422 protein-coding genes, 6 tRNA genes, 3 rRNA genes and 2 pseudogenes (2 of these 433 only partly in view) are annotated in these 461373 nt (G+C 41.3%); 233 read left to right on the top strand and 200 right to left on the bottom strand.

Features of this window, described 5'->3' with window-relative positions:
* The 6 genes from BLU33_RS20035 to BLU33_RS20010 all read left to right on the top strand — a co-directional run.
* Positions 1-516: the 3' portion of a hypothetical protein gene (locus BLU33_RS20035; RefSeq protein WP_091377343.1), read on the top strand. It extends 924 nt beyond the left edge of the window; only the last 516 of its 1440 coding nucleotides appear in the window; the start codon falls outside the window, past its left edge; the stop codon is at positions 514-516.
* A 16-nt stretch (positions 517-532) separates the two neighbouring features.
* Entirely contained in the window at positions 533-1828 is a 1296-nt protein-coding gene (locus tag BLU33_RS20030) for an MFS transporter (RefSeq protein ID WP_091377340.1), read from the top strand.
* Between the two features lie 23 nt (positions 1829-1851).
* On the top strand, positions 1852-5361 hold the full coding sequence (locus BLU33_RS20025) for a nitrate reductase (protein WP_091377337.1): 3510 nt from the start codon (positions 1852-1854) through the stop codon (positions 5359-5361).
* Between the two features lie 7 nt (positions 5362-5368).
* A complete protein-coding gene (locus BLU33_RS20020; protein WP_091377333.1) occupies positions 5369-6826 on the top strand; it encodes a rubredoxin domain-containing protein in 1458 nt (485 codons plus the stop codon).
* Between the two features lie 109 nt (positions 6827-6935).
* A complete protein-coding gene (locus tag BLU33_RS20015; RefSeq protein ID WP_091377329.1) occupies positions 6936-7541 on the top strand; it encodes a hypothetical protein in 606 nt (201 codons plus the stop codon).
* A gap of 489 nt (positions 7542-8030) precedes the next feature.
* Complete coding sequence (locus tag BLU33_RS20010) at positions 8031-8303, top strand: hypothetical protein (protein ID WP_091377326.1); 273 nt, start codon at positions 8031-8033, stop codon at positions 8301-8303.
* Here BLU33_RS20010 and BLU33_RS20005 read toward each other — a convergent pair.
* Both BLU33_RS20005 and BLU33_RS20000 read right to left on the bottom strand, forming a co-directional pair.
* Complete coding sequence (locus BLU33_RS20005; RefSeq protein WP_091377323.1) at positions 8266-8499, bottom strand: hypothetical protein; 234 nt, start codon at positions 8497-8499, stop codon at positions 8266-8268. The genes BLU33_RS20010 and BLU33_RS20005 overlap by 38 nt on opposite strands.
* A 3-nt stretch (positions 8500-8502) precedes the next feature.
* Positions 8503-9018, bottom strand: a complete 516-nt coding sequence (locus BLU33_RS20000; RefSeq protein WP_091377320.1) for a hypothetical protein — start codon at positions 9016-9018, stop codon at positions 8503-8505.
* A 445-nt stretch (positions 9019-9463) separates the two neighbouring features.
* Between BLU33_RS20000 and BLU33_RS25610 the strand changes: the two genes are divergently transcribed.
* Both BLU33_RS25610 and BLU33_RS19990 read left to right on the top strand, forming a co-directional pair.
* Entirely contained in the window at positions 9464-9592 is a 129-nt protein-coding gene (locus BLU33_RS25610; protein ID WP_262493820.1) for a hypothetical protein, read from the top strand.
* Positions 9585-10025, top strand: coding sequence for a hypothetical protein (locus BLU33_RS19990; protein WP_091377314.1), 441 nt, complete (start codon positions 9585-9587; stop codon positions 10023-10025). Before BLU33_RS25610 ends, BLU33_RS19990 begins: the two co-directional genes overlap by 8 nt.
* Before the next feature lie 15 nt (positions 10026-10040).
* Here the strand turns inward: BLU33_RS19990 and BLU33_RS19985 are convergent, their stop codons facing one another.
* Complete coding sequence (locus BLU33_RS19985; protein WP_232009335.1) at positions 10041-10655, bottom strand: IS1595 family transposase; 615 nt, start codon at positions 10653-10655, stop codon at positions 10041-10043.
* A 135-nt stretch (positions 10656-10790) separates the two neighbouring features.
* Positions 10791-10841: pseudogene (locus BLU33_RS25720) on the bottom strand (hypothetical protein); the annotation flags it as partial.
* A 108-nt stretch (positions 10842-10949) separates the two neighbouring features.
* Here BLU33_RS25720 and BLU33_RS19980 point away from each other — a divergent pair.
* From BLU33_RS19980 to BLU33_RS19940, 9 genes are all read left to right on the top strand, one after another.
* Positions 10950-11150 carry a hypothetical protein gene (locus BLU33_RS19980; protein ID WP_091377308.1) on the top strand — a complete coding sequence of 67 codons (201 nt, stop codon included), beginning with the start codon at positions 10950-10952 and terminating at the stop codon, positions 11148-11150.
* 798 nt (positions 11151-11948) lie between these two features.
* Positions 11949-12377, top strand: coding sequence for a hypothetical protein (locus BLU33_RS19975; protein WP_091377304.1), 429 nt, complete (start codon positions 11949-11951; stop codon positions 12375-12377).
* Between the two features lie 29 nt (positions 12378-12406).
* Positions 12407-12865, top strand: coding sequence for a helix-turn-helix domain-containing protein (locus tag BLU33_RS19970; protein ID WP_091377301.1), 459 nt, complete (start codon positions 12407-12409; stop codon positions 12863-12865).
* Between the two features lie 453 nt (positions 12866-13318).
* Entirely contained in the window at positions 13319-13888 is a 570-nt protein-coding gene (locus tag BLU33_RS19965) for an RNA polymerase sigma factor (RefSeq protein WP_091377298.1), read from the top strand.
* Positions 13889-13981: 93 nt separating this feature from the next.
* Positions 13982-15118: a FecR family protein gene (locus tag BLU33_RS19960; protein ID WP_091377295.1), complete on the top strand. Its 1137-nt coding sequence runs from the start codon at positions 13982-13984 to the stop codon at positions 15116-15118.
* Between the two features lie 327 nt (positions 15119-15445).
* Positions 15446-19003, top strand: coding sequence for a SusC/RagA family TonB-linked outer membrane protein (locus BLU33_RS19955; RefSeq protein ID WP_172829273.1), 3558 nt, complete (start codon positions 15446-15448; stop codon positions 19001-19003).
* Positions 19004-19060: 57 nt separating this feature from the next.
* Positions 19061-20434, top strand: a complete 1374-nt coding sequence (locus BLU33_RS19950) for a RagB/SusD family nutrient uptake outer membrane protein (protein ID WP_091380820.1) — start codon at positions 19061-19063, stop codon at positions 20432-20434.
* A gap of 76 nt (positions 20435-20510) precedes the next feature.
* On the top strand, positions 20511-23042 hold the full coding sequence (locus BLU33_RS19945) for a zinc-dependent metalloprotease (RefSeq protein ID WP_172829272.1): 2532 nt from the start codon (positions 20511-20513) through the stop codon (positions 23040-23042).
* 407 nt (positions 23043-23449) lie between these two features.
* Positions 23450-24064 carry a TetR/AcrR family transcriptional regulator gene (locus BLU33_RS19940; protein ID WP_091377286.1) on the top strand — a complete coding sequence of 205 codons (615 nt, stop codon included), beginning with the start codon at positions 23450-23452 and terminating at the stop codon, positions 24062-24064.
* 440 nt (positions 24065-24504) lie between these two features.
* Here the strand turns inward: BLU33_RS19940 and BLU33_RS19935 are convergent, their stop codons facing one another.
* From BLU33_RS19935 to BLU33_RS19920, 4 genes are read right to left on the bottom strand one after another with little or no spacing between them, the layout of a single operon-like run.
* A complete protein-coding gene (locus BLU33_RS19935) occupies positions 24505-25173 on the bottom strand; it encodes a response regulator transcription factor (protein WP_091377283.1) in 669 nt (222 codons plus the stop codon).
* Positions 25174-25176: 3 nt separating this feature from the next.
* Positions 25177-25968 carry a sensor histidine kinase gene (locus BLU33_RS19930; RefSeq protein ID WP_091377281.1) on the bottom strand — a complete coding sequence of 264 codons (792 nt, stop codon included), beginning with the start codon at positions 25966-25968 and terminating at the stop codon, positions 25177-25179.
* On the bottom strand, positions 25935-26591 hold the full coding sequence (locus BLU33_RS19925) for a hypothetical protein (protein WP_091377279.1): 657 nt from the start codon (positions 26589-26591) through the stop codon (positions 25935-25937). The genes BLU33_RS19930 and BLU33_RS19925 overlap by 34 nt, the downstream gene beginning before the upstream one ends.
* Entirely contained in the window at positions 26588-27151 is a 564-nt protein-coding gene (locus BLU33_RS19920; RefSeq protein WP_091377276.1) for a hypothetical protein, read from the bottom strand. Before BLU33_RS19920 ends, BLU33_RS19925 begins: the two co-directional genes overlap by 4 nt.
* Before the next feature lie 176 nt (positions 27152-27327).
* On the opposite strand from BLU33_RS19920, the gene BLU33_RS19915 reads away from it, so the two are divergent.
* The 5 genes and pseudogenes from BLU33_RS19915 to BLU33_RS19900 all read left to right on the top strand — a co-directional run bounded on the left by BLU33_RS19915 (position 27328) and on the right by BLU33_RS19900 (position 33039).
* Positions 27328-28119 carry a hypothetical protein gene (locus BLU33_RS19915; protein ID WP_157682269.1) on the top strand — a complete coding sequence of 264 codons (792 nt, stop codon included), beginning with the start codon at positions 27328-27330 and terminating at the stop codon, positions 28117-28119.
* Positions 28120-28154: 35 nt separating this feature from the next.
* Positions 28155-28607, top strand: a pseudogene (locus BLU33_RS25715) (hypothetical protein); the annotation flags it as partial.
* A 228-nt stretch (positions 28608-28835) separates the two neighbouring features.
* The gene (locus BLU33_RS19910) at positions 28836-30971 is read left to right on the top strand and encodes a hypothetical protein (RefSeq protein WP_232009333.1); all 2136 of its coding nucleotides are present in this window, start codon (positions 28836-28838) and stop codon (positions 30969-30971) included.
* Complete coding sequence (locus BLU33_RS19905; RefSeq protein WP_091377269.1) at positions 30968-32053, top strand: ComEC/Rec2 family competence protein; 1086 nt, start codon at positions 30968-30970, stop codon at positions 32051-32053. Before BLU33_RS19910 ends, BLU33_RS19905 begins: the two co-directional genes overlap by 4 nt.
* Before the next feature lie 5 nt (positions 32054-32058).
* Entirely contained in the window at positions 32059-33039 is a 981-nt protein-coding gene (locus BLU33_RS19900) for a zinc metalloprotease (protein ID WP_091377267.1), read from the top strand.
* A gap of 1809 nt (positions 33040-34848) precedes the next feature.
* On the opposite strand, the gene istB is transcribed toward BLU33_RS19900, so the two are convergent.
* The 3 genes from istB to BLU33_RS19875 all read right to left on the bottom strand — a co-directional run bounded on the left by istB (position 34849) and on the right by BLU33_RS19875 (position 38624).
* On the bottom strand, positions 34849-35595 hold the full coding sequence (istB, locus tag BLU33_RS19885) for an IS21-like element helper ATPase IstB (protein WP_091369152.1): 747 nt from the start codon (positions 35593-35595) through the stop codon (positions 34849-34851).
* Between the two features lie 20 nt (positions 35596-35615).
* Positions 35616-37148 (bottom strand): IS21 family transposase, encoded by a 1533-nt coding sequence (gene istA, locus BLU33_RS19880; RefSeq protein WP_232009318.1) that lies wholly within the window; start codon positions 37146-37148, stop codon positions 35616-35618.
* A gap of 345 nt (positions 37149-37493) precedes the next feature.
* On the bottom strand, positions 37494-38624 hold the full coding sequence (locus BLU33_RS19875) for a hypothetical protein (protein WP_091377257.1): 1131 nt from the start codon (positions 38622-38624) through the stop codon (positions 37494-37496).
* A 114-nt stretch (positions 38625-38738) separates the two neighbouring features.
* On the opposite strand from BLU33_RS19875, the gene BLU33_RS19870 reads away from it, so the two are divergent.
* Positions 38739-39341: a super-infection exclusion protein B gene (locus tag BLU33_RS19870; RefSeq protein ID WP_091377253.1), complete on the top strand. Its 603-nt coding sequence runs from the start codon at positions 38739-38741 to the stop codon at positions 39339-39341.
* A gap of 61 nt (positions 39342-39402) precedes the next feature.
* On the opposite strand, the gene BLU33_RS19865 is transcribed toward BLU33_RS19870, so the two are convergent.
* From BLU33_RS19865 to BLU33_RS19855, 3 genes are all read right to left on the bottom strand, one after another.
* On the bottom strand, positions 39403-39933 hold the full coding sequence (locus BLU33_RS19865) for an ORF6N domain-containing protein (RefSeq protein ID WP_091377250.1): 531 nt from the start codon (positions 39931-39933) through the stop codon (positions 39403-39405).
* A gap of 69 nt (positions 39934-40002) precedes the next feature.
* A complete protein-coding gene (locus BLU33_RS19860; RefSeq protein WP_091377248.1) occupies positions 40003-41220 on the bottom strand; it encodes a site-specific integrase in 1218 nt (405 codons plus the stop codon).
* 250 nt (positions 41221-41470) lie between these two features.
* Positions 41471-41542: transfer RNA gene (locus BLU33_RS19855), tRNA-Glu, on the bottom strand.
* Between the two features lie 219 nt (positions 41543-41761).
* Here BLU33_RS19855 and BLU33_RS19850 point away from each other — a divergent pair.
* From BLU33_RS19850 to BLU33_RS19820, 7 genes are all read left to right on the top strand, one after another.
* A complete protein-coding gene (locus BLU33_RS19850) occupies positions 41762-42043 on the top strand; it encodes a DUF427 domain-containing protein (RefSeq protein WP_091380817.1) in 282 nt (93 codons plus the stop codon).
* Between the two features lie 3 nt (positions 42044-42046).
* Positions 42047-43432 carry a mercuric reductase gene (locus BLU33_RS19845; protein WP_091377245.1) on the top strand — a complete coding sequence of 462 codons (1386 nt, stop codon included), beginning with the start codon at positions 42047-42049 and terminating at the stop codon, positions 43430-43432.
* A gap of 9 nt (positions 43433-43441) precedes the next feature.
* Positions 43442-44398: an ABC transporter ATP-binding protein gene (locus BLU33_RS19840; RefSeq protein WP_091377242.1), complete on the top strand. Its 957-nt coding sequence runs from the start codon at positions 43442-43444 to the stop codon at positions 44396-44398.
* Positions 44391-45962 carry an ABC transporter permease/substrate-binding protein gene (locus BLU33_RS19835; protein WP_091377239.1) on the top strand — a complete coding sequence of 524 codons (1572 nt, stop codon included), beginning with the start codon at positions 44391-44393 and terminating at the stop codon, positions 45960-45962. The genes BLU33_RS19840 and BLU33_RS19835 overlap by 8 nt, the downstream gene beginning before the upstream one ends.
* Before the next feature lie 2 nt (positions 45963-45964).
* Entirely contained in the window at positions 45965-47140 is a 1176-nt protein-coding gene (gene egtB / locus BLU33_RS19830; RefSeq protein ID WP_091377235.1) for an ergothioneine biosynthesis protein EgtB, read from the top strand.
* A gap of 23 nt (positions 47141-47163) precedes the next feature.
* A complete protein-coding gene (locus BLU33_RS19825; protein ID WP_091377232.1) occupies positions 47164-48156 on the top strand; it encodes an L-histidine N(alpha)-methyltransferase in 993 nt (330 codons plus the stop codon).
* A gap of 212 nt (positions 48157-48368) precedes the next feature.
* Positions 48369-49016, top strand: a complete 648-nt coding sequence (locus tag BLU33_RS19820; RefSeq protein ID WP_091377230.1) for a DUF3885 domain-containing protein — start codon at positions 48369-48371, stop codon at positions 49014-49016.
* 317 nt (positions 49017-49333) lie between these two features.
* Here BLU33_RS19820 and BLU33_RS19815 read toward each other — a convergent pair whose 3' ends face one another.
* Positions 49334-50155: a phytanoyl-CoA dioxygenase family protein gene (locus BLU33_RS19815; RefSeq protein WP_091377227.1), complete on the bottom strand. Its 822-nt coding sequence runs from the start codon at positions 50153-50155 to the stop codon at positions 49334-49336.
* A 119-nt stretch (positions 50156-50274) separates the two neighbouring features.
* Between BLU33_RS19815 and BLU33_RS19810 the strand changes: the two genes are divergently transcribed.
* The gene (locus BLU33_RS19810) at positions 50275-51162 is read left to right on the top strand and encodes an AraC family transcriptional regulator (protein WP_091377224.1); all 888 of its coding nucleotides are present in this window, start codon (positions 50275-50277) and stop codon (positions 51160-51162) included.
* 193 nt (positions 51163-51355) lie between these two features.
* Here BLU33_RS19810 and nth read toward each other — a convergent pair whose 3' ends face one another.
* Together nth and BLU33_RS19795 are read right to left on the bottom strand one after the other, a co-directional pair.
* Positions 51356-52108, bottom strand: a complete 753-nt coding sequence (gene nth / locus BLU33_RS19805; protein ID WP_091377221.1) for an endonuclease III — start codon at positions 52106-52108, stop codon at positions 51356-51358.
* Between the two features lie 423 nt (positions 52109-52531).
* Positions 52532-53116: an RNA polymerase sigma factor gene (locus tag BLU33_RS19795; protein ID WP_091377215.1), complete on the bottom strand. Its 585-nt coding sequence runs from the start codon at positions 53114-53116 to the stop codon at positions 52532-52534.
* A 429-nt stretch (positions 53117-53545) separates the two neighbouring features.
* On the opposite strand from BLU33_RS19795, the gene uvrA reads away from it, so the two are divergent.
* Together uvrA and map (BLU33_RS19780) are read left to right on the top strand one after the other, a co-directional pair.
* On the top strand, positions 53546-56482 hold the full coding sequence (gene uvrA, locus BLU33_RS19785; protein WP_172829271.1) for an excinuclease ABC subunit UvrA: 2937 nt from the start codon (positions 53546-53548) through the stop codon (positions 56480-56482).
* A 101-nt stretch (positions 56483-56583) separates the two neighbouring features.
* On the top strand, positions 56584-57348 hold the full coding sequence (gene map / locus BLU33_RS19780) for a type I methionyl aminopeptidase (protein WP_091377212.1): 765 nt from the start codon (positions 56584-56586) through the stop codon (positions 57346-57348).
* A 96-nt stretch (positions 57349-57444) separates the two neighbouring features.
* On the opposite strand, the gene BLU33_RS19775 is transcribed toward map (BLU33_RS19780), so the two are convergent.
* On the bottom strand, positions 57445-58356 hold the full coding sequence (locus tag BLU33_RS19775; RefSeq protein WP_091377209.1) for a hypothetical protein: 912 nt from the start codon (positions 58354-58356) through the stop codon (positions 57445-57447).
* Positions 58357-58703: 347 nt separating this feature from the next.
* Between BLU33_RS19775 and BLU33_RS19770 the strand changes: the two genes are divergently transcribed.
* Positions 58704-60260, top strand: coding sequence for a glycoside hydrolase family 10 protein (locus BLU33_RS19770; RefSeq protein WP_091377206.1), 1557 nt, complete (start codon positions 58704-58706; stop codon positions 60258-60260).
* A 68-nt stretch (positions 60261-60328) separates the two neighbouring features.
* Positions 60329-60676: a hypothetical protein gene (locus BLU33_RS19765; RefSeq protein ID WP_091377204.1), complete on the top strand. Its 348-nt coding sequence runs from the start codon at positions 60329-60331 to the stop codon at positions 60674-60676.
* A 324-nt stretch (positions 60677-61000) separates the two neighbouring features.
* On the opposite strand, the gene BLU33_RS19760 is transcribed toward BLU33_RS19765, so the two are convergent.
* From BLU33_RS19760 to BLU33_RS19735, 6 genes are all read right to left on the bottom strand, one after another.
* A complete protein-coding gene (locus tag BLU33_RS19760; protein WP_091377201.1) occupies positions 61001-61981 on the bottom strand; it encodes a carboxypeptidase-like regulatory domain-containing protein in 981 nt (326 codons plus the stop codon).
* A 167-nt stretch (positions 61982-62148) separates the two neighbouring features.
* A complete protein-coding gene (locus tag BLU33_RS19755; protein WP_091377198.1) occupies positions 62149-62940 on the bottom strand; it encodes a DUF1835 domain-containing protein in 792 nt (263 codons plus the stop codon).
* A gap of 326 nt (positions 62941-63266) precedes the next feature.
* Positions 63267-65411 (bottom strand): carboxy terminal-processing peptidase, encoded by a 2145-nt coding sequence (locus tag BLU33_RS19750; RefSeq protein ID WP_091380813.1) that lies wholly within the window; start codon positions 65409-65411, stop codon positions 63267-63269.
* Between the two features lie 188 nt (positions 65412-65599).
* Complete coding sequence (locus BLU33_RS19745) at positions 65600-66217, bottom strand: tetratricopeptide repeat protein (RefSeq protein WP_091377195.1); 618 nt, start codon at positions 66215-66217, stop codon at positions 65600-65602.
* A gap of 116 nt (positions 66218-66333) precedes the next feature.
* Positions 66334-67176, bottom strand: a complete 843-nt coding sequence (locus tag BLU33_RS19740) for an isoaspartyl peptidase/L-asparaginase (RefSeq protein ID WP_091377192.1) — start codon at positions 67174-67176, stop codon at positions 66334-66336.
* 354 nt (positions 67177-67530) lie between these two features.
* On the bottom strand, positions 67531-68448 hold the full coding sequence (locus tag BLU33_RS19735; RefSeq protein ID WP_091377189.1) for a cyanophycinase: 918 nt from the start codon (positions 68446-68448) through the stop codon (positions 67531-67533).
* 273 nt (positions 68449-68721) lie between these two features.
* On the opposite strand from BLU33_RS19735, the gene cphA reads away from it, so the two are divergent.
* Positions 68722-71349 (top strand): cyanophycin synthetase, encoded by a 2628-nt coding sequence (cphA, locus tag BLU33_RS19730; protein ID WP_091377187.1) that lies wholly within the window; start codon positions 68722-68724, stop codon positions 71347-71349.
* 223 nt (positions 71350-71572) lie between these two features.
* On the opposite strand, the gene BLU33_RS19725 is transcribed toward cphA, so the two are convergent.
* The 3 genes from BLU33_RS19725 to BLU33_RS19715 form a co-directional block, all read right to left on the bottom strand.
* Positions 71573-72019 (bottom strand): SMI1/KNR4 family protein, encoded by a 447-nt coding sequence (locus BLU33_RS19725; protein WP_091377184.1) that lies wholly within the window; start codon positions 72017-72019, stop codon positions 71573-71575.
* Positions 72020-72044: 25 nt separating this feature from the next.
* The gene (locus BLU33_RS19720) at positions 72045-72518 is read right to left on the bottom strand and encodes a hypothetical protein (protein ID WP_091377180.1); all 474 of its coding nucleotides are present in this window, start codon (positions 72516-72518) and stop codon (positions 72045-72047) included.
* 649 nt (positions 72519-73167) lie between these two features.
* Positions 73168-73809 (bottom strand): DNA-3-methyladenine glycosylase family protein, encoded by a 642-nt coding sequence (locus BLU33_RS19715; protein ID WP_091377177.1) that lies wholly within the window; start codon positions 73807-73809, stop codon positions 73168-73170.
* Positions 73810-73876: 67 nt separating this feature from the next.
* On the opposite strand from BLU33_RS19715, the gene BLU33_RS19710 reads away from it, so the two are divergent.
* The 5 genes from BLU33_RS19710 to BLU33_RS19690 all read left to right on the top strand — a co-directional run bounded on the left by BLU33_RS19710 (position 73877) and on the right by BLU33_RS19690 (position 80111).
* Complete coding sequence (locus BLU33_RS19710; protein ID WP_091377173.1) at positions 73877-75157, top strand: replication-associated recombination protein A; 1281 nt, start codon at positions 73877-73879, stop codon at positions 75155-75157.
* 30 nt (positions 75158-75187) lie between these two features.
* Entirely contained in the window at positions 75188-76666 is a 1479-nt protein-coding gene (locus BLU33_RS19705; protein ID WP_091377170.1) for a DUF5687 family protein, read from the top strand.
* A 1-nt stretch (position 76667) separates the two neighbouring features.
* Positions 76668-77411 carry an ABC transporter ATP-binding protein gene (locus BLU33_RS19700; RefSeq protein ID WP_091377167.1) on the top strand — a complete coding sequence of 248 codons (744 nt, stop codon included), beginning with the start codon at positions 76668-76670 and terminating at the stop codon, positions 77409-77411.
* A 288-nt stretch (positions 77412-77699) separates the two neighbouring features.
* Positions 77700-78197, top strand: a complete 498-nt coding sequence (locus BLU33_RS19695; RefSeq protein WP_091377164.1) for a GNAT family N-acetyltransferase — start codon at positions 77700-77702, stop codon at positions 78195-78197.
* 30 nt (positions 78198-78227) lie between these two features.
* Positions 78228-80111, top strand: a complete 1884-nt coding sequence (locus tag BLU33_RS19690; RefSeq protein WP_091377161.1) for a beta-N-acetylhexosaminidase — start codon at positions 78228-78230, stop codon at positions 80109-80111.
* Positions 80112-80312: 201 nt separating this feature from the next.
* Here the strand turns inward: BLU33_RS19690 and galB are convergent, their stop codons facing one another.
* Positions 80313-82748 carry a beta-galactosidase GalB gene (gene galB, locus BLU33_RS19685; protein ID WP_091377155.1) on the bottom strand — a complete coding sequence of 812 codons (2436 nt, stop codon included), beginning with the start codon at positions 82746-82748 and terminating at the stop codon, positions 80313-80315.
* Between the two features lie 152 nt (positions 82749-82900).
* The gene (locus BLU33_RS19680; protein WP_091377152.1) at positions 82901-83287 is read right to left on the bottom strand and encodes a hypothetical protein; all 387 of its coding nucleotides are present in this window, start codon (positions 83285-83287) and stop codon (positions 82901-82903) included.
* Between the two features lie 113 nt (positions 83288-83400).
* Here BLU33_RS19680 and msrA point away from each other — a divergent pair, with 113 nt between their 5' ends.
* From msrA to BLU33_RS19655, 5 genes are all read left to right on the top strand, one after another.
* The gene (gene msrA, locus BLU33_RS19675; protein ID WP_091377149.1) at positions 83401-83946 is read left to right on the top strand and encodes a peptide-methionine (S)-S-oxide reductase MsrA; all 546 of its coding nucleotides are present in this window, start codon (positions 83401-83403) and stop codon (positions 83944-83946) included.
* A gap of 25 nt (positions 83947-83971) precedes the next feature.
* Positions 83972-84778, top strand: coding sequence for a 5'-nucleotidase, lipoprotein e(P4) family (locus tag BLU33_RS19670; RefSeq protein ID WP_091377146.1), 807 nt, complete (start codon positions 83972-83974; stop codon positions 84776-84778).
* Positions 84779-84870: 92 nt separating this feature from the next.
* The gene (locus tag BLU33_RS19665; protein WP_091377142.1) at positions 84871-87306 is read left to right on the top strand and encodes a beta-propeller fold lactonase family protein; all 2436 of its coding nucleotides are present in this window, start codon (positions 84871-84873) and stop codon (positions 87304-87306) included.
* A gap of 98 nt (positions 87307-87404) precedes the next feature.
* Positions 87405-88271 (top strand): aldose 1-epimerase family protein, encoded by an 867-nt coding sequence (locus tag BLU33_RS19660; RefSeq protein ID WP_091377138.1) that lies wholly within the window; start codon positions 87405-87407, stop codon positions 88269-88271.
* Positions 88272-88281: 10 nt separating this feature from the next.
* Positions 88282-89043 (top strand): class I SAM-dependent methyltransferase, encoded by a 762-nt coding sequence (locus BLU33_RS19655; RefSeq protein ID WP_091377134.1) that lies wholly within the window; start codon positions 88282-88284, stop codon positions 89041-89043.
* A gap of 383 nt (positions 89044-89426) precedes the next feature.
* Here BLU33_RS19655 and BLU33_RS19650 read toward each other — a convergent pair whose 3' ends face one another.
* From BLU33_RS19650 to BLU33_RS19640, 3 genes are all read right to left on the bottom strand, one after another.
* Positions 89427-91268: a glycoside hydrolase family 35 protein gene (locus BLU33_RS19650; RefSeq protein WP_091377130.1), complete on the bottom strand. Its 1842-nt coding sequence runs from the start codon at positions 91266-91268 to the stop codon at positions 89427-89429.
* A 59-nt stretch (positions 91269-91327) separates the two neighbouring features.
* Positions 91328-92581 carry an FAD-dependent monooxygenase gene (locus BLU33_RS19645; RefSeq protein ID WP_091377125.1) on the bottom strand — a complete coding sequence of 418 codons (1254 nt, stop codon included), beginning with the start codon at positions 92579-92581 and terminating at the stop codon, positions 91328-91330.
* A 128-nt stretch (positions 92582-92709) separates the two neighbouring features.
* Positions 92710-95511: a DNA gyrase/topoisomerase IV subunit A gene (locus tag BLU33_RS19640; RefSeq protein WP_091377121.1), complete on the bottom strand. Its 2802-nt coding sequence runs from the start codon at positions 95509-95511 to the stop codon at positions 92710-92712.
* 218 nt (positions 95512-95729) lie between these two features.
* Between BLU33_RS19640 and BLU33_RS25220 the strand changes: the two genes are divergently transcribed.
* Positions 95730-95954, top strand: a complete 225-nt coding sequence (locus BLU33_RS25220) for a hypothetical protein (protein WP_157682267.1) — start codon at positions 95730-95732, stop codon at positions 95952-95954.
* A gap of 9 nt (positions 95955-95963) precedes the next feature.
* Positions 95964-96251 carry a type II toxin-antitoxin system RelE/ParE family toxin gene (locus BLU33_RS19635; RefSeq protein ID WP_091377118.1) on the top strand — a complete coding sequence of 96 codons (288 nt, stop codon included), beginning with the start codon at positions 95964-95966 and terminating at the stop codon, positions 96249-96251.
* 8 nt (positions 96252-96259) lie between these two features.
* Here BLU33_RS19635 and BLU33_RS19630 read toward each other — a convergent pair whose 3' ends face one another.
* On the bottom strand, positions 96260-96766 hold the full coding sequence (locus tag BLU33_RS19630) for a YdeI/OmpD-associated family protein (RefSeq protein WP_091377114.1): 507 nt from the start codon (positions 96764-96766) through the stop codon (positions 96260-96262).
* Positions 96767-96929: 163 nt separating this feature from the next.
* Here BLU33_RS19630 and BLU33_RS19625 point away from each other — a divergent pair, with 163 nt between their 5' ends.
* A complete protein-coding gene (locus BLU33_RS19625; protein WP_091377111.1) occupies positions 96930-97355 on the top strand; it encodes a nuclear transport factor 2 family protein in 426 nt (141 codons plus the stop codon).
* Between the two features lie 49 nt (positions 97356-97404).
* Here BLU33_RS19625 and BLU33_RS19620 read toward each other — a convergent pair whose 3' ends face one another.
* Complete coding sequence (locus tag BLU33_RS19620) at positions 97405-97938, bottom strand: GNAT family N-acetyltransferase (RefSeq protein WP_091377108.1); 534 nt, start codon at positions 97936-97938, stop codon at positions 97405-97407.
* 109 nt (positions 97939-98047) lie between these two features.
* Here BLU33_RS19620 and BLU33_RS19615 point away from each other — a divergent pair, with 109 nt between their 5' ends.
* Complete coding sequence (locus tag BLU33_RS19615; RefSeq protein ID WP_091377106.1) at positions 98048-98473, top strand: nuclear transport factor 2 family protein; 426 nt, start codon at positions 98048-98050, stop codon at positions 98471-98473.
* 92 nt (positions 98474-98565) lie between these two features.
* Here BLU33_RS19615 and BLU33_RS19610 read toward each other — a convergent pair whose 3' ends face one another.
* Both BLU33_RS19610 and BLU33_RS19605 read right to left on the bottom strand, forming a co-directional pair.
* Positions 98566-99165 carry an NUDIX hydrolase N-terminal domain-containing protein gene (locus tag BLU33_RS19610; RefSeq protein ID WP_172829270.1) on the bottom strand — a complete coding sequence of 200 codons (600 nt, stop codon included), beginning with the start codon at positions 99163-99165 and terminating at the stop codon, positions 98566-98568.
* Positions 99155-99814, bottom strand: a complete 660-nt coding sequence (locus tag BLU33_RS19605; RefSeq protein ID WP_091377102.1) for a GDSL-type esterase/lipase family protein — start codon at positions 99812-99814, stop codon at positions 99155-99157. Before BLU33_RS19605 ends, BLU33_RS19610 begins: the two co-directional genes overlap by 11 nt.
* A gap of 96 nt (positions 99815-99910) precedes the next feature.
* On the opposite strand from BLU33_RS19605, the gene BLU33_RS19600 reads away from it, so the two are divergent.
* From BLU33_RS19600 to BLU33_RS19575, 5 genes are all read left to right on the top strand, one after another.
* Entirely contained in the window at positions 99911-100444 is a 534-nt protein-coding gene (locus BLU33_RS19600; protein WP_091377100.1) for a YceI family protein, read from the top strand.
* A gap of 183 nt (positions 100445-100627) precedes the next feature.
* The gene (locus BLU33_RS19595) at positions 100628-101692 is read left to right on the top strand and encodes a sensor histidine kinase (RefSeq protein WP_091377097.1); all 1065 of its coding nucleotides are present in this window, start codon (positions 100628-100630) and stop codon (positions 101690-101692) included.
* Positions 101693-101741: 49 nt separating this feature from the next.
* On the top strand, positions 101742-102392 hold the full coding sequence (locus tag BLU33_RS19590; RefSeq protein WP_091377095.1) for a DUF47 domain-containing protein: 651 nt from the start codon (positions 101742-101744) through the stop codon (positions 102390-102392).
* A gap of 18 nt (positions 102393-102410) precedes the next feature.
* On the top strand, positions 102411-103427 hold the full coding sequence (locus BLU33_RS19585) for an inorganic phosphate transporter (protein ID WP_091377092.1): 1017 nt from the start codon (positions 102411-102413) through the stop codon (positions 103425-103427).
* Between the two features lie 720 nt (positions 103428-104147).
* Positions 104148-104864 carry a DUF4197 domain-containing protein gene (locus BLU33_RS19575; protein ID WP_091377085.1) on the top strand — a complete coding sequence of 239 codons (717 nt, stop codon included), beginning with the start codon at positions 104148-104150 and terminating at the stop codon, positions 104862-104864.
* A gap of 130 nt (positions 104865-104994) precedes the next feature.
* Here BLU33_RS19575 and BLU33_RS19570 read toward each other — a convergent pair whose 3' ends face one another.
* From BLU33_RS19570 to BLU33_RS19560, 3 genes are read right to left on the bottom strand one after another with little or no spacing between them, the layout of a single operon-like run.
* Positions 104995-105489, bottom strand: coding sequence for a hypothetical protein (locus tag BLU33_RS19570; protein WP_091377082.1), 495 nt, complete (start codon positions 105487-105489; stop codon positions 104995-104997).
* Between the two features lie 41 nt (positions 105490-105530).
* The gene (locus BLU33_RS19565; protein ID WP_091377079.1) at positions 105531-107063 is read right to left on the bottom strand and encodes a carboxypeptidase-like regulatory domain-containing protein; all 1533 of its coding nucleotides are present in this window, start codon (positions 107061-107063) and stop codon (positions 105531-105533) included.
* A complete protein-coding gene (locus tag BLU33_RS19560; protein ID WP_091377077.1) occupies positions 107056-107625 on the bottom strand; it encodes an RNA polymerase sigma factor in 570 nt (189 codons plus the stop codon). The genes BLU33_RS19565 and BLU33_RS19560 overlap by 8 nt, the downstream gene beginning before the upstream one ends.
* 146 nt (positions 107626-107771) lie before the next feature.
* Between BLU33_RS19560 and BLU33_RS19555 the strand changes: the two genes are divergently transcribed.
* Positions 107772-108089: a hypothetical protein gene (locus BLU33_RS19555; protein ID WP_091377073.1), complete on the top strand. Its 318-nt coding sequence runs from the start codon at positions 107772-107774 to the stop codon at positions 108087-108089.
* A gap of 177 nt (positions 108090-108266) precedes the next feature.
* Here BLU33_RS19555 and ispG read toward each other — a convergent pair whose 3' ends face one another.
* The 7 genes from ispG to BLU33_RS19520 all read right to left on the bottom strand — a co-directional run bounded on the left by ispG (position 108267) and on the right by BLU33_RS19520 (position 113961).
* Positions 108267-110297: a (E)-4-hydroxy-3-methylbut-2-enyl-diphosphate synthase gene (gene ispG / locus BLU33_RS19550; protein ID WP_091377070.1), complete on the bottom strand. Its 2031-nt coding sequence runs from the start codon at positions 110295-110297 to the stop codon at positions 108267-108269.
* Positions 110298-110408: 111 nt separating this feature from the next.
* Complete coding sequence (locus BLU33_RS19545) at positions 110409-110669, bottom strand: Txe/YoeB family addiction module toxin (protein ID WP_091377066.1); 261 nt, start codon at positions 110667-110669, stop codon at positions 110409-110411.
* Positions 110666-110857, bottom strand: a complete 192-nt coding sequence (locus BLU33_RS19540; RefSeq protein WP_091377063.1) for a DUF2683 family protein — start codon at positions 110855-110857, stop codon at positions 110666-110668. The genes BLU33_RS19545 and BLU33_RS19540 overlap by 4 nt, the downstream gene beginning before the upstream one ends.
* A gap of 81 nt (positions 110858-110938) precedes the next feature.
* The gene (locus tag BLU33_RS19535; RefSeq protein WP_091377061.1) at positions 110939-111583 is read right to left on the bottom strand and encodes an RDD family protein; all 645 of its coding nucleotides are present in this window, start codon (positions 111581-111583) and stop codon (positions 110939-110941) included.
* 86 nt (positions 111584-111669) lie between these two features.
* Positions 111670-112686, bottom strand: coding sequence for a LiaI-LiaF-like domain-containing protein (locus BLU33_RS19530; RefSeq protein WP_091377058.1), 1017 nt, complete (start codon positions 112684-112686; stop codon positions 111670-111672).
* A 5-nt stretch (positions 112687-112691) separates the two neighbouring features.
* Complete coding sequence (locus tag BLU33_RS19525) at positions 112692-113237, bottom strand: PspC domain-containing protein (RefSeq protein WP_091377054.1); 546 nt, start codon at positions 113235-113237, stop codon at positions 112692-112694.
* A gap of 19 nt (positions 113238-113256) precedes the next feature.
* On the bottom strand, positions 113257-113961 hold the full coding sequence (locus BLU33_RS19520) for an SDR family oxidoreductase (RefSeq protein ID WP_091377051.1): 705 nt from the start codon (positions 113959-113961) through the stop codon (positions 113257-113259).
* Positions 113962-113977: 16 nt separating this feature from the next.
* On the opposite strand from BLU33_RS19520, the gene BLU33_RS19515 reads away from it, so the two are divergent.
* The 7 genes from BLU33_RS19515 (at position 113978) to BLU33_RS19485 (ending at position 120619) form a co-directional block, all read left to right on the top strand.
* Complete coding sequence (locus BLU33_RS19515) at positions 113978-114163, top strand: hypothetical protein (protein WP_091377048.1); 186 nt, start codon at positions 113978-113980, stop codon at positions 114161-114163.
* 128 nt (positions 114164-114291) lie between these two features.
* Entirely contained in the window at positions 114292-115026 is a 735-nt protein-coding gene (locus BLU33_RS19510) for an MlaE family ABC transporter permease (protein WP_091377045.1), read from the top strand.
* Positions 115023-115775, top strand: coding sequence for an ABC transporter ATP-binding protein (locus BLU33_RS19505; protein ID WP_091377042.1), 753 nt, complete (start codon positions 115023-115025; stop codon positions 115773-115775). Before BLU33_RS19510 ends, BLU33_RS19505 begins: the two co-directional genes overlap by 4 nt.
* A 41-nt stretch (positions 115776-115816) precedes the next feature.
* Positions 115817-116170, top strand: a complete 354-nt coding sequence (locus BLU33_RS19500) for a four helix bundle protein (RefSeq protein WP_091377038.1) — start codon at positions 115817-115819, stop codon at positions 116168-116170.
* A gap of 129 nt (positions 116171-116299) precedes the next feature.
* Positions 116300-117187, top strand: a complete 888-nt coding sequence (locus BLU33_RS19495; RefSeq protein ID WP_172829269.1) for a class I SAM-dependent methyltransferase — start codon at positions 116300-116302, stop codon at positions 117185-117187.
* A gap of 122 nt (positions 117188-117309) precedes the next feature.
* On the top strand, positions 117310-118395 hold the full coding sequence (locus tag BLU33_RS19490) for a hypothetical protein (protein ID WP_091377035.1): 1086 nt from the start codon (positions 117310-117312) through the stop codon (positions 118393-118395).
* A gap of 967 nt (positions 118396-119362) precedes the next feature.
* Positions 119363-120619: a BamA/TamA family outer membrane protein gene (locus tag BLU33_RS19485; RefSeq protein WP_091377032.1), complete on the top strand. Its 1257-nt coding sequence runs from the start codon at positions 119363-119365 to the stop codon at positions 120617-120619.
* Positions 120620-120628: 9 nt separating this feature from the next.
* Here the strand turns inward: BLU33_RS19485 and BLU33_RS19480 are convergent, their stop codons facing one another.
* The gene (locus tag BLU33_RS19480) at positions 120629-121177 is read right to left on the bottom strand and encodes a DUF922 domain-containing protein (RefSeq protein WP_091377028.1); all 549 of its coding nucleotides are present in this window, start codon (positions 121175-121177) and stop codon (positions 120629-120631) included.
* Positions 121178-121195: 18 nt separating this feature from the next.
* Positions 121196-122137 (bottom strand): SPFH domain-containing protein, encoded by a 942-nt coding sequence (locus BLU33_RS19475; RefSeq protein ID WP_091377024.1) that lies wholly within the window; start codon positions 122135-122137, stop codon positions 121196-121198.
* 93 nt (positions 122138-122230) lie between these two features.
* Between BLU33_RS19475 and BLU33_RS19470 the strand changes: the two genes are divergently transcribed.
* Positions 122231-122416: a hypothetical protein gene (locus BLU33_RS19470; protein WP_091377020.1), complete on the top strand. Its 186-nt coding sequence runs from the start codon at positions 122231-122233 to the stop codon at positions 122414-122416.
* Positions 122417-122465: 49 nt separating this feature from the next.
* Here the strand turns inward: BLU33_RS19470 and BLU33_RS19465 are convergent, their stop codons facing one another.
* The gene (locus tag BLU33_RS19465) at positions 122466-123596 is read right to left on the bottom strand and encodes a CapA family protein (protein ID WP_091377017.1); all 1131 of its coding nucleotides are present in this window, start codon (positions 123594-123596) and stop codon (positions 122466-122468) included.
* Between the two features lie 45 nt (positions 123597-123641).
* Positions 123642-124235, bottom strand: coding sequence for a C40 family peptidase (locus tag BLU33_RS19460; RefSeq protein WP_091377014.1), 594 nt, complete (start codon positions 124233-124235; stop codon positions 123642-123644).
* Between the two features lie 391 nt (positions 124236-124626).
* Here BLU33_RS19460 and pdhA point away from each other — a divergent pair, with 391 nt between their 5' ends.
* Together pdhA and BLU33_RS19450 are read left to right on the top strand one after the other, a co-directional pair.
* On the top strand, positions 124627-125622 hold the full coding sequence (pdhA, locus tag BLU33_RS19455) for a pyruvate dehydrogenase (acetyl-transferring) E1 component subunit alpha (RefSeq protein ID WP_091377010.1): 996 nt from the start codon (positions 124627-124629) through the stop codon (positions 125620-125622).
* 42 nt (positions 125623-125664) lie between these two features.
* Positions 125665-127305, top strand: a complete 1641-nt coding sequence (locus BLU33_RS19450) for a dihydrolipoamide acetyltransferase family protein (protein ID WP_091377006.1) — start codon at positions 125665-125667, stop codon at positions 127303-127305.
* Positions 127306-127613: 308 nt separating this feature from the next.
* Here the strand turns inward: BLU33_RS19450 and BLU33_RS19445 are convergent, their stop codons facing one another.
* The 3 genes from BLU33_RS19445 to BLU33_RS19435 all read right to left on the bottom strand — a co-directional run bounded on the left by BLU33_RS19445 (position 127614) and on the right by BLU33_RS19435 (position 129951).
* Positions 127614-128612: an MBL fold metallo-hydrolase gene (locus BLU33_RS19445; RefSeq protein WP_091377003.1), complete on the bottom strand. Its 999-nt coding sequence runs from the start codon at positions 128610-128612 to the stop codon at positions 127614-127616.
* Between the two features lie 67 nt (positions 128613-128679).
* Positions 128680-129513: an alpha/beta hydrolase gene (locus BLU33_RS19440; protein WP_091377000.1), complete on the bottom strand. Its 834-nt coding sequence runs from the start codon at positions 129511-129513 to the stop codon at positions 128680-128682.
* A 63-nt stretch (positions 129514-129576) separates the two neighbouring features.
* Complete coding sequence (locus tag BLU33_RS19435) at positions 129577-129951, bottom strand: DoxX family protein (protein ID WP_091376997.1); 375 nt, start codon at positions 129949-129951, stop codon at positions 129577-129579.
* Positions 129952-130122: 171 nt separating this feature from the next.
* Here BLU33_RS19435 and hemA point away from each other — a divergent pair, with 171 nt between their 5' ends.
* The 10 genes from hemA (at position 130123) to BLU33_RS19385 (ending at position 140686) form a co-directional block, all read left to right on the top strand.
* A complete protein-coding gene (hemA, locus tag BLU33_RS19430) occupies positions 130123-131352 on the top strand; it encodes a glutamyl-tRNA reductase (RefSeq protein ID WP_091376994.1) in 1230 nt (409 codons plus the stop codon).
* A gap of 119 nt (positions 131353-131471) precedes the next feature.
* Positions 131472-132296, top strand: coding sequence for a hypothetical protein (locus BLU33_RS19425; RefSeq protein ID WP_091376991.1), 825 nt, complete (start codon positions 131472-131474; stop codon positions 132294-132296).
* Between the two features lie 299 nt (positions 132297-132595).
* Complete coding sequence (gene hemC / locus BLU33_RS19420) at positions 132596-134179, top strand: hydroxymethylbilane synthase (RefSeq protein WP_172829268.1); 1584 nt, start codon at positions 132596-132598, stop codon at positions 134177-134179.
* A gap of 205 nt (positions 134180-134384) precedes the next feature.
* Positions 134385-135356 (top strand): porphobilinogen synthase, encoded by a 972-nt coding sequence (gene hemB / locus BLU33_RS19415; protein WP_091376988.1) that lies wholly within the window; start codon positions 134385-134387, stop codon positions 135354-135356.
* Between the two features lie 81 nt (positions 135357-135437).
* Positions 135438-136808, top strand: coding sequence for a glutamate-1-semialdehyde 2,1-aminomutase (gene hemL / locus BLU33_RS19410; RefSeq protein WP_091376985.1), 1371 nt, complete (start codon positions 135438-135440; stop codon positions 136806-136808).
* 7 nt (positions 136809-136815) lie between these two features.
* Complete coding sequence (locus BLU33_RS19405; protein WP_091380805.1) at positions 136816-137697, top strand: sensor histidine kinase; 882 nt, start codon at positions 136816-136818, stop codon at positions 137695-137697.
* A 12-nt stretch (positions 137698-137709) separates the two neighbouring features.
* Positions 137710-138417: a response regulator transcription factor gene (locus BLU33_RS19400; protein WP_091376982.1), complete on the top strand. Its 708-nt coding sequence runs from the start codon at positions 137710-137712 to the stop codon at positions 138415-138417.
* A 7-nt stretch (positions 138418-138424) separates the two neighbouring features.
* The gene (locus BLU33_RS19395) at positions 138425-138946 is read left to right on the top strand and encodes a hypothetical protein (RefSeq protein WP_091376979.1); all 522 of its coding nucleotides are present in this window, start codon (positions 138425-138427) and stop codon (positions 138944-138946) included.
* A 96-nt stretch (positions 138947-139042) separates the two neighbouring features.
* On the top strand, positions 139043-140062 hold the full coding sequence (gene hemE / locus BLU33_RS19390; protein ID WP_091376977.1) for a uroporphyrinogen decarboxylase: 1020 nt from the start codon (positions 139043-139045) through the stop codon (positions 140060-140062).
* Positions 140063-140152: 90 nt separating this feature from the next.
* Positions 140153-140686: a CopD family protein gene (locus BLU33_RS19385; RefSeq protein WP_091376975.1), complete on the top strand. Its 534-nt coding sequence runs from the start codon at positions 140153-140155 to the stop codon at positions 140684-140686.
* A 13-nt stretch (positions 140687-140699) separates the two neighbouring features.
* Here the strand turns inward: BLU33_RS19385 and BLU33_RS19380 are convergent, their stop codons facing one another.
* Together BLU33_RS19380 and BLU33_RS19375 are read right to left on the bottom strand one after the other, a co-directional pair.
* Complete coding sequence (locus BLU33_RS19380; protein ID WP_091376972.1) at positions 140700-140870, bottom strand: type II toxin-antitoxin system VapB family antitoxin; 171 nt, start codon at positions 140868-140870, stop codon at positions 140700-140702.
* Positions 140871-140913: 43 nt separating this feature from the next.
* Positions 140914-141450, bottom strand: a complete 537-nt coding sequence (locus BLU33_RS19375; RefSeq protein ID WP_091376969.1) for a GNAT family N-acetyltransferase — start codon at positions 141448-141450, stop codon at positions 140914-140916.
* Between the two features lie 94 nt (positions 141451-141544).
* On the opposite strand from BLU33_RS19375, the gene BLU33_RS19370 reads away from it, so the two are divergent.
* Together BLU33_RS19370 and BLU33_RS19365 are read left to right on the top strand one after the other, a co-directional pair.
* Positions 141545-142354: an outer membrane beta-barrel protein gene (locus BLU33_RS19370; protein WP_091376966.1), complete on the top strand. Its 810-nt coding sequence runs from the start codon at positions 141545-141547 to the stop codon at positions 142352-142354.
* Positions 142355-142424: 70 nt separating this feature from the next.
* The gene (locus tag BLU33_RS19365) at positions 142425-143426 is read left to right on the top strand and encodes an ABC transporter ATP-binding protein (protein WP_091376963.1); all 1002 of its coding nucleotides are present in this window, start codon (positions 142425-142427) and stop codon (positions 143424-143426) included.
* Here BLU33_RS19365 and BLU33_RS19360 read toward each other — a convergent pair.
* The 13 genes from BLU33_RS19360 to ilvD all read right to left on the bottom strand — a co-directional run bounded on the left by BLU33_RS19360 (position 143423) and on the right by ilvD (position 157192).
* The gene (locus BLU33_RS19360) at positions 143423-144211 is read right to left on the bottom strand and encodes a class I SAM-dependent methyltransferase (RefSeq protein ID WP_091376960.1); all 789 of its coding nucleotides are present in this window, start codon (positions 144209-144211) and stop codon (positions 143423-143425) included. The two genes, BLU33_RS19365 and BLU33_RS19360, sit on opposite strands and share 4 nt — an antisense overlap.
* 40 nt (positions 144212-144251) lie before the next feature.
* The gene (gene ilvA / locus BLU33_RS19355; protein WP_091376957.1) at positions 144252-145505 is read right to left on the bottom strand and encodes a threonine ammonia-lyase IlvA; all 1254 of its coding nucleotides are present in this window, start codon (positions 145503-145505) and stop codon (positions 144252-144254) included.
* Positions 145505-146671, bottom strand: a complete 1167-nt coding sequence (locus BLU33_RS19350; RefSeq protein WP_091376955.1) for a 2-isopropylmalate synthase — start codon at positions 146669-146671, stop codon at positions 145505-145507. Before BLU33_RS19350 ends, ilvA begins: the two co-directional genes overlap by 1 nt.
* A 115-nt stretch (positions 146672-146786) precedes the next feature.
* Positions 146787-147542 (bottom strand): class I SAM-dependent methyltransferase, encoded by a 756-nt coding sequence (locus BLU33_RS19345; RefSeq protein ID WP_091376933.1) that lies wholly within the window; start codon positions 147540-147542, stop codon positions 146787-146789.
* 91 nt (positions 147543-147633) lie between these two features.
* Entirely contained in the window at positions 147634-148758 is a 1125-nt protein-coding gene (gene leuB / locus BLU33_RS19340) for a 3-isopropylmalate dehydrogenase (RefSeq protein ID WP_091376930.1), read from the bottom strand.
* A 38-nt stretch (positions 148759-148796) separates the two neighbouring features.
* Positions 148797-149393 (bottom strand): 3-isopropylmalate dehydratase small subunit, encoded by a 597-nt coding sequence (gene leuD, locus BLU33_RS19335; protein WP_091376927.1) that lies wholly within the window; start codon positions 149391-149393, stop codon positions 148797-148799.
* 70 nt (positions 149394-149463) lie between these two features.
* Positions 149464-149745, bottom strand: a complete 282-nt coding sequence (locus BLU33_RS19330) for an antibiotic biosynthesis monooxygenase family protein (RefSeq protein ID WP_091376924.1) — start codon at positions 149743-149745, stop codon at positions 149464-149466.
* A gap of 77 nt (positions 149746-149822) precedes the next feature.
* On the bottom strand, positions 149823-150233 hold the full coding sequence (locus BLU33_RS19325) for a GxxExxY protein (RefSeq protein ID WP_091376920.1): 411 nt from the start codon (positions 150231-150233) through the stop codon (positions 149823-149825).
* Positions 150234-150241: 8 nt separating this feature from the next.
* Positions 150242-151672: a 3-isopropylmalate dehydratase large subunit gene (gene leuC / locus BLU33_RS19320; RefSeq protein ID WP_091380801.1), complete on the bottom strand. Its 1431-nt coding sequence runs from the start codon at positions 151670-151672 to the stop codon at positions 150242-150244.
* Between the two features lie 182 nt (positions 151673-151854).
* On the bottom strand, positions 151855-152913 hold the full coding sequence (ilvC, locus tag BLU33_RS19315; protein ID WP_091380798.1) for a ketol-acid reductoisomerase: 1059 nt from the start codon (positions 152911-152913) through the stop codon (positions 151855-151857).
* 107 nt (positions 152914-153020) lie between these two features.
* Entirely contained in the window at positions 153021-153626 is a 606-nt protein-coding gene (gene ilvN, locus BLU33_RS19310) for an acetolactate synthase small subunit (RefSeq protein ID WP_091376917.1), read from the bottom strand.
* A 19-nt stretch (positions 153627-153645) separates the two neighbouring features.
* Positions 153646-155385, bottom strand: coding sequence for a biosynthetic-type acetolactate synthase large subunit (gene ilvB / locus BLU33_RS19305; RefSeq protein ID WP_091376914.1), 1740 nt, complete (start codon positions 155383-155385; stop codon positions 153646-153648).
* 97 nt (positions 155386-155482) lie between these two features.
* Positions 155483-157192, bottom strand: a complete 1710-nt coding sequence (gene ilvD, locus BLU33_RS19300) for a dihydroxy-acid dehydratase (protein ID WP_197684523.1) — start codon at positions 157190-157192, stop codon at positions 155483-155485.
* A 361-nt stretch (positions 157193-157553) separates the two neighbouring features.
* Between ilvD and BLU33_RS19295 the strand changes: the two genes are divergently transcribed.
* Positions 157554-158336 (top strand): Fic family protein, encoded by a 783-nt coding sequence (locus BLU33_RS19295; RefSeq protein ID WP_091376910.1) that lies wholly within the window; start codon positions 157554-157556, stop codon positions 158334-158336.
* A 29-nt stretch (positions 158337-158365) separates the two neighbouring features.
* Positions 158366-159301 (top strand): hypothetical protein, encoded by a 936-nt coding sequence (locus BLU33_RS19290; protein WP_091376906.1) that lies wholly within the window; start codon positions 158366-158368, stop codon positions 159299-159301.
* A gap of 92 nt (positions 159302-159393) precedes the next feature.
* Here BLU33_RS19290 and atpC read toward each other — a convergent pair whose 3' ends face one another.
* The 5 genes from atpC to BLU33_RS19265 all read right to left on the bottom strand — a co-directional run bounded on the left by atpC (position 159394) and on the right by BLU33_RS19265 (position 166182).
* Positions 159394-159642: an ATP synthase F1 subunit epsilon gene (gene atpC / locus BLU33_RS19285; protein WP_091376903.1), complete on the bottom strand. Its 249-nt coding sequence runs from the start codon at positions 159640-159642 to the stop codon at positions 159394-159396.
* Between the two features lie 98 nt (positions 159643-159740).
* On the bottom strand, positions 159741-161246 hold the full coding sequence (gene atpD, locus BLU33_RS19280) for a F0F1 ATP synthase subunit beta (RefSeq protein WP_091376900.1): 1506 nt from the start codon (positions 161244-161246) through the stop codon (positions 159741-159743).
* Between the two features lie 182 nt (positions 161247-161428).
* Positions 161429-162415, bottom strand: coding sequence for an NAD(P)H-quinone oxidoreductase (locus tag BLU33_RS19275; protein WP_091376897.1), 987 nt, complete (start codon positions 162413-162415; stop codon positions 161429-161431).
* Positions 162416-162487: 72 nt separating this feature from the next.
* On the bottom strand, positions 162488-164890 hold the full coding sequence (locus BLU33_RS19270; RefSeq protein ID WP_091376894.1) for an ABC transporter permease: 2403 nt from the start codon (positions 164888-164890) through the stop codon (positions 162488-162490).
* 80 nt (positions 164891-164970) lie between these two features.
* On the bottom strand, positions 164971-166182 hold the full coding sequence (locus BLU33_RS19265) for a TlpA disulfide reductase family protein (RefSeq protein ID WP_091376890.1): 1212 nt from the start codon (positions 166180-166182) through the stop codon (positions 164971-164973).
* 145 nt (positions 166183-166327) lie between these two features.
* On the opposite strand from BLU33_RS19265, the gene BLU33_RS19260 reads away from it, so the two are divergent.
* The 4 genes from BLU33_RS19260 (at position 166328) to obgE (ending at position 168761) form a co-directional block, all read left to right on the top strand.
* On the top strand, positions 166328-166789 hold the full coding sequence (locus BLU33_RS19260; protein ID WP_091376889.1) for a redoxin domain-containing protein: 462 nt from the start codon (positions 166328-166330) through the stop codon (positions 166787-166789).
* 106 nt (positions 166790-166895) lie between these two features.
* Positions 166896-166969, top strand: a tRNA-Arg gene (locus BLU33_RS19255).
* A gap of 99 nt (positions 166970-167068) precedes the next feature.
* Positions 167069-167650, top strand: coding sequence for an adenylate kinase (locus BLU33_RS19250; protein ID WP_091376886.1), 582 nt, complete (start codon positions 167069-167071; stop codon positions 167648-167650).
* Between the two features lie 106 nt (positions 167651-167756).
* Positions 167757-168761 carry a GTPase ObgE gene (gene obgE, locus BLU33_RS19245; RefSeq protein WP_091376883.1) on the top strand — a complete coding sequence of 335 codons (1005 nt, stop codon included), beginning with the start codon at positions 167757-167759 and terminating at the stop codon, positions 168759-168761.
* Positions 168762-168779: 18 nt separating this feature from the next.
* On the opposite strand, the gene BLU33_RS19240 is transcribed toward obgE, so the two are convergent.
* From BLU33_RS19240 to BLU33_RS19130, 23 genes are all read right to left on the bottom strand, one after another.
* Complete coding sequence (locus tag BLU33_RS19240) at positions 168780-170348, bottom strand: hypothetical protein (RefSeq protein ID WP_157682265.1); 1569 nt, start codon at positions 170346-170348, stop codon at positions 168780-168782.
* Between the two features lie 6 nt (positions 170349-170354).
* On the bottom strand, positions 170355-170906 hold the full coding sequence (locus BLU33_RS19235; protein WP_091376877.1) for a putative colanic acid biosynthesis acetyltransferase: 552 nt from the start codon (positions 170904-170906) through the stop codon (positions 170355-170357).
* Positions 170893-172332, bottom strand: a complete 1440-nt coding sequence (gene xrtY / locus BLU33_RS25215) for an exosortase Y (protein ID WP_157682263.1) — start codon at positions 172330-172332, stop codon at positions 170893-170895. Before xrtY ends, BLU33_RS19235 begins: the two co-directional genes overlap by 14 nt.
* Entirely contained in the window at positions 172296-172919 is a 624-nt protein-coding gene (locus BLU33_RS19225; RefSeq protein WP_091376874.1) for a class I SAM-dependent methyltransferase, read from the bottom strand. Before BLU33_RS19225 ends, xrtY begins: the two co-directional genes overlap by 37 nt.
* On the bottom strand, positions 172916-174052 hold the full coding sequence (locus BLU33_RS19220; RefSeq protein WP_091376871.1) for an XrtY-associated glycosyltransferase XYAG1: 1137 nt from the start codon (positions 174050-174052) through the stop codon (positions 172916-172918). Before BLU33_RS19220 ends, BLU33_RS19225 begins: the two co-directional genes overlap by 4 nt.
* Positions 174049-175449 (bottom strand): exosortase Y-associated Wzy-like protein, encoded by a 1401-nt coding sequence (locus BLU33_RS19215; protein ID WP_091376867.1) that lies wholly within the window; start codon positions 175447-175449, stop codon positions 174049-174051. Before BLU33_RS19215 ends, BLU33_RS19220 begins: the two co-directional genes overlap by 4 nt.
* Positions 175450-176592 (bottom strand): glycosyltransferase family 4 protein, encoded by a 1143-nt coding sequence (locus BLU33_RS19210; RefSeq protein WP_091376863.1) that lies wholly within the window; start codon positions 176590-176592, stop codon positions 175450-175452.
* Positions 176589-177875 (bottom strand): glycosyltransferase family protein, encoded by a 1287-nt coding sequence (locus BLU33_RS19205; RefSeq protein WP_172829267.1) that lies wholly within the window; start codon positions 177873-177875, stop codon positions 176589-176591. Before BLU33_RS19205 ends, BLU33_RS19210 begins: the two co-directional genes overlap by 4 nt.
* A gap of 102 nt (positions 177876-177977) precedes the next feature.
* Positions 177978-178697, bottom strand: coding sequence for an FkbM family methyltransferase (locus tag BLU33_RS19200; protein ID WP_091376861.1), 720 nt, complete (start codon positions 178695-178697; stop codon positions 177978-177980).
* Positions 178698-178721: 24 nt separating this feature from the next.
* Positions 178722-179945 carry a glycosyltransferase family protein gene (locus BLU33_RS19195; protein ID WP_157682261.1) on the bottom strand — a complete coding sequence of 408 codons (1224 nt, stop codon included), beginning with the start codon at positions 179943-179945 and terminating at the stop codon, positions 178722-178724.
* A gap of 20 nt (positions 179946-179965) precedes the next feature.
* The gene (locus BLU33_RS19190; protein ID WP_091376853.1) at positions 179966-180985 is read right to left on the bottom strand and encodes a glycosyltransferase family 4 protein; all 1020 of its coding nucleotides are present in this window, start codon (positions 180983-180985) and stop codon (positions 179966-179968) included.
* 16 nt (positions 180986-181001) lie between these two features.
* The gene (locus BLU33_RS19185; protein WP_091376850.1) at positions 181002-181979 is read right to left on the bottom strand and encodes a glycosyltransferase; all 978 of its coding nucleotides are present in this window, start codon (positions 181977-181979) and stop codon (positions 181002-181004) included.
* An 11-nt stretch (positions 181980-181990) separates the two neighbouring features.
* Positions 181991-182923 carry a glycosyltransferase family 2 protein gene (locus BLU33_RS19180; protein WP_157682259.1) on the bottom strand — a complete coding sequence of 311 codons (933 nt, stop codon included), beginning with the start codon at positions 182921-182923 and terminating at the stop codon, positions 181991-181993.
* A gap of 19 nt (positions 182924-182942) precedes the next feature.
* On the bottom strand, positions 182943-183863 hold the full coding sequence (locus BLU33_RS19175; RefSeq protein ID WP_157682257.1) for a glycosyl transferase: 921 nt from the start codon (positions 183861-183863) through the stop codon (positions 182943-182945).
* 53 nt (positions 183864-183916) lie between these two features.
* Positions 183917-184861 carry a glycosyltransferase gene (locus tag BLU33_RS19170; protein ID WP_091376840.1) on the bottom strand — a complete coding sequence of 315 codons (945 nt, stop codon included), beginning with the start codon at positions 184859-184861 and terminating at the stop codon, positions 183917-183919.
* A gap of 12 nt (positions 184862-184873) precedes the next feature.
* A complete protein-coding gene (locus BLU33_RS25650) occupies positions 184874-185419 on the bottom strand; it encodes an acyltransferase (RefSeq protein WP_091376837.1) in 546 nt (181 codons plus the stop codon).
* A gap of 9 nt (positions 185420-185428) precedes the next feature.
* Positions 185429-186673, bottom strand: coding sequence for an ABC transporter ATP-binding protein (locus BLU33_RS19160; RefSeq protein WP_091376834.1), 1245 nt, complete (start codon positions 186671-186673; stop codon positions 185429-185431).
* Complete coding sequence (locus BLU33_RS19155; RefSeq protein WP_091376831.1) at positions 186673-187542, bottom strand: ABC transporter permease; 870 nt, start codon at positions 187540-187542, stop codon at positions 186673-186675. Before BLU33_RS19155 ends, BLU33_RS19160 begins: the two co-directional genes overlap by 1 nt.
* A complete protein-coding gene (locus BLU33_RS19150; RefSeq protein WP_091376827.1) occupies positions 187523-188653 on the bottom strand; it encodes a glycosyltransferase family 4 protein in 1131 nt (376 codons plus the stop codon). Before BLU33_RS19150 ends, BLU33_RS19155 begins: the two co-directional genes overlap by 20 nt.
* The gene (gene asnB, locus BLU33_RS19145) at positions 188646-190433 is read right to left on the bottom strand and encodes an asparagine synthase (glutamine-hydrolyzing) (RefSeq protein WP_091376824.1); all 1788 of its coding nucleotides are present in this window, start codon (positions 190431-190433) and stop codon (positions 188646-188648) included. The genes BLU33_RS19150 and asnB overlap by 8 nt, the downstream gene beginning before the upstream one ends.
* 146 nt (positions 190434-190579) lie before the next feature.
* Complete coding sequence (locus BLU33_RS19140) at positions 190580-191089, bottom strand: UpxY family transcription antiterminator (RefSeq protein WP_091376821.1); 510 nt, start codon at positions 191087-191089, stop codon at positions 190580-190582.
* An 11-nt stretch (positions 191090-191100) separates the two neighbouring features.
* Positions 191101-193524, bottom strand: a complete 2424-nt coding sequence (locus BLU33_RS19135) for a polysaccharide biosynthesis tyrosine autokinase (RefSeq protein ID WP_232009331.1) — start codon at positions 193522-193524, stop codon at positions 191101-191103.
* Positions 193524-194255 (bottom strand): polysaccharide biosynthesis/export family protein, encoded by a 732-nt coding sequence (locus BLU33_RS19130; RefSeq protein WP_172829266.1) that lies wholly within the window; start codon positions 194253-194255, stop codon positions 193524-193526. Before BLU33_RS19130 ends, BLU33_RS19135 begins: the two co-directional genes overlap by 1 nt.
* A gap of 161 nt (positions 194256-194416) precedes the next feature.
* Here BLU33_RS19130 and BLU33_RS19125 point away from each other — a divergent pair, with 161 nt between their 5' ends.
* The 3 genes from BLU33_RS19125 to BLU33_RS19115 all read left to right on the top strand — a co-directional run bounded on the left by BLU33_RS19125 (position 194417) and on the right by BLU33_RS19115 (position 197040).
* Positions 194417-195163 carry a glycosyltransferase family 2 protein gene (locus BLU33_RS19125; protein ID WP_091376811.1) on the top strand — a complete coding sequence of 249 codons (747 nt, stop codon included), beginning with the start codon at positions 194417-194419 and terminating at the stop codon, positions 195161-195163.
* 76 nt (positions 195164-195239) lie between these two features.
* On the top strand, positions 195240-196343 hold the full coding sequence (locus BLU33_RS19120; protein ID WP_091376809.1) for an MraY family glycosyltransferase: 1104 nt from the start codon (positions 195240-195242) through the stop codon (positions 196341-196343).
* Between the two features lie 127 nt (positions 196344-196470).
* A complete protein-coding gene (locus BLU33_RS19115; RefSeq protein WP_091376807.1) occupies positions 196471-197040 on the top strand; it encodes a hypothetical protein in 570 nt (189 codons plus the stop codon).
* 125 nt (positions 197041-197165) lie between these two features.
* On the opposite strand, the gene BLU33_RS19110 is transcribed toward BLU33_RS19115, so the two are convergent.
* The 10 genes from BLU33_RS19110 to rpmB form a co-directional block, all read right to left on the bottom strand.
* The gene (locus BLU33_RS19110) at positions 197166-198248 is read right to left on the bottom strand and encodes an Ldh family oxidoreductase (protein WP_091376803.1); all 1083 of its coding nucleotides are present in this window, start codon (positions 198246-198248) and stop codon (positions 197166-197168) included.
* Positions 198249-198548: 300 nt separating this feature from the next.
* Entirely contained in the window at positions 198549-199790 is a 1242-nt protein-coding gene (locus BLU33_RS19105) for an NHL repeat-containing protein (RefSeq protein WP_091376800.1), read from the bottom strand.
* Positions 199791-199863: 73 nt separating this feature from the next.
* Positions 199864-200397, bottom strand: a complete 534-nt coding sequence (locus tag BLU33_RS19100; RefSeq protein ID WP_091376797.1) for an RBBP9/YdeN family alpha/beta hydrolase — start codon at positions 200395-200397, stop codon at positions 199864-199866.
* A 146-nt stretch (positions 200398-200543) separates the two neighbouring features.
* Positions 200544-200942 carry a hypothetical protein gene (locus tag BLU33_RS25205; protein WP_157682255.1) on the bottom strand — a complete coding sequence of 133 codons (399 nt, stop codon included), beginning with the start codon at positions 200940-200942 and terminating at the stop codon, positions 200544-200546.
* A gap of 199 nt (positions 200943-201141) precedes the next feature.
* Positions 201142-202746, bottom strand: coding sequence for a bacillithiol biosynthesis cysteine-adding enzyme BshC (bshC, locus tag BLU33_RS19095; RefSeq protein WP_091376794.1), 1605 nt, complete (start codon positions 202744-202746; stop codon positions 201142-201144).
* 47 nt (positions 202747-202793) lie between these two features.
* Complete coding sequence (rimO, locus tag BLU33_RS19090; RefSeq protein WP_091376791.1) at positions 202794-204128, bottom strand: 30S ribosomal protein S12 methylthiotransferase RimO; 1335 nt, start codon at positions 204126-204128, stop codon at positions 202794-202796.
* A gap of 115 nt (positions 204129-204243) precedes the next feature.
* On the bottom strand, positions 204244-205209 hold the full coding sequence (gene ftsY / locus BLU33_RS19085; protein ID WP_091376789.1) for a signal recognition particle-docking protein FtsY: 966 nt from the start codon (positions 205207-205209) through the stop codon (positions 204244-204246).
* A 172-nt stretch (positions 205210-205381) separates the two neighbouring features.
* Entirely contained in the window at positions 205382-205543 is a 162-nt protein-coding gene (locus tag BLU33_RS19080) for a DUF4295 domain-containing protein (protein WP_091376786.1), read from the bottom strand.
* A gap of 82 nt (positions 205544-205625) precedes the next feature.
* Complete coding sequence (gene rpmG, locus BLU33_RS19075; protein ID WP_067063463.1) at positions 205626-205808, bottom strand: 50S ribosomal protein L33; 183 nt, start codon at positions 205806-205808, stop codon at positions 205626-205628.
* A gap of 80 nt (positions 205809-205888) precedes the next feature.
* Entirely contained in the window at positions 205889-206122 is a 234-nt protein-coding gene (gene rpmB, locus BLU33_RS19070) for a 50S ribosomal protein L28 (RefSeq protein ID WP_091376784.1), read from the bottom strand.
* 241 nt (positions 206123-206363) lie between these two features.
* Between rpmB and acs the strand changes: the two genes are divergently transcribed.
* Both acs and BLU33_RS19060 read left to right on the top strand, forming a co-directional pair.
* Positions 206364-208265 (top strand): acetate--CoA ligase, encoded by a 1902-nt coding sequence (gene acs / locus BLU33_RS19065; protein WP_091376781.1) that lies wholly within the window; start codon positions 206364-206366, stop codon positions 208263-208265.
* Between the two features lie 91 nt (positions 208266-208356).
* Entirely contained in the window at positions 208357-208542 is a 186-nt protein-coding gene (locus BLU33_RS19060; protein WP_091376779.1) for a CsbD family protein, read from the top strand.
* A gap of 149 nt (positions 208543-208691) precedes the next feature.
* On the opposite strand, the gene BLU33_RS19055 is transcribed toward BLU33_RS19060, so the two are convergent.
* Together BLU33_RS19055 and BLU33_RS19050 are read right to left on the bottom strand one after the other, a co-directional pair.
* Positions 208692-209129, bottom strand: a complete 438-nt coding sequence (locus BLU33_RS19055) for a carboxymuconolactone decarboxylase family protein (RefSeq protein WP_091380790.1) — start codon at positions 209127-209129, stop codon at positions 208692-208694.
* A gap of 72 nt (positions 209130-209201) precedes the next feature.
* Complete coding sequence (locus BLU33_RS19050) at positions 209202-209774, bottom strand: Crp/Fnr family transcriptional regulator (protein ID WP_091376776.1); 573 nt, start codon at positions 209772-209774, stop codon at positions 209202-209204.
* Between the two features lie 116 nt (positions 209775-209890).
* On the opposite strand from BLU33_RS19050, the gene BLU33_RS19045 reads away from it, so the two are divergent.
* From BLU33_RS19045 to lpxB, 3 genes are read left to right on the top strand one after another with little or no spacing between them, the layout of a single operon-like run.
* Positions 209891-210730, top strand: coding sequence for a tetratricopeptide repeat protein (locus tag BLU33_RS19045; RefSeq protein ID WP_091376772.1), 840 nt, complete (start codon positions 209891-209893; stop codon positions 210728-210730).
* Between the two features lie 38 nt (positions 210731-210768).
* Positions 210769-211545: a 5'/3'-nucleotidase SurE gene (gene surE / locus BLU33_RS19040; RefSeq protein WP_091376769.1), complete on the top strand. Its 777-nt coding sequence runs from the start codon at positions 210769-210771 to the stop codon at positions 211543-211545.
* Between the two features lie 21 nt (positions 211546-211566).
* Complete coding sequence (lpxB, locus tag BLU33_RS19035) at positions 211567-212679, top strand: lipid-A-disaccharide synthase (protein WP_091376765.1); 1113 nt, start codon at positions 211567-211569, stop codon at positions 212677-212679.
* A 68-nt stretch (positions 212680-212747) separates the two neighbouring features.
* Here lpxB and BLU33_RS25200 read toward each other — a convergent pair whose 3' ends face one another.
* The 3 genes from BLU33_RS25200 to BLU33_RS19025 form a co-directional block, all read right to left on the bottom strand.
* The gene (locus BLU33_RS25200; RefSeq protein WP_157682253.1) at positions 212748-212885 is read right to left on the bottom strand and encodes a hypothetical protein; all 138 of its coding nucleotides are present in this window, start codon (positions 212883-212885) and stop codon (positions 212748-212750) included.
* A gap of 11 nt (positions 212886-212896) precedes the next feature.
* Positions 212897-213151, bottom strand: coding sequence for a hypothetical protein (locus BLU33_RS19030; protein WP_157682251.1), 255 nt, complete (start codon positions 213149-213151; stop codon positions 212897-212899).
* 131 nt (positions 213152-213282) lie between these two features.
* Positions 213283-214488: an MFS transporter gene (locus BLU33_RS19025; RefSeq protein ID WP_197684522.1), complete on the bottom strand. Its 1206-nt coding sequence runs from the start codon at positions 214486-214488 to the stop codon at positions 213283-213285.
* A gap of 778 nt (positions 214489-215266) precedes the next feature.
* Between BLU33_RS19025 and BLU33_RS19020 the strand changes: the two genes are divergently transcribed.
* Positions 215267-217471, top strand: coding sequence for an alpha-galactosidase (locus BLU33_RS19020; protein ID WP_091376759.1), 2205 nt, complete (start codon positions 215267-215269; stop codon positions 217469-217471).
* Positions 217472-217644: 173 nt separating this feature from the next.
* Positions 217645-218832, top strand: a complete 1188-nt coding sequence (locus BLU33_RS19015) for a C1 family peptidase (RefSeq protein WP_091376756.1) — start codon at positions 217645-217647, stop codon at positions 218830-218832.
* Positions 218833-218891: 59 nt separating this feature from the next.
* On the opposite strand, the gene BLU33_RS19010 is transcribed toward BLU33_RS19015, so the two are convergent.
* The 4 genes from BLU33_RS19010 to BLU33_RS18995 all read right to left on the bottom strand — a co-directional run bounded on the left by BLU33_RS19010 (position 218892) and on the right by BLU33_RS18995 (position 223290).
* Entirely contained in the window at positions 218892-219617 is a 726-nt protein-coding gene (locus tag BLU33_RS19010) for a ZIP family metal transporter (protein ID WP_157682249.1), read from the bottom strand.
* A gap of 151 nt (positions 219618-219768) precedes the next feature.
* Complete coding sequence (locus BLU33_RS19005) at positions 219769-220422, bottom strand: hypothetical protein (protein ID WP_091376750.1); 654 nt, start codon at positions 220420-220422, stop codon at positions 219769-219771.
* A gap of 346 nt (positions 220423-220768) precedes the next feature.
* A complete protein-coding gene (locus BLU33_RS19000; RefSeq protein ID WP_197684521.1) occupies positions 220769-221989 on the bottom strand; it encodes a formylglycine-generating enzyme family protein in 1221 nt (406 codons plus the stop codon).
* Positions 221990-222666: 677 nt separating this feature from the next.
* Positions 222667-223290 (bottom strand): hypothetical protein, encoded by a 624-nt coding sequence (locus BLU33_RS18995; RefSeq protein WP_091376747.1) that lies wholly within the window; start codon positions 223288-223290, stop codon positions 222667-222669.
* Positions 223291-223387: 97 nt separating this feature from the next.
* On the opposite strand from BLU33_RS18995, the gene BLU33_RS18990 reads away from it, so the two are divergent.
* Positions 223388-224095, top strand: coding sequence for a hypothetical protein (locus BLU33_RS18990; RefSeq protein WP_091376745.1), 708 nt, complete (start codon positions 223388-223390; stop codon positions 224093-224095).
* 482 nt (positions 224096-224577) lie between these two features.
* On the opposite strand, the gene BLU33_RS18985 is transcribed toward BLU33_RS18990, so the two are convergent.
* The 8 genes from BLU33_RS18985 to BLU33_RS18945 all read right to left on the bottom strand — a co-directional run bounded on the left by BLU33_RS18985 (position 224578) and on the right by BLU33_RS18945 (position 235462).
* Positions 224578-227229 carry an outer membrane beta-barrel protein gene (locus BLU33_RS18985; RefSeq protein WP_091376742.1) on the bottom strand — a complete coding sequence of 884 codons (2652 nt, stop codon included), beginning with the start codon at positions 227227-227229 and terminating at the stop codon, positions 224578-224580.
* A 43-nt stretch (positions 227230-227272) separates the two neighbouring features.
* A complete protein-coding gene (locus BLU33_RS18980) occupies positions 227273-228748 on the bottom strand; it encodes a glycosyltransferase family protein (protein WP_157682248.1) in 1476 nt (491 codons plus the stop codon).
* Between the two features lie 56 nt (positions 228749-228804).
* A complete protein-coding gene (lepB, locus tag BLU33_RS18975) occupies positions 228805-229713 on the bottom strand; it encodes a signal peptidase I (protein WP_157682246.1) in 909 nt (302 codons plus the stop codon).
* Between the two features lie 171 nt (positions 229714-229884).
* Positions 229885-230820: a DUF1573 domain-containing protein gene (locus tag BLU33_RS18970; RefSeq protein ID WP_091376733.1), complete on the bottom strand. Its 936-nt coding sequence runs from the start codon at positions 230818-230820 to the stop codon at positions 229885-229887.
* Position 230821: 1 nt separating this feature from the next.
* Positions 230822-232096, bottom strand: a complete 1275-nt coding sequence (locus BLU33_RS18965; protein WP_157682244.1) for a 6-bladed beta-propeller — start codon at positions 232094-232096, stop codon at positions 230822-230824.
* 19 nt (positions 232097-232115) lie between these two features.
* The gene (locus BLU33_RS18960) at positions 232116-233402 is read right to left on the bottom strand and encodes a hypothetical protein (RefSeq protein ID WP_157682243.1); all 1287 of its coding nucleotides are present in this window, start codon (positions 233400-233402) and stop codon (positions 232116-232118) included.
* Positions 233403-233649: 247 nt separating this feature from the next.
* The gene (locus BLU33_RS18955; protein ID WP_091376725.1) at positions 233650-234162 is read right to left on the bottom strand and encodes a hypothetical protein; all 513 of its coding nucleotides are present in this window, start codon (positions 234160-234162) and stop codon (positions 233650-233652) included.
* 571 nt (positions 234163-234733) lie between these two features.
* Positions 234734-235462 carry an N-6 DNA methylase gene (locus BLU33_RS18945; protein WP_157682241.1) on the bottom strand — a complete coding sequence of 243 codons (729 nt, stop codon included), beginning with the start codon at positions 235460-235462 and terminating at the stop codon, positions 234734-234736.
* Between the two features lie 211 nt (positions 235463-235673).
* Between BLU33_RS18945 and BLU33_RS18940 the strand changes: the two genes are divergently transcribed.
* Positions 235674-236696 carry a HEPN domain-containing protein gene (locus tag BLU33_RS18940; protein ID WP_091376714.1) on the top strand — a complete coding sequence of 341 codons (1023 nt, stop codon included), beginning with the start codon at positions 235674-235676 and terminating at the stop codon, positions 236694-236696.
* A 224-nt stretch (positions 236697-236920) separates the two neighbouring features.
* Here BLU33_RS18940 and BLU33_RS25195 read toward each other — a convergent pair whose 3' ends face one another.
* Positions 236921-237211, bottom strand: a complete 291-nt coding sequence (locus BLU33_RS25195) for a hypothetical protein (RefSeq protein WP_157682239.1) — start codon at positions 237209-237211, stop codon at positions 236921-236923.
* A gap of 399 nt (positions 237212-237610) precedes the next feature.
* Complete coding sequence (locus BLU33_RS18930; RefSeq protein WP_157682237.1) at positions 237611-238768, bottom strand: phage integrase SAM-like domain and Arm DNA-binding domain-containing protein; 1158 nt, start codon at positions 238766-238768, stop codon at positions 237611-237613.
* A 231-nt stretch (positions 238769-238999) separates the two neighbouring features.
* Between BLU33_RS18930 and BLU33_RS18925 the strand changes: the two genes are divergently transcribed.
* Both BLU33_RS18925 and BLU33_RS18920 read left to right on the top strand, forming a co-directional pair.
* Positions 239000-239073: transfer RNA gene (locus tag BLU33_RS18925), tRNA-Ala, on the top strand.
* Between the two features lie 285 nt (positions 239074-239358).
* Complete coding sequence (locus tag BLU33_RS18920; protein ID WP_091376704.1) at positions 239359-240996, top strand: L,D-transpeptidase family protein; 1638 nt, start codon at positions 239359-239361, stop codon at positions 240994-240996.
* Between the two features lie 71 nt (positions 240997-241067).
* On the opposite strand, the gene BLU33_RS18915 is transcribed toward BLU33_RS18920, so the two are convergent.
* A complete protein-coding gene (locus BLU33_RS18915) occupies positions 241068-242219 on the bottom strand; it encodes a hypothetical protein (RefSeq protein ID WP_091376701.1) in 1152 nt (383 codons plus the stop codon).
* 407 nt (positions 242220-242626) lie between these two features.
* Between BLU33_RS18915 and BLU33_RS18910 the strand changes: the two genes are divergently transcribed.
* The 7 genes from BLU33_RS18910 (at position 242627) to ftcD (ending at position 250953) form a co-directional block, all read left to right on the top strand.
* Positions 242627-243406: a porin family protein gene (locus tag BLU33_RS18910; protein WP_091376699.1), complete on the top strand. Its 780-nt coding sequence runs from the start codon at positions 242627-242629 to the stop codon at positions 243404-243406.
* A 185-nt stretch (positions 243407-243591) separates the two neighbouring features.
* Complete coding sequence (locus BLU33_RS18905; RefSeq protein WP_091376696.1) at positions 243592-244101, top strand: MarR family winged helix-turn-helix transcriptional regulator; 510 nt, start codon at positions 243592-243594, stop codon at positions 244099-244101.
* Positions 244094-245656 carry a histidine ammonia-lyase gene (gene hutH, locus BLU33_RS18900; RefSeq protein WP_091376694.1) on the top strand — a complete coding sequence of 521 codons (1563 nt, stop codon included), beginning with the start codon at positions 244094-244096 and terminating at the stop codon, positions 245654-245656. Before BLU33_RS18905 ends, hutH begins: the two co-directional genes overlap by 8 nt.
* Positions 245634-247307 (top strand): urocanate hydratase, encoded by a 1674-nt coding sequence (gene hutU, locus BLU33_RS18895; protein WP_091376692.1) that lies wholly within the window; start codon positions 245634-245636, stop codon positions 247305-247307. Before hutH ends, hutU begins: the two co-directional genes overlap by 23 nt.
* A gap of 49 nt (positions 247308-247356) precedes the next feature.
* The gene (locus tag BLU33_RS18890; protein ID WP_091376690.1) at positions 247357-247821 is read left to right on the top strand and encodes a hypothetical protein; all 465 of its coding nucleotides are present in this window, start codon (positions 247357-247359) and stop codon (positions 247819-247821) included.
* A 185-nt stretch (positions 247822-248006) separates the two neighbouring features.
* A complete protein-coding gene (gene hutI, locus BLU33_RS18885; protein ID WP_091376689.1) occupies positions 248007-249215 on the top strand; it encodes an imidazolonepropionase in 1209 nt (402 codons plus the stop codon).
* A 58-nt stretch (positions 249216-249273) separates the two neighbouring features.
* Positions 249274-250953 carry a glutamate formimidoyltransferase gene (ftcD, locus tag BLU33_RS18880; RefSeq protein WP_091376686.1) on the top strand — a complete coding sequence of 560 codons (1680 nt, stop codon included), beginning with the start codon at positions 249274-249276 and terminating at the stop codon, positions 250951-250953.
* A gap of 123 nt (positions 250954-251076) precedes the next feature.
* Here the strand turns inward: ftcD and nagB are convergent, their stop codons facing one another.
* The 5 genes from nagB to dinB form a co-directional block, all read right to left on the bottom strand.
* Complete coding sequence (gene nagB / locus BLU33_RS18875; RefSeq protein ID WP_091376683.1) at positions 251077-252996, bottom strand: glucosamine-6-phosphate deaminase; 1920 nt, start codon at positions 252994-252996, stop codon at positions 251077-251079.
* Positions 252997-253312: 316 nt separating this feature from the next.
* Positions 253313-254968 (bottom strand): SusD/RagB family nutrient-binding outer membrane lipoprotein, encoded by a 1656-nt coding sequence (locus BLU33_RS18870; protein WP_091376680.1) that lies wholly within the window; start codon positions 254966-254968, stop codon positions 253313-253315.
* A gap of 28 nt (positions 254969-254996) precedes the next feature.
* Complete coding sequence (locus BLU33_RS18865) at positions 254997-258083, bottom strand: SusC/RagA family TonB-linked outer membrane protein (protein WP_091376676.1); 3087 nt, start codon at positions 258081-258083, stop codon at positions 254997-254999.
* Positions 258084-258123: 40 nt separating this feature from the next.
* Positions 258124-259371, bottom strand: a complete 1248-nt coding sequence (locus BLU33_RS18860) for an ROK family protein (RefSeq protein WP_091376673.1) — start codon at positions 259369-259371, stop codon at positions 258124-258126.
* A gap of 226 nt (positions 259372-259597) precedes the next feature.
* The gene (dinB, locus tag BLU33_RS18855) at positions 259598-260707 is read right to left on the bottom strand and encodes a DNA polymerase IV (protein WP_091376670.1); all 1110 of its coding nucleotides are present in this window, start codon (positions 260705-260707) and stop codon (positions 259598-259600) included.
* A gap of 135 nt (positions 260708-260842) precedes the next feature.
* Between dinB and BLU33_RS18850 the strand changes: the two genes are divergently transcribed.
* Genes BLU33_RS18850 through BLU33_RS18840 form a run of 3 tightly spaced genes read left to right on the top strand, consistent with a single transcriptional unit; the run spans position 260843 to position 262037 of the window.
* On the top strand, positions 260843-261178 hold the full coding sequence (locus BLU33_RS18850) for a tRNA-binding protein (RefSeq protein WP_091376667.1): 336 nt from the start codon (positions 260843-260845) through the stop codon (positions 261176-261178).
* A 2-nt stretch (positions 261179-261180) separates the two neighbouring features.
* Positions 261181-261570 carry an SdpI family protein gene (locus BLU33_RS18845; RefSeq protein WP_091376664.1) on the top strand — a complete coding sequence of 130 codons (390 nt, stop codon included), beginning with the start codon at positions 261181-261183 and terminating at the stop codon, positions 261568-261570.
* The gene (locus BLU33_RS18840; protein ID WP_091376663.1) at positions 261567-262037 is read left to right on the top strand and encodes a nucleoside deaminase; all 471 of its coding nucleotides are present in this window, start codon (positions 261567-261569) and stop codon (positions 262035-262037) included. The genes BLU33_RS18845 and BLU33_RS18840 overlap by 4 nt, the downstream gene beginning before the upstream one ends.
* A gap of 9 nt (positions 262038-262046) precedes the next feature.
* Here BLU33_RS18840 and BLU33_RS25190 read toward each other — a convergent pair whose 3' ends face one another.
* Entirely contained in the window at positions 262047-262265 is a 219-nt protein-coding gene (locus BLU33_RS25190) for a hypothetical protein (protein ID WP_157682235.1), read from the bottom strand.
* A gap of 306 nt (positions 262266-262571) precedes the next feature.
* Here BLU33_RS25190 and BLU33_RS18835 point away from each other — a divergent pair, with 306 nt between their 5' ends.
* Complete coding sequence (locus tag BLU33_RS18835; protein WP_091376660.1) at positions 262572-263180, top strand: superoxide dismutase; 609 nt, start codon at positions 262572-262574, stop codon at positions 263178-263180.
* A 109-nt stretch (positions 263181-263289) separates the two neighbouring features.
* On the opposite strand, the gene BLU33_RS18830 is transcribed toward BLU33_RS18835, so the two are convergent.
* On the bottom strand, positions 263290-263523 hold the full coding sequence (locus BLU33_RS18830) for a helix-turn-helix domain-containing protein (RefSeq protein WP_091376657.1): 234 nt from the start codon (positions 263521-263523) through the stop codon (positions 263290-263292).
* Between the two features lie 160 nt (positions 263524-263683).
* On the opposite strand from BLU33_RS18830, the gene BLU33_RS18825 reads away from it, so the two are divergent.
* Entirely contained in the window at positions 263684-264679 is a 996-nt protein-coding gene (locus BLU33_RS18825) for a zinc-binding dehydrogenase (protein WP_091376654.1), read from the top strand.
* Positions 264680-264682: 3 nt separating this feature from the next.
* A complete protein-coding gene (locus BLU33_RS18820; RefSeq protein WP_091376650.1) occupies positions 264683-265696 on the top strand; it encodes a ferredoxin--NADP reductase in 1014 nt (337 codons plus the stop codon).
* A gap of 336 nt (positions 265697-266032) precedes the next feature.
* Here the strand turns inward: BLU33_RS18820 and BLU33_RS18815 are convergent, their stop codons facing one another.
* Both BLU33_RS18815 and BLU33_RS18810 read right to left on the bottom strand, forming a co-directional pair.
* Complete coding sequence (locus tag BLU33_RS18815) at positions 266033-266569, bottom strand: hypothetical protein (protein WP_091376645.1); 537 nt, start codon at positions 266567-266569, stop codon at positions 266033-266035.
* Positions 266566-267147, bottom strand: coding sequence for an RNA polymerase sigma factor (locus BLU33_RS18810; protein ID WP_091376641.1), 582 nt, complete (start codon positions 267145-267147; stop codon positions 266566-266568). The genes BLU33_RS18815 and BLU33_RS18810 overlap by 4 nt, the downstream gene beginning before the upstream one ends.
* A 375-nt stretch (positions 267148-267522) precedes the next feature.
* Between BLU33_RS18810 and BLU33_RS18805 the strand changes: the two genes are divergently transcribed.
* Positions 267523-267915 carry a DUF6249 domain-containing protein gene (locus tag BLU33_RS18805; protein ID WP_232009330.1) on the top strand — a complete coding sequence of 131 codons (393 nt, stop codon included), beginning with the start codon at positions 267523-267525 and terminating at the stop codon, positions 267913-267915.
* Between the two features lie 111 nt (positions 267916-268026).
* Here the strand turns inward: BLU33_RS18805 and BLU33_RS18800 are convergent, their stop codons facing one another.
* Together BLU33_RS18800 and BLU33_RS18795 are read right to left on the bottom strand one after the other, a co-directional pair.
* Positions 268027-268542: a DinB family protein gene (locus tag BLU33_RS18800; RefSeq protein ID WP_091376635.1), complete on the bottom strand. Its 516-nt coding sequence runs from the start codon at positions 268540-268542 to the stop codon at positions 268027-268029.
* Complete coding sequence (locus tag BLU33_RS18795; RefSeq protein WP_091376632.1) at positions 268517-269743, bottom strand: sensor histidine kinase; 1227 nt, start codon at positions 269741-269743, stop codon at positions 268517-268519. Before BLU33_RS18795 ends, BLU33_RS18800 begins: the two co-directional genes overlap by 26 nt.
* Positions 269744-269951: 208 nt before the next feature.
* On the opposite strand from BLU33_RS18795, the gene gltX reads away from it, so the two are divergent.
* On the top strand, positions 269952-271472 hold the full coding sequence (gltX, locus tag BLU33_RS18790; RefSeq protein ID WP_091376629.1) for a glutamate--tRNA ligase: 1521 nt from the start codon (positions 269952-269954) through the stop codon (positions 271470-271472).
* A gap of 334 nt (positions 271473-271806) precedes the next feature.
* On the opposite strand, the gene gldD is transcribed toward gltX, so the two are convergent.
* From gldD to BLU33_RS18770, 4 genes are all read right to left on the bottom strand, one after another.
* On the bottom strand, positions 271807-272403 hold the full coding sequence (gene gldD, locus BLU33_RS18785; protein WP_172829318.1) for a gliding motility lipoprotein GldD: 597 nt from the start codon (positions 272401-272403) through the stop codon (positions 271807-271809).
* Positions 272400-273200 carry a shikimate dehydrogenase family protein gene (locus BLU33_RS18780; RefSeq protein WP_091376622.1) on the bottom strand — a complete coding sequence of 267 codons (801 nt, stop codon included), beginning with the start codon at positions 273198-273200 and terminating at the stop codon, positions 272400-272402. Before BLU33_RS18780 ends, gldD begins: the two co-directional genes overlap by 4 nt.
* A 158-nt stretch (positions 273201-273358) precedes the next feature.
* Positions 273359-274120 carry a phosphosulfolactate synthase gene (locus BLU33_RS18775; RefSeq protein ID WP_091376619.1) on the bottom strand — a complete coding sequence of 254 codons (762 nt, stop codon included), beginning with the start codon at positions 274118-274120 and terminating at the stop codon, positions 273359-273361.
* A 211-nt stretch (positions 274121-274331) separates the two neighbouring features.
* Positions 274332-275735: a tetratricopeptide repeat protein gene (locus BLU33_RS18770; RefSeq protein WP_091376616.1), complete on the bottom strand. Its 1404-nt coding sequence runs from the start codon at positions 275733-275735 to the stop codon at positions 274332-274334.
* Positions 275736-275979: 244 nt separating this feature from the next.
* On the opposite strand from BLU33_RS18770, the gene amaB reads away from it, so the two are divergent.
* The gene (amaB, locus tag BLU33_RS18765) at positions 275980-277521 is read left to right on the top strand and encodes an L-piperidine-6-carboxylate dehydrogenase (protein ID WP_091376613.1); all 1542 of its coding nucleotides are present in this window, start codon (positions 275980-275982) and stop codon (positions 277519-277521) included.
* Between the two features lie 154 nt (positions 277522-277675).
* The gene (locus BLU33_RS18760) at positions 277676-279244 is read left to right on the top strand and encodes a S8 family serine peptidase (protein ID WP_157682233.1); all 1569 of its coding nucleotides are present in this window, start codon (positions 277676-277678) and stop codon (positions 279242-279244) included.
* 95 nt (positions 279245-279339) lie between these two features.
* Here BLU33_RS18760 and BLU33_RS18755 read toward each other — a convergent pair whose 3' ends face one another.
* Complete coding sequence (locus BLU33_RS18755) at positions 279340-280146, bottom strand: capsular polysaccharide synthesis protein (protein WP_157682231.1); 807 nt, start codon at positions 280144-280146, stop codon at positions 279340-279342.
* A gap of 226 nt (positions 280147-280372) precedes the next feature.
* Between BLU33_RS18755 and BLU33_RS18750 the strand changes: the two genes are divergently transcribed.
* From BLU33_RS18750 to BLU33_RS18740, 3 genes are all read left to right on the top strand, one after another.
* Complete coding sequence (locus tag BLU33_RS18750; protein ID WP_091380783.1) at positions 280373-281356, top strand: pyruvate dehydrogenase complex E1 component subunit beta; 984 nt, start codon at positions 280373-280375, stop codon at positions 281354-281356.
* Positions 281357-281433: 77 nt separating this feature from the next.
* A complete protein-coding gene (locus BLU33_RS18745; RefSeq protein ID WP_091376603.1) occupies positions 281434-281652 on the top strand; it encodes an alkylphosphonate utilization protein in 219 nt (72 codons plus the stop codon).
* A gap of 120 nt (positions 281653-281772) precedes the next feature.
* Positions 281773-282279 carry a hypothetical protein gene (locus BLU33_RS18740; protein WP_091376601.1) on the top strand — a complete coding sequence of 169 codons (507 nt, stop codon included), beginning with the start codon at positions 281773-281775 and terminating at the stop codon, positions 282277-282279.
* A gap of 337 nt (positions 282280-282616) precedes the next feature.
* On the opposite strand, the gene BLU33_RS18735 is transcribed toward BLU33_RS18740, so the two are convergent.
* On the bottom strand, positions 282617-283474 hold the full coding sequence (locus BLU33_RS18735; protein ID WP_091376598.1) for a transglutaminase-like domain-containing protein: 858 nt from the start codon (positions 283472-283474) through the stop codon (positions 282617-282619).
* A gap of 42 nt (positions 283475-283516) precedes the next feature.
* Here BLU33_RS18735 and BLU33_RS18730 point away from each other — a divergent pair, with 42 nt between their 5' ends.
* Complete coding sequence (locus tag BLU33_RS18730; RefSeq protein WP_091376596.1) at positions 283517-284302, top strand: O-methyltransferase; 786 nt, start codon at positions 283517-283519, stop codon at positions 284300-284302.
* Between the two features lie 85 nt (positions 284303-284387).
* Here the strand turns inward: BLU33_RS18730 and BLU33_RS18725 are convergent, their stop codons facing one another.
* Positions 284388-285533 carry a BamA/TamA family outer membrane protein gene (locus BLU33_RS18725; RefSeq protein ID WP_157682229.1) on the bottom strand — a complete coding sequence of 382 codons (1146 nt, stop codon included), beginning with the start codon at positions 285531-285533 and terminating at the stop codon, positions 284388-284390.
* A gap of 122 nt (positions 285534-285655) precedes the next feature.
* On the opposite strand from BLU33_RS18725, the gene BLU33_RS18720 reads away from it, so the two are divergent.
* The 21 genes from BLU33_RS18720 to BLU33_RS18620 all read left to right on the top strand — a co-directional run bounded on the left by BLU33_RS18720 (position 285656) and on the right by BLU33_RS18620 (position 306534).
* Positions 285656-286636 (top strand): deoxyhypusine synthase family protein, encoded by a 981-nt coding sequence (locus tag BLU33_RS18720; protein WP_091376589.1) that lies wholly within the window; start codon positions 285656-285658, stop codon positions 286634-286636.
* A gap of 252 nt (positions 286637-286888) precedes the next feature.
* Entirely contained in the window at positions 286889-288157 is a 1269-nt protein-coding gene (locus BLU33_RS18715; protein ID WP_091376586.1) for a cytochrome c3 family protein, read from the top strand.
* Positions 288158-288201: 44 nt separating this feature from the next.
* Positions 288202-291258: a TAT-variant-translocated molybdopterin oxidoreductase gene (locus BLU33_RS18710; protein ID WP_091376583.1), complete on the top strand. Its 3057-nt coding sequence runs from the start codon at positions 288202-288204 to the stop codon at positions 291256-291258.
* A gap of 23 nt (positions 291259-291281) precedes the next feature.
* On the top strand, positions 291282-292754 hold the full coding sequence (gene nrfD, locus BLU33_RS18705) for an NrfD/PsrC family molybdoenzyme membrane anchor subunit (protein ID WP_091376581.1): 1473 nt from the start codon (positions 291282-291284) through the stop codon (positions 292752-292754).
* 4 nt (positions 292755-292758) lie between these two features.
* A complete protein-coding gene (locus BLU33_RS18700; RefSeq protein ID WP_091376578.1) occupies positions 292759-293295 on the top strand; it encodes a DUF3341 domain-containing protein in 537 nt (178 codons plus the stop codon).
* Positions 293279-293863 carry a c-type cytochrome gene (locus BLU33_RS18695; RefSeq protein WP_091376575.1) on the top strand — a complete coding sequence of 195 codons (585 nt, stop codon included), beginning with the start codon at positions 293279-293281 and terminating at the stop codon, positions 293861-293863. The genes BLU33_RS18700 and BLU33_RS18695 overlap by 17 nt, the downstream gene beginning before the upstream one ends.
* 11 nt (positions 293864-293874) lie before the next feature.
* Entirely contained in the window at positions 293875-295128 is a 1254-nt protein-coding gene (locus BLU33_RS18690) for a quinol:cytochrome C oxidoreductase (protein ID WP_091376572.1), read from the top strand.
* Between the two features lie 48 nt (positions 295129-295176).
* Complete coding sequence (locus tag BLU33_RS18685; protein ID WP_091376569.1) at positions 295177-296370, top strand: cytochrome c oxidase subunit II; 1194 nt, start codon at positions 295177-295179, stop codon at positions 296368-296370.
* Between the two features lie 16 nt (positions 296371-296386).
* On the top strand, positions 296387-298270 hold the full coding sequence (locus BLU33_RS18680; protein ID WP_172829265.1) for a cytochrome c oxidase subunit I: 1884 nt from the start codon (positions 296387-296389) through the stop codon (positions 298268-298270).
* A gap of 94 nt (positions 298271-298364) precedes the next feature.
* Positions 298365-299426 carry a COX15/CtaA family protein gene (locus BLU33_RS18675; protein ID WP_091376565.1) on the top strand — a complete coding sequence of 354 codons (1062 nt, stop codon included), beginning with the start codon at positions 298365-298367 and terminating at the stop codon, positions 299424-299426.
* Positions 299423-300298: a heme o synthase gene (cyoE, locus tag BLU33_RS18670; protein ID WP_091376563.1), complete on the top strand. Its 876-nt coding sequence runs from the start codon at positions 299423-299425 to the stop codon at positions 300296-300298. Before BLU33_RS18675 ends, cyoE begins: the two co-directional genes overlap by 4 nt.
* Positions 300295-300873 carry a cytochrome c oxidase subunit 3 gene (locus BLU33_RS18665; protein ID WP_091376560.1) on the top strand — a complete coding sequence of 193 codons (579 nt, stop codon included), beginning with the start codon at positions 300295-300297 and terminating at the stop codon, positions 300871-300873. Before cyoE ends, BLU33_RS18665 begins: the two co-directional genes overlap by 4 nt.
* 19 nt (positions 300874-300892) lie before the next feature.
* Complete coding sequence (locus tag BLU33_RS18660) at positions 300893-301627, top strand: cytochrome c oxidase subunit 3 (RefSeq protein WP_091376556.1); 735 nt, start codon at positions 300893-300895, stop codon at positions 301625-301627.
* A gap of 19 nt (positions 301628-301646) precedes the next feature.
* Positions 301647-301994 carry a cytochrome C oxidase subunit IV family protein gene (locus tag BLU33_RS18655; RefSeq protein ID WP_091376553.1) on the top strand — a complete coding sequence of 116 codons (348 nt, stop codon included), beginning with the start codon at positions 301647-301649 and terminating at the stop codon, positions 301992-301994.
* Complete coding sequence (locus tag BLU33_RS18650; protein WP_091376550.1) at positions 301994-302695, top strand: SCO family protein; 702 nt, start codon at positions 301994-301996, stop codon at positions 302693-302695. The genes BLU33_RS18655 and BLU33_RS18650 overlap by 1 nt, the downstream gene beginning before the upstream one ends.
* Positions 302696-302793: 98 nt before the next feature.
* On the top strand, positions 302794-303366 hold the full coding sequence (locus BLU33_RS18645; RefSeq protein ID WP_091376547.1) for a DUF420 domain-containing protein: 573 nt from the start codon (positions 302794-302796) through the stop codon (positions 303364-303366).
* A gap of 24 nt (positions 303367-303390) precedes the next feature.
* Positions 303391-303669, top strand: coding sequence for a hypothetical protein (locus BLU33_RS18640; RefSeq protein ID WP_091376544.1), 279 nt, complete (start codon positions 303391-303393; stop codon positions 303667-303669).
* A 21-nt stretch (positions 303670-303690) separates the two neighbouring features.
* Entirely contained in the window at positions 303691-304098 is a 408-nt protein-coding gene (locus BLU33_RS18635; RefSeq protein WP_091376540.1) for a DUF983 domain-containing protein, read from the top strand.
* Complete coding sequence (locus tag BLU33_RS18630) at positions 304076-304738, top strand: DUF2461 domain-containing protein (RefSeq protein ID WP_091376537.1); 663 nt, start codon at positions 304076-304078, stop codon at positions 304736-304738. The genes BLU33_RS18635 and BLU33_RS18630 overlap by 23 nt, the downstream gene beginning before the upstream one ends.
* A 24-nt stretch (positions 304739-304762) precedes the next feature.
* Complete coding sequence (locus tag BLU33_RS18625; protein ID WP_091376534.1) at positions 304763-305611, top strand: OmpA/MotB family protein; 849 nt, start codon at positions 304763-304765, stop codon at positions 305609-305611.
* 173 nt (positions 305612-305784) lie between these two features.
* Positions 305785-306534 carry a metallophosphoesterase family protein gene (locus tag BLU33_RS18620; RefSeq protein WP_091376531.1) on the top strand — a complete coding sequence of 250 codons (750 nt, stop codon included), beginning with the start codon at positions 305785-305787 and terminating at the stop codon, positions 306532-306534.
* Between the two features lie 23 nt (positions 306535-306557).
* On the opposite strand, the gene BLU33_RS18615 is transcribed toward BLU33_RS18620, so the two are convergent.
* Together BLU33_RS18615 and BLU33_RS18605 are read right to left on the bottom strand one after the other, a co-directional pair.
* Positions 306558-306860 (bottom strand): DUF4286 family protein, encoded by a 303-nt coding sequence (locus tag BLU33_RS18615; RefSeq protein ID WP_091376528.1) that lies wholly within the window; start codon positions 306858-306860, stop codon positions 306558-306560.
* 849 nt (positions 306861-307709) lie between these two features.
* Complete coding sequence (locus tag BLU33_RS18605) at positions 307710-309518, bottom strand: tetratricopeptide repeat protein (RefSeq protein WP_091376522.1); 1809 nt, start codon at positions 309516-309518, stop codon at positions 307710-307712.
* Between the two features lie 151 nt (positions 309519-309669).
* Here BLU33_RS18605 and BLU33_RS18600 point away from each other — a divergent pair, with 151 nt between their 5' ends.
* The 4 genes from BLU33_RS18600 to BLU33_RS18585 all read left to right on the top strand — a co-directional run bounded on the left by BLU33_RS18600 (position 309670) and on the right by BLU33_RS18585 (position 314321).
* Positions 309670-311571 carry an alpha/beta hydrolase family protein gene (locus BLU33_RS18600; protein WP_091376519.1) on the top strand — a complete coding sequence of 634 codons (1902 nt, stop codon included), beginning with the start codon at positions 309670-309672 and terminating at the stop codon, positions 311569-311571.
* 13 nt (positions 311572-311584) lie between these two features.
* Positions 311585-313231: a sensor histidine kinase gene (locus BLU33_RS18595; protein ID WP_091376515.1), complete on the top strand. Its 1647-nt coding sequence runs from the start codon at positions 311585-311587 to the stop codon at positions 313229-313231.
* A 5-nt stretch (positions 313232-313236) separates the two neighbouring features.
* Complete coding sequence (locus BLU33_RS18590; RefSeq protein ID WP_091376512.1) at positions 313237-313929, top strand: response regulator transcription factor; 693 nt, start codon at positions 313237-313239, stop codon at positions 313927-313929.
* A gap of 95 nt (positions 313930-314024) precedes the next feature.
* Positions 314025-314321, top strand: a complete 297-nt coding sequence (locus BLU33_RS18585; protein ID WP_091376509.1) for a GIY-YIG nuclease family protein — start codon at positions 314025-314027, stop codon at positions 314319-314321.
* Positions 314322-314418: 97 nt separating this feature from the next.
* Here the strand turns inward: BLU33_RS18585 and BLU33_RS18580 are convergent, their stop codons facing one another.
* A complete protein-coding gene (locus tag BLU33_RS18580) occupies positions 314419-316068 on the bottom strand; it encodes an NAD+ synthase (RefSeq protein WP_091376506.1) in 1650 nt (549 codons plus the stop codon).
* A gap of 50 nt (positions 316069-316118) precedes the next feature.
* On the opposite strand from BLU33_RS18580, the gene gldB reads away from it, so the two are divergent.
* Complete coding sequence (gene gldB / locus BLU33_RS18575; protein ID WP_091376504.1) at positions 316119-317156, top strand: gliding motility lipoprotein GldB; 1038 nt, start codon at positions 316119-316121, stop codon at positions 317154-317156.
* A gap of 91 nt (positions 317157-317247) precedes the next feature.
* Here the strand turns inward: gldB and BLU33_RS18570 are convergent, their stop codons facing one another.
* From BLU33_RS18570 to BLU33_RS18555, 4 genes are all read right to left on the bottom strand, one after another.
* On the bottom strand, positions 317248-317727 hold the full coding sequence (locus BLU33_RS18570) for an SRPBCC family protein (RefSeq protein WP_091376501.1): 480 nt from the start codon (positions 317725-317727) through the stop codon (positions 317248-317250).
* A gap of 53 nt (positions 317728-317780) precedes the next feature.
* A complete protein-coding gene (locus BLU33_RS18565) occupies positions 317781-318245 on the bottom strand; it encodes a GNAT family N-acetyltransferase (RefSeq protein WP_091376497.1) in 465 nt (154 codons plus the stop codon).
* A 157-nt stretch (positions 318246-318402) separates the two neighbouring features.
* Entirely contained in the window at positions 318403-318915 is a 513-nt protein-coding gene (locus BLU33_RS18560) for a TlpA family protein disulfide reductase (RefSeq protein ID WP_091376494.1), read from the bottom strand.
* Between the two features lie 48 nt (positions 318916-318963).
* On the bottom strand, positions 318964-319437 hold the full coding sequence (locus BLU33_RS18555) for a ribonuclease H-like YkuK family protein (protein ID WP_091376491.1): 474 nt from the start codon (positions 319435-319437) through the stop codon (positions 318964-318966).
* 230 nt (positions 319438-319667) lie between these two features.
* Between BLU33_RS18555 and BLU33_RS18550 the strand changes: the two genes are divergently transcribed.
* Positions 319668-321716, top strand: coding sequence for a M13 family metallopeptidase (locus BLU33_RS18550; RefSeq protein ID WP_091376488.1), 2049 nt, complete (start codon positions 319668-319670; stop codon positions 321714-321716).
* 140 nt (positions 321717-321856) lie between these two features.
* Positions 321857-322750, top strand: a complete 894-nt coding sequence (locus BLU33_RS18545) for an alkaline phosphatase family protein (RefSeq protein WP_091376485.1) — start codon at positions 321857-321859, stop codon at positions 322748-322750.
* 239 nt (positions 322751-322989) lie between these two features.
* Here the strand turns inward: BLU33_RS18545 and ettA are convergent, their stop codons facing one another.
* On the bottom strand, positions 322990-324672 hold the full coding sequence (gene ettA, locus BLU33_RS18540; RefSeq protein WP_091376482.1) for an energy-dependent translational throttle protein EttA: 1683 nt from the start codon (positions 324670-324672) through the stop codon (positions 322990-322992).
* 532 nt (positions 324673-325204) lie between these two features.
* On the opposite strand from ettA, the gene BLU33_RS18535 reads away from it, so the two are divergent.
* Together BLU33_RS18535 and BLU33_RS18530 are read left to right on the top strand one after the other, a co-directional pair.
* The gene (locus BLU33_RS18535) at positions 325205-327739 is read left to right on the top strand and encodes an ATP-dependent Clp protease ATP-binding subunit (RefSeq protein WP_091376479.1); all 2535 of its coding nucleotides are present in this window, start codon (positions 325205-325207) and stop codon (positions 327737-327739) included.
* A 180-nt stretch (positions 327740-327919) separates the two neighbouring features.
* Complete coding sequence (locus tag BLU33_RS18530) at positions 327920-328309, top strand: hypothetical protein (RefSeq protein ID WP_091376476.1); 390 nt, start codon at positions 327920-327922, stop codon at positions 328307-328309.
* A gap of 165 nt (positions 328310-328474) precedes the next feature.
* Here BLU33_RS18530 and BLU33_RS18525 read toward each other — a convergent pair whose 3' ends face one another.
* The 9 genes from BLU33_RS18525 to BLU33_RS18480 form a co-directional block, all read right to left on the bottom strand.
* On the bottom strand, positions 328475-329290 hold the full coding sequence (locus BLU33_RS18525; protein WP_091376472.1) for an enoyl-ACP reductase FabI: 816 nt from the start codon (positions 329288-329290) through the stop codon (positions 328475-328477).
* A gap of 81 nt (positions 329291-329371) precedes the next feature.
* Entirely contained in the window at positions 329372-330148 is a 777-nt protein-coding gene (locus tag BLU33_RS18520; RefSeq protein ID WP_091376469.1) for a serine aminopeptidase domain-containing protein, read from the bottom strand.
* 14 nt (positions 330149-330162) lie between these two features.
* Complete coding sequence (gene recN / locus BLU33_RS18515; RefSeq protein WP_091376466.1) at positions 330163-331887, bottom strand: DNA repair protein RecN; 1725 nt, start codon at positions 331885-331887, stop codon at positions 330163-330165.
* Between the two features lie 48 nt (positions 331888-331935).
* Positions 331936-333861 (bottom strand): M56 family metallopeptidase, encoded by a 1926-nt coding sequence (locus BLU33_RS18510; protein ID WP_091376463.1) that lies wholly within the window; start codon positions 333859-333861, stop codon positions 331936-331938.
* Between the two features lie 11 nt (positions 333862-333872).
* Positions 333873-334247, bottom strand: a complete 375-nt coding sequence (locus BLU33_RS18505; RefSeq protein WP_091376460.1) for a BlaI/MecI/CopY family transcriptional regulator — start codon at positions 334245-334247, stop codon at positions 333873-333875.
* 815 nt (positions 334248-335062) lie between these two features.
* Positions 335063-335959: a type IX secretion system protein PorD gene (gene porD, locus BLU33_RS18495; protein WP_091376454.1), complete on the bottom strand. Its 897-nt coding sequence runs from the start codon at positions 335957-335959 to the stop codon at positions 335063-335065.
* Positions 335956-337158, bottom strand: coding sequence for a bifunctional phosphopantothenoylcysteine decarboxylase/phosphopantothenate--cysteine ligase CoaBC (coaBC, locus tag BLU33_RS18490; protein ID WP_091376451.1), 1203 nt, complete (start codon positions 337156-337158; stop codon positions 335956-335958). The genes porD and coaBC overlap by 4 nt, the downstream gene beginning before the upstream one ends.
* A gap of 107 nt (positions 337159-337265) precedes the next feature.
* Positions 337266-337604 carry a DNA-directed RNA polymerase subunit omega gene (locus tag BLU33_RS18485; RefSeq protein ID WP_091376447.1) on the bottom strand — a complete coding sequence of 113 codons (339 nt, stop codon included), beginning with the start codon at positions 337602-337604 and terminating at the stop codon, positions 337266-337268.
* Between the two features lie 12 nt (positions 337605-337616).
* Positions 337617-338546 carry an outer membrane protein assembly factor BamD gene (locus BLU33_RS18480; protein ID WP_091376444.1) on the bottom strand — a complete coding sequence of 310 codons (930 nt, stop codon included), beginning with the start codon at positions 338544-338546 and terminating at the stop codon, positions 337617-337619.
* A gap of 1016 nt (positions 338547-339562) precedes the next feature.
* Between BLU33_RS18480 and BLU33_RS18475 the strand changes: the two genes are divergently transcribed.
* From BLU33_RS18475 to rrf, 5 genes are all read left to right on the top strand, one after another.
* Positions 339563-341084, top strand: a 16S ribosomal RNA gene (locus BLU33_RS18475).
* A gap of 303 nt (positions 341085-341387) precedes the next feature.
* Positions 341388-341462, top strand: a tRNA-Ile gene (locus BLU33_RS18470).
* A 92-nt stretch (positions 341463-341554) separates the two neighbouring features.
* Positions 341555-341628: transfer RNA gene (locus BLU33_RS18465), tRNA-Ala, on the top strand.
* Between the two features lie 272 nt (positions 341629-341900).
* Positions 341901-344779 (top strand): 23S ribosomal RNA (locus tag BLU33_RS18460).
* Between the two features lie 265 nt (positions 344780-345044).
* Positions 345045-345156, top strand: a 5S ribosomal RNA gene (gene rrf / locus BLU33_RS18455).
* The 16S, 23S and 5S rRNA genes sit together here with 2 tRNA genes alongside, the layout of an rRNA operon.
* Positions 345157-345234: 78 nt before the next feature.
* Here the strand turns inward: rrf and BLU33_RS25340 are convergent.
* On the bottom strand, positions 345235-345417 hold the full coding sequence (locus tag BLU33_RS25340) for a hypothetical protein (RefSeq protein WP_091376441.1): 183 nt from the start codon (positions 345415-345417) through the stop codon (positions 345235-345237).
* A gap of 341 nt (positions 345418-345758) precedes the next feature.
* Positions 345759-347105 carry a sensor histidine kinase gene (locus tag BLU33_RS18445; protein WP_091376438.1) on the bottom strand — a complete coding sequence of 449 codons (1347 nt, stop codon included), beginning with the start codon at positions 347103-347105 and terminating at the stop codon, positions 345759-345761.
* Between the two features lie 339 nt (positions 347106-347444).
* Between BLU33_RS18445 and BLU33_RS18440 the strand changes: the two genes are divergently transcribed.
* Positions 347445-348425 (top strand): acyl-ACP desaturase, encoded by a 981-nt coding sequence (locus tag BLU33_RS18440; RefSeq protein WP_091376436.1) that lies wholly within the window; start codon positions 347445-347447, stop codon positions 348423-348425.
* Between the two features lie 92 nt (positions 348426-348517).
* Here the strand turns inward: BLU33_RS18440 and BLU33_RS18435 are convergent, their stop codons facing one another.
* Positions 348518-348844, bottom strand: coding sequence for a hypothetical protein (locus tag BLU33_RS18435; RefSeq protein ID WP_091376433.1), 327 nt, complete (start codon positions 348842-348844; stop codon positions 348518-348520).
* A gap of 207 nt (positions 348845-349051) precedes the next feature.
* Between BLU33_RS18435 and BLU33_RS18430 the strand changes: the two genes are divergently transcribed.
* Positions 349052-350071, top strand: a complete 1020-nt coding sequence (locus BLU33_RS18430; protein WP_091376430.1) for an aldo/keto reductase — start codon at positions 349052-349054, stop codon at positions 350069-350071.
* A gap of 175 nt (positions 350072-350246) precedes the next feature.
* On the opposite strand, the gene BLU33_RS18425 is transcribed toward BLU33_RS18430, so the two are convergent.
* Complete coding sequence (locus tag BLU33_RS18425; protein ID WP_091376426.1) at positions 350247-352004, bottom strand: DUF885 domain-containing protein; 1758 nt, start codon at positions 352002-352004, stop codon at positions 350247-350249.
* 1213 nt (positions 352005-353217) lie between these two features.
* Here BLU33_RS18425 and BLU33_RS18410 point away from each other — a divergent pair.
* The 6 genes from BLU33_RS18410 (at position 353218) to rpsJ (ending at position 358040) form a co-directional block, all read left to right on the top strand.
* Complete coding sequence (locus tag BLU33_RS18410) at positions 353218-353505, top strand: hypothetical protein (protein ID WP_091376418.1); 288 nt, start codon at positions 353218-353220, stop codon at positions 353503-353505.
* Positions 353502-354194, top strand: a complete 693-nt coding sequence (locus BLU33_RS18405; protein ID WP_091376415.1) for an integrase core domain-containing protein — start codon at positions 353502-353504, stop codon at positions 354192-354194. The genes BLU33_RS18410 and BLU33_RS18405 overlap by 4 nt, the downstream gene beginning before the upstream one ends.
* 271 nt (positions 354195-354465) lie before the next feature.
* Positions 354466-354879, top strand: coding sequence for a 30S ribosomal protein S12 (gene rpsL, locus BLU33_RS18400; protein ID WP_073405808.1), 414 nt, complete (start codon positions 354466-354468; stop codon positions 354877-354879).
* Positions 354880-354898: 19 nt separating this feature from the next.
* On the top strand, positions 354899-355366 hold the full coding sequence (gene rpsG, locus BLU33_RS18395; RefSeq protein ID WP_091376413.1) for a 30S ribosomal protein S7: 468 nt from the start codon (positions 354899-354901) through the stop codon (positions 355364-355366).
* 109 nt (positions 355367-355475) lie between these two features.
* The gene (fusA, locus tag BLU33_RS18390; RefSeq protein ID WP_091376410.1) at positions 355476-357587 is read left to right on the top strand and encodes an elongation factor G; all 2112 of its coding nucleotides are present in this window, start codon (positions 355476-355478) and stop codon (positions 357585-357587) included.
* Between the two features lie 147 nt (positions 357588-357734).
* Positions 357735-358040 carry a 30S ribosomal protein S10 gene (gene rpsJ / locus BLU33_RS18385; RefSeq protein WP_022830652.1) on the top strand — a complete coding sequence of 102 codons (306 nt, stop codon included), beginning with the start codon at positions 357735-357737 and terminating at the stop codon, positions 358038-358040.
* Between the two features lie 324 nt (positions 358041-358364).
* Here the strand turns inward: rpsJ and BLU33_RS18380 are convergent, their stop codons facing one another.
* Positions 358365-358979, bottom strand: a complete 615-nt coding sequence (locus tag BLU33_RS18380; protein WP_091376406.1) for a class I SAM-dependent methyltransferase — start codon at positions 358977-358979, stop codon at positions 358365-358367.
* A gap of 352 nt (positions 358980-359331) precedes the next feature.
* On the opposite strand from BLU33_RS18380, the gene BLU33_RS18375 reads away from it, so the two are divergent.
* A complete protein-coding gene (locus tag BLU33_RS18375; RefSeq protein ID WP_091376403.1) occupies positions 359332-361704 on the top strand; it encodes an ABC transporter permease in 2373 nt (790 codons plus the stop codon).
* 16 nt (positions 361705-361720) lie between these two features.
* On the opposite strand, the gene BLU33_RS18370 is transcribed toward BLU33_RS18375, so the two are convergent.
* Together BLU33_RS18370 and BLU33_RS18365 are read right to left on the bottom strand one after the other, a co-directional pair.
* Positions 361721-362149 (bottom strand): hypothetical protein, encoded by a 429-nt coding sequence (locus BLU33_RS18370; protein WP_091376400.1) that lies wholly within the window; start codon positions 362147-362149, stop codon positions 361721-361723.
* Positions 362150-362282: 133 nt separating this feature from the next.
* Complete coding sequence (locus BLU33_RS18365; RefSeq protein ID WP_091376397.1) at positions 362283-363059, bottom strand: hypothetical protein; 777 nt, start codon at positions 363057-363059, stop codon at positions 362283-362285.
* A gap of 131 nt (positions 363060-363190) precedes the next feature.
* On the opposite strand from BLU33_RS18365, the gene BLU33_RS18360 reads away from it, so the two are divergent.
* Entirely contained in the window at positions 363191-364450 is a 1260-nt protein-coding gene (locus BLU33_RS18360; protein ID WP_091376394.1) for a prephenate dehydrogenase, read from the top strand.
* 4 nt (positions 364451-364454) lie between these two features.
* On the opposite strand, the gene BLU33_RS18355 is transcribed toward BLU33_RS18360, so the two are convergent.
* From BLU33_RS18355 to BLU33_RS18340, 4 genes are all read right to left on the bottom strand, one after another.
* Positions 364455-365453 carry a dCTP deaminase domain-containing protein gene (locus BLU33_RS18355; protein WP_091376392.1) on the bottom strand — a complete coding sequence of 333 codons (999 nt, stop codon included), beginning with the start codon at positions 365451-365453 and terminating at the stop codon, positions 364455-364457.
* 115 nt (positions 365454-365568) lie between these two features.
* The gene (locus BLU33_RS18350) at positions 365569-365964 is read right to left on the bottom strand and encodes an acyl-CoA thioesterase (RefSeq protein WP_091376390.1); all 396 of its coding nucleotides are present in this window, start codon (positions 365962-365964) and stop codon (positions 365569-365571) included.
* A gap of 49 nt (positions 365965-366013) precedes the next feature.
* A complete protein-coding gene (locus tag BLU33_RS18345; protein WP_091376387.1) occupies positions 366014-367420 on the bottom strand; it encodes a C45 family autoproteolytic acyltransferase/hydolase in 1407 nt (468 codons plus the stop codon).
* 82 nt (positions 367421-367502) lie between these two features.
* Positions 367503-368132, bottom strand: coding sequence for an energy transducer TonB (locus tag BLU33_RS18340; protein WP_091376384.1), 630 nt, complete (start codon positions 368130-368132; stop codon positions 367503-367505).
* Positions 368133-368501: 369 nt separating this feature from the next.
* Between BLU33_RS18340 and rplC the strand changes: the two genes are divergently transcribed.
* The 29 genes from rplC (at position 368502) to rplQ (ending at position 383753) form a co-directional block, all read left to right on the top strand.
* A complete protein-coding gene (rplC, locus tag BLU33_RS18335; protein WP_091376382.1) occupies positions 368502-369119 on the top strand; it encodes a 50S ribosomal protein L3 in 618 nt (205 codons plus the stop codon).
* A gap of 1 nt (position 369120) precedes the next feature.
* The gene (gene rplD, locus BLU33_RS18330; RefSeq protein WP_091376380.1) at positions 369121-369753 is read left to right on the top strand and encodes a 50S ribosomal protein L4; all 633 of its coding nucleotides are present in this window, start codon (positions 369121-369123) and stop codon (positions 369751-369753) included.
* A gap of 2 nt (positions 369754-369755) precedes the next feature.
* A complete protein-coding gene (gene rplW, locus BLU33_RS18325; protein ID WP_091376377.1) occupies positions 369756-370046 on the top strand; it encodes a 50S ribosomal protein L23 in 291 nt (96 codons plus the stop codon).
* A gap of 5 nt (positions 370047-370051) precedes the next feature.
* Positions 370052-370879, top strand: a complete 828-nt coding sequence (gene rplB / locus BLU33_RS18320) for a 50S ribosomal protein L2 (RefSeq protein WP_091376373.1) — start codon at positions 370052-370054, stop codon at positions 370877-370879.
* A 2-nt stretch (positions 370880-370881) separates the two neighbouring features.
* Entirely contained in the window at positions 370882-371148 is a 267-nt protein-coding gene (gene rpsS, locus BLU33_RS18315) for a 30S ribosomal protein S19 (protein WP_091376370.1), read from the top strand.
* A 3-nt stretch (positions 371149-371151) separates the two neighbouring features.
* Positions 371152-371580 (top strand): 50S ribosomal protein L22, encoded by a 429-nt coding sequence (rplV, locus tag BLU33_RS18310; RefSeq protein WP_091376368.1) that lies wholly within the window; start codon positions 371152-371154, stop codon positions 371578-371580.
* A gap of 6 nt (positions 371581-371586) precedes the next feature.
* The gene (gene rpsC, locus BLU33_RS18305; RefSeq protein ID WP_091376365.1) at positions 371587-372498 is read left to right on the top strand and encodes a 30S ribosomal protein S3; all 912 of its coding nucleotides are present in this window, start codon (positions 371587-371589) and stop codon (positions 372496-372498) included.
* Between the two features lie 47 nt (positions 372499-372545).
* Positions 372546-372968 (top strand): 50S ribosomal protein L16, encoded by a 423-nt coding sequence (rplP, locus tag BLU33_RS18300; RefSeq protein WP_091376362.1) that lies wholly within the window; start codon positions 372546-372548, stop codon positions 372966-372968.
* 84 nt (positions 372969-373052) lie between these two features.
* The gene (rpmC, locus tag BLU33_RS18295; RefSeq protein ID WP_091380779.1) at positions 373053-373262 is read left to right on the top strand and encodes a 50S ribosomal protein L29; all 210 of its coding nucleotides are present in this window, start codon (positions 373053-373055) and stop codon (positions 373260-373262) included.
* A gap of 10 nt (positions 373263-373272) precedes the next feature.
* A complete protein-coding gene (rpsQ, locus tag BLU33_RS18290) occupies positions 373273-373527 on the top strand; it encodes a 30S ribosomal protein S17 (RefSeq protein WP_091149797.1) in 255 nt (84 codons plus the stop codon).
* Between the two features lies 1 nt (position 373528).
* The gene (gene rplN, locus BLU33_RS18285) at positions 373529-373897 is read left to right on the top strand and encodes a 50S ribosomal protein L14 (protein ID WP_073405786.1); all 369 of its coding nucleotides are present in this window, start codon (positions 373529-373531) and stop codon (positions 373895-373897) included.
* Between the two features lie 2 nt (positions 373898-373899).
* The gene (gene rplX / locus BLU33_RS18280; protein WP_091376359.1) at positions 373900-374244 is read left to right on the top strand and encodes a 50S ribosomal protein L24; all 345 of its coding nucleotides are present in this window, start codon (positions 373900-373902) and stop codon (positions 374242-374244) included.
* Positions 374244-374801 (top strand): 50S ribosomal protein L5, encoded by a 558-nt coding sequence (rplE, locus tag BLU33_RS18275; RefSeq protein ID WP_091376356.1) that lies wholly within the window; start codon positions 374244-374246, stop codon positions 374799-374801. Before rplX ends, rplE begins: the two co-directional genes overlap by 1 nt.
* The gene (gene rpsN / locus BLU33_RS18270; RefSeq protein WP_091376354.1) at positions 374801-375070 is read left to right on the top strand and encodes a 30S ribosomal protein S14; all 270 of its coding nucleotides are present in this window, start codon (positions 374801-374803) and stop codon (positions 375068-375070) included. The genes rplE and rpsN overlap by 1 nt, the downstream gene beginning before the upstream one ends.
* 146 nt (positions 375071-375216) lie before the next feature.
* The gene (rpsH, locus tag BLU33_RS18265) at positions 375217-375615 is read left to right on the top strand and encodes a 30S ribosomal protein S8 (protein ID WP_091376351.1); all 399 of its coding nucleotides are present in this window, start codon (positions 375217-375219) and stop codon (positions 375613-375615) included.
* Between the two features lie 17 nt (positions 375616-375632).
* Entirely contained in the window at positions 375633-376190 is a 558-nt protein-coding gene (gene rplF / locus BLU33_RS18260) for a 50S ribosomal protein L6 (protein ID WP_091376348.1), read from the top strand.
* Between the two features lie 5 nt (positions 376191-376195).
* The gene (rplR, locus tag BLU33_RS18255) at positions 376196-376549 is read left to right on the top strand and encodes a 50S ribosomal protein L18 (protein ID WP_091376346.1); all 354 of its coding nucleotides are present in this window, start codon (positions 376196-376198) and stop codon (positions 376547-376549) included.
* A gap of 12 nt (positions 376550-376561) precedes the next feature.
* Positions 376562-377080: a 30S ribosomal protein S5 gene (gene rpsE, locus BLU33_RS18250; protein WP_091376343.1), complete on the top strand. Its 519-nt coding sequence runs from the start codon at positions 376562-376564 to the stop codon at positions 377078-377080.
* A gap of 5 nt (positions 377081-377085) precedes the next feature.
* Complete coding sequence (gene rpmD / locus BLU33_RS18245; protein WP_091376340.1) at positions 377086-377265, top strand: 50S ribosomal protein L30; 180 nt, start codon at positions 377086-377088, stop codon at positions 377263-377265.
* Between the two features lie 4 nt (positions 377266-377269).
* Entirely contained in the window at positions 377270-377716 is a 447-nt protein-coding gene (gene rplO, locus BLU33_RS18240; protein ID WP_091376336.1) for a 50S ribosomal protein L15, read from the top strand.
* 8 nt (positions 377717-377724) lie between these two features.
* On the top strand, positions 377725-379062 hold the full coding sequence (secY, locus tag BLU33_RS18235) for a preprotein translocase subunit SecY (protein ID WP_091376334.1): 1338 nt from the start codon (positions 377725-377727) through the stop codon (positions 379060-379062).
* Positions 379063-379071: 9 nt separating this feature from the next.
* The gene (gene map / locus BLU33_RS18230) at positions 379072-379851 is read left to right on the top strand and encodes a type I methionyl aminopeptidase (protein ID WP_091376332.1); all 780 of its coding nucleotides are present in this window, start codon (positions 379072-379074) and stop codon (positions 379849-379851) included.
* Between the two features lie 74 nt (positions 379852-379925).
* Positions 379926-380144: a translation initiation factor IF-1 gene (gene infA / locus BLU33_RS18225; RefSeq protein WP_022833270.1), complete on the top strand. Its 219-nt coding sequence runs from the start codon at positions 379926-379928 to the stop codon at positions 380142-380144.
* A gap of 8 nt (positions 380145-380152) precedes the next feature.
* Positions 380153-380269: a 50S ribosomal protein L36 gene (gene rpmJ, locus BLU33_RS18220; RefSeq protein ID WP_073405774.1), complete on the top strand. Its 117-nt coding sequence runs from the start codon at positions 380153-380155 to the stop codon at positions 380267-380269.
* Positions 380270-380342: 73 nt separating this feature from the next.
* Positions 380343-380720 carry a 30S ribosomal protein S13 gene (rpsM, locus tag BLU33_RS18215; RefSeq protein ID WP_091376329.1) on the top strand — a complete coding sequence of 126 codons (378 nt, stop codon included), beginning with the start codon at positions 380343-380345 and terminating at the stop codon, positions 380718-380720.
* Between the two features lie 130 nt (positions 380721-380850).
* Positions 380851-381240 carry a 30S ribosomal protein S11 gene (rpsK, locus tag BLU33_RS18210; protein WP_091376326.1) on the top strand — a complete coding sequence of 130 codons (390 nt, stop codon included), beginning with the start codon at positions 380851-380853 and terminating at the stop codon, positions 381238-381240.
* A 67-nt stretch (positions 381241-381307) separates the two neighbouring features.
* Positions 381308-381916: a 30S ribosomal protein S4 gene (gene rpsD, locus BLU33_RS18205; RefSeq protein WP_091376324.1), complete on the top strand. Its 609-nt coding sequence runs from the start codon at positions 381308-381310 to the stop codon at positions 381914-381916.
* 94 nt (positions 381917-382010) lie between these two features.
* Positions 382011-383003 carry a DNA-directed RNA polymerase subunit alpha gene (locus BLU33_RS18200; protein ID WP_091376319.1) on the top strand — a complete coding sequence of 331 codons (993 nt, stop codon included), beginning with the start codon at positions 382011-382013 and terminating at the stop codon, positions 383001-383003.
* A gap of 171 nt (positions 383004-383174) precedes the next feature.
* Positions 383175-383753, top strand: a complete 579-nt coding sequence (rplQ, locus tag BLU33_RS18195; protein WP_091376316.1) for a 50S ribosomal protein L17 — start codon at positions 383175-383177, stop codon at positions 383751-383753.
* 791 nt (positions 383754-384544) lie between these two features.
* Here rplQ and BLU33_RS18190 read toward each other — a convergent pair.
* The gene (locus tag BLU33_RS18190) at positions 384545-385282 is read right to left on the bottom strand and encodes a head GIN domain-containing protein (protein WP_091376313.1); all 738 of its coding nucleotides are present in this window, start codon (positions 385280-385282) and stop codon (positions 384545-384547) included.
* 155 nt (positions 385283-385437) lie between these two features.
* A complete protein-coding gene (locus BLU33_RS18185) occupies positions 385438-387129 on the bottom strand; it encodes a M1 family metallopeptidase (RefSeq protein ID WP_091376311.1) in 1692 nt (563 codons plus the stop codon).
* Between the two features lie 112 nt (positions 387130-387241).
* On the opposite strand from BLU33_RS18185, the gene BLU33_RS18180 reads away from it, so the two are divergent.
* The 4 genes from BLU33_RS18180 (at position 387242) to BLU33_RS18165 (ending at position 391311) form a co-directional block, all read left to right on the top strand.
* Complete coding sequence (locus tag BLU33_RS18180; RefSeq protein WP_091376308.1) at positions 387242-388021, top strand: hypothetical protein; 780 nt, start codon at positions 387242-387244, stop codon at positions 388019-388021.
* 89 nt (positions 388022-388110) lie between these two features.
* Positions 388111-389514 carry a dihydrolipoyl dehydrogenase gene (gene lpdA / locus BLU33_RS18175; RefSeq protein WP_091376305.1) on the top strand — a complete coding sequence of 468 codons (1404 nt, stop codon included), beginning with the start codon at positions 388111-388113 and terminating at the stop codon, positions 389512-389514.
* A gap of 150 nt (positions 389515-389664) precedes the next feature.
* A complete protein-coding gene (locus tag BLU33_RS18170; RefSeq protein ID WP_091376303.1) occupies positions 389665-390861 on the top strand; it encodes an MFS transporter in 1197 nt (398 codons plus the stop codon).
* Positions 390862-390873: 12 nt separating this feature from the next.
* Entirely contained in the window at positions 390874-391311 is a 438-nt protein-coding gene (locus BLU33_RS18165; protein ID WP_091376300.1) for a sterol desaturase family protein, read from the top strand.
* A 51-nt stretch (positions 391312-391362) separates the two neighbouring features.
* Here the strand turns inward: BLU33_RS18165 and BLU33_RS18160 are convergent, their stop codons facing one another.
* Entirely contained in the window at positions 391363-392634 is a 1272-nt protein-coding gene (locus tag BLU33_RS18160) for a sugar MFS transporter (protein WP_091376297.1), read from the bottom strand.
* Positions 392635-392815: 181 nt separating this feature from the next.
* The gene (locus BLU33_RS18155) at positions 392816-395182 is read right to left on the bottom strand and encodes an ABC transporter permease (protein ID WP_091376295.1); all 2367 of its coding nucleotides are present in this window, start codon (positions 395180-395182) and stop codon (positions 392816-392818) included.
* A 409-nt stretch (positions 395183-395591) separates the two neighbouring features.
* Between BLU33_RS18155 and murB the strand changes: the two genes are divergently transcribed.
* From murB to BLU33_RS18135, 4 genes are all read left to right on the top strand, one after another.
* Positions 395592-396611, top strand: a complete 1020-nt coding sequence (gene murB, locus BLU33_RS18150) for a UDP-N-acetylmuramate dehydrogenase (RefSeq protein WP_091376292.1) — start codon at positions 395592-395594, stop codon at positions 396609-396611.
* A gap of 259 nt (positions 396612-396870) precedes the next feature.
* Positions 396871-397410 (top strand): RNA polymerase sigma factor, encoded by a 540-nt coding sequence (locus tag BLU33_RS18145; RefSeq protein WP_091376288.1) that lies wholly within the window; start codon positions 396871-396873, stop codon positions 397408-397410.
* A 128-nt stretch (positions 397411-397538) separates the two neighbouring features.
* Positions 397539-398192, top strand: coding sequence for a hypothetical protein (locus BLU33_RS18140; RefSeq protein WP_091376285.1), 654 nt, complete (start codon positions 397539-397541; stop codon positions 398190-398192).
* Positions 398193-398239: 47 nt separating this feature from the next.
* Positions 398240-399196 carry an acetyl-CoA carboxylase carboxyltransferase subunit alpha gene (locus BLU33_RS18135; RefSeq protein ID WP_091376282.1) on the top strand — a complete coding sequence of 319 codons (957 nt, stop codon included), beginning with the start codon at positions 398240-398242 and terminating at the stop codon, positions 399194-399196.
* A gap of 7 nt (positions 399197-399203) precedes the next feature.
* Here the strand turns inward: BLU33_RS18135 and BLU33_RS18130 are convergent, their stop codons facing one another.
* Positions 399204-400595: a serine hydrolase domain-containing protein gene (locus BLU33_RS18130; protein WP_091376279.1), complete on the bottom strand. Its 1392-nt coding sequence runs from the start codon at positions 400593-400595 to the stop codon at positions 399204-399206.
* Positions 400596-400791: 196 nt separating this feature from the next.
* Between BLU33_RS18130 and BLU33_RS18125 the strand changes: the two genes are divergently transcribed.
* From BLU33_RS18125 to BLU33_RS18080, 10 genes are all read left to right on the top strand, one after another.
* Positions 400792-400862: transfer RNA gene (locus tag BLU33_RS18125), tRNA-Gln, on the top strand.
* Positions 400863-401025: 163 nt separating this feature from the next.
* Complete coding sequence (locus tag BLU33_RS18120) at positions 401026-401970, top strand: ribose-phosphate pyrophosphokinase (protein WP_091376276.1); 945 nt, start codon at positions 401026-401028, stop codon at positions 401968-401970.
* 137 nt (positions 401971-402107) lie between these two features.
* The gene (locus tag BLU33_RS18115) at positions 402108-402692 is read left to right on the top strand and encodes a 50S ribosomal protein L25/general stress protein Ctc (protein ID WP_091376272.1); all 585 of its coding nucleotides are present in this window, start codon (positions 402108-402110) and stop codon (positions 402690-402692) included.
* A gap of 340 nt (positions 402693-403032) precedes the next feature.
* Positions 403033-403593: an aminoacyl-tRNA hydrolase gene (pth, locus tag BLU33_RS18110; protein ID WP_091376269.1), complete on the top strand. Its 561-nt coding sequence runs from the start codon at positions 403033-403035 to the stop codon at positions 403591-403593.
* A 154-nt stretch (positions 403594-403747) separates the two neighbouring features.
* Positions 403748-406198, top strand: a complete 2451-nt coding sequence (locus tag BLU33_RS18105) for an outer membrane beta-barrel family protein (protein ID WP_091376266.1) — start codon at positions 403748-403750, stop codon at positions 406196-406198.
* Positions 406199-406204: 6 nt separating this feature from the next.
* Positions 406205-406552: a Spx/MgsR family RNA polymerase-binding regulatory protein gene (locus BLU33_RS18100; protein ID WP_091376263.1), complete on the top strand. Its 348-nt coding sequence runs from the start codon at positions 406205-406207 to the stop codon at positions 406550-406552.
* A 147-nt stretch (positions 406553-406699) separates the two neighbouring features.
* The gene (locus BLU33_RS18095; protein ID WP_091376260.1) at positions 406700-408697 is read left to right on the top strand and encodes a M1 family metallopeptidase; all 1998 of its coding nucleotides are present in this window, start codon (positions 406700-406702) and stop codon (positions 408695-408697) included.
* 58 nt (positions 408698-408755) lie between these two features.
* A complete protein-coding gene (locus BLU33_RS18090) occupies positions 408756-409175 on the top strand; it encodes a GNAT family N-acetyltransferase (RefSeq protein WP_091376257.1) in 420 nt (139 codons plus the stop codon).
* Positions 409176-409378: 203 nt separating this feature from the next.
* Entirely contained in the window at positions 409379-410494 is a 1116-nt protein-coding gene (locus BLU33_RS18085) for a M42 family metallopeptidase (protein ID WP_091376254.1), read from the top strand.
* Positions 410495-410606: 112 nt separating this feature from the next.
* Positions 410607-411506, top strand: coding sequence for a nucleotidyltransferase family protein (locus BLU33_RS18080; protein WP_091376251.1), 900 nt, complete (start codon positions 410607-410609; stop codon positions 411504-411506).
* Positions 411507-411695: 189 nt separating this feature from the next.
* On the opposite strand, the gene BLU33_RS18075 is transcribed toward BLU33_RS18080, so the two are convergent.
* Positions 411696-412673, bottom strand: a complete 978-nt coding sequence (locus BLU33_RS18075; protein WP_091375511.1) for an integrase core domain-containing protein — start codon at positions 412671-412673, stop codon at positions 411696-411698.
* Positions 412674-412807: 134 nt separating this feature from the next.
* On the opposite strand from BLU33_RS18075, the gene BLU33_RS18070 reads away from it, so the two are divergent.
* Positions 412808-413299, top strand: a complete 492-nt coding sequence (locus tag BLU33_RS18070; RefSeq protein ID WP_091376248.1) for a YcxB family protein — start codon at positions 412808-412810, stop codon at positions 413297-413299.
* A gap of 92 nt (positions 413300-413391) precedes the next feature.
* Positions 413392-415782 (top strand): glycoside hydrolase family 31 protein, encoded by a 2391-nt coding sequence (locus BLU33_RS18065; RefSeq protein WP_232009328.1) that lies wholly within the window; start codon positions 413392-413394, stop codon positions 415780-415782.
* Between the two features lie 242 nt (positions 415783-416024).
* Here BLU33_RS18065 and BLU33_RS18060 read toward each other — a convergent pair whose 3' ends face one another.
* The 4 genes from BLU33_RS18060 to BLU33_RS18045 form a co-directional block, all read right to left on the bottom strand.
* Positions 416025-416306, bottom strand: a complete 282-nt coding sequence (locus tag BLU33_RS18060) for a hypothetical protein (RefSeq protein WP_091376244.1) — start codon at positions 416304-416306, stop codon at positions 416025-416027.
* A gap of 180 nt (positions 416307-416486) precedes the next feature.
* Positions 416487-418391 carry a molecular chaperone DnaK gene (gene dnaK, locus BLU33_RS18055; protein WP_091376241.1) on the bottom strand — a complete coding sequence of 635 codons (1905 nt, stop codon included), beginning with the start codon at positions 418389-418391 and terminating at the stop codon, positions 416487-416489.
* Between the two features lie 601 nt (positions 418392-418992).
* Positions 418993-420102 carry a hypothetical protein gene (locus BLU33_RS18050; RefSeq protein WP_091376238.1) on the bottom strand — a complete coding sequence of 370 codons (1110 nt, stop codon included), beginning with the start codon at positions 420100-420102 and terminating at the stop codon, positions 418993-418995.
* Between the two features lie 10 nt (positions 420103-420112).
* A complete protein-coding gene (locus tag BLU33_RS18045; RefSeq protein WP_091376235.1) occupies positions 420113-421819 on the bottom strand; it encodes an ArnT family glycosyltransferase in 1707 nt (568 codons plus the stop codon).
* A gap of 120 nt (positions 421820-421939) precedes the next feature.
* Here BLU33_RS18045 and BLU33_RS18040 point away from each other — a divergent pair, with 120 nt between their 5' ends.
* Entirely contained in the window at positions 421940-422395 is a 456-nt protein-coding gene (locus BLU33_RS18040; RefSeq protein ID WP_091376233.1) for a DinB family protein, read from the top strand.
* A gap of 684 nt (positions 422396-423079) precedes the next feature.
* On the opposite strand, the gene odhB is transcribed toward BLU33_RS18040, so the two are convergent.
* The 3 genes from odhB to BLU33_RS18020 all read right to left on the bottom strand — a co-directional run bounded on the left by odhB (position 423080) and on the right by BLU33_RS18020 (position 429254).
* Positions 423080-424669, bottom strand: a complete 1590-nt coding sequence (odhB, locus tag BLU33_RS18030; RefSeq protein ID WP_091376227.1) for a 2-oxoglutarate dehydrogenase complex dihydrolipoyllysine-residue succinyltransferase — start codon at positions 424667-424669, stop codon at positions 423080-423082.
* Positions 424670-424755: 86 nt separating this feature from the next.
* The gene (locus tag BLU33_RS18025; protein ID WP_091376224.1) at positions 424756-427557 is read right to left on the bottom strand and encodes a 2-oxoglutarate dehydrogenase E1 component; all 2802 of its coding nucleotides are present in this window, start codon (positions 427555-427557) and stop codon (positions 424756-424758) included.
* Positions 427558-427928: 371 nt separating this feature from the next.
* Entirely contained in the window at positions 427929-429254 is a 1326-nt protein-coding gene (locus BLU33_RS18020; protein ID WP_091376221.1) for a DASH family cryptochrome, read from the bottom strand.
* A gap of 279 nt (positions 429255-429533) precedes the next feature.
* Between BLU33_RS18020 and BLU33_RS18015 the strand changes: the two genes are divergently transcribed.
* The 6 genes from BLU33_RS18015 to BLU33_RS17990 all read left to right on the top strand — a co-directional run bounded on the left by BLU33_RS18015 (position 429534) and on the right by BLU33_RS17990 (position 435522).
* Positions 429534-430196 carry a TetR family transcriptional regulator C-terminal domain-containing protein gene (locus BLU33_RS18015; protein WP_091376219.1) on the top strand — a complete coding sequence of 221 codons (663 nt, stop codon included), beginning with the start codon at positions 429534-429536 and terminating at the stop codon, positions 430194-430196.
* Positions 430197-430293: 97 nt separating this feature from the next.
* Positions 430294-430989 (top strand): HAD family hydrolase, encoded by a 696-nt coding sequence (locus BLU33_RS18010; protein WP_091376216.1) that lies wholly within the window; start codon positions 430294-430296, stop codon positions 430987-430989.
* 80 nt (positions 430990-431069) lie between these two features.
* Entirely contained in the window at positions 431070-432416 is a 1347-nt protein-coding gene (locus tag BLU33_RS18005) for an ABC1 kinase family protein (protein ID WP_232009327.1), read from the top strand.
* 261 nt (positions 432417-432677) lie between these two features.
* On the top strand, positions 432678-432989 hold the full coding sequence (locus BLU33_RS18000; RefSeq protein ID WP_091376212.1) for a Dabb family protein: 312 nt from the start codon (positions 432678-432680) through the stop codon (positions 432987-432989).
* Positions 432990-433174: 185 nt separating this feature from the next.
* Complete coding sequence (locus BLU33_RS17995; protein ID WP_091376209.1) at positions 433175-434080, top strand: TIGR01777 family oxidoreductase; 906 nt, start codon at positions 433175-433177, stop codon at positions 434078-434080.
* A gap of 131 nt (positions 434081-434211) precedes the next feature.
* Positions 434212-435522 carry a cryptochrome/photolyase family protein gene (locus BLU33_RS17990; RefSeq protein ID WP_091380774.1) on the top strand — a complete coding sequence of 437 codons (1311 nt, stop codon included), beginning with the start codon at positions 434212-434214 and terminating at the stop codon, positions 435520-435522.
* 2 nt (positions 435523-435524) lie between these two features.
* Here BLU33_RS17990 and BLU33_RS17985 read toward each other — a convergent pair whose 3' ends face one another.
* From BLU33_RS17985 to ggt, 4 genes are all read right to left on the bottom strand, one after another.
* Positions 435525-436475 carry an FKBP-type peptidyl-prolyl cis-trans isomerase gene (locus BLU33_RS17985; RefSeq protein WP_091376206.1) on the bottom strand — a complete coding sequence of 317 codons (951 nt, stop codon included), beginning with the start codon at positions 436473-436475 and terminating at the stop codon, positions 435525-435527.
* A gap of 4 nt (positions 436476-436479) precedes the next feature.
* Positions 436480-436974 carry an FKBP-type peptidyl-prolyl cis-trans isomerase gene (locus BLU33_RS17980; RefSeq protein ID WP_157682225.1) on the bottom strand — a complete coding sequence of 165 codons (495 nt, stop codon included), beginning with the start codon at positions 436972-436974 and terminating at the stop codon, positions 436480-436482.
* 169 nt (positions 436975-437143) lie between these two features.
* Positions 437144-437584: a MarR family winged helix-turn-helix transcriptional regulator gene (locus tag BLU33_RS17975; RefSeq protein WP_172829316.1), complete on the bottom strand. Its 441-nt coding sequence runs from the start codon at positions 437582-437584 to the stop codon at positions 437144-437146.
* 144 nt (positions 437585-437728) lie between these two features.
* Positions 437729-439444, bottom strand: coding sequence for a gamma-glutamyltransferase (gene ggt, locus BLU33_RS17970; protein ID WP_172829264.1), 1716 nt, complete (start codon positions 439442-439444; stop codon positions 437729-437731).
* 231 nt (positions 439445-439675) lie between these two features.
* On the opposite strand from ggt, the gene BLU33_RS17965 reads away from it, so the two are divergent.
* Entirely contained in the window at positions 439676-440191 is a 516-nt protein-coding gene (locus BLU33_RS17965; protein ID WP_232009326.1) for a hypothetical protein, read from the top strand.
* A 229-nt stretch (positions 440192-440420) separates the two neighbouring features.
* On the opposite strand, the gene BLU33_RS17960 is transcribed toward BLU33_RS17965, so the two are convergent.
* Positions 440421-440834, bottom strand: coding sequence for a hypothetical protein (locus BLU33_RS17960; protein WP_197684520.1), 414 nt, complete (start codon positions 440832-440834; stop codon positions 440421-440423).
* A 107-nt stretch (positions 440835-440941) separates the two neighbouring features.
* A complete protein-coding gene (locus BLU33_RS17955; RefSeq protein ID WP_091376195.1) occupies positions 440942-441532 on the bottom strand; it encodes a Crp/Fnr family transcriptional regulator in 591 nt (196 codons plus the stop codon).
* 191 nt (positions 441533-441723) lie between these two features.
* Between BLU33_RS17955 and BLU33_RS17950 the strand changes: the two genes are divergently transcribed.
* Complete coding sequence (locus tag BLU33_RS17950; protein WP_091376191.1) at positions 441724-444450, top strand: glycoside hydrolase family 78 protein; 2727 nt, start codon at positions 441724-441726, stop codon at positions 444448-444450.
* 101 nt (positions 444451-444551) lie between these two features.
* On the opposite strand, the gene BLU33_RS17945 is transcribed toward BLU33_RS17950, so the two are convergent.
* The gene (locus tag BLU33_RS17945; protein ID WP_091376188.1) at positions 444552-445163 is read right to left on the bottom strand and encodes an HAD family hydrolase; all 612 of its coding nucleotides are present in this window, start codon (positions 445161-445163) and stop codon (positions 444552-444554) included.
* Between the two features lie 147 nt (positions 445164-445310).
* Positions 445311-445949, bottom strand: a complete 639-nt coding sequence (locus tag BLU33_RS17940; RefSeq protein WP_091376185.1) for a DUF47 domain-containing protein — start codon at positions 445947-445949, stop codon at positions 445311-445313.
* 300 nt (positions 445950-446249) lie between these two features.
* Between BLU33_RS17940 and BLU33_RS17935 the strand changes: the two genes are divergently transcribed.
* From BLU33_RS17935 to BLU33_RS17905, 7 genes are all read left to right on the top strand, one after another.
* Positions 446250-447701 carry a hypothetical protein gene (locus tag BLU33_RS17935; RefSeq protein WP_091376179.1) on the top strand — a complete coding sequence of 484 codons (1452 nt, stop codon included), beginning with the start codon at positions 446250-446252 and terminating at the stop codon, positions 447699-447701.
* 33 nt (positions 447702-447734) lie between these two features.
* A complete protein-coding gene (gene pstS, locus BLU33_RS17930; protein ID WP_091376176.1) occupies positions 447735-448775 on the top strand; it encodes a phosphate ABC transporter substrate-binding protein PstS in 1041 nt (346 codons plus the stop codon).
* Between the two features lie 136 nt (positions 448776-448911).
* Complete coding sequence (gene pstC, locus BLU33_RS17925) at positions 448912-449826, top strand: phosphate ABC transporter permease subunit PstC (RefSeq protein WP_197684519.1); 915 nt, start codon at positions 448912-448914, stop codon at positions 449824-449826.
* A gap of 6 nt (positions 449827-449832) precedes the next feature.
* A complete protein-coding gene (gene pstA, locus BLU33_RS17920) occupies positions 449833-450678 on the top strand; it encodes a phosphate ABC transporter permease PstA (RefSeq protein ID WP_091376173.1) in 846 nt (281 codons plus the stop codon).
* Positions 450660-451418, top strand: coding sequence for a phosphate ABC transporter ATP-binding protein PstB (pstB, locus tag BLU33_RS17915; RefSeq protein ID WP_091376169.1), 759 nt, complete (start codon positions 450660-450662; stop codon positions 451416-451418). Before pstA ends, pstB begins: the two co-directional genes overlap by 19 nt.
* A 115-nt stretch (positions 451419-451533) precedes the next feature.
* On the top strand, positions 451534-452226 hold the full coding sequence (gene phoU / locus BLU33_RS17910) for a phosphate signaling complex protein PhoU (protein WP_091376166.1): 693 nt from the start codon (positions 451534-451536) through the stop codon (positions 452224-452226).
* A gap of 141 nt (positions 452227-452367) precedes the next feature.
* On the top strand, positions 452368-452871 hold the full coding sequence (locus BLU33_RS17905) for a hypothetical protein (protein WP_197684518.1): 504 nt from the start codon (positions 452368-452370) through the stop codon (positions 452869-452871).
* Positions 452872-452877: 6 nt separating this feature from the next.
* On the opposite strand, the gene arsB is transcribed toward BLU33_RS17905, so the two are convergent.
* From arsB to BLU33_RS17885, 4 genes are all read right to left on the bottom strand, one after another.
* On the bottom strand, positions 452878-453936 hold the full coding sequence (gene arsB, locus BLU33_RS17900; protein WP_091376163.1) for an ACR3 family arsenite efflux transporter: 1059 nt from the start codon (positions 453934-453936) through the stop codon (positions 452878-452880).
* 4 nt (positions 453937-453940) lie between these two features.
* Complete coding sequence (locus tag BLU33_RS17895; protein WP_091376160.1) at positions 453941-454357, bottom strand: arsenate reductase ArsC; 417 nt, start codon at positions 454355-454357, stop codon at positions 453941-453943.
* Positions 454358-454448: 91 nt separating this feature from the next.
* Positions 454449-455006: a DUF6428 family protein gene (locus BLU33_RS17890; protein WP_091376156.1), complete on the bottom strand. Its 558-nt coding sequence runs from the start codon at positions 455004-455006 to the stop codon at positions 454449-454451.
* A 48-nt stretch (positions 455007-455054) separates the two neighbouring features.
* A complete protein-coding gene (locus tag BLU33_RS17885) occupies positions 455055-455384 on the bottom strand; it encodes an ArsR/SmtB family transcription factor (protein ID WP_091376153.1) in 330 nt (109 codons plus the stop codon).
* Positions 455385-455928: 544 nt separating this feature from the next.
* Here BLU33_RS17885 and BLU33_RS17880 point away from each other — a divergent pair.
* A complete protein-coding gene (locus tag BLU33_RS17880; protein WP_091376150.1) occupies positions 455929-456573 on the top strand; it encodes an HAD family hydrolase in 645 nt (214 codons plus the stop codon).
* Between the two features lie 70 nt (positions 456574-456643).
* Here BLU33_RS17880 and BLU33_RS17875 read toward each other — a convergent pair whose 3' ends face one another.
* Positions 456644-457810, bottom strand: coding sequence for an ROK family transcriptional regulator (locus BLU33_RS17875; RefSeq protein WP_172829263.1), 1167 nt, complete (start codon positions 457808-457810; stop codon positions 456644-456646).
* A 197-nt stretch (positions 457811-458007) separates the two neighbouring features.
* On the opposite strand from BLU33_RS17875, the gene BLU33_RS17870 reads away from it, so the two are divergent.
* Positions 458008-458481, top strand: a complete 474-nt coding sequence (locus tag BLU33_RS17870; protein WP_091376145.1) for a DUF2147 domain-containing protein — start codon at positions 458008-458010, stop codon at positions 458479-458481.
* 54 nt (positions 458482-458535) lie between these two features.
* Here the strand turns inward: BLU33_RS17870 and BLU33_RS17865 are convergent, their stop codons facing one another.
* Positions 458536-459111: a YceI family protein gene (locus BLU33_RS17865; protein ID WP_091376142.1), complete on the bottom strand. Its 576-nt coding sequence runs from the start codon at positions 459109-459111 to the stop codon at positions 458536-458538.
* Between the two features lie 156 nt (positions 459112-459267).
* Positions 459268-459486 (bottom strand): hypothetical protein, encoded by a 219-nt coding sequence (locus BLU33_RS17860; RefSeq protein ID WP_091376139.1) that lies wholly within the window; start codon positions 459484-459486, stop codon positions 459268-459270.
* A gap of 232 nt (positions 459487-459718) precedes the next feature.
* Here BLU33_RS17860 and BLU33_RS17855 point away from each other — a divergent pair, with 232 nt between their 5' ends.
* Both BLU33_RS17855 and BLU33_RS17850 read left to right on the top strand, forming a co-directional pair.
* Positions 459719-461248 (top strand): amino acid permease, encoded by a 1530-nt coding sequence (locus tag BLU33_RS17855; RefSeq protein WP_091376135.1) that lies wholly within the window; start codon positions 459719-459721, stop codon positions 461246-461248.
* A gap of 98 nt (positions 461249-461346) precedes the next feature.
* Positions 461347-461373, top strand: partial view of a MarC family protein gene (locus tag BLU33_RS17850; RefSeq protein ID WP_091376132.1) — the beginning only. It continues 543 nt past the right edge of the window; 27 of the gene's 570 nt are visible here — the first part of the coding sequence; it begins with the start codon at positions 461347-461349; its stop codon lies beyond the right edge, outside the window.

Raw genomic sequence — 461373 nt, 5'->3', positions numbered from 1 at the left:
AAAACATCATCTACCCAAGCCAGCACAGCGATTGCCGATGGTACGCTGGGGCCACAGGCACATAATATGTTTAAGGTTTTTGCAGCTTACACTACGCCTTCATTCACATTTGGTGTAGAAGCTTATACACAGAATTTTACAAATGGGGTAACCGACAACACAACCAAAGAAGCCGCCAAAGCAACAGTAAATGCTATTTCTTTGTGGCTCCGCGGTACTGTTGTTAAAAATAAGTGGAGTTATTTTGCTCGTTTTGATAGCTATAACCCCGACACTAAATTTATTGCCGCCGATAATTACACGGTTAACACTAACTACACCTCCTACGATCCCACGGTTAAAGAGCAGTTTTATACAGCGGGTTTAGATTACACCCCGGTAAAAAATATCCACGTTGAGCCAAATGTTTGGCTTACAAGGTATAAAGATCAATACGATGCTGCAACCAAAGGCTACCTGCCTGACGATCACACATTAGTTTACAGAATGACATTCTTCTATGTTTTTGGTAAATAATTAAAAAACAAACATTATGGAAAATCAACTTACTAAACTCAATATATTTTCGCTGAAAGGCGTGCAGATGAAAACGTTCCATATAACGTGGCTCATGTTTTTTGTTTGCTTTTTCGGCTGGTTTGGCTTGGCGCCATTAATGCCAACTATCCGTGCTGAACTGCATTTAACCAAGGGGCAGGTAGGTAACTGCATCATTGCATCGGTATCAGCAACAATAATTGCACGGCTTTTTATAGGCAAGCTTTGTGATACCTGGGGGCCGCGTAAAACAGCCATAAGGCTTCTGCTAATCGGTTCGCTACCGGTTTTTCTGGTTGGGTTGGCACATAGCTATACAACCTTCCTGTTATTTCGCCTGGCTATTGGTGTAATAGGTGCATCATTTGTTATCACTCAATTCCACACATCTATGATGTTTGCTCCCAAATTAAAAGGGACAGCAAATGCTATAACTGGTGGCTGGGGCAACCTAGGCGGTGGAGTAACCAATATGGTAATGCCTTTAATATTCGCGGCTATAGTTGGCTTTGGCTATACTAAAGCTGAGGCCTGGCGATATGCCATGATCGTGCCAGGGGTAATGATGCTTGTCATAGCCTTTTTATATTGGAAATATACTAAAGATACACCCAATGGTAACTATGATGAGGTAGGTTACAATGTTGGAAAATCAACAAAAACCGATTGGTCGGTGCTGGGCGATTGGAGGATATGGGCCTTAACCATAGGCTATGCCATGTGTTTCGGTATGGAGCTGACTTTTGACAATGTGGCCTCGCTGCATTTTGTTGATTCATTCCATCTCTCACAAAGCACCGCAGGTTTTTGGGCGGGGATATTTGGCTTTATGAATTTGTTTGCCCGTGCACTGGGTGGTATTGTATCTGATAAAGTAGGCGGCAAATTTGGTATGCGTGGTAAAGGCTTATTACTTGCCGGCGTGCTGTTTTTAGAAGGTGTTGGATTGATATTGTTTGCTCAAGCAGGTTCATTAATGGTGGCCATAATAACCATGTTAACATTCGCGCTTTTTCTTAAAATGTCAAATGGTGCAACTTATGGTATTGTGCCTTTTGTAAACACAAAAAATGTGGGCCTGGTTAGCGGTATTGTAGGCGCTGGCGGCAATTTTGGAGGAATGATGTTTGGTTTTTTATTTAAATCAAACTCCATTACTTACGTGCAAGCCTTTACCTATATAGGGTTTATTGTGATAGCGGTATCATTAATCGTGCTCATAACAAGATTTCAAAAAACACCCGTCGCTGAAGAAAGCTTTAGTACGCCACTAGCAAGCGGTGTGATATAAATACTTGCAGAACAATTAAAATCATGGCCCTGAAAAAGCAACCTATAGATCAGTTAACCAGTACCTGCTGTTATTGCGGGGTTGGCTGTGGCGTAGTTGTTAATAAAGAAAAAAATGGCAGCATAACGCTTACCGGTAATAAAGATCACCCGGTTAATAAAGGTATGCTTTGCAGTAAGGGGCTTAACCTGCATTATACCGTAAATGATAAAAGCGACAGGCTCCTTTATCCGCAAATGCGGTATAATAAAAGCATGCCTATGCAGCGTGTAAGCTGGGACGATGCACTTGATCGTACAGCGGCGGTGTTTAAGACTTTTATTGATAAATATGGGCCTGATTCTGTCGCGTTTTATGCATCCGGCCAATGTTTGACCGAGGAATATTATGTAGTTAATAAACTGATGAAAGGGTTTATTGGTAGCAATAATATCGATACCAACTCGCGGCTGTGTATGAGCAGCGCTGTTGCGGCTTATAAAATTGCTCTCGGCGAGGACGCTGTGCCTGTTTGTTATGATGATATTGAATTGGCCGATTGTATATTGGTAATGGGTGGTAACCCTGCATGGTGCCACCCTATATTATGGCGAAGGGTAGAGGCCCATAAGGCGGCTAACCCTGCTGTGAAGATCATCGTAGCTGATCCGCGGGTTACTGATTCATGTGCCAATGCCGATCTGCATCTGCAAATAAACCCCGGCACGGATATCACGCTTAATCATGCTATCGGCAGACTACTGATAGAGAATGGCGATATCGATTTTGATTTTATAAAAGATCATGCCGAAGGGTTTGAAGCCTATAGTGAAATAGTTTTTAAAAATAGTTTGTTTGACGCTGCAAAAACATGCGGATTGAGCGAAAGTGATATCCGCCTTGCAGCGAAATACATCGGCGAAGCTAAAGGTTTTGTTACTATGTGGACGATGGGGCTAAATCAAAGTGCCATCGGTGTAAATAAAAACTTAAGTCTTATTAATTTAAACCTGATCACCGGGCATATCGGCAAACCGGGTTCTGGTCCGCTGTCACTTACCGGGCAGCCCAACGCCATGGGTGGACGGGAAGTAGGAGGGTTAGCTAACTTGCTGCCGGCTCATCGCGATCTGAGCAATCCGCTGCATTGCGAAGAAGTACAAAAGTTTTGGGGAGGAAAGCCAATTCAACCCAAACCCGGTTTAACTGCTACCGAAATGTTCGAGGCATTAAATGATGGCCGCTTAAAAGCCATCTGGATAATGTGTACCAACCCATTAACCAGTTTGCCAAATGTACGTTTGGCTGAGGAGGCCCTGAAAAAGGCAAAATTTGTGGTGGTACAGGAGATCAGCAATAAGCCGGAAACTTTGGCTTATGCCGATGTAATACTGCCCGCTGCTGCCTGGGCCGAAAAGGAGGGAACTATGACCAATTCCGAACGGCGCATAAGCTACCTGAACAAGATCGTAGAGCCACCTGGCGAAGCTATTGCCGATGCGGAAATTATTTGCCGCTTTGCACGCAAAATGGGTTATAAAGGCTTTGATTTTGAAAACCCCGCGGCCATTTATGCCGAGCACGTTAAGCTAACCGCCAAAACCAACCTAGATATAAGTGGGTTAAACTACGATATATTAAAAGAGCGTAAAACGGTACAATGGCCCTACAAAAAGAAAGGCCCACCGGATGGGCAGCCCCGGTTGTTTACCGATCGTAATTTTTACAGGCCGTCAAAAAAAGCACTCATCAGTGCGGTGCCTGATACCCTGACCAGCGAACTGCCAAATGATGATTATCCACTCATATTAACCACAGGCCGCATCCGCGATCAGTGGCATACCATGAGTAAAACCGGCAAAGTAAATAAGCTTAATCAGCATTATAAGCAAGCTTTTTTAGAAATCCATCCCGATGATGCCGGAATATTGGGCTTAAAAGAATTGGACATTGTAGTGGTCACATCCCGGCGGGGAGAGGTACAGGTTCAGGCAAAAATATCGGCACAAATAAAAAAAGGCGTTGTGTTTTTGCCGATGCATTGGGGTAAAATATTAGGCAATGATCTTAACCGGGCCAATAACCTTACCAGCGATCGGGTTGATCCAATTTCAAAAGAACCTGATTTTAAATACTGTGCTGTTAATATAAAAAAGTTTGTAAAGACATTTCAGCGCATTGTGGTTATTGGGGCTGGAGCGGGTGCTTACGGCTTTGTAAAATCATACAGGGAATTAAATCCAGACGATGAGATAACCATTTTCAGCAAAGAGAACCATCCTTTTTACAACAGGGTAATGTTGCCCGATTATATCAGCGGCGAGCAGAAATGGGAGCAGTTGGTAAAAATGAAGGATAGTGAAGAGCCCGCTTATAACATCAGGTTGCTGAGGGGTGTAAGCATTGAAAAAATTGACCGGGAGAATAAACAGGTTGTAGACTCGCGGGGGATAAAAACCGATTATGATGTTTTGCTGATAGCTACCGGCAGCAGGGCATCTATCCCCAAAAACACACCATCGCTACCGGGCATATTCAGTATGCGCAGCCGTAACGATGCCGATAATTTTAAAAAGCATGTGCCTAAAAATGGCCATGTTGTTGTGGTTGGTGGTGGTTTGCTTGGTTTGGAAATGGCTGCCTCATTGCGTGAAATCGGGATTAAGATCACCATTATCCATCGTACCTCGAGGTTTTTAAACAGACAGTTGGATGCCTTGGGCAGCCAGTTATTGCACGAAGAAATGGTAGACCAGGGTTGCGATATTTATTATGATGATGAAGTGCAGCTGTTCTACGGCAGGTCTAAATTAACCGGCATCGGCCTTAAGAGCGGTCGCAAAATAAATTGCGATGCCATGATACTGGCCATAGGTACTACACCTAATCTTGAAATTGCTAAGGATTGCGGGCTCACCATAAAGCGTGGTGTGATTGTAAATGAACGGATGCAGACCAATGATCCATTCATTTATGCCATTGGCGAAATAGCAGAATTTGAGGGCACACTATACGGAATTACCGCTGCAGCAGAACAACAGGCCGAAGTGGTAGCCAAATATATGAATGGCGACATAGCCAGCTATTATAAAGGCAGCCTATTCATGAATATTATAAAAATTCATGGGTTTGACCTGTGCAGTATCGGCTTATCTGAATGCCCGGACGATAAGGCTTATGAAGAGATAGTTTTTATTGATAAGGCAAAGCGATACTACAAAAAATGCATCATACACGAGGATAAACTGGTTGGTACTATTTTAATTGGCGATAAAAGCGAGTTTCAGGAGTTCAGGGCGCTCATTGGCAATAAAACCGAGCTGAATGAAAAACGCATACAACTATTAAGAAGCGGCAATAAAGTTGAACCGGTATTGGGTAAACTGGTTTGCAGCTGCAATAATGTGGGTAGCGAAAATATCCTTAACAAAATAACCGCAGGCTGCCACACGCTAAAGGAATTATGCGATACCACCGGAGCCGCTACAGGCTGCGGATCATGCAGGCCTGAAGTGAAGCGATTGTTGGAAGAAAGTTTAAAAGCAACAGTTTAACAGGAACATGGAAAAAAAGGAAACTTATTGTGTGAAGATTAATCTGCCGGGCGGAGTAATTTCAGCAGGAGATCTGTATGAGATATTGCAAATAGCTGAAAATGCAGGCGCAAATGAAATAAGTGTAGGGAACAGGCAGCAATTATACTTTTGTATAGCAAAAAATAGGATAGAGGATCTGGAGTTAGGTATGCTGCAATCGGCGATAGATTATGAGTTGAATACCGATCAATTCCCTAATGTGATTAGCTCGTATGTAACTGATAATATTTTTAATGCGGAGAGCTGGCTTAAGGAAGGTGTATATAAGGATATATTTGATCTGTTTAATTTTCAACCTGAATTAAAGGTTAACCTGGTGGATCGGCATCAAACCTTCGTGCCATTTTTTAGCGGGAATTTTAATTTTATCAGTTCTGAATTAAGTAATTATTGGTACTTATACATCAGGTTCCCCAAAACAAATGATCTGTACTGCTGGCCCTGCCTGGTGTATTCCGATGATATACCAACATTTTGCAAAACTGCCCAGGAAGTTATTTTGGGGAGCAGGGAATTGTTTTATGATCAGCCTACAATCAATTTCGATTTGTTTTATGAAAAGGTGAACGCCGGTAATAAGTTTGTTAACCAACAAATAGCTGAACCCTTAAAGCTGCCTGATTTCTCGCTGCCTTATTATGAAGGATTTAATAAATACCTGAACGGTAAATATTGGCTCGGCATTTACCGCCGGAACGAATTGTTCCCCATCTCATTTTTGAAGGACGTTTGCTCTATATGCCTTAAAACCCGTGTAGGTCAATTATACACCACGCCCTGGAAATCCTTTTTAATTAAAGGAATAAATGAAGCGGATAGAAAAGATTGGGGCGTTATCCTTAATAGTTATCGGATAAATGTAAGGCATGCCGCCAATGAACTAAACTGGCAGCTTGAAAATTTATGCAAAGAAAGCCTCGAACTTAAAAAGCAATTGGTAAGGGAGTTTGAAGAATATGACTTGCGTACCTACCGCCTTTGCTTTGCTATAAAAATGCAGCCTAAAACCGGGTTGCTTGCATCCATAGTTATAAAAAAAACAGGAACGGGGCTATTTGATATTCTGCATACCCGGGATTTTAATCCCAATTCAAAGGATTTCGTTGTTTATAAAGAAAAATTATCTGCTATCGCCTTAGGTTGTTCCTTGGTAGAATTATGTAATTTTTACTACGGTTTATTAAGTGATGATAATATTTTATCACATCAGGATACGGAAGCGGAAATAGAAAAACATATTGAAACTGTTGAGCTTTATCAATGTAAAAACTGCCTCAGTATCTACGATAAAAACTATGGTGATCAATTAAACAACGTCTCTGTAGGGACGGAATTTAAAAACATCCGGAACTATATATGTTCTGTTTGCGAATCAACGGCGGATTGCTTTATGGCAATTGAGAAACAGGTTTATGCAGTTTAGTTTATTATCATTACGTATCAATTCACTTATTTGTAATGCTTTTTGTAAGTATTACAGTGCCCATACGACTAAAGAATTAAAACATCTAAATATCAATTAATAAAAACACATGAAAAAAAATCTACAAACACGTTCAGGAAAAATCATTTTAACAATAATTATAATAGCAGGAGCCTTAATGCCGCAGCTTGCAAATGCCCAGGTAAAAGTAGTCCCGCCCGATTCAATTGAATATCAGGGAGCGCTTTATCAAAAGGCAAAAGCTAAATCGGCCTATCCAAAAGTGGTTGGCTATGTAAGCTTTATCCTTCCTCTGGAAACATTAACATTATCAACGGGAAAATTCACACCCAATTTTTCCAATCATACTACCACCATCGGTTTTCCCGTAGGCGTCAATGTTTTATATAGCGATAAGTTTGGATTTAGCTACGAATTTACGCCCAACATAAAAGCGTCAGGAGGTTCAAGTAAGATGAATGATATATTATTCGATCCGGGAACAATGTTCCGTTTTCAACATGGGTTTACTTTGATTTCCCGCCTGGCATTTGATACAAACGGCCGTTATGGTTTTACTCCGGTATTTAACCAGGTTTATGCACGCACAAAAGCTGTTAATTATTTCGTGGCTTTATCGCTTCCAACAAGGTTTGGTAACAGCGAGGCTGCATCGTTAGGCTTAAACATGCAGATTGGATTTACATTTAATTAATGCTGGTAATTGATTGATACCCGGACTATTAATGCGATTAATTCATAAACTGAACAAGTCCAAATGAATAATTACGTCTGGCAACGATTTCATTTATTTTTCTATTAAACAATTATCTTATCAATTTATCACCATTCCTTTTAATAAATAATCTTACAGAATAGGGGTTGAATTTCCTTTGATTCCTGTTGTTTGAAGGTGTTTTGTTACCCGTTAAAATAAAAACGCCTGTAAATTGTTAGTTTACAGGTGTTTATGGTTAATTAAAAGTAACCTTGAGTGGCAGAATCTCGAACTTTTTTCTCAGAGATTTGAAGCGATTAGTGAATTTTTGAGTGTTGAAATCTCTAATTTTTACTGGGTAATATTCAATAGGTTATATGTATTTTTTTAAATACCCGCTTTCCCAGGATGTTAAATCCTGCGTTTTTACTGGCATTTGTACCTTCAAAACAGTTGGACAATTAAAAACCATGTTACGGCTTTGTAATGGCTGAAAAAAAAGATAATTATCCTTTTGATTTATCCTTAATCGGAAATAAAAACACTATAACATCCATTGAATTAGATTCATCCAGTGAAGAATGGAATAATGGACAAGTGTTATTTAAATGGGAATACAATAATGTAAAAGGCAGTCGTTTTTTACATAGAAATATTGTATTCAAAGCAATTGCCGAATATTTTAATAACCATTTAAATAATGATGATAAGGAAAAATTGTTTAATGAGTTGAATAATATTCAGCCTCAGCTTTCCTAACTTCAGTAACGAATTTTTCAAATTCAATTTTCATTTCATTATATGGTGGATCAGGAATAAGAATATTTGTCGGCATTTTTTCTGGGAAACTCATATTTTCCCAGAAAATCTTAAAATATGCTTGATTTTCTGTTTTAGGTCTTACTGATTTGTAAACAAACTCTTTTAAATCTGAAACATTATAATTAGTATTCATATATTAATTGTTTATAGCTGTTAAAAACTGGTTTGGTGTTTCGTTGAATCCCTTTATATTATCTTTTAGTGCCGAATATACTTTCATTGCATAGGTTTTGTCTTTGACTTTCACAAAAAAGTCTTTTTTAGGGGTATTGAATCCGGTTAAATACTCTTTAAGATCCAAATATACTTGCTCTTTGTATGGTAAGTGATTATATATACCACTATCTCTTAATTCCATTTCATCTGATACACTATCGGCAGCTTTAATACTGTCCACTTTCAATTGTGCCAAATAAGCATCACTTGGTTTTGGTGGAGGTATCCTAAAGAAGTTACCAAACAATCCTATAAACTCGGTACTATGATCTTTATATACAGAATAAAGAAACAAGTTTACAGGTCGTTTAAGACCCTCATAACCAGCTCTGCCTCTGAATGTCTTAAAAGCGCTTACTGATGGATTGGTGATGATTAAAATAAGCAATACAATTCCCGTTCCCAAGAGGATTTTGTTTTTACGTGAAAGTTTCATTACGTGATTATTATCACCCTTTCAGTTCCTATCCAGGCGGGCAAAAAATAAGCGTGGAACTGTGCTTACATCCGCCGTTTAGGGGCTCTTAGGAAGCCGGGTACAACAAGATAATCACAGTCCACGCCGTAGCGTGAACGTTGGTGTTTTTATCCCTTGCTGACCCTTATAAATTTCCTAAGATTCCTAAGTGGCAAGAATAAAAGCTAACGCTCTTATATATTTTTTATATAAACTACTTAAAACGGGGATGCGAAATTATTATTCAAATAGCATCTGTAATGGTAGTTTTTGTTGGTTTTATGGTAATTTTTATCTTTTCATATGTGCTGGGTTTTGGTTAATGCGTAGTAAAGATACTTTGTATAATTACAATTACAAACCCCAGATAAACATTGATGTGTTTATATCATTTTTTAAACATAAATTATTTACTTTTGATATTATGAGTAAGAAAAAAGCAATAACCGTGAGCGTTAAAGAGGGGGCAAAACCTAATCCTAATCACAAAGAGGATTTTTTAAAGGTGCTGAGCAAAGCCGTACAACCTAAGATAGCTATTAAGAGTGCATAAACTGACACCTGTTCAAAAGTTAGATTTTATTCTATTAACCATTAAAACAGAGGGACTATCTGTTTTAAGATATCCGATAAACAAAAGTATTAAGATAGGTAAATATTCATTTGAAGCAAGTGAATTAAGCCGGATATTATTAAAGTTGTTAAAAGATGGTTATGTAGATAGAATAGGCGAAGAAAGTGAGCCTAACTATATAATTACATTTGATGGATATGTATTTATAGGATATGAAAAACAACAAATATTAGATAATGAAACTATCGAAGCCCTTTCAATCGCAAAGCAAGAGGCAAAGGATTATTCAAGCCGGCTTCTTTTGGCAACCTGGAGCGCAGGTATTGCTGCCGTTCTTCTTCTGTTATGGCAGGTTTGGATTTGGTTTTATCCTGTCCATGCAAATTATCCTTATTGGTTTTGGCAAAAATAGCCTTTAGCCATTTCATTATACACACCTCCCTAATATCATTTTAAACATCATTTGCCCCGCTACACGATTTGAATACCTGAATGAGCATTCATTCGCATAAGCTTGTAAATGTTGCCTGCTAACGTGTATATGAGTTCCTGATATGGTACGCTTCAAGTGGCTAAAGAAACCCTCAACAGTATTTGTATGTTTTTCACCAACAGTAACACGATCATTATTGTGTTTAACTGCTATATGCTCATGCTGCATACCAACCCATTTATAAGAAGTAAAGCCGTCCGTAATTAGTTTACTGCCTTTCTCTACGTTATCAGTTATAAGCTTGTATATGCCCCCTGATCCAACGTTATCAACAACAAACGATCTAACTTCGCCACCTCGTTGTACTATGCTTACAATGGGCTGTTTCTTAATCCCTCTCCCTAATTGTTCTGCTTGTTTGTTAGCATGCTTATTCTTTGGATTTCCTCCAATGTATGCCTCATCAACTTCAACAGTCCCGGTTAGGAGTTCAGATCCGTTACTCATTAGCTTGCGAACTTGATGACCCATGCGCCAAGCCGTTTTATAAGTAACACCTAATTGTCTTTCAATCTCCTTTGCGCTAACACCATTACGAGTGGAAGTCATTAAGTATATGACATAAAACCAATCCACCAATGAAGTTCGTGTCTTTTCAAACACGGTCCCTGCAGTAGGGTATAACTGATATTGACAATCCTTATCAGAGCATTGATAAGCCCTGCGACCAGGTATTCGCTTAAAGGTGGTTTGTTGACTGCATTGTGGGCAGCAAGGTATTTTTGAATACCTCATATCAAATATTTTATCTAAGCAGATATCCTCATTTGAATATTCTTTTCGGAATTGATTGATTGTGTATTTCATGGCATTAGGTATATTTAGGGCTTAAACTTATTAATTATGGAAAAGGTATTTATTGAGGTTGTTGGGTTAAAAAACGAAACGGTTACTATTAACTTAAGATATTTAACACGCGTTGAACCTACAGAATACGGTATTGAATTATACATTGATAATGGAAACGGAACAGTATATTATAATTCAAATATTTCTTATGAGGCTTTTAAATTACTCATTAAAGATTTTATGATACTATACTGATTTTGCCTACATGGGATTGAACAGCAAGCAATATATCGTATGCATCTTTATAACTTAACCCAGTTAATAGAGATACCACATCGTTGGCTATAGGCAATAACTTATTATCTAATGGAGACATTGAACCCCAATTGTCAATTGACTGTTTAGTGATTTGTCCGACTTCTTTTTTGTTTAATAAGTCAATGGTTTTTTTTCACTCATAATAGCTATTACCCATCATAAATACAAGTTAACCTATATTGGTTATATTGTCCTGATGGTATAATAGCCTTTTTACTTAACATAATGTTGGGTTTGCAAATTCCGAAAAACGAAGTTTTTTGATAGAATTGCCGCTGGTAGGTATGGCGACAAAATGGGGTAGGTGATTTTTTTTCAGCTAGGAAAAGAACTAAAATCTTAAAAGTCCTCAATTAAATTCTATAGCACCGTTATTTATTCAAAGGCCAGAATTTGATTAGCAAATAATTGTCGGGTTACCTTTTTCAAACCTTCCCGTTTTCTTACTCAAAACTATCTTATATAAAATCAATTTCCTCTCAAATCAAATCTCACTTGCATCTCCTGTAAATCCACGCGAAGGCTGCGCGATTTCACCTTCATCAGCGGTATTACCCGGTTAATGATCTTTTGCATGGCATGCTCCCGTTCCAACATGTCGGTTATCTCTTCAATTTACCCCAACAAATTATACTCTCCCAATTCTGTAGGTTTGTAATAGCATCTGCTAAAAACCATTACCAAAACCATTTAAATGCGTAAAAACGTTTTAAACGGCTAAACCCTATTTGCGATTTGCCTGCGTTCTCCATTATATTTGTTAAAACCAACAGACTTAACGAAGCCAATATGGGAGCTGACGGCATTTTGACTCATTCTTTAAAGGACATCACCGACCAGGAGATCAGCATTGACAAATTTAGCCGGACCGAAAACAATAAGGTTACCTATAGAAAATCGGCGCACCGCAGGGATGATCATTATCTGTTTATTTTTCAAAAAAATGGTCACAGTAAAATAGTAATAGACTTCAAAGATGTTGAATTAATTGGAAATGTTGTCCTTTGCATCTTACCAGGCCAGGTTCATTATGGTGTTGCTGCTGATAACGAAACTGAAGCGTGGTTAATTAATTTAGACACCAATTTTGTCAATGATGATTACCGGGCAATCTTTGAAGATCATTACTTTCAATATGATCCGATAGCTTTGTCAAATGCCTGAGCTTCTCCCTAAATGAATTTATAGAAACGATGTCACTTGTAAAAGAAAGCCGCGAGGAACTTAATCTTATTCCACAGGTTATGCACTCTTTGATCAATGCCTGCGTTGGTATGTTTGCCTCTGCTTATCATCAAGCAGAAAACAAGAAACAGAATTTGTTAAGAACTGATATTTTAACCGAACAATTTAAGCGATTATTATTACGGCATATTAGAACCCATAAAAGTACATCTGATTATGCTGAATCTTTAAACATCAGTCCTGCTTATCTCAACGAGGCTGTAAAATTGACTACCGGGTTTACAGTAGGCTTTTGGATACAGCAAGCTACTATAACAGAAGCAAAGCGTTTGCTTTATACTACCGATACAACAGTTAAAGAGATTGCCTATCTTTTGGGTTTTACAGATCATGCTTATTTTTCCCGCTATTTCTCTAATGCGGCAGGCCACTCACCAACGGAATTTAGGTTGACCCACCGCAAATAATCCATCTGCTGCCTCTTTTTATCCATTTCCTGCGATAGCGCCCAACGCTAATTTTGCTAAAAAAAGAAATGGGAAATTATATAATTTTTAGTATTGGAATCTTGTGCTCTTTATGCCTACTGTACAGGTTAATGAGTTTTATTTATCCATATGTCCGGCGTTCAAATCTTAAAAAATATTTAATAAATGATGCTTAAAATACTTACTTGTTCTTTATAAAATCAGTTAATAATTAAGGTTAATTAATTATGTGAAAGTGCCTCCCGGAAAGTGCGGGAGCACTTTTTTAAATTGATATCATGCGGTTCATCAGCATCTCCAAGTTTTGGCGTCTTAAAATTTTCAACCATTCCCAATATCTGTAAAAAGTATGAATTTCGGTCAGTTTATATTTTAATACAAGCCTGTGTAAAAGTTATATTAAATTCTAAGTATTTTTGTTGTTACACAACTATGCTTAAGTACAATCCCTTAACCGATCAACAATTGGCATCCTTGCTGAGGGACGGTGACCACGGAGCGTACAAAGAAATCTATAACAGGTATACCGGTATATTGTACAGGCATGCTTTTGCCAAACTTCAGGATCGTGAGGAGGCGAAGGATATTGTTCAGGAATTGTTTATCACTTTGTGGGATAAATATGAGCAAATTGATTTTCAAACCAATTTGGCCGGCTATTTATATCGAATGCTGCAGAACAGAATTTTAAACTTAATAGCGCATAAAAAAGTAGCAGCGCAATATATAGATTCGCTCCAGGAATTTATTGACCATGGAGAGGCTATTACCGATCACCTGGTCCGCATTAACGATTTGAAAGATCTTATAGAAAAAGAAATTGCCGGTCTTCCCGATAAAATGCGTGAAGTATTTGAATTAAGCCGAAAAAGTTATCTTTCACATAAAGAAATTGCAGAAAAATTGGATATTTCCGAAAAAACTGTAAAAAATCAAGTCAACGGCGCTCTGAAAATCCTTAGAAAGAAGCTCGGTGTGGCGATTTTCTTCCTTTTTGTCTGAAAATATTATTTTTTTTTAAATTAATCTGGGCCCTAAGCCCAACTTAGTTGTCTTTGTTATAATTCTGGAATAAATAACAGGATTAAACAAAATATGCTGGCAAAGGAGCTGTTAAAAAAATATCTTGAAGGTAACTGTACTGAAGAAGAAAAAGCCATAGTGGAAACCTGGTATGTTCAGCACCGGGTAAAAACCCAGAAGGCTTTAACAGATGCGGAACAAACCAGGGATATTCATCAAATTATTAATTATTTAGATACCCGGGTTCCGGGCGCAAGGAAGGTGCAGCTTTGGCCGCGAATTGCCGCAGCAGCAACTATCTTATTATTTCTTTCCGTTAGTGGTTATTTTCTGCTGCATAAACAAGCGGGTCAGCAATTGGTACAAAACCATCCATACGATATCGCACCAGGGGGTAACAAAGCCATTTTAACCAGCCATGGGCGAAAAATCATTCTCGATAATGCTAAAAACGGGCTTATTGCTACTAATGGAAGTGTTGCGGTTAACAAAAAAGCAGATGGCCTGATAAGTTATGATGCCTCACAGGCTTCAAACACAAACATCACAATGGTTTACGATACCATAACGATTCCAAGGGGTGGTCAATACCAGCTAAAAATGTCTGATGGCAGTAAAGTTTGGTTAAATGCCGCCACAATCTTGCGTTACCCGGAAAAGTTTGCAGGCAAGGAACGGAAGATTGAATTGATTAGTGGTGAAGCCTATATGGAAGTGGTTCATAATAAAGCTATGCCTTTTAAGGTGCTGGTTAAAGGCCAGGTTATAGAAGATCTTGGCACCCATTTCAATATCAATGCATATGATGATGAAGAGCTCATTAAAACCACTTTATTAGAGGGCAGCGTGAAAGTAAATACCGGCGGGCAGGCTTTTTTGTTAAAGCCCGGTCAGCAAGCTCAAGTCAATGCAACAACCCACCTGGTTAGCGTACACAATGTCGATACAGAAGATGAGATTGCCTGGAAAAATGGGCTCTTCACTTTTCATAATGCTTCAATTCAAACAGTGCTCAGGCAGTTAGCCAGGTGGTATGATGTTAAAATTGAATATGAAGGTCAGATTCCAGACAGGATGTTTTCAGGAGATATATACCGGAATACAACTGCCTTACAGGCTTTGGACCTCCTAAGCTTCACTAAAGTTCATTTCAGGATTGAAAAAGGAGCTGATGGGCATTCCGAAAAGAAAATTGTAGTTACACCCTAATTAAAATAGAATGTTGAATTAAACCCAGGACGAACATATGGAAAAATAAATACTAGACACCAATAGACAAAAGGATAACCATTCTTCAAAAAATCAAGAGAAGATATGAAAAAAACCGCAGAAGTGTTGGAACCACTTCCGCGGAAAGTATTCGGGTTAACCCTTTCCCACATCCTGATAAAATCAGGATCGGATAAAATAATCGGCTGAACTATTTAATGTATTAACCCAAACTTTGTAAAAGTAATGAATTTTAATGCTATTACCATAGCTATGCGTCTGCCTGCCGGCAGAGGATGGCTACCGCTCAAAAAACTCCTGTTGGTTATGAAATTGACTACCCTGATAATGATTATAGCAATGGTGCAGGCAAGCGCCAGCAGCTATAGTCAGCAAGTCAACCTTAATGTAAATAATGCCCCTTTAGAAAAAGTATTAAAGGTCATTAAAAGTCAAACAGGCTATGTGTTTTTTTATGATAACAAGGATCTGCAAAACACCAATATCAGTGTACAGCTTAAAAATGCATCGATTGATGAAACGCTAAGCGCATGTTTTAAGAATTTGCCATTATCCTTTAAGATAATAAACAAGAACATCGTCATCAGTCATAAGGACGAGTCATTAACGCAGAAGGTTATCCGTTTTTTTACGCCCCCTCATGAGGTTACCGGCACCGTATTAGGTGAGGACGGTAAACCGATACCGGGTGTTACCGTAATGGTAAAAGGCACAAGCAATGCAACTGCGACGGATGAATATGGAAGGTTTAGGTTGCAGGCCGTTAACGATGACGCCATTTTGGTTTTCAATAATATAGCCTTGGAAAGCCTTGAAGTAAACGTGGATGGCAAAATTGATTTAAAAGTTGCTTTAAAAGCTAAAAATACCCAGTTAGAAGAGGTTAAGGTTTTATCAAACGGATATGAAAAAATTTCTCCGGAACGGGCGACAGGATCATTCGGGTATGTGTCTTCGGCAGAAATTGAAAAAACACCGGCAATTAATCTGATGGAACGCCTGCAAGGAAAAGTGCCGGGTGTTAATTTTGATGTCCGCAAAAATACCATCAACATCAGGGGAACAAATACCTACAATGGGGGTAATGCGTCACAACCCTTAATTGTTATTGATGGTTTCCCGATGATTGATGAAACAGCAGGTGGGCAGGCGCTTACTGAAATAAGTAATACTACTTCGTCAGGATTTGCCATATTATCCAGACTTAACCCTAATGATATTGAATCAATCACATTTTTGAAGGATGCAGCAGCAGCGTCAATATGGGGCTCAAGGGCAGCAAATGGCGTGATTGTAATCACTACCAAGAAGGGGAGAAAAAAAGAAACAACCATCAATTTCAATGCGAATGTAGGTGTTTCTGCACCTGCTGATCTGTCACAGTTACATACGATGACAAGTGCCCAGTATGTTAACCTGGAGCAGGAGCTTTTTAATAAAGGTTATATTACCGATCCGGCTAATTGGGCCAGTTACGGATATTATACGTTTAATTATAACCCCAACAACAGCGAAGCCACAGAGTGGATGTTCAAAACACAGCGCGGAACTGCAACAGCGGCACAGCGTGATTCTGCGCTGGCTGTACTATCGGGCAGAAGCAATAAAAAGCAGATCAGTGAATACTTATTACAAAAAGCCGTTACACAACAGTACAATATGGCAATTTCAGGCGGCGGGGATAATGGCACTTATTACATATCAGCCAATTCCACTAATGATCGCCCCGTGTTTAAAAGCAATGATGCACAGAGCTATAATTTAACGGCAAATACTACCAGTGATTTCTTTAATAAACGTTTAAACATCTCAACAGGATTAGCTTATACTAATAACTATAGTAAAACTAACCAGGCCGCCAGCACTGCGCTAAGTAATTCGTCACTTGGTTTAAGGCCCTATGATATGTTGGTAGACAATAGTGGCAACTCCATAAACAGGTATGTGTTATACAGGCCTGAGGTTATTGATAACTTCACCAGTGAAGGATATCTGCCATGGACGTATAACGCCATTGATGAACTGAATTATTCCAACAGCATTCTTAAAGAAACCAGGATTAGGTTAAATACTGCACTAAACGTTAAAATATTAAACTGGATTGATTTTACTACCAGCGGATCTTATCAGGATAATATTAGTAATACAGGCGAAGAAGATCAATTAAACAGTTATAATGCACGTACTTTAATTAATACTTATACCAGTATAGCCAACGGTAAATTAGTTTATGGAATACCTTTAGGCGGCATTAATCATTTAACCAATGCGAGTAATGATGATTATTCCGTACGTGGCCAGTTTAATGTTCATCAAACCTGGGATAATATCCATCAGTTAAATTTGATTGCAGGGTCAGAAATCAGGCAAACGCAATCTACCAGTAACGGCCGCACGCTGTATGGTTTTAATGATGATACCTATACATCTACCTATGTGAATCCGACGGCATATTATAATACAGTTTACCCATACCAAATGAGTCCGGGTTATTCAGACGGGACCATAACTATTAGCAAAGAGCGGTATTTATCATACTATTCTAATGCCTCCTATACTTTCCTGAATAAATATACGGCCAGTGGCTCCATAAGGTTTGACAATTACAGTGCGCAGGGGGTTTCAGATCAGCAAAAAGCAATTCCGCTATGGTCATCAGGCTTAAAATGGGACGTAAAGCGGGAGGATTTTATGCAAAATGTTAAGCCCGTAAATGATTTAAGCCTGCGTCTGACTTACGGATCAGGAGGAACTATTCCCGGGACAGGTTTAAATACGGTGATCTTAAACGGATCAAATTCGGATACCTATACAGGCAAAACTTATACAAGCATTAGTTCACCCGCTAATAATGAATTAACCTGGGAAACCACCAAACAATTGAATGCAGGTGTTGACATGGCCCTGTTAGATAGCCGTATATTATTAACCTTTGATGTTTATCGCAAAAGGTCATATGGTATATTAGCTCAATTGCCTTATGATGCTACTTACGGATGGTCAAGCGTGCTGTTTAATGCCGGGACATTAAGTAGCCACGGATTAGAGTTTGGCCTGCAGGGAGCAATTGTTCAACAAAAAAATTGGGGATGGAATTCCAGCTTCACTTTTTCATACAATACCGATGTTGTAACTGATGCCCGCTTTACCAAAACCAGCAGCATTAACCTGGTTGGCTCTTCGACCCCGATTAATGGTTATCCATTGGATTACCTGTTTGTTTACCGTTGGGCCGGGTTAGATAATACCGGTAATTCTCAAATTTATGATCATAATGGAAATATCGTTTCATCAACCACCGGTAATTCCAACTTAACATCAGCCGACTTGAAGTATGCAGGGCGCACAACGCCACCTTATTTTGGCGGATGGAGTAATGATTTCAGATATGAGAGCTTTACACTTAATGTGCAGATGGTTTATAAGATGGGGTATAAATTTTTAAAGTATTCCATCGGAAACTATCCGGCTAATGCAAGCACCTCTAACCCTTTTACAGGTGTATTGGGTACTGAAGCAGATTTGGCTTATCGCTGGAGGAATCCCGGGGATGAGGCATTTACCAATGTTCCGGGATTAGGGGCCAGCACTAACAGTATAAACAGGTATCAATATTCAGATATACTGGTTCGTGATGCAAGCCAGGTTCGTTTACAACAAGTGGCCTTATCGTATGCTTTACCCCATAACATAGTAATGCATACGCCATTCAAAGCGCTTTCAGGCAGTATCAGCGCTCGTAATTTAGGGCTGATCTGGAGAGCCAACAAAGATGGCATAGACCCGGATTATGTAAATACAACAAGCTACAATAATTTGCCCCCGGCAAAGAATTTTGTATTTGGTATTAATGCCTCATTTTAATTAGGCATGATGAAAAAAGCTAACATTCTAAATACTCATTTTAACCATAGTATCAACATGAAAAAATATATAGTTGCCCTTGTGGTCGTGGGCTCCCTGATCACAAGCTCGTGCCGTAAGTATGTAGAAATACCTGCGGTAGGAATGCATGCGCTTAAATATACTTCTGATTATCAGGATCTTTTGAATAATACATCTGTTTTAGAGCATTCATACAGTTTTCCCTTAGTTTCGTCTGATGATGTAAGTATTGATAGTATAAAGTATCAAAATTCATTCACTACGCAAACAGCAGATGTTCAATTTGTATTGACTTATACCTGGGCACCTACCCGCTATGCCACAAACGTAGAATCAGACGTTGACTGGGAGCGTTTTTATCAACAGATCATGATCTGTAATAATGTATCCGATGGGGTAATGACGAGTGAAGGTGGTACCGTAACACAAAAAAATGCCATATTAGCACTGGCCCTGGTTCACCGGGCCTATGCTTACTTAAACCTGGTAAATTTATATGCTCCTCCATATAATCCATCTACCGCCTCCACTGATCTGGGCGTTCCCTTGCTTACTACTGCAAATCTTTTCGCAAGTTTAAAAAGGCCGCCTTTAGCTGATGTTTATGCACAAATCATTAAGGATTTAACAACAGCATTGCCAAATTTGCCTGATCTGCCTGCTTATAACTCAGATCCATCCAAAGCTGCTGCATACGCAATATTGGCCGAAACCTCATTAGAAATGAGAAACTTTACCGATGCAGGTACTTATGCTGGTAAGGCACTTGCATTGCAAAGCACTTTAATAGACTTAAATACCTATGCTTCGGCCCCCGGGACTTTACCCGGAAAGCTGCTTGACCCGGAAACCATTTTCTCAAAGTTAAGTAGTGGATACAATTTCAATAAGGTGACATTAAGCGGTGATCTGTTAACGCTTTTAGGTACAAAAGATCTGCGGTACATATTATTTACCGGGTTAAATTTTGGAACTGCAGCTTACGGGCGTAGTTATTACCGTCAGAATTATAATAGCAATCAAGATGTATATATCGGGCCAAACGTTCCTGAAATGATGCTGATTAAAGCCGAAAGTGCAGCCCGTGCAAACGATCCGGCCACGGCGGTAAGCCTGCTAAATGCGCTGCGTAAGAAGCGTTTTACGCCGGCTGATTACACAGATCTGACGGCAAGTAATGCTGCTGATGCGCTTGCACTGGTTATTAATGAGCGCAGGAGGGAATTATTTGGCCGCGGTTTTCGCTGGTTTGATATGAGAAGACTTAATCAGGATGCAGCGTTTGCCAAAACCTATACAAGGGTATTTAAAAGTGTTACTTACACACTTGAGCCTAACAGCGCGCGCTATACTTATCAAATTGATAATAAGTACATTTTGTTAAATCCGGAGATCGTTCAGAATCCATAATTATTATAAAGGGTGGCTCTGACTAAAGAGCCACCCACTTTCAATTCTTAATAAACAACCATACATGATTAATAAAATGATCAACAGAGTTATAATCATAACTTTCTGTTTGGCGGGAATAGGTGCAAGCTATGCACAGCCACATAAAGAGAAATCGCAATCCAATACAGTTGCAACACCAGCAGATACGGCAAAGAAACCGGCAAAAGTCAAGGTACGCCCATATAAAGATGTAGTTACAGCCGATGCAATAACAACGAAGGGGCTGATAACAATTCATAAAATTGATGACCGTTATTTATTTGAAATACCTTATGCTATTTTCAATAAAGATCTGCTGATAATGAGCCGCATTGCAGCTGCTTCTGCGGATATGCGAATAGGCAGGGGAGGCGATGGTTATGCCGGTGACCCGATCGGCGGAACTATTATCCAGTTTGAAAAAGGGCCGGCAAATAAGTTGTTCATCCGTAAAATGTCTTATTCCGAATATTCTAAAGATAGTACACAGGCCATGTATGCATCGGTTAAGCGAAACACAATGCAGCCTATTGTGGCCGCATTTCCTATAGCGGCCTATAAACCAGACTCAACAGCAGTAGTTGTAGATATGACCGATTATATCAATTCTGATAATGATCTTTTTTATTTTGGTTCGGCTATACAAAAGCAATTATTACATATAGGCAACCAGCAAAATGATCGCAGCTATGTTAAATACGCGCACACATTTCCAACCAACGTTGAGCTAAGGACGATTAAAACCTATGCTATGGCAGGTACAACCATGAGCGGTGGTTTTACCATGGAACTGAATACCTCCATGGTCCTGTTACCCGAAAAGCCAATGAAAGCCAGGATGTATGATCCGCGTGTTGGTTATTTTACAACAGATTATACAGACTATGATGCTAACCCGCAGGGTGTTAAAACTGCCAGTCTGATAAATCGCTGGAGATTGGAACCTAAACCTGAAGATTTGGAGAAATACAAAAGAGGTGAGTTGGTAGAACCACAAAAACCCATTGTATTTTATATCGACCCAACTACACCTAAAAAATGGATCCCTTATTTAATTCAGGGTGTTAATGACTGGAATGCTGCATTTGAACAGGCTGGTTTCAAAAATGCTATTTCGGCCCGGTTAGCGCCAACGCCTGAAGAAGATCCTTCTTTTGACCTGGAAGATGCCCGTCACTCGGCCATTATTTATAAGCCATCTACCATGTCAAACGCAAGCGGCCCAAGCATTGCTGACCCACGCACCGGCGAGATTATTGAAAGCCATATTAACTGGTACCATAATGTGATGAAGCTGATCCATAACTGGTATATGATTCAATGCGGAGCAGTTGATCCAAGAGCCCGAAAGATGGAGTTTGATGATGATCTGATGGGCCAGCTTATTCGTTTTGTATCATCTCATGAAGTTGGGCATACCCTGGGGCTGCGCCATAATTTTGGGGCAAGCGCGATGGTTCCTGTTGAAAAACTGAGAGATAAAGCCTATGTTGAAGCGAACGGGCACACCCCTTCAATTATGGATTACGCCAGGTTTAATTATGTGGCACAACCCGAAGATCATATAAGCGAAGCAGGCTTATTTCCACGTATTGGCGATTATGATAAATGGGCTATTGAATGGGGCTACAAATATTATGATGAGTTTAAAACCCCCGAGGAGGAAGTGCCGTTTTTAAACAAACTGACCATTGAAAAGCTAAAAAACAAACGTTTATTGTTTGGCACAGAGATCGGTACCAATGATCCGCGTTATCAAAATGAAGATTTAGGTGAGAATGCCATGATTGCCAGCGAATACGGTATAAAAAATTTGAAACGTATTTTACCGCAATTAATTGAATGGACAAAAACTCCGAACGAAGGGTACGATAATTTAAAAGACATGTATACTGCTTTGAATGCGCAGTTTGATCGTTACCTGGTTCATGTTATGAAAAATATAGCGGGTGTTTATACCACAGCAAAAACATCTGACCAGCCAGGAGACGTTTTTGAACGTGTGCCTGCAAGCCGACAAAGAGAGGCTATGAAATTTTTGGATCGTAATGTGTTTACTACGCCTATATGGATGTATAATGCAGAGGTGCTTAACCGGACAGGGCAGAGCTTTATGACCATCACAGCTGAACGCCAGGAAGGGGTGATACAATATTTAATTGGAAAATACCGTATGACCAGGATGATTGAGGCAGAGGCGAGCGGAGATAAAGATGTTTATACCATAACTGAGTTTTTTAAGGATTTGAACTATGGTATTGATAAGGAACTGTATACTCACCAGCCTATAGATGTTTACAGGCGAAACCTGCAAAAGAGCTATGTTGAAAATTTAATCAGCATAATTAAGCCTCCTGCTGCAATGCCTTATTTTGGTGCTGCAGATAGTCCAAATGGGCCACCCTCGCAATCAGATAATGCACCATTAAAGTCTCAATCCAGTGATATGTCATCAGTAATCAAATCACAATTACATTACCAGCAAAAGTTGATCAAAGCAGATCTTCCATTTGTTAAAGATGAAATGACCAGAAGTCACTTATTGGATTTGAATGATAGAATTACAGAGGCGCTTAGTGTTAAATAAATTCGTCATTACAGTAAATACCTATTGTTTTATGCATATCGTATTTTTTATTGGGATATTTCTGATTTCCTTGATTGCTATAATTGTCATTATAAAAATGATCAGTAATCGAATGAAAGGGAAAGATGAACTTGATGGTCTGTTGACTTTCAAATACAAGAGAAAAGATCAGAGATGAACGCAATTACCCTGGGTTATATATTTATCCTGGTGTTTGTATTTGCCATAATCATGCAAATATCAAAGGATCACCGTAACGGTGGCTAAAAATACTCTTTGTTCTTTATAAATCAGTTTAATAGTTAGTTAGATAGGCGCATCCCGGAAAGAGCCGGGAGCGCCTTTTTTAATAACTCTATCTAAATAAAAAACAGCAATACTCATATACCTATACCTAAGCTCTTAGAATGAAAAACAAAGATTTAACCAAGCAAAAGATTATTGATGCTGTAGGTGAAGTATTTAAAACTGAAGGACAAAAAGGCCTATACATTGTCCGTATTGCCAAAGAAGCCGGTGTAGACAGATCATTGATTTATCAATATTTTGGCAGAGATATTAAAAGGCTGATTGAAGCATATATCGTACAGAAGGACTACTGGTTGAAATTCTTTGAAAAGATAAATGAAGAAGTTGGTAAAAGAAATCATGAAGCAGGGAAAGATCTCATCATTGATGTTTTGCAAAAGCAATGGCAGTACCTTTCTACTGATATGGAAATGCAGCATTTAATCTTATGGGAGTTATCTGGCGATAGTGAGTTGATGAGAAGCATTCATAATACCAGGGAGCTTATGGCTGAACCTATACTCGAATTGGCCGATCAGAAATTTAAAGATACGATTGTGCAATTCAGACCTATTGCCGTATTATTATTAGGTGGTATTTATTATGCTAATGTACATTCCATTTACAATGGAAGCATCATCTGCGGTATGGATGTCAGATCAAAGGAAGGTCAGAAGACTTTACTGAAAGCCATTCAACAAATTATTGAATGGGCCTATGAGCATGCCGCCTAAAGAGTAGCGATTTTCAAGGATTTAACCTATAGATTCAGCGGTATGCTTTCAATATCATTAGTATTGATGTTCCCCAGATCGTCATCATAAAGAAAATCGTCGATAATAATTGTTCACCGTCTCCAGATTGTGCCGAAGTTTATTTTTTGAACTTTTACAATTAGCATATAAGCGCAATGAATAATCTTACTGACAAGTACCATCTTTCCGGGCTGGTCAGCAACCTTTTGATGGGGTCCTTTATTATTGACCATCTGAGTCCGTGTCAAATTTTAGATTTTCGACAGTTATTTGGCTTCCCATAACCAACTTGAAGTGTTAAAAATGAATTCATCATTCTCGTTCATAAAAATTTAAAGAACTTTCCAAATGATGGTTTCTTATAGATTCAGTTCTCAAATTGCAGTTATTATTTATAAGTCATTTTAAATTAATGCCCGTTATTTAAATAATCGTTTGATATCGACCAGTTCATGCTGTAGCGCGAGTAGGGCCAGTCCTGTCCTGGATTTGATCTGGTAGCGTTTGAACAGTGCATCCCGGTAGTTGTCAATGGTGTAGGGGCTGAGGTTCATCTGGTCGGCTATTTCCTTGTAGGTCAGTTCGGAGCAACAATGTGTCAGAAAGGTGGCTTCATTGGGTGAAAGCCCGGATTTAAAACTATCGCTGTTGGCATCGCCCTGTAGTGAACGGATCAGTTTCCCGCTGACCATTTCGTTCAGGTAATAGCTATGCTTATGGATCGTTTGTATGGCGCTCAGCAACTCCACGGGTTTGGATTCTTTCAGCAAATAGCCGCCTGCGCCGCAGCGGAGCATTCGGATGACCGGCTGGTCATCTTCGAACATACTTAATGCGAGCACTTTTACTTCCGGGTGATGGGTTTTCAGCCAGGAGGTACTTTCATAGCCGTCCATCAGGGGCATATTGATATCCATCAGGATGACTTGCGGTATGCCCACGTCGCTGATTTTTTGCCGGAGCTGGATACCGTTGGCCGCCTCAAACAGTATGGTGATCTCCTTGAATTCTGCCAGCAAACTGGCAATGCCCTTTCTGAAAAGGGTATGGTCATCGACTATAGCCACCGAAATCGTTTCATTTTCCATGATTTAAAGATAGGCTAAATGAATAATAATCGTTGTTCCTTCACCGGATACGGAATCAAACAGGGCTTTGCCACCGATGAGTTCCGTGCGCCGGGCGATATTTTGGAGGCCCATTCCATCGGCCTTTTTCACCGCTTCCTTGACATCGAACCCGCAGCCATTGTCGGCTACTGATAGGCTTAGGCCCCCCGGTTCCTGCGAGAGCTTTACCCGGATCTGGCTTGCCCCGGCGTGCTTGATCACGTTATTGAGGATTTCCTGAAATAGCCGGAACAGGATGATCTCTTTGTCTTTGGCCCTTGGATCTGTAATGATACCCCTGGGTTCCCAAAATAATTCGTAGCTGCCGGATTTATTCAACCATTCCAGTTCTGCCGAGATGGCGGCTTCCAGCCTTTGCCCGGGCAGTTCATGGCCATATAAGAGGTGAGAAAGCTGCCGGAGTTCCCTGATCGAGCGACTGGTCAACTGCTCGGCGGTATTGACCTTATCTTTTGTTTTTGCCGGGTCCGCAGGATCGATCGAGCTTAAGGTTACCCTGGTCAGACTGAGCAACTGACCGATATTGTCATGCAGGTCGGCAGCTACGGTTTGTAATGTCTGTTCCCTGACTTCCATCCGTGTCCGCAGCAGTTCGTGCTCGAAGTTTCGCTGTAGTAGCTTTTTTTCCTCCGCGTGCCTCTTTTTTCGTTTGTTGTACGCAAAAATAAAGATCATCATAAACAGCGGCGCGATCAGGAATATGGCCGATAGGATGACGATCAGGTTAAAGAGTTCCTTTGACGATATCTGCATAAAAAGGCGTACGACCAGCAGCCGTATAAAATTAGATTCAGTAGATTAAAAACCAAATAACGGATAGAGTGGTTGAACACGGCAATCCTGTCCTGACTAAGATAGTTAAAAAAAGTGTTGCAAACGGTGCTCCCGAAATAGAAGAACAGCGCGCCGCTGGCCCACCAGAATTCTGGGTAGGACCAGAGTTCCAGTAATTTTTCACCGGTAATCAGCAGGTAATAAAAATACAGGCTGAGCAGGACAAAGAAAACGGACATGAACGATGCGGTGGTATCTGCAAAATCAGCGGGATGGACATAGCAAAGTTCCACGATATAAACCGCAAAGAAAAGCGGGAACCAGGCTAGCAGCCAGTTGCTATTTTTTCCCAAAGATCGGAACAGGCATTTAAAGAAAAAAGAGAGATAGGCGCATTCAAACAGCAACAGGGTGTTGTACACCGGGTAATTCGGCTGGTGCAGGCAACGCCGTACGTAGATCCCTGTGCATTCGCCCAGGCAGGTCAGCGCCATATAAATGATCGCCAATCGCCAGGCCGGATCCTTATCCTTTGAAAGGAACAGGACCGCGGCAAGGAGACAAAGCAGTTCAGTGATGGTATTGAAGGTCAGAAAGATCATTGACCGGCGGGGATGAGGGTGGCGCCAATAGAATTACAATTGGCCGGTGGCGGGCACAGTTCGCCGCGGTTCTCAGGCGCGCTGACCACGATAAAACCTTTTGGCCCGGATTGCTGCGCTACACCGTTATAATAATCAACATGGTTCCCGCTGGCCGTGTCGAGCCGGGTAGAAACCATGACGAGTGTATTATGACGCCAGTAAATACGCTTTGGGGCCAGGGAATCAGTGCCCTTATAAGCCGGGTCATACGCGGCCATGTAAAACCGGATACCATCGCCTTTTTGGCTGGTGACGCTGTCCAGCAGGTGCCTCAGACGGCGCGCACTGAACCAGATGCAACGGGTGTTCTGCTGCTTTTTTCCGTCCGTGTTCAGCAGGCTGTCATGGTTGAAATCGGCATAATTGCTGACATAGCGTGTGGCCGTAGCGATGCTGACGGTGTCGCTGTCGGGAGTAGTGGATAATGCTGTTTTTGTGACGGTGGCGGCGTGCCTGCCGCAGGATGCCCACGCCATAGCTGCTACGGCGAAGAACAATAAGTTTTTGTTGAGTGACATAAGATCCAGATGAATTGACTACAAATTAAGAAATATTTCTTTACCGTTAGCAGGTTGTTTTTCACCTTTTTAACAGTGAAAAACCGGTAGCATAAAGGCGCTTTCCGGTCTTTTCCTGCATGGGCTTAATGCCCAGATTTGCTGTACAAATTAATTCACAATTAAATCTTTATGTTATGGCGATTCTAAGTTTACAAGGAAATATGGGGGGCAACCCTGTATGGAACAATCCTAACGTCTGGGCCGGTGACAGTGTCGGTAATCCTGTTACTCCCAAGGCGGGAAACCCCTGCTTTTTATGGGCAAGAGTATTTAACCTTTATAACGGTCCGGTCAATAATATTACGGTCAGCTTTTTTGTGTTGCTGCCTTCCGGAAATGGGTTATGGCCGCCCGAGGCGCACGGTACTAATGTGATCGGGCAGATCCCTGCAAATGGGAACGCTACTATTTACTGTTCTATTCCCTGGGTGCCGGACAGTTCCCAGTCCTCCCATCAGTGCCTGGTTGCGGTGGGTTATTGTGACGAATGCCCGCCGCCGCCAACCGTTCCGGGTACTCCTGTGAATGCGAACGATATACAGGTTGCCCAGCATAATGTTGATATACACCAGCTTTCGGCTGCCGAGACAACCGTACTGCGCCCTTTTGATATCAATGATACCGGGCATTCCGGTTATGTACAGATCAGCCGCGCGCCGCTGGCGGCGAACAGCAGCCTGCTGAGGACCAGGGGGATCCCTGCCGATATCCCAGAGGCACCAGGCGGAGAGCAGATCGGCCTGGCCGACCGTGTAACCGGCGAGGCACTGGGAGAAAAAGTAAGCTACCGGCCGGGTGAACGCTGGCAGCTGAATGCGGTGATCGATACGGCGCAGCGCGTCCCGGGTACTGCTGCCTTGTACCATGTCAGTTTTGTGGAAAATGGCAGTGTCATCGGCGGAGTGAGTAATATTATACTGCATTAGTCATTGCAGCAGTCAACAGCTTAAACCTTATCACTATGTATACCTTCAGATCTATGGCCCTGTTTATTGCGCTCTGTATTGCTGCGGATGCAGGCTACAGTCAGCAACACGGCAGCGGGCAACGCCTGATAAAGGCAGCGGTAACCGCTGCCTTTATTTCCGATACTACGGCTGTGGTCCTGGGGAAAAATTCCCAGGTCAGCGGGAAATTCGGTACGGCTATTGGCAATACGGATACGGTCAGTGGTGATTTTGCCACGGCAATCGGTTTGTACCTCAGGGTCTCCGGCAACGGTTCAGTGGCGATCGGGAACAGGAATGTCAATACCGGGCCGAATTCCATCAGTATCGGTTTGCTGGATAGCGCACTGAACAGCAGCGCCCTGGCATTCGGTGCGGGCAGTACCGCGTCCGGACGTTCGGCCATTGCTATCGGCGGCTTCTCCAAAGCCCGTGGGGACAATGCTACAGCTATCGGGAACGGTGTATCAGCAACGGGCCGCTTTTCGCTGGCTGTCGGCAAATTCCTGCAGGCAGGCGGGCTGAACAGCTTTGTGCTGGGCAATGGCCTTTCCGGCTCCCGCCCGCTGGTTAACAATATACCCAATTCTCTGTCTATTGGTTTTGGCAGTGAGCATCCCACCTTTTTTGTCGGCCCGGCTGACTCGCTTTCAGGACTGGGGAGGATAGGCATCGGCACGGACAACCCACAGGCGATGCTGGATATTAATGGCGATATAGCCATTGCCGGTCATAAAGTGATCGGGTTTGACGGAAGATGGCTGGGAGACACGACAGGCCTGCACGGCGCCCCAGGTATCAACGGCGCGACCTGGTACAGCGGTACCACGGCGCCGCAAACGGTCATTGGGTCGGTAAACGACTTTTACCTCAATACACTGACCGATAGTATTTATCATAAAGGCCCGGCCGGGTGGTTGCCGGTCGCCTATATTAAAGGCAGCGGCGGGCAGCCTGGTACGAATGGCAGTTCCTGGTTCATTGGCCCGGGGAACCCGGGGGCCTCGCTGGGCAGCCCGGGCGACTTGTACTTGAACACGGTGACTGATAGTGTGCTGGTGAAGCGTGACCATTGGCAGCCGGTGGCTTATGTCAGAGGGAGTTCGGGCATTAATGGCAGCACCTGGTACACAGGCCCGACCGTCCCTTCGCCGGAACTGGGTAATGAAAATGACCTTTACCTGAATACGGCGACCGACAGTATTTACCGTAAAAATAACGGTTGGCGAAGCTCCGCTTATATCAGGGGTAGTAAAGGCGATAAAGGGGACCGAGGTGATAAAGGCGATAAAGGTGACCAGGGGGATAAAGGAGACGAGGGGTCATGTTCGTGCACTGTGGCGGCTATTGCAGCCGCAGCAGAGGCGACCGCCGCCGCTGCCACAGCGACGGCCGCTGCCACTGAAGCAAGTGGGGCGGCAACCGAAGCGACTGCTGCTGCCGCTGAAGCAACTGGTTCGGCAGCTGAGGCATCCGGTTCGGCAACCAGGGCCGTAACATCGGAAACGAATGCCAAAACCTCTGAAACCAACGCTAAAACATCGGAAATGAATGCCAAGACTTCGGAGGAAAACGCGAAAACTTCAGAAACCAATGCGAAAGCTTCAGCCGATTCTGCTGCGTCATCGGCGGAGGAAGCCCGGCGCGCAGCAGATATTGACCTTGGCGGGGATCTCAGTGGAAAGCCTGGTAATGCGAGTGTTATTAAACTGCGGGGTAATGCGTTGGCTTCTACGGCTCCCTCGGAAGGAAATTTTTTAAAGTGGCTAAACGGCAACTGGACTCCTGCGAATGTGGATACCCTCCGGATCTTCGCTGGAAGTGGAATCAGGCTGGATGATGATACGGTAATCGCCCGGACCAATGAAGCGTTATGGAATGCAGGACAACTACAGGGTAATAAAATTTCGACCATCAGCCCCAAGAACAGGCAGGTATTGAAATGGATCAATAACCAGTGGACACCTGATTCCGGCAAACTGATCGCCGGACCGGGTATCCGCCTGAACGGGGATTCAGTAATCGCCCGTGTGGGCGAAGCTTTATGGAATACAAGGATGCTACAGGGCAGGCTGATCGATACGGCAGCACCGCTAAGCGGGCAGCTACTGCGCTGGAAGAATGGGCGCTGGCGTCCGGATTCCCTTTATTTAAAGGCAGGAAAAGGGATCCGCCTGAATAAAGACTCTGTTATTGCCCGGGTAAATGAACCTTTATGGAATGCCGGTCTCCTGCAGGGCTATGTCGTTGATACCTTGCGACCGCAGAAAAACCAGATACTGGCCTGGGGTGGCAGTAAATGGCGGCCTATAAACCCGGATTATGGCTGGGCGCTGGATTCTGTTAACCGGGACACCTCTAACCTGTACGCAAAGGTTAAAGGTAACGTGGGCATAGGTACAAATAAGCCGCTGGCTTTGTTCCATGTGCAGGGTGGCAGCGGAAACAGCAGTGACAGCGCCTTTGTGGTGAACCGTAAGGGCAATGTCGGGATAGGAACCACTAATCCTGATGAGAGGTTTAAACTTTCGGTTAACGGGGAGATCAGGGCGGTGGCCCTGACTATCGAATCCGGCTGGGCTGATTATGTATTTGACCGAAATTACCGGCTGCGACCACTCGGGGAACTCAGTCGGTATATAGAAAAGAACCGGCACCTCCCCGATATGCCATCCGAGCAGGAGATCAGGCAGACAGGGCTGAATGTCGCTAAAACACAGGAACTGATGATGGTCAAAATTGAAGAGCTTTCCCTGTATATGATCCAACTGAAAAAACAAAATGAGCAGCTCAAACGGGAAATCGGGCAATTAAAACGCAAAACAAGATGAAACAACAATGTGATCAGCTGCTCCGCCATGTTGCAGTTATATGCTTGCTGTTATTAAGCAGCCTGGCAGCTCAGCCGCAGTCGGTGGTCATCCACCATATCGATGTAGGCCAGGGCGATGCAACTTTTATCGTAGCGCGGGACGGTGCAGGCAATATCAGCCGGACCGTACTGATCGATGGTGGTCTGAAGCGCTGTGGCCAAACCATTATTAATTACCTTACAGGAACGCTGCATATCACACATATCAACGCGGTGATCGCCTCACATTATGATAATGATCATGTGGGCGGTCTCGCCGTGATCCTTACGAATGCCGTCGGTATCGTCATCGACAGCGTATTTGACCGGGGCGATATTTTGTTCCCGCATCCTGCCAAAGGCGCCGCCTACCGAACCGCAGCCATTGCCTACGGAAACCGGAGGGCTACGCTGATACCCGGTAAGTCACTGGTACTCTTTTACGATAATACCGGCGGTACGCACACCATCCAGTTGTCCTGTCTTTGTGTGAACGGCTCCGTCTATAATCCGAACGGCAATTTTAACGCGGTTAGCACGATTGCTAACCCGGACGAAAATGATCTTTCTACGGGTTTCCTGCTGACTTACGGGAAGTTTCGATACCTGACCTGCGGGGATATCGGTGGGAAGCACGGTCAGCAGGCGGGCACCTGCGCAGGTACCTATGGCTGTAATTTCGCTGATCTGGAAACAAATGTGATCGGCCAGTCCGGGCCCGTCAGCGCTTATAAGATAAACCACCATGGTAGCCGTTGTAGTACCAACGCCGCATGGGTCAGCGGTGCGAAAGCCGCTGTGGCCATCATTTCCAGCGGACGGAATGGGACCTATAAGCATCCGCGCCCTGAAGTGATCGCGCTGCTGCAGACTGATCCGGATATGCAGGCTTATTACATGACCAGCGAACAGGACTATTACCAGCGGCTCGGCAATAAGGGGGTGCTCAATAACCCTCACCAGCCCGCGATCGACCTGTCGGTACAAAAGGAAACCAATCATGTAGATATCACCACTACCTGCAACTTTAGCGTGGGCGCGCAGGTTTACACCATTAATTAAAAAGAATGAAAAAACTAACCGGATTGATCCTGCTTATTTGCGGGATCAGCGCCATGACCAGGGCGCAAACACGTATCAACATAGCATTTTTTTACACACCCGCAGTAGCTGTAGCATTAGGGCTCAACCAAATGAACGGCATCATTAACACAGAGGTTGGAAATATCGATTCGGCCTTCCGGAACAGTAATATCGATGGACTAGTGGTCAATAGCTGCAGCATGGGAATCGAACTACAGGAGGCAGGTTGCCTGCAAATACTGCTGGACAGCGCGGTCATTTCCGTCAACGGACCGTTCCGTCAGCTGAAAGAACTGCGGAAACTCACCGCCGCGGATGTGGTGGTGATCATCGCTAATTACCCCGGGCAGGGGGGCGTCAGCGGAAACTTCGGCGATTTTAACCAGGCCTATATCGTTGTGGATTACCGCTGTCTTGGCGCCAATTATTCCGTGGCCAGGGAACTGGGCTATCTGATGGGCTGCGGGAACCACGAAAGCCAGAGCGGTCGTTTCAATGATGCGGCCCCCTCGGCACGCGGCTATATTTATGTAGATGAAGATAATGCGGACAATAATTTTAATACGATCATGGCTTATACGGATGAACAGCCTTCTTATGATCAGCCGGACTTCAAAATGGCGCCATGCTGGTCAAACCCGGACGGGAGGGTTAACGGGCTTGCTACCGGGGACGCTGCGCATAATAACGCGGCGCAAATAAACAGTTACCTCCCGGAAATTGCGCTTTACAGTACCTATTATGGCATGTTATATGAGCAGAACCTGGTGTTACCCGCCTGGTCTTTTCAGAAACTGGGGAGTAAACGTAGACTCGTCATGGAGCAGGTGGTCATAGAAAAAGATTCGCAAACAGAAATAGATGCCAAGTTCATCAGGTTACAGCGTAATTTTGACGTCAAAAAGGGGGCAACGGTGCGTTTTGATTCCCAGCCTATAGAAATAGATAATCCTCAAGTTCCGTAGGCAAATATTATGGGCCCCCCACCTGAATTTTGAACTTATGGAAACAGGTTTATTAGGGCTGAAATAAATATCTCTCATACGCAATGAAGTTCATTTATTTAATTCTTGTGATTATTGGATAAATCACGGTAAATGCCCCCGCTCTAACAATTTAAGTTAGCAGTGTAAATGTACATTGTTTGATTGCGTCACACAAAATTTATTAAAAGTTTCTATGGATGTATTTTTTGTTAACATTTGATACACGTCTTAGTAATAAAATCTATATAGTGTTATAATTAAAAGTGGATTTTTCAGGACCAAGATATTTTAGATGAATTAATTACGCTAATAACACACACAATGCGTAACTTTAGTTATTAACTGGAAAATGTGACCCTATGAAGAAAAATATACTGCTTTTTTGTTTTATTCTTTTCAGTTGTTCGACACATAAACCTTTAATAAATAATACTGAAATATTACAAAATCATCCAAAACCTGTCAGGATATTCGGAATAGGCTATTGGCCGCCCGACTACATTATCTTAACCCTTGTAGACGCAAAAAATGAATATTTTGTTATCAAAACCAATCGTAGAGATGGCCTTAAGGTTGGAGATATTTGGGGACAATAATGTTAATGGCTACTTAGCGATCCGGTTTTTTTGAATAAATATTTGTATTCTTTTTAATTGGATTCGCACGAATTTCAACAAGTGAAGGCATCCGCTTAAGTGCGTTTGAAATAGAATTCCCTTTAAACTCCCATCCCATGTTCGAGAAGAAACGTTTAATCTCATTCGTTTCTTTAGGATTATTAAGAAAATTTGTTGATAACATTTACACTGCCGCACTACCCATTCCTCCCGATGTAATTACACTTTCAGGTATTCACCAATATTTTGCAATTCTATAAGAATCAGGATATTGAGACTAAACGGCAACTTATAAGTTCAATGTACCCCGAAAACCTATGCTTTGACGGAACCCAGCATCGAACTTTTTATTTGAGTGAATCTTTGTCGCTTATCTTGTTGATTAACAATAAATTAGATAGCATAAAAAAGGGGAAAAGTTGTGTTTTAACAACCTTTCCCCTCAAGTAGCCCGTAGGGGAAGCTTTTCGAACCCCTTTTTAGATGATTTAAGACTATTGGCCGCGCCCTAACTATTTGTAATATATTGATATTAAGTAAATTACGAAGAAATTACAAAAATATCATCATTGAAATTTACTTAACATAATATTGTTGTGAATGCTCAGTGTCCAGACTTCTTTTCTTGCAAGAAAGGAAGTAAAAGAACCGGGGAGATTTAGGACTTTTGAAATTCTGTTTCATAAAGTTCAAGTCTCGCTCCCAATCGACTTAAATCCTCCTTACTGGTCAATTTTTGAACTATTTCCTGGAAGATTTGCGTAAAATGGTGTTTTAGGAAAACAGTTCAAGAAGAGCACAAGGCATTACTCAATCTATCCGACGAATTGTTGTTATTTCTATAAGTTCGTTATCTTGGAATTAATCACGTACCAACTTTGGCCTAGCTTTAAAGACAACGTGATATCAAAGCCAAATGACTATTAAAATATATTGACTTCATTTTTGATTTTGATGATGTAATAATATATTTTGGTGAAGAAATTTAAACGAAAACAAATTGACGATGAGTGCTATAACCGAAGATATAATTAAGCACTTAAGGGTGTATATTATGGAGATGTTGACCACCCTGTTTCGGGCCAAATTGACCCAGGGGTTAGCTGACTTTTGGGTTGCAGCAAATGCTATAAAAGCATGTACAAAAATAGTTATTTAAAAGGTAATTTCATTAATGGCTGTTTTCTGGTTCAACATTACGTTTTCTTCTCATAGATTCTCCCTTTAACTCGATGCGGTGTGCATCATGAACGATCCGGTCAAGGATCGCATCAGCAACCGTTTTTTCACCGATCACTTCAAACCATTTGCTCACTGGCAACTGCGAAGTGATGATCAGCGAGGTCTTACCGTGCCTGTCCTCAATGATCTCCATTAGCGCAGCCCTGCTTTGTGCATCAAAAGGCTGGATACCAAAGTCGTCGAGTATGAGCAATTGCTGTCTTTCGATCTTAGCCAGCTCTTTCATGTAGGAGCCGTCCGCCTTGGCCATCTTCAGTTTAGCGAACAGTTTGGGTGTACTGGTGTACAATACCCGGTAGCCCAATACACAGGCCTGGTAGCCCACAGCAGAAGCAATATAGCTTTTACCGATACCGGTACTGCCGGTGATCAGCAGGTTCTCGAAGCGGTCAACAAACGTACAATCTGCCAGGCGCATGATCTGGTTGCGGTCGATACTTCGGTCGGCATGATAATGAACATCTTCAATTGAAGCTTTATAGCGGAACCGGGCATATAGGATCGTGCGTTCGATACGCCTGTTCTGCCGGTCGTCCCATTCTGCATCTACCAGGTGGGCCAGTAGTTCATCTGCCGTGTAATCGTTTGTTTTACCGGTTTCCATACTGCTTTTAAAGGCATGGAACATGCCGAAGAACTTCATCTTCCGCAGTTTGTCTAAGGTGCTTGTGTTCATGTTATTGTTGTTTTAAATGGTTATTTGTAATAGTCTTTTCCCCGGATATTACCATGATCAGGCATGGGTAGCTCATCGGCAAATATGCTTTCCTCATAGTTGTCCATCTTGTTTTCCAATATGGTTTGTATCGTTTTATAGCTATAAAGGCCATAACTGAGCCCTCGCTGACAGGCCATTATTAACCGGTCATTCCCTGCTTTTTTTGCAAAGCCAAGTACCCCCAGGCAGGATTTGTAAGCCTGTTCGGGGTGTTGTTTACGCTCCAGTATCTGAAGGATATATAGCCTGACATCCTCATGAATGGAGGCCGCCCAATTGAGGAACATATCTGGTGTCCAGTCACTTTTAAAGCGGTGAGCGCTGGCCATGTGTTCTTTGTCAGTAGTATAACCATAGGGGTTCTTTTCGCGCGGGTGCAAAGCGATACGCTCATAATTGGAGTAGATCTCTACAATAGTGCGGGAGTATAATAGCTTAACCCGCTTGCCGATGAAGCGATAAGGCACACTGTAATAGTGTTTATCAGGGCCGAGATTGACATGGCCATTCTTGATCACCCTGGCATAAAAGTGTTTTTTGAACTGGTAACGCAGGACAGGTAGCGGTGCCAGGGCCCCACGCTCGATCTCTTCAAACTGTAGTATCCTGCTATAATTGCGACCCTTAAGCAACTGGCTGTTATGGACTTCCAGGGCCTGCCAGATCGCTGTATTGAGTTCTGTTAAAGAATGGTAGACATGCTTGTTTAAAGGGGCGTATACCTTGGTATAAATGATCTTAACGGCACCTTCTACTAATGCCTTGTCACGCGGGCGGTACGCCCGCGCTGGTAGAATGGTAGTCCCATAATGGTCGGCGAAGTCTTCAAATGTTTCGTTAAGGGTTGGTTCATAGCGGCTGCTTTTGGTTACAGCCGCCTTCAGGTTATCCGGTACAATGGCGGCAGGAACGCCGCCGATAAAGTGCAGGGTATTCTCGCAGGCTGCGATAAAGTCTTCCTTTTGCTGGCTCATAACAGCCTCTACATAGGTGAGCTGACTGGCCCCAAGGATTGCTACAAAGACTTCTACTTCAATGACTTCACCGGTTTCCTTGTCCGTATAGCTCATCTTTTCACCCGCAAAATCAACGTATAGCTTGTCTCCGGCCTTGTGATCCATGTGCATGGTCGGGTTGACCCTGGTCTTCCATTGGTTGTAATACGTGCAAAACTGGGTGTACTTATAGCCGTCAGGAAACTCTTTGATATAGGCTTCCCACAGGAGTTGCCGGTTCATACCGGTCTTTTTGAGCTCTTTATCGACGTGCGGAAAGCAGCGCAGCATGGATTGCATACGGCTGCTTGGCTGGTTGTTTTCCCTGGTCTTGCCGAAAATATCTTCCAGTTCCTTATCATTCAGGCTATTAACTTCTTCAAAGGTAAAGCCGCTCTTCTTAAGGACGGCCAGGTACTTTCTTACGGTATTCCGGGATGAATCAATCTGGGCAGCTATAAATCGCGTGCTGCGACCCTGGCTGTTCATCCTTAAAATCTTTCTAATCTTACTCATGCTGATTGTCAAATTGGCCATCTTAGAACGGGTCTTTTGCCCTCAAAAGATGGTTGCTTCTACAGCATTTGCTACGAGTTTTGGTGGGTCAGTTTGCCCCGAAATACCATGGTCAGTTTGCCCCGAAACAGTGGGTCAGCTTGCGCCGAAATGGTGTGGTCTCATTCATCATAATCTCCACATAGGTAGGTGATTTATTCAAAAATAGCTAATCCACATAAGGAAAACCTAACTGAATATGACAAAGAATTAGAATTTGCAGATGTTTCACCGCTCGACATAGCGGAAGTTGAATAATAAATACTTAAATCTGCTTAATTGTATTTATACGGTTAGAGGCTAATTTTATAACTCTGGTGATTCCAAATTTAAATTTGGAGGCGATCCTTTCTTATAAAGCGAAGGGTTTGGAAACCTAATTATTCCAGAATACATCGAATGTGATTTTATTTGAATCTGATTTCGGTTTTCCACATGGGAAACCATTTCTTCGATTACCAGATCACAAACCTTCAATACACTAAAAAACTTCTTTTTGTCCATATCACTTGGAAAAGAAAAATGATGGATCATCCAATGCCTGCGCTCTATAACATCAGCCAACGCATTTCTCAAGGTACTTTTGTTGTATTTCTTTTTACTAAGAATTGAGTTCACATCTATATTAAGGTATTTTTTATAAGCATCGTTAACTTGGTTTAAATTTTGAAATGTATAATTGCCTGCTATTAATTCTTCTATACTTTTCGTTCCTTTCTGGATTTCTCTTAATTCGGCTACATTTAACAGATTCTTAAAATCTTTGATTTTAAAGTCTGCTATTAATTTTTGTGCTTTTTCGTCATATTTAATTAGCACTATAAACAACTCTTTTAAGAAATGTTCAATTACAGATACGGCAAATGGCAATAAGGAGTTATAAAGATAGATGTCCGGGTTGTTCTGAACCAACATTTGTTTTATGTGGGGATGGGCGGCGTTCTGTACAGCGAGTTCGAAAGGCTCATCGATTGTAGCTATTGTCGAATAAAGCTTGTTCAATTTATCCTTTAAACGTTCGTATAATTTTAGAATTCCTGATTCATACGGATGCAGAAATTCGGTTTTTTCAATAGGGATATATCGATTCTTACCATTGTGGTCGTTATAAAAATCACCGCCAAATCGTTTCTTGGCCGCCCGTATAAGTTGGTTTTGTTTTTGCTTATCATATGCACTCGCCCAAACCCTGGTTCTTGTATGGATTATGTAAGGAGTTGCGGCTACTTCATTTGCTATTGCTTTATTATCTATAATAACAGCCTCAACGCCATCAGCTGATTTATAGTCCTCGTAATCATACCATGCGTAATACAATGTACCTTTAGGAAAAGGATTCAAGAAATAAATCGTTTTGTAAAACCCCAAGGCTTCTATAAAAGCTTTTAATTCCGCTTTTGATGCATTTACAGGATAAAAGTCGATGACAATACTCATTTATCAGACAAAATAATGCAATTTTTATTAGAAAACATTAAGCAGTAGGCAAAGGAAAAAAGTTCTGAATGCATTACCGTATTTAATGTATTTTTATAGATTAACAAAAAGTTTATGAAATTTCTATCTGATTTATTAGACCTTAATAAAATTACTGCTAAAACAGCTTTCTTGGTTTTGATAGTATCAGTTTGCCTGCTGTTTTTACCGCCTGCCTTTTTATTAAAGCTTCAGATAGTAGATTTTAAAAAAGACTATGGAAAGTATTTCGGCTTTGCATTTTTAGCGTCAGCCGCGTTTTTATTAGTTGCCGTACTAAATTGGGCACAAGAAAAAATTAATGTTTTTTTTAGGAAACGCAAACAAGCGACCTACATCATCAAAGCTATTGAGAAAATGGATTTTCAAGAATTGGCGGTATTGAGAGAATTCTTCATTAATGCACAACAATCATTAGATATGCCGATTGATAACCCGGTAGTGGCAGGAATGTTGAACAAAGGTCTTCTTTACCAGTTGTCGTCGATGGGACAAATGTCGGCTGAGGGCCTGATGATGCCTGTCGCTATGCATCATTTACTAAAGGATAATCTTAAGCCAGAAAGCTTGGGCCTACCCCTAACTGAGCCTTCGCAAGAGGTCAAAAACGAGATTCTGGAAGCCCGCCCTAATTGGGCCAAATCACTCGCACGAAGAAAATTTAATAGCTGGTATTGAACTCCAGCCGTTACGAAAATCGTGATTTAGAGAATTAATTTTGTTTATTTCTACTCCCAATTTATACATCATCAGGCTTGTAACCAATCCTTTTACGCTGTTGTGGCTGATGCTTTTTGTCGATTAGTTCGTCAAGATAGCGGAATACGATTTCCATATTTTTATCTTGATTATCAAGCTTGCTTTTTATCTTTTCAATAGCTAACCAAACCTCGGTTTGTTCGGCATAGACCTCCCTCAATTTGACAAATACGTCTATAATCCTAATGCTTACCCGCACTGCGCTTTCGCTTTTAAGTACATTAGATAACATTAGGATGCCATGCTCACTAAACACAAACGGTAAATATTTGGAGTGTTCCCCTTTTCCCGAATTTAGATTTTGTGACCTTAAGATTTCGTTTTCCTCTTTCGTTAGTTCAAACATATAATGTTTTGGAAACCTATTTAGATTTCTATTTACCTGCTGCTTTAATTTTTTGGTTTCAGTACCATATAACTCTGCCAGGTCTTTATCAAGCATTACTTTTTGTCCTCTTATATAATATATTTTGTTCATGATGATTTCATCAGGTATCAATTGGTTTTCCATGATTTTGGTTATTTTAAGATGTAAGGTGTAATCTCTAAGGTCACAAAATGTGACCTTAGAGAGTTAAAATTAAATTCCTGCATAGTGCTGTTTAAGAGCGGCCATATCATGGCTAACCTTTAAATCCAATATTTTAGCATAGTGCTGTGTTGTCTTAATATTGGTATGGCCTAACATTTTACTGACCGTTTCAATCGGTACATTATTGGATAAAGTAACTGTTGTTGCGAAAGTATGTCTTGCCAAATGAAATGTTAAATGCTTCACTACATCGGATAAGTCTGCTATTTCTTTTAAGTAGGCGTTCATTTTTTGATTGCTTAATACTGGCAATAACAAGCCCTTATTTTCACATTGCGGGTGATCCTGATAGCGGTTTAATATCGTTAACGCTACGGGTAAAAGTGGTATTCTTGAAGATGTATCTGTTTTTTGCCTGCTTGTGAATATCCACTTATCACCGTCCATACCAATACCTATCTCGTTTCTCCTTAGTTTTTTAACATCGGCATAAGATAATCCGGTATAACAACAAAAGACAAAAACATCCCGCACCTGTACTAAACGTTCAACAACAAATTTTTTATTTGTGATAGCGTCCAGTTCCTGTTGTGTTAAATAAGTACGTTCTTTTGCTTTTGCAGAAGATTTGAAATTGATAAATGGGTTCTGCTTAAGCCAATTATTGGCAATGCAGTGATTAACAATTTTTTTCAGGTGCTTAATGTATTTGGCTGCCGATACTCCGCTAATTTTACACTCTGCTTTAAGGTAAAATTCAAAGCCCGTGATAAAAGCATGGTTCAATTGGCTAATTTCAATATCGGTTTTACCATATTCATTTTGCAAATAACCTGTAAGGTGTTTTTCAGAAGTATTGTACCCCTTTAATGTATTTGCCTCAAATCCATTGCCGATCAATGCTTTTACTTTTGCATTATGCTCGGTAAACAGTTGCATAAGGTAACGGCTCTTTTGAGTTTTACCTGTAAATTGGTTCAGCAAACTTTCGGTTGTTATGGTTTGGTTTGCATCAATCAACACCTGGTGCGCGTCCCTTACTTTACTTTGCAGGCTATCCAGATAATTGTTAAGGGACTTGATTTCTTCTTTTGTACCAATGGCACGCCCTGCCTGGCTGTTCCATTTGACGGGTTCGCATTCACGCCCGGCAGACATATCCGCACGTTTGCCGTTAACTGTAATACGCATGTAGATAGGCATTGCACCGCCTTTGTAGTTTTTTTGCTTTCTGATGTAAAAAAGCAGATGGAAATTACTTTTCATAATTACAAGCTTAAAAGTGAAACAAAAGTAAGTTTGTAATCTGCTTTTATCAAGATGTTCACTCGCTGAACAGGTTGATAATCAATTAATTAACGGCAATTCGGTGCGTAGTGCTTTTCCATTTAAGTACGCACCGAATTACGCTCATTTTTGTTGCGTTTTGGTGCATAATATGGTGTTTTGATGCCAACAAAAAACCCTGCAAATGTTTGATTTGCAGGGTTTTAGCATCTTTTGGTATTGTTTTCCGTAGCCCGTAGGGGAATCGAACCCCTGTTTCTAGAATGAAAATCTAACGTCCTAACCCCTAGACGAACGGGCCTTTTTTTGTTATTAAACTTCGGCCTTTCAACCAACCGCTTCCCTTATTTTGGGAATGCAAAGATATACGTTTAAAGAGAAAATTAAAATATTATTTAAATTTTTTTTAATTGTTTTTTTTGAGCATGTCCAAAATTACAATTGCCAAACAAAAACACGTTTGTTGCATTGTAGTTGTATTAATTATACCGTTATATTTATACACAATAAACCCTATACGATGAAAGCACTATGGAATAACCAGGTTATTGCCGAAAGCAATGATACTGTTGTTGTTGAAAATAATCATTACTTCCCGAAGGAAAGCGTAAATCAGGATTTTCTGAAACCATCTGATACACACAGTACTTGCCCGTGGAAAGGACTGGCATCATACTACTCTCTTGATGTGGATGGTAAACAAAATAATGATGCTGCCTGGTATTATCCCGATCCAAAGCCTGCAGCTGCTGAAATTAAAGATCATGTAGCGTTTTGGAAAGGTGTTAAAATAACGGATTAAAGCATGAAACAATACGATGCTATAGTTATTGGCGCTGGTCAGGCAGGTGTGCCATTGGCGAAAAAGTTGGCTCAGGCCGGTAAAAAAACTGCTATTATTGAAAAGCGTTTCATCGGTGGAACCTGTGTTAATGATGGCTGTACGCCAACCAAAACCTGGGTGGCATCGGCTAAGGCAGCTTATATGGCAGCGCATAGCGGTCCGCTGGGGGTAAAGGTTAAGGGGTATAAGATTGATATGCGCCAGGTAAAAAAGCGCAAAGATGAGATCGTAATGCGCTCGCGCATGGGCGGCCAGCATGCTATCGAAAAAACCAAAAATCTGGATCTTATTTTTGGCGAAGCCACTTTTACTGCTGAGAAAACGTTATCAGTTAAGCTTAACTCCGGCAATACACAGGTGGTAAAAGCCGACTGGATCTTTATCGATACAGGTGCAAAAACATTGATCCCGGAGATTGAAGGATTGAAGGATATCGAATATCTTACTTCAACTACCATACTCGATCTGGATAAAGTGCCCGATCATTTACTGATCGTAGGTAGTAATTATATCGGGATGGAGTTTGGGCAGATGTTTGGGCGATTTGGCAGCAAGGTAACTATGCTGGAGAAGGCACAACGCATATTAAGCAGGGAGGACGCGGATATTGCCGAAGCCATGCATAAAATAATGTTATATGAAGGAATCACTATTCATACCGATGCGCAAACTACCGCTTTCCGCAAAACTAAAAAAGGGAATATAAAAGCTACCGTTACAATTGCAGGCAAGGAGGATACCATAACCTGCACGCATGTGTTGCTGGCCATTGGCCGTGTACCGCAGTCGGCTGCTTTAGATTTGGATAAAACCGGTGTTAAGGTTGATGAAAAAGGCTATATAAAAGTTAATGATAAGCTGGAAACCAATGTAAAGGGTATTTATGCTTTGGGCGATGTTAAGGGCGGCCCGGCGTTTACGCATATTGCATATAACGATTATACCATTGTTTACCGCAACCTGATCGAGAATGCGAAGCTCACCACTAAAGATCGCCCGGTGCCTTATTGTATGTTTACCGATCCGGAACTGGGGCGTGTGGGCATCAGCGAGGAGGAAGCTAAAAAGCAGAAACTGAACGTTAAAATTGCTAAATTGCCTATGGCGCACGTAGCCCGGGCGATAGAAAATGGTGATACCCGTGGATTTATGAAGGCCGTGGTTGATGCGGATACCAAAAAGATATTAGGCGCGGCTGTTTTAGGCAGCCAGGGTGGCGAGATCATGACGGTATTGCAGATGGCTATGGAAGGTGGGATTACTTACGATCGTATCCGGTATTGCGTATTTGCACACCCTACGTATTCCGAATCGCTGAATAACCTGTTTATGCCACTTGAACCCTAGGCGCTCTGTATGATAAAGGTTGAACATCTAAGCAAACACTTCGGCAAGGTAAAGGCGGTGGATGATATTTCTTTCGAGGTGGCTGAGCATGAAACGCTCGTGCTTTTAGGTACCAGTGGTTGCGGTAAAACCACTACCCTGAAGATGATTAACCGGCTGATAGAGCCTACGCACGGCAAGATATTCATCAACAATAAAAATATTCTTGACCAGCAACCTGAAGTTTTAAGGCGGGGCATAGGCTATGTGCTGCAAAATAACGGCCTGTTTCCGCATTATACGGTGGGGGAGAACATCGCTATTGTGCCGCAATTATTAAAGTGGGATGTGAAAAAAATACAACACCGCGTTAGCGAATTGCTGGAAAAGCTGCATCTATCTAATGATTATTTAAATGTTTACCCAAATGAACTAAGCGGTGGCCAGCAGCAAAGGGTAGGGCTGGCCAGGGCTTTAGTGGCCAACCCGCCGGTGTTGTTGATGGATGAACCTTTCGGCGCGCTGGATAACGTGACCAAGGCAAAGATCCATGCAGAATTTAAGGCGTTGGATGAACTGAAAAGAAAAACCATCATCATGGTTACCCATGATGTACAAGAGGCCTTTGAACTGGGCGACAGGATCTGCCTTATGGATGCAGGAAAGATAGTACAAACGGGCGTTCCCACAGAACTGCTGTTCAAACCCAAAAATAATTTTGTAAGAGATTTCCTGAACGAACAAAGATTGGAATTGGAATTCAAGGCGATCAAGCCCCCCCCGCCCCCTGAAGGGGGAACTTTTGAATTGCATGGTAAGGCTTTGCCTTCTGATGCAAGTTTGTGGTGGTTTTTGGAGCAATTGAAATTTACGGAAGGCGAAAGTATCTTCATTTTCGATCATCAACATAAAAAGGTTGGCGAATTAAGGTTTGAGGAATTAATGTCGACATTCTATCAATATAAAAAGGAGCAGCGGCATGAATGATCAGCAACAGACTTTGTGGCAGTTTATGCAGGAGCAGAGCGATAAGCTGCTTACCCAAACGTTGGAACATATCGGGTTAACGTTTATCTCCTTGTTTTTGGCGATATTAGTTGGTTTGCCCTTGGGGATACTCATCGCCCGGAAGAGGAAATTATCCGGTTCGGTTTTAGGGATTGCAGGCATATTGCAAACCATACCGAGCATTGCCTTGCTGGGCTTTATGATCCCGCTATTGGGTATCGGCCCCAAACCTGCCATTGTAGCGCTTTTATTGTACGCGCTATTGCCTATCATCCGTAATACTTATACCGGTATTACAGGCGTTGATGCTGCCGTTAAAGAAGCCGCCACAGCTATGGGTATGAGCCAATGGCAAATACTATTTAAGGTTGAATTGCCGTTGGCTATGCCCGTGATATTAGCTGGAATCCGCACTGCTACGGTGATAACGGTTGGCGTGGCTACACTGGCGTCATACATTGCCGCGGGTGGCTTAGGGGAGTTTATTTTCGGCGGGATATCGCTTAATAATACCAATATGATTTTGGCAGGGGCTATACCTGCAGCTTTGTTAGCAATCATTTTTGATTTTTTGCTGTCGAGAGTGCAAAACCTCAACCTAAAAAAAATAAATACGGCTACTAAAGTATTGCCGCTTATATTGATCGTACTGGCATCCTTTTACCTTATTCCATCGGCTTATGGCAGCAAGCTTACCGCCGGTTTTACGCCGGAGTTTATGGGCAGGCAGGATGGTAACCTCGGATTAAAAAGCAAATACGGGCTAAAGATCCACACCATCGTCATCAGCGATGCCGTAATGTATAAGGCGGCGTATGAAAAGCAACTGGATGTGATCAGCGGCTACTCCACTGACGGCCGTTTAAAGGCCTATGGCCTGGTAGTATTAAAGGATGATAAAGGGATATTTCCGCCCTATTATGCCGCGCCGATTGTTAGGGACGAGTCATTAAAACAGTTCCCGGAGTTGGAAAAAACACTGAATCTACTATCGGGCAAAATTAATGATACAGTGATGACGGAATTAAATTACCGAACCGACTATCTTCACCAAAGCCCGGAGCGGGTAGCAAAGGATTTTCTGGTTTCGCAAAATTTATGGAAACCGGAAAGAGGGGGTAAGGATGGTGTTGTTCGCATCGGGTCAAAGATTTTTGGTGAACAATATATCCTGGCAAATATGTACAGCATGCTGATAAAGGGTTATACCGATTATGATGTATCAACCAAAACTGGCCTCGGCGGTACAAAAATTTGTTTTGACGCGCTCACCAATAACCAAATAGATTTTTATCCCGAATACACAGGCACTGGCTTGCTGGTAATATTGCAGCCACCAATAAAAACAATTAACTTAGTAGAAGCCAGTAAGGAAAAGACCTACGATTACGACAAACAAGAGTTTGAAAGCCGTTACCACATTAAATGGTTGCAACCCATAGGTTTTAACAATGCTTATGCTTTAATGATGCGGCAAAAACAAGCAAAGGATTTGAATGTTAAGACAATAACAGATCTGAAAAATTATCTCGAAAGGAAATAATCATGGAAACAGCCACATATACCGAACAACTAACTCTTGCTGAACGATATATAAAGGTGCGTAAGCATACCGAAAAGATCTGTGCCCCGTTGCAAACGGAGGATTACGTGGTGCAGCCTGTGGTGGATGTTAGTCCCCCTAAATGGCATATTGGCCATACCACCTGGTTTTTTGAAACTTTTATCCTGAAACCCTATTTTATGGGTTACCAGGAATATAACGCGGAGTTTAACTACGTGTTCAACAGCTATTATGAAACGGTAGGCAACCGCGTTATCCGTACCGACAGGGGTAATTTAAGTCGCCCAACGGTTATTGATATTATGCGCTACCGCGAGTATGTGGATGATGCCATGAACAAGTTTTTGTGCGAAGAACCATCCGAAGAAGTTAAAGAACTGCTGGTACTCGGTTTTAACCATGAGGAGCAGCACCAGGAATTGTTGTATACCGATATTAAATACATTTTAGGTCATAATCCTTTGTTCCCGGCATATTCACATGAGTATCATTCGCCCAAAGTTGAAAAAACCGACGAGGATTTTATTATGATGGATGAAGGTATTTATGAGATAGGTTTTAATGGTGATGGCTTTTGTTTTGATAATGAACTGAACCGCCATAAAGTTTACTTAAATGCCTATGAGATAAGCCCCGATCTGGTTACGAATGCCGAATACCTGGAGTTTATCAATAGTGGTGGCTACCATGATTTTCGCCACTGGCATGCTGAGGGCTGGGATTGGGTGAATACTAACAAAGTTGAAGCACCGCTATACTGGCATCTGATACATGGTGAGTGGTATAACTATACTTATAACGGATTGGAGCCTGTTGAAATGAAGCAACCGGTTTGCCATATCAGCTATTTTGAGGCTTATGCCTTTGCCGCATGGAAAGGTATGCGCCTGGCAACTGAATTTGAATGGGAAGCTGCATCAGCGCAATTTGGCTGGGGTAAAAGCTGGGAGTGGACCGAGAGCTCATACCTGCCTTACCCGGGTTTTGCCAAAGCGCCGGGGGCAATAGGTGAGTACAATGGTAAGTTTATGGTGAATCAAAAAGTGCTGCGTGGCGCATCGGAGGTTACATCGCCGGGTCATAGCCGTGCAACATATCGCAATTTCTTTCAAACACATCTGCGCTGGCAATTTACTGGCATAAGACTTGTAAGGTAATTCGTCTCATCAACCTATTAAATATGAACACTGCATTTTTACAAAGTCTGATAAAGGAAAAAAAGCCAGTTAAAACCGACCAGTTTTATAAGGATGTAGTTGTCGGCCTACAATCGACGCCGAAACGCTTAAACTCCATGTATTTTTATGATGCTAATGGGGATAAGCTTTTCCAGGAGTTAATGGCTTGCGAGGAATATTATCCAACCAATTGCGAGCTGGAAATTTTCACAGAGCAAACAGCAGGACTTGCCGAAGCTATTATGGCAGGCGGTGATGCCTTCGACCTGATTGAGTTGGGTGCAGGTGATGCTATGAAATCAACCTATTTATTGAAACATTTGGTGGAGCAAAAGGCTGATTTTACCTATTTGCCGATTGATATATCAGACAACGTAATCACCTTTTTACACGCGACATTACCCGCAGCACTGCCAGGTATTAAAATAATCGGTTTAAACGGCGAGTATTTCGATATGTTGAAAAAAGCGGCATCGATCTCAAAAAGGCGCAAGGTAGTATTATTTTTAGGATCGAACATTGGCAATATGCCGGTGAGCGATGCGGAGAATTTCTGTAAGGAACTACGTAAAAATCTTTCGACAGGGGATATGGTGTTGATGGGTATCGACCTGAAAAAGAACCCCAAAACCGTGTTGGCAGCTTACAATGATAAAGAGGGTATTACCAAACGGTTTAACCTGAACTTGCTGGAACGCATAAACCGCGAGCTGAATGCCGATTTTAATTTAACACAGTTTGATCATTACCCCATATACGATCCTGAAACGGGTGCTTGTAAAAGTTATTTAATTAGTTTGACAGATCAGCAGGTGAAGATCAATGGTAAAGCAGATATTCACTTTTTTAAGGATGAATACATCTACATGGAGATTTCGCAGAAATACTCGGTAATGCAAAGTAACCAAATGGCAGATGTAGCAGGCTTTAAGCCGCTGAATATATTTTTTGATAGTAAGAAATGGTTTATTGATGCTATTTGGTTAGCGGAGTAAAATGCAACTTATATACTCGCCTCTACCGCCCGTTCAAGCGTCCACGCTTGAATGTTGGTTTTTGTAAGCGTCCACGCTTACGTTGCTATTAAAATAAAATGATTTTGAAGGACTTTTAGCGTGGACGCTAAAAGTCTTTTTGCGTTCAAGCGTGGACGCTTGAACGGGCGGAGAGATTTTTTTATTCCTTGTAGTTTCACTATTTTTATCACATGAGCCTGTCCGCTGAATTGAAAATTTATCTTGATGTCAATTTCAAAGGGCTTAAATTATTTCGACCATTATTCTTTGCCGGGGCTTTCGGATTGAGATTTGATTTACAGGATGCAGTTCTGGAAACATCTGAAGATGCTTATTTTGAAGAAGTAGTAAGACGGATGGATAAAATACATGCGATAACTACAACCGAAAATGATGATATATTACTGTTGTATCGAAAAGATACTTACAAGCGAAGAAAAATCAGATTAGCTAATTATTTATTTAAACAAATAAGTAAAAATGCAACAATTGAGCTTAAAAGAAGAAGAACGCCTTTTTACGACTATGAAGGTGTAAATGCTTCAGTGCGATCTTGTCAGGTATTAATTAAAGACAGTGTAAACAATATAAACTTTCATAATCTTTATGTAGCAATATCAAATATGGATTTTGGAAGAAGCCCGGTTTTAGAGGATAGAGAAGGAGAGCTTTATATCATCAACCTTACAAGAAATACTGTTACTATTATGTATGATGATCGCGGATGTGATATAATATCATATGATGTTAGTCTGTTAAAGGAATATTATAACCAGCTTTCAGATTTGATCTTAGAAGTTAATCGACCAGAAATAATTAATAAACTGAATATCATTTAGCGCAAGTCTTGTGCGGCTGTTTGTGTGATGATGACTTGTGATATTAAGATTAAGAAGCACAAGTCAGCCATTTCTCTATTCTCACACACAAGACTTGCGCTAAATGGGGAAGGCCAAGTGCGATTCCCCTCTTGAGAGGGGTGGAGGGGTGTGTCCTTTCTTCAACAAGCCTGGCGCACAAACACACCCCTGCCACTACTCATTCCTTCGCACCCCCTCTCAAGAGGGGAATTGAAAAAAAGCAGGCCAAAACTAAAAAAGGAGGCCCTAAAGCCTCCAATTCTTCTCACTCAATCTAACCAATAGATATCTTTATATCAAAGCAGCAGCGGGTTAAGCGCTGAGTCGATTAGCTCGCCTATGGGTTTGCCCATGAGCCATTTGTGGTGATCGTTTTTCTGCCATTCGTTTTTGTAGGGGGTAACGTGCGCGCCATCGGCAATGTAGATGATGGTCATTACCTCGCGCATTTTGTTGGAGTTATTGCCCGGTGCGTTGTGTATGGTAAAGCCACGGTGCCAGGTAGCATCGCCGGCTTTCATGGTTTGCGCTCTGCTTATTGGGAATTGCTTGTCATTCACATAATCATCAAACGCGCTTTCCGATTCATCAGAGATCTCATGATCGAATATCGCCCCATTGGTATAGGAGCCAGATGCGAACGTGAGCATGCCCATATCCACATCAATATCAACCAGCGGCATCCACATGGTAATGGTGTTATTGGTATCTATGGGCCAATAATACTGATCCTGGTGCCATGGGGTTGGGCCGCCACCGGCTTCTTTAAACAAGGCCTGATCGTGGTATAGGCGTACATTTTCTACACCCATCAGGTCGGCGGCCATTTTTGCGAGGCGTTTAGCCAGCACAAATTGCTTTACCTGTTCATCAGCTTGCCATAGGTTCATGATCTGCAGGAATGCTTTGCCGTAGGTATCCCTGTCCTGTAGTTGGCGTTTTTCGGTATTATATTTATCAGCCGCAGCAACTATTAGCGGGCGGTAAGCGTCTATTTCAGCGGTTGATAACACCTCTTTGACAAGTGTATGACCTTTTTCACGGAACTCCCTGATATCAGCATCAGGCAGCTTCTTGAAGTCGTTTAACTGAGGCAAATGTGCAAGTGTTGTATCCATTGTTTAGCTATTTTCAAAGGAAGCCAAATCGCGAAGCAAAAAAAATGAAAAAAGTGGTGTAATTATGGTGTATATTATCTAAAAAAGATATAAATTGGCGCACCCTATTAAAATACGCAATGATTAAAGCATCTTTTGAAGCCCTTCAAACGGGCAACCGACAATCATTTATCGCCCGTAAATTTGATAAATGGGTCTTTGACGGCCCTTATCATTTTCATCCGGAGTACGAGTTAACCAGCATTATACAGGCAAACGGCAAACGTTATGCAGGCAGCCATATGGAAGATTTTTGCCATGGCGACCTGGTATTACTCGGTCCCAACCTGCCTCATTGCTGGAAACTGGATACAACCCGTCCCCAGCCCGAAGCCACCGCCATAGTTATACAGTTTAATGAGAGTTTTTTAGGTGATGATTTTTTTTGCCGCACGGAATTGAAGGACATTAAAAAGCTTTTTCAATTTGCAGCCAGCGGTATCAGTTTTAAAGCCGGTACCAGGCAGCGGATCAACCAGCGTTTGGTAGCGTTGATTGAGGAAGAAAATAGTTTTAAAAAGATGCTGATGCTGCTTGATATTTTGCAGCAACTTGCATTATCAAGCGAGTTTGCATTGCTCGACCAAAGCCAAACTATTGCCGCGCGTACTATAGCCGAGCAGGAACGCATAAACCCCGTATTTGCTTATTTGGTGGAGAATTTCAGGCAGCAGGTATCATTGGATAAAGCAGCCAGCATAGCCAACATGACCACCAACGCATTTTGCAAGTACTTTAAGAAGATAACGCGCAAAACCTTTATGGAAACCATTATTGAGTACCGCCTTAACTACGCCACCCAGCAATTAGTACAAACAGATAAACCGATATCAGAGATCTCGTTTGAAAGCGGTTTCGGCGATGTGTCGCATTTTTACAAGATGTTTAAGCTAAAGATGAACCTGAGTCCGCTAAATTACAGGAAGAAGTTTATGCGGAGTTTGGAGAGCGGCGAGGCCGTGGCGTAGGTAAGCTGGAAGCTTACATCATTTGGGTCTAAGTTCGCTGCGCTAAACTTAGACCAGTGCACGTTTTTACATCCTGTCATTTCGAACGATAGTGAGAAATCTTCTTCTACTTGTATTTACGTTGTGCATGTCCGAATTGCATAGTGCAGAAGATTTCTCCCTCCGGTCGAAATGACAATGGGGGTTATATGAGTTATTTAACGCTTCGTTTCTTTAATTCCTTGCTTATTACATCCAGCGCTTTTTTCTTTTTCTGATCTTTTGTTTTTTTAACTTTCAGGGCTTCCTGTTTTTGCAGGTAGGTTTCGGTATGGGTGCGGGTGTAGTATTTGCAGAACCAGCTTATGGGACAAACCTCACATTTAGGGCTACGGGCTATGCAGATGTAACGGCCATGCAATATAAGCCAATGATGGGCTATACCTAAAGTTTCTACCGGTAGGTATTCTACCAATTGTTTTTCAACTGCCAGTGGGGTACGGGCATTAGTGGTTAACCCTATGCGGTTAGCCACACGGAAAACGTGGGTATCAACCGCTATGGCTGGTGCTTCAAATATTACGGATGCTATTACATTGGCTGTTTTGCGCCCAACACCCGGCATTTGCTGTAGTTCATCAAGCCCCTCGGGTACCTGGCTGTGGAATTTTTCAACCAGCATTTTGGCCATGCCCACCAGGTGCTTGGCCTTGTTATTGGGGTAGCTAACACTGCGTATGTAGGTAAAAACTTCTTCGGGGGTTGATGCGGCTAAACTTTCAGGGCTTGGGAAACGCTCAAATAGGGCAGGCGTTACCTGGTTTATGCGCTTATCAGTACATTGTGCCGATAGGATAACCGCTACCAATAATTGAAACGGATTGCCGTAATGCAGTTCGGTAACGGCATCGGGTTGGTTTTTTGAAAAGTAATCTACAAAATGTTGGTAGCGTTCTTGCTTGAGCATGGTTATGAAAAGTCTGAAGTCTTTAGTCGGCAGCCTTCAGTCCAAAAATAGTTAAAAAAATAAATCCAGGGTGATAAAGTTTTACAACTCATCGCCCTGGATTTTTGTCTTTACGGAATCTTCGATTAACGTAAACTCTTTGAATAATCAAGGATGTAGTGAATCGTCTGCAATTTTGGTCTCTTTGCTAAAAGGTCCAAATCATTGCGCAGTGAGTGGTAAAATATCACTTCGTCCGCTTCTAAATTCTCGTGCACATCCGACTCCTTCATCTCAGTTTTGTTAATGACCGCAGTAAATGGATTTGTAAAGGTTTCGCCCATATGCTTGTCTAGTGTTTAATATTAACTAAACGCAAGCCTGAATATAATATTTTATTAACTATAAAAAAAATTTCATGAAATTTTCATGATTTTTTCATCATTAATTTTTTAAGCTTAGTTCTTTACTCTGCATCATTTTACGCAGGTTATTAAGTGCGTAACGCATACGGCCTAAAGCAGTATTAATGCTCACATCGGTTATGTCAGCAATCTCTTTAAAGCTCAGATCGCCAAAGTGGCGCATTATCAAAACTTCTTTTTGTTCCGACGGTAAAAGCTGAATCAAAGTTTTAAGGTCCTTATGTGTCTGATCGCGAACCATACGGTCCTCGGTGCTTTCATCATAATTGCCCAGTACTTCAAAAATATCAAAGTCGTCACCATTACTAACCATTGGTGCACGTTTTTCACGCCTGAAATGGTCAATAACCAAATTATGCGCAATGCGGGTTACCCATGGTAAAAACTTGCCTTCCTCGTTATATTTTCCGGCTTTTAAAGTATTAATAACCTTAATAAAAGTATCCTGGAAAATGTCCTCAGCAAGATATTCGTCTTTAACGAGCAGATAAATTGAAGTGTAAATTTTTGATTGATAGCGGCGTATTAATTCAACAAGCCCCGCCTCATCACCCATGATGTATAGATGGATTAGATCCTGATCACTTTTCAATTGAAAATCCATAGAAAACTGTTACTTTAAACTTAGTTAAAATTGTAATTTTTTTTAAAGTAGAGTTCAATCTATAGGGGTTCTCCTTCTTGTTAAGAAATTGTTACATCAAATAAAACAAATTTCGGGGGAAAAAGCAAATATTTTTTGTTGAATATATGAATGTTTTAGTCAGTTTGAACGGCGTTTAAGTTCAAAACGCACTAATATTTAACACAATTTAACATTTATAATAAAGCGGTCATAATTAGCAACATAATCCTAAACGCATTTGGAAACGGCTAATAATTTTAGGATTTTTGCGTTTTGATAGCGGTTAATATTTCATAGCCGAAAAATTCATAGTTCATGGTTGATGGTTCATAACCAAAATGGTTATCTAACTCCTGTGGACTATGCTGAGATAAACACTATGAACTATCAACCATGAACTACAACTAAATGAACGAAGCAGAAAAAGATCCGCAACATCATATTATTATAAAGGGCGCCAGGGTTCACAATTTAAAGAACCTGGATGTTGCCATTCCTAAAAACAAGCTGGTGGTAGTTACCGGCATGTCGGGTTCGGGCAAATCATCACTGGCCTTTGATACGTTGTATGCCGAAGGGCAACGCCGTTACGTGGAGAGCCTTTCATCATACGCACGCCAGTTTCTGGGCCGTATGAATAAGCCCGATGTTGATTATATAAAAGGCATAGCGCCGGCTATAGCTATTGAGCAAAAGGTTATTACCTCAAACCCGCGCTCAACAGTAGGCACATCAACCGAGATTTATGATTATCTGAAATTGCTTTTTTCGCGGATAGGTAAAACTATATCGCCTATATCGGGCAATTTGGTGAAAAAAGATTCGGTTACAGATGTGATCAATTTCATCATGACTTTGCCTAATGAAACCCAGGTAACTATACTTTGTCCGCTATACCCGCATAATAATCGCAGTTTAAAAGAAGAGCTGGCTGTATTAATGCAGAAAGGCTTTGTGCGGGTGGAGTATCAGCAAAAACTGGCAAGGATTGAAACTTTGCTGGAGGATATGAGCATTGTTGATGATGGGTCGTGGCTGGAAGAAGAGGTAAAAGTTGAAAGCGTAAAGCCGAAAGCGAAAGGGAGGAAAAAGGCAGCGGCGGAGGAAGAGGAAGCGGAACTTGAAATTGGCGCTTCTCAATCATCATTAACGGCTCATCACGCGGTGCGTATTGTGATCGATCGTATTATTAAAAACGAAGAAGATGAAACTGTAAGCCGTTTGGGCGACTCAATACAAACTGCGTTTTTTGAGGGGAAGGGTGACTGCTATGTGCGCTACCAGGAGCCTGATGCGGATAAGGAAACCGAACGCTTCTTCTGCGATCGCTTTGAACTTGATGGGATAAAATTTGAAGAACCTTCGCCAAACTTTTTCAGCTTTAATAACCCATATGGCGCTTGTAAACGCTGCGAAGGCTATGGAAAAGTAATTGGTATTGATGAGGACCTGGTTATCCCCGATAAAAGCAAAAGTATTTATGAGGGCGCAATTGCCCCATGGCGCGGCGAGAAAATGCGCGAGTGGAATGATCAGCTGGTGCAGCATGCCTTAAAGTTTGATTTTCCTATCCATCGCCAATACAATCAACTTACCGAAAAAGAGCAAAAGCTGTTATGGACGGGTAATAAATTCTTCCGCGGACTGGATGCCTTTTTTAAGGAACTGGAAGAACAAACCTTCAAGATCCAATACCGTGTTCTGCTGTCGCGATACAGGGGTAAAACTACTTGTCCGGAGTGTAAGGGCAGTCGTTTAAGGCAGGATGCATCCTATGTGAAAATTGATGGCAGATCAATAACCGATGTGGTTTTAATGCCGCTGGATAAGGCTTATGAATTTTTCAGCAACATCAAACTAAACGAAACCGATACCAAGGTGGGTAAGCGCCTGTTGATGGAGATCAATAACCGTTTGCTGTTTTTGAATGATGTTGGTTTGAGCTATTTAACGCTTAACCGCTTGTCAAACACCTTATCGGGCGGTGAATCGCAGCGTATTAATTTGGCAACTTCATTGGGTAGTAGCCTGGTGGGATCAATTTATGTGCTGGATGAGCCGAGTATAGGCCTGCACCCACGTGATACCCAGCGACTGATAGGTGTACTTAAATCCTTGCGTGATGTAGGTAATACCGTGCTGGTGGTTGAGCATGAGGAAGAGATCATGAAAGCGGCCGACCATATCATCGATATTGGTCCGGAGGCAGGTACTCATGGCGGCGAACTGATATTTACCGGTACCTATGATGAAATTATAAAGGACGACAATAGCCTTACCGGCCGTTACCTAAGTGGTAAGGAAGAAATAGCCATACCTGCACAACGCCGAAAATGGCATGATTATATTAGTATTAAAGGTGCCAGGGAAAATAACCTGAAACATGTTAACGCTAAATTCCCGATGGGGGTGCTTACGGTAGTTACGGGTGTATCGGGCTCGGGTAAAACAAGTTTGGTTAAGCGGATACTGGCCCCGGCCCTGCAAAAAACGCTAGGTAATTATTCGGGAGAGCAGACCGGTTCATACGATGCCATTGAGGGCGATTACCAGAAGATAGAACAGGTTGAAATGGTAGATCAAAATCCGATAGGCCGTTCATCACGTTCAAACCCGGTTACTTACGTTAAGGCCTGGGATGAGATCCGTAACCTGTACGCCGCTCAGCCAGCATCAAAGGCAGCGGGATTAAAGCCATCGGCGTTTTCATTTAACGTAGAGGGCGGTCGTTGCGATGTTTGTCAGGGTGAGGGCGAAGTGAAGATTGAGATGCAGTTTATGGCTGATATTTTCCTGACTTGCGAAACCTGCGGCGGTAAACGTTTTAAACAGCATATACTGGATATTACCTATCAGGATAAAAATGTATCCGAAGTATTGGAAATGACCATTGATGAGGCTTTGGAGTTCTTTAGAAAAGAGCCGAAGATCATCGCCAAAATAAAGCCTTTGGTTGATGTAGGTTTGGGATATGTCCATTTGGGGCAGTCGTCAAATACCTTGTCGGGTGGTGAGGCGCAGCGTATAAAGCTGGCATCGTTCCTGGTTAAGGGGAATAATACACATAAAACACTCTTCATTTTTGATGAACCTACCACCGGACTGCATTTTGCCGATATTAAAAAGCTGCTGAAATCGTTTGATGCGCTACTGGATCATGGCAATACCATCATCGTAATAGAGCATAATATGGATGTGATAAAATGCGCCGACTGGGTGATTGATATCGGCCCCGAAGGTGGTGATAAAGGCGGTAAGGTTGTGTTTGAAGGCTTGCCCGAGGATCTGATAAAAGAGAAAGACTCTTATACCGGTAAATTTTTAAAGGAACGGTTTCACCAATAGTATTGCCGATAAGTTGTTTGTGAGGACACAAACAACGGGGAGAGGATACAAAACAATATTGATATGAGTAGTCCTGATTTGCAACAGATAAAAATAAAAAAATGTCTATAACTACCGAACACGAAAGAATTGGAATGCAGCAGGCAAGCGATGCAGTTGCTATCACGCTTAAAAAGATGCGTGAGTTTGCCAAACCGGGCATTTCAACCAAGGAACTTGACGAGTACGGCGGCGAATTGCTGGCACAGATGGGCGCACATTCTGCACCTGCGTTAACCTATGATTTCCCCGGGTATACATGTATTAGTATTAATGAGGAAGTTGCGCACGGCATACCATCCGCGGATAAAATTTTAAAAGAAGGTGATCTGATAAATATTGATGTATCGGCTGAATTAAATGGCTATTGGGCTGACAATGGCGGTTCGTTTGTATTAGGCGAAGATATCCACGGCCATAGCAGATTAGTGGAAGCATCTAAAGAGATACTGAGGAAGGCGATCAGCAACATCAAAGGTGGTGTCAAAATATCGGAGATTGGCAGGTTGATCGAAACTGAAGCCAAAAAAGCCGGTTATACGGTAATAAAAAACCTGACCGGCCATGGTATTGGTCGCAGTTTGCACGAAGAACCGCACGAGATAGCTAACTACTGCGACAGGTATAACACTACGCGTTTCAAAAAGAATTCGGTAGTGGCGATAGAGACATTCATTTCAACACGGTCAACAATTGCCGATACACAAGCCGATGGTTGGACGCTAAGCGGTAATAAAGGTGGTTTTGTTGCGCAGCATGAGCATACCATTATGGTAACTGGCGGCCAGCCGGTGATATTTACAGCTCGGAACGGCATCTGGGATTAATTATCGCCCAACCATTATAAAGAAAAAGCCCTTGTTTACTTCAAACAAGGGCTTTTTTGTGTAGAGACGCAACATTTTGCGTCTCTACAGGTGTTGTTATTTTAAGGTAACGCTGGTTTTGCCCATGGTGTAACCATCAGAATAAAGCATTACGGTATAAGTTCCTTTTTGGAACGGACCTGGGTTCATCCAGTCAATTACATAAGCATTGCCATCATCTTTAAAGTCGATAGATGTTTTGTAAGTGAATTGCAGGTTTTGACTATCAGCTGTAAATGATCCTGAATCGCCTTCAGTTATCAGGTTGCCGGTTGGGTCAAGCACACGGATAAAGATATCATGCATACCTTTTGTTGCAACAGCATTGGCAGCAACGGTAAAGCTGATCTTTAATTTTTTAGCCGGGCTTGATCTGCTCACTTCAACCTCTTTGCCGCTGCCCTTTATTTTGTAGGCTGCCGCCCCGAGCTGCGCCACCTTGAGTGCCGATGCTATCTGCACCTTAGTGCTCAGGTCCTGGTTTTGTTTGGAGAGCGTATCAACCTTATGCGATACCGTTGTGAGGTTTGTTTTTAAGGTGTCCCTTTCGGTAGTTAATGAGGCATTCTGCTTTTGGAGTTCATCAATATCTGCGGTGTATTTGGTTACAAAATAGCGCAGTTGTTTAACATCTTCCTGCGCCTTAGCCAATTCTTCTTTAGTTAATTTGCCTTTTGCAAGCTGCGTTCTTAAAACGTGGATCTTCGTTTGTAACGAATCGTTTTTGGCCTGCATTGCTGCAGATAGTTTAGTTTTACTCGAGTTAACCTGCTCAACCTGTGCTTCAAGACTGTCAAGTTCAACTTTCAGCCGTGATTTTTCATCGCTTTGATTAACGATAATCACATCTGATTTATTTTTTTGCATATACAGATATACATCAGTCCCCAGCAACGCCACAACAACAGCAATAAGGAAATAAATTACGTTTGAATTTTTTTTAGGTGTTTGCTCCGATTGATTTTCCATAAGTTTTTCTTTTTAATTTTAAATTAACATTTAATGTATCTGATAGAAACCTTTAATAGTACCATAGTGTTTTTTAATTATGCATATTGGTATTCATTTAAGGTAAACTATCTACATAAAATGTTATCAGTTTAAAGCTTTGGTTTAATTGTTTTTAGCTGATTAATTGTTTAATAATACGTAAAAAATTGAAAAAATGATAATAATCGTAAGTTTAAATTGAATTAGGGAACCGCCTAAAGTAAGCACTAATTGATTAAACACAAAATTCTCATATTTATTATCCACGATAATAAAACCGCACTTAAGGGAGTTTTATATCTTTGCAATCGTTAAACACCGGGTTGATGCAGCTATACAAATACTTTTTACTTTCCATCCTTTCGTTATCTATCCTAACAAAAACCCAGGCGCAAACCGATACTCTTTTACGAAATAAAATTGAACCCAAGCGCGAATTTCGTGGTGTTTGGATAGCTACGGTTGAAAATATCGACTGGCCCAAAAAGCAATCAACAGCCGATCAGCAAAAGCAACAGCTGATTGATATTTTAGATGATCACCAGGAAACAGGTATAAACGCGGTGTTTTTCCAGGTGCGGCCCGCTGCCGATGCTTTTTATGCAAAAGGATCTGAGCCGTGGTCGAAATGGTTAAATGGCAGGCAGGGGCAAGCGCCCGATCCTGCGTATGACCCGCTTGAATTTGCCATTACTGAAGCGCACAAACGCGGTATGGAACTGCATGCCTGGTTTAACCCATACCGTGCAACAAATGATAACAGATATTACGAGCTTAGCCCAAACCATATTACCAATTTAAAGCCTGAATGGTTTTTTACTTATGGGGGCAAAAAAACATTTAACCCCGGGTTGCCTGAGGTAAGGGAATATATCGTCCGCATTATTTTAAATGTGGTTGATAATTATGATATAGACGGCATACATATGGATGATTACTTTTACCCATACCTTATTGACGGGCAAAGTATAAATGATGCTGATGCCTATAATAAATATGGTGCCGCCCGCTTTAGTAATATAAAGGATTGGCGCCGCAATAATGTTGATACGCTGATACACATGCTGGCCGATAGCATACACAAACATAAACCGCATGTAAAGTTTGGAGTAGCTCCATTTGGAATATGGGCAAATCAATACCAAAATCCGGAAGGCTCACAAACACACGGCGGATCATCTTATTATGAGAACTATGCTGATGTTCGCAAATGGATGAAGGAAGGTTGGATTGATTATGTAGTGCCACAGTTATACTGGCCATTAAGCAGTAGGGTTGCTAATTTTGATACTTTAATAAACTGGTGGAGCAATAATACCTATAACCGCCATTTATATATTGGGCTGGGTGTTTATCGCATTGGTGAACGCTCAAAAGCATCAGCCGCTTATAAAATACCTACAGAATTACCTAATGAGATGAGGCACTTGCGTAATAATCCACGGATTGAGGGTACTGTAGTTTTTAGTTCGCACTCGCTCACAGATAATTTGGGGGGCTTTGCCGATTCGCTAAGCACTAATTTTTATAAGAGCCCGGCCCTACCGCCTTTAATGCTCTGGCTTGACTCCATACCGCCTAATGTGCCACGTAATTTTGTTGCAAAACAATCAGGACAGGGCGTGCTATTGAACTGGGAAACACCACTTTTAGCCAGGGATAAGGAACCGGTATATGGTTATGTGGTCTATCGTTTTTCGGGTACAGAGAAGATCGATCTGAATAATCCTGATCATATTTTGCATATCGAATACGATGCTAATACCGCCTACCAGGATAGCAGTGTGCAAAAAGGGGTGACTTATTCATATATAATAACCGCGATTGACCGGTTGAAAAATGAAGGTGACCGGTCGCCTGCTATTGCGGTGAAGGTACAGTGATGATGTGAGTTCGCTTCTCCTATCGTGATTGCGAGGAACGAAGCAATTTCTAATCTATACAGAGCAGATTGGTTGTACTGGCTTCAGTTGGCAACTGGATAACGATTACCTTTCTGATGGTATCGCTCATAGCCGCTAAGGCCTATTTCTTTTGTCTTGATACAAAAGAAACAAAAAATCAAGTCAGTAGATTAGGCTTCTTTGCCGCACAGGCCTTTCCCTGTAAATCAGGCAAAACCTGGGCTGCAATCTTTTTACTCTTTGCTTCGCCGCTCTTGGCTCTCGCTTCTGTAAAAATTTGCTATGCCCTGCAGCCGCACAAGGCCATCATCGTTTTGCCTGATTTCGCCCGAAGCTGTTCTACTGACGGGGGAATAGAAAATCAGTTTTTCAACCATGTCATTGCGATCCGCTGAATAGCGGAGTGGCAACCTCGTTGCCTGTATATTGAACGCGATGAGGTTGCTTCGTCGTTCCTACTCGCAATGACATTTTAAGAATAAACGCGTGTAATGGCCCGACAAAAAGCGCGGGCCTGGGTGTTTTGCCTGTGGGTGGAAGGATCTTTTTGTCTTGATCTTTGGTTACTTTGATAAAGCCAAAGTAACTAAGGCTCCGCGCCTATGAGCGGCTTCACGCGATATTCACACCAGTAACCTCGTCGCTTGTATATTGAACGTGAGGAGATTGTCTCGCTGTTGCTAGAAAGTCCTTATGCTATACAAAGCAACCATTAAATATTACTCATTCATAGCATTACCCAGGCTAATCAGATAGCTTTCGTCTATTTTATCATCAGCGTGATCGGATGTAAAGCCAGTAAATTTAGTACTATCGTCAATAAAAGCTTCTTTAAGTGCCTTCTTCTTAAGCGCTACCTGCTGAAAGCTGCCACTTTTTAAATGGAATACATAGTAAACATTATTGTCCACAAATTCATCATAAGTATTGCCTGTAGAGGAAATGCCATTTGATTGATAGTTGGATGCTACAAATTTAGTGGCTATCAGCTTATATATTTTATATTTACTGCCGGTGCTTATAAGCTGACTATACATATCATTACTTATACCCAGCACACGTTCAAAGCTATAAGGCTGATCATGGGCATCAAAAAGGACAAATGACCTGATGGTATTTTTATCGGTCAGATTTACGTTATTCATGTCTTCAGTTATGTACAGGTCACCCTTTATTTTATCGTAATTAAAAAGCATGGTTGGGGTTTGTACTATTTCGCCATTGGCTTTCACCATATAGCCATGCACCCATTGTGTAAATAAAAAGCGATGGCCTACAGTTTCTTTCGCGCTGGTAAAAACCAGCAAACCGCCGATTCCACCACCTGTTTTAATATCATCGCCCGGGTGTTGATTGTTAAAGGCAGCTAATAAAAGCCCTGCGTCACTTTTAGCTGGGGGTGTCTTATTAATAACTGCTGCCGGGTTGGTTTTTAAAACCACTTGCAGGCTTGCCGTTGCATCAGCTTGGGTATCAGTATAACCATTGCACTTGATTGTTATTTTGGATGAGGGATTAGCAGTTAAAGTAAAATGCCCGGTAGAATCTGAATAAGTTGCATTGTTATCGCTTTTTATAAAGGCATAATGAACCGGGTAACCCTGATCGCTTTTAACAGTGCCATTAATGGTAATGCTTTGCCCCAGTGCAATGCTGCAAAAGGCAATAAAAAGCAAGGCAGATAGCATGAGCTTTTTCATATGGAGTGATTTGGTTACCTAATCTAAACAATTAAATAACAAATAGTTATTTTCGTAACGTTCTTTTTACTCGCCTGTCATTCTGAGCGGTAGCGAAGAATCTATTCGCGTTCATTGTCCGCTTGTATAATAGATGCTTCGTACCTCAGCATGACAATTGCTTTATATTATAAATCAACTAATCCCTTATCCTTTAAATGATTTAAATAGATATCAAGCTCCATATCACCCATACCATATATTTGCTCAGTTTGCCAAAATGCCTGGTATATTTCAGGCTTGGTTGTTGTACCGCCATTATAGATATCAAATAGCTTTTGTTCAATATAATTTAAGCCTGTTTCGTTTACTTCCAGGCGTTTAACATGTGCTTGCAATGCTTTTTTAAGCGAATGCAGGTTGCCCCAGTAATTTGTTTCATTCAGCCAGTTTTGCAATTGGGTGGCATCACTATTAACATAATAATTCCAGGCCTCGGCGGCAATAACAAAATCAGGTTCGCCTAACTGAACACGGATATTATCGTACAAATATTCCAGTTGTGCTTCATCAAGCTCGCCCATGCCACGGAAGTCATCCATCCCCGGATAGCTATCCGGACAAATTAGGTAGACGGCAGGTGCAGATAGGTCGGTTTGTTTACTCAGCATGAGGATAACCCCCAGCATGTTTACCTGGCAATGCAGATCAAACTCAAACCAAAGATCAATCTCATGGTAAGGTTCGCTGAGCTTGCTTAACTCATTGATCACTTTCTCCTCGTAAGCATCGGGTTTTTCATCAAAACCCCGGCTAATCCATTCCGAGCGGTTTCGCCAGAAACTGCCTGAAGCAATGTTTTCTTCCAGCGGCCCTTCGGATAGCACTTCGCGCCAAACCATAACATCGCCTTCGATGCCGGTTTGTTCAAAGCTGTTTAACATTGCATCGCCATTGAGTATGTGGAGTACGTTTGCCATTTTGATGAAGATTGATGTTGTATTAACAAAGTAAAAGATTTTTGGGGAGAGTGTAATGGGAATATTACGAGGTGATGATTTTATCCGCCTTGTCATGCTGAGGTACGAAGCATCTATTATGCGAGCAGCCGGGAGAATGTGTATAGGTTCTTCGCTATCGCTCAGAATGACAAGAGGTCTTTTGCGCGCTCCGTTTGACTCACCCCGACTTTGCTTCGCTTGTCGACCCACTCTACGCGCAGCGTAGAGTGGGTGGGGAAAAACTCTTTATAAACAACAAATCCCGGCCTGACCGGGATTTGTTGTTTATATGGTATCAGTATATCTTAATTCTGTAGCACGGGTGTAACCTGCGTAACCTTACTGTTTATGTTGATATAGTCGGTCAGGATCTGGCCGGCTTCAATTTTCAGGAAGTCGAGATCTTCGTTTTTAGGTTTGGTTTCGCCTTTTTTCAATGCTTTTAAACCTAAAGCTACACGGCGTAAGTTATCGCGCTCAAATGTTTTTTGCTCATCATCATCACGTTGTTTTTTCAGTTGCGCCTCATTAAGTGTTACTGATTTTTCATCATCATGCTTTTTAAAGTCGGCAACATCCTGTAACAAGTATTTGTAGCTGTTGCTGGCGCTCATACGCTGGTCGTGCAGCTTTTTCAGCTGTGGTATAACCGGACTCAGGTCGCCAAATTTGGTATAATCACTTTTAGCGATCACATCAAATGGCATAGCTGACGGTTCAGTATCTTCACCATATTTATCTAAAGGAATAACTGATGGGAACTCAATATCTGGCGTTACTCCATGGCGCTGGGTTGAGTTACCGGTAATACGGTAGAACTTGGCTATAGTTAAATTCAACTGGCCAAATTTGCTTTCGCTGCCGCCAGTTACTACAGTCTTATCGCCGCCGGTTACTTTGGCAACCATATCGGCAAGGGTTGGGCTAATTACTTTATCCAGTTCTATCTCGCTTTGTACTGAACCTTTACCATAAGTTTGGGTGCCTAATATCAAACCGCGGCCATAATCCTGTATAGCGCCCGAGAATATCTCTGATGCTGATGCGCTAAAGCGGTCAACCAGAATAGCTAACGGACCTGAATAGGCGATAGATGGATCTTCATCCGCGTCAACTTCAACTTCGTTTTTGGTATCTCTTACCTGCACTACAGGGCCTTGTTTTATGAACAGGCCGGTTAATGAAATGGCTTCAGATAATGAACCGCCGCCATCTTCGCGCAGGTCGATTACTATACCGTCAACATTTTCGCGTTTAAGTGAATCCAGTATCAGTTTCACATCACGGGTGGTGCTATGGTAATTGGTAGCGCCTGATTGTGCAGCATTGTTATCTACATAAAAAGCAGGGATATCAATAATGCCAATCTTAACCTGTTTTCCATTAAGATTATAGGTGCGCATCTCTTTTTTAGCCAATGCATCCTCTAAAACAATTTTCTCACGTACTATTTCCACAACTTTGGGCTTGCTGCCTACTGCTGCTTCACCCGGCAGAATTTGCAGTTTTACGGTAGTGCCTTTAGGGCCACGAATAAGGCCTATGGCGTTGTTAATGTTCCAGCCTACAATGTTCTGGAACTCGCCGTCTTTACCCTGTGCTACGCCTATAATGCGGTCCTTTGCGTTTATCTGGTGGCTTTTGTCAGCAGGGCCGCCATGTACCAGTGTTTGAATGGTTACATACTCATTTACTGATTGCAGCGTTGCGCCGATACCCTCTAATGAGCGCGACATTTCCATATTGAACTGTGCCGCGTTGAAAGGGTTAAAGTAATTGGTATGGGGGTCTATCGCCTCAGTAAAGGCATCCATATAATATTGGAAAACTTCCTGGTTTGATAGTTTGTTTGATTGCGATAATAAGCTTTGGTAACGTTTTTTCAGCGTTTCCCTGTTCTTAGCCATATCAGGAGTAGCCAGTTTAAGGTTAAGCAGGTCGTATTTTACGTGCTTGGTCCACAGATCGTCCATCTCAGCTTGTGACGCTATCCATGGCAGGTTTTCACGGTCGAAAGTGAAAGTGTCGTTTGTGGTGAAATCAAACTTATCATCGATATGGGCAATGGAAAATTTAATACGATCGAGATATCTTTTCTGAAAAACATTGAACATGTAAAATACATCGTTCAAATTACCGCTCTTCATATCATCATCCAATACATCCTTGTACTTATCAAAATCCTGTATGTCAGATGCCAGCAGGTAATTGTGGTCCTCATCCAGTTTTTTAAGGTATCGGTTATAAACAACCTCGGATAGTGAATCATTCAGATCAACCTTTTTATAATTATAACGGGATATTAAACCTGCAACTTCCTTTGCAACAATATTCTGGCGTAAATCGGGCTGAAGATCATTTGAGCCTACAACCTTCATAGGTTTTGCAGGCGTGGCATGACAGGCCAGTGCGGCACCAAGCACTAAAACAACACATAATTTCTTTAACATATCTTTTACAGTCTTTAAATCGGGATATAACATCAATACTTGTGCCTAATATAAGTTCGCTAATGTAAATAAAAAGAGACAGTCATAAAGCTGCCTCGTACTTAAAATAACAATATTACAATAATGTTTGATTTTTTAATAAGTAAGACGGGCATTTTACCTTATTGTTACAAAGCGGAGTAAAAATATCAATCAGTTTTTTTAGCATTGGCAGCCGTAGCTATAATAGCAGCCATAACGGCATCGTCATAACGGAGTTCAGTTTTTGAGGCGGTTGTTCTGTTTAACTGTATGTATTTTACTTCTTTATCAATATTAGCCATATCGGCATGCCAGCCCTGGGTATTAGCTATCTGATAGGCTTCTGCCAGGTCCTGCTGGGCCAAAACAATATCGCCCATATCAGCCTTGATCAGGGCTAACGACATTAAATTGGCAATCGTATGCTTATTGTCATTCTGCGTGCGTGATATGGAATTGCTTTGCAGCAAGTACCATTTAGCTTCGGACAAACGGTTTTGTTTGATATATAGCTTTGCGAGTTCGCTAAAGTTGTAGCTGGCCTGGTCATAAATCCTGAAACGCATATTATGCTGGGCGGTTCTGATGAGCGCATCCTCGGCCAATTCAATACTAAAATCGCTCTCCTTTAGGGCGAATGGCTTTATTTTAGTTGCAGCAAATTTTGGAATGGGGAAATGCAGGTGCGCGGCAGGGTTATCTTTTACAAGTGTAACTGCCGGGTAGCGGTGCCTTAAAATGCTAACTCTCCACCACTGGGCCGAGGCCGAGTAGCTTATTGTCATGAACAGAACAATAATTAGCGTAAATTTCTTCAATGTTATTTCCCTTGGATTTAATCGTATTAACCAGAACGCAAATATACTAATTAATATTATGCAAGGTAATTATAAAAGCATGATTATTCAAAAACCTGGATTTGTGTATCGTGTAATGCCCACACCATATAAGGGTGCGTATCAGCATGATAGATATCGCCATTGGCTGATATGCCTATGATGCCGGCAAAGCCGTCGAAAGGTTTTAGCTCGTCTAAAGTCTTCTCGGTAGCGAAGAATAATGGCATGCCGTCGGTTACCCGGGTAACTATTTTTGCGGCTACGGCGCCGCTTACAATATCCTCACCTACGCCGGTGCACGAAATGCCCGCGAAGCCATTGCAATAATTACCTGCCGCGGTAGCAGAATCGCTTACACGGCCCGGTATTTCAAAGCCTTTGCCCCCGGTTGAGGTAGCTGCCGCCAAATTACCATCGCCATCAAGCGCTACACAGCCAACGGTACCCAGGCGAATAGAGTCACTTAACTTTTGTTCGTATTCCATGCGGCGCTGCGGGGTTTCTGGATTGTAATAATCAAAGCCATTTTCACGGGCAAAATCCTGCGCACCTTTGCCACTTAATACTTTATCCTCGTAATCCTGCAATTTCTCGGCTACACAGATGGGGTTTTTTACATCTTCAACATTTATAACACCCGAAAAACGCAGGGTTTTGCCATCCATTAATGATGCGCTGAGCCTGATCTTGCCATCGCTTTGTATTTGTGAGCCGGTACCGGCATTAAAAAGTTCAGAGTCTTCAAGTAGTGCTACAGTATAAACAACTGTTTCAAACGCTGTGTGATCCTGCAGGTATTTGTAGCAAAGCTCCACAATTTCTCTTAAGGCCGTTTGCTTGGCTTTTTTAACTTCCTGGTTGGTTTGCGATTCGCTGAAGAAGCCGCCGTGGATGATTAGTTTCATGGGGTATATGTATTGTTAATCTTTTCATTGTCTTTTATAATAATGAGAAAGATGTGTAATGGTTTATAATATTTTGTTGGGATAAGGATTAGGTCGTTAATTATTGGGCGTTCCCTGCGGTCGGGCTATTCGCTCATACGCCTGCAGGCCTTAGGCTCGAGCCTGCACTGAGGCCCTCGAAGTGGCCGGTATCCGCTGCTATCCCTAACGCAAGCTTCAACGCGCTCCGTTGACTCACCCCGACTGTGCTTCGCTGGTCGACCCTCTCTTCGCCTGTGGCGCAAAGAGGGTGAGCTCTTTTCCTTCCACTTGTTTAATACACCGCTGCTCCTCTCAAGAGGGAAACTGCAATGGTTATCGTTTTAAATCGCTATCACCGACTTTTATAAATACGCCGTCTTCAATCTTAACAATTTTTTTGATGAGTAGTTTGTGTTGTTTCAGATCGTACTTATCAAAGATGGACATTACATGCACTTTCAGGTTTTCAATTGATACCGGCGAGCCCATCTCCACTTCGTATATATTGGTGGCAACCATGTTGCGGCCATCAACCAAAATAATTAAGCCCGAGCCTATGGCTTCCATCATGGTGCCTTCGGTAATTAGCAGACCTGCATCCTCACCCAGTCCTATACCTAATATGCCGGGGTTGCTGGCTACGGCATATAATAATCTGCCTATGCGGCCGCGCTGTACAAAGTGGGTATCAACAAAAACAGAATCAATAAAGCCCAGTCCGGCGGTGATCTGCACGTGGCCCTTTATTAGGGCCTCATTGCTTGAACCGCGGTAGATCATATGTGCCGAAGCTGCCGCCGCTCCGGCTGATGTGCCCGCGATAACAAAGTGTTCGTTCTGGTAGCGCTTTTTCAGGATCTGTAAAAACTCGGTACCACCAAATATGGCGCTCAGGCGAAGCTGATCGCCGCCGCTAAACATCACTACATCGGCTTCACGGATACGGTCGAGGTATTCTTTTTTGGCGGCATCTTCACGTGTGCGGATATCGAGCACATTAATATGGGTAACATTAAGGTGGTTAAAGGCCTTAATGTATTCATCGCCCACCAGTTCTGGTATTTGTGAAGCGGTAAGTATCACCTCAATTTTTGAACCCTCGTGCTTAGCCGATTCGGTGATGATGCGCTTTAGAATGCCCTGCTCAAAAAACTTGATATAATTAGGCTGTAAAATATTCTCCTGCGCGCTGATATTACTTCCCATATCAACGGCACCTCCTATTATTATCAGTTTTCCTTTTGGCGTCATTATATTTATTTAGTGAGTTAGTGATTTAGTGAATTAGTTGTTCATAGTTCATGGTTGATGGTTGATGGTTCATAGCCATATATGGATATAAAAACAATCACTCAATCACTAATTCGCTAATCCACTCATTATCTACCTACAAATTAAAATAAAATGACCGACAAAGGCGGCGAATATTAAATATATATTAAAGTTTTCCTATCAAAATATTTATTAGCTTGTTACGGGTTTAGATTTAAGTAAATTTAAGCCCGTTTTAATGGAATTGCCTTTATGAAGATCGAAAATATACAAGTACTGCGTGGCCCGAACATCTGGAGCACCAACCGTAAAAAACTGATACAAATGCGCCTGAACCTGCAGGAACTGGAGCATAAGCCAACCAATAAAATTGATGGGTTCTATGATCGCCTTAAGGCATTGATCCCCACTTTATATGAGCACCGATGTTCGCCGGGTGTACCAGGGGGATTTTTTCAGCGTATTGTTGCCGGCACCTGGATGGGGCATGTGATTGAACACATCGCCCTTGAGATACAAACCCTTGCAGGCATGGATACAGGTTTTGGCCGTACCCGTGAAACAAAAGAGTTGGGTGTTTACAATGTGGTATTTACTTATCTGGAAGAAAAGGTAGGCATCTACGCTGCTGAAGCATCGGTACGGATTGCCCAGGCATTAATAACCGGCGAGGAATACGACCTGGAGCATGATATACAACAAATGCGTGAGATACGCGAGGCCACCCGATTAGGGCCAAGCACCGGATCAATAGTAGAGGAAGCCATAGCCCGTGACATTCCGTGGATCAGGCTTAACAAGCAATCATTGGTGCAATTGGGCTATGGTAAAAACCAGGTGCGTTTTCGCGCTACCATGACCGAAAAAACCAGCAGCATTGCCGTTGATATTGCCAGTAATAAGGAAGAAACCAAGCGTTTATTATTAGAGCAGGCCATCCCTGTGGCAAAAGGCACCACCATTTCATCGGTTGATGATGTGGATAGGGCTATACGTGAAGTGGGTTTCCCGCTGGTATTTAAACCATTGGATGGCAATCATGGCAGGGGTATATCCATTAACATTAGAAATCGTGAGGACGCGGTGGAGGCTTATGAGTTTGCTGCCAGAATATCACGCAGGGTAATTGTTGAGCGCTTTGTAACCGGTTTCGATTTCAGGGTACTGGTGATTGATAATAAGATGGTTGCTGCCGCATTGCGCGACCCTGCACATGTGAAGGGTGATGGCGTATCGACCATACAACAACTCATCGATACAGAAAATACCGACCCGCGCCGTGGCTATGGCCATGAAAATGTGCTGACCCTGATAGATATAGACCGTGACACGCTCGACCTGCTGGAAAAGAAAGGCTATAACTTAGAAACGATACCAGCTAAAGGCGAAAAGGTATTTGTAAAATCAACCGCTAACCTGAGCACCGGCGGAACATCAGTAGATGTGACCGACCATGTGCACCCGCAAAATGTTTTCTTTTGCGAGCGGATCTCAAAGATCATCGGACTTGATATATGCGGCATTGATATTATGGCGAAAAATCTGACCGAGCCGCTCACCGAAACAGGTGGCGTGGTATTGGAAGTTAACGCAGCGCCGGGCTTCCGCATGCATATTGCGCCAAGCGAGGGCCTTGCCCGTAATGTGGCCGGGCATGTGATTGATATGCTGTACCCATATGGTAAATCGGCACGGATACCTATTATAGCGGTAACCGGCACTAATGGTAAAACCACCACTACCCGCCTGATTGCCCATATTGTTAAAAATAACGGCTACCGTGTAGGCTTTACCACCAGCGATGGCATCTATGTACAAAACACCATGCTGCTAAAGGGCGATACCACCGGCCCGGTAAGCAGCGAGTTTATATTGAAGGACCCAACGGTTGATTTTGCCGTGCTGGAAACTGCCCGTGGCGGTATTTTACGCTCGGGACTGGGTTTTGGCTTTTGCGATATAGGCGTGGTAACCAATATTCAGGAAGATCATCTGGGCCTGTCGGATATTCATACATTGGATGATCTGATGCGTGTAAAAAGTGTGGTCATCAATTCGGTTAAGAAAAATGGCTGGGCCGTTTTAAATGCTGATAATGAATACTGCGTGCGCATTGGTAAAAAAGCTGAATGCAACGTTACCTATTTCAGCAGAGACGAGAATAACCCGGTAATAAAAGCGCACTGTAAAAAGGGCGGCATAGCTTGTGTATACGAAAACGGTTTTATCACCATATTAAAAGGCGACTGGAAGATCCGCGTAGAGCGCACGGTGCTCATCCCGCTGACTTTCGGTGGTACCGTTCCGTTCATGATAGAGAACGTACTGGCGGCAACACTGGCTGCATTTTTATGGGGCTTCAGGACCGAGGATATTAAAATATCACTTGAAACCTTTATCCCATCTGCCGCGCAAACACCGGGCAGGATGAACATTTTCGATTTTAAGGATTTTAAATTCATGATAGATTTTGCCCATAATCCGGATGGGTTTAAAGGCATTAAGGAATTTTTGAGTCATCTGGATTCGCCGCTGAAGATCGGCATTATAGCCGGTACGGGCGACAGGCGCGATGAGGACATCCGCGAGTTGGGTAAGCTATCGGCAGAGATGTTTGATTACATCATCCTCCGCCAGGAAAAACACCTGCGTGGCAGAACAGAGGAAAATATATTATCGCTGCTTAAAGAGGGTATCAGGTCGGTTGATGTGAACAAGCAATTTGAGGTAGTGCCGAAAGAAATAGATGCCATTAAACATGCCATGAGCCTGGCCAAACCCGGTACATTTATTACAGCGCTAAGTGATGTGATTGATAACGCTATTGAAACCGTACAGAATTACCAGGAGCAGGAAAGGAATGGGTTGTTCAATGTGTAGGTGATTTGGGATGTTCGGTTTGGGATTTGGGATTTATGGAAGCTTTTACAACCACAAGCGGGACGCTTGCGGGAGCGGGGGGCAGGAGAGGAACGGGTTGTTTAATGTGTGAGGGTGATTTCGGATTTGGGATGTTCGATTTGGGATTTGTATGAATAACGGTATTAACTATGTCCATATAAGTGTCTTACTTGAAATACAAGTAGGACGCTTACAGGGATGTTCACTTATATTTTTCATCATCTATTTCTTTTTCTGAAATAAGAAGATTTAAGAAATCCAACAAAGAATCAGTAAGTTTCAAAGGCCCGAAATCTGGATCATAAAAAAACAATTCTGCATTTATTGTTTCTTCCTGTCTACAACATACAAGCATTCCTCCTCTGACATTTGCGATTGGCAATAAATTATAATCACTTAATTCTTCTTTGGTATAATGCCAAGCCTTAATTAACTGTTCAAAAGATAAAAACTCATCTATTATAATATAAATATTAGGGTTTGTTTTATTTGGGTCATATTGTCTTAACTCAAAAATATGTTTATCAAGTATTCCACCATTTATTTCTTGAAGAAACTTAACATATTCAAAAGGCATTTTAATATCTAGCTGTTGCTTTATGTTGTATGTAGTAATGCTTTCTCCATGTGATTTAAAATATTTTTTCATATATATTCAGGTTGAATGGATGGTATTATTTCTTTCTCGAAATATCAACTGATGCATAAAAATAAACATTATTTGCTTCGCCCTCATCGAGCCATCTGGCAACCTTATTCATAGGCATTGTTATATAATTGGAATCGATGGCCAATAAAAATGCATGGGTCGTTAATGATAATGGTATAGCGTTTCTTAAGCTATCGCTTTTGTTTTTCATATATTCCTCGTAATGAACCCAGTGATATTCAAGTGTCGCATTCCTTCTAGTAACTTCACCTATATAAGCACCGCACCAAACAACCAAATTTTGATATTCGATATCTGAAATTCCTCGAGATTGTTTATGAAGTATTTTCAAATAATTATCTACTTCCCTCAAACTATCAAGGGAATAATTTAGACTAGTAGTATTTATCTTATCCCGATAAGGAATATCACCATCTCCAGCCATCTCTCCTAAAAAAGCTTGTGAAAATTGATCAAACATTTCATCCAGATATTCCATTTCTTTTTATATTATGTGCAATAAAATTAATAACTAAAATTGAGGTTACAATTGTTTCTTCCTCACGCTCCCGCAAGCTTTCAGCTCGTGGTTGTGCATGATTGCAGCTTACAACTGGAATTAGATTGATTAGAATTTTGTCGCATGCATAGTGAACGCGACGAGGTTGCCGCGTCGTTCCTCCTCGCAATGACACATCAATAAAACTTTTTGCTTCCCCTGTCAGTAGAACAGCTTCGGGCGAAATCAGGCAAAACGATGGTGGCCTTGCGTGTAATGGCAGGGCATAGCAGATTTTTACAGAAGCGTAAAGGCTAGGTGCGTAGCGACAGCAGGGTAAAAATATAGCAGCCCAGGTTTTGCCTGATTTGCAGGGCAGTGGCCACGTGCGGCAAAGAAGCCTTTCGACTGACTTGACTTTTTGTTTCTTTTGTGTCGAAGACAAAAGAAATAGGCCTTAGCGGCTATGAGCGATACCATTAGAAAGTCAACCGTTATCCAGTTTCAAACTGAAAAGTAATTCAGGATCGTCATCCGTAGGCTTCAGTTGCAAACTGAAGCCAGTAAGGGGAAAGCCAGTAATAGTTAAGTGTGCCAAACTGTGCCACGTGTTCCACATGTTTCACCTGCTCCATGGCACACCTCCAAATCAAACTCCTACTTTAGTACGCAGGGGCGTCGACAGATAGAAATGCCACAACAACATTGTAGCTACAGTTCTATAAGGCTGCCAAATCGCGGCAAGCTCAATCAATTCTTCTTTAGTCGTGGTTTTAGGCAAGCCTTTTACCCGTTTCATAGCATTTACAGCGGCGAGATCACCGGCGGGGAAGATGTCGGCGCGTTGCAGTACAAACATGAGGTACACATCGATGGTCCAGTGACCGATACCTTTGAGGATGATGAGTTTGGCGCGGATCTCAGCGTTGGATTGATGTTCCAGTTCGATGAGGTTGATCTGTCCGCTGAGCAGGGCTTCGGCTAAGTAGCGGATATAGGTAGTCTTTTGGCGGCTGCAGTAGCAGGCCCGCATTTCTTCATCGGTGAGCAACAGCAATCGGGCAGGGGTTAATTCCTGCACACGTTCCTTCAATTTGTTTAATGCGGATAGGGCGGATGCCAATGAAACCTGCTGCTCTAAAATAATATGTACCAAAGTCTCAAACGTATTGGGCCGCGACCATAATGGCGGGTAACCGTATGTGTTAATGATGGTAGCGAGATCGGTATCAATAAGTGCAAGCTGGTCACAAATAGTGTAAAAGGTGGCTTTGGTAAACTGTTCGCTCATAGATTTGTTAGTCTAAAATTACTAACTTTTTTAGGATTTTGCATTTACTTTTCACACTTTTACCATTATGAATAACCTGCCTCCTTTAGCTGAGCGTATGCGCCCCAAGAATCTGGATGATTATGTGGGACAAAAGCACCTTGTGGGTAAGGGCGCGGTTTTGCGCAAGGCGATAGAATCTGGCGTATTGCCATCCATGATCTTCTGGGGCCCGCCGGGGGTAGGGAAAACTACGCTGGCCTATATCATATCACAAACCCTGTACCGGCCATTCTTTGCGCTGAGCGCCATCAATTCAGGCGTTAAGGATGTACGCGAAGTGATAGAAAAAGCCGCTTTATTGAAAGAGCAGGGCGAAACGCTGCCAATCTTGTTCATCGATGAGATTCACCGCTTCTCCAAATCGCAGCAGGATTCGCTACTGGGCGCGGTTGAGCGGGGAACGGTAACGCTGATAGGTGCTACTACAGAGAATCCATCCTTTGAGGTTATCTCGGCTTTACTTTCGCGCTGCCAGGTATACATCCTGCAATCGCTTGAGGAAGCCGACCTGCTGAATTTGCTTAACAAAGCGATGAAGGAAGATGTAGTACTGCGCGATAAAAAGATCGACATAAAGGAAGATGAAGCACTGCTGCGCCTATCGGGCGGCGATGCCCGCAAGCTGCTGAATATATTCGAGCTGCTGGTAAATGCCTTTAAAGGTAAAAAGATAGAGCTCACCAATAAGAATGTGCTGGAACATGTACAACAAAATATGGCCCTGTATGATAAGGCCGGTGAGCAGCATTATGATATTATCTCGGCCTTCATTAAATCCATGCGCGGCAGTGATCCCAATGGGGCCGTTTATTGGCTGGCGCGGATGATTGTGGGCGGTGAGGACCCGCTGTTCATTGCCCGGCGCATGCTGATACTGGCATCGGAGGATATTGGTAATGCTAATCCGAATGCGCTGTTACTGGCTCAGGCCTGCTTTGAGGCGGTGAATAAGATAGGGATGCCGGAGTCGCAATTGATCCTATCGCAAACGGTTATATATCTGGCAACATCGCCCAAAAGTAATTCGGCCACTACGGCTATTGGCGCTGCTATTGCATTAGTTAGGGAAACCGGCGACCTGCCTGTACCGCTGCACCTGCGTAATGCCCCAACCAAACTGATGAAGAATATAGGTTATGGGAAGGATTACAAATATGCTCACAGCTACGAAGGTAACTTTACCGATCTGGATTTTCTGCCCGAAGCGATAAAGGGAACCAAGATCTATGAGCCCGGTAACAATGCCCGGGAGCTGGAAACCAAAGAAAAGTTAAAAAAACTTTGGGGCGACAGGTATAAATATTAGTATCTTAAGGGCCTTAACACCAGCCTGTCAATGATAAAAACCTTTCTTCAGCATGAGCTAAAAGCCTTTTGGCGCGCCCGCAATACCGGCAAAAACGTAGCTGTAAAAATAATAATGGGTGTATTCATATTGTACCTGTTGTTATGCGCTTTAAGCGCCGGTTTCTTTTTAGATAAGATTTTAGAACATGCATTTCCCGGGCAAAATGTTGTTATAGCGTTTTGCGGCATTATACTCATCTATTACATATTCGACCTTATCTCGCGGATGCAATTACAGGAATTGCCTACCTTAAAAGTTCAGCCTTATTTACAATTACCTGTAAAGCGTAACGCACTTGCGGGTTACCTGGCTGCCACTTCAATTATTTCTACATTTAACATCATACCCTTTATACTTTTTGTACCATTTATTATTAAAGTAATTGCAGTTGGTTCAGGTGCCGGTGTGGTATGGGCATTTGTGGGTTCTGTTTTTGGGATAACCATTTTTAACAATTATTTGGCGCTATATATAAAACGTAAAGCCAATTTAAATGGTTGGATCTTCCTGATCGCTACAGGCATATTGGTATTGATTTGTCTTGGTGATTTTTTATGGCACATATATTCTATAAAGGATGTATCGTATCTATTCTTCGGGCATTTGATCAGCCTACCGGCTCTGGTTTTGTTGCCATTTCTGCTGGCGGTTGGTATGTTCTACCTTAACTTTTTGTATTTGAAGGATAACCTTTACCTCGAAGAGCTCAACTCTAAAAAAGCATCGCACAAAAGCAGTACAGAATATCCTTTCCTTAACCGGTTTGGCACAACCGGCGACCTGGCTGCTAACGAGATCAAACTTATATTAAGAAATAAGCGGCCAAATTCGGCTATAAAAATGAGTGTGTTGTTTTTGTTTTATGGGCTGATATTTTATAACAAGCCTGCGATGATGCATACTGATTACCCGGTAGTTTTTGTGGGGATGTTTATGACCGGTATCTTCATTATTAATTACGGACAGTTTATGTTTAGCTGGCAAGCCGCGCATTTTGATGGTTTACTGGTAAATAAAATAAAGTTTAATGATTTTCTGAAGGCGAAGTACCTGTTGTTTACTCTTGTATCTACTCTAGCATTTATATTGACGATACCCTACGTATATTTTGGCTGGCGGGTTTTAATCATTCATTTTGTGATGTATTTATGGAACCTGGGGGTTAATACTACCATTATCCTGTATTTCGCTAACCGAAATTCCCGCCGCATCGATCTTTCAAAAGGCGCGGCATTTAACTGGGAAGGTGTTGGCGGCACACAATGGCTTATATCCTTACCGTTGTTAATTACACCGATCCTGGTTTATTTACCATTTTCACTGCTGCATTACCGCGATCTTGGGCTTGCCGTGCTGGGTGCTGCCGGATTGGTAATGATCCTTATCCGTAGTACCCTGATCAATAAATTGGAAGCTGATTTTTATAAAAGAAAGTATACCATAGCCGAAGGCTTTAGAAACAAATAATATGATAACAATAAGCAATCTTAAAAAAATATATAACAACGTATTGGTTGTAAACGTACCACAACTGGAGATAGCTAAAGGCGAAAGCGTAGGGCTGGTAGGCAACAATGGCGCGGGTAAAACAACCCTTTTCAGAATGATACTTGATCTGATCCGCCCTGAAAGCGGCGAGGTAATATCAAATGGTGAAGCTGTTGCCGGGCATGAAAACTGGAAAAATTACACCGCATCATACCTGGACGAAGGTTTCCTGATAGATTACCTTACACCCGAGGAGTATTTTTACTTTATAGGTGGCCTGCACCAGCAAACGCAGGCCCATGTGGATGATTTTTTGTCTACGCTTACCGATTTTTTTAACGGCGAAATATTGAAAAAAGGCAAATACATCCGTGATCTTTCAAAAGGTAACCAAAGTAAAGTGGGCATCGCATCATGCTTGTTGCAAAAGCCGGAATTGCTGATGTTGGATGAGCCATTTGCCAATATCGACCCAAGCACACAGATCAGGCTGAAAAACATGCTGAAGAGTATGAACAAGCAGCATGGTGTTACCACGCTTATTTCAAGCCATGATCTGAGCCATATAACTGATGTGTGTGATCGTATTTTACTGATGGAAAAAGGCAGGATCATAAAAGATATCGCCACCAGTTCATCAACCCTTGCCGAGCTGGAAGATTATTTCGCGGTGGGACAAAGCGCCACGCTTTTACCTCAAATCGACGAAGAAGAAAATCATTAATCAAATGATCCTTAGAGACGCAATATTTTGCGTCTCTAAGGATCATAGGTGCTCGGAAGAGATTTATTTTATTACAAATATTGAACGTTGGGTCACCCTGAGGCACTCGAAGGGTAAGCGTAAAGGCCTTTGCCCGCATGCTTCGGTGCCTCAGCATGACACCCTTTCTTAATCTTCCGAACACCTATGCTCTACGGATAAGGAATGAAATAATGTAGCGTCTCTACGAAATGATAAACCAGTACGCAAAGTATTGCGTCTCTACTATGGTTCTTCTATATTTGAATAATGTATACTATCAGAACAGCAACCACAACCGATACTGAAACCATTATTCAAATAGCCGAAACAACCTGGTGGGTAGCCTACTCACCAATATTAGAAGAAGAACAGATCCGCTTTATGCTGGATGAGATTTACACGGCAGAAAAGATCAGCAACCAGATCGAAAATAACATACAAACTTATTTAATGCTATTGGAAGATGAACAGCCTGTGGCTTTCGTAGCATTTTCTCCGCGCGAGGATGATGTGGATATTTATAAATTGCATAAGCTTTATTGTCTGCCTGTTACACAAGGTAAAGGTTACGGTAAAATATTGATTGACGCGGTAAGCAATGAGGTTTTAAAAGCTGGTAAACATATCCTCGAACTAAATGTAAACCGCTATAACAAGGCCAAAAACTTTTATGAAAAGATGGGCTTTAGTGAGGCTTACCAGGAAGATATCCCCATCGGGCCATATTTTATGAACGACTACGTGATGAGAAAAGAATTGAAATAATATATCTGCTAACCATTAACCTTAAAGTATATGAACAAAGGCTTGTTGACTTTCGTGTTTAGTTTATTTATCGCTTTTTCGTGCCTTGCGCAAACGCCGCAATTAATACCCCAGCCGGTATCGCTAAAAACCTATCCCGGCCATTTTAAGTTAAGCCGACAAACAAGCATCATTATACTCACAGGCAATCCTGAAGTTAAAAGAATAGGAACGTTATTAGCAGGGATGCTTAACTCACCTACAGGGTTTGCTATCCCGGTAACTACCGTTAATAAAACCGGTACAGCCATTCATTTAAAACTGAACAAAGTTGCTGATCCGGCAATTGGTGAAGAGGGATATACGCTAAAAGTTACCACCGCACGTATAACCATTACCGCTAATGATGATAAGGGCCTGTTTTACGGTATACAAACCTTAGTGCAACTGTTGCCTCCGGATATTGAATCGAGGACACAGGTTGCAGGCATTACCTGGAGCATCCCGGCTGTTGATATTACCGATTACCCGCGCTTCGGCTGGCGGGGATTGATGCTGGATGTAAGCCGCCATTACTTCCCTAAACAAGTGGTGAAGGATTATATTGATGAGATGGCGAAATACAAATACAATGTATTCCACTGGCATTTGTCTGATGATAATGGCTGGCGTATCGAAATAAAAAGCCTGCCACAGCTAACCCGTGTTGGTGCATGGCGTGTAATGCGTACCGGGCCGTTCAACGGCTCAATGCAGGTGCCGCAACCGGGAGAGAAAACTCCTTATGGAGGTTTTTATACACAGGATGATGTGCGCGAGATTATTAAATATGCGCAGGACAGGTATATCACTATCTTGCCGGAGATAGATGTGCCGGCACATAGTTTGGCCATGATCGCTTCGTTCCCTAACTTATCATGTACCCAACTGCAATACCCGGTTAACCCCGGCAGCAACTTTTATACTAAAGAGGACAATGTGCTTTGTGTGGGTAATGATTCCACCTACATGATCCTGGATAAGGTTTTTACCGAGATAGCGCAGCTTTTCCCTTGTAAATATATCCATATAGGTGGCGATGAGGCTTATAAAGGTTTTTGGGATAGATGCCCGAAATGCCAGGCTTTAATGAAGCGTGAAAACCTGAAAAATACCGACGAACTGCAAAGCTATTTTGTAAAACGTATAGAGCAGATTGTAGAGTCGAAAGGTAAAAAGCTGATAGGCTGGGATGAGATATTGGAGGGCGGACTGGCACCATCGGCAACGGTAATGAGCTGGCGTGGTATGGATGGCGGCATTCAGGCTGCAAAAATGGGCCACCAGGTGATAATGACCCCATCGGGTAGCTGCTATCTCGATCTTTACCAGGGCGATCCATTAGTAGAGCCAGCTACTTATGGTAAGCTATTTTTAAATGATACTTATGATTTTGAACCTGTTCCGGCTGGCGTTGACGCGAAACTTATTTTAGGCGGACAAGGCAACCTGTGGACAGAATCGATAACTGATGAGCGCCAGGTAGAGTACATGACATGGCCGCGCGCTATGGCATTGGCCGAAATTTTATGGTCGCCGAAAACCGAGCGCCATTTTGATGAGTTTGTGCATAGAGTGGAAACGCATTTTAAGCGTTTGGATGCCGCGGATATTAAATATGCCACCAGTATGTACGACCCAATTATTAGTGGTACAAGGGTGCCCGGTGATAGCGCACTCAAAGTGAAACTGGGTACACAACTGAGTAAGCTTGATATTTATTATACGTTTGATACCAGCATCCCCGATAATCACTCGCTAAAATATGCCAATGTGCCCCTGGCTATCCCGAATGGAGCCACTGAAATAAGAGTGGTTACCTATCGTGATAACAAACCGATCGGCAAACAAATAAATGTAACGTTAAAAGACCTGGCGAAGAAGAAAGCAGAATAAAAGTCCTATTGTCATTTCGAGCGATAGCTCGAAATGACAATAGGACTTTTAGCCTTTATGACAACAGTAGTCAGTTGTAATACATCCACGGTAGCGATACTCCGTGTACTTTGTATTTTCTCTCATTGTGCCCTCTGCGGTTAATTTACCACAAAGGACACTAAGATTTTCACAAAGAACACAGCGTTATTATGCTTGGTGTTATTTCGCTTTTATCGTAATCGTAGCCGGTTGCAAACCATCCGCGGTGGCGGTAAAAGTAATATTACCGGGTGTTTCCTTTGCCTGGACTATAGCTAGTGCCAGGCCGTTAAATGCCTTGCGGTAATCAGCTTTGAATGGGTCGTGACTTACCGGGTCGCCGTTATCAACGCTGGCAATAAACGCGTTACCATTGATCTTAAAGTTTACCAGGTTACTGGCATCAGGAACAACATTGCCGTCCTTATCCAATATCTTCACCGTAACAAACGACAGGTCTTTACCATCAGCATTAATAACACTTCTGTCGGCGTTTAGCTCAATTTTAGCGGGTTTACCGGCAGTGTGAATTTTCTGGGTTAACACCACTTTGCCATCCTTACGTGATACTGCTTTTAGAGTACCCGGCTCAAATTTCAAGCGCCACATTACGTGCAGGTCATCGCCGGTTTTCTTTTTTATACCGACAGATTTTCCGTTAACATACAGCTCCACTTCATCGGCATGGTTATAATAGGCCCAAATATCAATGGTTTGGCCCGGCGTCCAGTTCCAATGCGGGAAGATGTGCAATACCGGTTTATTGGTCCATTCGCTTTGGTACATGTAGTAAACGTCCTTAGGGAAGCCTGCCAAATCAATAATACCAAAGTAGGAGCTGCGTGATGGCCATGAGTAAGGCGTAGGCTCGCCCAGATAATCCCAGCCGGTCCAGATAAAGAAGCCCGACAGCATATTATATTTCTTCATCGCTTTCCACGTAGCCTCATGTGTTGAGCCCCATGGTGGTCGCACGTTATCATAGGCTGATACGGTATTATCGGCATTGCCAACAAATTTATCATCACCCCTCGAAGGCCATATTCTTATACTGTCTGATGGCATATCATAATGCCCGCGGGTTTGCAGGTCGGAAGTTGTTTCCGTAGCGATGAATTTTTTACCCGGGTAACGGTCATGGAATTTAGCGTAATCATATTCATGATAGTTATAACCTATCAGGTCGATAGCGCCTGATTTTACGATCTTATTGTTGGTGTCAGGGCGATCATTTGCCGTAGTTATCGGTCGGGTTTTATCCAGACTGTGAACTATTGCCGCCAGATCGGGTGCTATACGTAACGCGCTGGTATCAGCCTGTTGCGGTATCTCATTACCAATGCTCCAGATGATCACGCTCGGGTGGTTCCTGTCGCGTAATACCTGATCTTCCAGATCGCGTTTATGCCATTGTTTAAAATATAAATGATAGTCATACTTAACTTTGGCCCATTCCCAGCAATCAAATGCTTCGTCCATCACAATGAAGCCCATTTTGTCGGTAAGCTCCAATAGCTCAGGTGCCGGTGGGTTATGCGAGGTGCGGATGGCGTTGCAGCCCATTTCCTTTAATTCCTGCAACTGACGCTCCAAAGCACGATAGTTTAATGCTGAGCCTAAACTGCCCAGATCGTGGTGATCACAAACGCCTAATATTTTCAAATGCTTGCCATTTAAGGAGAAGCCTTTATCAGCATCAAAATTAAAATAGCGGATACCTAATGGTGTGGTGTAATCATCAACCATCTTGCCATCTACCGTTACTTGTGTAACTATTTTATATAGATAAGGATGATCAACCGACCATAAAATAGGTTTGTCTAAAGGAATAACCTGATCAAAATTTATAATAGAATCTTGCTGATCTTTCTTTGAAATGATATTCCCAACGGCAGCAACTATTTTACCGAGCGCGTCATAAATTTTTGTTTCAATACCGATTTTTGACAGGCTAACATTATTTCTGATTTTTACTTTCAGATCAACTTTTGCAGATTGAGCGCTTACTTCAGATGTAGTTACATAGGTTCCCCAATGATCGATGGCTGTTTTGCCGGTGGTAACCAGCCATACATTCCGGTAAATACCAGAACCTGAATACCAGCGTGAGTTTGGCTGAACAGAGTTATCAACCTTTACAGCAATAGTATTTTGCCCGCCGAAGTTTAAATACGGCGTAAGCTCATAACGGAATGAGATATAGCCATTAGGCCTGAAACCAAGTTCGTGTCCGTTTACCCAAACGGTACTTTTTTGGTAAACCCCATCAAAATCAATATAAATAAGTTTGCTTTTAGCCGATACAGGTACGGTAAATGTTTTACGGTACCAGCCAATACCACCCGGTAAAGCACCGCCTTCAGGGGTAGCAGGATTATCCTTGCTGAATGTGCCTTCAACGCTCCAATCATGCGGTAGGTTAAGCACACGCCAGTTGGCATCGGTAAATGTGGATTGTTCCGCATTGGTAGTATCGCCTAAATGAAAATGCCAGCCTTTATCAAAATTGATGATTGATCTAACCTGGGCAGATGATTTAAGTGTAAAAAGTACAGGGACTAAAAGCAGGAAAGATAATTTCCCAACTCTGCATAAAATGGCTTTTATTGCTGGCATAATTGGTTGTTTGGATAAAATGTATAAACGACAGTAAATTTGCAATATTAATTTCAACATATCAAAATTAAACGGTTATAAAAATTGTTTAAACAAAAATGCCACGATATTATTACCGTGGCATTTACAGATTATTATATAATTAAACCGTTTTATACAGTAGGAGAAGTGGTGAATACGCCTGTGTAATATTTACGATAAGCATAGCCTAAAAATAAATTGATGAGCAGCATAGGGCCAGCCATAACTAAACCAGACGGTTCCAAAAAGGCGTGGAATAAAAATATATTCAGCGTTACCGGGAATATGATCAGCAAAAAGAAAGCGGTGTATTTGTTGATGAGCAGGAATAAACCGCAGAGTGTTTCCGTGGCTTTTAAGAAACCGAAAAAGTAGCCGGAAGCAAATAGCCCTTTATCGAATTCACCGGCAGGACCGGGTGGAACTGTTGTTGGTAAAAGGTGCAAGAAATAGGCCAGGCCGAATCCGAAGAAAATAAGGCCGAGCAATGAGCGGGTGATTAATACTGCAATTTTCATAATTCAGGGTTTTAATGAATGTTTAAACATCTAATTTAGTAGTTATATTGACATAATCAAATATAAATATCTTTCTAAATCAAAAGAGTGGTAAATTCGTATTTAACATTACTATGAATATTCAAACAATAACATTCGGCAACGGGTGCTTCTGGTGTACAGAGGCTATATTTCAAACAGTTAAGGGCGTTAAAAAAGTAACTTCGGGTTATATGGGCGGGCATATTGCAAACCCAACCTACAAACAGGTATGTACCGGCGCCAGCGGCCATGCCGAGGTAACGCAGGTTGAGTATGATGCCGATGAAATATCATTGGATGAAATACTGTTGATATTTTTCAGAACGCATAATCCAACTACCTTAAACCGCCAGGGGAATGATGTGGGCACGCAATACCGCTCAGCTATATTTTATACCAATGAACAGCAAAAGGAACAATCGGAAGCGCTGATTAAAAAACTGACCGAAGAGCATGTTTTTGATGCTCCTATTGTTACCGAAGTAACCCCGGCAAGTGAATTTTACATAGCCGAAGATTACCACCAGAATTATTTCCAGGAGAATGGTAACCAGCCATATTGCTCATTTGTGATCCAGCCCAAACTGCACAAGTTTGCCAAGGAGTTTACCGAAAAGATAAAACCTGAGTTGTTATAAAGCGCCCATTTGTGATATTTGCAGCATGAGAAAATGGCATAACTATTTACTGGCGGGTGTTATATTGCTGAATGCCTGTTCATCATCAAAAAGAGCAACTAACAGCACCTCCACTGTAAATAATGGTAAAGTGTGGGCATCATTATGGCAGCAAAAGGCTGCAGAATATAAGGCGCTATGCTTTCAAGCTTACAATATCGCTAAGCAAAGAGTTGATGAGGCCGTAAAGCAAACCCCGACTAAACCGTATGCTGTTATTACCGATATAGATGAAACGCTATTGGATAACAGCCCCTATGATGCCCAGCGTGCCATCAATAATTTGGATTATACGTCAGCAACCTGGAAAATCTGGACAGCCAAAGGCATAGCCGATACCGTGCCCGGTGCTCCGGCTTTCTTTAAATATGCCGCCTCAAAAAGAGTGGAGGTTTTCTACATTACCAATCGTGATGAGGATGAGCGCGCGGGTACTTTGAAGAACCTGCAACTTTACAATCTACCCAATGCCGATGACGCGCATTTAATATTAAGGCCGGGCCATAATTCCAGCAAGGAGAGTCGCAGGCAAGATGTGCTTAAAACACATACCGTCATTCTTTTATGCGGGGATAACCTGGCCGATTTTGATGCCCTGTATGATAACAAACCCACCTTGCAAAGCAGGCAGGATGCCACCAATAAACTGATACAGGAATTTGGCACCCGCTATATTGTGCTGCCCAATGCATCCTATGGAGATTGGGAAAGCGCGCTGTTCAACTTCAATTATAAACTCACTACCGCCCAAAAAGATTCTATAATAAAAGCGCAGCTAAAGCTGGATAAGTAGATTAATCGCTATCTTGTATTAAGTTTTTGTTAACAGCCTATATCGCTAAAAAGCAATGCCTACTTTTGGCTGGTCTTTTGATTGATCTCACTATGAAACAGAAATATCTTTTCAGCATACTATTGTTTATTGCTGCCTTTAAGGTACAGGCGCAATTGCCGGGTAAAATACAACAAACGCAGCAAGTGCTATTGCCTAATGGCTGGAAACTGAGTCCGGCCGGGCGCTACTTACAGTTGGGTGATCTGCCCTTGAATATCCAGCTCTCCGCATCGGGCAAAATGCTGGCGGTAACCAATAACGGGCAAAGCACGCAATCTATACAATTGATCGATCCGGTAAATGAAAAACTGCTGGATGAAAAAGTGGTAGGCAAATCATGGTATGGTTTAGCTTTTAGTAAGGATGAAAAGACCTTGTATGCATCCGGCGGTAACGATAACTTCATTTTGGCCTTTTCCATCAGCAACAATAAAATTGGCAAAGCCGATACCATTAAGCTCGGCAAACCCTGGCCGGCTGATAAGATCTGCGCCACCGGTATAGCAGTTAACAAAAGCAACACCATTTTATATACGGTAACTAAGGAAGACAGCGCTCTATATATCATCGACCCTAAAACTCGCGCTATCACTTCAAAAGTTAAATTGCCTGCCGAAGCTTATAGCTGCCTGTTATCGCCTGATGAAAAAACACTGTACATTTCCATTTGGGGCGGGGAGCAGGTAGCCTTTTATAACACAGAAACGCAAAAATTAAGTAACATTACAGTAGGTAGCCATCCTAATGAAATGCTGCTGAATAAAAAGGGCAGCTGGCTGTTTGTTGCCAATGCCAATGATAATTCAGTCGCCATAATTAATACCGTTACCCGCAAAATAGTTGAAACCGTTGCAACAGCGCTTTATCCAACTCATTTAACCGGCTCAACAACCAACGGACTGGCGCTATCTGCTGACGAAAAAACATTATATATAGCCAATGCCGATAATAATTGCCTTGCTGTATTTGATGTAAGCAAACCCGGCGACAGCAAAAGCATGGGTTTTATCCCGGTAGGCTGGTATCCAACCAATGTTAAGGTCTTAGGTAAAAAGATTTTGGTAGCCAATGGTAAGGGCTTTACCTCAATGGCTAATCCGCGTGGGCCGCAACCTGTACGAAAGGCTGATAACAGCGGCTACCAAAAAGGGGCAACAAATTCAAAGGAACAATATATTGGTGGTTTGTTTAAGGGCACACTATCATTTATTGATGCGCCTAATGCCGATCAGCTTAAAACCTACACCGAACAGGTTTACGCCAATACACCGTTTAATGAAACGGAGGAGAAAATGGCAGCAGGCGAGGCCGGTAACCCAATACCACGCAGCAAAGCCGATAAATCGCCAATTAAATATGTGTTTTATATCATCAAGGAGAACCGTACTTACGACCAGGTTTTGGGTGATATGCCGAAAGGAAACGGTGATACCTCGCTTTGTATTTTTGGGCAGAATGTTACCCCGAACCATCATGCTATAGCTGACCAGTTTGTTTTGCTGGATAATTTTTATGTTGACGCCGAAGTTAGTGCCGATGGGCATAATTGGAGTATGGCGGCTTATGCTACGGATTTTATTGAAAAAACATGGCCCACAAGTTATGGTGGTCGCGGTGGTAACTATGATTCAGAAGGTACCAGAAAGGCCGGTGACCCGCGCGATGGCTATATATGGGATTATTGTAAAAGGGCGGGTGTAAGCTATCGCACCTACGGAGAGTTTGCGCAGGATGGCGAGGCCAATATCAAATCATTGGTAGGGCATCTTTGTCCGCAGTCGCCGGGCTTTGATCTGAACATTAAGGATACTAAACGCGAGCAGGTTTGGGAACATGATTTCGACTCATTGCTGAGCATAAATGCCGTTCCTCATTTTAACTCCATACGTATCTGCAACGATCATACCAGCGGACAAAGGCGTGGTGCTATATCGCCCATAGCTGCTGTTGCGGATAACGACCAGGGCATAGGTCTGCTGATAGATCATCTTTCAAAAAGTTCCATCTGGAAAGAATCCGTAGTTTTTATACTGGAGGATGACGCCCAAAATGGCCCCGACCATATAGATGCGCACCGCTCGCCGGTGCTTGTTGCAGGGCCGTATGTAAAACATAATGCGGCTATACACCACATGTACTCCACATCGGGGGTATTGCGTACCATCGAGCTGATATTGGGATTGCCACCTATGAGCCAGTATGATGCTGCCGCTTTGCCAATGTATGATTGCTTTACGGCTACGCCGGATATGGCTGTTTATAACGTAAAACCAGCTCAGGTCAACCTGGAGCAGCGTAACGTTGCCGTAAATGAAAGCAGTAAACGCTCACAATCGTTCAACCTGGCAAAAGAGGATAAGGTGCCCGATCTGGAACTGAACGATGTGATATGGAAATATGTAAAAGGGGAAAATGCCATTATGCCCGCGCCAAAACGCAGCGCATTTGTAATATTGCAACCTAAAAAAGACGATGACGACGATTAAATAAACACTAATTGCACAATTTCAAACCAAAATAGTGTACTTAGTGTTATTAAACTTATCTATCTGCTATTCGTAGAATCAGCGTTAACCTATCTTATATGACAGTTTTAGAAAATGACTATTTAAAAGTATCCATTGATGCTAAAGGGGCACAACTTTCTTCACTAATAAACAAAGCTACCGGCACCGAGCAAATGTGGCAAGCCGATCCTAGTATATGGCCATGGCACGCGCCAAACCTTTTCCCGATTGTAGGTGGTTTAATAAATGATGAGCTTTTGGTTGATGGGAAGGCATACCCCATGAAACGCCATGGTTTTGCACGCTTATCAGAGTTTGTGTTGTTGAAAAATGATGACCAGTCGGCGGTATTCTCATTACCCAATTCCGAAAACACACGCGGGTTGTTTCCCTACCGTTTTGATTTCGAGATCATGTATATGCTGATTGATAACGCGCTGCGGATAACCTATAAAGTCATCAATTTGGATAAAAAAACCATATACTTTTCTGTTGGCGGTCACCCCGCATTTAACGTGCCTTTTAACAAGGATGAAAAATATGAAGATTATTATTTAGAGTTTGAAACTGATGAAAAGCTCACTACACATTTACTTGATGCGAATGGTATGTTTTCGGGCGAAACGGCTCCCGTTGCTTTAGAAGGCAATAAATTATGGCTGACAAGAGATCTTTTTAATAAAGATGCCCTGGTATTTAAAAATCTGCGTACAAGGCAAGTGACCATCAAAAGTAAAAATCACGATCAATCATTATCTGTTGAGTATCCGTTTTTTAATTATTTAGGACTCTGGGCCAAGTCGGGCGCCGATTTTGTTTGTATTGAGCCATGGCTGGGCTGTGCCGATACGGCAAATGAGCCAAAGGACATCAGCAAAAAAGAAGATATTCAAAAACTGCATGTAGGCCATGTTTTTGAGGCCGCGTTTTTTATAAGTATATAATTAGTTCATAATGCCATCAGATTCAACCAAAAGATTTTCAGACCGGGTTGATAACTATATCAAATTCAGGCCGGGCTACCCGCCCGAGGTGCTGGCATTCCTGAAGCAGGAATGTAAACTAAATGCTGAGTCAGTTATTGCTGATGTTGGCGCAGGTACAGGCATATTCACCAAACTGCTGCTTGATGAGGGCTACAAGGTTTACGCTGTTGAACCTAACCAGCCCATGCGCGATGCCGCTGTTGATCAATTATCGGCTTATAAAACTTTTACGCCTGTTGATGGCACTGCCGAAACTACTACATTACCCGCAAAAAGTATTGACCTTATTGTATGCGCGCAGGCTTTCCACTGGTTTAATGATGCTAAAACCAAAGTAGAGTTTAACCAGATATTAAAGGATAAAGGCAAAGCCGCGCTGATATGGAACAGTCGCCTTACTGATGTTGACGAGTTTGCAAGAGCCTATGAAGCGTTGCTGAAGCATGACGGTATCGACTATAACAAAGTGAACCACCGTAAGGTGCGCGATATTGATTTTAAGGCTTTTTTTAAGGATGGTATTTATACGCTAACCAAATACGCCAACACACAAATATTTGATGAAGCAGGGCTGATCGGCCGGGCATATTCATCATCATATGTGCCTAAGGAAGATACCCCGGAAGGTGAGAAATTCCTGATATTGTTAAAGGATATTTTTAATAGATATAATGTTGATGGCAAGGTGAGCTTTGTTTATGAAACAGAGATTTATTTAGGTGAGGTTTAAAGATTTTGTCATGCTGAGGTACGAAGCATCTATCCCGTAGCGATTTGCTGCTTTTATAACAGATGCTTCGTACCTCAGCATGACAAAAACAAAAAAAAATCATCCCATTGTTTGTGTCCTCACCATAGGTGTTCGGAAGATTGCATTTCTGTTTTTAATTCCCTCCCCACGGGAGGGGTGCGGTTGGATGTGAAGTGGCAGGGAGGGGTCTATACACCAAATAAGCTGTTAAACCCCACCCTTCCCCGCCCCAAGGCGGGAATCGCACAAGGCCGATGCTTCCTTTTTTAATCTTGCGAACACCTATGGTGTCCTCACCAACAATTTGTTAATACTCCCGAGGCAGCTGTTTGTGAGGACACAAACAGCGGGGATGACGATGGTTATTCCTTAACAACCTCATTCAAAACCGGGTGGTCCAATGCGGATATATGCTGATGGCCGTTGTTCAGCTCATCAAATATCTCTATCTCATTTTTGCCTTTATTGAGCCATCCCGCTGGAATATACAGCGTTTGTTGTGGGCCTATGTACCAGTATTTGCCCAGGTTGCTCCCGTTTAAAAAGACAAAGCCTTTACCGAAGCCGTGCATATCTAAATAAGTATCGCCGGTGGCAGTTAGTTTAAATGTGCCTTTATATATCGCCGGGCCATTAGGCGCAGCAGTAGCCGGATTAACCTTGTTAAATTTAATACCCGAAAGGTTATTGAACGGGAACTTGAACATGATCCAGCCGGTTAGTTCAGCACCGTTTAGGGTTACTTTATCTGTGATGCCCTGCCTGTTGTCGGGTAAATATGGTCCGTAGTTGATGCGACCGTTGTTCTCTACCAAAATGCCCAGTACCGAGTTAGGTTTATCGGCCTCAATCTGTAATGAATCTTGTTTTAATCTTCTGTCTAAAATGCTGATGCGTTTACCGTTCAGATAAACAGTGGCATAATCACGCATTTCGCTGATCTTTAAAAGGCCTTTGACTGTATTTTGTAACGTAGTAGTATATAAAACAAAGCCATAACCCTGGTTAAGGTCCTCAAAACTCATGGGGTGCAGCGACATAACCGGGCTGCCCAAATTGGCAAACAGCGGTGCGCTTTCTTTAAGGTCGATGTTTTTTATGGCGATGGTTTTTGCAGTATCCGGTACAGGTGGCAAGTGCTCACCGGCAGATAAATGCTTTTCTATTACCGCGCGAAACTTATAGAACTTGGCTGTTGGATTGCCCGATTCATTCAACGGCGCATCATAGTCATAGCTCGATGTTTGCGGCGAATAAGGATCGTTACGGCTCATATTAGCACCGTTCATAAACCCGCGGGTGGTACCGCCATGAAACATATACATGTTGATGGATAAACCTGCTGATAATACTTCATCCAGCTTCTTAGCATCGCTATCGGCAACACTGCCCTGGTGTTCCTTTCCCCAGCTATCAAACCAGCCCGGGTACCATTCTGATATATAATATGGCCCTTTGCCATCATGATATTTGTTGATAAGCTGTTTTACCTGCTTAGGATCATCCAATCCATTAACGGCAGGTAAATAGCCGGGCAGGTAGCCATCAGCCATTTCCCCGGGGCCATCGCAGGTAAACAGCAGGCCATCCAATCCCGCTTCGCGGAAGATCTTACGGTTGATGTCAAGATATACCTTGTCATTGCTGTAGGAGCCATATTCATTCTCTATCTGCACCATTAAAACATTCCCGCCATGGGTAACCAACAGGGGGGCAATCTGCTTGCCTAGTTGTATAATATATTCGCGGTAGGCTTTCAGGAAATTAGGGTCCTGACTGCGCACCTTCATGTTTTTATCCTTTAGCAGCCACCACGGGTAACCGCCAAATTCCCACTCGGCACATACATACGGACTAGGTCTTAATACCACCCACAAGCCCTCTTCCTTAGCTATACGGATAAACTCCGCAATATCATTATTGCCCGAGAAATCAAACTTGCCGGGTTCAGGTTCCTGTGCGTTCCAAAAAACATAAGTGCCAATAGTGTTTAGCCCCATGGCTTTTGCCATTTTCATTCGTGCACGCCAGTATTCGCGGGGTATGCGGGTACAATGCATTTCGCCCGAAATGATCTGCAAGGGTTTACCATCCAGCAAAAAAGCGGAATCGCCAAGCGTAAAGGTGTGTTTGATTTTTTGAGCCGAGCAAACGTTTATAAAAAGAACGGCTAACAGCAGGGGTAAGAAGGTAAGTTTTTTCATGACATGCGCTACCGGTTTAATGAAATCGATTGCGTGCCCAAATATATAGGTTTAGTAAATTAATTACTAACTAAAGCCTCAGCCTGCGCGTAATCTTTCAGTTCAATTGCATTGGCGGCGTCTTCAACGTCTGATTGTATTTTTCCAAGCATGCCTTTCAACACTTTATTCTTCCATGGTGAATGCGTCAATAAACGGAGCATTGTATTTTGAAACCATACCTGCATTTTTGATTTTGGGATCATTTCCTTTAAAACGCTTATACCCAATTGCTGATTTTTCCGGATGAAACCCTTCATCTCCCATTCATATTTTAAAAACGCGGTAAAGTGATCACTATTCGCGGCTGCCAGTTCGCCTGCTAAAACATATGCGCCAACTAAGGCCATACTGGTGCCCTGGCCCGAAGCAGGTGAGGGGCAATACCCGGCATCGCCTAATAATACTACCCGGCTTTTTGAAAGGGTATCCATTTGCACCTGACTAACGGAATCGAAATAAAAATCGTCGGCAGAATGTATGTGCTGCATCAGCTTTTCGGTTTCCCAGCCTGCACCTTTAAAATGAGTGGCTAATATGTTTTTTTGCTGCGCGATATCATGATAATTATACTTTATGGGTGATGAGGCGAACATGAAGAATGCCTTTGCCTCCTGCTGCCGGTGCGTACTGTATACGTTGATCAGTTTACCTGCTGATGGATAGGAGATCTCCCGGTGATCGAGCTTAAAATGGTTTGGAATGGTACAGATAGATACATAATATCCCAGATCTTCAACAAATGAATGATCGCCCCCAAACGCTATGTTTCTTACATTAGAGTGCAGGCCATCGGCGCCAACAACCAGATCGAAAGTACGGGGAGCAGCATTTTTAAAGGTTACTGTTACATCCTTACCTGTTTGAAAGATGCCGGTAATGCTATCATCAAAAATGTATTCGGTATTATGCTGAGTGGCTTGGTACAGGATATTCGCCAGGTCGCCGCGCATGATTTCCGCATCATTTGCCTGCCGCATGCCGAAGATATTAGGGTCATCAAGTTTTAGGATAGTCTTGCCTTTTTCGTTTACCAGCGATGAACCTTTTAAAGCGGTTCCGGCTTTTCTAATACTGGGCATTAATCCCATCCGTTCAACTACATCAGCTGCGGCACCACGGATATCAACCCGGTAGCCTCCATCACGCAAAGCGGGCGCTTTTTCAACTATGGTAACATTAAAATCGTATTTGTTTAGCCACCATGCCAGCGCCGGGCCCGCAATGCTGGCACCTGATATGAGTATGTTTTTGTTTTGTATGCCCGGATTCATTTTTATTATCAGATAGAATATGGACTAAACTACCTGATAATAAAGAATAAGGCTATAAACCATCGGTAAACACCCGCTTTAATTAGTGTGAACTGATTTTTATAGTCGGTGAAAGTTTTTGAGCAATCTTAAAATAAGCCCAGTTGACCTTTATCGTCTATATCAATATCATCGGGATTGGTGATCTCAAAATCTATCTTTTTTATTGGAGGTGGTTCCACCGATTCTTGTTTTGGAGTTTCCTCTGATTCTTCCACCGATTCTGCTTCTGGTGATTCCACTGATTTTTTAGGAGATTCCACCGATTCAGTTTCTTCAGACTTGGCCGGTTTTTCAGTTGCTATTGGTGGTGTGTCTTCTGATTCCTCTGTTTCCTCAATGATTTCCTCTTCAACCTCAGCAACAGGTTCTGGTTCCGGCTCGCTTGATGCGATCAGCTCAACAGTTTGTATTGTATGTACTGTAACCCGGTTGCCCATGGCTTTCATGCCTTTTACATCAATCAACTCGGCAAGGTTTATCTCAATGGTTTCAGGTGTTTGGGTTTTGCCTTTAAGCTGATCAACCTTGGCAACAGGCTGTGATGCACCGGAGATGAATATCATTTTTGAGCCGTTTTCTTCGCTGATAATGCTTGTTTCCTTACCCGGAGGCGTGTTCTCAAACATAAAGCGCTTAACCAGGTAATTTTTTGATTTGCCCTCGTAATGCACAACGGTATAAACTTTCTCCGGATCATATTTTTCAATCAGAATCATACTATCAAAAAAGTGGTTGTTCAGATCGAAGCTGGTTAACTCATAAATACCATTACTCATTACAGTAAGTATGCGGTCGTCGCCATCAAATTCACCCAAATATTTACCGCGACTATCAACATTCAATCGCTTCAATATCTCGTCATACCATATTTTACGGCCCGATAGGGTAGATATACCCTTGCTCTTGAGCGTGATCTTTTTAACCGGGTATTTGGTTACGATGTTACCCATCGATCCACGGCCTTTAATGGCTATGTTGGCAAAATCCTCATCAAACTGCAGCTTTTTAAGTTTGGAGTGCGGTTTAAGCTGTACGTTAATGATTTCGGCCTCGCCGTTAGGGTTGGCGCTAAAGTATAATACTTTCGATGCCTTTGAACCTTTGGTCAGGTCATATTCCTTATCACGCGTTACGCCGGTTACCGAGAAGCGTTTAACATAGCTTACACCGCTTGCACCATCCTTATAGATCATGTTGTAAACGGTGCGCTCATCGTTCTTTTTAAATACGGCAACGTGGATAATATCCTTACCCACAAAAACCTTATCCTGTACCTTGGTTATCACGCACAAGCCATCCGAGCGGAAAACGATGATCTCGTCAATATCCGAGCAATCCCCAACAAATTCGTCTTTCTTTAGTCCTGTACCTATGAAACCATCAACCCGGTTCACATACAGCTTAACATTGGCCAATGCTACCTGGGCGGCTTCAACCTTATCAAACGTGCGCAGCTCGGTTTTACGTTCGCGGCCCTTGCCATACTTCTCTTTTAGTTTGGCGAACCAATCTATAGTGTATTCGGTAAGGTGTTTAAGGTGATGCTTTACTGTTTTTATTTCGGCTTCTAAAGCCTTGATCTGTTCATCCGTTTTCTTAACATCAAAACGGGTGATGCTGCTCATCGGCTTATCAATCAGTTTTTTATAATCATCAGCCAATATCTCCCTATAAAACTGCGGAAAGAACGGTTCAAATAAGCGGTTCAGTACTTCAAGCACCTGCTCAAAGTTTGATGAGCCTTCATAATCAGCATGCTTGTACATGCCCTCCTGTATAAAGATCTTGAGCAGTGAGCTGAAGAAGATCTTTTCCATCAGTTCCTTCAGCTTTATCTGTAGCTCCTGTTTAAGCAGCTCGCGGGTAAAGTGCGTGCTTTCGGCCAGCATATCGTTCACGCTCATAAAGCGCGGCTTATCATCCTGTATTACACAGGTATTGGGCGATATGGAAACTTCGCAATCGGTAAAAGCAAAAAGCGCGTCAATAGTTACATCGGGTGATATCCCCGGCGCCAGGTGGATCATGATCTCCACATTTTGCGCCGTATTATCTTCTATCTTTTTGATCTTGATCTTACCCTTATCATTGGCTGATATGATACTATCTATCAGGCTGCCTGTTGTAGTGCTGAAGGGTATTTCGGTTATGGCAAGCGTTTTCTTATCCCGCTCGACGATTTTAGCACGTACCCTAACCTTGCCACCGCGCTGTCCGTCGTTATAACCAGATGCATCTGCCATACCCCCTGTAGGGAAATCAGGCAATAGATTAGGTGTTCCGCCTTTGAGCACATCAATTGATGCGTCTATAAGTTCAATGAAATTATGCGGTAATATTTTGGTGGCTAAACCTACCGCGATGCCTTCAGCTCCCTGGGCCAATAGTAAAGGGAATTTAACAGGGAGGGTTATAGGCTCCTTGTTACGGCCATCGTAACTGGCCTGCCATATAGTAGTATCAGCATTAAAAGCAACCTCGAGCGCAAACTTTGATAAACGGGCCTCAATATAACGTGGCGCCGCAGCCGAGTCGCCGGTTACCGGGTCGCCCCAGTTCCCCTGGCAATCAATCATCAGGTTTTTTTGCCCGATTTGCACCATAGCATCACCAATTGAAGCATCCCCATGCGGGTGATATTTCATGGTGTTACCAATAACGTTGGCGGCTTTATTAAAACGCCCGTCGTCCATTTCCTTAAGCGAATGGAGTATACGGCGCTGCACGGGTTTTAAACCATCATTTATATGCGGTACGGCACGGTCAAGAATTACATACGATGCATAATCCAGGAACCAGTTTTCGTACAATCCGTCGAGGGAGGTGATGTTATGTAATTTTTCTTCGCTATTAGCAGGTATATCGTTCGGGTTTAAATCTTCGCTCATTATTAGCAATAAAAATTATGGACTGGTAAAGATATGTATAATGTGCAGATGTGCGGATGTGCAGATATGCACATTTTTTGAACATATGGCACGTAATACACAGATTTGAACATTAAAGAAAGTTAATTTATATGATTTGATTATGCATGGATGATTGCGGCTATTTAAAATAGTGTTGCTTATTATATGTTATTTAAATAATTAGTAAATTTGATATTATGACGAGGCTAACAATAGAAATTGATAAAGAACGGGATTTACCTGTTCTGAAAGCTTTACTAAGTAGAATGGATTTGAGATTTCAGGTGGATGATGATGAGTGGGGTGATCTTTCAGATGCAGAAATTGAGGGCATAAAATCAGGTCTTGAAGATTTAGATGCCGGCCGTGTGCATTCACATGACAGCGTTATGGCCCATGTAGATAAAAAATTAAATAGATAGCAGATTATTGTGGCTGTAGATTTAATTTGGTCGGAAAGGGCATTAAAAGAATACGATCAGCTTCTGGATTATTTGTTAGATGAATGGGGAACAGATATTACCATAAGGGTTAGCAGAGAGATTGATCACACCGTGTTACATATCCAAAACATTATCCTGTTTTTCCAAAGAATAAAAATATACGTCGTTGCGTTGCTTCGCCCCCAAACTTCCATCTATTTCAGAGTTAATAAAGGTGTGATTGAAATAATATCACTTTTCGATAACAGGCAAAATCCTGATAAGCTTAAATTGTAATTTTCAAATCATTCTTTCCTCATCTCCCTTATCATTGTGTTGTAATCCCATCTTCTCAGCATAGCGTTAACTGTATTTACAATACGTTTTGCCCGTGTTTCGCTGGTTTTGGCGCTGTTGATCCATTTTATAAAATAATCGCGGTGTGATTTTGCAAGGGTATTAAAAAACTCAAAGGCCTCGGGTTCAAAATCAAAACATTCCATCAATTCATCAGGAATCTCTACCTTATAATCAGTATCTTCTTCAAGTTTTACTTGTAATACGGCCCCGGCATTTTTATGCATCCCTTTTCGTATTTCTGCTTTTAATGCCATAATAAAGTTGCCTTCGCCCATTGGCATCAATGCCAGCCCGCTCACCGGGAAAGCATCCAGCATACCCCGAACCCTGAATGATTTTTTACTTCCGGGCTTAATTTGCTGCGCAATATCAGCAGGAACCTCAATATAGGTCCATCCCGTTTTTTCGCCCTGTTCATTAAATTGCAAAATAATGGTGTTAAACTCAACCATGTTATTGTTGTATTTTCTATTTGTTTAAGATTTTTGAAATTATTTACATCTAATGTTAAATGTTTGTTAAATCTTAATTCCGGGATAAATTGTTTGTAACACTTCGGATGTTCGTGGTGTCATATGGGTATAAATTTAATCAATAAATTAATACACAAAAATCATGAAAACACTTAAATCAATGGTAGCAGGTATCGCATTACTTCTTGCCTGCATAACCGCAAATGCCTCAGTTAAATCTCACGCTACTCAACCAACAGAAAAAGATGTTGTAAATATTTACATTAATGCTATTGCAAATGGCAAGACAGATAATTTAGATAAAGTATTGGGTGACGATCTGCAATTTAATATGCAACGCGGCCAAAGAGTAAACACATTTACTAAAGATCAATTAATGAACTACCTGAAAAGTAATACAGTATCAGGCGAGTCGGTAAATACTACAACTACCGTTCTTTCTGATGATGACAGTTCAAGTAAAGTAAAGATCGACTTTAAATACGATGGTTATACCCGTACTGATGTAGTTACCCTCGATAAATCATTCGGTTGGAAAATAACCAGTGTGAACAGTACTTTTAAGTAAAGAACAGTAGTTGGTTCAATGAAGGCCCCGGTTTACCGGGGCTTTTTTGTTATAATTCCTTACGCATTTTAATAACGTCAAGCTGTTCGCCATTCGCCATATCGACTAAAATTTTTGCTAAGCTTTTATAACCCATTGCCCTATAAAGCGGTTCGCCGGGCAATGTAGCACCAAGTTCCATGGCTTTAAAACCATTTTTAATAGCTTCGGCCTCGCATAAATTTATCATCATTTTACCAATTCCCTGTCGGGCCCAATCGGGGTGAACAAAAAATGCGCGGATGCGTGCAGCATCAGTTGCAGGATCGAGCAAAGGATCAGCAACAGCCTTATGCTGATCGCCGCCATACAAGGTTTCCCTTTTACTCCATCCGCCGCAGGCAATTATTTGATTACCGGTTTCGGCTACATAGTAAGTTTCATCAATTAATAACTGCGTATCAACACCAAAAATGTATTTAATGGAGCTTTCAATTTGCGTTTCGGTATAATACCCTTTGCTAAGTCTACATACGGATTCAGCTATTAGCTGCTGTAAAACGGGTATATCATTAAAGATGGCGGGCCGGGTTGTAATAAGCATGTGTTAAATATCTGTTAAATCTACAAATAATCGAAAAATCTGTGCAACGTATTGTGCTTAAGTGTTGTCTAATAGGCATAAATGATTTCAAAAGCTAAATTCTTAAACCATGAAAATATTAAAACCTGTTATGCTGTTAGTCATCGCGTTGATGGTTAACACTGCTGTTAAAGCAAATAAAACCGATGAAGGCGTGCTCACTAAAACCCATGCCATAGACACCTATGTAGATGCCATGATGCGCGGAAAGCTGGATGGCCTTAATGATGTAATTGACCCCACCGCGAAGTTTAGTTTGCTACAGAAAAAGCACCTGGTTAGCTATACTAAAAAGGAAATGATGGACTTTTTGAATACCACAAAAAATATTGAAGAAGATTGCACTGTCAATACATCGGTAGTTGAAACTGATACTGATATAGCTGTAGTAAAGGTTGATATGCAGTTTAAAACTTTTGTACGCAGTAATTATGTAACCATTGCCAATACCGGCAATGGCTGGAAGATCATAAACGTATACTCTGTCTTTAATTAGGATTTGGCATTACGTTTAGTGTTTATGAGTTAGCTCCCTGCCAGGCGGGGGGCTTTTTTTGTGTTATGCATTTAAGGTATGGGCGACTTATATTATATCACAAGCTTATTAAAATATGAGGCGGCATCTTGTGCCTGCAAACCATGATCTTTGTGCCAGTTTGTAATTTTGGTATGATCCATATAATTTAGTTCAAGGCTCTCACGCGATTTTTTGAGATCGCCACTAATGTATTTGCAATAATATACAATGTGTACTGATGTATGGGGCTGACTAAATTCGCCAGGTAACCGGGTATAAAATTTTATAATTTCCGTCGGTTCCACCACCAAATTCGTTTCTTCCATAAACTCCCGTTTTATTGCAGTATCGGGGCTTTCGCCAATATCAACCCATCCGCCAGGCATACCCCATAACAGGTCGTCGCTCCTCAGTTCAAGCAATAATTGACCCTGTTCATTAAATAGCGCTCCGTTAACACCAACCTTGGGTGTAACATAGCCCAACTCTTGTTTAAACCTTTTCTTTATTTCATCGGATGATAGGCCGGTAATATCTGAATAACTATCAGCGGCTAATTGCAGCAAACGGTTATAGTTTTCAATATCGTGGTGGTTTTTACTATAATTTAAACCAAGCTGTGCAATGGATCGCAATTCGTCCAGTAGATCCAGGTAATTTTTATTTGACATATGGTTGCAATACTTTTTGCCATTTATCATAGCCTTTACTGTTTAAATGCAGGTAATCCGACTGAAACAGGCTTGAATCGGGTACAGCAGTTCCGGCTTTATATATAACAGTGGCTACATTAATAAAATGACTTTTGGGCTTATCCTTTAAATAAGTTTTTATCAGCACGTTGGCTTTATCAACTTCTGTAAAATATTTTGCCCGGCTCGGGCTTGGTTTTATCGACATAAAATAAATTTCTGATGAGGGGGATTTCTGGTTGATCATGGTCCACAGTTTGGTAAACTCATCGGCAACAAATTGTGCTGATTTTCCCGCAGCTATATCATTCTCGCCGGCATAAATAAATATTTTGCGGGCCTGGTAGGGGAAGAGTATATAGGGCGTGTAGTAATCTACAATTTGCCAAAGTTCGCAGCCGCCTACGCCACGCCTTATGATTGGTTCATTGGCGAAACGCTGCTCCAAATCGGTCCATTTGCGGATGGATGAACTGCCGATAAACAAAATGCCATTCTTTTTTGGAAAATCTAAACTATCCTGGTGTTTAAATGCCTGTATCTCATTAGCAAAAGGAAAGCCCTGCTGTGCAAATACCGGTGTAGAAAATGTAAAGGCTAAAAAGAGGAGGAACAACTTTGTTTTCATGCTGGCACTAAACTTTAACAGTTATTTTTAATCATACTAAAGTATAAAATAACAGCACATAAATAATTAAGTTTGAAAACTACGTTATATACGAATATGAATAAAAAATATATAGCCATAATTCTCTTTTTTTTGACGAATTGTGCCTTTGCACAGGTAAAACACACCGTAACAAAATCAAGCATTACCTTTAAAATAAGAAATATGGGTATCAACACCGATGGTAATATCGGTGGTTTGCAGGCCAGTATTCAATTTGATCCGGCAAATTTAAACAGCAGCATTATTGAGGCAACAGCCGATGTAAACACCATTAATAGTGATAACGACCTGCGTGATGAACACCTGAAAGGAGACTCCTTTTTTGATGTGGCGAAATACCCTAAGATCACTGTGAAATCGGTATCCATTAAGCAGAAGAGCGGCGATAATTATATCGGACAGTTTAACATAACCATAAAGGCCCGTACAAAATCAGTTGATGTACCTTTCACTTATACCGTGGCCGGTGCAAATGCCTCGTTCAAGGGTACCATGAAACTTAAGCGCAGTGATTTTGACCTGGGCGGTGGCAGCATGGTTTTATCGGATGATATTACCATAGCTATTGATGTGGAAACGAGTAAATAATTATTATGCCAACGTGTCATTGCGAGCGATAGCGTGGCAACCTCGTCGCTTGCATATTGAACGCGACGAGGTTGCTTCGTCGTTCCTCCTCGCAATGACATGTTTTATAAAACCTTTTCCCCCTTAACATAAATATAACTTTCGCCCTCCAACCCTATGGTTAACAAATCGTAACTTTAACGTATGAAATTGCGTGTATTGGTTTTAATAAACGCGGCAGCGGTAGCAGTTACCCTTTCGGCCGTAAATTACTATTTTAGGCATAGCTGGTATGATGTGATGATCACTTTTTTGGCGACCATTATCACCAGTTTTTTTGTTTTTTATTATTTGATAGAGAAATACATCTACTCAAAAATAAAATTGATCTATAAGCTCATCCATAACCTGAAATTGGGCCGCGATTTGCGCGATGCACTTGGTGAGCATGTAAGCGCCGACCCTATAAATGATGTGGAGCAGGAAGTGAAGGAATGGGCCCGCCAAAAGAAAACGGAAATTGATGAACTGCGTACGCAGGAAAAATTCCGCCGTGACTTTTTGTCAAATATTTCGCATGAATTTAAAACGCCGCTGTTTGCCATACAGGGTTATATTGAAGCTATACAGGATGATGAGTTTGACGATCTGGATATGGCCCGGGATTTTTTAACCAAAGCATCGCGCAATGTGGACAGGCTGAGCTACCTGATTAAGGATCTTGACGAGATCTCAAAACTGGAGACCGGGGAGATGGCTATCAATTACTCCAAATTTAAGATCAATGACCTTATAAAGGAGGTTTTTGAGTCGATGGAAATGAAAGCCAAACAGCATAACATAAAATTAATATTCAAGCAAAAGTATGATGAGCCGATCGCGGTAAATGCCGACCGTGAAAAGATAATCCAGGTGCTGGTAAACCTTATTGATAATTCATTAAAGTACGGAAAAGAGGGTGGAAGTACCTCCATAAGTTTGTTTGAATTGCATGACCAGGTGCTGGTTGAGGTTACAGATGACGGCATCGGTATTGAGGAAAAATACCTTCCACGCCTGTTTGAACGCTTTTTTAGAACAGATACCAGCCGCTCAAGGCAGATAGGCGGCTCGGGATTAGGGCTTGCTATTGTTAAACACATTATTGAGGCGCACCAGCAAACTATTAATGTGCGCAGTACTGAAAGTTTGGGATCTACTTTTGGGTTCACTTTGCAAAAGTCAAAGCAGTCTTTACAATTCCCTAACATTCCTGTTTTAAAGAATTAACATTAAATTAACATTGCAAACTTACCTTTGCTGAAATCCGATAAAAAGTATGTCACTTAATAGCATATTCCAGTACTTTGTACCCAAAGATAAAAAGATCTTTTTTCCCCTGTTTGAACAGGCTGCAAGTAATGTTGTAGCTATAGCAACCATACTGGTTGAAGCAGTAAACTCTGCAAACCCCGTTACAAGAGAAGAGCTATTTAAACAAATAGATAAGCTGGAAAATAAAGGTGATGAACTTACCCATCAGATATACCTGGAGCTTGGTAAAAACTTTATCACCCCGTTTGACCGTGAGGATATACATGCTTTGGCTACTGCAATTGATGATGTGGCCGATAATATACAGGGCGCTGCAAATCGTATGAGCCTTTATCGTATTGACGAATATAATGAGCATATTCGTAAATTGTCTGATCTGATTTTGCAGGGCAGCATTGATCTGGAGAAAGCTGTTCGTGAGTTAAAGGACTTGCGTAACGTGCGTGCTATTGCTGATTCATGTATCAGGATAAATAGTGTAGAAAACCAGGCCGATTATGTGTTTGACCGTGCTGTTGCCGACTTGTTTTTATACGAAAGAGACGCTATTAAGCTGATAAAATATAAAGAAATACTGGCCGCGCTTGAAACCGCCACAGATATGTGCGAAGATGCTGCCAATGTAATGGAATCAATATTAGTTAAAAACGCCTAAAAGCAACCGTATAGATAAATGGTTACCACACTCCTTGTAATTGTAGTTGCACTGGCACTCATATTCGACTATACCAATGGTTTTCATGATGCAGCCAACTCAATTGCCACCATCGTATCAACCAAAGTATTAACACCTTTTCAGGCTGTATTATGGGCCGCTGCCTTTAACTTCCTGGCTTATTTTGTTGTTAAAGACCATAAGGTAGCCAACACCGTATCAAAAATAGTGAACGAACATTTTGTTACGATGCACGTAATATTGGCTGGCCTGATTGCTGCCATTACCTGGAACTTAACTACCTGGTGGTTTGGTATCCCATCAAGCTCATCGCATACCTTAATTGGTGGTTTCGCCGGTGCAGGTATTACCAATGCCTTGTATATGGGTGCTAATGGTATAAGCGCCATCAACATAAAACTGATACTAACTACCATTGCTTATATAGTGCTTGCACCTGTTATAGGCCTGGTGATAGCCTATATTGTAACTATTATTATTCTGCATATATGCAAACGATCGAGGCCGGCAACGGCCGAGCGCTGGTTTAAAAGACTGCAATTGGTGTCGTCTGCGGCACTAAGCTTTTCGCATGGTACTAATGATGCGCAAAAGGTGATGGGTATTTTGTACGTAACGCTTATTGCATCAAACATTATTAAAAGTGGTTCGGCAATGCCCGATTGGATCCCATTGGCCTGTTACTCCGCTATCGCGTTGGGAACGATGTCGGGTGGATGGAAGATCGTTAAAACAATGGGCTCAAAGATCACCAAAATAACCCCGCTCGAGGGTGTAAGCGCCGAAACCGCAGGTGCCATTACCTTATTAATTACCGAGCGCTTTGGTATACCGGTATCAACCACGCATACTATTACAGGTTCAATTATTGGTGTAGGCTTAACCAAGCGTGTATCAGCAGTACGCTGGGGCGTTACCATTAACCTGATTTGGGCCTGGATCATTACCATACCAATTTCTGCGCTTGTTGCAGCTTTGGTGTTTGTGTTGATAAGGTTGCTGGGAGTAGCGTAATATTTGCCCAATAATAGCCTTTTTTCACCAAGCGTCATTGCGAGGAACGAAGCAATCCCCGACTATGCAGATCTGATTTGCAAGACGGTTTATCTTTCGCCTGCAGCCGCTCATTGCCGCGGAGGCTACTACTTTTGTCTTGATACAAAAGGTAGCAAAAAATCAAGTCATTAGAAATGCTTCTTTGCCGCACAAGGCCCCTGCGCTGCAAATCAGGCAAAACCTGGGCTGCTATATTTTTACCCCGCTGTCGCTACGCACTTAGCCTTTACGCTTCTGTAAAAATCTGCTATGCCCTGCCACGCACAAGGCCACCATCGTTTTGCCTGATTTCGCCCGAAGCTGTTCTACTGACGGGAAGAAAAAAAGAAAAAGCATGGGCCCTGACAACAAGGGCGGGCCAGCGTAGAGGCGGGAATGACGGTTTAGCTTTTTGTGTGATGTGAGGTACGAATGTACCGAACAGCGAAAAAAGCGTAAAGAACCGGCAGGGAGCGGGGAAGCATCCTTGTTGTCTTGATTTTTTTGGTTACTTTTGTATCAAGACAAAAAGTGACGTCTTAGCGACAAGCGGTACCATGCAAAAGGTAGCCATTAGCCCAGTTACAAACTGAAACCAGTAAAGTGTTTATCTCTGCATTTCCTACACACAACTACTCACTTACACTATTTCCACTGATTTATTTTTTCTTACAAAATCATTTTCACTAAATTGGCCCTATGAAAAAATTGCTGATACTCTTACCCATAGTTTGTTTATCCCTGTTTAGTTTTGAAACTTTAACCCGCAGCACGCAGGCATGCGCGCAGGGTACGCCATCGATATTGGATATGGCCGGAGGGATAAAAGATGCGCTTATGCAGGGCACTGCTAAAAGTACCAACCAATTATCGGCACTCAATGGTTTTTTTGGGAATGCCGCTGTTAAAATACTTTTTCCGCCGCAGGCGCAAAAGGCCGAAAAAACGCTCAGGAGCCTGGGGCTTAATAAACTTTGCGACAATGTTATTTTATCGCTTAACCGCGCTGCTGAAGATGCCGCCAAGCAGGCCGAGCCTATTTTTATTGATGCTATAAAACATATGAGTATAAGCGATGCCACTCATATACTTACTGGAGGACAGGATGCAGCTACGCAATATTTCAGGAAGGTAACAAGTGCCCAGCTGGCGGCTAAGTTTAAGCCTATTATACAAACCAGCTTAAATAAAGTAGGCGCTACCAAATACTATGGCGATGCTGCGCAGGCCTACAATAAATTGCCTTTTGTATCGCATCTCGACCCTGATATCAGCAATTATGCAACCCAAAAAGCTATTGACGGTATTTTTGTGGAGATAGCTTTAGAAGAACTTAACATCCGCAAGAATATATCGGTACGCTCAACCCCGCTTATGCAAAAGGCGTTTTCTTTTGCTGATCAGGCAATTAAATAAGGTTAGAAACAACCATCACCACGTCATCCCGAACTTGTTTCGGGATCTCATTTGATGAGTAATCAGCATGGAGTAGATTATGCAAGTGAGGTGCTGAAACAAGTTCAGCATTACTTTGATATTTACGTATTTATACTAATACATCCTCGCTGTCAAACTGCATCTTATCTTCGTAATCTAAATTCAAATCATTGGCGATCTTGTCTTTAGTAGGTCGTATTGTTATAAAATACAGTATAATCAGGCCGGATATCAGCAGGAAAAGAAAATTGCGGGTGACCATATAAGTAACGATCCCAAATAGTGAAGGGCCTTCTAATAGTGCACATCTTATAATTAACGCGGCTTGGTAGCCCATTAATTTCCCCTTTAGCGTTGGCTTGTTTATAGCTTCACTTAATCTTAGCTTATACATAAAATTAGAGGCTATAAAACAGGCAACAGCCAAAATCGGCGCAACAAAAAGAAAAGGATCTTTAGTGTTTGTAAGATCGATAAATGTGCTTTTGGTAATTGTAAATACCAGCACAGAAAAAATCACCTGGCCAACTAACAGCGCCAAATGAATTATAGTAATAGTTCTTAAAAATGTTTTAGGAGTTTGCGGCAGGTTTTGGTTGTTCATTTTTTATTGGTTTAGATAGTAGCTAATGTATAATAATTATATTATTTCTTTGCCTCAAACTTTACCCTCAATTTAACTTTTTCAGGCTTATTATTGCTGTTTTTAAGCCAATCCGGTCCGTTTTTGATCAGTTCAATAGCGGCAGTATCTGTTTTTGCCCTGATACCTTTAATTACCTTAAAATTGCTAAGCGAGTTATCGGTATTTACCATGAATGATACTTTCACTGTACCGGTTTTACCATCAGGCGATATGGCATTTTCTTTTAAATATTTTTCAAACTCATCCCATCCATTACTTGGGCGAGCCTGTGACTGCTGCGGCTCACCACTATAGCCGGTTACCACAACTTCACTTAGCGAGCTGGCATTAGGCTGCAATGCAATGGTAAGCGAATCAGTTTTTTTAGCTGTTATATCCCTGCGCTCATAACCTAAAAAGGCAACTTCCAAAACAGATCCATTAGGAACCGGTGGTAGCGCGAACTTTCCGTTAATATCTGTTACTACACTTATATTTGTGCCTTTAACTTGTACTGTAGCACCAGCTATTGGGCTGCTACCGTCAGTAACAATACCTTTTATCCCCTTGCCTGTTATTGTTGAACCACTACCTGTAATATTCTTTCTTTTTACTGCACCATAACCAGTTACTACAACTTCAGCAAGTGCATAATTTTTAACTGGTTGCAAGGCAATGATCAATGAATCCTGTTTTTTGATCATGATATGTTTAGCATCATAGCCTGAATAAGTAATATCCAGCGTTGATTTGTATGGAACTTTGGACAGTGTAAAATAACCCTGGCTGTTTGTTAAGGTACCCATGGTAGTTCCATTTATACTAACGGCAACCCCACCTAACGGGCCGTTAGCATCTCTCACCATACCCGTAATGTTTTTGCCAGCGATGCTGCTAACGCCTGCAACTTTACTATTCAATTGCTGGGCGGAATAGCCCATTACAACAGTTTCATTTAACGGGGTTGAATCCTTTGCCAATGTATTTGACTTTTTATATTCAACTGCTGCCGGAGCATTTTGCTCAAAAACTTTATCAGTGTTGGCTACAGGCGCAGCTACATCGGCATCTGCGCTTGCGCTGACAATAACGGTTTGTGTCTTGTATTTATGATGGCTGGTAATTGACTTAGGCGGTGGCTGAATTAGCGCGGCTACTTCTGTATTTTTCTTCGGCGTAGTTGGAACAAGGGTATCGGCAGCTCTTTTTGGTGCCGATAGCTCAACTTTTGCTATTTGTGGTTGATGAGAAGGACGCTGTAATATAAACCATAATAGTCCGGCAAATAAAACCAACAATACAGATGCTGCTATAGCTATAAAACGCATGGCAATAATTCTGCTCTCTTTTTTCTCAGTTCTTATTTTTAAACGAGAGGTAAGCTCTTTTAAATTTTTATCCTGTGGTTTACCTGCATTTTCATAACCTTCCAAAGCATCCAGCAAAAATGGGTCATCCTGGGCACGGCGCTCAAGCTCATACATGGAGCGGGCATCCAGCTTGCCCTCCAGGTATTTTTTTATTTGCGATATGTCCTTTTCTTGCTCAGTCATTGCTTTTATCAAGGCAGATCTTCAGGTTGCGCTTGCCGTTTTGTATATAACTTTTAACCTCTTTTAATGTAAAACCTGTAATGTCAGTTATCTCTTTATAACACTTCTCCTGCAAAAAAAATAGGTCGATGCTTTCCTTTTGTGTTGCAGGTAATTTCTGCATACATCGTTCCAAAGCAGTAAGTGCAGCTTCCTTGTTATTATCTTCAGGATGCAAAAAAGTGGCAAATTCCATAACATCATCCAAAGCAACCATCTCCATTTTTTTATCCGAACGCAACTGCATCAAACAATAATTTCGCGTAAGCACATATAACCACCCTCTGAACTGCTTTACCTCATGCTGTTTTACCTTTACAATTAACTCTTCAAATACACCCATTACTGCATCTTTCGCTATTTCTTCGTCTTTTAAATACTTTAGGCAAACCCCATAAATTAAGGGCATATACCGTTCAAAAAGTTTACCCAAAAACGCGATATCACCGCTTTGGCGGTAATTATCCAGCAATTCATCATCGTCAGGATTATCAGGTTTTATTGGTTTATGCCGAAGGCTCATTAAGTGCTGCAAAGTAATTTTTTTCAATCGTTTATGAAAATCTACTTTGCAAGAAGAAATCTAAAAGAAATCTCCGAATGTACTCATGCCAACTAATGCATACAGCGTTTTAAAAATTGTAAATTGCATTAAACAATTTTTCAATTATGGGACGCATAGTTATAGTAGGCTACAAGCCCAAAGCAGGCAAAGCCGAAGCACTGAAAGTTTTAATGCAAACGCATGTACAACGGTTAAGGCAGGAGGGCCTGGCAACCGACAGGGAATCCATACTAATGGAAGCCACTGATGGCACTATTGTTGAAGTTTTTGAATGGGTATCGGCCGAAGCCATACAAAGTGCGCATACAAACCCGGCTGTGTTGCAAATGTGGGGTGAGTATGCCGAGGTTTGTGATTATGTGCCTGTGGGTAGTTTGGCAGAAGCCGGGAATTTGTTTTCGGATTTTACGCCGGTTGAGTGAAAAGGGAATCTTTTAAATTAATGTCATTTCGAACGATAGAGAGAACTATCTCTTGAGCAGGCGGTGCTTGGGCAGAGCGAGCGAAAAAATCTTCTGCATCATACACATCCGCTTTGCATGTCGAAGAAGATTTCTCCTCATACCTCGTTCGAAATGACAAACAAAAAAATACGAAGTTTACTCAACCTCAATCCAATTCCCATCTTCCCTGATAATCCCTATCAGTTCATCAAGCGCATTGGTTGAGGCTATATTTTTCTTAACCGCTTCCTTACCTCTGTATAAAGTAACCTTACCAGGGCCTGAGCCTACATAACCGTAATCAGCATCGGCCATTTCGCCGGGGCCATTTACTATGCAACCCATAATACCAATCTTTAAGCCTTTAAGGTGACTGGTCCTGCTGCGGATCATTTGTGTAGTCTCCATCAGATCAAACAAAGTACGGCCGCAGCTTGGGCACGAGATATATTCGGTTTTGGAAATACGTGAGCGGGTAGCCTGTAAAATGCCGAAAGCGGTTGAGGTAATGATATTAGCAGGTAATTGCGGAGCATCTATCCAAATACCATCGCCAAAACCATCAACTAATAAAGCACCAAGGTCTGTGGCTGTATAAAGTTGGAGGAGGGTTGTGAAGTCATTACTTCCAGACTTTCCAACTTCCGGACTTTCGGACTCAAAAATATAACTTCTTTTCACAATCACTGGGACATTCAGCTCCAATTCTTCCATTTTAAAGAAGAAGGAACGCTGATCACTCATGCCATTTAGCGCATCGGTTTCCAGTACAAAAACCAGTGAGCTATTAAAAGGCAGTAAGCCGAACTCTTCTGAATCAATATCGGCAGCTTTTATTTTTACCAGGTCTAAGGCTGAAGAACGGTCGTCAGCATCAATATATTCCTTTAAGGTAAATACAGGGTGACAATTAATCTTGCTGGCCAGTTTTTGCCAGGTTTGATAATTATACAGCTGCTTTAAATTAGCCGGGAACGTGAATGAAGGAAGCTCACCAGCCAGATAAACAAAATCCACCGATTGCTCGGCCATATTGTATTTATCAAGCAATGGCGAGTATAAATAGCCAGCATCAGCCAATATAGCAGGGTCTTTTAAATTAGCTTTTGACAGATCTATCACCACCCTCGGCACCATATGGCCTCCAATGAAAGCGTTGGCTTCGTAAGTTTCGCGTTTTTTGTATTCGTAGGGATTGTGCTTTAAGTCCTCAGTCTTAAGTTCGGAGTTCTGAGTGATATTTGAAGTTTCTGACTTCTGACTTTCGGCTTTCGACTTCCGACTAACATATCGTTCTACCAATGCGATAGCCACCGGTGCTTCAGCTTCGGGTTCTTCTGTTAAGGATACGCGGACGGTATCGCCCAGGCCATCTTCTAGTAGTGTACCAATGCCTACAGCAGATTTTATACGGCCATCTTCGCCATCACCGGCCTCGGTTACGCCAAGGTGCAGCGGGTAGTTCATGCCTTCAGCTACCATGGTTTCAACCAGTAGGCGATAGGCTTGCACCATCACCTGCGGGTTGCTCGATTTCATGGAGATCACCAAATTATAGTAATTCAACGCCTCGCACATGCGCATAAATTCCATTGCAGATTCCACCATACCCTGTGGCGTATCGCCATAGCGACTCATGATACGGTCGGACAGTGAACCATGATTAGTACCTATACGCATGGCGGTGCCATACTCCTTGCATATTTTAACCAGCGGCGCAAATTTTTGATTGATACGTTCCAATTCAGCCTGGTATTCCAGGTCGGTATAATCTATCTGGTCGAATTTCTTTTTATCGGCATAATTGCCGGGGTTTACACGTACTTTTTCAACTATGCGCGCGGCAACTTCGGCAGCGTTTGGGGTAAAGTGGATATCGGCTACCAATGGAGCAGTGTATCCCCGCTGGCGTAATTGTTTCTTTATCTCTGCTAAATTTTGTGCTTCCTTTATACTTGGCGCGGTAATACGCACGTATTCGCAACCCGCCTCAATCATCCGGATGGATTGTTCAACGGTACCGATGGTATCCATGGTATCGGTGGTGGTCATGCTTTGTATGCGGATGGGGTTGTTACCACCCATAGGTACATCGCCAATAAAAACCTCACGGGTAACAAAACGGGAGTATTCGGTTAGCGAATTACAATAACGGCCTTGCAGCAATTTAACAGCATCAGTATTCATGCACAAAATTTATAATGCAAAAATACGAAATATGATTTATGCTTTTATTGATGTAAAGTTTAAAGCTTGTAAAGTTTGGGTTAAAAAAGAGATTTAAAGAATAGCTTAGAATTATTTATAATGTCCTCTTAAAGAAAGAACATATACAAATTCATCAACTATTTCATACACTAGCCTATGTTCTTTGTTAATTCGTCTTGACCAAGTTCCCGAAAGACTATGTTTTAGAGGTTCTGGCTGACCAATACCGGTATAGGGATCTATATTGATAGATTCAAGCAGTTCCTTTATTTTTTTAATAATTTGTTTGTTCCCGCTTTTTTTGAAATAATCAAGATCGGCATCTGCATTTCGGGTAAATTGTATAATCACAGATCAGCAATATTTACAGTTCTGGTTTCACCGTTTTTAACTTGTTCTCTGCTGTCTTTTATTTTAGCAATGAATTCAGGATTGTAAGCGGATTTTTCCTCTTCAAACGAAATCTTAAAAGCTTTCATAAAAGCTTTTAAAGCTGCCAGTTGTTCTTTATTATCAGGATGAACGATGAGAGTTTCCATATACAAATTTAATATAATTAGTTCAAATAATTCTATATACAGTTTTTATTGCATGGTTACACTTACTTACAACTATTCCCCTCAAATCAACCTATCCTTTATCACCAGCGTCTTCGCCACCATATCATGCAAACACTGCTGCTGCCGGTTAAAAAAGCTGAATAAATAGCCGGTAAACAAAGTAAGTACCGATAATAGCTTGGCGCAGTTTCTGCATACGGATCTGCCAACGCTTATCCTTTCGCCCTGCATATCGCATACCTTTATTTTGAGTATCTGCTTGCCATAGGTGGCTTGTTTTGCCGAACTTTCCATAATGATGTGATAAATAATCTTCACCAAAGGCATTATGCCCAGCAGACTGAAAGCTATAATTATTTGCGTTTGGTTATCTTTTACCAATAATATGGCGATAAAACCTAAAAGTATAAAAACGCAGAATATCATGAACCAATCCAGCATCGAAGCCAGCAAGCGCTGGTCAAATCCGGCAAAGTATTGGGGGATGATGTGCTGTGTGCTAAAACCAAGGAGCTCGCGCAGTTCGGCAACTTCATGGGCCTCTTTGTAATCATCCATTTCGGCTGATCGTACAAAATCATTGAATTTTATTTGCTGATCCTTTAATTCCTCAACAGTATATGGCCCTTCAGGCTTGCCGTTAATTACCAGCAGGTAGCTTGTTTCGCCAGAGGGCTTTAATGTATGGAATTTGGAAGTTGGCATGAGCTTTTTATAAAACTAAAAAGTTGTGAAATTGAAAGATAGGATAACCTTTCAACTTCACAACTTTTAACCTTCAACTATTTTAATTAGTAGCGGTGTACGTTAAAATCGGATATGCCGCCGTTTATATTGATGTTGATTTTATTTGTGGCAGTTTCATAACCGGGTGTTTCATAGGTGTCATCATCCTTTTTGGTGAAACCATCAAAATCTGTAGATGACAGGCCAGAGTCGGTTTTGATTCTGCAGGCTGCGTTTTGTGGGATCTTTATGTCAACACTCGCCATCCCTGTTGAAACTTCAACATTGGTAAGTGCCTGCGGCTGACCTAATTTTACATTAAATGATGCAGCACCGCCGCTTAATTTAAGTGTACGGATCTTGAATTTGGTAAGATCAAAATCAAGCGAGGTAGCCCCTGTTTCTACACTGATATCCCATATCGGGTTTGGGTTCAGCTTAAAGGTTGCCGAATTTGATTTATCATCACCAGTGCTCCAGTTAAAATGACCGCCTTTTTTATCCTTCATTTTAAAATCAAGAATATAGGTTGATCCTTCATTACGATGCGAGAACTCATATTTGCCAAAATGCTCTTTAGTGTCAGCTTTAAACAATTGGTTGGTGGTATCGCTTAACAGGTATTCAGTACCGCCGCCACTTATGTTTAGCTGGGCAATTTTTGCATCGGCGGTATATGGCGTGTTGAAACCATTATTACTTTCAACTTGTACAATGCCACTTTTGGTTGTGGTGGTAGTATCGTCATCATCATCGTCGTTGTTGTCATCATCCTTATCGCTATTGTCGTTATCGTGGTTATCATTATGAAAACTGTAATACATTGGGAAGTTCATCCTGTCGCCAAAGCGGCCAAATAAAAGCAATCCAAAACCTAATACAATAACGCCTATCTTTAATATAGTGGCCAGTGGTGTTCTGTTATGTGCAAATACCAGGTTAACACCTGCAATTATCAGGAACATTGGCCACAGGTGCCATATATTACCCCAACGGAAATCAATGTATCCAAAATTATCAAGCAGGATAACCGCACCTATCAGTACCAGGATCAGGCCTGGAATTAATTTATCGTTTTTCATGATATTTATATGGTTGGAGGGTTATCATTTTGTGAATTATCTTCAACTACAGGTTCAGCTGGTTTTTCATCAACTGCATGCCAGTTGTCGTCATGCCATGGTTTTCTGCGTTGGCCTGCAACTATTAATGCTATACCAACACCAACTAAAGCTAATGGCCAAAGGCGGTCAAAGTCCCAGTCGGGGATAAGGTCATATTCATTCAGCAGGAATAAAGCGCCTAAAAAGATCAGTATCACACCAACTATTAAGCCTCCATTTGATTTCTTTTTGGGGCTGTAAGCTGTGGCATCAAAAGGTGGTATAGGCGGCATAGTAGGGGGTACGGTATAATCAACCCCCGGATTGTTGTAGCTATTAAAGATATAGCCTTTTTTAGGCAACACTATCCACATAATAATGTAAGGCAACAGGCCCACACCCATAATAATTATAGTAAATGCGAATATTAAACGTACTACGGTTACGTCCATATCAAAATATTCAGCGAGGCCCGCACACACACCGCTTATCATTTTGTGCTGCTCATCGCGGTATAGTTTCTTTTCCATTGTTTTAGTTAGTTAATAGTTAAATCTGCCCGCCCGCCGGTTTGATGATGATCTCATCAACATTAGCGCCCGGGCTTATATGATATATATTTATAATGGCCGATGCTATGTCTTCCGGCAACACCATCGAATCTTTTTCAACTTTCACTCCATCCCAGGAGGAGGTTAATGTTGATCCGGGGATAATGGCCGTTACCTTTACGCCATATTCCTGCATCTCAAGTCTCATTACCTTAGTTAGACCCAGTAGCGCAAATTTTGTTACACTATAAGTGCCTGCTGCCGCAATGGGATTTAAAGCGGCTACTGAGCATATATTAAACAAATGACCTTCTTTTGCAGCTATCATTTTTTTGCCAAAATAGCGGTACAAATGGTATGCAGCGCCCACGTTGGTGTTGATGCTTTTTTCAAAGGCATCGTCGGTATCGTCCAATATGCTGGTGGGCTCATAAATGCCGGCATTGTTTACTATAATGCTTATAGCGCCTAATTGTTCCTCGGCAGATTGGGCAAATTGCAATACCTGTGCTTTAACGCTAACATCGGTAGCTGCTGTAAATACTTTAATGCCGGGGTTAACGGCTAACAGCTCGGCTTTAAAAGCGGCCAGGTCGTTTTCATTACGGGCGCAAATAGCCAGGTTTACTCCTTCATGTGCAAAAGCAATGGCTATTGCCCTGCCCATGCCTTTGGTTGATGCGGTAATGAGTGCGTTTTTCATTTAATATTTGTTTTAGTTGGCTAAGTATAGCGGAAAACCGAAATACTTATACAACAAATCTAAATTTATTTTTAAAGGACCGTTTATTCCATTTGGCAAAGCAGGGCAAATTTTCGGTAAACAGGCAGAAAAGGGCGGTAAAAAAGCAGAAAAGGGCGGTAAAAAAGCAGAATATCATGGGTGCAGGTGGTTATTCGGTTAGAATTTTGTGATTTAAAGATAAATACAAGCTCTAATTTTACATTTCGCTTAGTTTTAAATGTTACCGATTTGCAACAATAGCTAAAGCTTATTGTTAAAAGATGTATTTTTAGCCAAACTTTTGAAATCATAATGTTTCACAGCTTAGGAAAATACATACTCTTACTGCGCTTAAGTTTCAGACGACCGGAAAAGTTCAGTGTTTACTGGGCCGAGGTAATGCGCGAAATGGTTTCAACAGGTATCGGCTCATTGGGCATTATTTCCATCATCTCCATATTTATTGGCGCGGCAACTACCATACAAATAGCTTTCCAGTTATCAAGTCCGCTTGTGCCCCGCAGTATTGCAGGCAGTATTGCCCGCGACACGACCATATTGGAGTTTAGTCCAACCATATCATCACTGGTATTAGCAGGGCGTGTGGGTTCAAGCATAGCATCGCAAATAGGTACTATGCGTGTGAGTGAACAAATTGACGCGCTTGAAATTATGGGAGTAAATGCTCCCGGATATTTAATATCGCCTAAAATTATTGCAGGCGTAACCATGGTGCCGCTACTGGTTATTGTATCAATAACTTTAGGTATCGGCGGTGGTTATTTAGCTTGTATCGTATCAGGCGATGTATCTCCATCTGATTATCTGGTTGGTGTGCTTGATGGTTTTAACGGGTTAACAGTACGTGTTGCACTGGTTAAGGCTACTGTTTTTGGGTTTATCATTGCATCAATTTGTGCCTACCAGGGTTTTTATACCAAGGGCGGCGCGCTTGAAGTTGGTCAATCGGCTACCAAAGGTGTGGTATACAGTTGTGTTATGATCTTATTTGCCGACTTAGTAATAACCAGTATAATGCTATGATCGAGATCAAAGATATATATAAAAGTTTTGGCGATAACGAGGTATTAAAGGGCATAAGCGCGCTGTTTAAACCCGGTAAGAATAACCTTATTATCGGTGGATCAGGTTCCGGAAAAACTACTTTGTTGAAATGTATAGTAGGCCTGCACGAGCCTACCAAGGGGCAGGTTTTTTTTGACAGCGAGAATTTTACCGAGATGGATTTCGAACAGCGGGTACCTATCCGTACACAAATAGGCATGCTTTTTCAGAATTCGGCATTGTTTGATTCCATGACGGTTGAGGAAAACATTATGTTTCCGCTGAATTTATTTACCAATAAAACCAAGGAAGAAAAGCTGGAAAGGGCTAATTTTTGCCTGGAGCGCGTTAACCTGAAAGGTACAAATAAGCTATTCCCGTCGGAATTATCCGGGGGGATGAAAAAGCGTGTGGGCATAGCACGGGCCATATCCATGCAGCCAAAATATTTGTTTGTTGATGAGCCAAACTCGGGCCTCGACCCAAAAACTTCTATCCTGATAGATGAACTGATCAATGAATTAACAGAAGAGTATCAAATCACCACAGTTATTGTAACCCACGATATGAACTCGGTAATGGGCATTGGCGATCACATCATATTCCTGCACCAGGGCAAAAAATGGTGGGAAGGCTCGAATCATGAAATTGCGCATACTGATAATAAAGAACTAAACGACTTTGTATTCGCCAGTAAATTCATGCGGGCAGCAAAAGCGAAGCTGTGAGTTAGTATCAAGTAGCTAGTATCAGGTATCAAGATTAGGAAATGCATAATTTTAAAGAGCTAAAAGCTTGGCAAGCTGGGATTGAGATTTGTAAAGTAATATTTGAGTTAACGAAGCAGTTTCCGGGTGAGGAAAGATTTGGGTTGATATCTCAAATGAACCGATGCGCGGTATCAATCCCATCTAATATTGCAGAGGGCTGTGGAAGAAAATCTAACAAAGAATTATATCAATTTCTTAATATTGCACTCGGTTCTTCTTTTGAGCTTGAAACGCAGCTAATTATCGCTAAGGAATTTAATTACTTGACTGCTGAAAAAGCAGATGCGATTTGTGAAATGATAGTTCAAGCTCAAAAAATGCTAAATGGCTTGCAGAAAAGCGTTAAAATATAATGTAGTAGCAAGTAGCAAGTATCAGGTATCAAGATTACTTTGATACCTGATACTGATTACACATACAATATGGCTCAAGATGACAGCAAAATCTTGATACTTGATACTAAATACTTGATACTCAAAAAAATGATCCAACTTCTTACACCCACCCACTGGAAAGATTATGAGCTGATTGATTGCGGCGATTTTGAAAAGCTGGAGCGTTTTGGGGACGTTATACTCATCAGGCCCGAACCGCAGGCGGTTTGGAGCAAAACTTTGCCCGCGGCCGAATGGCAACGGTTACACCACATCAAATTTAAAGGCCGGTCGGCTACATCTGGCGAGTGGCTCAAAAAGAACCCTAAAATATCTGATCGCTGGCATATCGAATATAAGAATGACGATGTAGCGATAAAATTTCGCTTGGCATTAACTTCATTTAAACACCTGGGTATTTTCCCCGAGCAGGCAGTTAACTGGGATTACATCTCACAAAATATTAAAAAATTTAAAACGCCTGAGCCGAAGGTGCTTAACCTGTTTGCCTATACCGGTGGTGCATCGCTTATAGCCGCTGCTGCCGGGGCTGATACTACACATGTTGACTCTATTAAGCAGGTGGTTACCTGGGCTAATGAGAACCAAGAACTATCGGGCATAAAAAATATACGCTGGGTGGTTGAGGACGCACTTAAGTTTGTAAAACGTGAACTTAAACGTGGCAAAAAATATAACGGTATTATATTAGATCCCCCCGCATACGGCCATGGCCCGAACGGTGAAAAATGGAAACTGGAAGACCATATCAATGAAATGATGAGTGATGTGGTTGAGCTGCTTGATCCTGAAGAGCATTTCCTGATCCTGAATACCTACTCACTCGGCTTCTCATCAGTAATTATTGAAAACCTGATAAAGAGTGCATATCCACCGGTAACAAACCTTGAAATAGGCGAACTTTACCTGCAGGCTACTGCCGGCCCTAAACTGCCTTTAGGCGTGTTTGGAAAGTTTTATAAAAATAAACTGTAATTGGCTGGTTAAAAATCTATATTTACACGGCAGTATATATTTATATATCATTAATTAAATTCACAAATAAATAATATATAATTGCATAATAATAAGCTGCTTATAACATTTACCAAATATTTATGAAATTGAAAAACATCCTTTTCTCTACAACGCTGCTGGCAATACCATTAATCCTTTTTTCAAATTGTAGCCAAAGCAGCTCACAGGGTAAAGGAACAACAACTGCAGCTGCGACCGCAGCACCTGCAGCTGCAAAAACCACCACGCCTGCCAATGCTGCAGCCGCTGATACCACTACGGCGGCACCGGTAACCTACCCGCCATTAAATAAAAAGCTGTACGATTCATTAATGAAGAGGTTGGCGCATGGCGATACAACAGGCAAATGGCCGGTTAAAAATGCTCCATACCCATTGCCGGGCGCTATTTTGCCATTTAAAAGGGTAGTAGCTTTTTATGGTAACCTGTATGCAAAAAAGATGGGTATTTTGGGTGAATTGCCGCCAAATGAAATGCTTGCCAAATTAAAAGGTGAAGTTAGGAACTGGGAAAAAGCTGATCCAAGTACACCAGTACAACCTGCTTTGCATTATATAGCTGTAGTTGCCAGTGGCGACCCCGGTAAAGATGGTAAATACCGTAACCGTATGCCATTTAAACAGATCGACTCTGTGTTAAAACTGGCTAAAAAAGCGCATGCTATTGTGTTTTTAGATGTGCAGGTGGCGCTAAGTAATATTCATACGGAGTTGCCATTATTGGAAAAATACCTGATAATGCCACAAGTACATTTTGGCATGGACCCTGAGTTCTCGATGAAAGACGGAACGCATCCAGGCAAGAAGATCGGTACTTATGATGCTGCTGATGTAAACTATGTATCAGAATACCTGGCTGGCCTGGTTAGAAAATATAACCTGCCTCCGAAGATCCTGATCGTACACCGTTTTACAAAAAAGATGCTTACCAACTACCAGAACATAAAATTACGTCCGGAAATTCAGTTGGTAATGGATATGGATGGCTGGGGTGAGCCTGATCTTAAAACAGGTACATATCGCTACTTTATTCATAACGAGCCGGTACAATTTACCGGGTACAAATTGTTCTACAAAAATGATATTAAAAAGGCTCCGCACCATATGTTAACACCAGAGGAAGTGCTGAAATACAAGCCATATCCTATTTACATACAATACCAATAACCAATTATAAACTAAACGAAAGACAAAAGGCCTCTGATGAGGCCTTTGTTGTTTCTATAGTATTTTCTCCAAGCGTCACTGCAAGGAGGAACGACGAAGCAATCCCCGATTGTGTAATTCAACTGACTTGTCATTGTAAACGATAGCGTGGCAACCTCGTAGCTATACAGAGCAAATTGCTTATCGCATGGTATCGCTCATAGCCGCTAGGCCTAGTCGTTATTCGTAGTTGTTTGTTTTTTATAGGTACTCATGATTGCTAACGCAATTTTGTCTTCGCCACAAAAGGACCAAAAAGTCAAGTCAGTAGAAATGCTTCTTTGCCGCACAAGGCCATTGCCCTGCAAATCATACAAAACCTGGGCTGCTATATTTTTACCCTGCTTGCGCTACGCACCTGGCCTTTGCGCTTCTGTAAAAATCTGCTATGCCCTGCTAGGCATAAGGCGACCATCGTTTTGCCTGATTTCACCCGAAGCTGTTCTACTGACGAGGAAAGGAAAAAGAACTTCATCTAATCCTCTTCAGAGGAGAGGACTTTAAATGATCCGTGATCAAAAGCGGGTAATGGCCCGACAAAAAGCGCGGGCCTGGGTGTTTTGCCTGTGGGGGGAAGGATCTTTTTGTCTTGACTTTTTGGTTCTTTTGTGTCAAGACAAAAGAACTAGCCTCCGCGGCAATGAGCGGCTTCACGCGATATTCACACTTGCAATTCGCTCTGTATAGTCTAGAGATTATTAATATTGTGTTTGTTTTTCAATGGTATTAATGAGCTCCCTCCGGTCGGTTGTCTTCGTGCCTCGCAATCGCTTGATAAATTACAAAAAAATGATATTCAGACTTTAATTTTCAGGTTGATATTTTTATGCTATCAAATTAGAATTATTATTTTCGCAGCTATTAACATACCGGCGTATATTATATAGTATTAATTATATATAGCTATAAACCGGTTATAACAGTGCATATGAGGCCCTACCTTACGTTAAGCTTATTTACTGGTATCTTATTATTAAGCATAACGGTATTTGCACAGCAGTCTCCGCAAGGTATTCCGCTTAAAAAGATAATGCCCGAGGGGCAGCAAAATAAGCCTGCTGATACTACAAGTGTAAAAGGGAGTTCGCAAAAAGATCTTCCTGATGTGATCAGAAAGCTATTTCATGGCAAGGCTACTTCTGAAGTTGATTCCATTACCACAAAACCCCAGATATCGGTAGTGCCTGCTATAGGTTATACATTGGTATCACGTTTGGCATTGGTATTATCAGGCAATGTGGCTTTCAGAACAGGGCCAAATTCAAGGGTATCAACCATTGTAGGGAGCACAAGCTATACGCAAAATAAGCAGTTCACCTTACCGATACAAACCAATATATGGTCAAAGGATAATCAATGGGATTTTGTTGGTGATTACCGTTTTCTAAAATATCCGCAGGATACCTATGGCCTGGGGAGCAGCTCAAATATCAGCAATGTTGATCCTATGGATTATTTCTTTGTACGCTTTTATGAAATTGTACTCAGGCACATAAGTGGTAATTTTTACGCGGGTGGGGGCTATATATTTGATGACCATTTTAACATATCACAAAGCGGTAATACAAACGCCAAAGTATCTGATTATACGCTTTACGGCCCGTCCGATCGCACGGTATCATCGGGCTTTACATTTAATGGTTTGTATGATTCGCGCGATAATGCGATTAACCCATCCAAGGGCGGCTATATAAACCTGGAGTTTCGTACCAGCACTAAATTTACCGGTAGTGCTAGTAACTGGGAGTCGATAGTTCTCGATATGCGTAAATATTATAATTTCCCCGAGGGATCTGATAATATATTGGCTTTATGGAGTTATGACTGGATAATATTAAGTGGTAAGCCAGGTTATCTTGATTTGCCCAGCACCGGCTGGGATGCTAACTCAGCCACAGGCAGGGGGTATATACAGGGCAGGTTCAGAGGGACACAAATGGTATATGCTGAGAGCGAATACAGGTTTAAATTAACCAGTAATGGTTTATTAGGCGGCGTAGTTTTTCTTAATGCGGAATCTTTATCGGCTGCACAGGGCACAAAATTACAGGCTATACAACCCGCATATGGGCCGGGCCTGCGTATTAAACTTAATAAAGTATCAAAAACCAATATTACTGTTGATTATGGTTTTGGCAGCCAGGGTTCAAATGGCTTATTTATTGATGTTGGCGAAGCTTTCTAATGCTGATGTTTAACTTCCCGAGGGCATATAGGCCATCCGTTTTTGGAAATAGGCATTCCAGCTGTTTTGTTGCTCGCGGTTTACCATGTGTTGGGTATCCGTATCGTAATCAGTATTAAGCTGCTTGTATTTGGCATCTATGCGGTTAAAGATTTCCTGCGCAACATACTGATAATCCGCTTGGAAAATAGTTTGACTTACTGCCCGCAATAACTCCTGCTGCTCCATATAAGCTATAAAATAATGCCCCTGCTCATGTCTTAGTATTTCTGACAGCATTTCAGGCGAAGTCACCTTGCTTTTATCCATCCATGATCTGTTCCGGTTCATCAGCAATCTGATATGAAAATTTAGCTGGTAATAACCACGCTGCCGGGTAGCCTCATAACGAAAATCAATGCTACAGTTGGTATAGGCAATAACACCATCACCAGCTGAATGGGGTGCACCCTGAAAATCGTCAATAGTTAATTTGCGGTAATCTTGTGCTGTTGCCTTTTGCCCTAAAAACAGGCATAAGGCAACAACACATATTGCCTTCAATAAGCTAAATTTCATTATTGATAACGAGAATATTTATTTGCTTTTTGACTTGTCAGCATGCAAAAGGTTTAGGCTCATTACTTCTTTCATGGTTTGCTGCATGGCATCTGTTGATCCATCAAGGAAAATAACGTTGCCCTGTGAGTTTTCGGCAAAATGTTTAATGGATTCTGTCCACATCGTGAACAGGATAACAGAGGTATCCATGTGCGCATCCTGCATTTCTTTAGCGGCAACACTCATACCTTTGGCAACTTCCTGACGGAATAAAGCCACACCCTGACCGCGTAATTGCGAAGCCTGGCGCTCAGCCTCGGCCGAGATCTTGATCGCGTTACCCTCTGCTTCGGCAGCTTTGGTTTTGGTGATCAATAATGCTTGTCCTTCGTTTTCAGCGGCAGCTTTAAGGTTATTTGAGGCAACTACCTGGCTCATTGATTTCATGATGATATCATCAAACGTGATATCATTCAACTGCAGATCCTGCAAATGGTAACCCCAGTTCTCTAATATCTGATCTAGTTGTTCTTTAACATGCTCCACAATATCGCGGCGCAAAACCAATACCTCGGCCTGGCGTTTAGTGGCCACAAATGCACGAATGGAACCTTCAACAGTACGGATTAAAGCCTGCATCAGGTTGCGCTCATCAACAAATTTAAAGGCTACGTTTTTTATACTTTCTTCGGATTGATTTAAAACCGAATAAAGGAGCATGGCCTTAAAATAGACATTGGCCTGATCGAAGGTTACGGCCTGGAACTCCAGTTCGACAGAGCGGTTCTGGATAGATATTCTTGAATAGATGTTTTCAATAAGCGGCAACTTAAAGTTTAAGCCCGGTGACAATATGCGGCGGTATTTGCCGAATACGGTAACTACGGCAATAGTGCCCTGTTTTACAGTCACAAAGGAACTGGAAATTACGATCAGCAAAATAAAAAAAACGATAAATAAGGCGATTGTACCTGTCATGGTGGGTAAAGATTTATAAAATAAATATATAACTAATTATTGGTGTGTTATTTGTTTTTTAATAAATGCTTTAAATAAAAGAGCATTCAACCAATGAACGTAAAACGTACTTTCGGCGCTATACTTACCATACTTGGTATTATAGGGCTAATTTATGCCGGTATCAGCATTATACACCACGATGGCAATGCCACTACTATGATTGTGGTGAGCCTGATCTCTTTATTATTCTTTTTTTCGGGGATAAGCCTGGTGAAGAATACTAAGGATGAGGCTTGAACCAGGATTAAGCAGATTTTTGAGATTTACAGGATGTTTCCCATGAAATTTATTGAGTGGTATCCAAAGCCGCCTTTACTATCATTCCATCATCCCCAATGCTTAAGCCTGATTCAGGGAAATCAATTGCAGTTAACATTTTCACCCTTTTTACAACAGTGTTCAGGGTATCTGGTTCAAGGCCGTTATAGTGGGTTTGTTTAATGGCGATAATGCGGCCATTTAAAAATTCGCCCTTTTTGTTGATGTGTACTCTAAGTAAAGGCGCAATACCGCAAATACCGGCAACGCTCACACATTTGTAAGTGCAAAAATTACCCAGACTATACGCTATCAACCTGTTTTTATATAGCTCCATAGCACGGGTTACGTGTGGCCCGTTACCAAATATAAGATCGGCACCGGCATCGATAGCGTTATGGGCAAAGGCATAAACATTGCCGCGGTTTTCACCAACGTAGGTTTCCTTATCGAGTGGCACATGCTCAAATTCTACACCCTCGCCGCCACCATGAAAGGATACGATAACTACATCACAATGCTGCTTAAGCCGGCGGATGATTTGTGTTGCGCCGTTAAGGTCCAGCAATGACACTGTCTGGCTGTTTGGAGAGAACGCGCAAAAGCCATATTTAATACCATTCACCTCAAAAATTGTTGAGGGATAAGTTTTGAGTCCGGCGTAATGTATGCCGCAGCTATCAAGCATCTTCACGGTGCTTATGCGCCCGTTATTGCCGAAATCATCAATATGGTTATTGGCGATGCTCAGCAGATTAAAGCCCGCATCTTTTAGCACAAAACCACAATGCAAAGGCATCCTGAACAGGTAAGCCTTAACCAACTGGTGTAGTTTATAATTTACAGGGCCGCCTGTATCCAGCAATGTACCTTCCAGGTTACCGAAAGTAATATCATTCCCCTGCAGATATTTGGCAACGGCGGTAAAACTTTCTTTAGCACTATCGGGTGGTAATGTTTTATCATCAGGATAGGAGGTGCCCAGCATGATATCGCCCACAGCAGCAATACACAGGGTATCATGCTGTACCGGTTTAAGCGTTATCTGTTTTGCGGGTATTTTTGGGAGATGATAAGCAGGCTCCCGGGCTGCCTGCTCAATGCATGATTGAAAAGCGAGTATAACATAAACAACAAATAGTAACCGTAATATTTTCATTCAAAAAAAAATCCCTTCATATGAAGGGATTAATTATTTAAGTTTCTAATTGTTATCGCTGGTATTGCTACCGTTGCCGGGATCCGGCAAATTATCCAGTTGGCTTTTAAAAGCGCTTAACAAGCGCCCCCCCTTATAAAAGTACCGGCTGTAGTAAGCATCATCGAGGCTGCTTATAGCTACACCTCGTGATGAGGCGTGTGCAAAGCGGTTGTTACCTAAATATATACCTACGTGTGAAATTCTGCGGCTATGTATTTTAAAGAAAACCAGATCGCCTTCTTTTAATTCATCCTTACTAACAGGGCTAACCATGCTGAAAATATCGCGTGAGTTTCTCCTGATATCAAGGTTAAATACGTCGCTGTACAATTCTTTTGTAAATGCTGAGCAATCTATACCATTTTTTGAGCTTCCGCCAAAACGGTAAGGAGTACCGATCCAATCATAAACAAAATGGAAAAGTTTCATATTTGAGGTTGCAGATAAGGCAACACCCATTATTTGTGACAAGTAATCTTTCGCTAAACTCTCCTGTTCGTCAGGGGCTTTATCAGTAGGCTGAGCCACAACTTTAGTTTGAGCCTGTGCTGTTAAAACGCTGAAAAATAGGGCAATACCTAGTGTAATTTTCTTCATTTAATCCTTAGTTTGTTGAAATAGGGCCAACAAAATGTTTATTAAATTATACAATGTGTATATCTTTTGTTACAAAACTATCTAAATTAATTAGAATTGCAAATAAAGGGTGCTTTTTTTTAAAAAAAGATAAAATTTGAATTAGTTAAGTGCTGTATTTGTGTAATTTAATATAGCTGTATACGGTATTAAAAATTATAATGTTCCCTTTTGTCCTAAATGCAGAATTAAATTAAGTTGTGAGCTTTTATTTACTAGTTTAATTTGGTGTTTTGGCAATGTTACCATAACATAGTAATAAATGTTAATGGAGTGACATATTGCGGTTTCCATAATTAGCAAGTTATAATTAGATTTGCGCTCTAACTGAAAAAAATTGATTGTTTAACAAATGAGTTCAATCGAAATAACTAAAGATACCTACCTTAAATGGTACGAGTGGATGCTGTTAATGCGCAGGTTCGAAGAAAAAGCCGGGCAGCTATATGGGCAACAAAAAATCAGGGGCTTTTGCCATTTATATATAGGGCAGGAAGCTGTATTAGCCGGAGCAATGTCTGTACTTAAACAAGAAGACAGTATGATCACTGCTTATCGTGATCACGCGCATGCTATTGCTAAAGGTGTTACATCAAATGCTATAATGGCCGAATTATATGGTAAAGCTACCGGATGCTCAAAAGGCAAGGGCGGCAGTATGCACATGTTCGATAAGGAAAAGCATTTTTATGGTGGCCACGGCATTGTAGGCGGTCAGATACCCATGGGAGCAGGTATAGCCTTTGCTGAAAAATTTAAGGGAACCGAGTTTGTTAACGTTACCTATATGGGTGATGGTGCTGTACGTCAGGGTGCCTTAACCGAAACCTTTAACATGGCAGCTTTATGGCAGTTACCTGTAATTTTTGTTTGCGAAAACAATGGTTACGCCATGGGTACTTCAGTTGCACGTACTACTATCCAAACCGACATTTATAAATTAGGCTTACCATACGGTATCCCTTCATCAGCTGTTGATGGTATGGACCCTGTAGCGGTACATAACGCAATGGACGAGGCTGTGCAACGTGCACGCCGCGGCGAAGGACCTACCTTCCTGGAAATGCGTACTTATCGTTATAAAGGACACTCTATGTCCGATCCGCAAAAATATCGTACAAAAGAAGAACTGGAAAGCTATAAAGAAAAAGACCCTATTGAAATGGTTAAACAAACCATTGAAAAAGAAGGTTATGCTGATGAAAAATGGTTTGAAGAAATAGCTGCTAAAATTAAAGCTGAGGTTGAAGAATCGGTACAGTTTGCAGAGGAATCGCCATGGCCTGAGCCAGAAGAGCTTTACACCGATGTATATGTGCAGAAAGACTACCCATATATTAAGGATTAAAATTATATTACACTAAATTTAAAACTATTCATCATATAATATATGGCTGAAGTTGTAAAAATGCCTAAAATGAGCGATACCATGACTGATGGTGTTTTAGCTAAATGGCATAAAAAAGTTGGGGATAAAGTAAAGCCTGGTGATGTGCTTGCCGAGATAGAAACAGATAAAGCCACCATGGACTTTGAGTCATACCAGGAAGGTACCCTATTATATATAGGTATTAAAGAGGGTGAGGGTGCACCTGTTGATTCAGTTATTGCCGTAGTTGGCGCCGAAGGCGAAGATTACAAAACTGCTTTAGCAGGCAGTGCCGAAGCTAAACCAGCAGCTGCACCAGCACCTGTTGAAGATAAAAAGCCTGCTGCTACCCCAGCGCCTGCTGCTCCGAAAGTTGATCTTTCAAAAATACCGGCAACGGTTATACGCATGCCTGCCCTGAGTGATACCATGACGGAAGGTGTGATAAACAAATGGAACTTTAAAGTTGGTGATAAAGTAAAATCTGATGATTCATTAGCTGACGTAGAAACCGATAAGGCGACTATGGAAGTAGTGGGTTATGAAGATGGTACCTTATTATACATAGGCCCCAAAGAGGGCGAAGCTGCACCGGTTAATGGTATTATTGCCATTGTTGGTAAAGAAGGTACTGATATTACCCCTTTATTGCAGGATACAGGTGCTGCACCTGCTGCAATAACTGAAGCCGTGCCAGCCGCTGCTGAAGCTGCACCAAGCGCACCAGTTGCTGAGGCTGCTCCATCAAGCGCCGACGACAGCCGCGTAAAAGCATCACCGCTTGCACGTAAAATTGCAAAAGACAAAGGCATCAACCTTAATGATCTGAAAGGATCAGCTGAAGGTGGCCGTATAGTTAAAAAGGATATAGAAGATTATACACCAGCTGCAAAACCTGCATCAGCCCCTGCTGCTGCAACTGAAGCTGCCACGCCTGCTAAAGCTGCCGCACCGGTAGTTATACCACAGTATGTTGGCCAGGAGAAATTTACCGAGAAACCTGTTTCGCAAATGCGTAAGGTTATCGCTAAACGTTTATCTGAAAGCTTATTTACTGCACCGCATTTCTATGTAACCATGTCGATTGATATGGATCAGGCGATCGCTGCACGTGGTAAAATAAACGAGGTTGCCCCGGTTAAAATATCATTTAACGATTTTGTGTTGAAAGCTTGCGCTGTTGCTTTAAAACAACATCCAAATATCAACTCATCATGGTTAGGCGATAAGATCCGTTACAACGAGCATATCAACATTGGTGTTGCCGTAGCGGTTGAAGATGGCCTGCTGGTACCTGTAGTACGTTTTGCTGATGGCAAATCATTAAGCCAGATATCAGTTGAAGTAAAAGACTTTGCACAAAGAGCTAAAGCCAAAAAACTACAGCCTGCTGATTGGGAAGGTTCAACTTTCACTATATCAAACTTAGGTATGTTTGGTGTTGATGAGTTTACCGCAATTATTAACCCGCCTGATGCCTGTATATTGGCAGTAAGTGGTATACAACAAGTTCCGGTTGTTAAAAACGGCGCTGTTGTACCGGGTAATGTAATGAAAGTAACCTTAAGCTGCGATCACCGTGTAGTTGATGGCGCAACAGGTTCAGCATTCTTATTAACGCTGAAATCATTACTTGAAGAGCCGGTTAGACTTTTAGTATAGAATCAGGATTTAAGAGTCAGGAATCAAGAAGATATGATAGCGATGGGTTTTAAACCCATCGCTATTTTTGTTTAAACCGATCTTGTCATTCTGAGCGATAGCGAAGAACCTATCCGCGGTCGTCCTGCGGATAATAAATGCTTCGTTCCACAGCATAACAAATTACGATTGCGCTCGTCTTTGACGAGTGCAATTAGGATAATAGAACATAGGTGTCATCCTGAGCGATAGTCGAAGGGTGAGCGCAGAGGCCTTTACCCGCATACTTCGACTATCGCTCAGTATGACACCCTTTATTTAGGCAAAACTCAATGACTCAAATAAGGCTGCCACCAACCCGAGTTATATTCTTTAACTTCGGTAGGCTCGCCGGGTTTTGGGATGAAAAGTTTTATTTTTTTGTCTTTACCGAATTGTACCAACCTTTCAATAGGCTCATACCAGGCATGTGGTGCAAGGTTAAATGTGCCCCAGTGTATCGGCATCATGATCTTTCCTTTTAGGGCGATGTGCGCGTTTGAGGCATTATCAGGCCCCATGTGTATATCGGCCCAATGGGTGCCGTATGCGCCGATCTCCAGCATAGTTAGATCGAATGGTCCGTAGGCCTCGCCGATGGCTTCAAAGCCCGGGAACCAGCCTGAATCAGCACCGAAAAAGATATTATGCTTTGGTCCCTTAATCACAAATGACGACCAGAGCGTTTCATTGCGGTTAATTATTCCACGGCCTGAAAAATGCCTTGCGGGGGTAGCCGTAAGTGTTAAATCCTGGCCGATCATCTGGCTATCGCCCCAATCCATTTCGGTAATAAAATATTTGCTGATACCCCATTTTGTAAGATATTGCTTAACCCCAACTGAGCAGAAAAAAGGTATATCCTTACCCGCGAAAAACTTAATGGTACCTTTATCCAGGTGATCATAATGATCATGTGATAGAATAACGGCATCCAGCGGGGGCAGATCTGCAAGTGCTATGGGCGGTTCAAAAAAACGTTTTGGCCCCATAAATGATAAAAAGGAAGCGCGCTCGCCCCAAACCGGATCGGTGAGGATGTGTTTACCATCGATTTCAATCAATAAACTGGAGTGCCCAACCCAGGTTACCCTCAAGCCACTTTCGGGCGGAGTGTTGTAAATAGAAACATCAGTTTTAAATGGCCCCAGCGTTTTAAGCGGAACATTTTCAGCTTTGTTGTTAATGTATTCTCTTAAAATAGGGATCATTTTGCCGAACCCGGCTTCATCGGTTGGTATAGGATTTTGAAATTTGTTCCCCTTCTTAACGGATCCTTTTAAATTCATATATTATATAACGGTACGGTACAGGTTTGGTGTTAATAATAAACCTAAAGCCGTTTTAAATTACGGTTTACTTTTTCTTAAAAAATGCGATCGACTGATCGCAAAAGTCCAGCAGTTCGGCAGGCAATGTATCCTTGGGATAGGGGTGCGTTGCGCCAAAGGTATGATCGCCGCCCTTTATAACGGATAATTTAGCATGTTTGTTGGCTTCGGCCAGCTCTTTTGCATGGCTCAATGGTACAGTTGTATCCTCATCGCCCTGTACAATTAGCCAGGGTTGTTTTATTTGTGAGGCCTTTGCCAGGATGTCTAGTCGCCCGGGATTATTCCTGAGATCATCAAGCAATGTCGACTTTAACGGCATCTCCTGCCCGGTACGTTTATTGGTCATATACATAACGCCTTGCAGTTTCCATTGTTCTTCGGCTTCCTTTGGCCATAAGTTGCCAAAGCCGGAGATGGATGCCATGGTAACCAGTTTTTTAACGCGGCTGTCTTCAGCAGTTTGTATAATGCTTATACCACCGCCCATGCTGTGCCCTATCAAAAAAACGCTTTTTACAGTTGGCATTGCTGAGCCGTTGCATACAAAATCAATCACATCATGCAGGTCCTCCAGTTCAATGGAGAAAGTGTTATCGCCAAAGGCGATCAGATCAACGAAATCAATAGGCTTATCAGCCGTAGTGCCATTGTGCGAAAAGTTGAATTTCAGGTAACGGAAACCATGTTCGGCAAAATAATTTGCCACCAGGTTATGCGTGCCCCAATCCTTAAAGCCCTTAAAACCATGCGCAAAAATTACTACCGGCGCATCTTTATGCCGGGTATCATAAGTTATATCCATCAACATACCACGGCCCTTAGCTCCGGGAATGTTGTAGTTTTCTTTTTTTATCATTTGTTAGTTAATGGTTGATAGTTCATGGTTCATAACTTTTTACTATGAACCATGAACTATTATCTATGAACTCCTCGTATGCCACCATGCCCACACAATTAGCACCGGCTGAAAAAATAACCTCGCCCATGCCCAAACCGGCTTTACTTGTGTAGCCCCAATTTGTGTGTGCCCACTGAGCATATCAATATGTACCGACAGAAAAGCTATCAGCATTAATACTATTCCCCAGGCGGCAAGTTTTCTTGCCGGCCTGAATATCAGCATCAAACCAAAAGCAATTTCAAACAGCCCTGCTAATGTATTTAAAATTTGCGGATATGGCAGATAGCCGGGTATTATACTGATATAAAATGCCGGAATACGAAAATGATTTATTCCAGCAGCTATGTAGCCGATTATTAATAGAATAAGACTTATTTTTTTAGCTTTGCCCATTCTTTAAGGTACGAATAAACGACCTAAACAGTTTTAAAACCTGTATTTAAAGACAATGGAGCCAATTTATAAACATTCTAAATACCACATATATGCACCTGTTTGACAAAGTGTTGACATTGCATCCTATTAATCCTGTTATTTTTGTCGGGTCAAATTTAAAAAACTGCTTTGAAGTACTTAAAGGTAATAGCTTTTACGCATAAACAGATTGAGCTGAAGGATTTAGGACGATTGGTGATTTGCCAGGAAAATCTGATAGACAAGCTTCAAGAGGTTAAAACACAGTTTCAGATATCCGAGATCTTTTATTTGGGTACTTGTAACCGCGTTGAATTTGTTTTGGTGACTGATCAGGTTGTTGATATGGCTTACACCGAGCGGTTTTTAAATTCGCTTAATATTGGTGTTTGTCACCACTCAATGGGTACGCTTTTAAAGGGCGTTACCATTTATGAAGACCAGAACGCGCTTAATCATTTGCTCCGCACTTCATGTTCGCTTGAAAGTTTGATAGTTGGCGAAAAGGAAATCCTGCCGCAGGTTCGTAAAGCCTATGAGCAATGCAGGGAAGCAGGCCTGACCGGTGATTTTTTACGCATGGTGATGAACTGTGTAGTAAAAGCAGCCAAAGAGGTTTACACCAATACCAATATTTCAAAAAATCCAATTTCGGTAGTGTCATTGGCTTACCGTAAGCTTAAGGATTTCAATTTATGTTCAAATGCCCGTATCCTTATTATCGGTGCAGGTGAAACCAACCAGAATATCTCCAAATATCTTCAAAAGCATAAATTCTCCAACTTTGCCATATTTAACCGTACACTTTCAAAGGCTGAACAATTAGCGAAAGATCTGAACGGAGAGGCATTTACACTTGGCGCTTTAAAAGATTATAACAAAGGCTTTGATGTTATCATTACCTGCACATCAGCAGTTGACCCTATCATCACCCCTGAAATTTATACTTCACTGTTAAACGGTGAAACCGGCAAGAAAACTATTGTTGATCTTGCTGTTCCTAATGATACAGCCCCTGAAGTATTAGAGCAATTTCCGGTTAATTTTATAGAGGTGCATTCATTAAATGAAGTTGCCAAAAGAAATTTACAGGAACGGTATCATGAATTGGTACACGCAGAGGCCATTATCGGTGAAAACATCACGGAGTTTTTAGCCATGTTAAAACAGCGCCGTATTGAATTGGCCATGCGCCAGGTGCCTGAAAAAATAAAAGAGATCCGCAATAATGCGATCAATACCGTATTTTTTGACGAAGTACAGGGAATGGATCAGCAATCGCGCGAGATACTGGAAAAAGTGATCAATTACATGGAGAAAAAATATATCAGCGTGCCTATGATCATGGCCAAGGATATATTGATCAACAGCCAGCAATAAAATTCTTAACCCAATATATAGTAAATAGCGATGAGATTTTAACTCACCGCTATTTTTGTTTTTAGTGCTTTTTAAATAGATTTATAGCTCCATTAATTTAACAAATTACCCTTAGCACAATGTACGAAACAGTAACAGTAGATGAAGCCGTAAGCCGCGGCCGCCGCATGATAAGTTACCCCGTAATGGTAATTATGTTCGGGATAATAGGTGTGAGTATTTATTTGAGCATCCAAAATTTGATCCCGGCTTCATACATGATAATTGGCATTATAGCCGGACTGTTGCTGGCATGGCTGTACTGGAGCTTTATGGTTACCAAATGGAAGGTATGGGCTTTTGATAACGTAAGGAACGTACATGAACTGCAAAGAAAAGCAGTTGAAGCGCAGCTGATATGGAATGAAGGGAGCTTTTGGGAAAAGACGGAGATCTGGAACTCGGCTGACAAGGATAAATGGGCATTGCTACAGGATAAGTTTAATCAGAACGATGTATTTGAGGAAGATCTTTCAGTTCCACCGGAAACATCCATCTATTATTCAAAAAGTGCAATACTGGTGCAGTGCATTGTGATGTTGCTATGCCTGGGCCTGGGTATCTATTTGTTTATCATTAAGCAATACATCGGCGCGGCATTGTTATGTGCTTTTGCCGGTTATTTTATTTATACCGAATATAAAAAAGCTATGAATAAGGATGCACAGATCATACTGAACGATAAAGGCATCGAAACTATTTCTGCAGGATTTGTTGCCTGGAAAGATATAACGGATGATGAAGTAGTAACTATCCAAGCTGGCAAATCATCAAACACTTACCTGCAATATAATTACCCGGATGGCAGCGAAAAGGTTAACATTAATGAATTTGATACTAATAAAAAAGCGCTCGAAAATTTATTGCACACTTATAGGGTGAGGAGTGAGAAGAAAGTGAAGTAGCAATAAATTATAAGATTTACTTTTGCACTAGCACTGACTTTCAAACCTTAATTGTAAGAAGATTAAAAAAGGTGTCATGCTGAGCGTTAGTCGAAGTATGCGGGCAAAGGCCTCTACGCTCACCATTCGACTAGCGCTCAGGATGACACCCCACTCACAATATGAAGAAAGTTATAGCATAAGATTCAAATTTTGAATCTTATGCTATAACTTTCACTTTTTCATTAGTCAGCCTATTTTCATATCCTCAATTAATATTATATTCATAGGCGCAAAAGGTTAAATTTGCGGTGCTAAACATGAGCCCATTGGACAGAACTCTTATTATTGGAACACGCGGCAGCGAACTAGCCTTATGGCAGGCTAATTTTATTAAGGATAGCCTCGCTGCTATTAATATTCCGGCTGAATTAAAAATTATTAAAACCCAGGGCGACCGTATACTTAACCTCAGCTTTGATAAGCTGGAGGGTAAGGGCTTTTTTACCAAGGAGTTAGAAGAAGAGTTGTTAGCCGGTAAAATTGACCTGGCGGTTCACTCGCATAAGGATCTGCCTACTGAGAATCCTGCGGGATTGATCATTGCGGCGGTATCTGAACGCGAAGACCCATCAGAATTATTATTGATACTAAAGGATTGTGTTGATGTGCGCCAAAAATTGTCATTAAAATTTGGCGCGGCAGTCGGTACCTCATCCAACAGGCGCAAAGCACAATTACTGGCTTATCGCCCTGATCTGGAAATCCAGGATTTGCGCGGCAACGTGCCAACACGTATTCAAAAACTACGTAACGAAAGTTATGATGCTATTATGCTGGCAAAAGCAGGCGTATCCCGTTTAGGTATCGATCTGAGCGAATTTCATGTGGAGGAACTAACCCCGGTTGAACTGATACCTGCCGCGGCGCAAGGTGTAATGGCTATACAGATCCGAGAAAGCGACCATGAACTATTCGAGGCTTTGCAGCCCTTGAACCATCCGGATGTAGCCGAGGAGTTAGCTGTTGAACGCACGGTGCTAAAGCTTTTCGGCGGCGGCTGTCATTTACCATTGGGTTGTTATTGCCATAAGGATGATGGTATGTTCCAGGTATTTACCTCAAAGGCTGATGAGGATGATGAATTTCCGGACAGGTTGTTCATGGAATCAAAAACTACTGAAGGTCTGGCCGAAAAGGTGGTAGCAAAATTTGCAAAGGACCGCAAGTTACCGCAAAGCGTATTCATTTCGCGCGATCTTTCAGAGCAAAGCTATTTCAGAAAAGCTATTGAAAAACATGGTATCACTATCGAGGCGCATTCACTGATCCGTACCGTGCCGGTGATAACCAAGTTCGATTCATATATATTAAAGCATATTGACTGGGTGTTTTTCTCCAGTAAAAACGCGGTAGATTATTTCTTTGAGCTGAACCCACTTTTCCCTAAGGATGTAAAGTTTGGGGTAATGGGTAGCGGATCGGAAGAAATGCTGCGCCGTAAGGGGCATTTTACCAATTATGTAGGTACTGGTAATGATGCTGCCGATGTTGCTAAACAATTTGCTGAACTGGCTAATGGCACAACCGTATTATTTCCATGTGCCGAAGGCTCAATGCGGAGCATACAAAAAGGCTTATCAGCTGATACAAAGATCATCGACCTGCCGGTTTATGAAACCGTAATGGAAGAAGAAATAGAAGCATCGGGTGCTGATGTGCTGGTATTTACTAGCCCATCAAACGTTGACGCCTACTTTGCTGAGAATTTGCTCGACCCCTACCAAAAAGTGGTGGCGATAGGCAAATCAACAGGCAAAAAATTTGATGAAATGGGTGTAAAATACATACTGCCTTTTTCACCCGATGAAGTCGGGCTGGCCGAGGCGGTGTTTGGGATATAATTGTTCATTGGTTCACCGGTTCATTAGTTCATTGGTGTTGCTTGTATAATATACAAGCAGTATAAAAGAGCTAAGACCGATGAACTAATGAACCAAACGTTCATTGTTAATCAGGGCAAAGGTCCGCTGATATCGCTTGTATAAGCCATATACAGATGCTAAGACCAATGAACTAATGAACCAGTGAACCAATGAACTAAAAAAAATGCTACAAAGACCACGAAGAAACAGGAAAAGTGAGGTAATACGCCAGATGGTACAGGAAACGCATGTTAGCGCGGCTAATTTGATATTCCCATTGTTTATCATTGAGGGCGAAAATCAGAAAAGCGAAGTGTCATCAATGCCGGGTATTTACCGGTATTCGATTGATAATTTGCTGCGCGAGGTGGAGAGCTGTTTAAAGCTAGGCTTAAATTCTTTCGACTTGTTTCCTAATATTGATGAGGCGCTGAAAGATAAATATGCTACTGAAAGCTATCGCGATGAAAGCTTGTACCTGCGGGCCATCCGCGCGGTAAAAAAGAATTTTCCTGAAGCATGTGTGGTTACAGATGTGGCCATGGATCCTTATAGCAGCGACGGTCATGATGGCATTATGGAAAATGGTGAAATTCTGAACGATGAAACGCTGGAAGTATTAGGCAAAATGGCATTGGCACACGCGCAAAGCGGTGCGGATATTATTGCGCCGTCAGATATGATGGACGGGAGAGTGGGGTACATCCGGAAGGTATTGGATGATAATAAATTCACCAATGTATCTATCATGTCGTACTCGGCTAAATATGCCAGTGCGTTTTATGGTCCGTTTAGGGATGCGTTAAACTCGGCACCTAAATTTGGTGATAAGAAAACATACCAGATGAACCCGGCTAATCAAGGTGAAGCTTTGATAGAAGCCCGGCTTGATGAGGCCGAAGGCGCCGACTTTTTGATGGTAAAACCAGCATTGCCTTACCTGGACGTGATCAAATTAATAAAAGACAATACTGAATTGCCGGTTGCGGCGTATAATGTAAGCGGCGAATATGCCATGATAAAAGCAGCCATACAAACAGGCTGGTTAAATGAGCAGCGCGCCATTACCGAGGTGCTTACCAGCATCCGTAGGGCAGGCGCCAGCACGATATTAACGTATCATGCTAAAGAGGTGTTGGAGAATAAGTGGATTTAGTATAAGTCAAAATTCAAAAGTAAAAAGTCGAAAACACGGCAACACTTTTGAATTTTGAATTTTAATTTTTGACTTAAAAAGATGTTTGATTCGATTAAGAAAATATTTTCAAGTGAGGATGATTTGCCGGTAAATACAACCGGGAAACCAAATATCAGCAGGGAAAAATCTGCCGAGCTATATGCTAAGGCTAAAACTTATTTTCCGGGTGGGGTTAACTCACCGGTTAGGGCCTTTAAATCGGTATACGGTACGCCGCTTTTTATTGAAAAAGGTGATGGCAGCCATATCTGGGATGCGGATGGTAATGAATTTATTGATTTCTGCTGCTCATGGGGCCCGCTTATTTTAGGGCATAACAACGCTAAGGTTCGCGAAAGGGTGATCGAGGTAATGCAGAATGGTATGTCGTTCGGTGCGCCTACGGCTTTGGAAAATGAACTGGCAGAGCTCATCCTTAAAAACAACAAGTTTGTTGAAAAATTACGTTTTGTAAGCTCTGGCACCGAAGCCGTTATGTCGGCCATCAGATTGGCCCGCGGCTATACCAAACGCGATAAAATACTGAAGTTTGAAGGCTGCTACCATGGCCATACCGATGCCCTGTTGGTAAAAGCAGGTTCGGGTCTGGTTACTTTTGGCGAAACCTCATCAGCAGGCGTACCCAAAGCATTTGCCGATGAAACCATTGTAGTTTCATTAAATGACACCGAAGCGCTAAAAAAAGCATTCGAAGAATTTAAAGATCAGATTGCGGCGGTAATAATCGAGCCTATCCCGGCAAACAATGGCTTATTGCTGCAAAGCAAAGAGTATTTACAGTTTTTAAGAGAGATATGTACCCAAAACGGCACATTGCTGATATTTGATGAAGTAATATCAGGTTTCAGGATCGGTTTTGAGGGCGCCGCTGGTCTTTACCAGATCAAGCCGGATATCCTTACCTATGGTAAAATAATAGGCGGTGGTTTACCGGTTGGCTGTTATGGCTCATCTGACGAAATTATGGGCAGTGTATCGCCTGATGGTCCGGTTTACCAGGGTGGTACCTTATCGGGTAATCCGGTAGCTATGGCTGCAGGTATCGCGCAGTTAACCGAAGTACTGCGCATGGGTTTCTACCGTGATTTGGCTAATAAAACAGAAGAATTTACAGCATCAATACAACGTTTTGCATCAGCACGTAGTTATAAGTTTAAGGTGTTCACTATTGGCTCTATGTTCTGGTTTGCCTTTACCGATAAGGAAACGATAACCAAAGCTGAAGAAATTGATCCCGCAAGCATGGATAAATTCAAAGTAATGCACCACGAACTCATCAACAGGGGCGTTTATTTGGGCCCATCAGGCTACGAAGTTGGCTTTATCTCATCAGCTCATACAAAAGTTGATTTGGAACGGGCAAAACGTGCTATATTTGATAGTCTGGATCTTGTATTCAACACAAAATAAAGAGGTTATGATAAAGCAACGTTCATTAGTTATTTTTTATGCCCTTATCATTTACGCGGTAGCGCAATTGATATGGTGGGCATATTATTTATACAGTTTGCAGCACAATCGCCTGGGTATGATACTGGGCGAAGGCTCCATGTTTGTTACCGTATTCGTGTTTGGCGCTATCAGTCTGCACAAAACAGTTAACAGGGAAAGCAAACTGCAGGAACAGAAAAGAAATTTCCTGTTATCGGTAACCCATGAGCTGAAATCGCCCTTGGCATCCATCAAAATATTACTGCAAACCATCCAAAAGAGGGATCTTACCAAAGTGCAGATCCTTGATTTTATAGATAAATCATTACTGGATATTGAGCGATTGGATGATATGGTAGAGAACATGCTGCTGGCATCAAAAATTGATAACCGCTCCTACACTTTCCCTAAAGCCAAGTTCAATTTGTCGGTTTTGGTTGATAGCATTGTGAACCGTTTGCAGGTTACCAAATGCGATTGTAATCAGCAGGTAATTGATGCGGAGATTGAACCTAAAATTGAGATTACCGGCGATAAATTCGCGCTTACATCGGTAGTAACCAACCTGGTGGAGAACGCTATAAAATATTCCAGTCCGTGCGAGGTTGTTGCCGTAAAATTGTTTTCAAAAGATGACAAGGTATTCCTGCAGGTTGCAGACCATGGCATTGGAATAGCCGATGCGGAAAAAGGCCGTATCTTCGATAAATTTTATCGTGTGGGCAGCGAAGACACACGTAACACAAAAGGCACTGGTTTGGGGTTATACATAGTGAAGGAGGTTTTGGATAAACACGAGGCAAGCATAAAGGTTAAGGATAACCGCCCGGCAGGAAGCATTTTTGAAGTAACTTTTGCATTAACCTAAATAGTAAATTATATGCCAAACAAGAAGAGAATTTTATTAGCCGAAGATGAAGAGCATCTGTTAGAGGCCATTAAACTTAACCTGGAACTGGAAGGGTATAAAGTATCGACCGCTAAGAACGGCAAAAAGGCATTACAAATATTTAAAGAGGAACGTTTTAACCTGGTAATACTGGATGTTATGATGCCCGAGATAGATGGCTTTGTAGTTGCTGAAACCATAAGGTTGGAGAATACCGAGGTGCCTATCATGTTCCTGACGGCTAAAAATACCAATGAGGATAAAATATCGGGCCTTAAAAAAGGTGCGGATGATTACCTGACTAAACCTTTTAACCTTGAAGAGCTGATCTTACGGGTAAACAATTTGGTAAAACGCAGCCTGAAAGGTGATGATCTGAAAGAGTTTAACAGTTATGTTATTGGTGATAAAACCATCCATTTCAACTCGTTTGAGCTGGTAAATGCCGATGGATCTATCACGCCGTTAACCAAAAAGGAAACCATGCTGCTGAAACTGCTTATCGAGCGCAGGAATGATGCGGTATCGCGTGAGCAAATACTGGAAACTGTATGGAATTATGATGTTTATCCATCAACGCGTACCATTGATAACTTTATACTTACGTTCCGTAAATATTTTGAACCGGATCCTAAGAACCCGGTTTACTTTCACTCCATTCGTGGTGTAGGTTATAAATTTACCGATAATCAGCACTAAGGAGTAAATGTTCACTAATAACGCACGGATAATACTTGTAGGCATCTTTTTAGCCATGCAATTGTTCTTTATTTATCAGCATGTGTATGAGCTGGCCGCGGTAATGGTGCTGTTTGTGGTGCTGATTATATGGGGATACTTTAAAGAGGGAACAGTTATACTGGCCGCTAAAAGTTTTCATAAAAAAGACTACGACAAAGCTGAATCATTATTACGGCAGATTGCGAGGCCCACATGGCTGAGCAAAAAAAGGCGGGGCTTTTATGAGTTTATATTAGGCGGGGTAAGTCTGCAAAAGCAGGATTATGAGGCCGCCGAAATACATTATGAGCTGGCATCACAATTCCCCTTACGCAGTGCTAACGACCATGTGGCCGCTTTGGTGCATGTGGCCAACATCAGTATACGACAACAAAATTTTGATAAAGCACGCGCTTACCTTGAACTTGCCGGTAAGCATGAAGGCAAGATCACCGCTAAAATGAAAGAGGTGATAGCCAAGCTTGAACTGGAACTAAAACAACACTAATTGTAAAGAGCCAGGAATCAAGAGTTAAGAATCAAGAAGGGAATTGCCCTAATCTTGACTCTTGATTCTTGACTCTTGACTCTCTTCTAAAAACACATGAGAGATTCGTTATTAATTAAAGCAGCATTTTCAGAGGAAACACCAAGACCGCCGGTTTGGATGATGCGCCAGGCAGGCAGGTTCATGAAAGAGTATTGGGATATTAAAAATAAATATTCCTTTTTAGAGATGTGCAAAACCCCTGAGCTTGCAGCCGATGTAACTATGTTGCCGGTCGATCTGTTAGGGATTGATGGTGCCATTTTATTTTCAGATATATTAGTTACGGGTGAAGCCATGGGCGGCGATCTAAGCTTTACCCAGGGTGTTGGGCCTAAGTTTGCCAACCCGGTACGTACTAAGGCTGATATTGATGCTTTGGATACCCAGGTGGTTCACAAGCTGCAATATGTAGCCGATGCTATTAAAGTGATACAACAAAGGCTGAACGGCAGCATCCCGCTGATAGGTTTTGCAGGCGCGCCGTTTACTGTAATGAGCTATTTGGTTGAAGGCGGATCATCAAAAGATTTTAAGCTGACTAAATTGATGCTGCACAATGAGCCGGAGATGGCACATCAGCTATTATCAAAAATTGCTACCGTTACTGCAGATTATCTGAACCTGCAAATTGCAGCCGGTGTAAATGCCGTGCAGATATTCGACAGCTGGGCACAGGCTTTGGCATGGGATGATTATAAAGAATTTTCGCACCGCTATATCACTGAGATCATCAGTAAGCTAAACAGGAAAGATATCCCGGTGATCTCTTTCTGCAAAGGCAGCTCGGTTTTCGCACCGCTAATGGCAGAGGCTAAACCGGATGTGATCTCTATCGACTGGAATGTTGACCTGCTTGATATTAAAAAACGTTTACCTGCCGGTATAGCCGTACAGGGCAACCTTGACCCGCATATTTTGTATGCTGATAAAAAGGTGATAAAAGAAAGGATCTACCGTTTGTTCGATAGGATGAAAGGTGAGAAGGGTTTCATATTTAATCTAGGTCACGGCATTATGCCTGATATACCGTTTGATAATGTGAAGTACGCGGTAGAGATAATAAAGGAATATTAGCCCCCCGGCCCCCTGAAGGGGGAGTAAATATGCGAGGGGTATATCGATAGGTTATTCAAAAAGTTCCCCCTTTAGGGGGCTAGGGGGTTTATGTATCAATACATATTAGCCATACATATCATTTTTGTAGTCTGCTGGATGGCGGGGCTGTTTTATATTGTGCGCCTGTTTATTTACCACACCGAGGCGCAGGACAAACCTGATCCTGAACGCAAAATACTATCCGACCAGTTCGAGATCATGGAGCGCAGGCTGTGGAACGTGATCACCATCCCATCCATGTTTATTGTAATTGCGGCGGGTATCACCATGCTGGTATTGGACCCGGGATGGTTGCAGGATCGCTGGTTGCACGTAAAACTTTTTTTTGTGGGATGTTTGGTTATATACCACTACATCTGCCAAAACAAGATCAAACAGATGCGCAGGGGCGTATTTAAATGGACATCAACCCAATTGCGCCTTTGGAATGAGCTAGCTACTTTGTTGCTATTTGTAATTGTAATGTGCGCCGTTGTAAAGGATAATATCAATTGGCCTTACACTATTATCGGGTTAATAATTTTTGTATTTGTGATGATGGCTGCGGTGAAGATCTATAAATATTATAGGCTGAAGAAGTAGTTAATCGACTTCTTTATTTACCTGCTTGATTGGTGTATTTCTTTAACTGCCTTAAGTTCTTTGAACCTCCAAAGGAAATATACAATTGTAAGGCTTGCTCAATAATAATATTCTTGTCTTGAATATTGGTAAGCATTTGCGCTTTAGCTATCAATGCCTCATCTATCTCTATATTGGTTCTCATAAAAAAGCTATTTTAATAAATATATAAAAGATGCGTTTGGTTATCAATTTTTTAAAAAATAAACCACATCCCCTTCAGCATCCTCTTCGCTCACATATTGATAATCCACATCCTGCTGAAAATTACTTCTCTTTAATAAATTACGGGAGCCTTCATTATCCGGGCGTGTTAAAGCGAAAATTGTTTTTGCCTGCATAGTGTTAAATGCAAACGCTATAATTTTCTCAACTACCTCAAGCATCAAGCCTTGTCCCTGGTATGTCGGGCTTAGTTCATAGCCTAAGTCTACTGTTTCATTTTCAAGGTTAAAGTTCCACAGGCAAACAGTACCTATCAAGGTATTATCGGTTTTTGGGGCGATGACCCAGTAAGCGCCAATACCATCATTGAGGTTCCCATCTATCTTTTTAACGAACGCTTCACATTCATCAATGGTGACAGATTTTGGTCTTTTGAGGTATCTGTTTACATTTTCATCCGAACGGAGTTGCTGTAGCTGAACACAATCATCGCTGGTCAGCCTTCTTAATAGGAGGCGGTTTGTTTGCAGATCGGGAAAGGGTGTAAAGTTGGTATTCATTGTATAAAGATAATGTCAGGCAAGTGAATTTAAAAATGATTCACTTTCAGCTTAAAAAAAAGTTGACTAAATTCCCGATCTAAATCTACAGAATTTGAAACGCTTAATTTTTATCCTGATCATCTGCACACTGGCAACAGGTGTATTTGCACAAAACAGCAAAACGGATTCTGTTAAAGCTAAAAAAGCGGCTGGTCATAAATTGAGCTCTGTTGACGAGGCTACGGATATCAACTTTAATAAAAGCAAGGATACCGTTATCCATGAGCATTCAAAAGCGCCCGGTTTTAGCTGGGGACTAACATTCGCAAGGTTTGATTTCGGGTTATCGACGCTGGTTGATAATGGCAGCTTTAAGCTATCGCCACAAAATGAATTTCTGCGTTACCGATCATGGAAAACGAGCAATGTCGGGTTTGATGTGATACAATTTAGCTACCGGTTTAATAGCACATTCAGGATGTATTTATCGGGAGGGTTTGATTGGACAAATATCCGCCTGCGCGATAATATCACTATACTGCAAAACCAACCTGTATTAACTTATCGCCAGGATAATATAGATTACCGTAAGAACCGATTTTCATCCACCTACCTGCGGATCCCGCTAACGTTTGATTTTCGTACAAAAGAAGACTATAACGGCGGTAGTTTCCATTTTGTTTTCGGGCCCGAAGGCGGGATACTGCTGGGCGGTAAGGTTAAACAGATCAGCGATGAAAACGGGAAGCAGAAAGCTTTTAATGATTATAACTTTACTAAGTTTACATACGGCCCGTTTTTGCGGGTTGGCTATGCGGGCTTTGGCATATTCGCTAAATATTACATGAACAATATGTTTGAGAACAGTCCTGAACAGGATGGGTTGAAGAACTTTTCGTTCGGTATGTCATTTATATTTTAACCGTATTCAGCGTGTCATTTATGAAAGGCTGTTATTCAATAGCCTTTTCATTTTACGTATCTTTGTCATAATGGCTCCTCCACATTTTTTACAGGCAACCTCAATAACAAAAAAATATCCCGGCGAAAGGGTTTCAGGTGTTTTAGACGTTAGCATCACCATAAATCCCGGCAAAATAACAGCAATAATTGGCGAAAGCGGCAGCGGAAAAAGTACGCTGATGCGCCTGCTTTACGGTCTGCTTGCACCCGATGAAGGCGAAGTTCAATTTAAAGGCGATCGCATCTGGGGCCCTGCTGAAAAACTGATCCCGGGGCATGATGCCATGAAAATGGTTACCCAGCATACCGACGACCTGAATTTATTTGCCAAAGTATGGGATAACGTTGCCGTGCTATTACCCAATATCAACATCCAGGCTAAGGAGGAGAAAGTTGCCACGGCGTTAAGCCTGCTCAACATGACCAAACTGGCCAATAGCCGTGTGTTTGATCTGAGTGGTGGCGAAAAACAGCGTGTGGCCCTTGCAAGAGCAATAATAACCCGCCCAGAGGTGCTTTTGCTGGATGAACCCTTTAACCAGGTGGATACCTCTTTCCGTGAGGACCTGCAGCAGGATATTCGCCAGATAGTAAAGGAAACCGGCCTTACGGTGATCATGGTATCGCACGACCCATCCGAAGTACTATCAATGGCCGATGAACTTGTGGTGATGAGGGATGGAAAGATCTTGGAATCGGGTGCACCTGTAGGGATCTACCAAAATCCTAAACACTTGTATACAGCAAGTCTGCTGGCCAATTGCAATATACTGGACGCAGATAAAGCGAAGTTATGCGGCATCAAACTAAAAGCTAAAAAGGACACCGCGGTTATTTATCCTGAATGGATAACCTTAAGCAGCAATAAATCATCCGACTGGAATATCAAAAGCATCCTCTTCAAGGGTTTTTATGAGGACCTGATACTGGAAAAGGAAGAGGTAGAACTGCGTGTGCGTAATTACGCGACGCATACCTATAAAGAAGGGGATGCGCTAAGTGTGAAAATAGGGAAGTGGCTGGAGTATTAAGCCAATTTCCCTCTAAACTCTTTCAAAACCATTGTCATACTTTCTGCCTCAGATTGTATCCAGGCATTATAATCATCAATAGCTTGTAAGCGGTCATCATTGCTGATATATCCCTCATCCACCATTTGGGTTGATGCGGCTACCTTTGCCCATATGCCAATTTTTGAGAGGAAATTATCCTGACCCTTTACATATACCTCGTTGGCGTCGTGTATTTCGATATCAGCGAAACCGGCTTCTGCAAAATATTCAGGCAAGTCTTCGGTAATGTGGTTATTCATGCCTGCATCGGCACGCCACCTTAAAAAAGTACTGTAAAAACGGAGCATACTTTCAGGCGGGGCAGGGTGCCATTGTAATTGCTCGTGGTTATAATCCAGCACTGATACCTGTCCGCCGGGTTTTAATAGTTCCTTAAAGCGCTTTAGGGCATCAACGGGATTGTTTAGCCATTGCAATACGCGGGCAGATACGATCAGGTCGAATTTTTCTTCCGGTTCGAACTGAAAAATATCAGCATAACTCAAATCGAGGTTCTTAATATGCTGATAAGTTTCTTTACCGCTGGTAATAAATTTTTCTGTATTGTCGATGCCCGTTACATGTCCGTTAGGGCCGACTCTTTCAGCAATTCCTTTGGAGATAGCGCCGGTACCGCAGCCCACATCTAAAACCCGCATGCCGGATTTTAATATCGGAATTAATGTTGTATAATCAGCTTCAAGACTTCGGTTATCAAAGATCTTAGTTGTTACTTCTCCGTCTCTTTGAATCTCCTTGTTCATATAAATTGCTAATTACTCCCCTTTAGGGGCCGGGGGGCTTCTACACTAAATACTCAAACAAAGTTTGGTCCCTGTTGATCTCGATCACATCAAACCTGTGCGCTTCCATCCGTTGTAATAGTGCAGGGTAGTCCTCAGCATTTTTTAGTTCGATGCCAACCAGTGCAGGGCCGTTTTCTTTGGATGTTTTTTTGATGAACTCAAAACGGGTAATATCGTCACCAGGACCTAAAACATTGTTCACAAATAGTTTCAGCGCTCCCGGGCGTTGCGGGAAACGTACAATAAAGTAATGTTTAAGGCCTTCGTATAACAGGGATTTCTCCTTGATCTCCTGCATGCGTTCAATATCATTATTGCCGCCGCTGATCACACAAACTACTTTTTTGCCTTTGATCTGCTCTTTGCACAGGTCAAGCACGGCAACTGATAACGCGCCCGCAGGTTCAACTACGATAGCATCTTCATTATATAATTTAAGGATGGTGGTACATACTTTACCCTCGGGTACCAGCAGCATGTCATCCAAAACCTCACGACACAATTCATAAGTTAACGAACCAACACGCTTAACTGCAGCCCCATCAACAAAACGATCGATGGTACCTAAGGTAACCGGTCCGTTGTTCTCAAACGCGCCTACCATTGATGGCGCGCCTTCGGGCTCAACACCAATAAGCAGTATATCCGGTTTCTGTTGTCTGAAATAGCTACCCGCACCTGCTGCCAAACCGCCGCCGCCAACCGGCATAATTACAGCTTCCACATCGGGCAGATCGTTCATGATCTCAACACCAACAGTTCCCTGGCCCTCGATAACACGGTAGTTATCAAAAGGAGGTATGAAGGTCATGTTATGAGCTTCGGTATAGGCCAATGCCTCTTTTAAACAATCATCAAAAGTATCACCGGTTAAAACCAGTTCAACATTGCCATTGCCAAACATTTCTGTTTGTTTAACTTTTTGTTTCGGGGTGATCTCCGGCATAAAAATTACGCCTTTTGTGCCCAGTTTCTTGCATGAAAAAGCCACGCCCTGCGCATGGTTACCCGCGCTGGCGCATACAACGCCACGGCTCAGCTGTTCTTCGTTAAGCTGGCTTATCATATTATAGGCGCCACGCAATTTGTAGGAGCGGACCACCTGCAGGTCTTCACGTTTTAAATAGATTTCGCACTCGTATTTTTCAGATAGGCCCGCGTTATATTCAAGCGGGGTATTTTTAACCACGCCGTTTAAACGCGCAAAGGCTGCGTCAAAATCCAGTTGCGTATTTTTTGCTGTGTCCATCATTAGTCTTTTACCATTTTAAATGCGACTAAACTCAGCAAGTCTTCATCATTAATATCCAGCTTAATATCAGCAAGTGTTAAAAAGCGTGAGTAGGCACTATTCAAATCTTCTTTGTCTAAATTATAGCCCAAACGCTCCAGATGGAACTTTAAGGCATGCCTGCCACTACGAGCGGTAAGCACAATACTGGCGCTGGGGAAACCAACGTCCTCCGGACGAATGATCTCATAGTTCTCGCGGTTCTTCAGGAAACCATCCTGGTGAATACCTGAGCTATGCGCGAAAGCATTGTTACCAACAATAGCTTTATTTGGCTGCACCGGCATGCGCATTTGCGTACTTACCATATGGCTCAGCTCATAAAAATTCCTGGTATTGATGTGCGTATGTAAGCCTAAAACCTGGTGTGTTTTTAAAACCATTACCACTTCTTCAATGGAGGTATTGCCTGCACGTTCGCCAATACCATTGATGGTACCTTCAATTTGGCGGGCACCATTTTGCAGGCCTGCGATGGAGTTAGCGGTAGCTAAGCCCAAATCATTATGGCAATGCACAGATATGATAGCCTGATCAATATTCCTTACGTTCTCTTTCAGGAAACGGATCTTGCTGCCGTATTGATCGGGCAGGCAATAGCCGTTTGTATCGGGAATGTTTACCACAGTTGCACCGGCAGCTATAACCGCCTCAACCATCTGCGCTAAATAAACCACATCAGCACGACCAGCATCTTCAGCATAGAACTCGATATCCTCAACATACTTTTTAGCATATTTTACAGCATCAACTGCACGCTCCAGAATTTCTTCGCGGGTGCTGTTAAATTTATGCTTGATATGCATATCAGATGAACCGATACCTGTATGGATACGTGGCCTCTTAGCATATTTTAATGATTCAGCAGCGGCATCAATATCACCTTTGTTGGCCCTGGTTAAAGCGCAAACAACAGGCTCTTTTACAGCCTTTGATATCTCAACCACACTCTGAAAATCACCCGGACTTGAAATTGGGAATCCGGCTTCAATAATATCCACGCCCAGTGCTTCCAGCTCGCGGGCAATCTCAATTTTTTCTGGGGTTGTCAGCTGGCAGCCGGGTACCTGCTCACCATCACGCAAGGTGGTGTCAAAAACATAAACGCGGTTGGGATCGTGTAACATAGTTTTTCCTTTTTTATTTTTTATTTGGTATCAAGTATTTAGTATCAAGTATCAGGACAGAAGCATGGCGCTAAAAATCTTGATACCTGATACTAGCTACTTGATACTAGCTTCGCTATTCTTTTATTGCTATAAACCTTAATCTCTTGTAATCAGCATACCATTGGCCGTCTTCGTTATAGTCGGGTTCAAGTATGTCGGTTATTTCGCTTAATATTTGCATTTTTTCGTCTTTGGGTATGCCTTCCATAAACTGGTTGCCGAACATGCAGATCCATTTGGTTACGCCCATATCGCCATCCTGTAATTGTGTTTTACGGTCGAAATGTGCCGCAAATGTTACCCTGAAGCCTTGCGCCTCTAAACGAGTGGTATATTCGCCCAGTGACGGGAAATACCATATGGTTTTATCAGCCAAAGCTTCATAACCATGCTCTCTCAATACTTTTTGCGTAGCCGAGATCATTTTCTGCACGTTGCCTTTTCCACCCATTTCGGCAACAAAACGGCCGCCGGGTTTTAATGCATCATATACACATTTAATGGCTGCATCAGGTTTTAAGATCCAATGCAGGGTGGCGTTTGAAAAAACGGCATCAAACTGTTTATCGAAATGAAAATTGGCACCATCAGCAACTTCAAAATGCACATTAGGGTATTTCTCCTGTGCTGCTTTTATCATCTCTGGTGAAGCATCAATGCCTGTGGCTACAGCACCGCGTTCCTGTATGCGCTCCGTCAGCTGGCCTGTACCGCAACCCAGATCCAGGATCTGCTCACGGCGTTTGATGTCCAGCAATTCCAGTACATTCTCTCCGTATTCAAATACGAAGGAGTGTTTGTCGTCATACAATTCTGCGTTCCATTTCATATTATTTTGATTACACCGATGATTTTTTAATTACACCGATTTTTTTGGCATTAGTTATTGTGTCATTGGTTATAGAGTCATTTTTTGACTTTTAACTTAAATACTCCAGTACCTTTTGCCCCATGGCTTTGGTACCTAATATTTTGCTTTTATCAGTTTTGCTATCCGCGATATCGCCTGTGCGGTAGCCATCTTTTAATGCTTTATCAATTGCATCAGTTACCTTTTTAGCTTCTTCTTTCAAACCGAAACCAATTTCCAGCATTAGCGCTACTGATAGCATTGATGCCAGCGGATTAGCTTTATCCTGGCCGGCGATATCATGTGCCGAACCGTGGATGGGCTCAAAGAAACCGGTACCATCACCAATTGATGCCGATGCCAACATACCCATTGATCCTGCTATCTGCGATGCCTCATCAGTTAAAATATCACCGAAAAGATTGGCGGTTAATACCACATCAAACTTTTTAGGGTTTTTAACCAGTTGCATAGCGGCGTTATCAATGAACATGTGCTCAGTCTCTACATCCGGATAGTTTTTGGCTATCTCCTGAACCACTTCGCGCCATAGGCGTGAGGTTTCAAGTACATTGGCCTTATCTACCGAACATAATTTTTTGCCACGAACACGTGCAGCCTCATATGCTTTTATCGCGATGCGTTCAACCTCGTAACGTGAATAGATCATCAGGTCGGAAGCAGTATTCCTGTCCTCGCTGCGTTTTTTCTCGCCGAAATAAACATCACCTGTCAATTCGCGGAAGAACAAAATATCCGTTCCCTTTAATATCTCTGGTTTAAGGCTTGATGCTTCCAACAACTCATCAAATAACATGATGGGGCGCAGGTTGGCATACAGACCCAACTCTTTACGTATCTTCAATAAACCCTGCTCCGGGCGAACCTTGGCAGATGGGTCATTATCATATTTAGCATGGCCAACCGCGCCAAACAGTATGGCATCGCTGGCTTTTGCTTTTGCCAAAGTTTCATCAGGTAATGGATTGCCGGTTGCCTCAATAGCAACGTGGCCCATCAATGCCTCGTCAAACGTAAATTCATGGCCAAAATCCTTGCCAATTTGCTCTAATACGGCTTTTCCCCAGGTTGTTACTTCCGGTCCGATGCCATCACCGGGTATTACTAATATGTGTTTGGCCCCCCGACCCCCTGAAGGGGGAGTTTTAGAAGCATTATTTTCTGTAGTACTCATTATTTATTAATCATGTTAAACCGCTAACAGTTCCCCCTTTAGGGGGCTAGGGGGCTTTCAAACTCCGCTATTAATTCTTTTTTACTCAGGATGTAATCAATATCATCATAACCGTTGGTCATGCAGGCTTTTTTGTAGGGGTTAACTTCAAAAGCTTCTGTTTCGCCGGTGGCTACTATTTTAATGAACTGATCAACCAGGTTAACTTCTACTACCGCGTGTTCATCTTCAAAAACCGCGTCGAAGATCTTTTGTAAAAATTCATCGCTCACCTGTACCGGTAATAAACCGTTGTTAAGGGCATTACCTTTAAAAATATCAGCGAAGAAGCTGCTTACTACGGCATCAAAACCATAATCGGCAATGGCCCAGGCTGCGTGCTCGCGGCTGCTTCCGCAACCGAAATTTTTGCCTGCAACCAGTATTTTACCGCTATAATTTGGGTTGTTGAGCACGAAATCCTGCTTAGGGTTATCGTTCTCATCAAAACGCCAATCGCGGAACAGGTTATTGCCAAAGCCCTCGCGGGTAGTGGCCTTTAAAAAACGTGCAGGTATGATCTGGTCCGTATCGATATTCTCGATAGGTAGCGGCACAACGCTGGTTTGTATGTGTTTGAATATTTTGGTTGCCATAATTATATGTCATTAGTCATCGAGTCATTGGTCATTGATTTTCTAATCTCTAACCTCCAGCCTCTAATCTCTATTCATAATGTTCAACAGTAGGGAAGGGGTCATAAAAATGATGTAATAACCCTTTCCATTCCTGGTATTCTTTTGATCCTCTGAAACCCTCTGTATGATCGGTTAGTGTTTCCCATTCAACCAATAAAATGAACTGACTTGTATTTTCAATACATCTTTTTAGCTGGTGCGAGATATAACCTTTCATTTGTGATATGATGTTTTGTGCTTTGGAAAATGCTTTTAAAAACTCATCTTCCTGACCAGGTATCACATTTAGTACGGCTACTTCTAAAATCATATTTAATGTCTGAACCTGAATTTTTAGAATTAATTGAATTTTTAGAATTACATAAATTGGTAAATTCAATTAATTATTTAATTCACGTTGAGTTTATATTTTTTATTTAATAAGCGCTTAAATTGTAAACTTTTACTTCCGAAATTTATAAGCAAGCCTGTTTTAATGTTATAAGCTTCGAGATAATTAATTGCCTGGGCCAAATGAACATCTTCTAATTCAATAATCGCTTTTAACTCAACCATTATTTCGCCTTCAACAAAAAAATCTACCCGTCTTGTTCCTATGTGTTCTTCTCTATAAAAGATAGGCATTTCCATTTCTCTTACAAATCCGAGTCCTTCTAAGCTCATTTCAATTTCTAACGCTCTTTGATAGATCACTTCCTGAAAGCCATTTCCTAATGCAGAGTGCACTCGCATTGCACTACCAATAATTTTGCTGGTGCAATCGTTAAATTGTGATGCTGCATTTTTATTGGCTTCCATTAATTCTATCAATTCATTAATTCGCTTAATTCTGGTTCAGACTTTAAAAACTCTCTTATATCCGTAACCTTACCCGTAATCGCGCTTGCTGCGGCGGTTAGCGGGCTGGCTAAAAATGTACGTGAGTTTGGTCCCTGGCGGCCTTCAAAGTTCCTGTTTGAGGTTGATACGCAGTATTTACCTGCCGGGATCTTATCCTCATTCATACCTAAGCAGGCGCTGCATCCTGGCTCTCTCAGCGGGAAACCGGCTGCATCAAATATCTTGTCCAAACCTTCGCGGATGGCTTGTTCCTGTACCTGTTTTGATCCAGGAACCACCCAAACCGTAACATTATCGGCCTTGTGCTTTCCTTTTACAAACTCAGCTACCTGGCGCAAATCCTCAATGCGTGAGTTGGTGCAGCTGCCGATAAATACATAATCAATAGGTTTGCCCAGCAACTGCTCATCATCATGCAGGCCCATGTAAGCCAATGCTTTTTTGTATGATCCTTGTTCCTTCTCCTCAAAAGATAAGGTCTCCGGCACGTGCTGTGTAACGCCAATGCCCATGCCCGGGTTAGTTCCGTAGGTGATCATTGGTTCAATATCTTCGGCGTTAAAGCTTAATATGGCATCAAAATCTGCATCTTCATCAGAGTACAGCGTTTGCCAGTAAGCAACTGCCTTATCCCACTCTTCGCCTTTAGGGGCAAATTCGCGGCCTTTTACATAGTTAATAGTGGTTTCGTCGGGTGCGATAAGGCCGCAACGGGCACCCATTTCAATGCTCATGTTACAGATGGTCATGCGACCTTCCATACTTAACGAGCGGATCGTATCGCCTGCATATTCAACAGCATAACCTGTACCGCCAGCGGCAGATGTTTTTGAAATGATATATAGGATGATATCCTTAGCGCCAACGCCTTTTTGCAATTGGCCGTTAACTTCAATCTTCATGCGTTTTGGGCGTTGTTGTAACAGGCACTGTGTTGCCATTACCTGCTCCACCTGCGATGTGCCTATACCAAACGCTATGGCACCAAAAGCGCCATGGGTTGAGGTGTGGCTATCGCCGCAAACATAAGTACCTCCAGGGCGGGTAATGCCCAGTTCAGGGCCTATTACGTGTACAATGCCCTGGAAGGGGTGGCCTAAGCCATATAATTCAATACCAAATTCTGCACAATTTTTTGTGAGCATGTCAACCTGGTAACGGGAAAGTTCTTCTTTGATGGGTAGGTGCTGGTTCCATGTAGGAACGTTGTGGTCGGCTGTGGCAACCGTTTGTTTTGGCCTGAAGACCGGTAACCCCCGTGCGCGCAAGCCATCAAATGCCTGCGGACTGGTTACTTCATGTATAAAGTGCGTGTCGATGTATAAAATGTCGGGAAAACCCTCGTTGCTACTGACGACGTGTGCATCCCAAATCTTGTCAAAAAGTGTTTGTCCCATAAACTTATTCATTATGTCATTGCGAGCGATAGCGTGGCAATCTCTTAGTTAGTTTGGCGACGAGGTTGCCGCGTCGTACCTCCTCGCAATGACAAATTTTATTATTTTATTATAGCGATGGGTTTCAAACCCATCGCTACTTATTATCCTTTATTGTTCCCCCCTTTAGGGGGTTAGGGGGCTTACGCTTCTACAACCTGGTTTTCAGGGCGTAGGCTGCGTACAGTTTTACCTGCTTGCCATATTTCGCTGTCACGCAGTTCTTTTAATTCTGCATCCAGTTTTTCGCGGTAATCAGGCTGGCTGTTTGAGTCGATTGAGCGTTGTGATTCAACACCTGTTGCAACACTTTTGTACAGATCTTCAAATACTGGTTTAGTAGCATCGCGGAATTTTTTCCACCAATCTAAAGCACCACGTTGTGCAGTAGTTGAGCAATTTGCATACATCCAGTCCATACCATTTTCAGCAACAAGTGGCATTAATGATTGGGTTAACTCTTCAACAGTTTCGTTGAAGGCTTCAGATGGTGAGTGACCGTTTGCGCGCAATACATCGTACTGAGCAGCGAAGATACCCTGGATACAACCCATTAGTGTACCACGCTCGCCGGTTAAATCGCTATAAACTTCTTTTTTGAAGTTAGTTTCGAATAAGTAACCGCTACCAACTGCGATACCTAAAGCGATAACCCTGTCAAATGCTTTACCTGTAGCATCCTGGAAGATAGCGTAGCTTGAATTTAAGCCACGGCCTTGCAGGAACATGCGGCGTAATGAAGTACCAGATCCTTTTGGAGCAACTAAAAATACGTCAACATCAGCAGGAGGGATGATACCGGTTTGCTCGTTGAAAGTAATACCGAAACCATGTGAAAAATATAATGCTTTGCCCGGAGTTAAGTGTTTTTTAACAGTTGGCCATAAAGCAATCTGTGCTGCATCGCTTAATAAATAGCAAATAACAGTTCCTCTTTCAAGGGCTTCTTCAATTTCAAAAAGGGTTTCGCCCGGTACAAAGCCATCTGCAACAGCTTTATCCCAAGTTTTGGTGCCTTTGCGCTGACCAACGATAACGTTGATACCATTGTCTTTTTGATTTAATGCCTGGCCCGGACCCTGAACGCCGTAACCGATAACAGCTACAACTTCATCTTTTAATACGTCCTGAGCTTTTGATAAAGGGAACTCCTCGCGGGTTACTACATTTTCTTCACTACCGCCGAAATTTAATTTTGCCATTGTTTTGATTTTTGATTTTTGTGATCTCACCGATTTTGGGGTGATCTCACCGATTTTTATATTTAAATTCTATCAGTTAACTAATTGGTTTCCCTTACGGGATTGGGCTACATGCTGAACACTTTTTGCCCTTTATTCAGGTATTCGTTCTCAATCACATCTTCACCTGGTTCCAGTCTTTCAAACTCACGTAGTTTAGAGTTAAAGCCTTCGCTATCCTTAATAATAGCTACTCTTGCACTGCGTACAAACTCTATGAGGCCGTAAGGTTGTAAAATGGCTATCAGGTTATCAGTCTCCTCGCGGTGACCGGTGGTTTCAAAAACGGTATAGTCTTTACGCAAAACTACAACACGTGCACCATTTTCGCGCAATAAACGTTCCACACTTACCTTCTCGGCTATCACATCTGTTGATACCTTGTATAAAGCCAGTTCCTGCCATATCACATCGGCATTGGTATGGTAGTATACTTTTAAAACTTCCACCTGTTTTTCAATCTGGCGGGTTAGCTTGCGTACCACATCCTCCGACTCAGTGATCACAATATTAAAGCGGTGGATACTCTCTATTTCTGACGGAGAAGTATTCAGGCTGTCGATATTGATCTTACGGCGTGTAAATATAATAGCTATCCGGTTTAAAAGACCAATTTGGTTTTCCGTATAAACCGTGATGTTAAATTCCTGCTTTTCTGTATCTTGATTGCTCATCTTTTAATCTCTTAGGGGTTTATTTAAGCCTGATCTCACTTACGCTGCATCCCTGCGGTACCATCGGGAATACGTTATTCTCTTTAGTTACCATTACTTCTAACAGGTATGAACCTTTGTGGGCTATCATTTCTTTTAATGTAGGTACCAGATCTTCCCTGTTATTAATGCATTTGCCAGCTATGCGGTAAGCCGCAGCCAGTGCCACAAAATCAGGGCTTTGGATATCAACAAATGAGTAGCGGCGCTCGTTAAATAATTCCTGCCATTGGCGCACCATGCCTAAGAATCGGTTGTTAAGGATGATGATCTTAACATCAACACCTGTTTGCATAATAGTACCCAGCTCCTGTAAGGTCATCTGGAAACCACCGTCACCAATAATGGCAACAACATCACGTTCCTGAGCGCCAAATTTAGCGCCTATGGCTGCTGGTAATGCAAAGCCCATAGTGCCTAAACCACCGCTGGTAACGTTGCTGCGTGTTTTGTTGAACTGTGCATAACGACAGGCCACCATCTGGTGCTGGCCAACGTCGGTCACAATAACGGCATCGCCATTAGTTAACTCATTCAGTTGTTTGATCACCTCGCCCATGGTCATCTCTTCTGATGTTGGGTTCAGCTCGGTATGTATTACCGCGTCAACTTCTTTTTGAGTGTACTCATTAAAAAGTTTAAGCCATTCGGTATGTTCTTTTTTATCAACCAAAGCGGTAAGCAATGGCAAGGTTTCTTTACAATCGCCCCAAACAGGTACGGTTGTTTTTACGTTCTTGTCGATCTCAGCCGGGTCAATATCCAAATGGATAACCTGAGCCTGTTTGGCGTATTTGTCTAAACGACCGGTTACACGGTCATCAAAACGCATACCGATGGCGATCAATACATCGCAATCATTAGTCAGCACGTTAGGGCCGTAGTTGCCATGCATGCCCAGCATACCCACGTTAAGCGGGTGATCTGTTGGGATAGCGCCTGCGCCAAGGATTGTCCAAGCTGAAGGAATACCGCTTTTTTCGATGAAAGCTTTAAACTCCTGCTCGGCACTGCCTAATATTACGCCTTGTCCCCATAATACAAATGGTTTTTTAGCCTGATTGATCAAAGCCGCAGCTTCTTCGATATATTGATGGCGAACGATAGGTTTTGGCCTGTAGCTACGGATATGGTTACATTTTACATAGCCTTTATAATCGAACTTCTGGATCTGCGCGTTTTTGGTGATGTCGATCAAAACAGGTCCGGGGCGGCCGCTTTTAGCTATATAGAAAGCCTTAGCGATCACTTCAGGAATCTCATTAGCATCAGTTACCTGGTAGTTCCATTTGGTAACTGGGGTGGTAATATTGATCACATCAGTTTCCTGGAAAGCATCAGTACCTAACAGGTGTGCAAACACCTGGCCGGTGATACATACTAATGGCGTGCTATCAATTTGTGCATCAGCCAAACCAGTTACCAGGTTAGTTGCACCCGGCCCGCTTGTTGCGAAGACGACACCGACTTTACCTGAGGTACGCGCATAGCCCTGACCGGCATGTATGCCGCCCTGCTCATGACGGACCAGTATGTGGTTTAATTTTTCTTTGTAATCATACAAAGCGTCATAAATAGGCATAATAGCGCCACCCGGATAGCCAAAAATGGTATCCACACCTTCAGTGATCAATGCTTCTAATAATGCTACTGACCCTGAAACTTCAACAGCTTCTTTTGCTGCCGGTGTTGTTAGTACTTCCTGTTGTGCAACTTCCATAAAGCCCCCTAACCCCCTAAAGGGGGAATTTTTGTTTAATTTATTAATTTATATCTTTTTATTACCCTCTTGTTCCCCCTTTAGGGGGTTAGGGGGCTTATTCCATTTCATCTGTTACACAGCCTTCAGCAGCTGAGGTAACTGTTTTTGCATAGCGATATAAAACACCTTTTGTAACCTTAAGTGCTGGTTTTACCCAGGCTGCTTTACGGGCCGCAAATTCTTCGTCGCTGATCATTACATTAATGGTGCGGTTAATGGCATCAATAAAGATCCTGTCGTTATCTTTTACAAAAGCGATACCACCGCCGTCATAAGCTTCAGGGGTGATGTGGCCAACCACAAAACCATGTGTGCCACCAGAGAAACGGCCATCAGTAATTAATGCTACTGAACTGCCTAAGCCTGCGCCAAATATGGCTGATGTAGGTTTTAACATCTCAGGCATGCCAGGCGCGCCCTTAGGGCCAACGTTGCGGATAACCACTACATCACCTTTTTCAACGCGACCGCTTTGTATACCGTGGATCAATTCAAACTCACCATCAAACACGCGTGCAGGGCCTTCAAAGCTGGTGCCTTCTTTACCGGTGATCTTGGCTACGCTGCCGCCTTCGGCAAGGTTTCCGTATAGTATCTGTAAGTGACCGGTAGCCTTGATAGGATTTTCAACCGGCAGGATTATTTTCTGTGTATCGAAATTGATTGATGGTATTTCCTGTAGATTTTCGGCAATTGTTTTACCTGTTACAGTTAAGCAATGACCATGCAGCCATCCCTGGTCCCAGCAATATTTCATTACCGCAGGTACGCCGCCTACTTTGTGCAGGTCTTCCATCATGTATTTACCGCTTGGCTTCATATCAGCCAAAACAGGGATGCGGTTGCTTACCGCCTGGAAATCGTCCTGGGTAATTTTTATGCCTACGCTTTTTGCCATTGCAATTAAGTGCAATACCGCGTTGGTTGATCCACCCAATACCATAATAACTACGATCGCATTCTCGAATGCTTCGCGGGTCATGATGTCTGTCGGTTTTATGTCTTTTGCTAATAAGATCTTGATCGCTTTTCCTGCTGCTAAACATTCTGCTTTCTTCTCTTCGCTTAAAGCAGGGTTTGACGATGAATAAGGTAAGCTCATGCCCAAAGCCTCGATAGCTGCAGCCATGGTGTTTGCAGTGTATATACCACCGCAAGCTCCGGCGCTCGGACAGGCATTTTTTATTACGCCCATAAAGTCCTCCGGACTAATAGTGCCTGCCATTTTTTGGCCTAAGGCCTCGAATGCTGATACGATGTTCAGGTCTTCACCTTTCCAGTGGCCCGGTTTAATAGTACCACCATATACCATTATCGACGGGCGGTTTAAACGTCCCATTGCCATAATAGAGCCCGGCATATTTTTATCACAGCCCGGCAGGGTGATAACACCATCATAATATTGAGCACCAACAACTGCTTCAATTGAATCGGCGATAATATCACGACTAACCAATGAATAGCGCATACCTTCGGTACCGTTGCTCATGCCATCGCTCACACCAATAGTGTGGAAGATAAGACCAACCATTTCTGCATCCCAAATACCTTGTTTAATTATTTTAGCAAGATCATTAAGGTGCATGTTACAGGTGTTACCATCATAACCCATGCTTGCTACACCTACCTGTGGTTTCTGCATATCGTCGTCGGTTAAGCCGATTCCGTATAGCATGGCCTGTGCTGCTGGCTGCGTAGGATCCTGGGTAAAGGTTTTACTGTACCGGTTCAATTCTATTGCTTCTGTTGTATCAGGTGCGCTCATTATGGTAGAATATTTATACTAATTTTGTTACAGGTTCTTTATTGATTTAGATTTACTGAATCTCTGCAAATCCGTATTTGTAAGGTAGATATAGCTATCGCGAATAACAATACACACAACCCTTTATTTTTATTTAGTATATTATAGATGTTTATTTTAAATATACGAAATTATATTTTTTATTATTAAAATTATGCGTAATATAATTTTTAACAAAACATACCAAAGTTTAAAACGGTATTCGGTATCGATTTTATGCATGCATAGTAAAGTGTCGATTTTCTTCCTGAAATGGGATTTTATCACAAAAAATTATCACAAACAAAGCCCAATTTATCTTACTTTGTGAAGAGTTATCAGCATGGAAGAAATACAGTTTGAAATATTGCCTACCGCTTTATTAAATGATTATTTGCAGCAAGTAAATAAATCTGTTTCTGCAAATTTTGAAAATTTAAAGGATAGCGAACTATCAGCAGATACTTTCAGCTTTTATACTTCGGTTTCAGCTGTGTTTTCTTCTAAGATAGAGGGAGCGGATATTGAACTGGATTCCTTTATCAAACATAAAAAATGGGGCGTGAAGTTTTTGCCTGATCATACTCAAAAGATTGATGATCTGTATGAAGCTTACCAGTTTGCTCAAAATAATGCTTTAACTGCTGATGCCATTAAACAAGCCCATATATTATTAACACAGCATATTTTGCAAAAGGTATATCGCGGTAAGATAAGGACCGGGAATATGTTTGTAACAACAGCCGATGGTAAAATAGAATATGTTGCCTGTCCGCCAAATTTGGTTAAACCAGAACTTGATAAATTATATAATGATATCGCTGTATTACTGGGTGCGGAATTGAGTTTTGAAGAAACACTGTTCTTTGCATCGCTCATCCATCTTGTTTTTGTGAAGATCCATCCTTTTGATGATGGCAACGGTAGGACTGCCCGGTTACTTGAAAAATGGTTCCTGGCTCAAAAGCTGGAAGATAAGGCCTGGTTCATCCAATCAGAGAAATTCTATTACGATCATCATCAAACCTATTATAATAATATACGAGTGATGGGTTTGGAATATGAGTTATTGGATTATGGGAAAGCTATGCCTTTTTTGTTGATGTTGGCGCAGTCAATAAGTTAATTATTTTTTTTATAAATTCTTAATAATAAATGTTAATTACCCCGACTGAATTATTAAACATAATCAAACTAAAAAAAGAAATTAATTTCTCTGAATACCCAAATTTAAAGAATGTTCTTTATGATGTTTTATTTAGTAAAATGCCTGTTTTGATTAATGTAATACGAAAAGGCGATTTTGTATATCGTACTGTTCCAATTTATAGAAATGATATTACACTCGGTCGAAAAAAATATTTAAGTTATAGGCCTATAGAATATGATTACCCATATTTTAATCGTTGTAGTGAGCCAGAACAGAGACATTTCTATTGCTCCACAACTCGACATTTATCTATTGGGGAGTGTTCTTATTTTATTTCTGAAAGTGATGATCAAAACAAAGTCTTTACGAAAAATAGCGAACGTTTAGAAGTGGGTATGTGGGAAGTGACAAAGGATATTTATGTAATAGATATGAGATTTGGAAATTTCACACATGAAGGCACAGAGTCACACCAAATAGAATTAAAAGAGAAGTATAACCAATTTGCTAAAGAACAATTTATAAAAGACTTTTTTGATTACATAAATGAATTGTTTGAACTTCCTATCAAAAAGGAGTCACATCTACAATATTGGCTAACCGCATGCTATAGCAATTATCTCTTTGATGATCAATTTGAAAAACAACCAAATTGGGGAAATATAGATGATATTGAAGATAAATCACATATATATATGGATGGAATTTTATATCATAGTGTCAAAGGAATTCAAACAACGCCCCCAATTGGAGGATACAATTTGGCTTTAAAAACAGAATTAATTGATAATAATAGTTTAAAATTGATAAGATCTGGGATATTCGAAACAAACCAAATTGGTGAAAAAGAGTTTGTGCTTGATAACTTGATAAAAATTAACAGAAATATTTCGGGTGACTCTTGGTATTACGAAGATCCTACGGAAAAGGATTTGTCCTAATTAATTATTTCATCTATTTAATTAATCAACCCCACAAAAAAAGCCCTCCGGCAATACCGAAGGGCTTTCTATAAATCTTTGTAAGTTTCGTCTTATTTGTGGGTGATGCCCTCTGCTAATACGGTAACTACATTATTTAAGGCTTCAACAACGCCGCCTTGTATAAAAAATATTTCTTCTTTACCTGAGCCGCGTACTACTAACTTACCATCTTGCAGGGTTGAGATAATAGGAGCATGGTGGTTCAAAATTTCAAATGAGCCTAATGTACCCGGCAGCGTTACCGAAGTGGCTTCGCCTTCAAATACTTTTTTATCAGGAGTAAGGATTTCTAAAGTCATTTTTTTTGTATCAAGTATTTAGTATCAGGTATCAAGTAAAGATGATATCAAGTAGCAAGTCAAAATTTGTCTTGCTACTTGATACTAAGTACTTGCTACTAGTTATTAGCTTCCGCTAATAATTTTTTACCTTTTTCAATAGCTTCTTCAATGCTGCCTACAAGGTTGAATGAACCTTCAGGATACTCATCAACTTCGCCATCCATAATCATGTTAAAGCCTTTGATGGTTTCTTTAATATCAACCAAAACGCCTTTTAAGCCGGTGAACTGCTCAGCAACGTGGAACGGTTGTGATAAGAAACGCTGAACACGGCGCGCACGTGATACAACCAGTTTATCTTCTTCAGATAACTCGTCCATACCCAGGATCGCGATAATGTCCTGCAGCTCTTTGTAACGTTGTAATGTTTCCTTAACACGTTGAGCAGTGTTGTAATGCTCGTCGCCTAAAATAGCAGGGCTAAGGATACGTGAAGTTGAATCCAGAGGATCTACCGCAGGGTAGATACCAAGCTCGGCAATTTTACGTGAAAGTACGGTTGTAGCATCTAAGTGGGCAAATGTTGTAGCCGGTGCAGGGTCAGTCAAGTCATCCGCAGGTACATATACCGCCTGTACAGAGGTAATTGAACCACGTTTGGTTGATGTGATACGCTCCTGCATGGTACCCATTTCAGTAGCCAGTGTTGGCTGGTAACCTACCGCTGAAGGCATACGGCCTAAAAGAGCCGATACTTCAGAACCTGCTTGTGTAAAGCGGAAGATGTTATCAATAAAGAATAATATATCACGGCCCTTGCCTTCTGCGTCACCATCGCGGAAATACTCAGCGATAGTTAAACCTGAAAGCGCCACACGTGCACGTGCACCAGGAGGCTCGTTCATTTGTCCGAAAACGAAGGTTGCTTTTGAATCTTTTAAAGCTTCAGGGTCAATTGCTGATAGGTCCCATCCGCCTTCTTCCATTGAATGCATAAATGCATCACCATATTTTATAATGCCTGATTCCAACATCTCACGCAGTAAGTCGTTACCTTCACGGGTACGCTCACCTACACCAGCAAACACTGATAAACCAGAGTATGCTTTTGCAATGTTGTTGATCAGTTCCTGGATCAATACTGTTTTACCAACACCAGCACCACCGAATAAACCGATCTTACCACCTTTTACATAAGGCTCCAATAAGTCGATAACTTTAATACCTGTGAAAAGTACTTCAGTTTCGGTCGAAAGATCTTCGAACCTTGGAGGCATAGCATGGATAGAGCGTCCTTTTGATTTGTCAAGATTAGGAATACCGTCGATAGCATCACCAACTACGTTAAAAACGCGACCTTTGATATCATCACCAACCGGCATTTTAATAGAAGCTTCAGTATCAAGTACAGGCATTCCGCGCAATAAACCATCTGTTGAGTCCATCGCTATGGCACGTACGCGATCTTCGCCTAAATGCTGCTGAACTTCAAGAATGATTTTTTGGCCATTGTCCTTTGTAATCTCTAAGGCGTCAAAAATTTTAGGAAGATGTGCGTTGTCAGTAAAGCTTACGTCAACTACCGGACCTATTATCCGTGATATTTTTCCAATGTTTGGCATATATAACCTGGTAATTTATAAAAAATTAATACGAAATAATATTTCCCACTATTTCGGAGCGCAAAGTTAAGCTTTCTTGTCAAATATTTAAATAGTTGTGATAGAATTTTTTGACGCCTATTGTAATGAGTATCAATTAGCTTCAACAATGCTAATTTATTATAAACAATAGATAATATATTTTATGCCTCAAAACTCAAAATGATCTTGCCGGTATGGTTACCGCTATCCATTAATTGATGTGCCTGGGCTGCTTTTGCCGCCGGGAACACCTCATATATAACAGGCCTTATTTCGTGGGATGCCAAAAAGGGCCAGATGTTTGTTTCAAGACTGTGTGCGATAGCCGCTTTAAAAGCCACATCTCGCGAGCGCAGCATAGAGCCGGTTATGGTGATGCGTTTGCGCATTACTAAGGATAGGTCAACCTGTGCATCCTTGCCTTTTACGCTGTTGATCTGTACTAAGCGGCCCTCATCAGCCAGTGATTGGAGATTTAGAGGTGTGTAGTCTCCACCGATGGTATCCAGTATTACATCAACACCTTTGCCATTAGTTAATTGCTGGATTGCATCTTTAAAGTTTTCTGTTTTATAGTTGATGGCCTTTGTTGCGCCGAGTTTTTCGCATTCACGGCATTTATCATCCGATCCTGCAGTAGTATAAACGGTGCTGCCCATAGCTTTTGCCATTTGTATGGCTGCAACGCCAATACCACCCGAGCCGCCGTGTACCAGCAGACTTTCACCCTTTTTTAGTTTGGCGCGATCAAACACATTGCTCCACACGGTGAAAAAAGTTTCAGGCAGGGATGCAGCTTCTATATATAATAGGTCGTCGGGTATTGGGAGGCATTGCCCGGCGGGTACGCTGCAATATTCGGCATAGCCGCCGCCGTTGAGCAAGGCACATATGCGGTCGCCTTCCTTCCAACGGGTAACGTTTGCACCAACCTTAACAATAAGGCCGGCGATTTCCAGTCCGGGGATATCCTGTGGAGCTCCGGGCGGGGGCGGATAATTCCCTTTACGCTGAAATACATCAGGGCGGTTAATACCCGCGGCAGCAACTTTAACCAGCACCTCATCGGCGGTAATTTCGGGTTTGGGCCTTTCTGCTATCTGCAAAACTTCCGGTCCGCCGGGCTGGGTTATGATAACTGCTTTCATAGGGGTAAATATTTCGCTAATATAACCCTAATGAGGTAGTTCTGTTTGTAAATTTACGCTTACAAAACGGCCTTATTCGCTCCTTAAACTTTCAACCGGGTTTACCAGCGCCGCCTTGATAGCCTGAAAACTGATAGTAATAAACGCGATAAGGATAGCACCCAAACCGGTAACAATCAAAACCCACCATTGTATATTTTGCCTGTAGGCGAAACCTTCCAACCATTTGTGCATGGCCATCCAGGCTAATGGGGTGGCGATAGCTATGGATATTAATACCAGTTTGATGAAATCTTTTGACAGCAGCGCAATCACTGTAGATAGGTTGGCTCCAAGTACCTTGCGGATACCGATTTCCTTATTACGCTGTTCGGCGGCATAGGCGGCCAGGCCGAATAAGCCGAGGCAGGCGATGATGAGGGCGAATACGGTAAACGACAAGAACAGCTTGCCCGTGCGCTGCTCAAAACGGTAAGCTGCATCAAAATCGGCATCCATAAACGAATATTGGAAATGCTGGTTTGGCGAAACGGAGTTCCACGAGTTTTCTATTTTGGCGACGTAGGGTGTCATATTTTTGGCATCTATCTTAACACTTAAAGCGCCTGTGTTATTACCCAGTAGCATAACCACAGGTGTAATATTATTCCGTAAGGAACTGAAATTAAAATCCTTTACCACACCAATAACGCTGTATTCCTTTATCGATTTACTTGGCCCATCTACTTTGTATAATTTTTTATTCAGCGGATCTTTGGCAAAACCCAGCATGCGTGCAGCGGTTTCATTAATAATAACAGTGGATGAATCCGATATAAGCTCACTGGAAAAATTACGGCCTGTGGCCAGCTTCATGCCCATAGTGTTGAGGTAATCCTCGTCTACCGGCCATATTTCGGTAAACAAAGCACTTTTACCATCGGGTGTTTTGTTGGTGAATACTGCATCAGGCGCCCTTAAGCTGCCGGTAGGTATAAAGCTGCTCAGCGTAGCGTTTGCTACGCCGGGTAATTGCTTGATCTCCTGTTTAAGCGTTTTGGCATTATCCAGCACATCAACATATTTTATAACTAAAACCTGACTGCGGTTAAAGCCGAGATCTTTATGCTGAATATAATTGAGCTGATTATAGATTACCAATGTACCTATGATGAGGAAAATAGAAATAGAAAACTGCAGCACCACCAAAAAGTTGCGGAAGTTGCTGCCCTTAAAACCAATTGACAATTTGCCCTTTAATACATTGATGGGCTTAAATCCCGACAGGTAAAAAGCCGGGTAAGAGCCCGCCAATACGCCAACTACAACAATCATTACCAATAATGACGGGATTAACCAGCCCAGTAATTGGGCAGATAAGGTTAATTGTTTGCCCGATATTTGATTGAACAGCGGCAACAATGCCCATGCAGCCAACACAGCTATAATGGTAGCGAACAGCGTTACCAATAATGATTCGGAAATAAACTGGGCGATGAGGCTTTTACGCGATGAGCCTAATACCTTGCGCACACCTACCTCGCGGGCACGATTGGCGGAACGTGCGGTGGAAAGGTTCATGAAATTGATACAGGCGATGAGCAATACAAACAACGCGATTGCTCCGAAAATATAAACATAGGTTATGCTGCTGTTGGTACCCAATTCGTACTGGCGGTTTGATTGCAGATGGATATCCTTTAGCGACGTTAAGTTCAATTTTAGGTAATTACCACTTTTAGTAAGCGTAGCATAATTTGTCGCTCCAAAATTCTGGTAAAAGAGTTTATTTAATTTAGATACGAAATTCTCATGATTACCTGACTGTTTAAATAATATATAGGTGCTATAAACAATACTATTCCAGTTCTGCTCTTTGCTTGATGGTATTGCGGCCATAGATATAAAATAGTCGAAATTAAAATGAGATTGTGTCGGCATGTTGCGAATGACACCTGTTATTTTGTAATCTCTATTCTCTCCAACCAAGTGCAAATATTTACCAACTACGTTGGTACTGCCAAAATATTTCCGTGCTGCCAATTCGCTTATAACTATAGTATTTGGTTCTACCAGTGCAGTTTTCGGGTCGCCGGACAACATGGGTAAAGTAAACACAGCGAAAACTGATGGGTCTGCATAGGCTACCTTATCTTCAATTACATTCTCATTCCCTTTCCTGATACGGGTATCTAAAGATTTAATTAACCGGGTAGTAGCTTCAATTTCGGGGAAATTAGTTCTGATAGCGGCTGCCAAAGGTGGCGGGGCAATGGCAAATGAACTGATGTTGCCGCCATATTTCATATCCGTATTTACACGATAAATGCGGTCAGCCTTGGTGTTATAGCGGTCGTAGCTTAATTCATCAAAAACATAAAAAACGATCAGCAGGCAGGTAGCCAAACCTAAGGCCAGGCCCAGTACATTTATAAAGGTAAAGCCCTTGTTTTTTAACAGGCTGCGAAAGGCTGTTTTAATGTAGTTTTTAAGCATAACGAATAAGGTTTAATGAGAAACCTAAAGATAGGTATTGATAACCAGCCTGTTTGTTAAATAAAGTTAAAACTAATTGGTTAGTTATTGGGGATGACCTGGGCTAACTTTTTATCCAGGTCATTCAGCGTTCCTTCGTCAATTCTTCTCTCAAAGTCCTGTTGAATGCTGCCATAATAACGACCGATGATCTTACCTTTCTTATCTATCAGGAAAATAGTAGAAGGCGGCATCCCATTAATATTATACATTACTTCTAGTATGTTGTTATATTTAGATGTCCCCATATTTTCTGCTATATGATGCCAGTTTTTAGTGCCATGTTTATTTATAGTATCCTTCCAGCCGGGGGTTACAAAATCAGTACATATGCCAACGATTTCCAAACCCTTAGTATGATATTTAGCATATAACTGGTTTAAATGTTGATAATCATCGCATTGGCACCAACTTGCCCAGAATATAAGCATTACATAATTTTTATCCTTGAACGATTGCAGGTTAAATGGGTGTCCATTTATATCTGTTTTAGTAAATAATGGTGCTATACTTCCCCGGGCAGAAGCCTTACGATAAGTATATTCTTTCTGTATGCTTAGCCCTGCAATACTGTTTTTTACAGATGAAGAAAATGTATTATAATACCTTTCAATAGTATCAAGCGGTAGCTCCTCTATATAATTGTTGACCAGGTAGGCGCTTAAATAAGAGTTGGGATGTGTAAAGGCAAACCGATAATCCATTTGTTTTACCAATTCATCACATGAATCAATTTTTCCACCAATGGCTACAACAGCCGCATGGTTTTTCGGTGTATTGCCTCCGGCTGATATTTTCCATGATTTATTATATAATGAAAGTTTATTTTGTTGGATAGGCTTTTCCTGTTTAATTAATTCATCCCAATCATCCTGCATTTGCGATCCTGTTATTTTTGCATGCTCAAAATCATTTTCGTGCAGGGAAACGGTCATCTCGCCCGGACTTAAAAATATTTCAGTACCATTTGACACGTCGTACTTATTGTTGGGCATCACTTTAATATCGCTCATAAGGGTGGCATAAACGGGGCTGCTGATCCAACCTTTGAATGTAAATTTATCCTCTTTGATGTAAGCCTTCCGCCGGATTTTTTTTCCGTTATTGTCTTTATAATCCAGGAACAATGCATGACTGTGTTTGCCGGTAAAAGTCCCCCTTAATATATAATTGGGCACAGCCTGTTTTTTCTGCGCGGATGCCAGGCTGCTGAGCAGGAAAAGGAAAAATAACAGGGCTACGATGGACTTCATTTTGAAGGTTTATACCTATAAATTTAAGCTTAATATCAGTTCATATCATCTCCCCGGTTTAAATAAATTAAATATTTTGACCATTGGATTATGATCAGAAGCCAGACTTTAGTTTTATTATCATTTATTTGCAGAAAAAAAACTTATGTCATTCCAACCAGGTCAACCAGCTCCGCAGTTCACTTTATATTCATCAGCATTGAAGGAAGTTTCCTTGGCTGATTTTAAGGGCAAAAAAGTTGTTATCCACTTTTTCCCGATGGCTTTTACAGGCACTTGTACCACCCAGCTATGCACCATGCGCGATAGCTTTGGCTATTATGAGGGCTTAAACGCGGTGATTTTAGGTATCTCAGTTGATTCGCCTTTTACACTGGCTAAGTTTAAAGAAGAGAATAATTACCAGTTTGATCTGCTGTCGGATTTTAACAAGGAAGTATCAACAGCATACGGTTCTATATATGAAAACTTTGTTTTTGGCTTAAAAGGCGTATCAAAACGCGCGGCCTTTGTTATTGACGAAGAGCAAAATATTATCTACGCAGAGGTGCTTGAAGTAGCAACAGATCTGCCTGATTTTAATGCAATAGCAGCGATCGTAAAGTAATTTTACATTTTTTTAGGGGATTAAAATAAAAATCCTATTTTTGCAGTCCGTTAAAAAAGGCAGTTATAGTCGTTATAACATTAGGGCCGATTTTAGTGAAGACTTAGCACTTGTAGCTCAATTGGATAGAGCACCTGACTACGGATCAGGAGGTTAGGGGTTCGACTCCCTTCAAGTGCACATAGAATTGCACTATATCACAAGGATAAAATCCTTAGGTGCGCAAAAATATCAAGCCTTTCAGTAATTGTACCGGAAGGCTTTTAATTTGATATAAGCATGCTAAACTTGGTATTGTTCGGCCCGCCCGGAGCAGGCAAAGGTACTCAATCACAAAAACTTATTGAAAAATATGGCCTGATCCACCTATCTACAGGTGATCTTTTGCGCGGGGAGATATCACAGGGAACACCACTAGGTTTAGAAGCAAAGAAGTTGATGGATCATGGTAAATTAGTTCCTGACGAGGTTGTTATTGGTATGATCAGCAATAAACTGGATGCCAATAAGGATGGAAAGGGATTTATTTTCGATGGTTTTCCACGCACAGTTGCTCAAGCTGAAGCTTTGGATGTTTTGCTTGAAACTAAATCATCATTAATATCAGGCATGATTGCCCTGGAAGTTGATGATGATGAATTAGAGCGCCGGCTATTATTAAGAGGAAAAGATTCAGGCCGCCCGGATGATGCTAATCCGGAGATCATCCGCAAGCGTATACATGAATACAATGATAAAACGGCACCAGTTGCCGGTTTTTATAAACAACAGGATAAATTTAACAGCATTAATGGTATTGGATCAGTAGATGAGATATTTGCCACGATAAACGTTATTATTGATTCCTGGTTAAAAAAATAATAAACGCAGAAAGCTAAATAATTTGTAAAGTCCGGAAGTATAGGCAATTTGCTTAAACTTTCGGACTTTGCTGACTTAAAGACTTTCCGACTAAAATAAAAAAGAGATGTCCCAGGGTTCAAATTTTGTTGATTATGTGAAGATATGCTGCCGTTCGGGGCATGGTGGGTCGGGTTCGGCGCATTTGCACCGCGATAAGCATACCGCTATGGGTGGTCCTGATGGTGGTGATGGCGGCAGAGGCGGGCACGTGATCGTTAAAGGCAATGCACAGCTTTGGACTTTGTTGCATCTTAAATTCCGTAAACACGTAATTGCAGGCGACGGTGAATCGGGCGGGAGCTCACAAAAAAGCGGGAAAACCGGCAGGGACGAGATATTGGAAGTACCACTGGGTACTATCGCAAAAAATTCAGAAACCGGTGAAACATTATTTGAAATAACCCAGGATGGCGAAACCCGCATACTTACCGAAGCAGGCAGGGGAGGATTAGGCAATTGGCATTTTAAAACATCAACCTTCCAAACCCCGCGCTTTGCACAACCCGGCGAAGATGGCAAGGAGGAATGGAACGTACTTGAACTAAAATTACTGGCTGATGTTGGTTTGGTTGGTTTCCCTAATGCGGGTAAATCAACGCTGTTATCAGTAGTTTCGGCAGCAAAGCCGGAGATAGCCGATTACGCCTTTACAACGCTTGTGCCTAATTTGGGTATAGTTGCCTACCGTAACGGCAGATCGTTCGTCATGGCGGATATTCCGGGTATCATAGAGGGTGCATCGCAGGGCAAGGGCTTAGGCTTTAGGTTCCTGAGACATATCGAGCGTAACTCGGTATTATTATTCATGGTGCCTGCTGATACCAATCGTACTATAAAAGAAGAATACAACATCCTGTTGAAGGAATTACAGGAGTATAATCCCGAACTGATCCACAAACCACGTGTATTGGCTATTACCAAATCGGATATGCTGGACGATGAGTTACTGCAGGAAATGAAGAAGGAAGTGCCGCAGGATGTTCCGTCGATCTTTATATCATCGGTAGCTCAAAAAGGGATTAATGAGCTAAAGGACCTCCTTTGGACAGAGATCAATAAAGAACAATAATAAAAAGCTTGTGTGGAATTACTTAGCCGAGTACAACGTGTACATCGGGCTAAGTTTTTGAATGGAGAAGTCCTTATACCCCCGGAAGAATTTCATAATCATACTAGCCTGTGCTCCGTCATAACTTGCGGGCAGTACAATGTATAATGGTCCGGCGTGACCATCATAGCTATAATCATCATTATCAAAAGGAATATTTGCCGGCGGCTGATCGAGCGTGATGATGCGGTTGTGTTCTATTTCCAAACCAACATCAGGTGTTGTGAAAGCGAATATAGCATTGGTGTTTTGCTTATCAAGCTGCAATACATAATCTAATGATGGCTGATCGATGGATTGCTGCGCTATTCCTGTATTTCCCCTCGCACTCAGGCTATTCACCTCATGAATTCGTGCCAGGGTTGAATAGTTAATAAAAGCTATGTAAAGACATATCAACCCAAAAAGAATCTGATATACTGGTTTGAATTTGCTAAACAAATAAATGATCCCAGGCGCCAGCATCAGGCTTAGGATGCGGAAGTGGCGGCTCTCATAGGAGATATTAAGCTGACGCAAAAATGCGACGCTAAAAAATAATACCGATATAACGTAAAAAACAATTATGAACAAGCGGTAATTATTTTTAGGCACATAACGCACAATGGCCAAAATCAAGATCAAGCTTACCAACACCGTTAAAAGTAAAATAGGCAATACATAAGCAGGTGTTAAGGTATTACCGGGTTGGTGAAATATTAAGCCATGTAAAAGGTCGTCAACCGAAAAGCCTGAAAGCAGGGGTGAGCCTAGTGGGAAACCGATAGCCTGCCAGCTTGCCGTAAATCCGGTTGAATTTGATGCAGGGTTAGCGCCTTTCGACAGGAAAAAAACATAAATGGCCGCAAGCGATATGGCAGCCGGAATGGCGAGCCATATACCGTTCTTAATTAAGTGCTGAATGTTAAGCCGGCTTTTAATTGCAGACAGGCGCAGCCAAAGGCATGCGAGCCCGGCTACATACACCCACATAAATGATGATTTGCATAAAAAGCCTATCCAGCCGGATAGCAGTACAAATAGTAATAGTTTGATGCCTGGTTTCTCTATTGCGATACATCCGTATAAAAACCAGCCTTCGAAGCCGAAGATCAAAATCTCGCCGCCGCTATAAAAGATGTAGGGAATGATAAATGCCTGCTGGCAAATAATAAGCACCAGGCTAATGGCTGATACAAGCGATGTGAACCCTATTTTTTTGAAAAAACAATAAAAACCGGCTAAGCCTGACAACTGAAAAATAATAATGAGCAGTGCCGATGCACGGCCGGTGTTTAGACCAAATAATAGTTTGAACCAATAAGGGATCAAATATTGCCCCGGCGACCACCAGGTTAAAAAGTCGGAGTTGTTTTTTGAGATATCATCCTGATTAGGGCTTACCAGCATATTGAATTTGCTGCCCATTTGCATGGAGCGCAGCACCTGGAAGCCATGGCTGGGATCGGGGTAAATAGAAGGTGGATCAATAAAGATCATTATTCCCAACCCCACGGTAATTATGCCGATGATAATGAGAATAATGCTATGTGTGCTGATCTTTTGCAAAATAAATTAATTTATAATCCGCTCCCTTACTTTTACCGCAGGGTTTCCCTGGTAAATGGCATATGCCGCGAGGTCTTTAGTGGCTACCGAACCCGAGGTAAGTACCGCATGACTGGCAACGGTAACGCCCTGGTTCACTATAGCCTGCGCACCTATCCAGGCACCATCCTCTAAAATTATACTGCCTGTTATCAGATCGAAAGTTGATTTTTTATAGTTGTGGCTGCCTGTAAGTAATAATGCACCCTGCGAAAGGCAGGCGTTAGCACCTATGGTAATCATTACCAGGTTATCTATCCACACGTTTTCGCCGATCCATGTTTCATCGCCTATGGTTAAAAACCAGGGGTATTTAATGTTTACACAGGGTTTTATAGTTACGTTGTTACCGATCTTAGCCCCAAATAAACGGAGTAAGAACACCTTAATGCTATTAACCGGCAATAGGCTGGTTTTAAAAACTACAGCATTAATATAAAACCATACTATCCTTTTCAGCGGGTTGCCACCGGGATGAAAAGGGTAATTATTATAAGCCGAAAGATTAGTTTGCTGCATGCTCCTTGTTTTCGGTTACAGGGTTCTTTATCCAAAAATACAAGCTTATAGCTATAATTATATAGATAAAGATATTAAATAGTGTATGATGGTCGATAGTTTTAGCGGCATTTTTATTCCAATACAAACCCAGCAATACAAAACGGATCACATTTAAAAGTTCAATGATAAAGATACCCGCTGCAATAAAGATCAGTTTCTTTTTTAATGGTTTAGGGTATGCCAGCACAAATGCCGTAAAGAAACTGATAATACCCAAGCCAAGGCAGGAGTATACTACCTGTATGGCCTGGTGCCCGACAACCAGCATTTCGGTATTACTGGTAATAGCCGTAAAGCCCAGCATATTTAATATAGATGCGCTGGTACTCAATAATAAAGAACGCAAACCTTGTATGTAGTTTAAGTGCTCTGCTAAAAAGGGGCTGTAGTGATTACCCTGGCTGGTAAGCCCAAAAAACATGATATTAAAAAAATAGAAGACCAGGAACAAAAATATGAACGAGAAAATAAACTTGATTATTTGATTTGAACCTGAAGCTTTGCCTGCCTTTTTCCTTTTTTCATAAATTTTGGCGTCAATCAAAAAACGGAACCAGAAACCCTGTAAAAAATGGAAGATCAATCCTTCTGTTCCATCCAAAAATCCTAATCGAATAAAATACCTGATTATAAAGTACACAATGGGCCTTACAAACAGCGGGAAGCTTTCATATTGTTTTTTAATGTAACGTCTGCGCTCAATGGGGTTGCCGGTTAATTTGGCTTTTATCACCTCACCATTTACGGTGTCATCATTAGCGGTACTGATCAAGTATTCCGCTTCAAGAGTTGCCCAATGGTTATGCCTTGCAATAAAAGTATTTAATGATTCGGTGATAATATCTATCATATCACCTTTTAAAATTTTGGTTTTACCGGTTATTTTAAAGTGCTGATCATATAGCTTATTCTCGCACTGGCCAAAACCTTTTCTGAATAGTATGGCATGATAGGTAGGGTAGTGGCCGCCATGTTTTATCCATTTATCCATAAACATAGTTCTGCGGCTCACCAGGAAACCGTTAATATCAGTATCTATAGGCTGGTTAAATGTAGCAGTGAGTTCAGTCGCAAGTTCAGGAGTAGCCCGGTGATCGGCATCAAGATTGAGTACCCAGCCGGTAGTTATCGGGAGGTTATTAAAGGCCCAGTTTCTTTGAACGCTATAGTTTTCAAAAGGGTGATGAAAAATATTGGCAGTATATTCGCTGCAAATCTCCAGCGTTTTATCGGTAGAGCCGGAATCAACAATAAATATGGCAACATTTAGCGGCTGCAGGCTTTCCAGGCAGGCCCGGATGTTGCGCTCTTCGTTATAAGTTAAAACAATAACCGAAAACTTATCTGTCACGCTACTTTTACTTTTATCATCATCGTCATCCATAAGTAGGGCAGCCTGCCGCAGCCTCTAAAATCAGTTACCTTAAAACCGCGTTCGTTTAACAATTGTGTAATTGATTTCTTCGACCAGAACTTGATATGCCCGCCCTGCCATAAAGGGTCGATGTGCTTATCCCATTTATCAAATATACTTAATAGCAGGTTTTTTAAATAGCCATGGTAAGGGGTGGTTAATATCAGTTCACCTTTGCTTTTGTCTAATATCTTGTGGCACAGTTCGGCAAACTGAAAGGGATCATACAAATGTTCAATTACTTCTGTTGAGATGATGGTATCAAATGTAATCCCTTTCAATTCTTCCGGTAATTCATCCGTTGAAAAATCCTGGATAAAAAAACGGTCGGGGTGTTGCTGACGGGCAATTGCGATACCGTCTTCAGAAGCATCAGTACCATAAACGTTAAATCCTTTTGATATCAGGTAGTTAGCCATATAGCCATTGCCACAACCCATATCCAAAATGCATTTATTGGTGTCTTTATTCAGCAGCGGGAGCAACTCCTTTTTAATATAAAAGAATGTGTGAAAAGGATCAGCGTTTTCGTATCCGAATTCTTTATACTCACTCATTTTGTAATTATTTGATTGTACATATTTATATATTTTACGGCCATGTTGTTATAGTTAAAATCCTCTAAAATAATTGCAGGCGCTTCCTTTCTTATTCGCTGTAATTCATCAAACCTGCTGTTAATGGTGCTGATTGCAGCACTTACTGAAGAGGCATTTGTTTGGCATATCCAGCCTAAGTTATTAGTAACCACATAATCAGCCAAGCCCACCTGTTCGCTTATTAATACTGCTGTACCCACACTCAGGCTTTCGATAACTACGTTGCCAAAGTTTTCATCATGTGATGGCAGTACAAGCAGGTCATGCTCATGCAGCAGATCAAACTTATTATCGCTTTGAAAGCCTATCCAATCTATATGTGCATCAATATTATTATTTACAGCGATTGCTTTAAGCGACTTAATATAATCACTATTGCCATCACCGGCAATAGTTAGCCTATATGGTATCTGAACGTCTTTAAGCGCATCAAACAGAATGTCCAACCCTTTTTTTTCTTCTATTCGGGAAAGAAAAATTAGTTTGATATGGTCGATAGAAGGTACAACCGCATATTGCTTATTTACATTAAGCCGGATGAAGTTGGGGATATTAAAAATGTGTTTGGCCTGGATGATACTTTTAACTGCTGAATATTCATTATCAGAAGTAGTATGGATATCACATTTTTTAAGCAATGGCTTTGTTAAAAAGGTATGTATTAATCCTTTTATGCCGTTGTTTTTGTTGTTGAATGAATAGTTGCTAAGTGTTCCCCTTGGTGATACAACAACTTTTACATTGCGCATTACCGCTATAAGGCATGATAGCATGGAAACCAGGTTCCACCAGGCATGGATATGAACAACATCATAATCCCTGGCTTTTTGCCAAACGTTTTTTAGCAGGGCAGGTGAGAGATGGGTATGGTCTTTAGTTATGCGTTTAAAATAAATAACAGTTACGCCATCAATAAATACAGGTTGGTTTGTATTAACAGGTAATTCGTTTAATCCATTAGCCGTAGTGGTAAAAACGGTTACTTCCGCCTCTAATTTGGATAATTGCTCGGCCAGCATTGACACCGACATGATTGGGCCGCCATAGATATAAGCCGGTTTATATGATGCGCTGATCTGAAGTATTTTCAAATCTCTTTTAAAATTTTAGTTGCTGTAAGAATTTTAGCTATGACAAGCATACTGATATAACCCCAAAAAACGGAGTTGATCAGGAATTCAAAACTAAGTCCCCGCCAAAATATCTGGAACAGACCGGTAAAAATGAGGGCTGTGCCTAAGGTATATCCGCCAAAAAGCTTCTCGGCTTTAACAGAGATAGCCGAGGCTATGGCACCATACAGAAAAAGGCCGATAAACACACCGAAGGTGCCTCCTGAGAGGTAAGTATCTACTATATAAGCTGGCTTGGCCGAAACCTGTGAATTTCTGTTCACCGCCCCGGCGTCATATACCCGTTCCATTACCAGATCTTCGGTGATTGGTTTTCCGGGCCAGAATATACGGGGTACAAGTACTATTGCCGATTGCTTTAATAACTGAAAGCCGTAATAATCAATATTTTGGGGGGTAGACTGGACGTATACGGTAAACATATCTATTTCGCTGAGCCTGTTAACCAGGAAATCCCAGTTTGTTCCATCTTTTGAATCATCATTCAGCGCCGCGTCAAGAGCAAGAGCTGTGGCTTCATCAGCTTGTGTTTCACCCGACCATGCATTCTGGCGAAATGTGGCAGCGAACTTAGGAAGTATCACGAATAATAGTAATAATGCCGGAACAAATACTACCAGAACTATTTTTTTATAGCTCGGATATAGAAAGAGACCTAACACCATAACACTTATTATAATAGGTTCCTTATAACCGGAAATTACCCCTTGATAAAAGTTGAAACAATACAATACCAGGCATATAATAGTGTTCCATATTTTTTGTAGTGGGATGGCAAATGCTAATGCCAGCGTGCCGGCAATAAAGCTCAATGAGTTTAATTGATAATAAAATTGGGTTAAGCCAGGAACATTTAAGAAAAACAGGGATACAGGAAAGGCTATCAGGGCCATTATCAGAACCATATTAGCCATTTTTTCTTTTTCAATATAGTATTTTGTTTCGACAGGGTATTTCATAAATATCAGCATGCCAGTAACAAGAGCGGCATGGCCCAATATGTAATACCGCTGGCATTGAGCCACGAGTGCCAATTTGTCTTGATCTACCAGAAGATATTCATTTGTTTTATGAAAGTTATCATACCCGTATAAATTTAAAAAGTAAAAGATAGACGAACAGGCCATATACCCAACAAAGATGATTTGGACTATGAAGATAGGCCGCATAATCTGTTCAGCGATGGTACGATCGGTAGGTAAAGGTTTTATTCTGCCTGTGTATACAAGGAAAAAAATAAAGAATGAACCGAGCCATGCAATAAGATAGGACACTGCAGGCATTGATTGAAACAATAGCGCAAGCACCCATGGCACGTACAGAATTAAGTACCTTTCAAACGAAACGTGTTTCATTTATACAGCTTTTTCAATTGCCTGGGCTTGTTTTTCGAAATTCCAGTCGTTAATTATTTGTTTGGATGATTTGCCCATTGATTTTAAACCGTCTGTGTTTTTCTCGACTAAGTTATTCAATTGTAAGACCAAATCAGCTAATGATGATTCTTTAAATATGGCTCCGTTGTTACCAGGGAGAATCAAATCAATGGCACAGCCAACTTTATCTGATGCCAAAACAGCTTTTTGGCATACCATAGCTTCATTTATAGCAAGCCCCCAGGTTTCTGATTTTGATGGCAGGCAAAAAAGATCGCATGCCTGGTACACAACCGGTATATAAGATTGATTTTGAAAACCCATAAAATGAATATTAGGATTTTCGGCTGCTTTCAGTTTTAATTCATTTTCCAATGCCCCGTTGCCAACAAGCAGCAGATGAACATTTTCTTTATTTATTGATTGAAAGGCATCAAGCAATAAAAAAGGAGATTTTATATCTTCAAATTTGCCGGCGAATAAAATAAGTATGTCATTATCATCGAGGCCTAATCCATCACGCAGCGCTTTTACCTCATCATTCCTTTTTTGTGCAAATCTTTCATTATCTATGGCATGAGGTGCAAAGCTAAGCTGTTGTTCCTTTAGGCCATACTTTTTAAAATAAGCGTTGTTGTTTGTGCCCACATACAGGGCATGGTTAACATGGGTATATATCCACCTTAATAAAACAAATTTTAGCAACGCTTTAAAACCACCTTCTTTACGGAGCAAGGTTGAATCGCCCCTGAATATAATGGGTATTTTGTTTTTGAAATGCCTGAGCACCTTTAAATGGCTGGCATACGCCCATCCGTAAATTAGTATAGCATCAGGGGCATAGTCTTTTATTTGCTGAATTAAACCAGGGGTTATAATACCATTAAAGCTATGTGACCCCGGATTTTTTGAAGTATTGATAACCCACTCATAAGGATAGCCATCGAGCAATGGCAAGTCCCATTGTACCGTTTTGCCAAAGCCCGGATCAAATTTATTCACGGCGCCTTCGCCCCAGGTATAAAAAACCTTAATCTCAATTTGCTGCCTTTGGTGCAGTAATTTAAATACCGGCGAGTAATATTGAATGGGGTGCGTAGTAATTATGGCCAGCTTTTTCATTTTTTGGTCAGTACTTTATTGAACAGCGCGATTTGCGCTTCAGTCATTGCGGCGGCGCTATACCGGTCAAATTCATCTTTTAATATAACGGCGGGCAACTCCTTTTTTGCCAGCCCGGTAAGGAAACCGGTTATGTTGCTTGTGATTTCACCTTCCCGGGTTGGGAAAGTTTGTACCGACGCGTTGTCACAACAGGTTCTCAATACATTATTGGCACTGCTGTTTTCGTGAAATATAGTGAGCAAAGGCTTTTTAGCCAACAGGTATGGATATATTTTTGATGCTGTGTATTTAGGATCGTCGGAACCTGGAATAAATAATGCATCGGCCTGGTTTAAGGTTGCAAGGGTATGGTAATAACTTATGCGGTCGGTAATTTCGATAACATTGTTTTCAATACCATATTGTTTAGCCAGGGGCATAATGGTTTGTTTTCCCCCACCTGCAGGTGCATAACTTGTACCAATAAAGTACATCTTTATTGATTGAAAGTTATTGGCATCGGTTTTCATTCCGGCTTTAAATGCTTTAAACAGAAAATCAATTGCCCTTTGCATATCGTAACCACCGCGACCTATGTAAACCAGGTTAGTGAACCCCGGATCTAATAATGGATTAAATTTATCAGCATTTTCAGCAGCAATTTTAAAGTCAGGTTCAAATGCACCAAATGTTATTACGGATGATGGGATGTCCTTTATTTGCGGATATCTGTTTTTTAAATCCTCTATATAGCTTACCGATACACTAATAAGACCGCCCACGTGTTTCACAGCGATGGGTTCAAGGGTTTTATTTAAACGATAGGAGAACCAATATTTTGAAGGTTGTTCGGCCTTAGGTTTATTGCGGTAATATTCTGAATGCCATGGGTCCTGCATGTCGATCACATAAGGGATGTTAAACCGTTTTTTCCAATATGCGCCCAATATGCTCACCGGGAATTGGGTTGTAGAAAAGTAGATCAGGTCGAATTTCTGTTCTTTTAGCAGCGCGTTAACTTTTTGTTTATAAAACCATAATGAACGTAAAGCGATACTGCCTAGGCCCAGTTTTGATGTCCATTTTTTATCAAAGGCCTTAACCGTATGTATTTTAATATCAGGGGGAACGCTCTTTAATAATAGATCATCCTTAACCATATCTACATATTGCGGATCAACCGTAACTACTTCTGCCACCCATCCACAATCCTCGAAATAAGGTAAGCTCATGCGTACCCGCTGCATATCGGCAGCATTTATTGGTGGAAGGCAAGGTGAGATGATGAGTACGCGTTTCAATTTGGCTGAGAAGAATATTTTTTTTCGTAAAATGGCACGCAGCCCTTTTTTAATAATTCAATAAAAGTGATAGGAGGTTTTACTCGTTTATATTGAAATACCTTATATATCAATCAGATTAGTATTAATTAATAACACATTATAAAAAACGTTGAGTTTGCCATTACCCCAACGATATGGGTCATAAAAGCCTGATGTGATAAAACCACTTTTTTCGCATCTTTCAAGAAGGTCAGGAAAATAAGTTTTGTTAGGGTCGTTTTTATCAAATCCAACTTCCGAATAGATGGCTTTTACATTGTTTAATAATGGACCAAGTCCATCCAATACTTCCAGCTCATAACCTTCAACATCTATTTTTAACAGATCAATTTCTTTTATTTTATTTTGCGTGCAAAAGTTTTGTGCAGTATTGATTTTTACAACCTCTGTTTTGGAGAATTTGCCATCAACGTCTTTTAATGAAGATGTTTCACTTGAATCATTGATATATATAGTTTGATTTGAGACGGCAGCACCTAAACCCTCATTATATATATGTATCTTATTACTTTTTACATTTGCGGCCAATTGCGCATAGGTAGCAGCTACAGGTTCAAAGCTGTAAATTTCAGCATCAGGAAAGTTTTTTAGAAAGTAGTTTGACGTTTGACCAATATTAGCGCCTATATCAAAGATAGTCTTAGGCTTTATTAAAGCTCTTTTTAAATCTAGCGGTAATATTCTGCCGTTAGGAATAAAAGGGAGTAATTTATAGTTTACCTGAACTAGTTTATCAATACTTTTTTCAATCGCAATACCAACTTGTAGTTTAATGCCCATGTTGAAACTTATTATGATTTGTTATTAGTTTAGCGTTTTTTCTACCAAGCTCAGGAATTTTTTATTTTCATTTTCCCAATTCATCTTTTCTCTGCCGAGTTTTAATGAAGCGGCGCAAGTATTGTGCAGTAGTTCGCTATCGGCCTGATAGACTGACAGGATGTTTGTTAATGATTGTATATCATTTTTTTGATATACTTTTCCAATGCCGGGATATTCATTTAAAAATGCCTTTTGCGCTGTTGTATCGCTGGCTATGATAGTTAAACCCGCCTGTAAGTAAGTGAAGATCTTGTTTGTTAAACAAATATCCCGGTTATAAGGCGTGCTATTTTCTGATGCCAAACCTATATCAAATTGTGAGGCAAAACTAATCAGATCATCGGCTAAGATAGGTTCATGAAAAAAGATTTGCTGTTTACCGGTGCGTGCTTTATTTAAAAACAGCTGTTTGATGCTCTCATTACTGTTCCCTAATAAATGCAGCTCAATGTTATCTGAATCCAAGCGGTTTAGTGCCTCTATCACTTCTTCAAGCCCGCGGTTAGTACCTATGGTTTGTGAGAACCAGAATAATTTGATTATACCGTTATTAACACCCCGCTCTTTAACGCTTGTATCCTGCGGGAATACATTCAGAATGGAGACAGGCTTAATGCCGGGATATAACCGCTCATAAGCATTAGCAATTTGTGGGCTTGCCGAGGTAACGTAATCAGCTTTGCTTAAATATTTATCCTCTAAATATTTAACATTTTTAAAATGAAGCGAATTTTTATCGTCGCTTACTTCCTGGCGGTGAAAATCCTCGGTATCAAAGCCGCTTTTGGCATGGTGTTTTTCCGCTGCTTTTATAACCGCTGCTAAAGCGCCCAGGTTATGGCCGATATATAGGTCGGCTTTATGATTTTTTGCTTCGCGTGTTAAAAAATAAGCACCGCGGGATATGGCTGTCTGCGACAGCATATTTACCGGGCCAGTTTTTTGTATGACGGATCTGCTTATTTTATGTATCAGCCTGCTAAAAAAATAAGTTGTTTTTTGCTGATATGGATCGCCGCCTACGCGTATGGCTTTCCATTTTTTGTTTTGTAATAATAGCGCATCAAATTTTGTTGCCCAATCATTCCAGTAAACATAAAGTACAGTTACGTCATAACCGGCATCACTCAAAGCGTCGGCTTCTTTAACAAGGCGCGGGTTTAGGGAGGGTTGGCCGGATGTTAGCAGTAATACTTTATATTTCAACCCCAATATTATTAATATGATTAATGCTCATATAAATTTAAATAGTCTTTGGCGATCTTATTAATATTAAATTTATTATAAGCTCGTAATCTGCACGCCGATCTGTTAATATTGTTTAAACCGGAAATCGCGCTGATCATTTGATCTGCAGTAGTTACCACATTGCCGGTTATACCTTCATCAACTACTTCGGGTACAGAACCTCTTTTAAAGGCAATAACCGGGGTGCCGCATGCCATGGCCTCAATCATTACAATACCAAATGGCTCATCCCATTGTATGGGGAATAATACAGCTCTTGCTTTGCCGAGATAATTGTTTTTTTGTTCGTCATCTAATTCTCCAAGATAAATGATCTGCTCACCATCAATCCGGGGCTCAATTTCCCTTTTATAATAAGCATAGTTATCTGGAGTAGTGGGTATGTTGCCGCCTATCCATAATTTGGAACCTGTAGCTTTGGCGACATCCATTGCTGTATGCAAACCTTTAATTTCATCAAGGCGGCCCAGGAACATTAATGGCGCGTCAGCAGGTACGGTATCCTTCAGGTCGTATTTTGAAAAGTCGAGTGCATTATACACCGTTGCCCATCTGCCTGCAACATTACCGGTGGATACGCAGTAATTGCTGCAGCCGGTAAAAGTGAGGTGCTTTGCTCTGGCAGACATGAATTCTATTCCTTTAGTTGATATCTGCCGCTGGTACGACATTATTTTATTTGCCGGGCTATTTAGAATAGGTAAAAAATAGATCAACCGCCCGAAATTATGGATGAGATCAAAATCCTTATGACGGGTTTTTAAGAACTTCCAGGCAAATGCAATCTCTTTTATACTATCCCATTTACTTTGTTTGGCTTTGTTTGAACCAAAGGTGATAGTAGTGCCGCTGCAATAGGATTCTGGCCCGGCAAGCAATGTAACTTCATGGCCAAGCCTGTGGTACTCTTCGGCTAACAGGTATACAATACGTTCAATCCCTCCGTATAATTTAGGAGGAACGGGGATACCGGGATTCATAATTAAGAGTATGCGCATTTGTATTGGCTGGTAATTAAACTGATTCGAATTGTTTTGTATTGGCTTTTAGATATTTCCAGGTTTCTTCCTGGCTTTTTAAGTATGCCGCCATAGGTTTTATGTTGGCTATATTCCCCACGCACCATCTTATAGTTCTGTACCAATCATTAGCATTTAAATTAAGCAGTAATGATGGTTTTTTGAGGTAGAAGCAAACCGCCAGGAAAAATACCGCTACAGGCGATGGCCGCCGTGTACGGTAAAACTCCAGCAACTGTTTTGTTGTGGCCTTTGGGTTACTGCTGCTGTTAATGTATGATGCCACTGTCATGATCAGTGTGCCTGTCCATTTTATTTTGTCCTTTGTTTGGCTGGTAACCAGCGTTTGCGAAAAGTTGGCCAATACTTTTGAATTTAAAAATATAGGGTGTTCAAAAGCCCTTTCCCTGATAACTTCTACCGCGTTTGATAAGGAGCCGGGAGGGATCTGGTATTGTGCAGCTTTACTACCCCTGTACAACATTGCACCAGTAGAGTGAAGATGCCCTAATGCCTGTGATGGCTGAGGCCAGGTAAAGAAACGATCATGGTTAACAGGCCAGATAGTTTTGCCGGTATCATGCCAGGTACGGTCTTCATTCTCTTTCCAGATATGCATATTGCACCAGCTAACAGCTATGCTGTTGTCCTTCTCCATTACCCGGATCATCTCCTCTAAAAAAGTAGGTTCCCACCAGTTGTCATCTTCAAGCATGGTGGCGTAATCTTCGTCGCAACCGGCAAAAGCCAGGTTGAATGATTGGGTAGTACCTAAATTTACAGGATGAGTTTTTATGATGAAGCGGTCGTCGCCCAGTGATCTTACGTATTCTTCGGGAAAAGTATTGCCGGGCAAATCATTGTGCAGCTCGCATACCCAATCTGTAAATGTTTGACCAATTAAACTGGCAATAGCCCGTTTAAGCATTTCATTGCGATCATAGGTAAACAGGTAAACTCTACAGGTAGGCATTATTTATAGATTTAACAATTTTTAAATGCTGATAAAGTGTACTTGATTTTTTTACAAGCTTTCCAGCCAATGATTTGTGTTAATATTTTAGTGTAACCTCTGGAAGCATATGAAATACTGGAACCGCCAAAGTCTTTAATTTTTTGTTCCGCCTTGTTGGTAACAGATGCATGCGATGGATAAAAATCATAGACAAAATGTTGAAAATGATTGGCTGCGAGGTTTCTTATACGAGGACTAGATTCATAGTCCAACATATGTTTAACGCCTAAATCGATCGATTCATAAGCAGATTCAGCTCCCTTTTTAGATTTCAATCCGGATAAAGACTGATTTAAGCCGCTTCTGTAATACAATATGGCATCGTCGGCGTAGCTGATTTTTTCGGCTTTTAAGAATACTCTTATAAAAAATTCAAAGTCGTTTATTAATGACAGTTTTTCGTTCCATAAGCCTGATACGGTTAATATAGGCCTTGGGATCAGCCATAAGGCACATTGCAACATGACCTGCTTTCCGGTCATTGATTCAACCAGCCAATCAATCGGTGCCCTATCGCTTTTAATGCTATCTGTTACTAGCTTGAAAGTATTTAAATCGTTATTGTAGAATCGCCCCCAGGAAGCTGAAGCGATTGTTTTTTCACTACCGGCGATAACTTCAACCTGGTTTTTAATGAAATCAGGAGATATCAAATCATCGGCATCCATAAACTTTATCAGTTCGCCTTTAGATAATGAGAATGCTTTATTAGCAGCAGTGCATTGACCCTTATTCTCCTGGTGATAGATTTTTATTCTATCATCCTTTAATTTTTCAAGCTGTTCACTTGTATTGTCGGTAGATCCATCATTTACGATGATCAGTTCCCAATTTTTATAGGATTGATCAATGACCGAATTAATTGATTCGATAATATATGATCCAGCATTATAAGCGGGCATGCAAATGGAAACTAAAGGGCTATTCATGTATCAATTTCCAGGCGTTCTTCAAATATATTTCTTTTGACAGATCGACATAATGATGTAACGTGTTTGCTGTTTGTTGCAGGTCGGCAGCAGACGGGTTTACTTTATAGTCGTCCTTATCTAAAACTACCGATGGTGTTTGCCCTATAAGCATAGCCGATAATGCTTGCTCAAGATAATAGCTGGTGCCTTCTTTTTCTTCAAGTGTTTTTACCCAAAACTCTATGGCATCCCAGTTTAAAGTGGTAGTGTTTAAGCCAATAGCACCCACATTGATCAGTTTTGGAATTTCTGATCCGCATAGTTCATGCATGAGTGCGGGTGAATAGCCATAGCTATTTACAGTATCAACCATATGTAATGGACTGTCGGGGTTTTTAAGCCAGTTAATCATGGCTTTGGGCTCTTTCCAGAAAAGCATATCGGAGTCCAATACGAGTTTCCAATCGCTTATACCGGCGGTATGAACATCCAGCATTTTTTTAATATGCGGATATACGCTACGTTTATGGTGTAAAACAGGGTACTTATCAGCAGGTAAATGTTTTTCCAGGTTGGTGTTTATCTGGTCGTTAGTTACTATGGTAGCTCCGGGTAATTTTGTTGAAATCAAATCAGCTATTGCAGGCGTAAAAGTTCCATCGTCAATAAGTACAAAATGAAATCTTTCTGTACTTACCTTTAAAAGAGAGCTTATACAAAACAAGGTTTGGTGGATGTATTTTTTACCCGTTAAAAAATAAACAGGCAAACCATCGGCATAGCTTGGGGATATGGGTAACTTGTACGCTGCCCTTTTCATTTGCTTATTGCCGTTAATTACTTTTTGGTAATTATAGTAGCCTCCAAAACGCTTATAGGTTTTTAATTTTGATTTTGGGGTGCGGTATAAGAAGTTTATTAATCGTTGCAAGATGGGGGGGTAATATAATTGTTTAACGTTTGACATTAGCCAAAGGTTAAGACTTATGATTCTGTTAGTTCAGACAAGCCTTTGAATAATCCGCGGGCACCATGGTACTTAATGGCATTTGCCGGGCTTTTCCATGGTTTATAATTGAAAAACGCTTTGATGTTCCTGGGTATGACGCCTAGTGGAGAAATAGGTTTCCACGGGCACAGATCATGGGCATATAAGACCTTTACCCACGAGTTATTGGATGAATAATTTAATCTTTTCAGATACGGGACGGCTAAGCGGCCATTATTTATAAGGTGTTGTAAGCTTAATTCGGGAAAATAGCCGACTTTAAATCCGTTTTTTAAAGCGATGATATTGATCTCATTATCACCTCCGGAGCTTAAGTTATTGCCTGTTCTGTCTTTTACTATGCTTTTGTTTGATTTGATATAATTATAATATTGTTCAAAACATTTACGGCTTAATATCATGCCTGCACCAATAGGGGCGATGGGTGGATAACCGTTTGATAAATTACCGGTAATAGTTTGTGGCTGCTCATGTGGCCTTACCGCAACTAAACTATAGAATTGCTGAAACCATTCGTCGGGCTGGCTTTCAAAAACACCGATGCTTTTACCACCTGCAACACCAAGTTTTGGGTGTTTATTAAATAAAGACAGCGCTATTGATAAATAATCAGGAGCTAAGATGTTATCATCGTCTACCAGTATAATCAGGTTAGCTTTGCTTTCTTCGTAACCTTTTAATCGTGCAAAAGTTAATCCTTGCCTGCTTTCTTTAACAATTCTGAAATTGGGATGCCAGCCGGTATCAATTAATTGAAGTGTATTGTTAACCGAGGCGTTATCTACAATGATACATTCCCATGAATCTACAGGTAGGTCTTGATTTTTTAAGCCATTTAACGTTTGCTGAAGATTTTCTAAACCGGGATTATAGGTTGGTATAATTACCGATACAGCAGGTATGTTGTTATTTAAACTCAAGTAATATGCAGTTTATTCTTCACGGTATTTAATAACTCTGGCCGGGTTACCAACGCTGATACTGTAAGGCGGCAGATCTTTTGTTACTACCGAACCTGCCCCAATTACACAACCATCGCCAATAGTAACACCGCCTAATATTTTGCAACCGGCACCAATCCAAACATCTGAACCTATTTTAACCGGTAGTAATATATCGGGCATTGACCTAATGGGGATACTTTGACCGGGCACCGTATGGTTAGATGAAACTATACAGGTGTGCATTGCTATTAATGTTTTCGCACCAATTTCTACCCCTCCATGGCCATATATTACCACGTATTCACCAATATATACAAATTGCGCTATGTTAATTTTTCCGCCGTATGAGTTTAGGACAGCTCCTGTTCCTATTTCACAATCCTCAGCTATGCTGATTGCACCGGTACTCCTGTTTAAAAATGTAAGCTTTAAAGTTACGCGCGGATGTAATTTAACAGCATAGTTAATATCTATCCCAGCTATCCTGGCAGATAAAATTCTAAAAAAGCTTGCTATTTTAAAATGTCGTTTCAATTGAAATAATTAAGTGCGATCGGCTAAAAGCGACCAATCGGCATTAACCTGAACTGCGCCAATATCTTCGATATTATATTGGTGCAGCAATTTGTTTTTAGGGAAGAAATCAAAAGTTAAATAATCTATTTTCAGATCAAAATCGGTTTGATCATCGCCTAAAAAGGCACTTAACAAGTAAGTTCCGTAATGCAATGGCAAATCAGGAACAAACAGTGTAGCCTGGCCATTTTGTACAGGTGTATTAGTATGGTTAAGTGCGTGAAGCTTAAAATTTGTGCCAAATACAGGATTGCCAAATGCTGTTTTAATTACCACACCCACATTCGGCGAGTCGATTACAAATGGTGAATTAAAGAATACAGTGCACTTTAAATTGCCATTTATGATCTCATCAGCATCAATTACCACCTGGGTGATCTGAGGTTTTGAAGAAGTTGAGCTATTGGCGGCAGACAGCGTTTGGTTAACCGAATTATAGTGTTGTATAACAGAAACGATATCGCCCCGTTTTTCGATCATACCATTTTTTAAATAGATACCGCTGGTGCAAAGTGAATTTACAGCACCCATATTGTGGCTCACAAACAATACTGTTCTGCCTTCGCCTTTGCTGATGTCGCCCATTTTGCCCAGGCATTTCTTTTGAAATTCAGCATCGCCTACGGCTAATACTTCATCAACTATAAGAATTTCTGATTCTAAATGCGCTGCAACTGCAAAAGCCAGGCGCACATACATACCCGATGAGTAGCGTTTTACAGGAGTATCAATATAACGTTCAACCCCGGCAAATGCTACTATCTCATCAAACTTGCGTTTGATCTCGGTTTTGCGCATGCCAAGTATGGCACCATTTAAAAATATGTTTTCACGCCCGGTTAATTCAGGGTGAAAGCCTGTACCAACTTCGAGCAAGCTTGCTATACGGCCCTTTATTTTTACGGAGCCTGTTGTAGGGGAGGTAACGCGGCTTAGTACTTTAAGCAGTGTGCTTTTGCCTGCGCCATTGCGGCCAATAATGCCCACGGCATCACCCTGTTCAATCTCAAAGTTCATGTCTTTTATACTCCATACAATATCGCTTTCGCTTTTTACTGTACGGTCGTTTGTTTCGCCAATTTTAAGAAAGGGATCTTCTTTTCCACGCATCCGTGCCCAAAAGCGCTCCAGATCGCGCGAGACGGTGCCTGTACCAAAATCGCCTAACTGGTATGCTTTTGACAGCCCTTCTGCTTTTATAACTTTAGTCATTACACGGTATCAACAAAGGTTCTTTCTACTTTATTAAAAATAACTATACCCAAAAAGAGTATAACAGCAGTTACTGCACAGCTATATCCTAACAGGCCCCAGGTAAAATCACCGGTGCCGAAGAATCCATATCTGAAAGTTTCGATCACTGGGGTTACGGGGTTATATTTTATTATCCAGCTGTATTTGGGATATTTAGTAATAGCGGTTGATAAGGGATAAATAACGGTAGTAGTATACATTAACAAAGGCACAGCGAATGTCACCACAAAGGCCAGATCGCGGTATTTTGTGGTAACAGCTGATATGATCATGCCTAAACCAAGACCCAGAGCCGCAATAAGAATGATAAGCAAAGGAAATAGCAATATTATACCGGTTGGAATAAGAACAATGCCTTTTGCATAATAAATGCCGATGAGTACTATAAATAAAATGAACTGAACAGCAAATCTTACCAGATTTGATAGCACAATACTTAAGGGCATAATAAGCCTTGGGAAATAAACCTTACCCAACATGGCCGCGTTATCTTTAAACACGGTGGATGTTTTTGTAAGACAATCTGAAAAATAATTCCAGAGGATAGTGCCTGCCAAATAGAAGAGCGGGGCTGGTACCCCCGGCGTTTTTATACCGGCCAGGTTGCTGAATACCAGGTTATAAATTAAAATGGTAACTATGGGCTGTATAAAAAACCAAAGCGGGCCCAATATGGTTTGCTTATAAAATGATACAAAATCGCGGCGTACCAGCAGAAAAAGCAGGTCGCGGTAATGCCAGGTATCCTTCAGCTTTAGGTCAAGCAGACTGCTTTTAGCGCTGATCTCAATATCCCAATGCTCTTTATTAGCTGATTGATCCGTCATTTAATAATTGCTGTAATTTATTCATATAATCCTGTTCATTAAAATGAAGCAAACATTGTTGCTGCAGATTTTCGCGTTGTTGTAATGTTAGCGGCACTTTTAGGCTTTCGGTTATTGCCTCTTCCAGTTCGGTTATGTTGTTTACATCAATTGCTTTGCCCAGTTCGCCGTTGCGTATGGCATCAATACTGCCATCGGCATTACCGCAAATAACGGGTAGGCCACATGCCAGCGCTTCAATAAACACAATTCCGAAACCTTCCTTTTTACTGGGCAGCACAAACAGATCGGCTAACAAAAAATGATCAGACAAATCTTTTTCGGCTACAAAGCCCGTTAATATTACCTGCTCTTGTACGTTATTTGCTGCTATAAGTTCTTTTATGCGTATGCCCTCTTCAGTATCATATTGCCCGGAGAGCATATATTTAATAGCTGGTAATTTGTTTTTTAGTTTGCCTATAGCTTTTATAACCTGCTCATGACCCTTGTATTGCTCCGAGGCTGCCAGCCTTGTTAGGGTAAATATTAAAGGTTCGTTACCGGTTAAACCATATTTGGTAAGCAGGCTTTGCGGTTTTGAAAATGTATGCGGCAATTTCATGAAAGGATCTATCGCGTTGTTTAAAACAAAGCTTTTGGCCGCATCAGCATTATGCATTGTAATTACCTGCTGCCGTGTGAAATTGCTCACGGATATAACCTTATCGCATTTTGATAAAAGTACTTTTTTTAACTTTGATAACGGCCGCCAAACCTCAATACCATGCGCTATGAGCCATACCTTACATTTTGGGTTAATTGTTTTTATAATTACGCCAATAAATGCCAGGTTAATATGGCTTAATATAATAACATCAGCCTTTGCTGCTTCTTTTAGCGATTGTAGCACAAAGCTAATCCTGTTTGAGTTAAAGCCCCTGAAATTTTCTGAGGGCAGGTATTGCGGCATCAGGTCATGATCTGCATCATAGGCCGCAAGCATTTTAAAATCCCAGTTATTTTCTTTGGCGACATGGTATAGAGAATGCGCAAGCGTGCGGGTCATTTTTTGAATGCCGCCCGTTGTGCTGAACGTTTGTAAACTAAAAAGCATTACTTTTTTACTCATGCGTTTTTAGCTGGTATAATGCAAAGCTTTTTGACCAATGCACCTTATTTTCTTTAAATTTTTTAATCACGTTTTGTGCTGTTTTTCCCTGGTACAGGTTGTAATTGCTAGTTGCAGGGAGTTGTTGCATCCATTGTTGCAGCGGGAATGAGAAACCCATTTTTGGCCTGTTCCAAATCTTTTCGGGCAGTATATCTTTAAAGCTATCAATCAATAGTTTTTTACCCTGTATTTTGCTGAACCTAATATCAGGTGAGATACGCATGGTTAAACGGTGGAAATCCTCATCAAGAAAAGGAACTCTTACTTCTAAGCCGTGGCTCATGCTCATTATATCTGTATCCCGTAATAGTTGATTCTGCATGTAAAGGTTTGTTTCCATCCAGGCGGCATATTCCTCATCATAATGCTTGCAGCCTGATGTAATAGTATCGCTAAATAATATATCAGTAACCTGCTTAACATCAGTATTAAGTATCTTGGCTATATCGGCAGGGGTAAATAGCCCGCGCAATAAAAGATAATCGGCCAGGGGATGATTATGCGATAAAAATTCTATTTTTTTATACTGATCAGGCGCAAAAGGTAATGCAAGTGAAACCAGCTGTGCAGGTATCTTTCTTAAAGATCTTAAATATTGTATCCTGTTAAAAGATGGATACCCACCAAATAGTTCGTCGGCACCAAGGCCTGAAAGTACGGCTTTTAAGCCATCCTGCTGGGCATATTTACTGATGAACCAGGTATTAATGCCATCGGTTGTAGGCATATCCATAGCAGCCAGTATTTGCGGAAAAGATTCTTCGAAATCGTGCTGTTTTACCAAATGCGTAAACTTTTCGCCCTGTATTTCATTAAATACTACATTTTGATAGGCGCTTTCATCATAAGCCTTTTCGTTAAAAAATATGGATATAGTTTTTAACCGAGTTGTTTTTCGCGCGTTTGCAAGTAAAGTAATAAGGCTCGAATCAATACCCCCGCTTAAAAAAACACCAACCTGCGCGTCAGCTATCAACTGGCGGTCGATTGAAGATGTTAGCGCATCATGTAAGAGCTGTTTAGCTTCATTTTCGTTGGTGATGTATGATTCTTTTACATGTGTATAATATTCACCGCTTGTAAACGTGCTTTTGTTATTATCCCAGCATAAAAAGTGACCTTTAGGCAGGCTGAATACGTTTTTTAATGTGGTATAGGGCTCGGGTATGTGCCCAAATGCTAAAAAACGTACCTGCCATTGGCTGTCGGTCTGGGTAGCTATACCGGCAGTTTTTAAGGCTTTTACTTCGGATGAAAAGCTTAGCTGTCCGTTTTCAATATGATAATATAGGGGTTTTATGCCCGCTGTGTCACGTACCAGATAGGTTAATGCTTTTGCCTTATCATAAAGTGCAAAAGCAAACATTCCGCGTAGCTTTTGGAATGCTGAAACGCCCCAGTACAGGTACGCTTGTATAATAACCTCGGTATCGGTACCCGAATGAAAACTTGCCCCGACAAGCAAAAGTTCATTTTTTAGCTCCCTGTAATTATATATCTCGCCATTGAATGTTATCCACGCTTGCTCCTGTACATCGGCCATTGGCTGATGGCCATTACGGCTTAAATCAATAATTGAAAGTCTCCGGTGCCCAAATGCCAGGTGTTTTTCATTATCTGAAAAAATGCCCTCATCATCGGGGCCACCATGTTGTAAGGCATGACACATAGTCTTCACCTTAGTTTTGATCTCTTCCGATTGTAAGCGGTAAGATATTATTCCAGCAATTCTGCACATAATTGGGGTATATTCATGGCTTCGCCGCGTCAGTCACATTGGTTATATGCAACTCACTGTTTATCAGCATGGTTAAAACAATGCCGGTTAATTGAACTCATGGCATTTAATTAATCAAAAATGCCGTTTGGTATATATAGGTACCTTTAAAATCTATCAATTATTGAAGCTGCAACATGCACAATAATAGTGCAGCCCAAACTTTCAAGCCGTAATGCCAACTGTTTTTGTGACCGGTAGGATATGATCTCACCGGTCATACCTTTAAGCGGGCCTGCTTTTATAATTATTTTTTCGCCTGGTTGCAAATTTTCTTCAGTTACTTCCAGTTCAAATGGGCTTGCAATTAATAATTTAAGTTGTTCTATCTGCCGGTCGGGCATAGCGGTAATCCGGCCTCCAAAATATAAAAACCGTGCTATGCCCTTTGTCATTAATACTTCGGTTTGCTCGTGCTCTTTAATATGCACAAACAAGTATGATTTAATGAAAGGTTCTTCTACCCATTTCTTCCGGTCGCTCCATTTTTTAAGCTGCCGTTGTAAGGGCAGGTAAGCTTCAACTCCTTTGTTAATCAAGGATTGATATGCCTTTTTTTCAGCTCGTGGGTTTGTGTAAACCGGGTACCATTTGCCTGTATCTAATTTTACACCCATAAACTAAAAGCCTATTGTTTTTTAAACCAACGTCTGATGTCCCACCACTTTGCTTTGTCAGAATCCACGTAATAACCCGAGCTTTCGTAACCTAAATAATCAGAATAATAATAATATCGGCTACCATAATTTTCGCCGGTGAACTTAGTGGTGTAATATCGTGAGTGCAGCAAGTCTTCGGCAAAAGCATTTAATATAATTACTGTATTCTCCAGGTGGTATTCATGGGCGATGCGTTGGGGTATAGTGGCGGCATAATATTTTGATTTACCTGATCTGATAACAAATGCATTGACATCACTTGCCCTTATGAGCGGTATAGCATCAGAAACCAGGCCTATTGGTGCAGTATCAATCATAATAATATCGTACCTGGTTTTTAGCTCTGCAATAAGGGCGGCCATACGTGGGCTGTGTAAAAGCTCAGATGGGTTAGGTGGAACAGAGCCTGATACCATAAAATCCAGGTTCTCCTGCTTTGAGTGCAATATAACCTCATCAATAGTACATTGATTGGCAAGGTAATTACTTAAACCTTTATCATTGGGCACATCAAAGGTTTTGTGGATTTTTGAACGGCGTAAATCAGCTGCTATTAGTATAACCTTTTTATCAATAAGCGATAGCGTGCTTGACAAGTTAATAGCCACGAATGATTTTCCTTCGCCCGCTACTTCTGATGTAACGCAGATCACCTTGCTGGTTTTCTCTGAAGCTAAAAAGCTTAAATTGGTACGCACCGAACGTACCGATTCGGCAAAAACAGATTTAGGCTTGCTTATGGCCAGAATTTGTTTATTATCTGAATCCATATCATCAGGGAATTTTCTGATAATACCAAGAATAGGGATGGTTGTAAGGCTTTCAATAGTTTCCTTATCATATATATAAGGATTCAGAACCCTGATCAATATGATTAAGCCTAAGCCTAAAAGTATACCTAAAATTATGGCTGTACGGTGTATACCACTTTCATTAGGTGAAACCGGGGAGTAGTTTGGTTGGGCCTGTTCAATAATTGTAGCGCCGGGTAATATTGCCGAGCGACTTATTTGTGCTTCTAATTTCTTCTCAGATAAGAAGGCGTAAACTTTATCATTAACCTCAAAATCACGTTTCAGGCTAACCATTTCGCGTTCAGCTTCAGGTAGCAGTGCTATTTGCTGATTAACCTGGTTTAATTTATCATTCAGATAGCTTATACTTTTTTCAATGCGGATACGTGATTCATTGATATTGTTGAGTGCTGCATTTTTTAACTGCAATATTTGCTGATTAACATCCTGTACAGGTTGCGAGTTGGCATTAAACTGCTTTAGCATATCGCTTTTTTTCAGCAACAGGCCATCAAGTGTTTCAATTAATGCGCCGAGTAAAGGATCAATCACCCCCTCCATCTTGAAGTTAATATTTATATTATCGGCTTCACTGGTGATTTGCTTTTTAAGCTGATCTATTGCTATCTCCTGGATCTTCAACAGAGAGATCTGTGTTTCCAGGTCTTTAGCCCCGTTTAATGCACTTTGTGTTGAGGTGGTTACATCAATAACCTTTGAATTTTCCTTGTTCTCTTTGATCTTGATGGCTGAACCACGGACCTCTGCAGAAAGTGTATCGAGCTGGTTTTGAATGAAGTGAATCATTTGGGTGGCCGACAATGTTTTTTGATTGCGGTCATAGTTCAAATACTCCATCATTATCGCGTTTAACACATCGGCTGCAAACTGAGGATTATAATCGGTTTGCTGTAAGGAGATAATGTTTGAGTTTTTTGATACCTCGCTGGTGCGGAGGCCACCTTTTACCCTGCTCATGTAATCCTCAGGTGTGTTAAACTTAAACAGGTAAACAACCTTGTTTAATATATAAGCAGGCTTTTTAATGCTGAATGCAGTTGGCCCTACACTTACAGGCGTGTTATAATTGAGTACTTTTTTTACGGTTTTACCAGCTTCTTTGTAACTAAGGCGAAATGAATTGTTATTAACGGGCTGAAAGCTGATCAGATCATGAAAATAATTTGTGCTGTCGAACTTTAACAGTTGAATATTTAAAGGCTTTTCAGGGTAAAGATCACTTGTACGTATGCGACCACCTACATAAAAACTGATACGGTAATCCAGGTCCTTAATGGCATCAAGTATCAGGCTCCGACTTTGTATTACATAAGTTTCACTTTGTACCCTTGATGGCCCTTTATCTGCATTAATAACACTTACAAGGTCAGATATCTCAGATTTTTTTTCCTCAAACTTCATCGTGGCCGATGTAGCATAATTTTTTGGCGTATACCACAAATAAGCATAGGCTACAAGCATACACACGCTTATTGAAGCTACTATCCAATACCAGCGGCTTATAAGTATTTTGGCAATTTTAAAATAGTCGAGTTCCTGATTAGGTAACCTCTTAGATATCTTCTCGGTTTCTTCCATTATTTACGTGTAAGCGTAAAAATTATTAAAGCTGTGTTAACTAAAAGTAAAAAGGGTTGAATTACAGTTGAGAAAGACTGTAATTTGTCTGATTTTACAGCACGTTTATTTTCTGCTATATAAATGATATCGCCATTTTGAAGTATTGTTGCCGGGTTTGATAATGAGGTTATACTGCCGAGGTCAACTTCTGTAATTTCAGGTTGTTTGGGATTGCCCCTGATGATCTTTATGTTTTTTTCATTAGCCTTATCAGTAAGGCCACCTGCCTCGCCAATCATTTCAACTAATGTAGTTCTATCTTTTACTAAAGGATAATTGCCCTGGGTTTTTATTTCCCCAAGCATGGTTACCTGAAGGTTTACAATTTTCAACTCAATTATAGGGTCTTTAAGTAGCTTTTCACGATAAAGCGCTTCTATTTTATTTGAAGCTTCTATCCGGGTTAGGCCGGCAACCGGTATGTGGCCAATAACAGGCAATGCTACACTGCCATCAACCTCAACCTGGTAGGTTTGCCCTTGCGAGGGTGAGGTACTGCTTGATGAAGGTGATGCTGATGCCGTTGTTGTTGGTGACGCGGCCTGGCTACCCATATCGCCCACTATGTATGACATGTTTTGCAGGTTACGTATCTGAAGTATGTCCTGAGGTTTAATCCGGTAGCTATCTAATGCGGTTGAATCTTTTGGTTTTGGTGTATTGGCCAGTGAAGCCCTTTGCTCAAACAATATTTGATCTTGTTTATAAGAACACGAAGTAAGAATAAGAATAGTACCGAAAACTAAGTAAGTAAAAATTAAGAAGCGAGTAAAGGTTCTATTCATATAATTAGGGCGTGATAGCAAAAATACATAATTTGCAGCTTTTAAATAAGATTTATTTTTCTGGAATGCAGGACCTTAAAATATCATTAATTACTGTTACCTACAATGCACGGGCCACAATTAGCAGGTGCATAGAGTCTGTAGTGGCCCAAGGGTATAAAAATGTTGAATATATTATTATCGATGGGGGATCAAAGGACACTACTATTGAGTGTATCAATAAGTATAAAGATCATGTAACTGTTTTGGTATCAGAACCTGATAAGGGAGTATACGATGCCATGAACAAAGGGATATTGCTTGCTACAGGAGATATTGTAGGTACGCTTAACGCCGACGATTTTTTTGCATCAGACGATATATTGCAGTCAGTAGCGGATATGTTTGCCGAACAAAATGCCGATATTGCTTATGGCGATCTGGATTATATAGATGAGCAGGGGAAAATTATCCGCAAATGGCGTAGCAATAGCTACAAAAAAGGCATTTTTAATCTGGGATGGATGCCCCCTCACCCTACTTTTTACTGTAAAAGAGAATTATTTGAGCGTTTGGGCTATTATAGTCTTGAATATGGCACTGCAGCAGATTATGAGCTGATGCTCAGGTATATGCATTTACAAAGTATTCGTATTTGTTATATTAATAAAGTGATGGTTAAAATGCAGTGTGGAGGAATGAGCAATAATAGCCCCACTAATCGGGTAAGGGCGTGGAAATTTGATTTGAGGGCTATGCGTAGCAATGGGATACAATTCCCTTTATTTTCACTGATTATCAAACCATTGCGTAAAATTGTTCAATATTTTTAGCTGTTAAAAAAGGGGAAGGCTACTGGGGAACGTTTATTGCAGATTAATAATTAATAATTACAATAAACCCTCACATATGCCTGACTATTTACACACTTATCCTTTTCTTTCATACACCTTTATTGTAGTGTTTTCAATGGGGCTTACTTTATCAGCCATTCCATCGATATTGCACGTAGCAAGGGCAAGGCACTTATACGATGATTTAGGGAGTTTTAGAAAGCAACATGACCATGGTATACCCCGCCTTGGCGGCATTGCAATTTTTGTAAGTTTTACCATCACTGCGTTATTGTTTGGCTTTGCCGATAAATCATTACCAACAAACTATATGCTTGCAGCCTGTATCATATTGTTTGCTATGGGTTTAAAGGATGATTTGTCGGGAGTAAATTCGAGCACGAAATTTTTAATGCAAACATTTGTAGGGGCCATATTGGTGGTATTGGGCCATATACGCCTTACCAGTTTGTATGGCATATTTGGTGTGTTCGACCTCTCATATGGTGTGAGTGCGGCATTATCTATCTTAATAATTATACTCGTTGTAAATGCCTTTAACCTGATTGATGGTATTGACGGGCTGGCATCATTAACCGGGATAATTGTTAACAGTACTTTTGCCGGTTTATTTATATACATGAAACAATATGAATTGGCCGCTGTAGCGTTGGCACTTGTGGGCGCTACCATTGGCTTTTTAAGGTATAATATTAGCCCTGCTAAAATATTTATGGGGGATACAGGCTCATTATTGTTAGGCTTGGTGTCTGCAATTATGGCTTTGAAGTTTATTGAGCTGAATAAATTTTCGGGCGGTAAATTGCCGGATATTATTTCGGCACCGGCATTAGCAGTTGCTATTTTAATAGGGCCGGTATTTGATACTTTGCGTGTGTTTACTATACGTATAATTAATGGCGATTCACCATTCAGTGCCGACCGTAATCATATCCATCACCGTATTTTAACACTTGGATATAGTCATATACAAACTACGCTTATTCTATCAGGCTTTAATGTTGTATCAATACTTATAGTATTAATGCTTGGCAATATTAGTAACTCCACGCTGATATTTATGATATTCGGTGTGTCAATATTGTTTAACTGGTTGATAACATTCTTAATCCGATCAAAGGAACGCGAGAACCTTGCTTTGCGGAACTTGTTTACCTAGTAGTAAACAATACACATATTTTAACAGCGATAGCGCTATTTATAAAAACCTGGAATAGAGCGGCATTTGCCAAACTATTTCCAGGTTTTTTATTTATCACAGCTTGCAATTTGTTAACTTGCCCCGTATGTCATCTCATCATGTAGTTCGCGAAAAACAGGAACCGGCACTGCTGGTATTGGGCCTGGATAATTTCTCTGATGAGTTATTGGGGCAGCTGCTGGAATGGAGCCCGACTGTAATTGTTACACAATTAACAGCCGAAAAAGTAAACGCCTACGGCATTAAAATAGACTGGGTAATAGCCAATGAGGTTGATGAAAGCCTGCAATCGGATATAAAATTAATGCCTGCCGGTAATGATACTTTGGCCGAAGCAGCCATGAAATACCTGGTAACCTATAATTACCCGGCCGTAAATATTGTAACCGACGAGCTGCAATTAAAGGATTACCTTTTTTATATTGATAAAATAAACATGGTGATATTTTATGGGGATAAAAAAATATATGCGGTAAATTCCGGCTTTAGCAAATGGAAACCTGCCGGTGAAACCATAGAATTACTATCAGACCCGCAACAGTTTCATTTCAGCGGATTGGAAAATATAGAGGGTAACCGGTTTAAAACTACACACGATGGCTTTTTTAGCCTGCAGTTTGAGCAGCCTTTTTTGTTTATTGCTGAGGATTTGTAGGAAATTATTCTTTACCCGTCATCCCGAACTTGTTTCGGGATCCCATACGGTGAGCGGCTATGCAAAGTTTTAGACTGAGCAAGTGGGGTGCTGAAACAAGTTCAGCATGGCCTCTCTTTACTGCTTTAAGAAAATACCAACCCCTCAACCCCCAACTTCTTCGCCAGTTCATCCAGATCATTAGCTACGGCATCAACCAATGGTATGCCATTCTTTCTTCTGTCAATCTCAGCTTCCAGTTCGGGTTCGCCGGGGATGATTACTTTTTGGGTAGGGTCGATAGGTGAGGCTGATTTAAAACGGCTTACCCAGTTATCCATATTGGCTTTAAATTCATCAACCGGGCGAAAGCCATCAACCCGCATAGCGCCTACAAAATGTCCTATTCCTTTACCAACCGGATTATCTGACGGATCCAAAAACGCCACGAATGGCGGTACCCATGGGCCATAATTTGCGCCTGATAATACTGCCGAAAGTATATCAACAGTGGCACTTAGTCCAAAACCTTTATGGCTGCCGTGATCCCTGTCGCTGCCCAGTGGCAGCAATGAACCACCAGTTTTTAGGGCGTGAGGATCGGTTGTATAATTGCCCTGTTTATCCTGTATCCAGCCTTCGGGCACTTGTTTGCCCAGGCGCTGCGCTATTTCCAGCTTGCCGTTTGCTGCCGCAGATGTTGCCATATCAACAATTACAGGCGGATATTTACCTGCCGGGAAGGCGTAACACATAGGATTTGTGCCCAACATACGTTCGTTGGAAAATGTGGGCGCTACCAGCGGACTGGCATTTGTCATGGCGAAGCCGATCATATCTTTTTCAACGGCCATTAAAGCATGGTAACCTGCGATGCCGAAATGATTGGAGTTACGTACCGATACCCAACCTGAGCCATATTTTTCAGCCTTTTCAATAGCCACCTGCATGGCAAAAGGGGCAACAACCAGGCCTAAACCCGCATCGCCATCGATGGTTGCGGTAGTGGGAGTTTCATGTACTATTTTTATATCTGGCCGGGGATTGATGCGTTGTTTTTCCCACAAACGTACATAGCCGGTTAAGCGTGCTACGCCATGCGAGTCTATTCCGCGGAGATCGGCTAGTAACAATACATCAGTTGCTAAAGCAGCATGTTCGGGGCTACAGCCCATTGCCAGGAAAATATTTTGGGTGAAGTTGCGTAAAGCGGATTCGGTAATAACCATAACGGCAAATATAATGGTTATAGAGGAATGTGATAAAGAATGAAAGTTGCAAACTTTCATTATCTGTGGGCTCCAGTCGCAGACTGAAGCCAGAGTTGTTGGGACTGAAGCCCGTATCGGTACATCTGAAGTTTGCGTTAGTGATAGGAGCGGATACCGGCCTTGTGGCTAAGGCCTGTGCAGTATGAGCGTATAGCACGGGCCGGAGGCAACGCCCTTGTCACGCTAGAAAGTTACAAACTTTCGTTGTCAGTAGGCTTCAGTCACAGACTGAAGCCAGTATGGGATGAGAGAATATTATCACCTTCGTTTTTTTATGAGGATGCTTGATAGTGAACGGCTGCTGAGCTTATGTGCAACATGGAGGTTATTAAGATGCCTTTTAAGTGATAGTGCTTTGCCGTTTATTGAGCCTGCTATGCCGCTGCCTGCAATGGTACTTACTGCGCCAGCTGGGGTTATTTTACGGATGACATTATTGTAGGTGTCGGCCACATAAACATTGCCTGCTGCGTCAACTGCTAAGCCGGATGGGCCGTTAAAGGTGGCTTTTGTACCTGTGCTATCAGCCTGGCCTGCCGCGCCGCTACCTGCAAAGGTGGTGACTACCCCGCCTGGGGTTATTTTACGGATGAGGTTACTTACGTATTCGCTTACATACACATTGCCCAAGGCATCAACTGCTACGCTATTGGGGTAGTAGAAAGCAGCAGCGGTGCTTGTTCCGTTTATGGATGCCGTGGTATCTGCATTGCCTGCAAGGGTAAATATAGTATCAGCGCGGGGTTGAATTTCGCGAATGAGGTTGTTTAAGAGGTCGGCGACATAGATATTCCCACCGGCATCAAGAGCAATGCCTGTTGGGTTATTGAAGGATGAGGAAAGTAATTTACCGTTGCCTGCGCCCGGATTGCCATTGCCTGCAATTGTGCTTACCGCGCCTGTAGAAGCCACAATTTTGCGGATAAGGTTATTGCCGGCATCTGTTACATATAGGTTATCTGAGGCATCCACAGCTATACCTGTTGGTCCGAAAAAGTAGGCTGCGGCACCAATGCCATCAACTGCACCTATACTATCGCTGCCGGCAACAGTGCTTACCAAGCCAGCAGCACTTATCTCACGGATCTGGTTATTGTTGTTATCGGCTACGAAAATATTGCCCGAGGCATCAACAGCTATGCCGGTAGGCCCGTTAAATGACGACGAGGTGCCCTGGCCGTTTAATGAACCCTGGTTGCCATTACCCGCTACCGTGCTAACCACGCCTGTAGTGCTTATTTTACGAATGAGGTTATTGCCATAATCGGCCACGTAAATATTGCCGGCGGCATCCACAGCCAATGCAGTAGGGGCGTTGAATGATGCTGTTGAATCGGCTTTATTGGTATCGATGCCAGTTGTTGTGCCCGTACCACCGGTTACATTATATTTGGTGGTAATAGGCGTGATGGTTTTTTTAGTACATGCCGTAAAAAAACAAGCCATTGCCAACAGTAGTTGCAGGATAATTAATGGCTGTTTTAAATGGAATAACTTCATTTTTAATAAATACCGCGGAGAATCTCTATCAGGAAATAAAGATATAGTAATTATTTATTCAATAGCGGTTTAGCTACTCAAGTTTTTTTAATAATTCCAATCCCTGATGCCATTCTCCCAGGCCTGATGATGAGTTGATGTGGCCAGCATCGCCAATATTTACCCATTCGCTTCCCCAGCTATCGGCGAAATGACGGGCACGCTCAAGAGTAACATAGTAATCGTTTGTGCTAGCTACTACTATTGACCTGAATGGTAATTTTATGAGTGGAACAGGGCTGAAACCAGTAGTTCCAGGCGGGTAGGTATCTGCCTCGGTATCACTTGGCGCAACCAATAAAGCGCCTTTAATTTTTACATTGAACTTTTGCGCCCAATAAGCAATAGTTGTACAGGCGAGGCTATGGCCAACTAAAATTACATTAGCGGCATAGTGCTTTTGTACTTCGTTATTGATATTTTCGATCCAATCGGCGCAGACAGGTGTTTCCCAATCGGCTTGTTGCACGCGGGTAAAATTGAATTTTTGTTCCCAGATGGATTGCCAGTGTTCGGGGCCGGAATTGCCCAGGCCGGGGAGGATAAGGGTGGTGGGTTGGGTTTGCATTATACAAATATATAAAAAGCATTATTGTGAGGAATGAAGCAATGTCTAACTTTCCAGAGCATGATCGTTGACATATCGCATGAAGCCGCTCATTGCCGCGGAGGCTACTACTTTTGTCTTGATACAAAAGGTAGCAAAAAATCAAGTCAGTCGAAAGGCTTCTTTGCCGCACAAGGCTTTCCCTGCAAATCAGGCAAAACCTGGGCTGGAATCTTTTTGCGGCCACAGTGCGCGCACGGGCCGATGCGCTGCAAAAATTTCCTATGCCCTGCCATGCACAAGGCCACTATTGTTTTGCCTGATTTCATCCGAAGCTGTTCTACTGACAGAGAAAGAAGCCTCGCCCAACCCTCTCCAAAGGAGAGGGCTTTAAATGAACCGTGATAAAAAAAGCGTGGGCCCTGACAACAAGGGCGGGCCAGCGCAGGCGGGAATGCCGGTTTAGCTTTTTGTGTGATGTGAGGTACGAAAGTACCGAACAGCGAAAAAAGCGTGAAGAACCGGCAGGGAGCGGGGAAGCATCCTTGTTGTCTTGATTTATTCACATGTTGTCTGTTTTTTTAAGGTGTTCATGAGCTCCCTACGGTCGGTATTTTGGTTACTTTTTGTATCAAGACAAAAAGTGACGTCTTAGCGACAAGCGATACCATGAGACAGGTATACGAGAAACAATCCCGCTCTGTACAGTCGGGGATTGCTTCGTTCCTCGCAATGACGGTTGGTCAGTAGGGTGTGAATATTTAACTACTCTTCCGTTAGCAACGTAAACTTAAAATCAAGCGGTTCAAAGTTACGCACCAGCTCATCGATGAAATTTTGTCCCCATTTTACGTAGAAGAGGCCGAAGTTTTCGTTACGTTCCTGCAGGCTATTTTTGGGGAAAAGATCGGCTTTGATGTTATCTACCTGCTCTAAACGGTTGTGATAGTTGATTTTTTCGGCTTTTACCAGTTTCTTTTCCAGGTTATCTATCGCTTTTTTTAACCGTGCCTGCACAGCCTCGGCTGATGGAGCGAGGGTGGTATCTATTTTAAAGGAACGTAGTTTAATTCTTTCAAAAATAGCTGATAACTCGCGCCATTCCTCAGTTAGGGAAAGATTATGCTGACTGTGTTTTCTCACCCAGTCGTTTTTTATAAGATCGGTAGTTTTGAAGATATCGGCACCTGATAGTTCCATCTTCGCGATCTTTGAGGCGTATTCCCTGCGGATAACCAGGCCGGAATTACGGAGTATCAGGATAGGAAAATCAACTTTATAATGCTCAAAGTTTGATTTTAGCTCCAGCCAGTAAACTACTTCGGCACCACCGCCTACATAGGCTATATTGGGCAGGATGCACTCCTGGTATAATGGGCGCATTACTACGTTAGGGCTGAAGCGTTCGGGGTAGTTGCTTATTTCCTCTAACAATTCCTCTTTTGTGAAACTGATCTCAGCGTTTAAAACTTTGTAGGTATCGGCCTCAAAAACGATACGCTCGCGCAGATGCTCTTTAAGGTAGAAGAAATTTATCTCGCGTGGGTTTACCTGTATGTGTATACCTAAAGCGTGTAACTGCTCATTGGTGGCGGTAATATTTTTAAAGCTGTTTTGCTCCGTAATATCCTGCGCCATGATGGGGGCGAACTGCTGTTTAAGGCGATGATCATCGGCATCAATAATCACTAAACCATATTTACCGAATAGGGAGTCAACCATGTAGCGGGTTGCATCGGCAAGTTTATCAAATTTAGTGTAAGCAGTTTCAACTATGGCGGCCAGTTCAGGTGCATGTTGCTCCATACCTAAAACGCCTTTATATTGGTTAAGCGCCTGACGGATGGTATCGGGGTTTAAACGGCCGGTTGCCCCTGATGCCTCGTACCACCAATGGACTTTTTTGCCGCCGATGGTGGTATAATTGATCTCGGCAAAATCATGGTCTTCCGAAGCCATCCAGTAAACCGGTACAAAGTTTTTATCGGGAAATTGCTCCTTTAGCTGGCTGGCCAGTTTTATGGCGGTAGCTATTTTGTAAATGAAATATAGCGGGCCAGCAAAAATGTTAAGCTGATGGCCTGTAGTAATGGTGTATGTATTGGAGGATTTTAATTGTTCCAGATTTTGTGAAACCAAATCCGAAATGGGAAATCCGAAATCCGAAATCCGGGAGTATTGCTCTGAAAGGACCTGAAACAGAATCTCGCGATCAGCAACAACTTTTTTGGTTTTCAGCAGTTCGGCAAAGCCGTTCATATCGGGCCGGTGACTGTAAAAAGGTTTAAGATCGGCGTTATCGTCGATGTAGTCAATTACGGTTGGAGAAAAGTAACCGGTGTCTTTATAGCTAATACAGGATGCATCCATTAGTTCAAATGTAAAATCATTCGATGGAATTACACCATTGGCTCAAATTATTTTACAATTTGTCCATAAAGATCGAAGTCCTCGGCGTTGTCAATTTTTACATTTACAAAGCTGCCAACGGTTGCATAATCAATGCTGGCATCAATTAAAACCTCGTTATCAACCTCGGGCGAATCAAATTCGGTACGGCCAACAAAGTAACCGCCATCTTTTTTATCGATGAGTACTTTATAGGTATTGCCTATTTTTTCCTGGTTTTTATCAAATGAAATGCCCTGCTGAATTTCCATTATGGCATCCACACGGTCCTGTTTTACTTCTTCGGGCACATCATCAATTAATGAATGCGCGTGTGTTTTTTCCTCGTGAGAATAAGTGAAGCAACCTAAACGGTCGAAACGGGTATCTTCCACCCATTGCGCCATTTCGTCAAAATCCTGCTGGGTTTCGCCGGGGTAACCGGTGATGAGGGTGGTACGCATAGCTATGCCGGGTACTTTATCGCGGATCTGGTTTACGAGATCGATAGTTTTTTGTTTGGTGATGCCACGGCGCATTGATTTTAGCATATCATCGCTGATGTGCTGCAATGGCATATCCAGGTATTTACAGATGTTATCACGCTCGTTCATCACATCCAGAATTTCCATAGGGAAACCGGAAGGGTAGGCGTATTGCAGCCTGATCCACTCGATACCGTTAACATCAGACAGGCGGCGAAGCAATTCATCTAAATTACGTTTGCCATACAGGTCCAAACCATAATAGGTAAGGTCTTGCGCTATAAGGATCAATTCTTTTGTTCCGTTTTTAGCTAAGTACTGTGCATTTTTAACCAACTCATCCATCGGTGTGCTTAAGTGCTTGCCCCTCATTAAAGGGATAGCGCAAAATGAGCAGGGACGGTTACAGCCCTCGGCTATTTTAAAGTAGGCGAAGTGGGAGGGGGTGGTTAACATCCGCTCGCCGATCAGCTCGTGTTTGTAATCAGCGCCTACAGACTGCAATAGATTTTGCAGGTCGTTTGTGCCGAAATAAGCATCAATATTGGTGATCTCTGATTCCAGCTCAGGTTTGTAGCGTTCGGAAAGACAACCGGTAACTATTACTTTGCCTACCTTGCCCTGTTCTTTCAGCTCACTGTATTGCAGGATGGTATCGATGGATTCCTGTTTGGCATTATCAATAAAACCGCAGGTGTTAATGACGATGATATCATTACTGTTTACTTTTTCAGCCTCGTGCACCACATCAAAGGCATTGCCTTTTAGCTGGCCCATTAGAACCTCTGAATCGTAAATATTTTTTGAACAGCCTAAAGTAACTACGTTTACACGTGGTTTTACTGCAATTGGCTGATTGATAATTCCCTTTGTCTTCATATTAACACACTATGTCATTGCGAGGAGGAACGACGAAGCAACCTCGTAGTTTTGCCTATTCGTTAGCAATAGCGACGAGGTTGCCGCGCTATCGCTCGCAATGACAAATCCTTTTTTATTGTTTAAAAAGACTATCCACGAACGCCTTACGATCAAATAATTGTAAATGATCAACGCCTTCGCCTACGCCTATATATTTTACCGGAATTTTAAACTGATCTGATATACCTATTACCACGCCGCCTTTCGCTGTGCCATCCAATTTGGTTAGGGCAAGGGCGTTAACTGCGGTTGCTTCGGTAAACTGTTTGCATTGCTCAATGGCGTTTTGCCCTGTTGAGGCATCCAACACCAGTAAGATCTCATGTGGTGCGCCGGGTACTACCTTTTGCATCACATTTTTAATTTTGGTGAGCTCGTTCATCAGCCCAACCTTATTGTGCAAACGGCCCGCGGTATCAATTATAGCCACATCATCACCATTGGATACTGCCGAACGCAGTGTATCATAAGCTACGGATGCAGGGTCGGAGCCCATGGCTTGCGCCACTACCTTTACGCCAACACGCTCGCCCCAAAGTTTTATCTGGTCGACCGCCGCCGCTCTGAAAGTATCGGCTGCGCCTAAAACTACCTGATTACCGGCTTGCTTTAGTTTATGGGCCAGTTTGCCAATTGTAGTAGTTTTACCCACGCCATTTACGCCCACTACCATTATTACATAAGGCTTATGATCGCCATACTCAAAGGTGGAGAAATCGTTACTATTATTTTCGGCAAGTAATTTCTGGATCTCATCGCGCAGCAAACCGTTCAGTTCGCTGGTGCTTACATATTTATCGGCTTGTACGCGTGCCTGTATGCGCTCAATTATTTTAAGGGTAGTGGTTACGCCAACATCAGATGTTACGAGCACTTCCTCCAGTTCATCAAGTACATCATCATCAACGGTTGATTTGCCGGCTATTACTTTGGTGATCTTTGAAAAAAAGTTATCCTTGGTTTTTTCTAAACCGGTATCCAACGCTGCCTGCTCCTGCAGGCTGCTTTCCTTTTTCTTAAAAAAATCAAATAATCCCATAATTGATGTGCAGATGTGCAAATATGCAGATGTGTAAATTAATAAGTATCAGTTCAACGTTATTTTATCTAATCCATTTGCATATCTGCACATCTGCAAATTTGCACATAAAAAGAAAAAGCCCTCTCGTAAAAACAAGATGGCTTTCCTATATCAAACAGAACTGTTACCGTTATAATTTTCCGGCAATCGCATCCTTAACGTTATCGTTAGGTACGATTTGTTCTTTAAATGAGTAAGCACCAGTTTTTGGTGACTTAGTCATGGTAATAACCTTTGAATAATCTTTGCCTTTACCAGCTACTTTCAGGGTTGCAACTACTTTCTTTGCCATGGTATTTTATTTTTGAATTATTGAGTTAGTGAATTATTGATTTTAGGCTTAGCCTTACCAACCGATTTACTTAATCAATTAATTATTTAATTTCTTTATGAACTGTTACTTTTCTTAAAACAGGATTGAATTTCTTCATTTCCAATCTTTCAGTTGTGTTTTTCTTGTTCTTAGTGGTGATGTAACGAGACATGCCCGGCATACCGCTGGTTTTGTGCTCAGTACACTCTAGTATTACCTGAACTCTGTTGCCTTTTTTAGCCATTTTCTTATATTATTATGGTTTGACAGGATTGTAATAAACAATGAGTTTACTCATTATTCACAACTCACCATTCACACCTATTAAATGTATCCTTTTTTTACAAACTTATTGATACAAGCAGTTATACCATTCTTGCTGATGGTTTTAACAGCTGAAGTAGATACCTTTAAAGTTATCCACCTATCTTCCTCAGGAATATAAAACCTTTTAAGTTTTAAGTTTGGGTGAAACCTGCGTTTGGTTTTTACGTTTGAGTTAGAAACGTTGTTACCAACCAGTGAACCTTTTCCTGTTAAATCACAAATTCTTGACATGACAATCGATTTAATTCAATCCCTTTATTAAAGAGTTTGCAAATATCAGGATTTTAAGTGAAATAGACAATAGTGGTTTTAAAATATTTTGAAAAAGATTTGTGGAGCGTTTTGGGTAACAATTATTTAACAGACAATAGTTAATTTTAAGAAGTTAATGTAACTTATTAAAATATGCATAAAAGTATATTTGCTATAGGAAAATTACTAATTTACGCCGCCAATAAAATCGTTTACAATTATGAAAATTAAGTCGTTTCCCGAGTACGAGCAAGCCTATAAAAAGAGTGTTGAACAACCTGAACAATTTTGGAAAGAAATTGCCGACAACTTTTTATGGCGCAAAAAATGGGATAAAATACTAAGCTGGAACTTTACAGAGCCTAAAATAGAGTGGTTTAAAGGCGCAAAACTAAATATTACTGAAAACTGTCTGGATCGCCATTTGGAAACAATGGGCGATAAGCCTGCCATAATATGGGAACCGAACGATCCGACAGAAGATCATCGCGTGCTTACTTATAAACAGTTGTATGATAAGGTTTGCCAGTTTGCCAATGTTTTAAAAAACAACGGTGCTAAAAAAGGCGACCGCATATGTATATATATGCCAATGGTGCCCGAGTTGGCCATTGCTGTGTTGGCCTGCGCCAGGCTGGGTGCTATACATTCGGTAGTTTTTGGTGGATTTTCGGCACAATCAATTGCCGATAGGATTCTGGATGCGGAATGTAATATTGTAATAACTACTGACGGCGGTGTTAGGGGCGATAAAAAGATCCCGATGAAAACCGTGATTGATGACGCGCTGGTACGTTGTCCATCGGTTCAAAAAGTAATTGTGCTTACCCATACCCGCACGCCGGTATCCATGATAAAGGGTCGCGACGTTTGGTGGGAAGATGAAATAAAGAAGATAGAAACACAAGGGAAGAAGGAATTTATAGCTGAAGAAATGGATGCAGAGGATATGCTGTTCATTCTTTACACATCAGGCTCAACAGGTAAACCTAAGGGTGTGGTACATACCTGCGGCGGTTATATGGTTTATGCCGGTTATACGTTTACTAATGCTTTTCAGTATGAACCGGGCGAGGTTTACTTTTGTACGGCTGATATCGGCTGGATAACCGGGCACTCCTATATAGTATATGGCCCGCTGTCGCAAGGTGCTACTACGGTAATGTTTGAGGGCGTACCAACCTGGCCAGATGCAGGCCGTTTTTGGGATATTGTAGATAAATACAAGGTAAATATATTTTATACCGCGCCAACAGCCATACGCTCATTAATGAGTTTTGGTGATGAACCGTTAAACGGAAAAGACTTGAGCTCACTTACCAAATTAGGATCGGTAGGAGAACCGCTGAATGAGGAAGCATGGCATTGGTTTGATGAACGTATCGGCAAAAAGAAATGCCCGATAGTGGATACCTGGTGGCAAACTGAAACCGGCGGGTTTATGATATCGCCCATTGCTAACGTTACCCCATTAAAACCGGGTTATGCAACATTACCATTACCGGGTGTGCAACCAGTTTTGGTTGATGAAAAAGGCGAAGAGATACAAGGGAACGGGGTAAGCGGAAACTTATGCATCAAATTCCCGTGGCCGGGCATGCTGCGAACTACTTATGGCGATCATGAGCGTTGCCGTACTACTTACTTCGCTACTTATAAGGATCTTTATTTTACAGGCGATGGCTGCTTGCGCGATGAGGACGGTTATTACCGTATCACCGGGCGTGTGGATGATGTGCTGAATGTATCGGGTCACCGTATTGGTACTGCCGAGGTGGAGAATGCTATTAATATGCACAGCAGCGTGGTTGAATCGGCAGTGGTAGGCTATCCGCATGATATTAAAGGACAAGGCGTATATGCTTTCGTAGTTTGCCCTAACCAGCATGGGGATCCCGAGCTTGCACGTAAAGATATAATGATGACGGTATCACGCATTATAGGCGCTATAGCAAAACCGGATAAGATCCAGTTTGTGACCGGCCTGCCAAAAACACGTTCAGGCAAAATTATGAGGAGAATATTGCGGAAAATTGCTGAGGGTGATACCTCTAATTTGGGTGATATATCTACTTTATTAGATCCGGGTGTGGTTGAGGATATTAAGGCGGGAGCTTTGTAGGGGGAGTCAAAAGTCGTGTTGCCCAGATTGATTTTCTCAAACTAATGGTGTTTACAGATGTTACTATCATACATCTAAATAAAAAAACATCATGAGCGATTTAAAATTGAGAGGAACCTGGAACGAGTTGAAGGGTAAAATAAAACAAGCCTACGGCGATTTAACCGATGACGACCTGATACACGAGGAGGGCAAAGACGATGAAACGCTGGGAAAACTACAGCAAAAGACCGGCAAAAGCCGTGATGAGTTGGTGAAATGGCTAAATAGCTTATAAAAAGAATCAAGAATTAAGAGTCGGGAATCAGGAATTTTTAAAAGAGTCAAGAATTAAGAGCCAAGAATCAAGATAAAAAATTATCCGATTTTTGGCTCTTCTTATTTTAATGTAGCTTCTTGACTCTTACTTCTTGATTCTTGACTCTTTCACAGTGCTGGCTGCATCCCGGTGCTGATGCCAATTCGGTTCCAGGCGTTGATGATGGCGGTTCCCATAATTACCTGTGCTGTTATTTGCTCGCCTAATACCTTAACGGCTTGCTGGTATACTTCATCGGGTACGCCTTTGGTGATGAGGGTTACGGCTTCAGTTAGTGCCAGTATGGCTCGTTCTTCTTCAGTAAAGAATGGAGTTTCGCGCCATGCGTTGAGGGCGTAGATGCGGCGTTCAGTTTCGCCGGCTTTGCGCGCGTCACTGGTATGCATATCAATACAAAAGGCACAACCATTAATTTGTGATGCGCGTGTGCGGATCATTTCCTGGTGTAACTGGCTAATGCTGGTTGTTTTCCAGTATTTTTCCAATTCAAACATTGCTTTGTAGGCGGCTGGATCAGTCTTCCCCATATTTATTCTGTTGCTCATGATAATTTGTGTTTTGTTGATACAAATTTGAGCATTAAACATCCTCCGAAAAATGAACTGTGGTTAATAAATTCAACCCTTTTTTGCCCTAACACGGCTGATGAATTGTGGGGTTACGCCTAAAAACGATGCCACCATATATTGCGGCACACGCTGGTTAAAATCGGGAAAGCGGGTGCTGAAGTTGCGGTAACGTTCCTCGTCGGTCATGTTGGTGTTCATTTCCATACGGCGCTGAGCAGCGGTGAATGCTTTTTGCAGGATCAGCCTGCGGTAATTGCAGAAGGCTGGTATTTGGGCGATGAGTTCATCCTCAATATGCTGATCTAATACGAGTATTTCGCTGTCTTCAACAGCTTGTATGTAGAAATGGGAGGGGCGTTTGCTATCGATACTATCATAATCGGTTATCCACCAGTTCTCCAGGGCAAATTGAGTGATCTGTTCAACATCTTTTTTGTTGATATAATACAGGCGCATGCATCCTTTCACCACAAAATAATTTGCTTTACATTGTTTACCGGCAGTGAGTACAAAGGCTTTTTTCTTTAATTCCTGGAGAGTGATCTTTGAACTGATAAGTTCAGCCTCATCATCACTTAATTGTACAAACTTGCGGATATGGGTTATAAGTTGATCACACATGCTGAGAGATAGCCATTAGCTTCATTCATTGAGTTATCAAATGTATTTATTTTTATCCTTGTACAATTCGTTTCATAATAATAACTGTATATATAGAAATGATTTATATTTAACATATGATTTCTTTAACCAAACCTACCCTCCTCACAACTATTATTCTGCTATTGATGCTTTCATGTAAGCAGCAAGTAGTATATCAATCAAGCAATAGCGAAATAAATGCATACAACTATGCGCTGTCGGCAGATTTTGATAATTCGAAAAAGGAATTTGAAAAATCCATTGCAACAAATCCTAAAAATGCAAATAGTTATTATGGTCTGGGCTATTCATACTTCTATTCTGGTGATATTGATCAGGCTATTAAATATCTAAATAAAGCGATTGAGATTAACCCGGACTTTACAATGGCCTATTATGCCAGGGGCGAAATGGAATCGATAAACGGAGATGCTAAAGACGCAATAGTAGATTTCACTAAAACTATTGACCTGAAAAATGATTTCGCATACGCTTATTACCGTAGAAGCACTGAATTTGCAAATATTGGAAATCATGAAAAAGCTATTGATGATATGGATAGATTTATAAAATTAAGGCCTGACTTTTCATTAGCTTATTATGCCCGCGCAACCTATAAAAATAACATGGGCGATTTAGCCGGTGCTATAGACGATTATTCGTCATTATTAAAGCTTAACCCTAAGTACATTAATGGTTATTATTATAGAGGAGTCATTTATGGCCGTATGAAGCAATATCAACTTGCTGTTAATGACCTTACAAAGGCGATTGATTTGGGCACCGATATTGGCGAAGTATATCTTTATAGAGGGATTTATGAGTTCTATATAAATCAAAAAGCACAGGGATGCAATGACTTTAAGAAAGCAAAATCACTTGGTGTTGACAAAGCAGATGAGTACATCGCAAAATATTGTGGCAGTTCAAAGTAGGTGACGTTTAATTTAATTTGATTCCTAACTTTGTGCCAATGAAAAAATCTACCAAACCCACCATCCTTGTTGTAAACGACGACGGCATAACCGCCCCCGGTATAAAAGCTTTAATTGATGTGATGAAAGATCTTGGCCGGGTTGTAGTGGTAGCACCCGATAGCCCGCAATCGGGTATGGGGCATGCTATTACCATTGGCAAGCCATTGCGCTTTGATAAGGTTGATATTTATGAAGGTGTTGAAATGTACCGCTGTTCGGGCACACCGGTTGATTGTGTAAAACTAGCCGTTAACTCCGTATTTAAGGGTGAAAAGCCTGATCTGTGTGTTTCGGGGATTAATCACGGATTGAACAACTCTATTAACGTGTTGTATTCGGGTACCATGTCGGCGGCGGTTGAGGGTGCTATTGAGAGTATCCCATCAATAGGTTTTTCATTGGATGATTTTACGCTGCAGGCTGATTTTAGTCATTGTAAAAAATATGTACGCGAACTGGCTATGCAGGTTTTGGAGAATGGCTTACCTGCTGCCACCTTGTTGAATGTAAACTTCCCGGCAGGTGGTGATTTAAAGGGTATCAAGATCTGCCGTCAGGCTAACGCCAAATGGGCCGAAGAATTTGATGAGCGTATCGATCCGCATAAAAGACCATATTATTGGCTAACCGGCGTATTTCAATTAAATGATGCCGGTGAGGATACCGATGTGTGGGCATTGGAGCATAATTATGTATCGGTTGTGCCTGTACAGTTTGATATGACTGCCTACCATGCCATGCCTATATTAAATAACTGGACCTTTAATGTGTAGCCTGTGCAATACAATTAACCCATGAAATACTATTTAGTAGCAGGCGAAGCGTCCGGTGATTTGCATGGGGCCAATTTAATGAAGGCCCTTAAAGAGCGTGACCCCCAGGCGGAGTTCCGCTACTTTGGCGGCGACCTGATGCAGGCCGAGGGTGGTACGCTGGTTAAGCATTATGCTGATATGGCCTTTATGGGTTTTATTGAGGTGGTAGCTAACCTGCAAACCATCCTGAAAAACATGGCCTTTTGCAAGCAGGATATCAGTACATATCAGCCTGATGTTTTGGTACTGATAGATTTTCCTGGCTTCAATTTAAAAATAGCTGAATACGCTAAAAAGAATAACCTGTTGGTTTGCTATTATATTTCACCCAAAGTTTGGGCCTGGAACCAGAAACGGGTATTGAAGATAAAAAAGGTGGTCGACCATATGTTTTGCATCCTGCCTTTTGAGGTTGATTTTTACAAACAATGGGGCATGCAGGTTGATTATGTGGGCAACCCGCTGCTGGATGCCACCGCAGCTTTTAAACCTGATGCGGAATTTTATCAGCATAATCATCTGCCTGAAAAGAAGATCATCGCTTTACTGCCGGGCAGCCGTAAGCAGGAGATCAGCCGTTTATTGCCCGATATGCTTGGAGTGATGAACCAATTTCCAGACCATCAGTTTGTAATAGCCGGTGCGCCATCATTTACTGCTGATTTTTACACGCAGTTTTTGGGTGGTAAGCAAATCCCTGTAGTATTTAATGCCACTTATGATCTGTTAACGAATGCAGATGCCGCAATTGTTGCATCTGGAACCGCTACGCTGGAGACTGCTTTGTTCAATGTTCCGCAGGTAGTGGTTTATAAGGGCAATCCGATATCTATCACCATAGCACGTATGCTGGTGAAAATAAAATTCATCTCGCTGGTTAACCTTATTATGGATGCCCCGGTGGTTAAAGAAATGATACAGCAGGATTGCAGCCCGCAAACTATTGCTGCCGAACTTGATCTGATCATCAATAATAAAGACTATCGCGATAAAATGCTCAATAACTATGACGAGCTGGATGTAAGGATGGGCCATCCCGGCGCATCAGCAAAAACTGCAGCTTTAATTATAAAATACGCCACAAAAAAATAGAGCCCTGCAAAATGCGGAGCTCTATCGTTTTCATAGGTAGATGTTTGGTAGGTTAAATGTGTATATAATTAAGCAGCAAGTTTGCTATCAATTGTATATTGTTTTTTCGCTTTAAAAGCTTTTAAATCATTCATTATTAATTCTCTTAATTCCCTGTCAAAACGGGCTACTACTTTGCTTGTTGCTGGTTTATTATATGCTTTCATGGTATATCAGGTTAATTTTTAGTTGGTTTTTTATTAGTCTCTACATCTGTTAAATTCTTATTTAGCCTTTGTGCTTCCTTGTATTGCCTTAGCAATTGTTCCTGGTCGCGATCATCCCCGGGTTTTTCCGGGTTTAATGGGTTTTCCCATTTTTGCTCTTCCACTTTCTGATTATCTTTTTTTTGAGGTACCATAATAGTGTCGTTTGATGTGTACTGTTCCAAATTGATGCCAAAACCGTGGCTGCACCAAAAAATAGTCATCATTCAATAAGATTTTTTTTACAATGGGATGTAAATCAACCAAAAGCAGTGATTATATACCGATTTAGAAAATGGTATTAAGGGAGATTTTGTAGTAAAGTTTATAACAGGAATGTTGTAAACAGTAGTCAGCACTATACACCTGTAGGCTTGTTTTGCATACTTTTATGGTTGAGCAGGTGCACTATTATGGCTATGGTTGATAACGCTATACCTGCAACACATACACCCATCCAGTGAAAATTACCCCAAAGTGAGCTAACTAAAAAAGTACCGGCAGCGCCGCCCAGGAAATAGGAGACCATATATATAGTATTAATACGATTACGCGCTTCGGCATTAAGCGAGAATATGATGGCCTGGTTGGAGATGTGCGTAGCCTGTACACCCATATCCAATATAATTACACCCACTACCAAACCAATTATACTGTGGCCCGAAAAAATGAACACCACAAATGATAGTAAAACCAGCAGTAGCGTAAAGAAGGATAATTTAAAAGGATCCATTTTATCACTCAATCTGCCCATGAGTCCGGCGGCTACGGCTCCAAATGCGCCGACTAAGCCAAATAGGCCGGCTGCATCGCTACCCATATTAAAGTTTTCCTTCAGCAGGAAAACTATGGTAGTCCAGAATGCGCTGAAACAGGCAAAGCATAAAGCGCCCCTTAATGCGGCAAATCTCAGCTTAGGTTCGGCCTTAAAAAGATGGATCAGCGATTTCATCAGGTTTTTGTAGCTGCCTTTATAATCAGGCTCAACTGCTGGTAAAAAGAAGAACACCATTATTACCATCAGCACCATTAAGCCTGCCGCTATAAAGAACATGGCCCTCCAGCCAAAGTGCGCGCCAATAAAACCGCTTACAGTACGTGATAATAATATACCTATTAACAAGCCGCTCATTACTACGCCAATTTTTTTGCCCCTTTCTTCGGGTTTTGCCAGGTGGGCAGCCATGGGTATAAGTAATTGTGGTATGAGTGATGCCATGCCAACCAAAAAGCTGGCCAGTATGAGTAAATTTATATCCGGAGCCATAGCCGCTCCTATTAGGGCTACAATAACCGCTGCAAATGCAAAGAGCATTAATTTTTTACGCTCAAACATATCGGCAAGAGGGGCAATAAAGAACATCCCTGCCGCGTAACCCATTTGTGTGATCATGGATACACGACCCGCAACTCCGTTACTTATTTTAAAACTGTGTGCAATATCACCTAGTAAAGGTTGGTTATAATAAATATTTGCCACCACGAGTCCGGTGGTAATAGTCATTATCCATAAGGTAAATGAAGTAAGTTCGGGCGTTTTTTTGGTGGTGGCGATAGATGTCATTAAAAAAAATAAAAATATTTATGCAAAAATGGGAAAGCGTTTTTACGTTGATGTAGACTTAAAGTAATATTTTTTTGCTACGTGGAGGATAAGAACATTGATGCCAAATGGTGTATTAGGGCATATTTTTTGTAAAAATTGACTTATAAATCTAAATTTTGAATAATTTTTTATCAAAAATGTATGATTTGGCATTTTTAAACCTGATTTTAAGTAACTTTTTTGTGAAAAATAAAATAGTTACATATTTTTTATACTTAATATAGTAAACTGACGTTTTTATGACAGCTTTTTATGCCAAAGTATAAAAAGTAAATAATAATTGAAAATTATGATCTTGGTAATGTTTTGTTTGAATTGTTACCATTAAAACAAACATATGGAATTAACATTAAAAATAATTGAAAAAAAATTAGGAATTTATTTTGGATAGTGTTACCTTTACACTGTTGAAAAACATTAGAAAAGTCTTCTCATAATTTAGGTTTATAATTGGTTAGTAAAGGCCCCTGCCCATCAGGGGCTTTACTTATTTTATAAGGTCCTGTTTTCTCACAAAAAAACACTTCAAAATCTCAGCTTTCACATATTGATTTTAAAGAACTTTAATAATCAGATTTTATTATTTGCCGGGCTACATTTTATAATCGGTTTAATAAATGTCGTGCAAACATATAAAGTTCAAGATTAAGCAACTATTATGTTTTATTTGTTATTAATTTGTGAAGTTTAAAGGCATCAGCATTAATAACAACAAACCTTTACCTAACAATTAAGAATGATCACAGCTTATAAAAAACACATTGTATCGGCCCTGGTACTTGCTAGCTCATTATTTATAACCGGTGTTGCCTCAGCGCAAATAATAACCATACCGGTTGAAACACAACACAACGCCCTTATACTACAAACAGATGCGGACAAAAACCTGAAAATGGTTTATTTCGGCACCAGGCTTAGCAATACTGATGAGTATACGCAGATACAAAAAATGTATAAGCAAAGTGATGATTCGGGGGTTCTTAATGATGCTTATACGCCATCGGGATCGACAAATTTGGCTGAGCCGGCTATAACCGTTATTCATGCCGATGGCAATACTTCGCTAAACCTGGTGTATGTAAATCATGTGATCACTAAAATTGATGATGATGTTTCGCTGTTAACCATTACCCTGAAAGACCCCGCTTATGATTTTGAGGTAAACTTGTGCTATAAAACCTTTTTTAAGGAGGATGTTACTGAGCAATGGTCGGTAATTGAGCATCATGAAAAAGGAACGGTTACCTTAAGCAAATTTGCATCGGCTAACCTTTATTTAAAAGGCGATGGCTTTTGGCTGAAACAATACCATGGCAATTGGGCATCAGAAATGCAGCCCGAAGAATCAAAACTTATGCACGGCATCAAAACCATCGATACCAAACTGGGTACACGCGCCGATCTGTATGCGTCATCAGCCTTTATGATATCAATGGATAAGCCCGCAACTGAGGATGAGGGCAAAGTATTATACGGCGCCATGGAATGGTCGGCTAATTTTAAGGAGGACTTTGAAATTGATCCCGCCAATAATTTAAGGCTGATAGCAGGTATAAATAATGCCGCATCTGCATATCATTTAAAACCGGGCGAGGAGTTCACTACCCCGGCTTTCCTGTATACTTATTCGGATCATGGTAAAGGTGATGCCAGCCGAAAACTGCAAGGCTGGGCGCGCAAATATAAAATTGTGGATGGTGAGGGCCCGAGGGTCACCTTGCTGAACAATTGGGAATCTACTTATTTTGATTTTAATGAGGATAAGTTAAAGGAGCTGTTGAAGAATACCAAAAAACTGGGTGTCGACCTGTTTTTATTGGATGATGGCTGGTTTGGTAATAAATACCCGCGTAATAGTGATAATGCAGGGCTGGGCGATTGGCAGGAGAACAGGAAAAAGCTGCCAAACGGTATTGGTTCACTGGTAAAGGAGGCAACGGCTGATGGGGTAAAGTTCGGGATATGGATAGAGCCTGAAATGGTTAACCCCGCCAGCGATCTTTATCATAAACACCCTGACTGGGTAATTAAACAGCCCAATCGCCCCGAAAAATATTTCAGGAACCAATTAGTGCTCGATCTGACTAATCCTAAAGTACAGGATTATGTTTTTGGCATAGTTGACAGCCTTTTCATTAAAAATCCGGCTTTGGCTTATATTAAATGGGATTGCAACGCTGTAATTTATAATGCTTATTCCAGCTATTTAAAAAAGGATCAGTCGCATTTATATATTGATTACGGGAGGGGCTTATATAATGTGATGGCGCGTATGCGTGCAAAATATCCAAAAGTGCCTATGATGTTATGCTCGGGCGGTGGTGGCCGTGTGGATTATGGCGCGCTGCAATATTTTACCGAATACTGGCCAAGCGATAATACCGAACCTTTGGAGAGGGTATATATACAATGGGAGTATTCCTACTTTTTCCCGGCTATTGCCAGCTCAAACCATGTTACCAATTGGGGTAAGGAGCCTATTAAATATAGGGTTGATGTAGCCATGATGGGCAGGCTGGGCTTTGATATTGTGGTAAGTAAATTAAGCGGGCAGGAACTTGATTTTTGCCACCAGGCATTAAAGAATTACGATAACCTGAAAGATATTATATGGCATGGCGACCAGTACCGCTTGCATAGTCCGTGGGATAATGATGCAGCATCATTAATGTATGTGAATAGTTCACGGTCACAGGCCGTGGTGTTTAATTATTTGGTGAATAACAGGTATAACAGTGGCACAAAAGTTCCCATCAGGCTAAAAGGGCTCGATCCGCAGAAGAAATACCAGGTTAAGGAAATTAACCTGTATGCCGGTGCAAAATCATCTATCGGGGATAACCTGGTGCTTACAGGCGATTTCCTGATGAAGGTTGGTGTTAATCCCGATGTGAATGAGGGGCGCACCAGCGTAGTTCTGCAGCTTGACGAGGTGGAATAGGCTTTTGTATATATTATAAAGGGGCTATTTACTCCGGATTTGTGTTTATGCTGATATTTTTATCACAAAAACGATAAAAACTTATATTATTGCATTTTATAATTAAGCGCACGTTCATCGTGCGCTTTTTTGTTGTAATTAACAGACCTCTTTATTCATATCAAATCAAGTAAATGAAAATTAAACATTTCTTATTTGCAGCGCTATTTGCTGTTTCCACAATTTCCCTGCATGCCCAGGATAACCTGGTTAGCTCATTAAAAACCAATCAAAGCGATAGCAGTAAACAAAAATTCCGGTTTACCGAGCTTATCAACCTGGAGAATACCTCTATAAAGAACCAGGGCTCATCAGGTACCTGCTGGAGTTATTCAACAAACTCGTTCCTGGAGTCGGAAATGATACGTATGGGCAAACAGCCACTTGATCTGTCGCCAATATATACGGCACGTTGCGCTTATATTGAAAAAGGAAAGAACTATGTACGCATGCATGGAGCGGTATCATTAGGCGATGGCGGCGAATCACATGATGTTATTAATATGTACCGCAAATATGGCGCAATACCTCAAAGCGTTTATAGCGGTTTAAATTATGGTACTACCATCAATAAATTTGGTGAACTATCAGCTGTAATGGAAGGTATATTAAAAGCGGTGGTACAAAACCCTAATGGCAAATTAACACCTAACTGGCTTGCGGCTTATACAGCTGCTATTGATGCTTACCTAGGTAAAGTGCCCGATAGTTTTACTTATAATGGTAAAACCTATACACCTCAAACATTTGCACAACAGGTTGTAGGTATAAATCCTGATGATTATATAGAGTTTTCCTCATTTACCGATCATCCGTATTATACAAAGTTCACGCTGCTGGTTCCTGATAACTGGTCGTTCGATCAGGTTTATAACCTGCAGGTAAATGATATTACTGATGTTATCGACCATGCTTTAAAAAGTGGTTACACGGTAGCATGGGCTACTGATGTAAGCGAAAAAGGTTTCAGCTGGAAAAATGGTGTTGCTTTTGTGCCTGAAGTGCCATATGAGGAAATGACAGCCAAGCAAAAGGAAGAAATGTTCAATGGCCCAAAGCCGGAAATGAAAATCACTCCCGAAGTACGCCAACAGGCATTTGATGATTATTCTACCACGGACGATCATGGTATGCACATTGTTGGTTTAGCAAAAGATCAGAATGGCAAAGAGTATTATATAGTTAAAAACTCATGGGGCCCAACTAACGATTATAAAGGCTATATTTATGTAACAAAGGCTTTTGTTCAATACAAAACTACAGCCTTACTATTACACAAAGGCGGTATCCCTAAGGATATCATTAAAAAAATAGGTATATAAATAACAACAAAATAAGAATGCATGCACAGCTTGATCAGATGATTGAACTGTGCATTTTTTTATACCTCGGCTATACGTATAGCCATATATAAGGTAAGGATACCCAAAATAGTCATAAATAGAGTGATCAGTTTGGGATGCCTGGCCCTGCTTTCGGGCAGAAAGTCACTTGCGCCAATATAGAGGAAGAAACCCGAGATAAGTGCTAAAAGCAATCCCAGATTTTCTGCAGGCAGTTTATAATACAGCGTTGATAAAGCACCTAATAGGGGAGCAATAGCGTTTGTTATCAGCCACTTGAGCGCATTGCGCCTGCTGCCATTTTCCTTTAGTATAACATTGGTTGTATTAATACCATCGGCAAAATCATGTACTAATACGGCTACAGCCACCAGGCTGCCAATGGCTAATGATAGATGAAAGGCGAGGCCGATAGCCACACCATCCAAAAAACTGTGCAGTGTTAGGCAAAGCGCGGCAATTTTACCTCTTAAGCTACCGGAGCTTGTATTACTATTTGTTTTATGCTGATTAAAATGTACAGCTAAACGATCAAGCAATAGATAGACCACAAAACCAAAGCCTGCCATTGATGTAATTTCCCGTACACCGTAAGTTTTGGAGGCCAGCTCAATTGCGGTTGGTAAAAGATCAAAAAAAGCTACGCCTATAACTGCCCCAGCACTAAACCCCAGTATCAGGTATAATTTACTTTGAAATCTTAACGCAAGTAAACCGCCCATTAAGGTTGAAAGAAAGGTAGCTATGCAAATTAAAAGGATCACAGGCTATCGATTAATATCTATTGATAAGCATCAGGGCCGCAAAAGTACAAATTAAAATACATAAAAGCAACACAGTTGCTTTTATGTATTTAGGCCATCCAATTCCCTCTCTCTACCATGGGAGTAAAATTAAAGGCGGGTATAAGTATGATTACTTACCCGCTGGAGCAATCAGGTTATCTCTTGCAACCTGTTGTGTCATAGCCTTTTCATAACCCTTTAAAAAATCATCTAAACTGGATGGGTTGTAGGTTTTTGATTGTGCCGACCATACCAACTTTTCTGTTGCAGCGTCATATAAGTTGGTTTCGAGGTAGTATATTTTATCAGTAGTATAATAACCCGGAGAGTAGAAACGGTTGTATCCATAACCATAGTAAGCGCCAAATGTGCCGTAATATCCTATTCCATAAGGATACACACCACCGCTGCCTGGTACATACCTGGTTTCTGTTTCTTTATTCACCATTGCTATTGTTAAAATGGCATCGCAATTAGTTGCACGGATCTTACTTAATACAGTATCCTGATTTTTATCTCCACCGGATGTGTGAAAATTGGCAGGAAATATGTCTGTACTTTTAACTGATGCATAACCTTTACTGCTTAAATAATTTGCAATATTAGTTTCAACAGTTTGTCTGATAGCTATGTCTGAACTAAGTGATGATATGAAAATCTTTTTATAAGCTATCTGGGTTACACCGGGTGCTTTATATGATCCTGTTATTGAGGTGGTTGAGCCACAGGCTGAGATAAACAATGCCAATAGCAGCATTAGGTTTAAAGTTTTTGTTTGTTTCATGGTTTATTGGTTTTATTGATGTTTATTAAAGTTAATAATTTATTTATTTGGAACAGCTACTGCCGGAAATAATATAATAAGCAATTTTTTCTTGCCCGCGGGCGACATATAATCCCATATACAGCCCAAATTTACTGGCTATAAAAAAGGAATTGGCGAAATGAAACGGCACCAAGATTATGTAATTCAAAAGATGCAATGCAAGTGGTCAATTTTGCAGATAAAACAGGCTTTTTAATACCGGGATGTTGGGTAATAATTAGAAAGGGAAATAGATGGGATATGTAAAAGGCATAAACGCAGCTCTGCATTTATGCCTTTTTATAATAGGGATATGATCAACAGATCAATTAGCAGCCACTTTGGTATCGGGTACGGATTTTACATCCATCACACAACGAAAACCAATGTGATTTGATGCAGATCGGGCATCGCCTTTGCCCCGGGTGCCAACCATATAGCGTGTGCAATATTCATCGGTACATAAAAATGAGCCGCCTCTTTGTACCCTTTTTTTAGCATCAGGTTCGTCCGGATCATAGGGGCTGGTTGGCCCCCGGGGGTTAACCGTTACCGGGTTATTTGCCAGGGTATTATAATAATCATTGCTGTACCAATCATTACACCACTGCCAAACATTACCGGCCATATCATACAAGCCATAACCATTTGCCGGGAATTGTTTTACAGGGGCAATGCCAACAAAGCCATCCGTTCCCGCATCTTTATTAGGGAATGAACCTTCGAAAATATTGGCCATCCATTTGCCATTAGGTTTTAACACATTTCCCCAGGCATATAGCTTACCGGCTAGTCCACCTCTCGCGGCAAACTCCCATTCGGCCTCGGTTGGTAAACGCTTGCCGGCCCATTTTGCATAAGCGGCAGCATCATCCCAGCAAACCTGTATAACGGGGTAATTATCTTTACCAATTATATTGCTTTTCGGTCCTTGCGGATGTCTCCAGTCGGCGCCCTTTACGTATGCCCACCACTGAAGATAATTGTTTAAAGGAACTTTTTCTTTCGGCGCGGTAAATACCAGAGAGCCTGCTACTAAATTTTCCTCAGGCACAGTAGGGAATTCCTCATGTGTTGGCTTTTGCTCGGCCACAGTTACATAGCCTGTTGCTTTAACAAACGCAGCAAATTGTTTATTGGTAACCACGGTGGCATCCATATAAAAAGGATTGAGCCTCACCCTGTGAACAGGCCGCGCATCACTCATCTGTTCATGGCCCCCGCCATCCATTCCAACCGGATCAACACCTCCCATACTGAACTCGCCACCGGGTATGTATTTCATGCCTGCCGGGATAGCCAGTGTTTTTGGTGATGGATTTGAAATAGTTTCCCTGAAATCTTTTCCGCCGCCATTCATAAACAAGGCGCTATCCGACCGTTTAATACCAGTTGGGCGACAGAAAGCTGCTGCATTTCTTGGAAACAGGCTTTGATCAGTTAAGTAAGTCTTCTTTATAATAACAGTTTGTGTTACTTTTTTATCAGTGGTTTCATGCTTATGATCCTTACATGATTGTGCAACCAGTAAAACTATCACCGACATAATTACGAGCCTATATTTTGTATTCAAACTAACCATTTTAACTTCAGATAAACGTAAGATGATAAAGTTATAGATATAATTTTGATTAAGATATTGAAAAGATGGTTTTCCAGTCATTTTTCATGCTCGCTGTATGCCATTTATCGGTTAAAAGCTGGAATATTATTTAGATTTAACGATGCCTGCTACCATCGAAAAGATAAAGTGCACATGTATTTTATAAATCTTCCACAACGGCTTTGTGATTATGCACGAAAGGTATATATTTGCACTCCCATAATAACGGGGGATTAGCTCAGCTGGCTAGAGCGCTTGCATGGCATGCTTACCCGTTACCCTCTTTAAATACCTTTAAAGCCACTTTTTAGTCTATTTCTCTTCTTTTACGTGCAAATTACGTGCAACCTAATCTTGTTTAATAAATATTGTTAATTAGTTCAAAGTTACTTTTAATTGCCAACACACATTGTATAGTGACGATTAGATAAATGATGATTACTCCATGATTGATTTGATTAAGTGAATAAATAATTATAAAGCTCATTAAGGTTTGTTGCGATAAAGCAAGAAAGGAAACGGAATAAATGGATTATGTGGGGCAAGTGGGTTTATGCCGTAGTCTTTCATGCGCTTCAGAAGCAACAGCCCTAACTTTGCTTGCTAATTATTATCACACATTACCACGTAAACCATAACACTTCTTTAGGAGTAAAAGTCTCCTTATAAGTTTGTATTGCTACCATCTCTGAACTTGAAACATAAATTGTTTTTCCTACGATCTTTTGGATAAATTCTTCTTGTTCTGCAAGGGTGAATTGTCGCGATTTCTTAATTGTAAGATTTCCGTGAATAGCCATCCCATTTGTCAATGGGCCAACATGACAATCATGTTTGTAAATTACATTAGAATTTAGCCCTTCGTTATACAAAACCGTAGTTTTCCACGAATTGGCATTTATAATAATAACTGATTTCGGAATTGGTAGCAATTTATAAAACCCCCGTTTTAAAGAAAGCAAACCATTATGAGGTTTATAATCCAAATAAAAGCTAGTAGCAACATCATTTAAAGGCAAGAAGTTTTTAGACAGAAACGAAGATGGCTCTTCCTGTTGAATGCTACCATGGTCAGTTAGGTCGATTAGATCAGTTAAGTCTTCAAACACTTCATTACCATATTCAATTAATGCAGGTATATCATGCATTCTTATATCTTGAAGTATGCGCTCTTTATAAAGATTCTTATCAATATGTCGGATAGAATTTTCACCAGCGTAACTGGTAACTGGAGTAGGTAGCATTTTATAAAATATACTTCAAATATAACGGGATGCAAGAAAAAGACAGTAGAATATCTGAGTATAACCCCTTAAATTTAACTGTCTTAATTTTAATATTATGGCGAGGACAAAACATCGCAAACCCGAAACTCATAAACCTGGGACAAAAGATATATTACATTCACTCGAAGGTGAATATCAATGGCTTGATCTCCTTAAAGATAAAAATAAACCCTACGAGTCATTGATCAATATCGTTCAAAGAGAGGGACAGAAGAGCGAGGATGATACTAGCCCAAATCCATCTATAAAAATGATTGCTGAAGAAATTAATCAATCATCTGCCAAAGTCTCGCAATGGCTTGCTCAAATGTACCATGACTTATTTGACTTGGACTATCAATCACCTGAACTATTTAAATCACCAGGCACTCGTTATGAGTTACATTTTAGAAGCAATTTCTATGAACAGTCTTCATTCTTTACTTTATGGCTCGACAGAACCTTACAAGTGAAAGATCGATTTGAATGGAGTTTTATGAATGCAGAGCTTGGTGCTTCCTACTACTATATTTATGAGATCACACACTCACATGCAAAAGGTAAACTTACCACTAACGTATTTTTAAAGTCAGGTTACTACAACGGATACAGGGAAATGCTACTAAGCAAATCAGACTTCCTGGAACTTATGAGTTTTGACGAGCGTGTGCATTTAAATGATTATGAGGTGGATCAAATATTACGTGAGCGGGTTGAAAAGGGAAGAGATGTAAGCTTTGAAAGGAAAAAGGGCAGAAATTACTTTAAGGGGAACAATTGGTAGTCGGCTAAAAAGACAGTAAAATCTCTGTGTATAACCCCTAAATATTAGGTGTCTTAAAATATAATATTCATTAAATGCTTCAGTTACTTATCGATAGTATATATGTATTAATAGCCATCGGAATTTTTACACCTGCCTGCACTTTAGGGTTATCAAGTATTTTGCCTATTATTTCATTTGGTTATCTGGTATGATTGTACAGTTAAGTATGTTCAATATCTTATTATAATCCCAAAGGCCAGCGTACTTCATTTGGGTGCCATCAGCCACTGTAAACAAATAAGCCTTATCCATTTACCCATGACCATTAATAGAAAACATTCACAACTACAATACACTATCGTTTAGCTAATAAACCCTGATACGGCCTCGTTACGTGCATATTTTCACTGCGAGCATTAGCTGTACTACACAATTGGAACCTTTCTCCCAAAATGGCGCAAGCGACCTGTGCAGGTACATCAATTGGTCAGGCTTCTTGTTTATTCAGTTTTATCGAACCTATAAGTATATGTCAACATGAAATATTGCTTTACAACTTGATTCTGGCTATCAAATATGGTGTTATTAGAAACAAAATGACTGGAACTTACGCTTTGTTTAAAAAGGTCATAACAGGTAAAGCGGATTTCTCCTTTTTCCTTTTTTTGAATTGAGCGAGCAAAGGACAGACTAACTAGATTCGATTGTCGCTGAAATCCTTCGGCTTCGAGCGAATTATAAAAGTGGGTATAATTCAAACTCCAATTGATATGCTTAGGCCAGATTACATCTAGGGGTAGACTGATCATTTGCTGCAAATAATGTTGACTCGGGAAGTTTACAGATTCGTAATGTGTGATAGTAGGGCTTAGAACGTATGTTGGCTCAAACTCAATAACATCTTTCCAACTGACAAAAAATTGTTGTTTGACCGGAAAAGTATAGGTAGTCTGAAAGCCCTGTTGCCCATTTGTTTCAAAAAAATTGTGACTTGTTTTTGCATTCACATTTGTAGTTTCCCGTATTTGCCAATCACCAATTTGTTTAAAGGATTTGGAGAAGTTGCCATTAATATTGGCCGTAAAACTTCCATTTTTGTTGATGTAGGTCGTTAGTTGTGCGCCTTGAGCATTGATGAAATCCTGCAACACAATACTGTTGTTATCCAAGCTAAATTGAGCTGAAAGATTGATAAATGCATTACTGGACACATCGAAACCACTATAATTTATACTGAAATTGTGCGTGTGGGATGGCCTCAGGTTCGGATTGCCCTCCACACTGTTCAGTTGATTATATACCAGAACAATCGGACGTAACTGATCGATCGATGGCTGTTGTATCGCTTCGCTATAATCAAAATTAAACTTCTTGAAAACAATTGAAGCAGAGGGTAATAAATATGCAAAATTCTGAAATAAACGCGTAGAATTATCATTAAAGCTGTTTTCGATCTGTTGAAATTGCGCAACAAGGCCAACCGTAAGCGAAAAGTCTTTTTTGTGATAAACCAATTGTGGACGTCCGCTTTGCGTCCATTGCTCCCGACTCTGCATACTGCTTTGCTCTGTTAAAAAAACATCATATGTTCCTGTTTTAGGATCAATATTGTAGGTTAACAGATTGGCTCCGTTTTGAAGATAGCTCCCTTTCAATAAAAAGTCAGCAGTTAATGTTTTCGAAATAGGATAATGATAGCCAGCGCTCAAAGATGCACTACTATTTCGATTACTGGTATTAGCTAATCTGTTTAGTGTATCTGAAATTAAGCCCGCAGTGTAGGCAATAAGCTGATCGTTATTGATACTCTTCGAATGGCTTGGGTTAATATTTAAGGTATTGGTAATCGTTAAAGACTCCCCCTTTTTTTTATAAGCATGATAATAAATTATGCTATGCTGATATTCGATATTGCTATTGTTACTATTATCCTGATTATTGCTAATACTTAACAAAGGCGTGTAATTATTGAACGTTGCTATTCTACCTATTTCAGAATCACTCCCAGTGCTAAATCGAAGAATAGGAGTATACTTGATATATGATGCGCTATCTAGGTCTATTTGAAGGTTGCCGTTGATTGCATGATCATAATTGCTTGAATGAATATTATTGGTTGCATTATGGGTCACAGTGGTATCGTTTAACAATTGGGCTACATTGCTCGTTTGCAGATTGTTAATCGCTGTATTATCAAAATTATAAACTAAATTTAGTTTTACTTTTTTACCAAAATTATCGTTGATGTTTATTCCGGTACCAGTCACCCGGTTTATGCCCTGGCTGGTTCCGAAATTATCGAGAGAAGTCCCAACGAATTGAGTATTGCCTAAGTTATTACTGTTACTAATAACGGTTACTTGGAGATTATCAAGAGATTGATTATATAAACCATCCAAGTTGTAGCGGTCCTGAGTTCCAACGGCCAATGTTAATTTCCCGAAAGTGGCCTTACTGAATTTTTTCTTGAATTTTAAATTGATGATTTTTTCCACTTTATAGTCAGGCAAAAGGTGGTCGGGATCGTTTTCACGATCATCGTAGATCTGTACTTTAGATATCATATCCGCGTCAAGATTTTGGGTAGCGATCTTTGGGTCATTGGCGAAGAAATCCCGACCATCAACTTTTACTTTAGAAACGGCTTTGCCATTTACAGTGATCGTACCATCCCGGTCAACCTGTACGCCAGGAAACTTTTTCAACAAATCTTGGACTACGGCATTCGGCCTAACCTTGAAAGCTTCTGCGTCAAATTCAATCGTATCTTTTTTTACAATGATAGGCACTATTTGACCTTTCACAGTTACCTCATCCATTGTTTTCTGATTCAGACTAAGCCTGCCAAGGTCGAGGACAAGAGTTTTAGTGAAATTGAGATTAATATGTAAAGCCACATACCCAACGTGAGTGATCAAAATGCGCAATGGTTCATCATCTCGAACGTTACGAAGAATAAATGCACCTTGTGTATCGGTTATTGTGTAGGATATTAACGAAGAGTCCCGAACTCTTATCAGAGCTATAGTGGCTAATTCAACGGGGTGGTGATCAATAGAATCGACAACTTTCGCACTAACAAAGTGTTTGGTTTGGGCATTGCAAAAACCCGTGAAAATAAGCAGACAGAAAAGGATTAGGCGATTCCTCATTATTGTTAAGGTATATAAATAGCCGTGAATTGCATTATTTAATTCAATTATTTTTGACTGGTAGTTGATATAGTATTAAAGTATCGTCTGTAAGGCCATATCTGAAACAATTCTTAATATTAATGATCCACTGTGGAATGCTTTGCTTTACAACTTTGAAGCCTAACTCTGCCAGTTTTTCCTTTAAATCAGGTACATCAACATCCGCTTTACTCGCAACAAAAAGATTAATATTTAATTTTGATAGTTGTTCCTTTATATCCATCAATTTCTGAATCTGATGAGACTGTACATTTTTGTTTTGATAAAATCCTTGCTTTAAAGGATAGAAGGGCTGATACGGATTGGTATAAAGTATGTATAATAGATTAACATGCCTATTTTTAAATGTTTGATCAATATATTGCGTTAGTTTTTCGCTTCCGTTACCTGAAGAAGCTGTCAAATTAATCACTAAACCAATGCCATTAAAAAACAATATAATGCAGAATATAACAGCGGAACCAATTCTTACGGATTTGTTTTGAAAAGAAACTGAGAATTTCTCATTAATCATGATAAATCCGGATATTACTAAGAGCGGAATAAAATTGATTACTGGAAATAAAAATCGCAACTCTTTGTGGGGAATAAGTATATGCCCGATCAAAAATGGCACTATTATCCAAACAAGCATATTTTGAGGTTTTAAAATTATCAAAGCGACTAAGGATATTAACAAGCAAAATCCGATCGGAATTATGGAATTGGTTACTATTTCAGTAAAATAATAATACCAGGGTGAGACACCGAAGAGAGAAGCGACACCCTGAATAACATTTATTTTAAAATAATTGACAAAGGTTAGTACATAATTTCCATAAAACCATTGATCTATGAATGATCCCAAAATGATAATTACTAGGATTCCGATAATTGAATAGGGAAGGCTCTTTCGTTCAGCTTTGTGGTACATAAATATCCAACTCACCCACCCAAGTGCCATTAGCGCTGTTTGGAAGCGAAACAAAAAACTAAAACCTAAAACACATCCCATAAAAAAGTATTTGAATCGAATTTTTGAATTGAAAACAATGATCGCTTGCATAAACAGCAGCCCAGCCCACGACTCAGAAGAATATCGAACATTGACAAAGGGGATGAACCATATAAAGTAAGTTAGTAGCAGATAGGTGAGTTGATATTTATAAGGAAGCGATTTTTTATTGAACTTAGCAAAAAGAGAGATAGTTAGTAGCGAGAAACCGGCCGTTATCAAGCGAAGTACCATGGCTAAACAATAGGGGTCATTGATTCCTATTGCCCTGCAAACGCGAAAGATGATATAACATAGGGTCGGTTGAATTGCAGGCCTTATTTCAGCGTTATATTCCCAAGCCAGGTCGCCGCGAGTATTATTTCCAGCTTTTAATTCGGCAAATTCTATGATTTGATAATGCTCATCGGGATGAAAATAACCGCTACTGTTTATCGCAGTAAAGATATATAGCAGAACAGCACCGATAAAAAGCAATCTCATTGTAAGAATTTTTTGGTTCGTAATCATAATGAAGTTCTTATTCTCTTTAATTATTATTAAAGAATTGATTTTAAGAAACGATCCCTATCATGTGTATTAAACAAAAGAAATACTGATTTACCTGTTATAAAGCGATCTGGTACAGGACCAAAAATTCGCGAGTCTTCACTTGCCTGACGATTGTCACCCAAAAAAAAGTAGTAATCATTTTTGAATGTATAGGTTGAAACGCGTTTATGATTGATGATAAAGTAATCGTTTAATTTACTGATTTTAGCATCTTCATAGGCGTTTATAACATCTTTATATCGCTGATAAGTGGTGTCATTAACTTCGATCGTCTCACCTTTTTTCGGCAAAAATATTGGCCCCATATCACTTGCCGTCCACTGCCTATTTCCAATTTCGAAATAAAAAGAACGGACAGGCAATCGTTCAACTATTTTCAATCGGCCAAAAGATTTTACTGTTTTAAGATCCTTTAATTGGTTTGCTACTCTTTCATTACAGTTGATACTGTACCTATCAAACCCTAGCGACTCTATTTCATAATCTTGGTCTTCTTTCAATCGTTCCTTGTTTAGAAAAGTTTGCAAATCGGTTGGATTTGCCACAATTTCAAATTTGTATCTTAAATTTTTATCGTCTCTTTGGATTATGCCATTAACAATTAATTTATTTTCAGCTAATCGTAGATTCTGCCCGGGATATCCTACGCATCGTTTAATTAAAAATTTTGACATGTCGAAAGGATCACGGAAGACTGCTACATCATTTAAAGAAATACGCTGCCATTTAGCAACCAAGACAATATCACCGGGAAAAAGCGTTTGTTTCATCGAGTTAGTAGGAACAAAGAATATTTCTAAGAGAAAAATTCTACATATTATACTTAATGCAACAATGATTAAAAAATACTTTAATAGCAAAGCAAATTGGAAAGGGCGTAACACTTTTAATTTCATTTTTTGATTAATATTAATCACTGTCGGTGATAAGCAAGCGAAGTAAAACAACTTTCCTTCACTGTATTTATGGCTAGGTTAAAATCAATTTCTGAATTACGGTTTAAAAATATTTCCTGAATTTGACCATTCGAAAAAATTGGGAATGTAGCCTGCTTATCCATTGAGCATCTATTCCACGATTTCACCGCTGATAACTAATCTTACGGGGCTGTTGGCACTATTCATAAAAACAAATGCATCTTTGTTAAAATAGCCAACCTTTCCTGAATCGTACTGTAGACGGATCGAAGAAGTATCGCCTGGTTGAATGGGCAGATGTTGCCATCCGGCGACAGTGCAGCTACAACTCGGCGTTACTTTATTCAATAGCAATGGATATTTTCCAGTATTTTTTAAAATAAAAACAGCCTCGGCCTTATGCCCTTTTTTAATGGTGCCAATATTTAAATCTGTTTTTTTAAAAAGACAAATTGAATTAATAATATCGTTTCCGATTGTACTATTTGTCTTATTGAAAACAGCTTGAATTTCTGCTAAGTAGTCGCTTGTGCATTTTGGTAATGTGGAAGAAGGCGTAAAAACCATACTACTTGATAAATCTTTACTTAATAAAAAGAAATAGGGTCCTGGTACAGTTTCGAATGAAGAGGAAACACGTTCGCTTGGAAGATTATAAATAGAGATGCCCAACGCATATTTCTTTTTTAATATTTTAAGATCGTTCTGGGAGTTGTAATTTACCAGTAGTAAAATATTTTTCGATCCAATACTCAACGAAAGCCTTTTAATGGAGTCAATCTGAGCATTAACACAACTTAAGCAATCAGAAGGAGAAAATCTTAGTATGACTTTGTTTTTATCATCCATCAAAGTTTTTAGGGGCACTTCTTTACCGGATTCATCCTCAACTTTGGTTTCAGTGCTTAATTTGAATCCATCAGTCATTATTGTTTGCTTCAAAACTTTTGACTCAAGCATATCTATTTGATTCATTAAAGTTGCTTGTTCATCAATAGATCTTTGTTTAATTTCGGAATTCCTGACCAAAAGCAGAATGTTTAGCGCCAATATGACCCCGATTAAAGAGATTAATATAAATTTCATCTTAAAAATTTTTCAGTGTATAGAATAATAAAATTGGATTATCGTTTTCTCTCAGATGCGAAAAGCGACCCAATATTTTTTTATCTTTTTTACCAATGTCATGAATTGTCGAGATCATTTCCGTTGCGGCCCCTTTTACAGAAACGGCGGATACAAACTCGTTTTTATAGTTACATTTAGGTACATTAAAAAATGGCACATCTGGACGATCCAAAGAAATAACTGTCGAGGATTTGGTTTTTCCTGATTTTATACAATAAAATCCGTAGGTGTCTAAACCTTTAATAGAGGCTATGCAAAAAAAGAAATCAGGACTGGCAACAAAATCTCCCATAAAAAAGCTAAATCTGCCACTTCCCTGTAGCTGCTCGAATCTATTATCAGTTTGCGATTCAAAAAAGTCGGGGGGAAGGGATGACTTACCATAATCGATCTTATATTCAGCAGTGGCACTATTTTTCTCTATTCTGTATATAGTATCAGTAAAGCGAGGGTAGTAAAAAAGGGCAGAACCATCTGAATGGATATTGATAGGGTTCCACCAATGAAAATTAAGGCCTGATTCTTCATTAAACTTAAAAGCGCGTGCATAGGGTTTAACCAAAGAGTCAGTAAGTAATAAATTATATAGATAAACACTATTAAAATGAGCGTTAAATTCGGAATGGCTAGCCAATAATATATCTGAACTTTTTGGGAATAATGCCAATTCATAAACGTAAAACCCAACTGGCTTTTCCGAGAGAAAATGACTGTCCTGGTCGTAGGTGATTATCTTATTATCTGAAAGATCCAATAAAATAATATTTCCTGTGCGGTAGTCAACTGCAACGTCTTCAATTCCCGCATATTTACCAGGGCCTTTCCCCAGAAAATTTATTTTGGCATGAAATTTTCCGGTTTTTTCAAAGATAAACACGGATTGTGCTTTTCTTTTATCCAGAATAATTATCCGCCTACCGTCGTAAAACATTTTGTCGATATCACCAATCAAACAATTATCATTAGTTTCCAAAGGAGTGTAGCTGATACTATCTACTAATGTTGATATATTAATACTATCTTTTTGGTAGGTAATTAGATCAACCACATGAGGGTGTTTTTTGTTTACGACCAAGTTTTTAACTTGGCTGGTTTGGTCTTGGTAACCAAAGAATTTTTCTGCATTCTTTAGCTTCTTTGCTTTTAGCTCATCAGAATGGTTACAGCTAAAGATTAAAAAAGACATTAAAAAAAATACTAACGGTTTTAAAACCGGGTTTGATCGAATAGTCATAATGTTATTGTTTAAATCATTAATGAAAACCACCTTTTTTCCAAAAGATAGATAACTGTGCCTCCGTTTCACTTACAATAGCATCCCAATTGCGAGCTCTTGTATTAGCGTATACTCCAAGTGTTAAGAAATAGATCATGATTATCGCTCCCAATCTGTTCGGCTGCTTTTGAAACCAGGAAGCTTTACTCAAAAATGACCCTAACAACATAAAATAGCCGACAATACTGATATATATATATCGGTCTGCCATCATTCCAAATCTTGCCAATGGTATTATATGAAGCATTAAAATTAAATTCAGCACAAAAAAGGTAATGCAAAAGACGACCAATCGTTTTTTTTTGATGATCAAAAAAAAGAGAAAGCAGACTAATATCACAATTAGAACAGGGAAAATATAAAGCCAAATAGGAACATGCTTTTCCGGGGCAACGGGAAAAGGATAATAGGGTGACAAGCTTAAAGGAAGGGTGATTTTTGTGATATAAAGTGTAAGGCTGTAGCAGCTAAAAATTAGCCTTTCCCACAAAGGATAGTATTTGCTTTTAAAGAAATCTGGACCTGCATATATTACTTGACCTTGTAAAGAGATAATTCCGCAAAATAACGCAGTAATTATGAATGGTATTTTTTCAACAATTAGCTTCTTAGCAATTAGTTTTCTTCCTGCTAAATAATCTATCAGTAACAAACAAACGGGAATAATAACGCCTTGTTCTTTAACCCCGAAAGAAATGATAAAAAATAAAAATGCCAGCAAATAAAAAAAAAGACTTTTTTCATTCAACCATTTTACATACATTGATAATGATAATAAAATAAAAAAAGAGCATATTACAGTTTTTGAAGCGGCGACCCACACGATGGTTTCAACTTGCATTGGATGAATTCCAAATGCGATTGCAGTAAAAATCGCAATAAATTTATGTAATTCTCGGCTTTCACCATGGTGGAGCCTAAGTAGTCCTAGAACAAAGCGAAAAACAAGCAGTGTGTTAGCCAAATGGAAAAAAAAGCTTATAAGGTGATACCAGAATGGCGTGAGTCGAAAAAAATGATAAACTGTCGCATATATTAATGTATTTATTGGCGCATATTGCCCCTCTGTATAACTGGTGAAGTACTGTAATATAATTTTGCCATCCAGTGTAAAGACTTGAGGATTATTCAATAGAATCCATTCATCATCAGAAAATCTCCAAAAACCGTTAAATAAGATTGGGTACATGCTTAACGCAGTAACAGATGCCACAAATAAATAGTAAAACCTGTTTTTGTTAGAATAGAATGATAAAAACTGCATCAAATAATTATAAATAGTTTAACCAATGAATGAAATTTTAATCCCGTATTTGGTAAAAGGTTTTATCATTAAAAAAATAATTAATTAATAAATCATCTCATTGAATAAATTACATTTGTTGTAATAGTGAAGGTATAACGTTTTACCAACATTTTTTGAAATGACTACGGTTAGTTATTTCAAAGGATTCCTTTTACCAAATTCAGAAATTAAGATAATTATTAGACGTTGATACTCTCAGTACAAATTATGGTTGCTGTGCGGTAAACCTGTTTAATAGGGCTAATTGTTCGTCAGCACACGCTGTCGGGGTACAAGTACCACTACCTGTCGCACAAGATAATGTATGAGCTGTATAAAGTGTTGCTGAAGCTGTCCATGTTTTTGTTACACCGGCACTGGTTCGGTTTAGGGTAGAGCTATTTACGCCACCACCAAGTCCTGCGTTCGCGCCATAGGTTCCAGTTATATAACTTCCGCTAACTGAACCATTTGCATAGGCATTCAGAGCGCTCAAAAAACTATTTACCTGGGAGTCGCCAGAATTATACGTCCCGGATGTAGTAACGTTGATAGAGTAAATACTCGAGCAGTTTTGTCGGGTCGCCACCTTTCCAGTCCCGTCATCTGCAAAGGCTTGGTTGGAACCGATGTTTAATTTCCCATCATAGGAGGCATTAAAATTTAGTGCGAGAATTGCAACAAATAACATTGTTGCAAAAAAGACAGAAGCGATTTTTGAAATCTTTTTTGTTTTCATTTTTTAAAGTTTAGGATTAAAAGAAAGTCTAATAAATTATCATTCTAAATATAGAAATTTATTAACCAATCATTTAAAAAATAAAACGTTATTTTTAATTTACGTTAAATAATAAAAGTAACCTATTATTTGGTGTAATTTATATAAAATATAAGTTAAAGAAATTGACTGGTTTTTTTGATTGGAATTAAAACAAAAACTCATATATCAGAATGATTTCAATGTTTTAATCCCATCTTGTCTTGATATCAGTTTAGCACTAACTATCTTATCAGGTGATAAGCCTTATTATACTATTAAAGATATTCCGAAGATTCAAGATGTTATTAAAACTATTGGAAACTCATTCCCGATAACCGCTAATGTTACCACTAAAGGCTTCCTTTCTAAAGATGAAAAAGATGTATGGGTCTAACGATATAATTTAGCATATTGTGGTAATTGCGACCGTGACAATTATGGAGTTAAATCAACTGAAGATAAGCCTGATAAAATTATAGCAATACTAACAAACAAAGCTGCTGCAATGAACGAGTTCTTTATTAACAAAGCTAATTGACAACTGTTGCATTCAAAAGAGACTGCCTTGAATACCATTTATTGGATGTGAAGCACTAACCGGTTCAAACGGTGTACTAAAGGCAGGGTTACTGTTTTGCTTTATTGGCCTTAGCCATATATAACTTAATTCCGGCTCGGTAAATTCAATGTAGTAAGGTGAATGATAGTCGTTTACAAGAGCAATATTCAGCTTGTAGCCAACGTAAAACTTATTGCTCAGCGTATTCATGTGTGCAATCTCACCTTGTAAGGAATTAAGCAACATATTTAACAGCGCCATCTTACAACAGGTTATATCTAAATCTGCACCATAAAGTAGGGCATGCCGGTTGAGTTTAGCAGCAGCCAGTAACATCCTACCACTCCCACAAGCTGGATCGCATACGGTCTTGTTATCATCTAAAGTTTCACCTACGCTCATAGCTGAAATCATCTCACATATTGGCGTAGGAGTGAAAAATTGCCCATTGTGGCCACTTGATATAGCTTGCATAAATAGTTCACCCAGCGGGTCTGCAAAGCCCTCTGAGAGCTCCCCAATGAGAGTAATGAGTGGCACTAATTGGTTGACTTTGGAATGTTTTCGATAGGTTTCGAGTGCTATTGATTGTTTCTCAGCTGTGGTGTGTTGTTTAAAAGGTAACAATGTCCAGTCAAGTAGTTCGGTGAATGCAGTGTGTAGAGATTGCCCATAGGCAAAGCGTTCAAAAGCAGTAAGTAGTTGTTTGAAGTCTGTCATAGCAGTAAGTTTTATGTCGAGTGAATTCTCGAACGACTCACTGCTGAACAGCAGCATAAAAGCAAGGTGGAGAGCTAAACAAATGTGGAGGCTCCTGAAAGGATACCCATTTGTGTGCTACTACCTTAGAACGAAGTGGCTGTATGCTGATGACTCAGCCAACTTTGTTATGAGAAGATTAATACTATCTTAGTCTACCTTATCTCATATCATGAAATCCGTTATCTGTATTGTTCCCATCACCGGCTTTGACCCGTCGCAAACCAACGTTCATATAATTTACGAACAATTCCACCTGCTCACCGATAAGAACCTCGCCTATAATAAAGAGAGCATCCTACGCCGTCTCGTTGATCAAACCTTTGCAGATCAAATGGGTATAACCTCCGTTACAGAACTGCTAAACAGCAGTCTTTGGTGCCTTGAACTACCAATAAGCGAAAACGACGAAATGCCTAATCTACTGGACTTCGGTGCACTAATGTGTGACGTAATCAACCAGTTGAATACCTCTCTTTGGTTCATCCGGGACAATAATGTCAATATTAAGGCATGCTACATTCGTATTAACGATACCGAAAAAACAAATCAAAGCAACTGCACGGTTCTCCGGCCTGCTCTCTTAAGCAACACTGTAAACCGACAGATAAACGACATTACCTTTACCACCGAAGAATGGTCTCGAGCTGCGGATATAGCCATGAAGATAAACGAGTTGATGAAGCACAACAGCGAAAATCCTTCGCCGGAAAATCATCTCGACCTACCCGAAGCCAATTATAATGCCAACCTATTTATCGGCAATGCCGGACACTTTGACTACCACCAAACCAACCGAATCGAGCGTGCTTTCAAGTTCATTCACTCAGCCCGAACCACCATGGACACGCTTTTGAAGATCGCGCTTTACATCAATGCCTACGAATGCCTGTTCACCACCGACTCCAACGAGATATCTCATAAAATAGCCGAACGGGTCGCCTATTATGCCGCTACTGACCAGGAGCAACGCCGCAAGACTTACAAACTCATGAAAGAAGCTTACACTGTTCGCTCCAACTATTTCCACGGAAAGGCTTCCGATAAAAAGCAAACGCTTGCCAAACTCATCGACCTGCTTGAAAGACTCGACACCCTGACTCGCCAAGTGCTCACCAAAGCCATCATACAGGACGCTGAGATATTCCTCGCTAAAGACATTGAACCCTACTTTACTGGCCTTTTGTTTTCTTAAAAATTCTTCCCGAAATACAGTTTGCTTATGCTCTATTGGAAGGTACTTCCGGTTGAGTGCTTAATTATGCCATGCGAAAGCAGTTATAACCTGAAATTCGTCTTTAAAATAGTTCTGAAACTAGCAAAGATCGTAGTAATACTCACGAATAAGTCGGTCGCAAGGAAGGATGTTTATTCACATTTAAAATACATTTGCTTAGTTCGCTTTATCTCAATGTTTAATTAGCGTAACTCATAAGCGTATATATAATAAATATCCTCCTTTGTATCTGAAAGGCATATGCCTTTTATAAATCCGTTAATAAATCCATTGGTGTTATGAATCTTTTTATAGTTACGCCATCCTAAAGGAATATCGCCAAAATATGTATAAGTAGTATATAATGAATTTCCTATATACTTGGTCAGTACAAATGATTCATCATGCCTTGCAACTAAAACGGTATGCTGCCATTCCTTGTCAATTTGACGGTCGAGTTTGGATTGATTAAATGTTATCGTTTCATTATTCATTGGGTTTGGATGAGCTTCCAACCTAAATGAGGAATCTGTAGGGAATATGGTTATACTATTAATAACTGTTTTGTCCTTCGATGTTATTTTGATTCTTGCGTTTTTAACTGCAAATAAGTATGAATTAATCAGAATTTCCTTATTCGTAAAAACCTGCGAGTCTTTAGTGTTTATTTTTAATGGTTTGCCTAACATCTCAAATGCTAACTCGAGATTCCTTCCGGGTTTTAAGTCTATCAGTATCGAACTTGTAACAATCTTTTTAGAGCTTGATAGGTTCACAACGTTTAGATTGTTTTTGGTTCGCCTATCTTTATTATTTGAATAAAACTGTTGACAAATCCAAACAACTAACCCGGATATTATCGAGCATAAAATCGTTATAGTTACCGTCATACGTTATAGTTTTTTATAATACTCCCCTTCGAAACTTACATTCATGCCAAAATAGCCAAAACGGTGAGGCATGTAACTTTCTTCGACCTTTAATTTATGGCCATATAGAGTTATATCTATCCTAATCTTAAAATAATCCAATTGGTCTTCAAATTTGATCTTGTTATCGTCAATTTCTGAGATAAAGTCTAATTCGCCAATGTTCGGACCATATGGCCTACCTTTTCCCCATACCGCCGAACCCTTAATTTGAACTTTATTGTTGTCAAGTGCAAGTATTGTTAAAGAAGCACCTGCATAGTCTCCGTCATTCAAATAAATGCCATTATAGTGATTTAAATCTTTTATAGTTGCTAGTTCAACACCCCATCTTTCGTTTATGTATTTATTCAATTCTCTTTTATAATGCTTTACTTCAATTATATTCAAGTTCTTGCTTTGGCTCGTTTTGGTATCATATTGATCATGATGATCAAAACAAAGAAATGCTAAGTTATCTATACTATTATTGCTGGGATTGTGGTCTAAGTGCTTCTTTGTTTTCTCTGGTCGGAGTTTGTAATCATCAAATGGATATAATCCTTTATCTACAATTTTTGATTTTATTGCTTTATTGTAAAATATACGGATCGTTCTTAAATAGAGATATATTGTATTGTGCTTAAGCTCTCTTTTAACAAGAAAGCTGTTATATTGCGTAAGAAATTGATAATCTATTGCTTCAAAATAAAGATCATCAGTTGTGTGAAAGGTCTTTAACACATTTACAGTCGATTCATAGACCCAGGCATTACCAATTTTATTATCTATTCTTAACTGATTGATAAGCTCTTGAGCAAATTGATAGATTGTCTTTTTTACTTCGATAATCTCTACTTGTTCTTTTATTGGCGTAAGGAATTCTTTCACCTTAATGTCGTCTGCTAATAAGAGTTGAGATTGGATATCTGCAAATTCTTTTTTTAGCTTCGTGTTTAATGATTTATGTAAACAATTGGATTTCTTAATTGATTTAGATGAATCATCCCAATCAACCTCTAGAACATTGATTTTACTACTTCTTGTAGTTGTTTTTCTTTGGTGACAAATCTGAAAATTAATGGGATAGCTTCCATCCGCTTTAGCCCTTCTTTTGTCCAGAATAATCTTTACTGTTGCCATATCGCATAGTGTTTTTGCGATTAGATTTGCACTAAATTGTACGTGCATTGTACGTGCAACTTCATTTTTTCACTCACAGCATGTTTGTTTATTTGTGAGTAGAGAAAACACGTTTAAAGTTCTAAAGGATCAATAGCTATAATGCAATGCATTGCTATTGAATGCTTTAAAAAAGATAAAACCACTTTGCGATTATGCCTGAAAGGTATATATTTGCACTCCCATAATAACGGGGGATTAGCTCAGCTGGCTAGAGCGCTTGCATGGCATGCAAGAGGTCATCGGTTCGACTCCGATATTCTCCACATTGATAACAAAAAGGCCTTTAGATTGTTTCTAAAGGCCTTTTTGGGTTAATGGTTTTTATTGTTTTTGATACCGGCAGATCATTTAATATTATTTAGGAAATAGATCTTGTTGATGGCTTTATTCAACGCTTTCCATTTATTTGCTACCAGTTTTGCTCTCATAAATTGTAAAATGAAAGAGCAAATTATTAGTAGCAATAAACAAAACGCGATTGTTGAGAGGAGGTTCAGTGAGCTCTTAACCTTCAGTAATATTTAATATCTTTAATAAAAACACTCCTTATGAAATGCATTCCTTTAAGGTTATTCCTTTTATTAATTTTAGTTTATAGTATATCTTTAGTAAGCTGCGGTCAGCAGGTAAAAACCCACAAGCCGGTTGATTCTTTGGCGCAGGATATGGATAAAACCATTCCCGGAAATTTCACTCAACACTCAACAGATGTTTTTGATAGTACCCAGCTAACGCCTTTCTTTAAAAAGTATCCGGACCTAAAAACGTATGCAAGTCAGGTTACAGATTTTTATCAGAAAAGAAAATACGCTTATGCCTGGTTTGAGAACGGCAGCTTAATTGAGCAGGCCGGTAACTTAACCAACCGCATCATGAACCTGGATAACGATGGTATTTATAAAAAAGCGCCCTACGCAAAAGCGCTGGATTCGTTATTGGATGGATTGAATACAAAAACCACTTCAAAACAACCCCGAACTGATGTGGAACTGATGCTTACTTCGCAATATTTTATGCTGGCTAACCTTATATGGCATGGCATGGGCACTGATGCCAGTAAATCGGCAAAATGGTTTTTACCTAGGGAAAAGGATTCATACGATCAATATCTGGATAGTTTGTTAAAAACACCTACTAAGCAATTAACAAATGAACCCGTTTACCGGCAATATGAGCTATTAAGGACATACCTTAAGAAATATAGGGACCTGGATTCATCTGATAAATGGGTGCCCATAACAATTGCCGTGAAATCTGTAAAACTGGGCGATTCTTTATCAGCAATATTGCCTATTAAAAAGCGGTTATATAAGCTTGGTGATTATAAAGGCGATACTACAACTAATGTGTTTACTGCCGAATTGGTCTCAGGCGTTAAGCAGTTCCAAACCAGGCTTGGTTTACCGGTTAATGGTTTGGTAAACAGGGAAACCATTAATGAAATGAATGTGCCATTAAAAAGCCGCATAAAACAAATATTGGTGAACATGGAACGTAGCCGCTGGCTGCCTGCATCAATGAAAGGCGATTACCTGGGCGTAAACATTCCTGAGTTTAAGCTCCATGTTTATAATAACGATAGTTTATTATGGAGCTGTAATGTTGTAGTAGGTCAGTCGGTTCATCAAACTACGGTATTTTATGGCGAAATAAAATATGTGGTATTCAGTCCATACTGGAATGTGCCTGAAAGTATAGTACGGAATGAAGTTATACCCGGCATGCGCAAAAACGCCAACTACATCAGCAAGCATAATATGCAGATAACGGGTTATGTAAATGGCTTGCCTAATGTGCGGCAAAAACCTGGTCCTGAAAATTCATTAGGACTTGTTAAATTTCTGTTCCCGAATAGCTATAGTATTTATTTGCATGATACACCTTCAAAATCTCTTTTTGGGGAATCATCAAGGGCTTTCAGTCATGGGTGCATAAGGGTTAAAGAGCCTGCAAAACTGGCCGATTTCCTGCTTCAGCAAAGAAAAGAATGGACCCCACAAAAAATTAATGCTGCCATGCATACAGGTAAAGAGCAATATGTAACACTGAATAATAAGATCCCGGTTTTTATAGCTTACTTAACCGCTTTTGTTGACAGAGATGGTAAAATAAACTTCAGGAAAGATATTTATAACCTTGACGGCCGCCTGGCCGATATGCTGATGAAGCAAAACGGTACTTATTAATAAATTTTTTAAAAATGAAAAGGCTTTACTGGTGTTAGTAAAGCCTTTTTTAATGGTATAGTCAATATTTCTTAGTTACTTTTTACACCTAGCTTATGATCGGTAAAATCCAGCATATACTCGTTGTCGAAAAAGAAGTTAAGGCTGAAAATACTAACCGGTACACCGGAATATTGAGGGTTTTCCACATAAGTAAGATTATCTAATTTACCAACGGTATAAGCATACTTAAACCCAGAGGTGGTGGATACTGATACAGCAGCATTAGTTGGAAGCACTACTGCATTTCTGCTGTTTAATGAAGGATCTTCGAGGTAATTGTCGGCATTGGTGCCTGTATCAAATAATATACTAGCATCATTAACAATAGTGCCGTTATAAGTTATGGTTGCAGGAATATAAGGCTGGTAGCCATAAGGTGGGCTTTCAGTAAGCTGGCTCATTGAAAAACCCGAGGCAGACGAAAGATCATCTGCAGTTAAGCCTAAAGTAATTACATCAGGAGTAAGTGGTACTTCATTCTGATCTGAAAAATTAGCTGTACCTAAAGCAGCCATTTTAAATCCTTTTGTTAAGCCGGTGCCGGGATCGAAATAACTAAAGGGGCTGGTAATAAAAGCATTGTTTGGAAAAGTAACATCGTACCCGGAATTTGCGCCAAATACATCAAACTCATGCGGAGGGAGGGCCTTACCATTGTTGTCAACTGATTTATAATACATATAAAAAGGCAGGCGTTTAACAACAATATTACCGTTTGTTACGCCAATAGTAACGGATGCATAACAAAGGTTGCCAGACACCGTTGCTGTGCTGTTATTATCATCGCCATATTGAATTATGTGTTTCTGATTGGTAATGGTAATCCCATCTACAACCGTGGAATCGCCCGTAAAGTTAAAACCTGTAGAGGTAATCATGTTTGCAGGCAAAATATAGTGGGCATCAATAACCATCCCGCCTGAGCCAGTATCAAATACCTGGTCGGATAACGAATCAGGAACAGTTAGGGTGCCAATTTGTGTTACCGTTATAAATACTTCCCGGTAAACTGTGTCGTTGTCTGTTTGTGCTTCCTCGTACAAACCGAGTTTTGTGGGTGTAGCAGTGACAGGGGTGTTATTATTAGTAGTAGTCCTGTCTTTTTTACAGGATGTTATTGCAAACAACACAACTGCAGCTGAAATAAATAGTAAATTTTGGGCAGCGTATCTTTTTCTCATATAGTGTTATTAATGTACTGATATACTAACATTTACTAACATTGGTTTTCTGTATTTATTATATAGCTATACCATTAAAATTAACCTTATAGCCTGTCATCTATACCAAAAGCAATGTTTGTTGATTTATAAATTTCGCTTAAAGATAACACACTTTCTAGTAGCTTAAAGTAAGTATCGATGAATAGATGTTTTGTATGGATAAATATGCAATATTGATTGCATTAATTGGCCATATCTGTTGTTTTTTGATACCAGGACAAGCTATAATCCTGCTTTCATTTTTCTTGTTGGAAATTATAACCCGTATGTAAAATTTATGTTAGGTGTTTTTTTCACTTCAAAAGGTTGTAAAAAAGGTAAATTTGATATTGACATAATTGTATTAACCTTAAATTCTGTATCTTATGAAAAAATCAATTTTCTATTTATCAGTATTTGGTCTATTAGTACTTTGTTTAAAAGCCCGTGCCCAGGATGCAGTTGCCATAGGTGTACGCGGTGGTATCAGTATACCTAATTTAACTGCGGGTGGCAGCCAGCAAAATCCATTGAACACGGGTTATAGTTCCAGAACGGGCCCCGATGGCGGTATATTTGCCGAGTTTAAATTCTCCGATCTGTTCTCTATACAGCCTATGGTTGAATACTCATCGCAGGGTGGTAAAAAGGATGGTTTCCAGGCATTGCCAACCCCGGCCCCTATTGCTCAGGCAATTCAGGCTCAGGGAGGTACCGCGCCCACTTATCTGTATGCTAATTTTAAAAGTGAAGCCAAGCTTAATTATTTGATGATACCTATACTGGCAAAATTCGGATGGAATTTTGCTGAGAAATCTCCATGGAGAGTATATATTGATGCAGGTCCGTTTGTTGGCTTTTTACTCAACGCGCACCAGGTAACCAGTGGGACGAGTAATTTTTATGCTGATGCCGGTGGAAAACAAGAACTGCCATACGGAGAGCAAAATTTAAATAATAACCAGGATATTAAAAGCCAGCTAAATACTACCAACTTTGGTATTGAAGGTAATGTGGGATTCGCGTACCATTTAAAAAATAGCTATGTTTTTGTTGAAGGGGGCGGCAACTATGGCTTCCTGAATATTCAAAAAGGTACAGCCAATGGTAAAAATAACACAGGTGCAGCTACCGCGTCAATCGGCTATGCTTACTGGTTTCGGTAAAAGATCATATCAATTTATACAGCAAGGCCCCTGGATAACCAGGGGCTTTTTTTATGCACCATTCAGCTGTATGTTTTTCAATGATGATAGGTTAAATATTTGTTCTTCATTGTATTAAATAACGTGTGGTGATAAAAATATCACTTACTTCTTGCATTTATATAAGTACTTATATAAATTGCGCCATGAATTTATATCAAAACCTGGGGTACCTGGCTTTTGGCAGCAGGTTAAGGCGGTTAAGCGAAGCTTTTCTGTCCGAAATTAACCGTGCATATCAAAATGAGGGCATCGATTTTGATGCCAGCTGGTTCCCGGTATTTTATTTACTGTCGCAAAACGAATCGCTTTCGATTAAGGAATTAAGCGAGCAGATCGAGATCTCGCATCCCGCTGCCAGTCAGCTTATCACCGGTCTTAAAAACAAAAAACTGGTAGCCACAGCCACTTGTACCGATGATGGCCGACGCCAATTGGTGCAATTAACCGATAGCGGTAAAGCACTATTGGCGCAGGTTTTGCCAGTTTGGGCTGCCGTGAGAGAAGCCATGGATGAATTGGTTGCGTCAGAACCCGGCTGTCGTCAGCTTTTACCGGCCATCACTTCGCTCGAGAATACATTCAGATCAACTAACCTGGCTAATAAGATAACCGAAAAATTATCCGCCACACTAAAAACTGAAGCATATGAATAGTCAGTTTAATTACGGAACAGAACATTTAACTATCGGCATTTGCCTCGATATTGCATCGGGCAAAACAAAAGGAATTATAGGTGCCGAAGCGGCTGCCCGAATCAAAGCCTCGTGGCAGGCAGTTGCTGAAATAGTGCACAAACAAATCCCTGTTTATGGTATTAACACCGGTTTTGGGCCACTGTGCGATACCCATATCAGCGAAAAAGATACCAGCACCTTACAACAGAACCTGCTGAAAAGCCACAGCGTAGGGGTGGGCAAACCCATCCCGCAGGAAATTGCCAAACTGATGCTGATCAGCAAAGTGCAATCACTGGCACAGGGGTATTCAGGCATATCCCCGGCAACTTTAAATCGTATCATCTGGCATATTGATCATGATATTATCCCGGTAGTACCTGAAAAAGGCTCGGTTGGTGCGTCGGGCGATCTTGCACCTTTATCGCACCTGTTTTTGCCACTGATAGGTTTAGGCGAGGTATTTGTAAAAGGAGAAAAGGTCCCGGCAGGAAAAGTATTAAAAGATAACAACCTGGAGCCTGTAGTTTTAGGCCCGAAAGAAGGTTTAGCACTGATAAACGGTACACAATTTATACTAGCCTTTGCGGTAAAAGCGGTACAACGTTTAAATGATGCCTTAAACCGGGCCGACCTGATAGGTGCTATGTCGTTGGAAGGTTTGATGGGTTCGGCACGGCCATTTGATGAACGTTTGCATGCCATCCGCCCCTTTAAAGGGAGTAAATTGGTAGCTAACCGACTGCATACTTTATTAAGTGAATCGGAGATCTGTAATTCACATGTTAATTGTGACCGTGTGCAGGATCCATATTCCCTGCGCTGTATGCCGCAAGTGCACGGTGCATCGCGCAATGCATGGTTGCATTTAAAGGAATTAACAGAGATAGAGCTGAATTCTGTTACCGATAACCCTATTATTTTTAGTGCTACTGATACCATAAGCGGCGGTAATTTCCACGGGCAACCATTGGCATTGCCATTGGATTATGCCACCGTAGCCGCTGCTGAGTTAGGCAATATAGCCGATCGCCGCTGTTACCTGATGAGTGAGGGCAGATACGGCCTGCCAAAAGTATTAACCAATGATCCGGGCCTGAATTCAGGTTTGATGATCCCGCAATACACTACCGCGGCGTTGGTCACCGAAAACAAGACCCTGTGTTTCCCGGCCAGTGCCGATAGCGTGCCTACCTCATTGGGGCAGGAAGACCATGTTTCCATGGGCTCCATCAGCGGGCGCAAATTGCACCAGGTGATAGATAATTTGGAGTACATTCAGGCTATTGAATTACTATATGCTACGCAGGCCATGGATTTCCGCAGGCCGTTAAAATCCACCCCGGTAATTGAGGCCTGCCATAATTTTATACGCGAAACTGTTCCTTTTATTGAGGAAGACAGGATCTTCGCTACTGATATTAACCAGTTACATCAAATCATTACAAGCGGTTCACTACTGGCAATAGCCGATGAAACTGCTATAAACAATAACATTAATCTCAATCCCAATGACGAGTTCGGAATTTATTAAAAAATATGCCAATCACCCGGTTTACAAAGCCCCGGTAGGTATGCAGTTGCACGCCAAAAGCTGGCAAACCGAAGCGCCTTTGCGCATGCTGTTAAATAACCTTGACGGGCAGGTAGCAGAAAACCCTGAGGAACTGGTGGTATATGGCGGTATAGGCCAGGCTGCCCGCAACCCGGAAGCATTGCGTAAGATAATTGAGCTATTACTGGAGCTGGATGAAGATCATTCTTTACTGGTACAATCGGGTAAGCCGGTTGGTATCATCCGTAGTCACCCGCAGGCGCCGCGTGTGCTTATCGCCAATAGTAATCTCGTCCCCGCATGGGCAAACTGGGAGCATTTTAATGAACTGCGCGCCAAAGGGTTGATGATGTACGGGCAAATGACCGCCGGCAGCTGGATCTATATTGGTACGCAGGGAATTTTGCAGGGCACTTATGAAACTTTTGTTGAAGCAGGCCGCCAGCATTTTAATAATGATTTAACTGGTAAGCTGATCGTAAGCGCAGGTATTGGCGGTATGGGTGGCGCGCAGCCACTGGCCGCAACTATGGCCGGTGGCGTATTTTTGGGTGCCGATGTAGATGAAACCCGTATCCAGAAACGTGTGGATACTCAATATATTGATAGGATCACCCACAACTATGATGAAGCTATTGCCTGGGTAAAGGATGCCATGCAAAAAGGCGAAACTTTATCTGTTGGCCTAGTGAGTGATGCAGGTGACCTGCTGGAAAGATTGATAAAGGATAACATCATCCCTGATATGCTTACCGACCAAACTTCGGCGCATGACCCCTTAAATGGTTATATACCAAACGGTCTGTCATTAGCAGAAGCAGCGGAATTACGCAAAGCTGATCCGGCGAAATATAAGGACCTGTCATTAAAAAGCATGGCGCGCCACGTTGGTTTTATGCTTGATCTGCAAAAGAAAGGCGCTATAACGTTCGATTATGGTAACAACCTGCGCGAGTTTGCACGCCAGGGTGGCGAGCCTGATGCATTTAATTTTCCGGGATTTACCCCGGCCTATATCCGTCCGCTGTTTTGCGAGGGTAAAGGGCCGTTCAGATGGGTAGCCTTGTCAGGCGATCCAGAAGATATTTTTGTCACTGATAGAGCTTTGATGGAAGCATTCCCTGAAAATAAACCACTGATCAATTGGCTGGAAAAAGCGCAAAAGAAAATATCATTCCAGGGATTACCTGCCCGCATTTGCTGGCTGGGTATGGGTGAGCGCGAAAAAGCAGGATTGATTTTTAATGAATTGGTAGCAAGCGGCAAAGTGAAAGGGCCAATAGTTATCGGTCGCGATCATTTGGATTGCGGATCGGTAGCATCACCCAACCGTGAAACGGAATCTATGAAAGATGGTTCTGACGCGGTATCCGACTGGCCTTTATTAAACCTGATGGCAAATGCATCAGGCGGCGCAACCTGGATCTCGTTCCACCACGGTGGCGGGGTTGGTATGGGTTATTCGCAGCATGCGGGTATGGTAGTTTTGGCTGATGGTACCGAGCGTGCAGCAACATGTCTTAAACGCGTATTACATAACGACCCTGCAATGGGTATCTTCCGCCATGCTGATGCTGGCTATGATAAGGCACAAGAGTGGGGTGAAAGGTTTGGATTGAATGTGTGGTAAACGTTACGCCCGCGCGCATAAATGTTTAATTTAGTTTAAAAATTAAAGAATGAAATTACAACTAACTCTTGCTTTACTGTTGTTCACAGCAGTTGCAGCCAGCGCGCAGGTAGGCACACGTAATTACCTCGACCAAACAGGTTTTAATGGCATACATCCAGGTGATACCATAACAAAAATACCAAAGGAGCAGCTTACGGTAATCAATGCGGGTACGGGAAAGGGAGATGAACTGTACTCTTATAATAACGGTAATGCCCTTAAACTAACCGACAAGATCGCCTTACAAAAAGTGGAGATCAATTATTTCCACAACAAGGTTATGTCTATTAGCTTGTACTTTAATGAAGCCGATTTGCAGGCTATTAACGAATACTTTGATAAAATATATGGTAAGGGCGAAACAGCTGAAAGATATATTAGCCAGTACACGGCTGAACATTCGGAACTGGTGTTGCAGGGAAAAACCAAAGATGGCGGGTATAAGGCATATATAAGCTGGCCCGATCAATAAGTTTAATACTTAGGGCAAGCTAATGTTCGCAATGAAGCTCTAATAATAAGAAACATATCCATACTTGCGCTCGTCTGAGACGAGTGCTTAAATTGGGTTAGCGTTTGTAACGCGACTGACGATGTAATCGCCAAAGCATATTAAGCACTCGTCGCAGACGAGCGCAATAGATAGTATAAAACAATATGAAAAAACTAATCGGCCCGTTCACACAAATACTGCCTTTAACAGGGTTAGCCTTAAAAGGCGCACTTAGGGATGATGATCTGCAGGTCATCCCGCAAGGCGGCGTATTGGTTGAAAACGGATTGATATTAGCTGTGGATGACTTTGAAAGCCTGCACAAAGCAAACCCATCAGTACAAATACAAGAAATTACTGGCGATCATGTGTTGCTCCCGGGCTTTGTGGATTGCCATACGCATATTTGTTTTGCGGGTACACGTGCCAAAGATTATGCTATGCGTATACAAGGCAAAACATATTTAGAAATTGCCAAAGCAGGCGGCGGTATCTGGGATTCGGTAACGCAAACCCGCGCGGCTGATGAAGAAACGCTTACCCAACTATTATTCCAAAGGGCAGAGCGCCATTTAGCCGAAGGTGTAACTACCATCGAAGTAAAAAGCGGCTACGGATTGGAAACGCAATCGGAATTAAAACAATTACGGGCCATTGCCAAGGCCGCTAAAGAAACAAAGGCGGGTTTGGTATCTACCTGTTTAGCTGCGCACATGGTACCACGTGATTTTAGCGGTACGCAGGCTGAATATTTGAGCTATGTTTTTCATGACTTGTTGCCTGTCATCAAAAATGAAAACCTTACCAACCGCATTGATATATTTATTGAAGAAAGCGCTTTTGATGCGGAGAACGCGTTGATCTATCTTAACAGGGCCAAACAAATGGGCTTTGATATTACTGTACATGCTGATCAGTTTACTACAAGTGGCAGCGTGGTGGCGGTTAAAGTGGGTGCTGTTTCGGCAGATCATTTGGAGGCAAGCAAGAATGCGGAGATAAAATTACTGGCAAATTCTGATACAGTAGCTGTTGTATTGCCGGGCGCTTCGTTAGGTTTAGGGATGCAGTATTCACCAGCACGTAAACTATTGGATGCAGGTGCCTGCCTCGCTATTGCCAGCGACTGGAACCCCGGCTCAGCGCCAATGGGCGACCTGTTGATGCAAGCTGCCGTAATGAGCGCTGCGGAGAAATTGAATACTGCCGAGGTATTTGCCGGATTAACCTATCGCGCAGCAAAAGCACTGAATTTACATGATCGCGGTATATTAGCCTCCGGAATGCGTGCCGATATGCAGGCGTACCCTTGTAATGATTACCGTGAGATATTATACCAGCAGGGGAAACTTAAACCGCTGATTATATATTGATTTTTATAAACTAAAAAAAGAAACTAATCTCCAATCACTAACCTCTAATAACTGATCAATGCAATTGATAGAATGTGTTCCAAATTTTAGCGAAGGTGTAAACCTTGATATAATAAAACAGATAACTGATGAAGTAGAATCTGTTGAAGGCGTTAGGCTGTTGAATGTCGATCCGGGCAAGGCCACTAACCGTACCGTGGTGACTTTTGTGGGCGAACCTGAGCCGGTTATACAAGCGGCGTTTCTGGCTATTAAAAAGGCCGGTGAGCTGATAGATATGAGCAAACACAAAGGCGAACACCCGCGTATGGGCGCAACGGATGTTTGCCCGCTGATACCGATCAGCAATATCAGCATGGAAGAAACTGCTGTATATGCGCAGAAACTGGCAAAGCGTGTAGGTGAGGAACTGGCTATCCCGATCTATTTATATGGTGCTGCACAGGCTGATAAAAAGCGTGATAACCTGTCGGTGATCAGGGCAGGGGAGTATGAAGGCTTTTTCAAAAAGATAAAGCTGCCTGAATGGAAGCCGGATTTTGGTCCGGCGGAATTCGATGCCAGGCGTGGCGGAACAGTTATTGGCGCGCGCGATTTCCTGATCGCTTATAATGTGAATCTTAACACTACTTCAACCCGCAGGGCAAATTCCATTGCCTTTGATGTGCGCGAGGCAGGCCGTGTTTTACGTGAGGGCGACCCAATAAGCGGCAAGATCATAAATGATGAAAACGGCAAACCAAAATCAGTGCCCGGCACCTTAAAATTTGTGAAAGCGATAGGCTGGTATATTGAGGAATATGGTATCGCCCAGATCTCCATGAACCTTACCAATATCGAAGTAACACCGGTCCACAAAGCGTTTGATGAAGTTTGCGACAAAGCCGCTGAACGTGGCATGCGGGTTACCGGCAGTGAATTGGTGGGCCTGATCCCATTAAAATCAATGTTGGATGCGGGTAAATATTTCCTGCTGAAACAACAGCGTTCAGTAGGGGTAAGCGAGAAGGAACTGATCAAGATCGCCATAAAATCAATGGGACTGGATGAGCTCTCGCCATTTAAGCCTGAGGAGCGTATCATTGAATATCTGTTAAAGGATAAAGCATCCAGCAAACTCATCAGCATGACGCTGACTGACTTTGCTGATGAAACTGCAAGTGAAAGCCCTGCGCCAGGCGGTGGCTCTATATCAGCCTATGTGGGCTCTTTAGGGGCGTCTTTAGCAACAATGGTAGCTAACCTTTCGTCACACAAAAAAGGCTGGGACAGCCGCTGGGAAGAGTTCAGCAATTGGGCCGAGAAAGGTCAATATTATAAGGATGAATTATTAAAACTGGTTGATTTGGATACCACAGCTTTCAATAAAATAATGGAAGGCTTTAGTCTGCCTAAATCAACCGACGAAGAAAAGGCGGCAAGAGATAGAGCGATACAGGACGCCACAAAATATGCTATCGAGATCCCATTCAAAGTAATGCAAATGGCTCACGGCAGTTTAGAAGTTATAAAGGCTATGGCTGAGATTGGCAATCCAAATTCGGTAACCGATGCTGGCGTAGCTGCTCTTTGTGCACGTACAGCCGTTCTTGGTGCGTTTATGAATGTGAAGATAAACGCGTCGGGCTACAAGGATAAAACTTATACCGCCGATATTATTAAACAAGGGGAAGAACTGGAAAGGCAGGCAATTGCTTTGGAAGGGGAGATTATTACAATAGTGTATAACAAAATATAGTACAGCCCCCGACCCCCTAAAAGGGGGCAAGTAAGAATATTTAATATGAAAAAGGTTCTGATATTATCAGAACCTTTTCTTGTTTATACTAATCAGAAACTCCCCCTTTAGGGGGCTGGGGGGCTAAAACTTATACCTTACAAAAGCTTCCATTGCCGCGTATTCAGCTAAGCCCAATTGGTCGTAGCATTTTGCAGTTTCGCGGTTGCGGTCCTCGGCACGTACCCAAAATTCGCGTACATCATCACCAGGGAAAACCGGGGTATCTTTTTGTGATTGGTGTTTAAAGATAGCAGCACGTTTGCGCAAAACCTCTTGAGGCGACAAAGGCACAGCCATTTCAATTTCCCAGGTTTCAAACTCAAACCAGGCGCCACGGTACATCCATAACCAGCAATCGTTCACCCAGTCTTCAGTAGCTCTAAGGCGGTTTAATGCGGCAAGTATAATGTTGAAGCAAACAAGGTGGGTGCCATGTGGATCGGCAAAATCGCCCGCCGCGAATATTTGCTGAGGTTTAACTTTTTGCAGCAGTTCCATGGTTATCAATACATCCTCTTCGCCTACCGAGTTCTTTTTGATCTTACCGGTTTCATAAAACGGCAACGCCATGAAGTGGATATGATCGTCATGTAAACCAGCATAACGTGCACCGGCTATAGCCTCCGTTTTACGGATAAAGCCTTTAACATCGCGTATTTCCTGTGTATCAATCTGGTTAGGTTGTTTTTTGGCGATAAACGTGCGCATTTCATTGTAAATGTTCTTTAAATGCGTATTATCCTCACCAATGCTCCCGTTAAAATCAATGGTGAACTCCATGTAACGTAAAACATCATCATCCCAAACGGCGGTATTACCTGATGTTTGGTAAGCTACGTGTACATCATGCCCCTGATCAACCAAACGGATGAAAGTACCACCCATTGAGATCACATCATCATCAGGGTGCGGTGAAAATATGATAGAACGTTTTTTAGCAGGTAGTGCGCGCTCAGGCCTTTGCGAATCATCTGCATTAGGCTTGCCACCCGGCCAGCCGGTAATGGTATGTTGTACCTGGTTAAAAATGTCGATATTTATGTTGTAAACCGGGCCTTGCTCAACAGCTAGTTGCGCCATGCCATGGTTGTTATAATCTTCTTCAGTAAGTTTTAGTATAGGTTTTTTAACGGTAGTGGCCAGCCAGATAACCGCCTTCTTTTTCAGGTTGTTTTCCCATACGCAATCTTTTACCAGCCATGGTGTATCAAAACGGGTAAGTTCTGATGCAGCTGCTTCATCAAGCACAAAGTCAACATGATCTGATAGTTGCAGGTAAGTAGCAGGTACCTCGCCTGATATTTCGCCTTCAACGGCTTTTTTAATGATCGGGGCTTTTTTACCGCTCCATGCCATTAATATAATTTCTCTTGCTTTAAATATGGTACCGATACCCATGGTTATGGCTTTGGTAGGCACATTTTGCTTGCCACCAAAATCACGTGAAGCATCACTGCGGGTAAGGTCATCCAGGGTAACCAGGCGTGTACCTGAGTTTGGCGCCGAGCCCGGCTCGTTAAAACCGATGTGGCCTGTACGCCCAATACCCAATATTTGCAGGTCAAGACCACCCAGCGCTGTTATTTGTCTTTCATAGTTTAAGCAAAAAGCTGCAACATCTTCCTGTTTTAAAGTACCATCAGGAATATGGACGTTGTTTCTGTCGATATCAATATGATTGAAAAGATTTTCATTCATAAAGGTAACATAGCTTTGCACAGCTGTTGGCTGCATTGGATAATACTCATCCAAATTGAAAGTGATCACGTTTTTAAAGCTGAGGCCTTCCTCTTTGTGCATGCGGATCAGTTCAGCGTAAACCCTTATAGGGGTTACACCTGTTGCCAGTCCTAATACAGTTTTTTCGCCTTTTTCACTTTTTTTCTTAATCAGCGCGGCAATTCGTCCGGCTACTGCAATGGAGGCTTCCTGTTGACTTTTGTAAACGCTTACCGGTAGCTTCTCGTACCGTGTCTCTTCCAATAAATTTAATCGGGCCATAGTTTTAGCAATTGTATTCTTTTGTTAAATGTTGTAAAGGTATAAAAAGACTGCCCAAAAAAAACCCCCGCCGAAGCGAGGATTTAAGCAACCTAATCAACCATTTATTTCTGAATTCTATCAAACTGATCAGCTAAAGTGTTTCCAATGGGGAAAACTGCGCGATAGTTTGCAGAGTTGTTGTTAACAATTATTAACCTATTATTCATTAAATAGCTTTTAAACAAACTTATGAAAGTTTTTTTAAAAACCATGAGACTTTTTAAATTTTTTTAAGAAGTCTCATGGTTGATTTCTATTATTCTTTTAACAAATGTTAGAAATTTTTAGGAGTAGCCTGGCCTTTATTGGTATCCCACCATATTGGTGTGCCACCATTGTCAGGGCCACCAAGTAAGGTTACAGCAGCAGCTACGTTTGAAGCATTACTTGTGTACTCAGTTGATGGATAAGCGATCCTGCGAATCTGTAAAGCTGTATTGATTGTACCACCGCTATTGTTCACCACAACAGGGAACAACCTTGGATAGCCGGTACGGCGATAGTCTGTCCAGGCTTCCCAACCACCAGAAGGGAAGTTGGCAATCCATTTTTGGGTGATGATACGCTCTAAGTTCTGCTCGTTAGTGGCAGTAGCATCCCAGGCAATCGTAATTTTAGACATAGCTTTGATACTTGCATTTGGCGTACCTGCTGAAGGTGTTAAAGGATCAACATAATCAGCTTGTGTACTTGTTTTGTCAGTAAGATAACTGCCAGCGGAAACACCCCATTGGGCCATAGAGGTAGTTATACCTGTTTCATAATCTGTTTGTGCGCTTTCAGTTGTCCAGCCTCTTAAAGCAATTTCAGATTTTAAGAACCAAACCTCTGCCGCATTTATCAGTATCATCGGGCTATATTCCGATATTACATCATAGTTAGGTTGTGAGTAACCGCTGTACATAGGTTTTCCACCAACCGGTGTACCAGCACGAATACCTACATATTGGCCAACAATACCTGCAGGCGAACTAGCCGGTGATATCATTTTTGGCGTACGCGGATCATTATAACCGCTTAAATAAGATGTTAACGATGCACCTACGGCTAAGTCTGTCCAACTGGTACCTATCCACCATATTGGGTTATGGTATGATAATATGCCATTAATAGCAGCATTATCATTATTAGCAAGAATTAAGCCTCCGGGATCGTTAATAGCCTTCAACGCTTGTGCTTTAGCTGTTACAGGGTCAATATTAACAATGTGCATAGCTAACCTTAAGCGTAATGAATTGGCATATTTTATCCATTGGGTATAATCACCGCCATAAACCATATCAAATTTTGTAAACGGTTTTAAGCCGGGGTTAGCCTTGGTATACGCAGTAAGGTTACTTACAGCAGTATCCAACTGTGCAAAAAAGGTATTATAAACTACCTGTTGCGAGTCATAAGGAGTAGTTGCACCCGCGGTACCTTCCTTAGTATAAGGGATTGGTCCGTAATAATCAGTAACCCTGCTAATAGTTTGTACTTCTAATATTAAAGCTATAGCCCAGAAGTGAGGGTAAGCAGTACGTGCCGCACTTTTAATATTGATCGTAATAGGGCCTACTACACTACCGTATGCCACACCGAAAACATCTGTGTTCCAACCATCAACCAAAGAATAGCTTTGATTGTTGATGTTACCCCTGAACGGATCGGGCGACATATAATAGCCGGCATAGCAATCAGAGTTCAAATTCTGACAAAGCTGATAATCACCTTCTTCGCCGAAAATGTGCTGTTGTATGCTTGGATAATATTGCCCGATAAAATTGAAATCGGGCTGCAATTGAGCCTTAGTTATGCCAGCGTTGCTGGTATTCATGTTTTCAAAATTTTTGGTACATCCGCCCAGCAAAATGAAACATGCGGCGATCAGGATATACTTACTTAAAGTATTAGCCCCAATCCATCTATCTTTTAAATTTATTTTTTTCATCACTAATGTTTTTACGATTAACTATTTATTAAAATGTAACATTTAGTTGTGCTCCAAATCTCCTGGTAGTAGGCTGGTTAAATACATCTACACCACCTAAACCATTGGCTGTTGACATGGTGATCTCTGGATCATAAGGGGCCTTTTTGTAAAAATAGATAAGGTTGCTGCCAATAAGTGAGAACCTGATGCTTTTTACAAAGCTATTTGCAATTGGCTCGGTATAACCTAATGAAGCAGAACGAAGCCTTACAACTGTTGCGCTATACATATAAGGTTCAGCAATACCAGAGCGGCCGCCTTGTGCTGAATACCAGGTTTCAGCATCTACCTTAGTTACAGCTTTGCCATTAGGGTCAACCGCGTTTACAGTTACTCCACCTGCGTTGCGGGCGTCTCCACTGGCAACTGATACGCCATAGCTATCCATCAACATTTGAGTCATTGATAATACCTGGCCACCAAATTTTCCGTCAACTAAGAAATCAAATGAGAACTTTTTATAGTTAAAGGTGTTTTCCCATCCCATCTGGAATTTCGGACTGGGGTTGCCTACTTTTTCGAAAATGCCACTGTTTATAGGTGCATCACTACTGTTTACCATGATTTGGCCGGCAGCGTTTCTTTCAAATTTAACACCCCAGATGTCGCCATATGATCCACCAGCTTTAAGTACCGATTCGTAAGCATTTGCTCCGTTGCCGGTTAGCTGAATGTTTGCGTTAGGGTCGGCTGGATTAAGTTGAATGATCAGGTTTTTATTATAGGAATAATTAAGAGCTGAGTTCCAGCTAAATGCCTGGCCTTTAGCTATATCATATCCCAACTTAACTTCCATACCTGTATTTTGTATATTACCAGCATTCAGGTATCCTGTAGTGTATGGTGATCCTGCAGATGGTGTATATTGAATAAACTGATTATAACTGTTGGATTTATACCAGGTATAGTTAAGCACTAACCTGTTATCCAAAAATCTAAGGTCGGCACCAGCTTCCCACGATTTAGTGTTGGTAGGCTTTATGTCTGAATTAGGAACAGGGTTAACTAATGTAACACCACCTGAACCATTAGTGCTTGTTAAATTGGTAACATACTGAGTAACAGTTGTTGCAACTTCAGCGTATGAACCACGCACCTTAGCATAAGAAATGAAATCAGGCAGCTTTGTCATATCACTTACTATAAATGATAAACCTACTGAAGGATATGAATAAGAATCCTTATTGGTAAATGCCAGGTTTGAAGACCAGTCATTCCTATCAGTTAATGTAAGGTATGCCCAGTTTTTGTAGGAAAGGTTTAAGCTTCCGAATATAGATTGGATCTGGTTGTGATTTGCAGGCAGCTTAGATACATTACTGCTTCCTGAAGTAAGCACATTCTGATCTTCGAACACATTGGGTATTAAAAGCCCGGTGCCTTGGCCGAATAGCGTTCCTACTGTATTATTATCCGTGATACTGGCACCTAATAGACCATCTAATTTAAAGTCTGATTTCATTGGCACTTTAAAGTTAGCTATGAAATCTCCATAAGTTTGAGTGATGGTTTGTATACTGTGCTGATATGAACCATTAAGGCCCTGAGTAAGCACAGGGTTAGTACCGGCGTACAGATCCTGCTCGAAAGCGTCGGAAGTGCGGTCAACATTACCACGTGCCTGTATGTTTAACCAATCGTTTATATCATATCTTACACTTGAATTGATCAATAAGCGGTCGCGGTTAGAAAAATTAGGATTTTTGTAAAGTATCCACCATGGGTTTTGCTGAATATCTTCGTTAGCAATCCAGTTTTGAGTTGGCAAGCCGTTTCTGGCTGGTTGAGGAATGCCGTAATTATTTTTATAAGGAGTTATGTCAACGCCAACGGGGAACAGATAAAGACCAGGCAAGGTGTTAAAATAAAAACCCTGGCCAGGTGTATTAATCACCTTTTGATTCATGTAGTTGGTATTTACATCAACCGTTAATTTGTTGTTTAAAAAATGACCTGTTTCTCTGAAGGTGAAATTGTTACGTTTTAAACTGTTGGTTGGTTGTACGCCGGTAGCAGATGTATTGGCATAGGAGAAATAGCTTTGTGCTACATCTGAACCCGCAGATAAATTTATAGCATTTGTGAAGTTATTTCCATGTTGAAAATAGTCACCAACGTTATCAGCTGTTGCAGGGGTGCTTAATTTTGCTCCCCAGCTTTGATTGCCCTTTGGTGTTACGCCATATTCATTTTGAAACTCCGGTTTGTATGAAATCGCATCATTTGTATAAGATGATGAGAAATTAATTTCAGTTTTACCGGCTTTGCCTTTTTTGGTTGTAATTAATATAACGCCGTTTGCAGCCTGGCTACCATAAAGGGCAGCAGCTGATGCACCTTCGAGCACGGTCATGCTTTCAATATCATCCGGGTTAAGGTTTGATATACCGTCACCACCATCCGGTGAACCACCGTAAGTGCTGTTTGGTTGGCCGTTAGTATTAGAATTGTTTGTGATAGGTACCCCATCTATTACATATAGTGGTGCATTAGTTCCGGCAAAACTTTTACTACCGCGTAAGATTACCTTAACAGAGCCACCAACACCTGATGAGCTTGGTGAAATATCCACACCAGCTACCCTGCCATTAAGTGAGTTCATTACGTTGTCGTTTTTTACCGTATTAAGTGCAGCGCCGTCAACCACCTGGTTTGCATAGGTAAGTGATTTTTCAGAACGCTTAACACCTAATGCTGTTACAACAACTTCATTAAGGTTTTTTGAATCGCTTGTTAAAGTTACAGCATAAATTAAGCTACTGCTTACTGGTACTTCTTTCTTTAAGTAACCAATGTAGCTGAATACCAAAACATCACCAGATTTTGCATCAAGGTTAAACCGTCCGTCGGCATCTGTCTGCGTGCCCCTGGTTGTTCCTTTAATTGATACAGATACGCCGGGTAATGGTGATCCCGTGTCGTCCTTTACAGTTCCTTTTACAGGAGCTGGAAGATTCACATTACGGCTTGTGCCTGTAATGGTGAATGATGCCCTGCTATTTGCATTTGGTGAGGCATTTGCGCCCATAGCAATGCAAGGCAATAATAGAATTATTGGTAATAATTTTTTCATTTTTGATTTGAATTAGTTTAGTGTTAATGAGTTTGAGTTTTTAGTTTTTCGTTGTTTTCTCCATACTTGATTGATTTGTAGTGATTAAATGATTTTTTATCTCTTTGTCAAAATTTTCCATTACTAATACGGCAGCGCCAATTAGTTCTGCGTTAAAACCCAGGTCTGATATGAGCAGCTCGGTGCTGTTTGCCAGGCGTGGTATGCAATATTTATTTAAAGCTTGTTGTATTGGTGCGAGTAAGATTTTCCCTACCACGGCGCCCCTGCCGCTTAATACTATGCTGGCCGGGTTCATGATGTGGATGAGTATGGCCAGGGCCTTACCGATTTTATAACCGGCATCTGAAAGCAACTCGATAGCAAACTGGTCGCCATTATTAGCAGCTTCCATTATGGCATCGCCTACCATTTTTGATTGGTTTATATCAATATTTTTAAGACTGGATATATGCCCCTTTTTTATACCTTGTATAGCCTTTTCTGCAACTACCAACATTGAAGCCTCGGCCTCAAGGCAACCACGTTTACCGCAGGTACAAAGTGCGCCATCTTCTGATAGTGGGATATGGCTGAACTCACCCGCAAAACCATTATGCCCCCGGTAGATCTCGCCGTTTATGATCATACCCAAACCAATACCCCAACCCAGGTTTATAACCATCACATCCTTGCGTGCTTTGGCAATCCCGAACTTTTGTTCGGCAAGGGCTATCAAGCTGGAGTCGTTATCAATAAAAGTGGGTACACCGGTTTCGCGCGTAATTACACTTGTTAAACTTTCATCGCCCGAATCAAGATAGGTGTAGTTATAACCCTCTGTGGAATTAATAAATCCCGGCATGCCAATACCAATACCAGCAATCTTATCAACAGGTATTCCTGTAGAAAAGATATAGTCATTAATATGATCAATTAATGTTTGCAAGGCACTGGGGTTATTTAATAATTTTAGTTCTGTTATTGCCGTTTTAGCAACAGGATTATTAAGTATGTCAACTATTTGAATCCGGGTTGACAGTTGATCCATAGCCACGGTAAGTATATATATGGCTTCATGTCTTAAGGAGTACATCAGGGGCCTGCGACCACCGCTTGAAGGCGCATACCCCTGTTCAACTACAAACCCCTCGTCCATGAGCTCGTTAACCGCTTTAGATATAGATGGAACGCTTTTGTCGAAAAGCTCGCTCATGTCGGCACATGACAACGCTTTGTCAAAATAAAGTCGTTTAATGATCATGTTTTTCAACTCCGCACTTTTCACATTTTTGACTTTAAGTTCCATTCACTCAATCAGATTAATAATAGGGTAAAACAAACTTAATGAAATTTGTCATATAAATGCAATTACTTTTTAAATTTTTTTAATAAGTAACGGCAGTTATAAAATTATCATGCCAAGTAGGGTTTCTTTAACAATAAATAAAATTTATTGAGTAAAAATCAATTATAGAAATTGGCAATGGGTATAAACTCCTAATAATGTTTGGAAAAATAATTTAATCAGAAAATTAAAAGTTGAACAGCTTTAGTTGGTCTGTTGGTTTCTCAGTCTTTTGTTTAGGCTCAAGCTCCCCGAAATTTGAGATAGATATGCCTAATAACCGTATTTTTTTGTCTTCGGGGTTAGTAGCGGTCAATAATTGCCTGGCGGTTGAGATTATGGTCTCAAAATCGCCAAATGGAGAGGTATAGGACCTGTTGCGGGTGATCTGTTTAAAATCACTGTATTTAACTTTAAGGGTAACAGTGCGGCCTTTTAAATTATACTTCTGTAACCTATCGCAAACGGTGCGGGCAATTTTATCCAGCTCCGCCTCCATTTCTTCAATGGTGGTAAGGTCGTAGGCAAAGGTATCTTCGGCAGCCAATGATTTTGTTTCGCGATCAGGCTGCACCTCGCGCTGATCGTCGCCCCGTACTATCCGGTAATAAAAATGCCCTGCTTTACCAAAATGCTTTACTAATTCATCTTCTGGTAATTGCTTAAGATCGGCACCGGTATGCAGGCCCATTTTCTTCATTTTTTCGGCAGTTACTTTACCTACGCCATGGAATTTCTCCACAGCCAGTTTTTCCATAAAGGCTTCAATGGCCGATGGGCCGATAAAGGTTAGTCCATCGGGCTTATTAATGTCAGATGCGATTTTGGCCACAAACTTATTTATAGATACACCCGCCGACGCAGTTAGTTGCAACTCATCTTTTATGGCCTGCTTTATTTGCTTCGCGATGTCGATGGCCGAGCCTATGTTCTGTTTGTCGTTAGTAACATCAAGGTAGGCTTCATCTAACGATAGCGGTTCTACCAGGTCGGTATACCTGCTGAATATCTCCCTGATCTTTTGCGATACTTCTTTATAAGCGGCAAAGCGCGGGCGTACAAACGTAGCATGCGGGCACAGCTGCAAAGCTTGTTTTGATGGCATTGCCGAACGGATACCAAACTTACGGGCCTCATAGCTTGCAGTAGCCACTACGCCTCCACGACCCTCGGGCGAGCCGCCAACTACTAAGGGTATACCACGTAGCTCCGGGTTATCGCGCTGCTCAACCGACGCGTAAAAAGCATCCATATCAATATGAATGATCTTACGGTGTGTATGAGGAGGCGTTTCCATTGATTGAATAAAACACGAATTTCACGAATTAGTGCTAATTGTACGAATTTAAATGTTGCACGGATTTCAATAAAGATTAGTGAAATTCGCTTTAATTCGTGCAATTCGTGTGCGTAGCTTATTATATTTGCCCTTATGGAACCCATTACATGGCATGATTTTGAAAAGGTGGAATTACGCGCCGGAACTATATTGGAAGTAGCGGACTTCCCCGAAGCGCGTAAACCGGCTTATAAGGTTAAGGTTGATTTCGGCGAGTATGGCATCAGATGGTCGAGCGCGCAGATCACCAAACACTATACTAAGGACGAATTGCTTGGCAGGCAGATCATCGGCGTAATAAATTTTCCTAAAAAGCAGATCGCCACATTTATGTCGGAATTCCTGGTGACAGGCATGGCCGATGAAAATGGCGACATTGTATTAACAACTATTGATAAACCGGTGCCCAATGGCAGCAAACTAATATAAACATGAATTTTTCAAACGTATTGATCGGCCCGCATTTGATTGGCCTTATTTTTATAGTGATAGGCTTACTGCAAAAATATTTGCCGCCCAAAGGTATAAACAGGTGGTATGGCTACCGCACGCCTGCCGCGCGCACCAACCAGCAAACCTGGGATGAGGCAAACCGCTACTCGGCCAACTTTATGATAAAGGCAGGCTTTTTTGCATTGATAATAGGTTTCGTGATCTACTCAGGGATGATCTATTTTAATGTTGATTATAACACGCAAAAGATGGTGGATTACTTTATCCTGTTCGGCGGGGCAATGGGGATAGGGATACTATCAACGATGGTAACGGAAAGCCACCTGAAAAGGACCTTTAAAAAGATCGACTTTAAGAAACGTAAATGAGGTATATAAATTTTAGCGATGAACCGCCGGCAATGTCGCCGGATGAGTTTTTTATGAACGAGGCGCTAAAGGAAGCCCGGCTTGCTTTGGCTGAGAAAGAAATACCCATTGGCGCTGTTGTGGTTTGCAAAGGGCAGATCATCGGCCGCGGCCATAATTTAACAGAACGCCTTACCGATGTTTCGGCTCACGCCGAAATGCAGGCGCTTACTGCTGCAGCAAATTATATGGGCGGTAAATATTTAAAAGAATGTACCTTATATGTAACCCTCGAGCCCTGCGTAATGTGTGCCGGCGCTGCTTACTGGTTCCAGCTGGGTAAAATAGTATTTGGTGCTTATGATGTTAAGCTTGGTTTCGGCAGGCTGAACCAAAAGATAACCCATCCCAAAACCATCATCACCGGCGGTATCCGCGAAAATGAATGTGCGGAGCTGGTACGGAACTTTTTTAAAAGTAAAAGATAGCTCATTAGTTCACTGGTTCATTAGTTCATTGGTGCAATGACGCCTAACCCTCTTTCCGCCGCAGGCGAAGAGAGGGTGGTCGGGCATAGCAACGACCGGGTGAGTTGGCGAAGCGCGTTGAAGTTCTGTGTTAGGGATTGAAGCGGGTACCGGCCTTGTGCCTAATGCCTGCAGGCGTATGAGTGTAAAGCCCGGACCAAAGGCAACACCCAAATCTCCAACCGTCATCCTGAACTTGTTTCAGGATCCCACAGGACAGGTCAACATCATGCTGTTTACTTAGCATGTGAGGTGCTGAAACAAATAGCAATATAATACTTATCAGCGCTCCGCTATCTCACCCCGACATTGTTTCACTTGTCGACCCTCTCTACGCTACGCGTAAAGAGGGCTAGGCGCCATTGCACCAATGAACTGATGAACCAGTGAACAAATGAACAATCAACCAATAAATGACATTTATTTAGAACAAAAAATATGTTTCAAACCTTATATTTGCTCAGTACTATCTTTAAAACTTAAAAACTCACCATTATGGCATTCACACTACCGGCGTTACCTTACGCTACCGATGCATTAGAACCGCATATTGATAAATTGACCATGGAAATTCACCACGGCAAGCACCACCAGGCTTATGTTACCAACTTAAACAAAGCACTGGAAGGTAAACCTGAGGCTGACAGCAGCATTGATGATATCATAAAAAACATTTCGAAATTCCCACCAGCAGTACGTAACAATGGTGGCGGTCATTATAACCACACTTTATTCTGGACATTGCTTTCACCAAACGGTGGCGGCGAGCCTACAGGCGCTTTAGCTGATGCTATCAAAAGTACTTTTGGTTCATTTGATGAATTTAAAACTAAAGTATCTGAAGCTGGTGCAACCCGTTTCGGTTCAGGTTGGGCATGGTTAATTGTTACGCCTGATAAGAAATTAGCGGTAACATCAACCCCTAACCAGGATAATCCTTTAATGGATATTGCTGAAGTAAAAGGCACACCAGTTTTAGGTATCGATGTTTGGGAACATGCTTACTACCTGAAATACCAAAACCGTCGCCCTGATTATTTAGCGGCTATATGGAATGTGATCAACTGGAACCACGTTTCTGAATTGTACGCGAAAGCGGTATAAGCCCCCTGACCCCCTGAAGGGGGAATGAGGAATTACTGAAACGGCAGGGTTACATAAGCTCTGCCGTTTTTTTATGATTGAAAATTATTTAGGGACAGCTTTTAGTGTATCACCAATTTTTTTGCTTGATGATTTTATCGGTTAGTAATAGTTCATTAATGTCCTGGCCTAAAATATCAGCAATTTTAAAAAGCAGATTTAATGATATTAAAGTATTCCCCAGCTCAACTTTACTATAGGCGTTTTGTGAAATGTTTAGTTTAATGGCGATATCTAATTGAGTGATATTTTTAAATTTCCTGATTTTCTTAATGTTTTTTAAAACGATCTCGATCCTTTCCATACATCTGCATTTAATTTATTCGTTACTTTATAAATAGATAATAATTGCATCGGAATAATATAATTAGCTGTATTTTTCGTACTTGACGTGAAGATTAAATTAAAACGCAATAAAGATTTTTAAGTTGTATTTAATCTTTACACCAACTTATAAATTAATAATGAAAGCCATTGTTTTAGAAGGCCCTGATAAGCCTCTTGTATTTAAAGAAGTTGATAAGCCAACCTTAGCTCCCGGCGAAGCCCTTGTGCAGATAAAGGCCGCAGCCTTAAACCGCCGCGATTACTGGATAACCGTAGGTAAATATGCGGGAATAAAATACCCTACCATATTAGGCTCTGATGGGGCGGGAGTAGTGGTTGAAGTCGGCGACAAGGCCGATCGGCATTGGATAGGGCAGGAGGTGATCATTAACCCCGGTTATGGTTGGGGCGAGAATGATAATTTCCAGTCGGATGATTTTAAGATACTCGGCCTGCCGGCTGATGGTACTTTTGCTGAATATGTGAAAGTACAGGCGCGGCACCTGCATCATAAGCCTGCGCATTTGGATTGGGAGCATGCAGCGGCGATACCGCTTGCTGCTTTAACTACCTATCGTGCCTTGTTTACCAAAGGTAAAGCTAAAAAGGGCGATAAGGTTTTGATAACCGGCGTTGGCGGCGGCACAGGCGTATTTGCCCTGCAACTGGCAAAAGCAGCGGGTTGCCATGTGTTTGTAACCTCGGGTTCGGGAGATAAAATTGAGCGGGCAAGGCAACTGGGTGCATCGGCAGGTGTAAATTATAAAGCGCAGGATTGGGCCGAACAATTGCTGCAATTGGCCGGAGGCTTTGATGTGATCATCGACAGCGCTTTGGGCGATGGTTTTGCCAAGCTGCCTGATCTGTGTAATCCCGGTGGGCGAATTGTGATATTTGGTGGTACGGCTGGAAATATCCCGCCTTTAAACGGGCGTAAGATCTTTTGGCGGCAATTACAGATCATCGGCACCATGATGGGTAGTCCGGATGATTTTAAGGCGATGCTGGAGCTGGTGAATAAGCACAAAATAATACCTGTAATTGATGAGGTGTTCCCTTTAGCCAATGCCGATAAAGCAGTGAAAAAGATGGAAAACTCATCGCAGTTTGGTAAGATAGTTTTACGCGCCTAAACTATGCTCCGTTTAAAAGTTGAAGCTATAAAATGGGAACTGCCGGATACGGCCACTTTTTTATTGAGCGAGGCTGATGGCAAGCCAATTACTTATAAAGCCGGGCAGTTTATTACGCTGATATTCGATCATCATAACGAAGAGATCCGCAGGTCATATTCATTAAGCTCATCGCCTGATGAGGATTTGCTGGCCATCACCGTTAAACGGATAGTCAATGGCGAGATTTCACGCTTTTTGTTAACTAAAATTAAACCGGGTGATATTATAAATGCCGAAGCCCCGGCAGGCAGGTTCATTCTCCAGGATTTTGCTGATGAAAAAGATATTATACTCTTTGCCGCCGGCAGTGGGATAACGCCCATATTATCGCAGCTTAAATATACCCTTAAGCGCCCCGGTAAAAGCAGGATCACTTTAATATATAGCAGCACGGATGCGGAATCGATTCTATTCAATGGGGAATTAAATGCACTGACAGTCAGCTACTCTGACAGATTGACTGTCATAAAATTACTGAGCAGCGACGGTAAAAGGCTAAATAATATTATAGTTGAGCAACTGGTTAAGCAAGCTATAAAGCATGATTTGACTAAAGCTGAATTTTATTTATGCGGCCCGTTTACCTATATGCGCATGATACGGCTCACCCTATTATATATGGGAATTGAACCCGCGCAGATACGAAAAGAGAATTTTGTATTGGAAACTATTAGCGTAACCGAAAGCGCCATAAACTTCCCGCCACTTACTATTAGAATAAAGTTTAAAACTGAAACTTACGACCTGGTTGTTGGCGAAAACCAATCAATTTTACAGGCTGCCTTACAAAATGGCATTCAATTACCGTATAGCTGCCGTAATGGCATTTGTTCGGCCTGTACAGCTATGTGCAAGGGTGGTGGGGTAAGTATGGTTAAAAATGATGTGCTTACTGATCTTGATCTGTCGCAGGGCTGGGTTTTAACTTGTACGGGGCATCCGGTTAGGGGTGGTGTGGTGATAAGTTTTTTGTAAAGCTGAAAAAGGAGGCAAGCGTCATGCTCAGCGCTAGTCGAAGCATGTGGGCAGGCCTTTACGCTCATGCTTCGACTAGCGCTCAGCATGACATCCCATTGGAGCAATTCCCCTAAAAAATAAAAAGCCTCCCAACCTTGCGTCGGGAGACTTTCAACCTAAACCTTATCACAATTAAACCAGCAAGGATGCTAGTTCGTGTATTGTATTTCAATTATTGTGCCAAAAACACTTATGTGCTAAATATTGTTTTTAATTTGCTGAAATAAAAGTAGTTGTAGTAAATAAACCCCAAATTTCAACAAATAAATAGCGGAACAGATTTGGCTGTCAATGTTATTGTTGTTTCTGCTGTCCTGTAGTTTGAACACTGTTGTTTGCTTTTGCCAATCCTTTTTTACGCAGATAAGTATCAAATAAATACAAGCCTAAAACTACATCAAAAAACAAGAAGCCTTTCATTACAGGCCCTGTAAACAGGTTTCGCAGATCAGGAAGCGCTATTTTTGACGGCGTATGACTGCTGCTTGCAAAAATGGCCGACCAATGAATACTCGCCAAAGCAACTATTAATATAATGCTGATGGTAAACACAAAGAACAATCCAATGCCCTTTATTATCCGCTGGTCAATAGCCGCTTTAAGCGGTTGGCTGGCGTGTTCGGCACGTATGGTTTCCATTACATTGTAGGTAAAGGCCATTGGCGGCTCGTCAAGCTCCATCGCGGTAAACTCAGCATTAAGCAATACCAACTCATTGTATTTTTTACGATACACCTCATCCTGCTCAATCAACAAAGCAATAGCATGCTCATCCTCTGGCGTGCAGGAGCCATCAATGTAATTCCAGAGTTTTTCTTCTATACTGTTCATATCAGTTCTTTCACCTCACCTTTTAAATTCCGCTCCAGCTTCTCTTTTAAACGCTGGCGCGCCCTGAATAGTTTAACCTTAACCGTATTTGGGTCCATACCCATAGTTTGTCCTATTTCTTCAAGCGATTGCTCGCCGTTGTAAAACAAGGTAATAATAGTCGCGTCATCAGGCAAAAGCTGGGCTATAGCCTGGTTCAGGTAGTACGACCTTGATTTATTTTCTACATTATTAACATCATAACCGCTGGTTTGATTTTCAATCTGAATAAAAGTATTTTCATCGTCAATAGAATCCGTATCAACCCGTTTTTTGCGCAGAGCCGTCATCGCGGTAGTATATACAATGCTATACAGCCATGTGGAAAATTTCGATTGCCGCTGAAACGAGGCCAGCGAGCGGTATGCCTTTATAAAACAATCCTGTGCAATTTCTTCGGCATCTTCCCTGGTTTTGGCAAACCGCATGGCCAGGGTAAACACAAACCGCTGGTGCCGCTTAACCAGGTCGGCATATGCCGACTGGTCGCCCACCAGGGTTTGTTCAATTAGTTCTATATCCGATAGCTTGCTCTGCATTGTTATAGCTCTATGACGCCATACCGCGGATTAAGGTTACACATTAATGTAAAGATAAAATTTTTCGCACTATTCCTCCATCGTGTCATTGCGAGGAGGGACGACGAAGCAACCTCGTCGCTCATATATTGAACGCGACGAGGTTGCCGCGCTATCGCTCGCAATGACATATAAATAAAGAATTGTCATGCTGAGGAACGGAGCATATATTATACAAGCAGCCGTGTAAATGCTACCGCTTAGAATGACAATCATTTAAAACTTTTTCACAACAACTGTAACCTGTTTAAAAACAGTGTAGTCATAGCTTACAAATACACCAATACGGTGCTTGAAAAAACAAAAAATTAAATAAATTCTTTAAATTTAAATATTATGGACTCAGAACAACTAGGCGTTTTAATACCAATTTTGGTTCCGATTGCAATGTTTGCAATGGTATTTGGTATAGTATACTTATACAAACGCGAAAGAATGGCGATGATAGAACGCGGAATGGACCCCCGCGCTTATAAGCCACATCCAACACCATCAGCGCCTTATCAAACTTTAAAATGGGGATTATTATTAATAGGTGCTGGTTTGGGTTTGTGCCTGGCTTACACATTAGATAGAAGCGTATTCCACGATGATGATAACCCTGCAATGTACTTTGGTTTAATAGCCATATTCGGTGGCCTGGGTCTGTTTATCTCTTACCTGATGGAGAAAAAGAATAATGACAAACACATTGCAGCCTCAATGAGGGAGAAAAAGGGCGAAGAATAGTTTTTGGAGTTGAAAGGTAATTTTAAGACTGAAAGGCAAAAGGATAAAGGCGAAAGGTTTATTAAGGTATGATTTTACCTTTAACCTTTCGCCTTTTAGCTTTCAGCTCAATTACTTAATGTAGTTCTCTTTTATCAGATCCAAATGATACAGCTCGTGCCCCGCTGTCATATAAACGAGTGCCCGTACCGATGTTGAGTAATTACTGGCAGTACCTTTCAATAAACTTTGTTCTTCAGTAAGCGAGCGGTACAGGAACAAACTTGACTCACGTACCACTTTAAACTCCAACGCGAGATCCTGTATAGTACGGCTATCAAAAGTTGAATTTTGCACATACTGCTCCTGGTCGAAACCGGGGAAATGCTGCTGCTCACCGCGCGAAAAGCACAGGGCGCGGAAAGCAAATACTCTTTCCGTATCTATCATATGGCCCAATACTTCCTTTAATGTCCATTTTCCTTCGGCATAAGCATAATCGGCCTGCTCATCGGTCATCCTGGCAAAAAAATTATAGGTGCTGTCTTTCAGGTAGTCCAATATTTCTAATACCGGGCCGTTAGGTACTTTATTTACATAGCCCGCAGCGTATGGCGCGTATTCACCGGGTTGTGGTTTGTTTATCATTGTTGGTTTTCTTTAGTATTATTCTGAAAGTTGTGCCTTTCCCCACCTCCGAGTCGCGTACAAAAACATCGCCATTGTGGTAATTTTTTACAATCCTTTTGGTAAGCGACAGGCCTAATCCCCAGCCACGTTTACGGGTAGTATATCCAGGTTGAAATACGGTATCAAACTTAGAGCGTGGTATGCCCTTGCCGGTATCGGTAATATCTATCAGTATCTGGTTCTTTTTGGTTTTGTTCTGGCTTATTTCCACTTTAATTTTGCCCTTGCCTTCAATTGCGTTTACCGCATTTTTAAGGAGGTTCTCCAGTACCCAGTCGAACAGCGGTACATTTAAGCCAGCTTGTAAATAAGGGTTGCCGGTTATTTCAAAGTTAATATTACTGCTCACCCTTACGCTGAAATAATCAACAAAATCCTTGATCACGTAGTATACCGAATGCTCTTCCAGTTTTGGTTTTGAGCCGATTTTTGAGAACCTGTCGGCAATAATTTCCAGTCGTTTAATATCGTTCTCCATCTCGGCCATCAGCGGATCCTTTTCGGCCTTGAATTTCTCCTTTATCAGCTCCAGCCATGCCATTAACGAGGAAATTGGCGTGCCCAACTGGTGAGCGGTTTCCTTGGCAAGGCCCACCCAAACCTGGTTCTGTTCGGATTTGCGTGAGGAATTAAATGCCGTATAAGCCACCAATAAAAATATAGCGATAACCGAAAGCTGTACATAAGGGAAGATCCTGAGCTCCTGCAATAATGCCGAGTCCTTATAATAAACCATGTAACGGGTGTTCAGCATGGTTAACTCTATGGGCTCATGTTGTTTTTTCATGTAGACCAGTTCCTTTTGGAAATACTCAGGATCATATTTCGCTGCGCCTTTTACTTTGTCGTTTCCCGGGATATTTATATTGGTTTTAGTAGAATCGAGCCCCCTCACATATTTGATATTTCCCTTTTCATCAACCACAATTGCTGGTACAAGCGTACTATCGCGTACAGCAGTAACATACTGTAAAAAGTCATTATCATCAGATGAGGTCATTTGCCGCATGCTCATGGCCCATATCTGCGCACGTGTACGCTCCGATTTGGAGATGTTTTTTACCAGGTGATTTGTATAGAGTAAAGAGCCGCTGGCAATAATTATTGCAAAGGTAACCAGTATATATTTCCAGCGCTTTTTCTGTTGGTATGGGTTCATATATTTCAGTCCGAAAGTCCGGAAGTCGGAAAAGTCCGAAAGTCTTTAAGTTGGCTAAAATACAGAATTAGTTCATAGTGCGAAAGTTTGTATCTTATAACTTGCAGTTAAAGTCTTGGTCAATTCTTCGTAAACTAATATCAACTTTCGGACTTTCCGACTTCACCGACTTTCGGACTACAAACTAATACAATATCTTTGCCCTACAATGTCAGATAAAAAAGTTAGAGTTCGTTTTGCGCCAAGTCCTACAGGCGGTTTACATTTAGGTGGTGTACGCACCGTGTTGTTTAATTATCTTTTCGCCAAAAAACATAAAGGCGATTTTGTGTTAAGGATAGAAGATACCGACCAAAGCCGTTATGTTGATGGCGCTGAGGATTACATACTTGATTGTTTAAAATGGTGCGGACTGATACCTGACGAAAGCCCGGTTGTGGGTGGTCATTATGCCCCATACCGCCAAAGCGAACGTAAAGCACTATATCGCGAATACGCTGAAAAGCTGGTACGTGAAGGCCATGCTTATTACGCTTTTGATACCCCTGAGGAACTGGATAAGAACCGTAAGGAAATCCCTAATTTTCAATACGGGCATTTTTATAGGGACAGTTTACGCAATTCATTGTCATTAAAACAACATGAGGTCGACCAGCTATTGGATGCCGGCACACCGCATGTGATCCGCATTAAAATGCCGGAGGATGAAACCATCAGCTTTAACGATATGATCCGTGGCCATGTGAGCTTTGAAACCAACCAGGTTGATGATAAGGTTTTATTAAAGGCCGACGGTATGCCAACCTATCATTTAGCTGTTGTGGTCGATGATTATTTGATGAAGATAACACACGCTTTCCGTGGTGAGGAATGGCTACCATCGGCACCTGTACATTTATTGCTATGGGAATATTTAGGATGGAAAGCCGATATGCCTCAATGGGCGCATTTACCACTCATATTAAAACCTGATGGCCACGGTAAACTAAGCAAGCGCGATGGCGCACGTTTAGGTTTCCCGGTTTATGCCATGAACTGGTTTGATGCCAAAATAGGTGAACTTACTCCGGGCTTTAGAGAGCTTGGCTTTTTGCCTGAGGCTTTCTTAAACCTGCTGGCTATGCTGGGCTGGAACGATGGTACCGATAATGAAATATTTACTTTGGATGAGTTGATCTCCAAATTCTCTATAGAGCGTGTAAACAAAGGTGGTGCTAAATTCGATTTTGAAAAAGCAAAATGGTTCAATGCTGAATGGATCAAAAGAACAAGCGCTGAAAGCTTAAAAGATAAAGTTAAGGCTGTGCTTGAAGATAAAGGCGTAGCTGTAAACGATGATAACTACCTGCTAAAGATAATTGATGTTATTAAAGAAAGGTGTACGTTGCTGGCTGATTTTTATCAGCAGTCTGCCTACTTTTTTGAAGTGCCAAGGGAATATGATATCAACTCCGTTAAACCAAAATGGAGCGATGCTAAAACAGATTTCTTTAATGTGCTGATGAGCAGATATGCAGATGTGCAGATGTGGGAAAGCGCTGATCTGGAGAATCTCTTTAAAGCCTTGATGGAAGAGAAAGGTCTGAAAGCGGGTGATGTTATGCTGCCGTTCCGTATTATGCTGGTAGGCGGTAAATTCGGTCCGCATGTTTTTGATATTGCGGCTTTGTTGGGTAAGAATGAAACGATCAATAGGATTGAGCAGGCATTGGCGGTGTTTAACGCCTAATATTCACTAATAAATTGTCATTCTGAGCGATAGCGAAGAACCTATTCGCATTTAATCTGCGAGCGGTTACATGCTACCCGTATAATAGATGCTTCGTACCTCAGCATGACAAGCGGAAAATAAATCCAAAATCGAACATCCGAATTCCGAAATCTACCAGTATTTAGCGCAAGTCTTGTGTGTTGGAATAAGCAAGGCTGACTTGTGCTTTTTTGGACAGGCACAAGTCAGCTATTACCCGAGGCGTTTCACCCACAAGACTTGCGCCATTGAGGTGCTCTACATAGGATAAGCAGAATCCGAAATCGATCATCCCAATTCCCAAATCAAAAACCTACTTCCACTTAAAGCTTTTTATCATCACATTCATATCCTTCTTCACAAAATCGAGTACTGGCTGTATCGAATCAAGCTTTGGTTCGGTGTTGAAATACAGTGCTCCGCGGATATAATTGCGGGTGCTATCCGTAAGGAAAAACTGTGCTGATGAAGCCGCATTGCCATCAATAGTATAATAGATACCATACACTTTGTTCCCAGGTATGCGGATCAGACCCTGATCTATCGAGGTGGCTTTAACGGTATGCTTAAATGCGAATGTGCGGGCATCTTCGGTAAGCTCATTAAATACTTTTGGCGATGTGATGCTCTCGTAGCTTAAATGCAAAGTGCCCTTAAACTGCGGAAACTGCATGTTCAGCAGGTATTTCATATTGATGAGCTTTTTGTCTTTTGTCTGCGGGTTTTTATCCTGCTCAATTACCGCGTATTTGGGGTACATAAAGGTAAAAGGATATGGCCCGGTAAATTGCTGGTATTCCTTTTTAGGGAAAACAATGCGGTAATAGCCCCTTGGCTTTGGTGTATAGTCGTGGTTATTGTTACAGGCCCCCAGTAATAAAGCAATAACTAGTAATCCGTATATCTTCATGGAGTCAATTCCTTTGAATTCCATATCTCCCACGATTTTTCTGCCTGTAGTATCAGCATTTCATAACCATTTTTAATTGTTGCGCCTTTTTCTTCACCTTTCTTTAAAAATAGTGTTTTTTCGGGATTATAGATCAGATCATACAATAAATGATGCTCGGTAATATCTTCATACGGTATCGGTGGGCATTCATCCACGTTTGGCGATGTGCCTAATGGGGTGGTATTGATGATGATCCGGTGATTTTTTATATGATGCGGTTTCAGATCCTTAAACAAAATATTGCCCGGATGTGGTTGGCGGGTCACTACCTTATAATCAATACCCAGGTTTTCTAATACGCATTTTACAGCTTTTGCGGCACCGCCATCGCCTAAAACAAGGGCTTCATCATTAGGATCTCTAAGCAGCGGACGCAACGAGTGTTCAAAACCATACACATCGGTATTAAAACCTTCCAGCCTGAAATCGTGTCCGTTTATACCAACCTCACCCAAAAAAGCAGCCAGTACCGGGCTCTCTGCAGTTACACGGATACAGTTTACGGCGCCAACATGCCTTGCATCAGGCTCAATCCAATCCAGATATTTTAGAACGCTTATTTTGTGAGGGATGGTGACGTTCAATCCGCAAATATCAGGATGAACATCCAGCAGATCCTGCAGATATTTTATATGTTCAAGCGGATAAACCTCGTATTCCGCGCCGGTTATTTTTTCTTTTTCGAATTTATCTGTAAAGTATTTCTTTGAGAAAGAATGTGTAAGCGGAAAACCTATAAGCCCGTATTTTTTCATGGTGTAAAATTAAATAACAAGGGTTGGGGAGTTTTGCTTTGGTTATTTTCCTTAATGACGTGGCTGTCATGCCGAGCGCTAGTCGAAGCATGTGGGCAGGCCTTTACGCTCATGCTTCGACTAGCGCTCAGCATGACGGCCTTTACCTTTACTCTCATTTACAATCCCAAAAAATGATCAAACGTATCGCTTCTAATTCCCAGTCGCAATGTTTCCAACGGTATTACATCAGCAGGAGCAATGTTGCCTAAGCTTACATTAGCGCCTATCAGTTTAATAAACCAAACTTGTTGTGCTTTTTGTGGGGCTTCCCATATAATGGTTTCTTCGGGTATCTGGGTGAGTATTTCATCAACCAAACCCTGCCTAACTTCTCCTGAATCACGGTAGATACCTACGTTGCCGCTTTCGCGTGCCTCGGCTATTACTTTCCACGATCCGGCTTCAATTTCGGCCTGCATCAGTTTTATCCATTTGTATGGGGCAAATATCTTTTGTACGTCCTTTGAGCCAACTTCAGATATTACTGTATGATCCTTGCTTAATTGACGGATATACTCACACTTCTCATCATGCTCAATAGTTATAGAACCGTCTGATACTTCCACATGCTCCATTTTATATTTCTCGAGTATGCGGCGGTAATCATCAAATTGCCCTCTAACTAAAAAGGCCTCAAATAAGGTTCCGCCAAAATATACCGGTAAGCCCGCTTCGCGGTACAGGTCTAATTTCTGCTGCAGATTGGGCGTTACAAATGAGGTAGCCCATCCCAGTTTAACAATATCGGTGTGCATGCCTGCAACCTCAATAAAATCTTCGGCCTGCCGTAAACTCAGTCCTTTATCCATTACCATGGTTATGCCGCTGTTGCGGGGCTTTGTTGTACGTTCAGGAAGATCATTGATATGGTAATTCATAAAATACTATTAGGGTTGAATAGCATGTAGCTAAATGTGGGGGTAAAGTTCATAAAAAAAACCAAAACGAGTAATATGTTTTGGCTTTTCTAACGAAATAGTATATGATGATATTAGGGTTCTAACGAATGTAATGCAATTTTTACTTCTGCTTAACAATCAGTAAATACTGAATCAGCAACCTTAAATCACTAATTCACTCAATCGCTAATTATTTAGTGTACCTGTTAATAATATCCACTATCACCTTGTTTTTTTGCAGCTGGGGCAAATAATCAAACAAAATATAATGTTTATCCGGATCTGACGATAAGGCCAGTTCCAGGTTGTTCAAGGCTTCATTATAATCACCTTTGGCAAACAAATAAGCTACCATGCGGTAGTAAAGCTCTGCTGCCTCCGGGTTGTTTTTTATAGCCTGCGACATTACCTCAATGGCATCAACCAAGCGGGTTTGCTCATATAATATAGATGAGTAATCCAGCCATGCATCCACATCAATGGGGTTAAGTTCAACCACCTTTTCGTATGCCTGCTCGGCTTCGGTTATGTGGCCAAGCTTGTATTCGGCATCGGCTATGGCAAACCAGTAATCGGCATTGGCAATATCAAGGTCGAGCGCTTTTTTGTAAAAGTGCAGGGCCTCAAAATAGCGCTCCTCAAAATCAAGGGTTACACCAATCCCAAACCAGGCATCAGCCAGCTTGGAATCCATTTTAACCGATTTTTTGTAGAAAGCCCTTGCATCATCCATTTGCTCCAGCTTTTCATAGCATTCGCCAATGGCGCAATAGGTATCGGCATTAGGCTGCTCATACTCAAAAGTATGGCGGTAAACCTCAATAGCCTCAGCATATTTTTCCAGGTTAACCAGCGCGTTGCCTTTATTAAAGTAAGCTGATGCGAAATTATCCTTTATTAATATGGCGTAATCATAAGCATCAATAGCTTTCTCAAACAGGCTAAGTTTAGTATAGGCGTTGCCTAAGTTATACCATGCGGCATAGCTGTAGGGTTCGTTATCAATATATTGCTGATAAAACTGCACGCTCTCCTGCTGATTGTCCATCACATCGTAACAAAAAGCCAGCTCGTATAAAGCGTCCTGGTTTTCCATATTCTGTTTCAGGCACAATTTCAGGTAGTCAATTGCTGTGTTATAATCGCCCATATTTTGGTGAACGTAGGCTATATGCAGCAATATTTCGTCAGTCTCCTCGGCAAGACCAAGGGCCTTTTCATAGTTTTCAAGCGCCTCATCATAGCGTTCCATACTTTCATACAGGTTGCCACGGATGATATAAATATCTGCATCAGAAGCCTCCAGCATGGCAGCCTTATCCAAAGCAGCAAATGCTTCGGCGGCGCGGTTGGTAACAACTAATAACTGGGCCTGTTTAATTAAAAATACGGCGGCAAATGGGTGCTGATTGCGCGCATACTCAGATACCTGTAAGGCTTTGGCCGGATCATTCTTTTCGATGTAGTAGTCGATAATGTTCTCAAACGCCTGGGCATCAAAAAAGTACTGGTCGTGATTGCGGATCATTTCCTCGTACCGTTCTACCGAGAACTTTGGGTCTTCGGTAAAACCAAATTCAAATTCTTCTTCCATTCAATTAGGTTTGCAGAACACGTTCCCGGTTAAGTCATTTTTTAGTCAGCATTAATGCTTAACCGAGTTTAAATTACGATAAATAGAACCCAAAAGGCAATTAAGTTTTCAACATTCGAACATTATTAACAGGTTTTATTCACAAGTACCTGATAATAAATGTAAATCATTTTGCGATTTTTTGGCAAGGAGTGAGTTGATATAAATTGCCTTAAAGATTTTTACCTTTGACAAAAGTACCATTATGAGCATCGATATAAAAGTAATTCTCAATCATTTACATATAAACGACATTAATGAGGCGTTTAGTACAGGCAGTAACTGGGGCAGCAGCTCCGGTGCAGCTATAAAAGACATTTTATCGCCTGTTGATGGGAAAAAGATAGCCTCGGTAAAAATAGCTTCGGAAAGCGATTACAACCATGTTGTTGAGCAGGCGGCCAAAGCTTTTAAAACCTGGCGTACAGTTCCCGCTCCAAAACGTGGCGAAATTGTGCGTGAAATTGGCGATGCGCTGCGTGCTAATAAACAGCAACTGGGCGCGCTGGTATCTTACGAAATGGGCAAAAGTCTACAGGAAGGTTACGGTGAAGTTCAGGAGATGATCGACATTGCTGATTTTGCTGTTGGCCTGAGCAGGCAGTTATACGGTTTAACCATGCACTCCGAACGCCCCGAACACCGTATGTATGAGCAATACCACCCACTGGGTATTGTTGGTGTGATATCGGCATTCAATTTCCCGGTAGCGGTATGGAGCTGGAATGCCATGCTGGCCTGGGTTTGCGGCGATGTTTGTATCTGGAAACCATCTGAAAAAACACCTTTAACGGCTATTGCCTGCCAGCATATTGCACAGGCAGTATTTAAAAAGCATAATATTGAAGAGGGGGTAGGCTGCCTGGTTATCGGCGACCGCAACGTAGGCGAACTGATGTCAAACGATAAACGACTGCCTTTAATATCAGCCACCGGCTCAACCCGTATGGGCAAGGCTGTGGGCGCGGCAGTAGGTGCAAGACTTGGCCGAAGTTTGCTCGAGCTGGGTGGTAACAACGCCATCATCATCAGTGAAAATGCCGATCTGGATATGTCGCTCATTGGCGCTGTGTTTGGTGCGGTAGGTACTGCCGGGCAGCGTTGTACCAGTACACGCAGGCTCATTATTCATGAAAGTGTGTATGATGCCTTTAAGCAAAAGCTGGTAAAAGCATACGGACAGATCCGCATTGGTGATCCATTGGATCAAAACAACCATATGGGCCCGCTGATCGATCAGGACGCGGTGAGCTTATACCTTGATTCTATTGAAAAATGCAAGGCGCAGGGCGGTAATTTTATTGTTGAAGGCGGTAAGCTGGAGGGCGATAAATATGCATCGGGCTGTTATGTAAAGCCATGTATTGCCGAGGTTGACAACAGCTTTGCCATTGTACAGCATGAAACCTTTGCGCCCATATTATACCTCATCAAATATAAAACTCTTGATGAAGCCATTGAACTGCAAAATGGCGTACCGCAGGGGCTTTCATCATCTATCATGACAAATAATTTACGCGAGGCCGAACAATTTTTATCGTCCGGTGGTTCTGACTGCGGAATTGCAAATATTAACATCGGTACATCAGGAGCAGAGATAGGCGGCGCATTCGGCGGTGAAAAAGAAACCGGCGGCGGCCGCGAATCGGGTTCTGATGCATGGAAAGTTTATATGCGCAGGCAAACTAATACTATTAATTACTCAAAAGCGTTGCCATTAGCACAAGGAATAAAATTTGATTTGTAGATTGATCAGTGCGCTTAGTCAATGGAGAATTTGCTTTTACCAATGAACTAATGAACCATTGAACTAATAAACACTAATATAATATATGTATAATTTTCGGTTACCAGTTTTTTGCGCATCGTTGTGCGGGGCAGTATTAATAAGTATAGGAACGATGGCGCAGACACAGCCGCCAACACCTTCTGATCCCCCACAAAACTGGCACACGCTCGACTTAAAAACTGATGGATATTTTGGTATCAGCCTAAACCCGGCTTATGAGTTTGTAAAAGGTAAAAAAAGCAAAACCGTATTGGTTGCCATTATTGATAGTGGTGTTGATACCCTGCAAAAAGACCTGCAAGGCGTATTGTGGGTAAACCCCAAAGAGAAGCCAGGCAATGGGAAAGACGATGACCACAATGGTTATATTGATGATATACACGGTTGGAATTTTTTAGGTGGAAAGAACGGCAAAGCCGATCTGAATGAAACCAGCGAAGAGATCAGGTATTATTACAAGCTAAAGGGCAAATACGCCAATGTAACCTCGGCCCCTGCGGGTGATGAAAAGGAATATGCTTACTGGTTAACGGTAAAAGCCAGGCGCGATTCAACAACGGCTAAATCAACAAAGGAGTTGGCCGAGTTACAGCCGGATATGAGCGCGCTCATGGTAACTAACGGTTATATTAAAAAAGCCCTCAACCTTGGCCCCAATGCCAGCTTTACTATAAAGGACCTGGATAAGATCAATAGTACAAACGATACGCTGGTGCAAAGCAAATATGTATGGAGCCTGGTGTTACAGCAGGAAGGGCGTACAGCTACCAATGTTTCCACGCTAAAGGATATGAGCGAGTATATTGAAAAGCTCAATAATGATATTACGCCAAACCTTACCGAACGCAAAGAAATAGTAGGGGATGACCCGGATGTTAACGATGGCAAGCCATATGGCAATAATATTTTAAAATATACCGATGCCTCTCATGGTACCGGTGTAGCAGGGTTGATTGGCGCCAAACGCAATAATGGCTATGGTATTGATGGTGTAGCCGACAATGTACATATAATGGTGTTGAAAGCGATCCCTAACGGAGATGAATATGATAAGGATATTGTTAGCGCTATACATTACGCAGTGGATAACGGCGCTAAAATAATTAATATGAGCTTCGGCAAATACCTGTCGCCGCATAAGGATTGGGTTGATGAAGCATTTAAATACGCCGCATCAAAAGATGTGCTGCTGGTACAGGCATCGGGCAATGATAACCTGAATGTCGACTCAGTACCACAATACCCCAATGATACCTTTTTAGATGGATCAGCAACTGATGCTGATAACATGATAAATGTAGGTGCATCTGCTTCACTTGCAGATACCTCACTTGCCAGTAATTTCAGTAATTACGGGTTCAAGAATGTTGATGTTTTTGCCCCCGGTGTTAAAGTAACCTCAATAGATACCGACGCGGAATTTAATACTGCCGACGGTACCAGTTTTGCATCACCCATAGTTACCGGTATTGCGGCTTTGGTATTGGAGTATTATCCAAAACTAAGCGCGGCACAGTTAAAGCAGGTTATTATGCAATCGGCCACACCATTAAAAGGTACCATGGTATATAAACCAGGCACCAAACAACTGGTTGATTTTACTACGCTCTGTAAATCAGGAGGCATAGTAAATGCCTATAAAGCGCTGGAGATCGCCTCGAAAATGAAGGGTGAGCGGTAGTTTTAGTAATTAGAGATTGGTTGGGATAGGATAATCAGCCAGAATGAAACTTACGAAGTTTTTTAAAACTTCGTAAGTTTTGTAAGATATCAGTTTTAGCCCTCACCATTAAACAAATAATACATCACCGTTCCCGGTTGGTACTCTTTTGCCTCATACTTCCAGGTAAGTTTATAAACCGGTGATGTTTTTTGGTCGATTTCCTGTTTCAACTCTTCGGTTACAGGTTTAAAAAGCCCGGCGAATAACAAACGGTGGGGGATATCTGCGCTGAATTTGGGAACGGAATCCCATAACTCCCGGAAATTGGCATCCCTCAGATAAATATATTCAAACGTATAATGGAACCAGAAATAGGGGTGCACCTTTAATATTTTGGTAAAAAGACTGTTGAACCATAGCTGCGGGTTTTGTTTTTGCAGCTTGTTGTACAGGAAGTTCCATCGAGTACCGTCAATAAGCTGTATCCCGGTGTTTTCGCTCCAGAATTTGTTTACCCTGTTTTGATAGGCAGTAGTAATGTAATTGTATTTATTTGATGCCAGGAACCAGCTGGATAGCATCCTGTCGGGCCCTGGCCTGTTAAAGGCGAAAAAGCCGGCATCCATATAGGCGGGCAACCACTCATCAAGCGGTTTTGTACAAAAACAGGTGGCATCAACCCAAACGCCTCCATGTTTTGCCAGTAGGTTTATCCTTAGTATTTCGGAGATCACGTATTTTGCTACCGGCAATGCAGGTAAAGTTATATGTTCAGTAATATTGCTTTCATCTAAAAATACCACCTCCCAGTCAGGATTATGCTTCACCCACGATTTGTAGCATTCTTTAACCTCAACCGGAGCATTATCTAGCCCCTGCAACCACAGGAACCATATTTTTTTGGGTAGATCGTTATTCAAATGGGATAGATTTACTGCTAAAGTATAAATTACTGCAATCTTGTTGGCATTGAGCAGCACAATTATGCATTAAAGAAAGTTTTATATCCAATATTTTACAGTTTCCTGTTTTTTTTAGTGGGTATTGCCATCCGAAAATAAAAAAAACCAATACGCACAGCCACTAATTGTTTTTAACACTTCATTGCATATATTTGCAGCCGAAAAAAAGAATTTTTTTAATAAGATGAGAGAAATACAATTCAGGGAAGCACTTCGTGAAGCAATGAACGAAGAAATGCGCAAGGATGAAAATATATACTTAATGGGTGAAGAGGTTGCTGAATATAACGGTGCCTATAAAGTAAGCCAGGGTATGCTTGATGAATTTGGCGCTAAACGCGTTATTGATACCCCTATCTCTGAATTAGGTTTTGCCGGTATAGGCATAGGCTCGGCCATGAACGGCTTGCGCCCTATTATCGAATTCATGACATTTAACTTTTCACTGGTAGCTATTGATCAGATCATAAACGGCGCAGCCAAGATCATGTCAATGAGTGGTGGCCAGTTCTCAGTGCCAATCGTATTCCGCGGCCCAACAGGTAACGCGGGTATGCTAAGTTCACAACACAGCCAGTGTTTTGAAAACTGGTATGCTAACTGCCCTGGTTTAAAAGTGGTTGTACCATCAAACCCGGCTGATGCCAAAGGTTTATTAAAATCAGCTATTATTGATCCCGATCCGGTTATTTTCATGGAATCAGAATTAATGTATGGCGATAAAGGCGAAGTGCCTGAAGAACCTTACTATATTGAAATAGGAAAAGCTAAAGTAGTAAAAGAAGGTACTGATGTAACTTTGGTTGGCTTTGGTAAAATAATGAAAGTAGTTATAGCTGCTGCTGCCGAACTGGAAAAAGAAGGCATCCATGCAGAAGTGATCGACTTACGTACTGTACGCCCTATTGATTACCCAACTGTTATCGCATCTGTTAAAAAAACAAACCGTTTGGTTTTAGTTGAGGAAAGCTGGCCATTAGGCTCAATAGCTACTGAGGTTGCCTTTAAAGTGCAAAAAGATGCGTTTGATTACCTTGATGCACCTATCCTGCGTATTATGGGTGGCGATGTTCCATTGCCTTATGCCCCAACGCTTATACAGGAATACCTGCCAAACCCTGAGCGCGTAATTAAAGCGGTTAAGGAAGTAATGTACCTGGTTAAGTAATCCGTTCAAACTTTCTGAATATACAAATAATATAAAGCCTGCTAAAACAATAGCGGGCTTTATACTTTAAACTAACTATGGACGCATCTAACGTAAAAGACAGTAACGGGAACCAGCTTAATGATGGCGACTCGGTATTACTGATAAAAAGCTTAAAAGTAAAAGGCGGTAACACCACTCTGAAACAGGGAACCCTGGTAAAAAAGATCCGCCTTACCGATAATGATGAAGAAGTTGACTGCAAAATTGACGGTATGAGCATCGTACTTAAAACCTGTTTTCTGAAAAAGAAATAGCGTATCAGCATCAAACCTTAATGTGTTACTCAGTATTAATTTATACAAACCACTTATTTTTAAAAAGTTAGCTGCATTCAATTAGCTTTTGATTAATTTTATCGTTTTAAAATAATTATCATGAACCTTAACGTAAAGTATTTTTTTAATAGGACATTTTTATTAGCAGCTATAGTTTGTAGTACTACTTTGTTTGCAAAAGCTCAGGCACCCGCCACTGCCGCCAAACCGGCCGCTAAACCTGCTGCTGTAGCTCCTAAAGGGGCTGCTTCTTATATAGAAACCTTCTTTAAAAAATATAAAACAAGTCCTGATTCAGCCGTAGAATATCTGTTCAGTACAAATAAACTGTTCACTAACGTAAGTCAGATAAACCTGCTAAAAGCAAAACTGGATACATTGCAATTAACAGTCGGAAAATATTTAGGCAGGGAGCTCATTGTTCAGAAAACCCCAACCCCAAGCCTGGTTCTGTACAGCTATATAGTAAAGCATGAAAATGAACCTGTAAGGTTTACCTTCATGTTCTATAAACCGAAAAATGATTGGGTGCTATACCGCTTTAATTACGATGATCAGATTGATAGCGAGCTCATAGATGCCGCTAAGATCAATAATAAGAAATAATTGGCGGTTAGAGATTAGTGATTAGTAAAACCTAACGTAACCTAACTGTCATTCTGAGCGTAGCGAAGAACCTGTCCGCGTTCAATCATCCACTTGTATAATAGATACTTCGTACCTCAGCATGACAATGGAATGAATATTAACGGATTGTTTGTGTCCCCACAAACAATCCGTTAATGTTTTACTTGCAGCTGTTTGTGAGGACACAAACAGCTGGTAGAATTCACCTTCTAACTGTCATTCTGAGCGGTAGCGAAGAACCTATCCGTGTTCAATCGTCCGCTTGTATAATAGATGATTCGTACCTCAGCATGACAATGGATGGGTATAATAAATATTACCCCAACACCTCCAGCAGCTCATTCAATTCAGCTACCTTCTCTGTTGATCCTAAATGTTCGTAAGAACTTATGAGGTTACGCAATACACGTTTTATAATTTCGGTATTGGAGCAGGGCTCATAAAATTGCTTGTCCGATTTTAGGTTGAGCTGTTTCAAAAACATATCCACATCCCTGCGGCCGAAAATGAAGCCCTTATTAAAGGCATTTATATAGAATAGCACGCCGCCTTCAAAACTGCTTTGCTGGCTCTCATCCATATAAGCCAAAATAAAATGCTGCGGCAGGTTTACGCCATAAACCGGGATATCCAGCTTTTGGGCGATGATGGAATAAATAATTGCCAGTGAGATCTGGTTACCCTTTTTTGTTTCGAGTACCTGGCTCAGGTAGCTGTTCTGCGGGTCCTGATGGTTGCTGGTATTCCCGCTAAAGCCGTATATATTATAGAACACATGGTTTATGAGCTTGATCTGCTCGGGCGCGCTGGCCTCATGCATCATCTGGATCCATATATCACGCTTAATGCCCTCTATCTGGTTAATTACCTTTTGCTCGTCCAGATCGGGGTATTGGTAGCGGTTAATGATCAGGATGCCTTGCAGCAGATCAAATGCGCCGCCATGCAGCCATAGGTGCAGATCGTTTTTTACTATGCCAAACTGTATCTCATGTACAAGGTTGGCTATGCGTTCCTGTTGGATGGAGTCGAAAGCCTGTTCAAATGCCGATTCAAGATATCCGATGGCTTCAACACCGTAGGAGAGTAGTTTATCATGAACATGGTTGTATATTTCCTGGTCGGGATCGTCCAGCAAGCGAATTAATGAGTTTACTTCAGTTTCATTTATCATGCGGTTCTGCTAAAATACTAAACTTTGTATATTTTTACAACCATGTTTAATATAAGGTTTGCCAAAGATTACCTGCTGCACCGCATCAAGGCTAAGAACAGGCACGGGATCCATTCACCTTTCGTTTATCGCCTGGTTGATACTATTATTTACGATTCAAGTGCCAAAAAAGTATATACCGACGTTGAAAATATACGTAAAGACTTACTTACAGATGATCGCACCATCACGGTAACCGACTTGGGCGCGGGCTCACATATCAACAAAAACAACCAGAAAAAGGTAAGCGACATAGCGGCTCATGCCCTAAAGGCGCCAAAGCTGGCACAATTACTTTATCGCCTGGTGGCTGATATCAAACCAAATAATATAATTGAACTTGGTACCTGTTTGGGTGTTACCACCATCTACCTGCAAAAGGCAGCTCCCCAAGCGAAGGTTTACACGCTGGAAGGTTCGCCCGAAACCGCGGCAGTGGCGCAACAGGTATTTAATAAAGCCGGTTTAAATACTATTGATTTAGTGATTGGTAATTTTGATGACACCCTCTCTGGTGTTATTGATGGTTTAGATAAACTCGACTTTATTTTTGTCGACGGCAACCATCAAAAAGATGCCACTCTAAAATATTTTGAATGGTGCCTGCCCAAAGTACATGAAAATACGCTACTTATTTTTGATGACATCTACTGGAGCGAAGGCATGAAAGAAGCCTGGGCCCAAATAAAAGCCAACCCCCAAGTAACGATTACTGTTGACCTGTTCTGGATAGGACTGGTGTTTTTTAAGGGGGGGCGGGTGAAGGAGGATTTTTTGGTAAAGATTTAATCGATGTGCAGATATGCAAATGTGCGGATGTGCAAATTAAGCATTACAAAACATCCGCACATCTGCATATCCACGCATCTGCACATCAAAACGATTCCCCCAGCGCAACATAAAAACCACTTTCCCGTGGTTCGCCGGTTGGTTTTGCGCCTAAGCCATAATCAGCGCGGATGCTGAGGCCTTTCTCGGTATCGAAATAGTAGCGTATGCCGCCGCCGTAGTTGGGTAATAAGGTATGTGCGGTAAAGCCATTGTGCGCTACCTCGCCGGTACCTATAAAGCCTACAATGCCAAGGCGGTCAGTTGCCCGGTAGCGCAGTTCTGTTTGTCCGGCAATAAAGTTCCTGTCGCGGTAACGGCCGGTATAGTATCCGCGCATCATCTCGTCGCTGCCTAAAGCTGGCAACAAATAAAATGGCGATCGCCCGCCAATTAAACTCTGTTCCTGCACATCAAAGCCTAAAACAAAATGTTTGCTCAAAGCAAAAAAACTTGAATATTCAATATTAAAAAAACCGCCTTTATAGCTATTATTACCATAAATGCCCTGCATTAAATTAAGGTAAGCACTAATAATAACACCCTTTGTAGTATAGGTGTTATTGTTACGGGTATCATAAGTCAAACTGGGGCCAATGTATACGCTGGAGCCACCGCTTTTGTCTTCAATTGCAGGGTCGGTTTTAAACGCTATATTTTCATCATAGGTGCCCGAGTAGTAATAGTACTTAAACCCACCAGCTACAATGCCGGCATAAAAGTTTTTAACAACAAGTTTATCGGCTTCTAAAGTCATTTTAGTGCGTTTTTCCTCAATGGCCTCCACATCTGCTTTGCGCGTATTATTACCTATGCCATAAAAATCAAAAGGGAAATTTACAAAGCCGATAGATCCGGTATAATGAATGGTATTTTGCGGAGCCCAGTAACTGGCGTTCAGGCTCACTTTTTCCTGGCCTTTGGTGGTTATACTGGTGTAGCCATATAAGTTTGATACCCGTGTAATATTATGCGGAGTAGTATCGGCATAAAATGAATATAAAAATGCGCCGCCAAATTCAACCCCGGTTTCGGGCGATGAAGCAAGGGCGGGTATAAGCACCAAATTGCTTTTTTTACTGCTATCCTTATCAAAGTACATGCGTTTGATAAATCTTTTAACAAAATCAACCTGTGCAAAAAGGGATTGGAAACTAAGAAGAAGTATAAGTAGTGCGAAAAGTTTTTTCATAGATAATAATCACAGCGAATATAAAAGCAAATTGTTTGATGAACCCCGTGCTTTTACGATTTTTGAAATTAAAATGTGAAATCACCTAAAATATCTACTTTTGCGGTGAAAATCACAAAGCTATGAACAACACCAGAGGACCCATATCACAGTTTATTGAAAAAAACTACCTGCACTTTAATGCTGCCGCATTAATGGATGCAGCTAAAGGTTACGAAACGCACCTTGAAGAGGGTGGAAAAATGATGGTTACGCTTGCAGGTGCCATGAGTACAGCAGAGCTTGGCATTTCATTGGCTGAAATGATTCGCCAGGATAAAATAGCCATTATATCATGTACAGGTGCTAATCTTGAAGAAGATATCATGAACCTGGTGGCGCACTCACACTACAAACGCGTACCGCATTACCGTGACCTTAGTCCGCAGGACGAGTGGGATCTGTTAGAGAATCACTACAACCGTGTAACTGATACCTGTATCCCTGAGGAAGAAGCTTTCAGGCGTTTACAAAAGCATATCCACAAAATATGGAAAGATGCTGATAACAGCGGCGAGCGTTATTTTCCGCATGAGTATATGTACAAAATGCTGTTAAGCGGCGATCTGGAGCAATATTATGAGATAGACCCGAAAAACTCATGGATGCTGGCTGCTGCCGAAAAGAATTTGCCGATTGTTGTACCGGGATGGGAAGACTCAACCATGGGTAACATCTTCGCATCATATATAATAAAAGGAGAGCTGAAGGCGTCAACCATGAAGAGCGGTATTGAATACATGGCATGGCTGGCCGATTGGTATGTGAAAAACTCTTCAGGCAAGGGAATTGGCTTCTTCCAGATAGGTGGTGGTATAGCGGGCGACTTCCCGATATGCGTTGTGCCGATGCTTTACCAGGATATGGAGATGCCTGAAATTCCTTTCTGGAGCTATTTCTGCCAGATTTCTGACTCAACAACATCATACGGATCGTATTCGGGCGCTGTTCCAAACGAAAAAATAACCTGGGGCAAGCTGGATATACATACACCTAAGTTTATTGTAGAGTCTGACGCTACAATTGTGTGCCCACTTATATTTGCCTGGCTATTAAAGCAATAAAAGCATAACTAATTATATAGCTTATTTATAGTTAAAGCTGTTTTTTTGACCCTGTAAAACGTCATTTTTTTCATAATCTTATGCCAATTTATTATTTATTTAGAAAGATTATAAATTATGCTTACTTGTCATTTATTTGTCAGCCATTATTTAATAAATTATACTTTTGTGACTGAAAAAGTCGGACTAAACATACATCCAGCTTCAGGTTTATCCATTTAATAAAAGAATTATTCAGCATAAATACACCTTATGAGAAATATCTCATTGATTTTAAAGCAATTTTCAAGGACGGTTTTATTAATTGCCGGCTTTGCAATTTTGGGATTATCAGCACATGCGCAGGGAGACGCAACCAAAGGCGAAGCTCTTTTTAAAGCCAATTGTACAACGTGCCACAAAATCGAATCGCAATTAGTAGGCCCTGCACTGGGTCCGTTAGTAACAGCCGAAACTGATGACAAATGGTTAACCAAATGGATTCAGAACAACCAGGCTTTAATAGCGGCCAAGGATGAAAGAGCCCTAAAGATTTACAACCAGTTCAACCAGCAGGGTATGACAGTGTTCGGAAGCTTCACCGATGGTGATGTTGCCGACATCCTGGCTTACATCCGTGCCGATTGGAAAACTCAGCAAGCTAAGGCAACAGCCGCGCCAGCGGGTGGTGCAGGTGCTGCGGCAGAATCAGGTCCAAGTGATTTGGTTATCTGGGGTTTGATTGGCGTTATCATTGTTGCCTTTATAGTTATACTGGTATTAAACAAGGTAATAGCTACTCTTGAACGCCTGATGCTGAAAAGCAAAGGTTTGCTGCCTGAAGAAGATTTAGAAGAGAAAGCTCCTGTTGACCGCATGGCGGGCATAAGGAAACTGGCTAAGAATAAGAAATTTGTATTCTTTGTTATCCTGTGCGGTACTGTAGCTTGTGGAAGCTGGACCTGGGTTACTTTATGGAACACCAACGTTCACAGTGGTTACCAGCCGGTACAGCCAATCCATTTCCCGCATGATCTGCATGCCGGTGTGATGAAGATTGATTGCCAGTACTGCCACTCAGGTGCATACAAATCTAAAAACGCTTCAATCCCGTCATTAAACGTTTGTATGAACTGCCATAAGGTGGTTAAACAGGAATCTCCTGAAATACAAAAGATATATGCTGCTTTAGGTTACGATCCTAAAACGCAGAAATATGACAGCACCAAAGCAAAACCAATGCAATGGGTAAGGGTTCATAACCTGCCTGACTTTGCTTACTTTAACCACTCACAGCACGTTAAAGTTGCCGGCATCAAATGTCAGCAGTGCCATGGTCCGGTTCAAACCATGAAAGAGATTTACCAATACTCACCATTAACAATGAAATGGTGTATCCAATGCCACAAACGTACCGAGGTTAACTATAAAGGAAACGCTTACTACGATAATATGATAGCAGTACACGATCGTATTAAACGCGGTGAGAAAGTTACAGCGGCATCATTGGGTGGTATCGAGTGCGGTAAATGCCACTATTAATATTGAGATTTTAAAACTTAGCAATTACAGTTTATATAGCTTAAATGGACAGCAATAAAAAATACTGGAAAGGTTTAGAAGAACTGAACAAAACACCAGAATTTGTTGAGAAAAATAAACATGAGTTTGCAGAACCTATTCCTATTGAAGAGGTTTTGGAAAGTGGTGGTTTATTGGGTAAAACTCCCCGTCGCGACTTTTTAAAGGCTCTTGGCTTTGGAGTTGGCGCGGTTACCCTGGCAGCTTGCGAAAAAGTGCCGGTTCACAAATCAATTCCCTATCTGATAAAACCTGAAGAGGTAACTCCGGGTGTAGCCAATTATTACTCATCAAGTTATGATGGCCATGCTATCTTAGTTAAAACCCGTGAGGGTCGCCCTATTAAGGTTGAAGGTAACCCTAACGATCTTTTATCAAATGGTGGTTTAAGCGCGCAGGCACAAGCCTCAGTGTTGGATTTATACGACGTAAGCCGTGTGAAAAATCCAATGCAGGATGGTGCTGACAGCGACTGGGATCACATTGATGCATTTATAAAAAATGAGCTTACCGCTATAAAAGCTGCCGGCAAAAAGATCCGTATAGTATCATCTACTATAAACAGCCCTTCAACATTAGCGGTTATTGCTGATTTTGTTGCACAATACCCAACAGCAAAACATATTAACTACGATGCGGTATCTTATACAGGTATCATCCAGGCTAACCAAAACAGCTTTGGTAAAGCAGTAGTTCCTCACTATAATTTTGATAAGGCTGACGTTATTGTAAGTTTCGGCGCTGATTTCCTGGGTACCTGGATCTCTCCAACCGAATTTATCGGTCAGTACGTTAAGAACCGTAACAACAAATCGCTGCAAAGCAAAAAAATGTCGCGCCACATTCAGTTTGAAACTGGAATGAGCAACACCGGTTCAAATGCTGACGTTCGTATCCCTATCCTCTTATCAGAAGAAGGCATCGCGTTAGTAAACTTATATAATGCTATCTCGGGCACAACATTAGCAGGTTCAAAAAAACTGGATAATGCTGCTGCTGAAAATGCGATAACCCTTGCAGGTAAAGAATTACTAGCTGCTAAAGGTAAAGCGCTGGTAGTTGCAGGTTCAAATGATGTTGCGGTACAAACTTTGGTTAATGCCATCAACTCATTATTAGGCAGCTACGGTGCCACAATTGATTTAGATAATGCTTCAAACCAATATGCCGGCAACGATGCTGAGTTTGTTGAGTTTGTAAGTGATATGGATAAAGGCGATGTTGGCGCAGTATTCTTCCTGGGTGCAAATCCGGCGTATGATTACCACAGCGGCGACGCTATAAAAGCTGCCTTAAAGAAAGTACGTTTAAGAGTATCATTCTCTGATTATACTGACGAAACTGCTTCTTTATGTAATATCATTGCTCCAAACCATTACTACTTAGAGTCGTGGGGTGATAGCAGCGCTATTGAAGGTTACTATACTGTAGTACAGCCAACCATCAACCCTGTATACAACACCCGCCAGGCTGAGCAAAGCTTACTGGTATGGTCTGATAACGCGGTTAAAGATTACTATACTTATGTTAGAAATAACTGGGATAAAAATCTGTTAGCTAAAGGCGGCCTTTCAGGTCAAAAAGGTTGGGAAACATTATTGCAAACGGGCTTTGTGAAAGCTGCTGCTAAACCGGCAGGTTCTTACACATTCAGCCATGAGCTTACCGCTGTTGCCCAAACTATACTCGATCACAGCAACGAGCTTGCAGCCGCTAATGGCGATAAAACTAAAGTTCAGCTCCAGATATTCCAAACTATCGCATTGCGTGATGGTAGCAGGGCTAATAACCCATGGTTACAGGAATTGCCTGATCCGGTTTCAAAAGTTACCTGGGGTAACTTTGCAGCTATGTCGCCAAGATATGCTAAAAGTTTAGAGCTTGAGCAAGGTGACATCATCACCATTACAGCAAACAACTATTCAATTGATCTGCCTGTATTAATACAGCCGGGCCAGCCAGCTGGTACTATAGCTGTAGCTGTTGGTTACGGCCGCACAAAAGCAGGTTTAGTAGGTGATAAAGTAGGAGAGAACGCTTATCCGTTCCATACTTTCCGCAATGGCACTTTCCAAACTACAGCTGTTGCAACAATAAAAGCAACAGGTGAGCAGTCTGAATTAGCACAAACACAAACACACCATTCATACGAAGGCCGTAACAGCATCATCCGCGAAACTACCTTCACTGAGTACAAAAAGAACCCATACGCAGCAAGTGGTCATTTTGATGATCACAAAACTTACAGCTTATGGGATGAGTACGAGCGTCCTACCTACAACTGGGTTATGGCAATCGACTTAAATGCCTGTACCGGTTGCGGTGCTTGTGTTGTAGCTTGTAGCGCTGAAAATAACGTTCCTGTTGTTGGTAAAGACGAAGTACGCCGCCGCCGCGAAATGCACTGGATACGTATTGACCGTTACTACAGCTTTAACGAGAAGGGCAGCCTGATAACTAAAGAATCAGAGATCAATCAGTTAAGTGATGGTGATCTGGATAACGTATCGGTTGTTTACCAACCAATGCTTTGCCAGCACTGTGATCACGCACCTTGTGAAACTGTTTGCCCGGTATTAGCTACCGTTCACTCATCAGAAGGTTTAAACCACATGGCTTACAACCGTTGTATAGGTACACGTTACTGCGCTAACAACTGCCCTTACAAAGTACGCCGCTTTAACTGGTTTAACTATTGGAACGATTCACGTTTTGACAACTACCTGAACAACGAGCATACACAATTAGTACTTAACCCTGATGTGGTAACACGTTTCCGTGGGGTTATGGAAAAATGCTCAATGTGTATTCAACGTATACAAGCAGGCAAGCTTAAGGCTAAAATTGAAAAACGTTCTGTTAAGGATGGTGACATTAAAGTTGCTTGTCAGCAAACATGCCCTGCCAACGCCATTGTATTTGGTAACGTAAACGATCCTAACTCTGAAGTTGCAAAAGCACTGAAGAGCGAAAGAACTTACTACGTATTGGAAGAGCTGAACGTACAACCAGGTATTGGTTACCAGGTTAAAGTTAGAAATAGGACTGAATTAGAGGCTTAATTTATAAATAGAGATTTTAAAATATGTCATCTCATAGTGAATCAATAATCAGGGAACCGTTAATCACGGGTAACAACATCACCTACGCACAAATATCAAATGATATTTTGGCCCCTGTTGAAAGAATGCCCGGAAAAGCCTGGTGGATCGGATTTTCCGTTGCCTCATTGGGTGCTACACTTTGGTTATTCGCAGTTAGTTATACATTTTGGTATGGTGTTGGTGCTTGGGGATTAAATAAAACAGTAGGCTGGGCCTGGGACATTACCGGTTTCGTGTGGTGGGTAGGTATCGGTCACGCTGGTACGCTTATCTCCGCGATTTTATTACTGTTCCGTCAAAAATGGCGTAACTCCATTAACCGCTCTGCAGAAGCGATGACTATCTTCGCGGTAATCTGCGCGGCCAGTTACATTGTGGCTCACATGGGCCGCCCATGGATGGCAGTTTATTCATTACCATTACCAAATCAATACGGCTCATTATGGGTTAACTTTAACTCACCACTGATCTGGGACGTATTCGCGATCTCAACATACTTCTCTGTATCACTAGTATTCTGGTACACTGGTTTATTACCTGATATCGCTTTGATCCGTGACCGTGCTGAAGGTCTTCGCCGTAAAATATACTCGGTTATGTCATTCGGCTGGACAGGTTCAGTAAAAACATGGCAGCGTTTTGAAACCGTGTCATTAATATTGGCAGGTATATCAACACCACTGGTACTATCAGTACACTCCATTGTATCAACAGACTTTGCCACATCACTGGAACCAGGATGGCATACAACAATCTTCCCTCCATATTTCGTTGCGGGAGCTATCTTCTCAGGTTTTGCCATGGTGCAAACACTGTTACTGATTGCTCGTAAGGTATTAGGTCTGGAGAACTATATCACCATGTTCCACATTGAGGCGATGAACAAGATCATCATCTTAACAGGTTCAATAGTAATGGTGGCTTACTGTACTGAGTTCTTCATCGCTTACTATTCAAATGTTGAGTATGAGCAGTACGCTTTCATCAACCGTTACTTCGGTCCGTACTGGTGGGCAAGCTGGTCAATGTTCTGCTGTAATTGCGTTATCCCGCAGGTATTGTGGTTTAAAGCTGTACGCCGCAGCATTAAAGCAACATGGGTATTATCTATCATCATTAATATAGGTATGTGGTTTGAGCGTTTCGTTATCATCGTAACCTCATTACACCGAGATTATATCCCATCAAGCTGGGCAATGTTCTATCCAACATGGATCGATCTGAGCGTGTTTGTTGGATCAATAGGTGTGTTCTTTACCTTGTTCCTGTTATTCCTTCGTGTATTGCCATCAATAGCGATCGCCGAAGTGAAATTGCTGCTGAAAGGCTCAAGCGAACAAGAGAAGAAGAAAATATTGGAGCATGGCCATGTTGATAGCACACAGGCAGAGTTTTATAAGGATGCATTACGCAAGTTCGACAGTGTTGAAATTGCAGAATACGAAAAAGTATAATTAAATGAGCAGCACTAAATTTATACTGGGACTTTTCGAAGATCCCGATGAAATGATGGACGGAATACACAAACTGCAACAAAACAGTATTCCTATTTACGATGTGTACACGCCGATGCCTATCCACGGTATTGAAGCAAAATTGGGTATAAAAGATTCCCGCCTGGGGTATGCTGCCTTTATGTTCGGCACTTTGGGTGGTACTGTAATATTCAGTATTATTTACTATGCCCTGGTGCATGACTGGCCAATAAACATAGGTGGTAAAAATGCATTTGCTATCCCGGATTTTGTTCCGATCACTTTCGAATGGACCGTTTTATACACCGCTTTTGGTATAGTTGGAACATTCTTTTTCGCAACGCACCTTTTCCCGGGCCGTACACCAAGGGTAATGGATCTCAGAGCTACAGATGACCGCTTTGTTATCGCTATCGATGCAAAAGGAAATACACCACACGAGGATATCACTAATTTATTAAAAGAAGCCGGAGCTGTTGAAGTAAAGCATAACGACAGAAAATATGTTAGCTATGAATAAAATTAAAATATTAGGCATAACGGTTATCACTATTGCTGCTACGGTTGTAATTACATCGTGCAAAGATAAAAGGAGCACCGGTTGGGAATACGCCCCTAATATGTATGAGCACATCGCATACGACCCTGATCAAAAGAATGACAATTTTAAGGATGGTAAAACAGCACAGGTTCCGCCTGCTGGTACTACACCTATAGGTTTTGTTAGGTTTGATTATCCAAACACACATGATGGCTATGAATTAGCCGGAACTGAAGTAAAAAGCCCGCTGCCACAAACTCCGGCTAACTATGCTGACGGTGAAGTATTATTCGCACACTTCTGCTCTCCATGCCATGGTTTAACTGGCCAGGGTGATGGTTTAGTAGTTCAACACGGATTTCCGCCTCCGCCATCTTATTCAAAAGGTCAGTCATCACGCGGTGGCGCTATGAAAGATTTAACAGACGGTAAAATTTATCATACTATTACTTACGGCTTAAATGCTATGGGCTCTTATGCCTCACAGCTTGCCCCGGACGAACGCTGGAAAGTAATTATGTATGTTCACCATTTACAAACATTATAAGCTTATTTTAAATGAACACTCATAATAGTTTTGACGAAAGATTTGTTTTTGAGGGCAAAGCCAAAACCTGGAGCTTAATTGCTATTGCTATCGGCGTTATTGCCATAATAGCAGGTTTTTTGGTTAACGCCGACCGCACATTTTCAAACTTATTGTTGATGGGCTACTACTTTACGTGTGTTTGTGCTGCTGGTGGCGTTTTTTGCGCTATACAATATGCTGCGCAGGCAGGCTGGTCGGCCTCAATGATCCGTATCCCTCAGGCATTTATCAAGGTATTACCTATTGCTGCCGCTATACTTATCGTAATTATCGGAGCAGGTATCCACTTTACACATAATGTAGTTATCCATGGCCAAACCGTAGCCCAGCCATATTTATATGCACAATGGGCAACACCAGGTTTAACCGACCCGAAGAGTCCGTTATATGATCCAATGGTAACCGGTAAATCAGGATTTTTAAATATTCCATTCTTTTTTATACGCTTAGTATTATTCCTTGGTCTTTACAGCTTAATTGGCTGGATGCTGGTTAAATATTCAGTTAGCGAGGATGAGATAGGTGGAATGAGCAATTATAAAAAGAGCTTTAATGCTGCTTGTGTATTCTTGCTGATATTCGGTTTAACAGATCCATTATTTGGTTTTGACGCGATCATGTCATTAGAAGCCCGCTGGTATTCAACCATGTTTGGTTGGTATAACTTAGCAGCTTTATGGGTTAGCGGTTTAGCTGTACTTACACTAACAATGATCTTATTAAAAGAGAAAGGTTATTTCTCATGGTTAACTGAAGATCACATGCACAACATGGGTTTATATATGTTTGCCTTCTCTATATTCTGGACTTATGTATGGTTTTTCCAGTTCCTGTTAACATACTATGCTAACATACCTGAGGAAGCTGTATACTTCTATAAAAGATGGGAGCCGGAGTTTAAACCATGGTTCTGGTTAAACATTGTTATCAACTTTGCAGCACCATTCCTGATGTTGATGGCCCGTGATTACAAACGCAAATTCAACCTGTTAAAATGGGTAAGTATAATTATAATATTAGGCCACTGGCTTGATTACTATGTGATGATAATGCCTGAAACTGTAGGCCCTAAAGGCAGAGGTTTCTGGTTTGAAGAAGTGGGTATCTTTATTGGTTTCGCAGGCTTGTTTACTTTCCTGATGCTTAATGCATTGAGTAAGTTCAAATCACTGGTTCCTAAAAATCATCCGTTTTTGGAAGAGAGCCTTCATCATCACATATAATAATTGTTAAATTTGCAATCAAATACAGAATACCAAACAAACAATAAAATGGGATTCAAAAAAATTCTAAATTCTAAAAAAATATTTTCCCTTTTAGCGGTTTTTATGCTGACAGGCACTAACCTGTTAATGGCACAAACAGCAGCTCCTGCTGATGCTACCACTGCTGCTGCAGCTGATGATAAAACTGCTATGTGGATGGGCGCAGGTTACTATGTACTGCTTTTCCTGTTATTATGTGTAGTAATAGCTATTGTAGGCAAAATTCTTAGAGTTTATGACCTTACCCAGCAAATACAGGGTAAAAAGGAATTGAACTGGAATAACCTGATGGCAGTAATTTGCCTGGTATTCCTGATCTTCGGTTTATATGGTGCGTATTGGGAGTTTACTGTACAAGGTACTCAAACCTTGCCCGAAGCTGCATCAGCACATGGTGTAAAAATTGACGAGATGTTCACAGTAACCACTGTGCTTACCATGATCGTGTTCTTTATTACCCAGATATTGTTATTTGGCTTCTTATTCAAATACAAACACTCAAGCAAACGTAAAGCTTACTATTTACCACATAACAATACTATTGAAAAGGTATGGACAATTGCTCCGGCCATTGTGTTAACCATATTGGTCGTATTTGGCTTCTTCACATGGCAGGAGATCACCAATAGCGCAGAAGTTAAAGGTGATTTAAATATAGAAATTACCGGCCACCAGTTTGCATGGGAGCTACGCTACCCTGGTAAAGATCAGAAATTAGGTACTATTGATTATAAATTGGTTTCAGGTACTAACAAATTAGGGATCGATTTTAAAGATAGAAACAGCTTTGACGATTTACAGGCTGATACTTTGGTATTACCGGTAAACAGGTCAATCCGTTTAAATATACGTGCTCAGGATGTTATTCATAGCGTCTATTTACCCCACTTCCGTGTACAATTGAACGCGGTACCGGGATTACCTACTTTCTTTAAGTTTGTACCAACTATTACTACTGCCGAAATGCGTAATAAGTTAGATGATCCTAAGTTTGAATACCTGCTTTATTGCAACAAAATATGCGGTGGTATCCATTACAATATGAAAAAAGTTGTACGTGTTGTTACCGAAGCTGAATACCAGGATTGGATAGCACACCAAAAACCATATTTAACTGATGATTTGAAAAAGCAAATGAATATTGCTACTACAACTCAGTCAAAAAACGTACAACCAAACAGATTAGCGTTAAATAATTAATTCAAGATTAGCGATTATGTCAACATTAGCAGTTCACGATCACGGAGTAGTACATCACGAAGAAGGTCACGAACACCATAAAGATACTTTTATTAGCAAATACATATTTAGCATGGATCACAAGATGATCGCTAAGCAATTCCTGATCACAGGTATTACTATGGCGTTCATCGCGATGACCCTTTCTATCCTGTTCAGGATTCAGTTAGCTTATCCTGATAAAGCATTCCCTTTATTAGAAACTTTACTGGGCCGTTTTGCTCCTGGTGGCCGTTTAGATCCTAACTTCTACCTGTCGCTGGTTACTATACACGGTACTATCATGGTATTCTTTGTATTAACTGCAGGCTTGAGCGGTACTTTTAGTAACCTGCTTATTCCATTACAGGTAGGTGCGCGTGATATGGCTTCGCCTTTCATGAACATGCTTTCATACTGGTTCTTCTTTTTAGCATGTGTTATTATGCTAAGCTCATTCTTTGTACAAAAAGGCCCTGCCAGCGGTGGCTGGACGGTATATCCGCCATTATCAGCCCTGCCTAAAGCAATGCCTGGTTCTGAAATGGGTATGACCTTATGGCTTATCAGTATGGTATGCTTCGTAGCATCATCATTAATGGGTGGTATAAACTATGTGAGTACCGTATTAAACATGCGTACTAAAGGTATGGATCTTTGGAAAATGCCTTTAACTATATGGGCATTCTTCTTAACGGCTGTATTAGGTGTATTGTCATTCCCGGTATTAGTGGCAGGTGTTGTATTGTTGATATTTGACCGCAGCATGGGTACAAGCTTCTACCTGTCAGACATCGTTCTGAATGGTAAAGTAATGCCTTTTGAAGGTGGTAGCCCAATATTATTTGAGCACTTGTTCTGGTTCCTTGGTCACCCTGAGGTGTACATCGTAATCATGCCTGCAATGGGTATCTCATCTGAGATCATGTCGGTAAACTCACGTAAACCAATCTTTGGTTACCACGCGATGGTTTACTCACTGATCGGTATCACCGTACTATCATTCATCGTATGGGGGCACCACATGTTCGTTACGGGTATGAACCCGTTCCTGGGTGGTGTGTTCATGATCACTACGTTAATTATCGCGGTACCATCCGCAGTAAAAACGTTCAACTGGCTCGCTACATTGTGGCGGGGTAATATAAGGTTTAAACCAGCTATGCTATTCGCTATCGGTATGGTTTCATTCTTTATCTCTGGTGGTTTAACCGGTATATTCTTAGGTAACGCAACACTTGATATCAACTTACATGATACTTACTTTGTGGTAGCTCACTTCCACCTGGTAATGGGTTCGGCAGCTATATTTGGTATGCTTGCCGGTGTTTACCATTGGTTCCCTAAAATGTTCGGTCGCTTAATGGACGAGAAATTAGGTTACCTGCACTTCTGGTTAACATTTATCGGTGCTTACCTGGTATTCTTCCCAATGCACTTTATGGGCTTGGATGGTGTACCACGTCGTTACTATGCGTTCACCGAGTTTGAATCAATGCAAAAATGGTTATCAGTAAATACATTTGTAACCTGGGCGGCTATCATGTCGGCACTGGCACAAGTAGCATTCCTGTTTAACTTTGTTCACTCTATATTCTGGGGTAAAAAGACAACGCAAAACCCATGGCAGGCAAATACGCTTGAGTGGACTGCACCTGTTGAGCATATCCACGGTAACTGGCCGGGTGAAATACCTACAGTATACCGTTGGCCATATGATTACAGCAAACCTGGTCAGGAAGAAGATTTCATTATGCAAACAGTTCCTTATTCAGAAACTATGAGCTCAAATATTGAAAGCGATTTTGAAGATAACCCGGTAGGTTTAGCTGAACATACCAAATGGGCAAGTACACAAAGATCAAACGAAGAAGTAAAATAAATTATTGAGTGATTGAGTGAATTAGTGATTAAGTGAATACCGAATTATTTTCCATTCACTCCATCACTAATTCATTAATTCACTTATTCAATAAATGAGTACATTAATATCAAAAGATAGATTCCGAAAGATCAACCTCCTAACAATCGTTCTGCTCTTTGTTTTGATATTAGCTGGCGGAGTTGTCCGCAGTACAGGATCAGGAATGGGATGCCCCGATTGGCCAAAATGTTTCGGTGGCTACATCCCCCCAACAAATGTTGCTGATCTTCCTAAAGACTACAAACAGGAATACGTGGCAGGCCGCGTAAACAAAAATCAAAAGGTTGCCAAAATGTTTGATATGTTCGGCTTTGCTGAACTGGCACAACGTATCCGTGCTGATAAATCCATATTAATTCCCGAAGATTTTAACGTAGGCAAAGCCTGGACAGAATACATTAACCGCCTTATAGGTGCCCTGTCCGGATTATTCTTATTGCTTACCATGCTGTTCTCCTTCAGCTATTTTAAAGAGAATAAACTCATAGCCGCTTTAAGCTTTTTTAATTTAATATTGGTTGCTTTTCAGGCGTGGTTGGGGTCGATTGTGGTATCAACCAATCTTTTTGCATGGCTGGTAACCGTACACATGCTGGCAGCGCTGGCTATTTTGGCTATCAGTATTGCTACTTATCACATGGCAAAGGTTTACAGTAAAAAGAGCATCAGCATTAACCCTGTAGTACATGTGGTTACTTTATTGGTGCTGATATTAAGCATTGCACAGATAGCTTTTGGAACCGAGGTGCGTGAAAAGATTGATGAGGTGGCTAATCGTTATCAGGGCGGCTACCGCGAAAGCTGGATAGAACAGGCAGGCCATATATTTATACAACACAGGGATATAGCCATATTGGTATTACTGGGTAACGTGGTGTTATATGCATTAATACGCCGTACCTTTAGCCGGCATTCAATTCAACAGCAGATCATGAGTTTTACATTTCTGGTGATTATGCTGCAGATAGTGACCGGTATTTTATTGTCATATTGTTCGTTACCGCCATATGCGCAAACGGCACACATAGTTTTAGCAAGCCTTGTATTTGGCGCGCAATTTTATTTGATGCTTAATTTACATAAATCAGTTAGTTTACAGGGGGCGCATAAATGAAGTTGAGCGATTTTATAAAACTGATTAAACTCAGGCTAACATTTTTGGTAGTGTTTTCTGCTTCCATATCATTTTTGATAGGCAGCATGGCCAATACCAAAACAGGTGGAGTTATTAATTGGAAACATTGGGGAATGCTTATTGTAGGTGGCTTTTTAGTCACCGCCGCGGCAAACTGCTTTAATGAGATCATAGAAAAAGATTACGACCGCTTAATGAAGCGTACCATGGACCGCCCTATACCTGCCGGCCGCATGACTACTGGTCAGGCACTAGTATTAGGTTTGTTTATGGCCATATTCGGTACTTACTTATTAGGTAGTTTAAATTTAACTACAGGCTTTTTATCGGTGTTCTCTATATTATTATATGCATTTGCTTATACGCCTTTAAAACGTGTATCATCAATCGCGGTATTTGTAGGTGCTATACCGGGCGCGTTGCCACCACTTATCGGCTATGTAGCCGGTTACGGAACTATCGACCAGATAGCGCTGGTATTATTTGCCATCCAGTTTGTGTGGCAGTTTACGCATTTTTGGGCAATTGCCTGGGTGTTGGATGATGATTATAAGCTGGCAGGTTTCAGGCTGCTGCCAACCGGCAAGCGCGATTTTACAAGTGCATTAGTTACCTTTGTAATTACCATATTTTTAGTGCCGGTGAGCTGGCTGCCAACATATTACCATTTTGGCGGTTATTACGTTGGCGTGGTATCATTAATATGCAGTTTGTTATTTTTGTACCAATCATTTACGTTGCTGCGCACGCTCGAGGTTAAATCGGCAAAGCAGCTGATGTACGGCTCTTTTCTTTATTTGCCGGTGGTACAATTAATGTTTTTATTTGATTTTATAGGAAAAGGGAAATGATGGTTCAGCTACAGAAGGAAGATAAATTTAATTTTGCTCCTAAAAAATTCAACATGTGGATATTCATATTCACATCGTTCATGTTATTTGCCGCGTTTACCAGTGGATTTATAGTTTACAGCGGTGGTAAAAAACACGCTATAAATGTAATACTGCCGCAATCATTAATGTACAGCACTGTTGTAATATTATTGAGCAGTGTTACCTTGTTCCTGGCATCAAGGGCGGCAAAAAGCTTGTCATTCTCAAAGCAAAAGCTTTTTCTATGGCTTACACTGGTGTTGGGTGTGGCATTTTTCGCGTTGCAGCTGTATTCATGCAGCAAATTGATTGATATGGGGGTGTATTTTATTAACCCTAATGCAGCACAATCATTTGTATACGTATTTATTGCCATGCACTTAATACACATTATTGCGGCATTATTACTACTATTAAACACAATAAAAGGCAGTTATAGCGATATCCCACAGGCGAAGAACCTGTTTAAGATGGAAATGACATCTATTTTTTGGCATTTTCTAGATATTGTGTGGATATATCTTTATGTTTTTTTACTTTTGAACCAATATTAACAACACATATAAAGTACAGATGAGTACAGCAGCAGTATCACAAATTGATGAAGTAAAAACAACACCGTGGTCGGGTGGCAGGTCGCCATTTAACGTTGAGTACGGTAAAATGATGATGTGGTTTTTCCTGTTATCAGATGCGTTTACATTTTCCTCTTTACTAATAGCTTACGGTTCGCTACGTTTTAGCGCATATGCATGGCCAGAAGCATCACTTGTTTTTCAATCCGTTCCCGGGCTGATTGAACATGGCGCTCCATTGGTATTCGTAGGTATGATGACCTTTATCCTCATCCTTAGTTCTGTTACCATGGTACTAGCTGTTGAAGCCGGCCACCGTAATGCCCGTAAGGAAGTCGTTTGGTGGATGATAGCAACTGTAATAGGTGGTTTTATGTTCCTGGGTTGTCAGGCTTTAGAGTGGGCGCACTTACATGGAGAAGGCTTTTGGTGGGCGAGTATACCATCAAATCCTGAAAAGCTAAAAGAATTCTTTGATCCAACATTGCATTTAAGTTATGCGGCTCAGGTAAGTTCAGCGCATCAGTTTGCTAACTTGTTCTTTACCATAACTGGTTTCCACGGCTTTCACGTATTTACAGGCGTTATCATAAACATTATCATCACTGTTAACGTTTTATTAGGTACTTACGAAAAACGCGGTAGCTATTTAATGATTGAAAAAGTTGGTCTTTACTGGCACTTTGTAGATCTTGTTTGGGTATTCGTATTTACATTCTTTTATTTAGTTTGATCTTTTAACTCACATATATATGTCAACAGAACCTACAGAAGTTCATGCCGAACATGGCGAGCATGAAGGAATGACCAGGAAAAGAATCATGAAGGTATTTTTAATACTTCTTGCTATTACCTGTGTTGAGTTTTTTATTGCACTTGTTTTAGTGCCTAAGTATACAGAATTTGCGCATACCTGGGCAAACCCACTATATATTGGATTAACATTGTTAAAAGCATTTTATATAGTGGCTTTCTTTATGCACTTAAAGTTTGAAAAGACAAGTTTGATTTACTCTATAATAGTCCCAATTCTTTTTATAATCGGATTGATCCTGGTGCTTACAAATGAGAGCCACCACTGGATTACCCTGAGGATGTAATGAGCAAAACAAACATTCTAAAAAAAATAATAATCCTGGCACTAATATTAGCACTGCCGGGATTTTTATATTATTTGCTAACCGTAAAAGGGAAAAACAGGTATCAACCATTACCTTTTTTTGGCCCTAAGGAGCTTGCTAAAACAACGCACAAGGTTAAAGGGGTAGATACCCCTGACACACTATACCATACTCTGAGCGATTTTAATTTAAAGGATCAGGACAATAACCCGGTATCATTTAAAACATTTGAGGGCAAGATATTTGTAGTCAACTTTTTTTATACCCATTGCCCAACTATTTGTGCTGAGATGAATAAAAACATCAGCGTACTGGCAAATGGCTATGCTAAAAATAAGATGATCGATTTTGTATCGATAACTGTCGACCCGCAAAGAGATTCGGCAACAGTATTAAAACAATATGCTGAAAAGCTGAATGCCCCGGCAGGTAAATGGTTGTTTTTAACCGGCGATACCAGTACCATATATCCGCTGGCCCGCAACGGCTTTTTAGTAAATGCCCTAAAGGTCACCAATGACGATTTTATTTATAGCGATAAGATCATACTGATTGACCAGGCTAAACGAATCAGGGGCTATTACAGTGGTACTGATCCTGACGATGTAACCCGCTTGGATAATGAAATAAAAGTGCTGGTATCTGAAGTACTTCGTAGTAAGGACAAAGCAATGTATTAAGTTAGATTCAAGAGCCAAGATGCAAGAATCAGGAATGAGTCTTGCAGTAATGAAGCTTCTTGATTCCTGACTCTTAACTCTTGATTCTATATAAAAATATGACTGATAAATTTATATTCCGATTTGTAGCTGCGGTATCCATCTTTGTTTTTGTGGTGGTATTTATCCTGAGTTTAAAGGTTATACCCAAGCCCGCGGTAATGCCGGCCTTTATGCCCTTTTTGCCAAAGCTTAACGCCATATTAAATGGTACCTGTAGTGTATTACTGCTAATCTCGTTATACTACATTAAAAAGCTGAATATCATTATGCACAAACGCATCAATATATTGGCTTTTATATTATCATCACTTTTTCTTGTATCATACATCTTATTCCACTGGCTTGCACCCGAAACACGTTATGGCGATATCAATGGCGATGGCTTGTTATCTCCGGCTGAGATAGCCGCAGCAGGCAGTACTCGGTATTTTTATTACGTGTTATTAATAACCCATATTATACTGGCAGCCGTTGTTTTACCGTTAATATTATTGAGTTTTTATCGCGGCCTGCAAATGCAGGTGCAAAAACACAAACGCCTGGTAAGGTGGGCATTTCCTATATGGTTATACGTTACCGTTACCGGGGTTATTGTTTATTTAATGATATCGCCATACTACCATTTCTAAGTAAATATTAGCTAAATTTGTAATATGAAGAGGGGCCTTAAGATATTAGTTTTCATTGCTGCATTTGGATTGTTATTGTTAAGCCGTGAGCCTGTGAAGGCGCAGTGCGCTATATGTTCAACCAATGTGGCAAGCAATAAGCAAGATGGTGGCAAGCAGGCTAATGGCTTAAACCATGGCATTATGTATTTGCTGTTTGCGCCTTATATAGCAGTGGGTGTATTAGGCTTTGTATGGTATAAAAAATATCGCCGCAAAAATGTGGAGATCAACATTCCTAACGAGCGCCTGAATTTAAACTAACAACAGTTTTAATACTTAGAGATGCCTGAAACACCCAAAGCATGGGCAATGCTGCATGCTAAATGCCCGCGTTGCCGCAGGGGCGATATGTTTACCGGCGGGATGTATAATTTTAAGTCGAGCAAAATACATATCAATTGCCCGCATTGTAACATGCACTTTGAAATTGAGCCGGGATACTTTTACGCGGCAATGTATGTAAGCTATGCCCTGAATGTTGCTGAGATAGGCTTTTTTGTGTTGGCTACTTACTTAATAACACAAAACACCACTTCGCCATGGCTATATTTAGGTGTCATTTTTGCAGCATGTATCGCGCTTTCGCCTATTAATTTCAGGTACTCACGGGTGATACTTTTATATTGGTTATCGCCCAAAGTACATTACCAGCCATATTTAGATACTGATGATAAACCCGGCAACGCTTGATTTTTTAAAAGAACTTATTAAAAACAACAACCGCGAGTGGTTCCAGGAGCATAAAGGGGACTACGACAAAGCGCGTGAAAACATGATCGAATTTGCCACTAGCCTTATAGGTGAACTGCACAATATCGACCCCGGTATTGATGAAGCGCTCGACTCCAAAAAGAGCGTGATGCGTATTTATCGTGATATCCGTTTCAGCAAAAATAAAACTCCCTACAAGAATAATTTTGGCATAAGTATACCAACAATGGGCCTCAGGAATGGTGGGGTGGAATACTACCTGCACATCACACCCGGCGAATCATTTATAGCAGGTGGTTACTGGATGCCCGAGAATGATCACCTGAAAGCCATCCGCCAGGAAATTGATTACAATGCTGCTGATCTGAAAAAGATAATTGATGAGCCCGCTTTTGTGAAGCTTTTTGGCGATTTCAGGAACCAGGAAAAACTAAAGACAGTTCCCAAAGGCTATGAGGCCGACAATGAAAACATCGAGCTGCTAAAGCTTAAAAGTTTTGTTGTATGGCACAAAATAAAGGACGCTGATTTGAGTAAGGCCGATGCGCTGCAAAATGTTACGGCACTTTGTACCAAATTATACCCGCTAACCGTTTTTCTAAGAAACGCTCTCGCTTAAAATAAAAAATAACCAGTATAAAAAATGAAAATCAAGTACTATTTATTAGCCGCAATACTTATTACTACGCTGCACTCGTGCGTAATGCTGTCACCCAAAAAATACAAGGCTATGTTAGCCGACCGTGATTCATTGCAAAACCGTAGTAGCAGCCTGGAAGCGCAAGTATCAAGTCTGCAAGCAGATACCGCCCGCTTGCACCATGAAATAGCTGAATTGAAAGGTAAATACCAGGCGCTAAATGATAAATACCACACACTGGATAGTAATTACACTGCATTAGGTAATAACTATAATGCCAGCTCATTCAAAGTTAGCCAGCTATCAACTGATTTGCGTGCACGCGAAGCACGTTTAAAACAGGTAGAAGATATTTTGCATAAACAGGATGAAGCCACCAATGCGCTGAAGGATAAATTACAGCAGGCATTACTGGGCTTTCAGCAAAGCGGCTTAACTGTTGATGTGAGGAACGGGAAGGTATATGTGTCATTAGCGGATAAGTTGCTATTCCCATCGGGTAGTATAGTGATAAATGAAAAAGGCAAATCGGCGTTACAGCAGTTAGCTGCCGTGTTGAATAAACAACCTGATATTAATATTGCTGTGGAAGGCCATACGGATGATAAAAAGGTAATTAACCTGGGCCAGATAAAAGACAACTGGGACCTAAGCGTATTGCGTGCCACATCGGTAACACGTTACTTAACCGAAACGGAGAATGTTGATCCGCACCGTTTAACAGCAACCGGCAAAAGCCAGTTCCAGCCTAATGACCCGGCAAATACAGAAGAGGCCCGCGCCAAGAACAGAAGGATAGAGATTGTACTTTCACCAAAACTGGATGAGCTGTACAATTTAATTTCAAAATAATTGAAAGGCTCCCCATCAATCGGGAGCCTTTTTTGTTATACATATCGTGTTATATATTAATAATATGTCATTGCGAGCGATAGCGTGGCAACCTCGTCGCGTTTGATATACGTGCGACGAGATTGCTTCGTCGTTCCTCCTCGCAATGACATGGTTTTTAATTAGCTATCATCATGAAACAATACGCCATCATCTCCGATATCCACGGTAACTCCAACGCTTTACAAGCTGTTTTGCAGGATATCAAGTCACGCAATATCGATATCATCATTAACCTGGGCGATTTCTTTTTCGGCGCGCTGGAGCCAGCCGAGACCGCTAAGATTTTGCAGGATATCCCGATGATCTGCATCAGCGGTAATACCGACAGGGAGATTGTAGAGAATAAAGATAAAGAAGGCATGCCCAGAGTGAGGGCTGAACTATCCGCAGAAACTATAAACTGGTTAAAAGATCTGCCTAAAACTACTACGGTTGATGACCTGATATTTGTTTGCCACGGCACACCCGAAAGTGATGATGAATACCTGCTTGAAAAGGTAACCCAACACGGCGTTTTTGTTTATAACGATGAGGATTTAATAGAAAAGACCAAACACATTAAAGAAAAAGTGATCCTCTGCGGGCATTCGCATGTAAACAGGGTGATTTATTTATCAAATGGAAAGCTAATAGTGAATCCAGGGAGTGTGGGTTTACCTGCCTATTTAGGTAATGCCGAATACCGTTTCGCCATGGAATCAATGACACCACATGCCAAATATGCCATTATACAAGCCGATGGTGACGATATTAATGTAGAACAGATCAATTACACTTACGACTGGAATGCTGCCGCCCAAAGAGCCAGAAATAATGGTAACGATAAAGTAGCAGAGTTTCTATTACATGGCCGCATGCCCAAAGCTCTGCGAATAGACTAAGCTTCTAAACCTTAAACTTTCAACTAATCAACCGATTCCATCAGCGTATTAAAGATCACAAACTTATTTTCATAACGCTGCTGATGTACGGCATTAAGACCGCTTAAATGTTCGGTAAAATAGGTGTTGATGTGTTCAAGTTTCTCAGTATAATATTGCACACAACTGGTAACGCCCTCATTAGGTGAATCGATAACCTTTAGTATCTGGAATGATTTAAATAAACCGGTAGCCATCACCGCAGGGATATGCACCTCTTTCATCCAGGTCAGCCATTCATCGTAAATGGTTTCTTCAACTATTATGGTTTCGTTGTATATGATCATGGGGCAAAAATACGAATTTTTCAATCGCCAACTATACACCTTCACCAGGCGTCATTGCGAGCGATAGCGTGGCAATCCCCGACTATGCAGGTCTGCTTGCATCATGCTGATTTGTCTTATGCAGCCGCTCATTGCCGCGGAGGCTACTACTTTTGTCTTGATACAAAAGGTAGCAAAAAATCAAGACAACAAGGATGCTTCCGCGCTCCCTGCCGGTTCTTCACGCTTTTTTCGCTGTTCGGTACGTTCGTACCTCACATCATACAAAAAGCTAAACCGACATTCACGCCTCTACGCTGGCCCGCCCTTGTTGTCAGGGCCGACGCTCTTTTGATTAAAAACGTTTCTTTTAAAGTCCTCTTCTTTGGAGAGGATTATTCATAATATGATTTGTTTTTCGATGGCATTCATGAGGACTTCGCCGTTTAGAAGAGGTTCCTCCGTCAGTAGAACAGCTTCGGGCGAAATCAGGCAAAAACTATGGTGGCCTTGTGCGGTGGCAGGGCATAGGAAATTTTTGCAGTGCATGGGGCATAGCAGTAATATGGCCGCAAAAAGATTCCAGCCCAGGTTTTGCCTGATTTGCAGGACAAGCCCTGTGCGGCAAAGAAGCATTTCTACTGACTTGACTTTTTGGTACTTTTGTGTCGAAGACAAAAGGACTAGGCCTAGCGGCTATGAGCGATACCATGAGAAAAGTAAACATGGTTATCCGATTACATATTGGAAATCATTCAGGACATATAAACATCGTCATCAGTAAGCTTCAGTTGCAAACTGAAGCCAGTAACGGCTCTGTAATGGCTAGAGGTTGCATCATAACTCGCAATGACGCTTGGAGAAAAATTCCTAACTTGCCGGTTGATCCCCTCTAATCGTCCTGAACCTTTTCCTGGCCTCATTTATCCATAAACTACCCGGATAATCAGTAATGATCTTTTGATAATACATCTTAGCCTGCGCTTTATCAGCTAACTGGTTCTCATAAATATCGCCCAGCATAAAAACGGCATCATCGGCCCATAGGTTGGTGGGATGGGTTTCTACTATCTTTTTCAGTAGGGGTATCGCGTCGGTATATTTTTTTTGCTGGATAAGTATGCGTGCCTTGGCCATCAGTATATCATCAGTAAGCGCATTATTAGGAAATTTTGTATCGATACTATCCAATGTTTTAACAGCTTTTTCAGGCTCTTCCGCAAAAATGAGCAGATCGGCACGGGCATAAACCTTTAGCGCGGCACCGCTACTGTCGGCGGCAAGGTTGTCAGTTATCAGCAAGGACAAATTAAGCGCGTCGTTAGCTATCAACTGCGAAGTAGCAGCTTTCAAAACATTCAGCTGTCTTTTAGACCAGTCGAAATCACCGGTATAATAGCCGAGTTTGGCGTTCCTGAATTTAGCATCCTGCCCAACATCCGTATTTGGGAAATCCTTTTCCACCTGACTGTATAAAAGAGTGGCATCCCATTGGTTGCCATTAATGAGGTAAATATCACCCAGATCAAGCTTGCAGGTGGCCAGCAGATCGGGGCGTACACCCGGAATGCTGATCACCTCTTCCAGTAATTTTTGCGCATCGGCCCATTTATGCAGTTTAAAAGCCTGCAGGGTAGCCAGCTTATGCATTGCAAATGCGGTATTAGTGCCTTTGCCAAATTCAGTCAGCAGATCCTGATAATCTTTTTCCAGTCCTGCAAGATCATCATGCGTATACTTGCCCGAGGTTATTTTTAAACTTTTTGCGTTGATCAGCTCCACTTTTGCCGCTACATAGAACTGACCATCCTTGCCCTTATCAATCAGGAATTGATATCCTCTGATAGCCTCGTCATAAGCCTCATTATTTACCAGTGTTTGGCACAATTCATAAATGTTGTTACCACTGTCATTATTCCTGCGGTTTAGGGCAAGTGCCTGGTTTAGTGCCTGGTCAAAATCCTTTTGCTGCAAATACTGCCATATCAGCAGATCGACGTAAATCGGTTGGTCGGGATTCTTTTGTATCCTTTTAAAGAGAGCCGTTTTAAGCATATTATAATCAGCCTCTCCCTCATATATACCCGATAATATATTCTCCGCCTGTGCTACATAAGCCGGATTTGCTGGTAAAAAGTTTAAATACTCCTCGCTTAAAGCAACTTTATCGCCCTTATAGCGGTAAAGCGTTAGCAGTTCAAATGAAAACAGGTTGTCATTCTTTAATACCTTACGGCCCTGTTCAAGTGTTTTTATTGAATAATCAATATTCGAGTTTTGATAAAACTGGTTGGCAACATTGGTAAACGCCATTTGATCGGCAGGCAGGTTTTTGATCAGTCCATCATAAAGCTGGCTTGCTTTATCGCCATTACCATTTTGGGTGTAGATGGATCCAAGGGTAATAACATATTCGCTATTATCGGGGTGCTTGCGGATCATTTTCTGCGAAATGCTCTCGGCCTCGTTAAATTTTTTCAGGCTCAGCAGGCATTTTATATAGGGCGAAAAATAATTCTCGTTTGATTGTTTGTAGAGTTTTTGGTAAATCTCCAATGCTTTTTGCTGCTCGCCATTAGCCGCGTATTGAGCCGCCAGTTGCATATCATCGGTTTGCGCAAAAACCTTTGAATAGCTGCCAATAAAAACAAGAAAAATAATTATGTTGAACCACTTCATCTACTCAAAAATAGTTAATTATATTAATGGAATCTTTAGGTTGGATTAATATTTAAACATAGATGAATGGGTAAAATTATAGTGACATATTGTATTAGCTAATGTAATTTGCATAATTTGACCTAATTAAGAGATTGAGGTTGATTTGAAAATGTTAAAGCAGTTCAAAATATTATTTTTAATACTGGGTATCGCTACCGGTTTATCTTCCTGCCTAAGGAATAAGCCGGCTGAGATACCTATAAGCGATTTTTTTAAGACCCCGCAAAAAACATTTTTTAAAATATCGCCTGATGGCAAATATGTTTCCTACTTTAAACCTTATAAAGACAGGCAGAACCTTTTTATAGAGTCGCTGGCAGATGGTAAGGAACAAATGGCTACCGGCTTTGAGGGATACTCAGTACGTGATTATTTCTGGACCTTTGATAACCAGATCATTTTTAGTCAGGATATAGTTACAGCTGATGAGTTCAAACTGTTCGCGCTTGACCTGGCTACTTTAAAGGTAAGGCCGATCCTTTCTGAAAGTAAAGTAAAGATCCGTATCCTGAGCCGCAGCAAAATGGAGCCGGATATCATTACCATAGGGATGAACAAGCGCGACCCGAGTTATTTTGATATCTATAAACTGAATATTAAAACCGGGGAGTTAAAGCCATACCTGATGAACCCGGGTAACTTAACCGAGTGGTTCCCCGATCAGAACGGTAAAATACGATTGGTTAAAGCTTCAGATGGCGTTGATGAAACCATACTTTACAGGCCGAATGACAATACGCCATTCAAAAGGATCATCGTAAATAATTTTAAGGACCGTGTTGAGCCGATAGCCTTTACAGGTGATAAAAATTATTTTTATGCGCTATCTAATATTAATCGCGACAAAACCGCGCTTGTTGAGATAAATGCTGAAAATGGTAAGGAAGAAAAAGTTATATATGCTAATGATAAGGCCGACATAATAAATGTTGAATATTCAAAAAGCAAGCACCGCCTTGAGTATGCCTCGTGGGAAGAAGACCGCCCGCAAGTGCATTTCTTTGATACAATAGGCGAACGCATTTATAATACGTTAAAAGTTAAGTTTAAAGGCGACCAAATAAAAATTATTGACAGAGATAGCGCTGAAAATAAATTCATTATTGGCGTTTATACCGATCGTTGCCCGGGTTCTTTTTATTTACATGATATCAGAACCAATATACTTACCAAGCTGGGCGATATAAACCCGAGCCTTAAATGTGATGATTTATGCGCCATGCAACCCATTTCGTACAAAGCGAGTGATGGCACCCTTATTAACGGCTACCTTACCTTGCCTAAAGGCGATAAAAAAACTAATTTGCCTGTAGTGGTAATGCCGCACGATTGGCCATTTGGCCCAATGAGCCGCAACTCATGGGGCTATAATCCCGAAGTACAGTTTTTGGCAAATAGGGGTTATGCGGTATTCCAGGTGAATTACCGGGGCTCAACCGGGTACGGAAAGGCTTTCCACAGCGCGGGCTTTAAACAGGTAGGCGGCAAAATACAACAGGATATTACTGACGGGGTAAACTGGCTCATTAAGAACAAAACAGCCGACCCTAAAAAAATAGCCATATTTGGCGGTGGCTTTGGTGGGTTCTCGGCATTGTATGGGGTGTCCTTTCATCCAGGATTGTATAATTGCGCTATAGTACAGTACGGCCTCATTAACTTTTTTACTTATATAAAGGACGCGCCGCCATATTTTAAGCCATCATTACAAATGATGTATGAAATGGTGGGCAACCCTGAAACCGATGCCGACCAATTAAGGGCCATATCGCCGGTGTTTCATACCGATAAAATAAAGGTGCCATTGCTTATTTTCGAGGGGGCTAAGGATCCTCGGGCAAACATTAGCGAATTAAACCAGTTTGTTATTGAACTGCGTAAACAAAATGTGCCTGTGTATTATTTTTTAAAGGATAATGAGCGAGCCTTTTTCAGAAATGAGCATAACAGGATGCAGATGTATCACGAAATAGAAAAGTTCCTGGATAATAATATGCGGGCTAAACCATGATCCCCATGTTGTCATGAAACTACATAGAGGCGTATACCGCAAAAACTTTTCGTTGATCATTGTCTTCATGGCGTTGATATCAGTAACGCTGGTAATAGCGCTGGTGATATCCTACAACCTTACCTCGAAGTATGTCGAGAACGAGTTTGCATCGAAAAAAATTGATGTGCTTGATGAAACCATTAAACCATACAATGATTTCTTTCTGAATAAAATACCTGAAATAACCCTATACCAGGGCTATCTTACCTTTTCATCTGCGGCCAATTATTCAAGTTCTGTTTTTCAGGCCTATCCATTCGTTAAAAAGATTGATTTTTATGAGATTGCAATAGGCAGCAAGCCTGCACAGGTAAAAGATGGTAATAACCTTGATATTACGATCAAATCGGTTTATGAATACAAGCTTAAGAAAGGCGCAGTGGTTAACGTGCAGCGAAGAAATGATATTTATAATGAAGATTTCAGGGATATGGCCACTAAACTGAATGACTATATAGCCAATTCTGATACTTCACGCGGATCAACGCCCGACGAGATATTCAAAACATTTTATGATGTTAAGCCCGATAAAATAAGCTATATGAATATTCTGCGTCGCGAGGATGTGAAGATCTATCGCGACCTGCAACAGCATGTACATCCGGGTGTTGCCTACAAGCAAAACATGATGACCTTTTTGCTCGACCCCTATATGCTAAAGGTGAAAAACTCGCATAAAGAATTATATCAGAGTATATCTATTAAACCGGTTGTGTATTACCCGCTTGATAATGACCCCGGCGATAATATAACTACCGAGGTGGCTTTTCCGGGTACATTTTCTAATTATAAGCTGTACTTTAAATCAGCCAATGGTTACCTCACCGCCGAAAGTAATCGTCGCTTTATGCCTATTGGCGGTACAATAATACTTATCTATCTTTTTTTGATGCTGATAGGTTATCTTATCTATCGTAATTTAAAGATCAACCTGCGCTTGTTCAAGCTGCAATATGATTTCATTAATAACTTTACCCATGAGTTTAAAACGCCGGTAAGTGTAATAAAAATTGCCGGGTCGAATTTACGTGGTGGCGGCGAATTATCGGAAAGGCAGCTTATGCATTACGGTAAAATTTTGGATGAAGAGGCTGATAAGCTTAATGATTTGATGACTAAATTGCTGTCGTTCACCCAGATTGAAAATAAATCTATCGACCTGAAAAAAGAAGAAATAGATATAAACGACTTTGTAAAACGGTATATTGATAGCTTTAAAATGAAGTATGCCGATTTTAAGCTGGAGGCCAAAATAAACAATGTGGATACTATTTTCACTGATCCCGTGTTATTAGGTAGCATATTTCAGAACCTGGTGGAGAATGCCTATAAATATTCGCATCCGCAGAAAAAAGAATTGAATGTAACTATTACAGGTACTAAAAAAAGCATTGTATTTTCATTTGCCGACAAAGGCATAGGTATACCAAAGAGTGAATTAAACAATATATTTAATAAATTTTACAGAATAGAAAACCAGTATAACCAAAACGGAAGTGTTGGGCTCGGTTTGGCTTTTTGTAAAGAGTTAGTTAATTTTATGGACGGGGAGATAACGGTAAACAGCAAGATCGATCAAGGGTCGGAGTTTATTGTTACGCTGCCAAATGATAATTAAAGTATATGAACAGAGAAATAAAAATCGCGCTGGCTGAAGATGATGAAAATCTGCGTTTTTTAGTTGCAGAGCGTATGCAATCAGAAGGGTACAAAGTATTGGAAGCCAGTAATGGCGATGAAGCTGAAACCATCATATTAACAGAACATCCCGACATTGTATTGCTCGACTGGATGATGCCCGGTAAACAGGGTTCAGAAGTTTGCGAGAATGTACGTGCCAAAGGTTTTGATAAGCTCATCATCATGATGACTGCCAAGGGCCAGGATGTAGATAAAATCGAGGCTTATAACTTCGGCGTATCTGATTATATCACCAAACCCTTTAATATGGATGTTTTGGTAGCAATGATTGATAACAAGATCAAGTTTTCACTGAACAGCGAAAAATCTGAGTCGTATCGCTTTGCTAACATGGAGCATTTGCCGAACACTCACTTATTAATAAAGGATGGCCGTAAAGTTGAGCTTACTATATTAGAGAACAGGATATTGTTATACTTCCTGAAAAACCAGAACAAGGTAATAAACCGCGAAGAGCTGATGATGGAAGTGTGGGGCTACAACGCTGATGTAAACACCCGTACCCTTGATATGCACATTGTGCGCCTTCGTAAAAAGATAGAAACTAACGCTGATTCACCGCAATATCTGCAAACGGTTAGGGGGATTGGATATAAGTTTGTTTATCAGGGGTAAGAAATACATCACATAACCACCATGTCATTGCGAGGAGGAACGACGAAGCAACCTCGTCGCTTGCTTCCAAATTAATGTTTATTGAAGTTTTATAAATGGAACTCCAGCAATACCATGTCTATATAATCGCAAATAAGTCAAATACTGCATTGTATACTGGCGTAACCAGTGATCTTAAGGATAGAATTTTGCAACATAAACAAAAAGTTTATAAAGGTTTTACAGCAAAATATGAATGTAATAAGTTGGTTTATTATGAACGATTCCAATGGATAGATGATGCCATTGCAAGAGAAAAGCAACTAAAAGGTGGTTCAAGAAAAAGGAAAATAGATCTGATCATAGCTGATAATCCATCATGGGGTGATTTGACGGAAGATTGGTATGATTAGAAAAATATAGGGCAATCTCGTCGCTTGTATATTAAACGCGACGAGGTTGCTTCGTCGTCCCTCCTCGCAATGACATGAGGAGAAACGAACGCCTATCCTACGACAAATACTTCCCAACAATCGGCATCCTTCTACCCATACCAAACGCTTTTGACGATACCCTTAAAATAGGTGGCGTTTGATACCTTTTATGCTCTGCCAGGTTAATAAGTTTGATGGTACGCCTAACGGTTTGCTCATCGTAACCCATTCTGATAATATCTCCTGATGAACGACGGTTCTCTACATATTCAGCGATGATCTTATCCAGGATATCATACTCAGGTAATGAGTCGCTGTCCTTCTGATCGGGCCTTAGCTCTGCCGATGGTGGTTTGATGATAGAGTTTTCAGGGATGATCTCACGCTCGCGGTTAATGTAGCGTGCCAGTTCAAATACCTGGGTTTTGTAAACATCGCCAATTACAGAGATGCCGCCGCACATATCACCATATAGGGTACCATAACCAACTGCTGCCTCGCTTTTGTTAGAGGTGTTCAGTAAGATATAGCCAAACTTATTACACATCGCCATCAATAAAATAGCCCTGCTGCGCGATTGTATATTTTCTTCGGCAATATTAAATGGCAGGTTCTTGAACTGCGGCGATAACGCGGCTTCAAATGCTTCAGTAACGTGTTTTATCGCGATGATCTCATGCTTGCAGCCTAAGTTTTCAACCAAATCTTCCGCATCTTTTAAGGAATGATCGCTTGAGAAACGTGAGGGCAATAATACCGCCATTACATTCTCAGCACCTAATGCTTCAGCAGCTAATGCGCATACCACGGCAGAATCGATCCCGCCTGACAAGCCCAGTATCGCCCGACTAAATCCTGATTTATAAAAATAATCCTTAATGCCTAAGATAACCGCCTGGTGTATCTGCTCAATATCCGCAGGGCGTTCAGTTTTTAGTGTTGCAGGTTGGTGCAGTTTAATGCCGGCATCCTTTTCTAAAGTATAATAGGTGAGGCTTTCCTCAAAATAAGGCAGCTCATCCACCAGTTTGCCGGTGTTATCAAATACCAATGATCCGCCATCAAAAATAAGCTCCGTTTGTGCGCCAACCTGGTTTACATAAAATAATGGCAGATTGTACCTGCTGGCGTTATCACGCAAAATATCAATACGCTCATCATCATGCTTCACTGCAAATGGCGAGGCAGCTATATTTATCATTACATCGGGCTGCTGCTCAATCAGGATATCCATCGGCCGGGTAACATACAGCGGGTTCTCTATATTGTTCCACAAGTCCTCGCAGATGGTTAATGCTATGCGGTGCCCTTTAAAATCAATACAGCTAAACTGTGTTGATGGCTCAAAATAGCGGTACTCATCAAAAATATCATAGTTAGGCAGCAGTGCTTTGTTAACGGTGGCTTTTATCTCGCCATTCTCAATAAAATAAGCGGAGTTCCACAGGTCTTTACCTTCGGAATCATTATTAGGCGTAGGTATGCCAATAATGCAGGCCATATCGGTACAAGCCGCTGCAATTTTTTTTGCAGACTGATCGCACAGGTCAATAAACTCATCAAACTCCAAAAAATCACGTGATGGGTACCCGCAAACACATAATTCGGCAAATACCACAAGGTCGGCACCGTTTTGCCGGGCTTTGTTGATGTTATCGATAATTTTGGCGGTGTTCGATTCAAAGTTACCTATATGATAGTTTAGCTGCGCTAATGCAATTTTCATTGTATGAATAGATAGTGAAGAAAAAACTTAATTTTGCTCAAAGTATAAAAATGATCGCTACTCCAAACATTAAAAAACAAATTTACCTAATTTTTTCAATCGGCCTGCTACTTACAGCCTGTAACCGTCATAAAAAAGTTGATGTAAGCAATATACATGTAGATGTTACCATAGAACGCTTTGATAAGGATTTTAATGATATGGAGGTAAAGCCGATGAAACAGCAGTCGCTTTTCATGATCAATAAATACGGAATGTTTTACAAGGATTTTGTGGAGCAGATATTACAGGCCGGCAAAATAACAGATACCGCGTATTTTCAAACCTTGCGCGATGTATTTAAAGGAAAGCCTTATCAGGATTTGAAGCATGATGTAGATTCGGTATATCCGAATTTAGATGCACAAAATGCTGCGTTAACAGATGCCTTCAGACGCATAAAATATTATTTTCCGAAGGAGAAACTGCCGAAGGTATATGCCTATTTCTCGGGTTTTGAAACACCAACAGCAATTGGAGATGGTTATTTTGCTGTTGGCTTGGATCTTTTCCTGGGTGCAAATTCTCGGTTTTACCCTGCTTTAACTAAGGCTTATCCGCACTACCTGTCGCGCAACTTTACACCGGATAATATTGCGCCACGTGTTGTTGAGGGCGTAATACGTGAGGATATGTTCCCGGAGAATGATGATAATGGCACATTGCTCGCCAAAATGATTTATAACGGCAAGATCATGTATATGATGGATCAGGTTTTACCTGATTTGCCTGATTCAGTGAAAATACAATACACCGATAAACAATTGAAATGGTGTACAGGGTTTGAATCCAACATTTGGGCCTATTTTTTAGACCAGAATTTATTGTACGAAACAGATTATCATAAAATTCAGATGTTTTTAACCGTGGCTCCGTTCACTCCAGGCCTTGGCGAAAAGAATGAATCTGCACCAAAACTTGGTATATGGACAGGCTGGCAAATCGTACGCAAATACATGGATAAACATCCGGAAGTTACCCTGCCGCAGCTAATGGCAAATACAGACGCCCAAAAGATACTAGGTGATTCGAATTATCATCCTAAATAGGTGAGTGGTTTATTTAGTTGATAAAGTGAATGGTTTTAATGCAGCTTAACTTAAGCTACCCCAATCAACTACTCACCATTCACCTAATCAACTACTCTCTAACCTTAAACGGCCCAAACAATTTAATAATCTCCTGTTTACGGTAAGCGAAGATATTTTTGATCTGTTTTTTAACCAGTATGTCATTGGCAAATCGGCCCAAAAAACCATAGGGGATAGCATAGTGCAAAATATCGGTCATTAACACACCACCCTTAACCTCCTTAAAATGATGCTGGTGATGCCACAGCGCATATGGGCCGAAACGTTGTTCATCAACAAAGTATTCGTTTTCCTTTACGTGGGTTATCTCTGTCATCCAGTTCATTTTTATTCCCAATAAAGGAGTGATCTTATAAGTGATGATCATGCCGGGGTACATTTTGGTATTTGCATCATAGTCGGATGTTACTATAAATTTCATTTGAGGCGGGGTGATCTTCGCCAAATTAAATGGCGATGAAAAGAAATTCCAGGCCTCAGCCAATGGAATAGGTAGGTACTGCTCAAATTTCTTATGGTACGTTTTCACTTATATATAAGCCGTAATCCGGTCTTATTGTTTTGTTTATTTGGGGCGAAATGTTAGTTTAAACCCTTGCGCATTTCCATTAGGTGCTTGCTAAACCCAGCCTTTTCATAAGCACGGATAGCGGGTGCGTTTTCGTCATAAACATCTAAACGTAATTCAGTCATATTTTGGCTGATGGCCCATTTTGTTAGGGCCTCAATAACCAGTTTGTTTACGCCTTTACCACGATGTGCCGGATCAACATACATAAAACCAAGGTACGCGTGCTGCTTATGTTTTAAATAGATCCGCCCGTTTTCAATACGGGCATAGCCGCACCCAATAATTTCGGAGCCTGATTCTGCCACCACAATTTCAATATGCGGAGCTTCTATCAGGTGTACAATATCATAATAATTAACGTGCCCGTCTTTTATGGTAACATCAAAGGGACGTTCGGCCTTAATAACACCCTGTTCAAATCGCAATAGGGTGTCAAGGTCATTTATAGTGGCTGTTCTGATAGTTATTGTTTCCATTATATTAAAAATGCGTCGAAGTAGGATTGTTCTTTTACTTATAGGCCTCCTGGCAGCATGTCCGGACGTATGCTGGCCTGGTAAATCGAAATTTAAGTGGTTGTATTCTGATATATTTTAGTCTGCAACAGGTGGCAAATGTTACAGGCGATGCGGATTATTTTAATTTATCTGCCAATAAAGTCAGCAACTCTTTAAAATCCTTTTCATCATAGCCCATAGATTGATAAATGATCTTTCCGCTCTCATCTATCACAATAGTGCGCGGGATGTATTGTGTGGCATAAAGGTTATAGATCTTTTTATCCGCGTCAGGTATCATGGGGAAGGTATACTTGTTTTTCTCCTTAAAAGGCAGGGTTTTATCCCAGTCTTCACCACGGTCGAAAGCGAAAAGCGCAAATTTGGGGTTGTCCTTATATTTTTCCCATATTTCTTTTTGCACCCTCGGCAGCTCCATGCGGCATGGCGGGCACCAGGTAGCCCAAAAATCTATTACAACAATTTTGCCTTTATAATCGGCCAAACTGGCTGTTTTTTCTTTATCAGGATGGAAAGTAAAGTTGGGAGCGAGGTCGCCTACTTTGTTGTGGGTAGTGGTGTCGGTTTGCTGTGCCCGGCTTAAAAAAGGGGCAAGGATTACCAGCAAAAGCAAGAATACTTTTTTCATAGCGATGTTTTTGGCAAGATAAAAAACATCGCCTAAACTTAACAGGCTTTATTGCACTATTTTATTGGCGCAATAAGAACTGGCAAAAGCCTCGGGTTTAGCTTTAAATACAAAGCCCATGCTTAAAATATAGCCCATCGCCTCGTGCAAAGCCTGGTTCGATTTAAACATCGGGTTGGTATTAATGTCGGCATGTACTTCCAGATCAACCTCGTACAGATCAAGCAAATCGCAAAGCCTGTAAGCTATGTCAATTGATTTTTGTACTTCAGAAAGCATACGTTCCTTAATGCTCATTTTTTGTGAAGTGCGTTCCTGGTGGATGAACATAAAACCGCCCCGGGCCTCGCGTAAAAACACAATAACTGTAGCAAAATCAGTCACATTACCTTTTACCTGCGAATCGGTACCGATACAAACTTTAAGCTTATTGCCGAGCAAACTTTCTCTTTCAATAGCTCTTTCAACTTCTTCAATGATGGGTAATTGGATGATCTCTCCACTAAATTTTCTCCAGGTCATAAAAATTGATTTAAGTTAATTTGTTACAACCTGATTTTCAGGTTTATAAAAATAAGCTATAAGCTTTCATATTAACGTTAAATAGGTGTCATTTATTTGTTAACATTTAACACTATATCAACACGTTGTGTCGAAATATGTTGTCAAAAATATTTTCAGACCCTATTGTTAACATATGCCAGCTATTACGTACTTTGCTTTTTTATATTAATTGCCTCAATTAACCAATCATGAAAACAATAAAATGGGTATCGGCAGCCTTGCCATTATTGATACTTACAGCCTGTAATCATCAGCCTAAAGATCAATCGTCCGAAATGCCAAAACGTACCGTGTTTTTTGATAAATCGGGCATGGATACAACCGTAAACCCTGCCGACAACCTTTTCTTATACGCCAATGGTACCTGGCTAAAAAATACCAAAATACCACCATCAGAAACCGGCTGGGGAGGCATGTACAGCATGACAGTTGAGAACCGCAAGCAATTGCACCAGATTTTGGAAGATGTATCCAAACAAGATAACCCCAAAGACAGCAAGGAGCAAAAAGTCGGCGACTTATACCTGAGCGGTATGGATACAACTGCTATTGATAAGTTAGGTTATGAACCGGTTAAGCCATTGTTGGCTAAAATTGACGCGGTAAAAGATTATAAACAATTGATTGACCTGTCGGCAAGCACATTTAATGATGGTGATGGGTTTTTGTTTGGTTTTTATACCGCTCCGGATGATAAGAACAGCAAACTGAATGTGGCCCATTTTGACCAGACCGGCCTGGAACTGCCTGAACGGGATTATTATTTCAATGCCGATTCAGCATCAGTAAAAATTCGTGCAGCTTATGTTACCTATATCACCAAACTGTTCACCTTAACTGGCGTTGATGCCGCAACCGCAGCTAAAAAGGCGGCTGATATATTAAAGCTGGAAACGGCCATAGCACAATCACATTTAACACCTACCGAATTACGCGACCCGCAAAAAAACTACAATAAGTTTGCAGTAAAAGATTTTGCCAAACAGATACCTGACATAGATTTTGAGCATGTGCTAACGCTGATGAACATCCATACCGATACCATATTGGTTGGGCAACCTAAATATTACGTTGCGCTTGATAAGCTGCTGAAAACCCAGCCTATCGGCATTTGGAAAGACAAACTTGACTTTATGGCCCTGGATGCATCATCATCATTATTAAGTAAGCCATTCAGAGATGCACATTTTGAATTTTATGGCAAGGTATTAAATGGACAGAAACAGCAGAAAGAGCGCTGGCGCGATATGGTTGAAGTGATAGATAACGGCCTTGGTGAATTACTGGGTCAATTATACGTAGCCAAATATTTTCCGCCTGATGCCAAAAAGCGTATGCTCGACCTGGTGAATAACCTGCAGGCGGTTTACAAGGAGCGCATTGAAAGGCTCGACTGGATGAGTCCGGCAACTAAAGAAAAAGCGCTTGCAAAATTGGCGGCGTTCAGCAAAAAGATAGGCTATCCTGATAAATGGAAAAATTATGACGATGTAACTATCAGCAAGGATGCTTATTACAAAAATATGCAGTCTATCTCCAAGCATAATTATAATGAAGAGCTAAAGAAGATAAACAAGCCGGTTGATAAAACCGAGTGGCAGATGACGCCATCAACCGTGGATGCTTATAATAATCCATACAATAATGAGATCGTTTTCCCTGCGGGGATATTGCAGTTCCCATTTTTTGACAAGGATGCCGATGATGCTATCAACTATGGCGCTATTGGTGTGGTAATAGGCCACGAAATGACCCATAGCTTTGACGATCAGGGCCGTCAGTATGATAAGGATGGTAACCTGAAAGACTGGTGGACACCCGAGGATGCAGCCAAATTTAAACAACGTGTACAGGTGTTGATAAATCAATACAATGGCTACACGGTGTTAAATAACCTGCATGTAAATGGCCGTCTCACACAAGGCGAAAACTTGGCAGATAATGGCGGTATGGCCATTGCCTACGAAGCTTTTAAAAGAACGCCTGAAGGCAAAAGCGATACAAAGATTGATGGCTTTACGCCGGATCAGCGTTTTTTCCTGTCGCTGGCGCAGGTATGGCGGATGAAGAAGAGTGACGAAGCGGTAAGGATGGATATTAACACCAACCCGCATTCGCCACCGATGTACCGTACTAATGGGCCTATGTCGAACATGCCATCGTTCTATAAAGCATTTAATGTGAAACCCGGTAATAAAATGTACAGGCCGGATAGTACTAGGGTTAAAGTTTGGTAGGAAAGTTACAAACTTTCCTGATCCGTGGGTTAAGTTATAGACTTAACCCAGTGGAAATGCGCAGTAACAATATTAATACAGCAATAATAAATCATGATCGAATGGTTTATTATTGCATTGCATAAGTATCTATAAAAACAATGAAATATCTTTTATCATTACCCGCTTTAGCGGCATTAGCATGTTTGTCGTTTGTAAATTATAAACCAGCTCCGGAACTCCCAACATATAAACATGTGATTGTGGTTGTGGAAGAAAACCATGATTACAGTGCGCTTATTGGCTCACCTAATTCACCATATATCAGCTGGCTTTCTGAACATGGCGCTTTGTTTACCGATTCGCATGGAGTTACCCATCCCAGTCAGGCAAATTATATAGCACTGTTTTCAGGTGGCCTTCAGGGCGTGGTAGCCGATGAATGCCTCGAGGGTAAAACATTCACAACACCGAACCTCGGCGCAGCATTGATCAGTAAAGGCTTTACTTTTAAAGGTTTTGCGCAAACTATGCCGTCTGTTGGGTTTTTGTCTTGCTATTATAAAACCAGTACGCTTACAGGGCAGGCGCTTTATGGGCGTAAGCATTGCCCATGGGTAAACTGGCAGGGAACAGGCCCCAATAATTTCCCTGCATCGCTTAGTCAGCCTATGACGGCTTTTCCGTCCGATTACAACAAACTGCCTACAGTAGCTTTTGTAATCCCCGATATGGATTACGATATGCACAATATAGGCGTTCCAGGCGATGCCGCAGCCATACAGCGCGGCGACAAATGGCTAAAAGCAAATATTGCCAAATACGCCGAATGGGCCAAGACCCACGACAGCCTGCTGATTGTAACGTTTGATGAAGACGATAGCCGTACATCAGCAAACCAAATACCTACTATTTTTTATGGTGCACATGTTAAAATAGGTAAATACAGCGAACATATCACCCATTATAATGTGCTGCACACATTGGAGGCTATGTTTAAATTGCCTGCTGATGATAAACAGAGCGGAGCAGTGATTAATGATGTTTGGGAGTAGGGAGGAAAGTTGCAAACTTTCCTGATCTGTAGGCTTCAGTCGCAGACTGAAGCCAGTGGAAGGAGATATAAAAAGCAAAGGCCCCTCAATTGAGGGGCCTTTGCTTTTTATCAAGTAAGTCATCCTGAACTTGTTTCAGGATCCCACAGGACAATTCGCCATGCGACTATTGTTCTTAATGATGCAAAAGACTTACGAAGTTTTTAAAACTTCGTAAGTCTGTCTTTACAAGATTAATCTTACACCGTCAACTTCTTATACTTGATCCTTTTCGGCGCAATATCCCCCAGGCGTTTCTTCCTGTTCTCCTCGTAATCCGAATAATTCCCTTCGAAGAAATAAACCTGTGAGTTACCTTCAAATGCAAGTATATGTGTACAGATCCTATCAAGGAACCACCTGTCGTGACTGATCACTACTGCGCAGCCGCCGAAGTTTTCCAATGCTTCTTCCAAAGCGCGGAGCGTGTTTACGTCAATATCATTGGTGGGCTCATCCAGTAATAATACGTTAGAGCCTTTTTTTAGCGTGATGGATAAATGCACCCTATTACGCTCACCGCCTGATAGTACGCCAACCTTTTTTTGCTGATCAGCACCATTAAAATTAAAGCGGGATACATAAGCGCGTGAGTTTAGCGGGCGATTGCCTACCATAATGGTTTCCAAACCGCCGGTTACGTTTTCCCAAACAGATTTGTTGGGGTCAAGGTCGTCATGCAACTGGTCAACATAACCTAAAGCCACGGTATCACCTACACGGAAAGTGCCTGTATCAGGCTGATCCTGCCCGGTAATTAAGCGGAATAGGGTGGTTTTACCCGCACCATTCGGGCCGATGATACCAACTATACCTGCCGGTGGTAAAGAGAAGTTCAGGTTATCAAACAATAACTTATCGCCGTATGATTTACTTACGCCGTTGGCCTCGATCACTATATTACCCAAGCGTGGGCCAGGCGGAATGAATAGTTCCAGTTTTTCTTCCCTGTCCTTAGTTTCCTCCGATGCTAATTTATCATAATTTGATAAACGGGCCTTTGATTTGGTATGACGGCCTTTTGGCCCCATGCGTACCCATTCCAGCTCACGCTCCAAAGCTTTCTGGCGTTTACTCTCAGTTTTATCCTCCTGCGCCAGGCGTTTAGCCTTCTGGTCGAGCCATGATGAATAATTACCTTTCCAAGGGATACCCTCGCCGCGGTCAAGCTCCAATATCCAGCCGGCAACGTTATCCAGGAAGTAGCGGTCGTGGGTTACGGCTATAACGGTACCTTTATATTGTTTAAGGTGTTGTTCCAGCCAATCTATCGACTCTGCATCTAAGTGGTTGGTAGGCTCATCCAGCAATAAAACATCAGGTTCTTTCAGCAACAAACGGCATAATGCCACCCTGCGGCGCTCACCGCCCGATAGTACCGCTATTTTGGTATCGGGTTCCGGGCAACGCAGCGCATCCATGGCACGCTCCAGTTTGGTGTCCAGTTCCCAGGCGTTTACGGCATCAATTTTATCCTGCAGTTCACCCTGGCGGGTCATCAGCTTATCCATTTTATCAGCATCGCTGTAATACTCCTCCAAACCAAATTTCTCGTTGATCTCCTCGTACTCCTTTAATAAAGCGGTTATTTCGCTTACACCTTCTTCCACAACCTCGCGTACGGTTTTGTTGGGATCAAGCTCAGGTTCCTGGCTTAAGTAGCCTACGGTATATCCGGGCGAAAAAACTACTTCGCCTATATTGGTTTTATCAATGCCTGCTATTATTTTTAATAACGATGATTTACCGGAGCCGTTCAAACCTATAACGCCGATTTTGGCGCCATAAAAAAACGACAGATAAATATTCTTTAATACTGTTTTTTGCGGAGGATAGATCTTGCTAACCCCGGCCATTGAAAATATAATCTTCTCGTCTGCCATTACTAATATTTTGTAAAGGCAAATATCTATTAATATAGATAATTTACAACGGGTAAAGCTTTAAATTAATTATTGGGTAAAGGGATAATCAACAGGTATCTTTATATTCAGTTAATCTTGAATAAATATTTCACGCTCAGTAAATCAAATCGTCTACTTCTTACGTATATATAATTAGGCGTGCTTATTATGACAGTATGATTTATGCCTAAATGTCATATTGCTGTATAAGCTATTCCACATTTGGCGTATTTGGGGAAAATAATGCTTAACAGGTTAAACTATTTGAAGTATTTATACTCGAAAATATATAACTTATTGAAACATTGTCAAAAAACGCATTTGTAAATGTTTTTGTAAATAAAAATTCTTTGAATGGTAACTAAAATAATAGATTGCGCATCATAATAATGTCTGTTTTATTATAGTTATAAAAGTTGGCAACAATATTGTTGATAAGTGTAAAGAAACACGCCATTATTAATAAAACAATTTATTAAATTAGTGACGTACTAAAATCAGAAAGGTATATATGGAAGCTAAATTTTCGCCGCGGGTTAAGGATGTTATTCAATATAGCAGGGAAGAGGCTTTACGCCTTGGGCATGATTATATTGGTACAGAACACCTTTTACTCGGATTAATACGCGATGGAGACGGTGTAGCTATTAAACTACTTAAGGAGTTAACCGTTGATACCGCCAAGTTGCGCCGCGCCGTTGAAGACGCCGTTAAAGGCACAATAGGCACTAATGTACATATCGGAAGCATCCCATTAACTAAACAAGCAGAAAAAGTATTGAAGATAACTTACCTTGAAGCTAAAATATTTAAAAGTGATGTAATTGGTACTGAGCATTTGCTGCTGTCTATTTTACGTGATGAAGATAACATCGCATCGCAAATACTAATGCAGTTTAATGTTAACTACGAGATCTTTAAAGGCGAAGTTGAATCACACAAAAATGATGTGACCGACGAAATGCCTGGCTCACCTACAGGGGGTGAAGATGAATTTAAGGAAGATGACTCTTTTAGCCAGCCTAAAAAAGTATCTGACATAAAATCAAAAACACCTGTGCTGGATAACTTTGGCCGCGATTTAACAAAAGCTGCTGAAGATGGCCGCCTTGATCCGATAGTAGGTCGTGAAAAAGAAATTGAACGCGTATCGCAGATTTTATCGCGCCGTAAAAAGAACAATCCTATTTTAATAGGCGAACCTGGTGTAGGTAAATCAGCTATTGCCGAAGGTTTGGCTTTACGCATTGTACAGCGCAAAGTATCACGCGTGTTGTTTAACAAACGTGTGGTTACGCTTGATCTGGCTTCATTGGTTGCAGGTACTAAATACCGTGGCCAGTTTGAAGAACGCATGAAAGCGGTAATGAACGAATTGGAAAAATCTCCGGATGTAATTTTATTCATAGATGAGATCCATACCATAGTTGGCGCAGGTGGCGCTTCTGGCTCGCTTGATGCATCGAATATGTTTAAACCGGCTTTGGCACGTGGAGAGATCCAATGCATTGGCGCTACAACATTAGATGAATACCGCCAGTACATTGAAAAAGACGGCGCTTTAGACCGTCGTTTCCAAAAGGTAATGGTTGAGCCTGCTACTCCTGATGAAACCATCGAGATATTGAACAGGATCAAAGAAAAATATGAAGAACATCACGGTGTAACTTATACTCCCGAAGCTATTAATGCCTGCGTTGCTTTAACCACCAGGTATATTACTGACAGGTTTTTACCTGATAAGGCGATAGATGCTTTAGATGAATCAGGATCACGCGTTCACTTAACCAATATCCATGTTCCGCAGAATATTTTGGATATTGAGCAAAAGATAGAGCTGATCAAGGTTGAGAAAAATAAAGTTGTTCGCAGCCAGAAATATGAGGAAGCAGCTAAGCTCCGCGATACTGAAAAACACCTGCTTGAAGAACTTGACCAGGCTAAAGCAGTATGGGAAGCAGAAACAAAATCAAAACGTTACACTGTAACTGAAGATAATGTTGCTGAAGTTGTAGCCATGATGACCGGCATACCGGTACAAAAGGTTGGCCAGGCTGATAGCCAGAAATTGCTGAACATGTCTGAAACCATTGGCGGAAAGATCATTGGTCAGGAAGAGGCTATCAAAAAATTAACCCGCGCTATACAACGTACACGTGCAGGCTTAAAGGATCCAAAAAAACCGATTGGCTCATTTATATTCTTAGGTCCAACCGGTGTTGGTAAAACTGAGCTTGCCAAAGAGCTTGCCCGTTTTATGTTTGATACCGAGGATGCGCTGATACAGATAGATATGAGTGAGTACATGGAGAAATTCGCAGTATCACGTTTGGTAGGAGCGCCTCCGGGCTATGTGGGTTATGAAGAAGGCGGACAGCTTACTGAAAAAGTACGCCGTAAACCATACGCAGTAGTATTGCTTGATGAGATTGAAAAAGCTCACCCTGATGTATTCAACATACTGTTACAGGTATTGGATGAAGGACAGTTGACTGATTCATTAGGCCGTAAGGTTGATTTCAGGAATACCATCATCATCATGACATCAAACATTGGTGCACGTCAGTTGAAAGACTTTGGTCAGGGTGTAGGTTTCAGTACCAATGCCAAAACCAACCAGGCTGATGCACACTCAAGAGGTGTTATTGAAAATGCTTTAAGGCGCGCTTTTGCTCCTGAATTCCTGAACCGTATTGATGATGTGATCGTGTTTAACTCATTAGGTAAGGACGAGATCTTCAAAATTATCGATATCGAGCTGGCTTACCTGTTTAGCAGGGTTAACAGTCTTGGTTACAAAATTGAGCTTACCCTTGGCGCTAAGGAATTTATTGCTGAGAAAGGATATGATTCGCAATTTGGGGCCCGTCCGTTAAAACGTGCTATCCAGAAATATTTGGAAGATCCAATTGCTGAAGAAATTCTGAAAGGTGAACTTAGTGAAGGTGATACTATGGAAGTGGATTATGACAAAGAAGCCAACGAAATAAAGATCGTCGACAGAAAAGGGGAAAAGAAAAAGCCTGAAGAAGAAGAACAGAAATAATTAAATACTTTACATAAAAAAAGTGCCCGTTGATAACTTAACGGGCATTTTTTTTGTTGCAAAAACGTTAAATTATGTTAAAATTGAGGTTTAGTAAAAAAATGCAACAAAAAATATAAACCTTTTTTAAACCTTTTTGCGGAACTTTGGTCTATATTAAAACTTAAGCATTCTATTATTATGAAAAAAATCTTATTCTTATTGTTAATCAGCGGAGCGTTATTAGCGAGCTCGTGCACTAAAAACTACGCGGTAGTACCTAATCAAACATCATATGCCACTCTGGCCTCAACAGATTGGTCTACCACGGATAATGGGTTAAATTACACTGCATCAATTACACCAGCCAAAGGTAATTTTGGTTTATCATCAGATGGTATTCTGATCTATTTTACATTTGATGGTGGTAAAAGCTATGAGCAAATCCCGGAAGTATATAATAATGTATCATATACTTATACAAATGACGGTGGTACTATAACGCTATATGCTCAATCAGCTAATGGTGCACAAACTATTTCGGTTCCGCCTGCATTAGGTACAAAAATTGTAGTCGTTCCATCTAACTAATTTAGTTGAATAATGACTAGTTGATTAGAGATTAGTTGCTACAGTTAAAAATTACCAAAAGAAAAGCCCTGATACAATCAGGGCTTTTCTTTTGGTAATTAATTTTTTAACTACTTAACTAAAATTCAATTAATCTCTAATCAACTAATTAACCAGTCAACTAACTTACTCTTTCTCCATTTGCTCAATAACAGCTTGAGAAACTCCGGTGAATGAGAAGCCGCCATCGTGGAAAAGATTTTGCATGGTAACCATTTTGGTAAGGTCAGAGAACAGGCTTACGCAATAATCAGCACATTGATCAGCCGATGCATTACCTAGTGGACTCATTTTTTCAGCATAGCTGATAAATCCGTCAAAACCTTTAACGCCTGAACCTGCAGTAGTACGGGTTGGTGATTGTGATACTGTATTGATACGTACTTTTTTCTCAACGCCATAGAAATAACCAAAGTTACGTGCTATACTTTCCAGCATCGCTTTACCATCCGCCATATCATTATAGCTAGGGAACACACGCTGACCAGCAATATAAGTTAACGCCACAACTGATCCCCATTCGTTAATAGCATCTTCTTTCATAGCAATCTGCAATACACGGTGTAAGCTGATAGCTGAAATATCAAGACCCTTGTGGGTGAAATCGTAATTATTTTCGGTATAAGGAATGTTTTTGCGCACGTTAATACTCATACCTATCGAGTGCAGTATAAAATCAACACCTCCGCCAAAATGCTCTTTAGCTTTTACGAAAAGGTTGGTAATATCATCAGCATTGGTAACATCCGCAGGGATAACCGGGGCATTGATCTCTTCGGCAAGTTTATTGATAGTGCCCATACGCAAAGCAATAGGGGCATTGGTTAATACTATTTCGGCACCCTCGGCATAACAATGCTGAGCTGTTTTCCAGGCGATGGAGTTCTCATCCAATGCGCCAAAAATAATTCCTTTTTTGCCTTTTAATAAGTTATAAGCCATGTTTTGAATTTTGTTTATAGGCGGTAAAGTTATAATTATTTATGTTCGATTACAATGCGCAGTATTAATATGCATTGCTGGCTAATTGTTGCTATTTAAGTAATTTATAATGAGGGAATTGATCTCCGTTTTTTGCGCGTCTGTTTCATCCATGCCACCCATGTTGTTGTGTGTGGCATTTACCTTTACAATTTTTATATGGTACTTTTCCTGTTCCTCTGTTGATGGCAGCACGCCTAGATCCGCTGGCTGATCACTTGAGCGGATGGAGAATATTTTAGGTTTTGATGCACGTGGAAAAGGAACTCGCCTGTTATCAAGTGTTATTACAATTTTGGCAAAACCCGGGTATTCATTGGCGATAAGCATTGCCATATCGCCACCGTTTGAATGGCCGATTAATGCAATGTACTTATAATCAAGTTGCGGATACATCGCTTTTATTTTAGCAGCCACAAAAAATATGCTTTTTACCCCCGTATCCCAAAATGGTTTTCTTAGCTCATAAATGTTACCTGTTGTTGGTATGGGCGTATCACCAGGCAGATCATGCTGAATTGTAACCACCATATAGCCGTTGTTGGCAAGGTTAACAGCTATGTAACCGTAATCGGTTTTTGTACCGCCATAACCTGGATTGAGTATCACCAGTTTTTTTGGTGATGTATGGGCTGTATAATATATAGCTATTGGTATATCCCGCCCGCGCGAACTATCTGTAAATGTCATGGTATCTATGCGGGTGATTATACCATTAATATAAGTGTCAAACTTAATGGGTTTTGCTTGGTGTTTAGATGTACTACACCCGGCAAATACAAGCACCGCTAATAAAGTTGATAGTAATTTATGTTTCATAACAGGGTTCTTTGTTATGCTTTCAGCAACTCCCTCGCATTTTGCAACGCGCTCTCACCTGGTTTATCACCGCTCAGCATTTTGGCAATTTCCAGCACACGTTCCTGTTCGTTTAGTTGTTTAATACGGGTGTTGGTAATTGCGCCTTCATCATCTTTATAAACAAAGTAATGGCTCTGGCCCTTGCTGGCTATTTGAGGTAGGTGGGTTATGGTGATCACCTGTAAGTTTCCGGCCAAATGTTCCATTATCTGCCCAACTTTATTGGCTACCTCGCCTGATACTCCTGTATCAATCTCATCAAAAATAATAGTCGGCAAGGCAGTGTTTTGCGCCACCAGCGACTTAATGCTGAGCATCAGCCTTGATAGTTCACCACCCGATGCTACTTTGCTCATCTCTGCAAGGGAATGGCCTTTGTTGGCAGAGAAAAGGAAGCGGATCACATCAGCACCTGAATCCCCCAAACCCCCTAAAGGGGAGTTATGTCCTTTGGTATCTGCAAAAAGATTAGCCGACTGCTGTAACTCCCCTTTAGGGGGTTTGGGGGCCTTTTCAATTTGCAAATTCGAATTCGCCATTCCCATTTCAGCCAATGTACTTAATATCTCTTTCTCAATAGTTGGGATAACTTTTGAACGATTGGCAGATAGTTCAGCAGCTAGATGTTCTAACTCTTTTTTATCAGTATCCAGTTGCTTTTGTAGCTTTTCTATCGCTTCGTCACCAAATACGGCTTGTTGTATTTTTTCTGACAGATCATCCTGGATCTGCAATAATTCCGAATTTGTATTTACCCGATGTTTTTTTTGTAGGGTATAAACCAGGCTCAGGCGGGTATTGATCTCTTCGGCGCGGGGCTCATTGGTATGGGTGCGCTGTTCGATGGTTTCAATTTCTACCGCTATATCTTTTAGTTCGATGATAGCGCTATTTAAACGCTGGTGCAGCTCTGTAATCTCAGAATTGAATTTTTCAAGTGTTGACAACTGATGCCCGGCCTCGCGCAATTGTAGAATAGCGCTGGTTTCGCCCTCGTTCATCAAATAATTAGCACCTGCCAGGTTACGTTTTATTTCTTCGGCATTGTTCAGTGTATATAATTCCTGCTCCAGTGCTTCCTGCTCATCAGCAGCAAGGTTTGCCTTTTCCAGCTCATCAAACTGAAACTGGTAATAATCAAGGTCGGCTTTTGCTTTGTCGCTTTCATCAATCAACTGCTGTAATTTACTGATGGACCTTTTATAAGCCTTGAATTTAGTACGGTAATCATTCAGCAAACCATCATGTTTGGCAACGGAGTCAACAACCAGCAATTGGAAATCGGGATCATTGATCTCCAGCGTAGCATGTTGCGAGTGAATGTCTATCAGTTTTTCGCCTAAAGCTTTTAGGGTAGTAAGGTTTACCGGGGTGTCATTTACAAAGGCCCTTGATTTGCCATCGGCAGAGATCTCACGCCTTAAAACGGTTTCAGTTTCGTAATCAAGGTCATTATCCTCAAAAAAGGATTTCAAATGAAATCCTTCTATCTTAAATGATCCTTCGATCACACATTTTTTTTGCTGATTAAAAAAGTAGCGACTCTCGGCACGAGCACCTAAAATAAGGGAAAGGGCGCCAAGTATAATAGATTTACCCGCGCCCGTTTCGCCTGTAAGTATGTTCAATCCTTTATCAAAACTGATCTCGAGATTGTCAATTAAAGCATAATTACTAATAGAAAGCCTTTGGAGCATAGCGTTAAAATAAGAACGCTAAAATACAAATTACTTTGTTAGGCTTTATTAGTTTCCACTCTTTGTACTGTCCTCATCTGCCTTTTTCATGTCGCGATCAATATCATCCTTTATTTTCTTTTGCATGTCTTCCATCTCCTTTTTAAACTCAGGATCATTAAATTTTTTAGCCATTTCCTCACTTTGTTTTTTCATGTCATCAACCTGTACTTTCCATGCTTTGCTGTTAACCTGCTTGCTGATAATGATGGCTTGTTTTTGCATATCTTTCACCTGTTTTTTCCATTCCGGACTGTCAAACTGTGCCTTTATTTTTATCTGCATGTCCTCCATCTGCTTTTTAAACTCCGGATTGTTAGCTTGATCTTTTATCTGCACCTGGATGTCTTCCATCTGCTTTTTAAATTCAGGGCTATCGAACTGGATTTTTATTTTATCAGCTTCTGCCTGCATTTTAGCAACCTGCTTTTTAAATTCAGGACTATTTGCCTTTATAGCCATTTTTCTGGCCTCAACTTGCATAGCTATTACCTGTTTTTTCCATTGCGGGTTATTGAATTGCTTGTCCATCTGAATCTTCATGTCAAGCATTTGTTTTCTCCACTCCGGGCTATTAGTTAGTTTTTTGATCGAGGCAATTTTAGCACTGTCCATATCACCAAAGCCTTCATTCTCTTTTAAAAACTCAGTTTTAACCGATTCAGGCATTTCATTAACCGAATGATATTCTTTCCTGTTGCCTTTATCATCATCCATTATAATGCTAAACTTTTTAATTCGCTTTGCGGTGTCGTTTATATGTACATCCGCAACGGTATCAATATGGAATACCATTATCTTTTTTGGAGATGGAGGAGGTGCTGGTGCAACTGGTTGTACCTCAATAGCTACTGCGGGCGGTGCCGGTGCTGCGGGCGGACTTAAATGATAAACTGCAGTTTTTGTCATTTTGTGTGATGTTGTTTTGGCTACACTATATTGTGGTATTCCCCAGGCCAGTAAAGCGCCAATTGCCGCAACTGCTACAACAACCAGCAGGTGAAATTTGGGGAGTGAATCGTTTGTTTTCATTGTGTTTAATCTTTTAATTCTGTTTAATAAGGGATATTTATTTGTATTTGCCGACGCCATGGCCAGCGCATAGTTCTGTTTGTTTTGCTGCGCGATGATGAACAGCGCTTTTGAATAGGTGAAATTGTTGTACTCAGCATCAACTACCATGTCATCACAGCAATATTCGCGTTCTGCCCGTATGTTTTTTGATATGAGCCACGCAAAAGGGTTGAAGCATAAAATGGTATCCATAATACACTGCAAAATATTCAGCAGGTAATCATGGCGTTTAATATGTGCCAATTCATGTAATAATATGGCCTCCACCTGGTCGGTATCCAAATTATTTATGAGTGCCAGCGGGAATATAACTATCGGTTTAAAGTGCCCTATAGTAAGTGGTATTTGTATATGTTCCGAAAAATAGAGCGATACCTTTTTCACTATCCCCAGGTTCTTAACCAGTGTATCTGTTTTCGCCGACCATTCACTATCGGCCGACAGGTTCTTTTGCTTCCTGATCTGGTGAATGTTTACCAGGCCGCCCAATAACTTAAAGGAGTGCAACATCAGTCCGATCATGTACAAGCCGGTTATATACTGGGCATACTTTATAATAAAGCTTTCGGCTTGCTGCAATAGGGTAGGCAGATTTTTGGTATCATGTACCAAGCCGCTATTATATAGTAGCATGCTGTAATGCGGGAGAGATGCATCATGCACATATATTTTTACCAGGTTAGCCAAAAACCAGCAGGTGATTATAGTCAGACCTAAATAATTAATATCATACCTATAGTTTGAACCTATACCCGGAAACAATTGAAAAAACAATTGCAAACCGATGTAGATCAATAAGGCTTGTCCGAATGATTCGAATATGGCCTGGCCCAGGGCGTTAATAAGAATGCTCGTTATCATTGTGTTAATTATTAATTGTTTTTTTCCAGTTTATCCAGGTAATCCTTTATCATGTCCAGCTCTGCCTTTGACGATTTATTGCTGCTCAGCGCCTGCATGATCAATTGCGAAGTAGAGCCTTTAAACACTGTCGATATAATTTTATCTAAAGCAGTATTCTGTGCTTGCTCTCGCGTAATTAAAGCTTTATATAAATGTGTTTTGGCTGATGTATCACGTTCTACCAAACCCTTATCGTGCATTATCTGCATCAGCTTAAGGGTAGTGGTGTAACCTGCGTCCTTGGTTTTGGCTAATACTTCATGTACATCACGTACAGTGCATTGACCCTTTTCCCAAATTATCTGCAGTATTTCCAGCTCGCTTTCTGTTGGTTTTATTTCCATCTCTCTTATCTATTACGAATTTCTTCGTACAAATATGTACGATAGTTTTCGTATGTGCAAATTATTTCACACTTTTTAACAAATAGACGTGGGAAATTTGGAGATGTTACAGTGGATGAAGGTATTAAATATACGCGCGTCATTGCGAGGAACAGCCTTTCCGGACTTGTTTTTGGACAGCAATCCCCCACAGAATGGTAATGCAAGTCGTTTACCTATCATGTGCAGCCGCTCATTGCCGCGGAGGCTACTACTTTTATCTTGATACAAAAGGTAGCAAAAAATCAAGTCATTAGAAATGCTTCTTTGCCGCACGGGGCCTTTGCCCTGCAAATCAGGCAAAACCTGGGCTGCTATATTTTACCCTGCTGTCGCTACGCACATGTTCCACGCTTCAGTAAAAATCTGCTATGCCCTGCCACGCACAAGGCCATCATTGTTTTGCCTGCTTTCACCCGAAGCTGTTCTACTGACTGAAAAGGAACTTCACTATTCCTTTTATAGGAAGAGATACTTTAAATGAACCGTAATTAAGAGCGGGTAAAGGCCTGACAAAAAGCGCGGGCCTGGGTGTTTTGCCTGTGGGTGGAAGGATCTTTTTGTCTTGATTTTTTGTTTCTTTTGTATCAAGACAAAAGAAATAGGCCTTAGCGGCTATGAGCGATACTATGCGACTCAACAGATAAGCAAACATGTTGGGGATTGCTTTGCCGAAACAAGTTCGGGAAAGGCTGTTCCTCGCAATGACGTGTGGATAAAAAGGACGCGTAGTTAAAAATCCTGAGATCCCTAAAATCCAATAAATCTTGATTCCCTTACTTCTGCAACGTCTGGTACTTATTACCATTAGCCGGATCAGCCTGGTTAAGGATATTCATGGCCTGAAGCCTGTCTTGTGATTCGGCTTTGCTGAATATGGACACCAGTTCATCGCTCTTAGCAGTAAAAAATACCAGCGGGAACATGGCGCCTAAACGTGTGCGGTCAATTTGGGTAAGCTGGGGTAGCAAGCCTGAAATAACTTTTAACCCTTTGCCGGCATTATCAGCCATTACATCAAGCCCGTTACGATGGTAATCATACATCACACTACGTAAGGGCAAATAGGTTTTGTTATTAAGGTTTTCTGCGAGCCAATACCTGCTCACGTTGTTATTATCAAATGCTTTCCAGCCTTTGTATGACGATGTTTGTGCGTTGTTAACCACGTTTTGTGCAGCGGTAAAATATTGACTGCCACCAAACCTGGAGAAGCTGTCATAATCTATGCCTATAATTGTATAAGCATAAAAGGCCATTATTGAACTTAAGTTGCTGGTAAATGTTTGGTCGCTAAAATCAATGGTTTGCCCCTGGTCGTAAGTGAAATCAATATCCTTATCGTTAACTATAAGCAGGCTGGTGGAGTATGATGAGTTGAAGACAGGTCTTGAGGATTGCACCTGTAATTCGCCGCTAAAGCTGTTGTTGCCATCCCAACTGGTAACGGTTAGTACAAAACTACAATCAAAGCGTTCTTCGGGTAAAATAGGATCGGCACACCATTTACGGCCATTCAAAAAATCCTTCATGGCGGTCGACAGCTGGTCAAAGATCCGCTTATTGGTGGTTTGAATTTTTGGGGACAGGACCGTAACCCTCGCATTCAGATCTTGCGCGGTAGCTGCATAGCTTAAACAAATCAACAAGATATAAATGCTTAATGTCTTCATCCTTTTATTAGTTCAACGAGTTTATTGCAGATATCGAGGGCCACTTCATCCTTGCTTTTAAGGTCGTATATAGTTTTTTGCAGATTACTGTCAATAATGGTTATTTTATTGGTGTCGCCTTTAAATCCCGCTCCGGTATCGTTAAGCGAATTTAATACAATAAAATCAAGGTTTTTCTTTTTTAGTTTCAGTATAGCGTTTTGCTCTTCGTCGTTAGTTTCAAGGGCAAAACCTACCAGGTATTGGTCAGCGTGTTTCTTTTCGCCTAATGTTCTTAAAATATCAACGGTAGTTTTTAGTTCGATATTAAGATTTCTGCCTTGTTTCTTTATTTTCTGATCAGCAACGTTTACGGGAGTATAATCTGCAACCGCAGCGCTCATGATACAGGCTTTTACATCAGCATAATATTGCTCACAGGCTGCCAGCATTTGCGCAGCAGAGGTTACATCAACACGTTTAACAGCCCGCTGATGGCTAACTTGCGCCGTAGGCCCGGTAACCAGTACAACATCGGCCCCCAGTTTAACCAATTCATCAGCGATAGCAAAGCCCATCTTACCTGATGAGTGATTGCCGATAAAGCGTACAGGATCAATAGCCTCATAAGTAGGCCCGGCGGTAACCAGTATTTTTTGATTAACCAAAGGGAGTCCCTTTTTTAAATCTGCGGATATAAAATCGATGATCTCTTCAGGTTCAGCCATCCGGCCCTCACCGTGCAGCCCGCTGGCCAGCTCACCATTACCTGGCTTTATCAATACGTTCCCAAATGATATCAGCCTGTCAACGTTTTCTACTGTTGACGAATGCTTCCACATATCCAGGTCCATAGCAGGGGCAAAGTATACCGGACATTTAGCCGACAGGTATATGGCGGTAAGCAGGTTATCACAAAGGCCGCCGGCCATTTTTGCCAGGGTATTGGCACTTGCCGGGGCTATCAGGAAAAGATCAGCCCATAGGCCCAGCTCAACATGGTTATTCCACTCGCCTGTTTCGGGCGTAAAGTAATCAACCAGTACCGGGTTTTTTGATAGGGTGGAGAGTGTTAAGGGAGTAATAAAGTCGGTAGCTTCGGGAGTCATCACTACTTGCACATTGGCTCCGGCTTTAATCAGTAAACGCACCAGTGTAGCCGATTTATAAGCTGCTATACTGCCACAGATGCCTAAAACAATCTTTTTATTCTCAAGCATAAAGCCCCCTAACCCCCTAAAGGGGGAATAATAGTTAAAACTAACAAAAAAAACTCCCCTGATGGGGAGTTTCATGAATTTTTTACAACCCCTTTAGGGGCTGGGGATTATTGTTGCTCTTTAGCCGGATTGCGGTAGTAAACTTTACCATCTAAAAATTCCTGAACTGCTACCAATGATGGTTTAGGCAGTCTTTCGTAATATTTAGATATTTCAATTTGCTCACGGTTTTCGAATATCTCTTCTAAGTTATCGTTAGATGAAGCAAATTCTGAAAGTTTTTGATGCAATTCTTCTTTTATGTTGTTTGAAAGCTGGTTGGCTCTTTTTGACATAATTACGATAGACTCATAAATGTTCCCTGTTTCAACATCTAACTCACGTAAATCGCGGGTTACTGTGCTGCTTGCTACAGCAGGCTTGGTATTATTAGCGTTAGCACTCATATCAATCTTTTTTTAATTTGGTATTTTCTGATTATCGTTCCCTTTCTCTGATGGAGGCTGAGATTTAGTTGTGTCTTTTTTAGCTAGTTTTCTGGCCAGTCGCTCGTCTGTTAGCGCTTCTGCCAATACTTTCTTGGCTTGTACTATACCGCGGTCGCTTTCTTTTCGCAGGGTAGCAACCTCAGCAAGGTCTTTACTTTTTGGATACTTTTCAGTGAACTGGTCGGCATCAACAATGGCCTGTGTAAAGCGATCTTCCTGAAAATCCTCCCTGCTCTTTTTTGCATACTGGTATTGCGCCTGTATGGTAAGGTATTCCATATCCTCAGCATATTTAGTATCCGGATAATCGCGTAAAGCATTACCAAATGCTATAGTTGCAGCCTGATAATCGCCTATAGTTAAATATAGCTTGGCATTTTCATATGCTTTCTGCTCCAGTTTATCGCGCAGGTTTTGGATCAGCTTACTTGCCTCGGCCACACGTTCACTCTTAGGATAAAGGTTAATGAACAATTGCAATGCCTCAATAGCCTTTAACGTGTTCTCCTGATCAAGCGAATAGATCGGCGAATCCAGGTAATGGCAATAGGCCGACATAAATCGGCACTCCTCGGCTCGGGTACTGCTTGGGTAAGTATCAGCAAATGTTTTAAAGTGATAGCTGGCCGAAGTATAATCCTTCAGTTTATAGTTAGTATAGGCATAGTAATAATAAAGGTCCTCAGCCTGGCTTTGCCCGCGGTAACGTTGTACCAGGGTTTCAAATAATTCCAGTGCTTTACTGTAATCCCTTTTGTTATAAAGCCTTATAGCTTCCTTGTATTTTTTGGCATAATCATTACTTGCTTTCAGCTTTTCAAATTTGCTTTTACAGCTTCCGAATGCAAGTACTAATACAATTAAAATAGCCCCTAATAGGGGTAGTTGTTTTTTAAACATCGTGCAAAGATAGTTGAATAATATAAATCAGTCAATTAATTTATTTTAACGGCTAATATATACTGCCTTTTTTGTTCCGGGCCTATATATAATGGTATTTAACATCTTTTAACTTTTAGTGGACGATGCTTATATGAGCTGATCATTTATACAACGCTGAAAGGCCTGCCATATATATACTATAGTTATTATATAAGGAGTGCCTGTATATATAGTATATAAAGGGCACCTGTATATATAATATAAAGAGCACCGGTAAACCAGGGCAGATCTTTGTCTATATATTAATATACCGTATTTATCAGTAGCTAATATATAGCTGCCATATATTATAGATAATTGACCTTATAAATACCATATATACTATACAGGTATGATATTCACTAAGCAGGTTTTGCAGGATACTGTTTAAAGTGTATTTAGTTTGAAATTTTTCAGGCTGATTTGCAAAGCGTTATAACTTTTGTGCTGAATTAAGTTGCGCAGGCTTTGCATAATTCAAAACTCTTCATACCTTTGCAGCCCGCAAAAAAGGGTAACGCGATGTTGCTTTTAGGGGGTGAAAAAAAAGTTAAAATAAATATTGTGAAATAGGAAAAGGTTATTACCTTTGCAGCCCGGTAAAACGGGAACAATATTAGTTCTGACAAGAGAAAAAAAAGTTAAAATAAAAATTGCAAATTAAGAAAAGGTTCTTACCTTTGCAGTCCCAAAACAAACGGGCGTTTTTAACGAAAGATCAGGAGCGAATCCTGAGACACAAAATTGAAATTTGATCCTGGTAAAACAGGGGAAAAATATAAAAGCCGAACCGTGAGGGCGAGGCGCTAAAGTTCTTTTAAGAAATAGAAAATCATGTAACGTAGCGGAAAGCTCGGTACGAAAGGGAAGGGCAACCGGACTGGAAGTTAAGAGTGATCTGATTACAAAATAAGGAAGGTGGATCTGTAAAAAGAATAATTTTATATACAGATTCTATTATTAATAATAGGGTCAGTGAACAAACAAAACATTTTACAATGGAGAGTTTGATCCTGGCTCAGGATGAACGCTAGCGGCAGGCCTAATACATGCAAGTCGGACGGGATTGGAGAGCTTGCTTTCCATGAGAGTGGCGCACGGGTGCGTAACACGTATGTAACCTACCTTCACCAGGGGGATAGCCTCTCGAAAGAGAGATTAAGACCGCATAACATTATTGAATAGCATTATTTAATAATCAAATATTTATAGGGTGAAGATGGGCATGCGGAACATTAGCTAGTTGGTAAGGTAACGGCTTACCAAGGCTACGATGTTTAGGGGATCTGAGAGGATGACCCCCCACACTGGTACTGAGACACGGACCAGACTCCTACGGGAGGCAGCAGTAAGGAATATTGGTCAATGGGCGGAAGCCTGAACCAGCCATGCCGCGTGCAGGAAGACGGCCCTACGGGTTGTAAACTGCTTTTATACCGGAATAAACCTATCTACGTGTAGATAGCTGAATGTACGGTAAGAATAAGGATCGGCTAACTCCGTGCCAGCAGCCGCGGTAATACGGAGGATCCAAGCGTTATCCGGATTTATTGGGTTTAAAGGGTGCGTAGGTGGCCTGTTAAGTCAGGGGTGAAAGACGGTAGCTCAACTATCGCAGTGCCTTTGATACTGACGGGCTTGAATGAACTAGAGGTAGGCGGAATGTGACAAGTAGCGGTGAAATGCATAGATATGTCACAGAACACCAATTGCGAAGGCAGCTTACTATGGTTTTATTGACACTGAGGCACGAAAGCGTGGGGATCAAACAGGATTAGATACCCTGGTAGTCCACGCCCTAAACGATGAATACTCGATGTTGGCGATATACGGTCAGCGTCTAAGCGAAAGCGTTAAGTATTCCACCTGGGGAGTACGCCCGCAAGGGTGAAACTCAAAGGAATTGACGGGGGCCCGCACAAGCGGAGGAGCATGTGGTTTAATTCGATGATACGCGAGGAACCTTACCCGGGCTTGAAAGTTAGTGAATGATTCAGAGACGAATCAGCTCTTCGGAGCACGAAACTAGGTGCTGCATGGCTGTCGTCAGCTCGTGCCGTGAGGTGTTGGGTTAAGTCCCGCAACGAGCGCAACCCCTATGTTTAGTTGCCAGCACGTTAAGGTGGGGACTCTAAACAGACTGCCTATGCAAATAGAGAGGAAGGAGGGGACGACGTCAAGTCATCATGGCCCTTACGTCCGGGGCTACACACGTGCTACAATGGGCAGTACAGAGGGCAGCTACCTGGCAACAGGATGCCAATCTCAAAAAGCTGTTCACAGTTCGGATCGGGGTCTGCAACTCGACCCCGTGAAGTTGGATTCGCTAGTAATCGCATATCAGCAATGATGCGGTGAATACGTTCCCGGGCCTTGTACACACCGCCCGTCAAGCCATGGAAGCTGGAAGTGCCTGAAGTGCGTAACCGCAAGGAGCGTCCTAGGGTAAAGTCGGTAACTGGGGCTAAGTCGTAACAAGGTAGCCGTACCGGAAGGTGTGGCTGGAATACCTCCTTTCTGGAGCAGGTTCACCATTCCAAACAATCAGAACAAGCTCGTTACATGATTATTTCTTAAATTATTGGTTGAATAGTTGAATAGTTGAATAGGAGAATGGTTAAACCCACTCACCGCTCACTACTCACCACTCACTCATTAATAAACACACAAAAGGAAAACCCAAAAGATGAAGCCATCAGTGGCTGTGACTTGAATAAAGGTACAGGACAAGGTTGGCAGTAAGCAGTCGGGAGTCGTAAGTCGAAAGTCATAAAAGACTCGAGACTGAGAACTTGAGACTCAGAGCTGCAAACTAAATAAAGTCCCGTAGCTCAGTTTGGTTAGAGCACTACACTGATAATGTAGGGGTCAGCAGTTCAAATCTGCTCGGGACTACATAGCAGCTTACGCTGCAAGTCTGAAGTTGGAAGTTCAAAGTCGAAAGTCGGCTTAAGACTAAAGACTCAGGGCTTAAGACTAAATCTTAAGGGGGATTAGCTCAGCTGGCTAGAGCACCTGCCTTGCACGCAGGGGGTCAACGGTTCGAATCCGTTATTCTCCACACGCCCTCCGTTTCCTGAAAGGGATAGGATATCATGCAAATTGCTGTAAAGCAAGGGGACACGTTCTTTGACATATTGGAAGAAGTAATTAAAAAGAGAAGACAACAGTATAGAGACGGTTGTTGGCTGTTGAATTACGAGTTGAAAGTTATGAGTTGAAAGTTGCAGGTATTTATACTTACAACCTACAACACAGAACCAACAACAAAGTAAGGAGACACGACAATCATATCGAAAAAAGCATACATACCGAGCAAAAGGCGGTATAGTAGAAGAAAGTAAGAAAGGGTACACGGGGGATGCCTTGGCTCTCAGAGGCGATGAAGGACGTGATAAGCTGCGATAAGCCGCGGGGATCAGCAAATATGAATTGATCCGCGGATTTCCGAATGGGGAAACCTAACTATTTGAAGAATAGTTGCATAAATGCGCGAACCTGCTGAACTGAAACATCTAAGTAAGCAGAGGAAGAGAAAACAACAGTGATTTCCAGAGTAGTGGCGAGCGAAATGGAAACAGCCCAAACCGGCTATGTTAAGGCATAGCCGGGGTTATAGGACCACAACATGAATATTAAACAAAACCGGAACGGGGTGGGAAACCCGGCCATAGAGCATGAGAGCTGCGTACGGGTAATGGATAATAGGATAGTGGTATCCTGAGTACCGCGAGGTCGGAGACGCCTTGTGGGAATTTGCCGGCACCATCCGGTAAGGCTAAATACTCCTGAGAGACCGATAGTGAACCAGTACCGTGAGGGAAAGGTGAAAAGAACCCCGAACAGGGGAGTGAAATAGAACCTGAAACCGTGTACTTACAAGCGGTCGGAGCGGACATGTTCCGTGACGGCGTGCCTTTTGCATAATGAGCCTACGAGTTACTCCTCTCTGGCAAGGTTAAGTGTTTAAGACACGGATCCGAAGCGAAAGCGAGTCTGAAAAGGGCGTATAGTCAGAGGGGGTAGACGCGAAACCTTGTGATCTACCCATGGACAGGTTGAAGGTGCCGTAACAGGTACTGGAGGACCGAACCGATAAACGTTGAAAAGTTTCCGGATGATCTGTGGGTAGGGGTGAAAGGCTAATCAAACTGGGAAATAGCTCGTACTCCCCGAAATGTTTTTAGGAACAGCCTGGCGGTTGAGTTAATAAGAGGTAGAGCTACTAATTGGGTGCGGGGGAGTCAAATCCTACCAAATCCAGATAAACTCCGAATGCTTATTAATATACGCTGGAGTGAGGCTCTGGGTGCTAAGGTCCAGGGCCGAGAGGGAAAGAACCCAGACCATCAGCTAAGGTCCCCAAATTACCACTAAGTTGAACTAACGAGGTCCGATTGCACAGACAGCTAGGATGTTGGCTTGGAAGCAGCCATTCATTTAAAGAGTGCGTAACAGCTCACTAGTCGAGCGATCGGGCATGGATAATAAACGGGCATTAAGTGGTATACCGAAGCTATGGATTTGCAGTAATGCATCTGGTAGGGGAGCATTCTACTATCGGTGAAGCAGGAGCGGCAAGCAACTGTGGAGAGAGTAGAAAAGCAAATGTAGGCATAAGTAACGATAAGGCGGGAGAGAAACCCGCCCACCGAAAGACTAAGGTTTCCTGATCAACGCTAATCGGATCAGGGTTAGTCGGGGCCTAAGGTGAAGCCGAAGGGCGTAGCCGATGGACAACTGGTTAATATTCCAGTACTTTTTATAACTGCGATGCGGTGACGGAGTAGTGACACTGACGCGAACTGACGGAATAGTTCGTTAAAGGCCGTAGGTATAGGAGACACAGGTAAGTCCGTGACTCTTGCTGAAAGCTGATAGTACCTTGAGCCTTCGGGTAAGAGGATAGTTCAGGTAATCAGACTTCCAAGAAAACCCGCTAAGCTTCAGGTTATAAAAACCCGTACCGTAAACCGACACAGGTAGTCGAGGAGAGAATCCTAAGGTGCTCGAGTGAATCATGGCTAAGGAACTCGGCAAAATGGCCCTGTAACTTCGGGAGAAGGGGCGCTTCAGCAATGAAGCCGCAGTGAAAAGGCCCAGGCGACTGTTTAACAAAAACACATGGCTATGCAAAATCGAAAGATGACGTATATGGCCTGACACCTGCCCGGTGCCGGAAGGTTAAGAGGGGATGTTAGTCGCAAGGCGAAGCATTGAATCGAAGCCCCGGTAAACGGCGGCCGTAACTATAACGGTCCTAAGGTAGCGAAATTCCTTGTCGGGTAAGTTCCGACCTGCACGAATGGTGTAACGATCTGGGCGCTGTCTCAGCCATGAGCTCGGTGAAATTGTGGTATCGGTGAAGACGCCGGTTACCCGCAACGGGACGGAAAGACCCCATGCACCTTCACTACAACTTAACATTGATATCGGATACAGGATGTGTAGGATAGGTGGGAGACTGTGATCCGGCTTCGCTAGGAGTCGGTTAGTCAACGTTGAAATACCACCCTTTCTGTATTTGGTGTCTAATCCCTTCATGAGGGAGACATTGTTTGGCGGGTAGTTTGACTGGGGTGGTCGCCTCCAAAAAGGTAACGGAGGCTTTCAAAGGTAAGCTCAGTACGCTTGGTAACCGTACGCGGAGTGCAATAGCATAAGCTTGCTTGACTGTGAGACAGACAAGTCGATCAGGGTCGAAAGACGGATATAGTGATCCGGTGGTTCTGCATGGAAGGGCCATCGCTCAAAGGATAAAAGGTACGCTGGGGATAACAGGCTGATCTCCCCCAAGAGCTCATATCGACGGGGAGGTTTGGCACCTCGATGTCGGCTCGTCACATCCTGGGGCTGGAGAAGGTCCCAAGGGTTGAGCTGTTCGCTCATTAAAGTGGCACGCGAGCTGGGTTCAGAACGTCGCGAGACAGTTCGGTCCCTATCTGTTGTGGGCGTTGGAAGTTTGAGTGGGGCTGACCTTAGTACGAGAGGACCGGGTTGGACTAACCTCTGGTGAATCTGTTATGGCGCCAGCTGTATTGCAGAGTAGCTACGTTGGGAATAGATAAGCGCTGAAAGCATCTAAGTGCGAAACTAGCCACAAGATGAGACTTCCATTGAGGGTCGTAGCAGACTACTACGTTGATAGGTTACAGGTATAAAGGTGGTGACATCATAGCCGAGTAATACTAATTGCCCGAAGCTTTCTTCGTGATGGAAAATAGTGAGTGGTTCAGCAATGGACCGCTCACGAACAACCAACAAACAGATAATTGAATAAATTATATTGTTGTTTTCTCTTAATTATTTACTTCTTTCAATAATATGTCATTGTTTGTGGTCATTAATCATTGTGTCATTAGTCATTAGAACTAAGCATAATAACAAAAGCCAATACAAACAAATAAAAAATAAGTTATGGTTATAGCCATCAGTCAGTAATGACTAATGACCCAATGACCAATGACTAAAAGAAATTCAGGTGCCTATATCGGCGGTGTCCACCTCTTCCCATTCCGAACAGAGAAGTTAAGCCCGCCAGAGCCGATGGTACTGCAGTAAAATGTGGGAGAGTAGGTCGGTGCCCAATCTTATCAGCCTAGCGCTGTGAATCCAGAACCCTTCAATCGAATAGATTGAGGGGTTTCTGCGTTTTGGGGCTTTTGTGTCAACACCCCCCGTCATGCTGAACTTGTTTCAGCACCCCATTAGCAGAGCCGAATACAGATCGCAGACCATGCAGGTGAGATGCCGAAACAAGTTCGGCATGACGGTTAGGAGGATTATCATTAATAGTTTGTCCGGCCGTTTTCCCCTGCCCATAGGATTGGCCGGTTTTAGGCCAGCACATCGCCCAGATCAATACCTTTTTGTTTATCGGCAGGTGTTGCCAGGCGTTCTAACCCTGTTGCTACCGCAAGCGTCCCGCTTGTGGTACGCGTTTAGGTAGCCAGGCGTATAACAAATTAATTATTGCAATGCGGCTAAATTGCATGCGGGCCACAAGCGGGACGCTTGCGTCAGCGGGGGACAGCAGGACGGCGTGATTTATAAGTTCGCGTTAGGGATGGTAACGGATACCGGCCAAGTGAGGGTCTCAAGCATCGGCCGAGCTTAAGGCCTGTAGCCGTATGAGTGAACAGCCCGGCCCGCTGCATAGCGGGAAACGCCCTGAAAGGAAACATTAACATATTAATTCATGGCAAAAAACTCCACCCTGAAATAGTTACCATCGGCATTGCTACGATAACTTAATTCGCCACCCATTTCTTTGGTCATGAGCTTGGCTATGGAGAGGCCAAGGCCCAGTCTGCTTTCTTTTGATGTTGAAGCATCGTTTAATGTTTTCAATTTATCAAACATCCAGTCTAACTCGTGCTGACCGATGGCTACGCCTTCATCAATAATTTCGAACACAAATTTTTGCGCCTGTAAACTTGTGGTAACTAACAGCGTATTGTTTAACTGTGAAAACTTAATAGCGTTTGATAACAGGTTTTGGAACACCTGGCCCGCAAACACCTTGTCGAGCCTAACATGTAAAGGCCTGTTTGATATGTTATTAACCAGGTTTATATTTTTGGTTAGCGCCGTTTCATTTAAACCTTTAACAACCTGGTTCACCTCCGTATTAATATCAAAGATTTCCAGGTTAAAATTGATCTCATTCGAGTCGATTTCTTTTACATTTACCAGTTTGCTTAACAAGTACTGCATCTTATCGGCAGATTCAGTAATGTAATTGATATACTCTTTCTGCTCAGTGCTTAACCTGTAATTTTCTTCCTGTATTAAAACGCTGCTCATAATAATAGAGCCGATCAGGTTTTTAAGGTCATGGCCGGCAATATTAATAAAGCTGTTTTTATGGTCGTTTAGCTTACGCAATTGCTCATATTGCAAATCAATTAGCTTATCCTTTTCGTTCAGATCATGGCGTTGCTCCTTAAGCAGGTCTGTTGATTTTTCTATAAGGATGCGGGAGTTGATATAACGCTCAGTTATTCTATACTGGGCATTTGGTATAAGGCACGATAGGGCAGTCGTTAGGGCAAAAAATTGTCCGCCTTTACTGATAAAAAGATTAAGATCGTAATGACTAAAAGCCTTATAGCATATCAATATCAGTAAAAATGCTACTAAAGCTTGTATAATGGAATTTACAGGTTCCCAGAAAACCTGCAGGTTAAAAAATAGTATGATCAGTGAATACAATAAAAAGTAAAGACTCAATTGACCAATATTTACCAGGGAGCATAACGCAGCCGATGTTATGGATATAAGCAATAAGGATATATGCAGCAATAACCGGTAATCATACTGCTTGCGTTGGAAGAGACCATGCAGCGCATAAATAGCCAAGCTTATAACCAAACGAACTATAAAAAACTGTAACCATAAAGCGGGTACATATAGGTAATCAACAACGCATAATAAGGGATAGAGCAGTGCAATTGTGAAGACAATAATGTTTGTTTGGTGCCAGGCTTTTTTTAATATTTCTGTCGAGAACTCCTCTTTAGTTACTTGGATGAACATTCTGATTTATTGAAAATATAAAAAGAATCAGTTAGGGTTATAATTGGTTAACGTGACTAAAAATACATGAAAATTAATGTTTAATGAAATTATATTTATATAGAAATTAAAAATTCAAGCAGTAAATATTAAAAAGTCATATCAAGAAATAGAATATTGCCTATACCGATAAGATGGTGGTGAAAATAGCTTTCAGATTAATACGTAGTTGGAAAGAAATTAACTAACAAAAGGTATGCTATTATGTTTAACTAATACCCTTAAAAATGAGGCTTTGAACATAGCTAAGGGTATATTTATTAATATTAAAATAACTACATTTGATGCATACTATTTGTTATGAAATTTTTTGAAGATAAAAGACGGGAAGTAATGGTTCATATCGAGAAATTCATGCTCGAAAAGATGAATGAATACTTGAAGCCCATTGATACCATTTGGCAACCATCAGACTTTTTACCCGATGCTTCAAAAGATAATTTCTTTACAGAGATAAAAGAACTGCAGGAAAGTGCACAGGGTTTATCATACGACCTGGTTGCCGTTTTAATTGGCGATACTATTACCGAAGAGGCTTTGCCTAGTTACGAATCATGGCTGGCCATGGTTCAGAATGTATCCGACGATGAAGAAGGTGGTTGGATGCGATGGAACCGCCATTGGACAGCTGAAGAAAACCGTCATGGCGACTTATTAAACAAATACCTTTACCTATCAGGCCGTGTAAACATGCGCATGATGGAAATATCAACCCAATACCTGATAGCCGATGGTTTTGATATAGGTACCGGGCATGATCCATACCGTAACTTTATATATACATCGTTTCAGGAGCTGGCAACCAATATTTCGCACCGTCGTGTAGCATCGCAGGCTAAAAAGGATGGCGATACGCTGCTGTCAAAAATGTGCGGTGTTATAGCATCTGATGAGGCCCGCCATGCTAAAGCTTACAAATATTTTATAGAGAAGGTTTTTGAGGTTGATCCTAATGGCGCTATGCTGGCCTTTGAGGATATGATGCGGAAGAAAATTGTGATGCCTGCACACTTTTTACGTGAAGTAGGCTTAAAAATAGGCCAAACCTTTGGTCATTTTACCGATGCGGCACAACGCTTGGGTATATACACCGCAATTGACTATGTTGATATACTGAAAGAACTGATCGAAGACTGGCACATTGCAGATATGCCCGACTTAAACGAAACCGGCGAAAAAGCGCGTGATTATATCATGAACCTTCCTGATCGTTTACTGCGCGTTGCCGATAGAATGAAAAACCCAATGCTGGAATATAAGTTTAGCTGGATAAACTCCTAAAAATTCCGAACCAGGATTTATTAGATTTTAAGGATTTACGGGATGTACTTTTTGCATCTTATAAATCCGTTTAATCCCAAAAATCCTGGTTCTCATCCCTCTAACACCAGATCCGTCCCTCCATTACCCGATATATTCTCGAATAAACTATTCAGTATTGATTCCAGTGTTAACGAGTTAACATCATCAACATAATGTTCGGAGCGTGTTATCCATAGCTCATCGGCATTTATGGCTATGCTGAACAATATGTCCTCATATACCCCGGGTTGAGATATTTCAATAGTGTCGCCTTTGTTCTCAATTAAAAAATCGATATTGCTGTCACGCTGTTTACGAAACAGCGGGGTTAAGTTTTGCTGAAGATGATTATAAAGGCTGTTTATATTAACAGGCTTATGCAATGTGATGATTTTCATATAAACTGTCTTTTTATATTTATTTACAACCGAAAGTTTAATAATATTGTTTCAGATAAAGCACACATCCTTATTACGCAAAGTAAAAAGAGGGGTGTCATGCTGAGGCACTCGAAGCATGGGCGTAAAGGCCTTTGCCCACATGCTTCGAGTGCCTCAGCTTGACCCGTTGCTTATAATGGTTTATAAACGCAACACATCGCCACTATGAAATACAAATTACTGGGCCGTTCGGGCCTTAAAGTTTCTGAACTGTGCCTGGGCACAATGGGTTTTGGTACCGAAGCAGGCTGGGGTGCCGATGCTGCTACCAGCTTTGATATTATGGATGCCTACGCCAATGCCGGCGGCAACTTTCTGGATACTGCCAATATGTACAAATTGGGCACCAGTGAAAAGATAATAGGCGATTACCTCAGTAATCAGGACCGTGACTATTTTGTGCTGGCTACAAAATATACGTTAAAGGATAATACCACAAACCCAAACGCATCGGGCAATAACCGCAAAAACATGATGCGGAGTGTTGAACGAAGCCTTAAACGCCTCAAAACTGATTTCCTGGATATATTATACCTGCACATTTGGGATGATATAACCCCGGTTGATGAAGTGCTGCGCGCTATGGACGACCTGATACGCCAGGGTAAAATAAATTACGCCGCTATTAGCGATACCCCTGCGTGGGTAGTAGCCAAAGGTAATACCCTTGCCGAATTGATGGGATGGAGCCAGTTTGTGGCCCTGCAAATTGAATACAGTCTGCTGGCCCGTACACCTGAGCGGGAACTGATCCCTATGGCTAAACACTTCGGCATAACAGTTACGCCGTGGGCGCCACTGGCCGGCGGTGCATTAACAGGTAAATATTTGCGCGGCGAAAAAGGTCGCATAAAACCCGAAAGCAATCGCCTGAACGAGCGCAGCGAAAGCATTACCAAAGTTGTAGTGGATATCGCTGAAGAATTGGGTGTGTCGCCCGGAAATGTGGCGTTGCAATGGACAAGGCAGCAGGGTTTTTCCTGTATTCCGATTATAGGCGCTACTAAAGTTGATCAATTTATAGATAACCTTAAAACTATTGATGTTACCCTGAGTGATGATCAGCTTAAAAGATTAGATGAAGCCAGCGCTATTCAGCTAGGATTCCCCGGCGATTTCTTTAAGGAAGAAGCGGTAAGGAATAATAGTTTCGGCGGGTTTTATGATAGGGTGGAGAAAAGATAGGTTTACTTGAAGCAATAGCAGTGTAATGTAGGGTGTCATGCTGAGCGCTAGTCGAAGTATGAGCGTAAAGGCCTTTGCCCACATGCTTCGACTAGCGCTCAGCATGACAGCCAAGGGCGCATTTTATTATGCTCGTTTATAACGAGTGCTTTAGTCAGGCGATTGCATCGCCTGACTAAAGCACATCCTTCCACGTACTTGAATCCTTCAACATCACTTCGCGTAGCAAACGTATTTGCGGCATGCCATGATCCAGTACTTCATCGTGGAATTTTTTGAGGGAATAGTTAGCGCCTTCCTGTTTCTGGTAGTCTGCTCGTAATTTAAGTATCTCCATTTTACCGATACTATAAAACAAATAGCCCGGATCAAACGTGCCGCGTAATGCTTCCTGGCGCGATGGCTTATCGCCCTGGTACCAGTTATTCATTAAAAATTTGGTGGCATCATCCACACTCATGTTATGGCAATGGGTTTGGATGGATACGCATAAACGGCAAAACCTTAGTAAGGCATCGCCCGATTGAGCCAAACGGTATTTTGCGGCAGTAATGGTATCGCCATTATGACCGTAACCTTCATCAGCCATCATTTTTTCGCAGTAATGTGCCCAACCCTCAATATAGGCGTAGCTGCCAAATATCTTTTCAATTTTAGTGGCCGATGAAGCGTTCAAATGTAGAAATTGAGTGTAATGGCCTGGATAAGCTTCGTGAATGGTGATATTATCGGTGGTATAATAATCAAATTGTGATAGCCAGTCCTCTTTTTGTTTGGCTGTCCATGTAGGGTCGACAGGCGTAATGTAGTAATAAGATTCGCTGGCCTTAGTCTCAAACGGACCTGCAACATCCATTGAGGCAGTGCTGGTAGCACGGGCGAATTGCGGCGTTTCCTTAACCTGTACGCGTACTTCCGACGGCATGGTCACAATGTTCTTGTCGATCAAAAATTGCCTGATCTTTTCCAGGTTCTTTTTAGCATCAGGTATCAGGTTTTCGGCGGTAGGGTGTTCTTTTTGCAGGTCGTGATAAACATCAACCGGTTTTTTGTTGGGGTTGATGGTTTTGGCCGCGGCATTAAAAGCGATCTGTTCTTTTTTCAATTCCCTTAAGCCCATAGCCAGTATACTATCCGGATCCATGGTGATGCCCTCATTGTAAAGCAGCATTTTGCGGTAGCTGGCCTTGCCGATAGCGTAATTGTTGTTTGCCTTTGGTAGCTTTTCTTTCTGCAACCAGGTGGCATAGCCGTTTATGGCATCGATGGCGGCTTTGTTCACCTTGTTAAAATCAGCCATTAATGTATCGTCCTTAACATCTTTTAGGGCGATCTTCAGGTCGCCATTTAAAAATGAAGCTGAACCCTGCGCTATTTGTATAGCTGTTTCAACGTAGGGTTTTGGGAGGGTGTCGTTAAGGTTAGCTTTTGCATCAGCATAAAACTGAGGCGCATATTTTTCAATGGCAATAATGGATTTTAGCCTGTCAGTTAATGGTGCAAAGTTTCGCTTTACATATACGCTTACATCAAATGCCCCCGCATACGTCATGGGGTTTTTGGTAAACTCGGCCATATCCTCAAAACTGAAGATCTCCTGTTTTATAGCTGAATGGAGGATGCGGAAATCATAAAACATTTTTGGGCTTAATGAGGCGGTATCCGCGGTATTCATTTTCTCATCAAAGTCCTTTAACCTTGCTAGTTCCGTAGCTATTGATGCTTTATTTAATGGGACAAACTTGCCATCGTAATCATGCAAACCAAGCGTAACCGCCGATCCTGGTCGCCAGGCGAAGTATCCCGCCAGGTAATCATCACTAAACTTTTGAAAAGCGGCATCGCCCGAAAGTTTGTCGCCACCGGCAGCAGATTTCTGTTTGCAGCTAATCAGCACAGCCAGCGGAATAAATAGCAATAATAACTTTTTCATAATGAGGTTGATTTTTGAGAAAATCGAATATAAGTGTTTATTGCGTTGCAGGCAAGGCTGCAGTAATAGTGGATAATATGTATAGTGTTATTGCTAATTTAAGATTAGTTATATGTCGATTAAGCCTTTGTTTACCAATGATTTAAAAACAAATCTTAGTTGTCTGCTATTATACAATAAAACACTACGCTATGAAAAGAAAACTCACAAGCATAATATTGCTTACAGCCATGCTGGGCATGTTATGTACAAGTTGTGCCCCAAGGCATATTGCACCGCCACCCGCGCCACCACGACCGGCCGGACCGTAATAAATACGAAAGCCTTTATTGCCAGAACAATAAAGGCTTTTTTGTTCCCGGCATTCGGAAGATTAAAAAGGGTGTCATACTGAGCGATAGTCGAAGTATGTGGGCAAAGGCCTCTGCGCTCACCCTTCGACTAACGCTCAGGATGACACTTCGCCCTCGATATCAAAAAATCAATAGTATAAAACAAATATTTAGAGCCCGGTTAATCCTTTTCATTTATAATGTATCCAATAACTAAACACCCGTTATTCAGGATGTTGACATTTAAAATTTACGATTATGAAAAAGAGATTTTTTGGATACGCATTAATAATAGCCGCATTTGTTTCAGTAACCTCAGGTTGCTATGTAGGGTATGGTTATGGCCATCCGCATCACCATTACTACCATGGGTATTAAAAGATAATTGTCAGTGAAGTTTTGTATGAGTGTGTGTGATAAGTGAGGGTGAGTGCGTGTGTAAGAGCTCCGATATGATCGGGGCTCTTTTTTGTGGAAAATTAGGGAAAGAATCAAGAATTAAGAGTCAAGAATCAGGATAATATGGCTTCTTTCTTTGCCCGTCAGTAGAACAGCTTGGGACAAAAAGCCTCACCTAAATCATCTCCAAAGGAGAGGACTTTAAAAGATCTAATACGTAATCAAACGCGTGCAAAGGCCCGACAAAAAGCGCGGGCCTGGGTGTTTTGCCTGTGGGTGGAAGGATCTTTTTGTCTTGATTTTTTGTTTCTTTTGTATCAAGACAAAAGAAATAGGCCTTAGCGGCTATGAGCGATACCATCAAATATGCGAACCGCTCTGTATAGATAGCTACGAGGTTGCCACGTCGTTCCTCCTCGCAATTGTAAAGGTCAGATAATTCGGTAACAGAATTAGCTTTAAACAAATAAGCTAAGAAAGTTATGCGCAACATTAATAATGACCTCACATTAAAACGGAATTATCTGAATAAGTACCGTTTTCTGATCAGCGAATATGAGCAGGTTAAACGGGGTGAACATCTGAACTACAGGTTTGCCAAAGAGTTTTATGCGGCCCATGATACCGATCCAAGGAGTTTTTTACTGTATTATAACCGTTTTAAACAATCAGGTAATGAACAGGATCTGCTGCCTGCCAAACGAGGGCCAAAGTACAGTACACGACGCCCGCTCCTGAAGATGAGCAGCAAGTACTTGACCTTCGGTTGAGGGGCTGCAATAAGTTCGAGATAGCCGACCAGTTTAAGCAAAAAGCTAATAACTTTACGCCATCGCCTTCAGGCGTATACAACATCCTGAAGCGGCACAATAAGAACCGTTTAACCGTCGCAGATAAAGAAGTAAAGCGAAAGATCATCAAAGAACGTATGGGCCAGTTAGGACATATTGACTGTCATCACCTGAGTAAAAGCGTGATCAGGGGACAAAGCAGGAAGCTTTACCTGATTTGCGTATTGGACGATTATTCCCGCCTGGCCTGGGCACAGGTGATGCCGGACATCACCGCGCTTACCACTATGTTTACTGCCCTGCATTGCATGCAGGCACTTAAGCGGGAGTTCGGTATCCAGTTCGAGGAGGTCATTGCTGATAATGGCCCGGAGTTCGGTACTTCCACCAGTTTGCAAAAACGCAACCATCCCTTCGAAAGAATGCTGATGGAAACAGGCATTAAGCGCCGTTATATGCAGCCTTACCGGCCACAAACCAACGGCAAGGTGGAACGCTTCTGGCGAACGCTTAAAGAAGACCTGATTGAAGATACAGACTTTGACAGTCTAGAAGAATTGGAAGACGAACTCTTAAAGTATCTCGTCTACTACAACTGGGAACGTCCACATCAAGGCATCAACGGCAAAAAACCTATCGATATGGCCTCCCTAAACAACAAAAAATAATACCTAATTCTGTTACCGAATTACTAAACCCTTACAGCAATGACAATTAGAATAGACTTGTATAGTGGTGGGATTGCTTTCCCGAAACAAGTTCGGGACAAGCTGTTCCTCGCAATGACGCGGTAAATAAGGTACGATATTACCCAACTATCACCTAACCAATTAACTATCAATAAAGAAAAATCATCAACCCTGTTGAAAATTAGAAAAATTGTGCCTACCTTTGCAGTCCTTAAAATAAGGATAAAACTGTAATTACAAAAAAGGAAAAATGCCTACTATTCAGCAATTAGTTAGAAAAGGTAGAGTAGCTCTGGTTGACAAGAGTAAGTCACCAGCGTTGGACAGCTGTCCACAGCGAAGAGGCGTATGCACACGCGTGTATACCACTACCCCTAAAAAACCAAACTCAGCAATGCGTAAAGTTGCACGTGTGCGCTTAACCAACGGAAAAGAAGTTAACGCTTATATTCCTGGTGAAGGTCACAACTTGCAGGAACACTCAATTGTATTGATCCGCGGTGGTCGTGTTAAAGACTTACCAGGTGTACGTTACCACATCATCCGTGGCGCGTTAGATACTTCAGGTGTTGCCGGTCGTAATCAGCGCCGTTCAAAATACGGTACTAAACGCCCTAAACCAGGTCAAGTAGCAGCGGCTCCAACTAAAGGTAAAAAGAAATAATTAAGGAGGATAGATAGCAATGAGAAAGTCAAAACCAAAAAAGAGAATTATCCTTCCTGATCCAAAGTTCAATGATACTTTGGTAACAAGGTTTGTAAATAATATGATGTATGATGGTAAAAAATCTACCGCATACGCTATATTTTACAACGCAGTTGAAATAGTTGAGAAAAAAACAAGCGAAAACGGGTTAGATACCTGGAAAAAAGCTTTAAATAATGTTATGCCAGCTGTTGAAGTTAAAAGCCGCCGTGTAGGTGGTGCAAACTTCCAGGTGCCAACCGAAGTTCGTCCGGAGCGTAAAATCGCTTTAGGTATGAAATGGTTGATCAGCTATGCACGTCGTCGTGGTGAAAAAACCATGATGGAGAAATTAGCAGGCGAGATCATATCAGCAGCTAAAGGTGAAGGTGCAGCAGTGAAGAAGAAAGAAGATACGCACAAAATGGCTGAGGCTAACAAAGCGTTCTCACATTTCCGTTTCTAATAAATTAGATTACACCGATTTAATAATACGATTACACCGATTATATATGTTTACACGTTATAATCGGTGTAGTTATAAAATGAGTTAGTGAAATCCAAAAAAAACAAAGATGTCAAGAGATCTAAAATATACAAGAAATATAGGTATTGCCGCTCACATTGATGCTGGTAAAACTACTACAACAGAGCGTATCCTTTACTATTCTGGCGTTAGCCACAAAATAGGTGAGGTACACGAAGGTGCAGCTACGATGGACTGGATGGCGCAGGAGCAAGAGCGTGGTATTACCATTACCTCTGCTGCTACAACTGTAGGCTGGAAATACCGTGGCAACAACTACCACATTAACATTATTGATACACCAGGACACGTGGATTTCACTGTTGAAGTGAACCGCTCACTGCGTGTATTAGATGGTTTAGTATTCTTGTTTTCAGCAGTTGATGGTGTTGAGCCACAATCTGAAACCAACTGGAGACTTGCCAACAACTATAACGTTGCCCGTATAGGTTTCGTTAATAAAATGGACCGCTCTGGTGCCGACTTTTTAAATGTTGTAAAACAAGTAAAAAGTATGTTAGGCAGCAACGCAGTGCCATTGCAATTACCAATTGGTGCTGAAGAGCATTTTAAAGGTGTTGTTGATTTAATTAACTGGAAAGGTATTGTTTGGAATGAGCATGATAAAGGTATGACCTTTACTGAAGTGCCTATCCCTGAGGATATGATCGAAGAAGCAACTGAGTGGAGAGAGAAATTACTTGAATCAGTAGCTGATTATGATGAGAGCCTGATGGAGAAATTCTTTGACGCTCCTGAAACTATTACTGAACGCGAAGTGCTTGACGCTTTACGTAAAGCAGTTTTAGATGCTAAGATCGTTCCTATGGTTTGCGGTTCATCTTTCAAAAACAAAGGTGTACAAACCATGCTTGATTATGTGATGGAATTATTGCCTTCACCTATGGATGTTGAAGGTATCATCGGTACTGATCCAAACACAGGCGAAGAAATATTACGCAAGCCATCTGAAAAAGAACCATTTGCAGCATTGGCGTTTAAAATTGCAACCGATCCTTTCGTAGGCCGTTTGTGTTTTATTCGCGTATACTCAGGTAATTTGGAAGCTGGTTCATATGTACACAACATGCGTTCTGACAACAAAGAGCGCATCTCACGTATATTCCAGATGCATGCTAACAAGCAAAACCCTATACCTAACGTAGGTGCAGGTGATATTGCAGCGGTAGTAGGCTTTAAGGATATCAAAACAGGTGATACCCTTTGTGATGAGAAACACCAGATCATCCTTGAGTCAATGAACTTCCCTGAGCCGGTTATCGGTTTGGCTATTGAGCCTAAAACTCAGGCTGACGTTGACAGATTAGGTATGGCTTTAGGTAAATTAGCTGAAGAGGATCCAACCTTCCGTGTTAACTCTGATGAAGAAACCGGCCAGACTGTAATTTCAGGTATGGGCGAGCTTCACTTAGATATCATCATGGACCGCTTGAAACGTGAGTTTAAAGTAGAGGTTAACCAGGGTGCTCCGCAAGTTGCTTACAAAGAATCTATCACAGGTACAATACAACACCGCGAAACATATAAGAAACAAACCGGTGGTCGTGGTAAATTTGCTGATATACAGGTAATACTTTCACCAAACGACGAAGGTAAAGAAGGATTACAATTTGTTAACGAAATTAGCGGTGGTTCAATCCCTCGTGAGTTTATCCCATCTGTTGAAAAAGGCTTTGCTGCTTCAATGGTAAATGGTGTGTTAGCGGGTTTCCCTTTAACAAGCTTAAAAGTTCGTTTGATAGATGGTTCATTCCACGCTGTCGATTCGGATGCTTTATCATTCGAGTTAGCTGCTAAAATGGCTTACCGTGAGGCATTGCCAAAATGTAAACCAGTATTGCTTGAGCCGATCATGAAAATTGAGATCCTTACCCCTGAAGAAAACATGGGTGATGTTATCGGTGACATGAATCGTCGTCGTGGCCAACTGTTAGGTATGGATTCACGTGCAGGTGCACAGGTAATTAAAGCAACTGTACCATTGTCAGAAATGTTCGGTTATGTAACCCAGTTACGTACCATCACTTCAGGCCGTGCTACTTCAACCATGGAGTTTGATCACTATGCTGAAGCGCCACGTAACGTACAGGAAGAAGTAATTGCAAAAGTAAAAGGCAAAAAAGCCGCTGCTAACGCGTAAATAAATTGATGTGTAAATATGCAGATGTGCAGATATGCAAATGAGAAATCAAAAGCATCCGCACATTTGCATATCCGCACATCTGCACATAAATTAACCAACCGCCCTAATAAATAGCTCTTAGGGTTGGTTACAAAAACAAATAACATGAGCCAAAGGATCAGAATCAAATTAAAATCTTACGATTACAACTTGGTTGATAAATCAGCTGAGAAGATCGTAAAAACAGTAAAACCTACGGGTGCTGTTGTAAGCGGACCACTTCCCTTACCAACTGAAAAGAAAATCTTTACAGTATTACGTTCACCACACGTAAACAAAAAAGCACGTGAGCAATTCCAATTATGCTCTTACAAGAGATTATTGGATATCTACAGTTCAAACTCAAAAACTGTAGACGCTTTAATGAAGCTTGAATTGCCAAGCGGTGTTGAAGTTGAGATCAAGGTGTGATAGTACCGGAAGATCAGATATTAAAAAGCCATTCGTTTTACGGATGGCTTTTTTTGTTGGTTAATACGAGATGGTAAGGCTGTCATGCTGAGCGCTAGTCGAAGCATGTGGGCAAAGGCCTTTACGCCATGCTTCGACTAGCGCTCAGCATGACAACCACCGCTTTTGGAATAACGTTTAGCGTAAGTCTTGTGATTCGGGATTAGCCAGGATGACTTGTGTTTATTGATATTTAGGGCGTTGCCTCCGGCCCGTGCTATCCGCTCATACTGCACAGGCCTTAGCCACAAAGCCGGTATCCGCTACTATCACTAACGCGAATAGTTATTGTTTCTTCCTCAAACACCAAGTTGTCATACACCTTAAATTCTGCACATTGGTAGTTTTTATCGGCTCAAATAACTCAGCGCCGAGTTCAGTTGTATAACGCAATAGTGTTTTCTGGTTTACCAAATAACGGGTTGAGCCATCGGGCAATAGATAAACACCATCGCGAATTGGTGTAACTAAATCCTCAATACCAATATCTGATGCTAGTCGGGCAAACAGATACCCTCCCGGTTTCAGCACCCGCCAAACAGATCGCAGCATCGCATCAAAATGCGCATGATCCCGGGCGAAATGTAATATCGCACTGCAAATAGCCAGGTCGAAGAAATCATCGGCATAGGGGAGATGTTCGGCAATAGCTACTACAAAGTTTGATTCCGGATTGTTAGATGTCAGTTTAGCTGATAATTGCTTTACATGTTCTACAGCTCTTGTATCCGGATCAATGCCATGCACTTCAAATCCATTCTGCAAAAAGTAGTGCAGGTTTCGTCCGCCTCCGCAGCCTATATCGATAATTTTATGGCAATTATCAAATCGGCCTTTCAGTAACTGATCGAACAGATAAATATCAATATTGCCGTAAAGCTGTTGCAGGTTGTTTTGCATGAGGAGTGGATGCTTGTTGGGGTGAATTTACAGAGTAAGGTTTCAAAATTCAGATAATTCTAACGAATAATGAAACTTACGAAGTTCAACTCGAATTGTCTATTTTTAATGGCCTCGTTGAGGGCTTCGCCGTTTTAAAACTTCGTAAGTTTATATCGGGCGGATAAGCTTGCTCCTATTAATTTAACATACTTAAAGCTTTAAGAAGTTTATCATCCCGCAAACGAACACTACGTGTATCAAAAACGAACGGTTAGGTTGTGTTTTATTGTATTAATTATCTGTTTGTCAATTATTTATAATTATGGCATTGTCTTGGGGTGATGATGCATGAACTATAGATCATCATATTATGTTTAAGAACTTTGTCAAAATTGCATGGCGTAACCTACTGAAGAACAGGGTTTATGCGTCGATAAATATTCTTGGTTTGGCTTTTGGTATGGCGGTAGCCATGTTGATTGGCCTATGGCTCATGGATGAGCTTACCTTTAACCATTACCATACCAACCACAGCGATATAGCACAGGTTAGGGCTACCTTGGACTTTAACGGGCAGGTAAGCACGCAGGACGCCATAGCCATGCCGCTTGCAGCCGAACTGCATAATAAATACGGGTCGAATTTTAAGGGTATGTCGCTAGCCTCGTGGAATGTTGGTTATATATTAGCTAATGGCGACAAAAAGATATCCAATGATGGAATGTGGGTGCAACCTGTGTTTCCATCAATGATGAGCCTGCGTATGATTGAGGGTAATATCAACGCCTTGAATGATCAGCTTTCGGCTTTAATAAGCCAGTCGACCGCGAAGGCGCTTTTTGGCGATGCCGACCCTATGAATAAAACCATCCGCGTTAACAGTAAATATGATATGAAGGTGGCAGGTGTTTATGAGGATATCCCGCATAATTCAGCGTTCAATGATACACATATCCTGATGTCCTGGGCAAAATATATAACTACCGAAAAATGGCTGCAGGATGCGCAGCAGCAATGGGGGAATCACAGTTTTCAGTTATTTGTGCAAATGAACCCCAATGTTAATATGGATGCTGTTTCGGCTAAAATAGAGCTGATAGCCGCAAACCATTTTAAAGAGGGCCACGAACGCATCATGTTGCATTCTATGGATAAATGGCGCCTTTACAGCGAATTTGAAAATGGAAAAATAAAAGGTGGCCGCATTACCTATGTATGGCTGTTTGGTATCATCGGCGCGTTTGTGTTGCTGCTGGCCTGCATCAACTTTATGAATTTAAGTACTGCACGTTCTGAAAAACGTGCCAAAGAGGTTGGTATACGCAAAGCCATTGGTTCGGTACGCAAACAATTGGTAGTACAATTTTTAAGCGAATCTGTTATAATGGCTGTAATAGCTTTTGTACTTGCTCTTGTGCTTGTACTATTGTTTTTGCCATATTTTAACATCATGGCCGATAAACAAATGGAGGTACCTTTTGCAAACCCGTGGTTTTGGCTGACTGCGATAGTATTTGTAACATTTACAGGTGTAGTGTCTGGCAGTTACCCTGCCTTTTATTTGTCGGGCTTTAATGCGGTTGCAGTGCTTAAGGGCACATTCCGCAGCGGCCGTTTTTCGGCATTGCCACGTAAGATATTGGTGGTTTTGCAGTTTACCATATCGGTTACGCTTATTATAGGCACAGTAATAGTATTTAAGCAGATCCAATTTGCGAAGAACAGGCCCGTCGGTTACACGCGTGAGGGCCTGATAACCGTAATGATGAACACTCCCGACCTGGTTGGCCATTACGATGCCATCAGGAATGACCTGATCCGTACCGGCGCTGTTGAGAATATGGCAGAATCGTCAAGCCCTACCACGGGCGTATGGTCAAACCAGATAGGTTTCGACTGGACAGGTAAAGATCCGTCAGTTACTCCTGTTTTAGGGACTATTGCCGTTACCCATGATTTTGGTAAAACCATTGGCTGGCATGTAATCCAGGGCCGCGATTTTTCGAAAGCATTTGCTACTGATACCAATGCTATGCTGATTAACGAAAAGGCGCTAAAGCTTATCGGTTTTAAAAATCCGGTTGGGCAAACGGTAAAGCTTAATGGTAAGGCTTATACGGTTGTAGGCGTTGTATCAGATATGATCATGGATTCGCCTTATGTACCGGTTGATCCGACAGTATTTATGATGAATTATGGATGGGCCAACGTTATCACCATAAAAATAAAGCCAACCGTAGCAGTTTCAGCCGCGCTCGATAAAATAGGCGGGGTGTTTAAGCGCTATAACCCCGGTAGTCCGTTCACTTATAAATTTACCGATGATGAGTATGCCCAAAAATTCTCGGATGAAGAACGTATAGGTAAACTGGCATCATTCTTTGCCGTACTCGCGATATTTATTTCGTCGCTTGGTTTATTTGGTCTGGCATCATTTGTGGCCGAACAGCGTACCAAGGAAATAGGTGTTCGTAAGGTATTAGGAGCTTCGGTGGCTAACTTGTGGGGGATGCTATCAAAAGAGTTTATTCTTTTGGTGATGATATCATGCCTGATAGCAACACCACTGGCCTGGTATTACCTCAACAACTGGTTAAAAGCATATCACTATCGTACTGAAATCTCATGGTGGGTATTTATCGTATCATGCGCAGGTGCTATGCTCATCACGCTGATGACTGTAAGCGCGCAAGCCATAAAGGCCGCGGTTGCCAATCCGGTAAAAAGTTTGAGAAGCGAATAGATATGTTGGCTACACTTTAACCGTTCAGGAAATCCTGCCAAACGCCTTCGAGTTCATCAACCAGTTCGGGCCTGATGGAAATACCGGATGCCTGTGGTGTCCATGTTTGTGCGGCAAGATTTCCTGTTTTCAAAATATCAAAAGTAAGGATAGGCTCTTTGTCGGGATTGAGCAAAACATCGAGCGTAATAACTATGCGGTAATAAGTGCGGCCTTTGCGTAATGCCAAAAAAGGTTCTGATGAAACAATGCCCGAAGCGAAGATGCCTTTGGGTTCAATCCCAAGGCGTACAATATAGGCCCTGTCGCCGGGTTGTATGGTTTTATGGCTGGCTACGCTCCAGGTTTCCTCTAACCTACCGGTTACCGAAAGCTTTTGAATGTCATCATCTATATCGTCCCATGCCCATTTAACCGGGTTCCATCCAAAAAGGTATGCTTTCATTTATTGATTTTCCAAAACTAACGATGGCAAAAGGAATTTGTTCACCACATCATGAAAATCCGTTTAATCCAATAAACGGCGGAGCCCTCTTGAGCACCTTTAAAAAACAAATAATAGGTGAAAAATCCTGGTTTTACTTCCCCAGCAAATCATCCAGCTTATTGCGCTCGGTTTGCAGCTCACGGGCAAGCTTTTTCTCCTTTTCGTTGGCCTTGGCTTTGTAGTTTTTATAATCTTCTTCCAGCTCGTTATACAGTTGTACCCTGTATTTAGCTTCGCTGCTTGCAGCGCCTGAACGGCCGATAACTATAGCTGCCGTAGCGCCAAATACCAATACCAGCCCCCACATAATAATGTTATAGGTTGATTTATCAATATCTATTCCCAGTAAGCTTACTTCATTGCGTTTTGCATTTGCTTCAGATAGGGATTCACCGCTTGTTTTGGCACTGTTTTGCAAGCTATCAATGGTTTTTGTTTGCAAAGTCAGTTTATCCTGTGATGCTTTTAAGGCCTGGCGCACTTGTGTAAGCGTATCTATAAAGCTTTTGTGGAAAGCTCCAACCAGATCCTGTTGGGTACCACCGTAAATCTTGCTCAGTAAATAGCGGTACTGACCGTTTAATGTTTTATCCTGAGGCGGTTCAGGTTTAGCGGCAACTACTTTTGTGGTATCCGTAAAATGAGTTTTTTGCGCAGTTATTGTGGCGTGTGTAGTTGAGTCGACTGCTTTTTTAAAAAATTTGGGGGCAAGCTTTTTTACCTTCACTGTTGCAGCGGGTTTTGCTTCATCAGTTGTGGTAGATGTTACAGGTGTAGGAGTTGTTTTTACAGAGTCCTGGGCGTGTGCCGCAACCATGGTAATACAAATAAATGCTGCGATCAGTGGCAGAGCAAAAAGCTTCTTCATAATTTAAAATTACACATACTAAATTAATAAAACATGAACAGAAAACATTTTATTGTTTGCCTGGGATGACTTTATCATGACGAATGTAAGCTTTCATACGTAAATTTGCTACTCATAGTTATATTAGCGGAATGAATATTGGTTTAATAGGGTTAGGCGATATGGGCCGGTTGTATGCAAAAGCCTTTGCTAAAGCAGGTTACCAGGTTTGCGGATGCGATTTACCCGAAAATAGAAATAAACTTGAAGAAGAATTATTGCCTCTGGGTATCAAAATACTGGATAGCGGCAAGGATGTAGCACGCGTAAATGACCTGATTATTTATTCAGTTGAAGCAGAAAAACTGGAGCAGGTAGTAGCTGAATGCGGGCCCGTTACTAAATTCGGGGCCATTGTAGCCGGGCAAACATCGGTAAAAACACCGGAGATCGCCATATTTGAAAAATACCTGCCTGAAGATACACAGATCATCACCTTTCATGGTATGCATGGCCCGGGTTTTGAGCCCAAAGGGCAAAAATTGATACTGATACCTCACCGTTGTGATAAGGCAGCTTACCAGCGTATGTACGATCTGTTCACAGCTATTGGAAGTGATATTGTTGAGATGGTTGATTACCATGAGCACGATAAAATAGTTGCCGATACACAGGCCGTAACTCATGTTGGTTTTGAAAGCATGGGCACCGCCTGGAAATCTGCTGGATTTTTCCCCTGGGAAAATGGCTCTTATATTGGAGGGATAGATAATGTGAAGATATTAACCACCCTGCGCATATTCAGTTACAAGGCCCACGTGTATGCAGGCCTGGCTATATTAAACCCTTATGCCAAACAGCAGGTTAAACGCTATGCCGAATCGGAATCAGAATTATTTAAGCTGATGATAAAAGAGGAGGAGGCTGATTTCAGGTCGAGGCTTTACCGTGCCCGCGACTTTGTTTTTCATGAAAGCCGCAAACCCATTATGCTGAATGATGCCGTGATGAAAGAGTTTTCGCTAGCGCAAAAACCAGAATTGCAGAAACCTAATTCGCATTTAAGCATTTTAAGCATGGTTGATGCCTGGTATCACCTGGGCGTAAACCCCTATGATAACCTCATCTGCCAAACGCCACCTTTCCGACTGCGTTTAGGCATTGCCGAATACCTGTTTAAAAATGAGGACCTGCTGGAAGAATCTATCAAAACCGCGCTTTACGATAAAACCATCCGCGGTGACGATCTGGAATTCCATTCAGCAGTACGGGAATGGTCGGCCATAATAGGTTACGGCGATATGGAAGGTTATAAAAAGCATTTTAATGAAGTGCAAAACTTCTTTAGTCACCGATTGGAAGAAGGTAAAGCACAAAGCGCGGAGTTGATCAGGAGATTGATGATGGAATAAAGGGCTATTTTAATGCTTTGGATACTAACCAAGAAATTAACGCTCCAATCACTATTAATACGATACCACCTAAGATCTTATTCCAAACGGATTGACTTTTAAAGCCAATTGTTAAATCCTTAAGATGATCTTCTTGATCTTTTAAGTCTTTTGAAAGCGAGCTAATATTGGAAATAGTAGAATTAAATTGTGTTGAAGTAATAGTAAGATTCTGCGTTAATTGATTTATTTGTTTACTGTTTTCATTAACTAATTGATTGGCTTTTTCCAAATCTTCAGCTAAAGATTTGGTTTGGACTGAAATTGCAGTTACTGAACTTGTTAGTTGTACTACATTATTTGTTAAATCTTTGATTGGTTTCAAAACATCCTCATATCTTGCTTTTAGATCTATAATATCTTTAGTAATATTTTCTATTTGTTTTACCCTGTCGCTTATTTGCATCCAAGGCAAAACTTCCATATTAGCCATTTTATCTATAAATTGATCGGGTAGATTACCATTTAATAAATTGGGTTCAGGCTGAACATCCTTTTCCGGTTCAACGCCTAGTTTTTCAAAAACAATATTGCAGATTTTTCTACCATAACGAATTATAACCTTTTTTGGTGATGCATTATATAACCCAAAAAGCAAGTGACCTTTATATCCTGGATCAACTATACTGCCTGTCAATAGGATTATTCCTTCATAAGAAAGTGTTCTCTTTGAACCAAGACGCGCACAAATGTTTTTAGGAAAAGCCATGTTCTCAAAAGAAACAATTCCAGCATACGAGCCCGGTGGGATTTCCATTGGTTTTTCTTCCAAATTCAACTCTATACCGTCACCACCTATAATTCCTTTTTTTCCTACCCTTAGATCATAACTAGAGGCTTCTAAGGATGATGTTGCAAAAGAATCCTTAGTTATTAATAATTCTCTATTGATGTAATCGGTTATTTCTTTATCAGATAAAATAGACGAATTAGTTTTAGGATCACCATCAAATAAAGTTGTCATAAATTATCTGTTTGTATTGTATTATATAAAGATGATAATTAAAATTTGTTTGTTATCAACAAATGGGGATTGTTAATAAAAAATACATACAGATTTCTAAGGATATTTTTTTGGCTTAATCTTCCTCCCTCAGCCGTTCATCAGTATAAGTAATTGCTGTTTTGCCGTGGGCTTTGGGCTTGCCATATTCATCAATACTTACAAATACTATCTTATCAACGGTTAGGATGGATTTGTGTGAGATCTTGTTGCGCACTTCACAGGCCAGGGTAATGGAGGTATGACCAAAATGGGTTGCTTTAATTCCCAGCTCAATAATATCCCCCTGGCGGGCCGAATTAATAAAGTTAATTTCAGACATGTACTTGGTAACGCAGCTATTGGTTCCCAGTTGTATGATAGCATATATAGCGGCTTCTTCATCTATCCAGCGCAGCAAACTCCCACCGAATAGTGTACCATGTGCATTAAGGTCTTCTGGTTTTACCCATTTACGAGTGTAAAAATTCATAACAGTATAGTATAGGCCACAAAAGTACGGTTTATACTAAATTCTAACATCACTTTGCTGTAAACAATGTCCAGGGATAGGCCTTCATATCACGCAGATATTTGCTTTGGTAGCTGTATTCCGGGTGTTTTTTAAAGAAGGGTGCTGCTAAAAAGTCGGCCCCGCCTGGGTGGCCCATATGTGCCCATAGCTGCATCTTATTGGCCAGATCGGTTGTGGTAACCTTGCCTTGTACCGCACCCATTGGGAAGTAGGGGCCTTCGCTCCATTCAGGTACGCCTCTCGGGTCTTCATCTACGTGCCCGTCGATTACACAACGGTCAAAAGCATTTTTCTTATTTAGAGCATCGTAGGTATCACCCTCAATAACTTTACCTGTCGAATCGGTCAGCTTGCCCTTATAGTCAACAGCCACTAGTTTCTGCATCCGTAATTTACGGGCATTGGGTGAGTTGGTTGGGTCATTCACATTAAATGTAGTCTCTTCCTTTATCAGTTTAGGATCACTCGGGAAATTTGAGCCTATCATAGCTGTATCCTTTGATCGCCATACCTTATAATCTTTCAGGCCCAGTTCAAGCTTGGCAACTTCATTAGTTTTGGTATCGCCTATCAGCCAGTCGTTAGCGTAACCGCCATTGTTATTGGTGGTCATTATTTTTATTACGTCATCAATGCTATTGGCGTATTGAGCAGCCCTGCGTGCACGAACAAATTCAGGGGTTTGCGTAGTGTCGAAACCTTCAAAGCCGGTTATGGTAGTTTCGGTAATTAATATACCACTGCCGGTTACTACAAAATCGTCGCCGCTATGTATAAGTCCGGGTGCACAATCCATTAATATATGGTTGCCTTTTTCAGGTTTAATATCGGCAATAACGTTCCAGCGTTCGCCCTCAATGTAATCTGTCCAGTTATTATGGCCTATCACTATTTTGCCATCCTTGGTATAGCTGCCGGTGGCAATAAAAGCGCTACAATTGCCGGGGGCCTTATTATTACCGCTGCCGGGTTTTAATTTATTCTCCAGGCTGGGTACATAGTATGATGATAGCTCGATATTGGCATTCAGCGCGGTAATATCCAGCGAATCGTATTTCATGCCGCGGGCTTGCAGGCCTTCGGCTATGCCTTTTATCTCAGCCTGATATTCAGGATCAATTTTAGCCCATAAAAATCTTTTTGATGCCGCGCGGTAAAAGGCCCAATCCTTGTTGCTGGTGTGTGGCAGGTAAAACTGCATTACCTTTATTAAAGTATCAATTTCTTTTGCCAGTAAATAGCCATGCTGATAGCCAATGTCTGATGGTGAGCCAGAGAGGTGCACATATATCCAGCCGTTCTTTTCTTCGCGGGTAGCATTACCCAGCCGGTTATGAACAACAGGTTTTTGCTTGCAGCTGAAAAACACTAAGGCAATAACAAGGGTAGCCCCTAGTTTGATAAGACTTTTCATGAGGGTAATAAATAAGATCAGTTAAATAGCAGTTCAATTTAAGAAAAAGAAATAGTCTTATAAAGAGATCCAGCTAATTTATTTAACTGTTCTTCATCACTACTAAATATACTGCCTTTTTATCGGGCATGGCATATTTGGGATTGTCATAATCCTCAACGCTCTGAATGGTTGCCGGGTCGAAGGATTTGCCCAACATGGTTTCGGCGTCATCAATTGAATAGGGGGCGCCCTTTATAAAGAAAACAAAACCGTAGTTAGATTTTCTCAGGTTTTTCATATAGGTGGGTTCTTTAGCCCCGCCAAAGCCAAAACTTATCGGTACTGTGTACATTACTCTTACCGGTTCGCCTTTTTGTATGCCAGGCTTCCATAATGGCGACTGGGATATAACCCGTGCTGCTTCTGATTCGCACCCTGCACCAAGGCATGTAATGGGCTTTACATCTGCCATTGAGCCATCTTTCTCAATAACAAACGAAACAATCACTTTACCTTCAAGGCCCAAAACATTGGCGACTTCAGGATACTTAAGATTTTTAGCTATGTATTTGTAGAAGCCTTGTACTCCGCCCGGAAATAGTGGCTCTTGTTCTACAGCAACGAAGATTCGTTTGCTGGTGTCTTTTTTGGTTGTATCCTGCGCATTAACAATGCCAAATGATATTGTCAGAAATATTAATAATGCGAAGAAAAGTTTAGGGTTAATCATGGAGTAAAAATATAATTAATCAATATTAAATGCAGTAGGTGGATGCATTTAAACATTAAAAATTTTGTAGAACATTTCACGGTTACAAAACATTGCAGGTATTATCAGCCGATGTATGTTTAAAAGAAATAATAGATCTATCAGCTAACTAGCTTTTTAAGGGCGGTTAACAGCAAGTAACCGCCTGATTTCGATTTTTTTATCACATAATTCCTGCCAAAATACTCTACTCAAAATATTTATGAAAAAATAACTCAGTAACTATTTGAGAATTAATCTAAAATATCTATCTTTGCCGTCCCTTAACGGGGGAATAATATGCCTTGAACGAAGCCCTACTGCTTCGATGGGCACAAACTAAAAAAGAAAATGTCAGGAATTATTGGTAAAAAAGTAGGAATGACCAGCATTTTCGATGAAACAGGGAAGAATATTCCTTGCACGGTAATCGAAGCTGGCCCTTGCGTTGTAACACAAGTGAAATCTGTGGATACAGACGGATATGCTGCCGTACAGTTAGCATATGGTGAGAAAAAAGAAAAGAACACCTCAGGTCCTTTAAAAGGTCACTTCCAAAAAGCAGGTACGTCTCCAAAGCGTAAACTGGTTGAATTCAAAACTTTCGAAGACGAAAAAAATCTAGGTGACACAGTTACTGTAGAGATTTTCGCTACGGGAGATTTTGTGGATGTGGTTGGTACATCTAAAGGTAAAGGTTTTCAGGGCGTAGTTAAACGTCACGGTTTTGGTGGTGTGGGTATGCAAACTCACGGTCAGCACAATCGTTTACGTGCGCCAGGTTCATTGGGTGCCTCATCATGGCCTTCACGTGTATTTAAAGGTATGCGCATGGCTGGTCAAATGGGTAATGAGCGTGTAAAAGTTCAAAACGTACAAGTTTTGAAAGTTTATCCGGAGCAAAACCTGTTAGTAATTAAAGGTTCCATCCCTGGAGCTAAGGGTTCATTCGTAATAGTGGATAAATAAGATGGAAGTTAAAGTATTAAATGTATCAGGTAAAGAAACAGGTGCCAAAGTGCAACTTCCTGAGTCCGTATTCGGTATCGAACCTAACGATCACGCTATCTATCTTGATGTTAAGCAGTTTTTAGCTAATCAACGTCAGGGTACGCACAAATCAAAGCAGCGTAACGAAATTGCAGGTTCAACCCGTAAATTATATAAGCAAAAAGGTACAGGCGGTGCCCGTGCAGGTAGCGTAAAATCACCATTGTTTAATGGTGGTGGTCGTGTATTCGGTCCGCAACCACGCGATTACAGCTTCAAATTAAACAAGAAGCTTAAAGCGCTGGCACGTAAATCAGCCTTAACATACAAAGCACAAGACAATAGCATTTTAGTGTTGGAAGATTTCAACTTTGATTCTATCAAAACTAAAACCTATATACAAATGCAAGCCGACCTGAATGTTACTAATGATAAAACATTATTAGTATTAGCAGGTGTGGAAAATAACAATGTGTATTTATCAAGCAGGAATCTGAAAAAAACTAAGGTGATTTCAGTTGAGCAGCTAAACACTTATGATGTGTTAAACGCTGGTAAACTTTTATTAACCGCAGGTGCTGTTAAAACTTTGGAGGAAGCATTAGCTAAGTAATTATGGAAATCTTAAAAAAACCCTTACTTACTGAAAAAGTAACTCAATTAACTGAGAAGCTTAACCGTTACGCTTTTGTAGTTGATCCAAGAGCTAACAAAATTCAGATTAAGGCAGCAATAGAAACTATGTACGGTGTTACCATTACAGATGTAAACACCATGAGGTATGTAGGTAAATTAAAAAGCCGCAATACAAAAGCAGGCGCCGTTAGCGGTCGTGCTGCAGCGTATAAGAAAGCGATCATCACGCTGAAAGACGGTGAAGTTATAGACTTTTACAGCAATATATAATAGAGATGGCAGTTAAAAGATTTAAACCGGTTACCCCGGGCACACGTTTCAGGGTTGATGTATCTAATTCAGATATAACAACTAATGTACCTGAAAAGTCGTTGGTTGTTTCAGCCAACACACGTTCAGGCGGTCGTAACAACAGCGGTAAAATGACTATGCGCTACATGGGTGGTGGTCATAAACAAGCATACAGGTTAATAGATTTCAAACGTAATAAATTTGATATCCCTGCAAAGGTTGCAACTATAGAGTATGATCCTAACCGTTCAGCACGTATAGCACTGTTACACTTTGTTGATGGAGAGAAAAGATATATGATCGCTCCGGCAGGATTAGAAGTTGGACAAACTGTTGTATCTGGCGAAACAGCTACTCCTGAAGTAGGTAATACAATGCCATTGAAAAATATCCCTTTGGGCTCTATTATTCACAACATTGAATTAAACCCAGGTCAGGGAGGTTCTATCGCACGCAGCGCAGGCACTTACGCACAGCTTTCAGCACGTGATGGCAAATATGCTATCATCAAATTGCCTTCAGGCGAAACACGTATGATACTGTCAACTTGTTTGGCAACTATCGGTACCGTTTCAAACGGCGAGAAAGCAAACGCTGTGTTAGGTAAAGCTGGCCGCAAACGCTGGTTAGGCCGTCGCCCAAGAGTTCGTGGTGTAGCCATGAACCCGGTAGATCACCCTATGGGTGGTGGTGAGGGAAGAGCCTCAGGTGGTCACCCACGTTCACGTAAAGGTTTATTAGCTAAAGGCTACAAAACCCGTGACAAAAAGAAAACATCGGATCGTTATATCATTGAAAGAAGGAAGAAATAACAATGGCTCGTTCAATTAGAAAAGGACCTTACATCGATCATAACCTTGACAGAAAGGTTACGACGCTAAATGATTCAAATAAGAAATCAGTAGTAAAAACATGGTCACGTCGTTCCATGATCTCTCCTGATTTTGTTGGTCATACATTTGCAGTACACAACGGTAACAAATTTATACCAGTGTATGTAACAGAAAATATGGTTGGTCATAAGTTGGGTGAATTTGCCCCAACCCGTACATTCCGCGGTCACGCAGAAAAGAAAAAATAAGGCATGGAAGCAACAACTAAAATCAAAAAGTCTGTATTGATCAGGCAACAAAAAGAAGCAGCAAAAGCCATAGTAGGCGGCTCTTCAGTTGCTAAATTACAGAACTGCCCAACTTCACCACGCAAAATGCGTTTGGTGGTTGATCTGATCCGTGGTGAAAACGTTGAGAAAGCGTTATACATCTTAAAATTTACAAATAAAGAAGCAGCGATACGCGTTGAGAAACTATTGCTTTCAGCTATCAAAAACTGGGAAGCAAAAAACGAAGACAAACGTGTTGAAGATAGTGCACTATATGTTAAAGAGATTTCAGTAGGTGGTGGCCGTCAATTAAAAAGACTGCGCCCTGCTCCGCAAGGAAGAGGATACCGCATACGCAAACGCTCAAACCATGTAACACTTATTGTGGACAGTAAAAACGATAACAATTAATTTGAAATGGGACAGAAAGCAAATCCAATAGGTAACAGATTAGGAATCATCAAAGGTTGGGATTCTAATTGGTTCGGTGGAAATCACTATGCCGACAAATTAGTTGAAGACGAAAAGATCCGCAAATATCTTTCAGCACGTATAAACAAAGGTGGTGTATCTAAAATAGTTATCGAGCGTACTTTAAAACGCATCACTGTAACTATCCACACAGCACGCCCGGGTATCGTAATTGGTAAAGGCGGCGCAGAGGTTGATAAGATCAAAGAAGAATTGAAAAAACTGACTAAAAAGGAAGTTCAGATCAACATATTCGAGATCAAACGCCCTGAGCTTGACGCACAATTAGTTGCTGAAGGTATAGCAAAACAACTTGAGGCTCGTATCTCATTCCGTCGTGCCATGAAAACTACTATTGCTTCAACCATGAGAATGGGTGCTGAAGGAATAAAAGTAATGACATCAGGCCGTTTAGGCGGTGCGGAAATGGCACGTAGCGAACAATATAAAGAAGGAAGAATTCCTCTGCACACATTCCGTGCTGATATTGACTACGCATTAGCAGAAGCATTAACTACTTATGGTAAAATAGGTGTTAAAGTATGGATCTGCAAAGGCGAAGTTTACGGCAAACGCGATCTATCTCCAAACATTGGTGGTACTAGCAGCAACAGCGGTAAAGGTGGCAGGCCAGAAGGTAACGCGGCAGGCTTCGGCGGTCGTGGTAACGAAAGAGGCGGCGAGCGCGGTGGCGAACGCAGAGGAGGCCCTAATGATAAAAGAGGTGGTGGAAGCAACGATCGTCGCGGTAACGCAGGTGGTGGTGGAAATCGTCCGGGTGGACCAAATCGCCAGGGTGGCGGTCCCGGTGCAAATCGCGGTGGTGGAAATCGCCCGGGTGGCCCAGGAAAGAGATAATAATCAAAGTCGAGACAGACATCGAATAGATAATAAAGCTTAAGAAAATGCTACAGCCAAAAAGAACGAAGTTCAGAAAGATGCAAAAAGGCAAAATGAAAGGAAACGCCAGTCGTGGCGCTGAACTTTCATTCGGATCTTTCGGTATAAAATCACTGGAACCGGCCTGGATCACCAGCCGCCAGATAGAAGCTGCACGTATTGCTGTTACACGTTTTATGAAACGTGAAGGCCAGGTGTGGATCAGGATATTCCCTGACAAGCCTGTAACCAAAAAACCAGCAGAGGTACGTATGGGTAAAGGTAAAGGTGCGCCGGAATACTGGGTAGCGGTAGTACGCCCCGGAAGGATCATCTTTGAAGCAGAAGGTGTACCACTGGAAACAGCTAAAGAGGCATTACGCCTTGCGGCACAAAAATTACCAGTGCAAACAAGATTTATAGTACGTAGAGATTACGTGGAAGCATAAATAAAAAAGTTAGCAGTTTTGAGTTTGCAGTTATCAGTTTGATAAGCGGGCTTGGAACTAAAAACTCAAATAACTAACAAGAAAATGAAGAACTCAGAAATTTTAGAGCTATCAACTGAAGAATTGGTTGCAAGAATCGGCGAAGAGAGAGCAAGTCTCACAAAACTGAAATTTGCACATGCGGTTTCGGCTATTGAGAACCCAACACGTATTACAAAAGTACGCAAGGATGTTGCTCGTTTAACTACTGAATTAACTAAGCGCAAAGCTGCGCCGGCTTCTGAAAAGAATTAATTTTTTAGAAATGGAAAGAAATTTAAGAAAAACACGTACCGGCCTGGTAGTTAGCAACAAGATGGAGAAATCTATCGTGGTAGCTGTTGAGCGGAAAGTGAAGCACCCGATTTATGGTAAGTTCGTTAAGAAAACTACCAAATTTATGGCTCATGACGAAACTAATACCTGTGGTATTGGAGATACCGTATTGATTATGGAAACCCGTCCGTTGAGCAAGAGCAAAAACTGGAGATTAGTTCAAATTATAGAAAGGGCTAAATAACATGGTACAACAGGAATCAAGATTAAATGTAGCTGATAACAGCGGTGCTAAAGAAGTTTTAGTGATCCGCGTATTGGGCGGTACCGGTAAAAGATATGCTTCTATTGGTGATAAGATAGTAGTTACTGTAAAGAGCGCTTTGCCATCAGGCAACGTTAAAAAAGGAACTGTATCAAAAGCAGTAGTAGTAAGAACCAAGAAAGAGATTCGCAGGAAAGATGGTTCATATATACGTTTTGACGATAACGCAGCAGTTTTGTTAAATAACCAGGATGAGCCAAGAGGTACCCGTATCTTTGGCCCGGTTGCAAGAGAACTGCGTGAGAAACAATTTATGAAAATTGTATCATTAGCACCGGAGGTATTGTAACAATGGATAAGAAAAAACACGAACAACCTGCTAAATTAAAGATCCGTAAAGGTGATTTAGTAAAGGTTATAGCTGGTGACTCAAAAGGCACTGAAGGCAAGATAAAAGAAGTAATATTGGCTAATGGCAGAGCTATTGTTGAAGGTGCTAACTTAGTATCAAAACATACAAAACCAAATGCAGCTAATCCAAACGGTGGAATTGTTAAGCAGGAAGCTGCTATACACATTTCAAACCTGGCGCTGGTTGATCCTAAAACAGGAAAAACTACACGCGTTGGCCGTAAAAGAAACGATGCCGGTAAATTGGTAAGGGTATCAAAAAAATCAGGGGAGGAAATTAAGTAATGACTTACACACCGAGATTAAAATCAAAATATAAGGAAGAGATCCGTACCGCACTGAAAGATAAATTTCAGTACAAAAGCGTTATGCAGGTTCCTAAACTTGAGAAGATTGCCATTAACCAGGGTGTTGGCGGTGCTACTACCGACAAAAAACTGATCGAAAACACGATCACTGAGTTAACTACCATTACCGGTCAGCAAGCAGTATCTTCAAAATCAAAGAAAGATATCTCTAACTTTAAATTACGTAAAAACATGCCGGTAGGCGTACGTGTAACTTTACGTGATAATACAATGTATGAGTTTTTGGATCGTTTGATCGCTGTTGCTTTACCACGTATACGTGATTTCAAAGGCATTAACGATAAAGGTTTTGACGGCCGCGGCAACTATACATTAGGTATAACAGAGCAAATTATATTCCCTGAGATAAATATTGACAAGATCAATAAAATACAAGGTATGGATATTACCTTTGTAACCTCAGCAACAAATGATGTTGAAGCTTTGGAGTTGCTGAAACAATTTGGATTACCATTTAAAAATCAGACCAAGTAATGGCTAAAGAAGGAATAAAAGCACGCGAAGTAAAACGTGCCAAATTAGTAGCTAAATATGCTGAAAAAAGGGCTGCCCTTAAAGAAGCAGGAGATTATTTAGCTTTAGACAAATTGCCTAAAGCTTCATCAGCGGTAAAATTACACAACAGGTGTAAATTAACCGGCCGCCCACGTGGTTATATGCGCCAGTTCGGCATTTCAAGGGTAACTTTCCGCGAAATGGCACTAGCAGGTAAAATCCCGGGAGTAAGAAAAGCTAGCTGGTAATATTCAAGTAACAAGTATTTAGTATCAAGTAGCAAGATAGCTACAACTGATATTCAATACTTGATACTATGTACTAGCTACTTGATACTATAAAGAATATTAACCGATAGAAGGTCTACGGAAACCACTATCATAAACAATAAGTAATGAATACAGATCCAATCGCAGATTATCTTACCCGTGTAAGAAATGCTATTAAAGCCAACCATAGGGTTGTGGAAATACCAGCATCAAATCTGAAAAAGGAAATCACTAAGGTGCTTTTCGACAAAGGTTACATCGCGAACTACAAGTTTGAGGATAATGGTCCGCAAGGAACTATTAAAGTGGCATTAAAATACCACCCGATAACTAAAATTTCTGCTATCCGCAGCATCGCTCGTATCAGTAAACCTGGTTTAAGGAAATACGCAGGCACAGATAACTTGCCAAGAGTATTAAATGGTTTAGGTATCGCCATACTGTCAACTTCTCACGGTATAATGACCGATAAAGAAGCTCGTCAGCAAAACATTGGTGGTGAGGTTTTATGCTACGTATATTAATCAGGAGGAATTAAGCAATGTCAAGAGTAGGAAAAGCACCAATAGCACTGCCACAAGGCGTATCGATAACTGTATCTCCAGAGAACCTGGTAACAGTTAAAGGCCCTAAAGGTGTGTTAACACAAGCTGTAGACAGTGATATCATTGTTGAGCAGGAAGAAGGAAATTTATTGGTTAAACGCCCTTCTGAGCAAAAACGCCACAAAGCATTACACGGTTTATACCGCGCACTTTTAAATAACATGGTTGTAGGTGTAACTGAAGGTTACAAATTACAACAAGAGTTAGTAGGTGTAGGTTATCGTGCCACAAATACAGGTAATACATTAGATTTAGTGTTGGGTTACTCTCACCACTATGTATTTGAATTACCAAAAGAAATTACAGTAACAACAACTGCTGAAAAGGGTAAAAACCCAACCATCATACTTGAATCAATTGATAAACAATTAATTGGCCAGGTAGCTGCAAAAATACGCTCACTACGTACACCAGAGCCTTATAAAGGTAAGGGTATCAAGTTTGTTGGCGAGATATTGAGAAGAAAAGCAGGTAAATCAGCATCTAAAAAATAATCGTCATGGGAGCTAAATTATCAAGAAGAGACAGAATAAAGAAAGGTATCAGAAAACGCCTTTCAGGTTCAACAGCGCGTCCGCGCTTGTCTGTATACAGAAGCAATAAAGGTATTTATGCCCAGATCATTGACGATGTATCCGGAAAAACTATAGTATCAGCATCATCTTTATCAAAAGATTTTGTAGCAACAGCAGGTACCAAGTCAGACCAATCAGTAGCCGTAGGCAAACTGGTTGCTGAAAAAGCTATCGCAGCAGGTATTAAAGATGTTGTTTTCGATAGGAACGGTTATTTGTACCACGGCCGTGTTAAGTCACTTGCTGAAGGTGCACGTGAAGGTGGTTTAAACTTTTAATCGAATCAAGAAATGTCAACAATCAACATAAAAAGAGTAAAAACAAGCGAGATCGAATTAAAAGACCGCTTGGTAAGCATACAACGTGTTGCCAAAGTAACAAAAGGTGGCCGTACATTCAGTTTCTCTGCCATTGTGGTAGTAGGTGACGAAAATGGCGTTGTAGGTTATGGCTTAGGTAAAGCAAAAGAGGTTACCGAAGCTATTGCCAAAGGTATTGATGATGCAAAAAAGAACTTAGTAAAAGTTCCAATCATTAACGGTACTGTACCTCATGAGCAAATAGGTAAATTTTCAGGCGGTTTTGTTTTCATAAAACCAGCTGCTAATGGTACCGGTGTAATTGCAGGTGGTGCAATGCGTGCAGTATTAGAGTCTGCAGGTGTTCACAACGTATTGGCAAAATCAAAAGGATCATCAAACCCACACAACGTGGTTAAGGCAACTGTATCAGCGTTATCACAATTACGTGATGCTTATACTGTGGCTCAACATCGCGGCGTTAATTTAGGTAAAGTATTTAACGGATAATCATCATGGCAAAAATCAAAATAACACAGATTAAAAGCGTGATCGATAGAAGTGAGCGCCAGAAAAAGACTGTTGAGGCCCTGGGCTTACGCAAGATCAACCACAGTGTGGAAGTTGAAGCTACTCCAGCTATCATCGGTATGGTAAAGAAAGTTAATCATTTGGTAGCGGTAGAAAATATTTAATATCATGAATTTAAGTAATTTAAAACCTGCAGAAGGTTCTACTAAAAATAGAAAAAGAATTGGCCGTGGTACAGGTTCTGGCCGTGGCGGTACATCAACCCGCGGTCATAAGGGCGCAGGTTCACGTTCAGGTAACAAAACTAAAATTGGTTTTGAAGGTGGCCAGATGCCATTGCAACGTCGTGTTCCTAAGGTAGGCTTTAAAAACCCTAACCGTGTTGAGTACGTTGGTGTAAACCTTGATGTGTTACAACAACTGGTTGAGCAATATACACTCACTTCAGTTGATTTTGACACACTGAAAGCACATGGTTTAGCTTCAAGAAACGACCTGGTTAAGATCCTTGGTCGCGGCGAGCTAAAAGCAACTTTAGAGGTTAAGGCACATGCATTTACCGCAACTGCACAAAAAGCTATTGAAGCAGCTGGCGGCACCATAGTTAAGCTATAATTTTTCAAATGAAGAATTTTTTCACCACATTATCCAATATCTGGAAAATCGAGGATTTAAGAGTGCGTATAACTAACACACTCTTATTTCTTTTAATATATCGTGTAGGCTGCGTAGTTGTTTTACCTGGTGTCGATCCAGCATCATTAAACACACATGCTAAAGAAGGCCTGCTTGGTTTACTGAACATGTTTGCAGGTGGTGCGTTTTCGCATGCATCAATTTTTGCATTAGGCGTAATGCCGTACATCTCAGCCTCAATTGTGGTGCAATTGCTGGGTATAGCTGTACCTTACTTTGCTAAACTGCAAAAAGAAGGCGAAAGCGGCCAGAACAAAATAAACCAGTGGACCCGCTATCTGACAATAGCTATTACTGCTTTACAGGCTATCGGTTATCTGAAATCACAGATCACCGGTGATGCCCGTTTAATTGCGGACCCGGTGTTTACTATTCTGAACGTATTCGTATTAACCTCAGGTACATTATTTGTAATGTGGCTTGGTGAAAGAATCACTGATAAAGGTATTGGTAATGGTATATCATTAATTATAATGGTGGGTATCATTGCTCAACTACCAGGCGCTGTAGCAACAGAGTTTTTAACCCGTACAGGCGGCCAGGGTGGTTTAGTAACTTTTGTGGTTGAACTTGTAGCGCTTATAGCTGTAGTAATGTTCACTATCCTGATTGTTCAGGGTACAAGAAAAATTGCGGTACAATATGCAAAACGTATAGTTGGTAACAAACAATATGGCGGTGTACGCCAGTATATACCATTAAAGGTAAATGCGGCAGGTGTAATGCCTATCATATTTGCACAGGCTTTAATGTTTATACCTGCGTATATACCATCACTGTTCCCGAGTATAGCTGCTAACCCTACAGTAATGGCGTTAGCTAACTATAACTCATGGCCACATAACTTATTGTTTGCTGTATTGATCATCCTGTTCACTTACTTCTACACCGCTATCACTGTTAATCCTAACCAAATGGCGGATGACATGAAAAAGAACGGTGGATTTGTACCGGGTGTAAAACCAGGTATGGCAACAGCCAACTTTATAGACGATATTATTTCAAAGATAACTTTACCGGGCTCAATTGCACTGGCTATTATAGCTGTTATACCTGCTCTTGCAAGTATGATAGGTGTTACTCCAATATTTGCACGTTTCTTCGGTGGTACATCACTGATCATCCTGGTAGGTGTTATATTGGATACCTTACAGCAAATAGAAAGTCATTTATTAATGCGTCATTATGATGGATTAATGAAAACGGGTAGAATAAAAGGTCGTAGCTCAGCACCCGCGGTTACAGGAACCAACCCGGTTATCTAATTTAACAGCATGTCAAAGATCAATTATAAGTCTGTCGAAGAGATAGAACTCATAAGAGAAAGTTCTTTACTTGTTTCTAAAACGCTTGGAGAGATCGCTAAGGTGATTGCTCCAGGCGTTAAAACTATAGAGTTAAACAAACTTGCCGAGACCTATATCCGCGATAACGGCGGGGTTCCAGCTTTTTTAAATTATCATGGATTTCCTTATTCATTATGCATTTCGCCTAATGACCAGGTTGTGCATGGCTTCCCGGGCCAAAAGGTTTTGGTTGAAGGTGATTTAATATCAGTTGACTGTGGTGTTATTTTAAATAAATACTACGGCGACTCGGCATTTACCTTTGCCGTAGGTGAAGTTAGCGAAACTGTTAAAACATTGATGCGTGTAACCAGGGAATGTCTTGACCTTGGGATTGAGAAGGCTGTGGTGGGCATGAGGATAGGTGATATAGGCTACGCGGTACAGGAGCATGCTGAAAAGCATGGGTTTGGTGTAGTAAAGGAATTGGTGGGGCACGGCGTTGGATTGCATTTGCATGAAAAGCCTGAAGTACCGAACTATGGTAAGCGCGGATCGGGCATAAAATTGGAGGAAGGGATGGTAATTGCCATTGAGCCGATGATAAATGCAGGCCGTGCCGGTGTTAAGTTTTGGGATGATGGATGGACAGTATCAACAGTTGATAAGAAGCCATCGGCCCATTATGAGCATACAGTAGCCGTAGGCAAGGGTAAAGTAGACATTTTATCAACTTTTTCGTACGTTGATAATGTTTTAAATAAATAAATAAAAAGTAAAAAAAAATTATTAATTTTGCATCCCGGTTTTAGGGCGGATAATTAAGTAATAATCAGTAAAATATGGCTAAACAATCATCGATTGAACAGGACGGAACAATTCGGGAAGCATTATCTAATGCAATGTTCAGGGTTGAACTAGAGAATGGCCATGAGATTATTGCGCATATTTCCGGAAAAATGCGGATGCACTACATCAAAATTTTACCTGGCGACAGAGTGAAACTAGAGATGAGTCCGTATGATTTAACAAAAGGTAGAATAACCTATAGATATAAATAATTAAAGAGATGAAAGTTAGAGCATCCATTAAAAAACGCAGTGTTGATTGCAAGATCATCCGCCGCAACGGGAAACTTTATGTTATAAACAAAAAGAACCCGAAGTATAAACAACGTCAGGGATAATTAAAAAGATTGTAATAATTCGTACAACGGTGGCCCGCCGTTCGATTATTACCTAAAAGCACAAACAAAAAATATGGCAAGGATATCAGGTATTGATTTACCAAAAAACAAAAGAGGAGAGATAGGGTTAACCTATATCTACGGCATTGGCCGCTCAACAGCTCAAAACATTTTAACCGAGGCTGGTATTAGTTTTGATACTAAGGTTCAGGATTGGAATGATGATCAGTTAGCTACCATTCGTGGTATCATTAACGATCAGATCAAAGTTGAAGGCGCTCTGCGTTCAGAAGTTCAGCTTAACATCAAACGTTTGATGGATATAGGTTGTTACCGTGGTACACGCCACCGTAAAGGTTTACCATTACGTGGTCAGCGTACTAAAAATAACTCACGTACCCGTAAAGGAAAACGTAAAACAGTTGCTAACAAAAAGAAAGCTACTAAATAGTAATTGATGAATGATCAACGGGGCAGTATATATGCGCTTAGATCATTTGGACTATATATTATAAATAAATAGTTAGCAGGTCCGGGTTAAATTGTTAACCTAATAATCTGATAACTCAATAATTAAAAAAATGGCTAAGAGCAAAAAAGTTACCAAAAAACGCGTTGTTATAGTTGAGCCTATCGGTGAAGCACACATCAATGCTACTTTTAACAATATCATCATCACCCTTACTAACAGAACAGGCCAGGCTATTTCATGGTCGTCAGCTGGTAAAATGGGTTTCAAAGGTTCAAAAAAGAATACCCCTTATGCTGCCGGCCAAGCTGCTGCCGATTGCGGTAAAGTTGCTTATGATTTAGGCTTACGTAAGGTAGAAGTATTTGTAAAAGGCCCGGGCGCTGGTCGTGAATCAGCTATCCGTACTTTGCAAACTGCAGGTATTGAAGTAACCACTATAAAAGACATCACACCGCTTCCGCATAACGGTTGTCGTCCTTCAAAAAGAAGAAGAGTTTAATTAATATATTTTTTAAAGCTAAGATTCAGCAGCTGCGGGCTGTCTGATACTTTAAAACAACACAAAAATGGCTAGATATACAGGTCCAAAATCAAAAATTGCACGTCGTTTCCGTGAGCCGATCTTCGGTCCGGACAAAGCGTTAGAAAGAAAAAACTATCCACCAGGAATGCATGGCGCTTCTAAAAGAAGAGGAAAGCAATCAGAGTATTCAACTCAGCTGATGGAAAAACAAAAAGTAAAATACACTTACGGTGTGTTGGAAAAACAATTCGAAAACTTGTTTCACCGTGCTTCTTCAAAAGAAGGTATCACTGGTGAAAACTTATTAAAGTTTTTAGAAGCCCGTTTAGATAACGCAGTTTACCGTTTAGGTATTGCGCCAACCCGTTCAGCTGCCCGTCAGTTGGTAGGCCACAAACACATCAATGTGAATGGCGAAGTGGTTAACATTGCTTCTTATCAATTAAAAGCAGGCGACGTTATCTCGGTACGTGAAAAATCAAAATCTCTTGAAGCTATTTCGCATTCAGTTGCTGGCAGAAAGATCAATAAATATAGCTGGTTGGAATGGGATGCTGCCGAATTAACCGGTAAATTCCTTAACTATCCAAACCGCGATGAGATTCCTGAAAACATCAAGGAAAACCTGATCGTCGAGTTATACTCAAAATAATAACGATACTTATACACATAATGGTTGGTAATTTTTACCAATCATTTTTGTGGTTTAATCAAATCAATTCGTAAACAATAAACAAAGGATATAAATGGCAATTTTAGCATTTCAAAAACCAGACAAGGTTATCATGCAGAAATCAACTGATTTTGATGGCACGTTTGAGTTTCGTCCGTTAGAACCAGGTTTCGGTATAACCATTGGTAATGCTCTGCGTCGTATCTTACTTTCATCATTAGAAGGTTATGCGATTACTTCTGTACGTTTCTCAGGAGTGATGCATGAGTTTTCTACAATCAAAGGTGTTGTTGAAGATGTTACCGAGATCATACTGAACCTTAAACAGGTACGCTTCAAAAAAACAGGCGAATCTGGCGACAGCGAAAAAATATTCGTGATCATTAATGGTCAGGATGCTTTTAAAGCTGGCGATATCAGCAAGTTCTCTAACAACTTTACAGTTTTAAATCCTGACCTTGTTATCTGTAACATGGACTCTTCAGTAACGCTTGAAATTGAGCTTACTATCAATAAGGGTCGTGGTTACATCCCAAGCGACGAAAATAAAAACCCTGATGCTAATGTAGGTGTAATAGCTATCGATTCTATTTTCACCCCAATCAAAAACGTAAAGTTCACTATTGAAAACTATCGTGTTGAACAAAAAACAGACTACGAAAAATTAGTACTGGATATTACAACTGATGGTTCAATACACCCTGAAGATGCCCTTAAGGAAGCAGCTAAGATCCTGATCCAGCACTTTATGCTGTTCAGCGATGAAAACATGATGCTTGAAGCACAGGCTAAGGAAGAAACTAAAGAAGTTGACGAAGAGATCCTGCACATGCGCAAGATCCTGAAAACTGAATTGGTTGACCTTGATCTTTCAGTACGTGCATTAAATTGCCTTAAAGCGGCTGACATCCGCAGCCTGGCTGATTTAGTATCATACGATGTTGCTGACATGTTAAAATTCAGAAACTTCGGTAAAAAATCATTAACTGAAATTCAGGACCTGGTTAAATCAAAAGGATTATCTTTCGGTATGAACCTGTCTAAATTTAAGTTAGACGAAGAATAATTTAATAGAATCAAGATTCAAGGAACAAGAGTCAGGAATCAAGAACAAAGATTTAGTCTTGATTCCTGACTCTTAATTCTTGAATCTATAATAACAAATAACAGCGAAGGCATAATTCCGAGGGCTTGAGGTAATCGCCCAACGGTATGCACGTGCTAAAATTAAAAAACAATGAGACACGGAAAAAAACACAATCACTTAGGCCGTACTACCAGCCACCGCAAAGCGATGCTGAGTAACATGGCGACTTCGCTTATTTTACACAAGCGTATTACTACAACATTAGCTAAAGCAAAAGCTTTACGCGTATATGTTGAGCCAATCTTAACTAAATCAAAAAGCGACACTACTCACTCACGTCGTACAGCATTTAGCTATTTACAGGATAAAGATGCAGTTAGCATCCTGTTCCGTGATATAGCTGAGAAAATTGCTAACCGTCCGGGTGGTTACACACGTATCATCAAAATGGAAAACCGTTTAGGTGACAATGCTGAAATGGCACTGATTGAATTAGTAGATTATAACACTGTTTACGGTGGCGATAACGCTCAAACAGCTAAAAAGACAACCCGTCGTCGTGGTGGTTCAGCTAAAGCTAAGGCTCCTGTTGCACAGGATACTGCTGCTGCTCCAGTTGCAGAGGTTATTGAAGCGCCTGTTGTTGACGAAGCTCCAGTAGCAGAAGCTCCTGCTGCCGAAGAAGCACCAGCTGCTGATAACGAAGAAAACGCTGAAAAAGGAGAATAATTAATCCCTCTTTCAATTAATATTAAAGGCCCTGATCATTTGATCAGGGCCTTTTTTGTTGGTCGTTAGTTCGGTCTTACCCAAGCTTGCTATTATCAAGCAAAGCAATCCTCCAGAGTACAGAGCGGTTATGCATATGCGTTTGCTTATCTTGTGAAGCCGCTCATGGGCGCGGAGCCCTAGTTCTTTTGTCTTGACACAAAAGAACCAAAAAGTCAAGACAAAAAGATCCTTCCACCCACAGGCAAAACACCCAGGCCCGCGCTTTTTGTCAGGCCATTGCCCGCTTTTAATTACGTTTCAATTAAAGCTCTTTCCTTATGAAAAGCGTTGTGAGGTTCCTTTTTTCGTCAGTAGAACAGCATCGGATGAAGTCAGGCAAAACGATGGTGGCCTTGCGCGTGGCAGGACATAGGAAATTTTTGCAGCGCATGGGGTGGTGTACACAATATGGCCGCAAAAAGCTTCCAGCCCAGGTTTTGCCTGAGTTGCAAGGCAAATGCCCAGTGCGGCAAAGAAGCATTTCTACTGGCTTGCATTTTTGGTCCTTTTGTGGCGAAGACAATACGGCGAAGCCCTCTTGAGCACATTTGAAAATAAACAACTTGCGAAAAACGACTAAAGCCCTAGCGGCTATGAGCGATACCATGCGACTCAACAGACAATAATCGTGCTCTGCATAGCATAGAGATTGCTTCGTCCCTCGCAATGACGCGTTGAGAGTTGGATCTTAAACAAAAAGCGCCCTGTTCCAAAAGAACAGGGCGCTTCTATTATATATCAATTAATAATTAATGACCACTAATATCGCCACTGCCTGATTTTGATTTAACAACATGCTGTGCGCCACCGGTGTAGCTAACATCACCTGAGCCTGATACCGAAGCATCAAGACTACCGCTAACGTTAATAGCAGCGTCGCCAGAGCCTGTTACATGTACAGAGGTATTTACAGTAGCCAGTTCTTTAGCGGTGAAATCACCTGAGCCTGATACATGCACTGCTGAAGTTTCAGCATGGCCTGAAAGCTTCATATCGCCCGAACCTGAGATACTGGCTTCTAACGATTTTACGTCAACCTTCCCAATCACATCGCCTGAACCACTTACTCTTATTTTCAGTGAATTTGCTTTGATACCTTCCTTAAAAAACACATCGCCTGAACCGGTAATGCCAATGCTGTTGATATCTTTTACTGAAACATAAACAGCTATCTTTTTATGGGTTAACCCGCTCCAGTTCCAGCCAGAATTGTTTTTGTCATGTATCTTTAATTCGCCACCCTCAACTTCAGTAACAATTTTGTTGATAACATCAGCAGGGGCTTCAACTCTTACCGATTCAGTACCGTTTTGTACAATGTATACATCAAATGAACCGGCAGCGTCAACGGCGTTAAAGCCTGTAAGGTGGCGGTCCTGTACGGTATTGTCTGTTTTAACTTTTGCAGTTGCAGGTGTGTTTGCAAAAGTATAGTTGGCGCCGGTTAGTAATGCGGCTGCCAATAAGATTTTAGTAATTGATTTCATAATCTATGAGTTTGTTTGGTTATAAGACGCCTGGTATATAGAACTAGTTGCACGAAAATTCAAAAAAATTAAGCCCTTTATAAATCCTTTTATATAAGCAGGGATCTATAAAGGGCAATTTACTGAATTAGCCGGTACTGTTAAAGATTAAATCATTAATCTACCAATACGCCTATATAATAGTTAAAAGTATCAACCTCAACGTTATCTTTATTTACGCTGGGGATGTTAATAAGCGTAGGTTGTACTCTTGAGCTAACGGGGCCTCTTCCGTTGGTTGCTTTTGGTGTAAAGTATTTGTATTCAGCGCCTTTCATCCTTATTCTTACCGGCATATTAAAATCAGGGATACAGCCTGTCCACATACAGTATAATTTACCTTTTTTATTAGTGATGTACAATACGGGCAAATTGGTATAATGTAGGTATTGATCAAAAACAGGTTTTAAGTTTTGGCCTGAGTGATCAGAAATATAATTTACAATATCATTATAGGTAACTGTTTGGTGATAAAAAGTTTTATTTAGTCCCCGTAAAATACTGCGCCATTTTTCATCATCATTAATAATAGTACGCACCATATTTAAAATAACCGAACCTTTATCATACATATCTTCCGCACCTTCTTTATTAACGCCGTATGGGCCAACTATAGGTCTGTCATTAGCTATACCATTACGTAAACCGTGCACATATTCCTGCCCGGCTTGTTTGCCGTAGAATGTTTCAACAAATAATGATTCAGAGTAATCGGTAAAAGATTCATGTATCCACATGTCGGCCAGATCTTTTGAAGTAATGTTGTTGCCAAACCATTCGTGCCCACTTTCATGTATAATAATATAGTCGAATTTTAAGCCCCATCCGGTGTGGGAAAGATCCATACCCAAATAGCCATTCATGTAATGATTGCCGTAGGCTATACCGCTTTGATGTTCCATACCTAAATGCGGCGTTTCAATCAGCTTATAACCATCCTCATAAAAAGGATAGGGCCCAAACCAGTGCTCATGCGATTGCAGCATCCGCTTTACATTTGCGCCGAATTGCTTTTTAGCTTGCTCCAGGTGATAGGGCAGTACCCAGTAATCAAGACTTAGCTTGCCTTTTTCGCCATCATAAGTATCGCTGAAATGGGTATAATCACCAATGTTGGCAGCTATATCATAGTTGTTTATAGGGTTAGCTACAAACCAATCAAACTGCGTATAGCCATTGCCCAGGTCGGTCACTTTGCGTAATCGGCCATTTGATACGTCTTTTAGCCCCGTAGGTACACTTATGCTAATCAAAGCACTATCTACCTCATCAGCCTGCTGGTCCTTATTAGGCCACCACATGCTCGCTCCATCGCCCTGGCAGGCAGTAGCCACCCATGGCTTGTTTAATGAATCTTTTTTATAAACTACACCACCATCCCATGGCGCATTTTTGGCGATGGTAGGGTTGCCCGAGTAATAAACCGTAAATTCATCTTTGCTGCCCTTGCTTATGGTATTAGGGAAAGTAACAAATACAGCATTAGCTTCTCGCGTGTATGGCACTTCGGCACCTTTATAAACCACTTTTTCAATCTTCAGGTTATCATACAGGTCGAACTGCAACCGGGTGAAATCCTGTGTAGCGGTATATTTGAAAAGTACATTACCGCTGATGGATTTATTGTCGATATCAAACTTAACATCCAGGTGGTAGTAATTAATATCGTAGCAGGTACGAAACGGTGAATATATATTGCCACGCAGGGTATCGGCGTGGGTAAATGTATCTTTAGGCGTACCCAGTTGGGCCTTTGCATTAAAAGATAGGATCCCTAGAAAAACTATCAGTAATCTGTTTAATTTCATTTGTTTTGTCAGTCAGTTAAACGGCTAAAATACTCAAAGCATTAATAATACAAGTTAAAAATTATTAATAAGTTCGCAGCATTTTAGAGGCTTATTCCTTGTCTTATTTATAATGAAGAAGATTAAATTAATTATTCCGGCTATCCTACTAACCGTATTATTAGGCGGTTGCAGTTTTATAGGTAACGTATTCAGTTATAAGGATACCAGTAAACAATTTTGTGAAGCGCTGATACATGAGGATTACAATAAATGTACTTCATTAATGGATCTGCAGGGGGTAAATGCTCAATATGTAGATACTATCCAAAAATCGCTCAAACTGGTGCATCAATCCCTTGTGCAGAATTTTGGTACTAAGCTGGATTATTCATTTGAAACAGCGCAGAAAACCTTTTCAACCCGGTCAGACGGTACAGCGCCGGGGCAAACCGTTTTCCGTATGCAGGTCTCCAATGCAACGGAGTTTGGCGAGGTACAGGTGATATTTAACGATAAATCGCAAAAGATCTTCAACTTTAATTTGCTCGATGTAAAGCAGAAGATCCCTAACATGACCACCTTTTGGCTTTTTGCGATTATACCGCTCCTTATACTAGCCCTTAATATTTATGTTATTGTGCAGATAAGGCGCAGCAATATAAAACGCAAATGGCTCAAGTATTTAGCCGTTATCTTGTTGAATGTGCCAACTATTGGTTACAATGCGGTGGGTGGTATATTCTTTAAATTGCTCAGCGTTCAGATTTTATTCGGGTTAACTTTTGCCTACACAGGCTATTTAAATTCGGTATGGGCATTTGGTGTGCCGCTGGGTAGCTTGTTTGTGCTGTTTATGCTGAAAATGGGTTACTATAAAACAAAGGATGCAGGTTCAATAAAAGAGGATTAAACTATCCGCCACAATTGACTTAATACTAACATAATTGAGCTTTTTTAGCTGCAGATAATGCTTAACTTTGCTCGCAAATTTACACTACTATGCAATATGATGTTATCGTTATCGGTTCGGGCCCTGGTGGCTATGTAGCCGCTATACGTGCTGCCCAATTGGGTTTAAAAACTGCCTGTATCGAAAAATATTCAACCTTTGGCGGTACCTGCCTTAATGTGGGCTGTATCCCTTCAAAGGCTTTACTTGATTCTTCTGAGCATTATTACAATGCATCACATACCTTCAAAACCCACGGTATCAACCTTGATAATTTATCGGTTGATCTAACCCAGATGATGAAGCGCAAAACAGAGGTTGTTGCTAAAAATACCAGTGGTATTACCTTCCTGTTCAAAAAAAATAAAATTGATTCATACCAGGGTGTGGGTTCTTTTAAAGACAAAAACACCGTTGTTATAACCAAAACCGATGGTACTACCCAGGAGATCACCGGCACCAATGTTATTATAGCTACCGGTTCAAAACCATCAAGCCTGCCTTTTATCAAGATCGATAAAAAACGCATCATTACCTCAACCGAGGCTTTAACGCTTACCGAAATACCTAAACACCTGATATTAATAGGCGGTGGTGTTATTGGGTTAGAGCTAGGCTCAGTTTATGCCCGTTTAGGTGCAAAGGTTTCTGTAATTGAGTTTATGGACTCCATTATCCCGACTATGGATAAGAGCCTGGGTAAGGAACTGCAAAAAGTAATGCAGAAACAAGGTGTTGAGTTTTACTTAGGCCACAAAGTTACCGGCGCTACTGTAAAAGGTAAAGAAGTAACCGTAACATTTGATAGCCCAACCGGCGAAAAGAAAGAGCTGAAAGGCGATTACTGCCTTGTTGCTGTAGGCCGTATTGCTTATACTGATGGTTTAGGTTTAGATAAAATTGGCCTTGCCGTTGAAGAACGCGGTAGAAAAGTAGCCGTTAACGATCATCTGGAAACCAGTGTTAAGGGGGTTTATGCCATAGGCGATGTGATCCGTGGCGCTATGCTTGCCCACAAAGCTGAGGACGAAGGTACATTGGTTGCTGAAACCATTGCCGGACAAAAACCACATATTAACTACAACCTGATACCGGGTGTAGTGTATACCTGGCCAGAAGTTGCAGCCGTTGGCCAAACCGAGGAGCAATTAAAAGAGGCAGGCGTTAAATACAAAACAGGTTCATTCCCTTTCAGGGCGAGCGGCAGGGCAGTAGCCAGCGGCGATCTGGATGGTTTTGTGAAAGTTTTGGCAGATGCTGCTACCGACGAGATATTAGGTGTACACATCATCGGTCCGCGTGCTGCGGATATGATTGCTGAAGCCGTTATATCCATGGAGTTCCGCGCATCAGCAGAGGATGTATCACGTGCCAGCCATGCTCACCCAACGTATACCGAAGCATTCCGCGAAGCTTGTTTAGCAGCTACGGATAACAGACCTATACATATTTAGGTAATAAATAGGTTACAACCAGTAACAATAAAAGCAAAAAGCGGTCTACTTAAAAAGTAAGCCGCTTTTTATATTTTAGGGAACCTAATAAAATATAAGGGCAATAAAAATGTTTAAACAACAATCGGTATATTAACTAAATTCGCCCTGATGAAGATTGATAAAAGCCTGTGGACACTGGTATTTATTTGTGTTATAAACTCCCTGGGTTTTGGTATCATAGTTCCGTTAATGTACACCTTTGGTAAAAGGTATGGCATAAATGAACAATCACTTAGCTGGTTAACGGCTGCATATTCTATAGCACAATTAATAGCTACGCCAATTTTAGGGTCGCTTTCTGATAAATACGGCCGCAAGCCATTACTGGCTATTAGTTTGATAGGCACTTGTATCAGCTTTATTATGTTTGCCGAGGCACGGGGCGTGATCCTGTTGTTTGCAGCAAGGATATTGGACGGTTTAACCGGGGGAAATATATCAGTTGCACAGGCTATAGTTTCTGATACTTCAACACCTGCAAACAGGGCCAGGCGGTTTGGTATATTAAGTTCGGCTTTTGCTTTTGGCTTTGTGATCGGTCCGGCAGTAGGTGGTTTATTGAGTAGGTTTGGTTTGCAGGCGCCATTCTTTTTCGCGGCTGGGATCTCTTTCCTGGGCGTACTGGCAACTGTGTTTTTCCTGAAGGAAACCAACCCGGTTGGCCATAAAACCATAGCTGCTGCCGAACCCAAAAAGCTTTTCTCATCATTTTCAACGCTTAAAGTGCCTGTTGTGGGCATCGCCATTTTTATAGGCTTTTTACTCACCATGGCGCAATTCACCATGATCATCGGCTTCCAGACCTTTACGGTTGATACCTTGAAGCTATCGCCCAATAACATCGGCTTACTTTATACCGGCTTCGCTGCTATGGGCATTATTATGCAGTTGTGCATACCCTTGTTTACAAGGCTCATCAGTTCACGAACGGTAATTCTATTAGGCTCAACATTTTTATGCTTTGCAGCTATGTTTTTTGCAGGATTTACGGCTACCATATTAACATTTGCGGTTTGCATATGTATTTATGGCTTGTTTAATGGCTTGCGCAACCCCATGCTCAACGCCATTATTGCCGATAACAACACTAATAAAAGTCAGGGAGCCATACTTGGGTTTAACCAATCCTGCGCATCAATAGGGCAAACGCTGGGGCCGATAGCAGCTGGATTCATCACCATGATATCTATACATGCGGTGTTCTTCCTGTCGTCATTTTATATACTGATCGCTTTTTTGTTCACGTTCCGTTTAAAGGATAAAGAGCATAGCGTTGCAACATGCCGAACAACCGCGCAGGTTTGATGTTAATGGAGAATGAAAGCTTTAACAGATACCGGCATTGTATTACTCAGCATGGTCGGTATGGAAGCGTTTTCGTGGGCCATTCACAAATATCTTTTTCACGGCCCCTTGTGGTTCATCCATAAAAGCCACCACGGTCATAAGCATGGTAAGTTTGAGCTGAATGATCTTTTCAGTGTCCTGTTTGCATCAATAGCCTTATGGCTGATGTGGCTCGGTCATATCATGCTCGACTATCGTTTTTGGATGGGAACAGGAATCAGCCTGTATGGCATCATCTACTTTATTTTCCACGATTGGTTCATACATAACCGTTTCAAATCTTTTAAAACCAATAACAAATACCTGTTGAAAATCCGTAGGGCGCACAAACTGCACCATAAATCCATGGAGAAACATCCCGCTGAAGAGTTTGGACTATTAGTAATCAGCAGAAAAAAATCAAAATAAAAAGGGATTCTCACATCCTGAAAATCCCTTTAATCTGAATAAAATCCTGGTTCAGACCGCTACCACATGCTTACCCTTTTTATACCCTATAGCGGCAAAATAAAGGATGAACAGATAGATAGGCACTAATATAATATAAGCGGTTTGCGCGGTCATGGCATCAACCAGTAAACCATATATCGGCGGGAAAACGGCTGCACCTGCGATACCCATTACCAGTAATGATGAACCTATTTTGGTAAATCTGCCTAAGCCTGATAATGCCAAAGGCCATATAGCAGGCCACATGAGCGAGTTAGCTAAGCCTAAAAGCGCTATGCATGATATTGAAACCCACTTAGGGGCAAACAATGCTATAACAGTTAATACAGTACCCAATACAGCCGAATATACCAAAGCCTTTTGCTGCGAAATATACTTAGGTATAAATATGATACCTGCAAAATAACCAACAACCATGCAAATGAGCGTAGCTGATGCCAGGTATCGCGCTTCAGATAATGGGATATGGTGCGATACGCCATAACCGATGATAGAATCGCCTGCTATAACTTCGGCACCTACGTAGAAGAACAGGGCAATTACACCTATAATTAAGTGCGGAAATTCAAATATGCTGGTTTTGCCTGAGTTGGCGGCAGCTACATTTTCATCTTCGTGATCGGTATCAATTTCGGGCAGGCCGGAGAAGTAGATCAGTACAGCTAATATTACTAATACAATAACAATTAAAACATAAGGTAGGATCACCCTTGATGCCAATTCATTTAATTCGGTAATTTTTTCGGCCGGACTAAGTTTGGCAAGGTTGGCGGTAAATGCATCGATATTTTTTAAAACTACTGCACCCAGGGCAAGCGGTGCTAACACACCGGCAAATTTATTAAAGATGCCCATGATGCTGATACGCTTTGCAGCACTTTCGGGTGGCCCGATAATGGTAATATAAGGGTTTGAGGCCGATTGCAATACCGCCAAACCTGTACCCTGAACAAAAAGGCCCAGTAAAAACACAGCATAGACCCTGGTTAATGCGGCAGGAATAAAAATAAGCGCTCCAACAGCAATAATAGCAAGGCCAATAGCCATCCCATTTTTAAAACCATATTTTTTGAGCACCCAGGCCGATGGTTTAGCCATAAGCAGGTAGGCAATATAAAATGCACTTGCAACTAAAAAGGATTCAAAATTATTCAGCTCGCAGGCTATCCTTAAATAAGGTATTAAAACTGAATTCATCCAGGTTACAAACCCGAATATGAAAAACAATGCGCCGATAATTATTACCGGGTTTATTGCTGACTTTTTAGCTGGTGCTGTCATTTTTACTTCTTTAAATATTTTAATAAGTGAATTGAAGTTTCTAAAATAATTAAAAAAGATTAAAGTTTATGCAGGGTTGTTAGAAATTTAATAATAATAAGTGATTTTATCGCGCTGGCTTAAAACAGACTTACGAAGTTTTCAAAACTTCGTAAGTCTTATAGAGTAGAGTGATTGAAGATTATTCAGCTTTTATACTATTCACAGGTTTGGCAATTGCAGCCTTGCCAGCCTGGAAACTGACCGTTAAAATGGCAATTGCTATAGCCAGTAGCCCCGAACATGCAAATATCGGCCAGCTGATATGGATGCGATAATCATAATTCAACAGCCACTTATTCATGGCATACCAGCCGATAGGTACAGCAATAATAATAGCTATGACCACCAGGGCTACAAATTCTTTGGTAAGCAGTTGTATAATGCTGCTTACACTTGCACCCAAAACTTTGCGTATGCCAATCTCTTTTGAGCGGCTTTCGGCCATATAAGTAGCCAGACCGAATAAACCTAAGCAGGAAATAATAATAGTAAGGCTCGCAAAAACTGCCGCAAGGGTGCCTGTACGTACTTCATCATGAAATTTTTCATTATATTTTTCATCAACAAATTTGTATTGAAAAGGGTAGGCAGGGTTATATTTCTTAAAGATGGTTTCTGCCAGTTTCAAATCTGCAGACACAGGTTTGTTTGGATTAAGCCTGAAATTTATGGCACTGTACCACCATGTTTTTGAGCCAAAGACCAACATAGGGCCTACTGGCTGATATGGTGAACCGATGATAAAATCCTTAAATACGCCAACAATAGCTACAGGCTTTCCGCCAGCGCGTATACTTTGCCCAACAGGATTTTTGAAACCTATTGCCTTTGCTGTCGACTCATTTATTACAACTGACATGGTATCGGCAGGATATTCAACCAGGTTAATATCCCGCCCTTCAACCATTTTCAATCCTACCGTTTTAACAAAATCGCCTGTGGTAGCAAACTGGCTAAACACAACTTGTCTGTGTGATGGGTCCATATTGCCCCATTCCAATCCGCTGGTAGTACTGCCGTCCATAGTAACCGATGTGCTGGTTTTACATACTGCGGTAACCGCGCCACTGCTGATCAACTCGTTTTTCAGCGCTTCATAATTTTTGTTAATGTCGCCATTAATAGGGTGTTCTACCAGGTCGCTGCGGCTATAGCCATTGTCACGATCCTGTACATATTTAATTTGTTTATAAATGATAAGGGTAGCAATGATTAAAACAATAGCCACTGTAAACTGGATAACCACCAGCAGCTTGCGGGGCGAAAAGAACGAAACAGCTGATTTAAATGTGCCGCTAAGCACCTTTATGGGGTTAAAACCCGATAAAAAGAAAGCCGGGTAGCTACCTGCCAATAACCCGGTAATAAGTATAAAACCAAAAATACAGCTCCATAAAACGGGGCTTGAGTAATCAATAAAAAGCTGCTTATCGGTAAGCTGGTTAAATGAGGGAAGGCATAACTGCACAATGATGAGTGCGAATATCCCGGCAATGGCGGCAATTAATATAGATTCTGTTAAGAACTGCTTTACGAGCGCGAGCCTGTTGGCCCCGATCACTTTGCGCACGCCTACTTCCTTAGCACGTTTTACGCTGCGGGCAGTGCTCATATTCATAAAGTTGATGCAGGCTATTAACAGAATAAGGCAGGCAATAACAAACATCAGGCGCACGGTTTCAATTTTGCCTCCGGCAATTTTTCCATTCTCAAAACTGGAGTATAAATGCCATTTACTGATGGGGTGCAGAAATACCTGCTCGGCTATTGAGGTATCATGCTTAAGTATGATGTTCTCGATTTTTTTATCGAATTGTTCAACACTAGTTCCTGGTTGTAACTGTACATAGGTATTGTAGCTGTTTGAATTCCATTGTTTTTCATCATTCTTTAGCAATGGGTTTCCGGCAAGTGATACCAGGTACTCAAAATCAAACTGGGTGTTGTTGGGCAGGTCCTTCATTACCCCGCTTACTTTGTAGGTGTCCTTATCGTTTATCCTAACCAGCTTATCCATGGGATCGGCATTGCCAAAGATCTTTTTAGCCAGCTGTTGTGTTAGTACTATATTTTTAATATCATCCAAAGCATGACCAGGATTGCCTTTTAACAACGGAAAACTGAACATGGTTAAAAAAGGTTTTTCAACATCGAGCCCGTTTGCGGTAATAGCTTTATCACCATAATTAAACAGGCGTTCGGTAGACCAGAACACGCGGGCAACGGCCTTTACTTCCGGAAACTGCTGCAAAGCCGGGGTAACCGCCGCAGTTGTTACGTCCCAGCAGCTAATAGGGTTATCACCATTTTTTACTGATTTGTTCCATAATTTATACAAATCGGCCTTATTGGTATGGAACTGATCATAACTTAACTCATTTTGTATCCAGGCAAATATCAATATGGCACCGGCCATGCCGATGGTGAGGCCTGCGATGTTAAGCGATGAGAACGCCTTTTTTTTCCATAAGCTGCGCCAGGCAATTTTAAAATAGTTTTTGATCATGGTACAATTGGATTTAGATCAATCTGTCTAAAATTTATGCCATTTGTTTAATATATTGATAATGAGATGTTTAATTGGTATTTTTTAATTTAAAATGTACGGAAACGAACAGTGTATGTTCGAGAGTATTACAGGTTTGTAACATAGTTCAATATCCAAACTTACGAAGTCTTTAAGACTTCGTAAGTTTCATTCTGCATATAAATCTCTTAGTGTTCTTTGTGAATGTCCTTAGTGATCTCTGTGGTTAATTTTACCACAGAGATCACTAAGGACATTCACAAAGAACCACAGAGCTAAAATAGTAAGCTGCTATAAAAAGGACATTTGGTACAGATTCAAGTTTTATTCAGCGAGTTTCAAATCCAATTTAAATTCCGAAATTCGCCCCTTTACATCCGGAACTAAAATGCTGCAAATACAGGAAAACATCTCACTTGAAAATTTTAACACCTTTGGTATCGAAGTTTTTGCCAGATATTTTATTGAGATAAACCACCCCAATGAACTGATCGAGCTTTTTATGGACCCGCAATGGTTCAATATGGAGCGGCTTATTTTAGGTGGAGGTAGCAATATGTTGTTCCGTAAGGATTTTGACGGTTTGGTTATCCGCATGAATATCCGTGGGATTGATCATCGTATTAACCGTGATGAAGTTTTTGTGGCAGCGGGTGCAGGTGAAGTATGGAACGACCTGGTAAACTATTGCGTAAAGCACGAATATGCCGGATTGGAGAATCTGAGCCTGATCCCCGGATCGGTAGGGGCATCGCCCATACAAAACATAGGCGCTTATGGTGTGGAACTGAAAGATGTATTCTTTAGCTGTAATGCTTTTGAAATTGCCTCGGGCAAATTCAAAACTTTTATGAAGGAGGACTGCAACTTTGATTACCGCGATAGTGTTTTTAAAAATGATATGAAAGGCCAGTACATTATTGTATCGGTAAAGTTCCGCTTATCATTGGTGCCCGATCTTAAACTGCATTACGGCGCGATAAAGGAAGAGTTGGAAAAAAGGCATATCACCGAACCTACCATTAAGGATGTATCAGAAGTAGTATCGCATATACGGGTATCCAAACTACCCGACCCATCAACCATAGGTAATGCCGGCAGCTTTTTCAAAAATCCTGTAATTGATAAGGATGAATTTCAGGCTATTCAATCTTTTTTCCCTGATGTAGTGAATTACCCGGCGGGCAACGGACAGGTAAAACTGGCTGCTGGCTGGCTCATTGAGCAATGCGGATGGAAGGGAATTATAGTGGGCCGCACGGGTACATGGAAGAACCAGGCGCTGGTTTTAGTGAACCACGGGGACGCATCGGGCGAAGAAGTGTACACTCTTTCGTCGCAAATCATAGACAGTGTGTACACTAAATTTGGCGTTAAGCTGGAGCGTGAAGTAAACATTATCGGCTAAATAAATTTAGTTGAAATAAATTTATCTGCTCACTATTTTTATTGATTTACCGTATGCAATAAGCGTGAAACTTAAATATTATCGCTGTATAAAGGTTTGTTTTCCAATAGATTAATTGTTTTTCTTATTTATCCGACTGTTTACTGATTACTTGCTTATAAATAGCATTAAATATGTGCTATTGTAGTTGTTTGCAGTTGAATGTTTTGGCATAGTGGTATCATGTTTGACTTGATATCAATACAAAACATTAAACAGAATGACAAAGATTGAGTTTAACACCCTAGTATTACGTCAGGCCAGTTCATTAAGGTCATATGCTTTACACTTTACGCATGACGCAGACGATGCTAACGACCTTGTCCAGGATACAATGTTGAAAGCCATAACTTATTACAATAAGTTTAAAGAAGGCACAAATTTAAAAGGATGGTTATATACCATCATGAAAAATACCTTCATCAACAATTATCGCCGTTTTGTTAAAATGAGCACATTTGTTACCAAGTCTGATGAGATTTCATCACCAAACCTGGTATTCAGTTCAACAAAAAATCAAGGGGAATCAAAATTTGTGATGGATGATATTAAACGTGCCCTTGATCGCCTGCCTGAAGATTATTATGTACCGTTCACCATGTACTTTGAAGGACATAAATACCATGAAATTGCCGATCATTTAATTATTCCTATCGGAACCGTTAAAACCCGCATACACGTTGCCCGCAAGCTATTAAAGAAAAGTTTAAAAGCTTATGATAACGGCGTTAAAAAACCAATATACGCCGAAGAATTTTAACACAATTAAACTCAACATATACTATCAGAAGAACCCATTTTATATAAAATGGGTTCTTCCTTTTTTAAAGCCTATGCAGTAAAAAATATTGTATGTATTATTGATAAATTGAATAAAGCTGCCCAACTATGATAAAAAAATTAGCCTTATCCATTTGTATTGTATTGTTTTTAACGCATGTAAATGCGCAAACTACGGCTGATAGTACCATTAAAAATCTGCCGGATAACACAACAAAACACAAGCCTGATACTACCATCCGGCACAAAACTGATACAACGGCAAAGCCTGTTGCTATTATTCACTCTCCCGACAGCATCTCAAAAGCAATCGCGGTTATTCATCCGGCCGATAGCGCACAACACTCGCCGCTTAAAACACTTACTTATGAGCAATACAGCGCCCTATTAAAAGGAGAAGACCTGTATAATATGAACCTGGTGGCCGTATTAAACCATTTTCCGATGCCTGATGAGGTGGTAAAGTATAAAAAAAGGATTGATCTTAGTCCGATACAGATCAATAAAATAACTGCCATTGCTACCGAGCTGCACCGCAAAAGAGTGGAGATGGGCGGTATCATCATTAAAAATGAGCAAACGCTTGATGATTTGTTCAAAGGAGGAAAATTAGATGAAGGCAGTGTTATTTTTTATGCAAACCGTTACGGATTATACCAGGGCGAGCTCAGAACGGCCATTTTAGTAGCCTGTTATAATACGGAAAGGTTGCTTGGTCCGGCTCAGATCAAACATCTTGAGTCATTGGAAAATCATAAATAATCAATATTCCGTTTCATTTAGTTAAATTAGCGGCCTCAATACAAAGTATGAAGATTACGTTTGATTTTGAAAAGCCTTTAGCTGACCTGCAATTGCAGATTGAGAAAGTGAAGCAGCTTGAAGATAAAAATAAACTGGACATGTCCGCTTCGGTTGCAGAACTTGAAGAAAAGCTGGAAACCGCGAAGCGCGAAATATATGCTAACCTCACCGGCTGGCAAAAGGTACAGATATCACGCCACCCCGAAAGGCCATATACCTTACAGTATATTGAGCTGATGTGTGACGATTTTATTGAGCTGCATGGCGACCGGACCGTGGGCGATGATAAAGCTATAATAGGTGGCTTTGGCTCTATAAACGGGCAAACTGCTATGTTTATTGGCCAGCAAAAAGGCCGTAATACCAAGGAGCGGCAGTACCGCAACTTTGGGATGGCTAACCCCGAGGGTTACCGCAAGGCATTAAGGCTGATGAAGCTTGCCGAAAAATTCAACAAACCGGTTATTACTTTAATAGATACCCCCGGAGCATTCCCCGGCCTAGAGGCTGAAGAACGCGGACAAGGCGAGGCTATTGCACGTAACCTGATGGAAATGTCGGTACTAAAAGTGCCTATTATTTGCATAATTATTGGCGAAGGTGCATCGGGCGGCGCGTTGGGCATTGGTATTGGCGATAGGGTGTTGATGCTGGAAAACTCATGGTATTCGGTTATCTCTCCTGAAAACTGCTCAACCATCCTTTGGAAAACATGGGAAAATAAGGAAAGAGCAGCTGAGGTTTTAAAACTTACCTCAAGCGAAATGCTGAAGAATAAGCTGATTGATGGCATTATAAAAGAACCACTTGGCGGAGCTCACCAGGATCCGGTTGCTATGGCATCAACCCTGAAAAAACAGCTTTTAAAAGATCTTAAAATATTAAAAGAAAAAAATATTGATGATGTAGTTACCGAGCGAATTGATAAATTCTGCTCAATGGGCGTAGTGATAGAAGAATAAGCAACGCTTATTGCTTCTTTAGCCATTCTGCATCTTTCCCGCCACTATTATAGGTAATTACCTTATAATAGTGGTTGGTTGAATCCTTTATAAACTGAAACTTTAGATTCGCCTCAGTTATATAAAACATATCACCATCTCCATAGTGTAATTGTACTTTAGGCAATTTATCCTGTGGATTAGTGTCCTCAACAAATAACGTATTGTTTTCAAGTGTAATGATCAATTTGTGCTGATTGTTATAAACATATGTGCCTGTATAAGCTTGTAAAGTATTTTTATCAGTTGCAACCTCTTTGTTAGCAGTATAATTCAGATATGGCTTGTTAAACATAATAGCAGATAACCCCATATTTACAGACAGCAAACTTTGCCCGAAGTTGCCAAAATTATTCAGCAAAATAATAGTGATATCCTTATCAGGATAATAAACAAAATTTGCCATAAAACCAGGCAAGCCGCCACTATGCGTAATGTATTTGTTGCCGTAGAGCGTATCAATCCACCAACCATCACCATAATTGCCGAGGTTTGGCGTAAAGGCCTGTTTCCACGAAGCAGCAGATAAGATCTCACCTTTTGCAATGGCTTTACTCCATTTATAAAGATCTCCGGTACTGCTATAAATAGATCCGGCAGAATAAGTAACCGTGGAATCCCATTTTACAGCAATGTTATGCCGGGTGCTATCAAAAACATCGTAGCCTGTTGCTTTTGCAGCGTCCTTTAAATTAATATAGTCGAACCCGGTATGATGCATTTCGAGAGGGGTGAAGATCAACTGCCTTAGCACTTGCTGATACGGCTTGCCTGTTATCTTCTCTATGATCATTCCTAACAGAAAATATCCGGAATTACTATAACTGAATTTTGTTCCCGGTTTAAATAGCAGGTCCTTATTAATAAATACATCCAATGCTAATTGCCTATCTATGGGGTGGCTAACTATAGCCGAATCTTCGGGCCCGATATCGTCAGTATAATTATAAATGCCCGAAGTGTGATTTAGTAAATTTTGTATAGTGATTTGGTCAGCGCCCTTTTGATCTGGAAAATATTTACTTAACCTGTCATTTACAGATAATTTGCCCTCTTCCTGTAGCTTTAATATAATAATTGCTGTGAAGGGTTTGGTTAAAGAACCTATCTGATAAAGAGTGTTATTATCGTTGAGCGTATGCGCTGAAAAATTCTTCCAGCCGTAACCTTTTTGTAGGATGATCTGCCCGCTTTTTGCCACTAATGCGGTGCCATTAAACTGCCCGGCTTTAACTGCAGAGGTTAAATAGTCATCCAGTTTGGCAGCTAATGAATCGATATTAGCATTTTGCTGCGCCTGTAAATTGGATGAAAAAAATATTAATAACGATACAAAGGCAAAGAGGCGTGGTATTTTCATAGCGTAATTTCAGTTTAAGGCGCAGATAATTAATTGAATAGAGAACTGCTTTGGCTAATGGTTTAATAAGTTATTAAATTAAGCATTTTAAAATAAAACAAGATATTTTACACTTTTTACAAATTTGCTTTTGATAACGAAAAAATCGCCTTATATTTGCATTCCTTTTTGGGGTGGATAACAAACCATAGGAGATTGCCTGATAGTATAATGGTAGTACGACGGTTTTTGGTACCGTTTGTCTAGGTTCGAATCCTGGTCGGGCAACAAAATTTGATTTCGGATTTCGGGTTTTTGATTTCGGATTTTTTTCCGGTTTAAAAAATCGAAATCCGAATTGTTTTATAGTAGCTTTGGCAACAGGATATTCAAGCTGATTAAATATTCTAAATCATTATAAATCAAATCTGAAATTGAAATAATATAGAAGATGCCTTTACAGTTTAACCCCATTAAGTTATTTGCAGGTTCAGGTACTACGGTACTGGCGCAAAATATTGCTGATGCTTACGGGCGCGAATTAGGGGAGGTGACCCTCTCAGTATTTAGTGATGGCGAATTTCAGCCGCATTTTAATGAATCAGTACGTGGTTGCGATGTGTTTTTGATACAATCAACCAACCCGCCAACTGATAACTTAATTGAATTACTAATGCTGATCGACGCGGCACGTAGGGCATCGGCGCATTATGTAACGGCAGTTATCCCTTACTTTGGACTGGCACGCCAGGACAGAAAAGATAAACCACGTGTGGCAATCGGCTCAAAGCTGGTAGCTAATTTATTGGTTGCAGCGGGTATTAACCGCATTATGACCATGGATCTGCACGCGGCACAGATACAAGGATTTTTTGATATCCCGGTTGATCACCTGGATGCTTCGATCATTTTTGTACCTTATATAAAAAGCCTGGGCTTAGGTAATTTAACCATTGCCTCGCCGGATATGGGCGGTTCATACAGGGCACGCAGCTTCGCCAAGTTTTTTAATGCCGAAGTTGTTATTTGCGATAAACGTCGTAAGCGTGCAAATGAAATTGAATCAATGACACTGATAGGTGATGTAACCGACCAGGACATTGTACTGATAGATGATATTTGTGATACCGCGGGTACACTGGCTAAAGCAGCAGCCCTGATTATGGAGCGTGGCGCACGTACCGTAAGAGCGGTTTGTACACACCCGGTACTATCAGGCAAAGCATATGAAACTATCGAGAATTCGGTATTAACTGAATTGATAGTTACTGATACAATACCACTAAAACACAAAAGCGATAAGATAAGGGTATTAACAACCGCTAAATTGTTTGCAAGTGCTATTGAAAATGTAAACGAACACGGCTCAATAAGCCAGTTGTTTAAGGTGGATTGAGAAAGTTCATGGCTGATGGTTCATAGTTCATAGTTTTTGAACAACAGATCATCATAATAAAAAGAGAATACACAAGGTGGGCATAGTTTACTATGAACTATGAACCATCAACTATTAACAAGAATAAATAAAAACAAATGAAATCAATTGCTATTAGCGGTTCTTTAAGAGAGAACGTAGGGAAACGAGACGCGAAGGAATTGCGTTACCAGAGCCTGGTACCAGCAGTACTTTACGGTGGGCCAACCCAAACCCACTTTGCAGTGTCCGCAGCTGATTTGAAAGCCGTAGTTTACACACCGGTTGTTCATTTCATCGATTTACAAATTGCTGGTGTAACTTCACAGGCTATCATTAAAGATATCCAGTTCCACCCATTAACTGAGCAGATCATCCACGTAGATTTTCTGTTGTTAGATGAGAAAAAACCAGTTACCATTGAAATTCCGATCAAATTAACCGGAAGCTCATCAGGTGTTAAAGCAGGTGGTAAATTAGTTCAGAAACTAAGAAAATTACGTATCAAAGCATTACCTAAAGATCACTTAGATGCGATTGAAGTGAGCATTGAAGGCTTAGAAGTGGGTAAATCAGTAAAAGTTGCTGAAATTAAAGTTCCTAACCTGACTATTACTAACGCTATTGAAGATACCATTGTATCGGTAACTACTTCACGTGCATTACGTCAGGCTGAGCAGGAAGCTGCTTCAGGCAAAAAATAAGCCCCCCGGCCCCCTGAAGGGGGAGTTAAGGGTTAACTAATTTGAACAGCGATAAGTTTACTTATCGCTGTTCTTGTATAGAAATAATATCTTCGCATAGCGATGGGTTTCAAACCTGGAGTGTCCGAAAGAAGCGTGGCTTTGTGCGATTCCCCTCTTGAGAGGGGTGTAGGGGTGTGTTATTATGCATGCGGAATAACACACCCCTGCAGCCGCACCGTCAACACGCCCCCTCTCAAGAGGGGAACATAGATCTTCCGAACACTCAAAGATTCAAATTCATCATTATTATAAAGATAACTACGCAAATCAAAAATCCCCCTTTAGGGGTTAGGGGCTTATGAAATATCTTATAGTTGGTTTAGGTAACATTGGTCCGGAATATGCTGATACCCGGCATAACATCGGGTTTATGGTGTTGGATGAAATGGCCAAGCAGGAAAATGTTAAGTTTTATAACATGCGACTGGCTTATTATACTGAGGTAAACTATAAAAGCCGTACACTATACCTTATTAAGCCAACAACCTATATGAATTTAAGCGGTAAGGCCCTTAACCATTGGATGAAGGAACTGAAGATCCCCGTTGAAAACGTATTGGTTATTGTTGATGATATTGCCCTGCCATTAGGTACGCTACGCCTGAAACCTAAAGGAAGCGCTGCAGGCCACAATGGCTTAAAACATATTGAAGCGACCCTTGGCAACAATGAATACGCACGCCTGCGTTTTGGCGTGAGTGATAACTACCCCAAAGGCCGGCAGGTTGATTATGTACTGAGCGGCTTTGATGATGATGAAAAACCTGAACTGCCTGCCCTTATCGACCGCTCTATTGAAATTATAAAAAGCTTCGCCACTATTGGTACGGAACTTACTATGACTAAGTATAATAGGTAGCCAGTGTTAACTTAAACTAATCTTTTAGTTAAAGTTTGTTAAATGCTTTTTTGTCTGTAAAAAGTAAAATACCTTTACCTGTATAAAAATACCTTTACCTATCTGTAACGAACGGATAACTTCCACGTCTACCTAAACAACTGTTAACTGTCATATGAGAAAAATTTTACTAACAGCATTGTGCTGTTATTTTTATGCCCTGGCATTGGCTCAAAATGCTGCTCCAACTGTAATTGTTAAAGGTATAGTGATCGACTCGGTGACCAACCAGCCGCAGGGCTATGTTACCGTAGCATTACAGGATGCCCAAACCAAAGTACCCGTAAAAAGTAATTTAACAAAAGATGACGGCAGCTTCGAGCTGAAGGCTCCCGCAGGAAAAAAGTATCAGTTGGTATTGGCTTTTGTAGGATATAGCACTAAGGTTATTAATATATCATCTGCCGCCGGCATCACAAACGCAGGTAAAATAAAACTGAAACCGGCTACCAATCAATTAAAAGAGGTTTCGGTAACCGCAGTAAAGCCCCTGATGCAGCAAGAGGTTGACCGTATTAGCTATAACGTAGCCTCCGACCCGGAAAGTAAATCGATAACTGCGCTGGATATGATGCGAAAGGTGCCCTTATTAACGGTAGATGCGAATGATAACATACAGCTGAAAGGCAGCGGTAACTATAAAATATTGGTAAATGGTAAAGAATCAGCTTTGCTGGCTAAAAGTCCGTCGGATGTATTGCGGTCCATGCCGGCTACCAACATTGTAAAAATTGAAGTGATCACCACACCACCTGCAAAATACGATGCGGAAGGTTTAGCCGGGATTATTAACATCATCACCACAAAAAATGCCGACCAGGGCTATAACATTGGTGTTAATGCGCGCTATAATACAATTTGGGGCCCCGGCGTCAATTTAAATGGCACGGTAAAGGAAGGTAAGTTCGGTTTTTCTGGCTACGCAGGCCTGGGCCGACAAAACAAATCCACAAATCCCTTTGATAATACACAAACTTTTTTTAACCCGGCATCTGTTTTAACACAATCAGGCAGTGCCGATTATACCGGCAACTACAAGTATTTTGATGGTGAATTTAGCTATGAGATTGATTCGCTTAACCTGGTTACCGCGTCAATTGATTTTAATAATGGTGTAAATAATAATGGCGAAGGCAGTTTTACACAAACTGTGATGAACAATATTATCTCGCAGCAATATGCTACAAACAATAGCAGTACTTCAAAGTATACTGGTGTTGATGCAAGCATTAATTATCAGCTAGGGTTTAAAAAGAGTAAGGATCAGTTATTGACCTTGTCATACAGGTATAGTTATTCTCCTGATAATGAATATAATCAGAACTTATTTACTGATACTGTTAATTATCGCCAGCCAAATTTCCGTCAATACAACAATTCCGGAGAAAGAGATCAAACAGTACAGATCGATTATGCGCAGCCTTTTAAAAAATTCAGTCTTGAGGTAGGTGGTAAAGCCATCTTCAGAAATAACTTCAGTAATTTCCACCAAGATACATTGGCTAACACGCAAAACAATGAATACCTGCAAAATGACGAGCAAACCAACAACTTTAACTATCACCAGGATGTATACAGCTTATATAACTCATACCAGGTAAAATTAAAGGACTGGACAGGAAAAGCCGGGTTACGATTAGAGGAAACTACTGTTAATGCTGATTTTAGTTCAGTGGGTTCTACCTTAAACACAAATTATACCAATCTTATTCCGTCGGTTTCTATACAGCGCCAGTTTAAAAATAACAGTATCAATTTTGGGTTTACAGAGCGTATACAACGCCCTTCTATAAGTGAGTTAAATCCTTTTGTTGACAGGTCCGATCCGCAATTCATCAGCTCGGGTAACCCTAATCTGAAACCAGAATTAAACCATGTATTCGAGTTGAATTACAGTCATTTTTCAAAAGCATCAATAAATACAGGGTTTAGTTATTCGTTCTCCAACAATTCTATCCAAAACGTAACCAGCCTTAAAACGGAGACGATAGGTAATCAACTGGATACAGTTACTTACTCAACATATCAAAACTTAGGCAGCAACAGAACTTTAGGTTATAACATTAATGCTAATATTCCTATAACATCAAAACTATCAGTAAACATTAATGGTTTGTTAAACCGCTTATGGTTGCAGGGTTTTTATAATGGAACTTCTTACAAAAATAGTGGTTACATGGGCAATATGTTTACAAGCATCAGTTACAAATTTACAAGCGGCTACCGCATTGGGATGAACACCGGTTACTTTAGTGGCAACGTAACTTTACAGGGAAAATCAAGTTATTTTATATTTAATTCCTATGTATTCAGTAAAGATTTCCTGAATAAAACCGCCAGCATATCCTTAGTAGCTAATAACCCATGGAGCAAATATTGGCATGGAAGTTCAACAACCAACACTCCTGATTTTTCACAGGTGGATAATCATGAACAAACATATCGTACATTTGCCCTAAGGGTAAGCTACAAGTTTGGCAGATTGAACAGCGACATCAAGAAAAATCAACACGGGATAGATAACGACGATACGAAAAGCAGCAGCAAAGGCACAGGCAATCAATAATAACAAATGAAAGTATACGGCATTAAAAATTGTAATACAGTTAAAAAAGCGCTCGACTGGTTTAAAGATAATGGAGTTGATTATGAATTTCATGACTTTAAAAAGTTAGGCATCAACGATGGGAAATTACAGGAATGGGATAGCAAAGCAGGCTATGCCCATTTTATGAATAAGCAGGGCCTTACATGGAAACAGCTTGATCCATCGGTAAAGGAAAGCGTAAAAGGCGTTGCTGAAGCACTGCCACTATTGAAAGATAAAACCAGTATGATAAAACGGCCGGTTATTGAAGACGGCGGATTTTTATTCTTTGGCTTTGATGAGCAGGCTTATAAGCAGCATTTTAAAAAATAATAGCCGTTAAGCGGTTATAAAATAGCAGCCCCGGTTGGTAAAATAATACCTGAATTATTAACGTTCAGGTAACAATTATTTTACTAATCGGGGCTTCTCCGTATTTTATATTATCTTTCGGTCGATTTTTAACTGATTGACAACTAAATGAAATTTAAACTGCTTGCCGGTATAATACCGGCTTTTGTTGCTATTATTAATGTGAGCCAGGCACAGCAACAAACCCCACAGCCTGTAGCCGCAACAGACACTTCTAAACCTGTTAGCAAATACAATTACCGCGATGCTTTTGGTCCGTACTTTTACACAAAGAATGGAAACGAGAACCGTGCAGCCGATGGGCAACCCGGGCCGAAATACTGGCAAAACCGTGCCGACTACCAGTTAGCAGCTACGCTGGACGATAAAACCAACGAAATTACCGGTTCTGAAACAGTTACCTATACCAACAACAGTCCGCAAAAATTAGGCTTTTTATGGATGCAGGTTGAGCAGAACCTTTTTAAACAGGATTCAAGGGGTACGGCTATTGTACCGTTAACGGGCAGCCGTAACTGGGGCCGCGGACAAGTATTTGACGCGGGTGATAAAATAAAATCAATTAAGGTTGATGGTGTTGAAGTAAAATACCTGATAACCGATACCCGTATGCAGGTGTTTTTACCAAAAGAACTTGCTGCTAACGGTGGCAAGGTAAAAGTGCAGATAGAATGGTCATTTACACCGCCAAATTACGGATCGGACCGTATGGGGGTATTGGATACTAAAAATGGTAAAATATTCCAGATAGCGCAATGGTACCCGCGTATGTGTGTGTATGATGATGTGATGGGATGGAATACGCTGCCTTATACTGGTCCGGGTGAGTTTTACCTGGAGTACGGCGACTTCGACCTGAGTATTACCGCGCCTGCAAACCACATTGTATTTGCATCAGGTGAGTTACAAAACCCTAAAGAAGTTTATACGTCGGAACAGCAAAAACGCTGGGCACAAGCTGCTGAAAGCGAAAAAACGGTACTTATCCGTACTGCGGCCGAAGTTACCGACCCAGCTTCGCGCCCGGCTGGCAAATCAACATTAACCTGGCATTTTAAGATAAAAAACGCGCGTGATGCTTCTTGGGCATCTTCAGCGGCGTTTATTGTTGATGCAGCTAAGATGGATTTGCCAAGCGGAAAAAAATCAATAGCTATATCGGCCTACCCGGTTGAAAGCGATGGCAACGATGCATGGGGGAGATCAACCGAATACGTAAAAAAATCTATCGAATATAACTCGGCCAAATGGTTTGAGTATCCTTATCCGGCTGCTACCGCTGTTGCTGGAATTGTGGGCGGTATGGAATACCCGGGTATTGTTTTCTGCGGATCAAAAGCCAAAGGAAAAGGCCTGTGGGGTGTTAACGACCATGAGTTTGGCCATACCTGGTTCCCAATGATAGTAGGCTCAAACGAGCGTTTATATGGCTGGATGGATGAAGGATTTAATACCTTTATCAACGGCTTATCAACTGCCGATTTTAATAATGGCGAGTACAAATCAACCAGGCCATCTGATATGCATATGACAGGTGCCAGGTTTACCGCGCCTGATCTGGAGCCTGTGTTAACTGCCCCGGCTGATTTAAAGGAAGCGCATACGGGTACTTTATTATATGCAAAACCAAGCGTAGGTTTAGTTTTATTACGTGAGCAGATTCTGGGTCCAGAACGTTTTGATCGCGCATTCAGAACTTATATTGAAAGATGGGCCTATAAACACCCAACACCTGATGACTTTTTCCGCACGATGGAAAATGTATCGGGCGAGAGTTTGCAATGGTTCTGGAGAGGCTGGTTCATTAACAACTGGAGACTTGATGTAGCTGTTAGCGATGTTAAATATGTAGATGGCGACCCAACAAAAGGAGCGTTGATCACTATTGATAATCTTGACAAAATGGCTATGCCGGTAATATTGGAGATAAAAACCAAGAGCGGTAAAACCGAGCGTATAAAATATCCGGTTGAGATATGGGAACGCTTCGCCACCCGTACTTTTAAATATCCATCAACCGAACCTATTGAGTCGGTTACATATGACCCGGACAATGTATTGCCCGATTATAACCCGGCAAACAATGTCTGGAAAAGTAAAGAATAAAACAAAAAAACCGGTTAAGCCGGGTTTTTTGTTTTAAAACATATATTTTTAATCCGACATGAACGACATCAGCATTGAACAGATCCGCCCTGAATTAACCTGGAAATTGCGCCGGGATATTTTATATCCACAGCAAAAAATGTTTGAGATGGAGATCGACGAGGATAACGATGGATATCATTTCGGCGCGTTCCAAAATAATAACCTGGTGGCGGTGGTGTCCCTGTTTAAGCGGGATGATAGCTGGCAGTTCAGGAAATTTGCTGTTGAAGCATCGGTACAAAGTAGGGGTATCGGCAGCAGGCTGTTGCAGTATATTGCCAATTTTGCTATCAGCGAGGGCGGTACAAGGCTTTGGTGCAATGCCCGGCTTACGGCCATCCCATTCTACTTAAAGCACGGTTTTGTGCAAAAAGGCGAGCATTTCTCAAAGAATGGGTTTGATTACGAGATCCTGGAAAAGGATCTGTCGGCATAAAAAAAGCCGGCTTATAAAATAAACCGGCTTTCAACCAAACTAATTATATATTGAAAAATTTACTCACCACAAAGATGCAGTATCAGCATAAAGTCAATGTTAAACTATTGATAAACTATACTCCTAAGGTTATTAGTTAACTTGGCATTATCGGTAGCTTTATTATATTTGCTTGTGGCTAAACACAGGCCACCTTATGAAACATGGCTAAGAAAAATACTGATGCTCCAAAGCATACTCCCGTTGTAAATGAAACTTCGCTTTCTTTTTTCGAAAAATATATAAATAATCCGTCGCCTACCGGTTTTGAGTGGAAGGGGCAGGAAATGTGGCTTGAATATTTAAAGCCTTATATTGATGAGCATTATGTAGATAATTATGGCACCGCGGTTGGTATCATCAACAAAGATGCTGCCTATAAAGTAGTTATTGAGGCGCATGCTGATGAAATTTCATGGTTTGTAAACTATATCACCAGCGATGGTTTGATATATGTTATCCGCAATGGTGGATCTGACCACCAGATAGCGCCATCAAAAAGGGTTGACATTCATACCGATAAAGGCATTGTAAAAGCTGTTTTCGGCTGGCCTGCTATACATACCCGTGGTGCAGGTGATAAAGAGGAAGCACCGACATTGAAAAATATTTTCCTGGATTGCGGCTGTACTTCAAAGGAAGAGGTAGAGAAGCTGGGTATCCATGTAGGTTGTGTAATTACCTATGAGGATGAGTTTATGATATTGAACGATCGTTACTATGTAGGTAGAGCACTGGATAACCGTGCCGGTGGTTTTATGATAGCCGAAGTTGCCCGTATGCTTAAAGAGAACAAGGTGAAGCTGCCATTTGGCTTATACATTGTAAACTCGGTGCAGGAGGAGATAGGTTTACGCGGTGCCGAAATGATAGCGCATCATATTAAACCAAATGTTGCTATTGTTACCGATGTTACGCATGATACTCAAACCCCAATGATCAACAAAATAACCCAGGGCGACCTGGCTTGTGGCAAGGGGCCGGTAATATCATATGCACCGGCAATTCAGAATAATTTAAATAAGCTATTGATCCAATCGGCAGAAAAAGCAGGGATACCGTTCCAGCGCCAGGCATCATCACGCTCTACGGGTACCGATACCGATTCATTTGCTTATTCAAATGGCGGCGTACCTTCGGCATTAATATCGTTGCCATTGCGTTATATGCACACTACAGTTGAAATGATACATAAAGAAGACGTGGATAATGTTATCCGCCTTATTTATGAAGCCTTGCTGAACATAAAAGATGGGCAGGATTTTCGCTATATTAAATAATTTCGTTTCAAAACATTTTTGCTAAAAAAACGGTATAAAGGTTACGAAGTTTATGAAAATGATCAAATAAAAATGTCATATTTACAGTTAATAAAACACACCTAAAGAATATATGAAACCTACATTACTGATACTGGCCGCGGGTATGGCCAGCCGCTATGGAAGCATGAAACAAGTTGACGGCTTTGGTCCTAATGGCGAAACAATAATTGATTACTCTATTTATGATGCTATAAAAGCCGGTTTCGGTAAGGTTAGCTTCATTATTCGCGAGGAGTTTGCTGACAATTTTAAGGCTATTTTTGAGCCTAAGCTAAAGGGGCGTATCGAAACAGATTACGTTTATCAAAGTTATGACCTTACCCAATTTGGTATTGATAAAACTATTGAGCGTGCAAAACCATGGGGTACTGCACATGCGGTATTAGCTGCCCGTAACCAAATTAATGAACCATTCTGCGTTATTAATGCGGACGACTTTTATGGTTATGACTCATTTGAAAAAATGGCTAAATTTTTAACTACCGAAGTTAGTGATGATACATACTCTTTGGTAGGCTACCAGATTGATAAAACATTATCTGAATATGGTTCAGTATCGCGCGGTGTTTGTAAGGTTGATGAAAACGGCAACATGGTTGAGATCAACGAGCGTACCCAGGTTTACTTTAAAGATGGCGGCGTAGTGTATGAAGAAGGTGGCGTTGAAACACCATTATCTACTGATACCCGTGTATCAATGAACTTCTGGGGCTTTAGTCCGGCAGTATTTAAGCAAAGCGAGCCCATGTTCAAAAGGTTTGTTGAGGCTAATGAGGATAAACCAAAATCAGAATTCTTTATCCCTTTAGTTGCTGATGAGTTGATAAAAAGCGGCACTGCCTCATTTAAAGTGATCCCAACTGCATCAAAATGGTTTGGTGTTACTTATAAAGAAGATAAGCCTATCGTACAGAAATGCATCTCTGATTTGGTAAACAGCGGTGTTTATCCGGAGAATCTTTGGGCGTAAGAGAACCAGGATTTAAGGATTTAATTGATTTACAGGATATGTGAATCAATTAAGACCAACAAAACATAACCCACGCGTCATTGCGAGGTCCGAAGTAATCCCCGATTAGCAGAACCGCTCTGTATAGTTAGGAATTGCTTCGTACCTCGCAATTGTAAGGGTTTAGTAATTCGGTAACAGAATTAGGTATTATTTTTTGTTGTTTAGGGAGGCCATATCGATAGGTTTTTTGCCGTTGATGCCTTGATGTGGACGTTCCCAGTTGTAGTAGACGAGATACTTTAAGAGTTCGTCTTCCAATTCTTCTAGACTGTCAAAGTCTGTATCTTCAATCAGGTCTTCTTTAAGCGTTCGCCAGAAGCGTTCCACCTTGCCGTTGGTTTGTGGCCGGTAAGGCTGCATATAACGGCGCTTAATGCCTGTTTCCATCAGCATTCTTTCGAAGGGATGGTTGCGTTTTTGCAAACTGGTGGAAGTACCGAACTCCGGGCCATTATCAGCAATGACCTCCTCGAACTGGATACCGAACTCCCGCTTAAGTGCCTGCATGCAATGCAGGGCAGTAAACATAGTGGTAAGCGCGGTGATGTCCGGCATCACCTGTACCCAGGCCAGGCGGGAATAATCGTCCAATACGCAAATCAGGTAAAGCTTCCTGCTTTGTCCCCTGATCACGCTTTTACTCAGGTGATGACAGTCAATATGTCCTAACTGGCCCATACGTTCTTTGATGATCTTTCGCTTTACTTCTTTATCTGCGACGGTTAAACGGTTCTTATTGTGCCGCTTCAGGATGTTGTATACGCCTGAAGGCGATGGCGTAAAGTTATTAGCTTTTTGCTTAAACTGGTCGGCTATCTCGAACTTATTGCAGCCCCTCAACCGAAGGTCAAGTACTTGCTGCTCATCTTCAGGAGCGGGGCGTCGTGTACTGTACTTTGGCCCTCGTTTGGCAGGCAGCAGATCCTGTTCATTACCTGATTGTTTAAAACGGTTATAATACAGTAAAAAACTCCTTGGATCGGTATCATGGGCCGCATAAAACTCTTTGGCAAACCTGTAGTTCAGATGTTCACCCCGTTTAACCTGCTCATATTCGCTGATCAGAAAACGGTACTTATTCAGATAATTCCGTTTTAATGTGAGGTCATTATTAATGTTGCGCATAACTTTCTTAGCTTATTTGTTTAAAGCTAATTCTGTTACCGAATTATCTGACCTTTACAGCAATGACGCTTTGTTTTTGTATTAGGTTTGGGATATCTTTAAGCTGTTATTATATTCAACCTACTCGAATTAAAATGAATCCTATTACCTTTTCAACAAAGCTTGACTATAAAACTTATATGAAGCTTAATTTACAAAGATCATATCAAGGCCGTAGAAGCTGGCAAGGAACTATAATATGGCTGTTTGTAATCACTTTTGGTTTTGCAACGTATAATAATTTCAAAACCTCGCATGAAATAACTGATTTGATAATATTTTCAGCATTTGTGTTAGTGTTGTTTATTAGGCCTTATATAAATGCAAAAAACATGTATAAATCAACTCCGAATATTGGAGAAGAAATGTTTTGGAAAATAGATGAAACAGGTGTTGAAATAAAAAGCAAATCATCTTTAACATGGAGGGGATGGGACAGCATTACTAAGTTTTCTGAAAACAAACAATGGTTTTCTATTTGGTTTAATGATACACAAAGCACCTATTTTCCAAAAAGCGCCGTTTCTGAAAAAGAGCTTTATGAAATAAAGAAGCTAATGTTTGTTAACGGGAAGAAAGGATTATAATAACTCATTTATTGTTTTAGATTGATATTTTTCCATTCTTCCGGCAACGTTCCCGAAGAATTATTACATTTGAATCTACCAATTCGTAAAAAATGAAACGTTATTGTTATTCGCTCGTTATCCTGTTAGTAATTTATTCATCTAACCTGTTTGCCCAGCAACATATGGATACAGAAATATTAGGAAATGCCGAAAGCGTAACACAGCAAAATAACGTTTTGCTTATCAAAACAAAAGAAGCCGAAGCAAGAGTTTGGGTATATAGTCCTACTATTATAAGGGTAAGCATCAGCAAGGAGCATAGTGCTGATAGTTCATTCGCGGTGGTAAAAGATCCTGAATCTACTTTAAATTATAAGGAAACTGCTACTGATATTACCGTAAGTACTTCAGCATTAACATTGCATATCAACAAATCGCCACTGAGGTTTGATTTTTCTACTGCTGATGGTAAGGTGCTGAGCGAGGATGATCCACGTTTTGGCACTAACTGGCAGGGGACAAGAGTAGTTAATTACCGCAAACTATATAAGGATGAGCGGTTCATTGGTTTGGGTGAAAAGACGGGTAATCTTGACCGCAGGGGAAGCGCTTATGTGAACTGGAATACCGATGCTCCCGATCATGGCCCTAAAACGGACCCTTTATATGAAACCTTCCCATTTTTTGTGGGCCTGCACAATGGCCTGAGCTACGGGCTGTTTTTTGATAATACACATAAAAGTTATTTCGATTTCGGAGCCTCAACCGATGAGCAAATGAGCTGGTTTGGTGCCGATGGCGGTGATATGAACTATTATTTTTTCGGCGCGCAAAGCGTGGCGCAGATTATTGAGGATTATACCTGGCTAACCGGCAGAATGGAAATGCCGCCGCTCTGGAGCCTTGGCTATCAGCAATGTCGCTGGAGCTATATGAGCGCTGAGGAAGTGCTTGACATCGCCAGTAAATTACGAGAAGATAAGATCCCTGCCGATGTAGTGTATTGCGATATTGATTACATGGATCACTATAAAATATTTACCTGGAACAAGCAGACTTTCCCTGATCCGAAAGGGATGATAGACAAGCTTAAAGCCATGAACTTTCACCTCGTTACTATTGTTGACCCGGGTATTAAGGTTGAGGATGGCTATAAACAACATGATGAGGGTGTAGCCAAAGGATATTTTGCCACCTATCCCGATGGTGAAAAATACATTGGCAGCGTATGGCCTGGCCGCTGTTATTTCCCCAATTTTACAGACAAGGCGGTGCGCGACTGGTGGGGGGCATCATTTACCGCTTTAACCGAGCCTGGTGTTGAGGGTTTCTGGAATGATATGAATGAACCCGCTGTATGGAATCAAAGCATCCCGTGGATGGTGAAATTCGGCAAGTATTATATGCCCGAGATACGTAATGTTTACGGTATGCAAATGGCCGAGGCTACCTATTTAGGTACTAAAAAGATCTTAGGAAATAAAAGACCGTTCGTGCTTACACGCGCGGCTTATTCAGGCACACAACGCTTCTCAGCCGTGTGGACGGGGGATAACTCTGCCTATGACGCGCATATGCTGCTCGGTCAGCGCTTGGTGAATAGTTTGGGTATAACAGGCATGTCATTGGTAGGGGTGGACATTGGCGGGTTTACAGGCAACCCAACACCTGAGCTGATGGTCCGCTGGAACTCATTAGGGGTGTATACGCCCATGTTCCGTAACCACGCCGCGCAAGGTACCAATTACCGCGAACCATGGCGCTGGGGCAAGGATAATGAGGCTATCATTCGCAAGGATATAGAACAGCGTTATAAATTGCTGCCTTATATTTATTCCGGTTATTATCAATCACACCAAACGGGCTTGCCGTTAAGTCGCACGTTGGCTATTGATTACACACAGGAGGACAGTATCTTCTCCGAGCATTTCCAAAACCAGTTTATGTTCGGCGATGCCATTTTGGTTGCCCCGGTTGAAAGTACTAAGTTTAATGAAGATGTTTACCTGCCCAAAGGCGAATGGTACCGCTTGAGCAGTGGTGAGAAATTTGTGGGCGGCCGGATCATTAATGCACCCGCTCCGTTAACAGATCTACCCGTATTTATAAAAGGCAGCGCCATTATCCCCATGCAAAACCTGGTACAAAGCACCAGCGAAAAAGGTGATGGGATCCTGAAAATCAATGTTTGGTATGGTTCAGCAGCTAATTCATTTGTTTATTATGAGGATGATGGTTCATCTTATGATTATCAAAAAGGTGTTTATTACAAACGTAATATCAGCTTTGATCCTGCAAAAAATGTGATCAGTTTATCAGCTGTTGAAGGTTCATTCGTATCAAAATATAATAAGATTGAGCTGGTACTACATGGTTTTAAAGGGCACCTGAAAACCTTTAAAGTAAATGGCAAGGATACGAAGATATGGCCGAATACCGGTGATGGTACTGATTATAGTTTGTTTGTTAATGAGAATAAGGAGATAAAGATTCAGTATTAGTATATCTTGTCTCTTACCCGGCGTCATGGGGGAACAAGCAATCCCGGCGAATTGCATGTTGCAGACTTGTCACATGGTATCGCTTTTCGCTAAGAAGTCACTTTTTGTCTTGATACAAAAAGTAACCAAAAAAATCAAGACAACAAGGATGCTTCCCAGCTCCCTGCCGGTTCTTCACGCTTTTTTCGCTGTTCGATACTTCGTATCTCCCATCACACAAAAAGCTAAACCGGCATTCCCGCCTACGCTGGCCCGCCCTTGTTGTCAGGGCCGACGCTTTTTTGATCCGTTTCAGTTAAGCTTCTTCCCCCGTCAGTAGAACAGCTTCGGGTGAAATCAGGCAAAACGATGGTGGCCTTGCGTAATGGCAGGGCATAGCAGATTTTTACTGAAGCGTGGGGCATGAGCGGCGAAGCAGGGGGTAAAAATATAGCAGCCCAGGTTTTGCCTGATTTGCAGCGCAGAGGCTTTGTGCGGTAAAGAAGCATTTCTGCTGACTTGATTTTTTGTTTCTTTTGTATCAAGACAAAAGAAATAGGCCTTAGCGGCTATGAGCGATACCATGCGACTCAATAGATAAATCAACCTGCTCCGTATTGCATAGAGATTGCTTCGTACCTCGCAATGACGCGTGGAGATAATTAACCAAAAAAAAGCCCGGCTGGAAAACCAGCCGGGCTTGGTATATGATCCCTTTCGGGCTATTATTTTACTTCTTCAAAGTCAACATCAGTAACATTGTCGGCATTACCTTCAGCGTGTGCTTCTGGTCCTGCTTCACCTGCGCCTGGTTGTTGTCCTGCGTCAGCAGCAGCTTTGTACATATCTTCTGATGCAGCTGTCCATGCAGTGTTTAACTCATTCTGGGCAGTTTCAATTGCAGAAAGATCTTTTGACGCGTAAGCGGCTTTCAATTTTGTTAAGCCTTCTTCAATCGGTGCTTTTTTGTCAGCAGGGATCTTATCGCCATACTCCTTCAATTGTTTTTCAGTTGAGAAGATCAGGGCATCAGCAGAGTTCAGTTTTTCAACTTCTTCTTTTGCTGCTTTGTCAGCATCAGCGTTAGCTTCAGCTTCTTCTTTCATCTTCTTGATATCAGCATCTGATAAACCTGAAGAAGCTTCGATACGGATCTTTTGCTCTTTACCGGTAGCTTTATCCTTAGCTGCTACGTGTAATATACCGTTAGCATCAATATCAAAAGTTACTTCGATCTGAGGTACGCCACGAGGTGCTGGTGGTATTCCATCTAAGTGGAAACGGCCAATAGTACGGTTGCCTGAAGCAATTGGGCGCTCACCTTGTAATATGTGGATCTCTACTGACGGCTGGCTATCAGACGCAGTTGAGAAAGTTTCAGATTTTTTAGTTGGGATAGTAGTGTTAGCTTCTATCAGTTTGGTCATTACACCACCCATAGTTTCAATACCTAATGAAAGCGGGGTAACGTCTAATAATAACACATCCTTAACTTCGCCGGTTAATACACCACCTTGAATAGCAGCACCAATAGCTACCACTTCATCAGGGTTTACACCTTTTGAAGGTGCTTTACCGAAGAATTTTTCAACAGCTTCCTGTATAGCAGGGATACGGGTTGAACCACCTACTAAAATGATCTCGTCGATATCAGTAGTTTTTAAGCCTGCATTTTTCAATGCTGAACGGCAAGGATCGATAGTACGTTTGATTAAGCTATCAGCTAATTGCTCAAATTTAGCGCGGGTTAAAGTTTTAACCAAGTGCTTAGGCATACCATCATTAGCAGTAATGTATGGTAAGTTAATTTCAGTTTGAGTAGTGCTTGATAATTCAATTTTAGCTTTTTCAGCCGATTCTTTTAAGCGTTGCAGCGCCATAGGGTCTTTACGCAGGTCGATGCCTTCGTCGCTTTTAAATTCGTCAGCTAACCAGTCGATAATTACCTGGTCAAAGTCGTCACCACCTAGGTGAGTATCACCGTCGGTTGCTTTTACTTCAAACACGCCATCGCCAAGTTCAAGTACTGATACGTCATGTGTACCACCACCGCAATCGAACACAGCAATTTTCATATCGCGGTGTGCTTTGTCAAGGCCATAAGCCAGGGCAGCAGCAGTAGGTTCGTTTATGATACGACGTACTTTTAAGCCTGCAATTTCACCGGCTTCCTTAGTAGCCTGGCGCTGTGCATCGTTAAAATAAGCCGGAACGGTAATAACCGCTTCGGTAACTTCGTGTCCTAGGAAATCCTCAGCTGTTTTCTTCATTTTCTGAAGTATCATAGCTGAAATTTCCTGTGGAGTATATTTACGGTCGCCAATTTCAACGCGTGGGGTGTTGTTATCACCTTTAACCACGGTGTAAGGCACACGTGCAGCTTCTTTGGTAACTTCGTTAAAGTTGTTACCCATAAAGCGTTTGATTGAATAAATAGTTCTTGTAGGATTGGTGATAGCCTGACGCTTCGCCGGATCACCCACTTTACGTTCGCCGTTGTCAACAAAAGCTACTACTGATGGTGTAGTGCGCTTGCCCTCGCTGTTTGGTATAACTACAGGTTCATTACCTTCCATTACAGCCACGCAAGAGTTTGTTGTCCCTAAGTCGATTCCAATGATTTTAGACATATATATTGTTTTTTCTTGATTGAATAATTTAATTACAAAGTATTTAACAAGGCTTGTGCCAATGTTGGTTTGGCAGTTAATATTTAGCTAAAAGGCTGAAAGGAGAAAGCTGAAAGGTAATAAATAGTCAGATTGTAATAATTTGACGGTGACAGGTTGGCAGAATTTGACTTATGTCAATAGAAAGCAATACGCAAGATTACTTTATTGAAAGAGGTGTGTTTGATAAAAGCGACAATTATATTTAGGGTGTTTCCCTACGGGTCGGGTCTTCCGCTTATACTGCACAGGCCTTAGTCACAAGCCGGTATCCGCTTCAACCCCTAACACGAAACTTCGGGTTTAAGCACCATAGGTGTTCGGAAGATTTATTTTATTACAAATATTGAGCGTAGGGTCAGCCTGAGGTACTCGAAGGGTAAGCGTAAAGGCCTCTGCCCGCATGCTTCGAGCGCCTCAGCATGACCCTTTCTTTAATCTTCTGAACACTTATGGTTTAAGCACAGGTAGTACGCGTACACAGCAAGGGGTAGAAAATAAAAAAATGGCAAGCCTGAAAACAAGCTTACCATTTATAAATATAATCGTTTATATGACGTTGCTAATCCTTAAACCTTGCAATCGTCTTCCTCCCCAAATCATACGTCACCCTGAAAACCTCCTGGTTGTCATTAGCATGCCCGGGTGTAAAGTGGAAGCTGGCTATAAATTGCCCTTTAACACGGCCCGACAGGAAAGGTGTAAAGATCAGATCCACACGATCATAAAATGTTTTTTCGTAGTAAGAGTCGCCGTAGTAGATGATACTGCCCTGGCCTTTGTACAATTCTTCAAACACGGCAAACCTGTGGTAACCTGCATAAGCGCTGAACATAAATCCGTTACGCGTTTGCCAGCCTGTTTTGCCGCGTTCCCTTAAAAATGAGCTAAGGTTACCTGCTTCAAATGATAGGGAATCAAGGAATGTTTTATGGCTGAAGTTTAATCCTAAGCGCACTTCAACAGCACCATTGTCAAATATATGGTCGGTTGGTTGTAATATGGCAGCACCGGCATCATGCTCCATCATAAAGTAATCTCTTATATAAAACAGGCCATTGCCTGGTGTATATTTACCTTCGGCCCCGAATAAAAACTCTTCGCGCTGGGTATCGGTTTGGCGGCTCACCCAATCTATCCAGCCTGTTTGCCAGAAATGCTGGTTGCCATATCGCGCCAGCAAACCCTCAACATTGGGGCGGTAATACATCAAAGTATCATTCAGCATGGCACGCGGGTAGTCGTCTATTAATCCGGCCCTCGGGAATTCACCGGCATTAAATAACCATTTAGAGCTGTGATAATTGTAGTAAGCTATCGGCACAGCATTCAAAAAGTATGGCTGCGCGCCAAACTCATGTATGGCATTGGTACCTACCACAAAATGGTTCAGGCTATCCAGGTTCAAGCCGAAATCAATAGCGGTGCGTGTACCCGAATAAGTGCGTGAGCGCGGGATAAAGGCCTTATATTCCCGGTTATCCAGCCATGCCAGCGCATTGAAGTGAAAATCAACCGAAGCGGTGTTTACCTGCTTTGTTTTGGTTGTATCTGCTGAAAATGTTTGCTGCTGCATGAAATCGGTTTGCTGCTGCACAAAATTAGTTTGCGCAAAAGCTATCGCAGAGCTGAAAAAAGAAAGAATGATGAGTAAGTAGAATTTTTTGATCATTTGCTGGGGGTTATTCGACTGTAAATTTAACGATCCTGCTGTTCTTGCTGCCAACAAAAGGCTCTGTCTGGAGCGAAAATAGCAAATCGTACCTGCCTTTTTGCTTTGGGCTGACAATTGTGAAACTATAATGGGTGCTTTGCCCGGGCTTTAACGCAATTTTATTGAAACTAGTATCGGTAAGCTGTGATTGCATTTCGCCTTTTTCATTAAAGAAACAGGCCTCCATAAATACCTTGTGCTGCCAGCCTTTGTTGCTGAAATCGATAGCGTAAGGGTATGGATTAGTGATCGTGAGGTTAAATTTGATCTTTTGCCCCGGCGCTGCACTCATTTTATAGTTGCCGTTATCAATGATAACTTTTTGGTAAGTGCGCACATCGTCAACCCAGCCGCCATACCAGGTGCCGGCGCTAACTTTTATAGAGTCGGTAGTAACACCGGGTGAGTTGTAGGTTAGCAGATAATAAACACGTTTATGCTGCAGACTATCTTCAATAGGCCAGATATCAAATTGCGTGCTGCGGTAATAGCGGGAATCATAGGCAAAGCCCTTTAGCGTATTGTTGTAATAGTCGTATTTAGATGGGTTCTGAAAGCCTTCGTTGAATATTACATAATGATCGCCAACCTTTTGCTTTACCACATACGACCAGTTTTTAAACCCAAACTGACTCTGCAAACGACCTATAGGTATACCTGAAATTAAGCAGATTCTAATCGCAACAATAATAACAATATTGATGATGGCCACCGGGTAAAACCATTTGGGTATAACAGGTTTTTGAGCAAAGCTGATGAGAATGAGCAGGATCAAAGGGGCAAAGGCGATATAGGTCCACTGTGGTTGTACTTCGCCGCGGAAGGAGCTGATCAGGAAAAAGATAGGTGTGCCTATGCTATTAACCATTAGGCAGCGGGTGAAAGCATCGGTAACCCGTGCGCTGAAACCTCTGTAAAACAAGTACCAGCCAACAAGTGGCCCTGCCATTAATATCTGCCCTAATGGGTACAAGTAGGTAAACTCAGGATGATATTTATCTGCCGAACGCTCCGAAAGATGGTAGTTTAACGATGGAAAATTGTGGTGTACCTGCCACAAAATATGCGGTATAAATAACACGGCCGCCAGCACAACAATGAACCAGAACGACCAACGTTTTAATAAACTAAGGTTAGCCAGTACCGTAAAACCGATCAGCAGCACAGCATGGTATTTACTGTATAAAAGGCAGGCCACAACCAGTCCTAATACTAAAGCTAAAATCCAGCTATCGTTATCAATATAGCGCTGATAAAAATAATAGAACACTACCGCGAAGAAGAACAGCGGCGCATCGGGCGTGGTGGTAAAGCCGTACATATGCACCATGAACATGCAGGATATCACCACAATGAACAGCCTGGCATTAGCATTATATTTTTTAAGGATGAGCCATAATATGTATATCGATGCTGTGCTAACGGTAATGGTTAATATGCGCAAGCCCAGCTCGTTATGCATAATGCTATCGCCAAAGCGGATGAACAGGGCCACCATAGGCGGGTGATCAAAATAGCCCCAATCCAAAAATCGGGAGTAGAGCCAATAGTAGGCTTCATCGGCATGGAGCTCGAGGGTGTAGGCCTGAATGATGTTCAGGGCGGTCCACGCCAATAAGAAATACCAGATGGTTTTATTCGACTGAAAAGTTTTGTTTGCAGTTAGCTCCGGCATTAATGCTTGTGTTTGTTAAAGCTGTAAAGTTATAATAAAACCCTTTAAGCTGAAAGGCAGCAAATACATCGCCCCGATTAAAATATTTTTCTCACATTAGCCTCCAAGTTTTATCACCCAATGAAACGATCTATCGACATTATAAAACAACCGCGCATCCTGGTACTTAAAGAAATTGAACATTTAAGCACCGAACAATTAAATAAAGTACCAACAAGTTTTAATAATAATATTGCCTGGAACCTGGGCCATATGATTGCTGCGCAGCAAGGTATTTGCTACAAACGCTCGGGGCTTAATACCACAGTTAGCGAAGATTTTTTCCATACCTATAAACCAGGTACCAAGCCTGAGCGGTTTATTGATGAGGTAGAAATCGCATTTATTAAAGAACAATTATTCATAAGTCTTGAAAAACTGGAAGCCGACCTGGATAAAGAGATCTTTGTTGATTATACCAAAGTTATGACCCGTTATGGTATTGAATTAAGCAGTATTGAGGAGGCGGTAGCCTTTTTGCCTTTCCATGAGGGATTGCATATTGGGTATATTATGTCGTTGAGGAAGTTGGTGTAGGTTGATTATTGAAGCGTCATTGCGAGGTGCGAAGCAATCCCCGGCTGCATAGGGCAATTAGTATATCGTTTACCTATCGCATGCAGCCGCTCATTGCCGCGGAGGCTACTACTTTTGTCTTGATACAAAAGGTAGCAAAAAATCAAGACAAAAAGATCCTTCCGCCCACAGGCAAAACACCCAGGCCCGCGCTTTTTGTCGGGCCTTTACCCGCTTTTAATTACGGTTCAATTAAAGTTTCCTCATCTTAGGTAGCTCCGTCAGTAGAACAGCTTCTGGCGAAAACAGGCAAAACGATGGTGGCCTTGTGCAGTGGCAGGGCATAGCAGATTTTTACAGAAGCGCAAAGGCCAGGTGAGTAGCGACAGCAGGGTAAAAATATAGCAGCCTAGGTTTTGCCTGATTTGCAGCGCAATGGCCCTGTGCGGCAAAGAAGCATTTCGACTGACTTGATTTTTTGTTTCTTTTGTATCAAGACAAAAGAAATAGGCCTTAGCGGCTATGAGCGATACCATTCGACTCAATAGATAAGTAACCAGAGGAATTTGTACGGGAATTACTTCCCGAAACAAGTTCGGGTCGGGCTGTTCCTCGCAATGACGGGCGGAGAATAGCTAAACATAAAAAAGCCCGGTTGAAATATCCAACCGGGCCCTTTCTTATTTCCCCTTTAGGGGTTAGGGGCTACACGCCCAGTAATAATCTTGTTGGGTCTTCCAGTAATTGTTTTACACGTACCAGGAAGCTTACCGATTCGCGGCCATCAATGATGCGGTGATCATAGGATAGGGCGATGTACATCATCGGGCGGATAACAACTTGTCCGTTTAGGGCAATTGGGCGCTCAACTATGTTGTGCATGCCTAAAATAGCCGATTGCGGTGAGTTGATGATAGGGGTTGATAAGAGTGAACCAAAAACACCACCGTTAGTGATGGTAAAGTTACCGCCTGTCATTTCTTCCAGTGTTAATTTACTTTCGCGTGCTTTAACGGCAAGGGCTGCAACCGCTTTTTCAATTTGGGCAAGGCTCATACTATCTGCATTGCGGATAACAGGTACTACCAGGCCTTTAGGGGCTGATACAGCTATCGAGATATCAGCATAATTGCTGAAAACTATTTCGTCGCCATCTATACGCGCGCCAACTGAAGGCCATTCTTTTAATGCTTCGCAAACTGCTTTGGTGAAGAACGACATAAAACCTAAGCCAACACCATTTTTCTCTTTAAATTTATCCTTGTATTTGGCACGGATCTCCATGATCGGCGACATGTCCACTTCATTAAAAGTGGTCAGCATCGCGGTCTCATTTTTAACGGCTACCAAACGTTTGGCAACTGTTTTACGTAACGACGACATTTTTTCGCGACGGTCAGCCCTGTCGCCACTAAATGATACAGGCGTTGCCTGGGTAGCGGCAACCGGAGATGGTTTTGCTGCCGGTGGAATAGGAGCTTGAGGGCTTTCTGATACCAGGTTAGCTTTTATTGCATCTTCCTTAGTGATACGGCCATTAACCCCATTACCGCTAACAGCAGATGGGTCTATGCCTTTTTCGGCTAGTATTTTTGCTGCTGCAGGCGATGGTGTGCCTGTAGCGTAATTTTTATCGGATACAACAACAGGTGCAGCTGCAGGGGCTGAAGTAGTTGCGGCAGGACTTGCTGCCGGGCTTCCTCCGCCTGATACACCACCGCCACCGGTAATACTGGCAACAGGTGCGCCAATGGCTAATACATCGCCTTCTTTAGCTATGGTGTTTAATGTGCCTGCTTTATCTGCAGTTAATTCAAATGTTGCTTTGTCTGATTCCAGCTCGGCAATGGCTTCATCCATAGCTACGGTATCGCCGTTCTTCTTGATCCAGCGTGATAAAGTAACTTCGGTAATTGACTCACCTACCGGTGGAACTTTTATTTCAGATGTGCTTGCTCCGGCAGATGGGTTAGTAGTATCCGCAGGTGTCGCTACTGCTTCGCTAACTGCTTTAACAGCAGGTGCGCTTTCGATAACAGGAGCAGAGGTTGATGCCGCACCGCCGTCTTCAATACGGGCAACAGGTGCGCCAATTGCTAAGGTGTCGCCTTCTTTGGCTATAGTTTTTAAAGTCCCGGCTTTTTCGGCAGTAAGCTCAAATGTGGCTTTGTCTGATTCTAATTCGGCAATTACTTCATCCATTTTCACGGTATCACCATCTTTTTTTAGCCATGATGACAGGGTAACTTCGGTAATTGATTCGCCTACCGGCGGAACTTTGATCTCTAAACTCATGTTGTTATGTTTGTGTGAGTAGTGAGCGGTGAATGGTGAGTGGTTGTTTTAACAATTCACTGCTCACCATTCACCACTCACAAATATTAATCTGCGCTGGCCGTAGCCATTTTTTGTGTTGTTTTCTTGATCTTTTCTTTTAACTCAGGGCCAACCGGTGATTCAAATGCTTTTGAAATAATGTACAGTTGTTGAGCGGCGTGTTGTTTAGCAAAGCCTGTAGCTGTACTACTACCTTCAATACGTGATATCACATCCAGTTTAAGCACATCCTCCTTGCGGAATTTGCGGCACATATATGGCCATGCGCCCATGTTCTCAGGTTCTTCCTGTACCCATATAAACTCGGTGGCTTTGCTGTATTTGGCCTTTATTTTAGCCATTTGCTGTACCGGGGTAGGGTATAGCTGTTCTATACGTACTATTGCCACATCCTTGCGCTGATCGGTTTGTTGTTTCTCCTGCAGGTCATAATATATTTTACCTGAGCAGAATAATACACGTTTAACCTTTTTAGCTTCAGCATAAGTATCATCTATCACCTCCTGGAATTTGCCTTCGGTAAAATCAACAATTGGCGATACACATTTAGGGCTGCGGAGCAGGCTCTTTGGCGTAAATACGATTAATGGTTTACGGAAGTCGCGATAGATCTGGCGGCGTAATATATGGAAGAAGTTAGCAGGTGTTGTACAATTAGCAACCTGGATATTGTTATCGGCACAAAGCTCCATAAAGCGCTCTATACGTGCTGATGAATGCTCAGGCCCCTGACCTTCGTAGCCATGCGGCAATAACATTACCAAACCATTACCACGCTGCCACTTTGTTTCGGCGCTGGCTATGTACTGGTCAACAATGATCTGTGCACCGTTAAAGAAATCGCCAAATTGTGCTTCCCAAATGGTTAAGGCATTAGGATTTGCTAAAGCGTAGCCGTATTCAAAACCTAAAACACCATATTCAGATAATAAAGAGTTATATATGCTGAATTTAGCTTCGGGATTTACATTGTCCATCGGAGTATATTCTTCTTCAGAATCAGCCAGCGTTAATACCGCGTGGCGATGTGAGAAAGTACCACGTTTAACGTCCTCTCCACTTAACCTAACCGGGTGGCCGTCTTTCAACAGTGTGCCATAAGCAAGTAGTTCGCCCATAGCCCAGTCGAATACGCCGGTTTTGTTAACCATGGCATTACGGTCCTGAAATAATTTCTCGATTTTCTTGAAAAACTCTTTATTTTTTGGCAGTTCGGTTAACACCTTGCCAATTTCTATTAATTCCTCTTTTGGAACAGCTGTATCCGTTTTTGCCATTGCTTCCCTTTCGGTGGCAATATGCAGGCCTTCCCATGCTCCGTTAAACATGGGTATGGTATCGGTAAAGCGTTCTTCCGCTTTTGACTCATCCAGTTGCTGTTGTAACAGATCGCGGAATTCTTTTTCAGTATCCTTAGCCAGCGTTTCGGTAATGCTGCCTTCGGCTATTAATTTTTTCAGATAGACCTCGCGTGGGTTTTCATGTGCCTCGATGGCTTTGTATAATACCGGCTGGGTGAATTTAGGCTCATCAGCCTCATTGTGCCCATATCGGCGATAGCATAAGATGTCTATAAATACGTCATCGTGAAATGCCTGGCGGTATTCCATTGCCAGATTAACCACATATGCCAAAGCCTCAACATCATCACCATTAACGTGAAAAACCGGTGATAATACTGTTTTAGCAACGTCGGTACAATAAGTACTTGAGCGTGCATCGATATAATTGGTGGTAAAACCGATCTGGTTGTTGATAACCAAATGTATGGTACCACCTGTGCGGTAGCCATCCAATTTTTCCATCTGCAATACCTCGTACACAATTCCCTGGCCTGCTACTGAAGCATCACCATGAATTAATATAGGAGCTATTTTGGTATGATCGCCTTTGTATTTGAAATCAATTTTTGAACGTGTTAAGCCTTCAACAACAGGGTCAACCGCTTCAAGGTGCGAAGGGTTAGGGCAAAGACTTAGGTGAACCTTGTTGCCGTTAGATGCGGTAACATCAGTTGAGTAACCCAGGTGGTACTTAACGTCGCCACTGAATGGTGAATCTTCGTCGTAGTTTTTACCTTCAAACTCAAAGAAAATTTCCTTGTAGGTTTTCTCCATGATGTTCGACAGGACATTTAAGCGACCACGGTGAGCCATACCGATGATAAACTCCTCGATACCCAATGTTGCTCCTTTTTGGATAACAGAATCCAATGCGGGTATCAACGCTTCGGCGCCTTCTAATGAGAAACGTTTCTGCCCCAGGAATTTGGTACCTAAAAAGTTCTCGAAAATAACCGCGTGGCTTAGTTTGTTAAACATCAGCTTTTTTTGCTCAACGCCGAATGATGGCGTATTGCGGCTGGTTTCCATGCGGCTTTCAAACCATTTTACTTTTATGGGGTTGCGCACATAGCGGTATTCGGCACCTATGTTGCGGCAATAAGTATCTTCCAATAACTGGCGGATATCACGCAGTTTGGCAGGGCCAATACCAACTTCAACACCGGCGTTAAATACGGTGTCCATATCGGCATCACTCAATCCAAAGGTTTCCAGTTCCTTACCAGGGTAATATTTGCGGCGCTCGCGCACCGGGTTGGTGGTAGCAAACAGGTGGCCGCGTGTACGGTACCCGTTGATCATGTTTAAAACATTGATCTCTTTTAAAAAATGCTCGGGGGTTTCAGCACTTGCAGCAGGTGCTTCGGAACCTCTTCCGAAATCAAATCCTTCAAAAAACTTTTGCCATCCAAAATCAACAGCTGACGGGTCCTGTTGATATTCTTGATATAGGGAGTCAATAAAAGCTGCGTTTCCGCTATTTATATAATTTAGGCGATCCATGTAATCATTCTTAAAAACGTACAAAAGTAAGCATAACGGCTTACAAACATTTAAATTAATTGATAAAAAACATTTATATTTTACCCTGAATTGAGGAAAGTGGTTGTCATAAAATTATGCTGTTTTAAAATAGGAGCTAAAACCAGCGCATTGGGTTAACGTATGAACTGAAAAAACGTTATCTAAATTCTCAAAAAAATAAAATTAATGCAGGAGCTTGTGCACATAATCGCGCAGGTAGGAAAAGCCCTCGAACATTACTGCAAGCAAGCCAATAATTACGGTATATTCTTCAAAAGAGTTCATGATGAACGATTTATAATAGATAGACGAAATAACGCTTAAAATGTTACGGCCAGGTTATTAATTTACTAATGGGTGACATGTGCGTATTGATCGCTTACATCCTTTAGCTCGGGTAGCCAGGTAGCAATAAAATCATTTTTGGTGTCGAGGTCGTTTAACTGTTTAGCTATGTTAAAATAGCGGCTATCGCGCGGGTCGTTACCTATGCCGGCTATGAAAGCCCAGTTACCCCAGTTGCTTGCCGGCGAGTAATCGATCAGCTTTTCCTCAAAATAAGCGGCACCTTTTGTCCAGTCGACTTTAAGTACACTTACCAAAAAGCCGGCTACAATTTGCCTGCTATAATTATTAATGTAACCGGTGGCGTTTAGCTCGTGCATAATAGCATCAACCAAAGCAACACCAGTGATGCCGGTTTTCCATTTTTCGAAAAGCTCATCCTGGTTGGCCGCAAAATCGTCGCTGTTATCAGTTTCTTTGGCAGATATGAATTTTTGGCCATGCTTTTTAAACATGAACCTGAAATAATCGCGCCAAAGCAGTTCCAAAACCAGCGGACTATTATTGTGCGTACTGCCTTCATGCTTTATCACCTCCCAATATACCTGGCGCAGGGATATACAGCCCAATGCTATCCAGGGTGAAAGATGTGATGACATACACGTGCTTGCCGATCCATTCTTTGGTTTTTGTTTGCCTAATTGTTCGGTGTGTATAAAATATTGGTCCAGCTGCTTTAAAGCCTCAGTTTCGCCCCCAATAAACTTGATGGCAGCACGTGGATCGTCGACCGGTTCATCCAAACCTAATTGCTGTAAGGTGGGCAGTTCACCGGCGTCGGTTATTTCTGGTGTAACAATATGCTCAGGTGTGCTTGCAAAAGGGCGCACATCGCTGTCGCGTTCTATTTTCTTTTTAAATATGGCAAAGCTATCGGGGATGTCCTTTATCGGGAATGGCAGGTCCTCTTTATGGTATAAAGTATGGCCTATAAAATGTTTCAGATTCAGCCTGATCTTCCATAAAGCAGCTTCAACCTGTTCGGATATTTCAGTTTCTTCGTAAGCTACTTCACGGTGGTGGTATACTTCGCTTATATGGTATTCTTCGGCTAATTGCGGCAGTATTTCGGCGGGGTTACCTGTGCGTATAATGAGTTCAGCATCGCGGGCCTGGAGGTTTTTGCGCAGGTCGGCAACAGATTCTAAAAGAAAACGGGCACGCAGGTTACCTGTTTTTGGTTCACCAGATGTGGTTTTAGTGAAATAATAGGGGTCAAAGCAATAAACAGGTAATACATTATCGGCCTTACGTATAGCTTCTAACAATATTTCGTTATCGTGTATTCGTAAATCGTTTCTAAACCAAACCAGGATTGTTTTTCCACTCATCTTTTATGAAGCCCCAGCAAATTAATAGTAGACGACAAAAATTGTAAATATTTCTATCTTTTTTGCATTTAAGGCTAATATTTGACATCTTCTCAACATTTAAGCACATTTCTACACTTGATTTTACCACATCCATCTTCTTTTAGTCGCCTCCTCCTCCGAAATTTTGAGCGAAGGCAGATGGTGTAAAACATATGTGCAAGCCCAATGTTTAATTATAGATAAGTATGACACACAGGTGCTTAATAAACGCTAATTTTAAATTATAATTTATAAATTATGGCAAGTATTGAAGGCATAAGAAAGGCTTACATGGATTTTGTACTGACAGAAGGCGCACAGCCTAAATCGGTATACATATTCGCCAAGAAAAATAAAATGACCGAAGCTGAGTTTTACCAGCATTTCGGTTCGTTTGAAGCATTGGAGCAAAGTATATGGGAGGGCTTTGCGCTGAATACGCTTATTGAGATAAGAGGGCAGCAAGTTTGGCCTGAATATTCTTCGCGTGAGAAAGGATTGTCGTTTTTTTATGCTTTTTTTGAACAGTTGAAAAGCAGTCGCAGCTTTGCGGTTTACAGCATACAACAGCAGCCTAAAAGTTTTACAACGCCACGGGTGTTTGAAAAACTTAAGGGGGTTTTTGAAGGCTTTGCCCAGGAGATCATAAAAGAAGGTATTGAAACCGGTGAACTATCCGACCGCAGGTTCTTCTCCAAAAAATACAAGGATGCCTTATGGGTACAGTTTGGCTTTGTGCTACACTTCTGGATCAATGATAACTCAACCGGGTTTGAGAAAACCGATGAGGCTATTGAAAAAGGCGTTAATGTAACTTTCGACCTGTTTCAGCGTTCGCCTATTGATAATCTTTTTGAGTACGGCAGGTTTTTGGTTAAGAACGGCGGTATGCAGGAAAAGATGGGTTTCGGGCAGTTTTAAAAATTCAGATAAACTAATTCTTTTGTCATTCTGAGCGATAGCGAAGAACCTGGCTGCTTTGTTATGCGCCTTCAAAGGTTCTTCGCTATCGCTCAGAATGGCAATCTTCATAACAAACAACACACATCAACCTTTGAAAAACTTTACCGCAATTTTTGATATGGATGGTACCTTAATTGATAATACCCCATATCATTTTAAATCATGGCAGGCCCTTTTTAAAAAGCATGATCTGGGCACATTAACATTGGAAACTTACAGAACAGAAATTAGCGGCGTACCGATAATTGAAACGCTGAGAAGATTATTCGGCGATAAATATGATGAAGCCGGGTTGCACCAACTGCTGGAAGAAAAGGAAAGCTATTACCGTGAAATTTATGCACCGTTTTTAGCACCGATAAACGGATTGGAGAACTTTTTGACAGCCTTAAAGGATGCAGGCATAAAAATGGCCATAGCCTCATCGGCAACGATGGAGGATATTGAATTCATCCTGAATAAAATACCTATCAGGGATGATTTTGAAGCGATAATTGATGGGAGCAGGGTGAGCAAGGGTAAACCCAATCCGCAGATATTTTTAAAGGCAGCAGAAGAACTGAAAGCCCGGCCCGAAGATTGCGTGGTTTTTGAGGATTCGCTGGCAGGTATTAAGGCTGCTAACGCGGCTGGCATGAAAGTGGTAGGCATTACCACGGGCCATACCGCAGATCAGTTACAGCCATCGGGCCTGGTAATTAATGATTACACGGAGCTTACAGTGCAAAAACTGGCTGCATTATTTATTTAGTTCATAGCTGATGGTTCATAGTTCATGGCCATTAATAGGATGAGTTAGCGCTAAACGGGCTTTACTATGAACCATCAACTATGAACCATGAACTAAAAATTATGAGCAATACGCCGAAAGAGCAAAATAGCATACCTACCAGCAAAGTACAACGATCAAGCCGGTTTGTGAAGACCGGGATAAAGGTTGGTGGTAATTATATTAAGCATTATTCAAAAAAGCTGTTTAATCCTGATATGGATAGGAGCGAGCTTAACGAGGATAACGCAGCCGATATTTATGAATCACTAAGCGAGCTGAAGGGCAGCGCCCTAAAAGTGGCCCAAATGCTGAGCATGGATAAAAACCTGCTGCCACAGGCTTATGTCGACAAATTTTCTCAATCGCAATATAACGCGCCGCCGCTTTCGGGGCCGCTGATTGTGCAGACCTTCAAAAAATATTTTGGCAAAACACCGGAGCAGATCTATGATAAATTTAACCTGCGATCAACCAATGCGGCATCAATAGGGCAGGTGCATGAGGCGGAGTTAAAAGGAAAGAAGCTAGCGGTAAAAATTCAATATCCCGGTGTGGGTGATTCTATATCATCCGACCTGAAACTGGTTAAACCATTCGCGTTTCGTTTGCTGGGTATGAGCGAAAAGGAACTGGATGTTTACATGCGCGAGGTGGAAGAACGCCTATTGGAAGAAACCGATTACGAGCTGGAGATCCGTCGCTCGGTTGAGTTTTCCAATGCCTGCGCCAACCTGGATAATGTGGTGTTCCCTACCTATTATCCGGAGCTATCCAGCAAACGTATTATTACTATGAGTTGGTTGGAGGGGATACATTTAAAGGAATTTTTAGCTACCAACCCATCACAGGAACTGCGTAATACAATAGGGCAGGCGTTATGGGATTTTTATAACTTTCAGCAGCATGAATTACGGGCCGTGCATGCCGACCCGCACCCTGGAAATTTTATGATCACACCGGATGGCAAGCTGGGGGTAATTGATTTTGGCTGTATTAAGGAGATGCCGGATGATTTTTATTCGCCGTTCTTTTCGCTTACCTCCACCAATTTATTGGATAACAAGGAGGAAACTATTAAAGCTTTCCGCCTGCTGGAAATGATCCACCCTGATGATACGCCGCAGCAAGTGGAGTTTTATTACGGGATGTATAAGCAAATGATCAGCCTGTTTGCCATGCCTTATATTGATGCTAGCTTTGATTTTGGCGAAACCAAATTCTTTGATGAGCTGTATGGCTTCGGCGAAAAGATCTCAAAAATGCCCGAGTTTAAACAGGCCCGTGGTGTTAAGCACTTTATATATGTAAACCGTACCAATTTCGGTTTATATAATATACTGCATGAGCTAAAGGCAAAGGTGAAAACGGATACGTTTAAACCGCATGTTACGGAACAGTTTGCTTAAGTCAGTTGGCAGTTCTCGGTAGGCAGTTTGCTCAAGTTTGTGTTTGAGCATTAAGCTTCCTTTTTAATTCCCTTCCTGGGAGGGGTGCGTTGGGATGAGCGTAAATGCAGGGAGGGGTTTCTGCATAGCGCCAAGCAAATAACTAAACCCCTACCTCCTCCTTCCCCAAGGAAGGAATCGCACATTGCCACCACCCTTAATAAAATAGTTGGCAGTTTGCAGTGAGTACTTTGCAGTATATATTTGTTAAAATATTTATCTATGTCATTAAATAACACATTCGTTCATCACGTACATTTCTGGCTTAAGGATAAGGCAGATCTGCAAAAATTTATTGAAGGTTTAAATTTATTGAGACCCATTACTCATATCCGCGATATACATATTGGCGTGCCTGCCGATACGCATCGTGATGTGGTAGATCGCTCTTATGATGTATCCTTACTCATTTTATTTGACGATAAGGCAGCACAGGATGCTTACCAGGATGACCCAATACATTTAATATTTGTTGATGGTTATGCTAAACCATTATGTGCCAGAGTGGTAGTACAGGATAGCGTGAACGTTTAGCCAGGCTTAGGTTTCTCCAGTTAAGTAAAAGAAAAGGCAAGGTGAAACACCTTGCCTTTTGCGTTGTTCCACGTACATGAAAGTATTGGCTTGGTGTACTGCTGTTTCGCCTACTCAAAGGAATTACAGTACGGGCCAGTCGATTATATAGTATTTGCCGTTTAGGCAATAGCAACATATACAGCATGCAAAAACATATATTATTAACAGGCGGGTCGGGATTAATTGGGGGTGATCTAACTAAATTATTGTTAGCACAGGGGTATAAGGTAAGCCATTTAAGTCGTTCGCCGGGGAAGGACCCAAGGGTGAAATCCTATTTGTGGGATGTGCATAAAGGCGAGATAGACGAGGCCTGTATTGATGGCGCTGATACTATAATTCACTTAGCCGGTGAGGGAGTTGCAGATAAACGCTGGACGAATAAGCGCAAACAGGAGTTGGTTGAAAGTCGCACCAAATCGATACGGTTAATATATGAGCTGCTCCGGAAAAAGGCGCATAAAATTAATACGGTTATATCAGCATCGGCCACGGGTTATTATGGCGACAGGGGCGATATATTGTTAACTGAGGACAGCAAGCCTGCGGATGATTTTCTGGCTGAATGCTGCATAGCATGGGAAAAGGCCGTTGATGAGGGCGAGGAATTAGGCTTACGCATAGTAAAGTTCAGAACAGGGGTAGTGCTCAATAAAAAAGGAGGGGCTCTGCCACAACTGGCTAATCCGATAAAATGGTATGTTGGTTCGGCATTGGGCGATGGTAAGCAATGGATACCCTGGATACACTGGCACGATGTGGTGAGGCTATACCTGTATGCTATTATGCATAATAAATTAGCAGGTACATTTAATATGGTAGCGCCTGTGCCGGTAACCAATGAAGAAATGACCAGTGCAGTTGCCAAATACTTGCACAAGCCCCTATGGGCGCCAAAAGTACCCGCGTTTGTATTAGATACTTTATTGGGCGAGATGAGCACGATAGTGCTTGGCAGTACCAAAGTATCACCACAAAAAATAGAGGAGACCGGGTTTAAGTTTGAATTCCCTGAGCTGGATAGTGCGTTGAAGGAGATCTATGGATAGCCTTGTTTGTCATTCTGAGCGATAGCGAAGAACCTATCCGCGTTTGATTCTGCAAGCGATGAGCTGTCATATGTATAATGGATGCTTCGTTCCTCAGCATGACAATGTGCTTTGGTAATGTAATAATCAATATGAAGAAAACTCCTATCTCCATTTTTTGGTTCAGGCGCGATTTGAGGCTGGAGGATAACGCAGGCTTATACCATGCTTTAAAAGGGGAACACCCGGTTTTACCACTGTTTATTTTTGACAGGGAGATACTTGACCAGCTGGAAGATAAGGATGATGCTCGGGTAACCTTCATCTACCAAACTATTGAAGATATTAATAAAGAGCTTGAAAAATATAACAGCAGCTTATTGGTGATTTATGATAAGGTTGAACATGCCTGGGATCATATTTTAAAAATCTATACAGTTGCCGCTGTTTATACCAATCATGATTATGAGCCTTATGCCAAAAAGCGTGATGAAGCAGTAGCTGAAAAGTTAAAGCGGCATAAGATCAGCTTTAAAACTTATAAAGATCAGGTTATTTTTGAAAGGGACGAGGTTGTTAAAAGCGATGGCTCGCCCTATACGGTATATACGCCATATATGCGTAAATGGTATGAAACCTTAGCGCCGTTCTCCCTGAAGGCTTATCCTACAAAAAAGTATTTTAAAAATTTATTTAGGGCGGATGCACTGCCTGTTCCATCCTTAAGGGAGATAGGCTTTGAGAAAAGCGATCTGCCCATACCAAGCAAAGATTATAAAGGTGTAATAAAGGACTACGCCGAAAAAAGAGATTTTCCCGGTGTGCATGGCACCTCCCATATCGGCTTGCATTTGCGTTTTGGCACAGTTAGTATCAGGGAACTTGTACACACAGCCAATAGCTTTAGCGAGAAAACGTGGCTGAATGAGCTCATATGGCGTGAGTTTTATATGATGATACTGGATCATTTCCCTGAAACGATGGATCATGCCTTCAGGCCGGAGTACGATCGGATACAATGGGTGAATGATGAAGAGCAATTCAAAGCCTGGTGCAATGGCGAAACAGGCTTTCCGCTGGTTGATGCAGGCATGCGCGAATTGAATGCTACAGGTTATATGCATAACCGGGTACGCATGATAGTGGCCAGTTTTTTATCAAAGGATTTGCTGATTGACTGGCGCTGGGGCGAGCGCTATTTTGCCCGTAAGCTGTTGGATTATGAAATGGCCAGCAATGTTGGCGGCTGGCAGTGGTCGGCGGGGAGTGGTACGGATGCCGCGCCGTATTTCAGGATCTTTAACCCCGATTCACAACTTAAAAAGTTCGACCCTGATTTTATCTACATAAAAAAATGGGTTCCGGAATATGCCGACTTCAGCAAATATCCAAAACCCATTATTGATCACGCGTTCGCGCGAGATAGGTGCCTGAAAGCTTTTAAAGCCGCCCTGGCTAAATAATATTATGGAGTAACATCTACTACCTTAAATTCAAAACGTAAACAGCTGTTTACCGGTACGCCTGTTGTAGCTGTTTCGGCATAAGCAAGCCCCGAAGGTATTATCATTGATATCAGTGTGCCGGTAGTAGCATGTGTTAATCCTTCCTGCATACCTTTTATAAGGTCTGGTACTTCAAGCGAAACACTATCAGCACCGTTGTTGGCTGAATCAAACTGGATATTATTTAACAACATACCTGTATAGGTACATTCAACCGTTGAATTTTGGTTGATGATTTTTGCGCCGGTGCCCGGGGTTATTATTTTATAATACAAGCCTGTAGAAGTTTTTATGTAATCAGTAAAATTCTCGTGTTTCATGTACTGCTGAATTGTCTGATCATCATAAGTTGCCTGGTTATCAGCAATAGGTGCATTTACATTGTTAATAACATGCACATAGTAATCAAGGCATTGGTTGCCGGCAATTCTGCTCGATGTATTTTCAATACTACCGCTGCCATAACCACTTATACCATAAGCCAGATGTGATGGTATAAGTATACGCATGCTATAACCGCGATATTTTAAATTATTAAGAATTGCCAGCCTGAGGCCAAGTGGCAAAGCATCCAGTGTAATATGCCCTACATAGCCATCGTAATGATTTTGTATAGTATCAGTACTTGAATATTTTCCGTCGAAGCTTTTTAGTGTGAATATAAACGATATTTTGCTGGTATCACCTATAATTGTAGTAACAGTTTTAGGGCTGGTAAGTATTTTATAATATATACCGGTACTATCCTGGCCTACGGTATCTTTTACCATACCTGATATGCCATTAGCGCTTATATAATTTTGTATCTGAGTTTCGTCATATTGCTTAATGTTGGGTTGTGTTCCCGTTTTTTTGCAGGATACCAGCCCTATTGTAGAAAGTAATAAAAGCGTAAAAAGTGTTTGTTTCATTTAATTAATTAATTACATCATAAAGTCTTATTCGGAAATCGAGTATCGAGTTAGCAGGTAACCCGGTTTTTGATAAATCGTACTGGTTTAATTCAGGGTGAGCAACAGGGCCGTATGCATAGCGTGATGGTATCAGCAAACGCACTTCCCCGCCGGTTGACCCCATTGGAATCCCCAGTTGCCAGCCCAATATTACCGATCCTATTGGATAGGTTGGGTGATACTGCAGGGTTTGGTAAAATAGCGATCCCTTACCTATTTGCCCTTTAACTATCGTTCTGCCAGTATCGCCAACGGTTACTTGTGTTGAATTGGTAAATAATGTGTTTCCCGATCCGGGATCCTCTATTATATAATACACACCAGAAGTATCATTCACTTTTTTTGCGCTGTCTGTTAAATTGTTGTCTTTAATATACTGGGTCAATATTGCATCGTCAATAGCAGCTTGTGCCTTATATTGTGTGCTGCCAAACTCTGTTGATTTTTGACATGCCATAAGGCAACAAACAGAAAAAAACGCAAAAATTAATAATACCCTGTTCATCTGATTTTCAAAAGGCAAATTTATTCTTTTATAATTCAAAAACGGCAGCTTAACACTTTTTAACAATTTATATGCTATCCTAACACTTTAAAGCGTGTTTTATTGTTACAGAGGGCACTTTTTAGGGCTTTACAGGCTTGTAATTGAGGGTTAACTGGTTTATTTTTTCCAGCATTTCTATTAAATACTGCTTATCACTGTCGTTGATATGCGTGTTGAGGTAGTTATTGAATTGTTTTACTACGGCACGGGCCATGTGTCTTTTTTCTTTGCCAAGGGGGGTTAAGTAAATTTTTACCGAACGTTTATCGCCCGGGTTTAGCTCCCGGTATATCAAGCCGGTTTTCTCCAACTGGTTAAGCATACGCGATAGGCTGGTTGATTTAAGGCCCAGTAATGATGCCGCTTTTGATACCGTAGTGCCTTCATTTTCATCAATATTTATGAGCAGGTAGCCTATAGATTGTGTAATGCCAAATTCGGTTACAATCTGGTTATACCTGTTGGCCATAGTTTGCCATACTATTTTCAAAAAATAATCAATGGTTTCCTGGCTCTTTATTGTGTTACGCATGTTTTTTAGTTTGCAGTTCTCAGTAGGCAGTTTGCAGTTTCTTGCTTAGTCGGCAATTTTCGGTAGGCAGTTCTCAGTGTGCTAATTTACTATGTAAACTGCAAACTGCTCACCGCGAACTGCCAACTCAAATTACCATCCCAGTTTAGTATCATCACCACGTGGGTCGGCGCCGCCATCATAATAACCCCATTTGGTTTTTAAAATTGCATCAACCCGGCCAATTGGTCTGTAATCAATTATTTTATATCCTTTTTTCTCCAGTTTTTGCCTGGTAAGCGTATCTAAAGCTCCGGCTTCGATCTCTACATTATCGGGCAGCCATTGCGAGTGAAAACGTTTTGATGTTACCGCTTGCTGCATATCCTGGTCAAAATCTATCACATTCAATATGGTTTGGAATACCGAGGTCATGATAGTTGCACCACCCGGCGTACCTACTACCATGAATAATTGCCCATCTTTTTCAATAATGGTAGGCGTCATGGACGATAGCATGCGTTTGCCGGGTTGTATGCTGTTAGCTTTGCCACCAATCAGACCGAACATATTAGGTACACCCGGTTTCGAGCTAAAGTCGTCCATCTCATTATTCAGCAAAAAGCCTGCACCGGCCACAAATATTTTTGAGCCGAAGGAGTCATTCAAAGTAGTGGTTATTGATACCGCATTACCATCACGGTCAACAATGCTGTAATGCGTGGTTTGGTCGCTTTCGTAGCCTACAAATGCGCCAGGCTGTATGCTGGTGCTTGGTGTAGCGGCGTTCCAGTTCAGGCTTTTCATGCGGGCATTCAAATAAACCGGGTTTAGCAGGCTATCGACAGGTACTTTATAAAAATCGGGGTCGCCCAGGTATTTGGAGCGGTCGGCATATACGCGGCGTTCGGCCTCAACCATAACCTGCACGGTTGAGTCCTGGTTATGTCCCCATTTTTGGATAGGGTATTTTTCAACTGATTTTAATAATTGCAGCAACGCAATCCCCCCGCTTGATGGCGGCGGCATGGTGATTATTTTATAGCCCTTATAATTACCTGTAATAGCGTTACGCCATACAGCGTGATAATTGGTAAGATCGGCTTTTGAGATCAGCCCATCACCTTTTTTCATTTCAGCTACCAGCGCGTCAGCAACCGGGCCGTCATAAAATCCATCACGACCTTTATCGCGGATCAGTTCCAGCGTTTTGGCAAGGTCAGGCTGTGCTAATACATCGCCTTCTTTCCATGGTGTATCCTTTAACAAATATATCTTTCCCGGATTCAGCTTTTTAAATATGGCCTGGTTGCGGTTAAGATCGTTGGCCAAATGTTTGGTTATTTTAAAGCCATTGGTTGCCAGGTCAATAGCTGGCTGCAGCAGTACCGCCCAGCTTAGTTTGCCATATTTTTTATGTGCGGTTACCATACCATCAACAGAGCCGGGCACGCCTGATGCCTTGTGGGTGTAAAGACTCATATCAGGTATTACATTGCCTGCCGAATCAAGGTACATATTGGTACTGGCCATGGCGGGTGCTTTTTCACGGAAATCGAGCGTGTTGGTTTGACCATCAGCGCCACGGTAAACCATAAAGCCGCCACCACCAATGTTGCCGGCCTCAGGCAAAGTTACAGCCAGCGCGAATTGTACAGCTACTGCGGCATCAACAGCGTTGCCGCCTTTTTGTAATATGGTAAGCCCCGCCTGCGATGCATCAGGATAGGCACAAACAACCATACCATTACGGTATTCGTGCCCGCTGGTGTTTGTTAATTGCCCTTGTACACAACCTAGAGGAAGAAATCCTGTAAGCAGCAATAAGGCTATTTGTGAAGTTTTTTTATGGAAGATGTTAAAGGTCATAATTTAAAAATAACGGCACTAATTTATCATTTTATGCTTGTAAATAAGCCATAGCCTTAATTATTAATGCGCCTTATTGATTGTTTATTTTATATAGATATATAAATGTTTTTGGCTGATATATAATATATTATGAATATTAAATACTTATTTTTTTAATGTTGAGGCCATAAAATCTAATTTCGGCCGTTTAGGATAAAAGCATTAAGTATAAATAAAAACCACAATTGGATGAAAAAACTGGTATTATCATTAGCTGTTTTAGTTTCTTTTTTATTGATCACAACACGGTCACAGGCGCAAAATCAGGATGCATCAAACTATACAATTGCCGCGGGTTTAAAGTTTGGCGGTTATGAGGACGGGATCTCGGGGAAATATTTTGCTACAGACAATGTTTCGTATGAAGGCATATTAGGTTTCAGGAGCCATCACGGAGTAGTAATTACCGGACTGTATGAGATAAACCAGGAAGCATTTAATGTGCCTGAGTTAAAGTTTTATTACGGATTTGGCGCGCATATTGGAGCGGTAGGCAAGGGAGATTACCAGCGGTTTAATGGTGATGATGAGTATTATAGCAGCAATCACATATTATTGGGTGCTGATGGCGTTATCGGCCTTGAATATGTTATCCCCAACTCACCTATAGCCGTAAGTTTGGATCTTAACCCAAGGATCGAACTGGCAAGTGGGCCATTTTTTGACATTGCGCCGGGCCTGGGTATAAAGTATGCATTTAAATAAACGCGTAGGGTGACTCACCCGGTCATCGCTTCGCTTGACCACCCTCTCTGCCGCAGGCGGCAAAGAAGGTAAGCGCAAATAAAAGATTTTTAAGCCCCTTCAAGCATTTATGCTTGAAGGGGCATTTTTTTACCCTCTTTCCGCTTTAGCGGAGAGAGGGTCGACGGGCGAAGCAAAGTCGGGGTGAGTCAATTATGAGCCATGTCTGTATAGACGGTATAATCTTTCTTTATCTGCTTTTTATCAATCCAACTCCCAAAACAATCAGCCCGGCAACTAAAAGCAATGCCCCGGCATATAGGATAATAATAAACTTATTAGGTTGTGTAAGCCCGCTGCCACCTGCGCTTGCAAAAAAGCCGCTGCTGATTAAAATAGCCGCCAGCGGAAAGGCAATCCGTGTAGCAAGGTCCAACCCAGGGCTCATCTGTGTATTATCAAGCAGTAGCTGTGCTATCAGGCTAAGTAGTACCAGTACACCGGCATGTGCGTGCCCTGCCCTGAACATGGCTTTCTGGAAATCGGTTAAAGGAATTTTTACACTGCCAGAAAGTATAGTTAAAAGAAAATAGCCGCCATAAGCGATAGTGGGCACGGTTAAAATAGTAATACCGCACATTAATTTTGAGATAGAGGTCATCATACAATTAATTGTTTAATAGGTGCAATTATTAAAATCAGCTTGTTTAGCTTGATTTATATAAAGTTAGGTAGTTTGTAAAGCCTCCACCTGAAACATATGTTACAAAATTACAGGCCAACTATCTTTTTTCTGATGCGGCTTAACGAGGGGCGCTCAATGCCCAGGTAGGAAGAGAGGTGGGTGAGTGAAATGCGGTTAAACAGATCGGGGTTCTGCTTTATAAAGTTGAGGTAGCGTTGTTCTGCATTATCAAACTGAAAACTTTCAATTCGTTTTTGCTGCATTTTGAGCACTTCTTCGGCTATTAAACGGCCATATCTTTCAAAGCCAATATAACGGTCATATCCTTTTTGTATATGCGCATAAGGCTGACTAATAATAATGCCTGGTTCCAGGCATTGAAAGTTATACTTGCTTGGCGTTTGTGTAATAAGTGAAGTATAATCGGTAGCATACTCGTTTTCTTTCACAAATGAAATGGTGATGTCTTCGCCGAGATGATTGATAAAGTAAACCCTGATAAGTCCGCTGATCAAAAAGCCCAACTGGTGGGTCTTTTTACCAGCCTCAATGTAAAATTCACGGGGTTTAAATGTTTGTACGGTAAGGCCACTCTGAAAATAATCCCATTCCTCATCTGTAATATTGGGATTGAGCCCTGTTATTGCCTGTCTGTAAATATCAAAGTTGTGCTGCATAGGTTTTGTTTAAGTTATATAAGTTTTATCAGCATAGATATTACCTATCAATCTTAACCTACGTAAATATATTATTCAATCCATATGTTGTAACAATATGGATGATTTTTTTCACAGATTAAATAATAAGTGGATTATTTAAAATCATCTTTCTATATTGCTAAATCAATTAATCTCCTTTTATACCTAAAATGAAAAAAATAATTTTAATGCTTGTCGCCATCCACTTTTGTTTGGTTTGCCAGGCACAACTAAAGGTGCAGTCTCTTTTAACAGAAGACCTGCATAATCCTATCAGCGTTGATGCTACCACACCCAGGTTTAGCTGGCAAATTACTGCGGATAAGCGCAACGTAATGCAAACAGCCTATGAAATTAAGGTTGGCAGTAGCGGCAGTAATGCAAGTGTGAAGGATGTTTTATGGGACAGTGGTAAAATACCGTCAGATGAATCGGTTTACATCCCTTATAAAGGAAGTGAACTGAAAAGCGGGAAGAGATACTTTTGGCAGATTAAAGTATGGGACAATACAGGTAAGGCATCAGGTTGGAGCGAGGTGGCTTACTGGCAAATGGGATTACTTAGCCCGACCGATTGGCAGGCCAAATGGATAACGCCGGGTTTTGAGGAAAGTATTGAGCAGCCAAGTCCGCTGTTTCGTAAAGAATTTCATCTTACAAAAAAAATACGGTCGGCCATAGCTTATATAACTGCGCATGGTTTGTATGAGGCCCGCATAAACGGACAAAGGGTAGGGGATGCCTATTTAACCCCCGGCTGGACGAGCTATAACAAACGCCTGCAATACCAGGCTTATGATGTTACCGGGTTATTACAAGAGGGCAATAATGCCGTTGGCGCGGTATTGGGCAGCGGCTGGTATCGTGGTCATGTGGGTTACGACCCAACACCTAATTTATATGGTAAGGATATAGCATTGCTGTTTCAGATGAAGATCACTTATACTGATGGCTCTACGGAAACAGTAGTGTCTGACGATAGCTGGAAGTCATCAACCGGTGGCATCCGTAACTCAGAGATCTATTACGGTGAAACCATTGATGCCCGTAAGGAGCAGGCAGGCTGGTCGACGGCATCGTTTGATGATAAAGGCTGGTCGGGCGTTAAAATAGGCGATTTTGATAAGAGCGTATTGATAGCTACCCAAAATGAGCCTGTAAAACAGCATGAGGTGTTTAAACCTGTAAGGATATTTAAAACCCCTAAAGGCGAGCAGGTGATAGATTTTGGGCAGAATATGGTTGGCTGGGTGAAATTTAAAGTAATAGGTAAAGCTGGCGATACCATAAGATTATCACATGCCGAAGTACTGGATAAGCCGGGCGATTTTTATACCGCAAACCTACGCAGCGCCAGGTCACAGGATATGTATGTGCTGAATGGGAAAGGCGAAGAAACCTTTGAACCGCATTTTACCTGGCATGGCTTCAGGTATGTAAAGGTGGAAGGATATCCGGGTGAGTTAAAGCCAGAGGATTTTACAGCTATTACGCTTTATTCGGATATGAAGGTGATGGGAACATTCACCTGTTCAAACCCGATGATCAACCAGCTGCAGCATAATATACAATGGGGACAAAAAGGAAATTTTTTAGATGTGCCAACGGATTGCCCGCAGCGTGATGAGCGTTTAGGCTGGACCGGCGACGCGCAGGTATTTTCGCGCACGGCATCATATAATATGAACGTACATAACTTTTTTGCCAAATGGCTTAAGGATGTTGCGGCAGATCAGTACAGCAGCGGCAGTGTACCCCATGTTATACCCGATGTTATTAAAAGAAAAGGCAGCGAACCAGGCGGAAGTACAGGCTGGGCGGATGTATCAACCATTGTACCCTGGAATATGTATTTGGCCTATGGCGATAAACGAATACTGCAAGACCAGTACAGCAGTATGAAAAAATGGGTTGATTATATGCAAAGCAAAAGCAAGCATAACCTGTGGAACACCGGTGATCATTTTGGCGATTGGCTGTTTTACAGCGTAAATGATGATAATGATGGCGAATCGGCAATTACCAGTAAATATTTGATAGCGCAGTGCTTTTATGCCTACTCAACCACCTTGTTGATAAATGCGGCACAGGTATTGGGCAAAACTGATGATATTACTTATTACACTGAGCTGTTGGCTAAAATTAAGAAAGCCTATTTAAAAGAATATGTAACACCGAACGGACTTATCTCATCAGATACGCAAACCGCATATGTGCTGGCCCTGCAATTTGATATGCTGCCCGAAGATTTGCGGCAACAAGCGGCTGAGCGGTTAGCGAAGAACATAAAAGGATATGGGAATCACTTAACTACCGGCTTTTTAGGCACACCTTACATTTGCCATGTGCTTAGCAGGTTTGGTTATACCGATGTTGCTTACAAACTTTTATTGCAGGATACTTATCCTTCATGGTTATACCCGGTTAAGATGGGCGCAACCACGATTTGGGAAAGATGGGATGGTATAAGGCCCGATGGCTCATTCGAGGCAGTATCCATGAACTCGTTTAACCATTATTCATACGGCGCAATCGGCGATTGGATGTATAGAGTTGTTGCAGGTATTGATACTAAAGCGGATGGTCCGGGCTATAAGCAAATTGTTATAAAACCGAATCCGGGTGGCGGTTTTACCTATGTCTCGGCTGATTATGAGACCAATTATGGTAAAGTAAGCTCGCACTGGAAGATTGATGGCGACAATTTTCTGTTGGATGTTGAAGTGCCCGCTAATACTACAGCAACGGTTTATATCCCAACAAAAGATAGCAATACGCTAATGGAAGGTGGTAAGCCAGTAAGCGGAGCTGGCGATATTAAAGTGGTAGGACCTGAGGGCGGTTATGTGGTAGTGACTGTAGGTTCAGGGGTTTACCACTTTAGTGATGCTCGATAATATGATTGACTTGTCATTCTGAACGTAGTGAAGAACCTGTCCGCCATGCATAAACGCGTGCTAAGATTCTTCACTACGTTCAGAATGACAATTTAAAATCATTACACCTTATCAATCCTGATCCACTTCATTCCTGCAGCTTCGGCGGCTAGGGTGCCAGCTTCACCATCTTCAAAAACGAGGCAATGTTCAGGGGCAACGCCAAGCTTTTCGGCAGCGGCTAAAAATGGGTCGGGGTAGGGTTTGCCGTGCGCGGTTTCGCCAGCGCAAACCAGGGTGTCGGGAATATCGGCTATGCCCAATACACTGAGTGTTTTTTCAACAGTTTCACGTACCCCGCCTGATACTATGCCTATTTTTACTTTACCGGCATGTGCCTTTAAGTGGTTTACCACATACTCAATAGGTTGGGTTTGCTCAATAAATTCATTAAAGAATATGCGCTCCCTTTGCTCGGCAAAAGTATGCGGGTCGAAAGAGCTGTTATAACGTTTGTTTATTTCTTCTACAACCCTTACAACCGGCCATCCGGCCAGTTCATCAACTAGGGTAGCATCTATCAATACACCATCATCGGCAGCTACACGTACATAGGTTTTTTTGTGCATGCCCATGTTATCGGCCAATGTGCCATCGCAATCATATAAAAAAGCCTGGAAATCCCCGGCTGCCAGCTTGGTAAGTGATTGATATTTTTGTTCAGTGGTTGTCATGCGGGCAAAGGTCTGAAAAAAGATTGTTTTATACTTAAATGTGTTGTCATTTCGACCGGAGGGAGAAATCTTCTGCGGTTAGCATTATGTGAATGCTGGTCGAAGAAGATTTCTCCTCGTACCTCGTTCGAAATGACAATTTTTAAATTAATAACTATTCACCAATATTGCCTGCAATACTTCGGTGGCGTTTTTGCATTTATTGGTAGTGGTTTCCAGCGAATGCAGTATTTCGCGGTATTTTATGAGGTTGATAGCGTCTTTCTCGTTAGCGAACAGGTTGGCCAGGGAGTTGTAATAGATCTGGTCCGACTGGTGTTCATAATCTTTTATTTGCTTGCATGAGGCTAATACTTCGCTTTGCTTATTGCTCCGTAACAGGTTTACCGATCTTTCGATCTCTATACTGGCGCTTAATATGATATTGGCGATCTCTTTTATGGCAGGTACAAACTCCACAATATGATACAGGTACATGCGTTCGCTAGCTTCATGTATATAATCGGCAACATCATCAATGGCTGATGCCAGGGTATGTATGTCTTTACGGTTTAGCGGGGTAAAAACTACTTTATCAAGTGCCAGGTAAATTTTATGGGTGATGTCATCGCCAATGTTTTCAAGCCGGTCTATCTGTTTAAAAACCACCTCACGTTCCGTTGCATCGTTAGTATTTACTGCATTTACCAGCAGCTGAGCCATTTCAACCGCATTTTTAGCCGCCTGATCAAATAAATTAAAAAACTGAGCCCCGTTTAAAAAATAGTTCTGGAAAAAGCTGCTCATGTACCTTATATTATTAAGAGCGCTAAATTAAGTCCCGTTTGTTAAGCACACATTAAGCAAATATTATGCTATGTTAATTCTGTATGAAGAAATTGTAAATCATTAACAATGGTTATAATGTGCTTGTAGTCAGTGTTGTAAAGTGTATTTTATTAATTTCAAAGCGCTGTATTTTAACTTATAGTATGTCTTTTTTATTGACTTAATATTTAAATAACATTACCAAATGTTAATCAATCCTTAATATTAAGGTAACCTTGCCGCCGCACCTTTGAAGAAATTAATTAAGATTATCACGACATGAAAAAAACGTTTACGAAACTTAGTACTGCTTTATTAACAGGATTGTTAATTACAGGCTTTACTGTTAATGCGCAAACAACAACCTATGCATCGGTTGAAACTTTGCATAAAAAAGAAGTTGCTAAAAAAGATTCAGCAGCTACAGCAAATGCGAGCCTTAAAAACACTGCTACTGTTGCAGCAGTAAAAGCAGACGATGCAGTTGATACCGCATGGCACCCACAAAGAAGATTATGGGGTTATGCATTCGGCGATGCTTATTATGTACAACATGCTCCACCGCTTACTTCAGCGCAAGGTAAAGAAAACAACTATTATCAAACACCAACCGGCAGAAATGCTTTCCAGTTCCGTCGTATTTATTTAGGTTACGATTACGATATCAACAAGAAGTTCAAAGCAGAAGTGTTATTGGCAGCTGAGCCAAATGAAAACACTGCTCCTACTACAGCAACTTCATCTGTTGTTAACGGTGATAACCTTGCTGACGGCAGAATGTCATTCTACATCAAAAATTTTAACTTACGTGTTAGAGAAGTTTGGAATGGTACTGACTTCGTGATTGGTGAAATGAGCACACCTGGTTTCGCATTAAACGAGTCTGGTACAAACGCCCCAACTTCACTATCGGAAGCAACCTGGAGCTACCGTTCAGTTGAAAGAACCATCACCGATTTTCATAAAAATAACTCTTATGACGTAGGTGCAGCTTTACAAGGTACTTTTGATCCTAAAACTAAAAACTATGGTTATGTATTCATGATCGGTGATAACACCCAATCAAACTTAACTACTGTTTACAACCCTAACAGTACTGTTAGCCCTACAAACCCTAACCCAAACACTGGTTTCTTTAAAATATTCTACGGTGACCTTTGGGCTAAATTCCTTGACAAGAAATTGTACGTAGACTTATATGCAGATTACGCACAAACTTCATCTTCTGTAGCAAGTGCAGCTGTTGCGTCAGGTACTATCGATCCACAAGAACACAACATGTTCAAAATTTTCGTAGCGTATAACGCTAAACCATTTACTATAGGTGTTGAAGCTTATACTCAAAAACTGAAAAATGCAATGATCAATACTGCAGATAAAACAGTTGATGATGCAACAGTAAATGCTATTTCAGTTTGGATCCGTGGTATGATCGTTAAGGACAAATGGAGCTACTTTGCCCGTTACGATAACTACAATCCTGATACTAAATTTAATAATGCTGCTACTTATTCAGTTAACTCTAACGGTTACAGTTCATTTGATCCAACTACCAAAGAACAATTTGTTACAGCTGGTATAGATTATACTCCTGCTAAAAACATCCACTTTATGCCAAACGTTTGGTTCACACAGTACAAAACTCAGTATGACCCAACTCATACAGGTTATGTACCAGATAATCACACATTGGTTTACAGAATGACTTTCTTCTACACATTCGGTAAATAATAAAAGCAAACAAATAATAAAAAATAACAGATCATGAAAGTAATGAAAAGTTTAAAGTTAGCGGTTGTTGCATTAGCAGCATCATGTATGACAATGGCAGCTTCGGCACAGGATAACACCTTATTAGGTGCCGGTAGCACATTTGTTTACCCGCTTTTTTCAAAAATGTTTTCTCAGTATACAGCCTCTAAGGTTAACTACCAATCAATCGGATCAGGTGGTGGTATATTGCAGTTAACAAACAAAACAGTTGATTTTGGTGATTCAGATGCCCCCTTGAATGCTGATCAAACAGCCAAAATGAGTGCCCCGGTTCTGCATATCCCAATGACCTCAGGTGCAGTTGTAGTAACATACAACATCCCTGGTGTAAGTGCTGCTTTAAACCTTACTGGTAAGGATCTGGCTGACATCTATCTTGGTAAAATCACTAGCTGGAATGCTGCTGAAATTAAAGCTACCAACAAAGGTGTTAATTTACCTGAGCTTCCAATTGTAGTTATTCACCGTTCTGACGGTAGCGGTACTTCATTCATCTTTACCGATTACTTAACTAAAGTTAACCCTGATTGGGCTAAAAAAGTAGGTAAAGCAAGTGCTGTTAACTGGCCAGCTGGTTTAGGTGGCAAAGGTAGCGAAGGCGTTGCAGGTTTGGTTAAACAAACTCCGGGCGCTATAGGTTATGTTGAGTTAGCTTATGCTAAGCAAAACAAAATGCCTTTTGCTAACATCCAAAACAAAAGCGGTAAATTTATCACTCCTGAAATTGCAGCAACAACTTTAGCTAGCAACGTGGCTATCCCTGCGGATACTAAAGTATCAATCACTGATACTGATAACCCTAAAGGTTACCCAATTGCCAGCTTTACCTGGGCTCTAATTTACAAAGAGCAAAACTATAATAGCCGCTCAAAAGAAAGAGCTACTGCATTGGTTAAATTGTTATGGTGGAATATTCACCAGGGACAAGCTTTTTGCGAGCCTTTAACCTACGCACCGCTTTCAAAAGCTGCTGTTAAAGCTGCTGAAGCAGTATTGAAATCAGCTACTTACGACGGTAAAGCAATTTTATAATTATTGAATTATTGATTGAGTGATTTAGTGAATCGCTTGTCTATAATCATAAATATCATTCATACTGATAAAACATCAATTACCAGCAGACTAAAAGTTTGCTGGTAATTGTTTTGTATACGAAACCCAAAATTCTGTGGAAAATAAAAGATTAAACCTCTCTAACAGTCAGCTTAAATGGGAAACCATATTTAGGAAGATATTGATAGCGATGAGTGTTTTGCTGGTGCTTATTATATTAGGCGTGCTGGCTACACTTATTTTGGAGTCATTGCCATCAATTAAAGCATTAGGCATAGGATTTTTATGGGGAAAGGTATGGGATCCGGTAAGTAATATTTACGGTGCCTATCCATTTTTAGTAGGTACCCTGCTTACATCATTTATCGCGCTGATTATTTCAATACCATTTTCATACGCTATTTCCATTTACCTGGGCGAGTATAACCCTAAGGGCTGGTTATCTGATCTGTTGAAAAATGCTATAGAACTGATAGCTGCAGTACCATCTATCATTTATGGTTTTTGGGGATTGTTTGTATTGGTACCTGTTATGCGCACTTTCGAAATGAAAATAGGCGTAGCCCCTTATGGTATTGGTGTATTTACTTCATCAATTATTCTGGCTGTGATGATCATCCCTTATGCTGCATCATTAGGTATAACCCTTATCCGCATGGTGCCATCGCCATTAAAAGAAGGTGCTTATGCATTGGGTGCAACCCGTTTTGAGGTTATAAAAAGCGTAATTATGCCTTACACCCGCTCCGGTTTATTTGCCGGTGTATTGTTATCATTAGGCAGGGCTTTGGGCGAAACCATGGCGGTTACCATGCTTATTGGTAATACCAGTGCAGTGGCCGATAGTATTAAGAACGCCATTTTTGGTCCGGGTAATACCATGGCCAGCGTTATTGCAAATGAGTTTACCGAAGCTGATCATACCGAATATCTGTCGGCACTGATTGAATTGGGTTTGGTGCTGTTTTTTGTAACGGTTGTAATTAACCTGATAGGTAAGAGGATCATCACAAAATTCACTAACAATTAATCACTCATGGAAGCAAAAATAGGATTCAGAAATACCAAGAGCGTAATTTTTAAGGGGATAATTGTGTTTTTTGCCTTTATAATGGTGGTGCCTTTAATAATTATACTGTTGTATATTATTAAGCAGGGCATATTCCAGGTTAACTGGCACTTTTTAACAAACGTACCTGCGCCCGTTGGCGAACCCGGTGGTGGTATAGCCAATGCATTGGTAGGTAGTTTCATTATGGTTTTAATGTCGGCAATAGTTGCTATACCGGTTGGGATGGCAGCAGGCATTTATTTGAGTGAAAACCCACGTACCAAGCTGGCTTATTACAGCGGTTTATGTGTTGATATATTACAAGGCGTACCATCAATTGTAGTTGGTATTGTGGTTTACTTTTGGATAGTGAAGCCGCTGGGCACATTTTCGGCTATATCGGGTAGTATTGCTTTAGCTATCATGATGCTGCCTATCGTAATCCGGTCGACAGAGCAAACCTTAAAGTTATTGCCCGATTCATTAAAGGAAGCGGCCCTTTCATTAGGCGTACCTTACCACAGGGTGATACTAAAGGTAATTGTGCCTTGCGGTTTCGCGGGGATATTATCGGGTATCACGCTGTCAATAGCACGTGTTATTGGCGAAACAGCGCCATTGCTGTTTACCGCGTTTGGTAACCCATACCTGTCAGCCTCCATTACTAAACCAATGGAAAGCTTACCACACCTTATATTCACCTATGCCACCAGCCCTTATGACGACTGGCACAACCTGGCATGGGGTGCATCATTTATATTATTAATGTTCGTTTTAATATTAAACATAGTCACAAAAGTGATAACAAGAAAATGGAAAGTACAATTGTAAAAGCTGAAAATTACAACTCTTATTTTGGTGATAACCATGTTGTAAAAGATGTAAACATCAGCATCAATAAAAATGAGGTTATTGCTGTTATGGGCCCTTCGGGCTGCGGTAAAACAACATTTTTGCGCGGTATAAACCGTATGCACGAATTAATACCAAACGCAACCTCAAAAGGTAAGATATTGCTTGATGGCGAAAATGTTTATGACATGAACGCTATTTATGTAAGATCGAAAATAGGCATGGTGTTTCAGCGCCCTAACCCTTTCCCAAATCTGAGCATTTATGAAAATGTGATTGCCGGTTATTTGCTAAATGGTATTAAAATATCAAAGGCTGATAAGGATGTAATTGTAGAAAAATCATTAACCAGCGCCGCTTTGTGGAAAGAAGTTAAGGATTCATTACATAAAAAAGGTACCTTTCTATCGGGCGGACAACAACAGCGTTTGTGTATTGCGCGCGCTATTGCCATGCAGCCTGAACTGATCTTGTTTGATGAGCCAACATCAGCGCTTGATCCTATATCCACCTCAAGTGTTGAAGCCCTGTTTCATGAGCTGAAAGCAAATTATACGCTTATTATTGTAACACATAATATGCAGCAGGCAGCACGTGTAAGCGACAGGACAGCGTTCTTTTATATGGGCGAACTAGTTGAGTTTGATGATACCAAACAAATGTTCACCAACCCGGCCGATCAGCGTACACAAAATTATATAACAGGAAGATTTAGTTAAGCCCCCCAACCCCCTAAAGGGGGAGTAATCAAGGAGGCTTTAAATCATTTTTGAAAAAATAATAATATAAATTAACTTAAAAAATTCCTCCTTTAGGGGGTTAGGGGGCTAAGATATGACACCATTAGAAAACGAAATAACCGCGCTTAAAAAAGAATTGATCAGTATGTGGATACTGGTACAGTCGCAATTAAACAAGGCCAAGGATGCCATGCTACAGTTTGATAAGGATTTGGCGCGTGAGGTTTTGGTTAAAGAAAAAAGGGTAAACTCATTTGAGCTGAAGATTGACAGGGACTGCGAGAATATTTTTGCATTACATTGCCCGGTTGCTATTGATCTGCGCTTTTTATTAGCAGCATTAAAAATAAACACCAACCTTGAGCGTATTGGCGATATTGCGGCCAGTATTGCAAAATATGTGGTTGATTCGTCGGTAAATTTTGACCTGGCTGCTATGGAAAGCACCTCGATGATACGTATGTATGAGGAAGCGGTAAATATATTAATTGATACCCGTACAGCATTTGAAAAAGAAGATACCGTACTTGCACGCAGTATTTTTAAACGCGATGATGTACTGGATGCTATTAATGATAACGCAGCAGCTACCGTTGCTGAAGTAATTAAAGGTAATATCGAAAGCATGCCTGAGGCACTTTACATACTTTCTATCATACGTAAATTGGAGCGTGTAGGCGATCAGTCGAAAAATATTGCTGAAGAAATTATCTTTTATGTAGAGGCTAAAATATTAAAACACTACCAGAGCAGCCACTCAGGCACTGGTGATGATGAAATAATTTAATTTACTGAAAACCACCTGGTTAAATACTACGTAATTGAGTATGCAATAATTGGTTGGTTTAAGTTTGATAAAAAAGGCGGGCATTTTGATGGCCGCCTTTTTTGTTATTGAAATACCATATTAAAATTTGATATTTATGGTATGAAACAATACCCCTCATTCTCAAAAGGGTTAAATGGCTGTTACATTATTCTTATGCTAATGGCATTTGGTTGTAATAGTAATAATGCAGGCTTGCAGGCACAGGTTGATAATTTATCCCATCAAACACAAAAAAGCTATAAGCCGGGATTAGGGGAGTTTATGCTGGGAATACAGGTACACCATGCAAAACTATGGTTTGCAGGTAAAAACCAGAACTGGAAGCTGGCTACTTTTGAACTGGGCGAAATACAGGAATCAGTTGATGACATTAAGCTATACTGTACCGACAGGCCCGAAATAAAATCATTACCTATGCTGTACCCTGCTCTTGACAGTTTAACCCAGGCTGTTAAGTTAAAAAGCTTAAAGCAGTTTCAAACGGCCTTTATTGGTTTAACTAAAACCTGCAATAGCTGCCACGAAACTACACATCACGAGTTTAACGTAATTAAGATACCCGATACACCACCATTCAGCAATCAGGATTTTAAGGCTAAATAATAACTCTTATTGATACAAGCGCCTTTTCAGCCAAAAGGCAACATTAACCAGTGCAATTAACGCCGGGACTTCAACCAGCGGCCCGATTACACCTACAAATGCCTCGCCGCTGTTAATGCCGAAAACACCAATGGCTACAGCAATGGCCAGTTCGAAATTATTACCTGCAGCAGTAAAGGCTATGGCAGTATTTTGTGAGTAATCAGCACCCATAAATCGGCCTAAAAAGAAACTGGACAAGAACATGATAACGAAGTAAATGACCAGCGGTAATGCAATACGTAATACATCAAAGGGGATCTGCACTATTAGCCTGCCTTTTAAACTAAACATTACCACAATTGTAAACAGCAGCGCGATTAAGGTGATAGGCGATATAAATGGTATGAACTTTTTCAGGAACCATTCCTTTCCCTTTATGCTGATTAAAACATACCGGCTTATAATACCGGCCGCAAATGGAATGCCCAGGTAAATAGCTACTGATTTTGCTATAGCTGCAATAGTAATATTTATAACTAAACCTTTAAAGCCAAATACGGGCAATAGCAGGGTAATAAAAAGGTAAGCATAAATACTATAAAGTAATACCTGGAAAATGCTGTTAATGGCGACTAATCCGGCGGCGTATTCACGATTACCATCGGCAAGCTCGTTCCATACTATTACCATAGCAATACAGCGGGCAAGGCCTATCAATATTAAGCCGATCATATACTGCGGATAGTTATGCAGGAAGATGATAGCCAGCGCAAACATGAGCAAAGGCCCAATTACCCAATTGAGCAGGAGGGATGCGCCCAATATCTTTTTATTGCTGAACACTTTGCCAACGCTTTCGTAATTTACTTTCGCTAATGGTGGGTACAGCATTAGTATTAACCCGATAGCCAAAGGGATATTGGTAGTACCGCTTGAATAGGAATTGATAAACGCCGGAGCCGATGGTATAAAATAGCCCAGCGCTATGCCCGTGGCCATCGCCAGGAAAATCCAAAGGGTGAGGTATCGATCCAAAAAAGAAAGACTTTTACGTTGGGCAGGGTTACAGTTATTTGCGCTCATGGGCTTATGATAAATGCTCGTTGATGAAATCCTCTGAATATATTTTTATCATCTCTCTAACCTTTCTAAATTCATCCATCACCTCATCAGCGCTGCCGCTTGCCTTGGCTGGATCAGGGAAATTGTAATGGAAGCGCTGGGCATTGGTTGGGAAATATGGGCAATTCTCTTTGGCATTATCGCATACGGTTATCACATAATCAAAGGGGATATTCATGTATTCATCCACATTGTTGGAGGTGTGTTTGGATATATCAATACCATCCTCCGCCATTACCTGTATGGCTTTGGGGTTTACGCCATGCGTTTCAATGCCCGCGCTATAAATTCGGGCTTTATTGCCTGCAAAGTATCTTAAATAGCCCTCGGCTATCTGGCTGCGGCAGCTGTTGCCGGTGCATAGTACTAATATATTTTTCATTTTATGTGTGCTTTGTTATCGTAGAAACCCCTCCCTGCCATTGCTGTGCCTTACGCGCCCCTCCCAGGGGAGGGAATGTAAAAAAAAATGTTTAGCAGCAGCCGGAACCCGGTGTGCAGCATGATGTTGCAGCCAGGTTTTTTAGTTCGATCTTTGGTTTTTCAGCAGGTGCGCAGCATTCTTCTCCGCTTGCTGTTGTACCGCAGCTACCACCACGATTAATAGCTTTGCACTGTACCGCATCAGGCATCAGGTCAATAATTAAATCTTCACCATCAATTATAATTTCATTGGGGAACATTTGGCGGGTATCAAATGCAGAATTGCCGAACTCTATTTTAACTGTTGCTGTTTTATCCAACGGTAATACTTTTTCTACAATATCAATTATTGATAAGGCCTTTTTAACTTTCATGGCCCGTAATTGCTGTTCGTTTTCCGGTTCCCAAAGCTGTACGATTATCTCCGTCCATTTATTCAACACGCCGCCGCAATCAACAGAGGTTATGGGGGCCTGTTTAATTTCGGTAATATGATAAGAGGCATCAACTCTTTTGTTTTCTGCATATTGAAATTGCAGGTCCAAACCGGGGTTTTGAAGCAACTTTTCTTTGAATGTTTGCCAGTTTATTGTTTCTGTGGTAGTCATAACTCTATTATTTAATTGCAATATTACGATTGATGTAATCAATTTTTTTTAACAACAGCTACCGGGATCTTTATATGAATTAAAGAATAGTCCCAGCTCTTTATTTAGGAGTGCCCATGCTTTCGGTTCAATACAATAGCAAACACTTACACCCTCAATAGTACCTTGTATCAGCCCGGCATTTTTTAACTCTTTTAAATGCTGTGATATGGTGGCCTGTGCCAAACCTAGTTCCTCCACCAGATCGCCGCAGATACAGGCATTTGCATTGATGATCTGCTGTAGAATGGCAATACGGGCGGGGTGCGCCATTGCTTTCAGCATAATGGCAAGCCTGTTTTGCTCGTCGGTGAATATTTCGGTTTTTGTAAGTCCCATAATTATATCGTAATATTACGATTGATTAATGGGATTTGCAAATTTATTTTTTTATACTTTTTTATATTTTTTATCAGTCAATTGTCTGAACTGGAATTTTATGAATTTTTCGAATGAACAGAATTCCATAAATTCCTTAATTCTTTAAATTCGAGTTCTGATATTTTGGGCGTTGTCTGCGGCCGGGCTGTACGCTCATACTGCACGGGCATTAGCCACGGGCCGGTATCCGCTGCCATCCCTAACGCTGAGCTTCAACGCGCTTCGCCGACTCACCCGGCCTTCGCTAAGTCGCTCGACCACCCTCTCTGCGGCAAGCCGCAAAGAGGGTAGGGGAAAAGAAAATATCCTGGCCCTCTTTGTGCGCAGCAAAGAGAGGGCTATCCAGCGGAGCGTAGATCGGGTGAGTCAACCGGAGCGTGTTATATTACCGATCATTCATTCTGTTCTAATCAACCCCAATAAGAACATTTATGTCAAAATAACAAATAACACCCGGCCGGTTAACTTTATACTCCTATTTTTGCCCGCATAAATATTTGGCATGAATAACTCATTAAACAATAAATTCGACAGTATAATTTTTGATCTGGATGGTACACTTTGGGATAGTACCGCTAATGTAGCCGTGGCCTGGCAGGCGGCTAAAAACGAGGTAGATTATATTGATCTGGATTTTACGCAGGAAACTATACGTTCTATAACAGGTATGACCTATAAGGCCATATTTGAAAAGTTATTGCCCCTGGTAAGCGATGAGCAGCGTAATGCTTTCAAAAGTATAGCCGGTGTAAAAGAGATTGAGATATTACAGCGTAACGGTGGCCATCTTTACCCTCAACTGGAAGAAACGCTGGCATACCTGGTAGCTAAATACAAGTTGTTTGTAGTGAGTAATTGCCAGAACGATTACATCGAAACATTTTTGGAGTTTAGCCAGTTGGGGCATTATTTTTCGGGACATCAGTGTTATGGGACCAAAAGCCGGCCTAAAGCAGAGAATATAAAAGACATAGTGAACGATCACCAACTTACTGCCCCGGTTTATGTGGGCGATACTATGGGCGATTATGAGTCGAGTACAAAAGCAGGTGTACCTTTTATTTTCGCATCTTATGGTTTTGGGGTTGTTGAAACCGGGCAGATAGCTACAATAAATACACTTTCTGATCTGGTTGAACTGCTTTAAATCTTTATTTAGAGATTAGAGGCTGGAGATCAGAGATTAGTGAAGTTTGGATATAAACTAATCACTATTATCAGGCCGTCAGATTTTCCATAACAAGTATGGCGGCGCCCACCAGCTCGGCATCAAACCCGAGTTCTGATATCAGCAGTTCGGTACTGGCAGCCAGGCGGGGGATACAATATTTATTAAGCGCCTGCTGTATAGGCGCCAGTAAAAATTTACCTACAATGGCACCCCTGCCGCTTAAAACTATGCTGGCGGGGTTCATGATGTGTATGAGTATGGCCAAGCCCTTGCCAATTTTATAACCGGCGTCAGTTAGTAGTTCAATAGCAAACTGATCGCCATTGGCGGCGGCATCCATTATGGCATCACCCACTAGTTTGGGGTGTTCTTCTTCAAAATACTTAAGGCTTGATACCCGGCCTTCTTTTACGCCCTGAATAGCTTTTTTCACTACTACAAGCAGAGATGCTTCGGCCTCGAGACAACCACGCTTACCGCATACACAAAGTGTGTTATCATCTGATAACGGGATATGACTAAACTCACCCGCGAAACCATTATGGCCGCGGTAAATTTCATCATTAACAATCATCCCGAGGCCAATACCCCAGCCCAGGTTTATCACCATTACATCTCTTTGATTTTTGGCTATACCAAAGCGTTGTTCGGCTAAGGCTATAAGGCTTGAGTCGTTATCAATATAGGTGGCTACGCCGGTTTCCAGGGTAATCAGTTGGGTTAGGCTCTGGCCGCCGGCATCAAGGTAGGTGTAGTTAATACCGTCGTTTACATTAACAAACCCCGGCATGCCTATGCCTATACCTGCGTACTTATCGCGCGGGATGCCAACATTGTCAATGTAGTCGTTAATTTGCTCAAGTAATTGTGTTAGCGCGTTTGGGTTATCCAGCAGCCTCATCTCAAATATGACCATATCCGCTGCCGGCTTATTTAGTAGATCAACCAGTTGAATGCGCGTACTAAACTGGTCCATAGCCACAGTGAGCATGTACATGGCATCCGCTTTTATGGAATAAACAAGCGGCCTTCGCCCACCGCTTGATCGTGCATAACCATCTTCAATAACCAGGCCTTCTTCAATCAGCTCGTTAATGGCTTTTGATGTGGAGGGAAGACTTTTATCTAGTATCTCGCTTAATTCCGCACATGATTGCCCTTTGTCAAAATACAGGTGTTTAATTATAGCGCTTTTTAACGGAGTACTTTTCACACCTTGGTTTTTATTATTTAATAGCACAGCTTTACAGAAACAGGAAAGAGATAGTTTTCAATTGATGGTGGATAAAAATATGAATAAATAACAAAATCAAAGTATTTTATTGTGCTTTTTAATCCCCCGGAAAACTTTTGTAATTTAGGGATGTATCATTAAGGTGATAGCGTTATCGAGCAGAAAAAATTACCTGTATGAACAATAAGCTGGCTTTTAGTTTCGGGGTAGTAATTATGTTGGTGATCATCAATGCAATGGCCTATGCGCAGTCGGCTGCTGATGATATTTGCGGCAGGTGGGTATCAGATGAAAAAAACCTGATAGTAGAGGTTTGCAGGGTCAATAATGAGTACCAGGCAAAAATAATTTGGTTTGATGCCGGTAGTGATAAGCTGATGCATGAATGGGTTGATAAGAACAACCCGGATAAAGCACTGCAAAATCGTAAAATACTGGGCATGAGTGTGCTGCGTAACCTCGTTTATATGCCAAAGAGTAATTCCTGGGAAGAAGGTATGATATATGATGCCAAGCACGGCCGGGAATGGAATGCATCGGCCTATATTGATAAACAGGGCGCACTGAAACTAAAAGGATACTGGCATTTTAAGTTTATAGGCCGCACCATGACCTTTACACGCACTAAAGATCTGGCAGTACTTAAATAAAAACAGCGCCCTGCAAAAAGCAAGAGCGCTGTTATAAATTAATATAATAGCTGATTATTTAGCTGCGCCAAATTCACCATCGGCTTTGATAGTTATTTCATCGCTGATCATAGCATCAGGATATGAAGCGGCTAAATTAAAGTCGGTACGTTTTACAATGCCGGTTAACTGGAAACCTGCATCATTAGCTTTGCTCATTGGGTTAACAATAGTACCACGGTACCAAAGGTCCATGGTGACTGCTTTAGTAACACCATGCATGGTAAGGTTACCGGTTAGCTTGTAATGGTTAGGTTTTGTTTTGGTAATACCTGTGCTTACAAAAGTAAGGGTTGGGTTAACAGCTGCATTAAAGAACTTGTCAGACTTAAGATCAGCATCACGCATATCATTATCTGTGTTGATAGATGCTACGTTAGCTGTAAGGTTGAATTTAGCATCGCTGAAATCGGCTTTTGTAGTGGTGATGGTAACATCAAAATCTTTAAAGTTACCGTCAACATCAGATACAGATAAGTGTGTTACGGTAAATTTCAGGCTTGAGTGCATTTTGTCAAGCTTCCAGGTGCCTTGAGCGAATAAAGCCGTTTGCATAGTTACAAAGGCTAAAAGAATGATAATTTTTTTCATTGCGGGTTATTTATTTAAAATATTTAAGACAAAGATAGTGATAGGATTGAAATTGTTTGTTTAAACATCTAATTTCAATGTCAAAATAAATAATGCAATAAAAAAGGCGTTTATCAGCAAATTTTAGCTGATAAGCAAAATTCCATTTTTATGATATTAAGCCAATGCTGTAGGCTCAGATTCTGCCAGAGAGTTTTCTGTTGCCATTATTCCTGCCGAGCAAAGGGCGATGCATATTAATAAGGTTACATCAACAATAATATGCTCTGCAGGTATGGATGAGAATGAGATGTGGAAGCCATCGGCTAAATCAGGAATCAAAGTTCCTATAAGCGGGAATAACGCGAAAATGCGGAAGATTAATAACTCTTTCATGGGAATAGGATTTGAGTTTTAAAACTTATAAGAATAAAATTAAGCAATATTTTCTTTTAATGCAAATTCTTGTTCATTTTGTTCAGTATTTAATAAAGAATTACGAAAATGGTTAAAAATATATTAATTATTAGGGTAAAATTTGCAAATTGATTGTTAAAAACACCACTTTATGTTATCAATAAAATTAATTAGGTTTGGCTCTTAACTGACTTTATATAAAAAACTGTTTATGCGATTTAAAAAACCTCTTAATTTACTATTAAAGGAAGCAGCGGAAACAGGCGAAGGAACATTAAAACGAACGTTAGGACCGGGTAATCTTGTTGCATTAGGAATAGGTGCAATTATTGGAGCCGGCTTATTTGTACGTACAGCCGCCGCCGCTGCCGACCATTCAGGCCCTGCCGTTACCCTGGCATTTATACTTGCAGCTATAGGCTGTGGACTTGCCGGTTTATGTTATGCCGAATTTGCCGCCATGATACCGATTGCGGGGAGTGCCTATACCTACTCATACGCCACAATGGGCGAAATGGTAGCCTGGATAATTGGCTGGGACCTTGTGCTTGAATATGCCGTTGGGGCCGCCACTGTATCCATAGCGTGGTCTGAATACCTCAATAAATTATTAGAAAATTTTGGAGTTGATATACCCTATCAATTTTGCCATTCGCCATTTCAATCGTCATTACAAGGTGTGCATGGCATCATAAATATCCCAGCCTTATTTATTATAGTAGTGCTTTCATTGGTGCTTATACGTGGCACACAGGAGTCTGCAACATTAAATGGAATTATTGTAGTAGTTAAAGTTGCTATAGTTGTACTGTTTATAGCTATAGGGTGGAATTACATGAAACCTATTAACCATACACCATATATCCCTGTAAATACCGGCGAAGTAGCCATGTTCCATGGTCAAAAAAGCTTTCTGGATTTCTTTACACACGATTTTGGGAAGTTTGGCTGGTCGGGTATCGTTAGTGCCGCGGGTGTGGTTTTCTTTGCCTTTATAGGTTTTGATGCGGTATCAACCGCTGCGCAGGAAGCAAAGAACCCTAAAAGGGATATGCCTATAGGTATTTTGGTTTCATTAGCTATATGTACGTTATTATATGTATTATTTGGCCATGTGCTTACAGGCGTAGCTAATTATAAAGAATTTGCAGGCGCAGGTAAAGAGGCATCGGTAGCTTATACTATTGATACTTATATGCAGAGCTATCACTGGTTATCAATACTTGTTACAGTGGCTATACTTTTCGGATTCTCATCTGTAATATTGGTGATGCTTTTAGGGCAGTCGCGGGTGTTTTTCTCTATGTCGAAAGATGGTTTGGTGCCGCCTGTATTTTCAGCAGTACACCCTAAATTTAAAACGCCATACAAATCAAACCTCATATTTTTAGTGTTTGTGGGGCTTTTCGCGGCGTTTGTGCCGGGCGATATAGTTGGCGATATGACGAGTATAGGAACATTATTTGCCTTTATGCTGGTTTGTATCGGTGTTATCATCCTCAGAAAATCTGATCCTGATACGCCACGCCCGTTCAGAACCCCATGGGTTCCGTTTGTGCCTATATTAGGCGCTATAGTTTGTTTGTTGATGATGGTTGGTTTAGGTGAATTTAACTGGTTGCGTTTAATCATATGGATGGCAATTGGTTTTGTTGTTTACTTTACCTACAGTAAAAAACACTCGCTGATAAGAAAAGGGATAGTTAGTGTCCCGAAAGATCCCGAGCCGCCAATGGCTTAAGAAAATAATTTACAAGGCGCTGAGAGATCAGCGCCTTTTTTGTTTACTTATTATTCTCATCTTTGTAAATAATTTTAACAACCTGAATTGAAAACGCCATGCATCCGTTAATTTTCAAAGAAATC

This window comes from Mucilaginibacter mallensis (genome assembly GCF_900105165.1).
Classification (GTDB): Bacteria; Bacteroidota; Bacteroidia; order Sphingobacteriales; family Sphingobacteriaceae; genus Mucilaginibacter; species Mucilaginibacter mallensis.
This window is presented reverse-complemented; position numbering and strand designations above follow the sequence as displayed.

Coding starts and splice junctions, on each gene's coding strand:
- BLU33_RS20030 (WP_091377340.1), top strand. CDS start 533: ATGGAAAATCAACTTACTAAACTCAATATATTTTCGCTGAAAGGCGTG.
- BLU33_RS20025 (WP_091377337.1), top strand. CDS start 1,852: ATGGCCCTGAAAAAGCAACCTATAGATCAGTTAACCAGTACCTGCTGT.
- BLU33_RS20020 (WP_091377333.1), top strand. CDS start 5,369: ATGGAAAAAAAGGAAACTTATTGTGTGAAGATTAATCTGCCGGGCGGA.
- BLU33_RS20015 (WP_091377329.1), top strand. CDS start 6,936: ATGAAAAAAAATCTACAAACACGTTCAGGAAAAATCATTTTAACAATA.
- BLU33_RS20010 (WP_091377326.1), top strand. CDS start 8,031: ATGGCTGAAAAAAAAGATAATTATCCTTTTGATTTATCCTTAATCGGA.
- BLU33_RS20005 (WP_091377323.1), bottom strand. CDS start 8,499: ATGAATACTAATTATAATGTTTCAGATTTAAAAGAGTTTGTTTACAAA.
- BLU33_RS20000 (WP_091377320.1), bottom strand. CDS start 9,018: ATGAAACTTTCACGTAAAAACAAAATCCTCTTGGGAACGGGAATTGTA.
- BLU33_RS25610 (WP_262493820.1), top strand. CDS start 9,464: ATGAGTAAGAAAAAAGCAATAACCGTGAGCGTTAAAGAGGGGGCAAAA.
- BLU33_RS19985 (WP_232009335.1), bottom strand. CDS start 10,655: ATGACTTCCACTCGTAATGGTGTTAGCGCAAAGGAGATTGAAAGACAA.
- BLU33_RS19980 (WP_091377308.1), top strand. CDS start 10,950: ATGGAAAAGGTATTTATTGAGGTTGTTGGGTTAAAAAACGAAACGGTT.
- BLU33_RS19970 (WP_091377301.1), top strand. CDS start 12,407: ATGTCACTTGTAAAAGAAAGCCGCGAGGAACTTAATCTTATTCCACAG.
- BLU33_RS19965 (WP_091377298.1), top strand. CDS start 13,319: ATGCTTAAGTACAATCCCTTAACCGATCAACAATTGGCATCCTTGCTG.
- BLU33_RS19960 (WP_091377295.1), top strand. CDS start 13,982: ATGCTGGCAAAGGAGCTGTTAAAAAAATATCTTGAAGGTAACTGTACT.
- BLU33_RS19955 (WP_172829273.1), top strand. CDS start 15,446: ATGAAATTGACTACCCTGATAATGATTATAGCAATGGTGCAGGCAAGC.
- BLU33_RS19950 (WP_091380820.1), top strand. CDS start 19,061: ATGAAAAAATATATAGTTGCCCTTGTGGTCGTGGGCTCCCTGATCACA.
- BLU33_RS19945 (WP_172829272.1), top strand. CDS start 20,511: ATGATCAACAGAGTTATAATCATAACTTTCTGTTTGGCGGGAATAGGT.
- BLU33_RS19940 (WP_091377286.1), top strand. CDS start 23,450: ATGAAAAACAAAGATTTAACCAAGCAAAAGATTATTGATGCTGTAGGT.
- BLU33_RS19935 (WP_091377283.1), bottom strand. CDS start 25,173: ATGGAAAATGAAACGATTTCGGTGGCTATAGTCGATGACCATACCCTT.
- BLU33_RS19930 (WP_091377281.1), bottom strand. CDS start 25,968: ATGCAGATATCGTCAAAGGAACTCTTTAACCTGATCGTCATCCTATCG.
- BLU33_RS19925 (WP_091377279.1), bottom strand. CDS start 26,591: ATGATCTTTCTGACCTTCAATACCATCACTGAACTGCTTTGTCTCCTT.
- BLU33_RS19920 (WP_091377276.1), bottom strand. CDS start 27,151: ATGTCACTCAACAAAAACTTATTGTTCTTCGCCGTAGCAGCTATGGCG.
- BLU33_RS19915 (WP_157682269.1), top strand. CDS start 27,328: ATGGCGATTCTAAGTTTACAAGGAAATATGGGGGGCAACCCTGTATGG.
- BLU33_RS19910 (WP_232009333.1), top strand. CDS start 28,836: ATGCTGGATATTAATGGCGATATAGCCATTGCCGGTCATAAAGTGATC.
- BLU33_RS19905 (WP_091377269.1), top strand. CDS start 30,968: ATGAAACAACAATGTGATCAGCTGCTCCGCCATGTTGCAGTTATATGC.
- BLU33_RS19900 (WP_091377267.1), top strand. CDS start 32,059: ATGAAAAAACTAACCGGATTGATCCTGCTTATTTGCGGGATCAGCGCC.
- istB (WP_091369152.1), bottom strand. CDS start 35,595: ATGAACACAAGCACCTTAGACAAACTGCGGAAGATGAAGTTCTTCGGC.
- istA (WP_232009318.1), bottom strand. CDS start 37,148: ATGAGTAAGATTAGAAAGATTTTAAGGATGAACAGCCAGGGTCGCAGC.
- BLU33_RS19875 (WP_091377257.1), bottom strand. CDS start 38,624: ATGAGTATTGTCATCGACTTTTATCCTGTAAATGCATCAAAAGCGGAA.
- BLU33_RS19870 (WP_091377253.1), top strand. CDS start 38,739: ATGAAATTTCTATCTGATTTATTAGACCTTAATAAAATTACTGCTAAA.
- BLU33_RS19865 (WP_091377250.1), bottom strand. CDS start 39,933: ATGGAAAACCAATTGATACCTGATGAAATCATCATGAACAAAATATAT.
- BLU33_RS19860 (WP_091377248.1), bottom strand. CDS start 41,220: ATGAAAAGTAATTTCCATCTGCTTTTTTACATCAGAAAGCAAAAAAAC.
- BLU33_RS19850 (WP_091380817.1), top strand. CDS start 41,762: ATGAAAGCACTATGGAATAACCAGGTTATTGCCGAAAGCAATGATACT.
- BLU33_RS19845 (WP_091377245.1), top strand. CDS start 42,047: ATGAAACAATACGATGCTATAGTTATTGGCGCTGGTCAGGCAGGTGTG.
- BLU33_RS19840 (WP_091377242.1), top strand. CDS start 43,442: ATGATAAAGGTTGAACATCTAAGCAAACACTTCGGCAAGGTAAAGGCG.
- BLU33_RS19835 (WP_091377239.1), top strand. CDS start 44,391: ATGAATGATCAGCAACAGACTTTGTGGCAGTTTATGCAGGAGCAGAGC.
- egtB (WP_091377235.1), top strand. CDS start 45,965: ATGGAAACAGCCACATATACCGAACAACTAACTCTTGCTGAACGATAT.
- BLU33_RS19825 (WP_091377232.1), top strand. CDS start 47,164: ATGAACACTGCATTTTTACAAAGTCTGATAAAGGAAAAAAAGCCAGTT.
- BLU33_RS19820 (WP_091377230.1), top strand. CDS start 48,369: ATGAGCCTGTCCGCTGAATTGAAAATTTATCTTGATGTCAATTTCAAA.
- BLU33_RS19815 (WP_091377227.1), bottom strand. CDS start 50,155: ATGGATACAACACTTGCACATTTGCCTCAGTTAAACGACTTCAAGAAG.
- BLU33_RS19810 (WP_091377224.1), top strand. CDS start 50,275: ATGATTAAAGCATCTTTTGAAGCCCTTCAAACGGGCAACCGACAATCA.
- nth (WP_091377221.1), bottom strand. CDS start 52,108: ATGCTCAAGCAAGAACGCTACCAACATTTTGTAGATTACTTTTCAAAA.
- BLU33_RS19795 (WP_091377215.1), bottom strand. CDS start 53,116: ATGGATTTTCAATTGAAAAGTGATCAGGATCTAATCCATCTATACATC.
- uvrA (WP_172829271.1), top strand. CDS start 53,546: ATGAACGAAGCAGAAAAAGATCCGCAACATCATATTATTATAAAGGGC.
- map (WP_091377212.1), top strand. CDS start 56,584: ATGTCTATAACTACCGAACACGAAAGAATTGGAATGCAGCAGGCAAGC.
- BLU33_RS19775 (WP_091377209.1), bottom strand. CDS start 58,356: ATGGAAAATCAATCGGAGCAAACACCTAAAAAAAATTCAAACGTAATT.
- BLU33_RS19770 (WP_091377206.1), top strand. CDS start 58,704: ATGCAGCTATACAAATACTTTTTACTTTCCATCCTTTCGTTATCTATC.
- BLU33_RS19760 (WP_091377201.1), bottom strand. CDS start 61,981: ATGAAAAAGCTCATGCTATCTGCCTTGCTTTTTATTGCCTTTTGCAGC.
- BLU33_RS19755 (WP_091377198.1), bottom strand. CDS start 62,940: ATGGCAAACGTACTCCACATACTCAATGGCGATGCAATGTTAAACAGC.
- BLU33_RS19750 (WP_091380813.1), bottom strand. CDS start 65,411: ATGTTAAAGAAATTATGTGTTGTTTTAGTGCTTGGTGCCGCACTGGCC.
- BLU33_RS19745 (WP_091377195.1), bottom strand. CDS start 66,217: ATGACAATAAGCTACTCGGCCTCGGCCCAGTGGTGGAGAGTTAGCATT.
- BLU33_RS19740 (WP_091377192.1), bottom strand. CDS start 67,176: ATGAAACTAATCATCCACGGCGGCTTCTTCAGCGAATCGCAAACCAAC.
- BLU33_RS19735 (WP_091377189.1), bottom strand. CDS start 68,448: ATGACGCCAAAAGGAAAACTGATAATAATAGGAGGTGCCGTTGATATG.
- cphA (WP_091377187.1), top strand. CDS start 68,722: ATGAAGATCGAAAATATACAAGTACTGCGTGGCCCGAACATCTGGAGC.
- BLU33_RS19725 (WP_091377184.1), bottom strand. CDS start 72,019: ATGAAAAAATATTTTAAATCACATGGAGAAAGCATTACTACATACAAC.
- BLU33_RS19720 (WP_091377180.1), bottom strand. CDS start 72,518: ATGGAATATCTGGATGAAATGTTTGATCAATTTTCACAAGCTTTTTTA.
- BLU33_RS19715 (WP_091377177.1), bottom strand. CDS start 73,809: ATGAGCGAACAGTTTACCAAAGCCACCTTTTACACTATTTGTGACCAG.
- BLU33_RS19710 (WP_091377173.1), top strand. CDS start 73,877: ATGAATAACCTGCCTCCTTTAGCTGAGCGTATGCGCCCCAAGAATCTG.
- BLU33_RS19705 (WP_091377170.1), top strand. CDS start 75,188: ATGATAAAAACCTTTCTTCAGCATGAGCTAAAAGCCTTTTGGCGCGCC.
- BLU33_RS19700 (WP_091377167.1), top strand. CDS start 76,668: ATGATAACAATAAGCAATCTTAAAAAAATATATAACAACGTATTGGTT.
- BLU33_RS19695 (WP_091377164.1), top strand. CDS start 77,700: ATGTATACTATCAGAACAGCAACCACAACCGATACTGAAACCATTATT.
- BLU33_RS19690 (WP_091377161.1), top strand. CDS start 78,228: ATGAACAAAGGCTTGTTGACTTTCGTGTTTAGTTTATTTATCGCTTTT.
- galB (WP_091377155.1), bottom strand. CDS start 82,748: ATGCCAGCAATAAAAGCCATTTTATGCAGAGTTGGGAAATTATCTTTC.
- BLU33_RS19680 (WP_091377152.1), bottom strand. CDS start 83,287: ATGAAAATTGCAGTATTAATCACCCGCTCATTGCTCGGCCTTATTTTC.
- msrA (WP_091377149.1), top strand. CDS start 83,401: ATGAATATTCAAACAATAACATTCGGCAACGGGTGCTTCTGGTGTACA.
- BLU33_RS19670 (WP_091377146.1), top strand. CDS start 83,972: ATGAGAAAATGGCATAACTATTTACTGGCGGGTGTTATATTGCTGAAT.
- BLU33_RS19665 (WP_091377142.1), top strand. CDS start 84,871: ATGAAACAGAAATATCTTTTCAGCATACTATTGTTTATTGCTGCCTTT.
- BLU33_RS19660 (WP_091377138.1), top strand. CDS start 87,405: ATGACAGTTTTAGAAAATGACTATTTAAAAGTATCCATTGATGCTAAA.
- BLU33_RS19655 (WP_091377134.1), top strand. CDS start 88,282: ATGCCATCAGATTCAACCAAAAGATTTTCAGACCGGGTTGATAACTAT.
- BLU33_RS19650 (WP_091377130.1), bottom strand. CDS start 91,268: ATGAAAAAACTTACCTTCTTACCCCTGCTGTTAGCCGTTCTTTTTATA.
- BLU33_RS19645 (WP_091377125.1), bottom strand. CDS start 92,581: ATGAATCCGGGCATACAAAACAAAAACATACTCATATCAGGTGCCAGC.
- BLU33_RS19640 (WP_091377121.1), bottom strand. CDS start 95,511: ATGAGCGAAGATTTAAACCCGAACGATATACCTGCTAATAGCGAAGAA.
- BLU33_RS25220 (WP_157682267.1), top strand. CDS start 95,730: ATGACGAGGCTAACAATAGAAATTGATAAAGAACGGGATTTACCTGTT.
- BLU33_RS19630 (WP_091377114.1), bottom strand. CDS start 96,766: ATGGTTGAGTTTAACACCATTATTTTGCAATTTAATGAACAGGGCGAA.
- BLU33_RS19625 (WP_091377111.1), top strand. CDS start 96,930: ATGAAAACACTTAAATCAATGGTAGCAGGTATCGCATTACTTCTTGCC.
- BLU33_RS19620 (WP_091377108.1), bottom strand. CDS start 97,938: ATGCTTATTACAACCCGGCCCGCCATCTTTAATGATATACCCGTTTTA.
- BLU33_RS19615 (WP_091377106.1), top strand. CDS start 98,048: ATGAAAATATTAAAACCTGTTATGCTGTTAGTCATCGCGTTGATGGTT.
- BLU33_RS19610 (WP_172829270.1), bottom strand. CDS start 99,165: ATGTCAAATAAAAATTACCTGGATCTACTGGACGAATTGCGATCCATT.
- BLU33_RS19605 (WP_091377102.1), bottom strand. CDS start 99,814: ATGAAAACAAAGTTGTTCCTCCTCTTTTTAGCCTTTACATTTTCTACA.
- BLU33_RS19600 (WP_091377100.1), top strand. CDS start 99,911: ATGAATAAAAAATATATAGCCATAATTCTCTTTTTTTTGACGAATTGT.
- BLU33_RS19595 (WP_091377097.1), top strand. CDS start 100,628: ATGAAATTGCGTGTATTGGTTTTAATAAACGCGGCAGCGGTAGCAGTT.
- BLU33_RS19590 (WP_091377095.1), top strand. CDS start 101,742: ATGTCACTTAATAGCATATTCCAGTACTTTGTACCCAAAGATAAAAAG.
- BLU33_RS19585 (WP_091377092.1), top strand. CDS start 102,411: ATGGTTACCACACTCCTTGTAATTGTAGTTGCACTGGCACTCATATTC.
- BLU33_RS19575 (WP_091377085.1), top strand. CDS start 104,148: ATGAAAAAATTGCTGATACTCTTACCCATAGTTTGTTTATCCCTGTTT.
- BLU33_RS19570 (WP_091377082.1), bottom strand. CDS start 105,489: ATGAACAACCAAAACCTGCCGCAAACTCCTAAAACATTTTTAAGAACT.
- BLU33_RS19565 (WP_091377079.1), bottom strand. CDS start 107,063: ATGACTGAGCAAGAAAAGGACATATCGCAAATAAAAAAATACCTGGAG.
- BLU33_RS19560 (WP_091377077.1), bottom strand. CDS start 107,625: ATGAGCCTTCGGCATAAACCAATAAAACCTGATAATCCTGACGATGAT.
- BLU33_RS19555 (WP_091377073.1), top strand. CDS start 107,772: ATGGGACGCATAGTTATAGTAGGCTACAAGCCCAAAGCAGGCAAAGCC.
- ispG (WP_091377070.1), bottom strand. CDS start 110,297: ATGAATACTGATGCTGTTAAATTGCTGCAAGGCCGTTATTGTAATTCG.
- BLU33_RS19540 (WP_091377063.1), bottom strand. CDS start 110,857: ATGGAAACTCTCATCGTTCATCCTGATAATAAAGAACAACTGGCAGCT.
- BLU33_RS19535 (WP_091377061.1), bottom strand. CDS start 111,583: ATGCCAACTTCCAAATTCCATACATTAAAGCCCTCTGGCGAAACAAGC.
- BLU33_RS19530 (WP_091377058.1), bottom strand. CDS start 112,686: ATGAAAAACGATAAATTAATTCCAGGCCTGATCCTGGTACTGATAGGT.
- BLU33_RS19525 (WP_091377054.1), bottom strand. CDS start 113,237: ATGGAAAAGAAACTATACCGCGATGAGCAGCACAAAATGATAAGCGGT.
- BLU33_RS19520 (WP_091377051.1), bottom strand. CDS start 113,961: ATGAAAAACGCACTCATTACCGCATCAACCAAAGGCATGGGCAGGGCA.
- BLU33_RS19505 (WP_091377042.1), top strand. CDS start 115,023: ATGATCGAGATCAAAGATATATATAAAAGTTTTGGCGATAACGAGGTA.
- BLU33_RS19500 (WP_091377038.1), top strand. CDS start 115,817: ATGCATAATTTTAAAGAGCTAAAAGCTTGGCAAGCTGGGATTGAGATT.
- BLU33_RS19495 (WP_172829269.1), top strand. CDS start 116,300: ATGATCCAACTTCTTACACCCACCCACTGGAAAGATTATGAGCTGATT.
- BLU33_RS19490 (WP_091377035.1), top strand. CDS start 117,310: ATGAAATTGAAAAACATCCTTTTCTCTACAACGCTGCTGGCAATACCA.
- BLU33_RS19485 (WP_091377032.1), top strand. CDS start 119,363: ATGAGGCCCTACCTTACGTTAAGCTTATTTACTGGTATCTTATTATTA.
- BLU33_RS19480 (WP_091377028.1), bottom strand. CDS start 121,177: ATGAAATTTAGCTTATTGAAGGCAATATGTGTTGTTGCCTTATGCCTG.
- BLU33_RS19475 (WP_091377024.1), bottom strand. CDS start 122,137: ATGACAGGTACAATCGCCTTATTTATCGTTTTTTTTATTTTGCTGATC.
- BLU33_RS19470 (WP_091377020.1), top strand. CDS start 122,231: ATGAACGTAAAACGTACTTTCGGCGCTATACTTACCATACTTGGTATT.
- BLU33_RS19465 (WP_091377017.1), bottom strand. CDS start 123,596: ATGAAAATATTACGGTTACTATTTGTTGTTTATGTTATACTCGCTTTT.
- BLU33_RS19460 (WP_091377014.1), bottom strand. CDS start 124,235: ATGAAGAAAATTACACTAGGTATTGCCCTATTTTTCAGCGTTTTAACA.
- pdhA (WP_091377010.1), top strand. CDS start 124,627: ATGAGTTCAATCGAAATAACTAAAGATACCTACCTTAAATGGTACGAG.
- BLU33_RS19450 (WP_091377006.1), top strand. CDS start 125,665: ATGGCTGAAGTTGTAAAAATGCCTAAAATGAGCGATACCATGACTGAT.
- BLU33_RS19445 (WP_091377003.1), bottom strand. CDS start 128,612: ATGAATTTAAAAGGATCCGTTAAGAAGGGGAACAAATTTCAAAATCCT.
- BLU33_RS19440 (WP_091377000.1), bottom strand. CDS start 129,513: ATGATAAAAAAAGAAAACTACAACATTCCCGGAGCTAAGGGCCGTGGT.
- BLU33_RS19435 (WP_091376997.1), bottom strand. CDS start 129,951: ATGGGCAAAGCTAAAAAAATAAGTCTTATTCTATTAATAATCGGCTAC.
- BLU33_RS19425 (WP_091376991.1), top strand. CDS start 131,472: ATGTACGAAACAGTAACAGTAGATGAAGCCGTAAGCCGCGGCCGCCGC.
- hemC (WP_172829268.1), top strand. CDS start 132,596: ATGAGCCCATTGGACAGAACTCTTATTATTGGAACACGCGGCAGCGAA.
- hemB (WP_091376988.1), top strand. CDS start 134,385: ATGCTACAAAGACCACGAAGAAACAGGAAAAGTGAGGTAATACGCCAG.
- hemL (WP_091376985.1), top strand. CDS start 135,438: ATGTTTGATTCGATTAAGAAAATATTTTCAAGTGAGGATGATTTGCCG.
- BLU33_RS19405 (WP_091380805.1), top strand. CDS start 136,816: ATGATAAAGCAACGTTCATTAGTTATTTTTTATGCCCTTATCATTTAC.
- BLU33_RS19400 (WP_091376982.1), top strand. CDS start 137,710: ATGCCAAACAAGAAGAGAATTTTATTAGCCGAAGATGAAGAGCATCTG.
- BLU33_RS19395 (WP_091376979.1), top strand. CDS start 138,425: ATGTTCACTAATAACGCACGGATAATACTTGTAGGCATCTTTTTAGCC.
- hemE (WP_091376977.1), top strand. CDS start 139,043: ATGAGAGATTCGTTATTAATTAAAGCAGCATTTTCAGAGGAAACACCA.
- BLU33_RS19385 (WP_091376975.1), top strand. CDS start 140,153: ATGTATCAATACATATTAGCCATACATATCATTTTTGTAGTCTGCTGG.
- BLU33_RS19380 (WP_091376972.1), bottom strand. CDS start 140,870: ATGAGAACCAATATAGAGATAGATGAGGCATTGATAGCTAAAGCGCAA.
- BLU33_RS19375 (WP_091376969.1), bottom strand. CDS start 141,450: ATGAATACCAACTTTACACCCTTTCCCGATCTGCAAACAAACCGCCTC.
- BLU33_RS19365 (WP_091376963.1), top strand. CDS start 142,425: ATGGCTCCTCCACATTTTTTACAGGCAACCTCAATAACAAAAAAATAT.
- BLU33_RS19360 (WP_091376960.1), bottom strand. CDS start 144,211: ATGAACAAGGAGATTCAAAGAGACGGAGAAGTAACAACTAAGATCTTT.
- ilvA (WP_091376957.1), bottom strand. CDS start 145,505: ATGATGGACACAGCAAAAAATACGCAACTGGATTTTGACGCAGCCTTT.
- BLU33_RS19350 (WP_091376955.1), bottom strand. CDS start 146,671: ATGTTACACGATCCCAACCGCGTTTATGTTTTTGACACCACCTTGCGT.
- BLU33_RS19345 (WP_091376933.1), bottom strand. CDS start 147,542: ATGAAATGGAACGCAGAATTGTATGACGACAAACACTCCTTCGTATTT.
- leuB (WP_091376930.1), bottom strand. CDS start 148,758: ATGAGTACTACAGAAAATAATGCTTCTAAAACTCCCCCTTCAGGGGGT.
- leuD (WP_091376927.1), bottom strand. CDS start 149,393: ATGGCAACCAAAATATTCAAACACATACAAACCAGCGTTGTGCCGCTA.
- BLU33_RS19330 (WP_091376924.1), bottom strand. CDS start 149,745: ATGATTTTAGAAGTAGCCGTACTAAATGTGATACCTGGTCAGGAAGAT.
- BLU33_RS19325 (WP_091376920.1), bottom strand. CDS start 150,233: ATGGAAGCCAATAAAAATGCAGCATCACAATTTAACGATTGCACCAGC.
- leuC (WP_091380801.1), bottom strand. CDS start 151,672: ATGGGACAAACACTTTTTGACAAGATTTGGGATGCACACGTCGTCAGT.
- ilvC (WP_091380798.1), bottom strand. CDS start 152,913: ATGGCAAAATTAAATTTCGGCGGTAGTGAAGAAAATGTAGTAACCCGC.
- ilvN (WP_091376917.1), bottom strand. CDS start 153,626: ATGAGCAATCAAGATACAGAAAAGCAGGAATTTAACATCACGGTTTAT.
- ilvB (WP_091376914.1), bottom strand. CDS start 155,385: ATGGAAGTTGCACAACAGGAAGTACTAACAACACCGGCAGCAAAAGAA.
- ilvD (WP_197684523.1), bottom strand. CDS start 157,192: ATGAGCGCACCTGATACAACAGAAGCAATAGAATTGAACCGGTACAGT.
- BLU33_RS19295 (WP_091376910.1), top strand. CDS start 157,554: ATGGAAGAAATACAGTTTGAAATATTGCCTACCGCTTTATTAAATGAT.
- BLU33_RS19290 (WP_091376906.1), top strand. CDS start 158,366: ATGTTAATTACCCCGACTGAATTATTAAACATAATCAAACTAAAAAAA.
- atpC (WP_091376903.1), bottom strand. CDS start 159,642: ATGACTTTAGAAATCCTTACTCCTGATAAAAAAGTATTTGAAGGCGAA.
- atpD (WP_091376900.1), bottom strand. CDS start 161,246: ATGCCAAACATTGGAAAAATATCACGGATAATAGGTCCGGTAGTTGAC.
- BLU33_RS19275 (WP_091376897.1), bottom strand. CDS start 162,415: ATGAAAGCAGTTATCATAACCCAGCCCGGCGGACCGGAAGTTTTGCAG.
- BLU33_RS19270 (WP_091376894.1), bottom strand. CDS start 164,890: ATGCTTAAAAACTACATTAAAACAGCCTTTCGCAGCCTGTTAAAAAAC.
- BLU33_RS19265 (WP_091376890.1), bottom strand. CDS start 166,182: ATGAAGTCCATCGTAGCCCTGTTATTTTTCCTTTTCCTGCTCAGCAGC.
- BLU33_RS19260 (WP_091376889.1), top strand. CDS start 166,328: ATGTCATTCCAACCAGGTCAACCAGCTCCGCAGTTCACTTTATATTCA.
- BLU33_RS19250 (WP_091376886.1), top strand. CDS start 167,069: ATGCTAAACTTGGTATTGTTCGGCCCGCCCGGAGCAGGCAAAGGTACT.
- obgE (WP_091376883.1), top strand. CDS start 167,757: ATGTCCCAGGGTTCAAATTTTGTTGATTATGTGAAGATATGCTGCCGT.
- BLU33_RS19235 (WP_091376877.1), bottom strand. CDS start 170,906: ATGCAGCAAACTAATCTTTCGGCTTATAATAATTACCCTTTTCATCCC.
- xrtY (WP_157682263.1), bottom strand. CDS start 172,332: ATGGATGACGATGATGATAAAAGTAAAAGTAGCGTGACAGATAAGTTT.
- BLU33_RS19225 (WP_091376874.1), bottom strand. CDS start 172,919: ATGAGTGAGTATAAAGAATTCGGATACGAAAACGCTGATCCTTTTCAC.
- BLU33_RS19215 (WP_091376867.1), bottom strand. CDS start 175,449: ATGAAACACGTTTCGTTTGAAAGGTACTTAATTCTGTACGTGCCATGG.
- BLU33_RS19210 (WP_091376863.1), bottom strand. CDS start 176,592: ATGAAAAAGCTGGCCATAATTACTACGCACCCCATTCAATATTACTCG.
- BLU33_RS19200 (WP_091376861.1), bottom strand. CDS start 178,697: ATGGGCATTAAACTACAAGTTGGTATTGCGATTGAAAAAAGTATTGAT.
- BLU33_RS19190 (WP_091376853.1), bottom strand. CDS start 180,985: ATGCGCATACTCTTAATTATGAATCCCGGTATCCCCGTTCCTCCTAAA.
- BLU33_RS19185 (WP_091376850.1), bottom strand. CDS start 181,979: ATGCCTACCTGTAGAGTTTACCTGTTTACCTATGATCGCAATGAAATG.
- BLU33_RS19180 (WP_157682259.1), bottom strand. CDS start 182,923: ATGCCCGCTTATAATGCTGGATCATATATTATCGAATCAATTAATTCG.
- BLU33_RS19160 (WP_091376834.1), bottom strand. CDS start 186,673: ATGACTAAAGTTATAAAAGCAGAAGGGCTGTCAAAAGCATACCAGTTA.
- BLU33_RS19155 (WP_091376831.1), bottom strand. CDS start 187,542: ATGACGGATCAATCAGCTAATAAAGAGCATTGGGATATTGAGATCAGC.
- BLU33_RS19150 (WP_091376827.1), bottom strand. CDS start 188,653: ATGAGTAAAAAAGTAATGCTTTTTAGTTTACAAACGTTCAGCACAACG.
- asnB (WP_091376824.1), bottom strand. CDS start 190,433: ATGTGCAGAATTGCTGGAATAATATCTTACCGCTTACAATCGGAAGAG.
- BLU33_RS19140 (WP_091376821.1), bottom strand. CDS start 191,089: ATGGGTGTAAAATTAGATACAGGCAAATGGTACCCGGTTTACACAAAC.
- BLU33_RS19135 (WP_232009331.1), bottom strand. CDS start 193,524: ATGGAAGAAACCGAGAAGATATCTAAGAGGTTACCTAATCAGGAACTC.
- BLU33_RS19125 (WP_091376811.1), top strand. CDS start 194,417: ATGCAGGACCTTAAAATATCATTAATTACTGTTACCTACAATGCACGG.
- BLU33_RS19120 (WP_091376809.1), top strand. CDS start 195,240: ATGCCTGACTATTTACACACTTATCCTTTTCTTTCATACACCTTTATT.
- BLU33_RS19115 (WP_091376807.1), top strand. CDS start 196,471: ATGTCATCTCATCATGTAGTTCGCGAAAAACAGGAACCGGCACTGCTG.
- BLU33_RS19110 (WP_091376803.1), bottom strand. CDS start 198,248: ATGGTTATTACCGAATCCGCTTTACGCAACTTCACCCAAAATATTTTC.
- BLU33_RS19105 (WP_091376800.1), bottom strand. CDS start 199,790: ATGAAGTTATTCCATTTAAAACAGCCATTAATTATCCTGCAACTACTG.
- BLU33_RS19100 (WP_091376797.1), bottom strand. CDS start 200,397: ATGCAAACCCAACCCACCACCCTTATCCTCCCCGGCCTGGGCAATTCC.
- bshC (WP_091376794.1), bottom strand. CDS start 202,746: ATGGATGCATCCTGTATTAGCTATAAAGACACCGGTTACTTTTCTCCA.
- rimO (WP_091376791.1), bottom strand. CDS start 204,128: ATGAAGACAAAGGGAATTATCAATCAGCCAATTGCAGTAAAACCACGT.
- ftsY (WP_091376789.1), bottom strand. CDS start 205,209: ATGGGATTATTTGATTTTTTTAAGAAAAAGGAAAGCAGCCTGCAGGAG.
- BLU33_RS19080 (WP_091376786.1), bottom strand. CDS start 205,543: ATGGCAAAGAAAGTAGTTGCAACCCTGAAAGTAGCTGGTAAAGGCAAA.
- rpmG (WP_067063463.1), bottom strand. CDS start 205,808: ATGGCTAAAAAAGGCAACAGAGTTCAGGTAATACTAGAGTGTACTGAG.
- rpmB (WP_091376784.1), bottom strand. CDS start 206,122: ATGTCAAGAATTTGTGATTTAACAGGAAAAGGTTCACTGGTTGGTAAC.
- acs (WP_091376781.1), top strand. CDS start 206,364: ATGAAAATTAAGTCGTTTCCCGAGTACGAGCAAGCCTATAAAAAGAGT.
- BLU33_RS19060 (WP_091376779.1), top strand. CDS start 208,357: ATGAGCGATTTAAAATTGAGAGGAACCTGGAACGAGTTGAAGGGTAAA.
- BLU33_RS19055 (WP_091380790.1), bottom strand. CDS start 209,129: ATGAGCAACAGAATAAATATGGGGAAGACTGATCCAGCCGCCTACAAA.
- BLU33_RS19050 (WP_091376776.1), bottom strand. CDS start 209,774: ATGTGTGATCAACTTATAACCCATATCCGCAAGTTTGTACAATTAAGT.
- BLU33_RS19045 (WP_091376772.1), top strand. CDS start 209,891: ATGATTTCTTTAACCAAACCTACCCTCCTCACAACTATTATTCTGCTA.
- surE (WP_091376769.1), top strand. CDS start 210,769: ATGAAAAAATCTACCAAACCCACCATCCTTGTTGTAAACGACGACGGC.
- lpxB (WP_091376765.1), top strand. CDS start 211,567: ATGAAATACTATTTAGTAGCAGGCGAAGCGTCCGGTGATTTGCATGGG.
- BLU33_RS25200 (WP_157682253.1), bottom strand. CDS start 212,885: ATGAAAGCATATAATAAACCAGCAACAAGCAAAGTAGTAGCCCGTTTT.
- BLU33_RS19030 (WP_157682251.1), bottom strand. CDS start 213,151: ATGATGACTATTTTTTGGTGCAGCCACGGTTTTGGCATCAATTTGGAA.
- BLU33_RS19025 (WP_197684522.1), bottom strand. CDS start 214,488: ATGACATCTATCGCCACCACCAAAAAAACGCCCGAACTTACTTCATTT.
- BLU33_RS19020 (WP_091376759.1), top strand. CDS start 215,267: ATGATCACAGCTTATAAAAAACACATTGTATCGGCCCTGGTACTTGCT.
- BLU33_RS19015 (WP_091376756.1), top strand. CDS start 217,645: ATGAAAATTAAACATTTCTTATTTGCAGCGCTATTTGCTGTTTCCACA.
- BLU33_RS19005 (WP_091376750.1), bottom strand. CDS start 220,422: ATGAAACAAACAAAAACTTTAAACCTAATGCTGCTATTGGCATTGTTT.
- BLU33_RS19000 (WP_197684521.1), bottom strand. CDS start 221,989: ATGTCGGTGATAGTTTTACTGGTTGCACAATCATGTAAGGATCATAAG.
- BLU33_RS18995 (WP_091376747.1), bottom strand. CDS start 223,290: ATGCTACCTACTCCAGTTACCAGTTACGCTGGTGAAAATTCTATCCGA.
- BLU33_RS18990 (WP_091376745.1), top strand. CDS start 223,388: ATGGCGAGGACAAAACATCGCAAACCCGAAACTCATAAACCTGGGACA.
- BLU33_RS18985 (WP_091376742.1), bottom strand. CDS start 227,229: ATGAGGAATCGCCTAATCCTTTTCTGTCTGCTTATTTTCACGGGTTTT.
- BLU33_RS18980 (WP_157682248.1), bottom strand. CDS start 228,748: ATGAGATTGCTTTTTATCGGTGCTGTTCTGCTATATATCTTTACTGCG.
- lepB (WP_157682246.1), bottom strand. CDS start 229,713: ATGAAATTAAAAGTGTTACGCCCTTTCCAATTTGCTTTGCTATTAAAG.
- BLU33_RS18970 (WP_091376733.1), bottom strand. CDS start 230,820: ATGAAATTTATATTAATCTCTTTAATCGGGGTCATATTGGCGCTAAAC.
- BLU33_RS18965 (WP_157682244.1), bottom strand. CDS start 232,096: ATGACTATTCGATCAAACCCGGTTTTAAAACCGTTAGTATTTTTTTTA.
- BLU33_RS18960 (WP_157682243.1), bottom strand. CDS start 233,402: ATGCAGTTTTTATCATTCTATTCTAACAAAAACAGGTTTTACTATTTA.
- BLU33_RS18955 (WP_091376725.1), bottom strand. CDS start 234,162: ATGAAAACAAAAAAGATTTCAAAAATCGCTTCTGTCTTTTTTGCAACA.
- BLU33_RS18945 (WP_157682241.1), bottom strand. CDS start 235,462: ATGACAGACTTCAAACAACTACTTACTGCTTTTGAACGCTTTGCCTAT.
- BLU33_RS18940 (WP_091376714.1), top strand. CDS start 235,674: ATGAAATCCGTTATCTGTATTGTTCCCATCACCGGCTTTGACCCGTCG.
- BLU33_RS25195 (WP_157682239.1), bottom strand. CDS start 237,211: ATGAATAATGAAACGATAACATTTAATCAATCCAAACTCGACCGTCAA.
- BLU33_RS18930 (WP_157682237.1), bottom strand. CDS start 238,768: ATGGCAACAGTAAAGATTATTCTGGACAAAAGAAGGGCTAAAGCGGAT.
- BLU33_RS18920 (WP_091376704.1), top strand. CDS start 239,359: ATGAAATGCATTCCTTTAAGGTTATTCCTTTTATTAATTTTAGTTTAT.
- BLU33_RS18915 (WP_091376701.1), bottom strand. CDS start 242,219: ATGAGAAAAAGATACGCTGCCCAAAATTTACTATTTATTTCAGCTGCA.
- BLU33_RS18910 (WP_091376699.1), top strand. CDS start 242,627: ATGAAAAAATCAATTTTCTATTTATCAGTATTTGGTCTATTAGTACTT.
- BLU33_RS18905 (WP_091376696.1), top strand. CDS start 243,592: ATGAATTTATATCAAAACCTGGGGTACCTGGCTTTTGGCAGCAGGTTA.
- hutH (WP_091376694.1), top strand. CDS start 244,094: ATGAATAGTCAGTTTAATTACGGAACAGAACATTTAACTATCGGCATT.
- hutU (WP_091376692.1), top strand. CDS start 245,634: ATGACGAGTTCGGAATTTATTAAAAAATATGCCAATCACCCGGTTTAC.
- BLU33_RS18890 (WP_091376690.1), top strand. CDS start 247,357: ATGAAATTACAACTAACTCTTGCTTTACTGTTGTTCACAGCAGTTGCA.
- hutI (WP_091376689.1), top strand. CDS start 248,007: ATGAAAAAACTAATCGGCCCGTTCACACAAATACTGCCTTTAACAGGG.
- ftcD (WP_091376686.1), top strand. CDS start 249,274: ATGCAATTGATAGAATGTGTTCCAAATTTTAGCGAAGGTGTAAACCTT.
- nagB (WP_091376683.1), bottom strand. CDS start 252,996: ATGGCCCGATTAAATTTATTGGAAGAGACACGGTACGAGAAGCTACCG.
- BLU33_RS18870 (WP_091376680.1), bottom strand. CDS start 254,968: ATGAAAAAAATAAATTTAAAAGATAGATGGATTGGGGCTAATACTTTA.
- BLU33_RS18865 (WP_091376676.1), bottom strand. CDS start 258,083: ATGAAAAAATTATTACCAATAATTCTATTATTGCCTTGCATTGCTATG.
- BLU33_RS18860 (WP_091376673.1), bottom strand. CDS start 259,371: ATGGAACTTAAAGTCAAAAATGTGAAAAGTGCGGAGTTGAAAAACATG.
- dinB (WP_091376670.1), bottom strand. CDS start 260,707: ATGGAAACGCCTCCTCATACACACCGTAAGATCATTCATATTGATATG.
- BLU33_RS18850 (WP_091376667.1), top strand. CDS start 260,843: ATGGAACCCATTACATGGCATGATTTTGAAAAGGTGGAATTACGCGCC.
- BLU33_RS18845 (WP_091376664.1), top strand. CDS start 261,181: ATGAATTTTTCAAACGTATTGATCGGCCCGCATTTGATTGGCCTTATT.
- BLU33_RS18840 (WP_091376663.1), top strand. CDS start 261,567: ATGAGGTATATAAATTTTAGCGATGAACCGCCGGCAATGTCGCCGGAT.
- BLU33_RS25190 (WP_157682235.1), bottom strand. CDS start 262,265: ATGACGGTTGGAGATTTGGGTGTTGCCTTTGGTCCGGGCTTTACACTC.
- BLU33_RS18835 (WP_091376660.1), top strand. CDS start 262,572: ATGGCATTCACACTACCGGCGTTACCTTACGCTACCGATGCATTAGAA.
- BLU33_RS18830 (WP_091376657.1), bottom strand. CDS start 263,523: ATGGAAAGGATCGAGATCGTTTTAAAAAACATTAAGAAAATCAGGAAA.
- BLU33_RS18825 (WP_091376654.1), top strand. CDS start 263,684: ATGAAAGCCATTGTTTTAGAAGGCCCTGATAAGCCTCTTGTATTTAAA.
- BLU33_RS18820 (WP_091376650.1), top strand. CDS start 264,683: ATGCTCCGTTTAAAAGTTGAAGCTATAAAATGGGAACTGCCGGATACG.
- BLU33_RS18815 (WP_091376645.1), bottom strand. CDS start 266,569: ATGAACAGTATAGAAGAAAAACTCTGGAATTACATTGATGGCTCCTGC.
- BLU33_RS18810 (WP_091376641.1), bottom strand. CDS start 267,147: ATGCAGAGCAAGCTATCGGATATAGAACTAATTGAACAAACCCTGGTG.
- BLU33_RS18805 (WP_232009330.1), top strand. CDS start 267,523: ATGGACTCAGAACAACTAGGCGTTTTAATACCAATTTTGGTTCCGATT.
- BLU33_RS18800 (WP_091376635.1), bottom strand. CDS start 268,542: ATGATAAACAAACCACAACCCGGTGAATACGCGCCATACGCTGCGGGC.
- BLU33_RS18795 (WP_091376632.1), bottom strand. CDS start 269,743: ATGAACCCATACCAACAGAAAAAGCGCTGGAAATATATACTGGTTACC.
- gltX (WP_091376629.1), top strand. CDS start 269,952: ATGTCAGATAAAAAAGTTAGAGTTCGTTTTGCGCCAAGTCCTACAGGC.
- gldD (WP_172829318.1), bottom strand. CDS start 272,403: ATGAAGATATACGGATTACTAGTTATTGCTTTATTACTGGGGGCCTGT.
- BLU33_RS18780 (WP_091376622.1), bottom strand. CDS start 273,200: ATGAAAAAATACGGGCTTATAGGTTTTCCGCTTACACATTCTTTCTCA.
- BLU33_RS18775 (WP_091376619.1), bottom strand. CDS start 274,120: ATGAATTACCATATCAATGATCTTCCTGAACGTACAACAAAGCCCCGC.
- BLU33_RS18770 (WP_091376616.1), bottom strand. CDS start 275,735: ATGGAAGAAGAATTTGAATTTGGTTTTACCGAAGACCCAAAGTTCTCG.
- amaB (WP_091376613.1), top strand. CDS start 275,980: ATGAGCATCGATATAAAAGTAATTCTCAATCATTTACATATAAACGAC.
- BLU33_RS18760 (WP_157682233.1), top strand. CDS start 277,676: ATGGCGCAGACACAGCCGCCAACACCTTCTGATCCCCCACAAAACTGG.
- BLU33_RS18750 (WP_091380783.1), top strand. CDS start 280,373: ATGAGAGAAATACAATTCAGGGAAGCACTTCGTGAAGCAATGAACGAA.
- BLU33_RS18745 (WP_091376603.1), top strand. CDS start 281,434: ATGGACGCATCTAACGTAAAAGACAGTAACGGGAACCAGCTTAATGAT.
- BLU33_RS18740 (WP_091376601.1), top strand. CDS start 281,773: ATGAACCTTAACGTAAAGTATTTTTTTAATAGGACATTTTTATTAGCA.
- BLU33_RS18735 (WP_091376598.1), bottom strand. CDS start 283,474: ATGATAAATGAAACTGAAGTAAACTCATTAATTCGCTTGCTGGACGAT.
- BLU33_RS18730 (WP_091376596.1), top strand. CDS start 283,517: ATGTTTAATATAAGGTTTGCCAAAGATTACCTGCTGCACCGCATCAAG.
- BLU33_RS18725 (WP_157682229.1), bottom strand. CDS start 285,533: ATGAAAAAACTTTTCGCACTACTTATACTTCTTCTTAGTTTCCAATCC.
- BLU33_RS18720 (WP_091376589.1), top strand. CDS start 285,656: ATGAACAACACCAGAGGACCCATATCACAGTTTATTGAAAAAAACTAC.
- BLU33_RS18715 (WP_091376586.1), top strand. CDS start 286,889: ATGAGAAATATCTCATTGATTTTAAAGCAATTTTCAAGGACGGTTTTA.
- BLU33_RS18710 (WP_091376583.1), top strand. CDS start 288,202: ATGGACAGCAATAAAAAATACTGGAAAGGTTTAGAAGAACTGAACAAA.
- nrfD (WP_091376581.1), top strand. CDS start 291,282: ATGTCATCTCATAGTGAATCAATAATCAGGGAACCGTTAATCACGGGT.
- BLU33_RS18700 (WP_091376578.1), top strand. CDS start 292,759: ATGAGCAGCACTAAATTTATACTGGGACTTTTCGAAGATCCCGATGAA.
- BLU33_RS18695 (WP_091376575.1), top strand. CDS start 293,279: ATGTTAGCTATGAATAAAATTAAAATATTAGGCATAACGGTTATCACT.
- BLU33_RS18690 (WP_091376572.1), top strand. CDS start 293,875: ATGAACACTCATAATAGTTTTGACGAAAGATTTGTTTTTGAGGGCAAA.
- BLU33_RS18685 (WP_091376569.1), top strand. CDS start 295,177: ATGGGATTCAAAAAAATTCTAAATTCTAAAAAAATATTTTCCCTTTTA.
- BLU33_RS18680 (WP_172829265.1), top strand. CDS start 296,387: ATGTCAACATTAGCAGTTCACGATCACGGAGTAGTACATCACGAAGAA.
- BLU33_RS18675 (WP_091376565.1), top strand. CDS start 298,365: ATGAGTACATTAATATCAAAAGATAGATTCCGAAAGATCAACCTCCTA.
- cyoE (WP_091376563.1), top strand. CDS start 299,423: ATGAAGTTGAGCGATTTTATAAAACTGATTAAACTCAGGCTAACATTT.
- BLU33_RS18665 (WP_091376560.1), top strand. CDS start 300,295: ATGATGGTTCAGCTACAGAAGGAAGATAAATTTAATTTTGCTCCTAAA.
- BLU33_RS18660 (WP_091376556.1), top strand. CDS start 300,893: ATGAGTACAGCAGCAGTATCACAAATTGATGAAGTAAAAACAACACCG.
- BLU33_RS18655 (WP_091376553.1), top strand. CDS start 301,647: ATGTCAACAGAACCTACAGAAGTTCATGCCGAACATGGCGAGCATGAA.
- BLU33_RS18650 (WP_091376550.1), top strand. CDS start 301,994: ATGAGCAAAACAAACATTCTAAAAAAAATAATAATCCTGGCACTAATA.
- BLU33_RS18645 (WP_091376547.1), top strand. CDS start 302,794: ATGACTGATAAATTTATATTCCGATTTGTAGCTGCGGTATCCATCTTT.
- BLU33_RS18640 (WP_091376544.1), top strand. CDS start 303,391: ATGAAGAGGGGCCTTAAGATATTAGTTTTCATTGCTGCATTTGGATTG.
- BLU33_RS18635 (WP_091376540.1), top strand. CDS start 303,691: ATGCCTGAAACACCCAAAGCATGGGCAATGCTGCATGCTAAATGCCCG.
- BLU33_RS18630 (WP_091376537.1), top strand. CDS start 304,076: ATGATAAACCCGGCAACGCTTGATTTTTTAAAAGAACTTATTAAAAAC.
- BLU33_RS18625 (WP_091376534.1), top strand. CDS start 304,763: ATGAAAATCAAGTACTATTTATTAGCCGCAATACTTATTACTACGCTG.
- BLU33_RS18620 (WP_091376531.1), top strand. CDS start 305,785: ATGAAACAATACGCCATCATCTCCGATATCCACGGTAACTCCAACGCT.
- BLU33_RS18615 (WP_091376528.1), bottom strand. CDS start 306,860: ATGATCATATACAACGAAACCATAATAGTTGAAGAAACCATTTACGAT.
- BLU33_RS18605 (WP_091376522.1), bottom strand. CDS start 309,518: ATGAAGTGGTTCAACATAATTATTTTTCTTGTTTTTATTGGCAGCTAT.
- BLU33_RS18600 (WP_091376519.1), top strand. CDS start 309,670: ATGTTAAAGCAGTTCAAAATATTATTTTTAATACTGGGTATCGCTACC.
- BLU33_RS18595 (WP_091376515.1), top strand. CDS start 311,585: ATGAAACTACATAGAGGCGTATACCGCAAAAACTTTTCGTTGATCATT.
- BLU33_RS18590 (WP_091376512.1), top strand. CDS start 313,237: ATGAACAGAGAAATAAAAATCGCGCTGGCTGAAGATGATGAAAATCTG.
- BLU33_RS18585 (WP_091376509.1), top strand. CDS start 314,025: ATGGAACTCCAGCAATACCATGTCTATATAATCGCAAATAAGTCAAAT.
- BLU33_RS18580 (WP_091376506.1), bottom strand. CDS start 316,068: ATGAAAATTGCATTAGCGCAGCTAAACTATCATATAGGTAACTTTGAA.
- gldB (WP_091376504.1), top strand. CDS start 316,119: ATGATCGCTACTCCAAACATTAAAAAACAAATTTACCTAATTTTTTCA.
- BLU33_RS18565 (WP_091376497.1), bottom strand. CDS start 318,245: ATGGAAACAATAACTATCAGAACAGCCACTATAAATGACCTTGACACC.
- BLU33_RS18560 (WP_091376494.1), bottom strand. CDS start 318,915: ATGAAAAAAGTATTCTTGCTTTTGCTGGTAATCCTTGCCCCTTTTTTA.
- BLU33_RS18555 (WP_091376491.1), bottom strand. CDS start 319,437: ATGACCTGGAGAAAATTTAGTGGAGAGATCATCCAATTACCCATCATT.
- BLU33_RS18550 (WP_091376488.1), top strand. CDS start 319,668: ATGAAAACAATAAAATGGGTATCGGCAGCCTTGCCATTATTGATACTT.
- BLU33_RS18545 (WP_091376485.1), top strand. CDS start 321,857: ATGAAATATCTTTTATCATTACCCGCTTTAGCGGCATTAGCATGTTTG.
- ettA (WP_091376482.1), bottom strand. CDS start 324,672: ATGGCAGACGAGAAGATTATATTTTCAATGGCCGGGGTTAGCAAGATC.
- BLU33_RS18535 (WP_091376479.1), top strand. CDS start 325,205: ATGGAAGCTAAATTTTCGCCGCGGGTTAAGGATGTTATTCAATATAGC.
- BLU33_RS18530 (WP_091376476.1), top strand. CDS start 327,920: ATGAAAAAAATCTTATTCTTATTGTTAATCAGCGGAGCGTTATTAGCG.
- BLU33_RS18525 (WP_091376472.1), bottom strand. CDS start 329,290: ATGGCTTATAACTTATTAAAAGGCAAAAAAGGAATTATTTTTGGCGCA.
- BLU33_RS18520 (WP_091376469.1), bottom strand. CDS start 330,148: ATGAAACATAAATTACTATCAACTTTATTAGCGGTGCTTGTATTTGCC.
- recN (WP_091376466.1), bottom strand. CDS start 331,887: ATGCTCCAAAGGCTTTCTATTAGTAATTATGCTTTAATTGACAATCTC.
- BLU33_RS18510 (WP_091376463.1), bottom strand. CDS start 333,861: ATGATAACGAGCATTCTTATTAACGCCCTGGGCCAGGCCATATTCGAA.
- BLU33_RS18505 (WP_091376460.1), bottom strand. CDS start 334,247: ATGGAAATAAAACCAACAGAAAGCGAGCTGGAAATACTGCAGATAATT.
- porD (WP_091376454.1), bottom strand. CDS start 335,959: ATGAAGACATTAAGCATTTATATCTTGTTGATTTGTTTAAGCTATGCA.
- coaBC (WP_091376451.1), bottom strand. CDS start 337,158: ATGCTTGAGAATAAAAAGATTGTTTTAGGCATCTGTGGCAGTATAGCA.
- BLU33_RS18485 (WP_091376447.1), bottom strand. CDS start 337,604: ATGAGTGCTAACGCTAATAATACCAAGCCTGCTGTAGCAAGCAGCACA.
- BLU33_RS18480 (WP_091376444.1), bottom strand. CDS start 338,546: ATGTTTAAAAAACAACTACCCCTATTAGGGGCTATTTTAATTGTATTA.
- BLU33_RS25340 (WP_091376441.1), bottom strand. CDS start 345,417: ATGTGCTGGCCTAAAACCGGCCAATCCTATGGGCAGGGGAAAACGGCC.
- BLU33_RS18445 (WP_091376438.1), bottom strand. CDS start 347,105: ATGTTCATCCAAGTAACTAAAGAGGAGTTCTCGACAGAAATATTAAAA.
- BLU33_RS18440 (WP_091376436.1), top strand. CDS start 347,445: ATGAAATTTTTTGAAGATAAAAGACGGGAAGTAATGGTTCATATCGAG.
- BLU33_RS18435 (WP_091376433.1), bottom strand. CDS start 348,844: ATGAAAATCATCACATTGCATAAGCCTGTTAATATAAACAGCCTTTAT.
- BLU33_RS18430 (WP_091376430.1), top strand. CDS start 349,052: ATGAAATACAAATTACTGGGCCGTTCGGGCCTTAAAGTTTCTGAACTG.
- BLU33_RS18425 (WP_091376426.1), bottom strand. CDS start 352,004: ATGAAAAAGTTATTATTGCTATTTATTCCGCTGGCTGTGCTGATTAGC.
- BLU33_RS18410 (WP_091376418.1), top strand. CDS start 353,218: ATGCGCAACATTAATAATGACCTCACATTAAAACGGAATTATCTGAAT.
- rpsL (WP_073405808.1), top strand. CDS start 354,466: ATGCCTACTATTCAGCAATTAGTTAGAAAAGGTAGAGTAGCTCTGGTT.
- rpsG (WP_091376413.1), top strand. CDS start 354,899: ATGAGAAAGTCAAAACCAAAAAAGAGAATTATCCTTCCTGATCCAAAG.
- fusA (WP_091376410.1), top strand. CDS start 355,476: ATGTCAAGAGATCTAAAATATACAAGAAATATAGGTATTGCCGCTCAC.
- rpsJ (WP_022830652.1), top strand. CDS start 357,735: ATGAGCCAAAGGATCAGAATCAAATTAAAATCTTACGATTACAACTTG.
- BLU33_RS18380 (WP_091376406.1), bottom strand. CDS start 358,979: ATGCAAAACAACCTGCAACAGCTTTACGGCAATATTGATATTTATCTG.
- BLU33_RS18375 (WP_091376403.1), top strand. CDS start 359,332: ATGTTTAAGAACTTTGTCAAAATTGCATGGCGTAACCTACTGAAGAAC.
- BLU33_RS18370 (WP_091376400.1), bottom strand. CDS start 362,149: ATGAAAGCATACCTTTTTGGATGGAACCCGGTTAAATGGGCATGGGAC.
- BLU33_RS18365 (WP_091376397.1), bottom strand. CDS start 363,059: ATGAAGAAGCTTTTTGCTCTGCCACTGATCGCAGCATTTATTTGTATT.
- BLU33_RS18360 (WP_091376394.1), top strand. CDS start 363,191: ATGAATATTGGTTTAATAGGGTTAGGCGATATGGGCCGGTTGTATGCA.
- BLU33_RS18355 (WP_091376392.1), bottom strand. CDS start 365,453: ATGACAACTTTATTTGATGGTGATCCTAAAACTAATTCGTCTATTTTA.
- BLU33_RS18350 (WP_091376390.1), bottom strand. CDS start 365,964: ATGAATTTTTACACTCGTAAATGGGTAAAACCAGAAGACCTTAATGCA.
- BLU33_RS18345 (WP_091376387.1), bottom strand. CDS start 367,420: ATGAAAAGTCTTATCAAACTAGGGGCTACCCTTGTTATTGCCTTAGTG.
- BLU33_RS18340 (WP_091376384.1), bottom strand. CDS start 368,132: ATGATTAACCCTAAACTTTTCTTCGCATTATTAATATTTCTGACAATA.
- rplC (WP_091376382.1), top strand. CDS start 368,502: ATGTCAGGAATTATTGGTAAAAAAGTAGGAATGACCAGCATTTTCGAT.
- rplD (WP_091376380.1), top strand. CDS start 369,121: ATGGAAGTTAAAGTATTAAATGTATCAGGTAAAGAAACAGGTGCCAAA.
- rplW (WP_091376377.1), top strand. CDS start 369,756: ATGGAAATCTTAAAAAAACCCTTACTTACTGAAAAAGTAACTCAATTA.
- rplB (WP_091376373.1), top strand. CDS start 370,052: ATGGCAGTTAAAAGATTTAAACCGGTTACCCCGGGCACACGTTTCAGG.
- rpsS (WP_091376370.1), top strand. CDS start 370,882: ATGGCTCGTTCAATTAGAAAAGGACCTTACATCGATCATAACCTTGAC.
- rplV (WP_091376368.1), top strand. CDS start 371,152: ATGGAAGCAACAACTAAAATCAAAAAGTCTGTATTGATCAGGCAACAA.
- rpsC (WP_091376365.1), top strand. CDS start 371,587: ATGGGACAGAAAGCAAATCCAATAGGTAACAGATTAGGAATCATCAAA.
- rplP (WP_091376362.1), top strand. CDS start 372,546: ATGCTACAGCCAAAAAGAACGAAGTTCAGAAAGATGCAAAAAGGCAAA.
- rpmC (WP_091380779.1), top strand. CDS start 373,053: ATGAAGAACTCAGAAATTTTAGAGCTATCAACTGAAGAATTGGTTGCA.
- rpsQ (WP_091149797.1), top strand. CDS start 373,273: ATGGAAAGAAATTTAAGAAAAACACGTACCGGCCTGGTAGTTAGCAAC.
- rplN (WP_073405786.1), top strand. CDS start 373,529: ATGGTACAACAGGAATCAAGATTAAATGTAGCTGATAACAGCGGTGCT.
- rplX (WP_091376359.1), top strand. CDS start 373,900: ATGGATAAGAAAAAACACGAACAACCTGCTAAATTAAAGATCCGTAAA.
- rplE (WP_091376356.1), top strand. CDS start 374,244: ATGACTTACACACCGAGATTAAAATCAAAATATAAGGAAGAGATCCGT.
- rpsN (WP_091376354.1), top strand. CDS start 374,801: ATGGCTAAAGAAGGAATAAAAGCACGCGAAGTAAAACGTGCCAAATTA.
- rpsH (WP_091376351.1), top strand. CDS start 375,217: ATGAATACAGATCCAATCGCAGATTATCTTACCCGTGTAAGAAATGCT.
- rplF (WP_091376348.1), top strand. CDS start 375,633: ATGTCAAGAGTAGGAAAAGCACCAATAGCACTGCCACAAGGCGTATCG.
- rplR (WP_091376346.1), top strand. CDS start 376,196: ATGGGAGCTAAATTATCAAGAAGAGACAGAATAAAGAAAGGTATCAGA.
- rpsE (WP_091376343.1), top strand. CDS start 376,562: ATGTCAACAATCAACATAAAAAGAGTAAAAACAAGCGAGATCGAATTA.
- rpmD (WP_091376340.1), top strand. CDS start 377,086: ATGGCAAAAATCAAAATAACACAGATTAAAAGCGTGATCGATAGAAGT.
- rplO (WP_091376336.1), top strand. CDS start 377,270: ATGAATTTAAGTAATTTAAAACCTGCAGAAGGTTCTACTAAAAATAGA.
- secY (WP_091376334.1), top strand. CDS start 377,725: ATGAAGAATTTTTTCACCACATTATCCAATATCTGGAAAATCGAGGAT.
- map (WP_091376332.1), top strand. CDS start 379,072: ATGTCAAAGATCAATTATAAGTCTGTCGAAGAGATAGAACTCATAAGA.
- infA (WP_022833270.1), top strand. CDS start 379,926: ATGGCTAAACAATCATCGATTGAACAGGACGGAACAATTCGGGAAGCA.
- rpmJ (WP_073405774.1), top strand. CDS start 380,153: ATGAAAGTTAGAGCATCCATTAAAAAACGCAGTGTTGATTGCAAGATC.
- rpsM (WP_091376329.1), top strand. CDS start 380,343: ATGGCAAGGATATCAGGTATTGATTTACCAAAAAACAAAAGAGGAGAG.
- rpsK (WP_091376326.1), top strand. CDS start 380,851: ATGGCTAAGAGCAAAAAAGTTACCAAAAAACGCGTTGTTATAGTTGAG.
- rpsD (WP_091376324.1), top strand. CDS start 381,308: ATGGCTAGATATACAGGTCCAAAATCAAAAATTGCACGTCGTTTCCGT.
- BLU33_RS18200 (WP_091376319.1), top strand. CDS start 382,011: ATGGCAATTTTAGCATTTCAAAAACCAGACAAGGTTATCATGCAGAAA.
- rplQ (WP_091376316.1), top strand. CDS start 383,175: ATGAGACACGGAAAAAAACACAATCACTTAGGCCGTACTACCAGCCAC.
- BLU33_RS18190 (WP_091376313.1), bottom strand. CDS start 385,282: ATGAAATCAATTACTAAAATCTTATTGGCAGCCGCATTACTAACCGGC.
- BLU33_RS18185 (WP_091376311.1), bottom strand. CDS start 387,129: ATGAAATTAAACAGATTACTGATAGTTTTTCTAGGGATCCTATCTTTT.
- BLU33_RS18180 (WP_091376308.1), top strand. CDS start 387,242: ATGAAGAAGATTAAATTAATTATTCCGGCTATCCTACTAACCGTATTA.
- lpdA (WP_091376305.1), top strand. CDS start 388,111: ATGCAATATGATGTTATCGTTATCGGTTCGGGCCCTGGTGGCTATGTA.
- BLU33_RS18170 (WP_091376303.1), top strand. CDS start 389,665: ATGAAGATTGATAAAAGCCTGTGGACACTGGTATTTATTTGTGTTATA.
- BLU33_RS18165 (WP_091376300.1), top strand. CDS start 390,874: ATGAAAGCTTTAACAGATACCGGCATTGTATTACTCAGCATGGTCGGT.
- BLU33_RS18160 (WP_091376297.1), bottom strand. CDS start 392,634: ATGACAGCACCAGCTAAAAAGTCAGCAATAAACCCGGTAATAATTATC.
- BLU33_RS18155 (WP_091376295.1), bottom strand. CDS start 395,182: ATGATCAAAAACTATTTTAAAATTGCCTGGCGCAGCTTATGGAAAAAA.
- murB (WP_091376292.1), top strand. CDS start 395,592: ATGCTGCAAATACAGGAAAACATCTCACTTGAAAATTTTAACACCTTT.
- BLU33_RS18145 (WP_091376288.1), top strand. CDS start 396,871: ATGACAAAGATTGAGTTTAACACCCTAGTATTACGTCAGGCCAGTTCA.
- BLU33_RS18140 (WP_091376285.1), top strand. CDS start 397,539: ATGATAAAAAAATTAGCCTTATCCATTTGTATTGTATTGTTTTTAACG.
- BLU33_RS18135 (WP_091376282.1), top strand. CDS start 398,240: ATGAAGATTACGTTTGATTTTGAAAAGCCTTTAGCTGACCTGCAATTG.
- BLU33_RS18130 (WP_091376279.1), bottom strand. CDS start 400,595: ATGAAAATACCACGCCTCTTTGCCTTTGTATCGTTATTAATATTTTTT.
- BLU33_RS18120 (WP_091376276.1), top strand. CDS start 401,026: ATGCCTTTACAGTTTAACCCCATTAAGTTATTTGCAGGTTCAGGTACT.
- BLU33_RS18115 (WP_091376272.1), top strand. CDS start 402,108: ATGAAATCAATTGCTATTAGCGGTTCTTTAAGAGAGAACGTAGGGAAA.
- pth (WP_091376269.1), top strand. CDS start 403,033: ATGAAATATCTTATAGTTGGTTTAGGTAACATTGGTCCGGAATATGCT.
- BLU33_RS18105 (WP_091376266.1), top strand. CDS start 403,748: ATGAGAAAAATTTTACTAACAGCATTGTGCTGTTATTTTTATGCCCTG.
- BLU33_RS18100 (WP_091376263.1), top strand. CDS start 406,205: ATGAAAGTATACGGCATTAAAAATTGTAATACAGTTAAAAAAGCGCTC.
- BLU33_RS18095 (WP_091376260.1), top strand. CDS start 406,700: ATGAAATTTAAACTGCTTGCCGGTATAATACCGGCTTTTGTTGCTATT.
- BLU33_RS18090 (WP_091376257.1), top strand. CDS start 408,756: ATGAACGACATCAGCATTGAACAGATCCGCCCTGAATTAACCTGGAAA.
- BLU33_RS18085 (WP_091376254.1), top strand. CDS start 409,379: ATGGCTAAGAAAAATACTGATGCTCCAAAGCATACTCCCGTTGTAAAT.
- BLU33_RS18080 (WP_091376251.1), top strand. CDS start 410,607: ATGAAACCTACATTACTGATACTGGCCGCGGGTATGGCCAGCCGCTAT.
- BLU33_RS18075 (WP_091375511.1), bottom strand. CDS start 412,673: ATGCGCAACATTAATAATGACCTCACATTAAAACGGAATTATCTGAAT.
- BLU33_RS18070 (WP_091376248.1), top strand. CDS start 412,808: ATGAATCCTATTACCTTTTCAACAAAGCTTGACTATAAAACTTATATG.
- BLU33_RS18065 (WP_232009328.1), top strand. CDS start 413,392: ATGAAACGTTATTGTTATTCGCTCGTTATCCTGTTAGTAATTTATTCA.
- dnaK (WP_091376241.1), bottom strand. CDS start 418,391: ATGTCTAAAATCATTGGAATCGACTTAGGGACAACAAACTCTTGCGTG.
- BLU33_RS18050 (WP_091376238.1), bottom strand. CDS start 420,102: ATGATCAAAAAATTCTACTTACTCATCATTCTTTCTTTTTTCAGCTCT.
- BLU33_RS18045 (WP_091376235.1), bottom strand. CDS start 421,819: ATGCCGGAGCTAACTGCAAACAAAACTTTTCAGTCGAATAAAACCATC.
- BLU33_RS18040 (WP_091376233.1), top strand. CDS start 421,940: ATGAAACGATCTATCGACATTATAAAACAACCGCGCATCCTGGTACTT.
- odhB (WP_091376227.1), bottom strand. CDS start 424,669: ATGAGTTTAGAGATCAAAGTTCCGCCGGTAGGCGAATCAATTACCGAA.
- BLU33_RS18025 (WP_091376224.1), bottom strand. CDS start 427,557: ATGGATCGCCTAAATTATATAAATAGCGGAAACGCAGCTTTTATTGAC.
- BLU33_RS18020 (WP_091376221.1), bottom strand. CDS start 429,254: ATGAGTGGAAAAACAATCCTGGTTTGGTTTAGAAACGATTTACGAATA.
- BLU33_RS18015 (WP_091376219.1), top strand. CDS start 429,534: ATGGCAAGTATTGAAGGCATAAGAAAGGCTTACATGGATTTTGTACTG.
- BLU33_RS18010 (WP_091376216.1), top strand. CDS start 430,294: ATGGCAATCTTCATAACAAACAACACACATCAACCTTTGAAAAACTTT.
- BLU33_RS18005 (WP_232009327.1), top strand. CDS start 431,070: ATGAACCATGAACTAAAAATTATGAGCAATACGCCGAAAGAGCAAAAT.
- BLU33_RS18000 (WP_091376212.1), top strand. CDS start 432,678: ATGTCATTAAATAACACATTCGTTCATCACGTACATTTCTGGCTTAAG.
- BLU33_RS17995 (WP_091376209.1), top strand. CDS start 433,175: ATGCAAAAACATATATTATTAACAGGCGGGTCGGGATTAATTGGGGGT.
- BLU33_RS17990 (WP_091380774.1), top strand. CDS start 434,212: ATGAAGAAAACTCCTATCTCCATTTTTTGGTTCAGGCGCGATTTGAGG.
- BLU33_RS17985 (WP_091376206.1), bottom strand. CDS start 436,475: ATGAAACAAACACTTTTTACGCTTTTATTACTTTCTACAATAGGGCTG.
- BLU33_RS17980 (WP_157682225.1), bottom strand. CDS start 436,974: ATGGCATGTCAAAAATCAACAGAGTTTGGCAGCACACAATATAAGGCA.
- ggt (WP_172829264.1), bottom strand. CDS start 439,444: ATGACCTTTAACATCTTCCATAAAAAAACTTCACAAATAGCCTTATTG.
- BLU33_RS17965 (WP_232009326.1), top strand. CDS start 439,676: ATGAAAAAACTGGTATTATCATTAGCTGTTTTAGTTTCTTTTTTATTG.
- BLU33_RS17960 (WP_197684520.1), bottom strand. CDS start 440,834: ATGATGACCTCTATCTCAAAATTAATGTGCGGTATTACTATTTTAACC.
- BLU33_RS17955 (WP_091376195.1), bottom strand. CDS start 441,532: ATGCAGCACAACTTTGATATTTACAGACAGGCAATAACAGGGCTCAAT.
- BLU33_RS17950 (WP_091376191.1), top strand. CDS start 441,724: ATGAAAAAAATAATTTTAATGCTTGTCGCCATCCACTTTTGTTTGGTT.
- BLU33_RS17945 (WP_091376188.1), bottom strand. CDS start 445,163: ATGACAACCACTGAACAAAAATATCAATCACTTACCAAGCTGGCAGCC.
- BLU33_RS17940 (WP_091376185.1), bottom strand. CDS start 445,949: ATGAGCAGCTTTTTCCAGAACTATTTTTTAAACGGGGCTCAGTTTTTT.
- BLU33_RS17935 (WP_091376179.1), top strand. CDS start 446,250: ATGAAAAAAACGTTTACGAAACTTAGTACTGCTTTATTAACAGGATTG.
- pstS (WP_091376176.1), top strand. CDS start 447,735: ATGAAAGTAATGAAAAGTTTAAAGTTAGCGGTTGTTGCATTAGCAGCA.
- pstA (WP_091376173.1), top strand. CDS start 449,833: ATGGAAGCAAAAATAGGATTCAGAAATACCAAGAGCGTAATTTTTAAG.
- pstB (WP_091376169.1), top strand. CDS start 450,660: ATGGAAAGTACAATTGTAAAAGCTGAAAATTACAACTCTTATTTTGGT.
- phoU (WP_091376166.1), top strand. CDS start 451,534: ATGACACCATTAGAAAACGAAATAACCGCGCTTAAAAAAGAATTGATC.
- BLU33_RS17905 (WP_197684518.1), top strand. CDS start 452,368: ATGAAACAATACCCCTCATTCTCAAAAGGGTTAAATGGCTGTTACATT.
- arsB (WP_091376163.1), bottom strand. CDS start 453,936: ATGAGCGCAAATAACTGTAACCCTGCCCAACGTAAAAGTCTTTCTTTT.
- BLU33_RS17895 (WP_091376160.1), bottom strand. CDS start 454,357: ATGAAAAATATATTAGTACTATGCACCGGCAACAGCTGCCGCAGCCAG.
- BLU33_RS17890 (WP_091376156.1), bottom strand. CDS start 455,006: ATGACTACCACAGAAACAATAAACTGGCAAACATTCAAAGAAAAGTTG.
- BLU33_RS17885 (WP_091376153.1), bottom strand. CDS start 455,384: ATGGGACTTACAAAAACCGAAATATTCACCGACGAGCAAAACAGGCTT.
- BLU33_RS17880 (WP_091376150.1), top strand. CDS start 455,929: ATGAATAACTCATTAAACAATAAATTCGACAGTATAATTTTTGATCTG.
- BLU33_RS17870 (WP_091376145.1), top strand. CDS start 458,008: ATGAACAATAAGCTGGCTTTTAGTTTCGGGGTAGTAATTATGTTGGTG.
- BLU33_RS17865 (WP_091376142.1), bottom strand. CDS start 459,111: ATGAAAAAAATTATCATTCTTTTAGCCTTTGTAACTATGCAAACGGCT.
- BLU33_RS17860 (WP_091376139.1), bottom strand. CDS start 459,486: ATGAAAGAGTTATTAATCTTCCGCATTTTCGCGTTATTCCCGCTTATA.
- BLU33_RS17855 (WP_091376135.1), top strand. CDS start 459,719: ATGCGATTTAAAAAACCTCTTAATTTACTATTAAAGGAAGCAGCGGAA.